The organism is Knoellia sinensis KCTC 19936 (assembly GCF_000768705.1).
In the GTDB taxonomy this organism is placed as follows: domain Bacteria; phylum Actinomycetota; class Actinomycetes; order Actinomycetales; family Dermatophilaceae; genus Knoellia; species Knoellia sinensis.
The window spans coordinates 1-363,186 of the sequence record NZ_AVPJ01000002.1; the positions used below are offsets into that span (position 1 = coordinate 1).

The window sequence follows — 363,186 nt, forward strand, 5'->3', positions numbered from 1 at the left end:
CAGGAGAGCCCGAATTCCTCGGTTGGGCACACGCCGCGCCGTGCCATGGCACTCGTGTGCTGGACTTGGCGACCATGGAGCACACCGCAGTCGTCCTCGTCGCCCACGGAACTCGTGACGTGCGTGGGGCTGAGACCGTGCGGCGGCTGGCGCGCCGCGTCGACGAAGCGCTCCCCACCCAGGAGGTGGCCCTCGCCTATGTCGACGTGCAGGAACCCCTCGTCGGCGCGGTCCTCGACGACGTCATGACGAGGCACGCCTCGGTGGTGGTGGTGCCGTTGCTGCTGAGCCGTGGCTTCCATGTCGATGTCGACATCGCCAATGCAGTCGCCGCCCACCCCGGCTCCCGCGCAGTGGCACCTCTGGGCCCCGATCCGCTCCTCGCCCAGCTGCTGGTCGACCGGCTCGTGGCGGCCGGCGTCGAGCGATCGGCGGACGTCGTGCTCGCCGCCGCCGGATCGAGCCGTCCTGTGGCAGCAGACGATGTGGAGTTCGCCGCCCTTCAGCTGGGCCAGCTCTGGGATGGCCCCGTGACCGTGGCGTATGCCGCTGGCACCGAGCCGTCGGTCGCCTCCGCTGTCGTTGCGGCCAGGGACAGTGGAGCCGACCGCGTGGCCGTCGCGTCGTACCTTCTCGCTGAGGGGTTTTTCCACGACCGACTCGGCGACGCAGGTGCCGACGTCGTCACGCCGGCGCTCGCTGCGGGTGGCGACTCCGACAGCTCAGGACTCGACGCCCTCCTCGCCGTCGTCCTCAGCCGCCTGGTCTAACTGTCGAGGTTGTGGGCCACGGTGTGGCGCGGCTCGTAGAGCATGACGTCGTCCGCTCCAGGGACGGCCATGAAGACGACGATGCCGAACCCACGGTCCACCGGTTCGGTCGTGAACTCCGCGCCGCGAGACCGCAGATCGTCCATCGTCGCCGCCAGGTCGTCGCACAGCAGCGAGATCGAATGGTGCTTGGGCGCGTGGAACCCGCCCTCGCCCGTCGTGGGGTGGACCCCGAGCTCACTCGGCCCTGACTGGAAGATGAGCCATTCCGGCTCGCCCTCCGGCACCTCGTCGCTGACGAACGGCCACTGCAACACGTCGCGGAAGAAGGCCCGCGTCGCCGGAGCGTCGTCCGAATAGATGAGCGTGTGCAGTGCGCTGATCATGCTTCGACCGTAGGCCCAAGCGCGCCGCCGTGGCGACCCCTCAGGGGGTGGTTTCCGTCGGGTTCGCTGCGGCGGGCTCCGCAGGGTCATCTTCCGCGGTGATGTCCCGGTGCCATGACTCCGTCTTGTATGCCGTGACCCACCCCATCGAGAGATACAAACCGTCCGCTCCGGTCGGGGAGTCGTCGTCGACCTCGAGCCCGACCCGATTGCGTCCGCGCTCGGCCGCGTCCTGGATCACGCTGTGCAGCAGGGCCTTGGCCACGCCACGACCGCGCGCGGTGCGGTGCACACCGATGTAGTCGACGTAGCTGCCTTCGGCGCCGGATGCGTCCGGCTTGAGGATGGAGGACACGACGGCTCCTCCGGGGACGACCTCGCCGTCGACCTCGACCTCCGCGATCCACCAGTGGTCCCATCGGTGGCCGGGGTCTTCACGCAGGCGGGTCAGGAACTCGGGGAAGGACTCCCGATAGCTGTTGAAGTGGTCGGCGAACGACTCCTCGAGCATGCGGTGCACCGTCTGGAGATCCGCAGCCACCGGCAGGCCGTTGTCGTGCTTCGCCACGCGCCGGATCGTCACGCCCTCACGGGGACCGGGCAGGGCGCCCTCCTCCGCCTCGGCGGCGGACACGGGTCGGGACATCTGCAACCACGTCCGGGTCTGGCGATAGCCGGCAGCGGCCAGCCACCGGCGCTGGCGCTCGTCGGCGGCGTAGGCGCTGGCGTCCAACTGGGTCCCGGGAAGCTCACGGCCTGCAGCGAACACCCGCCCGGCATCCTCCACCCAGGCGTAGAGCGCAGCGGCGAGCGCGTCGGCCTCCTCGTCGGAGATGCCCTCCACGGCGACGATGACCTCGAGCATGGTGCGCCCGCCCGCCCGGTCGTGGACCGACACCCAGCCGAGGATGGTGTTGTCGGCGTCGGTGACGACGGCCTGGTGCTTCGTCCACGACCCGGTGCCGGCGACATTGCTCTCGACGAGGTCTGGGTCGACCGAACTCGAGCCCTTGGCCGCCACCTGCTCGGCCTCGGTGAGGGCAATGAGCGCAGCCACGTCGTCGCGGGACGGGACGCGCGCAACCCAGCCGGACGGCATACCCGTCAGATCGGGCAAACCGGACTGGTGCGGCGGAATCTCGGTCTCGGACAACGGATCTGGCGTTTGCGAGGTCATGCGATGGGTCCTCTGGACTCGACGATGTGGACAAGGTCGGCGATCGAGTCCACCACAGCAGTGGGCCGATAGGGAAACAGCTCGACGGCATCCGGACGCGTGGAACCGGTGAGAACGAGGACCGTGCGCAGCCCTGCCTCGAGCCCCGAGACCATGTCAGTGTCCATGCGGTCGCCGACCATCACCGTGGTCTCGGAATGGGCGTCGAGACGGTTGAGGGCGCTGCGCATCATGAGCGGGTTGGGCTTGCCGACGTAGTAGGGCTGGCGCCCGGTTGCGGTCGAGATGAGGGCGGCGACGGACCCCGTGGCGGGGAGCGTGCCCTCGTGCGACGGGCCACTCACGTCGGGGTTCGTCGCGATGAAGCGGGCACCCTTCTCGATGAGCCTGATCGCCTGGGTGATCTGCTCGAACGAGTAGGTCCGGGTCTCGCCCAGGACGACGTAGTCGGGCGTGCGGCTCGTGAGGATGTAGCCGACATCGTGCAGCGCTGTGGTCAGGCCGGCTTCGCCGACGACGTATGCCGTGCCGCCCGGTCGCTGGTCCGCGAGGAACTGCGCGGTCGCCATGGCCGAGGTCCAGATCGACTCCTCGGGGATGTCGATCCCGCTGGACAGCAGACGCGCTCGCAGGTCGCGAGGGGTGTAGATCGAGTTGTTCGTGAGCACGAGGAAGGGCGTCTCGGCCGCACGCAGCGCGGCGATGAAGTCGGCGGCGCCGGGGATGGCGTGCTCCTCGTGGACGAGGACGCCATCCATGTCGGTGAGCCAGGTCTCGATCGGATGTGGCTCTGTCATTCCGCCATTGTGGTGCCTACCGTGTACCCATGGTGGAACCTCAGGCACACCGCACCGAATCCGACACGATGGGGACCATCGAGGTCCCGGCTGACGCGTACTGGGGTGCACAGACCCAGCGCAGCATCGAGAACTTCGACATCGGGCGCGACACGTTCGTGTGGGGGCGCCCCATGATCAGGGCGTTGGGGATCCTCAAAAAGGCTGCGGCACAGGCGAATGGTGAGCTCGGCGAGCTCCCTGCCGACGTCGCACAGCTCATCGCACGGGCGGCCGACGACGTCATCTCGGGTGACCTCGACGCGCAGTTCCCGCTCGTCGTCTTCCAGACCGGGTCCGGCACACAGTCCAACATGAACGCCAATGAGGTCGTGTCGAACCGCGCCATCGAGCTCGCCGGTGGTGAGCGCGGCTCCAAGACACCGGTCCACCCCAACGACCACGTCAATCGCGGGCAGTCGAGCAACGACACCTTCCCCACGGCCATGCACATCGCCGTCGTGCTCGAGGCGGTCGAGCGGTTGGAGCCTGCGGTCGCGGAGCTGCGCGAGGTCCTCGATGGCAAGCGGACGGCATACAAGGACGTCGTCATGGTCGGCCGAACCCACCTCCAGGACGCCACCCCGGTGACACTCGGCCAGGTCTTCGGCGGCTGGGTCGCGCAGCTCGACGACGCTTCACAAACCCTTGCGTATGCCGTGGAGTCGACTCGCGCTCTCGCCATCGGCGGGACGGCGGTCGGGACGGGACTCAATGCGCATCCCCGGTTCGGCGCGCTCACGGCGGAGAGGATCTCTGACGAGACGGGGCAGGCGTTCCGGCAGGCACCGGACCTCTTCGCGGCCCTGTCGGCGCACGACGCGCTGGTCAATGTGTCAGCTGGTTTGCGCACCCTGGGCGGGGTGCTCATGAAGCTCGCCAACGATGTGCGGTGGTATGCAAGCGGGCCGCGAAATGGCTTGGGGGAGTGGAGGATTCCCGAGAACGAACCCGGTTCGTCCATCATGCCCGGCAAGGTCAACCCCACCCAGGCCGAGGCGCTGACGATGGTGGCGACCCGGGTCTTCGGCAACGACGCCACGGTGGCGTTCGCCGGGTCGCAGGGCAACTTCCAGCTCAATGTCTACAAGCCCGTCATGGCGCACGCGGTGCTCGAGTCGATCCGCCTGCTGGCTGACGGCTGCCGGTCGTTCACCGAACACTGTGCGCGAGGGATCGAGCCCAACACCGAGCGGATCGAGGCGAACCTCGCGAGCAACCTCATGCTCGTCACGGCCCTGAACCGGCACATCGGCTACGACAAGGCGGCCGCGATCGCCAAGAACGCCCACAAGAAGGGCATCAGCCTGCGCGAGTCCGCGCTCGAGTCCGGTGATCTGACCGCGGAGCAGTTCGACGAGTGGGTCGTGCCCGAGGACATGACGCACCCCTGAACGGCACCGTTAGCAAGGCGCAAGCGCGGACGTCAAGGTCGTGGCGAGTTCTCGCCACATGCTCGACTCGGGGCCACTCGGACAGTCATCCTCATGTCGTCACGGGACGGCAGGTGGGTCCCGTGACCTTCGCGTTGCCGTCGCGCAACGGTCGGCGGGAGGTGTTCGTGGGCAGGGGGAGGGGCGCGCGAACACCCCCGCCAGACCGGCCGCTGCGACAGGTGGCCTGTGCTCAGGTGCGGCTCTGACGGCCACGCCCCAACATGTTGAGCACCGCTTCGGCACGTGAGCGCGCCTCGGTCAGGTCGAGGATCACTGAGACATCCCGGGCCACGGTGCGCTCGGACGTGCCGAGTTCGCGTGCGATGGCGGCGTCGGTCCTGCCCAGGCACACGCGCCTTGCCACCTCGAGCTGGCGCGCGTTGAGGGGCGGCTCCTCGCCACTGGAGAGGACGGCGCGCGACTCCTGCCAGGTCGCCGCCCACAGGGCGCGCGCCTGGTCGAGGAACTCGCCGCCGGTCGTCAGCCACGCCGTGGTGTCCCCGGCCAGGGTCTCCGGACCCTCGAGCACGGCGAACCTTTCGTCGCACAGGATCATCCGGATCGGGACCGGTCCCACGCGCACCCAGGGGCTGAACGAGGTGAGGAGGGGGTTGAACCGGATCGTGCGCGGAGAGGTGACGACCTGGAGGTCGACGCCCCGGTTCGTCGATCGGGGGTTGAGTTCGTAGCCCAAGTCCTCCGGATCGAAGATCAGGTGCGGAAGCAGGCTCCATGCAGAACGCTGAGTCGTGCTCTCGAGCCGGGCCAGGCCCGCCATCACCTCGCGCTGGCCGACACCGAGGAGGGTGAGGTTCGGTGGCGCGGTCACGCCGTCGCGGCAGGCCTCGCCGAGGTCGGCCCTGAGCGCCAATGCCAGCCGTTGCGCCTCTGACATCGACACCACCTTCCACCTGAGATTCTCCGGACCAGTATCCGGCACGACGTCAGACAGGATCCGCCGATCCACGCAGTGCCCACCGAATGGTCGGTGGCCTGACGGCTGCGCAGACCGGCTCACCACGCGCGTCGACGAGCGACAGCCGCCCCTCGAGGACATCGTCCGACTCCGCCGTCACCATCTCCTCGGGGTCGAGGACGCCGAGCATGAGCTTCGCCCGGCGCTCCATGACGAACCCGTCGCCCTCGTCCGTGCCCCAGGAGAGGTAGAGGAAGCGGTCACCACGCTTCCCCTGCACCCACGGCCCACGGAAATCCACCCCTTCCGGCGTGACCACCACGTCCAGAGCCGCATCGAAGACCATCGACGACCCGGAGATCGGGCGCGGCGTCACGACATCGCGGCCACGCTGCATACCGACAAGGACGGTGCGTCCCCCGATGACGGGAGACGGCAGCGGTTGGCCGACGATGCGCACGTCCATGCCGCCATGGTCCCAAGTGTGGCGTCGTGGAAGGGCGACACAGTCGCACTACGTTGTGAGGATGGACTTCACCGCACCCTCCCCCCACGGCGGCATGGGCGCCACGCTGGTCGACGGCGGCGTGACCTTCCGGGTGTGGGCGCCCCATGCGCTGCACGTCTGGGTCATCGGCGACTTCAACGAGTGGGACAGCGGCAACAACCCGCAGTTCGAGCGTGACGGCGACGGCAGCTCGGGCACGTGGTCGGTCCACGTCCCGGGGGTGCAGGCCGGGCAGGAATACCAGTTCCAGGTCGACACCGGCTCCGAGGTCGTGTGGCGGGCCGACCCCTACGCCCGTCAGATGACCAACTCCGTGGGCAACTGCGTTGTCTACGACCCGGATTCGTTCGACTGGGGAGAGAACGGCTTCCGTATGCCGGATTGGGACGACGTGGTCATCTACGAGATGCACGTGGGCACCTTCGGAGCCGGCGACGTCGAGGGAAGGGGCAGTTTCGAGGCTGCCATCGGACGCCTCGACCACCTGCGCGACCTCGGGGTCTCGGTCATCCAGGTGATGCCGCCGTTCGAGTACGCCGGGGACATCTCCTGGGGCTACAACCCGAGTCACGTCTTCGCGGTCGAGTCGGGATATGGCGGACCGGACGCCTTCAAGCAGTTCATCAAGGCTGCGCACGAGCACGGCATGGCCGTCATCGCGGACGTCGTCCACAACCACATCGGACCCTCGGACCTTGACCTGTGGCGCTTCGACGGCTGGTCCGAGAACGACGGGGGCGGCATCTACTTCTACAACGACTGGCGCGCCCAGACTCCTTGGGGCGCGACGCGTCCGGACTACGGGCGGCACGAGGTCCGTGGCTTCCTCCGAGACAGTGCGATGCTCTGGCTCGAGGAGTTCCGATGCGACGGACTGCGATTCGACGCGACGAACTACATCCGCTCCGTCACCGGCGGGACGTGGGACGGGGGCGCGGCGATCCCCGACGGCGCCGACTACCTGAGCTGGCTCACGACCGAGATCCGGGACAGCCAGCCCTGGAAGCTGCTCATCGCCGAGGACCTCCAGAACGACCCGACCGTGACGACGATGACCGAGCAGGGCGGGTTGGGGTTCCACGCGCAGTGGGACGCCGGCTTCGTGCATCCGGTGCGACGGGCCCTGACCGAGCTGAGTGACGAGCACCGGGACATGGGCGCGGTGGCCGGTGCCATCGACGGTTCGGGCCGAGGACCGGCGGGCAGTCGAGTCATCTACACCGAGTCGCACGACGAGGTCGCGAACGGCAAGACACGACTGCCGGAGGCCGTCGCGCCCGGCGACGCCGACTCGTGGGCCGCCAAGAAGCGCGCCGCGCTGGGCTTCGTCACCGTGATGTGCTCACCGGGGATCCCGATGCTCTTCCAGGGGCAGGAGTTCCTCGAGGACCGGTGGTTCGACGACTCGGTCGCCCTCGACTGGGGCAAGTCCGAGGAGCACTCAGGCATCGTCGCCCTCCACCGGGATCTCATTCGCCTGCGGCGCAACGCCGAGGGCGTCAGCCGTGGGCTCCGAGGCGTCGGCGCCAACTTCCTGCGCGTCGACAACGAGGCCAAGGTCATCGCCCTGCACCGATGGGCCGAGGGCGGGGTTCACGACGACACCGTCGTCGTCCTGAACTTCTCGACGCAGGTGTTCGGCGAGTTCGCGGTGGGCTTCCCGGCGCCGGGGCTGTGGAAGGTGCGGTTCAACTCCGACTCACCGCTCTATGCCCCGGAGTTCGGCGGGGTCGATGCCTTCGACGTCGACGCGTCGGGGCCGGAGATGGACGGCTGTGAGCAGAGTGCCGTCCTCACCCTCGGCCCCTACAGCGCCGTCGTCCTCACCCGCGAGACCTGACCCTGGTGCGCAACGTCAGCGTCAACGGTCGCTCTAGGAGCCGTTCACGCTGACGCAACGATGAGGGTGTTGCGCAACGTCAGCGTCAAAGGTCGCTCTAGGAGCCGTTCACGCTGACGTTGTGTAGGTGTCGGCGACGGCGAGGGCGGCGTCGAGCTTCTCCAGACCCTCACGCATCTCGGAGGCCGTCGTCGTGCACGGCGGCACGACATGCGTCCGGTTGAAGTGGATGAACGGCCACAGCCCCTGCTCCCGGCAGGCCGCCGCGAACGCCCCCATCGGCGCGGCCGCCGCTCCGGACGCATTGAACGGGACCAACGGCTCACGGGATTCCTGGGAGCGGACGAGCTCCACGGCATACATGAATCCGACGCCACGGACCTCACCCACGGACGGGTGACTGGCCGCCAACGCCTTCAGGCCGGGCCGCAGCACGGTCTCCTCGACGCCACGGACGTGCTCGAGGATGCCCTCCTCCTTGAAGATGCCGATCGACGCGACCGCGGAGGCGCAGGCAAGAGGGTGGCCCGAGTAGGTCAGCCCACCGGGATAGGGCCGGTCGGCGAACGTGTCGGCGATCGTCCGCGAGATGACGACCCCACCGATGGGTACGTATCCCGAGTTCACGCCCTTGGCGAAGCAGATGAGGTCGGGCGTGACGCCCCAGCGGTCGATGGCGAACCACTCGCCGCACCGCCCGAAGCCCGCCATGACCTCGTCGGCGATGAAGACGATGCCGTGCTCGTCGCAGATCTCGCGCACCCCGGCGAGGTAGCGACCCGGAGGCACCAGCACGCCGTTGGTGCCCACCACCGTCTCCAGCATGATCGCCGCTATCGTCGAGGCGCCCTCGACCATGATCGTGTCGCGCAGGTGCTGGAGTGCGCGCTCGCACTCCTCGGTCTCGGTGCTCGCGTGGAAGGCCGACCGATACAGATACGGGCCCCAGAAGTGCACGATCCCCGGCACCGAGGGCTCCGACGGCCACCGGCGCGGTTCGCCCGTCGCGGCGATCGCCCCCGCCGTGGCCCCGTGGTAGCTGCGGTAGGTCGTGAGAACCTTCTGGCGCCCGGTGTGCAGGCGCGCCATGCGCATCGCGTTCTCGGTCGCCTCGGCGCCGCCGTTGGTGAAGAACACCGAGTCCAGGTCGCCCGGCGCCAGCTCGGCGATGAGGCGCGCTGCTTCGGAGCGCACGTCGTTGGCGAACGCGGGCGAGACGGTGAGGAGTCGCTCCGCCTGCTGCTGGATCGCGGCGACGAGCTTGGGGTGCTGGTAGCCGATGTTGACGTTGACGAGCTGGCTCGAGAAGTCGAGGTACTTCGTGCCGTCGGCGGTCCAGAAGTGCGATCCCTGGGCCTTCGTGATCTCCGCAGGGGTGATCTGGGCCTGAGCGGACCAGGAGTGGAAGACGTGCGCGCGGTCGTCGTCAGTGGTCGTCGTCACCCTTGGCAGCATATGGGCCGATTTCGCAACGCGTCGTGGGTCACATGGTCAAAAACTGTTCAATGACCCGCGAGTAGGGCTAACGTGGCCCCCAGCCGGGCGCGCGTCGTGATCTCCCTGTACCGACGCGCGCCCGTGGCGTGTCTCCGGGCAGGTTGTCGAGCCTCGACAGGACAGGCAGTGTGTATGCCGTCCGCCCGCCGTCGGATGATTTGTGCACCTTCCGGTGTTGACACCTCCGAGAACGACCCCACCCCTCCCCGAGTTCCAGGAGATATCCGCATGGCCACCGTCGAGCTGACCGCCGACTCCTTCGAGAAGACCGTCACGAGCAACGACATCGTGCTCGTCGACTTCTGGGCCGACTGGTGCGGCCCCTGCAAGCGTTTCGCCCCCGTCTTCGAGGAGGCGTCGGAGAACCACCCCGACGTCGTCTTCGGCAAGATCGACACCGAGGCAGAGCAGCAGCTCGCCGCCGCGGCCCAGATCACGTCGATCCCCACGCTCATGGCGTTCCGTGACTCGATCCTCGTCTTCTCGCAGCCCGGCGCCCTCCCCGGCGCGGCGCTCGAGGACCTCATCGGCCAGATCAAGGGCATCGACATGGATGAGCTCCACGCCAAGATCGCGGCCCAGAACGGTGCCCCCCAGAACGGTGCACCCCAGGACGGCTCCGCGCCGGCCTGACCCGCGACCACCTCACGACAGAACCCCGCTCGCCCCACGGCTGGCGCGGGGTTCTGTCGTCCGCGGCGTCCGGTGCGCGTGCGGCCTGTCGCTGCCGGCTGTTTGGATGGGCGCATGTCGATGCCCTACGTCGCCCTTGGCGATTCGTACGCCGCGGGCGTCGGTGGGGGTGCACGCCGCAGCGAGTGCTGGCGGGCGGTGGAGGGCTATCCCGTGCTCGTGGGCCGCAGGCTCGGGCTCGACGTCGCCTACCAGGCGTGCCTCGGGGCGACCATCGGCAACGTCCTGCGCGACCAGCTCGCGGCGCTCGGGCCCGAGACGACACACGTGTCGGTGACCATCGGCGGCAACGACATCGGCTTCGTTCCGGTGCTCGTCGAATGCGCGAAGCCGTCGTGGATGGTCGACTCCGACCTGGCCATCGGCGAGGCCCTCGTCATCCTCAGGACGCAGTTGCCCGCTCGCCTGGAGGGTATGTTCGCGAGGATCCGCGACGGTGCGCCGAGAGCGCGAGTGGTGGCGACGGCATACCCCGTGTTGTTCAACGGTGAGGACTGCAACGCGCTGACGTTCTTCAGCCCCCACGAGATGCGGCGCATCGAGGCCGGGATCGGTGAACTGGCCGGCGTGATCGAGGGTGCAGCGCGGGCTGTGGGCGTCGAGTTCGTCGATCCTCGGAGCGACTTCGACGGGCACGCCATCTGCGACCGGGAGGAGTGGCTCAACGGCGTGGCGTGGCCGCTCGAGGAGTCCTATCACCCGAACCTCGCGGGGCACGCTGCCTATGCGCGGCTCGTGGCGGGCGCGCTTGCGGCGGGAATGGCGGGCGAGGTCGGTCCGGAGCGTTCAGTGCGGGTGGTCGAGGGGCCGGCCCGCAGGGGTGAGGCGCCGACCTTCCGCCTCCCGGACCTGCTCTCGACGCAGAGTCTCGACGGGGCGCGACGGTTCGGGTTGAACGTCGAGGTTCTCACGAGGCTGGTGCGGGAGGAGCGCCACGACGAACTGCATGCCCTCGACGAACGTGTGCGTGAGCTGCGCGGGCGCTGAGTTCCGGTCGATGACCCCGGACATGAGTCAGCGCTGAACCGTGGTGCGGTTCAGCGCTGGGCTGCGGGTGCCTGCGCCGGGCCGGTGGGCACGGCGGAGCGATGGATCGGGTGGAGCGGGTGAAGGGGTGCAGGTCGGAGCCGTGGGGGGGCTCAGACGTTGCGGTGGTGCTGCTGGTACTGCGCCGCGACCATGAGCTCGTGGCTCGCGCGGGTGTAGTCCATGTCGACGGTGGTGTTCCAGCCCGAGGCTCCGGCGCGGCGGAAGTTGCGCAGGCGCTCGGCGATGCGGTGGGCGGAGGTCATGGTCTGGGTGCGGGGGATCATGTCGTCAATGATCCCGACTTCAACTGGTTAGCACAACGTGACTTTACTACGGAGTAGTTAAGCAACACTGTAGAATCGGGGACATGCTCGACCCGCACCGTCTCAGGGTCTTCCGCGCCGTCGTGAGCAGTGGTGGCGTGCAGGCCGCAGCCGACAATCTCGGACTCACCTCGAGCGCGGTGAGCCAGCACCTCGCCGCGCTCGCCCGCGAGACGGGCCTGACGTTGTTCCAGCGACAGGGGCGCGGCATCGTCCCAACCCAGGCCGGGGTCGAGCTGGCCGACCAGAGCGAGGAGGCGATGAGCCAGTGGGGGCGCCTCGACTCCGTCGTTGCCGACCTCCGGGAAGGGCGCACGGGGCGCCTCACCGTGGGGTACTTCGCGTCGGCCGGCTCCGCGTGGATGCCCGCGCTCGTCAAGGAGCTCACGGCGGAGATGTCCGACCTCACGGTCGACCTCGTCCTCACCGAGGTGACGAGCCGCAACGTCACGCCGGACATCGACATCATCACCGACCTCCCGGACTCGCCCCCGCGTGCGGGCTATCGACGGGTCTACCTGGCGAACGACCCCTACGTCGCGGTGGTGGCGCGCGACCACGAACTGGCGAGCCAGCGGTCCGTGGCGCTGGCGGACCTGCGGGGTGAGACCTGGGTGTCGAACGACCTCGTCGGCAATCCCGGGCACAAGATCCTCGTGCAGGCGTGCGCCGCAGCGGGATTCACTCCGCGGTTCACGGTGCAGGCGCAGGACCACTACTCGGCGATCCAGTTCGCCGCCGCGGGCGTCGGGGTGTCGGTCATGCCGCGGCTGGCGGCCCGATCGCTGCCGCCCGAGGTCACGCGGTTGCGCATCACCGACCCCGCTCCGGTCCGTGAGATTGCCGCGATGGTGCGCGAGACCGGTCGACCCAACCCCGCGGCCGAGCGGATGCTCGAGATGCTCATCGACCTCAACACTCACCCGGCTCGCCGAGGTCGCCCCACCATCGCCTGACCCGCGCTTGCGTCCGGGGATGTGGTCGCCCGGGCAGCCAATGTTGCGGACGCTGCGGGGAGTGCGTCTCCATCGGCTGGCACAGACATGTGCGATTGACGACACTGTGTGTCACACACTATGGTGTGACGCATGGACGAAGATCTCATCGCAGGACACCTGCAGGAGCTCCGTCGGGGCACCGTGGTCCTGGCCTGCCTGACGACGCTCTCGCAGCCGCGCTACGGCTATGCGTTGCTCGAGACCCTCGCCGACGCCGGGTTCGCGGTGGACGGCAACACGCTCTACCCGCTGTTGCGACGGCTCGAGAAGCAGGGGCTCCTCACGAGCGAGTGGAACACCGACGAGGCACGGCCGCGCAAGTTCTATCGGGTGAGCCCCGACGGCGCGAGCGTCCTCGACCAGCTGATGACCGAATGGCGATCGCTCGACGCGGCGATCGGGGCCCTGGATGGGGCGCACGACCGAGGAGACAACCAATGACGACCAAGAGCACCTTGACCGACCGCTATGTCTGGACGGTCACCCGCCACCTGGGAGCCGACACCGGGCCGGACGTCGCCCGCGAACTGCGCGCCACGATCGCCGACGCCGTCGACGCCAAGGTCGACGCCGGCACCGATCCCGCCGTCGCGGAGGAGGAGGCCGTCTCGGAACTCGGCGACCCCGAAGTCCTCGCGCGGCAATATGGTGGGCGGCCGGCATACCTCATCGGTCCCGGCGTCTATCCGGACTGGGTTCGCCTCATGCGGATTCTGCCCGCGATCGTGCTGCCGCTCGCCTTCGTCGCGAACTTCACGGCAAAGGTCGCCACGACTGACGAGAACTGGGGCTCGCTCCTGCTGGAAGCGTTCCTCCTCGTGCTGTCGGTCGCGGTTCACCTGGCCTTCTGGGTGACGGTGACGTTCGCGATCATCGAGTGGAAGCGGCCCGAGTCCGAGCGCGACCAACCCCTCAGCGCGTGGAAGCCCAACCAACTCACGACCGAGGTGCCCTGGCGGCAGGTCGGACTCGGCGAGACGATCGTCGAGGCGGTCTTCGCCTTCGCGCTGGCGGGGCTCGTGGCGTGGCAGTTCTCGGGTGTCGGTGAGAACGGTGTCCAGGTGCTCAACCCCGACCTGCACGCCGTCTGGAAGGTGGCTCTCGTGGCGCTGTTCGTCGTCGACGGCCTGCTGGCGATTGCCGTGTGGCGGGTCGGGCGGTGGACGCCCACCCTGGCGGCGATCAACGTGGCCACGAATGCTGGGGCGGCGATCCTCATGCTGTGGCTGCTCTCCCGAGACGAACTCCTCACCGACCTCCCGCAGGTGCTTGGCGAGAAGTTCGGCTGGTCGACGGAGTGGGCGATCTCGACGCCCGTGGTCGCGTTCTTCATCGTCGCGATCGCGGCTTGGGACGCGATCACGGCGGTGTTCAAGGCCCGGCGCGCCATCCAGGGCCAGCGCACCGCCTGAGGACCGCCCGTCCCGAACTCACCCAATAGCACGCTTGGGGACATTGAACTTTCAATGTCCCCAAGCGTCCTATTGGGTGGCTTAGGGACGGGTGTGGGGTGGGTGGAGGAGCTGGGTCTCGATGACGGCCGACGGGTTGATCGGGCCGTAGATGTGCGGGAACGTCTCGCCCGTCTCGGGATTGCCGACCTCCCGGACCAGCCGCGACTCCAGCAGTTCAGGGTCGATCGTCAGCAGGAGCAATTCGTGCTCCACGTCCCCATAGAACGTCGTGAGCACGAAGCCGAGTTGCTCCGGGTCGCAGCAGTGGATGAACCCCTCCTCGGCCAGTGACCGGCCCAGCGTGGACTCGGTGAACGCGCCGTCGGACACGGCCTGCTCCCACGTCCGAGGCGACGTCACGTGGTGGATGTGGCCGGGGCCGATGACGCTCACCGCTTCGTCACCTTGTCGATCGACATGACGAGGATGACGCGGTCGGCCTTGTCCGGCGGGATCGGCGTCATCGGGTTGCCGTAGCGCGCCCCGAGCACCGGGTAGAACCCACCATCGGGATCAGGGATGACCTCGACGAGCCGACCCCGGACCTCGACGAACCTCATGGGGTCGTCGGGGTCGATGACCTCCAGGGCCATCGCCGGGTTCGCCTGCAGGTTGCGGAACTTCGCCCGCTTGTTGGTGTGCGTGAATCGCAGTGTGTTGGACTCCTTGTCCCACAGGAACCACATCGGGTTGACCTGGGGGGAGCCGTCGGGCCGCACGGTGGCCAAGTGGCCGAAGTTCGGGTCCTCGAGCAGGTGGGCATGGGCTTCGGGAACGGACGCCATGGCACCCAACCTACGTCGCGGCATACCCTCGCCTCCATGCCAATTCGCGAGGCCACCCCCGACGACGTCCCGGCCATCCTCGAACTCGTGCACGCGCTCGCGGTCTATGAGAAGGAGCCGGACGCGGTCGAGGCGACCGAGGAGCACTTCCACGCCGCGCTCTTCCCGGAGTCGGGCACGCCGACGACGTTCGCGCACGTCGCCGAGGTCGATGGTGAGGTCGTCGGGCTGGCGGTCTGGTTCCTCACCTTCTCGACGTGGACCGGCGTCAACGGCATCTGGCTCGAGGACCTCTTCGTCCAGCCGGAGCACCGGGGGAGCGGGCTGGGGCGCGACCTGCTGGCGTCGCTGGCGGGGGTGTGCGTCGAGCGCGGCTACCAGCGTCTCGAGTGGTGGGTCCTCGACTGGAACGAGCCGTCGATCGGTTTCTATCGCAGCCTGGGTGCGGTCCCGCAGGACGAGTGGACGACCTTCCGCATGGACGGTGCAGCGCTCGCCGAACTCGGCGCCTGAGCGGATACCTTGAAAACCGGGAGCAAAGAGCGGTGTGTATGCCGTCCGCCCACCTTCCGCTCACCCCTTGCGTCCGCAACTGTGGTCGCCATCACGACCAATGTTGCGGACGCAGTGGGAGGGGTCAGGGCCAGATCGAGGTGACCCACTCGGGGTGGTCGATGAACGGGTTGCGGTTGCCCTGCCACTGGCTGTGGATGCGGTCGTTGCGCCGCTTCTCGAAGGCGTCCGGCGGGTCGCCCGCGCTCCACGCCTTGAGGGTCGTGAGCCGCCCGACGTAGGGCGTGGACCCGTTGCCCGTGACGTTGTTGGGCTCCAGGTTGGCGAAGCCGTCGCCACCCTCGTAGCGAATCGCCATGTAGAGGATCATTCGCGCGACGTCGCCCTTGACCGAGTCGCGCGGCTCGAACGAGTCGCCGTCACGCCAGCAGTCCGAGCACTGGTTCACGGCCGAGCCACCGTTGTCGAAGTCGAGGTTCCCGCGCTCGGAGTTCACCGTGACGTCCTCGGGGCGGAGGTGGTGGACGTCGGTGCCGGGGCCGGGCGTCGTGCCGAAGCTGCCGTGGCTCTGCGGCCAGACGTGCTCGCGGTTCCACTGGTCGACGCCGCCACCGTTGTTGGACTTGGCAATCGAGCGACCGGAGTAGATCTCGATGACGTTGGCCGCGTTGTTCGGGTCCTGGTCCGTGTCCTTGAGCGCCGTCCACACCTGGTCGTACGTGAGCACCGACTGGTCGCTGATGATCCCGTGCAGTGCGCTGCGCAGGGCCGAGCCGGACTTGCCAAGTGCGCCGGCGTAGTAGGTGTCGGTCGGGTTCGATGACGTGGGAGTCGGGGTGGGTGTGGAGGTGCCGGTCGGCGTGGGAGTGGGCGTTGCACCCACGGACGCGATGGCCGTCGGCGACTTCAGGCCGGCGTGGGAGAAGTAGGCGGTCAGCTGACCGGTGACGTCGACCCGCTTGCCCAAGAGCGAAGGGTTCGTCCTGAGGCCCCATGCGTTGCGCCACTGCGTCGTCAGCTGGACGTAGACCATCTTGGTCGTGTCCGTGGTGCTCGCCGAGTCGGCCAGGGCGATGGCGTAGTCGGCCGAGAAGTTGCTCCGGTTGACCGTCGACGTCGCCACGGGCTCGCCGACGATGTAGCCGCGAACCGTCTGCGACGTGCCGTTCTGAGTCGCGATCGCCTGGCTCACCGTCAGGGGAGTGGCGGCGGTGGCGGTGCGTGCCGTGACGGCGGTGAGCGCGAGGGCGCTGAGGAGGGCGACGAGGAGCAGCGCGACGAGGGTGGTGACGCGGGTCTGGCTGCGCGACGTGAGGGGCGCGGTGGTGGGCATGGCGCACAGCCTGCACCCGGCATACGAGGCATGGGGCAAAGGCTCGGTGAGCGTTCGGCAAGGGTTCGGCAAAGAACCCTGACTCGGGGTGGGGACCCTGAGGCGACTCGGGGTGATCCAAGGGGCCGATCGGGTCCCGTCCCCGATGTGAAGGCGGGGGTCCCGACGCGAGGCTTGCCGTCATGATCACTGTCGAATCACTCACCAGGAAGTACGGCGACCACGTCGCCGTCGACAACATCTCCTTCACCGCCCGCCCAGGGCGGGTCACCGGATTCCTCGGCCCCAACGGCGCCGGGAAGTCCACGACGATGCGCGTGATGGTCGGGCTGACACCGCCCACCAGCGGATCGGCCACCATCGAGGGCAGGCACTTCGCCGACCTGCCCAACCCGGGCCGCGAGGTCGGCGTCCTGCTCGACGCCTCGGCCCAGCACGCCGGCCGCACTGGACGAGAGATCCTCACCGTCGCCGCCATGACGATGGGCCTCCCCACGTCCCGCGTCGACGAGATGCTCGAACGGGTGAGTCTCACCCCGACAGAGGCCGGCCGGCGCGTGCGCGACTATTCGCTCGGCATGCGGCAGCGGCTGGGCATCGCCACCGCTCTCATCGGCGACCCGCACGTGCTGATCCTCGACGAGCCGGCCAACGGTCTCGACCCCGCAGGCATCCGATGGATGCGCGACCTCCTCCGTGGTTATGCCAATGACGGTGGCACCGTCCTGCTCTCCTCCCACCTGCTCCACGAGATCGAGGTCATCGCCGACGACATCGTCGTGATCGGAAACGGCCGCATCGTCGCCCACGGGACCAAGGACGAGCTCCTCGCCGCCGCCGGCACCGTCGTTCGCACCCCGGATCGCGCGGCCCTTGCCGACGCACTCACCCGTGGCGGCGTGGAGTTCACCGCGTCCGATGACGGGGCACTGCGCACCGTGGCCGACCCCACGCTCGTCGGCCGGATCGCCCGGGATGCCGGGTGTGCCCTCACCGAACTCAAGTCCGCAGACGGCGCGGGCCTCGAGGAGATGTTCCTCGAGCTCACCGCCGACACCCAGCGAGAAGGAGTAGCGGCATGACCGCCACGACCCTGACCCCGACCGAACGCCCTGCCAGTTCGGCTGCCGCGCAACGGCGCCCGACGCACTCAGCCATCCCCACCGGCCGACTGTTGAAGGTCGAGCTGCGCAAGATGTTCAACACCCGCTCCGGCATGTGGCTGATGTGCAGCATCGGGATCCTCGCGATTCTGGCCACGGCAGCCGTCCTGGTCTTCGCTCCCGAGGCGGACCTGACCTACGACAACTTCGGTGCGGCGGTCGGCATGCCGATGGTGATCATCCTCCCGATCATCGCGGCCCTCTCCGTGACCAGCGAATGGAGCCAGAGGAGCGGTCTCACGACCTTCACGCTCGTGCCGCATCGCGGTCGGGTCATCACTGCCAAGCTGGTCGTGGCGATCGCTGTCGGGGTCGCCGCCATGGTCGTGGCCCTGGCCGTCGGCGCCCTGGGGAACCTGCTCGGAGCCGCGATCGCCGGCATCGACCCCGTGTGGGACCTCGCATTCGGCCAAGCGCTCACCATCACGCTCGCCACCGTGCTCAACATGCTGATCGGCTTCATGCTCGGCGTCCTCATCCGCAACTCACCGGGCGCCATGGTGGCCTACTTCGTCTACAACTTCGCCCTCGCGCCGCTGGCCATGCTGCTGGCCTCCAGCCAGAAGTGGTTCCGGGACCTGCAGCCGTGGGTGGACTTCAACTTCGCCCAAGGCGCCCTGTTCGAGGGCGGCCTGACGGGTACTCAGTGGGCCCAATTGGGCGTCACAGGACTGTTCTGGCTGGCCATCCCTCTCGCGATCGGGCTTCTCCTCGTCCGTCGCTCCGAGGTCAAGTAGGCGGCCCACCCTCGGGTTCGCACACCAACATCACCTCGTCCGGCACCGTTCCCCTGCGAGGGGGAGCGGTGCCGGTCCGCTGTGGTGAGAATTTCCGGTGGGGCTGTCACAGCAGCCCGGCGACCGGCGTCTTCATGTCACAGGGCAGCATCCGCCGCCCACGACAGGAGGACACCATGAGCACCACGGCACGCATCCCCGCAGCACCGGTTGACGGAATCCTCGGGCAGATCGTCAAGACCATGTCGCGCCGGATGTTCGGCAAGGTCCCGGAGTCCATGGGGGTGCTGTGGCACCACAAGGACGCACTCAAAGCCTCGATGGCCTACGGCCGGAAGCTGGACTCGTGGGACAAGCTCGACAAGAACCTCAGCACCTACGCCACGATGGCCGCGGCCGCGACAATCGGCTGCAGCTTCTGCCTCGACTTCGGCTACTTCATGGCGCACAACCACGGCCTCGACGAGACCAAGGCGCGTGAGGTCCCGCGCTGGCGCGAGTCGGCCGTCTTCACGCCGGTCGAGCGGCGGGTCATGGAGTACGCCGAGGCCATGTGCCAGACCCCCGTCGAGGTCACCGACGAGTTGTCCGCGGCCCTCCTCGACGACCTGGGCCCGGCTGGTCTGGTGGAACTCACGACCAAGGTCGGCTTCATGAACGCCACGGCCCGCGGCAACGTCGCCCTTGGCATCCACTCCGAAGAGTTCGCGGACGCCTGTGGGCTGGCGCCCCTCGCGACCCCTGCCGCAGCCGCCGTAACGTCGAGCGCATGACGCAACCCGCCGCGGACATCGCAGACCCGTTCACGACGCATCGGAGCCTGCTCTTCACCGTCGCGTACGAGATGCTCGGCTCTGCGGCCGACGCCGAGGACGTCGTCCAGGACGCGTGGCTCAAGTGGGAGCGCGTGGACCACGCCGAGGTCAACGATCCGCGCGCCTACCTCGTGCGGATCGTCAGCCGGACCGCCTTGGACAGGCTGCGGACGGTGTCGCGCCGGCGCGAGGACTATGTCGGGCCGTGGTTGCCCGAGCCGCTCATGACGACCCGTGACGTCGCCGAGGACGTCGAACTGGCCGAGAGTGTCTCGATGGCGATGCTGCTCGTCCTCGAGACGCTGTCGCCCACGGAGCGCGCGGTGTTCGTGCTGCGGGAGGTCTTCGGGCTGGACTACGACGAGTTGGCGCAGGCCGTCGACAAGAGCGAGGCGGCGGTACGCCAGATCGCCCACCGGGCCCGCTCCCACGTCCAGTCGAGGCGGCCGCGCGTCGACGTCACTCGGGCCGAGGCGGAGACTGCCGTGGTTGCCTTCCGGACGGCTTTGCAGACCGGCGACCTGCAGGGGCTCGCCGACATCCTCGCGCCCGATGTCGTGGCCCTGGCCGATGGTGGCGGCGTCAAGCAGGCCCTGCCGCGACCGGTGCATGGCCGAGACAAGGTGTCGCGGTTGTTCACCGCCGGCTTCGCGCAGTTCCCGGGCACGATCACCTTCGAGCCACTTGAGGTCAACGGCTGGCCGGCGCTGCTGGTGCGTCTCGACGGCGAGGTCGACAGCGTTTTCACCTTCGCCGTCGAAGGTGGGCTCATCACCGGGAGCTACGCGATCCGCAACCCCGAGAAGCTCTCCCGGATCCTCGCGGAAGTGCCGCTGACCCGATGACGTGAGCGGACGGCATACCGGGGTATTGAAGCCTCGGTATGCCGTCCGCTCGCCTACCCGTTTCGGCTCAGCTCTGCTTGCGGGCCGGGAGCGCGAGGAGGGCCAGTCCGGCGAGGGCCCAGACCGCGAGGACGATCCAGCCTTGGGTCGCGCCGGCGCCGTCGAAGAAGGCGACTGACCGCAGCACCTGCGATCCTGCACCCGGAGGCATGGCCTGACCGATCTGCTGCCACGGAGCGGCGAGGAACTCGGGCGCGGAGGAGGCTCCGGAGAGCGGGTTGCCGAGCAGTACGAGCGCTGCGGCGCCGAGCCCGAAGCCGGCCATGCCCAGAACGCGGTGGAGCCCGAGGAGCGCGAACAGCCCGGCGGCGATCGTCGCGGTCATGACCGCAGCCTCGGCGAGGTAGCTCCCGTTGAGGCTGCCGAACCAGAAGTGCACGATGGCGGCGAACGTCAGACCGGCGACCACGGCATACACGCTCGCGGCAGCCAGCGTGACGCGACGGCGGGCGCCGAAGCGGGCGAGGACGAGTGCCGGCGCGATGGCCCCGATGACGAGCGGCAGCATCGACGCGCCCAGCCCCGCGCCACGCGGGTCCTCTTGGGGCAATGGCACGACGTCCCGGACCGCAGGCCTTGCGCCGGACTGCTGCGCCATGCCGGTCGCCATCGCCGTGAGCGTCTGTGCGACCACCGGGCTGGCAGCCGAGGCGGTGAGCACGGTCGGACCGGACGGGGAGGCGACGATGCCGCCGTAGACCTCGCGGTCGCGGATGGCGGCGGTGAGTGCCGCTTCGTCGGCGTAGGCCTCCACCTCGAAGGCGCCCGGCTGGGCCTGGTCCAGCGTGCCGGTGATCTGGCTGACCGCGGCCTGGGGGCCGGCGACGCCGACCGGGACGTCGTGCGGGGCGGCCTTGACGCCCGGGAGGCCGAAGGCGAGGAGCACCAGGGCGATGACGGCGGCCAGCGCGACCGGGATGGCGCCGATGATGGCTGCGGTCGGCGGGCGGTGGCTCCCCGCGGTGACGGCGGTGGCGGGGGAATGGGTGATGTCGGCTGCGCCGCGGGTGGTGTCCGGTCCGGATCCGGCGACCGTGTCGGTGGTGGTCATCGCGCTCTCCTTCTCGTGTTCTCGTGAGGTTTCAACAACTGTTGAGATTCACGGTAGAGGAGATTCCGGCGAAATTCAACACTTGTTGAATTGGAAGGGGTGGGCGATTACGGTGGGGGCATGCCGCGCACCCCTTCCACACCCGCTTCCCGTCCCGCCGGTCCTGCCGGTCCTGCGCGTCGTGCTCCGAAGGCGACGTCGCGGCCCGGCCCCCGTGGTGATGTGGACACGCGCGAGCTGATCCTCACCGAGGCGCGAAAGTCGTTCAGCGAGAACGGATATGCCGCGACGAGCCTGCGCGGGATCGCCCGTTCGGCGGGTGTCGATGTGGCCCTGGTGCCCTACTACTTCGGCAACAAGAGAGACCTCTTCGTGGCGGCCGTGGAGATGCCGGTCAAGCCGGCGGAGGCCATCGCCCACGCCTTCGCCGAAGGGCCGGAGGTCGCCGGCGCCCGGCTCGTCGACACCTTCGTCGGCATCTGGGAGGACCCGGCGACGGGCCCGGCGTTCGTCGCAATGTTCCGGTCCGCAATGACCCATGACGACGCGCGCCAGGCGCTCGCGGAGTTCGCATCGAAGGAGATTCTCGGCCTGTATGCGCGGGGGCTGGGCGACATCGACCCCGAGGAAGCGCGGCTTCGGGCAGGTCTCGCGGCCTCACAACTCGTCGGCATGGTCATGCTCCGGCATGTCATGCGGATCGAGCCGCACGCGAGCCTGACGCACGAGCAGGTCGTCGCCCTGCTCGGCCCGACGGTGCAGCACTACCTCACCGGGGATCTTGGCGCCTGACCCGCGGAGGTGAGCGGACGGCATACGGGATTTCATGCCTTCGTATGCCGTGTGCTCACCGCACGCTCGCGACGTCCCAAGTCGTTCCCAAGTGGGGCTCAAGCGGGTGATCCGACGCTGGTCGTGACCCATTCACCACCAGCCAAGGACATCACCATGTCTCTGTCCTCGTTCCTCCACAGGCTCGGCCGCGCCAGCGCAGCCCATCCGTGGCGCACGATCTGCGCCTGGCTCATCGCAGCGGGAGCCCTCTTCGGCCTGGCAGCAGCCTTCGGCGGCACGCCTCAGGAGGACTACAACATTCCCGGCGCTCGGGCCCAGGTGGGCATCGAGCAACTCCGGGAGCATCTGCCCGGTGCGGGCAACGCCTCCGCCAGGGTGGTCGTGCACGATCCGACCGGGGATCGGCTCGGCGACGCCGACCTGGCGACCCTCGAGAGCCGGCTCAAGGGAATGCCCCACGTCGTTTCGGCGGTGCCGGCCCAGAGGTCCGCGGACGGTGACACGGCCGTCGTCGCCGTGGCCTACGACGTCCCCGTCACCGACCCGGACCTCATGGGCAATCTCGACCCACTCGACAGGGCCGTCACGCCATTGCGTGACGCCGGGCTCCAGGTCGAACTGGGTGGGGACGTGCCGGAGAGTGCCGCCGCGCCGATGAAGGGCCAGGGCGAGATCATCGGCATTGCAGCAGCACTGGTGATCCTGGTGTTCGCCTTCGGCTCCGTCGTCAGTGCCGGGCTACCGATCGCCAGTGCGCTCGTCGGCCTGGGTGTCGGCTCCGCCGGCATCACCCTGCTCGCCGCGACCATGAACGTGAGCAACTCCGCGCCGATGGTGGCTTCCATGGTCGGCATCGGGGTGGGGATCGACTACGCGCTGCTGCTCGTCACGCGCCACGGCGAGTTCTTGGCGGAGGGTCACCCCGTGACCGAGGCGGCGGGCCGTGCGGTCGCGACGGCTGGGCGCTCGGTCGTCTTTGCGTCCAGCACCGTGCTCGTATCGCTCATGGGGCTGCGGCTCGCTGGCCTCCCGACCTACAGCGCGTTCGGTTTTGCCACGGCGATCGCCGTGGTGAGCGTGGCTGCGGCGTCGCTCACCCTCGTGCCCGTGCTGGCCCGTTTTGCCGGTCGGCGGATCCTGCCGCGTCGCGTGCGTCGCGAGCTCGCCCGCACGGACGGAGCCGTGGCCACGACTCCTGGCGGGGTGGGTGCTCCTGACGGTCGGCTCTCTCGGATGCCGCTCACCGCGCGCTGGGCTCGCAAGGTCTCGCGCCGCCCGGTGCTGTGGGCGGTGGCCGCCACGGTCGTTCTGATGACCCTGGCGCTGCCGGCCCTCCAGATGCGCACCTGGCCGCAGGACCCGAGCAGCCAGTCGACCGAACTCACCACGCGCCGCGCCTACGACCTCGTCAGTGCGGAGTTCGGACCCGGCGCCAACGGTCCACTCACGATCGTCACCGACCGAACCGCGCTGAGTGAGGGGGACGTGGCCGAGGTGGCCGGTGCCCTCGACGAGCGCGCCGACATCGTGGCGATCACCCCTTCGGTGACTTCCCCGGATGGTGCGATCACCGTGTTCGATGCGATCCCGGCATACGGGCCCACCGATGAGCGGATGGGCGATCTCGTCCGCGACGTGCGCGCAGACCTGCCGTCGGGTGTCGAACTGACGGGTGGCACCGCGTTCTTCTCCGACATCGCGGATCTGCTCGCCGGACGGCTCTGGATCGTCATCGCCTTCGTCGTGGCGGTGTCGGTGCTCTTCCTCGCGATGGTCTTCCGGTCGGTGGTCATCCCGATCAAGGCGGCCGTGATGAACCTGCTGAGCATCGCTGCGGCCTATGGCGTGATGACCGCCGTTTTCCAGTGGGGTTGGGCCACCGACCTGCTCGGACTCGATCAGGCCATGCCCATCTCGAGCTGGGTGCCGATCCTCATGTTCGCGATCCTCTTCGGGCTGTCGATGGACTACGAGGTGTTCCTGCTGTCACGGATCCGCGAGGAGTGGCTGCGCACCGGTGACAGCCGCGCCAGCGTGGTGCAGGGACTGTCGGCCACCGGCCGGGTGATCACGAGCGCCGCGGCGATCATGGTCGCCGTCTTCCTCGGCTTCGCCACGGAGGTCGACGTCGTGGTCAAGCAGATCGGGATCGGCATGGCCGTCGCGATCCTGCTCGACGCCACGGTGGTCCGAATGGTGCTGGTGCCCTCGACGATGGCGTTGCTCGGTGACTGGAACTGGTGGCTGCCCCGCTGGCTCGACCGACTGCTGCCGACCGTTCGTGCCGAGGTCACCGAGGTGCCGGACGCAACCCCCGACGGGGCTTTCGCCGAGGACCAGGTCGCCGACGAACAGGAACGCGAGCTCATCGGAACTCGGTGACCCAAACGTTCGGGTGGCTCGAGCACAGTGGGCGACACGCTCGTGGGCTAGAAGTCGAACCGATCCCGCTGGCCGCGGAACCACTCCGCGGCCAGCGGGATCTGCCACGCATCGCAGAGTTCGAGAGCGCGCTCGGCATGCTCGGCGGCGGCTGCCCTGTCACCGACCGCAGCCGCTGCCTGGGCAAGGAACATGTCCACCGGACCCATCGCGTTGCCCGACCCGGCGGAGGCCGCTCGATCGGCGTAGGGCGCCATCCGTTCATGGGCCTCAGCCGCGATCGCGGGGTCGTCGAGCCAGAGACCGGCTTCACCGGCTGCGCACCAGTTGAGCATGCTGAACCAGTCGTCGCCGGTCAGGTCGATCGAGTGGCTTCGGCGGAAGGTCCGAGCTCGCTCGAGTTCGCCGGAGCGGGCCAACAACACGATCAGCGTGGACGTGGCCGGTAGCGGGCTCCGCTGGGCGAAGCCCTCGAGCTGGGGGACCACCTCAGCGGACCGACCCTGCCAGTGCCGCAAGGTCGTGAATGCCGCCGTGAGGGCGTCCTCGCTCTGTGTCAGCCGCATCTGCTGGTGCGCCGACGCGATGCTGGCGAGCAAGACCTCACATTCCTCGAACCGCCCGGCCATGGCCAACCACGGGAGGGTCAGGGAGTCGATCACGATCAGCCCATAGGGGAGCCGTAGCCGGGTGGCTTCGTCGCGAGCCACCGCCGCGTGTTGCCACATCTCCTCGATCAGGCCCAGTTCGGCAGCCACCACCGCGCACAACGCCGTCGTCACGACGTAGGCCCGCTCGTCACCCAACCGGTGTGCGAGGTGCATTGCCTCGGTGATGAGGGCATGACGTTCGACAGCCGTGGACGGTCGCCAGAGTGACGTGTAGGCCAGCTGACAGGCATCGAGGAGCAGGCCGTCGTCGCCGAGTCGCCGTGCCATCGCCATGCCCTCGTCGACCAACTGGCGCCGCTCCTCGAAGGCCGAGCCGTGGTAGAGCTCCAGCGCGAGAGTGAGCAGCACGCGGCAGCGCAGCGGTCCGTCCGCATCAGGCAGGCGCTCCAGCGCTCGTCGCAAGCCGTCCACGATGACGGTGTTGACCGTGCCGTGGTGGGCCGACTGCCACAACGCCCCCACCGACGTCATGGTGCCGGCCTCTGCGAGCAGGTCGACGTCGTCGAGGAGGTCCGCGATGGCGATCATCTCCTCCGCCGTGGCGACCACGCCCTGCCAGTCGCCCGCCCAGCGTTGGGCCACAGCGAGGTCCACGAGGACGTCGTGGCGTTCGCGCGGACTGGCATCGGGGTCGTCGCTCATCACCATCAGGGCGCGTCGCAGCAGGTCGACAGCCTCCTCGTACGCGTTGAGGCGCCGGGCGACGGTGGCGGCTGCGACCGCAGCGGGCCAGGCGCGGCCGGCGTGGTCCGGACCGCCGGCCAGCCAGTGACGAGCGGCCTCCGTCTCACGGCCGCGCACGCCGTCCACCGCTGCCGCCACCCGAGCGTGGGCCCGCGCTCGCCGGGTCGGCGGCGTTGCCGAATACAGCGTGTCGCGGACGAGAGCGTGCCCGAACCGGTATCGCCCGTCGCCTTCGTCGCGCACCAGTCCGGCGGCGAGGGCGGTGTCGAGTTCGTCGAGCAGGTCGTCCTCGTCGATGTCCGACGCTGTGACAACGGTGGTGAGGTCGAAGTGGCGGCCGACCACCGCAGCCCACTTCAGGGACTGCGTGGTGGTGTGGGGCAGTCGTTGCAGGCGGCGCACCACCACGTCGTGAACCGCCGTGGGTGGGTGATCCTCGGTGAGCAGTGAGTGTAGGTCGCCGCCGTCGCGCGCCAACCGGGCGTACTCCACGAGGAAGAAAGGATTGCCGTCGGTGCGATCCCGCAGCGCGTTGGCCTCGGCGCGAGTGGGTGCCGTGCTGCTCACCGCTGCGACCACCTCGGACGACTGCTCCAGGGTGAGCCCCGCCAGGTCCAACCGGATGGCGAAGGCCCGGGCGAAAGCCTCGGCAACGTCGGCGAGTGCGTCGACCGGCTCCGGGTGCCCACGCCAGGTGGCAAGCACCATGAGCCGGACGTCGTGCATCGACTCGGCGAGGAGACGGAGCGCCCTCAGCGTGGCGGCGTCTGCCCAATGGAGGTCTTCGAGGACGACGAGGAGAGGGCGGCCTGTGGCGACATCGCGCACGTCGTCGACGATGGCCGACCACCGCTGGAACTGGCCTCTTCCGTCATTGGATTCGTCGTCCGGCACGGAGCGACCCAGCGAGCGCAGGACCTGTTGCCACGCCCACAGGGGTGGGGCTCCGTCGTCCTGCGAGCAGCGCCCGACGGCTACCGTCACCCCGAGGTCGACGGCGAGGGACGCCAGTTCGGCCGCGAGCCGGCTCTTGCCGATTCCGGGATCGCCCACGAGAGCCGCGAGAGCGGGAGTGCCCGCCACAGATTCCTTCAGTGCCGACTCCAACGTCGTGAGCTGGTCGGCGCGGCCGACGAGAGGCCAGTCCGGGAGTCGTGGCTGATACGACGTGATCGGAGGGGGTGGGGACACAGGGGAGGTCGTGACCGGGGTCGACGGGGTCGATGGGGCGGGCTGCCACAACAGGCTGGCGTCCTGTCGGAGGACGAGGGCCTGAAGGTCGCGGAGTTCGGCGCTGGGCTCGAGCCCGAGTTCGTCGGCGAGGACATCACGCACCTCACGCAGCGAGTCGAGGGCGTCCGCCTGCCGTCCGGAGCGCGTGAGGGCCAGCGCCCGCAGACCCCACAGCCGTTCCCTCAGTGGATAGGTCGCGGTGAGTGCCTCGAGTTCCGCGGCCACGGTCGCATGCTCGCCGAGTTCGAGCGCGGCAATCGCACGGTCCTCGAGGGCGACGGTGCGCAACTCCTCGAGGCGGGCCCGTTCGGCGACCGCGTCGGGCGCATCGTCGAGGTCGACGTAGGGCTTCCCTCGCCAGAGACCCAGCGCGCCATCGAGATCGGCCACCACCCCGCGCAATTCGTCGTGGGTGAGGCCGCGCGGCGTGTGCAGTTGTGACACCTGCCCGAGGCGGCGGTGGCTGCGACTCACGGTCCGGTCGAACCGGGCGGCATCGAGGTCATCCTCGGCAACGCGCAGTGCGTATCCCGGGGAGACCGTCACGAGGACGGTCGACGGGGCCCGCGCAGGACGGTCCGGTTCCAGGGCCCGCCGAAGTCCGGCAACGTAGGCCTGGAGCGTCCCGTTGACGCCGGGGGGAGGCTGGTCGGACCACAACAGGTCGACGATCGCATCGACCGAGACAGGGCGGCCGTGATGCATCGCGAGTGCGGCGACGAGCGCGCGCTGCTTGCGCGTGCCCAGGTCGACCGGCTGGTCCCCGGCGAACGCCTCAACCGAGCCGAGGACACCCACTCTCACGCTTGAAGCCTACGTGGGACGGAGGTCTCGGACCTGCGCTTTGCTCCGGACCCCAGACGCGGGTCAGCCCTTCGGGACGTTGCGCTCGATCTCGGCCAGCCACGCAGCGGACGAGACGTCGGACGGCATACGCCAATCGCCGCGAGGCGACATCGTTCCGCCGGAGACGACCTTGGGACCGTTGGGCAGCGCACTGCGCTTGAACTGGTTGGCGAAGTAGCGCTTGACGAAGACTTCCAGCCAGTGCCGGATCGTCGCGAGGTCGTATGCCGGCCGCTCGCCTTCCGGGTAGCCCGCCGGCCAGTCGCCGCTCGCCGCATCGGACCAGGCGTGCTGCGCGAGGAAGGCGATCTTGGAAGGTCGATAGCCCCTGCGGAGAACGCAATACAGCGAGAAGTCCTGCAAGGCGTAGGGGCCGACGGAGTCCTCGGTGGACTGGATCTTCTCGCCCTCCTTGGTCGGGACGAGCTCGGGGCTGATCTCCTGGTCGAGGATCTCGGTGAGGGTGTCGTTGACGCTCTCACCGCCATGGCCTTCACCCTCGAACTGCCCCGACGACACCACCCAGCGGATGAGGTGCTGCATCAGGGTCTTGGGCACGCCGGCGTTGACGCCGTAGTGGCTCATCTGGTCGCCGACCCCGTAGGTGCACCAACCGAGCGCGAGTTCGGAGAGATCCCCGGTGCCGAGAACGATGCCGCCACGCTGGTTCGCCGCGCGGAAGAGGTAGTCGGTGCGCAACCCGGCCTGGACGTTCTCGAAGGTCACGTCGTAGACCTCCTCGCCGCGACCGAACGGGTGGCCCAGGTCGGTGAGCATCTGCTTCGCGGCCGGGCGGATGTCGAGCGTCTCGTAGGTGATGCCGAGGCTCTCCATGAGGTGGATGGCGTTGCTCTTGGTGCCATCGCTGGTGGCGAAGCCCGGCATGGTGAAGCCGATGATGTCGGTGCGCGGGCGGCCGAGTCGGTCCATCGCCTTGGCGGCGACGATGAGCGCGTGGGTGGAGTCGAGTCCACCGCTCACGCCGATGACGATCTTGGGCTGGCCGATGGCACGCAGCCGCTGCTCGAGCCCGGACACCTGGATGTTGTAGGCCTCGTAGCAGTCCTGCGCGAGACGCTCGGGGTCGTCGGGCACGAACGGGAAGCGGTCGACCTTGCGCCGCAGCCCGATGTCGCCGGTGGGCGGTTCGAGCTCGAACGCGATGACCCGGAAGGACTCACCACCCGGTTCGCCGATGCCCTCGACCCGACGGTTGTCGTCGAAGCTGCCCTGACGGAGGCGCTCCTGCCGCATCCGATCCAGGTCGACGTCGACCACCGTGGCCCGCGGCCCCGCCGGGAAGCGCTCGGTCTCGCCGAGCAGGTCGCCCATCTCGTAGACCATCGTCATGCCGTCCCACGACAGGTCCGTGGACGACTCACCTTCGCTCGCCGCCGCATAGAGGTAGGCCGCGTTGCAGCGTGCGCTGGCGGAACGCGCCAAGAGGTGGCGGTCGTCGGCCCGCCCGACCGTGATGGGGGAGGCGCTGAGGTTGAGGAGCACGGTGGCACCGGCGAGGGCGGCGCGGTGGCTCGGCGGCACCGGCACCCACATGTCCTCGCAGATCTCGACGTGGACGGTGAGTCCGGGGACGTCGGTCGCCTCGAAGAGGAGGTCCGTGCCGTAGGCGATGTCGCCGTCCTCGTCGGCGCCCGGCCAGTGCGGGCGGTTGATGAGGGTGTCGACGGCGTCGTCACCGGCAGCGAACCAGCGCTTCTCATAGAACTCGCGGTAGTTGGGGAGGTAGGACTTCGGGGCGACGCCGATGACCTCGCCACCCTGGATGACGACCGCGCAGTTGAGGAGTCGGTTGCCGATCAGGAGGGGTGCCCCGACGACGATGATGGGCGTGAGCTTCGCGCTGGCCTCGGCGACGGTGACGATCGCCTTGTCGACTTCGTCGAGGAGGACGTCCTGCATGAGGAGGTCGTCGATCGCGTAGCCGGACAGCCCCAGTTCGGGGAAGAGCGCCACCGCGACGCCGTCCTCGTGCAGGGCCTTGGCCTGTTCGATCGTGGCCTCGGCGTTCTTGGCCGGGTCGGCCATGACGACGGGAAGGGTGCAGGCGGCGACGCGGGCGAATCCGTGCGCGTAGGCGTTGCGGAAGTCCATGGCTGGAGTCTGTCAGAGCGGGGTGCGACGGTGGGTTCATGCTCATCCACGCCGATGCCGATGCGTTCTTCGCGTCGGTCGAGCAACGCGACTTCCCGCACCTGCGCGGCCGGCCCATGGTCGTCGGTCCGCAGGTGGTCGCCTGTGCGAGCTACGAGGCCCGAGCGCTCGGCGTTCATGCCGGTATGCCGTTGCGCCAGGCCCTGCGTCGCTGGCCCGATCTCGTCGTGGCCGAGTTCCGGGGCGACGTCTACGAGTCGGTGAGTGCCGACCTGATGGCGCTCTTCCGCGACGTCACACCGCTCGTCGAACCCGGGTCCATGGAGGAGGCGTTCCTCGACGTCTCCGCACTCGACGGAGGCTCGGTCGAGGAGGCGGGGCGGATTGCCGCCGACCTGCGCGCGCGGGCCCGGCGCGATCTTGGCCTCCCCGTGTCGGCGGGCGTCGCCCGCGCCAAACTCTTCGCCAAGCTCGCGAGTCGTCGAGCCAAACCCGACGGGCTCTTCGTCGTCGATGCCGAGACCGAGGCGCGAGTGCGTCCCCGTCTTCCCGTCTCCGACCTCTGGGGTGTCGGGCCTGCCAGCACGACCAAGCTCCACGACGCCGGGGTCCGCTACGTCGCGGACCTCGCCGGCTGGACGGTCGACACGCTCGTCGACCGGCGCATCACCAAAGCCATGGCGCGCAACCTCATAGCCATCCGCGACGGTGTCGACGACGCCACGATCAAGCTGCCCGGGCCCCGCAAGTCGATCTCCTCGACTCGGTCCCTGGGTCGTGCCACGAGGCAGCGCTCCGTCGTTGAGAATGCGTTGCGGGACAACGTCATCCGCGCGATGGACCGTCTCGGTGACGACCCACGAGCTCCCACCCGGATCGACGTCCATCTGCGCTACGACGATCAGCACGCCATCATCCAGCCCGGCTCACTGGACCAGCCGACTCGCGACGTCACCACGCTGGTGGGTGCGGCGCTCGCAGCGCTGGAGCGGACGGCATACGAGGAGGACGGCAGGGGAGTCGCGATGGTGGGGGTGGCCTTCGCGCTGCCCGCCCCGCCAGCGTGACTGCTGCCGCCGGTAGTGAATGCTTGCGCCCATGCGCTCGAGGAGACACCCGTATGCCGTCCGCGCGGCTGTCCTGGTGGCCTCACTGGCGCTCGGCGGCTGTTCGATCCTGCCGGGAAGCGGATCGGGCGACGACTCGGAAGGTGAGCGGGCGGCATACGAGCTGTCGGTCGACTGCCCGGCGCCCCCGGAGGCGGGCACGATCCGCCCGACCGTTGCGCAGTTGAACTCCGTTCTGGCAGAGGCAGACCTGCCGCACTGGCAGGCGGCTGACATCGGTGCGAGCGCGCACCTGAGCGACGGGCGCTTCGTCTGGGTCTTCGGTGACACCATCCGTCGCCGCGGGATCGCTCCAGGCATGGTCGCCAATTCGATGCTCATCACCTCGGGACTCTGCGTCAGCCAGCTCATGTCGGCATCGCGTGGGCCGATCGTCCCCGACGTGTCGCCGGGGACGGTCCGCTGGCCGATGTCCGTGGCGCTCATCAGGGACGACGGCGTCGAGAAGATCGTGGTCTTCACGGCGCGGATCCGTCGCGGCAGCGGCGACGACGTGTGGGGCTTCCGCTATCTCGGGTCGGACGCGGTGACGTTCTCCGTCGAACCGGGAGAGGCCCCCCAACTCGACGACATCCTGCCGCTGACCCCCGACGTGGACAGCGCAACCCAGATCAACTGGGGGTCGGCCTCGATGGTGCACGACGGTCACATCTATGTCTACGGGACCGAACTCCCTGCAGGGATGGCGTTCGGTCGCTCCCTGCGGGTCGGCCGGAGCTCGCTCGCCGATCCCACCGACAAGCGCACGTGGCAGTTCTGGAACGGCGCGACCTGGCAGGCGGACCCGGGCAAGGCGACTCCGATCATCCCGGCGGAGGGCGGTGTCTCGCAGACGCTCTCCGTGGACGAGATCGACGGGACCTTCGTCGCCGTGTCCAAGAAGGACGGCGACCTCGGATCCACCGTCGCGACGTGGACGTCGGCCTCGCCGGTCGGGCCGTGGAAGGTCAGCGCTGCGCTCGAGGCGCCGTTCCTCACCGGGAAGGACGAGTTCGCCTACGCGCCGCTGGCCCACCCAGAGGTGCCTCTCGCGAACGGCAAGCTCGTCGTGTCGATCTCACGCAACACCACCGACCTGGCGCGGCTGCGGCAGAACCCGGTGATCGGCCGACCGAGGTTCGCCGAGATCGACCGCCCCTGAAGCGCCGACTGATTGCCCCGCGCTGCACGTGCTCGCTGCGCTCGCCGTGCAGCGCGGGGCAATCAGTGGGGTGTCAGGGGGTGAGGAGGATCTTGCCGGTGGCGCGGCGCTCGTCGATGTCGCGCAACGCCACCGATACCTCGTCGAGGGAGCGCACCGACCCGATGACCGGGTCGAGCCGACCCGACTCGAGCAGGGGCACGAGCTCGTCCCACTGACGGCGCACGAATCCGGGCCGACCCATCCAGTACCCGCCCCACGCGACGCCGACCACATCGAGGTTGTTGAGCAGCAACCGGTTGACCTTGACCTCGGGGATCGCTCCAGCCGTGAACCCGATGACGAGCAGCCGCCCCAGGGGAGCCAGCGAACGCAGCGAGTCCGTGAAGCGATCACCACCGACGGGGTCGACCACGACATCGACACCATGACCCGCCGTGAGGTCGGCCACCGAGTCCTTGAAGCCGTCCACCAGGACGACCTCATCTGCCCCGGCCGACCGTGCAACGTCCGCCTTCCCGGAATCGGAGACGACGGCATACACGGTGGCGCCCCACGCCTTCGCGAGCTGGATCGCCGCCGTGCCGATGCCACCGGCGGCTCCGTGGACGAGGACCTTCTCGCCCTTGGCGAGCCGCCCGCGGGTCTTCAGCGCGAAGTGGCAGGTGAGGTAGTTCATCGGCAGGGAGGCGCCCTGGTCGAACGTCACGCCGTCCGGCAGCGGGAAGACGAGCTCCGGGTCGCACACGACCTGCTCCGCGAACCCACCCAGGAACGGGAAGGCCGCCACGCGGTCGCCCACCTCGAGGCCACTCCCGGCGGGCGCCACCCGGACGAATCCGGCGACCTCGGATCCCGGGACGAAGGGGACCGGCGGCTTGATCTGGTATTCACCGCGGGTGAGCAACACGTCAGGGAAAGACACTCCCGCTGCCGCCACGTCGATGAGCACCTGACCCTCCGGCACGTCGGGAGTGGGGACGTCGACGACCTCGATCGCATCGGGTCCGTCGAGGCGGGTCACGAGAGCAGCGCGCATGCCCGTGATCCTAGGAGGCCGACGCTGGGCGGGCACGACCCTGACGAGGACTGGGCACGAGCACAGACATGACAAAGACCCGTCGTCAGCCGGGGGCGACGGGTCTCTGCCGGTCCTGGGGCGAGCTCAGTCGTGGCTCAGTCGCAGGGCGTTGCCGCCGCGGCGCCCATCCACACGTCAAGCATCTCGAAGGCCAGCGGCGATTCCTCCAAGTCCTCGAGGCCCTTGCCGTTGCCACGGTTCGGGTTGTTGCTGCCCTCGCCGATGACCTTCTTCATCGAGATCTTGATGCCGACGGGCAGACGGTCCGCCCGGAGCGCTGCGTAGCCCGCGTCCACCTGAGCGTCGCACTCGGCGGCGAAACCGAAGATCTCGGCCGCCCCATCCTCGGCCGAGACCACGAGCCAGTTGGCGGAGGCGGGTCCGTTGAGTGAGTACATCGGGATGAAGCAGTGGTGTGCAGACGCGGCGCCCACGCCCAGACCGAGGGCAGCGACACCGCCAACGGTGCTCAGCAGGGCGCGTCGGCCCCATCGGGACATGCTCATGGTTTCCTCCTGCGTAGTGGTCGCGCCCCCTCCGGGCGCGACCATTACGACGCTAGGTCCGGCACGCAGTCGTCCGCCTCGGGTTTCGCCGATCTGCTCATGAAACCTGCTCATGGGTGATGAGATTGATTCATGAACCTCGAGCAGGTTCGCGCCCTGGCCGCCATCGTCGACACCGGCAGTTTCGAGTTGGCGGCGCGAACGCTGCACCTCACGCCCTCGGCGATCAGCCAGCGCATCCGCACGCTCGAGTCGAGCGTCGGACAGGTCGTCGTGCGGCGGGGGCAGCCGTGCACCCCCACGGAGGCAGGCGCGGTTCTCGTGCGGCTGGCTCGCCAGGTGGAGCTGCTCGAAGAGGAGTCCAAGGATCACCTCGGAGTCGCCCGCACTGCCCCTGCGGTGTTGCGAGTGGCGATCAACGCGGACTCGCTCGACACCTGGCTCGTGCCGCTGCTCGAGTGTGCGTCGGGGTGGGAGGACACCCGCCTCAACTTCGTCATTGCCGACGAGGACCACACGTTGGCTCTCCTGCGGGACGGGAGGGTCAGTGCCGCCGTGTCGACGGACGTGCGGCCCGTCCCGGGGTGCAGGACCTTCCCCCTCGGCGTGATGCGCTACCTCGCCGTGGCGGCGAAGGGACTGGCGCACCGCTTCCACCTGGCCGACGGCGGGGTCGACTGGGCGGGACTGCCCGCGCTCCGCTACGACGAGCGTGACGACCTGCTCGAGCAGTTCCTCGCCGCTCGGGGCCTCGAGTCGGCAAGCCCACCGTCGCAGATTCCGTCGGCGCCGGGGCTGCGCTCCGCTCTGGGCGCCGGGTTGGGCTGGTTGCTCGCCCCCGAGGTGACAGTCGCCGAAGACGTGGAGAAGGGAAATCTGGTCACCCTGGGCGGGGCGGACGACGTCGCCGACGTGTCCCTCCACTGGCACGTCTGGAAGGTGGATTCCCACCGGATCGACCGCCTCAACGACGCGATCACCCACGCGGCCCGCGTGGGTTTGCGCCCCCTGGTCGAGGCGGCTGTCGACACGCGGCACCTCCGCACTCGCCCGCTCGTCGGCACCCGTCCGGGAATGTGACGGCCCTCCAGCGGATTGTTCTTCTGTGACCCAACCGCGACATGCCCTCCTCGCCACCATCGCCCTCGTCGTCGGCGGAGTGGCCATCGGGACCACCGAGTTCGTCACGATGGGGCTGTTGCCCGACATCGCCCAAGGCATCTCGGTGTCGATCCCCGAGGCGGGTCACAGCATCTCTGCCTATGCGGCAGGTGTCGTCGTGGGAGCGCCGCTGCTCGCGATGCTCGGGGCGACGTGGCCGCGCAAGGAACTCCTCGTCGGGCTCACTGTTGCGTTCGTCATCGGCAATGTCATGACGGCGCTGGCTCCCGACTACGGCTGGCTTCTGGTGGCCCGCTTCGTTGCCGGTATGCCGCATGGTGCCTTCTTCGGCGTGGCCGCCCTCGTGGCGGTGGACCTGGCCGCCAAGGGGCGAGAAGGCCGTGCGGTGAGCCGCGTGATGCTCGGCATCCCCATCGCCAATGTGCTCGGTGTGCCCGGAGCGACGTGGCTCGGCCAGAACTTCGGCTGGCGATCGGCCTACTGGCTGGTGGCCGTCCTCGGCATCGTGACAGTGGGCCTGCTCATGGCATACATCCCCCACCTCGAACGCAACATCGAGGGGACGATCAGGCGCGAGCTCCAGGGTTTCGCCACGGTTCAGGTGGCCCTCACCCTCCTCGTCGGGGCGATCGGCTTCGGTGGCATGTTCGCCATGGCGAGCTACATCGCACCGACGGTCACGGACGTCACCGGCCTCGATGCGAGTGCGGTCCCACTCTTCCTGCTGGCGTCGGGCATCGGCGGTCTCGTGGGCACGCCGCTCGCCGGACGCCTGGGCGAGTGGTCGGTCCTGCGCGCCATCACCATTGGCTGCGTCGGCATGGGGGTCAACCTCGTCGCGTTCGCCCTCACCGCGCACTGGTGGCCGACGGCGCTCTTCTTCTACTTCCTGTCCTCGGTCCTCGCCGGAATCCTTGTCGTGAACCTCCAGCTCCGGCTCATGCAGGTGGCTGGGGAGGCGCAGACCCTCGCCGCCGCGAGCAACCACGCGGCCCTCAACACCGCCAACGCACTGGGCGCGTGGCTCGGCGGCCTGGTCATCGCGAACGGCCTCGGCTACACCGCACCGAGCTGGGTCGGCGCGGGGTTGTCCGTCCTCGGAGCCGCCGTTCTCGGTCTCAGCCTGCTCAAGCACCGCGCCGACACGCGACCGAGCCTCGCGCGAGTGAGCTGAGGCGAGCCTCCACGCCGGGGGATCACTGTCACCCCTGCCACGGTCGCTGTCGGACGCGAGGCGCCCGGGCCTAGATTGGGCGCATGGCAGAACTCGTCACCACCCGTATCGAGAACGGCGTCGCTCACGTCGCTCTCAACCGCCCGGACAAGCTCAATGCGCTGACCATCGACACGCTCGAGCAGCTCATTGCGACGGCGCGGCGACTGCGCTCCGACCGCGCGCTGCGGTCGGTCGTCCTCTCGGGTGAGGGTGACTCGTTCTGCGCCGGTCTCGACTTCGCCACGGTCATGCGCGACCCCAAGCGTGTCGCTGCCGCCTTCGCCCCTCGCCCGTGGCGCGGCACGAACACCTTCCAGGAAGCGTGCTGGGCCTGGCGCCGTGTGCCAGTGCCCGTCATCGCAGCAGTGCAGGGCCACTGCCTGGGCGGCGGGGTCCAGATCGCCCTCGCGGCCGACTTCCGCGTGACCACGCCGGACGCGAAGTGGAGTGTCCTGGAGGCACGCTGGGGCATCATCCCCGACATGACCGGCATCAAGGCCCTGCAGCAGCAGGTCGGCATGGACGTCGCCAAGCGCCTCACGATGACGGGCGAGACGATCTCGGGCACCGAAGCCGTCCGACTCGGCCTCGCGACCGAAGAAAACGCCGATCCGTATGCCGGCGCGCTGGCTCTCGCGTCCGCCATCGCCGAGCGGTCACCGGACTCCGTCGCCGCCACCAAGCGCCTCTTCAACCGCACCTGGTCGGCGAGTGACCGGCGCACGTTCATGTGGGAGCGGCTCGAGCAGGCCCGCCTGCTCATGGGAGCGAACGCAGCCGAGGCGCGGCGCGCGGCCACCAAGAGGGAGCAGCCGGCATACCGACCGCGTGCAGGAATCGACCCGCGAGGCTGAGTCACGATGACAGTCGAGGGGGTAACCACCAAGCACATCACCTGCGTGCTGTGCGAGGCGTTGTGCGGGCTGGAGGTCTCGCTCCGCGGCGACGAGATCCTCAGCATCAAGGGGCATGACGCGGACCCGCTGTCGCGCGGCCACATCTGCCCCAAAGGTGTTGCGCTGCAGGACATTCACGCTGACCCGGATCGGCTCAGGCGGCCGGTCAAACGTGTGGGCGAGGAGTGGGTCGAGATCGGCTGGGACGAGGCGGTCGACCTCGCAGCGGATCTTCTCCACGCCGTGCAGCAGCGGCACGGTCGGGACGCCGTCGCGACCTACCTCGGCAACCCGAACGTCCACAGCCTGGGTGCCCTGACGCATGGCACTGCCATCCCACGCACGCTCGGCAGCAAGCACGTCTTCAGTGCGACCAGCGTCGACCAGTTGCCGCACCACGTCGTGGCGTGGGCGATGTATGGCCACCAGTTCCTCCTGCCCGTCCCCGACATCGACCGCACTCGGCTGCTCGTGCTCATCGGCACGAACCCTATGGCGTCCAACGGGTCGCTCTGGACCGTCCCGGACTTCCCGGGGAGATTGCGCGAACTGCATTCTCGGGGTGGGAGATTGGTTGTCATCGATCCGCGGCGCACCGAGACGGCGGCCGTCGCGGACGAGCACCACTTCGTGCGACCGGGCACTGACGCCGCCGTGCTGCTGGCCCTCGTCCACGTCGTGCTCGCCGACGGGCTGGCCCGTCCGGCGGACTACGTCGAACACCTCGACGAGCTGCGCGTTCTGGTTGCCGACTTCACACCCGAACTGGCGGAGTCGGTCAGTGGTGTCCCCGCAGTCGTGATCCGCGACCTCGCCCACGATGTCGCCGCGGGCGAGGCGGCGGTGCACGGCCGCATGGGTGTGTCGACCCAGGAGTTCGGGGTGATCTGCCAGTGGGCGATCCAGTGCCTCATGGCGATCACCGGCAACCTCGACAGCCCGGGCGGGACGATGTTCACCACCCCGGCCATCGACATCGTGGGGCGGGCGTTCATGGGGCGACCGCTGGTGGGGCGAGGACACCGTGGTCGAACCTCCTCTGGCGTGCGCGGGTTGCCGGAGTTCGGCGGTGAGCTCCCCGTCTCAGTGCTCGCAGAGGAGATGGAGGGACCGACGCCCGCGATTCGCGGGATCATCACCATCGGGGGCAATCCGGTGTCGTCCACCCCTGCGGGATCGCGTCTGGGCGAGTACCTGGCTGAACTCGAGGCCTTCGTCGCGATCGACCCGTGGATCAACGAGACCACGCGCCACGCCCACGTCATCCTCCCGCCGACCGGACCTCTCGAGCGAGACCACTACGACCTGATCTTCCACACGCTTGCGGTCCGCAACACGGCGCGGTGGTCGTCGGCGCTCTTCCCGCGCGGCGAGGACCAGCGGCACGACTGGGAGATCGCCCGGGACCTCGTGTTCGCACTGAACCACCGGCGAGGTCGGCGCCTCCCGGTGAAGCAGCAGATCCGACTGCGGTCCTCCCCTCGCCTGGGGATCGATGCGCTGCTTCGCACGAGTCGGCGCGGGCTCTCGGTGCGGCGGCTGGCTCGAACTCCCGGGGGTGTCGATCTCGGGCCCCTCCAGTCGTGTCTGCCCGGTCGACTCCGCACCGAGGACAAGCGAGTCGTGCTCACGCCTGCCGTGGTCACTGCCGGGCTCGCGGCGCTGCGGCGCCGGCTCCCGGAGCTGCGTGCCGCCCGCGAGAGTGATGACCTCCTGCTCGTCGGTCGTCGGCACCAACGCGACAACAACTCGTGGATGCACAACACGCCGCGGCTCACGAAGGGTCGACCGCGCCACCAGCTGCTCATGCACCCCGACGACCTCGCCGCCCGCGGCATCACCGACGGCTCCCTCGTCACCGTCACCTCCGAGGTGTCGTCGCTCCAGGTCGAGGTGCGTGCGAGCGACGAGGTCATGCGTGGCGTGGTCTCCCTGCCCCACGGCTACGGCCACAAGCGACCGGGCGTCCGGCTCAGCAACGCCGTCGATGTCCCCGGCGTGACGATGAACGACCTCACGGACCCGGCCAGAGTCGAAGGTGTGTCGGGCAACGCGGTGCTCAACGGCATACCCGTCGTCGTGACGGCTGCGGCCACGGCGGCGACGTGACCAGCAAAGACGAGCGAGCCAAGGATTCGTGAGCGCGGCACCGAGGGGTGGGGGGCTCACCAATCGGTGCCTCGCTCGTGTGTGAGGAAGTCCCCCCTTCCGACTAAGCGAGCGCTCACCTAGGGTCTGGTCCATGGACTTCTCACCGTCGGAGCGTTCACTCGATCTCGCACTGCGTGTGCGCAGCTTCATCGACACCGAGATCGAGCCGGCGGAGCGCATCGTCGCGGCCGACATCGCCGACCGGCGAGCGCGCGGCGAGGACCCGTGGCCGGCGCACCCTCTGCTCAAGGAACTCCAGGTCAAGGCGCGCGAGCAGGGCCTCTGGAACCTTTTCCTCCCGGCAGGACACGAGGGCCCGTATGCCGTGCAGTTCGGCACCGACGGCGGCTCCGGTCTGTCGAACGCGGACTACGCACCCATCGCCGAGGAGATGGGTCGCTCGTTCTCCGCGCCGCTCGTCTTCAACTGCAACGCCCCGGACACGGGCAACATGGAGGTGTTGCTCAAGTACGGCACGGACGAGCAGAAGTCCGAGTGGCTCGAGCCCCTGCTGGACGGTCGCATTCGCAGTGCCTTCCTCATGACCGAGCCGGGTGTCGCGTCGTCGGACGCGACCACCATGGAGGCGACCGCCACCGTCGATGGTGACGAGGTCGTGCTCAACGGACGCAAGTGGTGGTCCACCGGTGTGGGCAACCCCGACTGCAAGGTCGGGATCTTCATGGGCGTCACCGACCCCGAGGCGTCGCGCCACTCACGCCACTCCATGGTCATCGTGCCGCTCGACCACCCAGGGGTGAAGGTCGAGCGAATGCTCTCGGCGCTCGGCCACTACGACGAGCCGATCGGGCACGGGGAGGTTTCGCTCACCGACGTCCGACTGCCGGTCACCAACATCATCGCCGGGCCGGGACGGGCCTTCGAGATCGCTCAGGGACGGCTGGGTCCGGGTCGCGTCCACCACTGCATGCGGCTCATCGGTCTGGCCGAGCGCGCGCTGGAGCTGGCCTGCGAGCGGTCGACGACCCGCGAGGCGTTCGGCAAGCCCATCGCGAACCTCGGCGGCAACCGGGAGCGCCTGGCCAAGGCGCGCATCGCGATCAACCAGGCCCGCCTGCTCGTGCACCACGCGGCGTGGAAGCTCGACACCGTCGGCGCGTGGGGAGCGATGAGCGAGGTCAGCGAGATCAAGGCCGTCGTGCCGCAGATGGCCTGCGACGTCATCGATATGGCCATCCAGCTCCACGGTGGCGCGGGAATGTCCGAGGACTTCCCGCTGTCCGCGGCCTACGCCGGGGCGCGCTCGCTGCGCTTGGCCGACGGTCCGGACGAGGTCCACCTCGGAGTCGTCGCGCGCATCCTCCTCCACCCGTATGGGGAGAAGGCTGCTGCCGCCAAGGAGAACGCGAAGGGGTCCCGGTCATGAGTCGGCGCGTCCTCATCACGGGCGGTGCGTCCGGGCTCGGCCTGGCGCTGGCCAAGGCGTTCATCGCACGCGGTGACCGGGTTCTCGTGGGCGACCTGAGCGAGAGCCGACCCGGCAGCGTGCCGGATGACACGGCATACGTGCGCTTGGATGTTCGCAGCCAGCAGGACTGGGACGCAGCGCTCGCCCACGTCCGTGAGACGTGGGGCGGGCTCGACGTGCTGGTCAACAACGCCGGCGTCGCGACGGGCGGCCGCATCGACGTGGAGTCGATCGCCGACTGGGAGCGCGTCCTCGACATCAACCTGCTCGGTGTCGTGCGCGGTTGCCAGACATTCACACCGCTGTTCAAGGAGCAACGGTCCGGTCACATCGTCAACACCGCGTCCCTGGCGGGCCTCGTGCATGGTCCGGGGATGTCGTCCTACAACGCGGCCAAGGCCGGGGTCGTCGCGCTGTCCGAGACGCTCGGCTTCGAACTCGGGCCCTGGGACATCCACGTCTCGGCGATCTGCCCGGCGTTCTTCCGCACGAACCTCCACGAGTCGCTGCAGGGCAAGGACGTGGCGATGGAGGAGACCGCGGTCAAGCTCATCACTCGTGCGTCCATGACGGCTGAGGAGGTCGCCGCGATCGTCCTCAAGGGCATCGACAAGCGGAAGAACGTCATCCTCACGGACAAGCTGGGCAAGCGGGCCTACTGGACCAAGCGGCTGGCGCGACCGGCATACGCGCTCATGGCGACCAAGGCGGGCGAGCGGTTGGCGCGGAAGTCTCACCATGCCTGATTCTTCGCTGCCGACCACGCCGAGCAACGCGGTCGAGGTGCGCGATGAGGACGCCTTCGACGTCGCGGCCGTCGCGGAGTGGTTGCGGCAGAACGCTCCTGACGAGCCAGGACTCGACGGCGTGCCCGAGGTGCGGCAGTTCAAGGGCGGCGCGTCGAACCTCACCTACCTGCTCCGGTATGCCGGTTCGCCGGGTCGCGATGTCATCCTGCGCCGTCCGCCGATCGGGACCAAGGCCAAGGGCGCGCACAACATGAAGCGCGAGAGCGACATCCAGGATGCGCTCGGTCAGGTCTATGACAAGGTCCCGCGGATCATCGCGTGGTGCGGTGACGAGTCCGTCATCGGGTCCGAGTTCTATGTCATGGAGCGGCTCGTCGGGACGATCCTCCGTCGAGACATCCCGGCGTCGCTGGGTCTCTCCCGTGATGGCGTGCACCAGTTGTGCCGCAACGCTCTTGACGCTCTGGTCGACCTCCACAGCGTCGACGTCGAGGCCGCTGGACTGGGCTCGCTCGGCAAGGGGCCGGGATACGTCGAGCGCCAGGTCACGGGGTGGTCGGCGCGCTACCGCAAGGCGCGCACGCCGGATGTCGGTTCGTTCGAACGGGTCATGGCGTGGCTCGAGGCCAACCGCCCCGACGATGTCGGGCAGGTCCTCATCCACAACGACTTCCGGTTCGACAACCTCGTGCTCGCCGAGGACGACCCGACGCGGATCGTCGGTGTGCTCGACTGGGAGATGGCGACGGTCGGTGACCCCCTCATGGACCTGGGTGGGGCGATGGCCTACTGGGTCGAGGCGGGCAGTGACCCGATCGCCAAGAAGCTCAGGCTCCAGCCGACGCACACCCCGGGGATGCTCACGCAGGTCGAGGCCGTCCGCTACTACTGCGACCGCATGGGCATCGAGATGGATGCCGAGCGATGGGCGTTCTATGAGCTCTTCGGACTCTTCCGGCTGGCGGTCATCGCCCAGCAGATCTACCTGCGGGCCCATCGTGGCGAGACGACGAATCCGCAGGCGAAGCAGATGCGGTGGTTCGTGCGCTACCTCGACCTGCGCTGCCGATGGCTCCTGTGGCGGCGTCGATGAGCCGCATCATCCTCGTCCGGCACGGTCAGGCGTCGTGGGGGGAGAAGGACTACGACAACCTCTCCGACCTCGGCCACGAACAGGCACGTGTCGTGGGGCGCGAGTTGGCCGAGCGCGGGGTCGAGCCGTCGAGGGTCGTCAGCGGCTCCATGCGTCGCCAGTGCGACACCGCGGGCGGTCTCGTCGAGGCGGCGGGCTGGCCGCTTGAACCGGTGACCGACAGCGCGTGGGACGAATACGCGCACACGCAGATCCTCACGGCATACAAGCCGGCCTATCGGTCGATGGCGCTGATGAAGGCCGACTTGGCTCGCACGCTCCGTCCCTATCGTGCGTTCGACGAGATGTATGCCGTGGCAACCGAACGCTGGGTCGCCGGTGAGCATGCCGGCGACTACGACGAACCGTTCCTGGCCTTCGGGGAGCGCGTCTTGGCGGGGCTGCACAGCGTGGTCGAGAACCTGGGGCGCGGTGAGACAGCCGTCGTGGTGAGTTCGGCCGGCGCGATCTCCTGGGCCGTCGCCGCATTGCTCGGCGGAGGCGGAGCGACCTGGACCCAGTTGCAGCGCGTCATTGCCAACGCCTCCCTCACCAGCCTCGCCGTCGGCGCCAGCGGAGCGTCGCTGCGCACCTTCAACGACACGACACACCTCGAGCGGGTCCCCGACCTGCTCACCACCCGCTGAGGAGCACCCAACATGACGACCACCCTCATCACCGGCGCCAGCTCAGGCCTCGGTGCCGAAATGGCCCGCCAGTTGGCCGCGGCCGGCAACGACCTGGCGCTGTGCGCCCGCCGCACTGAGAATCTCGAGGCATTGCGCGCCGAGATCGTTGCGGCAAACCCTGATCGGCGAGTGGTCATCGCCGCGCTCGACGTCACCGATGACGCGGCGGTGTTCGAGGTCTTCCGTGGCTTCGCCGCCGAACTGGGTGGGCTGGACCGTGTCGTGGTCAACGCGGGACTGGGCAAGGGCGCGCCGATCGGGAAGGGACGCTACGACGCCAACCGCGAGACGGCGATGACGAACTTCATCGGAGCCCTGGCCCAGTGTGAGGCGGCGATGGAGCTCTTCCGCGAGGCGCGGCGCGGCCACCTCGTGGTCATCTCGTCGATCTCTGCGCTGCGCGGCATGCCCAAGTCGATGACCGTGTATGCCGCGACGAAGGCCGGCGTGGCCGCCCTTGCCGAGGGCATCCGGTCCGAGATGCTCGGTCGCCCCGACCTCGACATCACCGTCAGCACGATCTATCCGGGCTACATCCGGTCGGAGATGAATGAGCGGGTCGAGCAGAAGACCAGGTGGATGGTCGACACCGAGACCGGGGTTCGCAGCATGGTCGAGGCGATCGAGAAGGGCGTCGACAACGCACGGGTGCCCGGCTGGCCGTGGAAGCCGCTCGGCACGGCGATACGTCACCTGCCGTTGCGCGCCGTCCGAAAACTCACCTGATCAACCGAGGCTGACCGCGGCAATCCGGCTCCCGAGCCCGCGACTGAGCCCCAAGACGGGCGGCGCCCTACGGGCGGACGATCAGCTCCGGCGGACGGTGGGCCATTGTCGGCGTGTCGCGCCTCTCGGCGGTCGAGCTGGTCGTCGGCCGGCAGGGCTCCGAGGCATCAGAGGTACTGGTGCATGACGTGGAGTCCGACGCGGCCGTGCGCCCGACTGTCGAACGCCTCGGGGACTGTCCCGATGATGGTGAACCCCAGGTCCTGCCACAGGGTCACGGCCACCGTGTTGGTCTCGACCACGGCGTTGAACTGCATTGCGGCATAACCCTGCTCGCGCGCCCACGCAAGCACCCACTCGCCGAGCGCTCGTCCCACGCCCTGCCCACGCGCGGCGTACGTCACCATGAACGACGCCGTGGAGACGTGTGACCCGCGGCCAGGGCGGTTGGGCCCGGTCTTGGCGGAGCCAAGGAGCTCACCCGACTCACCGATGGCCACGACTGTCACACCGGGAGGCGACTCGAGCCACCAGCTGCGCGCCTCGTCGATCGCCAGCCCCTCGGGGAACGCATACGTCTCGCCCGCGTCGACCACCTCGGTGAACGTGGGGAAGAACTCGACCCAGTCGGCCTCGGTGATCTCGCGGATGATCATGCAGGTGTTGCCTCACGATGCGGTGGTGTTTGGTCGGGGTCGTCGCGCAGACCGTGGACCAGGAGGGCGAGGGCTGCGGTGTAGGTCGACAGGACGATGCCAGAGACCACGGCGCGGTGTCGCGGGGTTTTCGCGACGTGCTCCCCGACGATGATCGCCGCATCGGACAGCAGGAAGAGGCCGCCACCGAGCGCGACCGCACGCCGCGCCCGAGGTGGCCGTCCGTCGCTCATGGACAGGGCGGACATGGAGCCGAGCAGCAGCCCATAGCCGGTGAGCACCGGATCGGGCTCGCCGGTGGAGCCCAACTCGAGCGCCCCGAGGCCGGCCATCACCGTGCCTGCGGTGGCCGCGGCCCCGACCTTCGGGCGGACCCCGTCCGAGAGCAGGAGAGCGAGGAGTCCGGACTGCTGGACGGCGAAGGCACTGGCGCCGCGGCGCATGAAGTGGCGGCGCTCCGGGCTCTCGGGAGCGGAGACCTCTGACCGGTTCATGAACCAGTCACCGACCACCGAGCCCACGAGGGCTGCGGTCAAGGTCGCGGTGCGGGCGGTGCTTCGTCCATTGCGAGTCGCGAGAACGCCGCCGGCCAACGTCGGGGCGAGCAACATCTTGCTCACGAGGTGCGTGCGCGGTTTGCCCACGACCGCGGCGACCGTGGTCGCGGCGGCGAGGGGTACGTAGGCGAGGAGGTCGGCTCGGCGTCGGAGGATGCTCATGGGCTTCACCGGCGGGTCGTCGTGAACTCGAAATCGAAGCCCTCAAGGCGCGTGACCAGCGCCTCGCCGAGAGCCACTGAAGGCGTGAGCACTCCACTGCGAGCAGGGAGTTCATCGAGTGCGAGAGCCAGACCTGCCTGTCCCAGCATGATCGCGGTGCCCGAATAACCTGGATCGTATGCCGCACCCACGCGTTGCGTGTAGCGCGCACCAGTCGTCGTGGTCGTCTCGATTTCGAAGACGAAGCGACCTCGATCCATCGTCTCGTCGGACGGGCCCTCTCCGGGCTTGGGGAGGATTCGGTCCAGGAGCGTGCGGGTGGGCGCAGTCGACATCCCGGCGAAGAGGCCACCGAGCACTGCTGCGGTCAGTCCCGCCTTGACGGCCCCCATCGGCCCCCGACCGGTGTCCATGACCTCGGAGTAGCGGAACTCGCGGCCGTAGGACCAGTTCGTCAACGAGTTGCTGCGACGCACGATGCGGGTGTTGAAGGACGCCATGAAGAACGGGGCCACCCAGCGCTGCGTCACCTGGTCGTAGCGCGTGCCGGCCACGGCCTGCACCTTGCCCACCAGACCGAACTCGTCCTGGGTCCGGTTGCGCGACGGGGGCTCGGCGTCCCTGTCCGGTGACAACCCGTGCGGGTCGGTCACGGCGCGCCGCCGCTCGGGGGAGCCCGAGATCTCGATGGCCTGTTGGCGCAGCGAGTCGATCGTCCCGCCGCTGACCCCACCGCGCAGCGTCCGCACGTGGGTCACCGTCTCGCCGAGGGTGCCCTCGCCGTCGGCGGCGACCTGCTGGGCGATCTTCCACACACCGAGGTCGGACGGGATGGAGTCGAAGCCGCACGCGTGCACGATCTTTGCGCCGCTCACCTCGGCGAGGGCGTGATTGGTGTCCACGCTGTCCTTGACGAAGAGCACCTCGCCCGTGAGGTCCGCATAGTGGGTGCCGGCGGCGGCACATGCGGATGCGAGCGGCATACCCAATTTGGCGTAGGGACCCACGGTGGTGACGACGACGCGGGTCCGCGCGGCAAGGTCGACGACCGCAGCCGAGTCGGTCGTGTCGACGACCACGAGGGGCCAGTCGGCGGCAGCGCCCGGCAGGGACGATCGCACCTCGGCCAACCGTTCGTCGGAGCGGCCGGCCAGAGCGATCCGCACGGACGTCGGCGCATGTTCGGCGAGATGGGCTGCGGTGAGGCGACCCACGAATCCGGTGGCGCCGACGAGGACGAGGTCGAACTCGCGGGCAGTGGGTGGTGCAGTCATCCGCCCACGGTAGGCGAACGGCATACGGCAGAGTGAGGCGCATGGCGCAACGCACACGCGCACGGCGACCCAAGGTCCTCGCGATCGTCCAGGCCGGTGGCAAGGGCTCCCGAATGGACGTCCTCACCCGTGAACGTGCGAAACCCGCCCTTCCGTATGCCGGCCAGTTCCAACTCGTGGACTTCGCCCTCTCGTCACTCGCGCACAGCGGTGTCGCTGACGTGTGGCTGTCCGTGCAGTACCTCGCGACGAGCCTGCACAAGCACGTCGCGAGCGGCCGCCCGTGGGACCTGGACCGGACCCGTGGCGGGTTGCAGTGGCTGCCGCCGCAGGAGGGGAGCGGTGCCGCCTCGCAGGACGGGTTCAGCGAGGGCAACGGGGACGACCTCTATCGCAACCTCGACGCGATCCGGGACTTCGGGGCGGACGTGGTCCTCGTCCTCAGCGCGGACTCGGTGTACTCCCTCGACCTGCGGGACGTCATCGACCAGCACCTTGACGGTGGCTCCTCGTGCACCATCGTGACGAAGGATGTGACGCGGAGTCAGGCTGTCGCCAAGGGTGTCGTCACTTTGGGCCCCGGACAGCGGGTGACGAGGTTCGACTACAAGCCCGACGACCCGGCCACGACGACGATCGCCGCCGAGATCTTCGCCTACGACCCCACGAGCCTGACGGAGACGCTGGAGGCGATCCGTGCAGAGCGGGTCAACGACGCAGAGGGGGACGACTCGGGGGTCGGCGACTTCGGGGAGCACCTCATCCCACGGCTCGTCGCCGGCGGGGACGTCCATGCGTTCGAGCTCCCGGGCTACTGGCGAGACCTGGGGACGCCGAGCGAGTACGTCGCGGCCCATCGGGACCTACTCGCCGGGCGGGTGGATGTCTTCGACGATCCCGCGTGGCCGATGCTCACGCGCTGGCCCGAGCTGCCGTGCGCGATGGTGCGCCGGGGCGCCACGGTCGACGGGTCCGTGGTCAGTGCCGGGTGCGACGTGGCGGGCACGGTGGTGCGCAGTGTCCTCGGTCCGGGAGTTCGCGTGGCCAAGGGTGCCCTCGTCGAGGACTCCATCGTCTTCGCCGAGACGACTGTCGAGGCGCAGGCCGAGGTGCGTGCCGCCATCATCGACTCGCGCTGTGTGGTCGCCCGCGGGGCTCGCGTCGGTGAGACGCCGCCCGGAACGCGGATCGGTGAGGATCGCCTCGTCCTCGTTGGCCGCGACAGCGGCATCGGCCGGGGCGCCGTCGTGGCACCGGGTGCGCGCCTTGAGCCGGGCACGCACGCCTGAAGTCCTCGCAAACCACCCATCCGAGGGTGGCGGGGCGCCGGGCGTGGGCGTAGACAGGAGGGACCGGCATCGCCGGATGCCGGTGCGCTCTTGGAGGTGCGCGATGACGACTCAGCACATCAACCGCGACCCGCTGGCCGACCTCAACATGGGCCAGGGCCCGGATGTCCTCCCCGAGGGGAGCCGCCATGAACCCGAGGGAGGGCGCCCCTGGGAGCCGATCGAGGGTGACGCGGCCGAGCTCGACAAGGGTGGAGGGGAGACAGCCGAGGGCGACGACTACGACATCTGACGGCCGTGCTGGCCACGTCCGATCAGCCCGGCTCAGGTCGGGGTCGGGTCACGGTCAGGTCTTGGTGACCTGACCGTTGTCGACGTGCCAGTGCTGGTCCAGGTCCACGTTCTCCAGGAGCCGCCGGTCATGTGAGACGAGGAGGAGTGTGCCGTCGTAGGACCGGAGGGCCTGTTCGAGTTGCTCGATGGCGGGCAGGTCGAGGTGGTTGGTGGGCTCGTCGAGAACGAGGAGGTTCACGCCGCGCGCCTGGAGCAGCGCCATCGCGGCCCTGGTCCGTTCGCCGGGGGAGAGGCGTCCGACGAGGCTCGTGACCTGGTCGGCGCGGAGCCCGAACTTGGCGAGGAGGGTGCGTCGATCGGCGGGCTCCATGTCCGGCACGGCCAGACCGAAGGCGTCCGCCAGGCTGAGGTCCTCGCGGAGGCCGGTCCGGGCCTGGTCGATCTCGCCGATGGCGACACTGGCTCCGAGACTGGCCGTTCCCGAGTCGGGTGCGAGGCGTCCGAGGAGGAGCCTGAGCAAGGTGGTCTTGCCTGCGCCGTTGGGGCCGGTGATCCCGATGCGGGTGCGCGACTCGACGTGGAGCGACACCGGTCCGAGGGTGAAGTCGCCTCGGGTGACAGTGGCCTCGTTGAGGGTGGCCACGACCGAGCTCGACCGCGGGGCCTGCCCGATGGAGAACTGCAGCACCCACTCCTTGCGTGGCTCCTCGACCTCGTCGAGGCGAGCGATGCGCGACTCCATCTGGCGCACCTTCCTGGCCTGCTTCTCGGCAGAGTCGATGCTCGCGGCCCGACGGATCTTGTCGTTGTCGGGGCTCTTCTTGATCGCGTTGCGGACACCCTTGCTGCTCCACTCGCGCTGGGTGCGGGCGCGGGCGACCAGATCGGCCTTGGTCTCGGCGTACTCCTCGTAGGCCTCGCGGGCGTGCCGCCGTGCGATCTCCCGTTCCTCGAGGTACGACTCGTAGCCGCCGTCGTGGACGCTGACGGAGTTCTGCGCCAGTTCGAGTTCGACGATGCGGGTGATGCAACGCGACAGGAACTCACGGTCGTGCGAGACGAGGACGACTCCGCCGCGCAGTCCGGTGACGAACTCCTCGAGCCGGGCGAGGCCGGCGAGGTCGAGGTCGTTGGTCGGCTCGTCGAGCAGCACGATGTCGAATCGGCTGAGGAGCAGGGCAGCGAGGGCAGCCCGGGCTGCCTGGCCGCCTGACAGGGCGGTCATGTGGGCATCGGGCCCAACGTCGAGGCCGAGTTCGGCAAGCATCGGCGGGATGCGGTCCTCGAGGTCAGGAGCACCGCTGGCGAGCCAATGGTCGAGGGCGTGGGCGTAGGTGTCGGCAGCGCGGGGGTCGTCGCTGTCGAGGGCTGCCGCTGCCGACTCCATGGCGTCGGTCGCGGCGGTCGCTCCGGTGCGGCGAGCGATGTAGCCGGCCACGGTCTCGCCGGGGACGCGCTCGTGTTCCTGCGGCAGCCAGCCGACGAAGGCGTCGGACGGTGCGGTGGTGACGCTCCCCGCCAGCGGGGTGGACTCGCCCGCCAGAAGACGCAGCAGCGTGGTCTTGCCGGCGCCATTGGCCCCGACGACCCCGACGACGTCGCCGGGCGCGACCGTGAGGTCGAGGTTCTCGAACAGGGTCCGATGGGCGTGCCCTCCGGACAGGTCCTTCGCCACGAGGGTCGCGTTCACGAGCACAGACTAGGCGGGTCCGTCCGCAGTGTCAGAACCGCAACGTCAGTGTCCACGGCTGCAAGAGAAGCCGTTCACGCTGACGTTGCGGAGGGCCGCGCGTCAGGCGGTTAGGGGTCACACGCGGGTGAGGACCTCAGCGCCGTCGTCGGTGATGACGATCGTGTGTTCGCTGTGCGCGGTCCGGCACCCGGTGGCGCTGCGCAGCGTCCAGCCGTCGGCATCCGTGACGAGTCGGTCGGTGTCCTCCATGACCCAGGGTTCGAGGGCCAACATCAGCCCCGGACGCAGCGTGAAGCCCCGGCCGGGACGACCGGAGTTGGACACGTGCGGGTCCTGGTGCATCGTCGAACCGATGCCATGACCGCCGAACTCGAGGTTGATCGGGTAGCCGGCGCCGCTCAGCACCGTCCCGATGGCGTGCTCGAGGTCTCCGATCCGCTGGCCCGGGCCGGCTGCTGCGATGGCGGCAGCCAGGGCGCGTTCGGTCGTCTCGATGAGTGCCACGCTCCGCGTCGGTCGGGAGTCGCCGACGATGAAGCTGATCGCCGAGTCGGCCGCAAGGCCGGCCTTCGACACGGCGAGATCGAGGGAGAGCAGGTCACCGTCCGCCAGTGCGTAGTCGTGCGGCAGGCCGTGCAGCACTCCGTCGTTGACAGACGTGCAGATGTAGTGCCCGAAGGGTCCCCTGCCGAACGACGGCGCGTAGTCGACGTAGCACGATTCAGCACCCGCGTCCGCGATCATCTGCTTCGTCCAGGCGTCGATCTCGAGGAGGTTGGTGCCGACGGTGACCCGCTCCCGCAGCGTGCTGAGGATGCTGCCCACAAGGGCGCCGGTGACACGGGCCCGGTCCACCTCGGCCGGCGTGAGGATCTCGATCATGCGCCCACTGTGACACCTCCGCCACGGCCGGCATGCGGGAGGCCGCACTGGAATCCGGCGCTCGCGAACCGCATGTGGACGGGGCGCGGCTCCCGGAGGTGCGCGTCGTAGCATCGACGCCGTGAGTCCGGACACCACGCGCTGCTCCAACGCCTTCCGTGAGCGCGGCGAACCCATGATCGGGTCGGCGCCGGTCGCGCGTCGCTGGCTCCTCATCGAGCACCCCGGGCCGTGGTCCAAGGACCATCTCGAGACACCGCCGATCGCCGGTCCGGTGGCACAGGCCATCGAGGCCGCCTGCGCCGAGCACCAGGGGCGGTCGCTTCTCGTGCGCCGCACCGGCCGCCGTGAGCCGGGAGAAGCCAACGCCTGGTATGCCGTGGACACCAGTCTCGGGACCTGGGTCACCGGCACGTGGCGCACCACCGACGACCTGCTCGATGCGGTCAGGGCACTGGGGACACCGCTCACGCACTCCGAGACGTTCGCCCCGCCGATGCTGCTCGTCTGCACCCAGGGGACTCGGGACGCCTGCTGCGCGTTGCGCGGCCGACCAGTCACCGCTGCCCTCGCCAAGGTGTGGCCCGACGAGGTGTGGGAGTGCACCCACCTATCCGGCCACCGCTTCGCCGGGACATTCATCTCCATGCCCGACGGCACCTGCTACGGCATGGTGGATCTCCCCATTGCCGTGGAGGTTGTCCGCGCGCACCGAGCGGGCCTGGTCGACACGACCCATCTGCGGGGACTTGCCCGCTACTCACCCGCGGTGCAGGCGGCGACCGGACTGGTTCTTGCCGAGCACGGGCCTGCGGCGATCACGTCGGCGCGGCCAGGAACGGTCGAGGTCCTCTCCGAGACGGTGACGCGGGTCGAGGTCATCGGCGACGAACCCCTCCCCGACACGACGTGGGTCGAGGTGACGGCGGAGGCACTTGAGCCGGCCCCGCTGTCGTGCGGAAAAGGCCCGGGTGAGCACACGGCATACAGAGCGGTTGTCGTCCCCGACCCCCGCTGACCCCGCCCATTCCTTCGACTTTGTGCCCCACTGGGACACGCTGATTGGGCCTTCGGCCGACGAACCATGTCCCAGTGGGGCACAAAGTCGAAAGGTCAGGCGAGGGCGGCCTTGACCTTGTCGATGACGGCCTGCTCCTCGGCGTTGACGCCGTCGGAGGCGTCCGCCACGGCCTGGGCCGCCTCGAGGATGACGCCCTTGAACGCCTCGGCCGAGCCGTCGGCCTTGGCGTTGAGGATCCCGACGGCCTGGGTCAGCCCGCTCATGACGGACTGTTCCTGCGCGGCGGCATCACCCGACGGAGGGGTGGGGAAGCCGCCGCCCCGGAGGATCTCGGTGATCTCCTTGGGGCCGGAGGCGAGGGCCTTGGACCCGGCGAGGCTCTCCTTGAACGACGAGAAGAAGCCGGGGTCAGCCTTGCTCACGAGGGCGATCGCCCCGAAAGCAGCGTTGCGGACGGTGTCGCGTTCTGCATCGGTGTATTCAGCCATGCACGTCAGTTTGCCTCGGTCGGCTCCGTCTCGGGGGAAGGCGCGGCGGGGATCTCGCGCAGCGTGAGCGAGTCGAGCGGGCCGTCGCCGGGCTCGGGCCGCAAGCACGATCGCTCCGCGGGCTCCTCGGCAGCGTCCACGCGCGTCCCGTTGACGAGGCTCACGTCGTCGTAGGCAGGCCGCCCCTCGATGACGTTGCGGTAGCGGTAGCGCGTCACCGACGTGAGCCGACACGTCTCACCGAACGTCAGGACGTCGAAGGCCGACGGCTGCCCCACGAGTTCCTCGCCGTCCTCCTGACCGACGAAGTGCGTGAGAGGACCTCCGCCGGTGAACGTGCCGGCCTGGATGCGGTTCCCCTCGAGGTCGGGCGTGTGCATGTGCCCGTTGGCCGTCACGTCGGCGAAGGGCACGTCCTGCACAGCCCACGGCTCGTGCGAGACCAACAGGTCGAGACGGTCCTGTCCCTCGAACGTGTTGATGAAGGCCTGCTTGGCCGGCTGCTGCTTGTCTCGGCTGCGTTTGCCGTCGTCGCCGAACCAGCGTGGGTCGTTGAACCCAGCGATTCGTATGCCGCCCACTTCCACGTGCGTGTAGGTCTCCGAATCGGGCTGCAACAGAACGACATTGGGGATGCTCGCCATGCGGGAGAGGATCGACCGGTCGGTCGGGGAGGTGGCGTCGTGGTTGCCTCGCGTGAAGAGGTAGGGCACCGGAAGTGAGGCGATGCCCTCGAACATTCCGGAGGCCTCGCCCTCTGCGACGGTCCCGAAGTTCACGAAGTCGCCGGTGTCGATGACGAGGTCGATGTCCTCTTCTTCGACGATCGTGCGCATGAGGGCGTACTGGTTGCCAGCGTGCAGGTCGGACACGAGGAGCACCCGCAGGGCCACCGGCTGGTTGAGCTCGGTCGGGGAGTACTTGTCCTGGAGGGCCGCCGACAGCGCGATGAGGTTCCGGAGATAGGGCGAGACCTGCGCGGTGCGCGCCTCCACATCGGAGAGCAGGGACTGGTTGCGCTGGACTGTGCCGAGGACGCTGGTCGAGGTGAACTCACGTGTGCGCTCGGGCTTGTAGGTCTGCCAGATGGCGACGCCGGTCGCGCCGCACGCAATCGTCCACGCGGTCGCCGCCGCGACGACGGCCCGAGTGGGTGGTCGGCGGCGTCTCATCAGTGCCGATACACCGAGGCCGAGGAGGGCGACCGCGAGGGCGCCGCCGCCGAAGCGCAGCCCCACATCCCTTGTGGCTCGCGTGATCGCCGCGCTGAGTTCCAACGGTCCCGGCTGGAGGCTCGACACGCTGATGCCCGGCCGGCTCAGGACATCGGCGATGGATGACTTCACCTGGGGAGTCGCCTCGATTCCCGGCGCGAGTCCGCTGAAGCTGACGTCGATGTCACCGAAGAGGGTGCGGGCGAGCAAGTGCGTCGAGTCCCGCGGATCCATGGAGAGCTGGACCTGCGCCGAGTAGTGCGTCGTCTCGGCCGTCGCCGGCGCCAGCCGTGTCCCGGCGACACCTCCCGCTGCACACGCGACCGTGAGGGCGACGACTCCGAGGATTCCGCGCACGCGACGGCTGCCCACGCGGTGGCCCAGCGCCCACCACACCGAGACGGCAGAGGCGAGCGGCCACAGCGCGAGCAGTCCGGCGACGATGCGCTCGTGGGCACCGAACGGCATACCGGCTCGGAGGCCGACGGTCAGGGAGGCGACGAGGATGAGGAGAACGATCGCGGCGGGACGTGCGACGCGAGTTCGGAGGAGCGGTGCCGCAGACGATCCCGCTGCGAACCACGGCCAGCTCGCGAGGAGTGCGAAGCTCAGCGCCGCGACCACCGTGTGGGCAACCGACCCGTCCGATCGCGACGGCAGGGGCACCAGTGCCACGGCGACGGTGGCCAGGCCCGCGGCGCCCAGCACCCAGCGGCCGGCCCGGCGCATCCCCGGGATCATCAGCGCCGAACCGATGTGGGCCAGTCCCGTGATGACCAGGGCGGACGTCATGATCCAGCGGTGTGGCGTCTCGACGGCTGCCAACGCACTGATCGACTCACGCACCCAGTCGAAGCCCGGGGGCTGCTGCATCGCCGCCCAGGTCCATCCGCCCACGAGGGCAAGGAACGCGGTGGCCGAGCTGAGCAGCGCGCCGCGGGGAAGTCCCGCGGACACGTCCACGCTTCGTTCCTCGCCTTGCTCGGACATTCCTCCACCCTAGGCTGGCGACATGTCCGGACCCCATGCCGCGCCCCTCGCCGGAGCCTTCCCCTCGGGGACGTTCGGCGGAGTCCTCTTCGACATGGACGGGACTCTCATCAACTCGTTGGCCGCTGTCGTGCGGTCCTGGATGCAGTGGTGCGAGGAGTTCGGGATCGACCCCGAGGACCTCAAGGGGTCGCACGGCCGGACGAGCGCCAACACGATCGCCGTCGTCATGGCCGATCGTTCCGAGGCCGAACGCCGCGAGGCCCATCGACGGATCACCGAGATCGAGGTGGCCGACACCGACGACATCGTCGTCCTACCGGGCGCACGCGAGGCCTTCGAGGAGCTGGACCGTCTGGGCATCCCCCACGCGATCGTCACGTCATGCGACCGTGAGCTGGCCGAGGCCCGGATCGGGGCGAGCGGGCTGCCCCGTCCGCAGGTCGTCGTCACGGCGAGCGACGTCTCCCACGGCAAGCCCGGCCCGGAGCCCTACGAGCGCGGAGCTGCCCTGCTCGGGCTGGAGCCCGGCGCGTGCATCGTCGTCGAGGACGCGCCGGCGGGCCTCGTCTCCGGGCGGGCTGCGAGCGCCGGTGCCCTTGTGGCCGTGCTCGGGACGACCCCGGTGGAGGTGCTCGCCCGCGACGCCGACGTGGTCCTCGAGTCCGTCGCCGACATCCCCTGGCCCACCCTGGTCACCCCGACCGTTCCCTGACCTGCAGGTTCCCGTTCATCCGTACCGAGCTCACCCAATTGGACGGTTGGGAACGGACGGACTGTGTGCTCAACCGTCCAATTGGGTGAGTTCGGGACAGTGAAGATTCAATGTCCCGAACCGAGGAATTCGGTGAGATCGGGACTCGCGGGACGGGACCGGGACTGGGGAGACCGGCATACGGGCACTGCCGACACGGGAGGCTTGCCGCACGTCATCGGACGATAGGTTGGCCGGCATGGACGCTGACGCACTTGTCGTCGGGGCTGGACTCGCCGGTCTCGTCGCCGCCAACGAACTCGCCGATGCCGGACGCTCCGTCGTCCTCCTCGACCAGGAGAGCGAGGCCAACCTCGGCGGCCAGGCGTGGTGGAGCTTTGGCGGACTGTTCCTCGTCGACAGCCCCGAGCAGCGCCGCATGGGCATCAAGGACACCGTCGACCTCGCCTGGCAGGACTGGCAGGGCACGGCGGGATGGGACCGTGCTGAGGACTACTGGCCGCAGAAGTGGGGCCGCGCCTATGTCGAGTGGGCGGCCGGCGAGAAGCGAGAGTGGTTGCGCGAGTTCGGGATCAGCTTCTTTCCGGTTGTCGGATGGGCCGAGCGAGGCGACGGCCGCGCAGGGGGCCACGGCAACTCGGTCCCGCGGTTCCACATCCCCTGGGGAACGGGGACGGGCGTCGTCACGCCCTTCATCGAGCGCGTGCGCGCGCACATCGCCGGTGGGCGCATCATCTACCGTCCTCGGCATCGCGTCGACGAGGTCGTGACCTCTGGCGGGGCAGTCACCGGCGTTCGCGGATCCGTTCTCGGACAGGACAATTCAGCACGAGGTGTCGCCTCCAACCGGGATGTCGTCGGGACCTTCGAGTTCGGTGCACAATGCGTGCTCGTCACGAGCGGCGGAATCGGCGGCAACCACGACCTCGTGCGCGCCAACTGGCCCGATCGCCTGGGGAAGCCGCCGGAGCACATGATCACCGGTGTGCCCGAATACGTCGACGGCCGAATGCTGGCCATCACGGAGAAGGCCGGCGGCACGGTCATCAACCGCGACCGCATGTGGCACTACGTGGAGGGCATCAACAACTGGAACCCCGTCTGGCCCAACCATGCCATCCGCATCCTTCCGGGCCCGTCGTCGCTGTGGTTCGACGGCAAGGGCGATCGGCTGCCGCCGCCGAACTTCCCGGGCTTCGACACCCTTGGCACGCTGTCGCACTTGCGCCAGACCGGCCATGACCACTCCTGGTTCGTCACCAACCATGCTCTGGTCGGCAAGGAGTTCGCGCTGTCCGGTAGCGAGCAGAACCTCGACCTCACCGAGCGCAACTACCGCGACGTCGCGAAGCGGCCCATCACCGCGGTGCCGCCTGCGGTGCAGGCGTTCCTCGATCACGGCATCGACTTCGTCCAGGCCGCGACCCTGCGGGAGCTCGTGGACAAGATGAACGCCTTGACGCCCCACGCACCCGTCGATTTCGCGCACATCGAGCGCCAGGTCCTCGAGCGGGATCGTCAGATCGACAACCCCTTCACGAAGGACGCGCAGATCGCGGCGATGCACGTGGCGCGTCAGTACCGCGGCGACAAGCTCACCAAGCGCGCCTTCCCGCCGCACAAGATCCTCGACCCCAAGCGCGGACCGCTCGTGGCCGTGCGCCTCAACATCCTCACCCGCAAGTCACTGGGTGGACTGCAGACCAACCTGGATTCGCAGGTCATCGGGACCAACGGCGACCCGGTCGACGGACTGTATGCCGCGGGCGAGGTTGCCGGGTTCGGCGGCGGTGGCGTGCATGGCTACCGCGCTCTCGAGGGCACGTTCCTCGGCGGGTGCCTCTTCTCGGGTCGCGCAGCGGGACGCGCGGCGGCCGCCCAACTCGGCTGACCGGCATACGGGCTCGTTGCCGCTGCCTGACCAACCCGCTTCCGGCGGGGAAGCTGGGGCGAGCGGCGGGGTTGGTCAGAGGTTCATGCGGGCGGCGAGCGTGTCGCGCTTGTCCTCGAACCGTGAAGCCTTGGTGTCGAGGTCGTCCATGAACGCCGACAGCTCGAGCCGCGCGGCCTCGCCCTCGTCCGAGAGGCCCTCGAGGTCCCAGACCTTCCAGAAGCGCAGCACGGGCGCGACGACGTCGTCGCGGTGCTGGCGCAGGTCATAGATCCCTGCCACCGCCATCTCGACGGCCTTGCGCTGGAAGCCCGGGATGTCGGTGCCGGGCATCTGGAATCCCTTGACGACATCGCGGATCGCCATCATCGACCCGTTGGGGTCGAGCTCGAGTGCAGCGCCCAACAGGTTGCGATAGAAGATCATGTGGAGGTTCTCGTCGGCAGCGATCCGCTGGAGCAGCTGGTCGGCCATGGGGTCATCCGTGAACTTGCCGGTGTTGCGGTGCGACACACGCGTCGCGAGCTCCTGGAAGGACACATAGGCGAGTGAGTGGAGGAGCTCCCCACTGTGGGCGGACTCGTAGCCCTGCGACATGTGCGTCATCCGGAAGTCCTCGAGCGCCTTGGGGTCGACCATGCGCTTGACGAGCATGTAGTCACGCATCGCGATCCCGTGCCGCCCCTCCTCGGCGGTCCAGCGGTGGACCCACTCACCCCAGGCGTCGTCGCGACCGAAGATCAGCGCGATCTCGTGGTGGTAGCTCGGGAGGTTGTCCTCGGTGAGCAGGTTGACGATGAGCGCCGAGCGGGCGACCTCCGAGATCGGTGCGTCGTCCGGGCTCCAGGCCTCGCCATCCATGAGGCCATCGAAGTTGCGGCCGTCGCTCCATGGGATGAACTCGTGCGGATACCACTCCTTGGCGACGCCGATGTGGCGGTTGAGGTTGGTCTCGACCACCTGGTTCATCTCGCGGAGGAGGTCGGTCTGGCTCCACTGGGTCGCGGTCATGTTCGCCAACCTACGCTTCCGTAGGTTAGGTCCGCCAGTTACTCGTCAGTTCGACCTTGTGCCCCATCGGGACAGGTGTCGAGCGCCCACGGTCGGGCGTTCCTGTCCCGATGGGGCACAAGGTCGATGGGGGTCAGAGGGTGCCGACGCGGCCTCGGCCGCCCGCGGCCCAGCAGGCGCCGTCCGCAGTGCAGTCGAGTGTGTGGAACCCGACCTCGCTGAACTGGCGCCACGTCCGACCGCCGTCCCCGGAGACGCTGCTACCGCCGACCGGCCCGCTTTCGCCCACGACGATGAGCGAACGACGCAGGTATGCCGCGTCCTCGCCCAAGTGGGTCAGGTCGCCTCCGCTCGTCCAGGACTCCCCGTTCCGCGTGGTGGCCGACGCGTCGACTCCGTCGGTGGGGGCGGCAAAGTCGCCACCGACGGCCACACCCTGGCGCGGGTTCTTGAACGCCAGCCCGAAGACACCCGCTGCCTCCCCGGCCGGGATGGTCGACTCGGCCGCGGTCCACGTGAGCCCGCGGTCGGTCGAGTGGAAGATCCGTGACTTGGCCCCGCCCGAGCCGAACCAGGCGTCGCGACCGGAGATCGTCAGGCAGTCGCCGCTGGCGGAGAAGTTGAACTCACCTGTCGAGTCGGGCATGCCCGCGTCTGGGAGCACGGACCACGAGCGGCCACCGTCCTCCGTCGAGGCCACCCGGAACTTCCCGTCGACCGGGTCGCTCACCGCGAGCCCCCGCTTGCCGCCCGGATAGAAGTCGAGGCAGTTGTAGAAGGCCGTCGGCTCGGTGTTGCGGAACGTCTCGGACCACGTCTCGCCACCGTCGGTCGTGCGATAGATCCGCGAGTCCTCGCCCTCGCCGATCGCGAGAACCGTTGCAGTCAGGGCGTCCTGGGCCTCGACGTCCCGGAAGTTCAGACCCGTCGAGCCGGGCGGGCTGACGTCGTCCCAGGAGTCACCGCCGTCCTGTGTGAGATAGACGCGCGCCGCGCCCCCGCTCACGCTGGCGCCGCTCACCCACGCCGTTGACCGATCCACCGCGTCGAGTCCGCGGAAGCTCTGATCGGCGTCGACGGTCGACACCGACCAGTCGAGTTCGGCCAGTGAGCCGGGCGGTCCCGAGGAAGGGGCGGCCATCGCGGCGGGAGCCGACAACGCGACGAGCGCGACGGCATACAGGGGAGTGGTGAGCAGTCTCGAGAAGGTGCGCATTCCAGCACCCTGCCCCAAAGTCGGGCAGCGCGCGCGTCAGAGGTACTGGCCGGTGCCCTCTGCGTGGCCACCCTCGGCAGGGCGACTCGAGCCTCCCGGCATGTTGGGCATGCCCATCGGCGAGCCCGGCATGCCTTGCGCCGGAGCGTGGCCGGGCGGGAGAGCGCGCATCTGCTGAAGTTGTGCCTGGGCCGCCATCTGCTGGGCGACGAGGGCCGTCTGGATGCCGTGGAAGAGGCCCTCGAGCCACCCGACGAGCTGGGCCTGCGCGATCCGGAGTTCGGCGTCAGTCGGGGACTCCTCGCTGAACGGCAGCGAGATGCGTTCGAGCTCTTCGACGAGCTCGGGGGCGAGACCGTCCTTGAGTTCGGAGAGGGAGCGATCGTGGATCTCGGCGAGGCGGGCGCGACCCTTCTCGTCGAGCGGTGCGTTGCGCACCTCCTCGAGGAGCTGTTTGATCATCGACCCGATCCGCATGACCTTGGCCGGCTGCTCGACGAGGTCGGCCGGGTTCTGCGTCGGCTTCCCCTCGTCGTCACGGTCGGCGACACCCATCCCCTCGGGTGTCACGACCACGACCCTGTCGTCGTCGATGGTCGCGGTGCCGTGGACCTCACGACGGCCGGTGCCGGGCTCCTGCGGCTTCGGCTCGTCGGTGGATTCCGGCTGCGCGGGCTGCTGGTCGCTCATGCCACCCATCCTGCCCCACGACGACCTGCGCCTTCCCGCGGTCTGCGCGCCGGCAGTCATTTCCCCGGCTGGCCGAGCCATGGGCATCCTCGTGCGCCGAGCCGAACTCGCGGGTAGCGTGACCGCTGGCTGGGAACGAACAGGCACGAACGGACACCACACCGAGCATGCGGGGCCTCCCAGCGCACAGGGATCCGACCCATTCAGTGGCGGCCCGGCGAGGCGGGGCCCGGCGAGAGAAGGATTCGTGGCAGAAGCGCACACATCGGGGCAAGGCCCTCATCCGCGACCTCAGGTCCAGGCCCCGTCACGGCAGCATGCTCACACCACAGAACGCGCTCCCTTCCGCGAAGTGGTGCGCCGCAACCGCTATGTCATCCTCCTGACCGTCATCGCGACGGTGCCCGTGCTGGCAGCCTTCCTCAAGGCCGTCGCGCACGGGTGGTGGCCCGATGGTGACGACGCCATCCTGGGGATGAAGGTCGCCGACGTCTTCAGCAGTCATCCGCCGACGATGGGTATGCGCTCCACATCCGGCAATGCCGACCCGAGCCTCGCATCGCATCATCCGGGACCGATGGCGATGTATCTCCTCGCCATCCCTGCAGGCCTCTTCGGATTCCACCCCATCGGGTTGCTGCTGGGTTCGGCACTGACGCACATCGCGCTGATCGTCGGTGTCGTCATCGTGGCCCGCCGCCGTGGTGGCATGACGTGGGTGCTCATGGCACTCACCGCCGTCCTGGTCATCCAGTGGGCCGTGGGTCCGGAGGCCCTGTTCCGACCACTCAATCCGTATCCGGCCTCCATCGGGGTCTTCCTCCTGCTCCTGCTCACGTGGAGCCTCGTCGTCGGAGACACGGCCTGCGCCTGGGGTTTCGTGCTCGTCGCGAGCCTCGTGGCCCAGGCCAACCTCGCCTTCCTTCCCCTGGTCGTGGCACTGACGCTCCTCGTCGTCGTGACCGCACTGCTCCGGAGGCGGCGAAGCCCGTCGCGAGGGTCGATCTGGGCAGGGCTGGGACTGGGGCGTGGCGCAAGCCGCACGAGCAGGCTCGCCGCCGGGGCGCTCGTCCTGTGCTGGCTTCCGCCGCTCGTGGAAATGGTGACGTACCGCAAGAGCAATCCCCTCCAGGTCGCCAGCTACATCTTCTCGGGTGTCGACAAGGACCAGATGGGTTGGGCTTCTGCCCTCAAGGCGTTCCTTCCGCAGTTGGTCCCGTTCCCCGGTGGGTTCTCCAGCGCCAACAATGCGCTCATCGAGCGCTCGGGACTGTGGGTGGTGTTGGGGCTCGTCGTCGTGGCGATGCTCGCGGGGCTGGCGGTGCCTGCCGCCGAGCAGCTGCCGGGTTGGGACTCACCGCACCGTATGGCCGCCGTGGTGGCGTTGGTTGCCCTCGTGCTCGTGGGGTGGTCCTTCGCATCGGCGCCCACGAGTGTCGTGGGGGTCCCGTTCTACTGGCTGCTTCCGATCTGGGGGTGTGTGACGTTCGCCTGGCTCGTGCTCGGCTCGGCAGTCTTCCGGGCCGCCCGTCACATCGCGTCCGCGCGGCGCGGTCGCGCGGCGGCCCCGGCGGCTCCTGCTGCGGCTGTTCCTGCGCGCGGAGTCAGTGTGGTCCTGCTGGGCATCCTCGCGATCGTGGCGACGCAATCACCGGTCGTGCTGACCTGGCGGGACGAGCCCGGAAGGAAGGCTTCGGCGATCGTCGCCGAGGAATACAGCTCGCACACCCCACCACCGCACCCCGTGCGGGTCACCTCCGGTGGCGGATGGGTGGCCTGGGCGAGCGTCGCACCGGCGATCGCCTATCAGCTGCGTGCGCGGGGCTACGACGTGTACTCGATGACCGACTGGCCCCTGCCCGAGGACGTGTCCTTCCGTCACGCCACCAAGGCACCGACGAACTCCTCCCAGATCTTCGTTCGTGAGAAGGCCGCGAACGGGCAGTGGGTCGGCGAGCCCGACGGCTCCGGGTGGCGGCTGCTCGGCACGGTGGAGGGCAAGCCCGTCACGGGTCAGGGCGAACTGGAGGTCTATCTGCGCGAGCCCGGTTGGTGACGCACCTGCGCCATCCGGCGAGCGGCACTCAGGCGGGCGGGGTCCACGACGGGTCGCGCCCGATGAATCCGACGAGCTTGTCGGTGATGTCGGCGCTGGTCGGGACGGGCACCCGCGGACCGTACTGACCCGACTGCCGCAGCATCTCGTCGTATTGCTCCATCCCGCTGAAGAGCTCGTTCGCGAACTCCTCGTCCATCCGATCCGGCTGACCGGTCGCCCGCGCGAGATCCCAGGTGTGCATGAAGACGTCGGCCGTGTAGAACTGGTCGATCGCCTGCGGCAGCGGCACGTCGCCCATGTGGCGATTGCTCAGCACCTTGCCCTCCGACTCCGGGTCGTCGAGGATCGCCTGCACCGCGTCCGCATGGGCTGTCCACGCCCCCACCGGGTCGTCGTCGACGCTCGGCCCCTGCGGCAGCCGGATGCCTGCCCCGGCCTCGAGGAACCCCGCGAACCACTCGACGAGGTGCCGCACGACATCGCGTGCGGTCCACTCCTCGACGGGCGACGGCACGTCCCAGTCGCTCACCCCTCGCACACGCTCGGTGAAGGTGCCCGCGATGGCGCGGTGACGTCCGGCTGGGTCTGTCGGCAACGGCATACGAGAAGTCTGTCAGCGATGTCCGACAGATCACGCCGTTCGGTGGGTCGCGTCCGGAGCCTTCCGTATGCCGGCCGCAGCCAGTCCCGCTGCGACCGCCGGGACCGCGATGGCGAACCCGAGCAGGACGAGCCACGGGAACACGAGGACGGGGTCACCGAACTTCTCCATGCCCGTGAGCGGATCCCACGTCCGCGCGGTGAGCGGGTAGGCCAAGGCGATTCCGGGGACGATGCCGACGGCGATGCCAAGCACCGCCCCGATGAGGCAGAGCACGAACGCCTGCGCTGCCGCCATGATGCGGCGAGTGCCGCGGCCTGAGCCGAGAGCGGCAAGCGTCGCCTGGTCGTTCTCCTGCTCAGCCAGCGTGAGCGCCGTCGAGGTCAGGGTGATGACCAGGAGCAGGAGGGTGAAGATCCCGAGGAGGACGGCGATGATCGGGCCCAGTTCGGAGACGAAGCCACGCTCGGTGACGAGGTAGACCTCGTCGGCAACCCCGAACCCGAGCTGGTCGGACAGGTCCTGGGAGATCGGGCCGGCGGGGTCGAACATCGTCAACTGGTGGGTTCGTACCGGCCAGCCCTGTGCATTCGCCGTCTCGAGGGTGCCGAGCAGACTGGAGTTCAACAGCGCGCCGAGAGTCGATTCCGTGAGCTCGACCTCGATGGCCGGGATGCTCTCGGTCCGGATGTCACGCAGATCGGCCGAGGGGTCGACGATTTCGTTCTCCGCCGGGTCGACCGTCTGGCTCGCGGTCATGACGCTGATGGTGCCGTCGGTGAGCATGCTGGGTGACCCCGGGGGGCGCGCAACGACCACCGCACCGTCGAGTACGGCGGGGATGGCAGCGGTCTGGCCGATCGCGGTGAGGCGACGGCGCATCTCGTCCGGCGCCACGAAGTTCATCGATGAGCCGGTGCCGGAGACGCCATGCGTGCCGATCCGTTGACACGGCGGGCTCTGCACGCTCTCTGTCCAGTTGAACCCGACGTCGAAGACCGTCTGCTTCGCCGTGCATCCCGGAGGCACGACGTTGACTGCCTTGACGTCGTAGGGCTTGGTCGGCGGGACCGGGTTCACTGAGTTCATCATCGGGTCGCCCGAGTCGATGGCCGCCACCGGTGAGACGACCAAACCGGGGCGGATTGCGCGGAAGTCCGCACTGATGCGTTCGACAGCTGCGGCGTCGAGGTTCGTCCCTCCAGCGAAGACCGTCGTGTCCCCGGGGAGGTTCTGCGCGACGTACTCGCGGCGGCTCTGCTCCTCGTCGCTGCCGCTCGCGATGAGGGTCATCGTGAGAACGGCGACCCCGGCGAGGATGGCCGCGATGGCCGGGACGCTGCGGGTGCGCTGGCGACCGGCGTCGCGGGTGGCCATGCGGAGCGAGACGGGGAGGCGAGAACTGATCCGCGCGATGCCCACGAGGATCACCGGCGACAGCATCACCGCACCGACCACGAGGGCGACCGTCGCGAAGACGATCCGCACCTCGTCACCCCCGTTGTTCATGGACGACTGCCTCGCGGCCAACGAGATGACGGCGAATCCCCCCAGAGCAGCGAGCGCGGCACCGATGACGAAGAGGATCCTGCTCGGCCGAGGCGAGACGTTCTGCCCCTTCATCACGCCGACGATGTCGAGTCGACCGAGGCGACGCGCGGGGAGGAGCGCCGCGATGACTGCGCTCACCATGGCCGCAGCCGTGGTGACGACCACGGGCACGACGGGAACCTCGAACGGCCCCGTGACATCGAGTGTCCTGGCGAGGACGGGCTGGCGCGAGGCAGCCCACGCCGCGGCGACGCCGAGACCGGCCCCGGCGAGCGCGGAGATCACCCCGAGGACGAGTGCCTGGGCGAGGACGGTGTGTCGCAGCTGAGCCGTGGTGGCCCCGTTGCTGGCCGAGAGCGCGAGCGTCCGGCGTTGACGGGCGGCGCTCACCGCGAACGCGGGACCGACGAGGAGCGTCGTGATCACGAGGAGCAGGGCCCCCCCGATGGCGACGAAGCTCCCCATGCGGTCGTCATCGAACTCCATCAGCGACTGCTGCTCGAGCGACAACTCGCTGACGGGGGGAGGGTTGCGGAGCACCTCCTCGGACCAGACCACGATCCCGTGGCGGTTGAGGTCGCGAACCTTGGACCACGTGACCGGCTCATCGCCGAGAAGGATCCAGCCACCACTGCCGAAGCTGTCGTCGACGAACGGTTCCGGCGTGACGATGTCGTGCGACATCCACCCACCCTGTGGCGGGACCTCTGCCGTGCCGACGACCGTGACCTTCCGGTCCTCGCTGGCCGCTCGGATGGTGAGCTCTCCACTCGTGGGCAGGCCCCTGCCGGCCCCGAACTCAGAGACGAGGATCTCGCCAGAGCGCTCGGGCAGGCGCCCGGACGTCAGGGTCACCTTGTCGGTCAGGCCGGCTCGGGGGTCGACCGCGAGCGCGTGCAACTCCAGACGGCGACCGTCACGACGGGTGGTCACCGTTTCGTCGGCGATCGGCAACGCCGTGGCGCCCGTCAGCGTGCTGATCGCCTCGGCGTTCTCGAACGCCGAGCCACCCTCGACCCACCCGGGGACGGGTGTGGCGTCCCCTGATTGCCCAGTCCCGGTCGAGGGGTCGAAGGACTGCTCCATCCCATAGGGCGCTGGGTACTCCAGCATTGCGACGCCGTTGCCCATCTTCGACGGGATCTGCTCAGGGCCGTCGACCTGGTTGGTCGCAACTGCCGTGAGCGCGAAGACCAGGAGCATGGTCGGCAGGCCGACCATGATCATGATGAGAGCGCTGCGCCCCCTGTGTCGGCGGACGTCGCGCTTTGCCATGCGGAGAGCGATGGCCCAGCTTCCCGTGAATCGGCCCCAGGCAGAACGTTTTTCGATCGGGCTGAGGGAGGAGTCGGCGGGGGGAGTCGCCCCTGTGCGCTCCCCCCGCCGCGCCAGAGTGGTCATCGGCTTGCGGTGTCGAGGAGGTCCTCGGCCGAGCTGGCGCGCCCGGTCGAGTCGACGACGACTCCGTCGCGCAGGAACACGACACGGTCCGCCCAGGCTGCGTGCCGGGCCTCGTGGGTGACGAGAAGTCCAGCGACGCCGTCGTCGCAGCGCTCGCGCAGCACCCGCAGGACGTCCTCACCGGTGTGCGTGTCGAGGGCGCCAGTGGGCTCGTCGGCGAGGACGAGGCGGCGCGAGCCGATGAGCGCTCGGGCAATGGCGACGCGCTGCTGCTGGCCACCGGACATCTGGTCCGGGAAGCGGTCACTCAGCTCTCGCAGCCCCATGAGATCGAGGGTCTGGCGGGCATGGCGCCGCGCCTTGCCGGCGCGCTCGCCGTCGAGCTCGAGGGGCAGCGCGACGTTCTCGGCTGCGGTGAGGCTCGGGATGAGGTTGTAGTCCTGGAAGACGAACCCCACCCGGCGCCGCCGCAGCTGGGCGATGCCCTTGGCATTCAGCGTGGTGAGGTCCTCGCCCTCGATGACGACGCGTCCACTGGTGGCCATGTCGAGCCCACCCGCCAGGTTGAGCAGAGTGGACTTGCCGGAGCCACTCGGTCCCATGACGGCGACGAGCTCTCCCGGCATGACCTCGAGAGTGACGCCGTCGAGCGCGCGGACGGCGGTGTCACCAGTCCCGTGGACCCTGGTGACATTGTCGAGAAGCAGGCTGGGCGCGGTCATCGTCGTGCCCCCGTCCGGTCGGTCTGTTGCTGGCTCCCCACCTCACGCCGGTATGCCGTCTCCTCGACTTCCGCTCGCGCCTTTGCCGCGCCTGCCGAGTCCCCCGAGCGGCGAAATGGGCGAAGCGACTCGCGGTGGAGTCGAGTCTCGACGTGGTCGAGCCAGCGGACCTCGGCCTCTGCACTGAAGATGAGGTTCTCGAGCACGAGGAGCCAGGCGAGATCGTGGTTGGCCGTGCTGTCGCTCTCATCGGGCTCCGGCTCGTCCCGCTCGGCGTCGCGCTGTTTGCGCATGACGTCCTGCTTGAGGCGGGTGAGGTCGTGCAGATGCCTCATCGTGGCGGTCCGCTGCGTCCGGGCGACCGCGGCCACGTCGACGCCGGGCACGGTCACAGCGAGCGCGAGCTTGATCGTGAGCTCGTCGCGCGGGGTGTTGTCCCGGTCGACGGGGGTGGTCCACCAGGTGCCGACCTCGGCCACGCCCGCGTCAGTCAGGCGGTAGGAGATGCGTCCCTCGCTGTCGGCCTCACCGGTCGGCTCGACGAGCCCGTCGCGCTCGAGTCGATTCAGGGTCGTGTAGACCTGTCCGACGTTGAGCGGCCACGTGCCGCCCGTGCGCTCCTCGAACTCCGAGCGCAGCTGCGCGCCATACATGGGGCCCTCTGCGAGGAGGGCCATGAGCCCCTGCTTGACCGACATCGGGTGTCTCCTTCGACGTTCGACGCGGGAACCCCTGCGCTCCCGCGTGCGGTGCCGAGCCGGCATACCGAGGCCCTTCAGTCGGCCCCTGTTCCAACCGAAATACTCGGTATGCCGTGCTCGGACAGGCCATGTATACCGAGTATTCGCTCGCTTGGCAAGCACGAACTATTGCCCGAGCGGGACGGCTCGCTGGCGCTCGCCGTCCCGCTCGGGCAATAAGTCGGAGGGTGGGTCAGGTCAGGAGAAGGATCTTGCCGATGTGCCCGCTGGCCTCCATCTCGGCGTGAGCAGCGGGCACATCGGCGAGCGCGTGGCGGGAGTGGACGATCGGACGCACCCGACCGTCGGCGATCATCGGCCAGACGTGCTCGTGCACCGCAGCCACGATCGTCGCCTTCTCGGCGAGCGGGCGCGCGCGCAGCGACGTCGCGATGACCGCGGCGCGCTTGCGCAGGAGGGTGTTGATGTCGAGTTCGCCCTTGACGCCGCCCTGCATCCCGATGATGACGAGACGCCCCGCCGTGGCGAGGGCCTGGACGTTGCGGGGGAGGTACTTCGCGCCCATGTTGTCGAGGATGACGTCAGCGCCGTGTCCGTCGGTCGCGGACCTGAGTTCCTCGACGAAGTCCTGGTCCCGGTAGTTGACGAGGATCTCGGCGCCGAGTTCATGGCATACGTCAAGCTTTTCGGCGGAGCCGGCCGTGACGGCGACGCGGGCTCCGACCTCGCGAGCGAACTGGATCGCCATGGTGCCGATGCCGGACGAGCCGCCGTGGACGAGGAAGGTCTCGCCGGGCTGGAGGTTCGCGGTCAGGAAGACATTGGACCAGACGGTCGAGGTCACCTCGGGCAGCGCGGCCGCGTCGATGAGGTCGACGCCATCGGGCACCGGCAGCACCTGCCCCGCGGGCACCGTCACCTGCTCGGCATAGCCGCCGCCCACGAGGAGGGCGCACACCTGGTCGCCCACGACCCACTCCGTGACACCGGCGCCGACAGCGTCGATGACACCCGACACCTCGAGACCGGGGATCTCGGTCTCACCGGCGGGTGGGTTGTAGAAGCCCTGCCGCTGAAGGACATCCGCACGGTTGACGCCCGCCGCCGCGACCTTGATCCGAACCTCACCCGCCGCGGGATCGGGGGTGTCGACGTCGGAGAGGACGAGCGCCTCGGGACCGCCGGGCTCAGGAATCGTGATCGCCTTCATGGGTCCAAACGTACGACGGAGCCGGGCCCGGTCATGTCGCGGTCTGGACCGCGACGATGTCGATCAGCGATTCGAGGCCCGCAAAGTCGTCCGGATTGCTGGTGACGAGTGACGCGCCGTGAGAATGCGCCGTCGCCGCGATCAAGAGGTCCATCGTCCGGCGGCGAGGCTGTCGCCCCATGTCGACGACCGCCGCAGCCAGTTGCCCGTAGCTCGCGGCGACGGAGTCGTCAATGGGCAGGGCGTCGAAATGGCGCTGGATGACACTGAGTCGCCGAAGACGTTCAGCACGGACGGCGGGGGATTTCGCCACCAGCACTCCAAAGTGCAGTTCCGCGAGCGTTGCCGCACTGATCGCAAGAATCCCTGGGATGGGCGCTGCTGTCGGCCCAATGACCACGCCCGTGTCGAGAATGGCCCGCTCAACGGTGGCTCTGCTCACTGTTCTGCCCAGGGGTCGCGCAACTCATCGTCGATCAACTCGCGATCGTCTGCCCAATCAGCATCGGCTGGTCCGTTGTAGAGCTCCGCCAGATCGGCCCACCGTCGCCACTGAGCGGGCTTGGCAGGCACCAACCGCGCGCTGGGTCGACCGGCAACGGTGATTGTGATCTCCTCGCCCTGCTCCACGCGGCGCACGAGGTCGGAGGCGTCCTGTCGAAGCTCGCGAAGTCCCACGGATGCGTCCATAAAGAAAGCCTACTCCCATGGTTGCACAAGTGCTACTTCCTCCGTCGGGCCGGAACGAACCTCGGCCGCTATCGCTGGAGATCCTCGGGGGTGTCGATGTCGGGGACGTCGAAGTCGGGCTGCACCAACACGTGGGGGAGGGTGAGCAGGGTTCGGGCGGGCAGGTTCTCAGGCGCGTCCGGGATCGCTTCGCGCAGGTCCTTTGTCCGGTATGCCGCGAGCACCGGATTCGCCCGAGCCTCACCATCGCTCAGGACGGCTGCCGAAACCGTCGGGTCCCCTTCCAGCGCGGCGACCAAGGTCGGCAGCACTTCACCAGCGCGAGGGGAGTCCCCCGGAGCCACGCACACCACGTCCGTCGTCACGAGTGCCAGCCCCGCCGCGATCCCCGCCAGTGGGCCCCCGCCCGGCGGTGACTCCCGCACGAACCGCACCCGCCCCTCCACCTCGGACGGAACCATGCGAGGAGGTGAGACGAGGACCAAGGGCCAGCTGACCGGCATACCCGACAAGCAGTGATCGAGAACCGGTCGACCGTCAAGGAGAGCGGCGAGCTTGTCGGAACCAAAACGGCGCGACGAACCACCTGCCAGCACCAGGACAGTCACATCGGGTTGCACGTTTTCATTGTGACGGCCCACTGAGGGGCATACGTTGATCGGATCCCCTGATCGACAAAGGAGTCGGACATGGCAGTAGACGATCACTCTCCCAAGCGGCGCACCGTTCTCAAGGGTGCGGCCGTCGCCGCAGGCGCCACCGCGCTCGGCGGACCGTTCCAGGGCCTGGTGGCCGGACCGGCCGGAGCAGCGCCCGGACTCGGCGGACCAGCCTTCCGTGGGTTGCGCCCGATCCCCGACGAGCGCGACGGCAAGGTGCGGCTGCACCTCCCGGAGGGCTTCAAGTACCGCTCGTTCCACGACACCGAGGCACCGGTCACGCTCGACGACGGGACGAGGCTCCCCGGACGCCACGACGGCATGGGTTCGTTCGACGGCCCCGACGGCAACATCACCCTGATCCGCAACCACGAGGTCAACAACCCGGTCGCGGCCCCGTTCGGTCCGGTCGGCGACCACACCTATGACACCCGCGCCGGTGGCGGCTGCACGCACATCGACGTCGATGGCGAGGGCAACGTCCAGGGCGCGTTCACCGCGCTCAACGGCACGATGATGAACTGCTCCGGCGGCGAGATGCCCTGGGGCGCGTGGATCACGTGCGAGGAGACCGTCAATGGTCCCGACGTCGGCCCCGACTTCACGGGTGCGTCGAACATCCCGCTCACCAAGCCGCACGGCTACATCTTCGAGGTCCCGGCCCACGGGCACTCCAACGGTGAGCCGATCACCAGGGCTGGTCGCTTCCCGCACGAGGCCGTGTCGTTCGACCCCCGCGAGGGGCGGCTCTATCTCACCGAGGACAACTTCGCGTTCCCGTCGGGCTTCTACCGCTACACGCCGAAGACGAACCCGATGGAGTCCGGTCACCTCGACAACGAGGGCCAGCTCCAGATGCTCGCGATCAAGGGGCAACCTAACGCTCACCTCGAGGGCCACCAGCGCAAGGGCGCCGTCTACTCCGTCGAGTGGGTCGACATCGCCGACCCGGACCCGACGTTCCCGTACACGCCGGGCCAGACTGCGCCGACACCCAATGACACCGCGCTCCAGTACGTCGGAGACCAAGGCCGTGCCCTGGGTGCCGCTGGCTTTTCCCGCCTCGAGGGGCAGGTCTACGACAACGGCGTCGTCTACTTCGTCTCGACCCAGGGTGGTGGCGACGCGGAGACCGGCGACGAGTTGCTCGCTGGCTACGGCAACGGCTTCGGGCAGGTGTGGGCCTACGACACGCGCTCGGAGAAGCTGCGTCTGCTCTACCAGTCCCCGGGCAAGGAGACCTTCGACATGCCCGACAACGTCACGACGAGTCGCCGCGGCACGCTGGTGGTGTGCGAGGACAGCACGGGCGACAACTACCTCCGCGGGCTGAGCCGTGGCGGGCAGCTCTGGGACATCGCCCTCAACAGGCTCGTGTCGAGCACGGGTGCGGATCGGCGCGGCGACGAGTTCGCCGGGTCGTGCTTCAGTCCCGACGGGTCGACGCTGTTCGTCAACATCCAGGCCTCTCGCGGGCTGACCTTCGCGATCTGGGGCAAGTGGGAGCGCATCGGCGTCTGACGCTGGTGGTCCCGTCCCACGACGCAACTCGGCGTATGCCGGTCACTCAGCTGACCGGCATACGCCGAGTTCGTTCGTGGTCCGGTAGAGGATTCGCCGATCCGGGATGACGGGATCTGGGCGAGCCCTGTCCGGAAACTCAGTGGCGCGTTGTCAGTGCTCGGGTGGAGGCTGGATCACAGCCATGAGTCACCGGGCGAGCTCACAGGGGGCTTGACCTCAAGCGGACTTGAGGCTTGAGGATTCACACCATGACAGGCCCACAGAGCGACACCGCGACGCCTCCGACGCAGGCGCCGACCACGGAACCGGTGACGACCGCCGAGCGGCAGTTGCCGCGTGCCCTCACGCCCTTCCGCGGGGCCGCCTACCGGCGGCTTGCCGTTGCTCTGGTCTTCTCGTCGTTCTCGGCCGGTGTGTGGGCGGTGGCCCAGGTCTGGGAAGTCGTCCGTATTGGTGGTGGTGCGTCTCAGTTGAGTGTCGTGGCCACGAGCGCGGCCGTGGGCGTGATCCTCCCGGCCCTCCTTGCGGGCGTCGTCGCCGATCGCATCCCACAGAAGCGCATCCTCCTCGTCGTGGCCGGCGTGGAACTCCTCTGCATGGCGATCATCGCCACGCTCTCGCTCCTCGATCTGACGCAGCTGTGGATGCTCGCGACGATTGCGTTCGTGAACGGCATGGCGATGGCGTTCTACTACCCCGCCTACACCGCATGGTTGCCGGCTCTCGTCGAAGAGCGCGACCTCATGGCCGTCAACGGATTCGAGGGGATGGTGCGCCCGACCATCGGTCAGGCCGTCGGGCCGGCCGTCGCTGGCGCTGCAGTGGCCGCTGCGAGTCCCGGTGCCGCCATCGTCATCGGGGCGGCGGCAGTGCTGGTCGGCCTGCTCGCGCTCATGGCAGTCCCTGAGACCCCCGTGCGACGCCAGCTTGACGACGGTCATTCACGCCACCCCATCGGGTCGGCGTTCTCGGACATGCGCGAGGGTTTCGTCTACATGGTCCGAACCCCGTGGTTGCTTGCCACTCTGCTCTTCGCCAGCGGCATGGTGCTGGTCCTCATGGGCCCTCTCGACGTGCTCACCCCGTTCCTGATCAAGGACCGTCTCGGTGGCGGTCCGCGCGAGCACGCGTGGGTCCTCGCGGCCTTCGGGATCGGTGCGGCCCTTGGATCATTCGTCATGGGGTCGTTGCCGATGCCGCGTCGCTACCTCACCTGGATGAACCTCATGTGGGGCCTCGGTTCACTGCCGCTCGCGGTGTTCGGTTTCGCCGGGCACATGTGGATGCTCATCGTGGCAGCGCTGGTCCTTGGGGCAGCGTTCTCTGCGCCGATGGTCATCTGGGGGACGTTGCTCCAACGACGGGTCCCGCCGGCGCTCGTGGGTCGGGTGGCGAGCCTCGACTTCTTTGTCTCGATCTCGCTCATGCCGGTGTCGATGGCGCTGGCCGGACCGGTGTCCGAGGCGATCGGGATCCGCCCGACCTTCCTCATCGCCGGTGTCGCCCCGGGGGTCATCGCGATCATCGCGATCCTCTGGGCCAGGCTGCCCGCCGACGAGATCGCACACCCCCTGCGTGACGAGTGAGCCGAGTTGGGCCGATGCCCCTCACTCGAGGCTTGGATAGGTGTGTCTGCGTCGATAACCGATAGGTGTCCAACCTGAACACCTATTGGTTATCGACGCGAACAACAACCCACCGACCGCACTGGCGCAAGCCAACGTCAGGGCACCCACTGGGGGTCACGTCCCAGCCGGCCGAGGAGCTTGTCCTGCGGGGACGCGTCGGCCGGCACGGGCACCTCCGGGCCGCAGATGCCTTGCGCCCGGAGCGCGTCGCCCCATCCGTCCGCGCTGGCGTTGAGCCACGTCACGTCCTCGTCGGACACGCGCCAGTCCTGGCCCGTGGCTCGGGCGACGTCCCAGCCATGGATGACGAGGTCCCAGCCATAGAAGTCCGCCATGGTCTCGCCGATCGTCGTGGGCCCGAAGTAGCCCGCGTACTCGGTCTCGGCCACCCCGTCGCTCGACAGCGTGGCGGCCACCGTGTCGGCGTGCGTCCGCCAGGCAGTGGCCACATCGGTCGGGTCCGGACGCTCCCCGACATCCAGGCCGCGGGTCGCGAGGAAGTCACGTTCGGTGTCGATGGTGTGCATGACGACGTCGCGCACGGTCCAGCCCTCACACGGCGAGGGTGTGTCTGCCTGACTGGCTGCGGCGTCGACAAGTGACGCGAACTGGGTTGCGCGGGAACGGAATCGCTGTGCTGTATCTGTCATGTCATCGAGCCTAGGAAGCCCCTCGGCCGGCCGTCTTGAGATAATCCGACACGTGGCCGACCAGCATGCTTCGAGGGATCCGATCTCCAGGGCGCACCTCACCGGGCGATCGCACCCCACCCCGCCGATCCACCGGTATCCCGCCGGCTCCGGACTCGAGGACTTCGTCGAGCGCTACTGGATCCCGGTCTGGGACGTGGCCGAGCCGCAGAGCCAGAAGACCCTCCAGTACCCGGTCTGCCTCATCGTGGTCAGCAACTCCTATGCGCGGTTCTATGGCACGGTCCGCGGCATGTCGACGGTGACGTTGGAGGCGACCGGATGGGCGGTCGGCGCCATGCTGCGCCCGGCGGCCGGCCGGCTCGTGTGGGGGCGCCCTGTCAGCGACCTCACGGACCGCTTCGTCGACCTGTCCGAGGTGCAGTCACTGGAGTCCAGGCGGCTGGTTCCCGCAGTCCGCGCCCTGATGGATCGTGATCCGGATGATCCGGACAACCACGCCGCGGCGATCGCCGAAGTGGAGCGATCGCTGCGGGCGATGTTGCCCGTCGACGCCCAGGGGCGCCTCATCAATGACGTCATCGCCTGGCTGCGCGACCACCCGGAGGTCACTCGGGTCTCCGAGATCTGTGACGCCTTCGACCTGGGTGAGCGGGCACTCCAGCGACTCACACTCGACCGCGTCGGGCTCTCGCCCAAATGGCTCATCCAGCGCCGTCGCCTCCATGACGCCGTCGAGCGACTCAAGGCGGGAGCCACCACCGTCGGCGAGGTGGCCGCCGATTTGGGCTACGCGGACCAGGCGCACTTCACCCACGACTTCCGAACCGTCACCGGGATGACGCCGGGCGCCTTCCTCGCGGACCAGTTCTAGGGCACCAGGGGCCGACCTCGGCCCCTGGCCCGAGTCATGCGTGCCGGGGGCGCACCTGACGGTGCAGCCGGGTGGAGAGGTCGTCGCCAGCGCGGCCCACCGCGGCCACGATCCGGTCGAAGCCCGCGTCGTCGACGACGTCGGTCCGGAAGGTCACCGCCACGGACGCGACCGGGTGGTCGCTGTGGTCGAGCACTGCCACGGCCACCGACTTGAGGCCACTCGTCACGAGACCGTCCTCGACGGCATATCCGCGTTGCCGCACAGCCTGGAGCAAACTCCGCAACTGGCCTGTCGTCGAGGGTCCGTGACCGTCGCGCTGCACCAGTGCGTCGGCATGCGGGAAGAGCGCGCGCACTTGCCCCGCGGACAGGGCGGCGAGCATCGCCAGGCCGGTCGCAGTGAGGGTGGCCGGCAGCCGAACGCCGACGTCCGAGACGAGGACTGGGCCCTGAGGTGCGCGCTGCTCGATGACATAGAGGACGTCGCGCCCGTGGAGCACTGCGAGGTGCGCGTTGTGCCCCGTCGTGTCGACGAGTCGGTCGAGGGTGCCTCGTGCGATCCGCTGCAGCGGCGCCTGCCGCTGATAGGCCGAACCCAATTCGTATGCCGCGACGCCCAGTCCGTATCGCCGCTCACCTTCGAGGTGGGAGACATATCCGCGTTCCCGAAGCACGGCAAGCAGGTGATAGGTGCTCGACCGGGGAAGCCCGAGCTCGCGCGCGACGGTGGCCGCGGGGAGTGGCTCACCTCGGCGCGCCAGCAGTTCGAGCACGTCGAGCGCGTTCGCGGCCCCGGGGACGTTGCTCATCGGCCACCCATCAGTGGTCGTCGATGAGGCTGTTGAGGACGCGGGTGAGGGTGGTGCGGTCGCGCTCGGTGAGGTCCGCGAAGTAGCTCTCGTGATCGGCCCGCCGCGCCGCGTCGAGTTCGTCGAGGATCCTCCGACCCTCGCCGGTGAGACGTACCTGAGTCGCGCGCCGGTCGGTCGGGTCCGGCTCTCGCGCCACGAATCCTCGCTGCTCCAAATTGTCGACGACGTCCGTCACCGAGCGCGGGGCGATGCGCAGATGCTGTGCGACGAGGCCCAGCCTCGTGGGTTCGTGCCTGCCGATGACCCGCAGGGCGCGTGACTCGTGGGGCGTCACGCCCCACGGCTCCAGGGTCGCGGCGTAACGACGCCGGAGGCCCCGGGCGACCTCCATGACGAGCTCCCCCAGGCCAGCTTCACCCGGCTGAACGTTCGACTTTGTGCCCGATTGGGACACGTCTCAGCCTCCTTCGTCGGCGCGACGTGTCCCAATCGGGCACAAAGTCGCGGTGGTGGGCCGTGGTGCTGGGAGGTGGGCGGACGGCATACGGGAATGATATCGGCAACTAGCCTGTTTGACTCATTGTGAGTTAACCTCACTAATGACAGTCAACAGAAGGGAGAGCACTCATGACAGCCACTCATCATGACGCTCCCAAGGACCCCGCCTCCCGCCTGCCCGGCGGTCGAGGCACCGGCGCAGGCGGCCGCGGAGCCGGAGGCGGGCCGATGAAGATCGACCCGCGGGACCGCGCCCAGCTCGAGATCGCCCCGGTCCCGCTCAAGCGCGTCACTGCCCTCTTCCGCGGCTTCGGCCGCCCCATCGGCATCGTCACCGCGATCATCGTCGCGACGTCCGTCATCTCCATGGCCCAGCCGTTCCTCGTCCGCGAGGTCGTCGACACGGCCATCCCGCAGCAGGACGTGCGCCTGCTCCTCCTGGCCGTCGGCGCAATGGTCGCCGTCGCCGCGACCACGCAGATCCTCGGCGTCGTGCAGACCTGGATGTCCACGGGTGTGGGCCAGCGCGTCATGCACCGCCTCCGCACCGACCTCTTCGCCCACCTGCAGCAGCAGTCGCTGGGCTTCTTCACGCGCACCCGCGCCGGAGAGGTCCAGTCGCGCCTCACCAACGACATCAACGGCATGCAGGGCGTCGTCACGACGACCGCGACCTCGATCGCCTCAAACCTCACGACCGCCGTCGCCACGTCCGTCGCCATGGTCGCCTTGTCCTGGCGCCTGAGCCTCCTCTCGCTCATCGTCATCCCGCCGGCCGTGTGGATGACGCGCAAGGTGGCGCTCATCCGCCGCGAGGTCACCGCTCGCCAGCAGTCGCGCCGCGCCGACCTCAACGTTCAGATCGAGGAGGGCCTGTCCGTCTCGGGTGTGCGCCTCTCCAAGACCCTCGGCGCCGGACGCCGTCACGCCGAACGCTTCGCCACGACGTCCGAGGAGCTCGTCGACCTCGAACTCCGCAGCCAGCTCGCGGGCCGCTGGCGCATGGCCACGATGCAGGTCATCTTCGCGGCCATCCCCGCGATGATTTATCTCATCGCCGGGCTCCCTGCGACCTCCGGTGGCATGACCATCGGGACGCTCATCGCCTTCACCACCCTCCAGGCCGGCGTGTTCCGACCGCTCATGGGACTGCTCAACGTCGGAGCCCAGTGGGTGTCCTCGATGGCCCTGTTCTCAAGGGTTTTCGAATATCTCGACCTCATCCCCGACGTCGCCGCCCCGACCGCACCGGTGGCACTCGACCCGGAACGCGTGCGCGGCGAGATCCGCTTCGAGAACGTCTCCTTCCGGTATGCCGCAGACGCGCCTCTCGCCCTCGACTCCATCTCGGCGGTGGTCCCGGCTGGCGGCTCGCTGGCCCTCGTCGGTCACACCGGCTCGGGCAAGTCGACGCTGGCGTCGCTCGTGGCACGACTGCACGACCCGAGCAGTGGCCGCGTGACGATCGACGGCGTCGATCTGCGAGACCTCGACCCCGAGGAGCTCGCCCGCATCGTCGGTGTCGTGTCGCAGGAGACCTATCTCGTCCACGCGTCGATCCGCGAGAACCTGCTCCTCGCAGCGCCCGATGCCACGGAGGCCGAGTTGTGGCAGGCGCTCGGCGCAGCCCAGGTCGCCGACCTCGTCGCCACCCTGCCCGACGGACTCGACACGGTCGTCGGCGCTCGGGGGCACCGGTTCTCCGGTGGCGAGCAGCAGCGCATCGCCATCGCCCGCACGATCCTGCGCAACCCGAAGGTCCTCGTCCTCGACGAGGCGACCAGTGCCCTCGACAACGACACCGAGCGAGCGGTCCAGAAGGCGCTCGATGAACTCGTCCGCGGCCGCACGACGATCACCATCGCCCACCGGCTCTCGACGATCGAGGACGCCGACGAGATCGCGGTCCTCGACCACGGACGGGTCCTCGAGCGCGGCACCCACTGTGAACTCCTCGCGCTCGGAGGGCGCTACGCGGCCCTCGCCGGTGAGCGGACGGCATACGAGATGTCTGCGGCCTGACTCGACTCTGATCTCGCGCGCGCCACGACGAGCCTCTCGGGTGCGCCGTGGCAGCATCACGACCCATGATGCCGACCATCAGAGCCAGGGGACCCCTCAGCGCCGCCGCAGCGATCACCGCCGCGGCAGCCCTCATGACCTCCGCACCGGCGGGAGCCGTGGGGGCGGTCGGCAAGGCGCGCCCGGCCGAGCCGTTCCGGACGGCGGTGGCAGACCCGAGGCCCGAGTCGGCGCCGCGTCCGGACACGCCTCAGGAGATCCTGAGGGACCGTCAGGGTGCGAGCCAACGCGGAGCGCTCGTGGGGACGATCCCGGAGCGACTCGCCAAGGCGGGCGTCGACCCCGCACTCGGTTCCGGTGTCAGCGCCGTGGTGCTGGACGCGATGACGGGCGAGGTCATCTACAGCCGCAACCCGAGCCTCGCCCTCATGCCGGCCTCCAACGAGAAGCTCAACACCGCGGTCGTGGCCCTGAGGAGCATGGGTGCCAAGAAGACCTTCCGCACGGAGGTGCTGACCGACGCGACGCGAACGACCTTGTGGCTCAAGGGCGGGGGCGACCCCTCACTCCCGGCCACCGAGGTCCGCCGCATGGCCGGGACAGCCCGGGCAGCGCTCGCAGCTGCTGGTCGTACCTCCGTGGCCGTCCGTGTCGACGACTCCCGGTTCCCGGCGCCCACCAACGCCGTCGGGTGGAAGGACAGCTACCTCCCGGGCGACGTCGCCCCGGTCCGGGCCCTGGTCGTCGACGGTCGCAACCTCATGGACACCTCGATGGACGCCGGGGCCGTCTTCCGCAACGAGCTCGTCCGCCTCGGCCTCACCGTGACGTCGCTCGAACGTGAGGTCGCGCCCGCGAGCGCCACGAGGGTGGACCTCGTCAAGTCACCGCCCCTGGCGACGCTTGTGGCCCAGATGCTCAACGGCTCGTCCAACGACTACGCCGAGACCTTCCACCGGCAGTCCTCGCTGTTCGGTGGGCACGGCGCCACGTGGGCGGAGGCGAATGCGCATTCCGTTGCGACACTGAAGTCCGTCGGGGTCAACATGAGTGGGGCGGTCATCGAGGATGGCTCGGGTCTATCGCGGGCTGACCGCATGTCCGGCGCCAACATGGCCAGTGTGCTGCGTGCGATCAGCCAGAACCGTGCCCTCGAGTCGGTCATCTATCGCCACAATGCCCTGCCGACTGCTGGGGTCTCCGGCACCCTGGCGTCCCGATTCGCGCAGCCGGAAACGGTCTGCGCGCGCGGCCGGGTCCGGGCCAAGACGGGTTCGCTCAGCGACGCGGTCGCGCTGTCCGGCACGGCATACGGGGTGGATGGCCGGAAGCGCATCTTCTCCATCATCGAGAACGGCGCAGCCGACAACGCTGCCGCGCGATTCGCGATCGAGCGCTTCGCGACTGCCGCCACCGGATGTGACCCGGCCTGAGCCACCCGTGCACGAATCCTGCTGTGCCACAGACAAACTCGGGGTATGCCGTTCAGCCGGCTGAACGGCATACCCCGAGTTTGTCGTTGGATCGGGACTCAGGCTCCTGAGTTGCTCCCGGCGTGAGCGAGTTCGCGCACGTCCTCGTCGGACTCCACCTCGTCGGGCAGGGCAGCAGTTGCCTGCTCCTCCGCGAGTTGGAGGTGGGACCGGAGCTTGGTGCCCTCGACGTCGAGGTCTGGGAGAGCGCGGTCGAGCCAGCGCGGGATCCACCAGGCGCGGTCGCCGAGCAGGTGCAGGACGGCTGGGGTCAGGGTCATCCGCACGAGGAAGGCGTCGATGGCGACACCGATCGCGAGTCCCAGGCCCATCGGCCGGATCATCGAGAGGTGGGCGAAGACGAAGCCCGCGAAGACCGCGATCATGATGAGCGCCGCGGCCGTGACCACCTTGTAGCCCTGCCGGAATCCGGTGCGGATCGCGGTGCGGCTGTCCTGGCCGTGGGCGCGGGCCTCGTGCATCCCGGAGACGAGGAACATCTGGTAGTCCATCGCGAGACCGAACAGGACGCCGATGAGCAGGGTCGGCATGAAGGGCATGATCGGCCCCGGACGGCTCACCTGGAGCAGGTCGCCGAGCCAGCCCCACTGATAGACCGCGACGACGGCGCCGAAGCTGGCCGCGACGGAGAGCAGGAATCCGGCGGTCGCAACGAGGGGCACGAGCACCGAGCGGAACACCGCCATGAGGAGGATCAGCGACAGACCCACCACGAGCGCGACATAGAGCGGCAGCGCTGCGGCGAGGCGTTCGGAGATCTCGATGTTGGCGACGGTCTGGCCGGTGATCCCCAGCTCCGTCCCGGCGGGCATGCGGTCGCTGAGCTCGCGCATCTCGTGGACGAGTTCGGTCGTCGCCTCACTCGTCGGTCCCTCGAGTGGCACGACCTGGAACGCGAGCGTGTCGCGGTCCTCGCTCACACCGAACGCGACGACGCGCTCGACACCGACGAGGTTGTAGAGCTGGCGGCCGTAGCTGTTCTGCGTCTTCGCGAGGTCTTCCTCGGCCACGGGCTCGTCGAAGGAGACCATCGCGATGACGGGCCCGTTGGAACCGGCGCCGAACTCCCGCTCGATCATCGTGTAGGAGTGGAAGGCGCTGGAGTCCCTGGGCTCGCTGCTGCCGTCGGGGAGCCCGAGACGCAGTGACATCGCAGGCGCCGCGAGCAGCCCGATGGCGACGACGGTGAGGACGATGGCCCGCCACGGGCGGTTGGTCACGAGGACGGCCCACCGGCCGGATCCGCGCCCCGTCACGGGAGCGTCGAGGTCGTCGGCGCTGGCGTTGGCCCGGCCGTCTTCGTACTTGCGCCAAGTGCGCTTCGAGATGACGCGCCGTCCGATGAGGCTGAGCACGGCGGGCGTCACGGTGAGGGCGACGAGCACCGTCATCGCGACGGTTCCGGCGGCGACCAGCCCCATCTGGGCGAGGATCGGCAGGCCCGACACGGTGAGGGCGGCCAGCGCGATGACGACGGTGGTGCCGGCCACGACGACCGCGTTGCCCGCGGTGCCGTTGGCCAAGCCGATCGAGTGCTGCAGTGGCACGCCGTCGAGCAGCTGCTGGCGGTGCCGATTGACGATGAAGAGGGCGTAGTCGATGCCCACGGCAAGTCCGAGCATGAGCGCCAGGGCGGGCGTCATCGAGTTCATGTCGAAGAACGCGGTGGCGGCCATGGCCGCGAGGAGCCCGGCGCCCACGCCGACGAGGGCGACGAGCAGCGGCAGGCCGGCGGCGATGAGGGTGCCGAGCATGATGATGAGCACGGCCGCGGCAATGGCGAACCCGATGACCTCACCGATCCCGACGATGCTGCGGGTCTGGAGGATGTCGGCGCTGTAGTCGACGCGCAGGCCGTGCTTCGTGAGTCCGGTGCCGATCTCGGGGACCTGTGAGCGGATCTCGGGGGAGAGCTGCGGAATCGCGGTGTCGTACTGGATCTGCAGCATGGCGCCGCCGCCACCCTTGGTGACGAACCGCAGGCCGTCGCTGAGCCCCAGGGTCGTCTGGCCTTCTGCGAGCTGGACGCGTGCATCGGCGAGCTGCTTCTCACCCTCGTCGAGGTCGGCCTTGATGCCCGCGTTGCCCTTGACCCGCGCGGGGATCTCGTAGCGCAGCACACGGGCCGCCTCGCTCTGCCCCTGCCCCGCGGCCTCGAGCTCCGCGAGTTCGGCACGTGCGGCGGCGAGGTCCTTCTGGCCCTCGGCGTGGATCCACTGGCCCTGTTGGAGCTTGTATTCGGCGTCCTTGAACTCCTTGAGTCCGGCCTCGACCCGGGCGCGCCCATCGTCGATCTGCGCTTGGTACTCAAACGGATTCATCACCGACTGGACGTGAGGAGCCTTCTCCCACTTGGCAATCGTCGCTTCGATCGCCGTGCGCTGGGCCGCCGTGATCGGGCCGCTCTCGCTCTCGATCGTGATCGTGCCGATGCCGCCGGCGGCGCGGGGGATTTCCTGCCCGAGCGTCTTGAGAACCGACGCGAACTCGGCGCCCGGAATGCTGATCGCAGAGGTGGGGGGGCTGGCGACGGCTGCCATGGTGCCGCCGAGACCGCCGAGGACGACGACCCAGGCCACCAATGTGAGCCAGGCATGTCGGGCGGCGAGGCGCCCGAGGCGATAGAGGAACAGGGCCATATCAGATCTCCGAGCTCGGGATGTCAGCCAGGGTGGAGGCCCCGCTGAACGTGATGAACAGGTGCGCAAAGGCCTGCCGGAGCAGGTCGAGGTGGAGTTGGCGGGTTCGGTCGTTGACGACGCCGTGCGACTGGCCGAGCCAGACCATCGTGGCGACGTGGCCTGCGCCCATGACGGCTTGCGCGACGACCTGGGCGGCCATCGGATCGGTCCACGGGCCGCCCCGCGCGGTGAGGGCTTCGGCCACTTGCGAGACCTCGGATGCCTGTGCTTCGGCGAGGAAGAACCGAGCGGCGGGAGAGCTGGAGGCTTGGCCGAAGACGATCGCGGCCGTCTCGAGGAGTTCGGGCCCGAAGGGCTCACTGAGGATGGCGGCGAGGGACTCCTGAACGTCCTCGTCGGTCGGGCGCTCGCAGAAGCGGTCGACCAGCCCGGCGATGGTGGCGCGCATGCGCTCCTGGAGGACGAGCTCGACGCGCGGGTAGTAGTTGAAGAACGTGCGCCGCGACACCTCTGCCCGCTCGGCGATGGCCTCGGCCGTGACCGCGTCGAAGCCCTTCTCGGCGACGAGGTCCCACGCGGCCTGCTCCAGGCGCTTGGTGGTGCGTTCGCGGTTGCGTGCGCGCAGCCCGTCGGTCGCCTCGGAGTTCTCGCTCATGAGGAGAACATAGACCCAAGGTGCACCGCAGTGCAAGATTGCTGAAGTGTGCAGTAATGCACACCGGTGTATGTCTTGCCTGTGCGGCCTCGGTGGGATCCTGACCATCGCTATCGCGCAAGTTCACCGTGCAGGAATCGTCCAATTGGGTGAGTTCGGCACGGGCGGGGGCGACCTCCCTCCAACCCCGTGGCTCTGGGGAGTCTTGGATTCGAGACGGTATGCCGTGTGCGCGCCTCGCGCGGACGGCATACCTGCGGTGTGCTTGTCGCATGACGGACACCCACGCCCAGAAGCACGCGGTCACGGTCGGAGGCGAGCGCCTGAGCATCGCCGACGTCGTGCGCGTCGCGCGCCACGGAGCTCAGATCGAACTCAGCCCCACCGCTCTCGACTCGGTCCGCGCGACCCGCGGCACGATCGAGGGACTGGCCAGCGACACGGTCCCGCACTACGGGGTGTCCACCGGGTTCGGCGCTCTCGCGACGCGGCACATCCCGGCGGATCTGCGCGCCCAACTGCAGCGCTCGCTGGTGCGCTCGCACGCGGCCGGGGCCGGCCCCGAGGTCGAGCGCGAGGTCGTGCGCGCGCTCATGCTGCTCCGCATCAACACCCTGGCCACCGGTCGCACCGGAGTGCGTGGTGAAACGCTGGAGACCTATGTCGCCATCCTCAACGCGGGGATCACGCCGGTCGTGCACGAATACGGCTCGCTCGGCTGCTCCGGCGACCTGGCGCCGCTGTCGCACTGCGCGCTCGCGCTCATGGGCGAAGGGCTGGTGCGCGACCTCGACGGTGAGGTCATGGAGGCCGGAGACGCGCTGAGCGCTGCCGGCATCACCCCCGTCGAGCTCGCCGAGAAGGAGGGTCTCGCCCTCATCAACGGCACCGACGGCATGCTCGGCATGCTCTGCCTCGCCATCACCGACCTGCGCCAGCTCGTGACGACGGCCGACATTGCCGCAGCCATGTCGGTCGAGGGGCTCATGGGCTCGGACGACGTGTTCGCCGCCGACCTGCAGGCGCTCCGCCCGCAGCCGGGACAGGCACGATCCGCGGAGAACATGCGAAAGGTGTTGTCCGACAGCCCCATTCGCGAGTCTCACCGCGACGCCGAATCGGACACGCGCGTTCAGGACGCCTATTCGCTCCGCTGCGCGCCGCAGGTCGCGGGGGGAGTGCGCGACACGATCGACCATGCCGCTCGCGTCGCCGAGTGGGAGCTCGCTTCGGCCATCGACAACCCCGTCGTCACGCTCGACGGGCGCGTCCAGTCCAACGGCAACTTCCACGGCGCCCCGGTCGCCTATGTGCTCGACTTCCTCTCGATCGTGGCCGCCGACCTGGCCTCGATCTCCGAGCGACGCACCGACCGGTTCCTCGACAAGGCGCGCAACCACGGGCTGCCGCCCTTCCTCGCCGACGACCCCGGTGTCGACTCGGGGCTGATGATCGCGCAATACACCCAGGCCGCGATGGTGTCCGAGATGAAGCGCCTCGCCAACCCGGCGAGTGTCGACTCGATCCCGAGCAGCGCCATGCAGGAGGACCACGTGTCGATGGGCTGGTCGGCTGCGCGCAAGCTCCGTCGCTCGGTCGACGCGCTCACCCGAGTCCTGGCCATCGAACTGGTAGCGGCCTCCCGCGGGATCCAGCTGCGCGCACCCCTCCAGCCGGCACCCGCATCGGGGTCGGTCATCGCGGCGCTCGCCGAGGTCGGCAACGTCGCCCCGGGGCCCGACCGGTTCCTCGCTCCCGACCTGGAGGCGGCCTACGAGGCCGTCCTCGACGGCACCGTCGTCACCGCGGCCGAGAAGATCACCGGCCGGCTGAACTGAGACTTGGCGCACGGCATACGAGCAGGAATCCCTTGCCGAGGTCCGCGACGTGCGGAAGGGTGAATCCGCACGCACTCAGATCCGGTTCGAGCGCAAGGGGTCCTGCCGTGTCCGCCATCGTTGTCACCGGCCCGCACATCGACGGGCAGGACGAGATCCTCACGCCCGAGGCCATGGATCTCCTGGCCGGACTGCATCGGGAGTTCGCGGCCAGGCGCGACGAGCTCCTGGCCGCACGACATCAGCGACGCGAAGCGATCTCTCGCACAGGCACCTTGGATTTCCTGCCTGAGACGGCCGCAGTGCGCGAGGCCGATTGGGAGGTGGCGCCTGCGCCGGCAGACCTGCGCGACCGCCGGGTCGAGATCACCGGGCCCACGGACCGCAAGATGGCGATCAACGCGCTCAACTCCGGGGCCAAGGTGTGGCTCGCCGACTTCGAGGATGCCAACACACCCCACTGGCGCAACGTCATCGGCGGCCAGCTCACCCTGCGCGACGCCGTCCGCCGCACCATCGAACTGACGACGCCCGAGGGCAAGCACTATGCGCTCCAGGACCCCGACAACACCCCGGTCATCATGCCGCGGCCACGCGGGTGGCACCTCGACGAGGCGCACCTCAGCCTTGACGGCGAACCGCTCGTCGGCGGACTCGTCGACTTCGGGCTCTATGTCGTCCACAACGCGCGCGAGCTCGTCCAGCAGGGCAGGGGTCCCTATTTCTACCTCCCCAAGATGGAGTCGCACCTCGAGGCCCGGCTGTGGAACGACGTCTTCGTGTGGACCCAGGACCGGCTGGGCATCCCGCAGGGAACCATCCGCGCCACCGTCCTCATCGAGACCATCATGGCGGCCTTCGAGATGGACGAGATCCTCCATGAGTTGCGCGACCACGCCGGCGGCCTCAACGCCGGCCGCTGGGACTACCTCTTCAGCATCATCAAGAACTTCCGTGACGCCCCCGGTGACCACACGCTCCCCGACCGCAACGCCGTGACGATGAACGCCCCGATGATGAAGGCCTACTCGGACCTCCTCGTGCAGACCTGCCACCGCCGCGGCGCCTTCGCCATGGGCGGCATGGCGGCGTTCATCCCCTCACGCCGCGACGAGGGGGTCAACCGGGTCGCGTTCGAGAAGGTGCGGGCCGACAAGACCAGGGAGGCGCAGGCCGGGTTCGATGGGTCCTGGGTCGCCCACCCCGACCTCGTGCCGGTGTGTGCCGAGATCTTCGGCAGCGTCCTCGATGGCGACAACCAACTCGACCGTCAGCGCGACGACGCCTCCGTCACCGCCGCTGACCTGCTGGCCCTCGACCAGACCCCCGGCGAACGGACCGAGGCTGGTCTACGCGGCAATGTCGAGGTCGGCATCACCTATCTCGCGGCCTGGCTCTCCGGCAACGGCGCCGCCGCCATCCACAACCTCATGGAGGACGCCGCCACCGCAGAGATCTCGCGCTCGCAGATCTGGCAGTGGACGCACAACGGCGCCACGCTCGACACCGGCGAGACGGTCACCCGCGAGCTCGTCGAGCGGATCGTGGAGGAGGAGTATGCCGGGCTGGTCGAGTCGGGCGCCTACGCCGCGCACCTTCCGCTGGCGCGTGAGCTCTTCGTGCGCACAGCGCTGGACGACGACTACGCGGACTTCCTGACGATCCCGGCATACGCCGAAATCATCCGCGCAGGTGAGTGAGCGGGTCAGGTCGAGCGATCAGTCCTCGAGGCTCTGTCGCGACGCCCGTGCGAGCCGCACGATGAGGTCCTCCGGGACCGGTTTGCTCGGCGCGAAGGTGATGCCGGTCTTCGTTGCCTTGAAGCCCGCCGCCGTGATCTGTTCGGCGTGTTCGGCGATGGCGGGGCCGAGGAAATACACCCCGCATTGCTTGGTGAACGCGGCATAGCTCGCGACGACCGTGCCGCCGACACTGAAGCCGGGCAGGTTGTAGGCGACCATCTCCTCCGCCTCCGGCAGGGCCTGCGCCAGCAGCGTGCGCAGCCGCTCCAGCGCGGGCCGGAAGGTCTCGGGTGCCGCAGCGATGTAGGCGTCGTGGTCGGCGACCGTCGTCATGGTGGTGTCTCGCTCCTCATTCCGCATGCTTCGAGGCTGAAGCAGCTCAGATGAACTGGCGACTCAGCGTCGCATGCCGGTTGACGTCCTTGTAGAGCAGATAGCGGAACCGCCCGGGGCCACCGGCGTAGCAGGCCTGGGGACAGAACGCCCGCAGCCACATGAAGTCACCGGCCTCGACCTCGACCCAGTCCTCGTTGAGCAGATAGACGGCCTTGCCCTCGAGGACATAGAGGCCGTGCTCCATCACGTGGGTCTCGGGGAAGGGGATCGTGCCTCCCGGCTCGAAGTTCACGATGTTGACGTGCATGTCGTGCCGGATGTCCGTGGGGTCGACGAAACGTTGCGTCGTCCAGGCGCCGTCCGTTCCGGGCATCTCGACGCCCTCCACGTCGGCCTCGGAGGTGACGAACGCCGACGGCACGTCGATGCCGTCGACCCGCTGGTACGCCTTGCGGATCCAGTGGAAATTCGCGACCTCGTCGCCGCGGTTGTGCAGAGTCCAGTCGCTGCCGGGTGGGATGAAGGCATACCCGCCGGGCGCGATCGGATGCACCTCGTCGCCCAGAGTGAGTTCGAGCGTCCCGGCCACGACGAAGAGCACACCTTCGGCGCCGGGATCGAGCTCGGGCCGATCCGACCCACCGCCGGGCGAGACCTCGACGAGGTACTGGCTGAACGTCTCGGCGAAGCCGCTGAGCGGCCGCGCGATGACCCACATCCGCATGCCCTCCCAGAAGGGGAGCAACGACGTGACGATGTCGGTCATCGTGCCCTTCGCCAGGACGGCATACGCCGTCGTGAAACGAGCCCGATCGGTCGTGAGCTGGGTCTGCGGCGGCAAGCCGCCCTGGGGCACGTGGTAGGAGCTGGTCATCGCTGTCCTCTCGTGAGCAGTCGGCCGCCGGGAGCGCTGTCGTTCGTGATCCGTATGCCGTGCAGCCAGGTCTGGCGTACCTGTCCGGTCAGGTGGTGGTCGGCCCAGGCCGACACGGGGTTCCTGTGGTGGAGGGCGGACACGTCCACATCCCACTCCTCGTCGGGGGCGAAGACGACGAAGTCGGCGTCTGCCCCGACGGCGAGCCGGCCCTTGTGGTGCAGCCCGACCCGGTCCGCCGTGGCGGTCGCCATCCACCGCACCACGTCGGCGAGGGTGTGTCCGCGCTCGCGGGCCGCGCTCCACATGGCGGGAAGCCCGACCTGGAGCGAGGCGATGCCTCCCCAAGCCAGCCCGAAGTCGCCGGCGTCGAACTGTTTGAGGTCCGCGGTGGAGGGCGAGTGGTCGGACACGACGAAGTCGATGTCACTCGCGGCAAGTCCCGCCCACAGGGCGTCCTGGTTCGCGTGGTCGCGAATCGGTGGGCAGCACTTGAACGAGGTGGCGCCGTCGGCGATGTGCTCGGCGTCCAGGGCCAAGTAGTGCGGGCAGGACTCGACGGTGACGTCCAGCCCTTCGGCCCGGGCAGCGCGCAGGCTCGCCAGCGCGCTGGCACTCGACAGGTGCACGACGTGCGACCGCCCGCCCGTCTCGCGGGTCACGTCGATGACCTGAGCGATCGCCACGTCCTCGGCGGTCGGCGGGCGGGAGGCGAGGAAGTCGCCATAGACGCGACCGCTTGCTGGAGTGGCCGCAGCCAGCGTCCCGGCGTCCTCGGCATGCACGATGAGCAGCGCCCCCAGCCGCGCGGTCTCGGTCATCGCCGTCCTGAACTGGTCGGCGTCCAACGGTGGGAACTCCTCCACCCCGGAGTCGGCGAGGAAGCACTTGAACCCGAAGACTCCGGCCTCGTGCAGCGCTTCGAGGTCGCCGAGGTGGTCCGGCACCGCACCGCCCCAGAAGCCGACATCGACGCGGACCTGGGGTGCAGCGACCTCACGCTTGATCCGCAGCGCGTCGACCGTCACCGTCGACGGGATGCTGTTGAGCGGCATGTCGATGATCGTCGTCACGCCACCGGCAGCCGCGGCCCGGGTGGCGCTGTCGAAGCCCTCCCACTCGGTCCGGCCGGGCTCGTTGACGTGGACGTGGGTGTCCACGAGTCCCGGCAGGAGAACCTCGTCGTCGGCCAAGTCGACGATCTGGGATCCCTTGCCAGAGAACGTGTCCAAGGCCCCGATCGCGACGATGCGCCCCCCGCGCACGGACACCACGGCGGACTGCTCCCGGCCGTCGATGATGGCGCGCGGTGCCCTGATGACCAGATCACCCTCCACGCCAAGCATCGTGGTCAGCTGCCGCGGTAGGTCGAGTAGCCGAAGGGGCTGAGGAGCAGGGGCACGTGGAAGTGCTCGGTGCCGTCGCTGATCGTGAAGGCGACGGTCACCTGCGGATAGAAGCCGCGGACACCGGACTGCGCGAAGTACGCGCCCGTGGCGAAGGTCAGGACGTAGTCCCCGGCCTCGAGCACCTCGGGCCCGAGCGCGCCGACCCGTCCGTCGGCGTCGGTCGTCGCCTTCGCCAACTCCGTGCCATCCGTCGTCGTGAGTGTGACCGCCACCCCGGCGGCAGGGTGTCCGAGCGACGTGTCGAGGACGTGTGTGCTGAGCGTTCCCACGGGCTACACCACCTGTTCGAGTCGTAGCAGGGCGATCTGGCGGAGGTTGTCGACCACCTCGGCCCGCTCCACCTCATCATCGTTGCGCAGACGCCGTTCGAGTTCGGCGAGAATCTCCGGCGCACTGCGGCCGGCCGCCCGAATGAGGAACACGCGGTCAAACCGCTTCTCGTATGCCGTGTTGCCGGCTCTCAGACGTTCCGCCACCTCTGTGTCCCTGTCGTCAACGGCAGCTTGCTCGCGGGCCGACGCTTCGATGTTGTGACCGGCCCGGGCGCGTTCACCGATGCGGGGGTGACCGGCGAGAGCCGACTCCAACTCGGTGTCGGTGAGCCGGCGCGCGGCACGATCGGCCGTGTCGAGCAGAACGTGCCGAACGGCATACGGTCGTCCGTTTTCAACCTCGTCGACCCAGCGAGCGACATCGAGGCAGGCGGCGAGCGCGCGCTTCGCCTCAGCCGGATCGAGAGCGTTGAAGCGCTCGAGACGCTGCTGCTCGGACATCCCTGGACCTCCTGATCAGATGAACCCAGGCACGGCGGTCCACGCCGAGCCCGGGTCCGACGCGTCGTCACGGGAGACGGTGGCCTCGATGAGCCCGTAGGGCCGATCGGCAGCAATGAAGACCTCACCGTTGTTCTCGACGCCGAACGGTGACAGGTCATAGAGGAAGTGGTGCTTGTTGGGCGCGGAGAACCGGATCTCGGCCACCTCGGGGTGTGCCCCGAGGACTTCATCTCCCATGACGAAGAGCGTCTCCTGCAGCGCCCGGCTGTGGGTTCGGGCAAAGGCCGCGAGCAGAATCGAGCGGACGCTCCCGTAGGTGCCGTCCCAGTCGAAGCCCTCCACGTCCCCGATCGTGTCGAGGTCGTAGCGCCACCGGGCGGTGAGCGAGGTCGCCAGGACGCGGTCGTCCGCTTCCGGCAGGGTCGTGTAGCCGTCCTTGAGGAAGCCCTTGAACTCGGACCCCGTGGACTTCAACACGACGAGGTCCTGCAGGCCGCCGAGGACCCAGAGCCGCTGGTCCGCGCCGCGCCCCTCGACGGTCACAACGCAGGTGCGGGTCTCGGTGCCACCGCGCACGAAGCTGTGGTCGTGCTCGCGGCCATCCACTGTGATGCGGTCCCAGGCGTACTCCTCGACCCGGATCTGCGCGGCAGTGGCTGCGGGCGCGGCGTCGAGGAAGTGGGTGCCGAGGGCGAGGGCGTAGTCCTCGGGCGACGTGACGCCGTGCTCCTTGGCGTAGGCGAACGCGGTGTTCTTCTGGGTGTCGGTCGGGAGGATCTTGGTCTGGTCGCCGGTGGTGTGTGCCTCGTCGAAGTCACCCCGCAAGGAGGTCGAGACGTTGAGGTCGCGGATCTCGTGCCGGTCGGTGTCGCGATAGATCCGGACGACGCGATTCTCCGCCTTGCCGTACTGGTTCGATCCGAGGTGGGTGGGCATGCTGCCAGTGTTCACGATCTGGTGGGTCTGGCGAGCGTCATGAGCGAGTGCTCGTCCAGGCCGGTGCCGGACTCGACCTCGTGGGCTGTGATCGCGCCGCACTCGCGACCTCTGCCAATGAAGTCACTGAGGGCTCGGGCTGTGGCGGGCTCGTCCTGCACGCTGCCACCGACCTGTGCGAGGTAGTCACGCAGCCTGCGTGCAGCGCGCTCGAATCCGTTGCGGTAGAACGCAAACGTCGCGGCATACCTGGTGGGCAACTGCGCTGGGTGGAGGTCCCAACCCTGGTAGTAGCCGCGCTCGAGCGAGCGGCCGACCAGTCGGTGGTGCAGCCGCCACGCGGCGCGCACCGTCTCGTCGTCCCCCACCGGAAGGATGTTGGTGGACCCGTCGGAGAGCCGCACTCCCGTTCCCGCCGCTGCCGCCTGCATCACGAGCTTCGCGTGGTCGGCGACGGGGTGCTCCAGCGACTGGTACTCGGCGGCAATGCCGGAATACGCGCTGTAGTCGTAGGTCCCGTAGTGGAAGGACGTGACCCTGCCTGCGCCCGCCTGGATCATCGGCGCTACGAGAGCGGTGCCGTCGGGTCCGAGGATGGATTGCGGTGTCTCGACCTGGATTTCGAACTGCAGAATTCCCGCAGCCAGGTCGAGGACGGACTCGAGCCGCTCACTCACGTGGACCATCGCGCGCACCTGGTCGACGCTCGTCACCTTGGGCAGGGTCGTGACGAACCGGTCGAGCGAACCGCCGTTCGCGACGACCTCGGAGACGAAGCCGACGAGGGTTCGCACGCTGCGCGCTCGGGTGGGCGCTTCAAAAGACTTGAACCGTATGCCGTGCAGTTCCGTTGCCGTGCCGCGCGACTGGGCGTCGGCGAGCGCCCGCGCGGCACGGGTGACGTCGGCGTCCTCGACGTCGTCGCCACGGTTGCCGTAGCCGTCCTCGAAATCGATGCGCAGGTCCTCGATCGGCTCCGACGCAAGTTTGGCGCGCACGAGGTCGCTCACCGTGTCATCGGCGACGAGGTCGTGCCAGGTGTCGAGGTGGGCATCGATGGTTTCGAGCGCTTCGGTTCCCCAGTGGCGCGCGATGTCGGCGGTGAAGCGATCGGCAGGGACATAGACGGTATGGATCGGCTGGCGACCGGGCCGCTCCCCGGGGAAGCGCGCGGCGAGTTCGGCGTCGGCCGCGGCCAGCTGCGCGTCGAGCTCGGCCGTGAGCTCGGCGATGAGGCGAGGGTCGACAGCGTCCACAGGGCACTCCTGGATGGGGATCCCTTCCGATGAGGGGAGCGTATCCGCCCCGACACGGCTACGAAGGGCGACTGATTGCCCGTTCGGCCAGTTCGTCGCTGCCCTCCTCGCTGGCCGAACGGGCAATCAGTCGCCGGCCGGGTCTGGTATCCGAGACGGGATTGCCGGTCGTGCCCCTCGGTGCGCGGCGCTGCGGGTGTCCAATGAAGGTGCGGAACGGCATACACGTTCTCTCGTCTTTGTCGTCGTCAGACCCGTCGTCGCCAGCCCTGTTCTTTGTCCCAGGAGGATCCATGCAAGGTGCACGCCCCGTTCGAGCCCCGCGAGGCACGTCGCTGACCCACGCGACCCACTGGGGTGCCGAGGCGCCGCTGCGGATGCTCATGAACAACCTCGACCCCGAGAACGCCGAGCGCCCCGACGACCTCGTCGTCTACGGCGGCACCGGTCGTGCCGCCCGCGACTGGGCCAGCTTCGACGCGATGGTCCGCACCCTGAGCACCCTCAAGCAGGACGAGACGATGCTCGTCCAGTCGGGCAAGCCGGTCGGCGTCATGCAGACCCACGAGTGGGCGCCGCGCGTCCTCCTCGCCAACTCCAACCTCGTCGGCGACTGGGCGAACTGGCCCGAGTTCCGCCGACTCGAGCAGCTCGGCCTCACGATGTACGGCCAGATGACCGCAGGATCCTGGATCTACATCGGCACGCAGGGCATCGTCCAGGGGACCTACGAGACGTTCGCGGCCATCGCGGAGAAGCGATTCAACGGAACCCTCGCCGGAACGCTCACCCTGACCGGCGGCTGCGGTGGCATGGGTGGTGCGCAGCCCCTGGCCGTCACCCTCAACGGCGGCGCCTGCCTCATCGTCGACGTCGACGAGTCGCGACTCCGTCGCCGCGTCGAGCACCGCTACCTCGACGAGGTGGCCGACAACCTCGACGAGGCCATCGACAAGGCGATCGCGGCCAAGGACGCAAAGCGCGGCTGGTCCGTCGGCGTCGTCGGCAACGCAGCGGAGGTCTTCCCCGAACTGCTTCGCCGTGGTGTGGCCATCGACATCGTCACCGACCAGACGAGCGCCCACGACCCGCTTTCCTATCTGCCAGAAGGCATTTCGCTCGAGGACTGGCCGGAGTATGCCGCCAAGAAGCCTGAGGAGTTCACCGACCGAGCCCGCGCCTCGATGGCCAAGCACGTCCAGGCCATGGTCGAGTTCCAGGACGCCGGTGCCGAGGTCTTCGACTACGGCAACTCCATCCGCGACGAGGCGCGTCAGGGCGGCTACGACCGCGCGTTCGAATTCCCCGGCTTCGTCCCTGCCTACATCCGCCCGCTGTTCTGCGAGGGCAAGGGCCCGTTCCGTTGGGCCGCGCTCTCGGGTGACCCCAAGGACATCGCCGCCACCGACCGTGCAGTGCTCGACCTCTTCCCCGACAACGACCGTCTGCACAAGTGGATCAAGGGCGCCCAGGAGCGAATTGCGTTCCAGGGCTTGCCTGCTCGCATTTGCTGGCTCGGTCAGGGTGAGCGTGACAAGGCCGGTCTGGCCTTCAACGAACTCGTCCGCACCGGCGAGGTGAGTGCACCCATCGTCATCGGCCGCGACCACCTTGACACCGGCTCCGTCGCGAGCCCCTATCGCGAGACCGAGGCCATGGCCGACGGCTCCGACGCCATCGCCGACTGGCCGCTCCTCAACGCCCTCGTCAACACCTCGAGCGGGGCGAGTTGGGTCTCGATCCACCACGGCGGCGGCGTCGGCATGGGTCGTTCGATCCACGCCGGGCAGGTGTCCCTTGCGGACGGCACGGAACTCGCCGCCCAGAAGCTCGCCCGTGTCCTCAGCAATGACCCCGCGATGGGCGTCATTCGGCACGTCGACGCCGGCTACGACATCGCCGAGCGCACCGCGGACGATCAGCGCATCCGCATCCCGATGCGCGAGGGCTGAGTCCCAGCCCACAGACAACGGCGAGGGTATGCCGGGTGCTCGCCACCCGGCATACCCTCGCCTCTGGTTCAGCGGGCCGCAGGCCAGCTTCGCCATGCCGGGTCGAGCGGCGCGTCGGAGGGGCGCATGGCGGACTCCGGCACCGCCACACTGCGCCACGTCAGGCCGCGGTCAAGACTGGCGTGGAGATAGTGGGTGCTGGGCCCGCCCTCTGCACGAACGCGTTCGATGAAGGCGATGGTGGTGGGGTCGCCGTCGGCGATCCACATGCCGCTGTCGGGTGCGCGAAGCGGGACGGTGACCTTCATCGGCGTCCGATCGCGGAACACCCAGGCGGTTCGTCCGTCACCCGCCAGCCCCCACCAACCCTGCTCATTGGACTTGGACCAGGTGGCGTCGCTGTCCGGGAGGTCGATCTGCGCGATCGTGGCACTCTTCGGATCCACGACGCAGGGGCAGGTCCAGTTCTCGTGACTGCCGGCGACGAACCAGCCGGTGAGGCCGGGACTCGCGGGCACCTTGGTGGGGAGTTCCCGGAGCTCCAGCGCTGTGCGACCGGGAGTGACGATGAGTGACGGAGGCGCACCTGGGCCGCTGTTCAGCAGGATGCCGGAAGGAACGTAGACCTGGCCCGTCTCCAGCCGCTCCACCCCGGGTTCCATGCTCACCCAGGGGGTCTGAATCACTTGGTCGATCCAGAAGGGGAGGGTCGCAAGATCGAGGGGGGCCAACTCCCGACTGTTGCGGTCGAAAGTGCACGTGTCGAAACGGCAGGGCACGAGCGTCAACCCCGGCCGCGGCAGCGACGGGGTGCCGTCGATGGGCAGGAGCCGTGGCTTCTCAAGGTGAGCAGAGACGGTGTAGACGCCCTTACCGTCGCCACAGATCGGGCAGTAGACGATGAACTCGCCGCGGCCCAGGTAGGCCACAGACCCGAGCGACTCGTTTGGCCCCGTCAGGACGTAGGTCTGGTGGGTACCTCCGGGGCCCGTCACCCGATACACAACGCGACACTCTCCCGCTCCGGGGGCCACCCCTGGGTCGCCCGGACAGGCCTGGTGTGCCGTGAGCGTTGCCGCGACGCCGTCATCGGAAAGAGTGGAATCTGCCGGGTCCCCGCCGAACGCCGCAATCTCTTCGGGCGACAGCGACGACACCGGGGTCGGGGTGGGGTTGACCGCCGGCAAGGTGCCCCGGTCCGTGGCAGGTCCACCCGCCACCAGGACGTAGATGGCCATGAAGGCAGCAGCTGACAGCGCGAGAGTGCTGCTGACCCGCAGTCTCGCTCGCCGCTGGGCGACGCGTTCGAGTTCGGCTAGGTCGCGCGGCACGATGTCTCGCTCGAGGCTCGTGGCGTAGGACCGAAGGTCAGACATGGTCGGCCTCCTCGGAGATGCGCAGGTCGTTCCCGAGTTGTTCGCGGGCGCGGGCGAGGCGTGACTTCACTGTCCCCACGGGTAGGCCGAGTTGGGTCGCGATCGCCTCGATGGGCTGGTCGGCGAGGTGGTGCAGGACGACGACGGTGCGCCACTCCGGCTTGAGGCGGGCGAGGGCGTCCGCGACGGCGAGCCGTTCTGGTGTGGGCTCGACCGGCCGGACTGGGCCGGGGACCTTCGGCAGGAGCCGGCGCAGCACAGCGGATCGGTGCCAGCGCGTGCGCTGGGTGTTGATTGCGACGGTGCGCAGCCACGCCTCGGGGTTGTCGATCAGGTCGAAGCGAGCTCCTTGTCGGATGCCCTTGACGAACGCCTCCTGCACCGCATCCTCGGCCTCTTCCTGGGAGCCGGTGATGACGATGAGTTGGGCCACCAAACGTGAGTAGGACGCGTCGTAGATCGCCGACAGCGCCTCGCTTGCCGCCATGGCCGCACCTCCGTCTCTGGTGTCGACGAGAACTCGACACCTCAACGACCATCGAGCAGGCGGTCCGGTTCCCGGACCTCCTGAATTTCATGGTCCTCCGCCCGGATCGGCGCCGGCGCCGGTTCGCGGGAACTCCCGGCCACGACGCAAAGGCGCGGTATGCCGGGTGCTCACCACCCGGCATACCGAGCCTGTCCTTCAGGCACCTTCGCAAGCCCTAGGGTTCCCAGCGTGACGACACGAGTGCGCATGGGGGTCATCGGGCTGGGCGCGATGGGGAGCGAGCTGCTCAGTGCCGCCGTGGACCACCCGGAGGTCGAGGTGGTGGCGGTGGCCGACATCTCCGCCGACGTGGTCGATCGGCTGTTGCGGGAGCATCCGGGCCTTCGGGGCGGAACGGACCCCGACGCGGTGGCGACCGCTTCGCAGGTGGATGCGGTCTACATCGCCACACCTCCGGCCTTCCATGCGGCGCTCGCGGAGCGGGCGATGCGGGCTGGCAAGCACGTGTTCTGCGAGAAGCCCCTCGCCGTCGACCTCGCTGAAGGCGAGGCCATGGTTGCCCTTGCCGCCGAGACCGGGCTCGTCGGCGCAGTGAACTTCGCGCTCGCGGACCGGGCGGCGGCACTTGAGGTCGAGCGAGCCCTCCAAGCCGGCGAGGTCGGTGCCGTCGAGTCGGTGACGATCCGGCTGGCCTTCCCTGAGTGGCCGCGCGAGTTCCAGCGTGACGCGGCGTGGCTCGCCCGCGGCGAGCAGGGCGGATTCGTGCGAGAAGTGTTCTCCCACTTCGCTTTCGTCACGGACCGGCTACTCGGACCGCTCACCCTCGAGAGCGCGACGGTTGACCGTCCCGCGCCCGCCGACGCGGAGACGCGGGTGGAGGCGGGCTTCACTGCTGCGGGTGTTCCTGTGGTTCTGCAGGGTGAGGTGAAGGTCGGGCTCGCGGAGACCTATGAGTGGGAGATCGTCGGTGCCCGCCGGTCTTACCGCCTCACGAACTGGGGGGACCTCAGCGCCTCCGACGGCGAGGGCTGGACTCTCGTGGACCCGCCCGGGGCGCGTGGCTCCGAAGCGACACGGCTCTCGGCCTTTGCCAACGCCGTGCGCGGCGAGGGGCTCGTCAACCTCGCCGACTTCGCTGCCGCGCTGCGGGTCCAGCGTGTCGTCGAAGGGGTACTCGCGTCCCGCTGATTTCACCTCATCGCCGTTGGGCGCTCGGCAAGGACCGTTCGTCACGTTGGCGAGCCGCCCGGCGATATAGGCGCAAAGTCACATTGTCAGCGGCCTCCGGCCGCCTCTAAGTTACCGACGCGTAGGACCTGCGATCCCCTGTCGCCGGTCTGCACAACGGTCAAGGAGGACCAGTGACACAACGACGTGTCTTTTCCGGCGTGGCGACTCTTGCGGTCGCAGCGCTCGCGGCGACCAGCATCGCCGTCGCACCCAGCGCCCAGGCGGCCGATCCGGCCCCGCCCACGGGCAACGTTTTTGCCAGCGACCTCGAGTGGGTCTCGGCGACCAACGGGTGGGGGCCCGTCGAGAAGGACAAGTCCAACGGTGAGGACCGGGCCGGCGACGGCCGCAACCAATACATCGAGCAGTGGTACACCAAGGGTCTCGGAGTCCACTCCGACTCGGTGATCCGCTACCACCTCGGCGGCAACTGCGAGAAGTTCGTCTCGGACGTCGGCCTCGACTATGAGGTCGGCAACAAGGGCTCGGTGACGTTCACCGTGGTCGCCGACGGGCTCTCGGTCGCCCAGACGCCAGTCCTCACGGGAGCGTCGAAGACGTCCAGGATCCTCGCTGACATCGACGGCGCGACCTATGTCGATCTCGTCGTGGGCAGCGCCGGTGACGACATCCACCAGGACCACGCCAACTGGGCCGGTGCGAGGTTCGAGTGCAGCGGCGACGGTGTCCGCGCGCCGCAGGTCGTCCCCACGGCACCGGAGGCGGCCACTTTCGCCAGTGACCTCGAGTGGGAGAGCGCCTCCAACGCCAAGGGCCCGGTCGAGCGCGACCGCTCCAACGGTCAGGAGGCCGCCGGGGACGGTGGTGCGCTCAGGATCGGCGGCACGACCTACACCAAGGGTCTGGGAACCTTCGGGAAGTCCCGGATCCGCTACTACACCGGCGGGAAGTGCAACACCTTCACCGCCAAGGTGGGCATCGACGACGTGACCTATTACGGCACCGCGTCGTTCCACCTCTACGCCGACGGCCTGCAGGTCGCGTCGACGACCCGGCTCACCGGCGGGCACGCACCCCAGGCGTTCTCGGCCAACATCGAGGGCGCGGCCTACGTCGACCTCGTGGTGCAGGAGCTGGACTACGGCACCGACAACGACTTCGCCGACTGGGCCGACGCGAAGTTCTGGTGCGGCAACGACGCCACCGGTGACGCGTTCTACGCCAACCCGGCGAACCTCCCGACCGCGAACGGTGCCGTCGTCCGGACCGAACCGTCGCAGTTCTGGACGCTGTTCAAGGCGAGCAACGCCAACTCCACCGCGACCCGGATCATGTACAAGACCACTGACGGTCGCGGCAACGACATCCCCGTGACCGGCCAGGTCGTCGTGCCCAAGACGGCGTGGACCGGCCCCGGTCCGCGACCTCTCGTCGCATTCGCCGTCGGCACGCAGGGTGTCGGTGACTCGTGTGCACCGTCGAAGCTCACGCCCAAGGGTCTCGAGTACGAGACCATCTTCATGGCGGGCCTCCTCAACCGTGGATACGCCCTCGTGGCAACGGATTACGAAGGCCTCGGCACGGCGGGCATGCACACCTACATGAACCGTGAGACTCAGGGCCACGCCGTCCTCGACTCGCTCCGGGCTGCGGTCACGGTGGCAGGCCTGCCGGCGAACACGCCAATGGCGATCACCGGCTACTCGCAGGGTGGTGGTGCGTCCGCCGCCGCGGCCGAACTCGCCCCGACCTATGCGCCCGAACTCAAGCTCGTCGGCGCCGTCGCCGGCGGGACACCCGGTGACCTCCGCATCGTCGCGAACAACCTCGACCGCACGATCTACGTCGGGTTCCTCGCCTACGCGACGCTGGGCCTGTCGGCGGAGTACGACATGGACCTCGACGCGCTGCTCAACTCCCGGGGCAAGGCGTTCATGGATGACGTCTCCACCGAGTGCGTGCCGGAGACGCTCTTCACCCACGCGTGGGCGAACACGGCGAACTTCACGCTCGACGGCCGCTCCCTGCCGCAGACGATCGACGACCCGCAGTGGGCCTCGATCGTCGAGGAGCAGAAGATCGGGGTCGGGCGCGCGCCGGCGGTCCCCACGCTCCTGACGCACTCCCGCTACGACGACGTCATCCCGTTCGAAGCGGGTCGTGGTGTCGGACTGCGCTGGTGTGACCAGGGCGCCCAGGTGGCGTTCAAGTCGAGCGTCGCACCCGGTCACGTCGGCGGCGCCATGACGAGCGCGACCGCGGCGGCGTCCTTCCTCGAGGACCGCTTCGCCGGCAAGCCGTTCACCTCCGGTTGCGGAACCTTCTGATCCCAGCCACAGACCAAGGCGGGGTATGCCGTGTGCTCGCGACACGGCATACCCCGCCTTTGTCGTTGGTCACCGAACGACGACTCAGCCGGCCTTGGGCCAGGTTCGCCAGCTGGACGGGAGACGGCCGACGTCGATGTCCGCCTGCGTCACCGTGTCCGGGACGGTGAAGACGCGCCAGGACCTCCCGAGGTCGAGGCTGGCGTGGAGCCTGTTGCCGCTCGGGGTGATCGCGTAGTACGTCATCGCGTCGCTGGTGCCGCCGTCAGCGAGGGTGACGTGCCCCGACGACGAGTCGAGCTGGTGGCGATGCTCGGCTCCGTTGCGGTCGACCCAGACCGCCGTCGATTTCTGACCAGCTGAGTCGCCATCCTCAATGAGGAGACCCCAGAATCCAGCCCGGGTGTTGTGCGCCCACTGAACACCCGGTCCGAACGGTAGGTCGATGGGGTGGAGGGTGCGGGTCTTGAGTTCGAGGCGGCAGAGCCGTTGTTCCTCCGGCACGCAGGGAACCCACCGGACGCCACGTGTGGGGCGGATGCTGTCGCCGAGGGCCACGGGAGCGGGAGCACGCATCGACGCCGATACCAGCAGCGGCCCACTCGAATCACCTGTCGGACCGATCCACTCGGGGATGTAGTAAGCGTCGTTGTCCAGTGGGATCACGGGGCCGAACCGGGCGTCCAGTTGGCCGTCAGGGGTGGGCCACCCGTTCGCGAGCCAGTCGCCACTGACGTACTCACTGAGCCAGCGGGGGAGGGCTGCGGGGTCGAGGTACTCCAGCCGCTTCTTGGGAAGGTCGACGACGCACGCCGCCGCACCGTAGGGGACGACGCACGGAGCGAGACGGCGCCCCGGACCGGGACCCCCGGCAGTCTCGGCAACCGTCAGGGTGGTCAGGGTCATCGAGCCGCCGTCGACGAGGAAGGCGTCGATCGGGCCGGCTGCGCCCGTGATGCTTTCGCGAACGTACGCATGGAGGAACAACCCCTCGCCGAGGAGGATGGGATTGGCGTGCGGCCCTGCCGCCTCGGTGAGCAGTTCGTCACCATCGTTCGCGATCACCCAGATGGCACGACAGTTCTTGCCGAACTCCTCGAAGGGGTTCTGGTCTTCCGGGCACGCAGCCACGAGCTGCACCGAGGCAGTTCGCCCGGGATCCGCCGACACGAGATCGCTGTATGGCTGGCCCTGGCTACGGACCTCGTCGAGGGACAACGATGCGAGCGGACGCGGCTCAGTCGTGGCTGTCGAACCTGAGCCTGAACTCGAGGGCCGCGGCGAGGTTTTCGCGGTCCCCCCACGCTCGTCCGGCATGAGCACGAAGAGGGCGACAGCGAGGGCCGCGAACCCGGCGACGGTCGTCAGGCCGAACCGGCGGCGGGAGCGAGTCTCCTCCTGGATCCCGGTCATGGCGGTCATCCTGTCAGTGCAGCGTCAGTCGTCCATCCATGGTCCTCCGCATGCCTCGGCCTCGACAGTGGTTTCGCAAGGATCAGCGGGTGAGGATCCGCCACTGCCTCCAGTCCGGGGAGAGCACCCCGGCGCGGACGTGCGGCTCGGCAGAGGTCGGAACGACGCGCTCCTGCCAGGTCGCGCCCCAGTCCGTGCTGATGTGCAGCATCGCCGAGAGCGGCCCCTCTGCCTGCGCCCGCACGGCGTAGACCGAGATGGCTCCGTCGAGGCCATTGGCCACGACGCCGATGACGGACTGTCCGGGATCACTGATCTGGTGCCGATGTTTCTGGCCCCTGGAGTCGACCCAGACTGCGTCCAACCGTGCGGCGTCGCACCCGGCGACTGCCGCGACGCCCCACAGCCCGTCGCGGCCCTCCTGGCCCCAGCGAGTCGATTCCACAACCGCGCCCGGCCCGACTGGTCCGGTCGAGAACTTGGCGAGGCCCGGTGGCCGGGGGTCCGGCCGACGTGGAACCCGTGGACTCGGTGCGCGGGTGCATGCCGGCTCGATGAGACCCACGCTGGGGGACGAGCCGGCCGCCACGGACGGGCTCGACTGAACGTTGGGGGAGTGCTGCTCGCCGCCGGATGAGCCGAGCGTCAAGGCGAACGCGATGGCGAGCAGTGCGATGGCGCCCCAACTGATCGCCCGGGTGGTTCGTGGATCTGAGCCGTCGAACCACCCGGAGACCTTGTCCCAGTCCGGATTGGGCATCCCTTCCATGGCTGCTCCGCATGGCGATGTGGTGGCGCTTCGCCTTCTCCGACGGTACTCCGCGGTCGGGCGACGTATGCCGTGAAGCCGACTGAACGGCATACGCGCGCCTCTTGTGCCGCTGAGCCAAGCGGAGCAAGGTGAGGGGATGAACCGCGCAGCCGGGTCCGATGAAGCACCCGCCCCCGCCAGCCCTGAGCAGATCCGCAACGTCGTCCTCGTCGGGCCGCCCGGTGCCGGCAAGTCGACACTCTTCGAGCACCTCGTCGCCGCACGGGTCGAGGGGCGGCGGCCCAAGGACGAGGACCGGTCTGCCTCAACGGGACTCGTCGCGGCGACGTTCGCCAGCGGGGAGGTGGTGGTCAACCTCCTGGACACGCCGGGCAACCCCGACTTCGTCGGGGAGGTGCGGGCAGGGCTGAGGGCGGCGGATGCCGCCCTCTTCGTCGTCTCGGGGGCGGACGGGGTCGACGAGTCGACGAAGATGCTGTGGCGCGAGTGCTCCGCCGTCGGCATGCCGCGCGCCATCGCAGTGACGCGGCTCGAGCAGGCGCGGGCGGACTTCGACGAGACCGTGGCATCGTGCCAGCGGATCTTCGGGGATGCCCAGGCCATCGCCGAGCCGGTTCAGCCGGACGGCCCGGGGTCGGAGGTCACCGGACTCGTCGACCTCATCGCAGAGCGACGCGGTGAGGTGCTCGAGGCGATCATCGAGGAGTCCGAGGACGAGACCCTGCTGGAGCGCTACCTCGAGGGGGAGGAGGTCGACCTCGACACCGTGCGCGCCGACCTGCACACCGCAGTGGCCACGGGTCGGTTCTTCCCGATGCTGCCGACCCACGCCACGAGCGGCGTGGGGATCGAGGAGTTGCTCGGGCTCATCGAGCAGGGGTTGCCCTCCCCGGCCGAGTCGGCCCTGCCGCGGGTGTTCAAGACCAACGGTGGCGCCTTCGGGGAGCTGTCGTGCGATCCGGCCGGACCGCTCGTCGCCGAGGTGGTGCGGACGACGACCGACCCGTTCGTCGGGAGACAGTCACTGGTCCGGGTGTTCTCGGGGACGCTGCGCCCCGACGATGCGGTGCATGTCTCGGGGCACCTGCAGCAGTTCGCCGGCGAGCAGATCGGCGCGCACGCGGACCACGACGAGGACCTCGACCGCGTCGGTGCGCTGGCGGCCCCGCTCGTCGATGAGTCGATGCCCAAGGCGCAGGCCATCGCCGGGGATCTCGTCCTCGTCGCCCGCCTCGCGGTCGCCGAGACGACGGACACCCTGTCGTCACCGGCAAAGCCCGCGCTGGTCGAGCCCTGGGTGCTGCCGGAACCGTTGCTACCAGTGGCGATTCACGCGAAGAGCAAGGGTGACGAGGACAAACTGGCGACAGTGCTCCAGTCGCTCGTCTCCGAGGACGTGACGATGCGGCTCGATCTCAACGCGGAGACCCATCAGGTCGTCATCTGGGCGATGGGTCCGGCGCACGTGTCACTCCTGACGTCGTCACTGGAGGAGCGACACCATGTCGCGGTCGAGGCCGAGCCACTGCGCACGGCCCTGCGCGAGACGTTCGTCCAGGCCTGTGAGGTCCAGGGGCGTCAGGTGAAGCAGTCGGGCGGCCACGGGCAGTACGCCGTGTGCTCCCTGCGCGTCGAACCCCTGCCCCGCGGGTCCGGCATCGAGTTCGTCGACAAGGTCGTGGGTGGCGCGGTGCCGCGCCAGTTCATCGGCTCGGTGGAGAAGGGCGCGCGGGCGCAGCTGGAGCGCGGCATCCTGGCGGGCTATCCGGCGGTCGATGTGCGCGTGACGCTCGTGGACGGCAAGGCGCACTCCGTCGACTCGTCCGACATGGCCTTCCAGACGGCTGCCGGGCTGGCCCTGCGCCAGGCCGCGAACGAGTCGACGGTGGCCATGCTCGAACCCATCGACGCGGTCGACATCGACGTCGCCGACGGGTCGGTGGGCTCGACCCTGGCCGACCTTCGCGGACGTCGCGGGCAAGTGCATGGGACGGAGCCGTCGGAGCACGAGGGGCGCACGGTCATCCACGCCGAGATCCCGGCGCTGGAGTTGTCGCGCTATGCGATCGACCTGCGCTCGGTGTCGCACGGGACGGGGACGTTCACTCGGCGGTTCGCGCGCTACGACTACCTGCCGCCGCACCTGGCCAAGGAACTCGTCACCACCACCTGACCCACATTCCGACTGATTGCCCGTTCGGCCAGTGAGAGCGCAGCTCCTCACTGGCCGAACGGGCAATCAGTCGGTCTGGTCAGGCGGGGTCGGTGACGTCGACGACCTCGGCGTCGAGCGCCCGGATGATGTCGTCGGCCGCAGCCGTGGCGCCGACCCCGTGCTCGCCGGCGCCCATCGAGATCGTGCGCCCGGGGACGGTCGCGTCGGCGATGACCGGCCAGGCCGTGGTCGACCCGAACGGTGTGATCGTGCCGCGTTCGTAGCCCGTGGCATCTTTGGCCTTGTCGGCCGGTGGCATCGACAGGCGGCTCACCCCGAGGTGCTCACGCAGCTTCGGCCACGAGATCTCACGGTCACCGGGCACGAGGACGAACAGGTAGTCGCCCGACCCACGCCGCACGACCAGCGTCTTGATGATGTCGCGCGGCTCCAGCCCGCGCAGCGCTGCCGACTCGGCCAGGGAGTTCGCCCGGCCGTAGCGCGCGACCGTGTGCTCAATGCCGCTCGCCTCGAGTGCCTCGCGCGCCCGTCGTGCCCCGTCGGTCTCGTTCGCATCGCTCATGACAGGACTGTACGTGCCGGAAGCATCTGGCATTCCAGACACGTATGCCGTGTGCCCCGTCGTGCGCCCCGCTTCGGGGTGTGGAATGGGGGCAGTGATCCCCGACCTCCCCGGGTGATCCATGACCCCGAGGACGGAAGAGGCGCCGGTGACCTTCAGCGCGATGTGGCGAGACCTCACCCCGGTGGGGCGCGACGGGAAATCTGGTGGCTATCACCGTTTCGCGTGGACGCGCGAGGACCACACGTTGCGCGAGTGGTTCGAGGGCGAGGCCCGGCGTCGCGGTCTGGACGTCACGGTGGACCGGGTCGGCAACCAGTGGGCCTGGTGGGGCGACCCCGACGGGGCATTGGCCGCTGGACGCCCTGGGATCGTGACCGGCTCACACCTCGACTCGGTTCCCGATGGCGGAGCGTTCGACGGTCCGCTGGGAGTCGTGTCCGCGTTCGCGGCGTTGGATGCCTTGCGCGACAGGGGATTCGAGCCGGATCGCCCCATCGGCATCGTCAACTTCGTTGACGAGGAGGGTGCTCGGTTCGGCGTGGCGTGTGCCGGGTCGCGGGTGCTCACCGGGGCGATGACGGCTGACCGGGCACGTTCCCTCACGGACAGCGACGGACTCTCGATGGCTGAGGCCCTGACGGCTGCTGGCCGCTCGGCCGAGGACCTGGGGCCCGACTCCGAGACCGTCCGGCGCATCGGCACGTTCGTCGAACTCCACGTCGAGCAGGGCCGCCACCTCTCGGCATTGGACGAGAATGTCCCCGTGGCCGTCGGCAGCGACATCTGGCCACACGGGCGCTGGCGGATTCGCACCCTGGGCGAGGCCAACCACGCGGGCACCACCCGGCTGGAGGACCGAGAGGACGCCATGCTCGGCTTCGCCGCCGCCGTGATCGCGGCCCGCCGCGCCGCCGAATCCCACGGCTGCGTCGCCACCGTCGGCAAGGTCGCTGTGACGCCCGGGGGTGTCAACGCGATCCCGAGCGAAGTCACCGGCTGGCTCGATGCCCGCGGTGCCGACGAGGCCGCCGTCCGGGCCGTCGTGGCCGACGTGACAGAGGTCGTCGACGACTTCGGCGGCCTCGTCGTCGAGGACTCGTGGACGGGTTCGACACCCTTCGACCCGGGACTGGCGCGTCGGATCGCCACCCGGCTGGGCGGCATACCCGTCATCGGGACCGGTGCAGGACACGACGCCGGAATCCTCGCCAACGCCGGCGTCCCCACGGCCATGCTCTTCGTCCGCAACCCGACCGGGATCTCGCACTCCCCGGAGGAGTTTGCGACGTCCGAGGACTGCCTCGCAGGAGTCGACGCTCTGGCGTCCGTCCTCACGGACCTCGCCGGCGGAGGCGCCCCGTCGTGACGTCCTACTGGTGCGAGCACGCGCAACTCCCCGACAAGGTTCACCACGGGGTGCGGCTCTCCGTCGCCGAGGGGTTCCTCACGGAGGTCGCCACCGACACCAAGCCCCGCGACGGCGACGTGCGGCTGCGTGGTGTCGTGCTGCCGGGGTTTGCCAACGCGCACAGCCACGCCTTCCACCGAATGCTCCGTGGACGCACCCACGCGGACGGCGGCAACTTCTGGACGTGGCGCGACCAGATGTATGCCGTGACGCAGCGGCTCAACCCTGACACCTACTTCGCCCTCGCGAGAGGCGTCTTCGCGGAGATGGTGGCAGCGGGCTACACCGTGGTCGGGGAGTTCCACTACCTCCACCACGGGCCGGGCGGCCAGCCCTACGACGACCCGAACGCCATGGGTGCGGCCCTCATCGCGGCCGCTGAAGAAGCCGGGATCAGGCTGACCCTGTTGGACACGTGCTACCTGTCGGGTGGGTTGGACGCGAGCGGCCACCTGCCGCTCGACGAGGTCCAGGAGCGCTTCTCCGACGGGTCGGTACAGAACTGGCTCGAACGCGTGGAGGCGCTGCGGGACAGCGAGGTGGTGCGCATCGGCGCGGCGGCTCACTCCGTGCGGGCCCTGCCCGCCGATGACCTGGCCGAGTTCGCCAACGTCCTGGGCGACCGGCCAGTGCATGCCCACGTCAGCGAACAACTGGGTGAGAACGTCACGACGCAGATGGTCTATGGCAGGACGCCGGTCGAGCATCTCGACGACGCGGGCCTCCTGCACGACGGGTTCACGGCGGTCCACGCCACGCACCTCACGGATGACGACATCGACCTCATGAGCCGCTCCGGATCGGGTGCCTGCTTCTGCCCCACGACCGAGCGGGACCTTGCCGACGGAATCGGACCCGCGCGGGCCCTCGCGGACGCGGGAGTGTCGCTCAGCCTGGGGTCCGACCAGCACGCGGTGATCGACCCGTTCGAGGAGATCCGCGGGGTCGAGATGCACGAGCGCCTCGTGACCAACGAACGCGGCCGCTTCGAGATCGGTGCCCTGTTCGAGATGGGCACGGTGGCGGGCTACCGCAGTCTCGGTTGGGATGGTGGCCGGCTGGTGGTCGGTGCGCTCGCGGACTTCGTGGCCGTGCGTCACGACAGTCGCCGCACGAGCGGGGTTGCGCCGGGACAGCTGATCTTCGGCGCGACCGGCGCCGACGTCACCGATGTGATCGTCGGAGGCAAGCGTGTGGTCTACGGCGGAGTTCACACGCTTGGCCCCGTGGATGACCTCGTCGCCGAATCCATCGCCGCCGTGAGGAGCGCACCGTGACCACCCCACACTCCACCCCCACCCCCGCAACGTCAGCGTCGACGGCTCCTAGAGCGACCGTTGACGCTGACGTTGCGGCTGGCGGCGCCTCCGTAGCGTCAGCGTCGACGGCTCCTAGAGCGACCGTTGACGCTGACGCAACGGTGTTCGTGGGGATCGGGGAGCTCGTCACCTGCGACCTCGACGCCGCTTCCGATGCGCCGGCCCGCGCCGCCTCCGCTGCGGACGACACTCGCCTCGGGATTCGCCGCGATGCGGCTCTCGTCGTGCAGGACGGCCGGATCACCTGGATCGGAGACTCCGCCGACGCCCCCGCGGCCGACCGCCGCATCAACCTCGAGGGCCGCGCCGTCCTGCCCGGCTTCGTCGACAGCCACAGCCACCTCGTCTTCGACGGGGACCGGGCTGAGGAGTTCGCCGCACGGATGACGGGGGAGCGCTACGACGGGGGAGGCATCGGAGTCTCCGTCGACGCCACCCGTGCCGCCTCCGATGAGCGACTCCGCGAACTCGTCGGGCGCCGCGTCGCCGAGATGCGGGCGCAGGGCACGACGACCGTCGAGATCAAGAGCGGCTACGGCCTCACCGTCGAGGACGAAGCCCGTGCTCTGCGCATCGCGCGTGAATTCACCACGGAGACAACGTTCTTGGGCGCGCACGTCGTGCCACCGGAAGCGAGGGATGAGCGGACGGCATACGTCGAGCTCGTCATCGGACCGATGCTGGAAGCCTGCGCGCCCCACGCGAAGTGGGCCGACGTGTTCTGCGAACCGAACTCACCCCACGCCTTCACCGAGGACGAGTCGCGCACCGTCCTCGAAGCAGCCCGTGACGCCGGACTGCAGCTTCGTGTCCACGGCAACCAACTCGGGCACGGCCCCGGCGTCCAACTCGCCGTCGAGCTCGGGGCCGCGAGTGTCGACCACTGCACCTTCCTCAGCGACGCCGACGTCGACGCCCTCGTCCAGGCCGCCAACACGACGACCGCAACCCTGCTCCCCGGAGTGGAGTTCTCGACCCGCTCGCCCTACCCGGACGCGCGGCGCCTCATCGACGCCGGTGTCTCCGTCGCGCTGGCGACGGACTGCAACCCGGGCACGTGCTACTCCGACTCGATGCCCTTCGTCATCGCGCTGGCAGTGCGCGAGATGGGGATGACGCCGAGCGAAGCCGTCTGGGCAGCCACCCGAGGGTCGGCCAAGGCCCTGCGCCGGAACGACATCGGCGGCATCGTCGTGGGAGGTCCTGCCGACCTGGCCGTACTCGATGCGCCGAGCCACCTGCACCTCGCCTACCGCGCCGGAGTCCCCATCGCCCGAACCCTGAGCTGATTCGCGCAAAAGCCGCTGAAATGTACAGTTCAGCGGTTCCAGCGTACCGTTGAGGCATGAGTGACATGACCGTGACCGAGGCCCGAGCCCGACTCGCCGACGTGGTCGACGCCGCTCGGGTGGCGCATGAGCCGGTGTTCCTCACGCGTCGCGGACGCCGTGTCGCCGCCGTCATCGACGCGGATGACCTGGACCGCCTCATCGAGGCAGCCGAAGATCTGGCAGACATTGAGGCAGCGCGAGCCGCCCGCGTCGAGATGGTCGAGTCGGGCGAAGGCCCGATCCCGTGGGAGCAGGTCAAAGCCGATCTCGGCCTCGCGTGACCTACGGAATCGAGATCAGCCGGTCAGCAGCGCGACAGTTGGCCAAGCTGGATCCGCCGGTGCGTCGCAGAATTCAGGCGGCCGTCGAACTGCTCGCTGACGAGCCCCGACCCCCCGGTGCCAAGAAGTTGGTTGGCGGGGACGGAGAGTGGCGAGTGCGGACGGGCGACTACCGCATCGTGTACGAGGTTCACGACGACGTCCTGCTCGTGCTCGTCATCGCGCTGGGCCACCGCCGTGACATCTATACGCGCCGCTGAAGGGGGCGCCCCAGCCCCCACCGATCAGAGGTCGTGGTCGCGGATCGCCCCAGGCTTGTGACCGGCCGACTTCGCGTAGTACTGCGCCGCCTTGCGGGTCGCCATCGTCCGGGCGACACCGGCGGCGAGGCCGGTGAGCGCGGCATAGGCGAGGGCCGTCGTGAACGGCGAGTCCGGGTCCTTGGGGTCGAACGCCCTGTCCTGCCCCGCCTTCTGCCAGATCTGATCGGCCACCTTGGTCGCCGCGATGCCGGCGATGATCGCCGAACCGGTCCCGAGGATCTTCCACACCATGCTGCCCACGATCACTCCCTTGAGGTGCCAGATGCGCGCACGAACGACTTCGCGTCTTCCAGCCTGCCACACACAGGGAGTAGGGTGACCACCGTCAACGACAGGGGAGCGCGCGAGCGCTGAGAGTGCGGGAGACCGCAGACCCTCACACCTGATCCGGTTCGCACCGGCGTAGGGAGTCGAGTTCTCAGGTGAAACCGAGGAAGGCCGACAGGGCTTTTCGGGAGCACCTCCCCCGAGGTACTCACCGGACGACGTCCGGAGACCACGGGAGAAGAAGCATCATGGCAACACCCACCACGGAATCGGCAGCAGCCGAGACCTCCGCGACCAGCCTCACCGGCCGCGGCCGCAGCATCCTGGCGACCCGCCCGCTCCTGGGCTGGCGGACCGTCGACATCCTCACCATCGCCTTCCTCGGCGCGGCCCTCGGCATCGCGTTCTGGGGTTGGGGCGTGTTCTACAGCGGCCCGCTCAGCGCCATCACGTTCGGGTTCGCCCCGCTCGGTGGCCTCTTCGCCGGCCCCTGGTTCCTCGCGGGCGTCGTCGGCGGGCTCGTCGTCCGTCGCCCCGGCGCAGCACTGTTCTGCGAGGTCACCGCAGCTCTCGTCTCGATGATCCCCGGCACGGAGTGGGGCGCGACCACGCTCGTGTCCGGCATCGTGCAGGGCCTCGGCACGGAGCTGGCTTTCGCTCTCCTCGGCTACCGCGCGTTCGGCATCGCCGCCGCCGTGCTGGCCGGTGCACTGGCCGGCCCGTTCGCCGCGTTCTACGAGTCGTTCACCTGGATCCAGGACTGGTCGATGGCCTGGAAGGTCGCCTATGCCGGCGTCCTCGCCCTCTCGGGCGCGGTCGTCGCCGGCGTCGGTGGATGGCTGCTCACCAAGGCGTTGGCCGCAGCAGGTGCGCTCAACGCGTTCCCACCCGGTCAGGAGCACCGCGAGAACCGCGCTGTCTGACGTGGCATCAGATGTGGCCTCTCGTGAGATCGGCGCTGGCGGAGGGGACGGCGCCGGTCTCACGAGGGCACGCACCACGGGCGGCCACGTCACCCTCACGGGGGTGACGTGGCGCCCGTTCGGTCGCCGTGAACCGGTCCTGCGCGACGTGTCGGTCTCGCTGCTCCCCGGCGAGCGTGTGCTCCTCGTCGGGCCGAGCGGGTCGGGCAAGTCGACGTTGCTGCGAGCCATTGCCGGACTCCTCGAGACGGCTGATGCGGGCGAGCTCAAGGGTTCGGTGACGATCGACGGTCACATCCCCGGATCGCGCGCCGGCGAGGTCGGGCTCGTCCTCCAGGAGCCCGGTGCCGGTGTGGTCGCCTCGTCCGTCGGGCGCGACGTCGCCTTCGGTCTGGAGAACTTGGGTATGCCGCGTGCCGCCATGCCTGCTGATGTCACCACCGCGCTCGCAGCGGTGGGTCTGGACAAGTCCCACGACACCCCGACCTCGGCCCTCTCGGGCGGCGAGACCCAGCGTCTCGCCCTCGCGGGTGCGCTCGCGCTCCAGCCGAGCGTGCTGCTCCTCGACGAGCCGACGGCCATGCTCGATCCCGGCCACGCCGCCCAGGTGAGGGCGAGTGTCAAAGGTGCGCTCACGGCATACCCGATCACGTCTGTCGTCGTGGAACACGTGCTCGGGCCGTGGGTGGATCTCGTGGACCGCATGCTCGTCCTCGACGACGACGGCCGGCTCGTCGCCGACGGTCCCGTGCGCCACGTCTTGGAGCAGGAACGGCAGCGGCTGCTCGACATGGGGATCTGGGTGCCCGGTGCACCGTCTCCGAGTCCGGTGATGCCGGCTGCGCTGCGCGCGGGAACGCCGGGCCAGAGGGCTTCGAGCCAGGACATCGAAGCCACCGCCCTCACGATCGACCGCACCGTCCGGCTCGTCGACGGGTCGACGCGCACCCGGACCGCGGCGGCGCTGGAGTCGGGGCTGTCGCCCCAGCCGGGGAGTGCCACGTCGCTCGTCGGGCCGAGTGGCTCCGGAAAGTCGACGGTGCTGCTGGGCCTGGCGGGCGCGCTCACACCGGCCACCGGTGAGGTCCTCGCGAAGGATCGCCCGGTCGCGGACCTGTCGACGTCCGAGCTCGCCGCGCACGTCGGCTGGGTGCCGCAGTGGTCGAGTTCGACGATCATCGGGCGCACCGTGCTCGACGAAGTCCTCGTCGCGAGCCGGGCGCTCGGTCAGGAGACTCCCGAGCGGGTCGTCGAGGCCCACGCGCTGCTCACCTCACTCGGGCTGGCACACCTCGAGGGTGCCGACCCGCGCGAACTGTCCGGCGGCGAGCAGCGCCGCCTCGCGATCGCCTCGGCGATCCTGCACCGGCCACCACTCCTGCTCGCCGACGAACCCACCGTCGGGCAGGACCGCCACACGTGGGCTGCGGTCGTCGGGTTGCTCGACGCCTACCGCGACGCCGGAGGTGCGGTCGTCGTGTCCACGCACGACGCAGCCCTCATCGAGCGTTCCGACGACGTCGTCGAGTTGTCGCCGCCGACGCAGGCGCCGGCGGTCGATCAGCCCCGGCGGGTGCTCGCCGCCAACGCGGGCCCCCTCGCGCTGTTGCTCGGCGCGCTCGTCGCCATCCCCGCGGGCATCATCCCGGGGCACTGGCGCACGTCAGTCGTCGTCCTGGCCGTGCAGGTCGTGTTGGCGGTGGTCGCCCTGTGGGCGGGGCGCGGCCCCGGACCCCGCCCTCGCGGCCGCCTCAAGCGGGTCGCGTTGCGCATGGTGCCCGGGCTCATCGGTGCGCTGTCGGTGGGCTGGTCGACGTGGCTCCTCGGCGGGAACGACCTCACGACGGCGTTCACGGCGGCCCTGCGGGTCCTCATCATCGTGTTGCCGTCCGCAGTGCTCCTGCCGCTTGTCGACCCGGATCGTCTCGGCGACCACCTGGCCCAACGACTCCGTATGCCGGCCCGTCCCGTCGTCGCCCTCGCTGCGGCACTGCAGCGGGTGCACACGTTCGGCGAGGTCTGGTCCGAGATCTCCTTGGCCCGGCGGGTCCGCGGGCTCGGCGTCGACACGCGTCGACCCGTGGCCCTCGTCAAGCACCTCGCCACGGTGACGTTCGGGCTGCTCGTGCGGACGCTGCGCATGGCGGCCGACCTCGCGGTGGCGATGGATGCGCGCGGGTTCGCGTCGGCGTCGCGCCGGACGTGGTTCGCGGCGGCGCCCTGGCGGTGGCCAGACACCCTGGTCGTCCTCGGCGCCCTCGTCCCGATCGCCGTAGCCCTCCTCGCCGGTCCCTGACCCGTCCCTCACTCACGCGTACCGAACTCACCCAATTGGACGGTTGGGCACGCGGCCGGTCCGTCCCCAACCGTCCAATTGGGTGAGTTCGGGACCGCGGTGAGGCGAGCGGAAATCGAGTGGGGGAATGTCGGGGGTGCCCGGCATACTTGTCACCCTCATGGCCACCCCCACCTCCGCGCCCGTCGAGCGTGCTCGCATCCCGCGTGAGATCTGGGTCCTCGTGGCCTCGGCGTTCGTCATCGCGCTCGGCTTCGGTCTCATCACGCCGGTCCTGCCGCAGTTCGCCCAGAGCTTCGGCGTCGGCGCCACGGCGAGCGCGATCGTCGTCAGCGCCTTCGCGTTCTTCCGCCTGATCTTCGCGCCCGCAGGCGGCAGCCTCATCGTCCGGCTCGGCGAGCGCCCGATCTATCTCGCCGGACTCCTCATCGTCGCCGCGTCCACAGCCGCCACGGCCTTCGCCAGCACCTACTGGCAACTCCTCGTGTTCCGCGGCCTCGGCGGCATCGGCTCGGTGATGTTCACCGTCTCGGCGACCGCGCTCGTCGTTCGCCTGGCTCCACCGGAGATCCGCGGGCGGGTGTCGTCGGCCTACGGCTCGGCGTTTCTGATCGGTGGCATTGGTGGCCCCGCGGTCGGCGGTGCCCTCGGTGGGCTCGGCCTCCGGGTGCCCTTCCTTGTGTATGCCGCTGCGCTGGTTCTCGCGGCGGCTCTCGTCGCGCTCTTCATCAGCAAGGATGCGTTGCGACCTGCTCCCGACGCACCCGTCCTGCCGGTCATGACCGCGCGAGAGGGATGGAAGGACAGCGCCTATCGCGCCGGGCTCGCCTCCGGCTTCGCCAATGGGTGGGCCAACTTCGGGGTGCGCAACGCGATCCTCCCGCTCTTCGTCGCGGCCAACATCGGCAAGGAACCGTGGCTTGCCGGCGCCGTCCTCGCGATCTATGCAGGCGCCAATGCGGTGGGCATGAACGTCGCCGGTCGGCTGAGTGACCGTGTCGGACGTCGACCGTTCATCATCGGCGGACTTGCCGTGGCGGGTGTGGCCACGGCCGCCACGGGCCTGGCCACGACCCTCTCCGTCCTCGTGGTCCTCTCGGTCATCGCCGGGCTCGGGTCAGGTGCGCTCAACCCGGCCCAGCAGGCGAGCATGGCCGACGTGGTGGGCCGTGACCGCAACGGCGGGCCGGCACTCGCGGCGTTCCAGATGTCGGCGGATGCCGGTGCCATCGTCGGCCCGATCATCGCCGGCGCCCTCGTCGACTCCGGCAGCTTCGCCATCGCCTTCGGTGTCACCGGCCTGCTCAGCCTGCTGGCGACGATCCCCTGGTCCAAGGCGCGCGAGACGCTGCCCCAGGAGACCCGGGTCGCCGTCGCGACCCCCACGCGCTGACGAGCGCGGTGTCGGCGGGGCTCAGCAGACCAGGCTCAGCGGACGAGGACCGTGCCGCCCTTGGGCATGTAGTCCCGCGCCCAGATCATGTTCATCGCGGCGTTGGTCAGGCGGGCGCAACCGTGTGAAGCGGGGTAGGCCGGGATCGACGGGGAGCCGTGGACGGCATAGCCACCGTTGAAGTAGCGCGGTCGCCACATGTCGCCGAGGAACCCCTCGTCCTGCCCGTCGACGGTGTAGTAGACCTTGAACGTGCCCTTCGGGGTGCGCGCCGTACCGGTGCTCCCGTCCTTGCGCTTGTAGTCGTAGCCCCCACCGGTGCTGGTGTTCAGCGTGTACTTCACCTCGCCGCCGCGCACGACCATGAGGATCTGCCGCTTGAGGTCGATGTCGATGCCATTCCCGCCGAGGCGGGTCTTCGGGCGCACGCCGTTGTCGAGGGCTCGCTGTGTCTTCGGTCCGACCCGTCCGTCGCGCGAGAGGCCAGCCGTCTTCTGCAGGGCCCAGACCGCCTGCTTCGTGAGGCCACCGAAGTTCCCGTCCGGCTCGCCCAACCAGTAGCCCAGGGAGGACAGCCGCTTCTGCAGGGCGAGCACCTCCGGGCCACTGTCACCGACGCGGAGGTCTTCGCGCGCGGGCTTCGTCGGGTTCGCGGCCTTGTCCGGGGTCTTCTCCGGAGCCTTCGCCCTGGTGGTCGTCGACGGCTTCGGCTTGGGCTTGGTGGTGCTTGGCTTCTCGGGCGTCGTGGCGCTCGGCTTCTTCGTCGAGGGGGTCGGCGTGGCTGTGGTCGGCGTGGACGTGGACGGCTGGCGCGTCACGCTCGGAGCCTGCGACGGCGCGGACTCGTTCGCGCTGCCGGCCTGTGTGCTGCTGCCCGGCAGCGCCACCGGTCCGGCCTGGCGTTCCCCAGCGCCCTGCCCGCAGCCCGCAAGTCCTCCCACGAAGGCGGCCGCTGCCGCCACCGCGATGCTCCGACGAATGGTCCCTGCCATGACGTTCCCCTGCCCTGTGGATTGACGGTCATCCTCCACCCCTCAGGACGCTACAGCGGGGATGCGGGTTGCGTGCGTGGCCATTTCGTGACCGAACCACGCGTGGAGCGCTCTCAGCGCCGAACCGTGGGGGTGTCCCCGGAGCCGCCCCTGAGCCCATCCCTGACGGCACCCCGAATGCCCTGTTCCGTCGCCGAACGGTCAGCGACGGTGAAGATCATGCGCACTGCACTCAAGCTCGTCCTCGCTATCGGAACCGTCGTCGTCCTCGTCATCGGGGGCTTCACGGCATACATCGCTTGGTCCTTCGCGAACGCGAGCATCAGCACGGTCGGGGAGGTCGAGTTCGCACGGCCGCTCGCCATCCCGCCGCTTGCGAAGTCCACGGTGGACGCGGCGGGCGTCCGGACCTTCGACCTCGCCATGCAGGCCGGGGCGACCGACCTGGGGCGAGGCGAGCCGACGCCGACGTGGGGCTTCAACGGCGCATTCCTCGGCCCGACGCTGCGCGCCACCCGTGGTGAGCAGGTCAAGGTCAACATCACCAACGGCATCGACGAGACCTCGACGGTCCACTGGCACGGCATGCACCTGCCCGCGGGCATGGACGGCGGCCCGCACCAGCCCATCGCACCCGGCGCGAACTGGTCGCCGCAGTGGACGATCGACCAGCCCGCTGCGTCGCTCTGGTATCACCCCCACCCGCACGGCGAGACCGCGAAGCACGTCTATCGCGGCTTGGCCGGCATGTTCATCCTCGACGACGCCAACGAGGTCGCGCTGCCCAAGACCTACGGTGTCGATGACTTCCCGATCATGGTGCAGGACAAGGCTTTCGACGGCAGCAAGCTCGATGACCGCGCGGGCCTCTTCCAGTCAACGGGGATCCTCGGTGACACCGTCCTCGTCAACGGCACCCCGGGTCCGTTCCTCGACGTGACCAGCGAACGTGTCCGCCTGCGAGTCGTCAACGGGTCGAACGCCCGCGTCTATCGCTTCCACTTCGACGACAACCGCCCGTATGCCGTCGTTGCGAGTGACGGTGGCCTGCTCCCCGCGCCCGTGGAGACGAACGAACTCCTCCTCTCACCGGGGGAGCGGGCCGAGATCGTGGTCGACGTGCGGCCGGGTGAACGCACCGTCCTGCAGAGCACGCCTCCGACGGGCGACAGCAACCGCTTCACCGGGGCCTCCGACCGGCTCGACATCCTGGAGTTGCGTGGTGCGCAGACGCTCACCGCCAGCCCAGTCGTGCCCGCAACCCTTGCCCCGGCGCCCGACTTGGCCGACGACACCGTGGGCGCGACGCGCAACGTCAGCCTCGGCGGGAGCAACACCAACTTCGGCAAGATGGACCTGGAGCGGGTCGACATCGTCTCGACGCTCGACACGACCGAGACGTGGAACGTCACGAACGCCGACGGCCAGGTCCACAACTTCCACATTCACGACGTCCAGTTCCAGGTGATCCGGTATGCCGGCGGCCCACCTCCCGCGGTCCTCGCCGGGTGGAAGGACACGATCCTCATCCCGCAGGGGGAGACCGTCGAGCTGCGGATGAGGTTCACCGACTTCGCCGACGCGTCGAGTCCCTACATGTTCCATTGCCACCTGCTCCGGCACGAGGACCAGGGACTCATGGGCCAGTTCGTCGTCGCCCGCCCCGGCGAGAAGGTCGGCGCGATCGACGTCCCCGATCACGACGGCGACGACCACGCAGCCGCCGAGGTCAGCACCGGACACGCGCACTGAACCACACGGCATACGCGTCCCTCCCCTTGATGGGTCAGCACGGGCCGGGTGGGTGTGAGCCCACCTCAAGAGCGGGGCTGATGTCGTCAGTCGGTCAGGCGGTCGGGCTGATGTTGTGGTTGACCTGGAAGACGTTGTCGGGGTCGTAGGCCGCCTTGATTTCGCGCAAGCGCTTGAGCGTGTGCGGCGGGTAGGCCTCCTCGAGGCGAGCGGCCCCGTCGTCGGCCAGGAAGTTGACGTAGACCCCCGGCTGGCCGACCTCGAGCAGCTCGGCGAGGCCGCTGATCCACGCCTCGCGCTCGCGTCGATCCTCGGCGCCGTCGTAGCTTGAGGCGACGTTGGTCATGAACCTCGCACCGCGGTGGGCGTAGGCCGTGGCGTCGGCCTCCACCCGGTCGATGGCGCCCCCCATCAGGCGCAGGTGAACCACCTTCAGCGCCGCGTCCGAGGTGCTGACCTGTTCGATGATCGCCCGGATCGCCGCGTCGGTCACCTCTTCGGTGTACGCGGACCGGCCAGCCACCGTGAACGGCATCCGGGCCGGGACCTCGTCCTCGAGCAGGGCGGCATACGGGATCGGCTCGATCATGTCGGCCAGCACCTCACCCGAGGCCCGCAGCGGTGCCAGCACGCGCTCACCCTCATCCACGGCGCCGGACCAGCACGCCACGACCATGATGACGGTGCTGCCGTGCAGCGCTTCGGGGATGAACGGCATCGGTGGTGCGCTCATGACGTTGATGATGAGGCTGAGTTCATCGGGGGCGGCCTCGGCCGCCCGGACCACGGACCTCATCGCCGATGGTGTCGCCGCGAGCATGAGCATGCCGCCGTGCACCTGCCCCACCTCGTGGAGCCGGAACTGGAAGCGGGTCACGACGCCGAAGTTGCCGCCGCCACCGCGCAACGCCCAGAACAGGTCGGGATGATTGTCGGCATCCACGTGGAGGCGCTCGCCGTTCGCGGTGACGACCTGGGCCGCGAGGAGGTTGTCGATCGTCAGCCCATGCGCGCGGGACAGGAAGCCGACGCCTCCGCCGAGCGTGATGCCACCGATGCCCACGACGCCGGCGTCGCCGAAGCCAGCGGCGAGGCCGTGCTCGGCGACGGCCGTCGTGAACTCCCCCGCGGTCAAGCCAGCCCCGGCCCACGCCGTTCGTCCTTCGACGTCGATGTCGAGGTCCTTGAGCTCGCCGAGGTCGAGCACGACCCCGTCGGACGTTCCGTGCCCGGCTCCGCTGTGGCCACCACCTCGCACGGCCAACTCGATGTCGAACTCGCGCGCCAGGGCGACGACGGCCGCGACATCGTCGACGTGGGCGGGACGGACGATGGCTTCCGGATGCTTGTCGATCCCGGCCGCGAAGACCTGGCGAGCCTCGTCGTAGGCGGCATCGCCCGGTGCCGTGACCTCGCCATCAACGACCGCGTCGAGGCGATCGGCCAGGCTCGTGCTGTCAACTGCTGCGCTCATGGATTCCCCTCCAGAGTCAAGGGCAGTGCTGTGTGCCCTGCCGCCTTCCACTGTCTCTGCGACCACTGACACCTGTCATCCCGATTTCCGGCCGAGCAGCCTCCAGAAGGCGCCAACACGCAAAGCCGGGCCGTCACCCGCGAAGGTGACGACCCGGCATACGGACGTGGTGGTCATGCGGAGGCCACGGCCTCACCGATGACGAGCGGCTGCACGACGCGCGGCATTCCTCGCCAGCGGGCGCGGTCCCACGACGCAAGATCCAGACGCGACGAGATCGCGCTGAGCGTGTCGCGGTCGCAGCGGCATCCGTCGGCGAAGCCGGCCCATGCGTCCGCGAGCCGGTCCTGCCAATGCGCCGACGCCGCCGAGGGGGAGCGGACGTGCTCGATGAAGAGCAGCCGTCCGCCGGGGCGCAGCACCCGCTGCACCTCCGCGATCGCCTGGTCCGGGTCGGTGACCGTGCACAACACCATGGTCGAGACCACGGTGTCGAAGGAACCGTCCTCGAACGGGAGGTTCTCTGCAGGGGCGACCACGATCCGCGCGGTGCGTCCGAGCGCCGCACGTCGCCGCTCGAGGCGGTCGACCATCGGCTCCACTGGTTCGGTGAGGACCAGTTCCTCGATGTCCTCGGGATAGTGGGGCAGGTTGAGCCCCGTCCCGGCCCCGATCTCGAGGACCTGACCGCGGGCTGTGCTGAGGAGACGGTGGCGCGTGGCGCGCATCCCGCGACGTTCGCCGAGCCAGAGGAACGGGTCGTACATCACGGACGAGAAGCGGCTGCCCGTCGTCTCGACGGCGTTCGGTGAAGTCTGAGTGCTGGTCGTTGTTGTCATGACTCAAGGGGACCGCGACCGGGCCGCCGGCCTCATCCCCGGAAGCGGCCAACTGTTGATGGCCGGATCGGGCCACCTGTGCGGCACTAGAATCCAGCCATGACGGCTGACCAGGTCGTTCGCTACGCCAGGGTCGGCGAGCGAGACGTGGCGTGGTCCGCGATCGGCTCGGGGCCTCCACTCGTCATCGGGGGATGGTGGGCGAGTCACCTGACCCTGAACTGGGAGGATCACGCCTTCCGGACCTTCGTGCAGGCTCTCGCCATGCACCACACCGTGATCCGCTACGACCGTCCCGGCACTGGGCTTTCGGATCGTGATGGGCCGCCATCCGCCAGCCTCGACGACGAGATCGCCGTGCTCGTCGGACTCCTCCGGGCGATCGGCCAGACCCGCGTGACGGTGCTCGGCGGATCCTCGGGCTGCGGCGCCGCCGCCGCGTGTGCCGCGGAGCATCCGGAGCTCGTGGAGCGGCTCGTGCTCTACGGCAGCTTTGCGAACGGCGCGGACATCGCGTCTCCGTCGGCCAAGGAGTTGTTGGTGGCAGTCGTCGAACGTCACTGGGGGCTCGGGGCACGGGTCCTGGCAGACGTCTTCCTCCCGAACGCGACGGCCGTGGAGAGGGAGGAGTTCGCCGAGTTCCAGCGGCGCTCGTCGTCACGGGAGGACGCGGCGGCGGCCCTGCGCGCTGTCTATGAACTGGACTCCACCGCGCATCTTGCTCGCGTGCGCACACCCACCCTGGTGGCGCACCGTCGGGATGACCGGGCCATCCCGTTCGCCCTTGGCCGCGAAGTCGCCGACCTGGTGCCCGATGCCACGTTCGTCGAGTTGGCTGGCGAGGACCACTTCCCCTGGCGTGGAGACAGTCTCGCGTTGGTCGAGGCGATCGAACGCTTCCTCGACGGGCTACCGCCGCTCCCGCCTGCGGAACAGCGTGCTGCGGCGACGCTCACACCGCGCGAGCGCGAGGTGCTGATGCTCGTCGCCCAAGGCCTCACCGATGCACAGATCGCCGAACGGCTCGTCCTCAGCGCTCACACGGTCCACCGGCACGTTGCCAACGTGCGGACCAAGCTCGGAGTCTCGTCGCGCGCGGCCGCGGCGGCCTGGGTGTCAACCCACGAGCGCTGACCCGGGCGACGCTGACCCGTCGACGCCGACCCGGGCGACGCTGACCCGGGCGAGGCGGCATACCGTTCTCCCCGTGGATCACGTGACTGACCTGGACCTGCCCGGCGGGGGACACACGACCGTCGTCGGCGTCGACGGTGGCAGCACCGGCGACCCGGTGGTCGTCCTCCTTCCGGCACTCGGTGTCGCGGCCGGCTACTACGGACCCTTCGTCAAGGCGCTCGCCGCGGAGGGCGTGGCAACCCTCGTCGCCGACTTCCCGGGGCAGGGCGTGAGTCGCCCGTTCGCGAGTCGACGACACGACTTCGGGTATGCCGCGGTGTCCGACGACGTCGTCGCCGCCACTGTCGCTGTGGCCAAGGAGCGTTATGCCGGTCGCCCGGTGGCCCTGCTCGGGCACTCCTTCGGGGGGCAGGTGGCGATGGTTCACCTCGCGACCCACGCTTCGGCTGCGGGCGCCCTGGTCCTCGTCGGCTCGGGGTCGCCCTACTGGCGGGGTTACCCGCGCCGCATCAAGTTGCTCGCGCAGACCCAGTCCGTCGCCGCCATCGCGTGGGTTCGGGGCCACTGGCCGGGGCACCGGCTCGGCTTCGGTGGCCGACAGCCACGCCAGCTCATTCGCGAGTGGGCCAGATTCGCCCGCCGAGGCGATCTCATCGTCGAGAAGGGTTCGGGCGCAGGGGAACCGGACTTCTCGAGCGTCAACATCCCTGTCTTGGCCGTGGCCCTCGACAACGACGACCTGGCACCTCAGGGGTCGATCGACAACCTCGTCGCCAAGCTGCAGGCGGCTCAGGTGGAGCATCGTTTCGCCACCCGACCGGAGGGCGAGGATGGCCCGCCCTTCGACCACTTCGTGTGGGCTCGCCACCCCGGTGGCTTCGCGCAGGACGTTGCCTCGTGGTTGAAGCGGGTACTTCGAACCACCTAGCCACCCTTCGTCCGTGCCATCGATCTGGCCCTGACACCCCAGGTGCTTTTTGACCCTCGTCGGCGACAACCCTGTCCGGGGAACTGCGCGTCTGATTCCTACACGGGCGAGAGTCGCCCGCTTGGGGAACAGAGCAGGGGTGCTTTGGGATGGAGAACAACAACACGCATGAGGTCACGCGCCGCGTGACCCTGGCCGGAGTCGCCGGGGCGGGCCTCCTCGGCCTGGCGACAGCAGGGGCCTCACCGGCCCATGCCGCCACCCGCCCGTCACTTCGCAAGGGATCGACAGGTGCCCACGTCGTGGCCCTCCAGCAACGGCTGAATGCGCTGACCTATTGGTGCGGCACAGCCGACGGGAACTTCGGCCACCTCACCCAACAGGCGGTCTGGGCCCTCCAGAAGGTCGCTCATGTCAGTCGTGATGGCGTGGTCGGACCCACCACGTGGGGGCTCCTCGACCGGGGCGTCAAGGCCAATCCGCGCACGACCTCGGGGACGATCATCGAGTGCGACATCTCCGAGAACGTGCTCATGCTGGTCTCTGGCGGTCGCCTCAAGTACACGCTCAACACGAGCACGGCCAACGGCAAGCGCTACTACTCGCGGGGGAGCTGGAAGACCGCCCACACCCCACGGGGCCGATTCTCGATCTACTGGCGCTACACCAGCGGGTGGCAGAACGGCTCCTTGGGCCGGATGTGGCTCCCCGCCTACTTCAAGGGTGGCTATGCCATCCACGGCTCGACGTCGATCCCGCCCTACCCGGCATCGCACGGCTGCCTGCGGGTGAGCACCTCCGCGATGAGCAAGCTGTATCGCGAGAGCTGGCCAATCGTCGGTCGTCGGGTCTACATCTACGACTGAGCGCGTGGCTCCAGCAGGTCGACGACATGCTGCGCGATCGGGAACGCCGAGGTCGCCGCCGGTGACGGTGCGTTGCAGACATGAACCGTGCGGCCCGTCCGTCTGACAAGGAAGTCGTGGACGAGCGTCCCATCGCGCAGGACGGCCTGGGCGCGAATGCCGGCAGGTGCAGGCAGGAGGTCGTCGACGGTGAGGTCGGGGCAGTAGCGGCGGACCAGTTCGAGATAGCCGCGCCGGCTCCACGAGTCACGCTGCTCGGCAAGCCCTGTCCGCCAATGGGTTCGGGCAACGTGCCACATCCCCGCGAACGTGGCGTAGGTCGCCACGTCGCGGGGATGTACGGCGCCCTTGCGGTAGCCCTCACGGCTGAAGCCCAGCACTGCGTTGGGTCCGACGGTGATGCTGCCGTCGATCATCCGGGTGAGGTGGACGCCGAGGAACGGCAGGTCCGGGTCCGGCACCGGATAGATGAGGCTGCTGATGAGGTCGTTGCGGCGGGCTGGGAGTCGGTAGTACTCGCCTCGGAACGGCACGATCTGGAACGTGTCCCGGCCGTGGTTGAGGCCGGACATTCGGGCGAGCCGGTCGGCCTGGAGACCCGCGCAGACGATGACCTGTCGCGCGGACTCCAGTGTCTCCCAACCGTTCTCGCGAAGGGTGAGGGTCACGGCTGCTGACGCTTCGTCGATGGCGGTGACCACGGTGGAGGTGCGCACCGCGCCTCCGGCGGCCGAGATGTCGGAGGCGAGTGCACGGCATACGGCGGAGTAGTCCGTGATTCCCGTGGACGGGACGTGGAGTGCGGCGAGACCGGCAACGCGCGGCTCGCGCTCACGCAGTGCGCCGCCATCCAGGGGTGTCACGGTGAGCCCGTTGGCTCGCGCGCGGTCGGTGAGGTCAGACAGCCGCTCGACCTCGACGGTGCTCGTGGCGACGACGAGCTTCCCGGTGTCGGAGAACGGAATTCGCTTCTCGGTGCAGTACTCCCTGGTGCGCGCCGCACCTTCCCGGCAGAACCTTGCCTTGAGGCTGCCCGGCGCGTAGTAGACGCCCGCGTGGATCACCCCGCTGTTGTGCCCACTCTGGTGCTGGGCGACCTCGGACTCCTTCTCGACCACGAGGACGTCCGCTCCCGGTCGTCTGCGGAGGATCTCGGATGCCGTCGCGAGACCGACGATCCCGCCTCCGACCACGATGACGTCACGCATGAACCCATCCAAGCCCATGCACGGCAGGTGTCCGAGGCCCACGGCACACTGGGGTCTATGGCGCGCTGGGTGCTCCACGTCGACCTCGACCAGTTCATTGCGGCCGTGGAGATCCTGCGGCGCCCCGAGCTGGCTGGGCTCCCTGTGGTGGTGGGCGGGCGGGGCGATCCGACGGAGCGAGCGGTCGTGTCGACGGCGTCCTACGAGGCTCGGGAGTTCGGTGTCCGATCCGGCATGCCACTCAAGACGGCGGTCCGGAAGATCCCGGACGCTGTGTTCCTGCCCGTGGATGGTCCGGCCTATGACGCTGCCTCGGCGGTCGTCATGGAGACCTTGCGGGCCCACCCGGGCGCGGTGGTCCAGGTGCTCGGCTGGGACGAGGCGTTCGTGGGGCTCACCACGGCGGGTGACGATGTGGCCGAGGCGGTCGCCCACGCCGACGCCATCCGCGCCGAGGTGCTCGAGGCCTCGCAGCTGCACTGTTCGGTCGGCGTCGGCGACACGACGGTGCGCGCCAAGATCGCGACCGACTTCGGCAAGCCCCAGGGCACGTTCGTGCTCACGCGCGACAACTGGTTCGAGGTCATGGGGGAGCGGCCGACGACAGCTCTCTGGGGTGTGGGGAACCGGATCGCGGCCCGACTCGCCTCCCATGGCTACGACACTGTGCAGCAGCTCGCGGATGCTTCGGACGAGGTGCTCACGGAGGAGTTCGGGCCGCGGATGGGGCCGCACTACGGCCGGCTCGGACGGGGACTCGGCGCGACCGTCATCGACGACACGCCGTGGGTGGCGCGGGCGCACGGGCGGGAGATGACCTACCAGTCGAATCTCACCGAGGCCGGCGAGATCGAGGCTGCGATTCGCGCCTTGTCGGAGCAAGTTGTCGAGGACATCCGACGCGAGGGACGCGAATGTGCCCGCGTGCACCTCAAGGTCCGCTTCGCGCCGTTCTTCACGACCACGCGGATCCGCAAGCTGCCCGAACCGACCTTCGACCCCGCGGTCATCGCTCGTACTGCGCTCGAACTCCTGCGCGGTCTCGAGGACGACCGGCCGATCCGTCTCCTCGGGGTGCGGGCCGAGATGGTCCCGCCCGAGGGTGGCTACGAGCCGCCCCGCACCACCGGCCGCGGTGGCCCCGCCGCCGCCGACCCCTCCGGGTGATGACGCGGAAACCTAGAATCGTCCCGGATATATCCACGACATCTGACGACTTCCCCGTCACGGCTCGCACCACATCCGTCCCGAACTCACCCAATTGGACGCTTCCGCACGCAAGAACTCAGCGGTCAAGCGGTGCTGACCGTGACTGGTGCGGTGTGGCGTTCGAGGTGGCGTTGGGCGGCGCGGGCCGCGGGGTGCGAGACCACCGCCGCGGTCACGGCGATCACGGCGATGACGATCCACCCGGTCGTTCCCCACGTGAGCGCGAGGAACGTGTAGAGAGCGGGGAAGATGATCGGCTCGATCTGGTAGCCCAGACCCCAGACGCCCTGGTAGTCACCCAATCGTCGTGGATCCGAGAGCTCGGACGTGAAGCCCCAGTCCGATGCGGACTGCCACAACTCGGCGCCGGTGATGGTGATGTGCCCGATCCAGATGAGCACGATCGAGACCCAGCCGACTGTCTCGTGGGTCAGGCTGATGACGATGCACGAGAGGACGAACGCCCAGCCCGAGAGGCGCACGGCACGCAACGAACCCGCCACCGTCTCGGCCCCGCGGGATGCCCGGACCTGGAGAAGGACGGCGAGCACGGTGTTGGTGCCGAAGAGCCACGCAAGCAGCGTGCGCGGCGCGTCGGTCTGCTCGACCAGCCAGAGGGGCACGACGACGTTGAGCAGGACCTGATTCGACGCGAGCACACCGTTGCAGAGTGCGAGGACGACGAATCCGACGTTCTTGAACGCGGCTGGCGTGACGTGCACCTCTGAGCCGGTCTCCTGTGGCGGCGCCCGGTGGATCGCCGGCAGGAACGAGATCATGACTGCGTTGACGACGAGCAGGGCCGCCGTGATGAGCGGGACCGCGATGATCGCCTCCCTCGTGCCGATGCCCAGTGCAACGCCCGCGGTGCCCGCGCCGAGGGTGTAGCCGACGTTGCGTGCCGCCCGCTGGTAGGCCATGGCCCGGACCCGCGTTTCGCGGGGGAAGACCTCGATGCGATACACGTTGCGTGCCGACCGACCCGCCGTCTCGACGGAGGCCAGCACCGCCAACAGCACGACGAACGCGGCGAAGCCGCTCGCCAGGGGCCAAGCGAGATAGAGCGCCGCCTCGACCAGCGCACTGATGACCCAGAGGGTCTTGGCGCCCACCACATCGGTCAGGCGGCCGAGGGGGATCGACAGTGCCAGGGTCACGGCGGCCGCGATGGACATGCCGAGACCGACCTGCGCGCCCGAGAGACCCACGATTTGGGTGAAGAACACCGCAGTCCCGGTGAGGAAGGACCCCGTCGCGAACGCCGACAGGACGCTTTGCAACGCGAGGTCACGCTCGAGTTTCGTGGGCGGCACCACGGACCGCCACCATTTCGTCATCACAGGACCCCTCCCGAAGTGTCTTGACGTCAAGATACATGGCTGCGACTGGCACCTGCATCCGCATTTCGGACGCGCGGCGACAAGGGGTGACACGAACAGTGAGGTCGTCGTGGGAGACAGGCATGCTCCCCGTTCATGACGATGCGCAGGGGAACCGCAATGGCCGCCGCAGTCCTGTCCGCCACACTCGTGGGGGGAGGGCTCGCCCCGACGAGTGCGAGCGCGGCCACGGCTTCAAGCCCAGACTCAACCTGCGCCCCATGGACGAAAGCGCCTGTCGCACAAGGGTTTGGCACTCTGGAGAACCTCGCGTTCGACGGCCGCGGCGGACTACTCCTGAGCGAGACGAATGTCCTCGGCCCGGGTGGTGCCCTGAAACGCCTCACCCCGGACGGCCAACGAGGAACGCTCGTCGCCAACGTCACCGCGCCCGGCGGAATCGTGGTGCACGGCAACACCGTGTCGTTCACGACCGGCAACAGCCCCGCGTCCGGCTTCCTGGGGATCAAGGACGGCACCATCTCGTCGGTCGATCTCGACAGTGGCGCAGTGACCACGGTCGCCACCGGTCTGACGATGCCAAACGGACTCGAGCGGCTTCCCGACGGGACGTTTGTCGCCAGTCGGGATGTCGGCCCGTCCACCACCCTCACTGCCGTGAAGCCGTCTGGTGAGAAGGCGCCGTACGCGCCGAGCGTGACGTCGACCAATGGCCTCGCCTTCGACCCGACGCGGCGGGCGCTCTACGTCGCGTCCACCTTCACACTGGCATCGACCGTGTCCGTCGTCGATGTCGACAACCCCTCCGCGCAGCCCAAGGTCCTGACCATCCCCGGCATCGGACCCCTCAACTCCGCCGATGACCTGACCGTCGGTCCCGACGGCGAGGTCTACGTAGCCCTCAACGTCGCGGGCTCAGTGGTGCGGGTCGACCCCGATAGTGGCGCGACCTGCACGATCGCGAGCGGACTGCCCCTGAGTTCGTCCGTCGCGTTCGGGTCAGGTCCCGGGTGGGACCCGACCGCCCTCTACGTCACGAGCTTCCTCGGCACCGTCACCCGACTGACGGCCTGAGCCCTCCTTCCCGGCCGCAGGCCAGGAGCCTGCTACTCGTCGCCGATGACGGCTTCGAGTTCCGCGGCCATCCTTCGCGCTGCCTCAAGGTCGTCGGGCGAGGCGCTGTCGGAGTGACGTCGCAGGCCGCTCGTGATGGCCCGGAGTGCGGCCCTGTCGTCGAGCTTGAAGTCACGCAGGACTCGAGCGTTGTCTAGCGCCTTGGCCACACCCGTGAGACCCGCGGCTCCGCGGTAGTCGACGGCCTCCTCGACGTCACTCTGGATGAAGATCAGTGAGTTGCCCGAAGGATCGACCAGCGTGAACCGGGATGCCCCCGGTCGATACCGCGTGATTCGCGGACGTCCCTTGGCCAGCACCTTGCCAAAGGCCGTCCGCTTCGAGGCGGACAGAGCGGCGTGAGAGCCCGCGACGTCGTCGACGAGGACGAGGCAGGCGCCGACATCCTCGTTCTCCGGGTCGGCGCCAGACGGGACACGGCTGAAGTGCAGGTCGAAGCCGTGGCCCGTCACCGCGACATAGGGGTAGGGCCTGACCTGCCGGTGCGTCGTGTGGAATCCGAGGGCTTCATAAAACTCGACCGTCTCGTCGACGTCCCGACATCCCAGGATCGGCACCGTCGTCGCCCTCACGGATTCGCCCACCCTGCGATCCTCGCACTGCGAGGCCGGACTCGCACATGGCACGAAGCAGGACTGGGAGGAGCGACCGCAGGCATGCCCGACGTCCGCCCGCAGACCGATGGCCCTCACCCGACTGGCCGGACGTCGTCGCAGTCGTCGACGGCCGCTTGGTGACCATCCCGGCAGGGCACGAGATCCACGCAACTGAGCCGACGGCATACATCGCGGCAGTTCGGGACCACCTGGACACGTGAGTCGGTCGCGAGGGCGACCCGCTCGCTATGCTCTCGACGACAGATCAGGCGCCGAGCGGCGCGGGGCACGGGGGTGACGCGATGAGCGACGAGATGCGCGTCAGGGACATTCCAGCGGTGCTGGTGTCCGCAGGGCGGATCCTCAGGACCTACTGGGCGCCGTTCATCGTCATCGCCTGCCTCGGACTCGCCTTCCGCAGTGCGACCATGTGGCTCGCGGTTCTGGTCAGCGACTACAGCGGCTTTCTCGGGCAGCTCATCCTCGTCCTGGCCCCACTCGGCTTCCTCGGCGCCATGATCGCGATGCTCTTCATGACGCGAGGCTCCCTGCCCAACGTCGCCGAACTCTCCCAGCGGGAGGCTCATCAGGCGCCGACCGAGAGGCGCCCCATGCGACTCGTCGACGTCGCGGTCAGTGTGCTGGTGCCGTTCCTCGCGGTCTACGTGTCCTACGGGTTGCTCAAGGAGGACCTCTTCCGGTTCACCAATGAGGCGGCCTACGCGGAGTTCAACCAGTTCAGCCTCGACGGCGACGTCGACTACGACTTCGCCGGGCGGCTCGCGATCTATGACTGGCAGATCGTCCTGATGATCGTCGCCATTGCCTGGGTGCTGCGATACGCGCTGGGCAAGATCGAGAGCGTCACCAAGTTCCTCGGCCTCGCGTTCCTCGGCGCACTGGTCGAGGTCTACTACACCTCGCAGGTGGCGCAGAAGGTCACCGAGTTCCGTGAGTCGGGGGTGGCGTGGGTCCAGAGCCGCCGTGCCTCGCGGCTCGTTCTCGACCAGTACGACCAGGTCGTCACGACCCTTGGTCCGTTCGCCAACCCCGTGGACACCGCGACCAAGTGGCTCTTCGGTCTGGTGGGTGCCATCGACGCCGTCGTCATCGTCCCTCTGGCGTGGCTGACGGTCGGCGCGGTCGTCCTCGGTCACAAGCTGTCCACCCCCGAACCCCCTGCGGCACAGCCGAATCCGCGATGGGAGCGCGTCCCTGCACCGGTCCGTCGCTACGGCAGCGGCCTTGTCGCCGACGTCCGGGAACGGTGGTCGGCGTTCTGGAACGGTCTGCGGATGATGGCGACGGCCGGGTTGCTGCCAATGCTCACCTTCAGCCTCGCGTTCCTCCTCGTCCTCCGGATCCCGTGGCTGGTCGGTCAAGCATTGCGCGCCGCGATCGGCCCGCTCGAGACCAACACGTGGCTGGCGATCGCCCCCATGGAGAAGGCGATTGGGCTTGCTCTCACGATGGTCCTCGCGGCTGCTCTGCTCGCAGCCGCGATCGACTGGCTGCTCGGCCCGAGGCTCGCGGCGGGGTCAGATCCGACACCCGCCCCCGCTGGCGAACCCGTCAGCTCAACAGCCGGATCCTGACGTAGTCGGGGTTCTCGAACGAGATCCGCACCTCCACGAACCTCGCGTCCGCCGGCACGGCGATCGCGGGCGACGCCGACCACTCGCTCGGCCGTGGCTGTTCCTCCGGGGGGAGGGTTCCACGCGTCTCCGCGTCAACGATGGGCGCGCTGGGGCCGGGGGTCTCCTCGGGCACGCACACGGTGATCTTGGCGCCGAGGTCGTCCTCGACGTGCCCCACGCGGTACTCCCGTCCCTCATCGTCGATGAGCGTCACGGCGCAGTGCTTGAGTACCTGGTCGGGCTCGGCCCGGAAGTCGAGCTTGACGCTGCGCGCGACCATCCCCTCCGGAAGCGTGAACTCACCAGCACGACTCTCGTATGCCGTCTCCGCGCCTCCCAGCCCGGCGAACCTCACGTCGTACTTCCGGGTCAGGTCGCCGTGGGCGTCGGAGGTCTCCTCGGTGACTGACACCCACTCGTTCGCGTCCCCGCTGGCGATCTCGCGGTGCTGACCGGACTGGTACCAGAACACCGGCACTCGGAAGCCATTGGCGAGGAGCATCGTGACGATGGCGACGGGGACGGCGGCGATCCACCAACGGCTCGGACGGTTGTCGTTCGCTGCACTCACTGGCGCGCCTCCTCGGGCGCATCGGGTGCATCAGGTGCATCAGGTGCATCGGGCGCGACCGGGCCGCTCTGCCTGATGTTGACGGCGTCCTTCTGCGCCCAGAGGGCGTCGACCTCTGCAGCCTTGATCCCGAGGTCGATCTGGGCGACGTCGTCGCGTCGGAAGGTCGATTCGTGGGAGTCCCAGGGCCCGCGCGTCGCCATGAGGCGGGCGCCGTCAAGGGCCTGTTTGGGGATGTCGAAGCAGATGCTTGCGTAGTGCCGGACGCCCGTCGCGAGCCGGGCACTCGTGACGCACTCCGGGCCGCGGAGTGAGGCGATCCAGCGGCGGTCCTGCGCGTCGACGAGGAAGAAGCCGGCCATGACCGTGGGCGCCTGCCGAGCCACGATCTCCGTGTCGACGACGAGCCAGCGCCCACCGGCAGCCGACGCCGGGTTGCCCATGATCGTCGGCGTCACGTGGACGCCGGTGACGGTGACGTCCGCGTAGTCGAGGGCGACGGTCTCGTCTACGGCCCCAGTCTGGATGAACGGCTTGTCGGCCGCATCGGTCAGGGGCATGTGGTCGGTGATGAGCCGGCCGAGCCCCATGGCGGCGATGACGAACGCTGCCGTCGCGATCCCTCGCCTCATGACCGGCGCTCCAGGGTGAAGGTGCCCTGCCCCCGGACCTCGTCGCGGCTGACCCAGGCGTTGGGGTCGAGCGTCGCCGAGTCCTGCTCGCGGAACTCCACGAGGTTGCTCTTCACGGTCACCGTGTCGCCCTGCCACGGCCCGGAGGTCGTGAACGTCAGTGCCAGCCGATAGGTCAGTCCCGGGTTGAAGTTGCTCATCGCGGTGGCGTCCTCGACGAAGTACAGACCGGGGTTGTCGTCGACCTTCACGCCGCCACCCGAGACGGCGACGTTGTCCTTCAGGGTCACGGCGTACTCCGGGCGGTCGCCCGTCAGGGTCACGCGCGTGTCGAGCACGATGACGCGTTGCGACGGCTGGGGGGACACGGCGGGCTTGAGGTCGGGCAACTCGACGACCTTGTCGATGATCACCTCGTAGGGGCCCACCATGAGCGGCTTGCCCGGGCTGATGGTCTCTGGCCCGGAAGCAGCCGGTCCGGCCAACCCGCCGAAGGGCGCGCTGGCCAGGAGTGCCGCCACGACACCTCCGCCGACCTTCTGCGACGTGGGGCGACCGCGAACGAAACTGCCCACACGCCGCAGTGCGCCACTCCTCGTGTTGTCCCCCATGGCACGGGATTCTAGGGACAACCTTTCGGCAGGAGTCAGTCCACGTCCGCGATGAGTTCGCGCAGTGCCGCGACGTGTTGCCGCAGCGCCGTGCGGCCCGGGCCGGTCATCGAGATCCACGTCGTGCGCCGTCCGGCGTGAACCCCCTTGCGGCTCTTCACGTAGCCCTCGTCGGCGAGCGCTGTGACGTGCTTGGAGAGGACGGAGTCGCTGACCTCGAGGCCCTCGCGCAGCGTCGCGAACTCCGCCTCGGTCACCGCGGCGAGCATGGTCATCAGCCGGAGGCGGGCCGGCGCGTGGATGGCAGGGTCCAGCGCGCCCATCACTTCCCCAGGAGGAGCAGGACGAGCCCGGCGAGCGCGAGCACGGCGACGGCCGCGATCACCCCCGGGGACTCGGCGCGGGCGTTCGCGGCAGGGTCGCCCTGGTATCGCCGCCACCAGCGCCTCCCGGCCACCGCGTAGCCCAGCCCGCCGGCCAGTGCGACCACGACGACCAGCCACCATCGTTCCGCGAACGCCGCCCACACGGCTGCGCCGAGCGACAGCACGTATGCCGTGGCGCTGGCGTTCGCGGTCCCGAGGACGGCGCGGCTCGCGAGACCCGAGATCCACACACCGTTGCGTGACCGGAACCGGAGCAGTTGCACCACGGCGGTCACGACGAAGACGAGCAGCCCTGCGCCCATGGCGATTCGGGCGCGTGTGCTGTCGACGGCGATGCCGTAGGCGGCGGTGGCGACCTGGAGGGCGATGGCGGCACCGATCGCGGAGTGGAAGAACGACGGGAGGGTGAGTCGTCCTGCCCAACGCGCGGTGGCGTCGTCGGCCGACGCGAGCAAGGAGGCTGCGTCGTCAGCGCCGGAAGGGGGCTCGTTGCTTTCCATGTTGGAAAGTATGCAGTGAACTTTCCGAATTGGCAAGTATGCCGTCCGCTCACCTCGGTGGGAACGGTGGCAGGTCCTTTCGCTCGCCGTGGGTGAACTCCACGACCTGGCCGCCCTCAGGGGCTGTGCCCGGAACCGTGAGCGCGGTCCACCGCACGGCTGCGGCGCCGTCGGTCGTGACATCGCAGCGGGTGCTCGCCCCCGCCATGTGAAACATCGGGACTGGCTGGCAGACGACGTCGTGGATGTGCCCCGGGTCGGACCGGTCGAGCTCGGCGCGCAGCGCCTCCTGCGTCTGCCAGGCGAGTCCACTCATCTGGTGCAGTTGCGGAATGCCCTGTGGTCCGGGGGGTGGCCCGGTGGGCGGGGGAGGGGGTGTCGTTGTGGCCGTGATGGTCGGCGACGGTGTCGGAGTCGGCGTCGGTTCTGGTCGGACCGGTCCCGCCTGCTGGCTGCAGCCTGCCAACAGGCCAATCGATATCGCCCCCACCGCGATCCGCATCGTCCTGGGAAGTTTCCGGTCACCACTCGTGCGCATGGTCGGAGGACCTAACTCGAGGGCGCGACTGGCGGCACGGACGGGGGCCACGGTCGGACATCCGTCCGGTCTCCGACGGTGAACTCGACGTACTGGCGCCCGCTCGGCTCGTCCGGGTGCTCCTGGGTCAGGGCGGTCCACACCACGGGGGTGCCGCCATCGATCGAGACTTCGCACGGCGTGTGGGCGCCCGTCCACCACAGGAACATCACGGGTGTGCAGGTGACCGCGTGGGTGCGCCCCGGCTCGTTCTTGTCGAGTTGTGCTGCGAGGGTCTCGGCGTAGCGCGCGGCGAACCGAACGATCTCATGGCCCATCTTTGCCCCGCGGGGGTCGGGTGGGAGTGCCGGAGCGGTGGGAGGAGGGGCCGGTGGTTCCGGCGCCACCGTGGCCGTGATCGTCGGCGAGGGTCTCGTCGAAGCGGTGGCAGGGGATGCCGCCCCATCGGCTGAAGATGCAACCTGGGTCCCGCATCCCGTCAGTGCGGCCACCGCCAGCGCCGCGACAGCCCATCCCACGATTCCCCTGCGTCCCCTCATGGCTGCAGGGTAGCCAGTCCGCAGGTCGTGTGACCCACTTCCGCGAAGCTGAGTTGCCTTCAGCCGGCCCTCAGGCGCTCGCGCTCGGCGCGAAGTGCTTGGAGGCGCGCCCAGTAGGCGACGCGCTCAGCCTCGGCAGCGGCAGCCTTCGCGTCGCGCACGACCCGCAGGTGGCGGGATCCCGTCTTGTCTGACATGTGACGAACGCTAGGGCCGGGCACTGACAGCGGCCCGAGTGCCAGCCCTTGTCGTGAGTCGGGCGCACTGCCACGATCGATCGCAGGGCCCAGCCCCGGGCCCCTGAGAGCTCGACGGAAGGACGCGACATGTCAGACGACCAGGTGGCCGCCAACCTCAAGGGCATGGATGACCTCGACTTCACGGGGTGGAACAACGCCGATTGGGACGGCGTCTTCGCCCACCACCACACGGACGACGTGCACGTGGACTGGAAGGGTCAGGAGCCCACGGATGGCGTCCAGGCGCACATCGACGCCATGAAGGCCTATGTCGAGTCGGTGGGTGGCACCCCTCCCCAGATCACCTCCCACCCCATCGCCTTCGGATCCGGTGAGTGGACTTGCGCCGTCGGCGAGTTCGAGGACGGCAGTCGCATGGTCACCGTCGCCAAGTGGAAGGACGGCGCCATCGCCGAGGAGTACATCTGGGCCTGACGCCGCCCCCTCACCTCTTCGAGGGGAGCAGCAGCGCCGAGTCGCCGAACTCGTGCCAGAGGTATCCGTGGTCCACGGCGGCGTCGTATGCCGCCTGGGTCAGGTCCGCGCCCGCGATCGACTCCACGAGGAGAAGGTGCGAGGCGTGCGGGTCGTGCCAACCGGTGATGAGTCCGTCGACGACGCGCGCCGGCTCTTCCGGTGAAATGACGCGCTCGGTCCAGCCGTGCGCGGCCTCCACCCGACCGCTCGGAGTCACGGCCGATTCCAGGGCCCGCGTGACCGTCGTCCCCACGGCGATCACGCGGGCCCCGGTCGCTCGTGTGGCGTTGACGAGTCGCGCCGTGGCCTCGGGGACCGCGAACCGCTCGGCCTGCGGAGCCTCTCCGGCCTCCTGCGAGGACACACCGGTGTGCAGGGTGATCGGTGCGACGCCCACGCCGCCGGCAACAAGCCGCGTGATGACCGAGTCGGTGAATGGCCTTCCGGCAGAAGGCATCTCCGCGCTGCCGGGCACGGTGCTGAACACGCTCTGGTAGTCGGAGAGTGGATAGCGACGGTCCAGATAGCCGTACGCGATCGCCCGCCCGTGACGTCCCAAGGCGTCCGACAGATCGCCGTCGGCCCGGGCTCGCCAGAGCCGATCGCCGACGCCGGTCGGTGATGAGTCCGGGCGTGGGTAGGGCCCGAGCAAGGTGAGCGTGACCCGGCCGACCTGGATGCGCTCGCCAACGTCGGCGTCGAGGATGGGTGATGACGCGTCGGGTGCGGTTCGCAGCTCGATCACCCAGGTGCCGTCGTTCAAGGGAGTCGCAGCGTGGACGACGACTGCCCCATGACCCCGACGGTGTCCGTCGATCTGACCGGCGACCGTGGCCGAGTTGTTGATGACCACCAGATCGCCGGGCTCGAGGTGATCTGGCAGGTCCCGGAAGTGCGCATGAACGAGGTCGGTGCCGTTGGCGACGAGCAGACGGACGCCGTCTCGGGCCACGCCACGGGCCTCGGCCGGTGCGGGTGCAGTGGTGTCGTCCGGCGCGCGAAAGCGCGTAGTCGGGGCGCTGGTGAGGACCGGCACGTCAGGCTCCCTGCGTGGCGAGCTGGTCAGCCGCGGGGAAGTCGGCGGCCTTGTAGCGCCCGGACGGCGGCTGCTGGGCGAGTAGGCCGAGGACGTGCGGCACGACAGTCTCCGGAAGCGGCCGGTCGGAGATGTCCTCACCCGGGAAGGCGTCCTGGTGCATCTGGGTACGCATGTCACCGGGGTCGATCGCGTATGCCGTCAGGCCGGCTTCCTCCCCGTAGGTCAGGGTGACGTGGTCCAAGCCTGCCTTGGACGCGCCGTAGAGGCCCCAGCCCACGTAGTGCTCGATCGCGGCATCGGAGGAGATGGACACGAGGACTCCGGCGGACGCCTTGAGTGCGGGCAGCAGACCCGAGGTGAGGACCAGCGGTGCGCCGACGTTCGTCTGCCACACGGTGCGAAGGTCCTCGATGGTCATCGTCTCGAGCGGGCGTAGCGGGGTGGGACCGAGCGTGCTGGCGCTGTGGACGAGGAGGTGGAGCTGCCCAAGTTCGTCGATCGCCTTCTTGAGGAGCTCTCTGTGGTCGGCGTCCGTGACGTCGCCGGGGATGGCGACGACGCCGGGCAGAGCGGCCGTCGCGAGAGTCAACCGGTCGGCGTCGCGACCGTCGGTGATCACGGTCCAGCCCTGGGCGGCCAGAGCCTTGACGAGCTCGAGACCGAGACCGGCGGAACCACCCGTGATGAGGGCAACAGACATGTGAACTCCTTGACGTGGTGAGGTCTTCGGAGTCATGCTGCAACTTCAAGTCAACTTGAAGTCAAGGGGCGAAATGGATTCCCGTGACGTGCTGTCCGTCGGCACCGTCGCTCAGCGCAGTGGCTTCGCCACGTCTGCCCTGCGCTACTACGAGGCGCAGGGCCTCATCGCGTCGGAGCGCACCGGCGGAGGCCAGCGCCGGTATCAACGCAGTGTCCTGAGAAGGCTTGCCTTCATCAGGGCGGCGTCAAACGTCGGACTCTCGCTCGAAGAGATTCGCGACGAGCTGCAGAGGTTGCCGGAGGGTCGCACGCCCACCAGGGCCGATTGGCAACGGATCACCCGCCACTGGCGCGGGCGGCTCGACGAACAGATCGCCGCACTCGAGCGCCTTCGTGACGGGCTCGACTCCTGCATCGGTTGCGGCTGTCTGTCCCTGCAGCGGTGCGGAATCTCGAACCCCGGCGACTGGGCCGCCTCGACCAAGACGGCTCCGGGTGCCGCCTTCCTACCCAGGCTCCTCCGCGAGCAGCACCCTCCGAACTAGACCCGTCGCTGCCCGGTGAGAATCGCACGGGTGACCTCGTGTCCGGCCTCGGCGGCCTGCCGAGCCAGTTCACGCGACAAGACGGCTGTGCTTCCCAGCGCCCGTAGGCGCATGCCGCTGTCAGCGCGCGCTGGCGCGCGTCCTTGCCAACGTGATCCCAGCCGCAAGTGCGAGCCCGACAGTGCCCACGGCTGTGGCCACCGACAGGCGTGTCTGCCTCACCTCCAGCGAGGCCGGGACAGGTTGAAGGGCATCGGCGTAGTCGAACACCCACCCCCAGTTGACCCAATAGGCCAGCCAGCAAGCGGCCACGACGGCAGCGAGTGCAGCGCCTCCCCATGCCGCCCGCCTGGATGGGCGAGCCAACACGAGGGTCGCCATGGCGGTCGGCACGACAAGCAGCGCGCCGACGGGGCCAAGCAGAAAGGATGCTTCGGCCGCAGTCACAGCCTCATGCTAGAGGCGCTGACCCCAGAACTCGCCCGGCAGCGCGCGTTTCGGCCGGCCACGTTGGAGGGGGCAAGGAACAACATCGTGGGCGTGAGAGTTGAGTCGAGTGAACGCAAGTTTGGAAGCGCGAATTTGCCACACGGCATACACCGTCCTAACTTGAGTGCAGGCAACTCAACTCGCTCTACAAAGGAGACCCACCCATGGCCCGTGCAGTCGGTATCGACCTCGGAACCACCAACTCCGCCGTCGCCGTCCTCGAAGGTGGCGAGCCCACGATCATCGCGAACGCCGAGGGCGGTCGCACCACCCCCTCCGTCGTCGCCTTCTCCAAGGGCGGTGAGGTCCTCGTCGGCGAGATCGCGAAGCGTCAGGCCGTGACCAACGCCGACCGCACGCTCCGTTCCGTCAAGCGCCACATGGGCACCGACTGGAGCAGCGAGGACATCGACGGCAAGAAGTACACCGCGCAGGAGATCAGCGCCCGCACGCTCCAGAAGCTCAAGCGCGACGCCGAGTCCTACCTCGGTGAGCCCGTCACCGACGCGGTCATCACCGTCCCCGCCTACTTCGACGACGCCGAGCGTCAGGCCACCAAGGAGGCCGGTGAGATCGCGGGCCTCAACGTCCTTCGCATCGTCAACGAGCCGACCGCGGCGGCCCTCGCCTACGGCCTCGACAAGGGCAAGGAGGACGAGCTCATCCTCGTCTTCGACCTCGGTGGTGGCACCTTCGACGTCTCCCTCCTCGAGGTCGGCAAGGACCCGGAGGACGGCTTCTCCACGATCCAGGTCCGCGCGACCAGTGGTGACAACCAGCTCGGTGGTGACGACTGGGACGACCGCGTCGTCCAGCACCTCCTGACCACGGTCAAGAACAACACCGGCGTCGACCTGTCCAAGGACAAGATCGCCATGCAGCGTCTGCGCGACGCCGCCGAGCAGGCCAAGAAGGAGCTCTCCTCCGCCAGCTCGACGACGATCTCGATGCAGTACCTCTCGATGAGCGAGAACGGCCCCATCCACCTCGACGAGACGCTGACCCGCGCCCAGTTCGAGCAGATGACCAAGGACCTGCTCGACCGCACGAAGCAGCCGTTCCAGAACGTCATCAAGGACGCCGGCATCGCGCTCGGCGACATCGACCACGTCGTCCTCGTCGGTGGCTCGACCCGCATGCCGGCCGTGACCGACCTCGTCAAGGAGCTCACCGGGGGCAAGGAGCCCAACAAGGGCGTCAACCCGGACGAGGTCGTCGCTCTCGGCGCTGCCCTCCAGGCCGGTGTCCTCAAGGGTGAGCGCAAGGACGTCCTCCTCATCGACGTCACGCCGCTCTCGCTCGGCATCGAGACCAAGGGTGGGCTCTTCACCAAGCTCATCGAGCGCAACACGGCCATCCCGACCAAGCGCTCCGAGGTCTTCTCGACCGCTGAGGACAACCAGCCCAGCGTTCTCATCCAGGTCTTCCAGGGTGAGCGCGAGATCGCGCAGCAGAACAAGGCGCTCGGCACCTTCGAACTCTCCGGCATCGCGCCCGCCCCGCGTGGCGTCCCGCAGGTCGAGGTCACGTTCGACATCGACGCCAACGGCATCGTCCACGTGACGGCCAAGGACCGCGGCACCGGCAAGGAGCAGAAGATCACCATCTCGGGCGGCAGCGCGCTGTCCAAGGAGGAGATCGAGCGCATGGTCAAGGACGCCGAGGCCCACGCCGAGGAGGACAAGGCCCGCCGCGAGGAGACCGAGACCCGCAACATGGCCGAGTCGCTCGTCTTCTCGACCGAGAAGTTCCTCGCCGAGTCCGGCGACAAGCTCACGGACGACCAGCGCAGCCCGGTCGACACCGCCCTCGCCGACCTCAAGGACGCGATCAAGCCCGAGTCGACGCTCTCGCGCGACGAGATCCAGGCCAAGATCGACCACCTCAACGAGGAGTCCCAGAAGATGGGCGCCGCGATGTATGCCGCGGCGGCCGAGCAGGGCGAGTCCGGTGACGTTCCCGGCGGCGAGGCTTCGGATGGTGCGGAGCAGGCCGGCGCCCAGGACAACGACGACTCCGACGTGGTTGACGCCGAGGTCGTCGAGGACGACGAGCCCGCCGAGGACAAGAAGTGACCGATTCCCGTATGCCGGGTGAGGAAGAGATCTTCGACGGCGAGATCGTGGACGAGAGTTCCGAGACGGCGGCTGACGCCGCCGAGGGCGAGGACGCGATCAACACCGAGTCGATCAACGACGGTGAGGAGGTGGCTCCGGCGGGCAACGCTGCCGGGGCCACCGCCCCCGCCGCCTCCACAACGTCAGCGGGAACGGCTGCTGGTGCGACCGTTGACGCTGACGTTGCGGGTGAGGGCGGTGCCGAGCACCCGGACACCGCGCTCGCGGCTCAGCGCCTCGACGACCTCCAGCGCCTCAACGCCGAGTACGTCAACTACAAGCGGCGCGTCGACCGGGACCGTGCCGCGGTCCAGGAGCGCGCCGTGCGGGACGTCCTCGAGACGCTCCTGCCCGTGCTCGACGACATCCAGCTGGCGCGTGAGCACGGCGACCTCACGGACGGTCCGTTCGCGGCGATCGCCGACAAGCTCGAGGGCACCCTCGGCAAGTTCGGCCTGGACCGCTTCGGTGCTGTGGGTGAGGTCTTCGATCCGATGCAGCACGAGGCCCTCATGCACGCAGCGTGGGATGCCTCGAACCCCGAACTGCCGTCGGACGCCACGGCGACGACCGTCGTGCAGGTGCTCCAGCCGGGCTACCGCTCCGGCGACCAGGTCCTGCGCCCCGCGCGAGTGGCCGTCGCTGACCGAGAATGATGCAGTGTGAGGGGCCTTTGACCGAGAGGAGGCGCTGATGGCGAGCCAGGACTGGTTCGAGAAGGACTTCTACGCGATCCTCGGCGTCTCCAAGGACGCTGACGCCGCCGCGATCAAGAAGGCCTATCGCAAGCTTGCTCGCACGCATCACCCGGACAAGAACCCGGGTGATGCGGCGGCCGAGCAGAAGTTCAAGGACATCGGCGAGGCCCACGCTGTGCTGTCGGACAGCAAGCAGCGTGAGGAGTACGACGCGGTGCGCCAGATGGCGCGCGGCGGCGCCCGCTTCACGGCAGGCGGCCCTGGCGGCAACGGCGGCTTCGACGACATCTTCAGCCACTTCGGTGGTGGCGGCGGTGGGTCGCGCGTGCGTTTCGACACCGGCGGTGGCTATCCCGGTGGCGGCGACGACATCAACGACCTGCTGTCGCAGATGTTCGGTGGTGCGGCTGGCGGCGCTGCTCGTGGCGCGCCAGCGGGGTATGCCGGCTACGGCGCTCCGCGCGGCCCGCGCAAGGGCGCAGACGTCCAGGCGTCGACGACCCTGCCCTTCCGCGACGCCGTCGAGGGCTCGACCGTCACCCTGCGGACCGCGGAGGGCCGCACGATCACCGCGCGCATCCCCGCCGGTGTCAAGGACGGTCAGAAGATTCGCCTGCGTGGCAAGGGTCAACCGGGTGAGCCCGGGGCTGCCGCCGGCGACCTCATGTTGACCGTCTCGGTGCAGAAGCACCCGGTCTTCGGCCGCGACGGTGACAACCTCACGATCGACCTGCCGGTGACGTTCGCCGAGGCGGCTCTCGGCGCCACGGTTTCGGTGCCCACCCTGGACGGCGCCCACGTCAAGGTGCGCATCGCGCCGGGCACCCCATCGGGTCGTGTCCTGCGTGTCAAGGGTCGTGGTGTCACTGGTGCGTCCAAGACCGGAGACCTCCTGGCCAAGGTGCAGGTCGTCGTGCCGGAAGCGTTGTCGGACAAGGCCCGTGAGGCCATCGAGGTCCTACAGGCCGAGGCCGCCGATGTTGATCCACGTGCTTCCCTGACTGAGCAGGCCAAGGTCTGACATGGCCACCCGTGCGAGTGCGCCGCGGCCGGATGACGAGGCTCCCGTCTTCGTCATCTCGGTCGCGGCCGAGCTCGCGGGGATGCATGCGCAGACGCTGCGCCAGTACGACCGGCTGGGGCTCGTCACGCCGTCTCGCACCCGCGGTGGCGGGCGCCGCTATTCCGCGCGCGACGTAGAGCTCCTTCGTGAGGTGCAGCGACTCTCGCAGGAGGAGGGCGTCAGTCTCTCCGGCATCGCGCGCATCCTCGAACTCGAGAACCACGTCGAGGCACTCCGGTCCCGAGTCGCCGAGCTGACTCGCGAGGTGGAGCGCCTCGAGGTCGCACGGTCGGGCGGTTCGCGGGTCTTCTCGGTGGGTCCCGGAGGCGAGATCCTCGCGAGCCGGCTGGGGGAGCGCCCACGCCGCCGCCCCGGTGCGGCATCGGGTGTTGCGTCTGCCTCGCAGGCCCTCGTCCTCTGGCGCCCGTAACTCCCGACTTTGTGCCCGATTGGGACAGGCTGAGGAGGCCTTCGGCCGACCGAGCCTGTCCCAATCGGGCACAAAGTCGCATGGGGCCTGTCCACGACGTGGGCGGTGCGTCCGCTCCTCGGACTTCGGTCTAGCGTGATTGGGGAACACCCATACGCCATCGGGAGGATGCCCATGTCCGCGCCGACCGCCCAGTTGCAGGCCATCCATGAACTCGTCCTGCGTCGGAACCCCGGCGAGACCGAGTTCCACCAAGCGGTCCAAGAGGTGCTGGACAGTCTCGGTCCGGTGATGGCCAAGCACCCGGAGTACGGCGAGGCCCGGGTCATCGAGCGCATCTGTGAGCCTGAGCGCCAGGTCATCTTCCGCGTGCCGTGGACCGACGACAAGGGCCGCGTCGAGATCCACCGAGGCTTCCGCGTCGAGTTCAACTCCGCACTCGGGCCCTACAAGGGAGGCCTGCGCTTCCACCCCAGCGTCTATCTGGGCATCGTCAAGTTCCTCGGCTTCGAACAGATCTTCAAGAACGCCCTGACCGGACTTCCGATCGGTGGCGGCAAGGGCGGCTCCGACTTCGACCCCAAGGGTCGCTCCGACGGCGAGGTCATGCGCTTCTGCCAGTCCTTCATGACCGAGCTCTACCGCCACATCGGCGAATACACCGACGTTCCGGCCGGTGACATCGGCGTGGGTGGACGCGAGATCGGCTACCTGTTCGGGCAGTACAAGCGCATCACCAACCGCTACGAGTCGGCGGTCCTCACCGGCAAGGGCTTGGGTTGGGGCGGCTCCGCGGTCCGCAAGGAAGCCACCGGCTACGGCACGGTCTTCTTCACCGACGAGATGCTCCGGGCGCGTGGACACTCCCTCGACGGTCGCACGGTCGTCGTGTCCGGGTCTGGCAACGTGGCCATCCACGCCGTCGAGAAGGCCCAGCACCTGGGAGCGACGGTCGTGGCCGTCTCCGACTCGGGCGGCTATGTCGTCGACGAGACCGGCATCGACCTCGACCTGCTCAAGGACGTCAAGGAGGTCCGTCGCGGGCGGATGAGCGACTATGCCGAGGAGCGGGGCGACCGCTCCAGGTTCGTCGCGGGCGGGTCCATCTGGGACGTGCCGTGCGACGTGGCCCTGCCGTGCGCGACGCAGAACGAGCTCGACGAGCAGGGCGCGAAGGCCTTGGTGGACAACGGGTGCATCGCCGTCGCGGAGGGGGCCAACATGCCCGCCACCCCAGACGCGGTGCGGTTGCTCACCGACGCCGGCGTGCTCTTCGGCCCGGGCAAGGCCGCCAACGCCGGTGGCGTCGCGACGAGCGCGCTGGAGATGCAGCAGAACGCCTCACGCGACTCGTGGAGCCACGACTTCACCGAGGAACGGCTCGCCCAGATCATGCGTGGCATCCACGAGCGCACCGCTGCCGCAGCCGACGAGTACGGCTCGCCCGGCAACTACGTCGTCGGCGCCAACACGTCGGCGTTCATCCAGGTCGCCGACGCGATGCTGGCCCACGGCGTGATCTGACCGCAGTGCTGCGGCGGGTACTCCGCCCTCGGAGGTGGACGGACGGCATACTCGGATCTCATGAGTGAGCACCTGATGCTCTTCCCTGAGCGCGAGACGGCTGAGGAGATCGCCGACGAGCTCGCGGAGGAGGGCTTCACCGAAGTCCGGGTCACGCGCGTCGCCCACGCCGGTGAGGACGACGCCGAGGACCACGAGTGGGCGGTGCATGTCCGTGAGGCCACGGTGACCGACGAATCGGGGGCGGTTGCCGGTGGGCTGCGCGACCGCTTCCGAGCCCTGGCCGAGGACAACGATGGCTGGTACGACCCGGAACCAACCGCACGCTGACCCTCGCACGTATTTCGGATGAGTGCCCGAACTCCTCTCTGACGTCGAGACTTCCTCGGCCCTCACGACAGGAGCAGCCATGTCCGAGCCCATCGCCTATCAAGATCTCGCCAGCAAGGTCGGGCAGCGCGAGGCCCAAGCCGAGATGCCCGACACCGCGATCCGCGAGACGCTCTTCCTCACTGGGCGTGAGCCGATCCCCGAGATCGCCGACGTCAGCGAGGTCCAGCCCACCCACAAGGGACCAGAGGGCGTGCGGACCTTCCGGGTCGACCTCGACGTGCCACGCACAGCGATCGGCGTCCACACCTTCCCACCCGGAGTCGAAGGCACCAAGCTCTCCGCGCGCCGCACCCTGCTTGTGGAGGAGGAGTATCCACAGCACGTCGAGGGCTTCCTGCCCGACCACTTGGCACTCAAGGTCCAGCCAGGCAAGCTGGACCGGCAACTGCGCCGCCGCCTGAAGCGGACCAAGGTCGACGCGGACGATCCCGAGGTGAAGTGGGCGACCACGATCTTCCCGCCCGAGGACCGCTACGCCTTCAACGACACCTCGTTCCCATGGTGCACGACCGGCCGGGTCGAGACCTCCAACGGTGGCTGGGCGTCGGGCTCGATGGTCGGGCCGCGTCACCTGCTCACCTGCAGCCACGCCATCGGGTGGATCACCAACCCCGATCCGTATGTCGCTGGCTGGATCAACTTCACCCCCAGCTACTTCGACGGCAGCGCGCCGTTCGGCAAGGCCTGGGGAACCCACATCTATTGGCAGGAGCAGGTTTTCGGACCGTTCATCGAGGGCACTGAGGAACGCCACGACTACGTCGTCGTCGTGCTCGATCGGCGGATCGGTGACCTGACCGGCTGGATGGGATCCAAGAGCTACACGGACACCTGGGACGGTGGAACCTATTGGAGCCACATCGGCTACCCGGAGGACGTGGCGGGCGGGACCCGACCGATCTTCGTCGGCGATTTCGCGCTCGATGGTCATGACACTCAGAACGACTCGGCCCAGGCGCTCCTTCACACGGCCGACGTCATCCCCGGACAGTCCGGCGGACCGATGTTCGGATGGTGGGAAGGTGAGCCCTGGCCACGCGTCGTCGCCGATCAGAGTTGGCAGAACGAGTCCTCCAACGGTGCCAGTGGCGGCTCCAAGATGGTCGACCTCATCATCAGGGCGCGCAACGAGCACCCGTGACGCGGTTGCTCCGGGCGCCGAGTCGGTAGGTTCATCGTCATGGACGACGCGCCGAACGACCAGCCCGCACGACACGTGATCGTCATGGGGGTGTCCGGGTCCGGCAAGTCGACGGTCGCCGAGGGCATCGCGAAACGGACGGGCTGGACCTTCGCAGAGGCGGACGAGTTCCATCCCAAGGCCAACATCGCCAAAATGGAGGCCGGGACGCCGCTCACCGACGAGGACCGCTGGCCCTGGCTCGAGGCACTCAACGAGTGGATGGTGGAGCGAGCCGCGGATGGCGAGTCGACGGTCATCACGTGCTCCGCGCTACGCCGCATCTATCGCGACCGGCTTCGTCAGGGCTTGGAATCCCTCGACTTCATCCACCTGCATGGGCCGGCGGAGGTCATCGCGGAACGGATGAAGGGGCGCAAGGGACACTTCATGCCGCCCGCGTTGCTCCAGTCCCAGATCGACACGCTCGAGGCGCTCGAGCCCGACGAGTCCGGGGTCGTCCTCGACCTCACGCACTCACCCGAACAACTCGTCGACGAGGCTGTCGTCTGGCTCGAGGGTGCAGACCGTGGAGGTGCGGGCGAGGGCTGAGGGGGGTGGACGGCATACGAGAAGTTCGTTCGTTGGTCACGTCCCGGCATACGCCACGCCCGACGCCCCCACGGGCAAGGTGGTCCTGCCGCAGCTGACGCAGTTCGAACTGCAGGCCCACCGGGGAGGCCTCGGCCTCACGACCGAGAGCACTCCGAGGCGTTCCCCCAGGCGCTGGAACCCCCACGCAGAGACTGGGGACGTACGACTGCCGACGCACATGGATTGCGAAGTGATGAGCGACTACTGGTCTCTGGATATCCCCGGGCTGGAGTACGACCAAGCCATCCGGCTCCGTGACGCGCTGCAGAGTGAGGTTCCCGCTGGCGTTGTCCTGGTGGATCCGGCCATCTTCATGGTTCGAGGTTTCGACCTCCCCGCGGTGGCACTGTTGAGCAAGTGCCTCGAGGCCGGCTTGGCGACCCTGAAGCTGTCTGACTTGGACCGAGCAGGCGCGCAGAGCATGCTCGAGGATTGCGAGGACTGGCTGGGCGGGGGGGCTCAACATGACGTCTTCACTGTCGCCGACGCGACCTGCTCAAGGTAGCGTTTAGGAGCTGCTATTGGTAGCGTAGAACAGTTGCTATTGGTAGTGTAGTGACATGGCATATCTCGCCAGAACTGTCGACGCGGAACTCGATGACCTGCTTGCGATCGCGCCTGCCATCGCTCTGGACGGCGCCAAAGGGGTTGGCAAGACGGCCACCGCGAGGCGTCGCGCCGATCATTCGTGGCTGCTGGACGACCCGGCGCAACGGGCATTGCTCGAGGCTGATCCGTCGTTCCGCGCTGCGCCTCCGGGCACGTTGCTCCTCGACGAGTGGCAGCGCCTCCCGGAGGTCTGGGACTCCGTTCGTCGCCGCGTCGACGACGGAGTCACGCCAGGCCGATTTCTGCTGACCGGCAGTGCGACACCAGCCAAGGGCATCGACACGCACAGCGGGGCCGGGCGCATCCTGTCGCTGCGCATGAGGCCGATGGCACTTCACGAACGAGGCATCGTGGCCCCGACGGTGAGCATCGGCCGTCTCCTGCGCGGCGAGCACGCAACCGTTTCGGGTCGCACCGACCTGACCGTTGTCGCCTACTTCGACGCGATCGAGTCCAGTGGCTTCCCCGGCATCCATCGCCAGCCCCGACGCCTGACCCGCGGACTGCTCGAGGTCTACCTTCAGCGCGTCATCGATCGGGACCTCCCGGACGTTGGCTTTGCCGTGCGTCGACCCGAGACGCTGCGCAGGTGGCTCACGGCCTACGCAGCGTCGTCGTCGACCTCCGCGTCCTACACGAGGATCCTCGATGCGACGACCGTCGGGGATGGCTCCCAGCCCGCCAAGACGACCACGATCGCCTACCGCGACCACCTCACGCAGTTGTGGCTCCTCGATCCGGTTCCGGGATGGAGCCCCGCGCGCAACCCACTTGCCCGCCTTCAGCAGGCACCCAAGCACCAACTCGCCGACCCCGCGCTGGCCGCGCGCCTGCTCAACCTCTCGGCGCGCACGCTCGCGTCTGGGCCTGGCGCCCCCATGGCCGGCCCACTGTTCGAGTCATTGGCCACGCTGACGGTGCGCGTCGCCGCGCAGGCTGCGGAGGCTCGGGTTGGACACCTCCGCACGCGCAATGGTGATCACGAGGTGGACCTTGTCGTCGAAGGTCCCGAAGGGCAAGTCCTCGGTGTGGAGGTCAAGCTCGCAGCGAACGCCACCGACGCCGATGGGCGACACCTTCGGTGGCTGCGCGAGCAGCTGGGGGGCGACGTCGTCGACCTCATGATCATCACGACGGGCACCACGGCCTACCGTCGGCCGGACGGAATCGCCGTCGTCCCTCTGGGTCTCCTGGGCGCCTGACGCTGTGGCTGGACACGGATTGGGCGTCAGCTGTTGTTCGCTCACTGGTCCGCCACGCGTCAACGAACGGTCGCGGCGGAGGTGAGCGGACGGCATACGGTCCGCTCGTGACAAGGTTCGTCGCCCTCGGCGACTCACTCACGGAAGGAGTCGGCGACCCGCACCCGTCGTGGCCCAACGGGCTGCGCGGTTGGGCCGACCTCGTTGCCGAACTCCTCGCGCAGCGGGACCCGAGCAGCGACTACGCCAACCTGGCTCTGCGCGGCAAGACCGCCCGAGACGTGGCCACCGAGCAACTGCCCGCAGCGCTGGACATGCGTCCCGACATCGTGACCATCTGGGCCGGCGGCAACGACCTCCTGCGACCGAGGCTCAGGCTCGACAACGTCCTCGCGCCGATCGATCACGCCCTCGCCCAGTTCGCCACCGCCGCGACCGCGACCCTGACCGCGACCGCTTCCGTGCCCGCGACCGCTTCCGTGCCCGCGACCGCTTCCGTGCCCGCGACCGCGACCGCGACCGCGACGGCTACGACGGTCATCGTGTTCACCGGGTTCGAGATCAGCGGCTCGCCTGTCTTCAGCCCCATCCGCGCACGCGTCCGCGCCCTCAACGAGAGCCTGCGCGAGATCGCCGCCGATCGTGGCGCCCTCATCGCCGATGTCTCCGCGCGCGGCCTGGCGCGACCCCCGCCTCTGGGCCGGCGACCGAGTCCACCCCTCTCCGATCGGCCACCAACGCCTGGCCACCCAGGTCGCGCACCTCCTCGGACTGCACACCCCCGCGCCGAGAGCCCCGGAACTCGAGGCGGCCCCTCAGCCGTCCAAGTGGGCCCAGGCCGTCGCCGACGAAATCGAGTGGTGGCGCGAGCACGCCGCCCCCCACATCGCCCGGTGGGCGACGGGCGCATCTCGACGCGAACTCGTCGTCCCGAAGTGGTCCGTGCCGGTGCGTCCGGCCTCGACGTTCCCGTGGCTCGACGTCGCACCCACGGAGCGATCAGCAACGATCTGAGTCCAGTTCGAGCCAGCGCCGTTCACGGGGCACCTGCAGGCGGCATGATGAGGCAGTGCCCCCTCGCGAACGTCGCTACCGCGACTACGAAGACCCCTACGAAGACGAGTACGACGACTACTCCGACCTCTATGGCAGTTCCCGTCGCTTCTTCGGTCTGACTGCGTTGAGCACGCTCCTTCCCGGTGCCGGACTTCTCGGCACGCGGCGACGGAACTTCGGCAGGCTCCTTCTCCTCAGCTTCCTGCTCATAGGCGCCCTGGTGCTCTTCTATGCCTGGCGCAAGGGCTTCGTCACGGCCGCCCTCGACCTCGCCGTCCGTCCCCGCGTGCTCATCGGCATCCTCGTGGCAGTGATCGCGGGGGCGCTCCTCTGGGTGACGGGCATTCTCCTGACGGCCCGGGAGACAGCACCGAACGGCCGCGGCAGCGCCTTGCGTGCGGCCTTCGCAGCATTCTGCTGCCTCGTCATCCTGGCCCCCGCCGCCACTGCGGTCCGCTACCTCACGATCCAGCACGACGTCGTCCAGGTCCTCACCGGCGGCGGCGAGGATGCCGAGGCCAACGCCTGGGCCGACAAGCCCCGGGTCAACGTGCTCTTGCTCGGTTCCGACGCCGCCGACGACCGCGTCGGTGTGCGGACGGACTCGATGATGGTGGCGAGCATCGACACCCAGTCCGGCGACGCAGTGCTCTTCAGCCTGCCGCGCAACCTCGAGCACGCGCCGATCCCGTCGGACAACCCTCTCTCGAGGCTCTACCCCAATGGCTACGACTGTGGCGACGAGTGCCTCCTCAACGGCATCTGGACGCTCGCTGCCGACCAGGCCGAGGCGGACCCGACCCTCTTCCCCGGCGACGACAATCCCGGCCTCACGACGACCCGCGACGTCATCGGCGAGATCCTCGGTCTCGAGATCGACCGCTCCCTCGTGGTCAACCTGCGTGGCTTCCAGGCGCTCGTCAATGCCATGGGAGGCATCGACATCAACGTCAAGGAGCGCATCTGCGTCGGCTGCAAGCTCTCCAGCGGCGGCCGCATCATCTTCAACAACGGGGTGGAGCGCTGGATCGAGCCGGGCCAGCAGCACCTCGACGGCTACCACGCCCTCTGGTACGCCCGCTCCCGCGCCGGCAGTGACGATTTCAGCCGCATGCGCCGGCAACGATGCGTGACCGGCGCGATCCTCAACCAGGCCGACCCGATCGCGCTGCTCCGCAACTACCCCTCGCTTGCCGAAGTCATCAAGGACAACGTCACCCTTGACATCCCCACATCGGAGCTCCCCGCCTGGGCCGAACTCGTGGGCACGCTTCAGGAGAAGGGCTCGGTCCGGAGCCTTCCGATCACCAACAAGGTCGTCAACGTGGTCGACCCCGACTACGACCAGATCCGCGAACTCGTCCAGAACGCGATTTCGCCGCAGCCCACCACGTCGGCGGCGCCGACGACGTCGGCACCGGAGCCGAGTGACACTCCGAGCGAATCCGGAGCAAGCCCGTCCCCGAGCGAGCCGACCGACGAGGTGGAGGACATCTCGACGGCCTGCTGACAAGAGCACAGAGTTGAGCGGAATCAACTCAACTCTGTGCTGGTTGAACCCTGAAGAACCCGTGACCCCACGCCCCTCAGGAGACATCCACGATGGAACTCACCCCGACGACCAAGGTCGCCGAGGCGCTGGCCCTCGCGCAGCGCACCGCGCAGACGGCGGGCCACCCCGAGATCACCCCTGACCATCTGGCGCTCGCCCTCGCCGAGCAGCCCGAGACGTCCACGCCGGCTCTGCTCGAAGCGGCCGGCACCTCCGTGGACGCCGTCACCTCTGCGGCGCGCTCCGCGCTGTCCCGTATGCCGGTGAGTTCCGGTCCCAGCGCCACCTCACCGTCGCTCGGGCAGGCTGCCCTCGGCGTGCTCCAGCAGGCGAGCACGCTCATGGCGGCCAAGGGTGACACCCACCTCGCCACCGACCTGCTCGTCCTGGCGCTCGTCGAGAAGGGCGCGCTGCCCGGTGTTGAGAAGTCGGCGGCCCAGGCAGTGGAGGCCCGCATCGACGAGCTGCGTGCCGGGCGCAAGGTCACGTCGGATGCTCAGGAGAGCGGCAGCGAGTCTCTCGAGAAGTACGGCACGGACCTCACCTCCATGGCCCGCGACGGCAAGCTCGACCCGGTCATCGGCCGCGACTCCGAGATCCGCCGCGTCATCCAGGTGCTGTCGCGCCGGACCAAGAACAACCCTGTCCTCATCGGTGAGCCCGGCGTCGGCAAGACCGCCGTCGTCGAGGGCCTCGCCCAGCGCATCGTCGACGGCGACGTGCCGGAGTCCTTGCGGGACAAGCGGCTCATCAGCCTCGACCTCGGCGCGATGGTCGCCGGTGCGAAGTACCGCGGCGAGTTCGAGGAGCGCCTCAAGGCCGTCCTCGAGGAGATCAAGGCAAGCAACGGCCAGATCGTCACGTTCATCGACGAACTGCACACCGTCGTGGGTGCGGGTGCGAGCGGCGACTCGGCCATGGACGCGGGCAACATGCTCAAGCCCATGCTGGCCCGTGGCGAGCTTCGTCTCGTCGGCGCGACGACGCTCGACGAGTTCCGCGAGCACGTCGAGAAGGACCCAGCGCTGGAGCGCCGCTTCCAGCAGGTCTTCGTCGGCGAGCCCTCGGTCGAGGACACCATCGCGATCCTGCGCGGGCTCAAGGAGCGCTACGAGGCGCACCACAAGGTGACCATCGAGGACTCCGCGCTCGTTGCGGCGGCGTCGCTGTCGGATCGCTACATCACTGGCCGCCAGCTGCCCGACAAGGCCATCGACCTCGTCGACGAAGCAGCCTCGCGGCTGCGCATGGAGATCGACTCCAGCCCGATCGAGATCGACGAGCTCCGTCGCGCCGTCGACCGGCTCAAGATGGAGGAGCTCCACCTCGAGCGCGAGACCGACGACGCCTCCGTCGAGCGACTGGCCCGGCTGCGCGAGGACCTTGCCGACAAGTCGGAGCAGCTGTCCGGCCTCAACGCCCGCTGGGACGCCGAGAAGTCCGGCCTCAACCGCGTCGGTGACCTCAAGGCCCAGGTCGACGAGGCCCGCACCCGAGCCGAGCGCCTGCAGCGCGACGGCGACTACGAGGGTGCTTCACGGCTGCTCTATGGCGAGATCCCCGAGCTCGAGCAGCAGCTCGCGGCCGCGAGCGAGGCAGAGGTGGCCAAGGGCGACACGGATCCCATGGTCAAGGAACGTGTCGGCGCCGACGACATCGCCGAGGTCATCTCGGCATGGACCGGAATCCCGGCCGGTCGTCTCCTCCAGGGTGAGACCGAGAAGTTGCTGTCGATGGAGTCGATCATCGGTTCGCGCCTCATCGGTCAGTCGTCGGCGGTCCAGACCGTCGCCGACGCGGTGCGGCGCAGCCGCGCCGGCATCGCCGACCCCGACCGACCCACGGGCTCGTTCCTCTTCCTCGGACCCACCGGCGTCGGCAAGACCGAGCTCGCCAAGTCCCTCGCCGACTTCCTCTTCGACGACGAGCGGGCGATGGTCCGCATCGACATGTCCGAGTACTCCGAGCGTCATGCCGTCGCCCGCCTCATCGGCGCACCTCCTGGCTACGTCGGGCACGAGGAGGGCGGCCAGCTCACCGAGGCCGTCCGTCGTCGGCCCTACTCGGTGGTGCTCCTCGACGAGGTCGAGAAGGCGCACGTAGAAACATGGGACCTTCTCCTTCAGGTGCTCGACGACGGTCGCCTCACGGACGGGCAGGGGCGGACGGTCGACTTCCGCAACGTCATCCTGGTCATGACGAGCAACCTCGGCAGCCAGTTCCTCATCGACCCGATCATGGAGCCGGACGCGAAGCGGGAGGCCGTCATGGCAGCCGTGCGCTCGTCCTTCAAGCCCGAGTTCCTCAACCGCCTCGACGAGGTCGTCATCTTCGACCCGCTGACTCGCGACGAGCTGGCCCACATCGTTGAACTCCAGGTGCGCGCCCTCGGCACGCGGCTCAAGGACCGTCGCATCGATCTGGAGGTGACCGACGCGGCACGCGAGTGGCTCGCCGAGACCGGATACGACCCGGCATACGGCGCTCGTCCGCTTCGGCGACTCGTCCAGAAGGAGATCGGTGACCGGTTGGCGCGCGCCCTCCTTGCCGGCGAGGTGCGCGACGGTGAGACCGTGACCGTCGACCGGGATGGCGAAGGACTCACCCTCCTCTGACGGACGCGACCGGCCAGTAGGGTGTGCGCCATGCGACGACGCACCCTGCTGGCCAACTCCGTCTCCGTCGCCGCCGTCCTGGTCCTCGTGGGCTGTTCCGGTGGTGGCGAGCCGGAGGCCAATGCCGACCCCAAGGCCGCCTTGGTGGCCGCCAAGACCCAGTTCGACCAGGCCAAGTTCGTGGGCCTGACCCTGTCCAGCAAGGACGTCCCCAAGACCGAGAACGGCGTCACGGGCGCCATCGGCACGGGGGAGATCAGCGCCACGGAGCCGAAGTTCAAGGGCAACGTCACGGCGACGATCAATGGCGTCACGGGCGCGGCCGAGGTCATCACGATCGGTGACACGGCATACATGAAGTTCTTCACCCCGGGCTACAACGAGACCGATCTCGGGAGCCTCGGGGCGCCCAACCCTTCGGACTTCTTCGACCCGGCCAAGGGCATCTCCCAGCTGCTCGTCGACACCACCGACCCCAAGGCCGGCAGCGAGGTCCGCGACGGCGCAGCGGTGCTGCAGCAATACAGCGGGACGCTCCCGGGCAGCCGGATCAAGGAGCTGTTCAACCTGGGCGACGGCACGGGGAGCTTCGAGGTGACCTATGGCATCGCCGAGGGTGACAAGCTCCAACTCGCCACGATGAAGGGGCCGTTCTTCGCCGGGGCGACCTCGACCTTCACCCTGCGCCTCAAGGACTACGGGAAGTCTGTTGAGATCACCCGCCCCTAGGGCGCTGCTCGCGACGGCCTCCGTCGCGGTCGCGCTCGCCGCGGCCGACACCTATGTCGTCGTGCTCGCCCTCACCGACATGATGGCCGGTGTCGGGATCGGCATCGACGCGCTCCAGCGGGCGACCCCGATCATCTCCGGCTTCCTTCTCGGCTACATCGCAGTGCTGCCGCTCATCGGCCGGCTCGCGGACCTCACCTCGCGCCAGAAGGTGCTCCTGGGGTGCCTCGCCGTCTTCGTCGTCGGCTCGGCGATCACCGCGCTCGCGGTCGAACTCCCCGTGCTGGTCGCGGGCCGCGTCATCCAGGGCGTCGGGGGTGGTGGGCTCGTCCCGGCCACCCTGGCGATCGTGGCGCAACTGTGGGACGCCGACCGACGGGGCACACCGTTGGGGGTCGTCGGGGCGGTGCAGGAGTTGGGTTCCGTGCTGGGTCCGGTGCTCGGCGCGGCCGTCCTCGCGGTGGCCGACTGGCGCGCGATCTTCTGGCTCAACGCCGTGCTCGGCGTCGTGCTTGCTGCCGCTGTGGTCGCCGTCGGAGGAGGTATGCCGTCCCGCCCCCGCGCGCTGCCCGTGGCCGTCACGCTCGTGGCCGGTGCCGTCGGCTGGCTCGCGCTGGCCGCTCCCGAGTCACTCACGACGTCGGTGTCACTGGGTGTGCCGTTCGTGCCCTTCGGGGACTCGACGTCGCGGTTGGCGACGCCGATCGGGGTAGCCGCCGTGGTGCTGACGCTGGCGGCTGTCGCGTTGTGGGTTCGAAGCGGTTGGGCGGTGCTGCGCCGGGCGGATCTCCTGGGTGCGCTGTTGCTGGGCGGAGCGCTCGGGTGCATCGTCCTCACCTTCGCCGCGGCGGATCCGGAGAAGGAGGTTGTGGGCCCTCTGGGCTTTGCGCTGCTCCCGGTCGCGGCGCTGCTCGCAGGTCTCTACCTGTTGCACCACCGGCGGGCCGGTCAGCCGCTCGTGCCCCGTGGCGTCGTCGTGGGCCGGACCCGGTGGGCACTGCTCGTGTCGTTGTGTGTCGGGGTCGCGCTCGTCGCCGTCATCGTCGACGTGCCCCTGCTCGCGCGCCTCGTCCACACCGAGAGTGAGACGGTCGCGGCATTCGTCCTGGTGCGCTTCCTCGTGGCGGTCCCGGTTGGCGCGCTGGTGGGCGGGTGGTCGCTGCGGTGGCTCGGCGACGGACTCGTCAGTGGCGTTGGCCTGCTGCTGGCCGCTGTCGGTCTGGTCGTCATGTCGACATGGGGACGCGGATCGCTTGCCGAGTTCTCGTCGACCGTGGTGCTGGCCCTCGTCGGGCTCGGCATCGGGTTGGCCCTGGCCCCAGTGAACAACGCTGCCCTTGCCGACTCGCCCGAGGATGCGCACGGCACTGCCAGTGCGCTCGTGGTCGTGGCCCGGATGATCGGGATGGTCGTCGGACTGGCCTTGCTCACGGCGATCGGGCTCAACCAGTACTACGCCGCCGTCGCAGCGTTGCCCGACCAGACGGACGGGCAGGCGCTGCTCGACGCCGCGATCGTTCAGGTCGAGTGGGTCTTCCGGGGAGCGGCGATCGCTGCCGTCATCGGTGCCATCTCCTCGCTCAGCCTCGGCATCACCCGCCGCGCCTGACCTTCCCGCGGGACCCACCCGGTCAGGGCCGCCCGTAGGGCGGTCGCGATCGCGGCGCAGACCCCGAGCATCACGGCCACGCCGAGCGCCATTCGTAGGGTGAAGGGTGCATCTGACGCGCCGATCAGTGGCTTGCTGACTGCGAGGAAGGCCGACAGGAGGAGCAGTCCGGTGACACGCATCCACCGTTGCCTCGACAGGAGAAGCGAGAAGGCGAGGATGCCGGGCAGCATGAACATGCCCTGACCGAAGCCGAGCAGGATGGACGGCAGCGCGAGGAGCTTCCACCACCTCGACCGATGGCGCTGCTTCACGTCGTAGGCAGCGGCCAGGGCGACACCGGCGATCGTGAAGATGGTGATGATGAGCAGCGTGCCCGCCCACGAGAACTCGGGCTCAACGGTGACCAGGCGCATGAAGCCCCGCGCCACGATCCCGGTCAGCACCCCGAGGATGAGTCCGGCGCCGAGGCGGCGCAGCAGGGCCATCACCACGACACCGTGAGACATGCGAGGCGGTCACCGGCGCCGCCGGTCGACGGGTTGGTCGGTTGAGCGTGGATGACCACGGACCTGGCGCCGGACTTCGGGACGAACGGCACCTTGGCGGTGGCGGTTCCCGTGCCGTCGTCGACGGTGAAGTCGAGCCAGATCTCGGTCTCGTCGTTGACCTTCACGGGGTCCACGCCCGCGTGGGCGTGCGCGTTGTAGTGGCCCAAGGCGGCGGGGCCGTTGCCGGCGATGCACGGACCGTCGTGGAGGTGCGCTCCATAGGTGTTGCCGTTCGCTGACGCGCCGATGCCCTTGACCGTGAAGACAGCGTGACTGTCCTTGCTCGACTCCACGAGCTGGACGCGCGCGCGTGCGCCGTCGAACGGGCCGGACGCCGAAGGCGCGAAGTCGCTGAGCGTTCCTGACGAGCGAGCAAATGGTCCAAGGGCCAGCGCGGGGGTGGCGGTCAGGAGGACGATGGCGGTGGCGCCAACTGCTGTGCGGAGGCGGGTGGAGGTGATCATCGAGGTGCCCTTTCTGCGAAGTCGACGGGGTGTCGATACCGATGCAGACGTCGAACTGGGCCTGCCGGGTGACAGCGCGAAAAAGGTTGAAAAACTTGGGGATTCGCGTCACCCGGAGGGCCCATCCAGTGCGTCTGTCAGGGCGATGGAGTCCGCTCCCGGGGCATCTCTCGAGCACATCGACCTCTGGGTCGCGGGCGCGGACATCGTCGAACTGTTCTCGAAGGAGGCGGGCTCCCTGACACGACTGGCGCGGTTCTACCTCGACGACCGCACGGCGGCCGAGGACTTGGTCCAGGAGGCCTTCATTCGCCTGTCTCGCTCGGCAGGGCGGATCCGCACACCCGGCAGCGCGGCGGCATACCTGCGTTCGATCGTCATCAATCTGGCACGCGACCACAACCGTCGAGGTCTGGTGTCGCTCCGCCATAGACCTCCCGCACAGCCGGACGCGCCATCGGCCGAGGAGGACGCGGCCAGCCGGGCCGAGCGGCAGCAGGTCATCGACGCACTGCATGACCTGCCGCGCCGCCAACGCGACTGCGTGACCCTGCGCTACTACCTCGACCTGTCCATCCCCGACATCGCAGAGACCCTCGGCCTCTCGAGCAACACCGTGAAGACGCATCTTCAGCGAGGGCTCGCGGCCCTCACACAGACCTTGGAGGCGGGCCGATGAGCAACCTCGAGGACCGTCTCACCCGAGCCCTGTCCGACTACCCGATGGAACCCTCGCCCGACCTCTTCGAGCGCGTCTGCGAGAGCATCGAGGCCGACCGCGATCGTCGCGGGTCGATCCTGAAGTGGTCACTGGCTGGCGTCCTCGTCGTGATCGTCATCGCCACCGCAGTCCTCACCCTCACACCTCGAGTGAACGGAGCCCTCGCCATGCCCTGGTGGATCCTCGAAGTCGCCACGAACCTCGTGCTCATCGCCATCGCCCTGTGGCTCGGACCATTCATCAAGAGGTTCGGGCGGGCGTACGCCGCGGATGTCTTCCACGACAACCCGCTCACCGGCAAGAGCTACATCGTGCTGACCGACATCGTCTACTACCTGATCTTCACGGCCTACATCCTGTTCTCGGTGCGAGTCGCACCGCAGGACGGATGGTCCGACGCGCGCCCGATCACCAACGTCACCGCCGGTCAGATCACGTTCGAGCTGGCGCGCATCGGCGGGATCCTGCTCATCATCGGGATCCTGCACGGACTCAACATCGTCCTCATGCCCGTGCTCGGACGGCTCTTCTCCCTCAATCGCCGACTCCCGACGCCGAGCGAGGGCGTCAGCTCTCGTCAATCATCCCGATGAGGGCATCGGCGACGACGTCGGTGGCCTCGTAGGGGAGCATGTGCCCCTTGCCCGGGAGGATCGTGAACTCGGAGCCGGCGATGCCCTCGTGCACGCTGCGGATCCAGCGGAAGAAGGTGATCCGGTCCTTGGTGCCGCCGATGACGTGTGACGGTCGGGTGGCGATCGTCGCCAGCGCCTCGCGCTCGTCGAGCCCGGTGAGTGAGAAGTAGTAGCGACCCGTCGTGGCCAGACGGGTGGCGTTGATCATGCGCCCCACCTCGTTCACGGCCGCCTTCTCGGGGTTCTCGCCGAAGTTGGTCCAACGGTGAAGGCCCGCAGGCACGGGTCGCAGCGACACGAGGGGGAGGCGTGCCATCGCGCCCATGAGGAAGGCCTCGCCGGGAACGGCCTTGCGGTCGGGGATGGATGCCGCGGTGGACACGAGGACGGTGCCGCGGACCCGGTCGGTGAAGTCGGAACTGTGGCGGCCGGCATACGCCATGACTGTCATACCGCCCATCGAGTGCCCGCCGAGGACGAGAGGTCCGTTCGGTGCCGTCGCCGCGATGACGGCCGCAAGGTCGTCACCGAGGTCCTTGATGGGCTGTGACCGGACCGAACCCCAGGTCGACCTGCCGTGACCGCGCTGGTCGTAGGTGATGACGCGAACTGCCCTGTGCGACTGGACTTCTCGCACAACGCGCGCCCAGGCCTGTCGAGTGAGCGTCCAGCCGTGGGCGAGGACGACAGTGGGGGAGCCGGCGTCGACGGGCCCGTCGGGGAGGTGCTCGGTCGCGGAGAGCATCGCACCGTTCGGAGCCGGAATCGACAGCGTCCTCGTGGCCACGCTGGTCGGCTTGGTCATGCGTCCTCCACCTCGATGACGACGGGAGCATGATCGCTCGCGCCCTTGCCCTTGCGCTCCTCGCGATCGATCGCGGCACCGCTGACGCGTTGAGCCAGTGGGTCGCTCGCGAGGATGAAGTCGATCCGCATGCCGCGCCGCTTCTGGAACGCGAGCCGCGTGTAGTCCCAGTAGGTGAACGTCCCCGGCTCCGACGTGTGCGGTCGGACGACGTCCGAGACACCGGCGTCGAGCACGGCCTGGAACGCGGCGCGCTCGGGTGGGCTCACGTGGGTCTTGTCGAGGTAGTACTCCATCGACCAGACGTCCTCGTCCTGCGGCGCGATGTTCCAGTCGCCCATGAGGGCGAACGGCGTCTGCTCTGCCGCCCACGCTGCGGTCTGCACCCGCAGTTGCTCCAGCCAGGCGAGTTTGTAGTCCATGTGCGGGTCGCCGAGAGCCCGACCGTTGGGGACGTAGAGGGACCAGAGGCGGACACCGTTGCAGGTGGCCCCGATCGCGCGAGCTTCCGCAGCGGCCGGCTCGCCCCAGTGCGGCAGGTCAGGGAAGCCACGACTCACGTCGTCGAGTCCGACGCGGGAAACGATCGCGACGCCATTCCACTGCGACAGACCGTGGTGCGCCACGGCATACCCCATCGCTTCGAAGCGATCGAACGGGAACTGGTCGTCGCGGCACTTCGTCTCCTGAATCGCGAGGACGTCGACGTCGGTCCGCTGCAGCCACGCCTCGACGCGGTCGATGCGGGAGCGGATGGAGTTGACGTTCCAGGTCGCGATTCGCACCCAGTCACAGTAGGTGGTCGCGCGCCCAGAGGGCTGCACTGGTGCGGTCTGCCACACCCAGCTCGCGGAAGACCTTGCCGAGGTGTGCCTTGACCGTGCGCTCGGTGATGCCGAGGGCTCGGGCGATCTGCTTGTTCGCCAGTCCGTCGGCGACGAGCTTGAGCACCTGGACCTCGCGGGCGCTGAGGGCGTCGCCGACACGTTGGCCACGGGCGGGGAGCAGGACCTGGGCCACCCGGGGGTCGAGGGGTGCCTGGCCGTCGGCCGCCGCACGAACCGCCGCGAGAAGGGTCGCGGGCTCGCCGTCCTTGAGCTGGTAGCCCACTGCGCCGGCGTCGAGGGCGGCGGTGACGCGGCCCCGGTCCGAGAACGAGGTGAGGACGACGACGCGCAGGTCCGGGAGTACGTCGAGAACCGCGGCCGTTGCGTCGATGCCGTCCATCCCCGGCATCGACAGGTCCATGAGCACGACATCGGGTCGCACCTCCTGCGCGACGTCGACCGCGGCCGCGCCGTCGGCAGCCTGCCCGACGACGCTGATGTCGTCGGTGCTCTCGAGCAGAGAGATGAGGCCGGCGCGCACCATGGCGTGGTCGTCGACGACCACGACGCGGATCACGCTGGGCCTCCTGTCGTGGGAAGGCGCAGCCGCCAGCGAGTTCCCTGCCCCGGAGCCGTTTGGACAGCGAGCTCGGCGCCGGCGTCCGACGCCAGGTCCGCGAGCACCTTGGTGCCGAGGTGCCCGGTGGGCGGGTTGCTGACCACGGCCGGGTCGAAGCCGGCTCCGTCGTCGGCGACCAAGAGGGTGATGGCTCCGTCCGTCTCGTCGCGCCCGAGGCGGACGAGGACGTTGCAGGGCGCCGCGTGAGTGGCCGCGTTGCGCACGCATTCCTGCGCGATGCGGTGGACCAGGCGCTGGTCGTCCTCAGTGAGCCTGATGCTCGGGTCGACGTCCAGCTCCACCTCGACGTCCCGACCACGCGCGGTCGCCGCGACGTCCGCCAGGACGGTCGCCGGATCGGCCCCGGTGAGGCTCTGCGGATAGATCTCGACGAGAAGGGAGCGCAGGGCCCGGGCGTTGCCGCGACTCGCGGCAGCCATGCCCTCGAGCGTCGCGGCCAGCTCGACGTCACCGCGTCTGGTGGCCTGTTCGGCCGCGGCGGAGGCGGCGAAGGACGTGGCCACCAGTTCCTGGACGGGGCCGTCATGCAGGGTCCCCGCGATGCGTCTCCGCTCGGAATCGGAGGCCTCGAGCGACCGCTCGAGCATGCGCTCGCGCTGCTGGGTCTCCTCCCCGAGCCGGCGGAGCAGCCTGAGCAGAACGGGCGTCATGAGGAAGACGAGGAGCAGCAAACTGCTCAGCGTGACCCCGGCGAAACCACGGCGCAACTCTGCGGCGCGCTCGCTCACGACGTCGTATGCCGTGTAGGTCTCGAAGAGCATTTCGCGCCCCGAGGGCGTCCACACCGGCCGATAGACCTCAAGCAGCCGACTGCCGGTCTCGAACTCGTTCTCGGACTGGTCGAGGTCGGAGACCTCGGCGATGGTGCGAGGGTCTGCGAGTGCCTGACGCTGATTCTGGGAAAGCGTGAACTTCCGCCCGACCAAGTGGGCCTCGTCGGCGTAGACGATCGTGCCGTCGGGGGCCCAGATCTTGACGCGCACGATCTCGTCGCCGAGGACGACGTCACGAACCACGGCGTCGAGGGTCCCGGTCGAACCCTCGACGCCGTCCAAGAGGTCGTCGGTCAGGAGCGGAGTGATGACGGCCTCTGCGATGAGGTCGGCAGCACTCGCCGCATCGTTGACCGCCTCCCGCTCGGCCAGTCGGCCGGCGGCGAACGTGCCCAGGCCCGCGACCACGGCCAGGACGAGCGCCAGTGCGCCCAACATCTGGAGGACGACTCTTCTGGGCGTGACCACTGAAGAGGTGTCGAGTGGTGAGCCGAGCTGGGTCAGCAGGGTCCAGGAGGGCTCGGGGTCCGGATCGGGACGCGAAGCGGCCACCGCGGGGAGGGCCGCGGTGGCCGCGTCCGGACGGGGGGAGATCACTGCGGGAGGGGACGCAGTCGCCGCGTCCGGAGCCACCGCGCAGGGGAACGCAGTGGTCGGGTCCGGTGGGTTGACCAACTCAGTCGTCACCGCCGTGGTCGTCGCGGCTGTCGTCGCCGCTGTCGTCGTCGCCGCGACTGTCGTCATGGCGGCTGTCGTCGTCGCGACCGGAGTCGCGGTCGTCGCCGGCCTCGGTGCGCAGATCGCGGTCGAGGCGACCTCCATGGTCATCGCCGGCCTCGTCGTCGCGGCTGTCACGGCTGTCGCGGCTGTCGTCGCCGTGGCTGTCGTCGTCGCGACCGGAGTCGCGGTCGTCGCCGGCCTCGGTGCGCAGATCGCGGTCGAGACGACCCCCGTGGTCGTCCCCGGCGTCGTCACTGGCGGAGGAGCTCGGGCTGGGGGACGCACTCGGAGCCGAGCTGGGGGTCGAGTCCAGGTTCATCACCTGGCCGCTGGCGGGGACGCGCACCGGCACCGCCTCGGAGAAGGATGCATTCGCCCAAAGGCCGACCACTGCCGGGCACAGCGCGATTGTCGCGCCTGCCGCAACCACTGCCATGCGGTTCATGATGACTCCTCGATCGCTGTGATGTGAGGTGAACAGCGTCTTCCCCAGGCGTGGACGGGCGCCATTGGGCAATGGTCGTAGTACCACCTTGTGACGGCCTTGCATCCGGATCCACGAGGTCGGCCTAGGGTCGTGGCCATGAGCACCGCACTCGTCACGGGCGCCACCGCCGGCATCGGCCGTGAGTTCGCCGTCCAGCTCGCCGCCCGTGGTGACGACCTCGTCCTCGTCGCGCGTGACCTGCCGCGCCTCGAGGCTCTGGCGGTCGAACTGAGTGCCACCCACGGTGTCGACGTCGAGGTCCTGTCCGCCGACCTCACGAAGCGTGAGGACATCGGCCGGGTGGCCGAGCGGGTGTCCTCCGTCGACGCGCCCATCGACGTGCTGGTCAACAACGCGGGCTACTCGCTCAAGAAGTCGTTCCTCGACAACGAGGTGGGGGACGAGGAGGCGCTGTTCGAGGTGCTGTCGCGTGCCGTGCTCGTGCTGTCGCATGCGGCTGGCAACGCGATGCGCTCACGTGGGCGCGGGGCGATCATCAATGTCTCGTCGGTGGCGTCACTCCTCGCGTCGGGGACCTACAGCGCGAACAAGTCGTTCGTCACCGTCTTCACCGAGGGGCTCGCGGCCGAGCTCGCCGGCACGGGCGTGACGGTGACGGCACTGCTGCCGGGCTTCACGAGGACCGAGTTCCACGAGCGGGCCGACCTCGACATGTCCGGGCTCCCGGACTTCGCCTGGTTGGACGCGACCCGCCTCGTGCGCGACGCGCTCGCCGACGTGGGCAAGGGCAAGGTCGTCTCTGTCCCCGGCCGCCGCTACAAGTTCGCCGCGACGGCACTTCGGGTCATCCCGCGCCCGGTCATCCGCTCGCGCTCACGCGGCGCACACCGACCCAGCAACCCCTGACCACCTCCTCGCCAATCCCTGAACCCGCGTCTCCCAACCCTCCAATTGGGTGAGTTCGGTACGGGAGGTGTGTCCCCAACCGTCCAATTGGGTGAGTTCGGTACAACCGTCCAATTGGGTGAGTTCGGTACGTAACCGTCCAATTGGGTGAGTTCGGTACAACCGTCCAATTGGGTGAGTTCGGTACAACCGTCCAAATGGGTGAGTTCGGTACGGGAGGTGTGTCCCCAACCGTCCAATTGGGTGAGTTCGGTACGGCAGGGAGTGGGCGAAGCCCCCAAGAACGGGGTCGGTAGCCTCGGGGCCGTGACTGACATCGCCGCCGACCGCGCCCGCCTGCTCGAGATCGTCAAGGACAAGGCCATCGTCCACGGCCGCGTCACCCTCTCGTCCGGCAAGGAAGCCGACTACTACGTCGACCTGCGCCGCATCACCCTCGACGGCGAGGCGAGCCCCCTCGTCGGTCGGGTCATGCGCGACATGGTCGCCGACCTCGACTTCGACGCGGTCGGTGGTCTGACGCTGGGCGCCGACCCGGTGGCGACCGCCATGCTCCACGCCGCCGCTGCCGCAGGCGAGCGTCTCGACGCGTTCGTCGTTCGCAAGGCCGGCAAGGCGCACGGACTGCAGCAGCGCATCGAGGGCCCGTCGATCGAGGGCCGCCGTGTGCTCATCGTCGAGGACACGTCCACGACGGGTGCCTCCCCGCTCGACGCAGCCAAGGCGGCCCAGGAGGCCGGGGCCACTGTTGTCGGAGTTGCGACCATCGCTGATCGCGCGACCGGTGCGGCCGAGGTCTTCGCCGACGCCGGTCTGGAGTACCGCCACGTCTACGGTCTCGCCGACCTCGGCCTGGCGTGACCCGCACCTGACCGCACGAGAACCGAGCGTTCACGCATCCCGGAGCGGACGGCATACAGGCTCTAGGATCGCGAACGAGACGCCACCAACAGGGGAGTTCCCATGATCACCGCCATCATCATCGTCGTCGTGCTTCTGGTGCTCGTCGGCATCGTCGTCGGGATGTACAACGGCCTCGTCAAACTGCGCAACCTCGTGCAGGAGGCCTGGCGCCAGATCGATGTCGAGCTCACGCGTCGGCATGACCTCATCGGCAACCTCGTCGAGACGGTCAAGGGCTACGCGGCGCACGAGCGCGGCACCCTCGAGGACGTCATCAAGGCGCGGTCGGCCGCGATGGCGCCCAACCAGTCCCCGGGCCAGCAGGCCGAGAGCGAGAACATGCTGAGCCAGGCGCTCGGCCGCCTGCTCGCCATCGCCGAGGCCTACCCCGACCTCAAGGCCAACCAGAACTTCATGGCCCTCCAGCAGGAGCTGACGTCGACCGAGGACCGCATCGCGTCCGCTCGTCGCTACTACAACGCGACCGTGCGTGACCTCAACACCAAGGTCGAGACGGTCCCGACGAACTTCATCGCCGGCATGTTCGGCATCAAGCAGGCTGAGTACTTCGAGGCCGTCGGCGAGCAGCGCGAGGCCCCGAAGGTCGACTTCGGACAGCGCGACGCGACGATCCCGCCGCCGAGCGGGTATGCCGGACCGTCGCCTTCCGCGTCGACGCCTCCGTCCTCGTCGTCCCCGGCTCAGACGCCGGCCGCGCCTGAAGCGACTCAGCCGATCGACCCCACGCCGCCGTCCGGAGACGTTCCTCCGGCACCGCCGGCTCCTCGCGTCTGACGTGTCCGTTCTGGGGGGAGCGCGAAGCGACGTCACCTCACCGTGGGTGGCGGAGGTCTGGGTCGATCCGCAGTGGTATGCGTGCCAGAGCAGCCCCGACCGACTGCCCGACCCGGGCCCGCCCACCGTCGTCGCCCTGCGCGGTAGCCAGATCCTCATCGGCCGACACAGCGAGTCCGCGTCTGTGGTGCCTCACATCGACTGTGTTCGGGACGGGGCGGTGAGTCGCCGTCACGCCCAGCTCACGCGGTGTGAGGAGGGGTGGGTCGTCGAGGACCTGGGCTCGGCGAATGGCACGTTTGTCAGTTCGAGTGTCGGGGAGATCCCGGAGGACCCGATCGAGGCCAGCCACACCGTGGGCTCGGGCCACGTCCTCTATCTGGGCTCGTGGACCCGCATCGTCCTCAAGCAGGACAAGGTGCTAGAGGGGCCGTGACGCGGGTTCGCCTGCGCCACAGGGCAATTCGCTCGATTTCAACCACGTTCTGTTGAGCCGTTCGTTGGTTCGGTGACCTAGGTTGTTGCTCGCCGGTCGCGACAGTGGCCGGTTTCCGTGTGGTTCGGGGGAGTCATTCCGTATGCCGTGAGGCATGCGGTTCGCACTGGTGCCCTCTGAATCGCCCCTGAGGACAGGATGATTCACATGCGTATTCGTTCCATGCTCGCGACGGCCGCCGTGGCCGCCAGCACCATCATCGGCTTCGCCGCCCCCGCGCAGGCGGCTGATTTGCCGAACCAGAACATTCGGGGCCAGTGGTGCACCAACATCACGCAGATTGGGGCGAAGGACACCGCATCCGCCGCCGGAGTCACCGCGCTCACCGTGCGTCAGTACAAGGCCGTCTGCAACGGCAGTTGGAAGAACTTCGCCAACATTTTCGTGTGGGAGCAGTTCCACGCCAAGGGTTTCGCCTACAACGCGAGTGCGGGCGTTCTCGTGGCGGATTCCACCAGCGCCTCGGGATGGCGTGAGGGCGTGAACCGCGACCGCGAGGTCTTCTCGGAGCCGGTGTCGTCCATCGCCTACTGCACCCGCGGCATGGGCAAGATCCGCTTCCATCAGGGTGGGACCTGGAAGGAGTCTGGGCTGGGTCTTTCGTCGCGAGTCTGCTGACGGCGAGACGACCACCAATTGACGAGCCGACCGCCCATAGGTGGTCGGCTCGTCAAGCATTGGTCGGCTCGTGCCCTGGCCCGCCTCTGACTGGAGGCAACCTCAGGGCTCGTGGGGCGTCGCCGTCCACCGGTCGGTGGACCCGGAGTCCACCCGGCGGTCGGTGCCGACGAGCCGGTGATGCGAGCACGCTGGAGTCATGACAGCAATCAGCATCAGGGGACTCGTCAAGGAGTACGGCACCAAGCGCGCCGTCGACGGGCTCGACCTCGACATCGGGACCGGTGAGGTTTTCGCTCTCCTCGGTCCCAACGGCGCCGGCAAGACGACCACGGTCGAGATCCTCGAGGGCTTCCGCACTCGTGACTCCGGCGAGGTCAGCGTGCTCGGCGAGGACCCGGAGAAGGCGAATCGTGTCTGGCGCAACCGGATCGGCATCGTCCTCCAGTCCTCCGCAGGCCTCGACCTGCTGACCCCGCGGGAGATCATCGCGTCGACCGCCCGCACCTATGCCACCCCTCGTGCCGTCGACGACGTCATCGCCGCCGTCGGGCTCGAGGAGAAGGCCGACGAACGCATCGCCGGGCTCTCGGGCGGCCAGCGGCGCCGCCTCGACGTGGGCCTCGGCATCGTCGGACGGCCCGAACTGCTCTTCCTCGACGAGCCGACCACGGGCTTCGACCCGCAGGCACGTCGCGACTTCTGGGAGCTCATCCGCAGTCTCGCGGCGGAAGGCACGACGATCCTGCTCACGACGCACTATCTCGACGAGGCCGAGCAGCTCGCCGATCGGGTGGGCGTCATCGCGGGCGGCCAACTGCTCGCACTCGACACCCCGGCCAATCTCGGTGGACGCGCCTCTGAGGAGGCGACCGTCTCGTGGGCAGAGGGTGGGCAGCGCCAGACGCTCCGCACCGCCACACCGACGCTCGAAGTCCGTCGCCTCGCCGAACGGTTCTCGGGCGAGGTGCCCGAGCTCGTCGTGAGCCGACCCACCCTCGAGGACACCTACCTCTCGCTCATCGCCCCCCACGTCATCGACGAGGGCGCGGCCCACACCAACGCCAGCCAGGAGGTCATGGCATGAACGCCGTCGCACTCGGGTTCGACCGCACGGTCCTCGAACTCAAGATGTATTCCCGCGAGAAGGAGGCCGTCTTCTTCGGCTTCCTCTTCCCGGTCGTCATGCTCACCCTCTTCTCGGTGATCTTCAACGACGAGATCACCGAGGGCACCGCCACGATGAGCGCGGCGGAGTTCTTCCTTCCCGGCATGGTGTCGGCCGGCATCCTCCTCACGTCGTTCCAGACCATGGCGATGTCGGTCGCGGTCGAGCGCGATGACGGCACGCTCAAGCGGCTCCGTTCCACACCGATGCCGGCCGTGTCCTACTTCCTCGGCAAGGTCGGTCTCGTCGTCGTCACTGCTCTCGCCCAGCAGGTCCTGCTGCTCGGAGTCGCGAAGTTCGCCTTCGGTGCGGACCTCCCCACCACTGCCGACGGGTGGCTCACGTTCGGCTGGGTGTTCGCGCTGGGCGCCATCGCGGGGACGGTCCTCGGCACGGCCTACAGCTCCTTGGCGACGGCCCGCTCCATCGGGGCAGTGGTCGTTGCCCCGATGCTCATCCTCCAGTTCATCTCCGGTGTGTATTTCGACTTCGGCGGCATCCCGTCCTGGCTGCAGCAGGTTGCCGCGATCTTCCCGCTGAAGTGGATCGCCCAGGGCATGCGCTCAGTCTTCTTCCCGGACGAACTCGCCACGCTCGAGATGGCAGGCAGCTGGGAGCCGGGGCGCACGGCCCTCATCCTCGGAGCCTGGGCCATCGGCGGACTCATCCTCTGCGTGCTGACCTTCCGCTGGTTCAAGCGCGGCACGACATGATGGCTGCATGAGCACGTCACCGGCACCTCTCGGGGAGCTCTCCGCGGATGAGCTGGCAGCCGTGTGGCGCGGGCAGGCGAAGTGGTGGCACTTCGGCTGCTATGCGATCCTCGCGACAGCCGTCGTCGTCGCCCTCATCGACGACCCCGGCCCCCACGGCCGCTGGCCGACGATCGCGCTCCTCCTCGGGATCGCCCTCGCCTACGCCGTCTTCGGTCGGCGGGCGATCCAGCACGAACACACCGTGTATGCCGTGCTCTATCAGCTCTGCGCGTGGACCTGCCTCCTCACGATCATCGCCCTCGACCCCGACTTCGAGGCCTGGCTCGTCTTCTTCGTCCTCTTCCCGCAGATCTGGGCCACCGTCGAGGTGAAGCCCGCCCTCGTCGCGACCCTTCTGGGACTCCTCGCGCTGTTCACCGCGACGGTGGCGCCGTCCGACAACCCGCGTGCCGAGCTCCCCGGGGCCCTGATCTCCGTGGTGATCTCGTTCGCGCTCTCCGCAGCACTCGGAATGTTCATCCACCGGATCATCAAGGAAGCCGAGGAGCGCGCCGGCGTCATTGACGAACTCCGGTCGACCCGAGCCCAGCTCGCCGCTGCCGAACACGCCCAGGGCGTGCAGGACGAACGCAGCCGGCTCTCGCGGGAGATCCACGACACCCTCGCCCAGGGCTTCACCTCGGTCATCGCCCTCTCACGTGCGGCGAACGCAGCCATGGATCGCGACGACGTCGACGCCGTGCGCGAGCGGCTCGCGATGATCGAGCGCACGGCCGTCGACAACCTCGCCGAAGCCCGGGTCATCGTCGCCGAACTCACGCCCGGTCACCTCCAGTCGCGCACGCTCGTGGAGGCGCTCACGAGGCTCACGGACACGGTGACGCGAGAGACCGGCATACGGGTCACGTCGACGGTGGAAGGTGAGCCGGCACCGTTGGGGGGCAACGCGGAAGTCGTCCTCCTGCGTGCCGCGCAGGAGGCGCTGTCCAACGTGCGCCGCCACTCCGGAGCCAGCACGGCCTCGGTGACCCTCGCCTATGACCCCACCCGCGTCACCCTCGAAATCGCCGACGACGGCACCGGATTCGATGCCGCCACGACGACGCCCGGCTTCGGCCTCGAAGGGCTCAGGGCAAGGGCCGCAGAACTCGGGGGAGACGTGAGCGTCGCCGAGGCGGAGCCCCGCGGCACCCGACTCGTGATGGAGTTGCCGCGATGATCCGCGTCCTCGTCGTCGATGACCACCCCGTCGTGCGCGCGGGCATGGTCGCCCTTCTGGGCGAACTCGAGGACGTCGACGTCGTCGGGGAGGCGGGCAACGGCGCCGAGGCCCTGGCGCTCGTCCCGCGCCTCTCACCGGACGTCGTCCTCATGGACCTTCGTATGCCGGTCATGGACGGTGCCGAGGCGACCGCTCGGCTCCGCGCCCAACCCGATCCACCCCAGGTCCTGGTCCTCACGACCTACGACACCGACGCCGACATCGTTCGGGCCGTCGAGTCGGGCGCACGTGGCTACCTGCTCAAGGACACGCCTCCGACGGTTCTGGCCGACGCCATCCGCCGAGCTGCCCTGGGCGAGACCGTGCTCGCGCCGCCGGTCGCCGCCAAGCTCGCCGAGCGGCTCCAGACCCCCCGGGTCGAGCTCACCCCCCGCGAGCTCGACGTGTTGCGCGCCGTCGCGAGAGGGCTGTCGAACGCCGAGGTGGGACGTGAGCTCTACATCGGTGAGGCGACGGTCAAGACGCACCTGCTGCGGATCTTCGCCAAGCTCGAGGTGACGGACCGCACGGCCGCGGTCACGGCGGCATACGGATTGGGTTTGATCAGTCTCTGACCGAGCAGGATCGGAGCGGACTCAGAGGGTGCCGCGGTCGATCGCGTCGTCGGGGTCCTGCCCGCGCTTCTTGCTGCGGCGGACGAGGAAGACGATCACTCCGACCCCGGCGAGGAGGATGAGGGCATAGACGGCCTTGCTGATCGGGTCCATGTATTGCTCGACGAGGTGATAGCGGCTGCCGAGGGCGTATCCAGCGCTCACGAGGCCGGTGTTCCAGATGAGGCTGCCCGCTGTCGTCATGCCGATGAACTGGCCCAACGGCATCCGGTCGACGCCGGCCGGGATCGAGATGAGGCTGCGGATGCCGGGCACGAGACGACCGAAGAAAACGGCCTTCCGCCCGTGGCGGGTGAACCACGCGTCGGTCTTGTCGACATCTGCGACGTCCACGAGCGGCATCCGGTGGGCGATGACCCTCATCCGGTCCATCCCGACCGCGGCCCCGAATCCGTAGAGGACGAGGGCGCCTGTCACCGAGCCGAGCGTGGCCCACAGGACCGCCTCGACGATCGTGTACTGCCCGTCGGCCGCACTGAAACCGGCAAGCGGGAGGACGACCTCGCTGGGGATGGGCGGGAAGAGGTTCTCGAGGAAGATCGCCAGGGCGATGCCCGGGCCTCCGACGGTCTCCATGACCGAGAGGACCCAGTCGATGATCGGTTGCATGCTGCCTTTCGCGGTTGCCGGCCGCCCGTTCGTGTGCTGCCGCCGGGACAGCCTAGCCCGGTTCAGCGGCCGGTCGAGCAGGCGTTTGGCGGCGCCGCGGCCGGGTAAGAGCAGGAGAACCGGACGATGAGGAGGAGTCATGCCCCAGGGCAGCAGCGGCAAGAAGGACCCGGGCCCGAGCGTCAAGGACCCCGAGCTCTACGAGGAGTTGCGGGACGACGGGGCCAGCAAGGAGAAGGCCGCACGCATCTCGAACGCCGCCGCCGCGACGTCGCGCTCGGAGGTCGGTGAACGAGGAGGGGAGGCGGAGAACTACGAGGACCGCACGGTCGAGGAGCTCCACGACCGAGCGAAGGAGATCGGCATCGAAGGCCACTCGTCCATGAGCAAGGACGAACTCGTCGACGCCCTCCGCAACCACTAGGACGTTTCAAGATCACGGGACCTAAGTCCTCGGTTTCACCCTTGCGCTCCCGCCACACTTCCCTACGGTGTGTAGTACCTGCTGTGCACTCCGTTCGAGGAGGTTGGCGTGTCGACAATGGAGGTCCCCTCTCCATCCCGTGAAGACCTCGATCCCGGCACGGCGAGATCGATGCTCGTTCTGGCGACGATCGGGTTCGCCATCTGCTTCTGGGCGTGGGCGCTGCTCTCCCCGCTCGCGGTGACGCTGCGCGAGGAGCTGGGACTGAGCTCGTTCGAGCAGTCGCTCGTCGTGGCCACGCCGGTCATCGTGGGGTCACTCGGCCGCATCCCGGCCGGCGCGTTGACCGATCGACTCGGCGCGAAGACGGTGTTCCCCGCCGTCGCGATGCTGACCATCCTCCCGGTCCTGTTCCTCGGCTTCTTCGGCGACAACCTCGTGGCCCTGCTCATCGGTGGGTTCCTCCTCGGCATCGGAGGCACGTCGTTCGCCGTGGGCGTGCCCTTCGTCAACTCGTGGCACCCGCCGGAGAAGCGCGGCGCGGCGCTCGGCATCTTCGGCATGGGGACGGGCGGCACGGCGATCGCTGCCTTCACGACGCTGTCGCTGTCCAACCGGTTCGGTCGCCCCGCACCCTTCGTTCTGGTCGCCGTCCTTCTTGCCCTGTATGCCGTCGTCGCCCGTCGCATGCTCAGGTCGCCTTCTCCCGTGGCCGGGGCCGGGGTCAGCACAGGCAAGGGCGGCAACTGGCTGACGGCTGCTCTGCGCACGCTGGCCGAGCCGGTCGCCCTGAAGCTGGCGATCCTCTATGCCATCTCGTTCGGTGGCTTCGTGGCGTTCAGCGTCTATCTGCCGACCTATCTCGTGAACAACTTCGGGATGGAGAAGGGCGCGGCGGCGCTGCGCATGGCGGGCTTCGTGGTCGTGGCCGTCCTGGCGCGGCCGGTCGGGGGCTGGCTGGCAGACCGCTTCGAGCGCACTCGCGTTCTGGCTCTCCTCATGGTGGCGAGCGCTGGCTTCGCCGTGCTGGCCGCGATCGTCGGCGGTGGGCAGGTGGACCTGGGTCTGGAGCCCGTCGGGACGGTGGCGTTCCTGGGGCTGGCCGCGTCGCTGGGGGCGGCGGCTGGCGCGGTGTTCGCCCTGGTGGCAGCTCTGGTCGAGCCGGCGCGGGTGGGTGCCGTCACCGGTGTGGTCGGCGCGGCAGGCGGACTCGGCGGCTTCGTCCCGCCCCTCCTCATGGGTGTCATCTATGACGCACAGGGCTCGTACACCCTCGGGCTCGTGCTCCTCGCGGTGGTGGCTGCCCTCGGCGGCGCCCTCGCCCTCGTCGGCTTCCGGAAGGACCTCAAGGCATGAGCCTGGACTCACCACTCACCGACGCCCTCGTCGGCACGCGACGGTTCTTCACTCGCGGCTCCGTCTCGGAGGACCGTCGAACCCTCAGCCTCGAGGGCGGCCGCAGCGGCGACTCCTTCTATCGCGACCGCTGGAGCCACGACAAGGTCGTCCGCTCCACGCACGGCGTGAACTGCACGGGGTCGTGCTCGTGGAAGGTCTATGTCAAGGACGGCATCATCACGTGGGAGGCGCAGCAGACGGACTACCCGTCGACCGGTGCCGACCGGCCGGAGTACGAACCGCGTGGATGCCCGCGCGGCGCTGCGTTCTCCTGGTACACCTACAGCCCGACGCGGGTGCGCTATCCCTACGTGCGCGGGGTGTTGCTCGACCTCTATCGGGAGGCACGTGCGAAGTTCGGCGACCCTGTCGTCGCGTGGGCGTCGATCGTTCAGGACGAGGAGAAGGCCAAGGCCTACAAGTCCTCCCGCGGCAAGGGTGGTCTCGTCCGAGCCACGTGGGACGAGGCGGTCGAGATGATCGCGGCCGCGCACGTCTACACGATCAAGCGCTGGGGTCCGGATCGGATCGCCGGCTTCTCGCCGATCCCCGCGATGTCGCAGGTGAGCTTCGTGTCGGGCGCCCGCTTCAACGAACTCATCGGCGCGCCGATGCTGTCGTTCTACGACTGGTACGCCGATCTCCCCAACGCCTCACCGCAGATGTGGGGAGACCAGACCGACGTGCCGGAGTCCGGGGACTGGTGGGACGCGGCATACCTGATCATGTGGGGCTCGAACGTGCCCCTCACGCGCACACCGGACGCGCACTGGATGACGGAGGCGCGCTACCGCGGGCAGAAGGTCGTCGCCGTGGCGCCCGACTACGCCGAGAACGTGAAGTTCGCGGACGAGTGGGTCGCGCCGGTGCCGGGCACGGACGCCGCGCTCGCGATGGGCATGGGTCACGTCGTCCTCAAGGAGTTCTTCGCGGAGCGGGAGACTCCTTTCTTCGCGGACTACACGAAGCGCTACACGGACCTGCCGCACCTCATCACCTTGGAGCCAGTCGGGGACGAGGGTGAGAGCGGGGGCGTCCTGCGGCCCGGCAAGTTCCTCGTCGCCGGTGACCTTCCGGACCACCCGGAGGCGAACTCCGAGAACGCGATGTGGAAGCCCGCCGTCCTCGACGCCGTGACCGGTGAGGTGGCCATCCCGCAGGGATCGATCGGTCACCGCTACGGACCCGAGGGTGAGGGCAAGTGGAACCTCGACCTCGGGGACATCGACCCACTCCTGACGCTGCTGCCGGCTGATGGATCGGCTGGAGAAACCGCAGAGGTCGAGCTGCCGCGCTTCGACCTCGGCGACACCGTGGTGCGCGAGCGTCGTGGAGTGCCGGTGCGCCGGGTGGGTGGGCACCTCGTGACGACGGTGCTCGACCTCATGCTCGCGCAGTACGGCGTGGGTCGCCCGGGGCTGCCGGGGCAGTGGCCCGAGGGCTATGACGACCCGAGCGTGCCCGCGACGCCCGCGTGGGCCGAGTCGATCACGTCGGTGCCGGCTGCCCAGATCGCCCGTCTGGGAAGGGAGTTCGCGCAGAACGCGGTCGACACGGAGGGCCGCGGGATGATCCTCATGGGCGCCGGGACGAACCACTGGTACCACTCGGACCAGATCTATCGCGCGATGCTCGTCCTCACGACGATCACCGGCTGCCAGGGGCGGAACGGTGGCGGTTGGGCGCACTACGTCGGCCAGGAGAAGGTTCGCCCGCTCATGGGCTTCCAGCACATGGCCTTCGCCCTCGACTGGGTGCGGCCGCCGCGGCACATGAATCAGACGGCGTACTGGTACGTGAACTCGAGCCAGTACCGCTACGACACGTTCACCACGGACGATGTCGGTGCGGGGACCGGTGCCTTCGAGGGGCGCGCCACCATGGACGTCCTGGCCCAGTCGGTGCGGTTGGGCTGGACGCCGAGCTATCCGCAGTTCAACCGGTCGAGCCTGGCGCTCGCGGACGAGGCTGCCGAGGCGGGCGTCGACGTCAAGGACCACGTCGTGAGCCAACTCAAGAGCGGTGACCTGAAGTTCGCCGTCGAGGACCCGGAGGCCGAGGAGAACTGGCCGCGCGTCCTCACGCTGTGGCGATCCAACCTCTTCGGCTCGTCGGCCAAGGGCAACGAGTACTTCCTCAAGCACCTCCTCGGGACGACGAACGCCGCCCGGGCCAAGGAGGCCGGTCCGGAGCACCGGCCCCGTGACGTCGCCTGGCCGGACCAGATCCCCGAGGGCAAGCTCGACCTGCTCATGACGATCGACTTCCGGATGACCAGCTCGACGCTCCTCAGTGACGTCGTGCTGCCGGCGGCCACGTGGTACGAGAAGCACGACATCAACACCACGGACATGCACCCGTTCATCCACTCGTTCAACCCGGCGATCTCCCCGCCGTGGCAGAGCAAGACGGACTGGGACGCGTGGAAGGCCATCGCCAAGCGATTCTCCGAACTTGCCGAGGACCACCTCGGGACGCGCACCGACGTCGTCGCCAAACCCCTCTGGCACGACACCCCCGAGGCGATGGCGACCGTCCACGGAGTCGTCAAGGACTGGAAGACCGGCGAGGTCGAGCCCATCCCCGGCAAGACCATGCCGGTCCTCGCTGTCGTCGAGCGGGACTACACCCAGATCCACGCCAAGATGACCTCCATTGGGCCGTTGCTCGAGAAGGTCGGCATGGTCACCAAGGGTGTGCCCTACGAGCCGACCGCGTTCGTCGAGCAGCTGGGTGCGGTCAACGGTCGGGTCCACGGTGGCCCCACCGACGGTCGGCCGAAGTTGGAGACCGACATCCACGTCGCGGAGGCGATCCTCCACCTGTCGGGGACGACGAACGGGCACCTCGCCACGCAGGGTTTCAAGGCGTTGGAGAAGCGCACCGGCACCGAGTTGCACGACCTCTCCGCCGAGCACGAGGGGAAGCTCATCCGCTTCGCCGACACCCAGGCGGCCCCCGTCCCGGTGATCACCTCGCCGGAGTGGTCCGGCAGCGAGTCGGGTGGGCGGCGCTACAGCCCGTTCACGATCAACATCGAGCGGCTCAAGCCCTTCCACACCCTCACCGGACGTCAGCAGTTCTATGTCGACCACGACTGGCTGCTGCGGATGGGGGAGGCGTTGCCGATCTATCGACCACCACTCGACATGACCCGGCTCTTCGGCGAGCCGCGGATCGGCGAGCAGGGTGAGCTGGGCGTGTCGGTCCGCTACCTGACCCCGCACAACAAGTGGTCGATCCACTCGGAGTACCAGGACAACCTCTTCATGCTCTCGCTCTCGCGGGGCGGGCAGTCGATCTGGATGTCCGACATCGACGCCGCCAAGATCGGGGTCAAGGACAACGACTGGATCGAGGCCGTCAACCGCAACGGCGTCGTCGCCGCGCGGGCGATCGTCAGCCACCGGATGCCCGAGGGCACGGTCTACATGCACCACGCGCAGGACCGGCTCATCGACGTCCCCCTGACCGAGACGGACGGCAAGCGGGGCGGCATACACAACAGCCTGACTCGCATCGTCATGAAGCCGAGCCATCTCATCGGTGGTTACGCCCAGCTGTCGTACTTCTTCAACTACATCGGACCGACGGGCACGAACCGCGACGAGGTCACGACGATCCGCAAGCGCACGGCAGAGGTGACGTACTGATGAGGTGCTGCGACGACGAACGGCAGCGGACAATGAGGAACGAATCGCGCCGCGAGGAGTGCAGCCGATGAGACCGATGGCGCAGATGGCGATGGTCATGAACCTCGACAAGTGCATCGGGTGCCACACGTGCTCGGTGACCTGCAAGCAGGCGTGGACCAACCGCGCGGGCATGGAGTACGTCTGGTTCAACAACGTCGAGACCCGTCCGGGGCTGGGCTACCCGCGCGGCTACCAGGACCAGGAGAAGTGGAAGGGCGGCTGGGTCCGCACGCCCAGCGGGCGCCTCACCCTGCGCGCCGGCGGCCGACTCAGCAAGCTGCTCAACATCTTCTCCAACCCGAAGATGCCGGCGATGAGCGACTACTACGAGCCGTGGACCTACGACTACGAGACGCTGCTCAACGCCCCTGCGCAGAAGCACTTCCCGGTCGCACGCCCGCACTCGCTCATCTCCGGCAAGCCGATCAACGTCGAGTGGTCGGCCAACTGGGACGACGACCTCGGAGGCAGCCAGCAGCACGCGGCCAAGGACCCGATGCTCAAGGGCATCGAGGACAAGGTGAAGCTGGAGTTCGAGCAGACGTTCATGTTCTACCTCCCGCGGATCTGCGAGCACTGCCTCAACCCGTCGTGCGCGGCGTCGTGCCCGAGTGGCGCGATCTACAAGCGGGTCGAGGACGGCATCGTCCTCGTCGACCAGGACAAGTGCCGCGGCTGGCGGATGTGCGTCACCGGCTGCCCCTACAAGAAGGTCTACTTCAACCACAAGACCGGCAAGGCCGAGAAGTGCACCTTCTGCTACCCCCGCGTCGAGGTCGGCATTCCCACGGTGTGCGCCGAGACGTGCGTCGGACGGCTGCGCTACATCGGGCTCATGCTCTACGACGCAGACAAGGTGCTCGAGGCGGCCTCGGTCGAGGACGACCACGACCTCTACGAAGCGCAGCGGTCGGTCTTCCTCGACCCGCACGATCCGGAAGTGCAACGCGAAGCGGAGCGAGCCGGCATACCGGGAGATTGGATCGAGGCTGCGAAACGGTCACCGGTCAACGCGCTGATAAACACCTACAAGGTCGCGCTGCCGCTGCATCCGGAGTACCGCACGATGCCGATGGTCTGGTACATCCCGCCGCTGTCGCCGGTCGTGGATGTGTTGCAGGAGACCGGAAATGACGCGGAGGACGCCGACAACCTGTTTGGCGCGATCGACACGCTCCGCATTCCGGTGGAGTACCTCGCCAACCTCTTCACCGCAGGCGACACCGCACCGGTCGACGGGGTCCTGCGCAAGCTCGCGGCCATGCGGTCCTACATGCGCGACATCAACCTCGGGCGGGACCCCAACCCCGACATCCCGGCGCGCGTGGGCATGGGCGAGGAGGAGATGTACGACATGTTCCGGCTCCTCGCCATCGCGAAGTACGACGAGCGCTACGTCATCCCGACCGCCCACAGCGAGGAGGCGCACGCGCTCGAGGAACTCGCCACCGACTGTCCCGTGACGGGCTACGACGACGAGTTGCTCGACGTCTCCGGACCCTTCGGCGAGGGCTCAGGGCGCGGCAACGCTACGCCCGTCGCCGTCGAGAACTTCCACATGCTCCAGCAGCGCCAGACGTCCGAACTGGTCGGCGGAGGCAGCGCCAAGGGACGAGTCAACCTCCTCAACTGGGACGGCAAGGGCGTCCCTGAGGGGCTCTTTCCCGACGGGAAGGACGAGTCATGATGCCGTGGCGCAGGCACCGCCGATCGGCGCCGACTCTCTCGTCCGCAGACCAGGCGTCGACGTGGCAGGTCGTGTCGTTGCTCCTGGACTATCCCGACGAGACCCTGGTCGAGCGGGTGCCCATGCTCACGGAAGTCGTTGCGACACTTCCCGATTCGATTCGTATGCCGTTGCGCCGCTTCCTCGAGCACGTCACCTCGGTGGGTCTCGGGGAACTGCAGCGCGACTACGTCGACACGTTCGACGTGACGCGGCGGTGCTGCCTGCACCTGACCTATTTCCTGCACGGCGATACGCGCAACCGCGGTGCTGCCCTGGTGCGGATCAAGCAGGACTACCGGCGCCATGGGGTCGAGCTGGCTGACGAGGACGCCGAGTTGCCCGACCACTTGGCGGTGGTGCTGGAATTCGGGGCGACGGTGGATGCGGATGCGGCCTGGCGGCTCCTCAACGACCACCGGGTGGGCATCGAACTGTTGAGGGTCGCTCTCGCAGAACGGGATTCGGCGTGGCTGGACGTCATTGACGCCTTGCGCGCCACGTTGCCCCAGCTCAAGGGTGACGACGAGGAAGCACTCGCTCGCCTCATCGCCGAAGGGCCTCCGGAGGAGCTCGTGGGACTGAGCACCGAGATGAACGCGCCCTATGCAATCGCCGGTGGGAACGCCCCGGGCGACGTCGGTCCCGGCGCCGCTCCCGGACCGGTGCCCGTCACGATCGGAGGTCCACGGTGAGCACGTTCCTGTGGGTGATCTTCCCCTACATCTGTCTGGCGATCTTCGTGGTCGGCCACGTGTGGCGCTACCGCTACGACAAGTTCGGCTGGACGACCCGGAGTTCGCAGCTCTACGAGAGCAAGCTCTTGCGTATCGGGAGCCCGCTGTTCCACTTCGGGATGCTCGGCGTGATCGTGGGTCACTTCTTGGGGCTGGTCATCCCGCAGAGCCTCACCGACCGGCTGGGGTTGAGCCATGAGGCCTACCACTTCATCGCCCTCGCGGGTGGAATCCCGGCAGGCATCGCGGCCGTCGTCGGACTGGCGATCCTCATCTATCGGCGACGGACCGTCGGACCGGTCTTCTCCGCGACGACCGTCAACGACAAGGTCATGTATGCCGTTCTCGCCGTCGTGATCTTCCTCGGCATGTGGAACACCGTGGCCGGCAGCCTCCTGACCATCGGTGGGGAATACAACTACCGCGACGGCGTCTCGCCCTGGTTCCGGCAGATCTTCTGGTTCCAGCCGGATGCGAGTCTCATGGAAGCCGCACCGCTGGGCTTCAAGCTGCACGCGTTCCTTGCGTTCCTGCTCTTCGCGATGTGGCCGTTCACTCGCTTGGTGCACGTCTTCTCGGCGCCGCTGGGCTACTTCACCCGGCCCTACATCGTCTACCGCAGCCGCGACGAACGCGCCGGAACGGGCACGGGCAGCCGCGCACAGAAGCGGGGTTGGGAGAAGGTGCAGTGAGCGAATCCGTCGAAGGCCCCGCAGTCGACCTGCTCGCGGTGGGCGAGGCCATGCTCGTCGAGGCGCGAGAGGCCGGACGGGGACGAGTGACGAAGGCAGTCGTCCGGCAGCCGGGCCAGAACCTCATCCTGCTGGCCTTGCCCGCCGGGGGAAGCCTGCCGGACCACGAGGCGCCCGGCCCGGCCTCGCTCCAGTGCTTGTCCGGTGAGGTGGTGTTGAGCTCGGAGGAGGGTTCGACGACGTTGGTGGCCGGAACGGTGTGCGCCATTCCGCAGAGCACGCACGCCGTGACGTCCCAGGTCGACAGCCTTTGCCTGTTGTCGGTGTCCCTGACCCAGCCCTGAGGGCGTCAGTCGCTTCGCTGGCCGTCGATCGCTTCGCGGAGCAGGTCGGCGTGGCCGAGGTGCTGGGCGTACTCCTCGATCATGTGGACGATGACGTCGCGCACGTTGATGCGCTCCGGCTCGTAGGCGATGACGACGGCGTCCATGTCGTCATGGCTCGCGAGCCAGTCCTGGGCGAAGGTGACCTCCTCGCGCCACGTCGACCACGCCTCGTCGACGACGGACTGTTCGCCCACGGCGCCGTTCCAGTCGTCGTCGTTCCCACGCGGACCCCAAAGTCGCTCGGGATCGCCGCCGTCGAGCCGGCGGCGGAACCACACCCGCTCGACCTCCGCGAGGTGGCGGACCATCCCAAGGAGGGACATCGTCGAGGGTGGCACCGAGCGCGTCGCCAACTGCTCGGGCGTGAGGCCCTCACACTTCTTGACGAAGAGTTCGCGTCGGCTGTCGAGGTAGTCGACGTAGTTGTCCCGCTCATTCGGCAGTTCACTCATGCGCTTCATTGTGTCGCGTGAACCAGGACCGGGTCATGAGCCCCATGACGGCGAGGACCACGACCCCGGCGATGCCGTGGAACCACTGCCAGCCCACCCCGAGGCCGACGAACCCGTCGATGACGAGGACACCGGCTCCCGCACCGACCCCGACAAGCATGCCCACCAACGCCAAGAGCATGAGCGGCCGTGGCACCCGGCGACCCGCTGGGGTGACTGTCGCCCAGGCGATCGCCGCGCCAAGAAGCCCCGTGGCGCAACCCAACCACTGCGCAACCGAGACGTTCATCAGGTCGCGCTGATAGCTCAGGTACTCCTCGGCGGGCACCTCCGGACCGGTGGGGAATCCGAGCTTGCCCTGGACGGCATACGTCGCCTTTCCGAGCGCGTAGCCGAGTGAGAGAACCGCCATGACGTATGCCGGCCACTTCCGTCCCGTCATCGGCTCGCTGGGCGCAGGCGGGCCGCCACGACGACGGTGATGACGCCACTCAGGCCACGGAGGAACTCGAGCGTGATCAAGGCCGTCGGCATCGGGTCGGTGGTGCGCAGCGGGCTCGGGATGAGCATGACCACGAAGAAGTAGAGGCCCCAGGCGGCGACCGCGGCCGCGCCGACGTAGGCCATGACCAGGGCGGTCGAGCCGCGCAGCGATCCAGGGGTGCGCAGCGCCAGCGCGATGAGGCCGGCGCTCGACACCACGGCCATGAGCACCGCCATGATGCCGTGGGAGCCCAACAGGTCCGCACGGGCGGCGACCACGAGCTCGGTTAGGCAGATTGCCACCATGCCCAACGCGTGGGCGATCGTCAGACCTCGCTGTCGTGGGGTGACCGGCGCCCACGTGGACAACCGGGTCGTCCATCCCCCCGGGCGGATCCAGCGGTCCCAGCTGTGCAGGCCGAAGATCGCGAGGAGGGACACGCCGAGCACCGCGAACCCGCCATAGACCATCGCGAAGACCCAGCCCTGGATCGCGGTGTCGCCTGCCGCAGTGGTCTGTTCGGTGCTCGGAGAGGTCAGGACAGTGCGGATCCCCTCGATCGGCAACAGCACGAGGATGCCGCCGAGCAGTCCCGTCCCGACGAACATGGGGACCTGGACGAGCCATCCCGGGATCCGTCGGCCGACCTCGAGGACGAGGGCCACAGCGAGTGCGGCGGCGGTGAGCTCCATCAGCAGGGTGATCGCGTTGGCTGCCCCCATGGCGCCTCCTGACATGGCGTCGGGATCGTTGAGGCCGACCGTCGAACCGGTGAGCCAGAGGAGTTTCAGCCCCACGTACGGGAGGGTGGCCAGCACCGCCAGGGCGGCCAGGACGACCCTCAATCGGCCCGGACCTCTGGTCGACCGGGCGGGCGGGACGGCAGCGGGCGTATCGATGAGCTGTGTCATGTCATTGACTCTCCGCCCGCGCAGGACGCCCCGCATCACACGGTGGAGGGGTCCGACTCCCTCGTCCGAGGGATTCTCCGTCGGGTGGGGCGTGTCAGGGTGGGTGCATGCAGCGCAGAGCCGGGTGGGGCGCCGTGGCCCACGTGTTCCTCGCGATCGCGTTGGCCCTTCCACTCGTCGCAGCGGTGGCGGCCACCGTGGCGGCGCTCGCCATCCCGTCCCAGTCGCTGCTCAACCGGGGTCTGCTGACGATCCTCGGTGTGGGGTTCCTCGGCATCGTCGGCTGGGTCGCCCTCCTGCCAGAGGTGCGTCCGGTCGAGGTCGCGACGGCCCGAACGCTGCTCGGCCTCGACCTTCCGGATGTCACTCACCCGGCGGATTGGGCGTCGCGCCGCCGGGGGGCGTTGTGGCTTGCCTTCCTCGTGGTGCTCGGCCTCGTCGTGGCGACCGGAGTGCTCTACCTCCTGCCGACCGGCGTCGGGCTCCTCGCCCATCCGTTCTCCGGTGCCGAAACGATCGGTATGCCGGGTGGCCCCTTCCGGACCGACTCCGGCTGGGGTGCCGCCTGGGTTGTCCTGCCGGGCCTCGTGGCCCTGGCCGCGACGGGCGCGCTTGTGTGGGGAGCGGGAGCGCTCATCACTCGACTGGCTCCACGCGTCATCGGTCCGAGTGTCGTCGAGCGAGTGGCGGTCGCCGCTGATCGTGAGCGGGAACTCGCACGCGCCAACGCGCTGGCTCGGGATCTGCATGACTCGCTGGGTCACCGCCTCACGGCGATGACCATCCAGGCGACCGCGGCGCGCAGGCTTCTGCGCCAGGACCCAGAGGCGGCGGAGCGCGCAATGGCCGCGGTGGAGGAACTGGGACGGAACGCGCAGGCCGACGTCGACGCCGTCGTCGGCGCTCTGCGTGGCCGGGCTCCGGTTCACGGTGTCACTTCAACCGACGCCTCGACTTTGACCACGTCGGCTCCGACCACGCACGCCCCGGCTCCGACCACGGACGCCTCGACCCGGGGCGTCGACGTGGTCGCCGGAGTTCGGTCCGTGATCGACTCCTACCCCGGTGAAGTGCGGGTCACGGCTCCGACGACCCTTGCCCTGCCCGGTTCGGTGGCGGACACGATCCAGCACATCGCCCGGGAGGCCCTCACCAACGCGACCCGTCATGGGACCGGACCCATCGATCTCCGACTCGAATCGCGTTCTGGCGCAGCCGTGGTGGAGGTTCGCAACGTGATCGGTCCGGTGGAGACGCCCACTGGGTCGGCCGAGAGGTCGGGTCTGCGAGGGTTGCGGGAGCGGTTGCTGCTGGCCGGTGGCACGCTCACAGCGGGAAGGCAGGAGGACGGGACGTGGATGTTGCGAGCGACCCTGCCGCTGCCGTGATCCGCGTCGCCGTCATCGACGACGACGAGCTCGTGCGATCCGGCCTCGTCGCGATCCTCGGGCTCGAGGACGACATGGAGATCGTCGGCGAGGGCGCTGACGGTGCCGACGTCCCGGCTCTCGTCGCACGTGCCGCTCCTGACGTGGTCCTCATGGACGTCCGAATGCCGCGCATCGACGGCATCGCCGCGACCACACACCTCACGGCCAAGGAAGGTGCGCCGGCCGTCGTCGTCCTCACCACCTTCGCGAACGACTCCTACGTCCACGACGCGTTGCTCGCGGGGGCGCGCGCGTTCGTCCTCAAGCGGGCGACGCCCGAGGAACTCCTCATGACCGTGCGGACGGTCGCGCGGACCGATGCCCTGGTCTTCCCGGAGGCGATCCGTAGTGTCGCCATGCCTCGCTCGTCAGCTCACGAGCCCCGCTGGGTCGCCCGTCTCACCGCACGTGAGCGGGAGGTTCTCGTGGAGATGTCGCGGGGGAGCACCAACACCGAGATCGCCGAGGCGCTGTTCATCTCCCTGGAGACGGTGAAGTCGCACGTGCGCTCCCTGCTGGCCAAGTCGGAGTCGCGCCACCGCACCGAACTCGTCGTCCGCGCCTACGAGTCGGGGATGCTGTCCCAGTGAACGACGAGCGAGAGCAGGTCGGCGTGGGTCCGTGGGAAGGGCCATGGCCGGACGACGACCGGCTCGACCCGGAACTGCTGCGCGATGGCGACCGGCGCAACGTCGTCGACGCCTACCGCTACTGGCGGCACGACGCGATCGTCGCCGACCTCGACGAGCGACGGCACGACTTCCACGTCGCCATCGAGAACTGGGAACACGACTTCAACATCGGCTCGGTCGTGCGCACCGCCAACGCCATGGGAGCGGCGGCCTTCCACATCGTCGGGCGACGACGGTGGAACCGCCGCGGAGCGATGGTCACGGACCGCTACCAACACGAACATCACCACCCCACGCCAGGTGACCTTGCGCGCTGGGCGGGAGCACGCGGCATACATCTCATCGGGATCGACAACCTCCCCGGCAGCCGCGCACTCGAGACCTACGACCTCCCGAGGAACGCGATGCTCGTCTTCGGGCAGGAGGGGCCAGGACTGTCCGACGCCATGCGGGCAGAGTGTGAGGCGACGCTGCACATCGAGCAGTTCGGGTCGACTCGGTCGATCAACGCCGGCGCGGCAGCAGCCATCGCCATGCACGCCTGGGTCCGACGCCACACCTTCGGCCAGAATCCGGGTGACTCTCGAGCGTCGCTGGCCTAGGGTGGCTCTTCCCCCCCCCAACACCATGAGCTCAGGAGAGGCACTTCGTCATGCCCATGAACGAGGAGCTCACGGAAGAACGAAACCACCTCGCGAACGCCCGCGCCGAACTGGCGCGCATGCGCGAACGCACCCTCGCCCTCGACGTCCAGGGCGGTGACGCCGTCTCGTCGGAGCGGCTCGCCGAGACCCTGTGGCGGCGGGCGCGTTCCCTCGAGGACGACCCGACGACGGCCCTCTTCTTTGGCCGCGTCGACCTCGACGGCGCCGAGGAGGGCATCGAGGAGGCAGGCGAACGCTGGTACATCGGACGCCGCCACGTCACCGACGACGCGGGCGACCCGCTCGTCATCGACTGGCGCGCGCCGGTGTCGACGACCTTCTATCGCGCGTCCCACTCGGACCCGATGGGCGTGCGGCTGCGTCGTCGCTTCGGCTACGACCACGGCCAGATCACCGCCATGGAGGACGAGCACTTGCTCGACGCGGGCGAGCCGGATGCGAAGTCGCAGATCCTCGCAACCGAGATCGAGCGACCCCGCGTCGGCCCGATGCGCGACATAGTCGCGACGATCCAGCCCGAACAGGACGCGCTCGTCCGGGTCGACGCCACGACGACGGTCTGCATCCAAGGTGCTCCAGGGACGGGCAAGACGGCCGTCGGACTGCACCGTGCCGCGTGGCTGCTCTATGCGTATCGGCAGCGGCTGGGGCGTGGCGGCGTGCTCGTCATCGGCCCGAACGAGGCCTTCCTCGAGCACATCGGAGCCGTCCTTCCGACCCTGGGCGAGGTCGAGGTCCGTCACACGAGCATCGAGGCCCTCACTGCGGCCGACCTCAAGGTCCGGGCCACGGAGCCGACCGAGGTGGCGCGGCTCAAGGGCGACGCACGGCTGGCCGAGGTCTTGCGCAGGGCGGTGTGGTCGCATCTCGTGCCACCCAGCGAGGCCATGGTCGTGCCACGCGGATCGCGAAGGTGGCGCGTACCGGCATACGACATCGCTCCACTCGTCGACGGTCTCGCGGCGCGGGACGTGCGCTACGAAGCGGCGCGGCAACTCCTGCCGCAGCGGCTCGCGCACGCTGTGCTCGTCAAGATGGAGGCGCTGGGGGAGTATCCGGACGACCGTGTCCAGGACGCCGTCGCGCGGAGCGCTCCGGTGAAGGCGTATGCCGCGTCGATCTGGCCCAAGGTCGACGCACGTGTGTTGTTGCATCGGCTGTTGTCCGACCCCGAGGTGCTGTCGGCGGCTGCTGAGGGCGTGCTGAGTGTCGAGGAGCAGCAGCTCCTCTTGTGGGAGAAGCCTTCTCGCACACCGGGATCAGCGAAGTGGTCGTTGGCCGACACGTGGCTGCTTGACGAGCTGGGGGACCTGCTCAACCGCACGCCGAGCCTCGGACACGTTGTCCTCGACGAAGCTCAGGACCTCTCACCGATGCAGTTGCGGGCGGTTGGCCGGCGCTGCACTGCGGGGGCGGCCACGGTGCTCGGCGACATCGCCCAGGGGACGACGCCCTGGTCCACATCGTCGTGGGCGGAGAGCCTTGCGCATCTGGGCAAGCCCGATGGCGTCGTCGAGGAGTTGCGGCGCGGGTTCCGCGTGCCCGCCAGCGTGATCGAGTTCGCGGCGCGGCTCTTGCCCGAAGCAGCGCCTGGTCTGGCCGCGCCCGAGTCAGTGCGCGACAATCCCGGGCGGCTCGACCTCGTCCCCGTCGGCCCGACCGACCTTGTGAAGACCGTTGTCGCGCAGGTGGATCGACTCTCCGCGCTTGAGGGCAGCATCGGCGTCATCGTCCCCGACGCCCGCGTGGCGGAGGTGTCGCGCTCCCTCACCAAGGCAGGGTTTGAGCACGGCACCCTCGGCGCCGACCACGGCGACGTCGAGCATCAGGTCGACGTCGTGCCGGCGACCGTCGCCAAGGGTCTCGAGTTCGACCACGTGCTCGTCCTCGAGCCCGCGGAGATCGCGGCTGCGGAACCCGATGAGCGCACCGGTTTGCGGCGCCTCTACGTCGTTCTCACTCGGGCCGTCTCCGACCTCACGGTCGTCCACGCGGCGCCGCTTCCAGAGGTGTTGAGGCTCTAGATTGCGGCACTGTCGGTGGCGGTCAGTAGTGTGGGGTGTGCAGTGTGGCTTCCGGTGTGCTGAGCGTGAATACCGTTGTGTCAGTGACGAATTCAGCCCAGAGCGTAGTCCGAAACTGTTGACTGTCGAACTTCTGTTCGACTAGGTTGGGGCCATGGAGAGCAACGCCGCGACCGCCGCCCTGGAGGGCCGGTATGCCGCGTTCCTCGCGTCCGCGTCCGGGTTGGGCTCCGACGAACTCCTGGACGCCCTCGAGTTGGCGCAGCGGGAGATCGATGCCGCATCGGCGCGGCAGGCGGTCGCGTTGGCGCACCTGTCGGCGCGGGACTGCCACCGCCAGGAAGACGGCACGATGGCCGAGGTGCACCACGGGTTGGGGCATCAACGGCTGGACGGGCCGGAGCTCGCGGCACCCCGGCTGGGCGTGTCGGTGCACGTTGCGACCCGGCGGATGGAGGACGCGATCCGCCAGATGACGCGCACCCCGGCGGTCGTCGACGCGATGGCCAGTGGTGACCTGGACGAGCACCGGGCCTCGATCGTGACGCAGGAGACCGAGTTCCTCTCACCGGAGTCCGCCGCGGAGGTGGTGGCGCGGGTGGCGCCGGTCTGGGGTCAGTTGACCGCGGGACCGTTGCGGCAGTTGTTGGCGCGGACCGCGGCGCAGGTCGACCCGGACGCGGTCACCGCGCACGCCGAGGACGAGCGGAAGCGGCGCGGGTTGACCCGCCGCACCGGGGTGCACGGGACCGACCACTGGCGGGGCGACTTCCGGGTCGAGGACGCCCGCACCGCGTGGGCCGCGGTGACCGAACGGGCCCGCCAACTCGTGCGTGGCGGTGCCGCTGACAACCTCGAGATGGCGCGGGCCGACGCGATGATGGAACTGATCCTTGAGCATTCCGACGTCACGGTCGTCGTGCACGCCACCCGCGCCGCCGACGACACCCCGCACACACACGACACCCCGCACGCCGGCAACGCGACCACTACCGACGCCACAGCTGCGGCCGCCACGACTGCGGGCGCTACCGCCGCGGACGCAGGCGATGCGGAAGCGGACAACAGCCACGCATCCGCACGGCCTCCCCACCCTGACTCCGGCGCATCCTCGGCCAAGCCTTCGACGTCAGGGGATTCCATGCGTCCTGCGGCCGCCGCGTCGGCGTCCGGGTCATCGGCTGCTGAGGACCTCGTGGAGGTCGGTGGGTTGGGTGGGCCGGGGACGACGTTCGTGCGCCGGGACTGGCTCGATGCTGCCGGTACCTCCGATCCGGTGCGTGACCTGGCCTGTGACACCGACACCGGTGCCCTAATCCACGGTGACGTGCCCCCAGCGTTGGCCCGGGGTCAGCAGGCCGCCCGACGCGCGCACCGCGCCCGTGAGCGAGCCAGGGAACGGGCCAGGTCCAGAGCCGACACCGGCCCTGACGCCGCCAGGATCACTGATGCCGCCAGGAGCACAAGCGAAGCCGCGGCTATGGAGGACTCGGTCGATTTCAGTGAGTCCTACCGGGTGCCCGACCCGATGGCGCGCCTCATCCGCCTGCGTGACGGCTCCTGCCGGTTCCCCGGCTGCGCCGTGCCAGCCCGGCAGTGCGACCTCGACCACGTCCGCCCCTGGCCGGTCGGGCCCACGACCCCGACCAACCTCATGGCCTTGTGCCGACGCCACCACCGCATCAAGCAACGCGACGGGTGGACGGTCAAACTCCACCCCGACGGGCACGCCGACTGGACCGACCCCACCGGATACCAGCGGATCACGTGGCCGGTGGACCACCTCCACCTCGTCACCGCCGGGCACACCCACCGGGACGCCCTCGGCACGACGACGCCCCGCACCCCCGCTCGTGACAGCCGCACCACCATCGACGTCCCCAGCACGTTCGAGGAAGAACTCATCGAACTCCTCGGCGGCCCCGACAAGGCCCGCCGCCGCGCCCACCCCGTCGTCTACGACGCCTACGGCAACAAGCTCAAAGGACCCCCACCACCACTCGACCTCGACGACACCCTCCACCACGGCACAGCCCCCTGGGACCAGCTCATCCTCGACCTCCCACCACGACCACCGACCACCCCAGAGACCACCCCTTCTGACGAACTCTTGGCGCCCGCTGTCGATTCGGGTGTGGTTCGCTCGTCAGGGGAGTGAGGTCGCGACCGCGTCCTCACCATCCTGACCAGGAGGAGAGCTCGTGAGTCGCTACCTGTTGCTGCTGCCCGCACCCGAGGAGGAGTGGGCGCAGTTGCCACCCGAGGAGCACGAGAAGGGGATGCGTTCGCATTCCCAGTTCCACCGTGACCTCGAAGCAGGTGGGCACCGGCTCGTCGTGACCTCGCCGCTGGAGCCGTCGGCGCGGGCCACGTCCCTGCGGCCCGACGGATCCGGGGGAGCGCTCGTCACCGACGGTCCGTTCACAGAGTCCGCCGAACAGGTCGTCGGCTTCTACCTCGTCGAGACCGACGACGACGCCGACCTCCGCCGCATCACCACCGAGTTCGCCGCGCGTGGTGAGCTCATCGAGTTCCGCCGCCTGGTCGACACCGAAGGGGCATGACATGAGCGCCGAAGCCAAGGAAAGCCACACCAAGGAATACGTCGTCCTCATCGTCGGGGATCCCGACCGTTGGTGGACCTCCATGACCGACGAAGAACGAACCAACGGGTATGCCGTCTACGGCCGCTTCACGGAGCAGCTCGGCGAGCGTGGCCACATCGTCACCGGCGGCGCCGAACTGCACGGGAGGGCCACTGCGAAGTCGATCCCGGTCGGAGGAGGGCCGGTCACCGACGGCCCCTTCGCCGAGTCGGCCGAGCAGGTCGGCGGCTTCTTCCAGGTCCAGACCGCCGACCTCGACGATCTGATGGACTGCTGCCAGCAGTTGGCCCAGATCGGCGAGGGCATCGAGGTGCGTCCCGTGGTCACTGATGCGGATCGTCAGTCATGAAGGAGCGGTACGTGATTCTCCTGCCCGGGGACGAGTCTGCTTGGGAGAGTTCCACACAGGAGCACCGTGACGCGGTCTACGCCCGCCACGACGAGTTCGGCAAGCTCTTGCGCGAACGCGGTCACCAGGTCGTCGGTGGTGCCGAGCTGACCCACTCCCGCGAGGCCAAACTGGTGCGGGCCGACGCAGCGGGCAAAGTGTTCATCTCCGATGGCCCGTTCGCCGAGTCCGCCGAGCAGTTGACCGGCTACTACGAGGTGGAGACCAACGATCTCGACGACCTTCTTCAGGTGGTCGGCATCGTCGCTGGACCGGATCATGACCGCGCAGGGATGGGCGGTGTCGAGGTCCGTCGCGTCGTCTCGGATGAGGACCGCGCCGCCAGCGGTCAGGACGCGGCTGGTGGGGCATGAAGCGATACCTCGTGCTGATCGCCTACGAGCCAGGCGACTGGGAGGCGGCCGGCCCCGAGGAACGCCAGATCTACATCGACGGTCACCAGGCGTTCCACGACTTCGTGGATGAGCACGGTCGCCGCATCTCCGGCGCGGCACTGGCAGGCGCCGACACGGCAACGACGGTCAGGCAGTCTGCAGTGACGGACGGGCCGTTCGCCGAGACCGCGGAGATGATCGGCGGCTACTACGACGTGGAACTCCCCGACCTTGACCACGCCATCACCGCAGCTCGGCTGCTGCCGCCCTCCTACGCAGTCGAGATCCGCTCGGTCATCGACCTCGACGCGGCCGGCGAACGGGTCGGATGACCGCACTCGAGCGCGTCGTGCGCGAGGAGTGGGGCCGACTCGTGGCCCTTCTCCTCGCGCAGTTCCGCCGGCTCGACCTCGTCGAGGACGCGCTCGCCGACGCGGTCGAGGCAGCGCAGGTCCACTGGCCCAGCGACGGAGAACCCGACAACGCGAGCGCTTGGCTCGTGACGACAGCGCGTCGCCGCATCCTCGACCGGCTGCGCGCCGAGGCCATGGCCGCACGCAAGGAACCGCTGCTCGCGACCGAGGCCGAGCGCCGACCGCAGGAGGGAGTCATGGCCGACACCGGCGATGTCGTCGACGACGATCTCCTCCGCCTTGTCCTCATGTGTGCGCACCCAGCGCTCCCACCCGAGGGCGCCAGTGCACTGTCGCTACGGCTTGTCATGGGCATCGCCACCCCCGACATCGCCCGGCTATTCCTCGTGTCCGAGTCGACCATGGCGGCCCGGATCACGAGGGCCAAGAAGAAGATCGTCACCGCTGGCATCCCGTTCGCCATCCCCGGAACCGAAGCGATCGGTGAGCGATTGGACGTCGTCGGGCACACGGCATACCTCGCGTTCACGGCCGGCTACGCGCCCGGAAGCGGACCCGATCTCCTCCGGGCCGAGCTCGCAGGGGAGGCCATCCGACTGGCCCGGGTCACGCACGCCCTCCGCCCGAGCGACACCCTCGCCCACCTCATCGCCCTCATGGTGCTGCAGCACTCCCGGCGAGATGCGCGGATCGGCGCCGACGGCGAACTCGTCCTGCTGCCGGAGCAGGATCGAGGTCGCTGGCACCACGACGAGATCGCCGACGCGCTCGCAGTTCTCGCCGGCGCAGGTCCGGCATCCTCACCGCTCTCGGAGAGCTATCGACTGCAGGCCCTCATCGCGGCCGAGCACGCCACCGCACCGTCGTCCCAGGAGACTCGCTGGGACCGAATCACCGATATGTATGCCGCGCTCGAAGTCATCTCTCCATCACCTGCCGTCCGGGTCGCGCGGGCGGTCTCGGTCGCCGAAGCGGAGGGCCCAGTGGCCGGTCTGGCGCTGTTGGAGAGCCTCGGCATGACAGGCCACCGACTGCCCGCGGTGCGAGGCGAGCTGCTGGCCCGCGCCGGCGACGCTCAGGCCGCGCGCGTGGCCCTGGACGAAGCCATCGCGCTGTGCGACAACGACGTCGAGCGTCGTCATCTGGAATCCCGTCGGGCAGGACTCGACGCACCGGGAGCGACTGCAGAGCGGACGTGAGGTCGGCCACTTTTCGGGAACAAAATTGAACAAAAGTCGACCACGTGGGCTGCAGCCTTCCCTAAGATCCGCCACGACGTTGCCGTCGGGACCCAAGGAGGAGCAGATGCACAAGACCGTGCTGCGCTCGACCCGTGGAGCCGCCGTCACCGTGGCGGTGGCGGCCGAACGTGGCGTGCCGCCGGAGGTGTCACTGAGAGGCACCGGCATCACAGCCGAGATGCTCGAGTCTTCGGACGCGGAAGTCACCCGCGAACAGGACATCGCCCTCGTCACCAACGTCATCAGGGAGCTTGGACCCACGGTCGGTCTCGGATCACAGGTGGGGATGGGCTACTCCGTCCGCACCTTCGGCGTGTGGGGCTATGCGCTCCTCACCAGCCCGAACCTCGGCAGCGCGCTGCGCACCGGCATGCGATTCCTCGACCTGAGCTTTGCCCTCAGCGTGCCTTCGTTGCGGGTCGTGGGTGACGAAGCGCGGCTTCACTACGACGTCTCACAACTCCCGGAGGAGATCCGCGGCTTCACCCTCGAACGCGACGGGATGGCGACGAGACGGATCGAACTCGACCTGCTCGGCTACCTCATCGAACTGCGACACATCGAGACGCAGGAACCGGGGACGCCAGAGGAGGAGGCGATGCTCAGCCAGTTCTTCCAGACACCGGTGACCATGAATGCTGCGGAGAGCTACGGCGCCTTCGACGCAGCTCTCCTCGAGTCGCCGCTCGCCCACGCGGATCCCGAGCGTGCGGAAGTCGCGCTGAGCCAGTGCCGCGCGGCTCTCGCCTTCAAACGTTCCCGAATCGGGTATGCCGGCGCGGTCCGTTCCGCCCTCATCTCCGGGCCGCAGCGGTGGAGTGACATCGGCGCGATCGCCGCAGGCATGCACATCTCCGAGCGGACCCTGCAGCGACGGCTCATCCAGGAGGGCACCTCCTTCCGCGACCTCGTCGCAGAGGTGCGCGAGTCGCTGGCGATCGAACTGCTCGCTACCGGCATGCCCGTCGCCGAGGTGGCCGAACGTCTCGGCTACGTCGAGGTGTCGAGCTTCTCCCAGGCGTTCCACCGGTGGCGCGGAGTCGGGCCGAGCGCCTACCGGGCCAAACAGCCGTCAGACGTGTGGGAGGACAGGGCGCTCGTCTGAGCCGACGCGGCCATCGACAACAACGGGTCACAAACCTGTCGTCTTCGAGTATGTCCACGGTCACTACCCGTGAGTAGCGTGCGGTCACGACGTAGTGCCCGACCCCCTCCTGGAGGAGCAATGACGCTCTCCACCGACCACTCGGTGACCGCACCGCCGACCTCGATCGCCCGGGCGTCGGCGCGCCCTTGGCGAGACCACAAGAAGCCGCTGTGGGTCCTGGGCCTGATCATCCCGGTGCTGCCGTTCCTCGGGTGGGGCCTCGTCACCGTCACCGGGCAGAGCATCTTCTGGTTCACCCCGCCAGTGGTCGTCTTCGTCGTCATCCCGATCATCGACCTCTTCGCCGGCCTCGACCCCGACAACCCTCCGGACGAGGTCATCGAGTCGCTCGAGGAGGACCGCTACTACCGCTGGGTGATCTTCCTCTTCCTGCCGCTGCAGTACGCCTCGCTCATCGGGGGTGCCTACCTGCTCGGTGGTGGGGATGCCGTCGGCGCCACGCCAGTGACTGTCTGGGACAAGCTCGGTCTCGCGTTCGGCCTCGGCACGGTCGCGGGCATCGCGATCAACACGGCGCACGAGCTCGGGCACAAGAAGGAGCACCACGAGCGCTGGCTCGCCCGCGTGGCCCTGGCGCAGACCTTCTACGGCCACTTCTACATCGAGCACAACCGCGGCCATCACGTTCGAGTCGCGACGCCTGATGACCCGGCGAGTTCACGCCTGGGCGAGACGGTGTGGGAGTTCTTCCCGCGCACCGTCATCGGCAGCTTCAAGAGTGCCTGGCGCCTCGAGAAGAAACGCTTCGGACGGCGCGACCAGTCGCCGTGGACGCTGCGCAACGACGTCCTCAACGCGTGGGCCATGTCGGCGGTGCTCTTCACGGGTCTCGTGCTCGCGTTCGGCATCGGGATCCTGCCCTACCTGATCGTCCAGGCCGTCGTCGGGATCTGGTTCCTCGAGTCCGTCAACTACCTCGAGCACTACGGCATGAAGCGAGCGATCCTCCCGAACGGTCGGGTCGAGCGGGTCAACCCGAGCCACAGCTGGAACAGCAACAACATCGGGACCAACGTGCTGCTCTACCACCTGCAGCGCCACAGCGACCACCACGCGAACCCGACGCGGCGCTACCAGTCTCTGCGCGACTTCCCCGAGTCGCCGGTCCTCCCGACCGGGTACGCCGGGATGATCGTCCTCACGTGGGTCCCGGCGATCTGGCGTCGTGTCATGGACCCGCGCGTCCTCGCCCACTACGACGGCGACGTCACGCGGGCCAACCTCCAACCACGGAAGCGTGAGGCGCTCCTCGCCCGCCACGGCCGAGGCGGAGGCGAAGTCGCGTGAGCACCTACATCTGTCCGGGGTGCGACTACCTCTATGACGAAGCCGCGGGCGACCCCCGCGAGGGGTGGCCGCCCGGCACGGCATTCGCCGACCTCGATCCCGACTGGTGCTGCCCCGACTGCGGGGTCCGTGAAGCACAGGACTTCGTCCTTGCCACGAACAGCGCCTGACCACAACGCTTTCCACACTTCCACTCCCGAAGGACACCCATGAGCCTCATTGACGCTGACGCCGACGGAGCACCCGCCGCCGCGCCTGACACGGCGACGATCGCCGCCGAGGCGCACGAAGGCCGCGACGCTGCGCCGCTCGCGTATCCCCTCCTCGTCATCGCCGGCCTCCTCGCGCTTGTCGCCGGCCTCGTGGCGTTCGCCGGCAGCAACAACAGCAAGGAGTTCTTCGCCTGGGGCTTCGCGAGCCCGGTGAGCTCGGTTCTCGTGGGCGCAGGTCTCCTCGGGGTTGTGCCGATGAATGTTCAGTGCGTCGGTGCGGACGCTCTGGGAGGAACTCCGCATCGCGGTCATCCCGGCGGGGTTCCTCGTGAGCAGCATGCTCGTCGTCTCGCTCCTGCACCTCGACGAGTTGGCCCTTCGCGGTGGTGGCGTGATCGCTTTCGTCCTCTCCTGGGGTTGGCTGCTCGCGATGCTCGGCCTCACCCTGTTCGTGGGCCTCGTCCTCGTGACGCAGTTCCGTGAGCCAGGCTTCCCGCTGACGTCGCACGCGCCGATGCCGAAGGTGGTCATCCCGCTCATCGCACTCGAGGGTTCGGCCTTCTTCGGCCTCGGTCTCGGCCTCCTCATTCGCCCCGACTTCTGGGGTGGGCTCGTGCCGTGGGAGGTCTCGACCATCGACGCCCGCGCCCTCGGCGCGTGGTGCCTGACCCTGGGTGCCGCGCTCCTGCAGGCGCTCGTCGACGCTGACCTCGACCGTCTCAAGCCGGGCCTCATCGCGCTCACCGGTATCGGTGCCCTCTGTCTCATCGGTGTCGCCTGGCACCGCGCCGAGATCGAGTGGGCGACCTGGACCGCACCCATCGCAGTCGGTCTCCTCGTCGCACTTCTCGCGACGGGCGTCATTGGCTCGTTCCTGCTGCGTCGCGCCGAGGCCGCCGCGGCTGCCCCCGCGGCGTTGGAGGTGCCCACGGCCTGACTCGCGGTCGTCCCCTGAACGTGGGCGGACGGCATACACAGCCTCCCGGGCCGCCGGGGTCCGGGAGGTGGTGTATGCCGTCCGCTCGCCTGTGCTCGTCGCTCGCCCGGGCTTCGCGGATCAGTCGGGCGATATGCGTCCATCAAAGCCTCCCGTGGTCAATAACGTTGTGCCAGACTGACGTTCATGAGGGGGAGACGACGCGGGGTCGCCGCGGGTTTGGCTGGTCTGGCGCCCGCGGGTGTCCTGTCGGGCTGCGCAGAGCAGAGCCGCGGGCAGTCGACGGCAACAGCCTCCGCTGCGGCAGCGGCCCAGACCACGGCGACTGAGCCGGTGAAACTGTGGGAGCGGCGCGAACTCGGTGCCGCAGTGTCGTCACAGGGAGCCAACTCGTGGATCTCCGTGACCGACTGGTCCACCGGGATCAGCCGCGCCAGGCAGACCCATCCGGGCCCCTTGGTCGCGTACGCCGCCGCTTCAGGCGAGCAGCTGTGGTCGGCGAGCCCGCAGGGCGACAACGTCGTGTGCTCGATGTCGAAGCACTTCGGTGGTGCGAGCGTGATCGGGGTCGTCGGCGGCGACGGGTGCAGGACCCTTTTCGGGGTCGACGTGGCGACGGGTCAGCGCCTGTGGTCGGTCACGCATGGTCGCTCGCAGGACTACAGCGTCCGGACGGAGACGGGTGCGATCGCGCTGGTGGACTTCGGTTCGCCGTCGCGCCCGGACGAGCCGTCTGTCTGCTTCGCCTCCGACGACGGGTCGCCCCTTCCCGCCACCTCTGCAGCCTGCGCCGCGGCAACGGAGCCCAAGCCCAGATTGGTACGAGCCGATGGGTCGCCTGCGGACGTTGACTCCTACTTCGAACTCGCCCGCCACGGCACCGTCAGGATCGGGTGGCTCAGCAGTGAGAGCGAGAGCCAGCTCTTCGCGTTCGACACGACGTCGGGCAAGGAGATCTGGCAGCGCTCGCGGCTCAACGGCGAGACAGTGTTCGCAGATGGTCGCGGGTTCGTCCGCGTGCTCCCCGACGGTGATCTGCTCAACCTGACACGTGTCGATGGCCGCACCTGGGCGACGAGCGCCGAATTGGGTTCCGTGCAGGGGTCCGGCTTCGTCGCTCACGTGGGCGACGTGTCGATGTTCTTGCGCCCGGAGCCGAATTGGCACAACCCCTGGCTGACCGGCTATCGGATCCCCTGACGCGGGGCTCCGAACGATCTAGTCGAGCAGCGCGTGGCGCTCGATGATCTCGTGCCGGCCCGGGCCGACGCCGATCGCCGAGACGCGGGCGCCGATGAGCTCCTCGACGCGCAGCACGTAGGCCTGGGCGTTCGCCGGCAGTTCCTCGAAGGTGCGGCAGCCGGAGATGTCCTCCGACCAGCCGGGAAGCTCCTCATAGATCGGCTTCGCGTGGTGGAAGTCGCTCTGCCCCACCGGCATCTCGTCGTGACGGACACCGTCGACGTCATAGGCGACGCAGATCGGAAGGGTGTCGAGACCGGTGAGGACGTCGAGCTTGGTGATGACGAAGTCGGTGACGCCGTTGATGCGCGTGGCGTAGCGACCGATGACGACGTCGAGCCACCCGCAGCGCCGCGGTCGGCCGGTGGTCGTGCCGTACTCGGCGCCGGTCTTGCGCAGGAACTCACCGTTGTCGTCGTCGAGCTCGGTCGGGAACGGGCCTTCACCCACGCGAGTCGTGTAGGCCTTGAGGATCGCGATGACCCGGGACACCCGAGTCGGCGGAATGCCGGAGCCCGTGCACGCGCCACCGGCCGTCGCCGACGACGACGTCACGAACGGGTAGGTGCCATGGTCGACATCGAGGAGCGTCGCCTGGCCGGCCTCGAGGAGCACGTTCTTGTCGTCGTTCAGGGCCTGCTCGAGCACGAGCGCGGTGTCGGCGACCATGGGACGCAACCGGTCGGCATACGAAAGAAGTTCTTCGACGACGAGGTCCGCCTCGACGGAGCGGGTGTTGTAGATCTTGGCGAGCACCTGGTTCTTGAAGGCCAGTGCCGCCTCGACCTTCTGGCGCAGGATGCCCTCGTCGAAGATGTCCTGGATGCGGATGCCGATGCGGTTCATCTTGTCGGCGTAGGTCGGGCCGATGCCGCGACCGGTCGTGCCGATCTTGCGCGCCCCGAGGAAGCGCTCCGTGACCTTGTCGAGGGTGCGGTTGTAGGGCGCGATGACGTGCGCGTTGGCACTGATGAGCAGCTTGCTCGTGTCGACGCCGCGCGCGTTCAGCCCATCGAGCTCCTCGAAGAGCACCTCGAGGTCGACGACGACACCGTTGCCGATGATCGGCGTGACGCTCGGCGTGAGGATGCCGGAGGGCAGCAGGTGGAGGGCGTACTTCTCGAGCTTGCCGTCCTTCTCGATGACGACCGTGTGGCCCGCGTTGTTGCCACCGTTGAACTTGACGACGTAGTCGACGTCCTCGCCCATGAGGTCGGTGGCCTTGCCCTTGCCTTCGTCGCCCCACTGGGCTCCGACGAGCACGATTGCCGGCATCTGGTTGTCCTTCCCTGCGCGGGAGTTCCGCGCGTGCGTGACATGCGAGGAGCCCGGCCGCGTGGCTCACGCGGCGGGACTCCGACGCGAAACAGCCTATCTGGTATGCCGTCCGCCCACGGTCGCTGCCGACCTCCCGGACCCCGCGAGGGCGGCCCCGAGCTGGAACCTCGTGTCGACGCCGTGCACCGCCATGAGAGAGGCGACGCGGCGCCGAACGGTCCGAAGCCCCACGCCGAGGAAGCGGGCGATGGCCTCGTCCTTGAGGCCCAGGCCGAGGAGTTCGATGAGTCGGTCGTCGCCGGGCTGGCTCGCGGCGTACGGCACCGCGTGAGAGTGCTCCCACGCGAGGTCGAAGTAGGCCGCCAACGTGGAGATGAGGAGGGGGTCACGAATGAGGACGTAGCCCGACGTCAGGTCGCCCCAGCGCGCCAGGGCCACAGCGCCGACGTCGCCGAAGACGGCGTACTCCGATGCGACTAGGGGGAGGAGGCGCTGCTCCTCCCCGATGGACGCCCACGAGCGCAGCCACTGCATGCCCTGCGGGGTGTCGAGCGATGAGGCCGGGTAGATGGTCCGCTGGATGTTGCCGCTCGCGATCCAGTGCTGGTTGTCACGCATCGTCGTTTCGTCGAGGGCGGGGCCGGCGTCGACGACCATGACGAAGTTGCGGAGGAGCCCGCTCGACTCGTGGATGAGGCGCTGGACCACGGTGGGGGCAAGGTCGTCGCTGATCGCCTCGACCCCGGGTGCGGTCGACGGCAGGTCCGACCCGATGAGCCGGTCCAGCAGGCCGCGGGCCTGGCTGAGATCGCGGAATCTCTCCTCGATGCGTGCGTCTTCGCGGTCGAAATACTCCTCGAGAAGCCGGGTCGGTGAGGTGACATCAGGGGAGGTCAGGTCCATATTCGGCTCCTTTCGTGCGCAAGGCGTTGGCAGGTTGCTGCCAATGGCATCTAAGTGTCGCAGAATTCGATGACGGGGATGCATAGTTGTGGTCACACGGCCGAGGTGGCAGGGGACACAACGGACGTGCTTCACGCTTCGGCGTGGTGCTCCCTGGCAGGGGCAAAGAGAGGGGCTCGGACCGCGGTCCGAGCCCCTCTTGTCATGCCGGGTGGTGCGACAGGCCAGTCACAGGCCCAGTTCGCGCGCTCCGGTCGCCGACGAATCCCGGAGGAAGTCGGCGCACCGACGCTCCTCGCCGGTCTCGCCGATCGCGCCCGCGGCCCGGGACAGGGCGGCGAGGGCTCGGAGGAAACCACGGTTGGGCTCGTGCTCCCACGGCACCGGACCCTGACCGCGCCATCCGTTCTTGCGCAGGGTGTCGAGCGCCCGGTGGTAGCCGGTGCGGGCGTAGGCGTAGCCCTCGATGGTGCGGCCGTCCTCCAGCGCGTCCTCGGCGAGGGTTGCCCACGCGATCGGAGAGGCCGGGTATGCCGTCGCGACCTGGTCCGCGGCCACGCCGGCTTCCAGCTTGCTCGCCGCCGGGTCGTCGGGGAGGCGGGTCTCGGGGATGCCGAGAAGGTTGTCACTCATGGTCTGCTCCTGCTGACTCAGGCGTGGGTGCCGGCGGAACGGAGGTTCTCGCAGGCCTCGACGACGCGCCGAGCCATGGCGGCCTCGGCTTCCTTGCCCCAGGCGCGGGGGTCGTACTGCTTCTTGTTGCCGACCTCGCCGTCGACCTTGAGGACGCCGTCGAAGTTGCGCATCATCCACTCGGCGACGGGGCGGGTGAAGGCGTACTGGGTGTCGGTGTCGACGTTCATCTTGATGACGCCGTAGTCGACGGCAGCCGCGATCTCCTCGGCGGTCGAGCCGGAGCCACCGTGGAAGACGAGGTCGAAGGGGCGGGCGTCGGCGGCGAGGCCGAGCTCGCCAGCTGCAGCCTCCTGCGCCGACTTGAGAATCTCGGGGCGGAGCTTGACGTTGCCCGGCTTGTAGACGCCGTGGACGTTGCCGAAGGTCAGGGCGGTCAGGTAGCGGCCCTCCTCGCCAGAGCCGAGAGCCTTCACCGTCGCGATGGCGTCCTCGGGCGTCGTGTAGAGCTGGTCGTTGATCTCGTTGGCGACGCCATCCTCCTCGCCACCGACGACGCCGACCTCGATCTCGAGGATGACGTTGGCGGCCTTGCACAGCGCCAGGAGTTCGTCCGCGATCTGCAGGTTCTCCTCAAGTGGCACGGCCGAGCCGTCCCACATGTGGCTCTGGAAGATCGGCAGCCCTCCGGCCTTGACCCGCTCGGTGCTCGCCGCGAGGAGCGGGCGGACGAAGCCGTCGAGCTTGTCCTTGGGGCAGTGGTCGGTGTGGAGCGCGATGTTGACCGGGTAGTTCTTCGCGACCTCCTCGGCGTAGGCCGCGAGGGCCTTGGCCCCGGTGACCATGTCCTTGATCGTCGCGCCGGAGGCGTATTCGCCACCACCGGTCGAGACCTGGATGATGCCGTCGCTGCCGGCCTCGGCGAACCCGCGGATCGCCGCCGTCACCGTCTGGCTCGAGGTGATGTTGATGGCCGGGTAGGCGAACGAGCCGGCCTTGGCTCGGTCGAGCATGTCGGCATAGATCTCGGGGGTGGCGATGGGCATGGGGTCTCCTTGTCAGCGGCGAGCCGGATTGGGGCCGATCTTTCCACGCGGGGTTGGGGCAGCGACAGGGAGCGCCCACCGACCGGTCGGCGACTCTGGCCCTCGGGCAGCTGGCCCCACCTGAGCACCCCCCGACTTTGTGCCCCATTGGGACACTTCGGCCGGGCCCTCGGCCCGATCGAGGTGTCCCAATGGGGCACAAAGTCGGGGCAAGAGTCAGGAAGCGGCCGTGATCGACGGCGCTGCCGCGGGGCGTCGACCCGCGTCGGCTCGCCGCATCGTGCTGAGCGCGTGCTCGACGACCCGCTCGGGCACGTCGAGCTGCGGGCAGTGTGCCGCACCCTTGAGGGTCGCGTGGAGAGCTTGGGGCAGTCGGCGGCGCGCGACCTTCGCCTGTGTCGGCAGGAGGATCGCGTCGCGGTCGCCCCAGAGCACTGCGGTGGGCATCTGCGGTGTGCCTCTGTACTGGTAGAAGGGCAGCCGGATGTAGTTGGCCAGGAACCCCGGCGCGCGACGGATGTTGAGCGCGTCGTGGACGAAGTCGTCCTGCGTGAGCAGCTCCGTGTGGGCATACAGCGGCCACATGATGAGTCGCCGACCCACTGGATGACTGCCGAAGAGTCGGATGACGAACGTCGGGGAGTAGGACAGGGCCTTGAGAGTGGTGAGCACCCCTGCGGCCCAACCCAATCCGGCCGGAGACCAGAATCCCGCGGGGGCCAGCGCGGTCACTGAGCGCACCGACCCGCGTGCCCCGAGTTCGAGTGCGATGGCACCGCCGAGAGAGTTGCCGATGACGTGCGGCTGATCCAGACCGAGCTCGTCGAAGAACTCCTCGATCTGTGCGCACTGGTCTGCGAGCGACCAGCCGTGCCCGCTGCCGGGCTTCGGCGACGCGCCGTGTCCCGGTAGATCGATCGCGATGACGTCGTAGTCGTCCTTGAGCAGCTCGGGCACCGTCTCCCACACACGGCCCGAGTGGCCGATGCCATGGATGAGGACGACGGGCTCGCCAGTACCGGTGCGGCTGTAGTGAATCGTCGACATGGCGGTCACGCCGCCTGTGCGGCCGTGGCCGTCGCCGCGCTGACGCGCTCGGTGATGAAGTCTGTCGCCGTCGTGAGGGCCCGCTTGCTGTCGGGGGTGATGTGCGAGAGCACCGGGAAGGCGTGCACCGTTCCGGGCCAGATGGTCAGCCGGGTCGGCACGCCGGCGGCGGCAAGACGCTCGGCCATCAACTCCGCGTCGACGAGGAGGATCTCGTCGGCCGAGGCAGTCATGAGGACCGGCGGCAGGAGCGACAGGTCCTTGGCTTCCACCGGCGCGATGGTGAGGTCGGCCTCGGGCAGCTTGTGCAGCACCGCGGCGATGCCCGCCAGTCGGTTGACCGGGATGAAGACGTCCTTGCGGGCATTGGCGTGGGCGCGCTTGGACTTCGTGCAGAAGTCGGTCCACGGTGAGAAGCCCACGAGTCCCGCTGGCCGCTCGCCGAGGGCGGAGGCAGCCAGCCCGGTGGTGAAGGTGAGCATCCCGCCCGCCGAGTCGCCGGCGATGACGATCCGGTCGGGTGCGACACCGACGACGTCGACGAGGTGGCGCCACGCCTCGACCGCGTCGGCCTTGGCCTCGGCGTAGCCGCCGATCGGGTGCTGGCGATAGTCGACGGTGAGGACGGGCAGCCCTGTCGCGAGGGCGATGCGTTCGACGACTCGACGGTGGCTGCGGAGTCCGCAGAAGGCGAACGCGCCGCCGTGGAAGTAGAGAACTGCGCCGCGCTCCTTCGCGTCCTCCACGCTGAGCTCGGCGGGACGCACCAGTTCTGCCCGCCACGTCGGCGCATCGACCTTGTCGTGCACCGTGCCGCGCAGCCGCGGAACGGGGGCGAAGACGGCGTCGATGCCCCGCATCACCGGTGCCAGGGGGCCATGGAGCGGCCACGACGTGAGGGTCGGCCGCACGAAGATGCGGCACAGCCAGCGCACGATGAGGGCGGGCAGGCCCTTGCCTGCGGGGATGACGTCGGTCTGCAGCGACAACGCGGACTCCAGCGTGGAGACGGGGGCGGACTCCGTCGTCCACCGTGAATGCCGCGAGCCTACTGAGCGGTAGCCAAGCCTTCACATACTCGAAGACGACAAGGTATGCCGTCCGCCCGCGTCCGCGGGATCGGTCGCTCTGGCGACCACATCTCCGGACGCAAGCGCGCGGCATACCGGCGGCGTCCGCAACTGTGGTCGCTCCGGCGACCACATCCCCGGACGCAAGCAGGCAGGTCCGTTCAGCCGACCGGGCGGAGGGTGACGTCGTGTGGAACGCGGCCGAATTCACCCAGCGGCAGGATGCGGAAGTTCAGCGAGGCGCCCACGCGGTCGGCGGCGACGAAGCCGAAGACGCGCGAGTCGTCGGATGCCCCCCAGTTGTCGCCGACGATCCAGTACCGGCCGGAGGGCACCGTGACTCGGGTGGGCTCGGGGGTGCCCTTCCCGTCGGGCGTGCAGCAGGTGTCCTTGTTGCCGGCCAGGCGCGCTGTCCAGGAAGGGTTGTCGACGATCTGGTCCGCATCGCCTCCGGACGGCCGGACGACCACCACGGGCCGGTCGTTCTCGACCCGGATCTCGACGGTGTCGCCCGGCATGCCGATGACACGCTTGACCACGACGCCCACATCCTCCACCCGGGCTCCGACGAGGTCGAAGCGCTGCACTTCCGAGCCGCCGCCGAGGACGTCTGTGACCAGGCGATCGCCGGGCGCGAGGGTGGGCTCCATGCTGCGGCCGGACACCTGCACCGAGAACGTCAGCGCGGCAATGACCGCGACGACCGCCAGCACGACGATCGCGGCGAGGAGCCCTGCGGCGATGGTGAGTCCACGACGGCGGGGCTCGTCGAACTCGTCGTCGAACGGCCAGTCGGAGGCACCGTGGGACTGGTCCGGGGCTTCGATGGTCACGGCGTGGGGTCCTCTGCTCGATCCCGGAACCCCCACAGGAGTGGGCCGGGCGCGCGCAGTTTAGGGCAACGATCGCGCGAGCGCTAGGTTCCAACCCGCCCTCATTTTTGGACCCAAGACCTACCGCAGTTACTGGCCGGTATGTCAATCTTTCGACGCGCGGAGCATCACCGGTCCCGACCGGGGTTGCCGAGCCGGGCGGCAAAGATGCCTCACCTCCTTGCGAGGGACGTCGTCGACGCCTCCCTCCGCGCGGAGGTGAGGGCTCCTGCCCTTTCCTTCAGGCCGTCTCCGCCTCGGAGGCGGCTTCCACGGTGACCGAGTGGTCACCCCTGTGCCCAATGGAGGGTTCATGAAGGAATTCGGAATGGGTCGCACCCGCGCCGGCAAGTTCGCTGCCGTCTCGGTTCCGGCTCTCGCAGTCAGCCTCGGCTTCGGCGTTGCCATCGCCCAGGGCCTCGTCAGCGCGACGCTCTCGTCGGCCAACGGCTTCGAGCTGGCAGGCTCGAAGACGACGGCGACGAGCATGAAGCTCGGCCTCGGTACCGCGCAGGTCGCCGGTGCAGCCGGCGCCACTGACAAGCAGGCGGCCGTCGCCGACATGGCCGGGACCAAGCTCACCGGCATGTGCATGGCTGCCAACGACACGATCCCTGTGTTCGGCAACATCGGCGTCAAGATCGCCACTGCCCCCGCCGACATCACCGACGTCGGCGCCGTCACGCTCAACGCGGCATCGATCACGGCCGGCACCACTGACCTGCCGAAGACGACGGTTGGTCAGGCCGCGTCGGAGGCTGGCGTGTCCAGCAGCTCCGCCAACCCGAACGGGTTCGCGCTCACCTCCGTGAGCCAGTCGGGCACCGACCTTGTCGACCTCACGGGCATGAACGCGACGGCCTACGCCCTCACCCTCGAGAGCGGCCTGACCCTGAGCAGCCTCAACGTCACGCCGACCACGTCGACGGCGACCTGCGGCTGATCCAGCTTCATCGTCGTCCGACCGCCGCCAACCCGGCAGGTGGCGGTCGGACGACGCAGCTCCTCTCGGGCGTCACCCGGCAATACCCGCTCATCACCCAAGCACCGCCTCCACACGCACCACCCAGAAAGACCACCTGTCATGGCTGAGCTCGCCCCCACGCACCCACTCCCGCCCCGATCGCACCCCCCGCTACGCGGAAGCGCAGCCCTTGGGCGCGGTTCACGACGTGGCGTCGCCGTCGCCCCTTCTGGGGTGCCCTCATCCTCATCCTCGGCGGGTGGCTGGTCATGCGCCCCGTCGTGGGCGCGACGAGCATGCTGCTCAGCCTGGGCGTCGGTGGGGTCTCGGCCTACGTCCTCGGGCTCGGCATGATCGCCGCCGCCCTGACCGCCCTCTTCCTCCCGGCCCAGCGCCACTTCCCGGCGATCATGGCGGTCCTGATGTCCCTCGCGTCCCTCCCACTCGCCAACCTCGGCGGCTGGGTCGTCGGCATGCTCTGCGGCGTCGTCGGCGCCTCGATGATCTTTGCCTGGACGCCCTACTCGGAGGCGGAGGTCGAGAAGCACAACGCCAGGGAAGCGCGCCGCACCTCGCGCCAGCGCGCTGCTCGCTCGGCCAAGGGAAGTGTCGCCAAGGGGAGTGCGGCCTGATGCGATTCCGTCGCCGCTCGCACGGCAGCCATCGCTCTCGAACCCGCATGCCCGTCGCCTCACGTGTCCGTGCGGCCAGTGGCGCCTGGGCCGATCAGTTGCGTGCCGACGCAGCCGCGCGCACCGAGACGATGGTTGACTCGGCGCTCAGCACTCGACGAGGTACTCGAAGGCGAGTCGTGGCACCCGCCGTCGCCGGGTTCGCCGCACTGGGGGCCATGTTCACCCTGGTGACCCAGAACGCACTGGCGGTGAACTTCACGTCGGTCGACACGGCATACAAGGTCTATACGAACAAGATCTCCGGAACGCACGGCGCCGGCTTCATCGACGAGCAGCAGACCAAGAACAACGGCAAGGTTGCCGTCTCCGAGATGGGCTTCGCCGAGGCAAAGCTCGCCGGCCTGTGCGCCATCGCTCACCAGAATCTCCCAACGGTCGGAGACGTGTCCTTCGTCCTGCGTGCCGGAGAAACTGTTGACGGCACCCTCGAGGCCGGAGCGGAACAGGTCAGTGCGACCAAGCTGTTCTTCGCGTCTCCCGGACTGTCCGGGTACGGCGACGAGATTGCCTCCCTCAATCTCGGGCAGTCGGCCGACTCCGTGACCATGAACGGCGACACCTTCCCGGCGCCGATGGCAGGGGCGCCCGGCGCATTCGGTCTGCAGGCCAAGGTCCTCACCATCAGCAACCTCAAGTCCCAGGCCTATGGCATCGACCTGCAGGGATCGATCAAGCTCCCCAACCTCCGGATCCAGATCGTGCCGGGCAAGAAGGACCACGCCGACTGCGCCACGCTGGCGAACCCCGCGTCATGAGCGCCGCAACCGCCTCTCCTGCAAGGGGATCCGTTCGTGAGTTCGCCGGCTCGTTCCGTCGGCTCTTCCGAGCGTTCCGCCAGACCCGACCGTTCTGGGGCGGTCTGCTGCTGATCCTCGCCGGGGTCTGGATCATCAGGTTGATGTCGTTCAGCTTCGGGTTCGTCATCACCGGTGGCTGGAACGCCACGGCCGGCTATGTGCTCGGTGGTGCGCTCATCATCTTCGGCCTCGCCGTCTGGGCATCCCCGCTCTATGCGCCGCTGCTCGGGCTGTTGTCCGTGCTCGTGGCGCTCGCCGCCTTCATCAGTGCCAACCTCGGCGGCTACCTCGTCGGCAGTCTGCTCGGCGTCCTCGGCGGCTCCATGGTGTGGGCCTGGGGCGAGAAGCGGCCCAAGGGTCCGAAGCGTTCCAGGGTTTCCCGTCGTCGACAGGTCGACGGATCGGCCTCGTGAAGGCTCGCGTCGTCTGTGGTCGGAGAGTGCAACGGTTTGCCGTTGTCCTCGCCCTGTTCGCAGTGCTCTCGGGGTTGCTCGTGTTCCCGATCCGGGGTGAGTCGTCGGCACGGGCACTGACGGACACCCACCAATGCGGGGCGAACGACGCCAACCGGGCGACTCTGAGGACTCACCACGGGGGCATCCAGATGCGCCCCTGCCTGACTGGCACCAACGTCAACATGAACATCCCCCTTGGCCCCTGGGGCTACGGCTCGTACCCGTTCTGTGCGCTGGGGTGCTACGAGCGGCGCTTCCAGGTCGACGAGATCCGCCGCATCGGGCAGGAAGCAGTCAGGATGGCGGACGGGTCCACCCAGAACCTGTGGCACTTCTCGTTCGCCCGTTTCCAGGTCAACAAGGCGATGACGTTCAGGACGACCAACGGCACGGGCCACACCGCCTCCTTCATCCCGGACGCCTTCTCCCAGCTCGGTGGCAAGAACGACCAAGGCGTCGTCATGTACACCGACCTGTGGATCACCGACGGCTCCTTCGGGATCAGTGGTTTCTGCGGCACCCCTGTTGCAGCCGACAGCTTCCTGGTGGCCCTGGTTCAGGGCTCCGACATCGCCGGGTGCCAGATGAACCTCAACATCAAGTACCTGGTGACCTACAACGCCACTCCGGGGGCCACTGGTCAGTACCCCCTGCGCATGCCGAAGACGACGGTGACCGTCCAGTGACCGAGAAGGCCTCGAACGAGCAGTCGCCGCCGACCCGCGCCGCACACGGCACGCGCTGGGGCCGTGCTGCATTCGTTGCCCTGCCCGCCCTTGCGCTCATGGGCGGCACCCTCGGGATGCTCAAGTCCAACGTCATCGCCTCGCAGATCACCGTGCAGAAGGGCACAGCCGAGTTCTCCACGGGGCGCGTCCACGGGGACGTCGTCGCGATGGGGATCGTCACCGTCCCGGTGAGCACGGGGGTGGCCGGACAGTCGACGCCGAAGCCGGTGTTGCGCACCGGATTTGCAGGCGCCAACCTCAACGGCTTCTGCTTCTCGCAGATCCAGCAGCTCGCCGGGGTCAACTGGACGATCAAGGTCACGTCGGGCGACGACAACCCCAACACCTTCGAGTCGACCGGCAAGAACATCGTCTTCGACGTCACTGAGATCAGGGGCACGTCAGACCCCGGCATCAACCTCGACGGCCTCGTCGAGATCGGGCCACGGGCATCCTCGCTGCGGACGATCCCCGATCCCAACGACCCGACGAAGTTCCTCGACAACCCGCTCGAGGCGCCGACCACCGGCAACTACCTCGGGATCCAGGCGTCGATCGGCGAGCTCTACCAGTTGCGCGGCAAGGTCTACGACATGCAGATCGGTGGCCCGCTCAACCTGCCGAACCTCGACATCACCGTGACCCGCAACGGCCAGACCTGCAACCAATTGCCCATCAAGAACTGACTCTGGTCACCAACGGCTCCCGCAACGTCAGCGGGAACGGCCGCTAGAGCGACCGTTGACGCTGACGTTGCGAGGGGGCGGGTCAGGTGGTGCTGGGGCGAAGGACAGTCATGCGGTGGGCGGCGCGGGTGAGCACGACATAGAGGACGCGCACCCCACCCGGCGACTCCTCGATGATGCCGTCGGGGTCGACGACCACCGTGGCGTCCCACTCAAGACCCTTGGTCGAGAGCGGGTCGATGACCTGGACCCGTCCGTCGCCGGCGCCCTCGAGATGCGCCAACCGGTCAGCCCACCGTGTCGGCGTGATGACCGCGATCGACCCCTCGACCTCGCCGAGCAACTCGTCGACGGCCGCCTCCGCAGCAGCCACGGGCGGCGCCTCGACAGCCCGGTCGATCGGGTCGACACCGGTCTCTCGCACGGCGGCCGGGATGTCCGCGTCGGGCACCAGCGGCAGGATCACATCGCGCGCGTAGTCGAAGATCTCACGTGCGTTGCGGTAGTTGGTGTCCATGTGGAAGCGGCGCAGTTCTTGCGACCCATAGGCCTCGCGCCGTGCCGCCAAGGCCTCGTCGAGATCCCCCCACGACGCCTGCGCGGCGTCGCCCACGACGGTCCACGACGCGTTGCGTCCCCGACGGGCCAGGGTGCGCCACTGCATGGGGGAGAGGTCTTGTGCCTCGTCGACGAGGACGTGGGCGCTGCTCGACGGGCGCTCGATGCGGCCGTGGAGGAGGCGTTCGCGGGCGTCGGTCGGGGTGATGACACTGCGGGACGACGCGTCGGGGCCGCGTCGTCCGACGCCCGCCCGCACGTCAGTCACGCCATAGGCGGACAGGTCGTCGAACTCCTCGATCTCATAGAAGCCGCGCTCCTCGGCCTCGGGCTCCTGCACCTGTCCGAGCCTCGCAGAGACATCGTCGATGAGAGCGACGTCGGCGACCGACCACGTGCCGAGCTGGAGCGCCTCACGCATCGATCCGGCGATCGCGGCCGCCTCCTCGTGGTCGAGGACGCCACGTGCCAGGCCGGAGGTGTGGTCGGTGTCGGCGAGAGCCAGAAGCACCTCGCGAGGGTCGATCTGCCGCCACCACGTCTGCATGAACTCGTCGACGTCGCGGGACGAGTCGAAGGCATCGAGGAACTCGTCGCGGTCGCCTTGCCGCACCGACTTCCACGCCTCCTGGGCGAGGGACTCACGGGCCTGAGCAGTGGCGAGATTGTGCTGTCCCGATCGCAGCACCTGGCGCCGGATGCGGTGCAGGACAGGCTCGTCGAGGCGGACGGCGTGCCCGTTGACGAAGACCCGGAACTGCTTCGGAGCTCCCACGGGAGGCCGTGACGCCGCACGCGAGAGCAGGCGACGAATCCGCAGTGAACCCTTGATCGCCGCCACCTCGGGCGAGTCCAGTCGCACCGCGGTGACCCCGTCGACGAGGTCTCCGAGGGCACGCAGCGCCACGCTGTCCTCGCCGAGTGAGGGCAGCACGCGTTCGATGTAGGCCGTGTAGGCCGCGGACGGGCCGACCACGAGGATCCCGCCGGACTCGAACCGGCGACGTTCCGAATAGAGCAGGTATGCCGCACGGTGCAGCGCGACGACCGTCTTGCCGGTGCCGGGGCCGCCGGTGATCTCGGTGACGCCTCGCGAGGGGGCCCGGATCGCTTCATCCTGGTGGCGCTGGATCGTCGCGACGATGTCGCGCATCTGCCGCCCACGGGACCTGGTCAGGGCCGCGATGAGCGCGCCGTCCCCGAGGACCACGAGGTCGTCCGGCGCCTCGGGGACCATGAGGTCGTCCTCGGCGCCGACGACCGTCGCGCCCTTGCAGCGGAGGACGCGGCGGCGGATGACGCCCATGGGGTCGACCGGGGTCGCCCGATAGAAGGCCGACGCGGCAGGGGCCCGCCAGTCGATGACCAACGGCTCGTAGTCGTCGTCGCGCACCCCGAGTCGCCCGATGTGCCGGACCTCGCGTTCGGCGGCCGGAGTCCCCATGTCGCCGAGGTCGAGTCGACCGAAGACGAGCCCTTCGTATTGCTTCTCGATCGCGGAACGGCGCTTCGCGGCGGCATACACGAGAGCGTCGCGTTCGAAGAGCCCAGTGAGCTCCTCGTCGCGGACATCCCCGGTGCGGCTCGTCCGACCGCGCGCCAGGCCCTCGGCCTCGACGTCGGCCACGCGGGACGACGCCTTCTCGAGTTCGGCGTAGACGCGGTCGACGTGTGCCTGCTCAAACGCGATCTCGCGGGCGACGTCCGCCGTGGTGTCGGTGGCGCCGGAGCGAGTGGTCGTCACGGTCGAGGCCCTCCCTGCAGAGCTGCGTGTGGTGGCCGTGTGCTCAGCACACGGAAGCGTCGAGTCTACGCGGGCGTGGCGCCCACCGAGGCCACGGCGGCCACACCTGAGACGGTCACACCCGCGACGGTCACACCCGCTACGTCCGCAGGGCCGAGCTCACAGGAAGCCGCGCCGCACCGCGTTGGTCCCGGCCTGGAAGCGGGTGGTCGCTCCGAGCTCCTCCATGATCGTGCGTACTCGACGTTCGACGGTGCGCTGCGAGATCGCGAGCTGTCGGGCAATCGTCGCGTCGCTCGCGCCGGCGGCGAGCAGAGCGATGATCTCGCCGTCGCGTTGGGTGAGCCGGTGCAGGGCCGGCCCGCTGGGGGTGCGTGGCAGAGGGGTGCTCAGCGAGAAGAGGCCGATGCACATGTCCATGAGGGCGCTGGCGAGTTGGCGCTGCTGGACATAGAGCGAACCGCCCCCGCCCGGCTCCAGGTGGCTGATGTCGATGACGGCCGCCGCGCGGTCCACCGCGAGGACCGAGAAGGCCAGGTGGGGGGTGAGGCGCACGTCGATCCCGTCGGCACGCAGGGCCGACAGCGCGTTGAAGGCCCCCTCGACCTCGAGGATCGACTGCTCGAAGACGACGAGCCTCTCGAGGCTCGGGTGGGTCTTGGTCGGTCGCGCCGCGATGATCGACTCCGCGTGCCGGATGACGACCTGGTCCATCCGGTCGCTGCGCGCCACGAGACGGACGATGCGGCTCTCTGCCCGCCCGGAGGCGCGGAAGAAGGCCGACTCGATGTCGGCAACGCTGTCGAGCAGGGAGACGTCCTGACTGGTGCGTGCGGTGCCCCCGGTCGAGCGGGCTTCGTAGTAGGTGTGGGCGAGCCCCTCGATGGCCGAGCGGGTGGCGCGTGCCTGTCGCTCGAGGTCGGCGGCGTAGGCGGGCAGGGTCGTGTCGGGCGGGTGGACTTCGATGACGTCCCTTCGGCTGGCGTCGATGAGCCTGCGGGACTGGAGCGATCCCAGGGCGGCCGCGACCTCCTCCTCGGAGTAGCCCTCCTGGAGCAGGAGGCTGCGGCGGGGGGCCTTGAGCCGGAGCAGGAGCATGTAGACGCGAGTGGTGAGCTCGTCACCCACAGGGCGTTCGTCCGGCACCGTCACGGGCACAGACTATGGCGGGATCACGACATTGTCAGGAATCCGCCGTGTCTCAGTTTGAATGAACCATGAACGACGTGTCATGGTGGTTCACGTCGACCTCGTCGACGTTCGCGCAGAGCCCCGGTTCCCCCCAACCGTGATGGCCGCGCGGACGGGCGCGGCGCACCCGGGGGTACCCCCCTGCTCCCCGGGCGCGTCGCGCCCACACTTTTTTCTCGGACCCTTGGCGTATGCCGTGTGCGGACGGCCGCTTCGGCTCACCGTCTGCAGCCTGCACTTGGAGCGCATCTAGAGTTGGCGCCCATGAAGGTCCTCGTCATCGGTTCGGGTGCTCGTGAGCACGCCATCGTCCGCAGCCTCGTCGCCGACCAGGCGGTGGACGCCGTGATCGCCGCCCCGGGCAATCCGGGCATCGACCAGGTCGCACTCTGTGAACCCCTCGCCGACGCCACGGACGCCGCCGCCGTTCTCGCGGTGGCACAGCGCCACGAGCCTGACCTGGTCGTCATCGGCCCCGAGGCTCCGCTTGTCGCCGGTGTCGCGGATGTGTTGCGGGACAACGGCTTCGATGTCTTCGGACCATCGGCCGAGGCGGCGCGTCTCGAGGGCAGCAAGGCCTTCGCCAAGGAGGTCATGTCGGCGGCGGACGTGCCCACCGGCCTGGCGCACCTCTGCACGACGCTGGAGGAGGTCGCCGAGTCGGTGGACGCCCTGGGCTCCCCCTACGTCATCAAGGACGACGGACTGGCCGCAGGCAAGGGTGTCGTCGTCACCGAGGACCGTGAGGCCGCACTGGCCCACGCCGAGATGTGCCTCGCCAAGGACGGCGGCCGCGTCGTCGTCGAGGAGTTCCTCGACGGCCCCGAGGTGTCGCTCTTCGTCCTCAGTGACGGGGTGACCGCGCTGCCGCTCTCACCCGCGCAGGACTTCAAGCGGGTGGGGGACGACGACGCTGGACCCAACACCGGGGGCATGGGTGCCTACAGCCCGCTGAGCTGGGCGCCCGAGAGCCTCACGGACGACCTCATGTCGCGGGTCGCTCAGCCGACGATTGACGAAATGCGACGCCGGGGCACTCCGTTCGTCGGGGTCCTCTTCATCGGCCTGGCCATCACGTCGCGCGGTCCCCGCGTCATCGAGTTCAACGCCCGCTTCGGTGACCCCGAGACCCAGGTCGTCCTCGCGCGGCTCCTCACCCCGTTGGGCGGCCTGCTCAAGGCGGCCGCCACTCAGCGCCTTGACGACTTCCCCCGTCTCCGGTGGGCCGATGAGCACGCTGTGACCGTCGTCGTGGCCTCCCACAACTACCCGGGGACGCCGCGCACGGGTGACCCGATCGTGGGGCTCGATGACATCGCCACCGTGCCCACGGCATACGTGCTGCATGCCGGAACCGCACGAGATGGTGACGGGACCCTCGTCTCCGCCGGTGGGCGGGTGCTCTCCGTCGTCGCAACGGGCGCGGACCTGACGGAGGCTCGCGAACGCGCCTATGCCGCCGTGGACCTCATCCAGCTCGACGGCTCGCACCACCGCACTGACATCGCCCTCAAGGCTGCCCGCGGCCAGATCGCGATCAGCTGACCTGCGGCAGGACCGTCGACGCGAACTCCTCGATGTGGTCGAGGTCCGACAGGTCGAGCACCTGGAGATAGAAGCGCGTCGCCCCGACCTCGGCGAAGCGGCCGATCCGGTCGACGATCTCGTCGGTGGAGCCCGCGAGGCCGTTGCTGCGGAGCTCGTCGACGTCGCGTGAGATGGCGTCGGCGCGGCGTCGCAGGGTGGCCTCGTCGTTGCCGACGCAGAGCACCTGCGCGACCGACAGGGTCAGCTCGTCGGGGTCGCGGCGGTGGTCCTCGCACGCGGCGCGAACGCGCGTGAACAGTTCGCCGCTCACCTCGGGGGAGTCGAACGCAGCGTTGAACTCCTCCGCATACCGCGCGGCCAACGCGGGCGTGCGCCGCTTGCCGCTGCCGCCGACGATGATCGGCACCCCGCCCGCCTGCGCAGGGGCGACGAGGCCGGGGGCGTCGGCGATCGGGTAGTGCGAGCCGTCATGGCTGAACGTCTCACCCTGCGGCGTGGTCCACAGCCCGGTGATGACGGCGAGCTGCTCCTCGAGTCGGTCGAACCGCTCCTTCACGTCGGGGAAGTCGATCCCGTATGCCGTGTGCTCGGCCTCGAACCATCCCGCACCTAGGCCGAGCTCGACTCGACCCCCGGACATCTGGTCGACGCCGGCGACCGCGATGGCGAGCGGTCCTGGCAGGCGGAAGGTCGCGGCGGTGACGAGCGTCCCGAGGCGGAGGCGGCTCGTGTCACGGGCGAGGCCGGCCAGCGTGATCCACGCATCGGTGGGTCCGGGAGTGCCATCGCCGCTCATGTGGAGGTAGTGGTCGGACCGGAAGAACCCGTCGAACCCGGCGTCCTCGGCGGTGCGCGCGACGGCGAGGAGATCGTCGTAGGTCGCACCCTGCTGTGGCTCGGTGAAGATCCGGAAGTCCATGAACCCACATTAGGGCTGTCGGTGCCTCTCGCTACTTTGGGGAGATGGATGGGGACCCGGTGCTCGGCATCACGTTCGACTGCGTCGACGCGCAGGTGGTGGCCACGTTCTGGTGCCGAGCGCTCGGTTATGTCGAGGCGCCCCCGCCCACAGGGTGGTCCGACTGGCCGAGTTTCTTGCGCGACCATGACGTGCCCGAGGAGGAGTGGGGTGACGGGGCGGCCATCCGACCGGCGACCGGAGAGGGTCCGACGATCAGCTTCCTCAAGGTCCCGGAACCCAAATCGGTGAAGAACCGCGTGCACCTCGACGTCAAGGTCAGCGGAGGCCGCCATGTCGATCAGGAGCTGCGGCTCACGAGGATCAGGGCCAAGGAGTCCGACCTCGTGGCCCACGGTGCGACGACTCAGCGAGAGGACGTCGTCGACGGGCACCTCGACCACCTCGTCATGACCGATCCAGAGGGCAACGAGTTCTGCATCGCCTGACTTTCCCCGACCAACAAGTCGTGCTGTCAGTCGTCGACGCCGCGGGCGGCCAGGGCCTCGCCGAGACGGTCGGCGTGCCGCAGCGACCGGACGATCAGTGGGACTGCGAAGGCGCGCGGGCTGGCGCGCAGGCCGCGGGCGTACTGCGCCTCACGTACCTCCTCGGCGAGCCCGATGACGACGTGCACCGAGCGGATGCCCAGCGCGAGCATGAGGCCGACCCGCTCGGGGTCGACGCCGAACCGACGCAGCCACCCGGCCATGCGGACGACGACGTCGACCATCGCCGTCGTCCGTGTCGTCAGGGTGACCAGACCGGCGAGGAGGACGAGCGACACGAAGGAACCCACGACCCCGACGCCGGCCTGCCAGGACGCGAAGATCCACTGAACGGCAAACAGCGGCAACGCAATCCACGCCAGCGAGCGAACCTGACGAAGGAGGACTCGGAGCGGCAGGCACGCGACGGCATACCCGAGGAGGACGAGCGTGAGGGCGAGTGCGACCTGCCAGGGCGACCGCCAGATGGTCAACGCGATCCCGGTCGCGAGGAGGACGAGCAGCTTGGGGCCGGCACCGACTCTGTGGATGACCGACGAGCCGGGGAGATAGAGGGGAACGGGCGCGGACATCAGCGCATCGCGAGTTCGCGGTAGGCCGCGACGGCCTCGGTGGGCTTGCCGTCGTTCGCGATTCGTCCGTCGTCGAAGACCAGCACCCGGTCGAAGCCGTCGAGCAGGTCGAGGTGGTGGGTCACGAGGACGACCTGCTGCGGGAGGTCGTCGACGAGCCGCCGGACCATCGCGGCGTTGCGGAGATCGAGCAGCGTCGTGGGTTCGTCGAGCACGAGAAGGTCCGGCTCGGTCACGAGGACGCTGGCGAGGGCGAGGAGCTGCTTCTGGCCGCCGGAGAGCAGGTGCGCCGGGTGGTCGGCGTGACCCTCGAGCCCGTATGCCGTGAGCGCGCGTCGGGTGCGCTCGTCCCGTTCCGCTCGGCTCAGGCCACGACGACGCAGGCCGAAGGCGATGTCCTCGGCGACGGTCGGCATGACGATCTGGGCATCGGGGTCGGTGAAGCAGAAGCCGACCCGGCGCCGAACCTCAGGACCGTCCCGGACGGTGTCGCGTCCGTCGATCGTCACGGTGCCGGAGTCGGGCTGGACGAGGCCGTTGAGCAGGCGCACGAACGTCGACTTGCCGGAGCCGTTGGCGCCGATGATGCCGATCCGGGGTTCGGCGAGCCTGACGCTGACGTCACGCAACACCTGCCGTCGCGTCGACCCGTCGCCGAAGGAGTGGCTGACGGACTCGACGCGGATCTCGGGCATGGTGCGCGGCAGCGGAGCGGGTCAGGCGGCGATGCGCTCGGCCGCTGCCGCACTGCGCTCGGCGCGGGCCGGGATGAGGCCCGGGTAGGCGGCGTGGACGCCGGCCGCGACGAACGCCGTGACGACGGCCTTGGCGAGGTCACCGGGGATGAATGCCGCGGCGATCGTGGTGGCCTTGACGAGGGACACGTCGAGGACGAGTGCCATGCCGACGATGCCGATGGCGTTGAGGGCGATGATGCCGCCGAGGATGTTGGCCATGACGCCGAGCGTGAGCTTGTAGGGCCGCCCGATGCGCTCGGTGAGCAGGCCGACGAGGAAGGCGGCGATCGGGAAGCCGATGAGGTAGCCGACGCTCGGCCCGGCGAACACGCCCAGACCGCCGCGGCCGCCGGAGAGGAGCGGGAGACCGACGGCGACGAGCGCGAGGAAGAGCAGCACGGAGAGTGCGCCGCGCTTCGATCCCAGGATCGCGCCGGCGAGCATGATGCCCATCGACTGCGCGGTGATCGGCACGGCACTGCCGAACGGGGCGAAGGCCGGGATGAGGCCGAGGGCGGCGATGATTCCGGTGAAGATGGCGATCAGCGCGAGGTCGCGGGACTTGAGCATGGGACGGAGTGTGCCAGTCCGCCGAGGGCCGTGGCACCTCCGTCCGGACCAGTCAGAGGGCTCGCACGCGTAGCCGGGGCGTGATCGTGAGGGCGATCACGGCCGCAGCGATGGCGATACCCATGAGTACGGCGAAGAGGCGGCCGTCGAGGCTGTCGTGCCGGGCAGCGATGAGGGCTCCGCCGCCCACCATCGTGAGGGCGCTGCCCAGGCTGGCGCCGATCTGGGATGCCGCGGTCGCCTGACCCTGCTCGTGCCGCGGAGCGAGCGTGAAGATCTCCGTCGCGAGGCTGGGTGAGGCCAGCCCCATGCCGGTGGCCGCCAGGGCCCAGCCGGTGAGTCCCGGAACCATCCCGACCACGTCGAGGGCGAGCAGGACCGGGCCGATCCCGCCGATCGCGATGAACGCCAGTCCCAGGCGCACGCGACCGGCGGCGTCGAGTCGGCTCTGAACGGCATCGAGGCTGTGGACGGCCGACCCCCCGGCCCAGAAGACGCCGGTGACGCTGAGGCTGATGCCCGCGAGGGCTGGGCCGACGTCGTGCGTCACGTCGAGCATGAGGGGGAGATAACCCCCGATGCCGCCGAACGCGATGACGAGCAGCGTGCGCAGAGCAACAACGGCCGGTATGCCGTGTGCCGCGGTGAGCGTTCCGGGTGGCAGTGCCGCTCGGATCGTGACCACGAGCAGAACCGCGCCCATCACGAGGCTGGACAGGCCGGCATACCGATGAGGCCCTCCGTCGAAGGCGAGTGGGCCTCCGACGCTGAGAAGCGCGACGGCTCCCGCAAGACCGACGGCGGGGACGAGGGGCTTGTCGCTGTTCGACGTGCTCGTGCCGTCAGTGGGTGGCCCGCTGACGCGCCGCAGGCCGGGCAGGAGGAGGAGCAGCGCAGGAACGAGAAGGAAGGTCGGCAGGAGGAAGACGAGTCGCCATCCGACGAGGGACTCGGCGACGCCGGCCGCCCCCGGACCCACAAGGCTCGGCAGGATCCAGGCGGCCGCGAAGGTCGCGAAGACCTTGGCGCGGAGGTGCTCGGGGAGGGCGCGGGCCGCGAAGACGAGGGTCGAGACGTCGATCAGCCCCTCGGCCACTCCTGAGATGCCGCGCCCGACGATGAACACCGCCATCGCGGGGGCGCTCGCGGTGACGACCTGGGCGACGGCGAAGGTGCCCAGACCGGCGAGGAGGACGGCACGCGACCCGATCCGGTCGACCCACCGCCTCGCCATGGCGACCGCCACCATGAACGTGACCATGGAGGCCGCATTGGCCGGCCCGAACCAGGCCAGCCCGTCGAGCTCCCGGGCTGCGGTCGGAAGGATGCTGATCGTGGCGCGGTTCTCGAACGCCCCGAGGGTCACGAGCGCGACGACGCCGACGGCGACCGGGAGGTGCTTGGCACTGAACAGGCGCTCAGGAGTGAGGGAATCGTCGGTTGTCGACGACACGGTCGTGGTTGTGGGGGAAGGTGCGGCGGCCGTCGAGGTCATGGGCGGCATCCTGATATCTCAGGCGCACTGGAGATCAAGCCCGCGGGTCCGGCATCTCAAGTGAACTTGAGGTGAACGCCTAGGGTGGGGCCATGGACAAGCACGACCTCCTGCCCATCGGTGACGTCGCTGCCCGCAGCGGTGTCTCCGTCCCCACCGTCCGCTTCGATGAGGAGCGCGGACTCATCCACAGCGAGAGGAACGCCGGGAACCACCGCCGGTATGGACGGCATACATTGCGTCGGATCGCGGTCATCCGCGCAGGGCAACGGTTCGGACTGAGCCTCGCCGAGATCGGGGAGGCGCTCGCGACGTTGCCGACCGACCACCCGCCGACCAAGCGGGACTGGACGCGGATGTCGGCGCGGTGGCACGACACCCTGACCGCGCGCATCGAGGCCATGATCGAGGTGCGCGACGGACTCACGGGCTGCATCGGCTGCGGGTGTCTGTCGGTGACGACGTGCCCGATCTACAACCCCGGCGACGAGCTCTCGGCCGAAGGCGCGGGGGCCCAGCGCTGGCCGGAGGACGCGAGGGGCGAGTGAGCCGCGCTGAGGTCAACCCCGGGCTGGCGTGCCGAACTCACCCAATAGGACGGACCCGTACCGAACTCACCCAATAGGACGGACTCGGACCGAACTCACCCAATAGGACGGACTCGTACCGAACTCACCCAATAAGACGGTTCGGGGACATGAGTGGGGTGAAGTGTCGGGGGGAGTGGCTGCGAGAATCTGCGACATGACTTCGGACGCTCCGCTCGAGATCCCCGGATTTGCGCACCTCTACTCCGGCAAGGTTCGAGACCTCTATGTCCCGGACGGGCGCGACGACCAGTTGCTGCTCGTCGCGTCCGACCGGATCTCGGCGTTCGACTTCATCCTCGACCCGCCGATCCCGGACAAGGGCGCGGTGCTGACCCAGCTGTCGCTGTGGTGGTTCGAGCAACTGGCCGACCTCGTGCCGAACCACGTCGTGTCGACCGACGTGCCGGACGTGGTCCAAGGGCGCGCAGTGCTCGTGCAGCGTCTCGAGATGGTGCCGGTGGAGTGTGTGGCTCGCGCCTATCTGACGGGCGGCGGGCTGCGCGAATACCAAGCGGACGGCACCGTGAGCGGGCTGGAACTCCCGGAGGGGCTGCGCGACGGCGACCGGTTCGACGTGCCGATCTTCACGGCGTCCACGAAGGCCCCGGTCGGGGAGCACGACGAGCCGATGCCCTACGAGGATGTCGAGGCCGCCGTCGGCACTGCGCGAGCGGCCGAGCTGCGCGACATCACGACGCGGATCCTCACTCGTGGCAACGAGATCGCCGCCGAGCGCGGCATCCTCATCGCGGACACCAAGGTCGAGTTCGGCGTCGATGCGACTGGTGGCCTGGTGCTGGCCGACGAGGTGCTCACCCCCGACTCGTCCCGGTTCTGGCCGGCCGACCAGTGGGAGCCGGGGCACACGCAGCCGAGCTTCGACAAGGAGTTCGTGCGCGAGTGGCTGCTGTCGCCCGAGAGCGGCTGGTCGAAGTCGTCCGGGGAGGCGCCGCCGGCGTTGCCGATCGAGGTGGTCGAGCGGACGCGGGCGAAGTATGTCGAGGCCTACGAGCGCCTCACCGGCCGCACCTTCTGATCGTTTTTCCGCGAGACTAAACCTCGGGAGACGCGCACAGCGTCTGCACGGGTATGGGGTACTGGTCATGACGCGAGACGAGACGGACGCACGCTTCAGCGTTTTCGCTGCCGAAGCGATCGTTCGCCTGCGCCCCCTGGCACATGCCACGGCGCGAGACGCCCACCGCGCTGACGATCTCGTCCAGACAACCCTCGAGAAGATGTATGCCGCGTGGCCGCGGATCGAGCGCACCGCGTCCGATCCCATGGCCTATGCCCGGACAGTGCTCGTGCGGTCGCTGATCTCCGAGCGGCGACGACTGTCCTGGAGTCGCGAGGTTCTCGTCGATGCCGGGTTCTCGAGCGCGAACCTCGCCGCTGAGCGCGCGCCGGACCATGGCGAGGCGGTGTCAGCGCGCTTGGCACTCCATGAAGCATTGAGGCGGCTGCCACCACGCCAGCGGATGGCCGTCGTCCTGCGACATCTCGAGGACCTGTCCGTCGAGGAGGTGTCCCGACTCATGAACTGTTCGCCGGGCACGGTCAAGAGCGCGACGAACGCGGGCGTGCGAGCGCTGCGCTCACTCCTCGCTGACGACGTGTTGAACGGGGACGACGTGTTGAACGGGGACGACGTGATGAACGGAGTTGACCGATGACGAACGACCTACTTTCCGAGCGCGCTCAGGACGAGTATCGCGAGGTGCCCCGGCCCGGCTTCTCCGTCGAGGACCTCCTGCGTGGGGGTCGCCGCCGGATCCGGCGACGCCGGGCTGTCCGAGGGGTGGGCGTCGTCGCTGCCGTCGCAGCGGTCGCCCTCGCAGCAGGACCCGGTCTGGCGCTTCTCCGAGACACCCCTGGAACGACGTTGCCCGGTGGGCCGGCCTCACCGACTCCCACGTCGACCGTCTCGGTCGGCTGCCTGAAGCCGTCGGACCTCGCCGGGTGCGACGCGCGGATCCGGGCGTGGGCTGCCGGGTCCAAAGGAACGTGGGACCTCAGCCAGAGCGAGTTCGAGGTCGTGACGCCCAGTCAGCCGGAGAACGTTCGCTCCATCTCGGTGACGCGTGACCGTCGTCCCGAGGGCGGTCGCATCACTGAGTACCTCCAGATCAGCCTCGTCCCCGGAGACTTCGAACTTCACGAGGAGCTCCCTGAACTCCGCTTCCCCCCCGACCCGCCGGATGCGCTGTCGGATGGGTCCCCGATCCGAATCGCGCCCATGGCTCCCGAGACTCACATGGAGGGAACGGTGCTCGAGGCGGTCGATGGCCGTCGTGCCGCCGTGATGATCCTCCTCAAATCCGATGACACCAGCACGAACACGCTGACTCCTGGGATGGCGCCCCTTCCGGAGGGGTGGGATGAGGACGTGCGGGCCCTGCTGGAGGCCCTGATCGCGCCGCGCTGAGCACCGGGTCATCGTGCTCCTCGGGCTACGGTCGTGGAATGAGCACTGAACCGCGGCGCTGGCAGACCGAGGCTGACCGGCTCGCCAACGCGAGTCTTGAGAAGGGCGATCCGACGGGGTGGTTCGAGCAGCTCTATGCCGCGGGTGAGTCGGGCGCGGTCACGATGGCGTGGGACCACTCGGAGCCCCACTCCCTGCTCGCTGACTGGACCAATGCGGGCGCCGTGGATGGGACGGGCAAGCGTGCCGTTGTCGTCGGATGCGGACTGGGGGCCGGCGCGGAGCACGTGGCCGGGCTGGGTTTCGCGACGACCGGTTTCGACCTGTCGCCAACGGCGATCCGCACGGCGAAGTCACGCAACCCCGAGTCGTCGGTCGACTTCCGCGTGGCCGACCTCTTCGAGCTGCCCGACGACTGGCGACGCTCGTTCGACCTCGTGGTGGAGATCTACACCGTTCAGGCCCTGCCGAGAGATCTGCGCGAGCAGACGGTCGGAGCCGTGGTCGACCTGGTTGCGCCGGGGGGTGCGCTGCTGGCGATCCAAGGCGTGCGTGCGCCTGACGACGACGGGTCCGGACCGCCTTGGCCACTGACGCGCGACGAGATCGAGCTGTTCTCGGGCTCCGGGCTCCGCAGGGTCGCCCTTGAGAAGCTCCGTGACGCACAGGGCTTCACTGACTGGCGGGCCGAGTTCACTCGGGGCTGAGCGCGTTCCATGACTTTCGGGCTGCGTCAGGATCCGCAACCACCTGATCCAACGCACGATCTGCGAGACCATGAGTCATGCTGCGGGACAAGCCTGCGGTGGGGCCGGGGCCACGTCTGGCCGCGCTGGCCGTGGGGATTCTGGCTGTCGCGTCGATCGGTGCGGCTGTTCCGCCGAGTTCGACCGGCTCACCCGGCCGCACGGGTGCACCGGCGCGTGTGGGTGCGTCCCCGGCCAGCGCAGACGAGATTCGGCGGTTCATCGACGCGCGTGCCGAGGCCATGCGCCTGCCCAGCCTCGCCGTCGTCGTCATCAAGGATGGAGAGCCCTTCGTCGAGCACTACGTCGGCGGGGCCGACGGGGCCACCCCCTACTTCTTGGGCTCGACCTCGAAGCAGTTCACGGGATTCGCCATCCAGGCACTCATCGCAGACGGTCGCCTGAACCTTGAGGACACCCTCGGCGACCTCCTGCCGGAGTTCGAGCAGGCCTCCGCCGATGCGCGCTCCGTCACCGTCCGCCAACTACTGGGCCATACGTCGGGCTGGTCGCAGGCGACCGGGTTGCGGAAGTGGGGCTGGTTCGCCGGGGCTCCGGACTCGATTCGAGGGGAGGCCGCCGCAATCGCCGACACGGCGCTTGTGCGTGCACCGGGGGCTGAGTTCGAGTACACCAACACCGGCTACGACCTCCTCGGTGCCGTCATCGAGGAGGTGACGGGTACGGCATACGCCACAGCCTTGAAGGAACTGGTCATCACGCCCATGGGACTGACGCGGACGACCGGGGACATGTCGGAGGCGGAGGCCTGGGGAGTGGCGGGCGACCACTACACGTGGTTCGGCACGTTCACTCGACCCACTCCTGCGCCGCATCCGGCCGGGGGAGTCCCCTCGGCGCTCGTCGTCTCGAGCGCCGATGACCTGACTCGGCTGATCAGGGCCCACCTCGGCACGTCGGAGACCGACGTCGCGGGCCCGGTGCTGGAAGCCGCGCGGAGGCCGCACTCGCGCGTCAATGAGTTCGTCGAGTACGGCAGTGGCTGGTTCGTCCGTGATCTGTGGGAGGCGACTCCACCTGGCGGGGACTGGCGCACGGCCACCCTGCCGGCCTGCCTTGAGCATGACGGCTCGATCGACCGATCGATGACCACGATGATCGTGTGCCCGGACGCGGGCCTGGGTGTCGTCGCCCTGACGAACGTCGGTGCGGCGCCCGACGAGTTCAGGCTGCAGCGGTTGCGCAGTGAACTGGTCCATCAGCTGCTCGGCACCGAGATTGGTCCGAGGCCGAGCGACTTCCTCGTGGACCGGGCGACCTGGATCCTCGTCGGGCTCCCCGTGCTGCACGCAGCCCTGGTCGGGTCCTGGATCGTCGCTCGCCGTCGTGGTCGACGTGGCTGGCCCGTCCTCCTCCTTGGGGGACTGGCACTCGCGTTCTCAGCCGCTGTGCTGTGGCTTGCCCTCATCCACATTCCTCGTCGTGACGGGACCCTGAGAACGCTGCGCTCACTGTGGACGACGGTGCCCGACCTCGGCGTCGTCTCGATCATCTCGGTGGGCTTCACCGTGGTTGCGGTCTGGCTTGCCCTCCGCTCGGCACGGGAGCACCGCTCGTCGCAGTGAAGTCGTGGTCACCCGGGCAGGTCGGCCTCGAGGACGGCCATGGGGATCGTGCGGCGCGCCTTGAGGGCAAAGCGTTCGACCTCCGGTGCCTCACGCAGGACGTAGGCCCACTCGTCGGCGAGTTCGGTGCCACGGAGTTCGCGCGGGTGGCAGGTGAAGTGACCGCCTCGCACCTGGACGTCGACCGTGCCCCCGGCAGCCTCGACCGCCCGCACGTTGCGGAACCAGTCCGGATCTGTGAGGGAGCCGCTCCCGGTGCCCCAGACGAGGAAGCCGCCGTCGTGCATCAGGTAGCGGACGCAGGTCGAGCGGGGTTTGCCTGTCCGGCGACCCGGCGACGTGAGGAGCAGCACCGTGACCTTCTTGCTGCCGCTCGCGAGGCGCCCGTCGAGCGTTCTGTACATCCAGACGCCGATGCGTCCTCCGGTCCGGGTCAACGTCTTGTTCATGGCGGCACCTCCTGCGTGCTTCAAGGTTCCTCCCGCGAGGTCGGCACGCACAAGGGGTCACCCAGTCAGGTCGGGGGTCCGGCGAAGCCACCACTCGCCGACCGCGACATGCGTGCCGAGTCCCAGCCAGAACGCGACGCCGAACGTGAACGGATCGGGCAGGGTCCGGTCGGCGCCGGAGGTCGCCATGATCACCGCAGTGAAGAGGCCGACCCAGATCCGGATGGACGCGACGCCCAGCCCCACGGCGAAGGCCCTCACCATCCAGCGCCGGTGCTGCGCAACGGCTCCACCGCGGATCGCGAGGAAGGCGCGCACCAGGCACAACACGAACCAGGAGCCGAACACGAGTGCCGCAGCCGCCTCCAGCGGACCACCCCACGGATGGAGCACGCCGAAGACCAAGGCGGCCGCACCGCTCCCGAGGCCGCACGCCAACAACACCCGGCCGAGCCTTCGGTGCAGCGTGTAGTGCCGCGTGCGGATCCGCGCGGCCAGCTGGAACGGAGCGCCGAGCAGGTAGACCAGGCCCAGGCCGATGTGGAGGTAGGCCGTCCACGGATGGGCGACGTAGCGCTCCGCGAAGTCGTCGTCGGGCGCTGTTCCCGCGAGGATGTGCGGCCAGTCGGTCGTCACCCGGATGGCGATGAAGACCAGCATGATCACGAGCAGACCGGCCACCGTCGCCGTGAGCGCGACCGCCCTCCGCCCGTCGCGCGGGGTGGGAGGGCTGTCGGCGGTCATGGGCTACTTCGGCGGCAGGGCCTGCACGAAGGCCACCCCGCGGCTGACCCAGGTGCGAAGGGAAGAGTCGTCTTCCAACTCATCGCGGGCCACCAGCAGCCAGCCGTTCAGCGTGCGATTGCCCATCTCCATGGGCCGGACGGACTCACCGTCCACCCACTCCGCGCCGGCGGCCGGGTCGACCCGCACCATCAGGGCACCCTCGCTGGCGGCCGCAGCAGCCATGTGGCCGTGGACCATGAACCCCAGCCCGCCGAACATCTTGCGCTCGGTCACCCCGTCGACCTCTGCGAGCACTTCGCGGATCCGATCGGCAAGCACCTCGTCGTACGCCATGACAAGCACTATGCCGCGCCCCCGCCTCGATGCGATGCCAACGGTGGGATTCACTCTGTCACCCATTGGGCATACCATGGCCTGATGAGCACCCAGATCTCCGTCCGCCTCAACGACCGGGTCGTCGCTGAGCTTGATGCCCTCGTCGCATCCGGGGCAGCCAAGAGTCGCGCCGAGCTCGTCGAGTCCGCACTCGAGCGAGAACTGCGCCGCCGCCTCTACGAGAGGGAGGTCGAGATGCTCATGGCCCAGAAGGCGTCCGGAGTCCCGGAGGACGATGACCTTGCTGGGTTGGCTGAGTGGGCTCGGACCCGCACCTATCCCGATCTCGACTGATGCGGCCGATTCACGTCGTTCAACTGGACAAAGCACGGCTGGCCTTGATCCTGACCCGCGAACTGGTCCGGCCGCACCTCCGCATGATCACGATCGCGCCGATCACGAGCACGATCCGAGGAGGGTTCACCGAGCTCGCCGTGGGCAAGTCCAATGGTCTGGACCACTCGTGTGTCGTGAGGCTCGACAACATTCAGGCCGTTGACGCCAGCCAGGTTGGTCGACTGGTCGGTTTCCTCCTGCCCGACCAAGAACGAGAACTGGCGACCGCGATCAGTCGCGCGTTCGACCTCGCGGATCCGGGTTTCTGAGGCGTCGACCAAGACCAGTAGCCTGTGACCCGGCCCTGCCGCACCTCCCTGGAGATCCCTGCCTGATGGTTTCGTCGCCCGACCTCGCCCTCACCACCGTCGACGGCGGGTCCGCGCTGTCGCCCTTCCGGGCGCGCGCCCTCCTCGCCCGCCTCCAGAGCATCGATCCTGCGATCACGGACGTCACCGCTCGCTTCGTCCACTGGGTCGCGAGTGATGCGCCCCTCGACTCCGCGCAGCGCGAGACCGTCGAGCGGCTCCTGACCTACGGCGAGGCGTATGCCGGCCAGTCACCTTCCGAGACTGCGCAGACCCTCGTCGTGGTCGGCCCGCGACTGGGCACGATCTCCCCGTGGGCGAGCAAGGCCACCGACATCGCCCACAACTGCGGCATCGACCTCCGTCGCGTCGAGCGGGTCACCGAGTTCACCGTCGAGGGCGTCGCACTGACGGCTGACGCGTGGGGCGAGGTCGCAGCCGTCCTCCACGACCGCATGACCGAGACCGCACTGCCGACCCGCGAGGCCACCGCTGCCCTCTTCGAGGAGCGCGAGGCCGAGCCCATGGAGCACGTCGACGTGCTCGCGGGCGGGCGCGCTGCGCTGGAAGGCGCGAACACGGCATACGGGCTGGCTTTGTCGGACGACGAGATCGACTACCTGCGCGACGCGTTCACGGGACTCCAGCGCAACCCCACCGATGTCGAGCTCATGATGTTTGCCCAGGCGAACTCCGAGCACTGCCGCCACAAGATCTTCAACGCGGACTTCATCGTCGACGGTGAGCCGCAGGTCAAGAGCCTGTTCGGGATGATCCGGCACACCGAGGCCGTGGCCGGGGCCGGCACGGTCGTGGCCTACAAGGACAACGCCTCCGTCATGCAGGGTGGCCGCATCGAGCGCTGGCTGCCGGAGCGCGGCGACGGACCTGCGCCCTATGTCGCCACGGAGGAGGACGTGCACGTCCTCATGAAGGTCGAGACGCACAACCACCCGACGGCGATCTCACCGTTCCCGGGTGCCGCGACCGGTGCCGGTGGCGAGATTCGGGACGAGGGGGCGACCGGGCGCGGCTCCGCGCCCAAGGCGGGGCTCACCGGGTTCGTCGTCTCGAACCTCCACCTGCCCGGCACGGAGGAGCCCTGGGAGGCGGACCCCTACGGCGCGCCGGGCCACATCGCCGCGCCGCTCGACATCATGGTCGAGGGGCCGATCGGTGCCGCGTCCTTCAACAACGAGTTCGGTCGGCCCGGGATCGGCGGCTTCTTCCGCGTCTACGAGCAGACCGTCGACGGCGTGCGTCGCGGCTACCACAAGCCGATCATGAGCGCCGGTGGTCTGGGTGCCATCAGTGCGGACCAGACCGAGAAGGTGCGCTTCCCCGCAGGCACGCTACTCATCCAGATCGGTGGGCCGGGCATGCGCATCGGCATGGGTGGTGGAGCCGCCTCGTCGATGGCCGCCGGGGCCAACGCGGCCGACCTCGACTTCGACTCCGTGCAGCGCGGCAACCCCGAGATGGAGCGGCGGGCGCAGGAGGTCATCAACCACTGCTGGGCGATGGGTTCGGCCAACCCGGTGCTGGCCATCCACGACGTCGGTGCGGGCGGTCTCTCCAACGCCTTCCCCGAGCTCGTCGACGACGCCGGGCTGGGTGCCCGCTTCGACCTGTCGGCGGTGCCGCTCGAGGAGTCCGGCCTTGCACCCAAGGAGATCTGGGTCAACGAGAGCCAGGAGCGCTACGTCCTCGCGATCGCGCCCGAGTCGCTCGAGCTCCTCGAGTCCTTCGCCGCACGGGAGCGGTGCCCGCTGTCCGTGATCGGTGTGGCCGCTGACGACGCGCAGTTGTTTGTGGCCGGCGAGTCCGATGCCCCGGAGGACGTCCCGATCGACATGCCGATGGAGGTCCTGCTGGGCAAGCCCCCGCGCATGACCCGCGACGTGGAGCGGGTGTCGTGGACTGGCGATTCGCTCGACGTGAGTTCGATGGCGTTGCGGGACACGGCATACGCCGTTCTGCGTCACCCGTCGGTGGCGAGCAAGCGGTTCCTCATCACCATTGGTGACCGGACAGTCGGCGGGCTCACGCATCGCGACCAGATGGTCGGCCCGTGGCAGGTGCCCGTCGCCGATGTTGCGGTCACCTTGGCGGATCACGCGGGCTTCGCGGGTGAGGCCATGACGTCGGGGGAGCGTATGCCGCTCGCTTCCGTCAACGCTCCCGCGTCCGGTCGCATGGCGGTCGGTGAGGCATTGACGAACCTGCTCGCGGCCCCGATCGCGTCGCTGTCGTCGGTGAAGTTGTCGTGCAACTGGATGGCGGCCGCGGGCGAGACCGGTGAGGACGCCGCGCTCTATGACACCGTGCACGCCGTGGCGATGGAGCTCTGCCCGGCGCTGGGGATCTCGGTGCCGGTGGGCAAGGACTCGATGTCGATGCGGACCAAGTGGACCGATGAGGCATCTGGTGAGGAGCGCCAGGTGACCTCGCCGGTGTCCCTGGTCGTGTCGGCGTTCGCCGCCCTGCCGGATGTGCGAGGGACGCTCACGCCGCAGCTGCAGCCCGAGTCGGCGCTGGTCCTGGTGGATCTCGGTGCGGGGGCCAACCGTCTGGGTGGCTCGATCCTGGCGCAGGTGTCAGGGGCGTTCGGTGGGGACGTGCCGGACGTCGACGACCCCGCGCGTCTGGTTGCCCTGGCCGAGGCTGTGCACGAATTGCGTTCTCGTGGGCTGGTTTCGGCCTATCACGACCGGTCCGATGGTGGCCTCTGGGCGACCGTGTGCGAGATGGCCTTCGCAAGCGGCCTGGGCGTCGAGGTTGCTGTCGACTCGGTCGAGGCGCTGTTCACTGAGGAGCTCGGTGCCGTGCTCGGAGTTCGCGCGGACTCGGTCGCCGAGGTGCGCGACGTCCTCGTCAAGGCCGGCGTCGGTGACCTCACGTCGGTCATCGGCGGCACCCACCCCGAGCGCCGCATTCAGGTGTCGGTCAACGGAGACATGCCCCTCGACGAGGCGGTCACCGACCTTGCCCAGGCGTGGGACGAGGTGTCCTGGCGGATCTCGGCCCTGCGCGACAACCCCGAGTGCGCCGACGAGGAGCACGCCGCGTTCGGTGCGGACGGGGATCCCGGCCTGCACGTGTCGACGACGTTCGAGCCCACCGACGACATCGCGGCACCGTTCCTCAACGTGGGTGCCAAGCCGCGCGTCGCCATCCTGCGCGAGCAGGGTGTCAACAGCCACGTCGAGACGGCTTATGCCTTCCACCGGGCTGGGTTCGAGACGCTCGACGTCCACATGACCGACCTGCAGACCGGGCGCGCGTCGCTCTCCGACGTCGTCGGACTGGTGGCCTGCGGTGGGTTCTCCTACGGCGACACGTTGGGCGCCGGCGAGGGCTGGGCGCGCTCGGTGCTCTTCAACGACAAGCTCACCGAGCAGTTCCATGAGTTCTTCCACCGTGGTGACACGTTCGGGCTCGGCATCTGCAATGGGTGCCAGATGTTCGCGGCGCTCGCCGACCTCATCCCGGGCGCCGAGGCCTGGCCGCGGTTCACCCGCAACCGGTCCGAGCAGTACGAAGCGCGCCTGTCGCTCGTCGAGGTCCTCGAGTCGCCGTCGATCTTCACGTCGGGCATGGCCGGGTCGCGCATCCCGATCGCCGTCGCCCATGGAGAGGGCTTCGCGAACTTCTCGGCGCGCGGTGACGCGTCGGCAGTGCAGCGGGTGGCGCGCTACGTCAACAACGATGGTGGCGTCGCGACGGCATACCCGTTCAACCCCAACGGCTCGCCGGACGGACTCACCGCGGTGACCACGACGGACGGCCGGTTCACGGCGATGATGCCGCACCCCGAGCGGGTCCAGCGCAACGCGCAGATGTCGTGGACGAGTGGTCGCATCGAGGACGTCTCGCCGTGGATGCGGATGTTCCGCAACGCCCGGACCTTCATCGGCTGACGACTGTGGAGCACCCTGAGCCCGGGCGTCTGCGTGAGTTCGTCGCGTCCGTCGCGTGGCCCGACTGGCAGGTGACGATCGCGGGGCCGCGGGTGCGGTTCGTGTCCGACGAAGGTCAGCGGCGCGAGGTGGTCTGGGACATCACCGAGCCGGAGTTGGCGGCGCGCTGTCGCTCGCTCGATGACGAGACCCGGGTTGCGATGGGGCTGGGAGCGCATGGCTACCACCTGGTGCAGGTGCACCTGGAGGAGGCGTTGGCCACGTTCGAAGGCACGCACGGGCGGCTGGCTCTGACCACGCACGGTCTGGAAGTCAGCACCACCTGACCGTGCCTGCGGGCGGACGATCAGCTCACGGGAAACGTAGGCCCACTCCGGCGTGTCGCGCGGTCCGAGAGGTCAGCTGATCGTCGCCCGGTCGCAGGGCCACATCACTGAGGCGAGCGTGCAGCCGCGATGAGGCGCGTGAGGCCGTCACGCAGGTCCTCGAGCTCGCTCAACTCCATGCCGAGGCGGTCGATGATCGCCGGGGGCACCTTCTCGGCCCGACTCCTCAACTTGGCGCCGACTGCGGTGAGGGACACAGCGAGGGCACGCTCGTCGCGAGGGTCGCGCCCCCGGGTGATGTAGCCGTTCGTCTCGAGGCGCTTGAGCAGAGGGGACAGGGTTCCCGGCTCCAGGCTCACGCGGCGCCCCAGCTCGCCCACCGTCAGCGGCGTCTCCTCCCAGAGCGCGAGCATGACGAGGTATTGCGGGTGGGTCAGGCCCATCGGCTCGAGCAGCGGTCGATACAGCGCGATCACGTTGCGCGACGCGACCGCCAGCGCGTAGCAGACCTGGCGGTCGAGGGCGAGCAGGTCGGTGCCCGCGGGGCTGGTCTTCGACATCGTCACGCCTCGCATCCTACGTCGGCTCGGTGATATAGTGAGTGCACTAACCATTAGTACACAAAGGGAGCATCGATGAGCAAGCCGGAGAACAAGGGACTGTCGCTGGCCTACCGGGTCGGCTACCGGATCCAGATGGCGCTCATGGAGATCTTCGGCCCGGCGCAGCTCGGTGCTGCCGACGACCCGCAGATGCGACTCAAGCGCCGCCGGCAGGCCAGGGTCGAGGCCGCGCGCGCCGCCCGTCTGGCCCGAGAAGGCAGCGCGTCCTGACGCAGCCGCTCCGCATCAGACGGGTCAGTCGGGTGGGGCGGGGGACCAGGCGGTGTCGTTGGCCGCGGCACTGAATGGCTGGGCGCCGGCTCCACGGCTCAGCACCTCATCCGGCGCGACGACACCCGTCGGCAGCGCCAACCTCGCCGTCGCACGGCGCATCTCGAACAGCGGCAGCGGTCCGCGCGATGCCGCGAGGACGACGTTGCCGTATCCCTTCCCCTTGAGCACGTGGTGCAACCCGACGTATGCCGTCCGCGCACCTTCCCCATCCGCCTCCAGTCCCAGCGCGGCCCGGGCACCCGAGGCGACGCGTGCGGCATACCGCAGCCCAGGTCGATCGCCGAGGTTCGCGAGGAACAGCCCGCCCGGCGCGAGAACCCGTGCCATCTCACCCAGCCACTCGACGGTGGTGAGGGACGGAGGGACCTGCCCACCGGCATACGCATCGAGAATGACGAGATCTGCACTGGCAGAAGCCAATCCGGCAACGCCTTCTTCGCCCGACAGCGGGCGCACGCGGATGCGATGACCACGCGGCAAGGGCAACTCGCGACGCACGGCCTCGGTCAGCACGACATCTGGTTCGAGCACGATCTGCGGTGAGCCCGGCCGTGTGGCGTGCATCCAGCGCGCCAGGGTCAGCCCGGCACCCCCGACGTGCGTGACCCGCACCGGGGCCGGTCGAGCGAACACCGCATCGACGCACAGGGCAAGGTGCTGGACGTACTCGAAGGCGAGGTGCTCCGGGTCAGCCAACGAAACGGCGGACTGCGCGTGACCATGCAGCCGGATCCACGTGACGTCGCCGTCCTGCTCGAACTCGGGCGCCTCGGTCACGCCCACAGCCAAGCACCCCCTGCGCCGAAGTGGCGCAGGGGGTGCTTTGGGTGAGCCTTCGGCTCGGTCCGGTCAGAGACCGCCGACGCGGCTGGCCGGAGCGGTGAGACCGGGGTTGGCCTGGAAGTACGCGACCAGGTTGGCCAGGTCCTCCGGGCCGCCGACGCGGTTCGTGCCCTGCGTGAAGGCCGTGAACAGGTCGCCACCGTCGGCGAGGAAGTTCAGGGTGGCCACGCGGTAGGTCTGGGTCGGGCTGATGGGAGTGCCGTTGAGCACCATCGAGCCGTTGACCACGCGCGAGCCCTGGGGCTGCGAGGCGTCCCACTCGTAGGTGAAGCCCTCGGACACGCCCAGCGCCAGCATCGGTCGGGAACCACGCTGGGCGACGGGCTGGTACTGCTGCTCGAGGACCTGTCGGATCTGGTCACCGGTCAGGTCGAGGGACACGAGCAGGTTGTTGAACGGCGCGACGTCGAACGCCTCGGCAAAGGTGATCTCGCCGGAGCCCTCGGTGTACTTCGGCGCCAGAGGCAGGTCCTCGCGGACACCGCCGACGTTCATGAGCGCCAGCTGCGCACCACCCTCGTCGGCACCGTCGGTGCCCCAGAGGATCGCGTCGGCCACGAGGTCGGCCATCGGGGTCTCGATGCCGCGGTTGCCGCTGGAGTCGCCGAGGATGTCATCGGTGTGGGTGCCGACGACCTGCGCCTTGAGCGGACCGGCGAGCTCGTTCCACTTGTCGATGATCTGGGTGATGCCGGCGTCCTTCGTCTTCCGGGCGACGAGGTGGTTGACCGCGGTCGAGGCCTCACGGTCCACGTCGCCGGTGCTCCGGTCGATGACGAGCTGAGTCTCGGTCACGGTGCGGCCGTAGTCGTGCGCGCTGGTCACGAGGCGGTCGTTGCCGGCCGGGTCGGGCAGCGAGCAGATGTACGCGCGGTGCGTGTGCCCGGTGATGATCTGGTCGATCTCGGGGCTCATCTGCGCGGCGATCTGGGCGATCGGCTCGGAGATGCCGTTGCAGTCGTTGATCGTGCCGCTCTGGTTGCCGCCCTCGTGCAGGAGCACGACGATCGCCTCGACGCCACGGCGCTTGAGCTCCGCAGCCTGGGCGTTGGCCGTCTCGACCTCGTCGAGGAAGTTGACGGTGGAGACGCCGGCGGGGCTCACCAGGGTGGGCGTGGCCTCGAGCGTCATGCCGATGAAGCCGATCTCGGTCCCACGGACCTTCTTGATGGACGTGCCCGGCAGCAGGGTGTTGCCGTTGTCCTTGCGGACGACGTTGGCCGACAGCCACTGGAAGTCGGCGCCGGCGTACGGCTGGTCCGGGAAGTAGCAGCCGTCGACCGGGTGGCAGCCGCCGTTCTGCATGCGGAGCAGCTCGTCGGTGCCCTCGTCGAACTCGTGGTTGCCGACCGAGCTCACGTCGAGCCCGATCGCGTTGAGGGACTCGACGGACGGCTCGTCGTGGAACATGCCGGAGAGGAACGGCGAGCCGCCGATGAGGTCACCGGCCGCGACGGTGAGGCTGCCGTCGTGGCCGGGGGCCTGACGCAATTCCTTCAGCGTCGAGGAGAGGTACTCCGCGCCACCGACCGGCGTCTGGCTCGGGTCCTGGGCCGGCGAGAGCGGGCCGTCCGTGGCCTCGAGGTGGCCGTGGTAGTCGTTGAACGACAACAGCTGAACCGTCGTCTGCTTGTGCTTGGGGTTCTTCGGCTTGTCCTGGGGACGGTCGGCGCTCGCCGGCGCCGCGGCCAGGGTGGCTGCGCACGCCGCGGCCAGAATTGTCGCGCCGAGTCTGCGCGGGGTGAGGATCGTCATGCCTACTCCTGTTCGGCCCTTCGGCCGGGGTGAGTGCCCGCGGTGTCACGCGTGGTGACGACAGGGAGTCCGCGGCGCTGCTGGGGGTGCCCGATATGTTGCCCCACAACCGGGACGGATTCGCGCGGTTGGCATAACTATTTGTGAATTCGCCGTGAAGTCGACCGAGCGCGGAGCGCTGTGGTCACCGGCCCTAAAATCGCCCGTATGCCGTCCCGTCGCCGTGTGCCCGTCGCCGACGGTCGCGCTGCGCTCACCTCATGGGCGGCCGCCCCGGAAGCCGCGGACCGGGCGACGATCGCGCTCGCGGTGCGGTTCACCCTCGAGGAACTCGGGGAGCGGGCACCCGGACGCAGCGTCGAGGTGCGCGTGCCGCCGTTCGGTGTCGTGCAGTGCATCGAGGGACTCCAGCACCGGCGTGGCACCCCACCCAATGTCATCGAGACCGACGCCGCGACGTGGCTGGCGCTCGCGGTCGGTCACCTCGACCCCGCGGTCGCGGCAGGCGAGGGGCGCCTCCGGGTGAGTGGCACGCGAGCCGACCTCACGGCATACCTCCCGCTCTTTGCAGACGACGAAAGGTGAGCCGATGACCGAGGTGCGACACGGGATCTCGATCCTTCCGGACCTGCCCTGGCGTGAGGCGGGGCCGCGCTGGCGCGCGGTCGAAGAAATGGGGTTCGCCCACGCCTGGGTTTATGACCACCTCGTCTGGGGTGGGCTGCCGGACAGCACGTGGTTCCCCGCTGTGTCGACACTTGCGGCGGCGGCTGGGGTGACATCGACGATCCGGCTCGGGACGTTCGTGACCTCGCCGAACTTCCGCCACCCCTATGTCTTCGCCCGCGACGTGCTCGCTCTCGACGACCTTTCCGAGGGCCGGTTCATCTGTGGACTGGGGACGGGTGGAGACCTCGACTCGGCGGTGCTGGGGGAGTCGCATGCGGTGAAGGCGCGCGTGGACCGATTCCACGAATACGTGCCTTTGCTCGATCGTCTGCTCCGCGAGGACCACGTGGACCACGACGGAGAGTGGTATGCCGTCCGCGACGCCCGCACCTTGCCGGGTCCCGTTCGCGACAGGGTGCCTTTCGTCATCGCGGCGAACGGGCCGCGGTCGCTGCGGCTCGCGGCGAAGTTCGGGCAGGGCTGGGTGACCACGGGTCCCGGCGGCGCCGAGACGTCGGAGGAGTGGTGGGCCGGCGTGGTGGGGTTGGCGCAGAAGTTCAGTGAGCTGCCGGGCACGGAGCCGCTGGACAGGGTGCTGTTGCTCGATGCATCGCCGCAGTTCTCGCTCGAGTCGGTCGGTGTCTATGAGGAGATGACGGGGCGGGCGGCGGAACTGGGCTTCACCGACACGATCACGCACTGGCCGCGCCCGGAGTCCCCGTATGCCGGGTCGGAGGCGACGTTGGAAGAGGTGGCCTCCCGCTTCGTCCGTTCCGCCCGCACCGGTGACACCGGGACCGGCGGCGGATGCGCGCCGCCGGCGAAGTAGCGTTGAGTCCGTGAGTACCCCGCGTAGCCCGAACCACCTCCGTGTCCTCATCGTCGGAGCCGTGCTCGGGTTCGCCATCGGCGCGTTCCTCGGCGTCTACCGCGGTATGGAGTCGTCCAGCCGAGTCGCCCAGGGCGAGTACTCCACCGCCACCGCCGTCGGCTACCTCGGCCTGTTGGGCGCGTTGGTCGTGGGGTTGCTGGCCGCCGGGGTGTCCGTGCTGATCGAGTCCGTCTCCGAGCGCCGCAACCGCTGACCGTCGGCAGTCGGCGCCTGAAGGCCAGCCCTGCCGGCCGACGATCAGCCCACGTGAGGGTGGCCCTGACATCAGCGTGTCGCGGTCACGCGACCACGGGCTGATAGTTCTCCGGTAGGCAACACAGCTCCTGCTGGCGCCGGAGGGCCACCGCAGCCACGATCTGGTCGCGGACCCACTCGGGCTCGTGCATCACCTGTTCCCACGTGAACCTGAGCACGAGCCAGCCACTCGTCGTGAGCCGGGTGTAGCGGGCGCAGTCGCGGTCCTGAAGGGAGCGCTCGCCGTGATATTCCATGCTGTCCGCTTCGAGCACGAGGCGCAGCTGCACGTCGGCAAGATCCACCCGCCCGATCCCCCCGTCCGCGTCGTCGACGCGCACTTGCGTTGCGACGTTGAGCCACGGAATGTCGAGGGCGATGGCACGGAGCACCGATTCGAACGGCCCGGCCGCAGCGGCATTGGCCTCGCGCATGACACGCCGCACGCGTTTGCGGTGCTGCACGGGGAGCGTGGCCACGATCCGCTTCAGCGCGAGCCGGTCCTTCTTGCCCAGCCCCACGCGGAGGGCGGAGTCGGCAACCGCGAGCGCCTCGTCGAAGGGGAGCAGGACCGCGCAGTCCACGAGGGTCCGTGCCCGCGAGGTGACCCAGCCGTCGACGGTGTCCTCGTCAGGGATGGTGCGCCACCGGATCTCCACGTCGGGTGACGGCTGGATCTTGCGGCCTCGCGGCACGGCGATCTGGGGAACCTTGGGTGTCCACTTGCGAGCCCAGCCCCAGTGCGCGGCCGCGGACAGCAGGATGGCGACGCCGGTGAGCCGCCGGGCAGCGGCCTGTGCTTCGACGTCGGTGGGGAGTGCGTAGTGGCCGCGCCGCACCTTGACCACTTCGCCGCGTTCGACGGCCCGCTCGAGGTCGCCACGGCTCACGGCCTTGAGGGCTTTGCGGGAGCACACCCCACCCAGTCGTTCCACTTCGGCTGCGATATCCATGTGGCTGAGTGTGGCCACAGCCGCGGATGTGGCCGTCGGCTTTTCCACAGCCCTGCGGGCCGACGATCAGCCCAGTGGGAATCAGGGCCACACCGGCGTGTCGCGGGGCCGGGCGTGCCTGCTGATAGTCGGCCGGCAGCCTTGGCGCTAGGACCTGAGGCTGGCGACGGTCTGGGCGAGGCCCTCGGCGAGCGGGCGGCTGGTCCAGCCCAACTCGCGCTCGGCCTTCGCCCTCGTGCCCGTGTAGTTCGCGAACGCGGCCCGCAGCGACTCGGGGTGATAGGTGGCCGGCACCGGCAGGACCCTGGCGATCGGGGTCATGAGCCTCTCGCCCACCTTCAGCGCCCCGCCGGGGACCAGCATCGGCCCCTTCGTCCCCGCAGCGTCGGCGGCCTGCTGGAGGAGTTCGGCAAGGGTCGCCGGATCCCCGGCCAGCATGTAGGCCTCACCAGGGGTGCCACGCTCCATGGCCAGGACGTGTCCGCGCGCAATGTCCTCGACGTGGGCCCACATGAGGACGCCGCCGCCGCGGGGGAGCGGTGGGCGCTTGCCGGCCACGACCTGGGCGAACAACTCGCCGACCTGCGAGGTGTCGCCCGGGCCGTAGATCCCGCCCGGCATGACCGTGACGACGGGCAGGCCCCGGTCCGCGAACTCCTCGGCGATGTGGTGGGCCTCGGCCTTCGTCCGGTCATATTCGGTGAGGTGACTTCCCGTATGCCGGTGGCTCTCGTCCCGGATCACGCTGCCACTTCCGCTGTCGCTGTTGACCGCCAACGTGCTCGTGTAGACGACCTTGGGGGTGCCGCACCGCTGGGCTGCGCGCAGGACGTTGCGGGTGCCGTCCACGTTGACGTGCTGACCCGCGGAGGGGTCGCGCTCCCCGAGTTTGTACCAACCCGCGACGTGGAAGAGCCCGTCTGCGCCGTCGAGGAGGTGGTCGAGCGCGGTGACATCGTCGAGGTCGCCCGCGACGAGTTCGACGCCGAGCGCGCTGAGTTCGGTAGCCCTGCTTGGGGTCCGAACGAGCGCCACCACCTCGTGCCCGTCGGCGATGAGTTGTCGGGCGAGCACGCCACCGACGAATCCCGTGGCTCCGGTGAGTGCATAGCGCATGTTCCAGTCTCCCTCGGGCAGTAGCGTTCGGGTGTGAAGTACACACAGGAGATCGTGGTCGACGTGCCTCGCGCCCGGTTCATCGAGCTCTTCGATGACCCGGACAATCTGCCCAAGTGGCAGTCGGGACTGATCTCGTTCGAGCCCCTCAGCGGCGAGCCTGGCCGGCCAGGCGCCAAGTCCCGCCTGACCTTCAAGCGGGGCAAGGGCACGATGGAGATGATCGAGACGATCACCGACCGTGACCTCCCCGACGTCTTCGAGGCGACCTACGACGCCAAGGGCGTCCACAACATCTGCCGCAACGAGTTCCATGAGGCGGGGTCCCACGCGACGCGGTGGGTCGCGCACAACGTCTTCGAGTTCACCGGTGCCATGAAGTTCGCGGGGGCCCTCTTCGGGAAGAGCTTCCCGAAGGCGAGCTACAAGTACCAGGAGGCGTTCAAGGCCTTCGCCGAGTCGCAGCCGAAGCCATGAGTGCTGGGGTGCGGGTTGCTCTCGGGGTCGCGCTCGTCGTCGTCGGGCTGATCTGGTTCCTGCAGGGCTTGGGGATCCTGGGTGGCAGCGTCATGTCCGGCGTCACGCTGTGGGCGGTCATCGGCCCGGTGGTGGCTGCCGTCGGGGTGGCCGTGGCGATGAGCGGTCGCCGCCGCTCCTAGGCGCCCGGTCAGGTGAAGGAGAACAGGGCCACCGGATCACTCGTGGGCGCTTCGGATCCCGCAGCCGGCTCGAGGGTGATCCCGGCACCCGTGGCAGCAGCAGCGTCCCCGTCCAGCATGACGGTCACGGCCGCCCCGGAGGCGGGGATGAGCCCGGCACTCACCAAGCCTCGGCCCGGCAGGTCGAGCCACAACTGGTAGGCCTTCCCCGCAGGTGCGGCGGGCATGGCGTCGGCGACAAAGACCGCCTGGCCCCTCGCCGGGCTGCGGACGATCGCGATCTCGGAACCGTTCATGGGTTGCTCGACCCGCTGCGCGTCCGGGGCCTGGAGCACCTGCTCGGTCGCGGTGAGCTGAGCAGGTCCGTCGTTCCACGGGGACCAGATGAGGGTTCCGACAGCGAGCACCGCGGCGGCAGCAGCGGCGGCGAGCCAGGGGCGCAACCGAGGGCGACGCCGGGTGGCGAGGTCGTCGGTGGTGCCAGCGGTGGCTCGGCTGCCGGTGGAGCCAGCGGTGGCGGCCGTGGGATCCGCGGGCTCGGTCACAGGGAGCGGCGGCAGTTGCCTGGTCTGCGCGATCGCTGACAGCACTGAGTTCCGCAGTGCGGGAGGAGGTGGCAGTTCAACGTCCGCGGCGAGAGCCGCGGCGGCGGCGCGGAGCTCGGTCACCTCGGCGCGACAGTCGGCGCACACCTCGAGATGTGCCTCGAACGAGCGGGACTCCTCGTCGGTCACGGCATTGACGGCATACGCGCCGGCCAGGGCGTGCGTGTCAGGGTTCATGCCGTCACCTCCAAGGTGTCTCGCAAGCGGATGAGTCCGTCCCGGATCCGGGTCTTGGCCGTCCCGAGCGGGATGCCGAGCAGTGCCGCCACCTCAGTGTGCGTATGGCCGCCGAGGTAGGCCAGCTCGACTGCCCCACGCTGGGTCTCCGTGAGTGAGTCGAGCGCCCTGCGGACGCGTTGCTGATCCAGCCGGGTCTCGACCTTCTCGAGCGTGGTGTCGTGCTCGCGCTCGATGGTGGTCGACTCGTACGTCACTTCACGCGCCTTGCTCGCCTCGGCCGAGCGGACCCGGTCGACGGCCTTCCGGTGGGCGATGGTCAGCATCCAGGCCAAGGGTGAGCCCCGCGACGGGTCGAATCGGGTGCAGTGCCGCCAGATGTCGAGGTAGGCCTCCTGGGTGACCTCCTCGCTCTGGGCGCGGTCGCGCACCACACGCACGACGAGCCCGTGCAGCCTGGCGGCGGTCGCGTCGTAGAGCTCGGCGAACGCGGCCTCGTCACCTCGCGCGGAGCGCGTCAGGAGGCGACCGAGATCCGGCCCCATGGCAGCAGTCGACGAGGACTCGTCCTCGGGTCCGACCGCTGCCATGAACACCATGATTGCCTACGCCTTCCGTCCGAGCTGGTTTCAGGAGGCGGGGAGCAGGACGCCGTCGATGATGTAGACGGTGGCGTTGGCGGTCTGGACGTTGCCGCAGATCACCTTGGCCTCGCCGACGGTGAAGGCCTCACCGCTGCCGGCGACCGTGATCGTTCCGCCACCGAGTGTCTTGTGGTCACCCGCGATCTTGTCCGGAGCGATCTTGCCCGCGACGACGTGGTTCGTGAGGACCTTGGTGAGGAGGCCCTTGGGGTCAGCCATGGCGGCGTCCATCGTCGCCTTCGGGACCGCCGCGAATGCGTCGTTGACCGGTGCGAAGACCGTGAGCTCGGGCGCCCCGTTGAGGGTGTCGACGAGGCCGGCCTCCTTGACGGCGGACACGAGCGTCGACAGCAGCGGGTTGGCGCTGGCGGCCGTGGCGACCGGAGCGGTCGACATGCCGTCGAACGAGCCGGCGCCGCTGGTCGGCACCTGGCTGCAGGCTGCGCCGAACGGCTCGCCCGTCATGCCGTCGCCCGTGGCGGACTCGGACTCAGTGGGACTGGGTGCCATGGAAGTGGGCGACGACGTGGTGCCGGAATCGACCGTGTCGCCCGAGCTGCTGCCGCACGCGGCGAGGCCGAGCGGGAGCGAGAGGGTGAGGGCCAGAACAGCGGTGCGGTGCTTGAGCTTCATGATCGTCTCCTTGAGCGGGTTGGCGTACACCCGTTGTTCGGTGCCGATCAGGTCGCGGATGGGTTGTGCCCCAACCTTTTTCACCATCCCCGTATGCCGTCCGCCCACCACCCGACTTATTGCGGATTGTTGTCGCACGCTGAGGGCCTTCGGCCCGAGTGCTGCGACAACAATCCGCAATAAGTCGGTCAGCCGACGGTGACGGGGATGGTGTGCCAGCCGGTGGCACCCCGGGGGAACGGTGGGGTGCGGGCCTCGGTCTGGACCGCGCCCGTGAGGTCGGTCGCGCGCACCGTGAGCTCGTGACGTCCTTGACCTGCGTCCCACTCGAAATACCACTGCCGCCAGTAGTCGATGTTGGCGTCGGGACCCAGCGTGGCCTCTTGCCACGGATCGTTGTCCACCCGGATCTCAACCTTCTGTATGCCGCGTCCCTGAGCCCACGCGACCCCACCGATGACGTTGCGTCCGGTCTTCAGGCGCGCCAGTCCGCGTGGGGTGTCGATCCGGGACTGAGTGAGGATCCGGCCGTCGATGGCCCAGTCGCGCTCGGTCCAGTACGCCTTCTGTGCGGCGTACGTGGTCGCCGTGAGGCGTTCGAGCCATTTCGTCGAGCCGACGAAGCCGTAGAGCCCCGGCGTCACCAGGCGCACCGGATAGCCATGGCGCCGAGGCAGAGCGCCTCCGTTCATCCCCACAGCGACCAGGGCGTCGCGGTCGTCGGTGAGGGCCTGGACGGGAGTCGAGATCGTCATGCCGTCGACGGAGGTACTGAGGATCTGGTCGGCGCTCGCGCGAACCCCTGCGCGGGACAACAGTTCTCGCACGGGAACGCCGAGCCAGCGGGCGCCTCCGATGTAGCCGCCACCGACCTCGTTGCTCACGCAGCACATCGTGATGTCCTTCTCGATGAGGCCCATCGAGACGAGTTCGGTGAAGTCGATCGTGAACGGGCTGTCGACGTCGCCGTCGATGGTCAGTCGCCAGTCCTTGACGTCGATGCGGGGGATCACGAGCGCAGTGTCGATCCGATAGAACTCCCCCGGCGGGGTACGCCACGGGGTGATGCCAGGGACGCGCCCTTCGAGTCCCGCGGGCAGAGCCGGCAACGGGTTCTCCACACCGGGCAGCGTGATCGAAGTGGGGTTGACGGCGTCGGAGAGGAGGCGCTGGCCGATGCCGCCCACGGTCGCCGCCCCCACCGCGGTCGCGCCCGCTCCGAGGAGGAAGCCACGCCGCCCGGTCATGGTCGGCTCCCCGGTCGCCCGGGCGTTGTGATCCAGGGGGCTCTCTGCCGGCACACCTGTGGGCTGTGTCCCGTCCGGAGGAATTCGGTGAGTTCGGGACGGTTCGTCGGCGGTCGAGTCCCCGTGAGGCCGGACCTCGTCACGACGCATGAGGTTCAGGAGGAACCCGAGTACTCCGACGCCGACGAGGCCGGTCACGAGGCCGGGGACGACATCCAGCTGCCCAGCCGTGGGCCGCAATACGGCCGCCGCCGCGGCCAGCGCAGCGAGCCCGACGATCAGGAGGCGACCGGCCACTGGCCGCCGCCGGGACACCAGCCCCGCCACGGCCGCCAACGCAAGCGTGACCACTGCCACGCTGCCGATGAGGATCGGCTTGTCGGCCGTGCCCATCGTCCGCACCGCCCATTCCTTGACGGGCGTCGGCGTCGCGTCGATGACCTGCGAACCCACGGCCAGCACCGGCGAGGCCTCGGGGGCCACCCACGCCGCCACGAAGTGACCCGCGGCGGCACCGGCGGCCGCGGCGAGAAGGCCGCTCACGGCATACGGCCACCGTTTGTGGGAGAGCGGAACGGGAACGTCCATGCCTAGCCGTTCGGAGCGGGGGCGGGAGCGGATGGGGCGAGGTGGGCCCGGCTCGGGGTCGCGCGAAGTCGTGGGACACTTTGAGTGTGGCACGCGGAGATGGACAGCTCACTCATGACCTGATGCCGGGCGAGAAGGGGCCGCAGGACGCCTGCGGCGTCTTCGGTGTCTGGGCCCCCGGCGAGGACGTCGCCAAGCTGACCTACTACGGGCTCTATGCCCTGCAGCACCGCGGGCAGGAGTCCGCCGGCATCGCGGCGAGCAACGGCCGCCGCCTCCTCGTCTACAAGGACATGGGACTCGTCTCGCAGGTGTTCGACGAGCGCTCCCTCGGTTCGCTGACCGGTCACCTCGCGATCGGGCACTGCCGCTACTCGACGACCGGCGGGTCCACCTGGGAGAACGCCCAGCCGACCCTCGGCGGCCACGACGGCGGCACACTCGCCCTCGCCCACAACGGCAACCTCATCAACTCGGCCGAACTGCGCGACCTCGTCTCCGAGGCCAACGGTGAGGGCCGCCACCGCGGCGAGATCGGGCGTGGCAACACGACCGACACCGCGCTCGTCACCGCACTTCTCACCGCAGACCCCGACCGCACGGTCGAGGCTGCCGCCATGGAGATCCTCCCGAAGCTGCGCGGCGCCTTCTGCTTCGTCTTCATGAACGAACACACCTTGTATGCCGCCCGCGACGCTCAGGGGATCCGTCCCCTCGTCCTGGGTCGCCTGGAGCGCGGCTGGGTCGTCGCCTCCGAGACTGCCGCGCTCGACATCGTCGGTGCCTCGTTCATCCGCGAGGTCGAGCCGGGTGAGCTCATCGCCATCGACGAGGACGGGCTCCGGTCCGAGCGTTTCGCCGAGGTCGACCGCAAGGGCTGCGTGTTCGAGTACGTCTACCTCGCCCGCCCCGACACGACGATCAACGGGCGCGTCGTCCACGAGGCCCGGGTCGAGATGGGACGTGCGCTGGCGCGCGAGCACCCGGTGGAGGCCGACCTCGTCATGCCGACGCCAGAGTCGGGCACGCCCGCGGCGATCGGCTACGCGCAGGAGTCCGGCATTCCCTATGGCCAAGGTCTGGTCAAGAACGCCTATGTCGGCCGCACCTTCATCGCCCCGTCGCAGACGATCCGTCAACTCGGCATCCGGCTCAAGCTCAACCCGCTCAAGGAAGTCATCAAGGGCAAGCGCCTCGTCGTCGTCGACGACTCGATCGTCCGCGGCAACACGCAGCGGGCGTTGGTGCGGATGCTCCGCGAAGCCGGTGCGGCCGAGGTGCACGTGCGGATCTCGTCGCCGCCGGTGCGCTGGCCCTGCTTCTATGGCATCGACTTCGCAACCCGCGCCGAACTCATTGCCACCGGGATCGGGGTCGAGGAGGTCTGCAACTCGATCGGGGCCGACTCGCTCGGCTACATCTCCGAGGACGGCATGATCGCGGCGACCGAGCAGGACCGTGAACGGCTCTGCACGGCGTGCTTCTCGGGTTCGTATCCCATCGAGTTGCCCTCGTCGGACCAGCTCGGCAAGGGTCTGCTCGAGCTGGAGTTCCCCGTCGATGGCGGCGTGACTGACGCCACGGAGACGGGCACGCTCGACGTCGATCGCGTCTCGGTCACCGCAGCGGGCGGGGCGGCCGAGGCCGTCCGTCGTCCCTGATCGCCCGGCACTAGGCTCTCCGGCGTGAGCGAGCAAGGCAGCCAAGGCGCACCCATCACCTATGCCGGAGCCGGCGTCGACGTCGAGGCCGGTGACAAGGCCGTCGAGTTGATGAAGGCCGACGTCCGGCGCGCGACCCGCCCTGAGGTCCTCGGCGGACTCGGCGGGTTCGCGGGCATGTTCGACGCCAGCGCGATCGCCCGCATGGATCGCCCGGTCCTGGCGACCTCGACGGACGGTGTGGGGACCAAGGTCGCCATCGCTCAAGCCCTCGACATCCACGACACCATCGGCTTCGACCTCGTCGGCATGGTCGTCGACGACATCATCGTGTGTGGCGCCGAGCCGCTCTTCATGACCGACTACATCGCGACCGGCAAGGTCGTTCCCGAGCGCATCGCCGCCATCGTCGGCGGCATCGCCCGCGCATGCGAGCAGGCCGGCGTGGCTCTTGTCGGTGGTGAGACCGCAGAGCACCCTGGGCTGCTCGAGCCGGACGAGTACGACGTCGCGGGTGCCGCGACGGGGGTCGTGGAGTATGCCGCGGTGTTGGGTCCGCAGCGCGTCCGCCCCGGTGACGTGGTCCTGGGTCTGGCGTCGTCGGGTCTGCACTCGAACGGCTACTCGCTCGTGCGCAAGGTGGTTGCGCACGCCGGGTGGGAGCTCGACCGCCACGTCGACGACTTCGGGCGCACGCTGGGTGAGGAGTTGCTCGAACCGACGCGCGTCTACTCCGCTGACCTCCTCTCACTGATCCGGACCGATGGGCTCGACGTCCACGCGCTGTCCCACGTCACCGGTGGCGGACTCGCGGCCAACCTGGCCCGTGTGCTGCCCAGTGATGTCTTCGCGCGGGTGGACCGCTCGACGTGGACGCCGCCGGCGGTGTTCTCCACGGTCCAGTCCTTGGGCCGAGTGCCCCAGGCCGACATCGAGCGCACCCTCAACCAGGGTGTCGGGTTCGTCGCGATGCTGCCCGCCGACCAGGCCGACCTCGCCGTGCGCACCCTCGCCGAGCGCGGCATCGACGCGTGGCCGATGGGTGAGATCAGCGCCCTCGAGGATGCCCAGATCGAAGACGGCATCGAGGTCGTCCGAGGCGCCAAGGGCGTCGACGGCGGATCGGTGCAGGTCGTGGGCGACCACCCCGCCTGAGAGTCGATTCACCAGTTCGCTTGCGCGGCAACGGTGTCCGCGATGTCGAGCGCCTCAGAACTCGCACCCGCGCACTCAGCGACGCCACGGCATACACCATTTTGCAGTCAGCCGCATGGCGAAATTCGGGCACCTCTGAACCACACGCGGGACCTCTACGCCGAGTAACTTCCGAAGTGTTCGGGCCGCCGGGCCCGGTGAAGCGAGAGGCGTCATGGACACACCAGAGAACCCCCGAGTCACCAATTCCGACTACGAATCGAGCCGTCGCGCCATGGGTGCCGACGGTTCTTTTGACTCTCAAACGACGACCTCGTCGACGACCGAATGGGACACGGTCACGCGCAGATACAAGCGCGGGCTGGGTGGGCCGTGGTGGCTCGCACTCATCGGCGTCCCTGCCATCCTCGCGGCCGTGGGCCTAGGGCTGAACGGTGACGACACCGACGCCGAGGCGACTCCGACTGCCGCGACAAGCCCCACCTCCGCCGACGCGTCGGCAACTCCTTCGGACACGGCGTCCGCCAACGCCTCGGCGTCGCCGTTCTCGTTGGAGCGCGTCGGCAACGAGCTCACGGTCAGGGGAGTCGTGCCCGACGACGCCGCCAAGACGGCACTCCTCGACGAACTCCGGGCCAAAGTGCCCGGCGTGAACATCGTCGACGAGCTCACGGTGACGGCTGGTGCCGCGGCCGCCCCGACAGCCGCATTGGGGGCTCTCGCCGATGCTGCCGGAGCCGGCGGTGACTTCTCCTTCGACTTCGACGGTTCCGCACTCGCGCTCAAGGGTGTCGCCGCCTCGGAGGATGCCAAGGCGGCAGCAGAGACAGCCGCCAAGGCGGCCTTCCCCGATGCCACCATCGACAACCAGCTCACCGTCGGTGCCGGCGGAGCAGCAACGCCGAGCGCCAGTGCGAGCCCGTCTGCGAGCCCTTCGGCCGACGCCGCCGGGGCCGCGTGCGGCACCCTTGCCGCCGACATCAAGACGATCACCGACGCGTCGAAGATCAACTTCGCCAACAACGGCACGACCCTCGCGCCCGCGTCGGAGACCACGGTCAAGTCCATCGCCGAGAAGTGGCAGGGCTGCACGACGGCGAAGCTCAACGTCACCGGCTACACCAGCAGCCAAGGGTCCACCGCCACCAACCAGCGTCTCAGCACGGAGCGTGCGGCGGCGGTCAAGAAGGCACTCGAGGCGAACGGCGTGACTGCCGCCAACGTGACCTCGAGCGGCAAGGGCGAGGCCAACCCCATCGCGTCCAACAACACGACGGCGGGTCAGAACGCCAACCGCCGCGTCGAGATCACGGTCGGCTGAGGAGGCCAACATGACTGAGTTCCTGATCCAGTGGTTCTGGTACCTCATCGCCTTCGCGGTAGGTGCCCTCGTCGCCTGGCTCGGTGCCCGGAGCATCGAGCCGACCAGTGAGGATGAGGCCTTCGCGGATGTCCCGCAGGCTCGCGTGATCGGAGGCAACCGATGAGTGATGTCAACTGGTGGCTGATGCTGCTGTCCTTCATTCTCGGCGCCCTCATCACGTGGTTCTGGATGGTTCGCCGCGCCACTCGCGAGGTGCCTCGCACCGTCGTGGACCGTGACCGGGACTTCTCGGTGTCCACGGGTGCCAAGGTGGCTGGCGGAGCCGGTCTCGCCGCTGCCGGTGCAGCCGGTGCGTCGGCTCTGCGTGATCGTGATGTCGACCTCGACGTGGACCGTCCGGCCACGGAGGTCTACGACCGGACCGTGGACACCAAGTGGGACGCCCCGGACGTCGACGCGCCTGCCGCGGCCGCACCTGTGGTCGACACGACCTGGGACGCCCCGGACGTGGACGTTCCGGACGTGGACGCACCGACGGTTCAGCGGTCGAGTCTCGACCTGCCGGACGTGGATGCTCCGGACGTGGATGCGCCCTCGGTGGACGCGTCCTTCGATCGGCCATCCTTCGAGCGCCCGGACCTCGATGCTCCTGAACTGGACGTGCCTGACGTCGAGGCGCCGACGGTCGCGCGGTCGAGTCTCGACCTGCCCGATGTCGATGTTCCCGATGTCGATGTCCCCGAGGTGGAGGTGCCTGACGTCAACGCTCCCAGCGTGGGCGGGGCCGTCGGTGGTGCGGCCGCGGCCGGTGCAGCAGGACTGGGTGCTGCCACGTGGGGTGCCCGCTCCGACGACGTCGACGACATCAGCGCCGAACCGTCCACGGAGCCGGTGCGGTTCGCCGACAGGTCGGAGCGCGACGCGGACACCGACGTCGACCTCTCGAGCGAGGCCGAGGTCATCGAGGCCGAGGCGGACCTCGAGACTCCGGCGGCGCCCACGGGTGAGGCGGACTGGTCGACGTCCACCGGTGCTGACGCCGACATCGACGAACTGCCGGTCGACGAGCCGGAAGTCATGGTCGAGGACGAGCCGGTCGTGGAGCCCGAAGCCATCGTCCGCGACGAGCCCTCAGAGTCGATTCCCCCTGTCGAGACGGACGTCGAATCGGCGGATGCGGATCTCGTCCCCGACGCCCCCACCTCCAGTGGGGCCGCAGTCGGGGCTGCAGGAGCGGCTGGACTCGCCGGCGCGGGTGCGTTCGCCGCGGGACGCTTCGGCAAGGGCTCCGCGGACGCCGGTCCTGACGGCTCCGGCCCATCGGGCTGGACGATCAAGGGCAATGAGGACTCGATGCTCTTCCACACGCAGGAGAGCCCCTACTACGGCCGGACCAGGGCTGAGGTGTGGTTCGAGGATGAAGGGACCGCCCGCAAGGCCGGGTTCGTCCGCTGGGACGAGAAGGACCGTGCCGGCCGTGCTGGCGGCGCGGCGAAGCTCGTAGCCATCCCGGAGGGAAAGTTCGGCAAGGGTTCGGCTGACCCCTCCGAGGACGGCTCCGGACCCGAAGGCTGGACGATCAAGGGCAACGAGGACTCGAACCTCTTCCACACGCAGGAGAGCCCGTACTACGGCCGCACCAAGGCCGAGATCTGGTTCGACAGCGAGGAGTCCGCTCGTGGCGCAGGCTTCGTGCGCTGGGACGAGAGGGACCGTTCGGGTGCCGGGGCTCCCGCCACCCTCGTCAGCATCCCCGAGGGACGGTTCGGCAAGGGATCAGCAGATCCTGCCGAGGACGGTTCCGGACCGGACGGGTGGGCGATCAAGGGCAACGAGAACTCGATGCTCTTCCACACCGAGGACAGCCCGGCATACAGGAAGACCAAGGCGGAGGTGTGGTTCCAGGACGAGGAGACGGCCCGCAAGGCCGGCTTCACGAAGTGGAACGAGCGCAGCCGCTGAAACCCCGACTTTGTGCCCCGTTGGGACACGGATCGCGAGGCCTGCGGCCGAGCGCCGGTGTCCCAACGGGGCACAAAGTCGGAACCTGGGTCAGAGGACGGTGACCTGCGGGGCGAACATCTCCATGGCTCCGAGGGCCTGCTCGTGCTTGTCCGGGACGGACCCGGCACACGCCTGTGCGACGACCCGCACCGTCGCTCCCGCGTCACCGGCGGGGATCGCGGTCGCGATGACGCAGCAGTCGGTCGCCACGCCGGCGAGGGCGATGCGTGGTTGGTCGCCGACGACCGCACGGAGCCCAGGACCCCACTTCCCGAACGTCGGCTCGGTGACCACGTGGTCGGCGAGCGGGGCGATCTCGGGCACCACGGCATACAGGGGATCGGAGGCGGGGACGAGCGCGAACTGCCAGTCGTCGTAGTAGTCCGCCCACGAACCTCCCAGCCCCGGGTCGGCGACGAACCGGGTCACGACGACACGACCCTTGTATGCCGCCGCGAGACTCACGATGCGCGGCACCGTCTCTGCCCACATGGGTGAGCCCCACGCGCTCGCCTCCGGGTCGGCGAAGATCGCCTGGGGGTCGATGATCACGAGCCACTCGTCGTCGAGCGGCTCCACGGAGGCGACGTCCGCCCAGCTCATGTGCCGGACTCCTGGCGCTGCACGGTGCCCCGCCGAGCGAGATAGGTGACCACGAAGGACAGGACCAACGAGAGGAGCACGCCAAGGTTGGCGTAGGCGAACGTGCCTTCCCAGAACGACCCGGCGGGGTCGTCGACGAAGGTGCCGAGGCCGAGGGGCTCGAGCAGATAGCCCTGCCAGTTGTTCCACGCGGCGTCGTCCGCAAAGGAGTTGACGACCAGTCCCCAGCCGAGCACAGAGGCCACGACCATCGTTCCGATCGACACCCAGTCGAAGGCTCCGTAGCGGCCGGTGGAGTCGAAGAGGGCGTCCTCGTCGTAGTCGCGCTTGCGCAGTGCGATGTCGGCGATCATGATCCCCGCCCACGAGGCAAGCGGCACACCGAGGGTGATGAGGAACGACTGGAACGGGTTGATGAAGTTCTCGGCGACGAACACGACGTAGAACGTGCCGAGCGTGAGGATGACGCCGTCGATCAGGGCGGCCATCGGGCGGGGGATGCGCACTCCCAGCGACAGCAGCGTCAGACCGGACGAGTAGATGCCGAGGACGGCGCCCGAGACGAGCGACAGGATCGCCGCGAGAAGGAACGGCACGAGGACCCAGGTGGGCAGGAGCGTGGCCAACGTGCCGATGGGGTCGGCACCGATGCCCTCGAGGACTGCGGGGTCGGAGCCGGCGAGGGCGAGGCCGAAGCAGACGAGCAGGGTCGGGGCCAGCGCCCCGCCGAACGTGTTCCAGCCGACGATCGCCGCGCCGCTGGCGTCCCGGCGCTGGTAGCGGGACCAGTCGGCGGCGATGTTGATCCAGCCGAGCCCGAACCCGGTCATGACCATGACGAGCGCGCCGATCGTGGCGCCGATGCCGCCGGAGGGGATCGAGGAGATCGCCGACCAGTCGATGTGGTTGAAGGTCATGACGACATAGAGGATCGTGATGGCGCCGGTGATCCAGGTGAGGACCGACTGCATCCGCATGATGATGTGATAGCCCGCCACGGCTGCGGTGACGATCATCGTGGCGACGACGATGGCGGCCACGATCTTGGTGCCGGTGCCTCCGCCCCAGCCGAGCCGCTCGAAGATCGTAGCCGTGGCGAGGACGGCCAGGATCGCGAGGAACGTCTCCCAGCCGATCGAGACCAGCCAGGAGATGACGCCCGGGACCTTCTGCCCCTTGACGCCGAAGGCGGCGCGCGACAGCACCATTGTCGGGGCAGATCCTCGCTTGCCGGCGATCGCGATGATCCCGCACAGCGCGAAGGAGATGACGACGCCGATGATCGTCACGGCGACGGCCTGCCAGAAGGAGATGCCGAAGCCGAGGACGAACGCGGCATAGGAGATGCCGAAGACGGACACGTTGGCGGCGAACCAGGGCCAGAACAGGTCGCGAGGTGCCGCAGTGCGGTCCGCCTCGTCGATGATCTCGATCCCGGTGGTCTCGACGCCGAGTCGCTTCGCAGCGTCGGCTGTGCGCACGTCAGTCATGCTCGTGAGCATGTCAGATCACGGGCGGCATACGGTGCATGCCGCACGAGGAACGTGAGTGTGGCGATCAGGCGTCAACGACGCCCGGAGGCCCACTTGTCATAGTCGTCATCCTCGTCGGCGCCGTACTCAGAACCAGAAGTGGTCCGAGTCTGCGTCGTCGGGGTTGAACTTCCGTGGAGTTCTCGCTCAAGCGCGCTCAAGTCGGTGTCGGGGCTGAAGTACTTCAGCTCGCGTGCCACCTTGGTCTGCTTGGCTTTTGCCCGGCCGCGCCCCATGGCGTGACCCCCTCGTGCGTCTGCCGGGACGGCACACCGGTAGGGACGGCCCCGAAGGGTCATCCCAAGTCAGCCTGCGGTCCCGGGAATTGTGTGTATGTCGTGGGGTCAACGCTACATCAGGCCGAGGTGTTTCCGCTCCACCGGTCGGTGGATCGGGTGCTCCCTCACACAAACTTCACGAAACGATGCAACCGTGGCTGCCGTGTGGGCGTAGACCGTGCGACAACCACGACACGACGGAGGGGAGCAGGCCCATGGGCCCGGACGAGTTCGACCGGCTCTATCACGCGGCGGCACCGAGGCTGATCAGTCAGGTGTACGCGATGTGTGGCAACCGGTCAGAGGCCGAGGATGTGGTCCAGGAGGCCTTCGAGCGGGCCTGGCAGCACCGCGACCGCATCGACGCCGAACGCGCCCCGGAGGCGTGGGTGCGCACGACAGCGATGCGTCTCGCGGTCAGCCGCTGGCGCAAGAGCCGCAACGCCCTCACGGCGTGGACCCGGCGCGGCGTCCGTGAGGAGCATGAGCACGCGGAGCCGTTCGATCCAGCCCTCGTGGCCGCGCTCAACGCCCTGCCCGAGGCCCAGCGCGAGGCCGTCGTCCTCCACCACCTCGCCGACCTTTCGGTCGCACAGATCGCCCAGGAACTGGGCGTGCCGGACGGGACCGTCAAGGCCCGCCTCTCTCGCGGCCGCACCGCACTCGCCACCTTGCTTGCTCCCATCTCGGAGGGTTCCCATGTCTGACCACTTCAACCGGCCCCAGGGCGGAGACGACCCACTGGCCGATCGGCTCCGCGCCTTCGGGTCCGAGACGGCCCACTCGGCCCAGTTGCCCCCCGTCGACGAGATCCACAGGGGCGGTGACCGTCGCCGGCGCAACCAGCGCATCGTCGTCGGTGCGGCCACTCTCGCCGTCGCGGCCGTCATCGGCGGCACCGTCGTCGCCAGCCAGATGGTGGGGCGTGGTGACGAGACGCTGCTGCCGGCGACCCAGACGCCCACTCCGACCCAGTCCGCCACTCCTACCCAGACGGCCTCGGAACCGGTGCCCACACTCACCGTGACGTCGACGCCCACGCAGGAGGCCACCGCGAGCACCGCGGCGTCGGTGCCGACGGCCACCGTCACACAGGACTCCCCGACCTATCCGGGCACCAGAACCGACGTCGTCGCCGGAAGCTCGTCCTTCGTCCTCCCAGAGGGCTGGACGGCCACGGCTCGCGACTCCGACCTCGGTCACATCGACCGCCCCGACGCGAAGGTGCACAGCCTCTGCCTTCGCGACGGGACGCCCCGCCCGACCGACATCGCCTGCGACATCTCGATCGAGGTGGGTGAGACCCTGCTCGGAGCTGAGGGACAACGCGTGTGGGAGCCCGGCCAGGTCGACGGCTGGAGCGACAACAGTGGCGCGACGGTGTGCCCCGGCAAGGACGACGGCGAGGACTACATGGTGGGTGGGGTGAAGCCCACGAAGTCGTTCGCCGACGTCGGTGCGAAGACCGCGGAGAAGTACACCTACGCGATGCCCTGCCAGTCCGGACTGACGTTCACGGTGACGCAGCACTGGTTGCCGACGTCCCACATCAGGATCACCGACTACCTCGCGAACGACCGGACCGAGGACATCCTCGGCTCCTTCCGATTCACCGGTTCCTGATCCGACTCAAGACGACGTATGCCGTCCGCTCACCTCGCGAGGTGAGCGGACGGCATACGGACGCTTGGGCCTGAAAGGCTCGGTCAGCGGGTGGGGAGCCAGATCGTGGGTGATCCGGCGGCCATGCGCTGCTCGGCGATGTGGTCGGCCGCGGCGGCAGGGCTCGTGCCGTGCTCGTCGGCGGTCCGCAGCACCTCGAGGGTGTGCTCGAAGATCGCGGTCGCGCCGACCTTGGCGCGGTCGAAGTCGAAGCCGAGGAGCTCGTCGCTCACCTGGATGACGCCGCCGGCGTTGACGAGGAAGTCGGGGCAGTAGGTGATGCCGCGCGCCACGAGGCGGTCGGCGGTGCCGCCCTCACCCTCGGTCACGAGCTGGTTGTTGGCCCCGCCGCAGACGATCGTCGCCTTGAGGGCGTCGACGGTGTCGTCGTCGAGGGCGCCACCGAGGGCGCAGGGGGCGTAGACGTCGAGCTCGCTGCGGACGAGGGCCGCCACGTCGCTGACCGACTCGATGCCGGGGTGGGTGGCCTTGAGGGCGTCGACGGCGGCTGCGTTGACGTCGGTGACGACGACCTGGGCGCCGTCCTCGACGAGGTGGCCGGCGAGGATGCGTCCGACCTTGCCGACGCCGGCGATGCCGACGCGGCGACCCTTGAGGGTGGGCTCGCCCCACAGGTGCTGGGCCGCGGCGCGCATGCCCTGGAAGACGCCGAACGCCGTGAGGACCGAGGAGTCACCGGCGCCGCCGTTCTCGGGGGAGCGGCCGGTCGCGAAGCGGGTCGTCTCGGAGACGACGTCCATGTCCTGCACGTAGGTGCCCACGTCGCACGCCGTGACGTAGCGACCGCCGAGGCTCTCGACGAACCGGCCGAACGCACGGAGCAGTTCGGGGGACTTGTCGGAGTTCGGGTCGCCGATGATCACGGCCTTGCCGCCACCGTGCGGGATGCCTGCGACGGCGTTCTTGTAGGACATGCCCCGCGAGAGGCGCAGGACGTCGGCGAGAGCCTCGTCCTCGGTCGCATAGGGGTAGAAGCGCGTGCCGCCGAGCGCCGGGCCGAGGGCGGTGTTGTGAATCGAGATGATGGCGCGCAGCCCGGACTTCGGGTCGGAGCAGAAGACGACCTGCTCGTGACCCGACGTGTCGGTCGGGGCGAGGGGCGCGGGGGTGGCGCTGGGGGCGCTGGACGCGGCGGGTGCCTCGGACGCGGGTGCGCTGGGCGCGGGGGCCGGGGCGGTGACGGGCGACGCGGTCACGGTGGTGACTCCTTTGTCATGACTTGAGCCGCGAGGATGACGCGGCGAATCTGGGATGCACGGGTCTCATGCACTTCTCAGGGTAGGCCGACAGGGCGCCCGGACCATATTTGCGTGCGAGAGGATGGCGGCATGCGTATCGGCTACAAGGCTTCGGCCGAGCAGTTCGCCCCCGCCGAGCTGGCGTCCTACGCCGTTCTCGCGGAGGAACTGGGACTGGACTCGGTGACGATCTCGGACCACTTCCAGCCCTGGCGGCTGGAGGGCGGGCACGCGCCGAACTCCATCGCGTGGCTGTCCTGGGTGGCGGCCCGGACCGAGCGCGTCCTGCTCGGGACGTCGGTCATGACGCCGACCTACCGCTACAACCCGGCCGTGATCGCGCAGACCTTCGCGACGATGGCGTGCCTCGCTCCGGGCCGGATCATGCTCGGGGTCGGGACCGGGGAGGCGCTCAACGAGGTGGCCGTGGGCTCGGTGCCCGAGAGCGGCTGGCCCGAGTTCAAGGAACGCTATGCGCGGCTGCGCGAGTCGGTGCGCCTCATGCGTGCACTCTGGACGCAGGAGTCGGTGACGTTCGACGGCGACTACTACCGCACCGAGGACGCCCGGATCTTCGACCGGCCCGACACTCCCGTTCCCGTCTACGTCGCCGCGGGCGGTCCGCTCGTGGCCCGGTATGCCGGCCGGTCCGGTGACGGCTTCATCTGCACCTCGGGCAAGGGGCGGGAGTTGTATGCCGACCAGTTGCTTCCCGCCGTGGCCGAAGGGCTCGAGAAGGCCGGTCGGGACAGCGGCGACATCGATCGGATGATCGAGATCAAGCTGTCCTGGGACCCCGATGCCGATCGCGCGCTCGACAACACCCGCTTCTGGGCGCCGCTGTCGCTCACCGCCGAGCAGAAGCACTCGATCCACAGCCCGGCCGAGATGGAGAGGGCCGCCGACGAGCTCCCCATCGAGCAGGTCGCCAAGCGGTGGATCGTGGCGTCCCGGCCCGAGGATGTGGTGTCGGCGGTGCGCGAGTACACCGATCTCGGGTTCGACCACCTCGTGTTCCACGGGCCCGGGGGAGACCAGGAGCGCTTCCTGCGGACCTTCACCGAGCAGGTGGTGCCGGGCCTGCGTGAACTCACCGTAGGGTCGCCGTCAACGACCCCCGCCAAGACCTCCGCCAAGACCGACGCCACGAAGGACCCTGCCTGATGGACCCGACCGCGATCAGCGCCACCGAACTCGACGTCGCCTCCCTCGTCATCCGCCTCGCCCTCGGGCCGATGCTCATCCTGCACGGCCTCAACAAGGTCAAGGGCGGGCTCGACGGCACCGCGGGCTGGTTCGAGTCCCTGGGCCTCAAGCCGGGCTGGCTGCACGCGCGCGTTGCCGCCGCCACGGAGATCGGGGCTGGCCTCATCGTGACGCTCGGGCTGCTCAACGGTCTGGGCGCCATGGCGTTCGTCGGGCTCATGGCCGTGGCCGCGCTCACCGACCACCGCGGCAAGGGCTACTTCATCTTCAAGGGCGGGTGGGAGTACGTCCTGCTCGTGGGCATCGTCGCCGTCGCACTGGCCGTCATGGGTCCGGGGCGTTGGTCCCTCGACAACGCGCTGGGTTGGGACTTCACCGGCCTCGGTTGGGGCGCCATCGCCCTCGTCGGAGGGCTGCTCGCTGCGGCTGGCATGCTCGTCACCTCGTACCGCCCCGCGAAGAACGAAGTCAGCGCATGAGCAGCGCCTCCACCGTCGTTGTCGCCCGCGACGGTGCCGTCGGCCGGATCACGCTCAACGCTCCCGAGCGTCTCAACGCCCTCGATGCCGACATGCTCAAGGCGATCGCCGCCGCCGTGACCGAACTCGACGCCGACCCCGCAGTGCGGATCATCGTGCTTGCCGGTGAGGGTCGGGCCTTCTCCGCAGGAGCTGACCTCTCGGACTACGAGAAGGTCGGAGACCTGGACGGACTCCTCGCCGAGCTCGGCCCGACCGTCCGCGCCATCGTCAACGCGGGCACCCCCGTCCTGTCACTCGTGCCCGCGGTTGCCGCAGGGGCAGGGCTGTCGCTGGCCCTCGCGGCCGACTACACACTCGTCGCCGACGAGGCCAAGATCCTGCTCGCCTTTGGCGGACTGGGCCTGATGCCCGACGGTGGCGCGACAGCACTCGTGGTTGCCTCAATCGGACGAGCGCGGGCCCTGCGGTTTGCCCTCACCGGTGAGCGGATCAGCGGTTCACAGGCTGCCGAGTGGGGTCTCGTCTCCGAATCCGTTGCGGCAGAGGATTTCTCGACCCGCGCTGACGCACTGACCGCCCAGCTTGCGGCCCTCGCGCCGGAAGGGGTTGCCCGCACGACCGCGGCGGTCACGGCGGCGATCGTCGACGTGGACCGTGCTCTTGGCCGCGAGGAGACCGAACAGCACGCGCTCATGCGCACCGACGACTTCGCCGAAGGGGTCGCCGCCTTCCGTGAGAAGCGCCCGCCGACGTTCGGGGCGTGACCGGAAGCAATGGGTGACGCGACGGTGGACGGGGGGCGGACGGCATACCGGGCGTCTGACTGGACGCAGGACGCGCTCCTCGAACGCAAGGGTGACCACACGATCTCCGTGGTGATCCCCGCCAAGGACGAAGAGGCCACCGTCGGTGAGGTCGTCACGCGGATCCTCGCCGACTTCGTCGCGGACGGGGGCGCGGGCCTCGTCGACGAGGTCGTCGTCATCGACTCCGACTCGACCGATGCGACCGCAGCAGTGGCACGCGATGCCGGGGCGAAGGTGTTCTCCGCCAAGGACATTCGGCCCGACCTGGGTGCGGCCTTCGGCAAGGGTGAAGCGTTGTGGAAGTCCCAGTTCGTGACGTCCGGCGACCTGGTCGCCTTCGTGGACGCCGACCTCATCGACTGGGGGACGCACTTCGTCACGGGCCTGCTCGCACCCCTCCTCGTCGATCAGGGCGTGCACCTCGTCAAGGCGGTCTATGACCGGCCGATGATCGATGCGGACGGCCGTGAGGAGGAGACCGGCGGGCGGGTCACCGAACTCGTGGCGCGCCCGTGGCTCGCGCTGCACCGGCCCGGGCTCGCGGGTGTGGTCCAGCCCCTCTCCGGCGAGTGGGCGATCCGCCGGGAGAGCTTCGCCTCGTATGCCGTGCCCGTCGGCTACGGCGTGGAGATCGCGGCGCTGCTCGACACCGCGGACCGGTTCGGCGTCGAGGCCGTCGCTCAGGTCGACTTGGGCCGACGCACCCACCGGCACCACCGGCATGACACGCTCGGTCTCATGGCTGTGCAGGTGCTTGCTGCTGCGGAACGCCGTCGCGATGGGGCGGAGTCCGGCGCTCGGGCTGGGATGCCCGAGCTGGACATGGTGCCGTTGCGGCAGTTCGTCCGTGGCGCTGAGGGATTCGAGCCGCGCGAGACCGCTGTGGCCGTGAGCGAACGGCCTCCGGCCGCATCAGTCCGTATGCCGTCCGTGGAGTCCCGATGAGCGCCCTCACCTTCCGACTGGGGTCCCGGGAGTTCGACGCGCGGTCGCGCCTCGTCATGGCGATCGTCAACCGGACGCCCGACTCGTTCTATGACAAGGGTGCGACGTGGCGTCAGGAGGCGGCGTTCGATCGGGTGCGCGAGGTCGTGGCGCAGGGGGCTGACATCGTCGACATCGGCGGGATCAAGGCTGCGCCGGGAGTGGAGATCGGGGCGGACGAGGAGAAGGGCCGCGTTGTCGACTTCGTGGCCGCCATGCGTGAGGAGCACCCGGACCTCTTGATCTCGGTCGACACGTGGCGGGCGTCGGTGGGGCGTGCCGTCCTCGAGGCGGGCGCGGACATCCTCAACGACGCGTGGGGTGGGGCCGATCCCGAGTTGGTCGAGGTGGCCGCTGAGTTCGACGCTGCCGTCGTATGCACCCACACGGGTGGGGTGACACCGAGGACTCGGCCGCACCGCATCGAGTACGACGACGTCATGGCTTCGATCGTGGAATCCCTTGTGGCGCAGGCTGATCGAGCAGTGTCGGTCGGGGTGCCGCGTGAGCGGGTTGTCATCGACCCAGCGCACGACTTCGGCAAGAACACGTGGCACTCGCTCGAGGCGACACGTCGGCTGGACGAGCTTGTGGCGTTGGGTTGGCCGGTGCTCGTGTCCCTGTCCAACAAGGACTTCGTGGGCGAGTCGCTGGACCTGCCCGTAGGGGAGCGGTTGACCGGAACCCTTGCTGCGACGGCGATCTCGGCGTGGCACGGGGCGCACATCTATCGGGTGCACGAGGTCGTCGAGACCCGACAGGTGCTCGACATGGTGTCGGTGATCGCGGGCGACCTGCCGCCCGCGCGGGTTGCTCGGGGGTTGGCATGAGCGGCGCGGTCGCACCCGTCTCGGACGTCGTCGTCGTGCCGGGGGCGCCGTTGCTGCTCCCGGAGTACCAGGGGCGTGCCGCCGCGGCACCCGGGCTGCTCGAGTCCTGCGTGGAGGCCGTGCGGGCCGCGGTCGAGCACGCGTCCCATGTGGTCGTCGTGCACGCGACCGATCGGGAGCCGCGCAGCACGCGGCCGGCGATCGGGCTCCGCGTCGCGGACCACTTGTTGGCTGCGACGCACTTGGGGTTCACGGTCGACCACGTGTCCGTGGCGTGGGACGCGTCGGTCGAGGAGTGCCTCGAGCTGGGCCGCGTGACAGTCGGGGCGGTTCGTGAGCCGACCCCAGCAGGGTCCCGCTCCGAAAGTGTCTTTGCTCCGCCTGGCGATGCAAAGACACCCCCATTCGCTGCAGGCGATGACGCAAGTTCGGTTGCTGCCCAACGAGACGCAAAGGGGAGTGTCTTTGCGTCCGCTGGGGGAGCAAAGACACCTCTTGGGGGGACCCCGCATCGGGGGCGTCCGGCGAGCACAAGTGAGCGTGCGGGCACGACACTTCTGGTCGTCGCCGACGGGTCGGCTCGCCGCACGGAGAAGGCACCCGGCCACCTCGACCCTCGCGCCGCAGGCGTGGACGACGCCATCGTCGACGCCCTTCGCTCCGCTCACATGGGTGGCCTGGACCGGCTGCTCGACCTGGACCCCGCGCTCTGCGCCGACCTTCTCGTCTCCGGACGTGCGCCCCTCCAAGTCCTGGCTTCCGCGGTGGGCGCCGGGCCCAGGACGGACGCGGAAGGCGCGCGGACGGCATACCGGCTGGAGCGGTTGGATGTGAGCGATCCGTTCGGGGTGCTCTACGTCGTCGCGCACCTCATGGCAGCCGTCTGAAAAGTTTCTGGGATCGCCTGTCGAAACGGCTGGAGGTCGTTCGGCACCCTCAGTGGAAGAACGAACACCGCAACCCAAGGGAGTCACCATGTCGTTCCAGGCCTACCTCGACGCCGCCGAGAAGAAGACGGGTCACACGCCACAGCAGCTCGTCGACCTCGCCCATGCCAAGGGCTTCGGTCCCGACACCAGGGCGGGCGACATCCTCGCCTGGCTGGCCGACGACCACGGTCTCGGGCGCGGGCACGGGATGGCGCTCGTCCACGTGATCAAGAACGGGCCGCAGATCCCCGACAAGCACGTCGGCACGACCGGCACCCACAGGGACCAGTCGAACCTGCTCCGACTCGACGGGATCGCCAACCGATAGCCACCTGCGGGCGGACTATCAGCCCAGACGGACCTGCGGCTCCCGTCGGCGTGTCGTGCCTGTCGGCGGTCGAGCTGATAGTCGGCCCGCAGGGCCGTCACCCGGCAGGGGTCCGGTGGACGGAGGTGGAGCAGGGTGCGGCGCCGTCAGTCGAGCCCCAGGCCTTCCTCACGGGCGCGCACGATGGCCGCTGAGCGGTCGCGCACCGCGAGCTTGGTCAGGACGTTGGACACGACGTTGCGCACCGTCTTGGGTGACAGGACGAGGCGCCGAGAAATCGTGACGTTGTCATGACCACGAGCGACCAGGTCGAGGACCTCGCGCTCGCGCTCGGTGAGATCCGGGAAGGGCACGCGGACGGCCGAGCGCCCCGAGGTCAGCGCCGTCACGGCACGCGCCGCGACGGCCGAGCCAAGGATGACCTCACCGTTCGCGACGGCTCTGACCGCACGCTCCACCTCGTCGGGCGTCGCGCCCTTGAGCAGGTAGCCCCGCGCTCCCACGCGCATGCACGCCGCCACAGCGTCGTCGTCCTCACGCATCGTCACGACGAGCACGCGAACGTCGGGGTCTCGCCGCACGAGCTCGCGGGTGGTCTCGATGCCCGAGTCGTCGCCGAGGTTGAGGTCCATGAGGATCACGTCGATCTCGTCGAGAGGGAGGACCAGGGCCTCGGCGGCGTCCGCGGCCTGACCTCGAACCGAGATCCCCTCGAGCGACCCGAGCAGCCCGGCCATGCCCATGCGGAAGACGGGGTGGTCATCGACGACGGCGACCCGAATGTCAGGCATTCGTCGCCACCTCTCGAAGGGGGAGCACAGCCTCGACGATGGTGCCCTCACCGGGCGCCGACCTGACGTCCAGGGTGCCGCCCTGCTCGTCGGCGCGCTCCCGCATCGAGCTCGTCCCCACGCCGGCCCTGGCATCCTCGGGAAGCCCCCGACCATTGTCGCTGACCGTCAGCACCAGCCCTGCCTCGGTGCATTGCGTCGTGACGTGACACGTCTGGGTGCCGCTGTGCCGCAACGCATTCGTGATCGCCTCCGAGATGATCGCGTATGCCGTGGCTCCCGTCTGGGGCTCGACTCCCTCATCGTGGCGCAGGTCCAGAACCACCTCGTTGCCATCCTCGCCGTGTCGAGCGGCCAGTTCCAAGAGAGCCGCAGACAGCCCCAGCTCGTCGAGTGCCGGAGGGAGAAGGTGGTGCGAGAGCGTTCGGACGTCCTGGACTCGCTGGTCGAGTTCGGCCTGGAGCGTTGCGAGCAGCTCAGTCGCGGCCTCCGGATCCGACGCCATGAGGTTGCGCGCCCCCTGCAGGCCGAGCCGCAGGCCGGCAAGGGAGGGCCCGAGTCCGTCGTGGATCTCCCGGCGGATGACCCGACGCTCCTCGAGTCGAGCGCGGGCCAGTCGGGTCCTGGCCTCGTCGACGTCGGAGGCGGCCCGCGACACGGCGGCTGCCGTGGCGAGGACTGTCGCGAGGTCCGACAGGGTCTGCTCGCCGCGGGCCCCGAGGGTCTCCCCACCCGGAAGGGTGACTTCGAGAACGCCAACGTGCTCGCCGCGGTGGGCCAACGGCATACGGACGGGTTCTCCACTGGGAACGCCCCACTGGACCGGATCGCGGTCAGGCAGCGCGACGGTCACGGACTCGAGACGCATCGTCGTCCCGATATCGGCCGCGAGCCCCTGGAGCAGGTCATCGGTGCTCTCGGCGAGGCGGAGCTGGCTGCCGAGTCGCCGGACCACGTGATCGGGAGACGCCGAGACGCCGTAGACGAGGCGGTGGACCCGACCTTCCAGCCAGAGACGGGCCGGCTGCACGGCGACCGCGACGGCGGCGGCTGCGACAAGTCCGGTCGCTCCGTCACCCGGGAGGACGCTGCGTGCGAGCACGGTGACGACGAGGTAGACCCCCACCAGGGACACGGTGAGGAGACCGGCGAGCACGGTGCGGCTCACGGCGAGCCGCAGGCCCCACATGCGACTCCGGAGAACGGCGACGAGGATTGCTGCCGGATAGACCGCCTGCGAGAGGAGGTGCAGGGCGGGTGTCGTCCATGCCGGGAGTGGGAGAGCGTCGGGCGGGAGGAGCAGGGGGACGAACGACAGCGCGAGCAGGGCGGCACCGAGGGCGAGCCAGCCGAGCCCGTTGCGTTCGTCGACCGGGCCACGACGGCGACGGTGCTCCACGGCTCCGGCCGTGATGAGCCCGAACACGACCGCGGCCGCGAGCAACACCAGGAACGGCAACATCTGGTCGGTCAGTTGGGCGACGAGGACTGCCAGCGTCAGGACGGCGCCGACGAGCACACCCCAGCGGGCACGCCCCAACGGGTGGTTGCGCACGAGCCACGGCACGACAAGGAAGAGGGCGAGGGTGCCCGGCACCCAAGCCGTGCTCTGGAGGATGCGGACGGCCTCGGTGGCCGGCAGACCGGGGCGGGTGGCGGCGAAAGCGGGGTAGCCGAAGCCCGTTGCGGCGATGCCGCCGCCGATCGCCGCGAGGGCGAGCAACCACCCGACCGGGTGCGGGCGGCGCGCGATGATGAGTGCTGCCACGGTCCCGTAGACGCACGCCACCGCCACGTCGACGACGAAGAACCAGAGGCTCTCGTCCCAGGGCGGCCGCGCCATCACGATGAACGTGACCGCGAGCACGGCGAGGCCCCAGGAGGCCACGGCGATCGCCATGGCCACCCGGGGTAGACCGGGCCCACTCGTTGCGCTCGGTGCGGTCATGGTCTCGGCACGATAGCGCCGGTCCACGGCCGTACGCTCCACTTTGCTCAGACCCGTGAGGGCGTGATCGCCGACTCGACGTCACCGGCACAGTCGTCGTCGCCGGCGCCACTGCTCGCGGGGCGGTCGCCGATGGTCAGAGCGAGGGCCGTGATGAGCAGCCAGACGGGTCCGGTCATGCCAGCCATGTACTGGAGCGGCGAGAGGCCGAGCAGGAGCGTCAGGCCGCCGAGGACGAGTCCGGCGAAGCCGACCCAGCGGGCCACGGCTGCGTGCCGGAGAGCAGCGATGGCGACGGCGACTCCGGCGACGCCTGCGCCCACCCACAGCCACGGGATCGTGCCGACCCAGTGGTTGAAGAACACTGCGCTCTCCGGCACGAGCCCGATGCCCGGGTCCGCTACGGCGAAGACGAACTCGGTCGTGAGTCCGGAGCCGAGCAACCCTGCGACGGAGACCAGCCCGAGGCCACCGGCGGCCACGTCGGGGAGCAGGCTGCGGCTCGGCAACTGGTCCGCGAGGCGACGACGCAGGCCTGCGGCGAAGACGAGCAGAAGCACGACCGAGAGCATCGTCGCGGTGTGGAAGACGAGGATCTGCGGCACGAGTTCACCGAGGCGGGTGACGATCCGGTCGGGGTCTCCGCCCGTGTCCGGGGCGTAGACGGCGTCAATCTGCATCGAGGCCGCGATGCCCACGATGGCGGCCAGTCCGGCGGCGACCCCACTCGCGGCCCAGGCTCGACCACCTGCCAGGCGTCGGACTCGGGCAGGTGTCGACGCAGCAGCGCCGGGCGGCACGGGGGCGGACGGGTGGGTGGTGAGCGTGGCGCTCATGGCAACTCCTGTGAACGGTCTGGAAGGAACGCATTCACCGTCGCGCTGACCGCGTCACCACCAACAGGGGCCGCTGTCCCGAGTGTCCGGGAAGGTCACTCGGGACAGCTCGCAACAGGCCTCAGTCCCTCATGTCGGTGATGGTCGTGAGGATGTAGCCGTTCGAGCGCAACGTCGAGACGATCTGGGGGAGCGCGTCGAGCGTGTGGAACCCGCCGAGGTGCGCGAGCACGATCGTGCCGTTCGGGGGCAGCGGGCTGGTGGTCCGGCTGACGATCTGGGCGGTGGTCGTCGACGTCGACCAGTCGATCGTGTCGCGGTTCCACATCAGCGTCTTCGTGTAGCCCACCGCGGCCGCGTTGTCTCGCACGAACGTGTTGTGGGATCCGTAGGGCGGGCGCCAGTAGGGACGTGGGTCCATCCCGCCGGACGCGGACCGAAGGATCGCCTCGGTCTGGGTGAGCTCGTTGCGGATGAAGGCACCCGTCATCGACACCTGGCACGGTGCCGCGCTCGGGGATCCACCTCCTCCGAGGACGAGGTCGCAATGGCGCATCGTGTGGTTTCCGAGTTCGAACAGCTCGGGTCGTTGTCCGATGTCGGCGAGGATCGCGCGTCCTTCGGTGGTCTGCGTCATGGCCCCCGTCGGGAAGAACGTCGTGCAGATCTGGTTCGCTGCGAGGTAGGCGACGATGTCGCGCGCCCCTTCGAGTCGTCCGCCCATGTCAAGGGTGAAGGAGACCTGCTTCGTGGCGGTCGGGACGGAGCTGATCACCTGCTGCCCGCCGGCGGCCGGCTTGCGGCCGCTCCAACACACACCCATGAGGCGTTGGGCTTCCTGGGCCGCGGAGACGCCGACGACGCTGGGACCACCGAGGAGGTATGCCGTCGTGGGGCTGACCCGGCCGAGCTCGGTGCTCGTGGCGGCCGTGAGCGAGCCTCCGCCGAGGAGGATCGGTCCGCGAGTCCGGCCTGCGGGGGAGACGGCGGCGAGCGCGTCGGGGAAGTTGAAGCCGGTGGCGATGAAGGCCGTGGGCCGGTTCGCGCCGAAGATGCGCTTCGACATGGCGATGGCCGTGTCGAAGCGGCTGGCCCCGGAGATTCGCTCGACGGGTGCGATGGCCCCGAGGGCAGCGGCGACATCGGCCGACACGGCGCCCGTGCCGCCCATGAGCATGATGCGGCTGGGGTTGAGGCGGTTCAGTTCGTCGGCAACGGTCGGGGGGAGGGACGTGGGTCGCGTCAGGAGCATCGGCGCCCCCTCCACGCCGGCGGCGGCTCCGCCGCTCAGGGCGTCCGGGAAGGTCGTGCCGGTGGCGACGTAGGCGACGTCCGCACCTGCGGGGAAGGCGTTCTGCGACACCTTGACTGCGGTGTCGTAGCGGTCCGTGCCGAAGGCGCGGGTGGCTCCACCGGAGCTCAGGGTTGCCAGGGAGGCGAGGACGGCGGCGGACACGACATCGGGCCCGCCGGTGACGACGATGGTGCCGGGGTTGAGGCGGTCAAGTTCGGTGCGGGTGCTGGCCGGGACGGAGTCCCTGTTGACGAAGAGCACCGGTCCGCCGCGCTTGGCGGCTGCCGGTCCAGCGGCGAGCGCATCGGGGAAGTTCGTCCCGATCGCGACATAGGCGACCGGCACCCCAGGGCCAAAGAACTGCTGGGAGGTGCGGGCCGCCGTCGCGAACCGGTCCCCGCCGGCGAGCCGGACGACCTTGAAGGAGAGGTCACCGTTGGGGTTGGCCGCACGGGCTTGGCCCGTCGAGGCCATGAGGGCCCCCGACGCGCCAAGCGCGGCCACTGCGGAAATCGTGAGCGCCTTGCGCCGGATCTCGCCGGTGCGTGGCTTCCATGTCATCGGATCGCTCATGATGTGCCTCCTCCATCGAATGGTCCTACGTGTGGAGGACGCGCAACAGGGGTTTTCCGGTTGACGTGTCGAATTTCGGGGTGGGCTCAGCAGGGGTTCTCGTCGTGGACGGCGGAGCCGATGCGGCGGCCGATGTCCCCGAGTTGGCGCACCTGCGCCTTCGTCAGGGGGTCGAAGACGAGGCGGCGGACCGTGCGCACGTGGCCGGGCGCGGCCTCGAGGAGGAAGGCCATGCCCTCGTCGGTGAGGGTGGCCAAGGTGGATCGGCCGTCGGTGGGGTCGGGGCGACGGACGAGCCAGCCACGCTTCTCGAGGCGCGCCGCGACCTGGGACAGGCGGGGGAGTTGCCCCTCGGTGAAGGTCGCGAGGGTGCTCATCCGCATGGTGTGGTCGGGGGCGTCGGAGAGACCGGCGAGGACCTGGTATTCGAAGTGGGTCACGCCGGAGTCCTGCTGGAGCTGGCGGTCCAAGGTGGCGGGCAGGCGAACCACGAGGCCGACAAGGGCCATCCACGCGGCCATCTCCTCGTCGCTCAGCCAAGGGGTCTCGTCGTCGGCCATGGTGCTCATCCTAGGTTCTGCGGCTCTCGTCGCGGATCGGGAATTAGTTGCGTCATGAACTACTTAAACCTATCGTTACTTCACGACGCAACAAAAATGGAGCGTCTCCCCTGAACCCGAAGGACTTCTCATGACCATCGCCCTCTGGATCGTCGCCGGTCTCCTCGCCGTCGCCTTCGCCGCCGCCGGCTTCATGAAGCTGACCTCCACCCCCGAGCAGCTCGCCGAGAAGGGCATGGGCTGGGCCCAGGACTTCTCGCCCAACACGGTCAAGGCCATCGGTGGCCTCGAGGTGCTCGCGGCCATCGGCCTCATCGTGCCGCCGCTCGTCGGCGTCGCCCCGGTCCTCGCGCCGCTCGCCGCCGTCGGCCTCGTTCTCATGATGATCGGCGCGCTCATCGTCCACGCCCGCCGTGGCGAGAAGCAGGCCTTCCCCGCCAACGCCATCCTCGGTCTGCTCGCGGCCTTCGTCGCGTGGGGCGGCTTCACCGCGGCCTTCTGAGCCGCGCACCCGCCCTGCGTCAGGCCCTCCCGATCTGCGGCTTCGTCCGCGACACCACGACAGGACTCACGTCATGACCAACCCCGCACACCTCGCCTCGCAGCACCGCCCCGCCGGCGCCTACGAGGACCTGCATGCGCGGGTCGTCGACCAGGCTCGCGCGCAGCGAGTGTGGACTCCGGACGACGGCGCGATGCCGGCGCTCTTCGTCAGCCACGGCGCCCCGCCCACGCTCGACGACCCCGAGTGGCTCGCTGACCTGTTCACCTGGTCGCAGAGCATGCCCAAGCCGCGCGCCGTCGTCATCGTGTCGGCCCACTGGGAGAACGCGCCGGTCGCGATCTCGGGTGCTGCTGCGGGAACGCCGCTGGTCTATGACTTCGGTGGCTTCCACCCCAAGTACTACACGTTGCAGTACGGAACGCCGGACGCTTCTGACCTGGCGCGTCGTCTGGCCGGGGTGCTCGGTGGCATCACGCCGATCCACCACCACGTCAACCGCGGTCTGGACCACGGCGCCTTCATCCCGATGATGGCGATGTATCCCGCCGCCGACGTCCCCGTCGTGCAGCTGAGCATGCCGAGCCTCGAGCCGGCCGCCCTGCTGCGGCTCGGTCAGAAGCTCCGGTCCCTGCGGGAAGAGGGCATCCTCGTGATCGGGTCGGGCTTCATGACCCACAGCTTCGCCGTGATGCGCGACCCGTCGCTGGCCGGTCACACGGCGGCCTTCGACGAGTGGGCCGCGGATGCTCTGGAGCGTGGTGACGTCGATGCCCTGACGGACTACCTGGCCAAGGGTCCCGGTGCCGCGGTGTCGCACCCGACGGCCGACCACTTCGTGCCGCTGCTCCTCACCATGGGGGCCGCGACCGATGCCGGTCGCCCGCAGGTGAAGACGGCCATCGAGAAGGTCCGCTTCCACAACTCGATCCGCTCCATCCAGGTCGCCTGACGTCTTCGACTTTGTGCCCCAGTGGGACAGGCCGTGAGGGCCTTCGGCCCAGCGGCCCTGTCCCACTGGGGCACAAAGTCGGGGTGGGTCAGCCCTTTCTGAGCAGGCGGACGTCGTCGGAGAGGTCGTCGGTCTGGACGATGATGACGTCGCTCTTGGCGTTCTTGACGACCTTGGCCGCGACGGAGCCGAGCACGCCCTCACCGTGTTCGCCGAGACCACGGTTGCCGACGACGATGAGGCGCCGCGGGTTGTCCGCCGAGGCCTGCAGGAGCGCATCGGAAACATCGCCCGGGACCAGCATCGAGTCATAGGTGCGGACCCGGTAGTGGTTGAGGTCGTTCACGGTCATCTTGAGGGCGTGGCGGGCGGCCTCCTCGCCGTAGATCTCCTCACGTCCCCGGTCGGGGTCGGGGGTGCCCTCGGGCAGATAGGCCGTGACGATCGTGAGGCGGCAGTTCGCGCTCGCTGCGATCTCCATGGCACGGTGCACGCCATAGAGGGTGTGGTCGGTGCCGTCGGAACCGACGATGACCCGCTCGTAGGTGCTGAGCTTCCCGGTGGGGGCGCCCAGCGGGACGATCGTCGACTCGTCGGCATCGCTGGGAGTCGTGACCCAGAGCATCGCCACTGCGCCGATGAGCATGAGGGCTCCTGCGAGGAACATCGCCTTCGTGGGGTCGTTGTCGAGCAAGTTCTGGTAGATCCAGCCGAAGGTCACCGTCTCGATGAGCATCGGGACGACGATCATCATGTTGAGGATGCCCATGTAGATGCCCGAGCGGCCGGGAGGCACCATGCTCGCGACCATGAGGTAGGGCACGCCGACGATCGAGGCCCACATGATGCCGATGCCGATCATCGCCAGGATGCTTGTGGTCTGGCTGTTGGCGGTCGAGAGCCAGATCATGCTCAGGCCACCGAGGACGAGCGCGGCTGCGTGCGTGAATTTCCCGCCGTACCTCTGGACGAGGGGCAGCAGGGCGAGCGCCGAAATGGCGCAGACGAGGTTGTAGGAACCGTTGAGCAATCCGGACCAACCTGCCGCTTCGTTTTGCAGGGTGGCCTGAGCCTCCGGATCACTGACACCGAAGATCGAGCGGCCAACGCTCAGTGCGACGAACTGCCAGTAGATGAACATCGCATAGAACTGGAACATGAAGACAAGGCCGATCTTGTGCATCGCGAGCGGCATGACCTTCACGGCACCGGCGATGTCCTTGACGAAGCTGCCGATGCCGCCCTTGGCCTCGGCCATCTCGGCGAACTCCTCCTCGCTGGGCGTGAGTTCTATCCGCTTGCGCATGGCGATGAACATCGTGATCGCGATGCAGATCGCGCCGAGCCAGAAGCAGACGTAGGCCCAGTAGGGGATGCCGTTGGGAGCGAGACCGGGTGCGGCCTTCTGGAAGGCGAAGATCGAGAAGTTCGCGAGGACCGCTCCGGCGCCGGTGAGCATGCTCTGGATGAGGAAGCCTCGGGCCAACTGGTTCTTGGGCAGCCGGTCCGAGATGAGCGCGCGGTAGGGCTCCATCGAGGTGTTGTTGCCGGCATCGAGCAGCCACAACCCGAGGACGCCGAGCCAGAGAATTGAGATGAAGGGGAAGACGATGCACAGGGCGATCATCACGACGGACCCGGCGAGGATGTAGGGCCGGCGACGGCCCCACCGGTCGGACCAGGTGCGGTCGGACATCGCGCCGATGAGCGGCTGGATGAGCAGGCCGGTCATCGGGCCGGCAAGGTTGAGGAGGGGCAGGCTGTGCCCGTCAGCGCCCATGGCCGTGAAGAGCGGGTTGATGGCCGTCTGGGTCAGCGCGAAGCTGAACTGCACTCCGAAGAACCCCGCATTCATCATGAAGATGTTGCGTTGGGTCATGAGCGGTTTCCGCTCAGTGACCTCCTGACTTTCGGCGACGTGCGGCCCTGCTTCGGTGACGGTCATGAGAACTCCTCGGCATCGTTGACGAGTGGTGCTTGTGACGCGGATCACGCGACTCTCGGAGGATAGACCCGGAAATGGCAGCGCGCCCGCCGAGCTGTCGAGCGAATTTGTGCTAATGCGAGGTAGGGCGGGCGTGTGAGTTCAGAGGGTTGCGAGGACCTCGTTGAGCGCCTCCGTCGAGCTCGGGTGCGTCCAGATCCCGTCGCGCAGTTCGGACGCCGTCACCCCGGCCCGCATCGCGAGGGCGACAAGGTTGACGATCTCTTGGCTGTCCACGCAGAACAGGGCAGCCCCCAGGACGAGGTCTGACGAGGCGTCGACGACGACCTTGATGAGTCCACGCGTGTCCCCGACGATGCGCGCACGGGGCATGGCGGCGATCGCGTCGATGGCCTTGCGGGCGACCTTGACGTCGCGACCGGCTTCGCGGGCCTCGCGTTCGGTCATCCCGACGCGTGCCAGGGGCGGCGTGATGAAGGTCGTTGTCGGCACGGCGACGCGGTCGCTCGTCGTGCGTGCGCCGTCGCCCACGAGCTGGTCCTTGACGATGCGATGGTCGTCGAACGACACATAGGTGAACTGGGGTCCGCCGTTGACGTCGCCGACCGCCCAGACGCCGTCGACCGAGGTCCGCAGGTGCTCGTCGACACGCACAGCACCGTTGTCCCCCAACGCGATTCCCGCTGCCTCGAGCCCCAGGTCGTCCGTGGCCGGACGGCGTCCCACCGCCACGAGCACACGGTCCGCGGTCAGGGTGTCGCCACCTTCGAGGCGGACGAGGGCCGCGTCGGCGCTTTCCTCGACGCGCTCCACGGTCGCACCCAGCATGAACGTCAACCCCTCCTCTTCGAGGACCTCGCGCACCGCCGCCGCCACGTCGTCGTCCTCCTGGGGCAGCAGCCGATCCACCGAGTCGACGACGGTGACCTCCGACCCGAACTCGCGATACGTCGCGGCGAGCTCCAGCCCGATCGCACCCGCGCCGATGACGACGAGCCGCCCCGGCAGGTCGGTCTCGTCGATGAGCTTGGTCGACGACACGACGCGCGGTCCATCCAGGCCGGGGATGGGCGGGATCATCGGCACCGCCCCGGTGTTGATGATGATCCGCTCGCTCGTCACCCGCACGATCTCCGCGCCGGCACTCACCTCGATCTCATGGGGGCCAACGAACCGTGCCCGACCCATGAGAACGGTGGCGGTGTCGTGGGAGTCGACCATCGAGAAGTTCTTGCCACGGAGCAGGCTGGTCAGCGCGTTCTTGCGCTCGATGGCGTCGAGGTAGCGGACCGGTGCCGGCGCGGAGGAGTCCGCGGACCGGTGGGCCGACTCCACGAGCGCCTTGGTCGGCACGCACCCGATGTTGATGCACGTCCCTCCGACCATCCCCTCCGACTGCTCGATCATCAACACGGACTCGCCGCGCCCCGCGAGGAACGCTGCCAGCGTCTTCCCGCCCTTGCCCCAGCCGATGATGATCGCGTCGTAGTTCGTCGCCGTGCTCATGCTCGCGACCCTAGTGGCCGGGGGCGCCGCACCCCAGCCCCACGAATTCGGACGTGCCCAGCGCGCGTGCGGACATGGGCACTGTCGGGGGCGGACGGCATACGCAAGACTTCGAGGACACTCAGCGAAGGGACACCCAATGCAGAGCGTCATGATCGACTTCATCATCAGCCTCGACGGCTACGCGTCGGCCGACGGCTGGCCCGGGCTGTGGGGCGTGGAGAGCCCCGAGTACCTCGCGTGGCTCGAAGCGGACGACACCGACTACGACGTCCTCATGGGCGCGAAGACGTATCGGCTCATGTCGGACTTCGCCGCGCAGATGCCGGACGACCCGGGCTTCCAGGCGATGGCGGCGATGCCCAAGGTCGTCTTCTCATCGACCCTTGACGAGCCCCTGTCGTGGGCGAACACCGTTCTCGTGACGGACGATCCGGTCGGCTGGGTGCGTTCGCGCAAGGAAAGTGGTGAGCGACCGATGCGGACGCTCGGCAGTCTTTCCGTATGCCGTGCGCTCCTGTCCGCGGGGCTCGTCGACCGTTTCCGCGTGGTCGTCTTCCCGTTCATCACGGGCGCGACCGGGCAGGAGCGGATCTTCGACGGCTACCCCGACGTCGGTCTCGAACTCGTCGAGAGCAAGACGTTCGACAAGGGGATGCAGCTGCTGACCTATGTGCCAACGATCCTGGATCGACCACCTGCTGGCGGGATGGGCAGCATGCCGGAGTCACAGCCCGACGCGGGGCGCTGATGGCGCGGCCACCCGCGGGGGCGAAGTACTTCAACCTGCTCGCCGTGCAGGTGGCTGGGCGGCCCTTCGTTCCGGTGTTCGCGGTGGTGCGGCACCGTGGGCGCACGAGTGGGCGTGAGTACTCGACGCCGGTGATCGTGCTCAAGGCACCGGGCGCGTTCGTCGTCCCCATCGTGTGGGGCAAGGAGTCGGACTGGGTGCGCAACGTGCTCGCAGCCGGTGGTGGGACTGTGCGCTACAAGGGGCAGGACCATGCGGTCACGGACCCGCAGATCGTGGGTGTGGAGGAGGCCCGGGCGGCGGCTCCGTCACTCCTCCATGGAGCGCTCGAGCGCCTCCCCGGCGGTGGCGACTTCCTCCGGCTACGCCGGGACGGCTGAGGGGGCGGCGACCCGCTCAGGCACGCGGGTTCACGAGGAGCAGCTCGGTGTTGCGGTCGCCCGCGCCACCCTCTGAAGCCAACGCCGCGTGGATGTCGTTGAACGACAGCTCCCGGTAGAGCGAGGCCAATGCTGTTTGCGAGCCCGACTCGTAGGAGGCCTGATACGGAGCGGCCGACTCGATCAGTGTCGTGAAGAGCGACAGCGTCCCGTCCTTGTTGTCGCAGACGTCGATGATGCGAGCCTGCTGTGGGAAGTCGATGTGGGAGGCGGTGTTGATCTCCCAGAACGCGCGGCGCGGATCCGAGTGCCCCTGCGCCACAGGCGAGTTCACGTGGGTGTGGCCGTTGACCCAGGCCAGGACGTTGGGGAAGTCGTGCAGCATTCGCAGCAGGTCGAAGCCTGCGTGCCGGATCTCTGGCTTCGCCGGATCCATGAGGATGTTGTTCATCGTGCCGGACGTGTGGTGGCTGAACAGGACGAAGTACTCGTCGGTGACGGAGTGCTTGTACTTGATCCCCCAGTCCCAGTAGGTGCTGGAACCGGCCCTCAGTCGACGCTTGAGCCAGCACCACTGCTCGTCACCGATCGACCCCTCAGTGAAGCCGGCGTGGTTCGTCGAGTCCATCGCAATTCCGGTGACACCGGGGGCGATCGGGAAGGCGTAATAGCCGCGACCGGTCGCCGCGGCCTCCTCGTCGAAGCCGTGTCCGAACGGACCAGGGCCCGTGTATGCCGTCCGCCGGTGCCTTTCGATGTAGTCCCTCGGCGAGAACGGCCGGCGGCGCTCGTCGGGGGTGACGCGCCAGCTCGACGTCATCGTGCCGCCGGTGCCGAGGATGGTGGTGCTGCCCCGGCGAAGAGCATCCTGAAGGGCGAGGTTGCTCGTGCCCTGCGCGAAGCCGGTGAACTTGAAGTGGCCCGTGTAGGCAGCATCGAGTCCCAGGATGTTCGACGGGAGTGTGCCCTGGATCGAGTCGTCGTGGTTGCCGAAGACGGAGTACCACGGGGTGTCGAGCCCCTCGCTCGTGTGCGGTGCGGTGGCGCGCGTGAAATAGCCTGGGAGAGTGGGGAATCCGGCCTTCTTGTAGCGGTCCTGAACGGTGATTTCGGGGTTCCAGTAGTTGCTGTCGCCGCCGGACTGGACACCCTCCCACTGGGAGGCATCGCCGGTGTTCGCCGTGATCCGGCCACCACTCATCACTGACAGGAACCAGTCGAGCTCGATGTCCTCGCGGTTGTCGGTGTTGTCGCCGGTCGAGACGACACAATCGAAGGTGCGGCCGCTGAAGGGGCCTCGCTTGATGTCGTTCACCCGCTTGACCAGCTGCGCGGCACCCTGGGTGCCCAGCGCCTCCTGCGGCCGGAACGCCGACGGTGCGACGTCGTGAAGGAACTCGAACCGCAGCGGCGACTGCGCGTCGACCATGTGCAGGTCGGTGAAGTGGACGATCGAGGCCAGTGGGGTGCGTCGGTCGTCACGGTCGCCCGTGCCCGCGGCAAGGTCACTGCGGACGGTGAGTGGATACCCGGGTCCGGCCTGGAGGCGCCGATACCCCGACGCGCCCGCAGGGGAGGCAGCCTGCTCGAGGGTCGTCCCCGCGATGCTCACGGCGCGCTGGGCACCGAGCCGCAGCGCCCGGTCCCGCGCGAAGGCTGACGTGCCCTGGCCGCAGCTCAGGGCGATGGTGCCGAGCCCTCCGGCTCCGGCGAGGAGGAGTGAGCGGCGGTTGATCGACGACACGATGGAGCTCCTGACGGTTCGGCGCGGTGGGTGGAGCAAACCTATTCAGGTCAGATGACCTACAGGTGACTTACGAGCAGCCGATTTCTGTCGCGATGGTCTGCGGCACGTCAAGTTCGAGTACGTTCGCGAGCATGACCGGTGCAGTCCACGAGGTGCCGCTGGTCGGGCGAGAGGCCGAGCTGGACGCCCTCCGTGCGGCGGTCTCGTCGGCCGCCGACGGTCGACCTTCCGCGGTGCTGCTCGCGGGCGCCGCAGGGTCCGGCAAGTCACGGTTGGTGCAGGCGGCAATCGAGGAACTCGGCGAGGACTCCGCTCTCATCCTGCGCGCCCAGTGCGTCGACGTCGGCGAGCCTGGCCTGCCCCACCTCGTGCTCATGGACCTCGTCCGCGCCATCCGCACAGCGGGGTACGAGGTCACCCCGGACGTGGCGGCCCTCGACGGGGGCGACACCTCGGCCCCGTTGCAGTCCTACGACGCGATGGTCGGACTGCTCGGCACCCTCGGGAGCGCCGACCGGCCAGTCGTCTTCGTCATCGAGGACGTGCACTGGATGGACTCCTCGTCTGCAGCGTTCCTGACGTTCCTGTTGCGGCGCATGGCTTCTGAGCACCTTGCCGTCATCGCAACGGTGCGCACAGACGCCGCGACGGGCCAGTCGCGAGTGCGCCAATGGCTCAGTGAGGTGGGCAGAATCGCGGCCGTGAGCCGGCTGGATCTCGAGCCGTTCACGCAGACGGAAGTCACGGCATACCTCGCACAAGCGGGCGGCGGAGCGGTGGAGCCCGCAGCGGCAGCCGAGGTCATGCGGCGGACCGGCGGCAACCCCTACTTCGTCGCGGCGCTGGCGACCGGCCCCCACGACCGGGCAGTGCCGCCGGCCCTGACCGACCTTCTGGTCGGCCGGGTCGACGCGCTCTCGTCGACGGCGCGCGACCTGGTTCGTGCCGTGGCCGTGGGGTCGCCGCCGGTCCCCGATCCGGTGCTCCGTCGCGTTGTGGCGCAGGGCGATCGCGTGTCCGACGAGGTCGTGGATGTCGGCCTCCGCGAGGCCCTCGGTGAGGGGGTTCTGACGACGGATGGCGTGGGCTATGCGCTCACCCACGACCTCATGCGCGATGCCATGCGCCACGACCTCCTCCCGGGTGAGCGCCAGCGACTTCACGCGGCCTACGCCGCGACCCTGGAATCAGGGTCCGGGACCACTGACCCCGTGCACGTTGCCGAGATCGCGCACCACTGGTCGGAGACGCAAGACGCGGCCCGAGCGCTGACGTGGTCGGTGCGCGCGGCTGGAGATGCCATGGAGGTGCTCGCGCCCGCGGAGGCCCTGCTCCAACTGGAGCGCTCCCTGGCGCTCTGGCCGGTCGTCGCGGTGCCTACGGAGGCGGCCGGCATGAGTCATGCCGAGCTCGCCACGCGTGCCAGCCGTGCCGCGGGGCTCGCGGGGGAGCGGTCCCGGGCCATCGAATGGGCCAGCCTGGCGGTACGGCTCAGCGACGCGACGGAAGACGCCGAAGCAGGCGTGAGAGCGCGGGCCGAACTCGTCCGCCAGCTCATCGTGGCGGAAGCCACCGATCACGCTGTCGCGCAGAGCGAAGACGCGATGAGGCTGGCACGGCAGCCGGGTCGGAGCCCGGTTGCAGTGGCCACCGCCGAGGTCATGCTGGTCCGCGCCCTCCTCGCGGACCGTCGCACTGCCGAGGCTCGCGACCGCGTTCCGCACGCGATCGCGGCCGCCCACGACGCCGGAGCCACGGGCATCGAGATCGACGCCCTCGTCACCGCAGCCTTCCTCGACGAGACCGCAGGCGACGTCGAGGACGCGGGGAAGCGTCTCCGCAGGGCAATCTCGTTGGCACGGGCTTCTGGTGAGTTCGCGGCCGAGCTGCGCGGGCACTACACCCTTGCCTGCCTGCACTACTACAACGGTGACGTCGCAGGCTCACTCCCAGTCCTGCGCGCCGCGCTCGGCCGGGTCTCCGACACGGGATTGCGGTGGAGTGAACACGGTGTCGAGCTGCGGATCCTGCTCGCCGTGTCCCTGTATGCCGTCGGCGACCTCGCTGGGAGCGCCGCGGCTTCCGCGACCGACCACTTGGGCGAGCCGCCCGACGCCGCAGCGGCTCGCCTCGCGGCGGTCGGGTGCTATGCGGCGGTGGCGATGGATGAGCCGGACGTGGGCGACCGTCTGCTCGAGCTCGACTCGAGTTGGGATGCCGATCCGCAGGTGGCTCTGGTCGCCGGTGGCTGCCGCGCCGACCACCTCATCTGGACCGGTGACCCCGCAGGAGCTGTGGCGGCCGCCGAGCGCGCACAGCAATACCTCGACACGACCGTGGGCGAGGGGATGTATGGCGGACTGTGGCTGTCCGCCTTGGGTCTCGCCGCGCTCGCGGACATCGCAGTGACGGGTCGTCAGGCGCGCGACCACGCCGCGGTCGAGGGGGCGCTGCGTCAGGGGGAGGTGCTCCTCGACCGGGTGATGCGGCTCATCCAGAGTGGTCATGGTCGACCCGGCGACCTCGGGCCCTGAGGGGCGGGCCTGGCACGCCCGGGCAGTTGCCGAGCATGCCCGCCTGCGCGGCGAACCCGCGGTCGAGGAGTGGCGTGCGGCGGTGCAGGCGTTCGGCTACGGGCAGGCCTACGAGGTGGCGCGCGGGCAGTGGCGGCTCGCTGAGGCCCTCGCGCAGGTGGGCGAGCGTGATGAGGCGCGGGCGGTGGCGGGGGAGGCTGCCGCCGCAGCAGGGCGGATGGGCGCTGCGCCGCTGCAGCGGGCCATCGCCGCCATGTTGCAGGGCGCCCGGCTCGCCCCGACCGCAGCGCGTGCCGACGGTGTGCTGACCCGGCGTGAGCGTGAGGTCCTGGCCCTCGTCGCCGAAGGCCTGACGAACCGTGAGATCGGGCGACGCCTCTACATCAGTGAGAAGACGGCGAGCGTCCACCTCAGCAACCTCATGGCCAAACTCAACGTCTCCAGCCGGACAGAGGCGGTGACCGTGGCGGTGCGCCGTGGCCTGCATGAGGTGACCTAAGGGATCTGAGGTCGGACTGCGTGAATGCCTCATGTGCCCGACCACCCCTCAGCTCCAGATTCGAGGGAGGCCGCACCACCCGGGTGCGGCACCCACGACAGGGAGCAGCACATGGACACCTCGACACGCGCACAACTCGCTCGTGAACTGCGCGGCCGTGCCTTCGCCGGAGACGACCCGGCCGCAGCGCCGCATCTCACCGGCTTCAACACTTCCGTCACCCACCGCCCCGGCGTCCTGGTGACCGCCGAGAGTTCCGAGGACGTCGCAGCCGCAGTCCGGCATGCCGTCCGGTCCCGTCTCGCGGTCGCCGTCCAGGCGACGGGCCACGGGGCAGCGGCGCCCGTCGGCGACGACACCGTCCTCATCACGACCGACGCCCTGCGGGACGTCGAGGTCGACCCTGAGCGCCGGGTCGCACGCGTCGAGGCCGGCGTCCGCTGGCGGCAGGTCATCGACGCTGCCGCGCCACACGGACTCGCGCCGCTCAACGGCTCGTCGTCGGACGTCGGGGTGGTGGGCTACACGCTCGGCGGCGGGATGGGGCACCTCGCCCGACGACACGGCTTCGCCGCGGACCACGTCCGTTCCCTGGAGCTCGTCACGGCCGCCGGGGAGATCCGCACCGTCACCGCCGAAAGCGACCCTGACCTGTTCTGGGCCGTGCGCGGCGGTCAGTCGAGCTTCGGCATCGTGACCGCGCTGGAGTTCGACCTCGTGCCGGTGCCCGAGTTCTTCGGTGGGGCATTGATGTTCACCGGAGACGCCATCGAAACGGTGCTGCGGTCATGGGCCATGTGGGCTCCGACCCTGCCCGAGGACGCCACGACGTCCGTCGCCCTCCTTCGACTGCCGCCCATCGACGACGTGCCGCCGCCCTTGCGTGGGGTGGTGAGTCTCGCGGTGAGATTCGGATTCGCCGGGTCCGCGGACGCCGGCGAAACGCTCATCGCCCCGATGCGGACCGTCGCCGAACCCACTCTGGGTGGCATCGGTCCGATGCCCTACGCCGCCGTCGACGCCATCCACATGGACCCGACCGAACCGATGCCGGCGGTCACCCGTGGCGGACTCCTGCGCGAACTTCCACCTGCCGCCATCGACAGCCTCTTGGCCGTCGCCGGACCGGGCGTGGACGTGCCGCTCGTCATGGCCGAGCTGCGGCTCATGGGCGGGGCGCTCGCGCGAGCAGCAGCTGTTCCCAACGCTGTCGCGGGTCGCGAGGGCGCGTTCGCGGTGACGGCCATCGCACCGGCACCCCCTCCGTTGGCGGAGGTCGCGCCTCTCGTCACCTCCGGCGTCATCAGTGCTCTGGAGCCGTGGTCGACGGGCACCAATCTCGTGAACTTCGTCGGCAGCTCCGACCCCGACGCGATCCGCGGCGCTTGGACGGTCGACACCCTCGACAGGCTGCGACGGGTCAAGGCAGCCGTGGATCCCGCCAACGTCTTCGGTGGTGCCCTCACGGCCGAGTCGACGCTCGAGCCGACTGCGGTGGGTGCGTGATGAGCCGCCTGCCCGTCGTCGTCGAGGCGGGCTCGGGAGACCGTGTCGGCAACGTCGAGTTCCTGGCTCGCACCCAGGACACGCCGTTCTTCAACCTCGCGATCATCGTCCTGCGCCCCGGTCAAGGCGTCGACAGCCATGTCCACGACGCCGAGGACGACTCGTTCTATGTCCTCGACGGGACGCTCACCGTCACCCTCGGGGAGGAACGCAGGCAACACCGAGCGGGGCCGGGAACGTTCGTGCTCGTGCCGTGCGGCACCGCCCACGAGATCCGCAATGAGGGAACGGCTGACGTACGGATGCTCAACGTCCACTCACCCGGCGGCTTCGACCGGAGGATCGGACTGCGCGGCTGAGCCGTACGTCCGAGCCCAGCGGGACGGCATACACACTGGATTCGTATGCCGTCCCGTCGCCTTGCGCTGTACGTCTGCGACACAGCCCTGAGAGGAACTCGATGCGCGAGTTGAACTTCGTCCGATCCGGTCAACTGGAGTGGCGTGATCGTCCAGATCCCGTCCTGGAGAACGGAACCGACGCCCTCGTGCGTCCCTTTGTCGCGAGCCGGTGCGACGGAGACACCCTCCCGATCCACCGCTCCGTGTCACGGGGCATGCAGGCCGGCTTGAGGCTCGGGCTCATCGATCCGGTTGTTGCCGCCATCACCGGTGACGTCCCGTTCCGGGGGCCCTTTGGGATCGGCCACGAGTCCATCGCCGAGGTGACCGAGGTCGGTCCCGAGGTGCGTGACCTCAACGTCGGCGACGTCGTCGTCGTGCCCTGGGCGCTGTCGTGCGGCTCCTGCCGCGAGTGCCGCCTGAGGCTCACCGCCAAGTGCTCGACGATGCGTGAGGAGAGTCCCGGTCGAGCGCTTGCGGCCTTCGGGTTCGGGCCGGCGTCCGGACCATGGGGTGGCATGGTCGCCGACTCGTTGAGGATCCCGCACGCCGAGCACATGCTCGTCCGCGTGCCAGAGGGTGTCGACCCGCTGAGGATTGCGGCAGCGAGCGACAACCTCACCGACGCCTGGCGGTCGGTCGTCCCGCCGCTCCGGGAGCGACCGGGCGGACGGGTTCTAGTCCTCGGCGGTGGCGGTCAGAGCATCGGCCTCTATGCGGCTGGTCTCGCCGTGGAGCACGGCGCGGAGGTCGTCGACTACGTCGACACTCGCGATGCCCGGCTCGAGGTCGCCGAAGCGCTCGGGGCCCGCGTGCACAAGCTGGCCAAGGGGGCGCGCGCCCCCTTCCCCGTTCAGGCCAATCACTTCGACGTTGCGGTGGAGGCGTCATCGACGTCACGCGGACTACGACGGGCCCTGCGCGCCCTGCGGCCCGGAGGCATCTGCACCGGCACCGGCTACTACCTCTCGCCGGGGACGAAGCTTCCCGTCATGGACATGTACGCCACGAGCGCCACGCTCCGCGTGGGCGTCTCCCACGTTCGCCCAGTTCTGCCCGACCTGCTCGATTTCGTTGCGACGAGCGGCTTCCCGGCCGAGAAGGTCACCAGCCTGCTCGCCGACTGGGAGGACGCTCCCGAGGCCTACGCGGCATACACCACGAAACTCGTGCTCCATCGGGCGCGCATCACGGGGTGACATCGAGGCGAAGGCGAGCGAACGGCATACGTGGCTCTCACAACGTCAGCGTGAACGGTCGCAAGAGCCACCGTTCACGCTGACGTTGTGGGTCGTACTACTTGCCGTTGCGGCTCAGCTGAACCTTGCCGGAGGCTTCGACCACAGCGCACTCCGCGAGGCCGCACGCGAACGCGACGGAGAAGTTGGCGGCCTTGCCGCCCGAGAAGAGGCCGTTCTCGGAGAAGACGAACGCCTCCCAGGTGTGGGTGGAGCCGTCACACTCGAGCGGGTTGACGAAGAAGAACCCGTTGATCTTCACGCGCCCAACGGTCTGGGTGAGAGTGCCCGAGACGTCCGAGTTGAAGCCGTCGGCGTTGGTGCAGTTGTAGGTGCCGGTGATGCGCGCCGTGCCGTCCTTGTAGGCGACGCCCCTGGGGTCGACCGTGAGGGCCGCCGTCGGTGCGGGCGGGAGCTCTCCGAAGGTCATGGAGAGGTTGCCGCCCTGGGCTGCGCTGTCCGAGAACGCCATGACCGAGTAGGTGGTCCCGGCCTCGCCGCGCACCCCGACCTGGCCCGGACCGCAGGCGACGAGGTTGCCCTCGTTGGGGTCGCCCGCCGTGACGATGACGCCGGCGGTGTAGTCGGAGGCGCTCACGTCGGCGAGGAAGCCGTCGCCGGTGATGTCGGTGTAGGTGAACCACACGCTCGCGTTCGTGGCGGGTGCGCCGCACATCCCGTTGAGCGACGCGTCGAGGGCGTCGGTCGTCGCCTCGGTGGTGTCCTGCTCGATCGTCGTCGGAAGTGACCCGACAACGGTCGCGCCGGCAAACGTGTCGTTGGCGGGAACGGCTGCGCTGGCGGACGTTGCAGTGAACGGGACGAACAGCAGTGTTGCGGCGAGCGCCGCGGCAGAGCGGAGTTTCATTGTGGATCCCCTCTTGACGTGAGGGGAGCCCCTGCACCCCTCGTGCGCACACAGTAGGGCTGTCGGCGCTCGCCGGCACCTCGAACGACGACGACACGCGGCCCGTGGTTTTTCGGCGGAGACTGTCCAACCGGACCGGAGTCCTTGGCAGACCACGACGCGGCACCCGGGATCGGGTCCACGCTGTCGTGCTGGCCTATGAAACGGGGATCGTCGTGCCCGGTGGAGCGCCCAGCGATTAGGGTCGGATCATGGATGCCCCCCGCTGGGTCTATGCAGACAAACAGCAGCCCTCGATTCACGGTGCAATGGCCGCGGTGTCGAACGAGATCAGGGTCCGGGCCGACGCGGTGGGGATCAGCAAGATGGTTCTCGAACTGGTGAACCTGCGGTCATCCCAGATCAACGGGTGTGCGTTCTGCCTCCACCTGCACACCCACCTCGCGCTGCGCGGTGGGGAGTCGCCGCAGCGCATCGCAGTGTTGCCCGCATGGCGCGAGGCCGACCTGTTCACGGAGGTGGAGCGGGCCGCACTCACGATCGCGGAGGCGGTCACGCGGGTTTCCGAAGGGCATCTCACCGACGACCAGTACGACCTGCTGCGCGAGATCCTGACGGACGACCAGCTCGCCCTGCTGATCTATGCCGCGTCGATGATCAACGCCTTCAACCGCGTCTCGATCCTGAGTCACCACCCCGTCACCCACCGGGAGTCGTTCGGCACCCCGGTCACAGGAGGCACCCATGGCCCGTAAGACCTACACCGGTCCGCTCGTCGACGTGACGGACGATCGCGAACCGTGCATCCACTCCACGGTGTGCGTGCGGGGGATGCCGAGCGTCTTCGACACGAGTCGACGACCGTGGATCGACCCGGGGGCGGCAGACACTCCCGAGCTGGCCGACCAGTTGCGGGAGGTGGTGGGGCGCTGCCCCTCCGGCGCGTTGCTCATCCAGGAGCACTCGACGCACGAATAGGCCGTCGGAATGACGAAACCGCAGGTGTGCACACGGCATACCTGCGGTTTCGTCGTTCGGTGGCCAGGGACGGGGTCGAACCGTCGACCTTCCGATTTTCAGTCGGACGCTCGTACCAACTGAGCTACCTGGCCGTTGCCCTCTCGGGCACGGCGACTATACCTGAGGCTTCGCCGCCTACCGAATCGTGTCCCCGGTGGTGGTCAGCGGCCTGAAGCCAGTGCCGTTTCAGTCGGAGTCGTGTGGATCGCGAGCCTCCTCGTCGGCCTGCTCGATGGTGACCGTCAGCGCGGCGAGAGCCTCAGGCTTCCCGTGGAACCGGCGATAGCTGTAGATGAGGAGGCCGAGGGTGATCGCCGCCGAGACGAGCAGAGTGATTCCCGCCCAGAAGCCGCCCGGCAGCCACCAGCTCTCCGGCGCGGGCCACCACGAGGGCGCAGGGGGATCGAGGATCCACAGGACACCGCAGCCGACGAGCCCGGCGACGACGAGCACGGACCAGATCATCCGCAGCGGGGCCTGCACGCTCTCCGCAGCTTCACGGAGGGCCCTCAGTCGCACTGGCTCGAGCCGGCGGTGGGCCCATTCGTGCTGCCGCGAGAGCAGGGCGAGGCCCGCGAAGATGCCGAGCAGACCGGGTCCGGGCAGGAAGATCGCCGCCACGCCGGCAATAAGGAGCACCCAGCCCAAGGTCTCGAGGGCGACCCGCTTGAGACGTCGCATCAGCGGCGCAGGACCTTCTCCATGGGGCGGCCCTTGGCGAGTTCGTCGACGAGCTTGTCGAGGTAGCGGATCTTCTGCATGAGCGGGTCCTCGATCTCCTGGACCTTGACCCCACACACCGAACCCGTGATGAGCGACGCGTTCGGGTTGAGGCGCGCCGCCGCGAAGAAGTCCTCGAAGCTCGTCTCCTCGGCCAGGTGACCCTTGAGCTCCGCGTCATCGAACCCGGTCAGCCACTCGATGACTTCGTCGAGCTCCGCAGTCGTTCGCCCCTTGCGCTCCACCTTGGTGACGTAGTGCGGATAGACCGAGCCGACCGGCATACGGAAAATTCTGTGACTCACCCGTCGAGCGTAGCCCCGCCCGGCATGACGAGAGCCCCACACCATCTGGTGTGGGGCTCTCGTGACTGTGCGACCCCGACGGGACTCGAACCCGCGACCTCCGCCGTGACAGGGCGGCGCGCTAACCAACTGCGCTACGGGGCCTTGCTGGTGCAAGACCTGGACTGCTGTACTGCGTATCCCCAACGGGATTCGAACCCGTGCTACCGCCGTGAAAGGGCGGGGTCCTGGGCCGCTAGACGATGGGGACCCTATCTTTCGAAGGATCCGCCACTGTCGCGCAGCGCGCGGGCGCTCGGATCCGTCGTGGACTCGGAAAGCATAAGGGACGATTGCCGAGGTTCCAAAACGGGATCTGCGGGCCCGGTTCCATGGGGCCAAACGCGCTCTATGTTGCGCCTTTGGCCCCATCACTTCCGGCCGATTCCGTATGCCGTCCGCCCACCTCAGGCGCGTGCCTCCCGGAGCGCTGCCCGCACCAGGTCGATGGCCGCCGAGTCGCTGAGGCCGGCCCGAGCAGCGCTGGTGGCGTAGGCCGCGGCGCTGCGGTGGAGGGCCGTGTCGGTGGCGTGGCCGCCAGGGGCGACGACCGTGCCGGCGCGGCGACCAGTGGTGACGAGACCCTCGGCCTCGAGCTCCTTGTAGGCCCGGGCGACGGTGTTGACGGCGATGCCGAGGTCGGCGGCGAGGGCGCGCACGGTGGGGAGGCGGTCGCCCTCGGCCAGGGCACCGGCGCCGATGAGGCCCGCGAGTTGGGCCCGCACCTGTTCGTAGGGCGGCTCTGCGGCCGAGACGTCGACGGTGATGACGAGTTCGGTCATGAGTGGGCCTTCGACTGGGGCGGAAGGGCTCCGTCGGGTGCCGCGCTGGGGTCCAGCGGTGCGGTGTCGATCGCCGCGAGCTCCTCGCGGGAGCCGACCGATCCACCCAGCGCGAACAGGGCCACGAAGATGAGCGCGACGGCGGGGGCGTACAGGGCAAAGGCCGTCCACTGATAGAAGTCCCACGGCGACCGCGGAGCAGTTTCGCTGGCACCGCGCAGCAGTTGGCTGACCTCGTTCATGTCCCCGGCGATGGCGAACAGAGCGACGCTCCCCGCCACGGCGAATCCGAAGGTGGTGGCCCTCAGCACCCGCGAGGCGTCCCGGGCGCGTAGCAGGGTGTCAGTGGGTTCGGCGATGCGTGGCCGGTCCCGAATCTCGCGCAGGGCCCAAGCTGCTGCCGCAGCAAGGACAACGCCGGCACAGGTAGCAGGCGCCATGACCGGCCACCCGGGGAAGCCCTGCAGGACGGCGCTCTCGTCGCCGTGCCGGCGGACCAGGGTCGTGCCATCGGTGGCCATGAGGCTCGCTGCCAACCATGCCGTGACGGCGATGCCGCCACTCACGAGGGCCGCGATGCGTTGGTGCGGCACCCGGGCAACGAACAGTCGGCGCGGCGCGATCGTCGCGTGGCGGATGGTCCCGGGAGCGGGCAACCGGCTCAGGCGGGAGCCCAGGGCCGTTGTGATGACGACGACGGCGCACTGGACGAGGAAGGCGGTTGGTGCCCTGCCTGCGAAGCCTTCATCATCCTGGCGAGGGAACACGAGGAATGTCACCGCCAAGGCGAAGATCGAGGCGTTCGACGCGCGCGACGCCCACACGGGTCCCCGCCTGCGCATCACGAGGACGATGACGAGCGCGACGACGACGTAGCCCACCAGGAATGCGCCCTGCACCGCCAACTCGCGGATCACTGGGTCGACCATGCGACAACTCCCTATGTCTCAATGTATTAAGGCATTGAGACATAGGGAGCTCGTGCTGTCAACTGGACCCGGCAGAAGGCTCCATCATTGGGTCAGGCGGGGTTTGCCCAGGAGTGAAGCCGGTCGGCCTCCCAGGTCGTGATGATGCGATCCCACGGCACGCCGAGGCGCTCGGCCCGCTCGCACCCGTAGGCCTTCATGTCGAGCTGGCCGGGGGCGTGGGCATCGGAGTCGATGGAGAACAGGCAGCCGATCTCGAGGGCGAGTGCGATGAGATCGTCGGGCGGATCCTTGCGCTCCGGGCGGCTGTTGATCTCGACGGCGGTGTTGCCCTCGAGGCACGCCTCGAACACGGCTCGCGCGTCGAAGTCCGACTGTGGACGCGTCCCCCGGGACCCCTCGACGAGCCGCCCCGTGCAGTGGCCGAGGACGTTGACGCGTGGGTTGAGGGCGGCGTTGACCATTCGCTTGGTCATGGGCGCGGAGTTCATCTTCAGCTTGCTGTGCACCGAGGCGGTGACGAAGTCGAGCTGGCCGAGCATGACGTCCGTTTGGTCGAGCGAGCCGTCGTCCAGGATGTCGACCTCGATCCCCTTGAACAGTCGGAACGCCTCTCCCACACCGCGATTGATCGCATCGACGATGGCGATCTGCTTGGTGAGCCGTTCGGCGGTCAGCCCGTTGGCGACGCGCAACTGGGGGGAGTGGTCGGTGAGCACCATCCATTCGTGACCGAGTTCGATGCCGGTGAGCACCATCTCGTCGATCGGCGAACCGCCGTCGCTCCAGTCGGAGTGGAGGTGGCAATCGCCGCGCAACGCGGCATACAGGTCCTCACCTCCTGAGACGAGTGGGCCGCCGCTCTTGTCCTGCAACGATTCCAGGTATGCCGGGAGCTCACCTCGCGCAGCCTCCTCCACCACCGCGGACGTGGACTTCCCGATCCCGGGGATCTGCTGGAGCGTGCCGGCTTCGACTCGGTCGTGGATCTCGGCTTCGCCGACTTCCTTGAGAGCCTTGACCGCCTTGCGGAAGGCCTCGACCCGATACGTGCCAGCGCGGTTGCGCTCGAGGAGGAAGGCGATGCGCCGCAGCGCGTCGGCGGGTTCGACGGGAGCCTCGAGCGGGGGCAACAGCGCAACCATGCCCCCATCCTCCGACTTTGTGCCCGATTGGGACACGCCGGGTCGGCCGTAGGCCGCCGCCGCGTGTCCCAATCGGGCACAAAGTCGATGCTGCATGTCGGGGGGGAGAGGCAGGATTGGCGCATGACCTCACTGACGCCCTTTGCTGAGCTCCACGCGAGCGACCTCTTCGTCATGCCCAACGCGTTCGACGCCGGGTCGGCGAAGCGGCTCGCGGAAGCCGGCTACCCGGCCATCGCCACCACGAGCCACGGGCACGCCGCCACCTTGGGCAAGCCCGATCTCGAGGTGACGCGTGATGAGTTGGTCGCGCACGTCGCCCTGCTCACGAGCGTCGTCGACGTGCCTGTCAACGTCGACTCCGCCGACTGCTTCCCCAGGGAGGAGGGTGGGGTCGCCCGGACAGTGGAGCTGCTCGCCGAGGCGGGTGCGAGCGGCCTGTCGATCGAGGACTACGACCCGGTGACGCAGGCCATCGTGTCGTGGGACGAGGCCGTGGCCCGCGTGGCAACGGTCGTCGAGGTCGCGCATGCGCACGGCATCGTCGTCACCGCTCGGTGCGAGTCCGTTCTCTACGGGTTGGGCGAGGATCCGATCGAGCGCCTTGCCGCCTATCGGGATGCCGGTGCAGAAGTGCTCTTCGCACCTCTGGTCAACGACGAGGCGGGCATTGCGGCCATCGTCGCGCTGGGCGCCCCGGTCAACTTCCTGGCGGCAGGTGACCACCCCTCCGTCGCGCGCCTGCGCGAACTCGGGGTCCGTCGCGTGTCCACCGGTGGCGCATTGACGACGGCGGCCTACGACGCCGCGGTCGCCTACGCCCAAGCCCTCACCTGACGCAAGCCGCGCGGGCACGGCTAGTTTTGCGGGGTGAGCCAGCCGACCAGTCCAGAATCCGCCGCGGGACCAGGGCGTACACGCCAGAGCGTGATCTATCGACGCGGGACGCTCGGTCAGCCGCCGCGTGTCCCGACTGACCCGACGGAACTCGAGTCACGTGCGCGGAAGGCGATGAGCGACAAGGCCTGGGCATACGTCGCCGGCGCTGCTGGTGCGGGTGCCACGGCGCAGGCGAACCGGGCAGCGTTCGACCGCTGGCAGATCGTGCCGCGGATGTTGCACGGCAACACCAGGCGCGACCTGCGCACCGAGATCCTCGGAACGCCACTCGCGGGATCTGTCATGGTCGCCCCGGTCGGTGCGGCAGAACTCGTGGCCCCGAAGGCCGACATCGAGATCGCGCGCGGCGCCTCGGCCGCCGCGACTCCCTACATCGTCTCCACGCAGGGCTGTTCGCCGATGGAGGAGACGGCTGCGGCGATGGGGGAGACGCCGTGGTGGTACCAGCTCTACTGGTCGACCGACGAGGCGCTCGTGGACTCCCTCATCGGACGGGCGGAAGCTGCCGGGGCGCGCGCCCTCGTCGTCACGCTCGACACGACCATGCTCGGCTGGCGAACCCAGGACCTCGACCTCGGGTCGCTGCCGTTCACGCAGGGTGTCGGCATCGCGCAGTACACCTCCGATCCCCGCTTCATGGAGATCGTGCGCGAGCGAGTGGCTGCTTCGGCTGCCGCAGGCGTCGAGGCCGAGTCGCCGCTCGCCGGCACACGTGGAGCAGCCAAGGTGCGGGCCGCCGGTGGTGGGGCACGCACGCTGCTCAGTCAGGCCCGACGTCACCCCGGCGGCACCCGCGACAATCTCCGTTCCCCTGAACCGCGGGCAGCCGTCGAGACGTTCCTCGACATCTATTCAAACCCCGGCCTGTCCTGGGGGCACCTCGAGACGCTGCGCGAGCGGACCCGAATTCCGGTGCTGCTCAAGGGAATCCTTCACCCTGACGATGCCGAGCGCGCGCTTGACCTGGGCGTCGACGGCATCATCGTGTCGAACCACGGCGGTCGTCAGGTCGACCGATCCATTGCCTCGCTCGACGCGCTCATCGCGATCCGTGAGCGCATCGGGCGCGATCCCGTGGTCCTTCTCGACAGCGGTGTCCGCACCGGCGCGGACGTCTTCGTCGCCCTTGCGCTCGGTGCCGATGCCACGCTCATCGGGCGCCCGCACATCTATGGCCTCGCCCTCGACGGCGCCGACGGTGTCCGCGACGTCCTCGACAACGTCATCGCCGAACTCGACCTCACGATGGGCCTGACCGGAGCCGCCTCCATCAGGGACATCACCCGCGAGGCTTTCCTCCAGCCCCGCCCCTGAGTGTCCTGGAACCGCGGCCATGCGTGGGCCTCAATGGCTGCGTCCCGATCTCACCGAATTCCTCGACCAGGGACACAGAGATCGCGTGCCCAACCGAGGAACTCGGTGAGATCGGGACGGGGGGCGATCAGGAACCCGTGATCTCGGCGACGGCGGCGAGGAGCCGGTCGACGTCGCTGTCGTCGGTGTAGGGCGCGAGACCGACCCTCACCCCGCCCTCGTCACCGAGCCCGAGGTGCCGCGACGCCTCGATCGCATAGAAGTGACCGGCGGGAGCGTTGACACCGCGTTCGGCCAGACCTCGACGCACCTCCTGCGCGGTCAGGCCCTCGACCGTGAAGAGCAGGGTCGGCGTGCGCTTGCGAGCATTCGAGAAGAGCCGCACGGACGGCATACCGCGCAGTCCTTCCTCAAGGCGCGTGCGCAGCACGTGTTCGTGGGCATCGAGCACCTCAAAGCTCGCCAGCACCCGCTCGCGACGCGAACCGGTCGCCGACGGATCCAGTCCGGCGAGCACCTCCACCGCCGCCGTCGTCCCGGCGAGCAGCTCATAGGGCAGCGTTCCCAACTCGAATCGCTCAGGCACGTCGTTCGTGGACGGCAACAACTTGTCCATCTGCAACGTCTCGAGGAGTTCAGGTGCAGCGGCCACGACACCAACGTGCGGACCCAGGAACTTGTAGGGCGAGCAGGTCCAGAAGTCGACCCCCAGCCCTTCGAGGTCCACGGATGCGTGCGCGGTCGCATGGACACCATCGACCCAGTGCAGAGCGCCGACCTCGTGGACGGCCCGGGCGATCTTGCACACGGGAGGCTTCGTGCCGATGAGGTTGGAGGCACCGCTCGTCGCGACGAGCCGGGTCCGGTCCGTGAGCAGCGAGGTCACAGCAGCGGAGTGCAGCTCCCCAGTGTCGGGCTCGAAGTCGGCCCACTTCACGACAGCGCCGACGGCTTCGGCGGCCTGGACCCAGGGCCGGATGTTGGAGTCGTGGTCGAGACGGGTGACGATGACCTCGTCGCCCGGCTTCCACGTGCGCGCCAGCGCCCGCGAGAGGTCATAGGTCAGAGCCGTGGCACTCCGACCGAAGGCGACGCCACGGGGGTCGGCCCCGAGGAGGTCGGCGACGGCAGCTCGCGCGTCCGTGACCACGGCTTCCGCACGGCGCTCGCTCGCGGTGACATCGCCCCGGTTGGAGATGGCCGAGACCAAGGTGTCGTGCACGGCCTCGGCGACAGGGGTCGGCGTCTGGGATCCGCCGGGCCCGTCGAAGTGTGCAGCGCCCTCGTCCAGCGCTGGGAAGAGCGCGCGGACGGCCGTGACGTCATAGCTCATGACGTCACGCTACAGAGCGATCAGGCGCAGGCGGGTGCGTTGCCCACGGCGTCGGCCGCCGCTTGGTAGGCAGGGATGCTCTTCTGCGCAGAGTCCACGGCCTTGACCCACGTGTTGTGGTAGGACCCCATCTCGGTGTGCGCCTTGTTGGCCATCATCCGGAGGTGCGCGGACCACTCGTTCTGAACCGTCGTCCCCGTGGTGCGGACCTTGTCCAGAGCGGCGAGGCGCGTCGTGCAGGCCGTGATGGTCGCGTCGCCCGCGGCCTCCTTGGCCGCGTCGGCGCACGCGGTGCCGGTGGCCTGGAACGCCTTGGTCGTGGCGGCGATGGCCTTCTCGTCCGCGAGACCGAAGGCCTTGGAGTCGGCGTAGAGCTTCGCGGTCTCCTCGAGGGTGATCCTGCCCGAGGTCTTGGCGAGGTAGGCGTCCGTGTGGGTCTTCCAGTGCGCGGCCGAGTCCTTGGCGGCCGCGGCGAAGTCCTCCGCAGCCTTGACCTGGGCGACACAGTCCGTGCGGGCGCCGTCGGCTGCCTCGGGCGTGCCCGACGCAGCGGTGCTCGGGGCCTCGCTCGGCGCGGTGCCGCCGGCTCCCGACCCCGAGCCGGAGGTGGTCGCGGAGGCCGCGGCAGTGGCCGTGGCTGGCGCCGCGTCACCACTCGGGTCGTCGTTGAGCATGGACCCGACGGCCCACGCACCGCCCCCGGCAAGGAGGACGACGCCAGCGATGATCGCGGCGGTCACTCCGCCGGCTTGGGTTGATCCGTGTTTCCCCACGGGCGTCATCCTTGCACCTCTGGCGAGCGCTGACGAACTGATCAGGCATTTGGACAGGGTGACTGTCCAGTAATGGCTCATCAGGATGAAAGTTTGTCTATTTCCCCTGTGCCGCAGGGGAGTTGACCCACGAGTAACGTCGCACGACATCCCCGATAGCGACCGTGATTCCGGAGTCGTCGACGCGGAGCGCGCGGAGGCCGTCGCGGCTCACAATCCTTCCCGTATGCCGGCCGCTCACCTCGAGCGTGTGGATCCCGTCCCCGAACGGCCACCACCAGAGGGTGGTGCGCCCGACCTCGGCGCGGGTGCCAGCGCCATTCGTCTGATCGGTCTGATCCGAGGCGCCCTGAGCCGCGGCGTCAGGGCAGGCCCCTGGGGCCGTCGAGGTGGCCGACCGGTCGAAGGACTCGTAGGTCGTGCGCGTGCAGGATCCCCCGGCAGCGGAGTCGAGGAGGAGGCGGCCGTCCCTGCCCACGGACGCCCGGGCAGGCGGGCGGAGCACGACGCGACTCGAGTCGGGGTCGACGAGGACGACCGTGTCATCCCCGGTCGGGAACACTCCCACGACCGGAAGGTTGCCATCGGTGCCCACCACCGGTGCAGCGGTGCCGGACGCCGTGGGCTGGGGCGTCTGCCATGCCTCCTGACCGTTCGCCCCGAGGCCGATGAGGCGGCAGGCTCGCGGTGTGCCACCACACGCCTGCACGACCGTGGTGCCCGATGACGCCGCCACCAGGGCGAGGCGGTGTGCCGTGGGGCCGCGCCAGGTCCAGCGGGACTGGCCGTCGAGGCCGGCGGCGTCGAGGGTCGTGTCGTTCACGATGAGGAGGCGGCCACCGCCGATGGCCCGGTCTCCGCCACTCACCGAGCCCAGAGTGATCCGCGTCCCCGACACGAGGTCGATGGCGACCGTGGAGTCCGTGGCGACCAGGGCGCGACCGCCGAGGACTCGGCCCTCCACGGCGGTCGTCTCCCATTCGCCCGCCACGCCTTCGTCGTCGGGAGTGGTGAGCCAGCCGACGACGACGGTGAGGACGACCGCGGACGCGGCGAAGACGGCATACGCGATCGTTCGTCGTGATCTCACGCGCGTGCCGAGCCGATCACCAGGACTGGTGGAGCGGTCGCCCTTCGGCGAAGCCTGCCGTGCTCTGGATGCCCACCGTCGCCCGCTCGTGGAACTCCGTGAGGGTGCGGGCCCCGGCGTAGGTGCAGCTGCTGCGGAGCCCGGCGATGATCTCGTCGATGACGTCCTCGACCGACGGGCGCGCCGGGTCGATGAACATGCGCGCCGAGCTGATGCCCTCCTCGAACATGGCCTTGCGGGCACGTTCGTAGGCCGAGTCGGTGGCCGTGCGGTTGCGGACCGCACGGCTGGAGGCCATGCCGAAGGATTCCTTGTATTGGCGGCCCTTCTCGTCGGAGAACAGGTCGCCCGGCGACTCCAGCGTGCCCGCGAACCACGATCCGATCATGACGTTGGAGGCGCCGGCGGCGAGCGCAAGGGCGACATCGCGGGGGTGGCGGACGCCACCATCTGCCCAGACGTGTTTGCCGAGTTCCCTTGCGGCAGTGGCGCATTCGAGGACGGCAGAGAACTGGGGGCGGCCCACGGCGGTCATCATGCGGGTGGTGCACATCGCGCCGGGGCCAACCCCGACCTTGACGATGTCGGCGCCGGCCTCGATGAGGTCACGGGTGCCGGCAGCACTGACGACGTTGCCCGCGACGATCGGGACCTGCGGGTCCAGCCCACGCACCGCCTTGAGCGCCTCGAACATCTTCTGCTGGTGACCGTGGGCGGTGTCGATGACGAGCACGTCGGCGCCAGCATCGAGGAGCTGGCCGGCCTTCGCGGCGACGTCGCCGTTGATCCCGACGGCAGCGGCCACACGCAACGCACCATCCGCATCGACCGCGGGGGTGTAGAGGTTGGCGCGCAGCGCGCCCTGCCGGGTGAGGACGCCGACGAGCGTGCCGTCCTTGGCGACGACGGGCGCGAGACGGCGACGGCTCTCGTTCAGGGTGTCGAACGCGTCGACCACATCGACGTCGTCGTTGACCGTCACGAGCTCACGCGACATGACGTCCTTGACCTGGACGAACCGGTCCACCCCGGTGAGGTCCTTCTCGGTCACCACACCGACGGGCTTGTCGTTCTCGATGACGACGGCGGCACCGTGGGCGCGCTTGCCGAGCAGGACCTGGGCCTCGCCGGTCGTCGTGTGCGGGTCGAGGGTGATCGCGGTGTCGAAGACGAGGTGGCGCTTCTTGGTCCAGCCGATGACCTCGCTCACGACCTCGACCGGGATGTCCTGCGGGATGACGGTCAGGGCACCGCGCCGGGCGGTCGTCTCGGCCATCCGGCGGCCCGCGATCGCGGTCATGTTGGCCACGACGAGGGGGATGGTCGTGCCGGTGCCGTCGTCGCTGCGCAGGTCGACGTCGAGGCGGCTGGTGACGTCCGAGTGGTTCGGCACCATGAACACGTCGTCGTAGGTGAGGTCGAACTGGGGCTGCAGGCCGTTGAGGAAATGCACGATCCCACTCTATGAGCGTTCGCGACGGCGATCCCCATCCGTGGGCGCTCCCGGCCGCCCGCGTGTAGCAGGATCGTCCCGTGAGTCTCCTTGCCCCGTCGCCCGCCGACGCTGCTCGCCGCACCGGCCTGCGCCGGATGCGCGCTGTCGCGCTGGGTCTGCTCGTGCTCGCCGCCATCGTGTATGCCGTGACGTTGCGTCACGAGACCGGCTGGCTGGGCTATGTCAATGCGGGGGCCGAGGCGGCCATGGTCGGTGCGCTGGCGGACTGGTTCGCCGTGACGGCGCTGTTCCGGCACCCCCTGGGTCTGCCGGTGCCGCACACGGCGATCATTCCCAAGCGCAAGAACGAGATCGGTCGCAACCTCCAGGAGTTCGTGACGGAGAACTTCCTCACCGAGCAGATCGCCCGGGAGCGGCTGACGGCCGCCCGGGTGGGTGAGCGCCTGGGCGTGTGGTTGAGCGAGCCGCGGCACCGACAACGGGTCATGACCGAGGTCGTGCGCGTGACCCGGGCGGGGTTGGGGCGGCTGTCCGACGAGGACGTGCGCGAAGTCATCGCCGACTTCGTCCTGCCGCGACTCGCCACCGAGCCGATCAGCCCCATCGCCGGGTCGCTGCTCGAGGGCGTGGTGTCGGAGGAGACGCACCACGGTCTCGTCGACCTCGGGTTGGAGCAGCTTCACGACTGGCTCGTCGACAACCCGGGGACGTTCTCATCGGTCATGGGCGAGCGGGCGCCGTGGTGGTCGCCGCCGTGGGTCGACGACAAGGTCATCGGATGGAGCTACCAGCAGGTGCTCACCTGGCTCGCCGACATCCGGTCGACGCCGGGGCATCCTGCGCGGGTGGCGTTCGATGACCTGCTGGGTCGACTCGCTCGCGACCTCCAGTCCGATCCGGCGGTCATGGAGCGCGCCGAGTCGCTCAAGGAGCGGCTGCTCTCACACCCGCAGGTGCCGGACACGGCTGTGGGCCTGTGGCGGTCGTTCGCGGCGGCGCTGGAGTCGGCGATGGATGACCCGACGTCGTACTTCCACGTCCGCGGCGACGAACTCCTGCAGCACCTCGGGCGGCACCTCGTCGAGGACGAGCCGTGGCGCTCGCGGCTGGAGGGGCACCTTGGGGAGGCGGTGTCGTTCTTCGTGAACACCTATGGGTCCGAGCTCGCGGAGGTCATCTCGGTGACGGTCGAGCAGTGGGACGGGCGTGAGGCGGCGGAGCGGATCGAGCTGCACGTGGGGCGCGACCTGCAGTTCATCCGGATCAACGGCACGATCGTCGGCGCCCTCGCCGGGATCATCATCCACGCGCTGAGCTCGACCCTCCACTGACCTCCAGCGACTTTGTGCCCCATTGGGACACGGTGCGCGGCCTTCGGCCGAGTCACCGTGTCCCAATGGGGCACAAAGTCGCACAAGCGCATGTGGGCGCCTCGTGCACTGCTGCGGTCGGCCGCAGCAGTGCACAGTGGGCACTCAGGCGTCAGTTCTTGCGGAACTTGTCCTTGAGGTTCTCTCCTTCGTCCTGGAGGCGGTCGCGCCAACTCGGGTCGTCCCGGTTGACGTCAGGCGTGTCGGCATCGGTGTCGCGCCAGCCCCGGTCACCCCGACTTACGTCGGGAGCGTCGGTGTCCGTGTGCTGCCGAGTCGCGTCGCTGCCGCTCCACTCGGCATCACCGCGGTCGCTGACGGCAGTGCGGTCGTCGAAGCGGGAGGAGCCCGTGTCGCGGTACTCACCAGCCGCCATGTCCGAACCAGCTGCTCCGCCTACGGCGGCTCCGCCGGCGGCTCCACCGGTCGCGTAGGTGTCACCGGTGCGACGACCGTCGCGGTCGGTGTCGATGTCCGGGTCGAGCCTGTCGGCCTCCCGGACGCTGTCGTCGTACTCGGACCGGGCCTCACGGGCGTCTGCTGCCGCCCGACTGGCGTCAGCCTCCTTGTCGCGGGCCACCTGGGACTGCTGGAACGCGTCCTCTCGGACCTCGGCAGCCTGCTCACGACGCGCCTCTTCGCTCCGCTTCCGCAACTGCGGCAGGATCCACAGGAACAGCAGGGCCAGGACGACAAGCGCGATGATCCACCACCACATGGTGTCCATCAGGATCACTCTCCTTGGGTGCAGCGAGGAAACTCCTCGTTGCCTCCAAAGTAATCAACTTTCTGCCCCACTCTGCGTTCAAGCGCAGGGGAAAAGTGCCTCTGAGCAGCGCGAACGCCGAACAGGTCGGCGCAGCGGACGCTCAGCCGGCCCAGTCCGGGTCGGCTGCCGTGAGCCGTGCGGGGTCGACCGTGCCGGGTTCGGGGCGCCGGTCCTGATCGCGACTCTCGTCGACCAGTGCGGCACGGACGGACTCGGCGAAGTGCAGCGGCCGATCCGGGGGTGGCCCGATGAGGTCGTCGATGTCGCGCTCCTTGCACACGACCTCGTGGACGAGGCTCCCGACAAGCGGCTTGGCGATTCCCGACGGCACCGGCGTGACCAGCCCGACCCAGTGGCTCGCGACCCACGGCGTCAGGACAGGGAGGGCGCGGATCGGCCGCTCGCGCAGGCCAGCGATCTCTGCATAGCCCTGGATCATCTCGCGGTAGGTCATGGTGTCCGGCCCGCCGACGTCGAACGTGCGGTTGTGCTCACCCCGAGCCGTTGCGGCGCCGACCAGATAGTGGAGGACATCGCGGATCGCGATCGGCTGGATGCGGTTGTCGACCCACTTGGGCACGACCATCGCGGGGAGGCGGTTCGTGAGGTGCCTGAGCATCTCGAAGGACGCCGATCCCGAGCCGATGATGACCGCCGCCTGCAGCACCATCGTCGGGACGCCCGATGCCATGAGGAGATCCCCCACCTCGACGCGAGAGGCGAGATGGTCCGACAACACGCTCACGGGCGGGTGGAGCCCGGACAGATAGACGATGCGGCCGACGTCAGCGGCCTGCGCTGCGAGCCCGAAGAGCCGAGCCAGTTCGCGGTCGCGCTCCTCGAAGTCGGCATCGCCGTCCATCGAGTGCAGCAGGTAGTAGGCGACGTCGATGTCGGCCAACGCCCGGTCGAGGTCGGCGCGCACACCTGCGTCGCCCTCGACGATCTCGACGCGGTCGCGCCAGGCCCTCTCGGAGAGCCGGTCCGCCGACCGGGCCAGCACCCGCACGTCGTGGCCGGCAGCGAGCAGTGCCGGGACCAGGCGCGAGCCGATGTATCCGGTTGCACCCGTCACCAACACGCGAACCCGCAGGTCAGATGCCATCTGTGGCATCGTCTCATCCGTCATGGACCACGCACTGGCGGAACTGCGGCGATTCTTCCGAGCCGCACTGGTCGAGCCCGTCCCGCGCGACCACACCGAGACCGACGCGGCCTTCCGCCGGCGCCGGGCGGTTGCCGTGGCCACGCTCGTCGTCGGTGTCGGCGTGAACGCCTGGGCACTGCGGATCCCGCCGGGTGATCGGCTCTTCTATGCCGGGACCGTCCTGCTGGCGATCGTGTGGGCAGGCGGCGCACTCCTTTCCGGCCCGTTGCACCTCGGCCGCGCCCACACCCGCTCCGGTGCCGGGCGCGCCCGACCGGTCGTCCAGTCCCTGGTTCTCGGACTCCTGCTCCTTGCCCTCTTCCTCGCCGGGGCGCTCGTCGTGGCCCGCATCCCGCTGCTGCGCGAACCCGTCGACGGGCTGCTCGACCACGCCCGCTTCGGATCTCTACCGGTCGTCGCGCTCGTCACGGCGATCAACGGCGTCGCGGAGGAGCTGTTCTATCGGGGTGCGCTCTTCGCTGCGGTCGGGCGTCGGCACGCGGTTCTCGTCACGACGATCGTGTATGCCGTCGTGACCGCTGCCGCTGGGATCCCCCTTCTCGTTCTCGCGGCTCTCCTGCTCGGTGCCGTCACGGGTCTCCAGCGGCGGGTGACCGGCGGCATCCTCGGGCCGATCGTCACCCACCTCGTCTGGTCGCTCGGGATGCTCTTCCTGCTCCCGCCCGTTCTCGCCGCCGCCTAACGACTTTGTGCCCGGTGGGGACATGAGGAGCGCAGCGACGAGTGTCCCCACCGGGCACAAAGTCGAAGCGTCAGGTCGGGGACGTTTGCGGCGACTCGATCGTTGAGGCAGGCATGAGCACTCTCACCTGTCCCAAGTGCGGATCCGAGATGCGCAGCTACGAGCGCAACCAGGTCCACGTCGACCAGTGCACCGGCTGCGGCGGCCTCTTCCTCGACCGCGGCGAGCTCGAGGCACTCGTCAACGCCGAGACCGCCTACTACCAGCCGCAGCAGCAGGCCCAGCAGAGCCAGCCACAGCAGCAGGCGCAGCCGGCAGCGGCACCGCAGCAGCCGGCATACGGGCAGGGTCCCTATGGTCAGCCCGCGGCCCAGCACTACGGCCAGGCGCCGCGCTACTCGTCCTCTCCGGGCAAGGGCTACTACGGCCAGCCCGGCTATCGCCGGAAGAAGTCGTTCCTCTCCGAACTCTTCGACTGACGACCCGACTCACAGGCCCCCGTTGACATCTGGTCAGCGGGGGTTTGTCGTGCCATAGTTCAGCCATGACAGCAGGGGTGGGGGAGGGCGTCGCCGTCGCGGGGACCGCGACGGCAGGACGTGACGGTCGCTGGTGGCACGAGCGGTTCATCGTGGCGTTCGGCGGGGCGGTCGTGGTCCTTGCCACGCTGATCATGGCGGGTTCGTGGACAGACGGGCTGCGGGGCTCGTCGTTCGATGAACTGAGGCAGGACCTGCGCAACGGCGCAGTGCAGGAGTGGTACGTCGCGGACCAGCTCGAACGCGGGACCTTCGACCGGATGGTGGCGCACCAGACGGGCATCGTCGAGGCTCCGGGCGAGCCGACGCCGGACGCTGCCGGGGGTGTCGACATGACCGTCGACACGCAACAGGGCGGGATCATCGTCTGGCGGGCGTACGGGGCGCAGGGCTGGCGAGTGGCGACGTCCGACGTTGACCTGGACTCGTTCGGCAGCAGCATCAGCAGGTCCGGCGGTTCGCCGGAGGTCGCCGAGTTCGTGAAGGAGTTGCGCGAGGCCGACGTCCCCATGCGCCCGTTCAGCGTGGGCGACGGCGGGCCGCTCACCTTCCCCGCGATGCTCGCCGCCGCGGGGATCTTTGCCGGGCTCATCTTCGGCGCGGCTCCACGCCTGGGGACGCGGTGGTTCTGGTTCTGGGTCATGGTCAACGGGCCGCTCATGCTCGGCTTCATCGCGTATGCCGTGGTCGAGCTCATCGGGTTCGGTCGCCCCACGGATCGGCCCCTCGACAAGCGACTGTCGGGCATCGTGGGCTTCGTCGGTGCCATCGCCCTGAGCGTGGCCTTCGGCATCGGCGCCAACGCCCTCCGGTCCTGGGGAGTGCCGCTCCCGCTCTGACGGCGCGCTGGCTAGTCATTGACCCCGGCGACGCCTCCTCATGGCCAGTTCCTTGGTGTGCACACAGGCGCACCACCGGGTCATTGTGGGCCTCGGACGCCTACCCCTAGCGTCGGCGGGAGGGCCGCACCCTCCCGTGGCGCGACCTTCCCCCTGGAAGGAGCAGGACATGCACTTCACGCGATGGCTCGCAGTCCCGGCAGCAGCCGGACTGATGTTCTCCGGTGTGTCGATCGCCAACGCCGGCGAGGTCACCGGCAGCGGCAAGCCCACCAAGGCGCCTGCCAACACCAACTCCATCTGCGCGTTCTCCGGGCTCGAGGACGGCGAAGAAGCCGGAACCGGGTTCCCGGGCCCCGGTGGAGCACCGCCCCAGAACTGGGGTCACGTCCAAAAGGCGCAGCGCGCCGCGGGTGCCACCGTTCAGGACCTCAAGGCCTCCGGGTTCCAACCCGGTGACTCCTGCAACGGTTCCCGCGGCTTCCTGGCCGGCGGAGGCGAGGAGCCGTAAACCGTCTTGGGCTGCAGCGATGGCCCTCCCTTCCCCGGTGAGGGCGGGCCATCGCCGTTCTGTCGTGACGAAGGTCGGAGGTGGGCGTGCCGATCGACAACGAGATCTACGATCGCGAGGGTGCTGGCTGGTGGGATGAGGACAACCCGCTCAACATCCTCCACGGCAGCTTCACCCCTGGTCGCATCACGTACTTCCGCGACGTCTTCCACGAACGTGGCATGTCCCCGGACGGGCTTCGCGCCCTCGACATCGGCTGCGGCGGAGGGTTCATGGCCGAGGAGTTCGCTCAGTTGGGATGCGACGTGGTGGGTGTCGACCCATCCGAGGTCTCCATCGAATCCGCACGCGCCCACGCTCAGCGGATGGGCCTCGACATCGACTACCGGGTCGGCTCCGGCGAAAGCCTCCCGGTCGCAGATGGGGACTTCGACATCGCCTATTGCTGCGACGTCCTGGAGCACGTGTCGGATGTCGACGCCGTGCTCCGCGAGACTTCACGCTGTCTCAAGCCCGGCGGCCTCTACCTCTTCGACACCATCAACCGCACCCGGCAGAGCCGGCTCCTGGCCATCAAGGTGATGCAGGAATGGCGCTTGACCCGGATCATCAATGCGGACATTCATGACTGGGACATGTTCATCACGCCGGATGAGCTCGACGGTTCGCTCGCCGGTGCGGGCCTTCGTCTCCATGAAACGGTCGGCCTCGGCCCGCGGGCGTCGAAGCCATCGCTGGTCTGGAACTTCGTGCGAGCCCATCGCGGGGCCATCACCTTCGGTGAACTCAGTCGAAGGCTCGAAGCAGGTCAGGTGAAGAGCAAGGCGTTGTCGTACATGGGCTACGCCACCAAGGTCGCCTGAACGTCGCCCGATGCTGGAACGTGGACCGCGGTGCTCGGATCTCTCGGGTCGCTGATCTGCGCGTGTGGTGGGCCCCGTGGGACTCGAACCCACAACCTACGGATTAAAAGTCCGCAGCTCTAACCATTGAGCTAGAGGCCCGCGCGGAGGTCGGTCCGCACGTGCGCAGACGATACCGGGCGGCACTGGGCACCATGCGCGGCAACCGGCGCAGATGCGCGGCACCTCACGCAGGAGGGGAGGCTCACGCTGCTCCTTTGCCGCCCGCCGTGTCCGCCGGCTCAGATCCGTTCGAGCGTCGCTGGGTCCTCGGCGCCGTCGAAGTACTTCTCCAACACGTCTGTGAAGAGCTGTCGGTCCAGTTCGACCTCGGCAGCCCGCCCGAACAGCGTCAGGCACGAGCGCAGCTTGATCGCGTCGATTCCACCGAACACCGATTCGGCGTCCGCCCCGGGCAGTTCCAGAAGCACCTCGCAACACTCACGCAACCGTTGTCCGAGAACGGGATCCGCGAGATAGGCGCGGGCTTCGCCAAGGTTGGACACGGCATACCTCTGCGCCATGGCACTGCGACCGAGCCCCACGATCTGTGGGAAGACGAACCACATCCAGTGGCTCACCTTGCGGCCGCGACGGAGTTCGGCGAGCGCGGCGTCATACGCTCCGCCGGCGTCCTGCGCCTCGACGAACCGGTCCAGTCCCATGCCTCCAGCGTGACAGGCCACCAGCGCCCCGTGGGGGACGATGGGGGCATGACAGACAGCGGCCGCAACGTCCCCAGGCGTCCCGTGCAGTTCGGGCCCGACGAGCTCGAGGCCCACGGTGGCACCCTGCCCGGACCGGCCGAACTCACCGAGATAGCCCATGAGACCGCCGCCGTCCTCGTCGGCACCGGTCGCGCCGTCGACGACCCCGACGTCACCGCGCGGCTCGTGGCGCTCGTTGATGACCTCGGCCTGTCGACCGTCGCCGACCTGTGGGCCTCCCGCCCGGCCCGCACCCTGCCGGGAGCGCTCTGGCGCCTCTACGCGGTCCGGGAGTGGGTCCGCCGCCAGCCCGTCGAGGCCAGCAGGGAGTACGCCGCGGGGATGCGGTTCACCGACGTCGCACACGCCGTCGCAGGGGTCGCCGAGCCGCCCGGCCCCGACGAGGTCAAGGCGCTGGCCGACGAGATCCTGACAGGCGTCTTCGACGGCGATCTGGCCGTCGCCCTGGAGAGGGCCGCAGCCTTCGCGGCGGTCATCGCCGCAGGTCGGGCAGAGATGGCGCATGACCGGGACGACAGCGACCCCGCCACGGCCGGAGCCCTCACGACCAGCGGGGCGGCCATGCAGCGCACGGGGGAGGACCTTGTCGCCTGCGCCGCGCTGTGGCGGGCCGACGAACTGGACTGATCCGGCGAGGTGAGTGACCCCTCGAATGTGGGCGGACGGCATACGGGATCGGCAAAGTCGGGAACACATCGGCGGGTGCTCCGCGTTAGGCTCTCTGGTGGTGCCGGACCGCGGCAGCCCCGGGTCCCAAAATTAGCCGCTACGAGCGGCCTCGCGCCGTGAGGCGCTCCCGGTCCGGCACCGCTTTCACGCCTCGAGGACCGTGCCACCCTGACCGGCGGCCGGAGGTCCACGGCGCGCCGACGAACGGTCGATGAACCGTCGATGACGTCCAGATGGCTGACAGGCCTTAGCCTTATCAGCGACATCTGCACTTCGAGCCGTTCGGAGCGACTCTCGTGGGCTTCAGCCTGACCCCCAAGGACAACGGGTTCTATGAACTCTTCTCCAGCTCAGCCGCACACCTCATCGAAGGCGCTGCGGAACTCACTGCCATCCTCGGGGCCGACACCCAGGACGAGCGCGAGGCGATCGCCAAGCGCCTGAGTGACGTGGAGACCTCGGCAGACGAGGCCACCCATGAGCTCATTCGCAAGGTGAACTCGTCGTTCATCACGCCGTTCGACCGCGAGGACATCCACGGTCTGGCGAGCGCCCTGGACGACTGCATCGACCACATGGAGGCTGCCGGGGACCTCGTCGCGCTCTATCGCATCGACAAGCTCCCCAAGGGCGTCACGAAGCAGGTCGAGATCCTGTCCCGCATGGCCGAGGTCACTGTCGACGCCATGCCGCGCCTGCGCTCGATGAAGGACCTCAGCTCCTTCTGGATCGAGATCAACCGTCTCGAGAACTCCGCGGACAAGGCGTACCGCCGCATGCTGGCCGAGCTCTTCAATGAGGAGGGCGCCGACCCGCTCACCGTCATGAAGCACAAGGAGCTCATCGACGAGCTCGAGGCCGCGGCTGACGCCTTCGAGACCGTGGCCCACAAGGTCGAGAGCATCGCCGTCAAGGAGTCCTGACCACTGTGGACAGCTGGATCCCGGTGGCCCTTGTCGTCGCGCTGGCGATGGGCTTCAACTACACCAACGGCTTTCATGACGCGGCCAACGCCATCGCGACGTCGGTGTCGACGCGTGCTCTGACGCCGCGCATCGCACTCGGCATGGCCGCAGTCGCCAACCTCGTCGGGGCCTTCTTCGGCACCAAGGTCGCCAAGACCGTCGGCAGCGGCATCATCGATGCCCCTGCGGGCAAGGTCGGCCTGATGATCTGTGCGGCCGGCCTCGTCGGCGCCATCGCCTGGAACATGCTGACGTGGTGGTACGGCCTGCCGTCCTCGTCGTCGCACGCCCTCATCGGTGGACTCGGCGGCGCGGCCATCGCGGCGTCGAGCACGGTCCACTGGGACGCGGTGCTCCAGAAGGTCATCCTGCCGATGATCGCGTCACCCGTCGTCGGGCTCGTCGTCGGCTTCCTCGTGATGACCGCGATCCTCTGGATCTTCCGCAAGGGGCACCCGGGCAAGGTCAACCGCGGCTTCCGCTACGCGCAGACCGTGTCCGCGGCCGCGATGGCCTTTGGCCACGGCATGCAGGACGCTGCCAAGACCGCAGGCGTGGTCGTGCTGGCATTGACCGTGGGTGGCTTCCACTCGAACGGTGACGACAGCATCCCGCTCTGGGTCCTCGTCATGAGCGCCGTGGTCATCTCGGCCGGAACGTATGCCGGTGGGTGGCGGATCATGCGCACGCTCGGCCGCCGCATCATCCACCTCGACCCCCCGCAGGGATTCGCCGCGGAGACGACCGCCGCAGCGGTCCTCTACGCCGCCACGGCGACCGGCGCGCCCATCTCGACGACGCACGCCATCACGTCGGCGATCATGGGCGTCGGCTCGACGAAGTCCGTCAAGGCGGTCCGCTGGGGCGTCGCCAAGAACATCGTCGGAGCGTGGGTGCTCACCTTCCCCGGCGCTGGCATCGTGGCGGTGGGCATGTTCCTGCTGCTCAAGCTCATCATCGGCGTCTGACCCCCGATTTTCTGCCGTCTGGTTGCGGGGCCCCCTCCGGTCGGAAGGTGGTGGGCCCAGCGCAATAGGGCGGCCGGCCGACTATCAGCACATGAGTCCGGACCCGCGACACGCCGGTGTGGCCGCAGTTCTGGCCGGGCTGATCGTCGGCCCGCAGGACACAGCCCACAGGAATCTGCAGGGCACGCCGTGCGGCCCCCTGCCCGCACGGCATGCCCTGTGTGCGCCACAGCCCGAGGCCGGCGCCCAGCCCCGACTCAGCCGAAGCGGCCCGAGATGTAGTCCTCGGTGGCCTTCTCGGTCGGGTTGCTGAAGATCTTCTGCGTGTCGTCGACCTCGACCAGGCGGCCAGGCTGGCCCGTCGCCTTGAGGTTGAAGAACGCCGTCTGGTCCGAGACGCGCGCCGCCTGCTGCATGTTGTGCGTGACGATGACGACGGTGTACTTGCTCTTGAGCTCGTTGATGAGGTCCTCGATGGCGAGCGTCGAGATCGGGTCGAGCGCGGAGCACGGCTCGTCCATGAGCAGCACCTGCGGGTCGACCGCGATGGCACGCGCGATGCAGAGGCGCTGCTGCTGGCCACCGGACAGCCCGGCGCCGGGCTTGTCGAGGCGGTCCTTGACCTCGTTCCAGAGGTTGGCGCCCTTGAGCGACTTCTCGACGACCTCGTCGAGCTGCTTCTTGTTCTTGACCCCGTTGAGCTTGAGGCCGGCAGCGACGTTGTCGCGGATCGACATCGTCGGGAACGGGTTGGGCCTCTGGAACACCATGCCGACGGTGCGGCGCACGGCCACCGGGTCCATCGACGGGGCGTAGAGGTCCTGGTCGTCGAGAGCGACCGTGCCGTCGACGCGACCGCCCGGGATCACCTCGTGCATGCGGTTGAGGGTGCGGAGCACGGTCGACTTGCCGCAGCCCGACGGGCCGATGAAGGCCGTGACGGAGCGGGGCTCGACGGTGAGGGACACGCCTTCGACGGCCTTGAAGTCGCCGTAGTAGATGTCCAGGTCCTTGACGTCAATGCGCTTGGCCATGGGAGTGGTTCTCTCTTTCGAAAAATTCTTCGTATGCCGTGTGTGCGGCGAGGTCAGTTCCGCACCTTGCTGAACCGGCTGATGAAGCGGCCGGCGATGTTCAGCAGGAAGACGAGGAGGATGAGGGTGAGGGAGGCTCCCCAGACGCGGTCGACTGAGGGCTGGACGCTCTCGCCGTAGCTCTGGAAGATCATCGTCGGCAGCGTCGGCATGAGACCGTCGAAGAGATTCGTCGCGATGACCGCCGTGTAGGGGCCGAGGATGATGAGCGGCGCCGTCTCGCCCATGACACGAGCGAGACCGAGCAGGACGCCGGTGACAATGCCCGAGAACGAGGTGGGGATGACGATCTTCATGATCGTCTTCCATTTGGGCACGCCGAGGGCGTACGACGCCTCCCGCAGTTCGTTGGGAACGAGCTTGAGCATCTCCTCGGTCGAGCGGACCACCGTGGGGATCATGAGCATCGTCAGCGCGAGGCAGACCGCGATCGGGAGGCGCTGGAAGCCGAAGGTCGTCACCCACACGGCGTAGACGAACAGGGCCGCCACGATCGACGGGATGCCCGTGAGGATGTCGACCATGAAGGACACGGTCTTGGCGAGGCGCCCCCGCCCGTATTCGACGAGGTAGATCGCGGTCAGGACACCGATGGGCACGGAGATGAGGGCGGTGACCCCGGCCTGGATCAGGGTGCCCTGGATGGCGTGGACGGCGCCGCCGCCCTCCCGCCGCGACGTGATCCCGTTCTGGGAGTGGGTCCACCACGTGAGGTCGAGGAGCATCTGACCTCCCTTGAACACGGCTGACCCGAGGATCCAGACGAGCGGGATGAGTGCCACGAGGAACGCGGCCCACATGACCACACGCGCCACCTGGTCCTTGACCGCACGCGCGCTGGACTTGCCACCGAAGTCGTCGCTGGGCGCGGTGGTGGGGAGCGCGGACTCGTCGAGAGTGCTGAGGGTGCTCATTCGCTGAAGGCCTTCCGACGCTCGATGACGACCCGGGCCGCCGCGTTGACGATGAAGGTGAGGATGAAGAGGACGAGGCCGGCGGCGATGTAGGCGCCGGTCTTCTGCGCCGAGTCGAACTCGCCGGCGTCGTTGGCGATGCGCGAGGCGAACGTCTCGCCACCGCCGAAGATCGACCAGTTGAAGCTCTCGGAGGCGTTGAGTGCGGAGAGGAGCAGCGTCACCGCGAGGGTCTCCCCGAGCGCCCGGCCGAGGCCGAGCATCGCCGCGGAGATGATGCCGGGCTTGCCGAACGGGAGGACCGCGGTGCGGATCATCTCCCACTTCGTCGCGCCGAGGGCCAGGGCGCCCTCCTTGTGGGTCGTGGGCACCTGGGCGAAGACCTCGCGCGAGATCGCCGTGACGATCGGCAGGATCATGATCGCGAGGATGATGCCGGCGAAGGCGAGCGTGCTCTTGGCGCTCGGCGTCCCGGTGTAGGTGAAGAACGGGAGCCACCCGAGGACGGTGTCGGTGAACCTGGCGACCGGCTCGAAGTACTCACCGGCGACCTGGAGGCCCCAGAGGCCATAGACGATCGACGGCACCGCGGCGAGCAGGTCGACAAGGGTGGCTGCGGGCTTGCTCAGCCAGCCGGGGGCGTACTGGGTGATGAAGAGGGCCACGGCCACGCCGAGCGGCACGGCGATGAGCATCGCGATGATCGAGGTGATGATCGTCGCCCAGAGCAGGTCGACGATGCCGAACCGCGGGTTCTCGCCGGCGGTCACCCACTCCCGCGAGGTGAGGAAGTTGGCGTCGTTGTTGAGCAGCGACGGAACGGCCTGCCAGACGAGGAAAACCCCGACGAGGGTGACGAGGGCGATGACGAGGATGCCGGACCCGGTGGCCAGGCCGCCGAAGATGCGGTCACCGAGTCGCCCGGTGCCGGCCTGGTCGGCCTCCAGGGGTGGGCGGCCGTCGCCGGTGGGCAGCTCGTCGATCGCGCTGTGACCGGTGATCGATGACACGAGGGTGAGGTCCTCTCGGGCAGGGGTGGGAAACGGGGTCGAGGGGGCGGGGCCGCTGCGGCCCCACCCCCTCAGTTGACCAGAAGGTCAACGATGGTCGAAAGCGCGATCAGGAGATCGCCTCGATCGCGGTCTCGACCTTGGTCTGAACCTCGGGGGGAAGCGGCGCGTAGCCGATCTCCTCGATGGACTTCTGGGCCTCCTCGGAAGCGAAGAACTTGAGGAAGGCCTTGATGTTCTTCTGCGTCTCGGCGTCCTCGCCCTTCGAGCAGACGATCTCGTAGGTCACGAGGTTGATCGGGTACGCACCCGGCTCCTTCGTGGCGTAGTCGAGCTTGAGGGCGAGGTCGTTGCCCGTGCCCGTCTGCTCGGCGGTGGCCACGGCCGTGCCGACCGTCTCGCTGTTCAGCTCGACGGGGCCGGCGCCGTTGTCGATCGCGGCGACGCCGAGGTTGTTGTCCTTGGCGTAGCTCCACTCGACGTAGGTGATGCCACCGTCGGTGCTCTTGACACCCTCGGCGACACCGGCCGACTTGGCCTTGCCCTCACCCTTGCCGTCCCACGACTTCGAGGGCTCGCCGGCCCAGTTGGCCGGGGCGGCAGCCTTGAGGTACTTGGTGAAGTTCTCGGTCGTGCCCGACTCGTCGGAGCGGAAGAAGACCTTGATGGCGGTGGCCGGCAGGGTGGTGCCCGAGTTGATCGCGGCGATCTTCGGGTCGTTCCAGGTGGTGATCTTGCCGGAGAAGATGTCACCGGCGACTGCCGGCGTGAGGTTGAGCTTGTCGACACCCTCGACGTTGTAGGCCACGGCGATCGGGCCGGTGACGAGCGGGATGTTCCACGCGGGGGAGCCGCAGTACGTGGCTGCCTCGGTGGCCTCGACCTTGCCGTCCTTCTCGACCGTCTTGAGCGCCGAGTCGGAACCGGCGAAGTCGACCTGGCCGGCAATGAACTGCTTGATCCCCGCGCCCGAACCGGACGGGTTGTAGTTGATCGTGGCGCCCGAGCAGGTCTCGCCGAACTTGGCGGCAACTTCCTCGATGGCGTTCTTCTGGGCGGACGAGCCCTCGACGTTGAGGGTGCCGTCGAAGCAGTCTTCGTTGGCCGTGGCGCTGGCCGTGTTGCCGCCGGCTTCGGCGTTGGTGCCCGTGTTGTTGTCGGAACCGCATGCGGTCAGGGCAATCGAACCGACGAGGGCGAGTGACGCCATCGTGCCAAGACGCTGAATCTTCACTGTTGTTGCCTCTCACAAGAATGAACGGGAGCCGGCCACGGCAGGGGGTTCTCGGTGGCCCGACACTGCGAAGGTAAGGACGCCCGGTGACCGGTCGGCCCGTCGTGGGTGAACGACGCGTGAACGGTGTTCGGCCATTGCCTGACGCGCAGTTCAAGTGAGAGTCAGGTCACTCTCCGCTCATCACCGACCTATTGCCCGTTCGGCCAGTGAGGAGCGCAGCGACGAACCGGCCGAACGGGCAATAAGTCGGTCTCTACGGGAGGTGGCGCTCGACGGCGACGATGCGCGCGCCGCCGTTCTTGCCGTGGCGTTCCTTGCCCAGGCCAGTCCCCGCTACGTGGCAGACGAGGGCCTCACCCTTGGCGAGGTTCTCGTCGCGGGCCTCGACGAACCGTTCCAGCAGTTCCACGGAGTCCGGCCCGCCCAACTCCAGCAGGGGACTCAACACGTCCATCACCGCCGGCAGCACCGGCCCATGCGTGCACAGCGCCATCGGCTCGCCCCGCTCCAGCGCCCGCGCCACGTGCTCGGCAGCCTTCTCCGGCGCCGCCTCGTGCCCCTCCTCCGAGAGGCCCTTCCTGGTACGGGGAGCGATCCCGGACCACACGGCATACGGGGAAATCGTGTCGAGACAACGCAGCGAAGGTGACGTGACGATGTCGGTGATTCCGTATGCCGTGAGCACCGGAATGAGGGCATCCGCCCGTTCTCGCCCGCGCTCGTCCAAAGGCCGCAACTGGTCGTCGTCGCTCCAGTCGGAGCGGGCGAGGGCCTTCGCGTGCCGGACGATGACGAGCGGCCAGGTGTCGAGAGTGCCCTCGGTGTGGGCGCGGACAAGGGCCCTCAGCTGGTCGCGGTCGTGCGAGTAGTCGAGGCGGACGTCGGCTTCGGCGACATCGAGCCAGTCGACGGCGTCGATCTCGTTCTCGAGGCGGCCGTGACCACCGGTGACGGTCGAGGCCCAGTAGCGGACGACCTTCTCGCCCTGCTCGCCGCTCTTGGTGAGCATGAGGTAGTGGGCCCCCGGCAGTGGGCGCCCGAGGCGCACCTGGAGGCCGGTCTCCTCCTCGGTCTCGCGGGCCGCTGCGGCCGACCAGTCCTCGCCCGGGTCGAGCTTGCCCTTGGGCCACGACCAGTCGTCGTAGCGAGGCCGGTGCACCAGGGCCACCTGGAGCACGCCCTTGCGCACCCGCCACGGCAGCGTTCCAGCCGCGGGGATGGCTTGGGCGCGGGCCTGCGCGCTCAGCGCCGCCGAGCCTTGCGTCGTCGCTTGGCGTGCATCTCGATGAGGTCCTCCTGGATGTCCGGAAGGGGTTCGCCGTGCTTGTCGAGGTGGCGCCGGCTCCACCGACCGTCGCCGGAGAGGGCCCAGTGCGAGTAGTGGCCGCTCATGCCCTTCTTCATCAGTGACGCGAGGTCGGCGAGGTGGCGCGGGTCGCTGAGGCGTACGAGGCATTCGACGCGACGGTCGAGGTTGCGGTGCATCATGTCGGCGCTGCCGATCCAGGCCTCGACATCGTCTCCGGTGCCGAAGAGGAAGACGCGCGAGTGCTCGAGGAAGCGGCCGAGGACCGAGTGGACGGTGATGTTCTCGGACAGGCCCTCGACTCCGGGGCGCAGCGCGCAGATGCCGCGCACCCACACGTCGACCCGGACGCCTGCCTGGGAGGCGCGGTAGAGCGCGTCGATGATCTGCTCGTCGACGATGGAGTTGACCTTGATGCCGATGTAGCCGGTGCCCTTCTTGGCGTCCTCGGCATCGACCTGCGCCTCGATGCGCTCGATGAGACCGGAGCGCACGGAGCGCGGCGCGACGAGGAGTCGCTTGAACTTGCTGCGCGGCGCCACACCTGACAACTGGTTGAAGAGCTTGGTGAGGTCGTCGCCGACCTGGGGGTCGGCGGTGAGGAGGCCGAAGTCCTCATAGAGGCGTGCCGTCTTGGGGTTGTAGTTGCCGGTGCCGATGTGGCAGTAGCGGCGCAGCCCGTCCTCCTCCTGGCGCACGACGAGGCTGAGCTTGGAGTGGGTCTTGAGGCCGACGATGCCGTAGACGACGTGGACGCCGGACCGCTCGAGCTTGCGCGCCCACTCGATGTTGTTCTGCTCGTCGAATCGGGCCTTGATCTCGACGACCGCGAGGACCTGCTTGCCGCTGTCGGCGGCGTCGATGAGGGCATCGACGATGGGGGAGTCGCCGCTCGTGCGATAGAGCGTCTGCTTGATGGCGAGCACGTTGGGGTCAGCGGCAGCCTGCTCGATGAAGGCCTGGACCGACGTCGAGAACGAGTCGTAGGGGTGCTGCAGCAGGACGTCCTGCTTGCGGATGCTCGCCAGGATGTCGCGCGCCTTGGCGCTCTCGGTCGGGGCGAGGTCGCTGTTGGTGCGGGCGACGAACGCCGGGTAGTGCAGGTCGGAGCGCTCGAGGTCGGCGATGATGTTGAGTCCGCGCAGGTCGAGCGGCGCCGGCAGGCGATAGACCTCGGCCGCGGTCACGCCGAGTTCACGGACGAGCAGGTCCATGACGTGGTCGTCCATCTCGCGGTCGACCTCGAGTCGGACCGGAGGGCCGAAGCGGCGGCGGGTGAGCTCCTTCTCGAGGGCCGTGAGGAGGTTCTCGGCGTCGTCCTCCTCAACCTCGAGGTCCTCGTTGCGCGTGACCCGGAAGGTGTAGTGCTCGTGCACCTCCATGCCGGGGAAGAGTTGGTCGAGGTGGGCGGCCATGACGTCCTCGAGCGGGACGAAGCGCACGTCGTAGGTGTCGCCGGCGGCCTCGTCCGCCGTGGAGGTGCCGGCGCCGCCCACGCGCAGCAGGCGCGGCAGCAACGGCGGCACCTTGACCCTGGCGAAGTGCTCCTTGCCCGTCTTGGGGTTGATGAGGAGGACGGCGAGGTTGAGCGACAGCCCGGAGATGTAGGGGAAGGGGTGCGCCGGGTCGACGGCCAGCGGGGTGAGGACCGGGAAGACGCGCTCGGTGAACATGTCGCCGAGCTGGGCCTGCTCCTCCTCGGACAGCTCGTCCCAGCGCACGACCTCGATGCCCTGGGCCTCGAGGGCCGGCTGGACGAGGTCGTCGTAGACGCGGGCCTGCATGTCGAGGAGCTCGTGGCTCACCCGGGAGATCTGCTCGAGCACCTCGCGCGGCTCGAGGCCGGACGCCGAGCGGACCGCGAGCCCGGTGGCGATGCGGCGCTTGAGGCCGGCGACACGAACCATGAAGAACTCGTCGAGGTTCGACGTGAAGATCGCGAGGAAGCGCGCCCGCTCGAGCAGGGGCACATTCTCGTCGGCCGCGAGTTGGAGCACGCGCTCGTTGAACTGGAGCCAGGAGATCTCGCGGTCGAGGAAGCGGTCGGTCGGAAGGCCGTCGTCCTCCCCGGTGCGGACGAACCGACCGTTGGCGGCGCGCGGCTGGGCACCCCGGGCCTCGGTGGCGGAGGCGCTCGCGATCGAGGTGTCCGTGACGAAGCTCGTGTCCGTGGTGGCCCGCGCGGCCTCGGCGGCCGCGTCCTGCGCTGCACCCGGGAGCGTGCCGTTCTCGACCAGCCCGTCGGCGACCTCAGCGGCCTCCGGGTCGAGGGCGGTGTCGGACTTCGTCGACGTGCTCATGAGTCCATCGTGTCAGCGGCAGGTGAACGGGAGGAGACAAACCATGATCAGCGCAGCCGTCCGCCCGCACGAATCACCGTTTGGGCTGCCAGGGCATCGAGTGAATCCACGACGTCGGGGTCCTCGACCTTGAGGTCGGTCTGCAGGATCGACAGTTCGGTGCAGCCGAGCACGATGGCCTGGGCGCCCCTGGCGCGCAAGTGCGCGACCGCAGCGTCGAAGCGCTCGCGCTCGACCGGCATACCGGCTTTGACTCCGTCATAGATCATCGACATGACGTCCTTCTGGACGACGTCGTCGGGCTCGACCGGAGTGAGCCCGCGCTCGATCGCCGTGTCGTGATAGATCCGGGAACGCAGCGTGCCGTCGGTCGCGAGGATGCCGATGGTGGTGAGGTCGGGGACAGCGGTCTGGGCGGCGGTCACCGTCTCGGCGACGATGTCGAGGACGTCGATCTCGACTGCGGCCTGCACCTCGTCGAGGAAGGCGCGGGCCGTGTTGCACGGGACCGCGATGAACGTGGCGCCGGCGGCTTCGAGTTGGCGCGCGTCCTCCGCCATCACCGGTCCGGGGGACTCGTCACTGTCTCCGACGATGTATGCCGTCCGGTCCGGAATGCTTGCGTGGTTCCACACGAGCATGTCGACGTGGTCCTGGTCGCGATCGGCGTCGGTCATGGCGAGGATGCGCTGCATGAAGTAGACGGTGGCCATCGGGCCGACCCCGCCGAGGATGCCGACCGGTTCGTTGCGCACCCATCGAGCGTAACCCGCGCAGGTAGTCCAGCCATGACGCGGAAATCTCGGATCGTCCCGGATATATCCGCGACCTTCGTCGATTTCCGCGTCACGCCCGGGTCGATAGACTCCCCAGCGATCCCTGACTGGCCCGACCTAGGAGTTCCGTGGCACTGGCCGCCCTCGACCTCACCGACCGCGAGCACGACGACTTCGTCCGTGACCACCCCAAAGGTCACCTCATGCAGACGACACCGTGGGGCAAGGAGAAGGAGCACACCGGCTGGACCTGGCGCACCGTCGCCGTGGGCCGCCCGAGCAGGACGGCGGGGGAGCGCCCCGAGGTCACGGGTGTCGCCCTCATCCTGTTCCGTCGCACGCCCGTGCTGCCGATGGCGCTCGCCTACTGCCCGCGCGGCTTCGTCGTCGACTGGGCGGATGGCGAGAGCGTCGACGCCCTCCTCGCCGAGGTGAGCCGCGTCGCCAAGGGAAACCGAGGCGTCCTGCTGCGCATCGACCCGGCCGTTCGCATCGACAACCCCGACATCCGCCCCGCCCTCGAGTCTCGCGGCTTCACCCGCACCGACCCGGGTGACGATGCCGCCAAGACGCTCGCCCAGCCGGCGCTGCGCATGGTCACCGACATCAGCGACCTCGACCAGCTCCACAAGGACCTGTCACAGGGCACGCGGCAGTCGATTCGCAAGGGCGAGAAGTCGGGCCTGATCTACGAGTCTGCGGGGCGCGACGGCGTCGACGCCTTCTACGAGCTCATGAAGACGACCGGCGAGCGCGACGGCTTCGGCATCCGCAGCAAGGACTACTTCACGACCCTCGTCGACGTCCTCTCGCCGACCGACGACATCGTCATCTCCCTCGTCAAACTCGACCATGGTGCTGCGGCCGACAAGGCCCGAGCGGCGCTCGAGGACACCCGCGCCCAGCTCCAGAAGGCGCAGGGCAAGCGCGAGAAGTACCCCTCCGAGAAGGCCGACCGTCAGGTCGCCACGCTCGAGGAGCAGATCGCGGCCAAGGACAAGTCGATCGAGGAGTTCGAGGCGGCGCACGCAAAGCACCCCGACGGCCAGTACCTCGCCGGCTCGGTCTTCGCCACCTGCGGCACCCGCGGCTCCTACCTCTATGCCGCGTCCTCCAACGACTACCGCAACCTGCGCCCGAACTACCTCATGGTCTGGCGGATCATGCAGGACGCCGCGGCCAAGGGCGTCAAGACCTTCGACTTCGGAGGCATCGACGCGTCCGAGGGGCTCGAGGAGTTCAAGCGTCAGTGGAACCCAGAACGACGTGAGTATGCCGGTGAGTTCACCAAGCGCCTCCGTCCCGTTTCAGGTCGGCTCATCGACCTGGTCGTCAAGATCTACAAGCGCCGCTGAAGGGCTGAAAACCGTTGTCTGACAAGTCCTTTGCGTCCATCGCGGACCAGCCCTTCGTCCCCGTCATCGTCGGCGCCCACGTCGGCGGCTACTCGCTCGTCCGCGCCTTCCACGAGGCCTACGGCGTGAAGTCCCTCGTCGTCACCGGCGCGACGTCGTGGGTCGTCGAGAACTCCGCGATCCTCGAGGTCGTCCACTGCTCCGACGCGCACGACCCGGCGGTGCTCGCGGCCACGCTCAAGGGCTCGCCGTTCGCCAACCTCGCGCAGCCCAAGATCCTGCTCGCCACCTCCGACTCGCTCGTCGACGTCATCGCCCTGATGCGCGACGACCTCGACGACTCGTGGAAGGTCCCCTATGTCGGGGCCGAGCCGCTCGCGCGCGCCACCCGCAAGCACACCTTCGAAGAGGCGGCGCAGGCAGCGGGAGTGACGACTCCGGCGACGACGTTCATCGACCTGGGAGACACGGCATACAACGTTCTTGAAGCCGAACTCCCCACCGACGGCTACCCACTCATCGTCAAGCCGACCGCACCGGCCGCGTGGAACCGCGTGAAGTTCGAGGGCCAGGCCAAGGTCCACGAGGTCGCGACGCAGGAGGAGCTGCGTGATCTCGTCGGCCGCGTGCAGGCCTCCGGCTACCGCGAGACGCTCATCGTGCAGGACAAGATCCCCGGCGACGACACGGGCATGCGCATCCTGACGTGCTACTGCGACAAGGACTCTCGCGTGCGGTTTGCGAGCTATGGACGCACGCTCATCGAGGAGCACTCGCCCGGACTGCTCGGTGTGCCCGCCGCGATCCTCACCGGCCAGAATCGCGAGATCGTCGACGAAGCCGTGCGGCTTCTCGCCGAGCTCAAGTGGGTCGGCTACGCGAACTTCGACCTCAAGTACGACCCACGCGACGGCAAGACGAAGTTCTTCGAGCTCAACCCGCGGCTCGGGCGCTCGAACTACTACGTCACGGGGACGGGGTTCAACCCAGTGCGGTGGTACGTCGACGAGTACGTCCACGACAACCTGCCTGACGAGTTCGAGCTCGTCGAGGCCGACACCGAGTCGGTCTACTCGGTCGTGCCGGTGCGGACGATCAAGTGGGCGATCGCACGCCACCCCGACCTGTGGGAGCGGACGCAGCGGGTCATCAAGGCCGGTGGGCTGCGCAACCCGTTGCACTACAAGGCCGAGAAGCACCCCGTTCGGTGGGCCAAGATCCTCGCGGCGGGCGTGAGCTACGACCGCAAGTTCCACCAGTACTACGACCCGGAGGCGGCCTTCCACCCCGGTGGCGAACCCGCCGACTCCGACCTGCCGCGTACCTAGCTCACCCAATTGGACGGTTCGGCACAACCCAGCCCATCGCGTATGCCGTCCGCCCACCTCGGCGTCCCCACCCACCGCTGCGCGCGGGATCCCCACCAACCATCAGCCTGAATTTGGGCCTTCTATGGGTCTGAATGCGGGCGTAGTTTGGTGCGCATGCAGACGCTCCCGATCTCGAAGGTGAAGGACAGGCTCAACGAGTTGGTGGACTCCGTGGCGCTCACCCATGAGCAGGTGACGATCACCAAGAATGGGTCGCCGGCGGCAGTGCTCATCGGAGCGGACGAGTGGGAGTCCCTCCAGGAAACCCTGTTCTGGCTCTCCCGTCAGGGCACCCTCGATGACGCGGCTCGGGCGCGGCAGGACCTGGCTGACGACGAGACGGTGAGTGAGGACGAGATTCGAGCAGAGTGTGGCGTGCCGCGGAAGGGTCGATGACCGACGAGCGGGAGCGCGTTCACGAGGTCGTCTTTGCTGCCTCGGCTCAGCGCGATCTCCGTGACATCCCACCGCGCATCGTCCCCGCGATCATTGAGTTTGCGTTTGGTGAACTCGCGCGCAAGCCGCGCTCCGTGGGCAAGCCCCTGCAGCGCGAACTCGAAGGACTGTGGGGAGCCCGACGCGGGCCATACCGCATCCTCTACGAGATCGTGGAGGATCGACTGCTCGTCCTGGTGATCCAGGTCGACCACCGCTCTGACGTGTATCGCCGACGTTGAGAAGTCGCGCAGTGCGGCCGGTGGGCCGCAGTGTTCTGCGAAGCATTGTGGGGCTGCGACTCGCCGGTAACTCCGCATTTGGTTCTAGCGTGTTGGGATGAGCCTCTTCAGGACGAAGTCGGTCGAGCAGTCGATTGCGGACACCGAGGAGCCGGAGCACCAACTCAAGAAGAACCTGGGTGTGCTCGACCTCGTGATCTTCGGGGTGGGCGTCATCATCGGCGCGGGCATCTTCGTGGTCACCGGCACGGTCGCCAAGACCAACGCTGGACCGGCAATCACGCTCTCCTTCATCATCGCTGGCCTCGCCTGTGCGCTGGCGGCCCTGTGCTACGCGGAGTTCGCCTCCACGGTCCCGGTGGCGGGCAGCGCCTACACGTTCAGCTACGCGACCTTCGGTGAACTCATCGCCTGGATCATCGGCTGGGACCTCGCGCTGGAGTTCACCATCGGTTCCGCTGCCCTGGCCACGAGCTTCTCCGGCTATTTCCAGGAGGTCGTGGCCGGGACGCCGTTCGAGGTGCCGGCGTCGCTCGGCTCCGCTGCTGAGGGCACGGTGGACCTCCCCGCCGTCATCATCTCGCTGCTGGTGATGGCGGTGCTCATCGCCGGCATCAAGCTCTCCAGCATGATCAACCAGGTCGTGGTGGCCATCAAGCTGCTGGTCGTCGCGGCGGTGATCGTCTTCGGCGTCTCGCACATCGACACGGCCAACTACTCGCCCTTCGTTCCTCCCTCCGAGCCTGCGCCCGAAGGGGAGCGGGGCTTCATGGACGGCACCCTGATCAGCTGGCTCCTGGGAACGGACCCGGCGGTCTACGGCTTCGCAGGTGTCATCGCCGGCGCCGCGATCGTGTTCTTCGCGTTCATCGGCTTCGACATCGTCGCCACCACCGCCGAGGAGACCCGCAACCCGCAGCGCGACGTGCCCCGCGGCATCCTCTACTCGTTGGCGATCGTCACGGTGCTCTACATGGCGGTGAGCCTGGTGATCACCGGGATGCAGAACTACACCGACATCGAGGCCGGTGACCCGGCGCCCCTGGCCACAGCGTTCGACGCGGTCGGCATGGACTGGATGGGGCGGCTCATCGCCATCGGCGCGTGCATCGGGCTCATCGTCGTCGTCATGATCCTGATGCTCGGCCAAACCCGCGTCGGGTTCGCCATGGCCCGTGACGGGCTCCTGCCGCGGGGACTCGCCAAGGTGCACCCGAAGTTCGGCACGCCCTACATCTTCACCGCGATCACCGGAGTGGCCGTCGCGATCATCGGCGGCTTCGTCGACCTCGCGACCCTGGTCAACCTGGTGAGCATCGGCACCCTGTTCGCCTTCGTGCTGGTGAGCGTCGGAGTGGTCATCCTGCGCCGGACCCGCCCCGACCTGCCGCGCGCCTTCCGGACGCCCGCCGTCACCGTGGTCGCGGGCCTGTCGGTGCTGCTCTGCTTCTACTTGATGCTCAACCTCACGGGAGGCACATGGGTGCGCTTCCTCATCTGGATGGCCCTCGGCCTGGTCGTCTACTTCGCCTACGGCCGCTCCCACAGCCGACTTGGCCGCGGGGACCACACCACCGAGCCACCAGCGGACGTGATCACCACCGACCCGCGCGTGTGAGCGCGACGACGGAGGAGATGCCACGGCGCGATCCCCACCTCGCCGAGATCATCCGATGAGGACGATGGTCGTCGTTGCGCACCCACGGCGCGAGAGCTTCTCGCACGCCATGGCAGCGGGCGTGGCTGAGGCGGTCTTGGCGTCCGGTGCCAGCATCGATTGGCACGACCTCTATGCCGAGGGCTTCGATCCCGTTCTGCCGGTCGAGGAGACCATGACGTCCGGAAGCTCGGCGCTCGACCGCCATGAGATCGGGTCCCCACTCCTTCGTGCGCATCGAGACCATTTGGCACAAGCGGATGCTCTCGTCGTGGCGCACCCCAACTGGTGGGGCAAACCCCCGGCGATGATGGCCGGTTGGCTCGACAGGGTGCTCGTGCCGGGGGTGGCCTACGAACTGGATACACGGACCGGTGCCCCCCGACCTCTGCTCGGGCTGCGCCACCTGCTCGTCCTGAATACGTCGGACACGCCAGCCGATCGGGAACGCGAGGTCTTCGGTGACCCGCTCGACCTCATCTGGCGGCAGTGTGTCGGTGGCTACCTGGGTGAGGCGCAGATCCAGCGGCGGATGTTCGGCCCCATGGCCGAGGCGGATGCCACTCAGCGACGTGCCTGGCTGGACGAGGTCGGCGCACTCGCCAGAGCGCTCGCGAACTGACTCTCGAAGCGGACGAGCGGCACCTAGCCCAACTCCTCCTGCCCGCCCGCCTGAGCAGTCACCCGGGTGGCCAGGCGCGAGAGCTCGACCCGGCTCGCGGTGCCGGTCTTGCGCAAGAGGTTGGAGATGTGTGACGACACTGTCTTCTCGCTGATGAACAGCGCCGCGGCGATCTCGCTGTAGGTCGAGCCACTGACCACGTGTCCGAGGATTTCGCGCTCGCGGTCAGTCAGACCTGGGAGAGGCGCCGGCAGCTCCCCGGCCCCGGCCTCGGTTGAGTTCGTCGCCGGCGGCGTCGAAGCCGTGGCAGGTTGCGGTACCCGCGCGATGCGGCCGAGGGTGCCGACGTCGTCGAGGATCGCGCGAGCATCCAACTGGCGTGCCAGTCGCTCCGCGCGGCGCCAGGCGTCGATGCCCCGGCGTCTCTGTGAGGGGCCTTGCGCCAGAAGCGATTCGGCAGCTCGCCACCAGGCATAGGCGCCAATCCAGGGCAACTCGGCGGCCTCGCTCGACGCAGCCACGCCCCTCCAGCGGTCGCCGAGGCCCGCGTTGTCCTTGGCGCCGCGCTCGGTTGCTCGGGCGCGCGCCTCCTCCGTGTCGTACCAGCCCTGCATCAGTCGCAGGTGTGGCTGGCTCTCGGGGTCGTCCCCGGCCTCGACGACGATGGTGGGGAACTCGCGCACGAGGTCGTCGATGTCGGTGGGCATGCCGTCCTCACTCGGCGAACGACGCGACTCCGTGAGGTCAGCCATGGCTCGGGCCGCCAACGGGACGAGCCACTCGCACAGATGCGGACGTGCCCCTCTGGCGCGTAAGGCATGCACCGCTGCCCGCAGCGCAACCTCGGGTTCGCCCGATGCGAGCGCGACGAGGGCCGTGGCCGTCGCCAGCGAGTCGTTCGGGTGGAGGCCCGGTGTCGCGAGCAACTCCGTGGCGCGCTCGAGCTGCATCGAGGCCTGTCTCGTCCGGCCCTGGAAGGCGTCGAGCATGGCGGCAGCGAGGCGCGACTGGATGTCGACGAACGGGCCGGGGTCCGAGGAGCCGAGTGAGATCCGGAGAAGGTCGCGGCAGACCTGCCAGTCGCCGATGAGAAGGCGCTTCTCGGCCTCGAAGGCAGCGCAGATCGCGACCTGCACATGTGGCGCGCCTCCCGTCGACATCTCACGACGGGCTCGACTCAGGACGTCGGCGACCGCTGCGCTCACCGGAGGGCTTGCGGCGTTGACCTGCCAGGCGATGGCGTGTTGATAGGCGTGCCAGTCCTTGGCGTCCAGCGCGACCCGTCCTGCCTCCTCGGCGTACTCCACAGCATTCGCCGAGGATCCCTGGACGGTCGCGACCATGGCCCGTGCGCACAGTGCGAAGGCGAGCGCATGCGGGTTGCCCGTCCGTCGCGCGATGGTGACCGCCTTTTTCGCGTGGGCCTCAGCTCCGGGATCGTCTGCCCAGACCATGGCTCTGACGAGTTCGGCTTGCGCGACGGCGTGCTGCCACGAGGAGGGGTCGGCGCGGGTGAGGTGCACGGCGATCAGTGCCTCCGCCGGCTCGGGGGTGCCGGCGCCGGTCAGTGTGTGCAGCCGCGAGCGTTGCACGCGCAACCAGCCCGCCTCCAGCGGCTGGACCGTCTCGTCGATGCGCTCAAGGAGGGCGTTGACCGCCACCAGCTGGTCGCCGAAGGCCCCGCCTGCTTCGGCGGCGCTGCGGAGCAACTCAAGGAGGTCGTCGAGCGTCTCCGCGGCGTCCGGGACGCTGGGGCGCACGTCGATGGCCCGTCGCAACAGTCGGCGCAGCTCTGGCGAGGTGCGTGCTGCACCAGCAAGGTCCCACGCCCGGAGCGCCCAGGCGTATGCGGCCGGGGCGTTGCCAGAGCGGTGGTGGTGGTCGCTCAGGGCCATCGCGGCGGACACGTTCGGCTTCTCGTCGGCCGTCGCCTTCTCAAGCTGTTTCGCGTATGCCGCGTGCCACGTTTCCATGCGCGTGGCACCGAGTTCGGAGTCGAGTGCCTCGGCCTGGAGTGGGTGCTGGAACCAATAGCCGTCCGGCTCGCTGAGTCGCAGGATTCGACGCGTGACGGCCTCCTCGAGCGCTGGTCGGACATCCGGGATCCCCAGGTCGTCGGCCACGGCCTCGAGCAGATTGAGCGTGACGGGTCGGCCGCCAGCTGCGACGAGGCTCGTCACCTGGCGTGCGGCCTCGCCGAGTTCGTGCCAGTCCCGCTTCACTGCAGCCAAGAGGTTGGCCGATGGCAGGTCGGGAAGGAGGCGGGCGTCGGGCGAGACGCCATGCACCAGCAACCGGGTGCAATAGGGGTTGCCCTCGGCCTTGATGAAGACGTCGTCCACGAGACTCTGATGGGGGGCGACGTCAGTCAGCGCCATGAGTTGCTGCTCGGTGCCGTGCCGGTCGAGGGGTCCGACGTGGAGGGTGTCGACGCCCGGCAACCGTTGGACGTCCGCGAGCCATCGGTGCAGCGGGTGACCATCGGGGAGGACATCGTCCCGGGCGGCGACGACCAGGGCCAGGGCGCGGTCACGGGGGCCGGCCGCGAGATAGAGCAGGACGTCGAGCGTGCTCTGGTCGGCCCACTGCACGTCGTCGACGAACAGGACCAAGGGGCGTTCTGCACTGACCTCGTCGACGTAGGCATCGAAGGCGCGGGGAGCCCTGTCGATGTCGTCGATCGCGGCGAGGCGCTCGGCGGCTTCGGATGCTGTGTCACGCAGGGCCGCCCGCAGCGGCTGCAGGGGCACGGTCAGGGTCTGGAGGGGGAGGCAGGCGCCCGCAAGGACGTGGTACTCGCGAGCGGAGCCGACGACGTCGGTGAGCGATTCGCGGACGAGGCTCGTCTTCCCGATCCCGGCCATGCCGGTGACGACCAAGGTGCGGCTGTGCCCCTCGGCTGCGTGTTGCAGGCACGAATGGATCGCAGTCAGCTCCGGCTCACGACCAACAATCACGTGCCGTCCGCTCCCGGACGCCATCCTTCATGCTCCCACGCACCCCGGGGGCGGACAGGCCGACGAGGAGCTTCGTCAGTGGATCTGAGGGGGCTGAGGGGAGGAGTTGAGGGGTCGCGCCGGATGTGCGGCGACCGGGGTCGGCGGACCGTGGAAGACACCCACCGAATCGGTGGGTTGTCGTCCACCAGATCGGTGGAATGACACTCCGGACAAGGAGCACCACCATGCAACACATCATTCGAGGCACAGCAGCGGCCACTCTGGCCCTCCTCCTGGCAGGGGCAGGGGCGGGTGCCGCGTCGGCGGTTTCCTACCCCGGTCCGTACATTCCGAAGCCGTACGTCCCGGCGGTCCAGCAGGGCGACTCGCTCAAGCGCATCGACACCCAACTCGTGCGGCGCGACAACCTCACCGGCGCGGGTGCCAGCGCGCCGTCGTTCATCCCGGCACTGGGGTCATGATGACCACGACACAGGCACGCGCGACGGCACAGACGATTGACGCGGACCGCGCCCTGAAGGCCCGCCACCGGGCCATGTGGGCGCTGGGCGACTATGCCGCCGTGGCGGACGAGGTCGTCGGTGACCTCGGCGCAGTGCTGGTCGCCGCAACCGGGATCAGCGCCGGACAACGGGTCCTCGACATCGCCGCCGGGAGCGGGAATGCCTCGTTCCCGGCGGCCCGTGACGGAGGGGAGGTCGTCGCGAGCGACCTGACGCCGGAGCTCCTCGATGCCGGCCGTGAGCGGGCGAAGAGGCAGGGGCTGGATGTGGACTGGCGGGTGGCCGACGCCGAGGACCTTCCCTTCGCCGACGCCTCCTTCGACGTCGTGCTGTCCTGCCTGGGTGTCATGTTCGCTCCCCACCACACGGTGGCGGCCGATGAGCTCCTACGGGTCGCGCGGGCGGGGGCGTCGATCGGACTGCTCTCCTGGACGCCGGAGGGTTTCATCGGGCAGATGTTCGCGGCGGTGAAGGCGTTCGTGCCAGCACCACCGGTCGGGGTCCAGCCTCCGCCGCTGTGGGGCGACGAGGAGCACGTGCGCTCGTTGCTCGGGGATCGCGTCGTCGACCTCGAGGCTCGGCGCAGGATGTTGACCGTCGACCGGTTCCGGACGCCCGAGGAGTTTCGTGAGTACTTCAAGGCGAACTACGGGCCGACCATCACGGCCTACCGCGCCGTGGCCGACGACCCGGCTCGGGTGGTCGAACTCGACGCCACACTCGACGACCTCGCGCGCCGACACCAGGCGCCAGACGGCGCCATGGAGTGGGAGTACCTCATCGTCACTGCCCGCCGCACGCCCTGAATCCACGACTGATTGCCCCGCACTGCACGGCGAGCGCAGCGAGCGCGTGCAGTGCGGGGCAATCAATCGGAGGGGAGGTCAGATGGGGAGCCGGCGGAGGATCGGGGCGAGCATGTCGTCGACCTCGCGGATCCGCAGCAGCTTCGTGAGCCCGAGGAACACGACACCCATCACGGCCCCACCGGCCACGAGCGCCAGGAGGTGCCAGAGCCACGGACTCGCCGGGTCGAAGACAAGGGTCGACGCTCCCCACCCAGCCAGCCCAGCAACGGCGGACGCCAGCGCGAGCCGGATCCACAGGCGCGAAACCTCACCCATGCCGAGCCCGCCCAGCTGTCCTCGCGCCACGATGAGGAACGCCGCAGCCGACACGATGTTCGCGATCGAGGCGCCCGCAGCCACCGTGGCCACGACGTACTCCCTCGGCGCCACCCAATACGCCACTGCGGCGCCGATGAGGTTGATGACGGTCATGAGGGCCACGAGCCAGAAGTTCATCCACCCGTCCCCGCGGGCGAAGCAGTAGCGCTGCTTGAGCGCCGTGATCCCGAACGGCATGAGTCCGACCGCCATGATCGCGAGGACCAACGCGATGCTCCCCGGCTCGTCGATGCCCCGGCTCGCGTCGTACTGGATTCCGGGAAAGAGAGTCTTGACGATCGGCCGCCCCAGAGCGATGAACGCTGCGACGGCGGGGAGCAACAACACCGCCGGACTCTTGAGCCCGCTGACGACCCGGCGCCGCATCTCCGCCAGATCGCCCGACTCGTGCGCCCGCGACATCGCCGGGAACAGTGCCGTGACGATCGAGGTCGTGATGATCGAGTGGGGAAGGATGTAGAGGCTGTAGGCCAAGGCCTGCACCATGTTGCCTGCAGCCGCGGGTCCGTCGGACTCCTCCGGCGACATGACGGCGGTGCTCACAAAACCGTAGAACTGCGAGATCAGCAGGGCCCCAACCGTCCACCCCGTCATCCGCGACATGTCGCCGAACCCGTAGCCACGCCACCCGAACCGCGGCCGGTAGCGGAACCCCGACTTCCATAGCGGCCACGCGAGGCTCAACCCCTGGATGACGATGCCGAGCGTCGTGCTCACGCCCAACACGAGGATCATCTCCGTTGTCCACGGCTCCACGGCGGGCTGCTTGTCCCACTTCAGGATGAACCAGCCGAGGCCCGCGATCTGGATGATGTTGGCCCACGCCGGCGCCCATGCGAACGCGAGGAAGTTCCCGCGCGCCTGCAGCACTTGGCCGAGCACGGCATACAACCCGTAGAAGAACAGCTGCGGCATGCAGATGTAGGCCATGAAGGTCGTGAGGTTGATGAACGCCTGCCCGGCGTTGTCCTTGGTGAGTGCCCCGATGATCCACGGCGTCGCCGCGATCGAGAGGAGCGTCGCGCCACCGAGCACGAGCAGGCACAGCGTGATGAGCCGGTCGCTGAAGTCCTGACCGCCGTCCTTGCGCAGCATCGCCTTGGTCAATTGGGGGATGAGCAGGGCCGAGATCAGGCCGCCGTTGATGAGCACGAAGAGCTGGGTCGGCAGGGTGTTCGCGATGGTGAACGAGTCGGCGGCCACGCCCGCACCGATGGCGCCCGTGAGCAGAGCGGCACGGACGAAGCCGAGGATCCGCGACCCGAAGGTCCCGATCGCCATGATCGCGCTGTTGCGGGCGACGTTGTCCACGCGCGCAGCGATCTCCGGCGGCGGTGCGGCGCCTTCAGGATCTGCTTCGGCGCCCTCGAGGCGTGGGTCGGTCACGGGTTCTCCCTTGTCGCGGACCGCCACACTCTACGGCGCGTCAGGCCGCCCGTAGACGACGTGGATCGCCGCGTCCTCGAACCCGGCCCTTCGATACGTGGCCAGCGCTCGCGTGTTGTCACCATCGACATACAGCTCGATCTTCTCGACGCCCTGCCGGGCGAGGTATGCCGTTCCCAGTCCCGTCAGCGGACCCGCCAGTCCCTTTCCTTGGTATGCCGGGTGCACGCCAACCACATAGACCTCACCTGTCGTGGACCCGGGCTCACGCTTGGTCCAGTGGAACGCGGCGAGGGGGTGCTGGCCATCGGATTCGGTCACCGTCGTGTCCTCCACGAGGAGGAAACCAGCAGGGTCGAACCAGTCCTGCGCCATCCGGTCGCGGAGGTCGGCGAGGGTGATCGAGCCCTGCTCCGGGTGCGAGGCGAAGGCGAGACCGTTGACCTCGAGCCACGCCTGTTCGTCTCGCCCGGGTTCGAAGGCGCGAACCGAAAAGCCCTCTGGCAGAACGGGATCCACGACATCACCGGACACGACTGCGCGAGCCATGACGTGCAGTTCACGCGTCGACACCAGCCCCGCCGAGGCAGCCAGTGCCTGCGCCGCCGGCAGGTTCCCATGCGCCCACACCCCGACCGCCACTTGCCGCGACTTTGTGCCCGATTGGGACACGTCGACGGAGGCCTTCGGCCGACGCGACGTGTCCCAATCGGGCACAAAGTCGGCCCGTGAGTCACCGTCGAACACAGCGCGCAGGAGGGCCCGGCCGACGCCCTGGCGTCGCGCCGGCGGATCCACGACGAGCTCGGCAGAGCCTGAAGTGTCCACCGCCGCATAGCCGAGCAGCCCCTCGGAAGGTGACTCAGCGGCATACGCGACGAAGTGGGTGACTGATGCGCGAGGTGAGCCGAGTGCGAGTCTGAAGGCCTCCGAAATGGCCTCGACGCCATCGGCGTCGGCTGCCCGATCAATCAGTGCCAGAACCGACGCAACCGACGGCTCGTCCAACGACGACGCCGACTCGATGCGGAAGTCGCTCACGACGACACCGACTCGGTGTCCGCCTCTGCCTCTTCGGGGACGAAGCGGTAGCCAACGTTGCGTACCGTCCCGATCAGCGTCTCGTAGTCCACGCCGAGTTTGGCGCGCAGCCGACGCACATGGACGTCGACGGTGCGGGTGCCTCCGAAGTAGTCGTAGCCCCACACCTCCTGGAGCAGTTGCGCCCGGGTGAAGACGCGGCCCGGGTGCTGTGCGAGGTACTTGAGGAGCTCGAACTCCTTGTAGGTCAGGTCGAGGGCATTGCCGCGCAGCTTGACCGAGTAGGTCGCCTCGTCGATGACGAGCACGCCGGCCGAGATCCGGACGTCCTCCTCGACCCCACCCTCGTCCTCGAGGGAACGCGCGATGGCGAGCCGCAGCCGCGCCTCGACCTCGGCCGGGCCGGCAGTGTCGAGCAGCACGTCGTCGATGCCCCACTCGGGCGTGAGACCGGCCAGCCCGCCCTCCGTCAGGACAGCGAAGAGCGGCGCCGACAACCCGGTGGTGCGGATGACCCGGCACAGCGACCGGGCCATGGCCAACTCACGGCGGGCGTCGACGAGCACCGCGTCGGCGCTCGGAGCGTCGATCAGGGCAGTCGGCTCGGCCGGGAGGATGCGAACATGGTGACTGAGCAGGCCCAGAGCTGGCAGCACCTCGGCGCTCGGCGCCAGGGCGTTCGTCAGCAGCAGAAGTTGGGCCATCCAGCACAGAATAGGTGGACATGACCACGATCGACGGGACTCACCGGGGCGTGAGACCAGTGACACTGCGCTACTGGGCAGGTGCCCGTGCGGCCGCAGGGGTCACCGAGGAGACCCTCGTCACAGGGCCGCTCGTGGGTGACGCGCTCGACGCAGCCGTGGCCGCCCACCCGGAACTGAGCGACGTCATGGCCGTGTGTTCCGTGCTGGTCGACGGGCGCGCCGTGGGGCGCGACGCCGAGCTGCGCGAGGGCGTCGTCGTCGAGGTCCTGCCGCCGTTCGCCGGTGGCTGACAGGGTGTCAGGCGTGCTGCGGGATGGCAGGATGCCCACCGTGGATGCGACCGAGCCCGTGAGCGAGTCGCGCGCCGGCCGTCGAGCAGCGCGCGAGGAGCGTCGTCGCCATCCGGTTGCGCCGGCGGTGGCGCACGAGCGTCACCTCACCCTCGTTCTCGCGACGGCCGCGTTCGCCGTGCTGCTGGCGCTGGGCACGGTCGCCGACCATGTCCTTGGCGCCGCCGCCGTCGCGTGGGGCGGCATCGTGCTCGCCTGGGGGTGGCCCGAACTGCTCGGAGCGGCCTCGCGCTTCGGCTCGTCCGTCGTCATCGGGCTGTCCGGCGTCCTGGCCGCGGCGGTCGTGGCGCTGACCCCCGACGAGCCCTATCTCCGGCACGTCCCTGTCGTCATGGTCGCGGCGGTCTTCGGGATGTTCTTCCACCAACTGATCCGCAAGGACGGGCGCGAGCGACTCACGCAGTCCGTAGCAGTGACCGCAGCCGGGCTCGCCCTCGCGACGACCGCGGCGGCGTTCGTGCCGCTGGGCCGCACGTCCGACGGGCCTCAGGTCGTCATGGTCGTCGGCCTGGCACTGGCGCTCTCGGCGTTCGCCGATCTTGGGGCGCCGTTCGTCAAGGCCCGGCGCTGGATGCTTCCGGTGGCCGTGGCCATCGGCTTCTTCGTCGGCGGGATCGCTGGCCTCGTCATCTCTGACGTGGGCGTCCTCGCGGGCGTCGTCCTGGGCGCGGCCGCCGCTGGGTTGGCGCACGTCCTCCGAAGGGCGCTAGGTGCCTTGGATCCCATCCGCGGGATGCGCGGCCAGATCACCGCGGGTGTGGCGTCGGTGCTCGTGACGGCTGTGCCGGTCTACGTCATCGCCCGCGCCCTCGTCGGCTGACGCCTTCCCATCGGCTCGTCCTTGTGCCCCATTGGGACAACTCGGCTGGTGCTCGCCGTCCCAATGGGGCACAAGGACGAGTGGTCAGTAGACGATCGCCTGCACGTCCGGTCGGAGGATTTCTTCGACGTATGCCGCCGCGCCCCGGATCGTGGCCCCCTCCAGGAGATCTTCGGGTCCGAGTTCACGACGGGCGGCGCACTGTCCGCAGACCGTGACCGTCGCGCCCGCGAGCAGCGCGTCCCGGAGGTCCTCGAGCGGGGCGCCGTGGGGGAGGTCCAGTTCCTCGGCACGCCCCGCCACCGCCATCCACGACGCGTCACCCGTGAGCCACACGCTCACGTCGGCGCCGGCCGCCAGTGCCGTCGTCGCGACGGTGAAGCCCTGGTTGAGGCGTTCGAGGGCCTCGGCGCCACAGGTGATCTTGACGACGAGCGGGCGGATGCTGGGCGGAGTGCTGGCCGAACTGCTGATCATTGGGGCTCCCTTCGCGGTGCGACTACGATCCCACTCGTGGCATTCCACCTCGACACAGACCTCCCGCCCGAGCTCGCCCCGCTGGCCTGGCTCGTCGGCACGTGGGCCGGCGCCGGCGTCGTGGGCTACCCGACGATCGAGTCGGCGAACTTCGGCCAGGAGATCACCTGCTCCCACGACGGCCGCCCGTTCCTCAGCTGGCACAGCCGGACGTGGCTCCTCGACGAGGGCGGCGAGAAGGTGCGCCCGCTCGCGACCGAGGTCGGCTTCTGGCGGCCCGTACCCGAGACGCCGGACGGCACCAACGTCGAGCTGCTCCTCACGCACCCCACGGGGATCGTCGAGATGTATGCCGGGCACGCCCAGCCCGCCAAGATCGAGCTCCGCACCGACGGCGTGATGCGCAGCCCGCACGCGAAGGAGTACACCGCGGGCCACCGCATGTACGGCTACGTCCAGTCCAACCTCATGTGGGTCATGGACATGGCGGCGATGGGCCAGCCCCTCCAGTCACACCTGAGCGCCGAGCTCAAGCGCGTCGACTGACCCCAACTTTTGCTCCCCATGAGGGGAGGTGGAGGGCCCGGAGGCTTAGTTTCCCTCCGGCCCCTTCAGGTTTCCTCCGGTCGGCACGAGGGCTCCCACCCGATCGGCGTCAGGGGGTGACGGTGACGTCGGCGTAGGTCTCCATCGTGTCGGTGCGCAATGCCTTGCCCAGTTCAGCCATGCTGGCCTCGTCGACGATCTCGATCGACCCGCCGTCAGGCGCCGTGCCGAACCCGGTGAACGGGGCGGTGATGAAGACGACGTCGCTGCCGCGAAGGTTGCGCAGCCCGATCGCCTCGCCGCGCATCGTGCCCACGTCGAGGTTCTGGTCGACGACGAGGTTGTCGGTCGCGGCATCGATGAACTTGGTCAGCGTGACGGGGTTGGTCAACGTCTCGCGGCTCAGCGTCTTGAGCATGAGTGCCTTGATGAATGCCTGCTGGCGCTTGCCGCGCGAGATGTCACCCTCGGACAGGGTGTAGCGCTCGCGGACGAACAGCAGCGCCTCCTCGCCGTTGAACTCATTCCAGCCCTGGCGGACCTTGAACGACCCCTCGTCGCTCGCCTCCTCGGCGTAGACGCGGACCCCGCCGACCGCATCGGTCATCTTCTGGAACCCCTCGAAGTCCGTCTTGGCGACGTGGTCGATCTTGACCCCGAGAAGGTTCTGCATGGTCTGCACGAGCAGGGGCGAACCGCCGTAGGCATAGGCCGCGTTGATCTTGTCCTTGCCACGTCCGGGGATGGCGACATAGAGGTCGCGCGGGAAGTGGATGAGGTGCACCGCCGACTTGTCCTCGGGCACGTGCGCGAGCACGATCACGTCGGAGCGCCCGACGTCGCCGGGGCGCGTGTCCGCTCCGACGATGAGGTAGTTCTGCCCCACGCCCTTCTGCGGGATCGCCACCGTCGAGCCGTCCGCGAGGGTGGCGGAGGGTGCCGCCTTGGGGAGGAGTTCCTCCTGGCTGATGTTGCCCGAGACCTTCTGGTTGAGGAACACGAAGAAGCCAGCCGCGGCGACGAGTGCCAGGGCCACGAACGACGCCACGACGAGCAGGATGCGGCGTCCCCACCGGGGCCCGTCCTTGGTCTGTCGCCGGGTGGGCTGGTCGGCATCGGTGAAGTCGTCGAGCACGCGGCCAGTGTAGGTGCGCGTTCCATGAGACTCGCCGACCCGGCATACATTGGTGGTGTGAGTGATCTCGGCACGCGACTGCGAGCCGCCGGGCGGCGGCTCACGCCGCAGCGCCAGCAGGTCCTCGCGGCGGTGGAGGAGCTGGGCCACGCGACGCCGGAGCAGATCGTCGAGGCGGTATCCACGGAAGGCGAGACGCCGATGGCTCTGTCGACGGTCTATCGCTCGCTTGAGGCGCTCCAGGACCTCGGCCTGGTCTCGCACACGCACGTCGATCACCGGGTGCCGAGCTATCACCTCACCTCCCACGCCACCCACATTCATGTCGTATGCCGTCAGTGCGGTTCCGTGGGCGAGGCGCCGATCGCTGTGGCCGAGGAATTCGTGGCCCGGCTCGACAGTTCACTCGGATTCGAGGCGGACGTCACCCACGCCGCCATCCACGGCCTCTGCCGCACCTGCAGGAAGCAGTCATGACCGACACGACGACCACTGCCCCCACGAGCACCGTTCCCGACTCCCCGCTGCTCGGCCGTCCCGGCGCCGTCGCCGCGGAGGGTCTCGATGCGGGTGTGGCCGCGCACTACGGCGACCCGGGTCGCGAGCAGCGACTCCTCGAAGAGGGGCTGGCCGTCGTCGACCTGTCGCACCGCGGCGTCGTGCGCGTGTCCGGGCCGGACCGACTGTCGTGGCTGCACTCGATCACCACGCAACAGTTGACCGGGCTCGCACCGCGGGTGTCGGCCGAGTCGCTCGTGCTCTCGCCGAAGGGCCACATCGAGCATGCCCTGCACGTCGTCGACGACGGGGAGGCCACGTGGATCACGGTCGAACCGGGCACGGCGCCTTCGCTTGCTGGTTGGCTCGATTCGATGCGCTTCATGCTGCGGGTCGAGGTTGAAGACGTCACCGAGGCGTATGCCGTTCTCGGAGAACCGCTTTCGGCTGCCAGTGCCGAGGGGGAGCCACTGGCGTGGGTCGACCCGTGGCCGGCGCTCGTGGGTGACACCGCGGCATACGGGCCGGAGGCTGGGCACCCGGGTGAGGCGCGTCGCTGGCGAGAGCTGATCGTGCCGCGCGATGGGCTGGAGGCAGCGGTGGGCGACCGGCCGCTGGCTGGAGTGTGGGCCGCGGAGGCGCTGCGCGTGGCGGCCTGGCGGCCGCGGCTCGGCCTCGAGACCGACCACAGGACCATCCCGCACGAACTCGACTGGCTGCGGACTGCCGTGCACCTGCACAAGGGCTGCTATCGCGGGCAGGAGACGATCGCGCGGGTGCACAACCTCGGGCGTCCGCCGCGGCGGGTCGTGTTCCTGCACCTCGACGGGTCGGGGCACGTGCTGCCCGAGCCGGGTGCGGAGTTGTTCGTGGCGGGTGCTGACGGTGCTGAGGGGCGTGCGGTCGGACGGCTGACGACGGTGGCACGCCATCACGAGGACGGCCCGATCGCGCTTGCCGTTGTCAAGCGCAACACCCCCGTGGACGTCGATCTTGTCGCCGGAACGGTCGCTGGCGCACAAACCGTCGTCGTCACACCCTGATCGACCGCAGGATTTCCTGATCCGGCTGTCCGGGCCGGCTGGTGCCCTGACAGACTGGCGCCATGGCCACCGCATCGTCCGCGACCCTCATCACCGTCGCGCCCACCGGCGCAGAGCACGCGAAGGCCGATGTGCCCCAGCTGCCGACGACGCTCGACGAGCTCGTCGAGACGGCTCACACGTGCGAGGCGGCGGGTGCGGCGCTGATCCACCTGCACATCCGCGACGGCGAGCACCGGCCGACGCTCGACGGAGGATTCCTGAAGGCGGCCGTGGATGCCCTCCGCTCCGAGACCGACCTCATCGTCCAGCTGTCGACCGGCGGGTCCGTGCACGACCCGCTCGAGCAGCGGCTCACGGTCCTCGACGCCGAGCCGGACTCGTGCTCGCTGACGTGTGGCACGACGAACTTCGGTGACGACGTGTTCCTCAACCCGTGGGGCTTCATGTCCGACCTCTATGTCCAGGCGCAGGAGCGCGAGGTCGTGCCGGAGTTCGAGTTGTTCGAGCTCGGGCACGTGCACGCGTTGCGTCGCCTGATCGACACCCACGGATTGCCCTTCGGCGGGAAGGTCCACGTGGACTTCGTGCTTGGCGTGCCCGGCGCCATGCCCGGGACGGCGGCTGCTCTCATGGCCGGGGTCGCGATGCTGCCCGACGAGGTGACGTCCTGGTCGGCGACGGGGATCGGTCGCACGCACCTGCCGGTCTTGGCGGCTGCACTGTCGGCCGGTGGTCACCTGCGGGTCGGGATGGAGGACAACATCGTCTTCGCCCGCGGTCAGCAGGTGCAGCACAACTCCGAACTCGTGACCCGCGCCGCGGAACTGGCAACGACGATGCAACGCCCGCCGATGTCGACGGCCGACGCCCGCGAGCTCCTCGGCATCAAACCCCGCCGCTGACCCGTCCCGAACCCACCCAATTGGACGGTTCGGGACATCGAGTTTTCAACGTCCCGAACTCACCCAATTGGACGGTTCGGGACATCGAGTTTTCAACGTCCCGAACTCACCCAATTGGACGGTTCGGCACACAGTCCGCCGGTATGCCGTCCGCTCCCGTCTGTCCCGATCTCACCGAATTCCTCGGTTCGGGACATGCAGGTTTCAACGTCCCGAACTCACCCAATTGGACGGTTCGGCACACAGTCCGCCGGTATGCCGTCCGCTCCCGCCTGTCCCGAACTCACCCAATTGGACGGTTCGGCACATCAAACCCTTCAGCGTCCCGCCTCGCCCGCTTCTGCGCGGTTGGCGCGCCCCGCGCAGAAGATGGTGCGGTCAGGCGGGCTGGGTCTCGCGCTCGCGGAGGGTGATGTCGTTGCAGGCCGCGCAGGTCTCCTCGGGGATGACGCCGAGGCGCATCAGGTGACCGAAGGCCCAGCAGCCGGCGCAGAACCCGAGGCCCGACTCGAGCAGGGCGAACACGACCAGCACCGCGAGCAGAGCCGACGCGACGGTCGTGGCGCCGAACCCAAGGGCAGCCACTGCAGCGCCCCCGCTCACGAAGAGGCCAACTGTCTGGGCGAAGCGCTTCGGCGGGCCGGGCACGAGCCGTGCCTCACCGAAGCGTGGCGCGATGACGTGGACGGCGAGGCGACCGAGCGGGCTGAACCGCGGCCCGGCGGCCACTCGAAGCGCGAACCCCACCGCAAGCAGCGCCGCGAGCCACCACCACTGGGTGAGCAGCGTGAGCCCGGCCAGCACGACGACGCCGCCGGCGACGGCTCGCGCGGCCTTCTCGTTGACCGGGTTGGGGAAGCTCAGGAGCTCACGCACAGACATAACGGGAGATTATGCCAGACAAAAGCACACGGCATACAATCGAGTTTCTCGCCGCCAGTGGGTTCCTCGGACTTCGCGTGACCAAGGAACCCCTGCGAACCTCGAAGAACCCACTCCCGGCGGGAAAGTCGGGGCGAGCGGACAGCATGTGTTCACCGTCACGCTTGCCCCAGTTTGCATTCTGCTAACTAGAGCAAGCACAATGGTTGACGTGAGCAGGAACCCGCTGAACGACCTCGCCGGACTGGGCGACTACCTGCGTGAGCAGCGTCAGTCGCACCGCCTGTCGTTGCGTCAGCTGTCCGAGCTCGCAGGCATCTCCAACCCCTACCTTTCCCAGATCGAGCGGGGACTGAAGCGCCCGAGCGCCGAGATCCTCCAGCAGCTGGCGAAGGGACTGGAGGTGTCGGCCGAGACGCTGTATGTCAAGGCCGGGATTCTCGACGAGCACCACGCCGACGAGAAGCCCACCACGAGTGTCCGGGACGCCATCGCCGCCGACCCGAAGTTGACCGACCGACAGCGAGCAACCCTCCTCGACGTCTACGAGTCCTTCGTCGGCACGGAGACCGAGCGCTGATCCCCGCACCGCCCCCTTTTCGCAGCATCACCGCGTCCAAACACACCACAACACCAGGAGTGAACATGGCCACCAAGACCGCCACCAAGACCCCCGCCACCCCGTTCTACGCCGTCGTCGGCGCCACGGACCTCGCCGTCGAGCGCGCCCGTGAAGCCCGCCTCAACGCTGACAAGGCCGTCGCCGAGGCCCGCGTCCGCGCCGACAAGGCCGTCGCCGAGGCCCGCGCCGAGCTGGCCCCCGCCGCGGTCCAGAAGCGCGCCGGCGTCGTCATCGAGGACGTCAAGGCCCTCCCGACCAAGGCCCTCAACCAGGGCGTTGCCACCCTCGACGAGGTCACCAAGTCCTACGAGGACCTCGCCACCCGCGGCAAGAAGCTCGTGACCCGCGTCAAGAACCAGAAGGCCACCAAGGAGCTCGTCGAGCAGGCCGAGACGACCCTCGCCCTCGGCAAGGGTGCCGTCACGACCGCCCGCAAGGCCGTCCTCGACGTCCGCTCGTCCGCCAAGGCCACGTTCACCACGGGCACCAAGGAGGCCGTCAAGGTCGCCGAGACCCTCGTCGACACCGTCGAGGACAGCACCGACGTCGCCGTGACCGAGGTCAAGGCTGCCGCGAAGCGCACCACCACGGCCGCCAAGCGCACCTCCACCACGGCCACCAACGCTGCCAAGCGCACCACGACGTCGGCCAAGGCCGTCTCGACGAGCGCCAAGAAGACCGCCGCCACCTCGACCAAGGCCACCAAGAAGGCCGCCGTCAAGGTCGGCGACTGATCGCAGCCAGAGCGGATCTAGTCTGGGCGGTGTGAGCGCCCAGAACTTCCTCTCAACCCCCGCGGTTCTCGAAGCCGCCCCGGTTCTCGCCCAGGCGATCCGGGGCGGCTTCGTCGAATCCGTCCACCGCGCGAGCGTTGCCGTGACCGCGCCCGACGGTTCGATCGAGCTCGAGCTCGGCAGCGCGACCGAACCAGTCTTCCCGCGGTCGTCCAACAAGCCGGTCCAGGCCCTCGCCATGGTGCGCAGCGGCCTCGACCTCGCCCCGCACCACCTGTCGCTCGTGTGCTCGAGCCACTCCGGCGAGGGCTTCCACCGCGACGCCGTCCGCGAGATCCTCGACGGCGCCGGCCTCACCGTGCGCGACCTGCGCAACACCCCGGACTTCCCGATCGACGACGAGGCTCGCCTCGAGTGGATCCGCGCCGGGCACGACAAGGAGTCCCTCGCCCAGAACTGCTCGGGCAAACACGCCGGCATGCTCGCGACGTGCGTCGTCAACGGCTGGGACCACACGGCATACCTCGATGCCGACCACCCGCTGCAGCGCGCCTGCGAGGCGACCCTCGCGGAACTCGCGGGCGAACCCGTCGCCGCCGAGGCCGTCGACGGGTGCGGCGCGCCCGTCATGGCCGTGTCGCTCGCCGGGCTCGCTCGGGCCTTCGGCCGCATCGCCTCCGCTGACCAGGACACGGATGAGGCCCGCATCGCCGACGCCATTCGCAGCCACCCTGAGTTCCTCGGTGGCAGCCGTCGCGACGTCACGACCTTCGTGCGCCAGACGCCCGGCGCGATCGCCAAGGACGGCGCAGAAGCCGTGTATGCCGTGGGGCTGGCTGACGGTCGCGGCGTCGCTCTCAAGGTCGTGGACGGTGGTCAGCGCGCCCGCACGGTCATCCTCGCCGCAGTCCTGCGGCGCCTCGGTGTCGAGACGGGCGCGCTCGAAGCGCTCGAGGACGCGCCGATTCTCGGGCACGGCGAGCGCGTCGGTTCCGTTGTCGCAGTGGGCATCTGAGGCGGCCTCCCTGTGAGGGCAGTCATTCAGCGCGTCCGACGTGCCGCGGTCGTCGTCGAGGGCGAGACGGTCGGTGAGATCACGGAGCCCGGCCTCTTCGCCCTAGTGGGTGTCGGCCACGACGACGGGGACGCCGAGGTCGAGTTCATCGCCCGCAAGATCGCGGACCTGCGACTCCTGGAGGGGGAGCAGTCGGTGACCGATGCCGGGGCGCCCGTCCTCGTCGTCAGCCAGTTCACACTGCTCGCCGACACTCGCAAGGGCCGGCGCCCCTCGTGGAACGCGGCCGCCCCCGGTGACGTCGCCGAACCCATGGTCGCCAAGGTCGTCGCAGCCCTCCGGGAGCGTGGTCTCACGGTGGCGACCGGCCAGTTCGGCGCCCACATGGAGATCGAGCTCGTGGCCGATGGCCCAGTGACCATCGTCGTGGACGCCGCCGCGCCGTAGGCTGGTCCCATGTTCGGACTCGGTCAGGCCCAGGCCTACGTGCTGTTTGCACTCACCATCGCCGCTCTCGCGGTCGAGGCCTATGCCTTCGTGCACGCCCTCAAGACGCGCCCCGATGCCTTCGCCGCCGCCGGCAAGCGCACCAAGAACTTCTGGTTGGCCGTGACGGGGTTGGCCGTGCTCCTCGGGTTCGTGGCTCTGGGCGGCACGATCCTCTTCCTCGCGATCATCGGTGTCGTCGCGGCCGGGATCTACCTCGCGGACGTCAAGCCGGCGGTCGACTCCGTGCAGGGTCGCGGTCGGGGCAACAACCTGCATCAGGGTCCTTACGGCCCCTGGTGATCCGCTGACCCGGGAGCGACCGCGTCCCACGCGACCGTGAGTTCGCCGAGCCGCCACCGCGCCGGCCCGTCGAGGAGTGGCCAGCCACCGTCGCGCAGGCCTTGCGCTGTGGCCAGGAACCGTTGTCGGACACCGTATGCCGCGTGGCTGGCACTGCGTTCCCAGTGCCGATCGATGTCGGCCAGGTAGGCGTGGATGCCCTCCCCGGGGACGTTCCGGTGGATGAGGGCCTTGGGTAGCCGTTCGGCAATCACGGATGGCGTGCGCAGTCCTCGCAGGTGCCACGAGAGGGTCAGGCTGACCGGACCGGCGGGCTCGACGGCGACCCAGGTCGCGAGGCGACCGAGTTCGTCGCAGGTGCCGTCGACGAGGAGACCGTTCGGGGTGAGGCGCTCCTGCACTGTGGCCCAGGCTCCGGCAACCTCGTCCTCCGAGTACTGCCGAAGAACGTTGAACGCGCGCACCACCGTGGCCCGTCGACCGCCGTCGAGTGGCACCTCGAAGCCTCCCCGGCGGAACGTGAGTCCCGGTCGTGCCAACGCCTGCCCTGCGGCGACCCGCTCCGGATCTATCTCGATCCCCACGACTTCGACATCCGGACGAACCCGCCGCAGCCGGTCGTGGAGTTCGACCGCGGTGACGGGCGAGGCCCCATAGCCGAGGTCCACGACGACGGGCGGCTCCACGGCTCGACGCAGTCGCCACCCAGCCGGCCCCGCCAGCCAACGGTCGCAGCGGCGCAAACGGTTGGGGTTGGTCGTCCCGCGGGTGATCACCCCGACCGGTTTGCTGCTCGCCACCGTGCCAGCCTACGAGCGGGTGACGACTTCTCGGATTGACCATCGGCCCGATTCGCTCGCTCCTATGCTGGATCGATGATGCTCGTGGAGCGTCAGGGCCAACTCCGGACGCTGGGTTCCTATCTCGATGAGGCCGCTGCAGGTGACGGTCGCCTCGTCTTCGTGTCCGGTGAGGCCGGGATCGGGAAGACCGCCCTCATGGGCGCGCTGACGGATCGGGTGGGCGACCGGGCGCGCGCCGCCATCGCCTACTGCGACGGATCCGCCACGCCCTCGCCGCTCGCGCCCTTGCGGGAACTGCTCCCAGCGCTCCCGCCCGAGGTGTGGCCGCCGGAGGACGCGCACGAAGCCGCGGCCCGAAACTCCATGTGGCTCACCCCGAAGGGTCCGTCTCGCCAGGACCTGTTCAACCGCCTGCTTGTTGCCCTGCGTGAGCCGCCGGGGGCCAGCGACAGCCGTCCGTACCTCATCGTCATCGAGGATGCGCATGACGCCGATCAGGCGACGCTCGACCTCCTGCTGTTCATCGCGCGCCGGGTCCACACGTGTCGGGCCCTCGTGGTCGTGACCTATCGCGACGAGGATCTCGACGACAGACCAGGGCTGCGGCAACTGATCGGCGACTCGGCGTCAGCGACCGGCACCCGGCGACTCGGTGTCCCGCCCCTGTCGCGTCAGGCCGTGGCGGACCTCGTCGCTGCTGAGGGCAGTGGTGGGGGACCCAAGGCGGTCGACGCGGAGCGGTTGCACGACATCACGCAGGGGAACGCCTTCTATGTCACTGAGGTGCTCTCCAGCGGCGAGGAGACCATCCCCGACCAGTGCCGGGACGCGATTCTGGCGCGGGTGGCGAACTTGTCGTCCGGAGCGGCGCAGGCCCTGGAGATCGTCGCCCTGTCGGGGGCCCGGGTGGAGGTGGCCGTCCTCGAGGAGATGTTGTCGCAGGGTCTCCCCGCCCTGGATGAGGCTCTCTCCCGCGGGCTCCTCGTCGAAACCCGCGGAGTGATCAGCTTCCACCACGAGCTCGCACGGCTGGTCGTGGACGAACACGTCGCCCCGGGCAAGCGCATTCACCAACACCGCCGGTTGTATGCCGTGTTGGCGGCTCGTGGTACCGATCCAGCGCGTCTCGCGCACCATGCGGATCTCGGGGACCTGAGCGAGGAGGCCGTGGACCACGCGACCACCGCCGGACTGTCGGCATCTGGGCTTGGGGCACACCGGGAAGCGGCACGACAGTTCCGGCGTGCCCTGCGCCATGCCGACCGGCTGGCTCCTCCGGGGCTGCCTGAGACGGAACGCGCAGACCTGTTCTGGTCGCTCGGGTACGAGCTCTACATCACCGGGAACACTGCCGAGGCTGCTGACGCGGTGGGGGAGGCTCGGGAAATCTGGGAACGAATGGGTGCGACCATCAGGGTCGGCGATGCCTGGCGCTGCCTGTCGCGACTCCTCTGGTTCGAGGGCCGCAACGCCGACGCTCATCAGGCGGGCCGTCGGGCGTTGGATGTGCTCGAAGAGGTGGGCGGACCTCCGACGCCACAGTTGGCCTACGCGTACGGCAACATGACCCAACTCAAGATGCTGGCGGGGGACGGCGATTCGACTCGGAAGTGGGGGGCAAAGGCGCTTGAGCTGATCGATGACCTCGAGGGCGACCCGGCGCACACCGAGTTGCGCTCCAACACCCTCACCAGCCTGGGCACGATGGAGGTCGTGGCCGGTGACGCACCCAGCGGGATCGCGATGCTCGAGGAGAGCCTCGACATGGCGCGAGGGTCCGATCTGCACGAGCACGCCGCCCGCGCCTACGTGAACCTCGCGTCGACCGCGCTCTCGCAGCACCGGATCGCCGATGCCAGAAGGCACGTCACTGAAGGGCTGGAGTACTGCACGGAGCGTGATCTGGACACGTGGACCCACGGCCTGCTCGAGGCGGATGCGGACCTGTGTCTCCTGCAGGGTGACCTCGACGCGACCGAGGCGAAGGCGCGCGCTCTGCTGGACCAACCCTCCCTGCCTCGGCTGCACGCGCTCGACCCGCTGGTCCTGCTGGCGCACGTGCAGGGTCGTCGCGGGAACGGGGACGTCGAGCACCTCGTGGACCGAGCAGTGGCCCTGGCCGAAGAGGCGGGCGAGATGCAGATGATCGCACCAGTGACCCAGTTGCGCTGTGAGTTGGCGTGGCTCGCTGGCAGCGACGACGAGGCGGCTGCGCTGGCTCTGGACTCGGTGGAAATCGTCGAGACGGCGGACTGTCGGTGGAATCGCGGTGGGGTGTTGCGCTGGCTCAACCCGGAGGGTCTGTCCACGACACACCGCGAGGTCGCGCCACCCTTCGCGGCCGAGTTGGCCGGCCGCTCGCGCGAAGCCGCGGCGATGTGGGAGGAACTGGGGTGCCCCTACGACCAAGGACTGGCACTGGCGCGCGGTCGCGACCCCGAGGACCTCGTGGAGGCGATCGGGATCTTCGACGGGATGAAGGCCTTCGGTGCGTCTGAACGGTGCCGAGCCGACCTGCGCGCGCAAGGGCATGCCGTCCCGCGCGCCCCGAGTCGGGCCACTCGTGACCACCCACAAGGACTCACCCCACGAGAGGCCGAAGTCGCCGAACTCGTCGCCCGTGGACTGTCTGACGCCGACATCGCTGCGCGCCTGTCGATCTCGAGGCGCACCGCCGAGCACCACGTGGCGTCGATCCTCATGAAGCTGGGCGTCACCTCCCGACGTGAGCTCGACCAGCGCGCGCTGCCGACCACGTAGGCCCCGGAGTGCGTCTACGCCGTCGGTCGTTCCAGCCGCCGAACCCGCAGCCGCAACGTGCGCCGCTGCTCATCCGGGCGCAAGTGGGTAGTTGTCGACCCAGAGATGGGTGGTCGTCACCCTGATGCGGAACCCAGGCCCTTCGTGACGCTGGAACTCCACCGGAGATCACGAAAGGACAGGACCCATGCCACTCTTCATGGACACCCATTCGCTCGGGGATGGCGTCACGATGGACGACGTCGCCAAGGCCCACGCAGCGGACCTCGCCACCCAGGATTCGCACGGCGTCAACTACCTGCGCTACTGGGTCGACGAAGGGGAGGGCCAGATCTTCTGCCTGTGCGAAGCACCCAGTGCGGACGCCGCGAACAGCGTGCACCGCGACGCCCACGGCCTCGTCGCCGACCGCATCTTCGCGGTTCAGGAGGGCAGCTGACATGCGCGCGCTGCTGGCAGGCTGCGTCACCGCAGTGCTGGTCGCCGCCATGCCGTCCATGGCACTGGCACATGGCGGAGGCTCACACGGCAAGGCCAAGACGCACGGGCACACGGCCAAGCTGGCCCAGCTTCGTGAGGCCACCAGTGCCCTCCGCGACGGTCCGGCCGCGCCGTGGACGACCCAAGTCTTCGATCGTGCCGAGATCACCTGCATCGAGGACCCGGGCGGATCCGGCGCCATGGGCATCCACTTCGTCGAGCTCGACAACCTCTTCGACGGCCGTATCGAACGGCTCGCGCCAGAGGCGCTCGTGTACGAACCCGGACCCGGTGGTTCTCTCACGCTCGTCGCTGCCGAGTACCTCGTCTTCGCAGACGCGTGGGACGCCGAGCACCGGCGACCGCCGATCCTCTATGGCCAGAAGTTCGCGAAGGTGCGGGCCGGCAACCGCTACGGGCTGCCGGCCTTCTACGAGCTCCATGTCTGGCACGAGAAGCCCAACCCCAACGGGACGTTCAACGACTGGAACCCGAACGTCCACTGCATGGAGTGACCAGCGAACGCCGCGCGTCCCCACACGTAGGCTGCAGTCGTGCGTCTGTGGGGATTGCGCGGTGGCGACCGCGATGTGAGCCGGAGCATGGTGGCCCTTCTGGCCACCGTGACCGCGGCGGCCGCCCTGGGCCTGGCCGGGTGGCTGCCGGGGGTTCTGCGCACCGACGTCGGTCTGGTCGAGGTCGACCCGGGCCTGCTGACCGTGGCACCCGAGGCTCGTGGCATCGCCACCCTCGGGCGCGGCTACACGGTGGCCGCCTACCAGTCGGGCTTCCGTGTGTCCGCCGCGAGCGGCCCGCTCGTCGACACCATCACCCGCGGGTCTCCGGTGAGTGCGGTCGTGGGGGACCTGGGGGAGCGGGACGAGCACCCCGTCGAGAACGTGCACAACAGTCTTGACCACGTCCGCATCGACGAGGTGCGCTTCGAGCCGGGACGGGCGGTCTACCTCGGCGAGGTCTATGACGCCGTGGGCGGGCGGCCCACCCGCGGCATGCCGCTGCGGCTCACCTTCCTTCTCACCACCGCGGGGGTCCACGTCACCGCTCACGCCCAGGGTGCCGATGCCGTGGTCGTCCACCTCGATGCGCTCCCGGCGACGACGGGACTCGACCCCGCCCTTCCCGATCGCAACCTGCGCAAGCGGGGGTGGTGGATCGCGAACGGCGCGGGGGAGCAGCGGAGTTTCACCTCGGCCAACCGCGCGGTGGTCGGCGTGGGTCCAGCCGTCCAGACCCGTGCCCTCGACCTTCGCCCGGACGGCCGGCTGGACGTCCACGTGTGGTCCAACCGTGCCACCCTGACCCTGAGTGGAACGCCTCGGCGCGGGTGACCGCGGCACATCTGTGCGTGACAGACTGGCGGGATGACGAGCGAGCAGACTCCGGTGTGCCGCCGGGTCGCGATGGTGTCTGTGCACACGTCACCCCTCGCGCAGCCGGGCACCGGCGATGCCGGAGGCATGAACGTCTACGTCCTCGAGACGGCGAAGCGGTTGGCGCGCAGGGGCATCGCGGTCGACATCTTCACCCGCCGCACGACCGCGTCGGAGGAGCCGATCGTCGAGGTCGAGCCCGGCGTCGTGGTTCGCCACGTCTCCGCGGGGCCCTATGAAGGGCTCGACAAGGAGGACCTGCCCGGCCAGCTGTGCGCCTTCTCCGCGGGCATGATGCGCATCGAGGCGCACGCACCCGAGGGGCACTACGACCTGGTGCACACGCACTACTGGCTGTCCGGCCAGGTCGGCTGGCTCGCGGCCGACCGCTGGGACATCCCGCTCGTCCACACGATGCACACGATGGCCCGCGTCAAGAACCTGCACCGCGCGGACGGAGACACTCTGGAACCCAGGGGCCGCGAGATCGGTGAGGCCCAGGTCGTCGAGGCCGCGGACCGGCTCGTCGCCAACACGGTCGACGAGGCCCGGGAGCTCATCGACCTCTATGACGCGGACCCGGAACTCGTCGACGTCGTGTCTCCGGGCGTCGACCTCGAGATGTTCCACCCCGGGGACCGGTCCGCGGCCCGTGCCGAGGTCGACATCCCCGACGACGCCGCACTCCTGCTCTTCGTCGGCCGCATCCAGCCGCTCAAGGCTCCCGATGTCCTCATCCGCGCCGCCGCCCACCTCGTCCGCCGCGACCCGTCGCTCCGGGAGCGCCTCGTCGTCGGCATCCTCGGAGGGGCCAGCGGTGTCGCGGTGAAGTCGCCGATGGCGCTCGACCGCCTCGCCGAGGATGAGGGCATTGCCGACCTCGTCCGCTTCGTCCCCCCGACCGACCACGAGACTCTCGCGACGTGGATGCGCGCCGCCGACATCGTCGCCGTGCCCTCGCACAACGAGTCGTTCGGCCTCGTGGCCGTCGAGGCCCAGGCCAGTGGCGCCGTCGTCGTGGCGACCGATGTCGGTGGGCTGCCCACTGCGGTCGGTGACGCCGGACTCCTCGTCGACGGGCACGACCCACACCTCTGGGCCAACGCCTTCGAATCCATCCTCGACGACCCCGCCCTGCACGCCGAGCTGTCCACGAAGGCCGTCGAACGCTCCAGGGCGTTCAGCTGGGAGGCGACCGCGGAGCGGTTGGCAGCCGTCTATGAAGCCGCGTTGGCGACCCCCCGCAGAGCCTCGATCAACGACGCGGACGCACTGGCCGGCATACCGAGTGCAGTGATCCCGTGACCGAACGCGAACTGACGGCGATGATCGAAGCATTCCTCGCCGAAGCCGAGCTGGAGTGGGAGCCGGGCGCTCGCGACGGCGAATTCGTCGTCACCCTCCCCGGCGAGAAGAAGCTCAAGACAGTGGTGTCGCTCGTCGCCGGTGAGGCGGATCTGTCGATCTCGGCGTTCGTCATCCGCAACCCCGACGAGAACCACGAGGCGTTCTATCGGACGCTCCTGCGCCGCAACCTGCGCCTGCCCGGGATCGCCTATGCGATCGACGGCAGCGGTGACGTCTATGTCACCGGGCGACTGCCCGCCGCCGGGGTCGACGCCGAACGTCTCGATCAGATCCTCGGCGTCGTCCTCGACGCCGCCGACTCGCCGTTCAACGAGCTCCTCGTCATCGGCTTCCTCACGTCGATGCAGAAGGAGTGGGACTGGCGCGTGTCCCGCGGGGAGTCGCTCAAGAACCTCGAGGCGTTCCGTCACCTTCTCGAGAAGTCCTGAACGACCCGAACGACAGATCCCGTATGCCGGGTGCGCACCTTCCGCTCCCGCCGCGCCTCGCTAGGCTGCCGGGCATGGCACACACCCTGATCCTGCTCCGTCACGGCCACTCCGAGTGGAACGCCAAGAACCTGTTCACCGGGTGGGTCGACGTCGACCTCAACGATCAGGGGCGCGAGGAGGCCGTTCGGGGCGGGCAGCTCCTCAAGGAGCGCGGGGTGCTGCCGACCGTCGTCCACACGTCGGTGCTGCGCCGCGCAATCTCGACCGCGAACATCACGCTCGACGTCGCCGACCGCCACTGGATCCCGGTGCGTCGCGACTGGCGCCTCAACGAGCGCCACTACGGTGCCCTGCAGGGTCTGGACAAGGCGGCGACGCGCGACAAGTACGGCGACGAGCAGTTCATGCTGTGGCGCCGCTCGTTCGACACCCCGCCGCCGGAGATCGAGATCGGGTCGGAGTTCGACCAGACCAACGACCCGCGCTACGCCGGTATCGACGTGCCGCGCACGGAGTGCCTCAAGGACGTCATCGAGCGCTTCATGCCCTACTGGGAGGGCGGCATCCGCGACGATCTCACCGCGGGCGAGACGGTGCTCATCGTCGCCCACGGCAACAGCCTGCGCGGCCTCGTGAAACACCTCGACGGCATCTCCGACGAGGCGATCTCCGAGCTCAACATCCCGACGGGCCAGCCGCTCGTCTACGAGCTCGGCGACGACTTCATGCCGACCAAGCCGGGTGAGTACCTCGACCCCGAGGCCGCTGCAGAGGCTGCTGCCGCCGTCGCCAACCAGGGCCGCTGAATCGCAACGTCAGCGTCAACGGCTGCTAGAGCAACCGCTCACGCTGACGTTGCGGAGAGGCCGGTCAGCCTGTCTCGTCGTAGAGACCGGTGTTGGGCGGCGTCGCCCGGACCACCCCGATGACTCGGTCACCCTCCAGCACCTCGAGTCGGAAGTTCTCCTGGAAGGCCTCAGGTGAGACCCCGACCTCGAAGGTCGCCACGTGGTTGGTGAGACGGGCTGCCTCCGACGACGGCCAGGGGGCGTCCCCGACGGCGCGAACAGCCGTTCCCGAGGCGACGAAGACGCTGACGCTCGTGGAGTTGGGGCTGTTGCCCAGCGAGGCCACGATGATGGGGACAGTGTCGGCGCGTGACGCGTCGATCGGTTGACCCATCTCGACCGCCTGCGCCTCAGTGTCGGATCGCAGCCACGCAGTGCGCACGATGGCCCCGTTGGGAAGCGTGGAGTGCATCACGTGGAGCACTGGCTTCTCACCGGAGGACAGTTCCTCCGACGTGGCGAAGGAGTGGGGAACCGGCCCCATGAAGACGGTCTCCGTCGACACCCGTGCGGGATCCAGCCCCAGCAGCCGAGCCGTGGTGGCGGTGGCATCACGTTCGTTTGCCTCGGTGACATCCGAGCCGCACGGCTTGCCCCCACACGGGAGCTCGCTCTCGGTAGATGTGTCCATGATGAACTGCGCCGCGCCCGAGTAGCCGTCCACCTTGAATCGGGTGGAGATGGCCCACTCACTGCGACCCATCCCGTGTTCAAGGGACAGCGGTCGGAACGACCGAGAGATGGTTCCATCCGGCGCGACCTCGGGTGCGATGGAGACTTCGGCCGTGGTGCGATCCGGTGACGTGAGGACGACCAGGTTGCCACCGCCGGCGACACCGAGGACCTCGTCCGAGTGGTCGGTCACGGGTGTCTCGGTCATGCCGCTGAGGTGGGACGGGGCAGCGCCGCGCGGGCCAGTGGCGAAGACCAGGGTGCCGGTGTCGTTCGCAATCAGTGCCAGTCGTTCGTCCCCCATGTCCTCGACGAAGATCGTGCGACCCGAGAACTTCTCGTCCAGCCTCTCGACAAGTGCGGCGTCGTGTGCGAGTCCACCTCGCGTTGGCCAGGTGGAGATGCTGCGCCACGCGGGGTCGTTCACCCCGGGGAGAGTGCGTGAGTACTCGGCCGGCGTGGTCGTCCGGTCGCCGATCTGGCTTGAGAACATGGGCACCGCCACGGCGATGGCGGCGGCTGCCACGACTGCGGCTGCACCCGCGGCGCGGCGGCGTCGGCGCGAGCGCGTCACTGCCCCCGCGACACGTTCGTAGGGGTGCAGTTCGGTCGAGCTGACGGACGCCGCCTCGGCGGAGAGCGCTTCGCGCAGTTGGGTTTCGATGCTCATGTCACGCTCCGTTCGTCTGCAGGCTGGAGGAGGGTGCGGCCGACTCGCTGATGACAGAACGCAGACGGTCGAGGCCGCGGGAGGTCTGGCTCTTGACCGAGCCCACCGACATGCCGAGCGCCTGTGCCGTCTCCGCCTCGCTCAGCTCGTCGTAGTACCGGAGCACGACCACCGCCCGCATGCGAGGTGGCAGGGTGTGCAGTGCTCGGATCAGTTCATCGCGGTTGTCGACGCCGGCATAGGCATCGCGCGTCGAGCGGTCCGCGTGGGCCGGAACGTCACCCAGGTCCTCAGCCACTCGCCGGCGGCGCCACCATGACGTCGACTCGTTGGCGATTGCCGCGCGGGTGTAGGCATACGGAGCGCCGTCCCGGTGCACACGAGACCAGTGGCGGTGCACCTTGACGAGCGCTTGCTGGACGAGGTCCTCGGCCCGGCCGACATCGCCCGTGAGCAGGTAGCCCACCCGCACGAGCCGTGACCACTCCCGGGTCACGAACTCGGCAAACGCCGCTTCGTCGTCTCGATCCACGTCCCCATCCTCACCTGTGGGCGATCCCTGTCACCCCACAAGAACGCGCCCTGCACCGCAAAGGTTGAGTGCGACGGCAACCTTCTTCCGCAACGTCACCGTGAACGGCTCCTAGAACAGCCACTCACGCTGACGTTGCGGCGGAGGTGAGCGGGCTGGGAACGTGAGAGAGCCCGTATGCCGGGTGACCGGCATACGGGCTCTGTCAAGTCCCGCTGTGGGCGGGAAGGGAGGCGGACTCAGGGAGTCGTGGTCTCCGGGTAGGCCTCGTCGTCCTCTTCGTCCTCGTGGCTCACCTCGCTGTCGGCGCTGTGCTCGCCGGTGACGAGGAAGACGACGCGGCGGGCCACCGAGACGGCGTGGTCGGCGAACCGCTCGTAGTAGCGACCGACCAGGGTGATGTCGACGGTCGTCTCGGCGGGGTGCTTCCACGAATCCGACGAAAGCCTCTCGAAGAGCTGGCGGTGCAGGTCGTCCATCGCGTCGTCGTCGCGCTCGATCTGCTTGGCGGCCTCGACGTCGCGGGCGGCGATGACCGACCCGGCCTTGGTGACGATGCGCTCGGCGACCTGACCCATCTCGAGGATGATCGAGCGGAGCTCGGCGGGGACGGCCGAGTTGGGGTAGCGCAAGCGGGCCACCTTGGCGACGTGGCGGGCGAGGTCGCCCATGCGCTCGATGTCGGCGCTCATGCGCATCGACGTCACAACCATGCGGAGGTCCGTGGCCACCGGCTGCTGGAGTGCCAGGAGGTCGAACGAGAGCAGGTCGAGCTCCTCGCGGAGCGCGTCGATCTCGACGTCGGCGCCGATGACGGACTCGGCCAGCTGGACGTCGGCGTCGAGGAGGGCGGTGGTCGCCCGCGACATGGCCGAACTCGCGAGCCGCGTCATCTCCACCAGACCCTCGGTGACCCGGTCCAGTTCCTCGTGGAATGCCTTGCGCATGTGTTCCTCTCAGCTGGTCGGTGACAGCCTCCGACCCGGCGGGCGCGCAGACGTGATCGTCGATCGACGTCCGCAGCGTGGCACGAGGTGGTGAATTCCCGCCAGCGCGAAGGTGAACATTGTCCACCACCCCCGCAGACTCACCCGTGAGCGGCCCAGAGTTCACTTTCCGTCCGTTTAGTCTGAATGTGTGGATCCGACGCTGGCAGCAATCGTGGGTGGCGCCGTGGGGCTCGTCATCGGCGCTGTCGCCGTCGGGATGAGTCGTCTGAGCGAGCGCACGTTCAGGACGATCCCCCCGGCGCCGCCTCCTGCCCTCGCACCGGGCGTCAGTGACGTCCTCGCCGTTCTGCGCTCCGTCGCGATCGTGCTCGACTCCTCCGACGCCGTCGTCAACAACTCGGCGTCAGCCGTCAGCTATGGCCTGGTGCGTCACGGCGAACTCGTCCACGCCGAGCTGCGCCAGCTCGCGCGCCAGGTCCGGCGCGACGGGGAGATCCGTGAGGTCGAACTCGAGCTCGCGCGGGGATTCGGCACGACGACCAACACGCTCATGAAGGCGCGCATCGCGCCGCTCGGCGCCGTCCACATCCTGATCCTCGCCGAGGACCACACGCACGCCCGACGCGTCGAGGAGGTCCGTCGCGACTTCGTCGCCAACGTGTCCCACGAGCTCAAGACGCCCGTGGGCGGAATCGCTCTGCTCGCCGAGGCCGTCCTCGATGCCCGAGACGACCCGGAGGCCGTGTCCCGGTTCGCCGCACGCATCCAGGTCGAGTCCACGCGCCTCACTCGCCTCGTCAAGGAGATCGTCGACCTCTCCCGGCTCCAGGTCGCCGACACCCTGCACGAGCCGGAGCTGGTCGACATCCCGTTCGTCGTCGTCGAGGCGGTCGATCGCGTCCAGGTCGCTGCCGACTCCCGTCAGATCGAGCTCGAGGCCGTCGCCGACGAGCGCGCTGCCGTCTTCGGTGACACCGAGCTGCTCGCGACCGCCGTCGCCAACCTCGTCTCGAACGCGGTGAACTACTCGGAGCCGGGGACCCGGGTTGCCGTGGCCGCTCGCCGCGTGGGTGACACGGTGGAGATCACCGTTTCCGACCAGGGGTCGGGGATCCCCGCCGCCGAGCAGAGTCGGATCTTCGAGCGGTTCTATCGCGTCGATGCCGCGCGCTCGCGCTCGACCGGAGGCACCGGCCTCGGTCTCGCGATCGTCAAGCACGTCAGCGCCACACACGGTGGCGACGTGTCCGTCTGGAGCGAGGAAGGCCGCGGCTCCACCTTCACGATGAGACTTCCTGCCGCATCCGACCGGGCTGCGTCAGACTCCGATCGTCAACCGGTCGGCCCAGCACAAGGAGAACAGCACGGATGACTCGCATTCTCGTCGTCGAGGACGAAGTGTCCTTCTCCGACCCTCTGTCCTACCTCCTGCGCAAGGAGGGATACGAGGTCAGCGTGGCCGAGAACGGCAACGATGCGCTTGCCGACTTCGACAGTGCCGGGGCGGATCTCGTGTTGCTCGACCTCATGCTTCCGGGCCTTTCCGGCGTGGACGTATGCCGTGCGCTCCGGCAGCGCTCGAACGTCCCGGTCATCATGCTGACGGCCAAGGACAGCGAGATCGACAAGGTCGTCGGGCTGGAGCTCGGTGCCGATGACTACGTCACCAAGCCCTACTCGTCGCGTGAGTTGTTGGCCCGCATCAAGGCGGTGCTCCGCCGGCTCAGCGAGCCCGAGGAGCTGCTCCCCACGACGCTCGAGGCGGGCCCGGTGCGGATGGACGTCGAGCGCCACGTCGTGACGGTCGGCGGCACCTCCACGGCGCTGCCCCTGAAGGAGTTCGAGCTCCTCGAGATGCTCCTGCGCAACACCGGTCGCGTGCTGACCCGCATGCAGCTCATCGACCGGGTGTGGGGCAGTGACTACGTCGGCGACACCAAGACCCTGGACGTCCACGTGAAGCGCCTGCGGGCCAAGGTCGAGCCCGACCCGGCGAACCCCAAGCACATCATCACCGTGCGCGGTTTGGGCTACAAGTTCGAGGCCTGACCCTTCCGACTTGTTGGCTGGCCCGTCACCGCCCGACTCCCCGACTTTGTGCCCCAATGGGACACGGTCGTCGGCCGAAGGCCTCCGTTCCCGTGTCCCATTGGGGCACAAAGTCGGGTCTGGGCCGGTAGGGGCGAGCCAAGAGCCCACCGGCGCGGACTGCGCTCGGTGGGCTCACGGCATACGGAAGGTGTGTGTCAGTGGCTCGCGCTCGCCGACGGGCTGGCGCTGGGCGTCGCGGTCGCCGGTCCGGACGAGCCCGGGGGGCGGCTGTCCTCGTAGTAGGCGAGCGAAGGCAGCACCGGCACGGTGAGGATGTTCTGGCCCGTCCCGGCCGTCGCGACCTGCAGCTGGAGCACGTCGCCCGGGTTGACGCCCACCTTGGGCAGCGTGAGCGGCTCCTCCTCGCCGAGGTTGACGGAGGAGCGGCGGGGAACGGTCACCTGACCGCCGGGGCCGGCCTCGGTCGCGAAGGCGACCTGGAGGTCCTCGTTGCTCGAGTTGACGAGCTGTCCCACGAGGTTGCCCGCCGCATCCTTGGCATCGGACACGATCACGAGGCCGCGCACGTCGAGGTCGCCGAAGGTGGCGTTGACGCCATCGGCCGCCTGGTAGGCGTAGTCGGTCTGCATCGGCGAGAACACGGCGCACCCACCGAGGAGGGTCGAGCCGAGCACGGCGGCGGCAAGCGTCGCGCGCAGGCGGTGGCGGGAGGTCGTCAGGGCAGCGGTCGTCACGGGGGACAGCGTAGCGAGGGTTGCCCGCTCCGGACGTGCGTGGTGCCGAGAATGGGCCATGCGGGGTCGGTCACGTCTCCTCGACACGCATGCAAAGACCTTTGTGTCAAGCCCCAATTTGCATGCCTCGCAACGGTTTTCATGGCCCTGACCTGCAGGTATGCCGTCCGCTCCGATTCCGATTGTCGGTTTCGGCGTGTTAAACTTGAACTCGCGAAAGGGGCAAGTTGCATATGGTTTTCAAGGTCGGCGAAACGGTCGTGTACCCCCACCATGGGGCCGCGCGCATCGAAGAGATCAACAAGCGCACCATCAAGGGCGAGGAGAAGTTGTACCTCAAGCTCAAGGTGGCCCAGGGCGACCTCGTGATTGAGGTTCCTGCCGAGAACTGCGATCTGGTCGGCGTCCGTGACGTCGTCGACAAGGCCGGCCTCGAGAAGGTGTTCGAGGTGCTGCGCGCCCCGTTCGCCGAGGAGCCGACCAACTGGTCGCGCCGCTTCAAGGCCAACCTGGAGAAGCTCGCCTCGGGCGACGTCATCAAGGTGGCCGAGGTCGTGCGCGACCTGTGGCGCCGCGACAAGGACCGCGGCCTGTCCGCCGGTGAGAAGCGCATGCTCTCCAAGGCGCGTCAGATCCTCGTGTCCGAGCTCGCGCTCGCCGAGAAGACGGACGAGGACAAGGCCGAGTCCATCCTGGACGAGGTTCTCGCGTCCTGAGCGCTGACCGCGGCAGCGCGGGGGTCATCCTCGTCGCCGCAGGACAGGGCACCAGGCTCGGGGCATCGCAGCCCAAGGCCTTCGTCCGCGTTGCGGGCACCACGCTCATCGAGCACGCCGTCGCGCGCGCGTTCGAGGCAACCAGCACGGCACAGATCGTCATCGTCGCGCCCGCTTCCCATCTCGAGGAGGCGGGCGCGCTCGTGTCTGCACACCCGCGGGCGGGTGACGTCACGGTCGTCGCCGGGGGCGCCGAGCGGACCCATTCGGTCGCGGCCGGCCTCGCTGCGCTGGCTGAGGACGTGGACGTCGTGCTCGTGCACGACGCCGCCCGATGCCTGGCGCCGGGCGAACTCTTCGACCGGTTGGTCGCGGCGGTGCGAGACGGTGCAGAGGCGGCCGTCCCCGGGATCGCGGTCACCGACACGATCAAGCAGGTGGACTCGACTGGCCACGTCGTGGCGACCCCGGAGCGTGCCACGCTGCGGGCCGTCCAGACGCCACAGGCCTTCCGGCGTTCGGTTCTCGTCGCTGCCCACGAGTCCGGGGTCGAGGCAACGGACGATGCGGCGCTCGTCGAGCGAGTCGGTGGAGCCGTCCTCGTGGTCGAGGGCGACGACCTCGCCTTCAAGGTCACCACGCGAGCCGATCTCGAACGCGCCGCCCGTATTCTCGGCACGTGAGCCAGACACCCGTCGCCCTCGTCACCGGAGGTGGCACCGGCATCGGTGCCGCCGTCGCCCGCCGCTTGGTCGCAGACGGGTATGCCGTGATCGTCGCCGGTCGTCGGCGCGATCGCCTCGACGCGGTGGTGAGCGAGTTGGGGTCCGCCGCCACGGCCCTCGAACTGAACATCACCGATGCCGAGAGCGTCGTTGCTGGGGTCGGCGGGTTGCAGCGGCTTGACGTCCTCGTCAACAACGCCGGGGGCGCGATCGGACTGAGCTCTGTCGAGGACGGTGACCTGGCCGAGTGGGAGCAGATGTATGCGACCAACGTGCTCGGCACCGTCCGGGTCACCCAGGCCGCGTTGCCGCTGCTGCGGCGCTCACCGCTGGCGACGGTCGTCAACATCAGCTCGATTGCGGGTGAGCGTGTGTACGCCGGTGGCGGTGGCTATGTCGCGGCCAAGCACGGTGAGTCCGTGGTCTCCGAGACACTGCGCCTCGAGCTCAACGGGGAGCACGTGCGGGTCATCGACATCCGCCCCGGCATGGTCCACACCGAGGAGTTCTCCCTGACGCGACTGCACGGCGACCAGGCCGCGGCCGAAAAGGTCTACGACGGGGTCGACCGCCCGCTCGTCGCGGACGACGTCGCCGCATGTGTGGCCTTCGCCGTGGGGCTGCCTCAGCACGTCAACGTCGACACCCTCGTGGTCAAACCGGTCGCCCAGGCCTCGCCGCAGCTGTTGCACCGCGGCCCCATCGACTGGAAAGACGCAGACGGGAAAGACGCAGACGCGAAGGGCGACGCCTGATGACGCGAGGACCGTTGCCGCGCACTGGCATTGGGGTCGACGTCCACGCCCTCGCGCCCGAGGGATCGGATCGCGAACTGTGGGTCGCAGGTCTGCTGTGGCCGGGGGAGCGCGGACTCGATGGCCACTCGGACGCCGACGTCGCTGCGCATGCCGCCTGCGACGCACTGTTCTCGGCTGCCGGGATCGGTGATCTCGGGCAGCACTTCGGAACGGGCCGTCCCGAGTTCGCCGGGGCGTCGGGCGTCACCCTCCTCGCCGAGGCGGCTCGGCTCGTCCGCGAGGCGGGCTTCGACATCGGGAACGTTGCGGTGCAGGTCGTCGGCAACCGTCCCAAGGTGGGGTCGCGACGCGGCGAGGCTGAGCGGGCCCTGTCCGATGCGGTCGGCGCCCCGGTGTCGGTCAGTGGGACCACGACAGACGGGCTCGGGCTCACGGGCCGTGGGGAGGGCGTCGCCGCCATCGCGACAGCCCTCGTCATCGCTCGCACCTAAGACCCCCGCTTCACCCCGACCTACCGGGCCGGAAGGGTGGTGATCATGGCACTTACGCGGCCCGGTAGGCCGGGGTGAAGGCCCCCACGCGACGTCAGCGTGAACGGCTCCTCCAACAACCCTTGACGCTGACGTTGCGGGAGGGGCTCGCGGTGCGCGTGGGAAGCGTGAATTCGGCGGTGCGAGTAGCCTCCAAGGGAGACCACGACACTCAGTCGGCCGGCATACGTGCTGGTCGGGGACATGGGAGGTATCCACAGTGCCGCAAACGGTCAGGGGAGTCATCGCTCGCGCCAAGGGTGCGGACGTTGAGGTGGTCGACATCGTCGTTCCAGACCCGGGTCCCGGCGAGGCAGTCGTCCAGGTGCAGTCGTGCGGCGTCTGCCACACCGACCTGCACTACCGCGAGGGCGGGATCAACGACGAGTTCCCGTTCCTGCTCGGCCACGAGGCCGCGGGGGTCGTCGAGGCCGTGGGCGAGGGAGTCACGGAGGTCGCCCCCGGGGACTTCGTGATCCTCAACTGGCGTGCCGTCTGCGGGCAGTGCCGGGCCTGCCTCAAGGGCAAGCCGTGGTACTGCTTCAACACCCACAACGCGACCCAGAAGATGACGCTGGCGGAGGACGGGACCGAGCTCAGCCCGGCCCTCGGGATCGGCGCGTTCATCGAGAAGACGCTGGTCGCGGCGGGGCAGTGCACCAAGGTCGACGCCGACGCGGACGCCGCCGCGGTGGGCCTGCTCGGTTGCGGCGTCATGGCCGGATTCGGGGCCGCGGTCAACACCGGTGGAGTCACACGTGGCGACTCGGTCGCCGTCATCGGTTGCGGCGGCGTCGGCAATGCCGCGATCGCGGGGGCACGCACGGCAGGCGCCACGACGCTCATCGCCGTCGATGTCGACCCACGGAAACTCGAGCGAGCCACGGAGTTCGGCGCCACCCACACGATCAACGGCTCGAGCGAGGACGTCGTCGAGCGGATCCGCGAACTCACCGGCGGCTTCGGTGCCGACGTCGTCATCGAGGCGGTGGGGCGCCCCGAGACCTACGAGCAGGCGTTCTATGCGCGCGACCTCGCCGGGACCGTCGTCCTCGTCGGGGTGCCGACGCCCGACCAACAGGTCACCCTCCCCATGATCGAGATCTTCGGGCGTGGGGGAGCGCTCAAGTCGAGCTGGTACGGCGACTGCCTCCCCAGCCGTGACTTCCCGATGCTCGTCGATCTCTATCGGCAGGGCCGCTTCGACCTCGACGGGTTCGTGTCCGAGCGCATCAAGCTCGTCGATGTCGAGGCCGCGTTCGAGAAGATGGAGCGCGGCGACGTGCTCCGCTCGGTGGTGATCCTGTGACCGTCCAACAGACTGGAGACGGTATGCCGTCCATCGCACCTTCCCGAGATGGCGTCCGCGTCGACCGGGTGGTCACGTCAGGAACCTTCGAGCTCGACGGAGGCTCCTGGGAGGTCGACAACAACGTCTGGATCATCGGGGACGACCGCGAGTGCATCGTGATCGACGCCGCGCACGACGCCGACGCCATCCTGAGTGCGGTGGGACGGCGCAAGGTCCGTGCCATCCTGCTCACCCACGCCCACAACGACCACGTCAACGTCGCTGCCGAACTCGCCGAAGCGACGGGCGCGCCGACCCATCTCCACCCCGAGGGCCGCGTGGTCTGGGCGCTCAGCCAGGACGGGGCGCCGGACGCGGTCCTGACGGACGGGCAGGAGTTCCACGTCGGCGACATCGTGGTCCGGGTGCTGCACACCCCCGGGCATGCACCCGGGGCCTGCTGCTTCCACGTCCCCTCGATGCACGTCATCTTCACGGGAGACACCTTGTTCTCGGGAGGGCCGGGGGCCACAGGTCGATCGTTCAGCGACTTCGACCAGATCATCGGCTCGATCCGGGACCGACTCCTCACCCTGCCGTCGGGGACGCGGGTGCTGACCGGCCATGGGGATCCCACGACGATCGGTGACGAAGCGCCTCACCTCGAGGAGTGGATCGCCCGCGGCCACTGATCAGCCCCAACTTTCCCGCCCCATGAGGGCACATTCGGGGTCCGGAGGGTTCGTCACCCTCCGGACCCCTCATCTTCCCTCCGGCGGGAGAGATGGAGTGGGCACGACGACGGTATGCCGCATGGTCAGGGACAGGGACCGTGCGCCGGTACCCTTGTGCGGGTGACTCTCAGACTGTTCGACTCCCAGTCGCGTGAACTGCGCGACTTCGTCCCACTGCAACCTGGTCGGGTCGGGATCTACATCTGTGGACTCACCACCCAGGCCCCGCCCCACATCGGCCACGTCCGCTTCGCCGTCGCCTTCGACGTGCTGCGCCGCTGGCTCGTCCGTGGCCACGGCCTTGACGTGACGCTGGTCCGCAACGTCACCGACCTCGACGACAAGATCCTGCGCAAGTCCGCCGAGTCCGGCGAGGACTGGTTCGCGCTGTCCTACCGCAACGAGGTCGCGACGGCCGACGCGCTGCGCCTCCTCGGAGTCCTGCCACCGACCTACGAACCCCGCGCCATGGGCCACATCACCGAGATGGTCGAGCTCATGCAGACCCTCGTCGAGCGTGGCCACGCCTATCCGGCGGAAGACGGCTCGGGTGACGTCTACTTCGACGTCCGGTCGTGGCCGGCATACGGAGAAGTGACGAACCAGAAGATCGACGACATGGCCGCGGCAGAGGACGCCGATCCGCGCGGCAAGCGCGACCCGCGCGACTTCGCCCTCTGGAAGGGACACAAGGAGGGCGAGCCCGAGTCGGTGAGCTGGCCGACCCCGTGGGGTCGCGGCCGCCCCGGCTGGCACCTCGAGTGCTCGGCGATGGCGCGCAAGTACCTCGGCGACGCGTTCGACATCCACGGTGGCGGCGTCGACCTGCGCTTCCCCCACCACGAGAACGAGCAGGCCCAGTCGCGTGCGGCGGGCCTTCCGTTCACGTCGCTCTGGATGCACAACGCGTGGGTCACCACAGGCGGCGAGAAGATGAGCAAGTCGCTGGGCAACAGCCTGCTCATCCACGAGGTCACCAAGCATGCGCGACCCCTTGCGGTCCGCTACTACCTCACGGCCGCGCACTACCGGTCCATGATCGAGTTCCACGAGGGCTCGCTGGCCGAGGCCGAAGCCGCGGTGGACCGCATCGAGGGCTTCCTGCGTCGCGCACTGGGTTCCGCCGGTGCCGTCACTCCGAGCGGCGACGAGAAGCTGCCCGACGACTTCATCGAGGCCATGGACGACGACCTCGGCGTCTCCGGGGCTCTCGCGGCCGTGCACGAGACCGTGACTCGCGGCAACACCGCCCTCGACGAAGGCGAGAACGACCATGCCCGCGAGCTCGCGACCCTGGTTGTCGCCATGACCGACATCCTCGGCGTGAACCCGCTTGACCCGGCCTGGTCGAGCGGTGACAGCTCCAACGGAGACGCGCAGTCCGCTCTCGATGCCTTGGTCCAGGACCGACTCGCGGCTCGCACCGCGGCCCGCTCTGCGCGTGACTGGGCCACCTCCGACGCGATCCGCGACCAGCTCGCCGCGGCCGGAATCACGATCGAGGACACCCCGACCGGCGCCCGCTGGTCGTTGACCCGTGGACGAGAGAAGTAGAGCCATGGCCGGCAACAGCCAACGACGTGGAGCCATCCGCAAGGGCGGCAAGAAGGCGCCGACCGTCGGGTCGGGTGGACAGCGGCGCCGAGGACTCGAGGGCAAGGGGCCCACGCCTCGCGCCGAGGACCGGCCCTACCACAAGGCCCACAAGGTCCAGAAGGCCTCCGAGCGCCGAAGCGGTGGCGGGCGTCCGAGCGGTGGTCGCAAGGCCAAGGCGTCGAGCGAGGTCGTCGCAGGGCGCAACTCCGTGCTCGAGGCGCTGCGCACCGACGTGCCCGCGGCGACGATGTATGTCGCCGGTCGCATCGATAGCGACGACCGCGTGCGCGAGGCGCTCAAGATCGCGACCGAGCGCAACATCCCGATCCTCGAGACCCCCCGGGGTGAGCTCGATCGGCTGACCGACGGTGCGGTCCACCAGGGTCTGGCGCTGCAGGTGCCGCCCTATGAGTACGCCCACCCGAGCGACCTCATCGATCCCGAGACCCCGGGCATCCCGCTCGTCGTCGCGCTCGACGGCATCACCGACCCCCGCAACCTCGGCGCAATCGTCCGCTCCGTGGCGGCGTTCGGGGGCCACGGCGTCGTCGTGCCTGCCCGCCGCTCGGTCGGCATGACGGCATCGGCGTGGAAGACGTCGGCCGGCGCGGCGGCCCGCATCCCCGTTGCCCAGGCCACCAACCTCACGCGAACGCTCGAGGACTACCGCAAGGCCGGCTTCTTCGTCGTCGGCCTCGACATGGACGGTGACGTCGAGTTGCCCGACCTCGAACTGGCCGACGAGCCACTCGTCGTCGTCGTTGGATCCGAGGGCAAGGGCCTCTCGCGCCTCGTCCGTGAGACCTGCGACCAGATCGTCTCGGTGCCGATGTCGTCGGCCGTCGAATCGCTCAACGCCGGCATCGCGACCGGCGTGACGCTCTATGAGGTTGCCCGGCGTCGTCGTCGCTGAACCGCATCCCGTATGCCGTCCGCACCAGTCCCGCAAACATCCGAGCCTCTCGCTCCGGCGCCACGTGACCTGTGCCACGATGTGCGGCAGTCGGGGAAAACCGACCCCGGGGGAAGCACCCCCACAGTCGTCACAGTGAGAGGGACCAAGAATGTCTGACTACGGAAGCACCCCGCCGCCCCCGCCCCCCGGCGGCGGCTCGACGCCTCCGCCCCCGCCGTCCGGTGGTGGCTACGACGGCGGCGCCTACGGTGCTCCGCCGCCGTCCGCTGGTGGCTACGGTGGCGTGCCCGCCGGCCCGCCCCCGCCCAACAACCTCGTCCTCGCGATCGTCAGCCTGCTCTGCTGCTGGCCGCTCGGCATCCCTGCCGTCGTGTTCGCTGCCCAGGTCAATGGCAAGTGGAACGGTGGTGACCAGGCCGGTGCCCTCGAGTCGGCGGCCAAGGCCAAGAAGTTCGCGATCATCGCCCTGGTCCTCGGCATCATCGGCACGCTGATCTACATCGCGCTCTTCGCCTTCGGCGCCATGAACGCGGACACGACGACGGGTCTCTGATCCAGACGACCGTGACACAGCTGCCGACGCCCCCGCTCACCGACCCGTCGGTCGGGCGGGGGCGTCGCATGCTGTGGCCTGCCGTCGCGGCGGCGGGCGCTGCGGGCTTCGCGCTCGTGGCGCACGTGCTCAACCCCTATGAGGGGGGCAACTACCCGACCTGCCCGTGGCTGGCGCTCACGGGGACGTACTGCCCGGGCTGTGGCACATTGCGCGCCACCCACTCGCTCACCGAGGGCAACGTGGTCGAGGCGCTGCAGCGCAACCCACTCACGGTGGCGGCGTTCGTCCTCATGACCCTGGGCTTCATCCGGTGGGCCCGCCGCCAGTGGCGCGGGGAGCAGCGCATGACGGCTGCACCGGCGTGGCTGCTCTATGGGCTGTTCTGGGTCATCATGGCGTTCTGGATCGGCCGGAACATTCCGGGCTGGACCTGGCTCTCACCCGTCTGAGCCAGCTACACCTGCCGACTTATTGCCCGATTGGGACGCTCCTCGCTGGGCTCGTCGCGTCCCAATCGGGCAATAAGTCGGTGATGCGGGTCAGGGCTTGGGGACCTGGATGACGGTCGAGCTGACGATCTTGTCGTGCAGGGTCTGCTTGTTGTCGTCCCACAGCATCCAGAGGTAGCTCAGGTAGAAGATCTGGTTGATGATCCCGCTGAGCAGTTCGCGCAGGAAGGACTGAAGCGCACCGATCGGCTGGCCCGTCTGCACCCCGATGAGCGTGATGCCCATGGCCTTCTTGCCGACGCTCTGGCCGGTCCGGCCCATCTTGAAGATGCGGTTCCAGACCTGGATCCCGATCATGAGCATGACGCCGAGGAAGATGAGGATCCCGCCGGTTGTGGCCATCCCCGCGTCTGCGGTCCCGGGGACGGAGGCGCCGAACTCGTCGATCTCGGGGGCCGCGCCGACGAGCATGACGGCGCCGATGATCATGGGGATGAGCCCGATGATCGAGAGGAGCACGTCGATGATGAGCGCGCCGGCGCGGCTGCCGAAGCCGGCGATCGGGCCGAAGTGTTGCTCGACGAACGCCTTGGAACCTGGGTACGCGGGACCCCCGCCATAGGGGTTCACCGTGGGAGCCGCCTGGTAGCCAGACGCCGAGTGCTGACCCACGGCGCCCTGCTCCTGGCTCCACGCCGGGGGTTCGGGCCGGTATGCCGGTCGGGCGGGCGGCTGGGCCGGACCCTGCGGGGCGGGCGGCGGCTGGTTCGGATCAAACGGCTCGGACATCTGGAGTTCTTCCCCTGCGAAACGGTTGTGGACGCAGTGATCCTACGGGCGTGGGGAGGGCTCCAGCTTGGTCAGTCGGCGATGACCGGCATCTCCACCGTGTCGACGCCGACGACGGAGACCTCGTCGGGCTTGCTCGGCAGGATCGACGCGACGTAGTCCTCGATCGCGTCCTCGATCGGGATGTCGTGCTGTGCCCGCTCCGCCATGTACCAGCGGTGCTCGAGCACCTCGTGGAACAGTTCGGCAGGCTCGAGCTTTCCCGACAGTTCGCGCGGGACCCGCCGGGTCAGCGGCTCATAGATCCGGGTGAGCCAGTCGTGGGCCACGAGCTCCTCGTCGTCGTTCTGCCGATCCGAGGCCGCCCGATAGCTGTCGAGGTCGTTGAGGAGCCGGCGCGCCTGGCCCTCACCGACGTCGAGGCCCGTGAGGCGCAGCAGCCGCCGCGAGTGGTGTCCGGCGTCGACGACCTTGGGCTGGATGCTGATGCGGGTGCCGTCGATGTCGGTGCTGATCGCGAGTTCGTCGACGTCGAACCCGACGGAGTTGAGGCGCCGGATGCGTTCCTCCACTCGCCATCGCTCGCCGGTGTCGAACTCCTCCATGGCGGTGAGTTCACGCCACAGCTCCTCATAGCGGGTGACGATGCGGTTGGAGATGACCACCGGGTCGATCGCCTCGTCGAGGAGCTCTCCGGCTTGGAGGTCCATGAGCTCGCCGGCGATGTTGACGCGGGCGATGTCGAGGTCGTGCGCGCGCTGCCCGTCGCTCAGCGCAGGAAGCAGTTCGCCCGTCTCGGCGTCGACGAGCCACGCGGCGAAACTGCCTGCGTCCCGACGGAAGAGCGTGTTCGACAGGGACACGTCACCCCACCAGAACCCAGTGAGGTGCAGGCGCACCAGGAGCACGGCGAGGGCGTCGATGAGGCGCGTCTCGGTGCCGGGTCTCAGGCCCTGGGAGAACAGGGCGCGGTAGGGGAGCGAGAACTTGAGGTGCCGCGTGAGCAGGCAGGCGTCGAGCGGTGTCCCGTCGGCCGCGACCCGCCCGCTCACCACCCCGAACGGCTCGACCGAGGGCTGGTCGAGGCGCCGCAGGTTGCGGAGCATGGCGTACTCGCGCCGAGCGATGTCCTCTTTGATCTCCTTGACCGCGATGACCCGGCCGGAGAGCTTGACGAACCGGACGATGTGCCGCGAGATACCGCGCGGAAGCGCGGCCAAGTGCTCCTCGGGCCAGTCCTCGAGCGGGGTCGACCACGGAAGGTCGAGCAGCGCGGGGTCGGGCCGAGCCGTCGTGATCTGCAGGGCCATCGGCTACCTCCGGCCTGCGTCCGCAGGTCTGGTCGCTCGGGCGACCAGACCCGCGGACGTCATGAGCTAGTGACTCAGGCGAGCACCGGACTCGGCGTTGAAGACGTGCATGTGGTCGGTGTGCGGCTGGACCCAGATCTTGTCGCCCTTCATGGGGACACGGCGTCCGTCGACCCGAGCGATGAACGGCTTGGCCAGCGCGTCGTCGCCGCCCTCGAGCTTGATGTTCTCGTCGGTCGGGGTGCCATAGACGTAGGCGTCGGCGCCGAGTTCCTCGACGACGTCAACCGTGATCTCGAGGCCCTCGCCCTGGCCGGTGACCTCGACGTCCTCGGGGCGGACACCGACGATGACGTTCTTGCCAGCGCCCTCGAGCGACTCGCGCGGCACCTGCAACGTGTGCGCACCGAACTTCACGCCGCCGTCGGTGACGGGGACGCTGACGAGGTTCATCGCGGGGGAGCCGATGAACCCGGCGACGAAGACGTTGGCCGGGTTGTCGTACATCTCTCGAGGCGTCGCGACCTGCTGGAGGATGCCGTCCTTGAGGACCGCGATGCGGTCGCCCATGGTCATGGCCTCGACCTGGTCGTGCGTGACGTAGACCGTCGTGACGCCCAATCGCCGCTGGAGAGAAGCGATCTGGGTGCGGGTCTGAACGCGCAGCTTGGCGTCGAGGTTGGACAGCGGCTCGTCCATGAGGAAGACCTGGGGCGACCGGACGATGGCGCGACCCATGGCAACGCGCTGGCGCTGACCACCGGACAGAGCCTTCGGCTTGCGCTCGAGATAGGGCTCGAGGTCGAGGATCTTGGCGGCTTCCTCCACGCGCTTGCGGATCTCGCCCTTGTCGACGCCGGCGATCTTGAGCGCGAAGCCCATGTTGTCGGCGACGCTCATGTGCGGGTAGAGCGCGTAGTTCTGGAAGACCATGGCGACGTCACGGTCCTTGGGGGAGAGGTTGGTGACGTCCCGGTCACCGATCCAGATCTTGCCGCCGTTGACCTCTTCGAGGCCGGCCAGCATGCGGAGTGCGGTCGACTTGCCGCTTCCCGAGGGACCGACGAGGACGAGGAACTCGCCGTCCTTGATGTCGATGTTCAGTCGGTCAACCGAAGGGGTGTCGTTGCCCGGATAGATGCGGGTCGACTCGTCGTACTTGACTGTTGCCATGGCGTCGTTGCCTTTCCTTCACCGGCAGGAACGTGCCGGACGATCCGTTGTAAAGGGAACCCGCCGACATCGTTGTCGGCGGCTTCAACAGCATGCCGTATGCCGTCCGCCCCTGTCACGCACCCCCACCTCACCTTCGACTTTGTGCCCCGTTGGGACAGCGAGCTCCAGCGAGCTGTCCCAACGGGGCACAAAGTCGAGGGATGGTCAGTCGAGCGATGCGGAAGTCTGGCGCGGCATCGAGTCGGGCACTAACGTCGGGGCATGAGGATCTCCGACGTCGTGAAGCGCAAGGGAGGCACCGTCGTCACGGTGCGCTCCGACGCCAGTGTCACTGCACTCCTCGACCTGCTTGCCGAACACAAGATCGGTGCGGTCGTCGTCAGCGACGATGACGGGAAGTCGCTCGTCGGCATCGTCAGTGAGCGCGACATCGTGCGGCAGCTCCAGCGGTCGGGTGCGGCCGTCCTGGACCAGCCCGTGTCGCTGATCATGACCACGGAGGTGCACACCTGTGTGCCGGAGGACGAGATCGGGGCACTTGAGCACACGATGACCGAGCACCGGTTCCGTCACGTCCCGGTCGTCGTCGATGGCGAGCTGAAGGCCATCGTGAGCATCGGCGACGTCGTGAAGCACCGACTCACCGACCTCGAGGCGGAGCGCGACCAGCTCACCGCCTACATCCAGCAGTAGGGGGCCGGCAGCAGCGGCGATGCCACGTCGCAACCGGGTCGACCCCTGGGGTGACCTCGTCGCGCATCCCGCGCGCGGTCTGTTCACGGGCAACCGCGGGTGCGTCGTCGACGACCACGAGAACGTCGTGCGTCATCACGGGACGAACCTGTTGTGGATCACGTGCCAAGTGGAGTTTCGTGACTGGCGGGTGGGGCTGGCCCGGCCTCGGCGGTGGACGCCGCTGTTCTTCCTCGACGACGCGGTGGCCCTGGCTGCGGGCCATCGTCCGTGCAGCACGTGTCGACGCTTCGACTACGTCGCCTATCGGAATGCGGTGAGCGACGCCGCGGGCGCCCGGCAGCCCCTCTCCGCAGCGGATCTCAACGTCCGACTGTCGCGCGAGCGGCTGAACCGAGGCAGAGGGCTCGACAGGGCTGCTGACCGGAAGCTGTGGCGCGCGCCCCTTCTGGGCCTGCCGCCGGGAGCGGTGGTCCTCGATGGGGAGCGGCGGCCCTGCCTGTGGGACGGAGACGTCCTGCAACCGTTCGGGTTCGAGGGCTGGGGTTCCGCGGTGCAGGCGCCGGACGACCCGGTCGACGTGCTCACCCCGCCGACCTCGGTGGCCGCCCTCTCGCACGGCTTCGCGCCGGTGCTTCATCCGAGCGCATCGCGGTCCCACCAGTCCCATCCGTAACAGGGCAATTCGGCGATTCGGACAGGATTCGCTCAGGGTCACGGCATACCGTGTCTGTCATGACTGCCGAAATCCTTGACGACTCGGGTGGGAGGGACGGCTTGCCGGAACATTCGCTGCTCGGCGCCTACCGTCTCGTCCAGCGGCTCGGCGAGGGTGGCATGGGCGTGGTCCACCTCGCCCTGGACCGGCACGGCAAGGCCGTCGCGATCAAGGTGCTGCGGCCTCACGTCGCCCACGACCCGGCGGCTCGCGCTCGCCTGTCTCGCGAGGTCGAGACCCTGAGCCGCATCCGCAGCCCCCGGGTCGCGCCGGTCATCGACGCCGACATCGACGGCGATCGCCCCTACATCGTCACCCGCTATGTCCCCGGGCCACCACTCGACGACGTCATCGGGTCGCACGGCCCGATGGGCGCCGAGGACCTCCACCGCCTGGGAAGTGGACTCGCCGAGGCGCTCGACGTCATCCACGGCTGCGACGTGATCCATCGCGACCTCAAGCCGGGCAACGTGCTCATCGTCGACGGCGACCCCGTCGTCATCGACTTCGGCATCGCTCACGTCGCCGACGACATCCGGCTCACCATGACCGGTCTCGTCATGGGAACCCCCGGCTACCTCGCGCCCGAGGTCGTCGAAGGCGCGCCCGTCTCGACGGCGACGGACTGGTGGGGGTGGGCCGCCACCCTGGCCTATGCCGCGTCGGGCAGGCCGCCCTTCGGGCGGGGTCCGATGGAGGCCGTCCTCACCCGTGTCACGGCGGGCGAACCTGACCTTCAGGGGGTCGACAAGCGCATCGCCCCCCTGCTGTATGCCGCACTCGCTCCCGTTCCCGCGGACCGTCCACCCGAGTCCGATGTCGTGGCGGCGTTGGAGCGCTACGCCCGAGGTGGCCTCGTCACCGACGTGATCAAGGTGCGGGAGCCCGTCACGAGAACGCAGGCGCTCGATGTGCCGCGCACCTCGGTGATGCCTCTGTCCCGCAACGCAACTCAGCCGGCGACCGCGATCTCGCCAGTCGCTCCGGCCGTGGCTGCGCCGGTGATCCCGCTGCCAACGGCGCAGCCTGCGAGGCCCGTGGCCCCCCTGCCCGCTGCACCTCAGCCCGTCGCTCTCCAGCCCGCGCCGCAGCAGCCCCCTCCGCAGCACTTCAACGACCCTGCGGACATGATCTTCGGGCCGCAGCCGGGACGCGAACTGGAGCGGACGGCATACCCCGGAGTTGACGGGGGACCCGGGAACTGGAACGGCGCCCCGAGACTCGACCCCCGCATCGGGCGGCCGAGCCGCAGCGGGACGGTCGCGGCGCTGCTCGCGCTCCTCGTCGCGACAGCCGCGACTGCGCCCGTCGTCGCCGGGATCGGACTCCTGGTGTGGAACGTCCTGGCCCGCACGACCGATCGTTCGGTCACGTCGCTCATGCTTCGGCGACACGACAAGGGGGTGCGCCGGAGCGACATCCCGCTCGCCGTCGTCGCCAGTCCCTGGCACCTCGTCGTCGGCCTTGTCGCCTCGCTCGTCGGCGCGATCATGCCTGCCCTGATGGCCATTTCGGGTGTGTTCGTCACCGCTCTCGCCATGGTCGGCGTGCAGGGGAGCGGCTCGCCCGAGCCCAACGCCCTCGGCCCGATGGCCGTGGGTGGCCTCCTCGCCGGGCTCATGGCGTGGTGGGGACCGGGCGGGGCGAGCCTTCGACGAGGCACGCGCAGCATCGTCCGCGGTGTCAGCCCGGGCCCGAGCGCGAGCCGCGTCGTGGTCGTCCTGCTCCTCGTGGCCGCTGCGGCCGTGGCCTTCGCGGGAGTGGTCAACGGGTTGCCGTCGTGGTGGCCCACGGGCACGGCATGGGCTGAGCAGTTGAACCTGCCGTGACGGAATCCGAGCGGCCGGCGGCCGACAAGCGCGCCGAGCGCCCGGACCGCCCAGCGAGCCCCGATCGTCCGGACCGCCCGGAGCGCCCGGAGCGCCCTCGTCGCCCGTGGCGCCTCGAAGGTGGCCCGCCGACCGAGCCGATGCCCCTCGTCGACCTGTTGCGGCGCACGCCCTATCGCAACGCGCGGATCAGCCACGAGGAAGCAGAGGAGGCGCGAGTCCGCGAGGCCCTCGACCTCGCGGTCCGTGTCGGCGAACTCATGCTGCGCTCCGGCGCAGGTGCCCCGCAGGTCGAGGGTTCGGTAGCCGCGATCTGCGCGGCCGCTGGTGTGCCCAACGTCGAGATCGACATCACCCTGCAGTCGCTGCTCGTCCATGCCCGCATCGACGCGGTCCACCCGGTGACGGCGTTGCGGGTGGTGCGCTCGACGCGTCACGACTACGCCCGGTTGGTGGCCGTGCACGAGCTCGTCGACGCCTTCGTCAACGGGCACGTCGAGCTTCCCGAGGCGGTCGAGCAGCTGCGCGACATCAAGCGGGCTCGTCGGATCTGGCCCGACTGGGTCGTGACCCTCGCGACTGCACTCCTCGCAGCGGCCGTGGCGGTGATGATCGGATCGACGCTCTTCACGGCCTTCGTCACCGTGCTCGTCGTCCTCGTGGTCTCGGGAGTGGGGCGCCTCATGGGGCCCCTGCACCTCCCCGAGTTCTATTCGAATGCCGTGAGCGCCTTCACGTCGACAGTCCTGGCGTGGGCGGCCTACTCGATGGGTGCCCAAGGCTGGATTCCGTTGGGCGCCAACGACTTTGCGTTCATCGTCGCGGGCGGAATCGTCGCCATGCTTCCCGGACGGACCATGGCTTCCGCGGTCGAGGACGTCATTTCCGGGTATGCCGTGACCGGTGCTGGTCGACTCCTCGCCGTCCTCGTGTCACTCACAGGACTCATCATCGGCGTGGCCGTCGGACTGGGCACCACCATCCGACTCACCGAGGCGATGGCGTTCGACTTCGTGGCGCCGTCGGTGCTCGACCTGCGGGTGACACAGGCCCAGTGGTGGGCCGCGGCCGCCGGTGCCTTCGTCGTGGGCGCGGCCGGATCGGTGATCATGCAGAGTCGACGCAGACTCATCCTGCCGACCGCCCTGTTGTCGCTCCTGGGCGGCGGGTTGTATGCCGCCTTCACCCGGCTGGGGGACTTCGGGGCAGTGACCTCCACAGGCCTGGCCGCGGTCGTGCTCGGCTTCATCGGGCGACTCGTGGCGTTGCGACTCGGTGCGCCGGCGATGGCCGTGGTCGTCCCCGCGAGCTTTGGGCTCCTGCCGGGTCTGACGATCTTCCGCGGTCTCTATGAACTGGTCGGCGAGAGCACCTCCGACATCGGCACGTTGTCGTTCCAGGCCGGCGTTGCGACGCTGCTCGGCGCGGCGGGCGTGCTCCTGGCCATCGCGACGGGCACGACGTTGGGGGAGATTTTCGCGTCGCGGTGGGACACGCAGGTGGCCCGGGCTCGTCGTCGCCTCCGGGTCTGACCCAAAAAATAGCGCCAATTCGTCATCTCTCCGTGACTCCCTTGTGATCCGAGTCACTCGCCGCTACCTTCGAGACTTGTGCCCGACCCCCTGTCCCGGGCCGCTCCCTCCTCGAAGGATTCTCGAGATGTCCCCCACCCCGTCCTACCGTCCGAAGCATGCTGCCCAAAACCGGTACTGCCCGAGGCACGCCGCTCCCAAACACTCCCCGGTCCGACGCCAACTCGTCGGCGTCGCGCTGACATCTGTCGCCGCCGTCGGTGGCGCCACGGCGCTGTCCCAGCCGGCCCAGGCCGCCGGCACGGTGTGGGATCGCGTGGCCCAATGTGAGAGCGGCGGCAACTGGTCGATCAACACGGGCAACGGATACTACGGCGGGCTGCAGTTCTCGTTCGCCACCTGGAAGGGGTTCGGCGGACAGCGCTACGCCTACACCGCGAACCGTGCGACCAAGGCCCAGCAGATCGCGATCGCGCAGAAGGTCCTCAAGGTCCAGGGCCCCGGTGCCTGGCCGGTGTGCAGCAAGCGTGCGGGTCTCACCCGGGCCAACGGGGCCGCCGTCAACGCGGGCGCCACGTCGTCGCCCGCGACGTCGAGGGCAGCCGCTCCCGGCAAGCTCGTCGTCGACGGCAAGTTCGGACCGCTGACGCGCAGGGCCACCGAACGCTGGATCGGCGGCTCGGTCAACGGCCGGCTCAGCACGTCGGACTACCGCCGCCTCGAGCGCAAGGTCGGGGGCTCCGTCAACGGGTCGTTCAGTCGCATCGACGTGCGCCGGCTGCAGGCGCTGGTCGGCTCGAAGCAGGACGGCCTGTGGGGCCCGAAGACGACTGCGGCGCTCCAGCGCTACCTCAACCGTCGCTGAGGCCGCTCAGCGTTCCGCTCGAAAGGCAAGAACACCTCGTATGCCGGCCGCACGGCATACGAGGTGTTCTCGCGTGTGCGGCGTGTCGCGAAATTGACGGATGGTGTGGAAGTTACAGTTGTGTAGTTCTGTGACTTGATTGATCTATGTGACAGAAGTGACGTAGCGTGCTTTGTCGTCCCCTGACGCAAAGGACCACGCTCATGCTCTTCGCACCGGAGTTCCCCGCTCGCCCGACCCGACGTCGTCCCGTTCGGCGAGCGTTCGTCGGCACAGCACTCCTGGCTGGGACCGCGACGGCGGCGGTGATCGGTCTGGCGACCACGGCAGGGGCGCACGAGACGGTGTGGGACCGAGTCGCGCAGTGTGAGAGCGGCGGCAACTGGTCGATCAACACGGGCAACGGCTACTACGGCGGGCTCCAGTTCTCCTTCACCACGTGGAAGGAGTTCGGCGGGCAGAAGTACGCCCACACCGCCAACCTCGCGACCAAGGCTCAGCAGATCGAGATCGCCCAGGCCGTGCTCAAGGTCCAAGGGCCGGGCGCGTGGCCGGTGTGCAGCAAGCGTGCGGGCCTCACCCGCGAGAACGGGCAGAACACGCGTGTGTCGCGGACGTCGACGAAGCGGATCTTCCCGCTAGCGGTCGACGGGCAGTTGGGTCCGAAGACGCGCATGGGCGTCGAGCGGTGGGTCGGTGGCTCGGTCGACGCGTACTGGTCGACCACGGACGTGAAGAAGCTGCAGGGCAAGGTGGGGGCGACGCAGGACGGCACCATCGGGCCGGCGACGACGCGCGCTGTCCAGGCCAAGGTCGGCGTCACCCAGGACGGATCCTGGGGTCCGAAGACCACCTCGGCGCTGCAGCGCTACCTCAACAACCTCTTCGACTGAGCTCTTCAGGCTTCGGGGGTCAGTGCGAGCGGAAATCTGTGGTTCGACTGACTCATACCGGTCGGTCACAGCCGCCGCTAGCATCCAGACGTGGTGGCCCGGCCGCGTGTCGCAGTCCCGATCGGCCTCCTCGTGTGCGGGGTCGTCGCCGTGTCCAGCGTTGCCAACCTGGTAGCGCTCGAGGAGGTGGAGACTCTGGCGGGGTGGCCCATCTTCGGCATGGGTCTGGGCATCGGGCTGGCCGTCCGCCAGCTCGATGAGGTGATCAGCCAGACCTCGGCCAGAGTCCTGGCTGCGGCCCTGACCCTCGTGGGAGTGATCCCGTACGAGTACCTGGCATACGACTACTGGAAGGAGTTCACGCCGGACGGGGCGTCGTCAGATTTCATTCAGGTGATGCGCGAGGACCTCGCGTTCGATCCCTTCCTCGCGATGCCGTGGCTTCTGGCGGCCGTGCTGGCGGGAGTCAGCGCGCGAGCGCTCCCGAAGAGTGGCGCGTGGTCGGCGCTTGACGCCTACGACCCGGAGTCCGGAACGTTCTGGCCGCCTCAGGGCGCTGCGGACGACGTCACTCTTCCCGCGGCCCAGGTCGCCGATGTGAGGGCTGACCCGTCCGGCCGGAGCATCGTCACCATCGCCGTGGTCTTCGAACGGCAGGATGGCAGTTTTGTGTCCCGCCAGGTGCGATGCGGTGCGCAGGTGGTTCCCCTCGTGGCGCGTCATCTGGTGGCGTCACGTGCGACCGAGCTGACGGCCATCGATCACCCCCAGGGCCGGCCGGTCGTCACGGACACCGTGACGGACACAGCCAACGCCGCACTGGCCGCAGCGCGCACCGGCCCTCGAGCCGCAGACCCGGAGGACTGGTTGCCGTTGGCGCCCTTGTGCGAAGACCTGCAGGACCCCCGCACGGTGGACAGTCTCAACTCTTCCCCGTCCATGGCCAACGCGGACTCCGGTGTTGCGCTGGTGGCGCTGCTCGCGGCCGGAGCCTTCGTGGCGATGCTCTGGGGCTACGGCCCTCTGTGGGCGTTCCTTGACGGCGCCGGCGGGGGTGGGCCGGACGGAGATGCGGGGCTGAGCGTGATGTCGTTCATCATGGCCTCGGGCGCCGCTGGCACCGTCGGGTGGATCGCCAACCGACTCGTGAGGGCTGCCCAGCGGCTCGTGGCGGGCGCGGCTCTGGATCCCATCGACATTCCCGGGAAGCCCAGGCCGGGCGACAGCGGTCGGCAGAGGATCTAGAGACCCGAGCCCTTGAACGCTTCAGTCGAGGTCTCGGCATCTGGGTCAAAGACCATGCAGATGATGGTGCGGTCCCCGGCTTCCCAGTCCTCCTTCACGGTCGTGATCAGATCCCAGTCCAGTCGGGACTCGTCGTACGCGATGCCGACATAGCTCTCGAAGGCCTTGAGGCAAACTGGTTCTGCAGCGGCCTCCACTGCGACGTCGCCCGGCCAGGTGCGGTCTCCCGACAGTTTCGTCCGGAGCATGACCTCGGAGTCATGGGCGTCCCGGCAATCGGTCACCGTCACCTCGAACTCATTCTTCTCGTCGGCGAGGTTCACGCACATGCCTGGCTTGAGGCTCTGCCAGTACCTGGAGCGGGCCTCCTTGATCGGCTTCGTCGGGGATTGGGTCGGGGACTGGGTCGGGGACTGGGTCGGGCTGGGCGTGCGCGTCGACGTGGCTGTCTGAATCGCCCCGGGTCTGGTGGAGGCTCTC

General features: G+C 68.9%; 366 protein-coding genes, 4 tRNA genes, 1 pseudogene and 1 riboswitch. Of the genes and pseudogenes, 214 read left to right on the plus strand and 157 right to left on the minus strand.

Annotated features, from left to right (window positions below; all coding sequences use genetic code 11):
• Positions 1-770, plus strand: a 770-nt coding sequence (locus tag N802_RS02750; protein WP_342666736.1) for a sirohydrochlorin chelatase, incomplete at its 5' end; no start/stop codon positions are given.
• Here the strand turns inward: N802_RS02750 and N802_RS02755 are convergent.
• From N802_RS02755 to N802_RS02765, 3 genes are read right to left on the minus strand one after another with little or no spacing between them, the layout of a single operon-like run.
• Complete coding sequence (locus N802_RS02755; protein WP_035911993.1) at positions 767-1,156, minus strand: VOC family protein; 390 nt, start codon at positions 1,154-1,156, stop codon at positions 767-769. The two genes, N802_RS02750 and N802_RS02755, sit on opposite strands and share 4 nt — an antisense overlap.
• A gap of 40 nt (positions 1,157-1,196) precedes the next feature.
• Complete coding sequence (locus tag N802_RS02760) at positions 1,197-2,333, minus strand: GNAT family N-acetyltransferase (RefSeq protein ID WP_342666737.1); 1,137 nt, start codon at positions 2,331-2,333, stop codon at positions 1,197-1,199.
• A complete protein-coding gene (locus N802_RS02765; protein WP_035911995.1) occupies positions 2,330-3,130 on the minus strand; it encodes an HAD-IIA family hydrolase in 801 nt (266 codons plus the stop codon). Before N802_RS02765 ends, N802_RS02760 begins: the two co-directional genes overlap by 4 nt.
• Before the next feature lie 29 nt (positions 3,131-3,159).
• On the opposite strand from N802_RS02765, the gene fumC reads away from it, so the two are divergent.
• The gene (fumC, locus tag N802_RS02770) at positions 3,160-4,563 is read left to right on the plus strand and encodes a class II fumarate hydratase (RefSeq protein WP_035911998.1); all 1,404 of its coding nucleotides are present in this window, start codon (positions 3,160-3,162) and stop codon (positions 4,561-4,563) included.
• A 232-nt stretch (positions 4,564-4,795) separates the two neighbouring features.
• Here the strand turns inward: fumC and N802_RS02775 are convergent, their stop codons facing one another.
• Together N802_RS02775 and N802_RS02780 are read right to left on the minus strand one after the other, a co-directional pair.
• Positions 4,796-5,500, minus strand: coding sequence for a helix-turn-helix transcriptional regulator (locus N802_RS02775; protein WP_035912001.1), 705 nt, complete (start codon positions 5,498-5,500; stop codon positions 4,796-4,798).
• A 49-nt stretch (positions 5,501-5,549) separates the two neighbouring features.
• Positions 5,550-5,987 (minus strand): DUF5990 family protein, encoded by a 438-nt coding sequence (locus N802_RS02780; RefSeq protein WP_035912002.1) that lies wholly within the window; start codon positions 5,985-5,987, stop codon positions 5,550-5,552.
• 61 nt (positions 5,988-6,048) lie between these two features.
• Between N802_RS02780 and N802_RS02785 the strand changes: the two genes are divergently transcribed.
• Positions 6,049-7,869 carry an alpha-amylase family glycosyl hydrolase gene (locus N802_RS02785; RefSeq protein WP_035912005.1) on the plus strand — a complete coding sequence of 607 codons (1,821 nt, stop codon included), beginning with the start codon at positions 6,049-6,051 and terminating at the stop codon, positions 7,867-7,869.
• Positions 7,870-7,977: 108 nt separating this feature from the next.
• On the opposite strand, the gene N802_RS02790 is transcribed toward N802_RS02785, so the two are convergent.
• On the minus strand, positions 7,978-9,324 hold the full coding sequence (locus N802_RS02790; protein ID WP_035912007.1) for an aspartate aminotransferase family protein: 1,347 nt from the start codon (positions 9,322-9,324) through the stop codon (positions 7,978-7,980).
• Positions 9,325-9,594: 270 nt separating this feature from the next.
• On the opposite strand from N802_RS02790, the gene trxA reads away from it, so the two are divergent.
• Both trxA and N802_RS02800 read left to right on the plus strand, forming a co-directional pair.
• Entirely contained in the window at positions 9,595-9,999 is a 405-nt protein-coding gene (gene trxA, locus N802_RS02795; protein ID WP_035912010.1) for a thioredoxin, read from the plus strand.
• 114 nt (positions 10,000-10,113) lie between these two features.
• Positions 10,114-11,046, plus strand: a complete 933-nt coding sequence (locus N802_RS02800; protein WP_052109357.1) for an SGNH/GDSL hydrolase family protein — start codon at positions 10,114-10,116, stop codon at positions 11,044-11,046.
• 152 nt (positions 11,047-11,198) lie between these two features.
• Here the strand turns inward: N802_RS02800 and N802_RS20125 are convergent, their stop codons facing one another.
• Positions 11,199-11,372, minus strand: a complete 174-nt coding sequence (locus N802_RS20125) for a hypothetical protein (RefSeq protein WP_156971254.1) — start codon at positions 11,370-11,372, stop codon at positions 11,199-11,201.
• Positions 11,373-11,455: 83 nt separating this feature from the next.
• Between N802_RS20125 and N802_RS02805 the strand changes: the two genes are divergently transcribed.
• The 3 genes from N802_RS02805 (at position 11,456) to N802_RS02815 (ending at position 13,821) form a co-directional block, all read left to right on the plus strand.
• On the plus strand, positions 11,456-12,367 hold the full coding sequence (locus tag N802_RS02805; RefSeq protein WP_035912012.1) for a LysR family transcriptional regulator: 912 nt from the start codon (positions 11,456-11,458) through the stop codon (positions 12,365-12,367).
• Positions 12,368-12,499: 132 nt separating this feature from the next.
• The gene (locus N802_RS02810; RefSeq protein ID WP_035912015.1) at positions 12,500-12,850 is read left to right on the plus strand and encodes a PadR family transcriptional regulator; all 351 of its coding nucleotides are present in this window, start codon (positions 12,500-12,502) and stop codon (positions 12,848-12,850) included.
• Positions 12,847-13,821 (plus strand): permease prefix domain 1-containing protein, encoded by a 975-nt coding sequence (locus N802_RS02815; RefSeq protein ID WP_035912019.1) that lies wholly within the window; start codon positions 12,847-12,849, stop codon positions 13,819-13,821. The genes N802_RS02810 and N802_RS02815 overlap by 4 nt, the downstream gene beginning before the upstream one ends.
• Positions 13,822-13,902: 81 nt before the next feature.
• Here N802_RS02815 and N802_RS02820 read toward each other — a convergent pair whose 3' ends face one another.
• Together N802_RS02820 and N802_RS02825 are read right to left on the minus strand one after the other, a co-directional pair.
• Positions 13,903-14,256, minus strand: coding sequence for a DUF952 domain-containing protein (locus N802_RS02820; RefSeq protein WP_052109358.1), 354 nt, complete (start codon positions 14,254-14,256; stop codon positions 13,903-13,905).
• Positions 14,253-14,648 (minus strand): PPOX class F420-dependent oxidoreductase, encoded by a 396-nt coding sequence (locus tag N802_RS02825; protein ID WP_035912022.1) that lies wholly within the window; start codon positions 14,646-14,648, stop codon positions 14,253-14,255. The genes N802_RS02820 and N802_RS02825 overlap by 4 nt, the downstream gene beginning before the upstream one ends.
• Before the next feature lie 36 nt (positions 14,649-14,684).
• Between N802_RS02825 and N802_RS02830 the strand changes: the two genes are divergently transcribed.
• Positions 14,685-15,161 carry a GNAT family N-acetyltransferase gene (locus tag N802_RS02830; RefSeq protein WP_035912027.1) on the plus strand — a complete coding sequence of 159 codons (477 nt, stop codon included), beginning with the start codon at positions 14,685-14,687 and terminating at the stop codon, positions 15,159-15,161.
• Positions 15,162-15,285: 124 nt separating this feature from the next.
• Here the strand turns inward: N802_RS02830 and N802_RS20980 are convergent, their stop codons facing one another.
• A complete protein-coding gene (locus N802_RS20980) occupies positions 15,286-16,494 on the minus strand; it encodes an endonuclease (protein WP_035912029.1) in 1,209 nt (402 codons plus the stop codon).
• A 182-nt stretch (positions 16,495-16,676) separates the two neighbouring features.
• On the opposite strand from N802_RS20980, the gene N802_RS02840 reads away from it, so the two are divergent.
• From N802_RS02840 to N802_RS02855, 4 genes are all read left to right on the plus strand, one after another.
• The gene (locus tag N802_RS02840; protein WP_035912032.1) at positions 16,677-17,576 is read left to right on the plus strand and encodes an ABC transporter ATP-binding protein; all 900 of its coding nucleotides are present in this window, start codon (positions 16,677-16,679) and stop codon (positions 17,574-17,576) included.
• Positions 17,573-18,394, plus strand: coding sequence for an ABC transporter permease (locus N802_RS02845; RefSeq protein ID WP_035912035.1), 822 nt, complete (start codon positions 17,573-17,575; stop codon positions 18,392-18,394). The genes N802_RS02840 and N802_RS02845 overlap by 4 nt, the downstream gene beginning before the upstream one ends.
• 176 nt (positions 18,395-18,570) lie before the next feature.
• Entirely contained in the window at positions 18,571-19,167 is a 597-nt protein-coding gene (locus tag N802_RS02850) for a carboxymuconolactone decarboxylase family protein (RefSeq protein ID WP_035912038.1), read from the plus strand.
• Entirely contained in the window at positions 19,164-20,054 is an 891-nt protein-coding gene (locus N802_RS02855) for an RNA polymerase sigma-70 factor (protein WP_035912043.1), read from the plus strand. The genes N802_RS02850 and N802_RS02855 overlap by 4 nt, the downstream gene beginning before the upstream one ends.
• A 67-nt stretch (positions 20,055-20,121) precedes the next feature.
• On the opposite strand, the gene N802_RS02860 is transcribed toward N802_RS02855, so the two are convergent.
• Positions 20,122-21,165 (minus strand): hypothetical protein, encoded by a 1,044-nt coding sequence (locus N802_RS02860; RefSeq protein WP_156971255.1) that lies wholly within the window; start codon positions 21,163-21,165, stop codon positions 20,122-20,124.
• Positions 21,166-21,285: 120 nt separating this feature from the next.
• Here N802_RS02860 and N802_RS02865 point away from each other — a divergent pair, with 120 nt between their 5' ends.
• Both N802_RS02865 and N802_RS02870 read left to right on the plus strand, forming a co-directional pair.
• On the plus strand, positions 21,286-21,957 hold the full coding sequence (locus tag N802_RS02865) for a TetR/AcrR family transcriptional regulator (RefSeq protein WP_084071827.1): 672 nt from the start codon (positions 21,286-21,288) through the stop codon (positions 21,955-21,957).
• A gap of 156 nt (positions 21,958-22,113) precedes the next feature.
• Positions 22,114-24,342, plus strand: a complete 2,229-nt coding sequence (locus tag N802_RS02870; RefSeq protein ID WP_052109359.1) for an MMPL family transporter — start codon at positions 22,114-22,116, stop codon at positions 24,340-24,342.
• A 47-nt stretch (positions 24,343-24,389) separates the two neighbouring features.
• Here the strand turns inward: N802_RS02870 and N802_RS02875 are convergent, their stop codons facing one another.
• Both N802_RS02875 and N802_RS02880 read right to left on the minus strand, forming a co-directional pair.
• Positions 24,390-27,734: an ATP-binding protein gene (locus N802_RS02875; RefSeq protein WP_084071829.1), complete on the minus strand. Its 3,345-nt coding sequence runs from the start codon at positions 27,732-27,734 to the stop codon at positions 24,390-24,392.
• Positions 27,735-27,797: 63 nt separating this feature from the next.
• The gene (locus tag N802_RS02880) at positions 27,798-29,888 is read right to left on the minus strand and encodes an NAD(+) synthase (RefSeq protein ID WP_035912050.1); all 2,091 of its coding nucleotides are present in this window, start codon (positions 29,886-29,888) and stop codon (positions 27,798-27,800) included.
• Positions 29,889-29,926: 38 nt separating this feature from the next.
• Between N802_RS02880 and N802_RS02885 the strand changes: the two genes are divergently transcribed.
• Both N802_RS02885 and N802_RS02890 read left to right on the plus strand, forming a co-directional pair.
• Entirely contained in the window at positions 29,927-30,955 is a 1,029-nt protein-coding gene (locus N802_RS02885; protein ID WP_035912052.1) for a Y-family DNA polymerase, read from the plus strand.
• Positions 30,956-30,986: 31 nt separating this feature from the next.
• A complete protein-coding gene (locus N802_RS02890; RefSeq protein ID WP_169743385.1) occupies positions 30,987-32,156 on the plus strand; it encodes a DUF4185 domain-containing protein in 1,170 nt (389 codons plus the stop codon).
• A 73-nt stretch (positions 32,157-32,229) separates the two neighbouring features.
• Here the strand turns inward: N802_RS02890 and N802_RS02895 are convergent, their stop codons facing one another.
• Entirely contained in the window at positions 32,230-33,195 is a 966-nt protein-coding gene (locus N802_RS02895; RefSeq protein ID WP_035912059.1) for an NADPH:quinone oxidoreductase family protein, read from the minus strand.
• A gap of 137 nt (positions 33,196-33,332) precedes the next feature.
• Positions 33,333-33,743 carry a hypothetical protein gene (locus tag N802_RS02900; protein WP_035912062.1) on the minus strand — a complete coding sequence of 137 codons (411 nt, stop codon included), beginning with the start codon at positions 33,741-33,743 and terminating at the stop codon, positions 33,333-33,335.
• Positions 33,744-33,875: 132 nt separating this feature from the next.
• On the opposite strand from N802_RS02900, the gene N802_RS02905 reads away from it, so the two are divergent.
• The 9 genes from N802_RS02905 to N802_RS02945 all read left to right on the plus strand — a co-directional run bounded on the left by N802_RS02905 (position 33,876) and on the right by N802_RS02945 (position 43,853).
• Positions 33,876-34,823, plus strand: a complete 948-nt coding sequence (locus tag N802_RS02905) for an ArgP/LysG family DNA-binding transcriptional regulator (protein ID WP_035912066.1) — start codon at positions 33,876-33,878, stop codon at positions 34,821-34,823.
• 25 nt (positions 34,824-34,848) lie between these two features.
• A complete protein-coding gene (locus N802_RS02910) occupies positions 34,849-36,039 on the plus strand; it encodes an MFS transporter (protein WP_035912069.1) in 1,191 nt (396 codons plus the stop codon).
• 83 nt (positions 36,040-36,122) lie between these two features.
• Complete coding sequence (locus tag N802_RS02915) at positions 36,123-36,935, plus strand: crotonase/enoyl-CoA hydratase family protein (protein ID WP_035912071.1); 813 nt, start codon at positions 36,123-36,125, stop codon at positions 36,933-36,935.
• A gap of 6 nt (positions 36,936-36,941) precedes the next feature.
• Positions 36,942-39,086 (plus strand): molybdopterin-dependent oxidoreductase, encoded by a 2,145-nt coding sequence (locus tag N802_RS02920; RefSeq protein WP_035912074.1) that lies wholly within the window; start codon positions 36,942-36,944, stop codon positions 39,084-39,086.
• 133 nt (positions 39,087-39,219) lie between these two features.
• Positions 39,220-40,515, plus strand: a complete 1,296-nt coding sequence (locus tag N802_RS02925; RefSeq protein ID WP_035912077.1) for an acyl-CoA dehydrogenase family protein — start codon at positions 39,220-39,222, stop codon at positions 40,513-40,515.
• Positions 40,512-41,303: an SDR family NAD(P)-dependent oxidoreductase gene (locus N802_RS02930; RefSeq protein WP_035912086.1), complete on the plus strand. Its 792-nt coding sequence runs from the start codon at positions 40,512-40,514 to the stop codon at positions 41,301-41,303. The genes N802_RS02925 and N802_RS02930 overlap by 4 nt, the downstream gene beginning before the upstream one ends.
• Complete coding sequence (locus N802_RS02935) at positions 41,296-42,399, plus strand: phosphotransferase family protein (RefSeq protein ID WP_052109360.1); 1,104 nt, start codon at positions 41,296-41,298, stop codon at positions 42,397-42,399. Before N802_RS02930 ends, N802_RS02935 begins: the two co-directional genes overlap by 8 nt.
• Positions 42,396-43,085, plus strand: coding sequence for a histidine phosphatase family protein (locus N802_RS02940; RefSeq protein ID WP_035912762.1), 690 nt, complete (start codon positions 42,396-42,398; stop codon positions 43,083-43,085). Before N802_RS02935 ends, N802_RS02940 begins: the two co-directional genes overlap by 4 nt.
• Before the next feature lie 12 nt (positions 43,086-43,097).
• Complete coding sequence (locus tag N802_RS02945; RefSeq protein WP_035912089.1) at positions 43,098-43,853, plus strand: SDR family oxidoreductase; 756 nt, start codon at positions 43,098-43,100, stop codon at positions 43,851-43,853.
• A 167-nt stretch (positions 43,854-44,020) separates the two neighbouring features.
• On the opposite strand, the gene N802_RS02950 is transcribed toward N802_RS02945, so the two are convergent.
• The 3 genes from N802_RS02950 to N802_RS02960 are packed head-to-tail and all read right to left on the minus strand — an operon-like array spanning position 44,021 to position 46,502.
• Positions 44,021-44,509, minus strand: coding sequence for a GNAT family N-acetyltransferase (locus tag N802_RS02950; protein ID WP_035912091.1), 489 nt, complete (start codon positions 44,507-44,509; stop codon positions 44,021-44,023).
• On the minus strand, positions 44,506-45,228 hold the full coding sequence (locus N802_RS02955) for a lysoplasmalogenase family protein (RefSeq protein WP_035912765.1): 723 nt from the start codon (positions 45,226-45,228) through the stop codon (positions 44,506-44,508). Before N802_RS02955 ends, N802_RS02950 begins: the two co-directional genes overlap by 4 nt.
• Before the next feature lie 5 nt (positions 45,229-45,233).
• On the minus strand, positions 45,234-46,502 hold the full coding sequence (locus tag N802_RS02960; RefSeq protein WP_035912092.1) for a saccharopine dehydrogenase family protein: 1,269 nt from the start codon (positions 46,500-46,502) through the stop codon (positions 45,234-45,236).
• 41 nt (positions 46,503-46,543) lie between these two features.
• Here N802_RS02960 and N802_RS02965 point away from each other — a divergent pair, with 41 nt between their 5' ends.
• Together N802_RS02965 and N802_RS02970 are read left to right on the plus strand one after the other, a co-directional pair.
• Positions 46,544-47,791 carry a glucose-1-phosphate adenylyltransferase family protein gene (locus N802_RS02965; protein WP_035912095.1) on the plus strand — a complete coding sequence of 416 codons (1,248 nt, stop codon included), beginning with the start codon at positions 46,544-46,546 and terminating at the stop codon, positions 47,789-47,791.
• 103 nt (positions 47,792-47,894) lie between these two features.
• On the plus strand, positions 47,895-48,083 hold the full coding sequence (locus N802_RS02970) for a hypothetical protein (RefSeq protein WP_035912096.1): 189 nt from the start codon (positions 47,895-47,897) through the stop codon (positions 48,081-48,083).
• A gap of 54 nt (positions 48,084-48,137) precedes the next feature.
• On the opposite strand, the gene N802_RS02975 is transcribed toward N802_RS02970, so the two are convergent.
• Together N802_RS02975 and map are read right to left on the minus strand one after the other, a co-directional pair.
• Positions 48,138-49,775: an ABC-F family ATP-binding cassette domain-containing protein gene (locus tag N802_RS02975; protein ID WP_035912766.1), complete on the minus strand. Its 1,638-nt coding sequence runs from the start codon at positions 49,773-49,775 to the stop codon at positions 48,138-48,140.
• A 117-nt stretch (positions 49,776-49,892) separates the two neighbouring features.
• Positions 49,893-50,660: a type I methionyl aminopeptidase gene (gene map / locus N802_RS02980; RefSeq protein ID WP_035912099.1), complete on the minus strand. Its 768-nt coding sequence runs from the start codon at positions 50,658-50,660 to the stop codon at positions 49,893-49,895.
• A gap of 121 nt (positions 50,661-50,781) precedes the next feature.
• Between map and N802_RS02985 the strand changes: the two genes are divergently transcribed.
• Entirely contained in the window at positions 50,782-51,678 is an 897-nt protein-coding gene (locus tag N802_RS02985) for a ferredoxin family protein (RefSeq protein WP_052109362.1), read from the plus strand.
• Between the two features lie 95 nt (positions 51,679-51,773).
• Here N802_RS02985 and N802_RS02990 read toward each other — a convergent pair whose 3' ends face one another.
• Together N802_RS02990 and N802_RS02995 are read right to left on the minus strand one after the other, a co-directional pair.
• Positions 51,774-52,169, minus strand: a complete 396-nt coding sequence (locus tag N802_RS02990) for a hypothetical protein (protein ID WP_035912100.1) — start codon at positions 52,167-52,169, stop codon at positions 51,774-51,776.
• A gap of 5 nt (positions 52,170-52,174) precedes the next feature.
• Complete coding sequence (locus tag N802_RS02995) at positions 52,175-54,373, minus strand: DUF998 domain-containing protein (RefSeq protein WP_052109363.1); 2,199 nt, start codon at positions 54,371-54,373, stop codon at positions 52,175-52,177.
• Positions 54,374-54,395: 22 nt separating this feature from the next.
• Here N802_RS02995 and N802_RS03005 point away from each other — a divergent pair, with 22 nt between their 5' ends.
• Together N802_RS03005 and N802_RS03010 are read left to right on the plus strand one after the other, a co-directional pair.
• Positions 54,396-55,088, plus strand: a complete 693-nt coding sequence (locus tag N802_RS03005) for an HAD-IA family hydrolase (RefSeq protein ID WP_052109364.1) — start codon at positions 54,396-54,398, stop codon at positions 55,086-55,088.
• Between the two features lie 238 nt (positions 55,089-55,326).
• A complete protein-coding gene (locus N802_RS03010) occupies positions 55,327-56,979 on the plus strand; it encodes an FAD-binding dehydrogenase (RefSeq protein WP_035912102.1) in 1,653 nt (550 codons plus the stop codon).
• 75 nt (positions 56,980-57,054) lie between these two features.
• Here the strand turns inward: N802_RS03010 and N802_RS03015 are convergent, their stop codons facing one another.
• The 3 genes from N802_RS03015 to N802_RS03025 form a co-directional block, all read right to left on the minus strand.
• A complete protein-coding gene (locus N802_RS03015; RefSeq protein ID WP_035912103.1) occupies positions 57,055-57,990 on the minus strand; it encodes an acyl-ACP desaturase in 936 nt (311 codons plus the stop codon).
• A 133-nt stretch (positions 57,991-58,123) separates the two neighbouring features.
• Positions 58,124-59,206, minus strand: a complete 1,083-nt coding sequence (locus tag N802_RS03020) for a WD40/YVTN/BNR-like repeat-containing protein (RefSeq protein WP_052109365.1) — start codon at positions 59,204-59,206, stop codon at positions 58,124-58,126.
• Positions 59,207-59,242: 36 nt separating this feature from the next.
• The gene (locus tag N802_RS03025) at positions 59,243-59,896 is read right to left on the minus strand and encodes a bacterial proteasome activator family protein (protein ID WP_035912105.1); all 654 of its coding nucleotides are present in this window, start codon (positions 59,894-59,896) and stop codon (positions 59,243-59,245) included.
• A 352-nt stretch (positions 59,897-60,248) separates the two neighbouring features.
• Here N802_RS03025 and N802_RS03030 point away from each other — a divergent pair, with 352 nt between their 5' ends.
• Positions 60,249-61,952 carry a hypothetical protein gene (locus tag N802_RS03030; RefSeq protein WP_035912106.1) on the plus strand — a complete coding sequence of 568 codons (1,704 nt, stop codon included), beginning with the start codon at positions 60,249-60,251 and terminating at the stop codon, positions 61,950-61,952.
• 28 nt (positions 61,953-61,980) lie between these two features.
• Here the strand turns inward: N802_RS03030 and N802_RS03035 are convergent, their stop codons facing one another.
• The 8 genes from N802_RS03035 to mobA all read right to left on the minus strand — a co-directional run bounded on the left by N802_RS03035 (position 61,981) and on the right by mobA (position 69,451).
• Complete coding sequence (locus N802_RS03035; protein ID WP_035912108.1) at positions 61,981-62,556, minus strand: TIGR03086 family metal-binding protein; 576 nt, start codon at positions 62,554-62,556, stop codon at positions 61,981-61,983.
• A 30-nt stretch (positions 62,557-62,586) separates the two neighbouring features.
• Positions 62,587-65,382 (minus strand): FtsX-like permease family protein, encoded by a 2,796-nt coding sequence (locus tag N802_RS03040; protein WP_169743386.1) that lies wholly within the window; start codon positions 65,380-65,382, stop codon positions 62,587-62,589.
• A gap of 122 nt (positions 65,383-65,504) precedes the next feature.
• Positions 65,505-66,230, minus strand: a complete 726-nt coding sequence (locus N802_RS03045) for an ABC transporter ATP-binding protein (RefSeq protein ID WP_035912114.1) — start codon at positions 66,228-66,230, stop codon at positions 65,505-65,507.
• The gene (locus N802_RS03050) at positions 66,227-66,928 is read right to left on the minus strand and encodes a PadR family transcriptional regulator (protein ID WP_035912117.1); all 702 of its coding nucleotides are present in this window, start codon (positions 66,926-66,928) and stop codon (positions 66,227-66,229) included. The genes N802_RS03045 and N802_RS03050 overlap by 4 nt, the downstream gene beginning before the upstream one ends.
• A gap of 235 nt (positions 66,929-67,163) precedes the next feature.
• On the minus strand, positions 67,164-68,141 hold the full coding sequence (locus tag N802_RS03055) for an NAD(P)H-quinone oxidoreductase (protein ID WP_035912119.1): 978 nt from the start codon (positions 68,139-68,141) through the stop codon (positions 67,164-67,166).
• Between the two features lie 31 nt (positions 68,142-68,172).
• Complete coding sequence (locus tag N802_RS03060) at positions 68,173-68,583, minus strand: type II toxin-antitoxin system VapC family toxin (RefSeq protein ID WP_035912121.1); 411 nt, start codon at positions 68,581-68,583, stop codon at positions 68,173-68,175.
• A complete protein-coding gene (locus tag N802_RS03065; protein WP_035912124.1) occupies positions 68,580-68,831 on the minus strand; it encodes a type II toxin-antitoxin system Phd/YefM family antitoxin in 252 nt (83 codons plus the stop codon). Before N802_RS03065 ends, N802_RS03060 begins: the two co-directional genes overlap by 4 nt.
• Before the next feature lie 68 nt (positions 68,832-68,899).
• Positions 68,900-69,451 carry a molybdenum cofactor guanylyltransferase gene (gene mobA / locus N802_RS03070; protein WP_035912127.1) on the minus strand — a complete coding sequence of 184 codons (552 nt, stop codon included), beginning with the start codon at positions 69,449-69,451 and terminating at the stop codon, positions 68,900-68,902.
• Between the two features lie 69 nt (positions 69,452-69,520).
• On the opposite strand from mobA, the gene N802_RS03075 reads away from it, so the two are divergent.
• Complete coding sequence (locus N802_RS03075) at positions 69,521-71,011, plus strand: PhoX family protein (RefSeq protein ID WP_035912130.1); 1,491 nt, start codon at positions 69,521-69,523, stop codon at positions 71,009-71,011.
• A 251-nt stretch (positions 71,012-71,262) separates the two neighbouring features.
• Positions 71,263-72,600, plus strand: coding sequence for an MFS transporter (locus N802_RS03080; RefSeq protein WP_052109368.1), 1,338 nt, complete (start codon positions 71,263-71,265; stop codon positions 72,598-72,600).
• A 137-nt stretch (positions 72,601-72,737) separates the two neighbouring features.
• On the opposite strand, the gene N802_RS03085 is transcribed toward N802_RS03080, so the two are convergent.
• Positions 72,738-73,292, minus strand: a complete 555-nt coding sequence (locus N802_RS03085; RefSeq protein WP_035912133.1) for a TIGR03086 family metal-binding protein — start codon at positions 73,290-73,292, stop codon at positions 72,738-72,740.
• 52 nt (positions 73,293-73,344) lie between these two features.
• On the opposite strand from N802_RS03085, the gene N802_RS03090 reads away from it, so the two are divergent.
• Positions 73,345-74,166 carry a helix-turn-helix domain-containing protein gene (locus tag N802_RS03090; protein ID WP_245613807.1) on the plus strand — a complete coding sequence of 274 codons (822 nt, stop codon included), beginning with the start codon at positions 73,345-73,347 and terminating at the stop codon, positions 74,164-74,166.
• A 34-nt stretch (positions 74,167-74,200) separates the two neighbouring features.
• On the opposite strand, the gene N802_RS03095 is transcribed toward N802_RS03090, so the two are convergent.
• Positions 74,201-74,977: an IclR family transcriptional regulator gene (locus tag N802_RS03095; protein WP_035912135.1), complete on the minus strand. Its 777-nt coding sequence runs from the start codon at positions 74,975-74,977 to the stop codon at positions 74,201-74,203.
• 10 nt (positions 74,978-74,987) lie between these two features.
• Positions 74,988-75,434 (minus strand): MarR family winged helix-turn-helix transcriptional regulator, encoded by a 447-nt coding sequence (locus tag N802_RS03100; RefSeq protein WP_035912137.1) that lies wholly within the window; start codon positions 75,432-75,434, stop codon positions 74,988-74,990.
• A 173-nt stretch (positions 75,435-75,607) separates the two neighbouring features.
• Between N802_RS03100 and N802_RS03105 the strand changes: the two genes are divergently transcribed.
• Positions 75,608-77,500 carry an ABC transporter ATP-binding protein gene (locus tag N802_RS03105; protein ID WP_425402457.1) on the plus strand — a complete coding sequence of 631 codons (1,893 nt, stop codon included), beginning with the start codon at positions 75,608-75,610 and terminating at the stop codon, positions 77,498-77,500.
• Between the two features lie 65 nt (positions 77,501-77,565).
• A complete protein-coding gene (gene dacB / locus N802_RS03110; protein WP_052109372.1) occupies positions 77,566-78,933 on the plus strand; it encodes a D-alanyl-D-alanine carboxypeptidase/D-alanyl-D-alanine endopeptidase in 1,368 nt (455 codons plus the stop codon).
• A 98-nt stretch (positions 78,934-79,031) separates the two neighbouring features.
• On the opposite strand, the gene N802_RS03115 is transcribed toward dacB, so the two are convergent.
• Together N802_RS03115 and N802_RS03120 are read right to left on the minus strand one after the other, a co-directional pair.
• On the minus strand, positions 79,032-81,632 hold the full coding sequence (locus tag N802_RS03115) for an MMPL family transporter (protein WP_035912141.1): 2,601 nt from the start codon (positions 81,630-81,632) through the stop codon (positions 79,032-79,034).
• Between the two features lies 1 nt (position 81,633).
• Positions 81,634-82,290: a TetR/AcrR family transcriptional regulator gene (locus N802_RS03120; RefSeq protein WP_035912143.1), complete on the minus strand. Its 657-nt coding sequence runs from the start codon at positions 82,288-82,290 to the stop codon at positions 81,634-81,636.
• A gap of 272 nt (positions 82,291-82,562) precedes the next feature.
• Here N802_RS03120 and hutH point away from each other — a divergent pair, with 272 nt between their 5' ends.
• Positions 82,563-84,128, plus strand: coding sequence for a histidine ammonia-lyase (hutH, locus tag N802_RS03125; protein WP_035912147.1), 1,566 nt, complete (start codon positions 82,563-82,565; stop codon positions 84,126-84,128).
• A 107-nt stretch (positions 84,129-84,235) separates the two neighbouring features.
• Positions 84,236-85,828 (plus strand): malate synthase A, encoded by a 1,593-nt coding sequence (gene aceB, locus N802_RS03130; protein ID WP_035912150.1) that lies wholly within the window; start codon positions 84,236-84,238, stop codon positions 85,826-85,828.
• A gap of 18 nt (positions 85,829-85,846) precedes the next feature.
• Here the strand turns inward: aceB and N802_RS03135 are convergent, their stop codons facing one another.
• The 7 genes from N802_RS03135 to N802_RS03165 are packed head-to-tail and all read right to left on the minus strand — an operon-like array spanning position 85,847 to position 91,457.
• Positions 85,847-86,230 (minus strand): iron chaperone, encoded by a 384-nt coding sequence (locus N802_RS03135; RefSeq protein ID WP_245613808.1) that lies wholly within the window; start codon positions 86,228-86,230, stop codon positions 85,847-85,849.
• Positions 86,231-86,249: 19 nt separating this feature from the next.
• On the minus strand, positions 86,250-87,080 hold the full coding sequence (locus N802_RS03140; protein WP_035912155.1) for a bifunctional allantoicase/(S)-ureidoglycine aminohydrolase: 831 nt from the start codon (positions 87,078-87,080) through the stop codon (positions 86,250-86,252).
• On the minus strand, positions 87,077-88,426 hold the full coding sequence (gene allB / locus N802_RS03145) for an allantoinase AllB (RefSeq protein WP_035912158.1): 1,350 nt from the start codon (positions 88,424-88,426) through the stop codon (positions 87,077-87,079). Before allB ends, N802_RS03140 begins: the two co-directional genes overlap by 4 nt.
• Before the next feature lie 5 nt (positions 88,427-88,431).
• Positions 88,432-88,758, minus strand: coding sequence for a hydroxyisourate hydrolase (gene uraH, locus N802_RS03150; RefSeq protein WP_035912161.1), 327 nt, complete (start codon positions 88,756-88,758; stop codon positions 88,432-88,434).
• Positions 88,759-88,761: 3 nt separating this feature from the next.
• Positions 88,762-89,262, minus strand: coding sequence for a 2-oxo-4-hydroxy-4-carboxy-5-ureidoimidazoline decarboxylase (gene uraD / locus N802_RS03155; protein WP_035912164.1), 501 nt, complete (start codon positions 89,260-89,262; stop codon positions 88,762-88,764).
• A 15-nt stretch (positions 89,263-89,277) separates the two neighbouring features.
• A complete protein-coding gene (gene pucL / locus N802_RS03160; RefSeq protein WP_035912789.1) occupies positions 89,278-90,201 on the minus strand; it encodes a factor-independent urate hydroxylase in 924 nt (307 codons plus the stop codon).
• Positions 90,202-90,212: 11 nt separating this feature from the next.
• Positions 90,213-91,457: a DUF6986 family protein gene (locus tag N802_RS03165; protein WP_035912168.1), complete on the minus strand. Its 1,245-nt coding sequence runs from the start codon at positions 91,455-91,457 to the stop codon at positions 90,213-90,215.
• 293 nt (positions 91,458-91,750) lie between these two features.
• On the opposite strand from N802_RS03165, the gene hutU reads away from it, so the two are divergent.
• Positions 91,751-93,409, plus strand: a complete 1,659-nt coding sequence (gene hutU / locus N802_RS03170; protein WP_035912170.1) for a urocanate hydratase — start codon at positions 91,751-91,753, stop codon at positions 93,407-93,409.
• A 68-nt stretch (positions 93,410-93,477) separates the two neighbouring features.
• Here the strand turns inward: hutU and N802_RS03175 are convergent, their stop codons facing one another.
• Both N802_RS03175 and N802_RS03180 read right to left on the minus strand, forming a co-directional pair.
• Positions 93,478-94,785: a hypothetical protein gene (locus N802_RS03175; protein ID WP_035912173.1), complete on the minus strand. Its 1,308-nt coding sequence runs from the start codon at positions 94,783-94,785 to the stop codon at positions 93,478-93,480.
• A complete protein-coding gene (locus N802_RS03180; protein ID WP_035912177.1) occupies positions 94,778-95,272 on the minus strand; it encodes an RNA polymerase sigma factor in 495 nt (164 codons plus the stop codon). The genes N802_RS03175 and N802_RS03180 overlap by 8 nt, the downstream gene beginning before the upstream one ends.
• Positions 95,273-95,503: 231 nt before the next feature.
• Between N802_RS03180 and N802_RS03185 the strand changes: the two genes are divergently transcribed.
• A complete protein-coding gene (locus tag N802_RS03185; protein WP_211254333.1) occupies positions 95,504-96,463 on the plus strand; it encodes a Gfo/Idh/MocA family protein in 960 nt (319 codons plus the stop codon).
• A gap of 173 nt (positions 96,464-96,636) precedes the next feature.
• A complete protein-coding gene (locus tag N802_RS19255) occupies positions 96,637-98,793 on the plus strand; it encodes an NPCBM/NEW2 domain-containing protein (protein ID WP_084071841.1) in 2,157 nt (718 codons plus the stop codon).
• 84 nt (positions 98,794-98,877) lie between these two features.
• On the opposite strand, the gene N802_RS03195 is transcribed toward N802_RS19255, so the two are convergent.
• Positions 98,878-100,206 carry a hypothetical protein gene (locus N802_RS03195; RefSeq protein WP_156971256.1) on the minus strand — a complete coding sequence of 443 codons (1,329 nt, stop codon included), beginning with the start codon at positions 100,204-100,206 and terminating at the stop codon, positions 98,878-98,880.
• 82 nt (positions 100,207-100,288) lie between these two features.
• The gene (locus tag N802_RS03200) at positions 100,289-100,975 is read right to left on the minus strand and encodes a hypothetical protein (protein ID WP_035912185.1); all 687 of its coding nucleotides are present in this window, start codon (positions 100,973-100,975) and stop codon (positions 100,289-100,291) included.
• Between the two features lie 139 nt (positions 100,976-101,114).
• On the opposite strand from N802_RS03200, the gene N802_RS03205 reads away from it, so the two are divergent.
• Positions 101,115-103,151: an elongation factor G gene (locus N802_RS03205; protein ID WP_035912186.1), complete on the plus strand. Its 2,037-nt coding sequence runs from the start codon at positions 101,115-101,117 to the stop codon at positions 103,149-103,151.
• A 79-nt stretch (positions 103,152-103,230) separates the two neighbouring features.
• Here N802_RS03205 and N802_RS03210 read toward each other — a convergent pair whose 3' ends face one another.
• Positions 103,231-103,716: an aminoacyl-tRNA deacylase gene (locus N802_RS03210; RefSeq protein WP_035912191.1), complete on the minus strand. Its 486-nt coding sequence runs from the start codon at positions 103,714-103,716 to the stop codon at positions 103,231-103,233.
• Positions 103,717-103,837: 121 nt separating this feature from the next.
• Between N802_RS03210 and N802_RS03215 the strand changes: the two genes are divergently transcribed.
• From N802_RS03215 to N802_RS03235, 5 genes are all read left to right on the plus strand, one after another.
• Complete coding sequence (locus N802_RS03215; protein WP_035912192.1) at positions 103,838-105,085, plus strand: allantoate amidohydrolase; 1,248 nt, start codon at positions 103,838-103,840, stop codon at positions 105,083-105,085.
• Positions 105,082-106,404 carry a formimidoylglutamate deiminase gene (locus N802_RS03220; RefSeq protein WP_035912193.1) on the plus strand — a complete coding sequence of 441 codons (1,323 nt, stop codon included), beginning with the start codon at positions 105,082-105,084 and terminating at the stop codon, positions 106,402-106,404. The genes N802_RS03215 and N802_RS03220 overlap by 4 nt, the downstream gene beginning before the upstream one ends.
• A 143-nt stretch (positions 106,405-106,547) precedes the next feature.
• Positions 106,548-107,735, plus strand: a complete 1,188-nt coding sequence (gene hutI / locus N802_RS03225) for an imidazolonepropionase (protein WP_035912196.1) — start codon at positions 106,548-106,550, stop codon at positions 107,733-107,735.
• A 56-nt stretch (positions 107,736-107,791) separates the two neighbouring features.
• Positions 107,792-108,058, plus strand: coding sequence for a type II toxin-antitoxin system Phd/YefM family antitoxin (locus N802_RS03230; RefSeq protein WP_035912199.1), 267 nt, complete (start codon positions 107,792-107,794; stop codon positions 108,056-108,058).
• The gene (locus N802_RS03235; protein WP_035912201.1) at positions 108,055-108,318 is read left to right on the plus strand and encodes a type II toxin-antitoxin system RelE family toxin; all 264 of its coding nucleotides are present in this window, start codon (positions 108,055-108,057) and stop codon (positions 108,316-108,318) included. The genes N802_RS03230 and N802_RS03235 overlap by 4 nt, the downstream gene beginning before the upstream one ends.
• A gap of 24 nt (positions 108,319-108,342) precedes the next feature.
• Here the strand turns inward: N802_RS03235 and N802_RS03240 are convergent, their stop codons facing one another.
• On the minus strand, positions 108,343-108,612 hold the full coding sequence (locus tag N802_RS03240) for a DUF4235 domain-containing protein (RefSeq protein WP_245613827.1): 270 nt from the start codon (positions 108,610-108,612) through the stop codon (positions 108,343-108,345).
• 92 nt (positions 108,613-108,704) lie between these two features.
• Positions 108,705-108,807, plus strand: a riboswitch (TPP riboswitch).
• Positions 108,808-108,896: 89 nt separating this feature from the next.
• Between N802_RS03240 and N802_RS03245 the strand changes: the two genes are divergently transcribed.
• The 3 genes from N802_RS03245 (at position 108,897) to N802_RS03255 (ending at position 113,260) form a co-directional block, all read left to right on the plus strand.
• Entirely contained in the window at positions 108,897-109,571 is a 675-nt protein-coding gene (locus N802_RS03245) for an ECF transporter S component (RefSeq protein WP_052109374.1), read from the plus strand.
• Position 109,572: 1 nt separating this feature from the next.
• The gene (locus N802_RS03250) at positions 109,573-111,867 is read left to right on the plus strand and encodes an ATP-binding cassette domain-containing protein (protein ID WP_245613811.1); all 2,295 of its coding nucleotides are present in this window, start codon (positions 109,573-109,575) and stop codon (positions 111,865-111,867) included.
• A gap of 160 nt (positions 111,868-112,027) precedes the next feature.
• On the plus strand, positions 112,028-113,260 hold the full coding sequence (locus tag N802_RS03255) for an MFS transporter (RefSeq protein WP_035912801.1): 1,233 nt from the start codon (positions 112,028-112,030) through the stop codon (positions 113,258-113,260).
• 35 nt (positions 113,261-113,295) lie between these two features.
• On the opposite strand, the gene N802_RS20750 is transcribed toward N802_RS03255, so the two are convergent.
• The gene (locus N802_RS20750; protein WP_245613812.1) at positions 113,296-114,252 is read right to left on the minus strand and encodes a peptidoglycan-binding protein; all 957 of its coding nucleotides are present in this window, start codon (positions 114,250-114,252) and stop codon (positions 113,296-113,298) included.
• Between the two features lie 219 nt (positions 114,253-114,471).
• On the opposite strand from N802_RS20750, the gene N802_RS03265 reads away from it, so the two are divergent.
• Positions 114,472-116,004 (plus strand): multicopper oxidase family protein, encoded by a 1,533-nt coding sequence (locus tag N802_RS03265; RefSeq protein WP_035912807.1) that lies wholly within the window; start codon positions 114,472-114,474, stop codon positions 116,002-116,004.
• A gap of 94 nt (positions 116,005-116,098) precedes the next feature.
• Here the strand turns inward: N802_RS03265 and N802_RS03270 are convergent, their stop codons facing one another.
• Together N802_RS03270 and N802_RS03275 are read right to left on the minus strand one after the other, a co-directional pair.
• Positions 116,099-117,478 (minus strand): FAD-binding oxidoreductase, encoded by a 1,380-nt coding sequence (locus tag N802_RS03270; protein WP_052109375.1) that lies wholly within the window; start codon positions 117,476-117,478, stop codon positions 116,099-116,101.
• Positions 117,479-117,651: 173 nt separating this feature from the next.
• Positions 117,652-118,317: a class I SAM-dependent methyltransferase gene (locus N802_RS03275; protein WP_035912204.1), complete on the minus strand. Its 666-nt coding sequence runs from the start codon at positions 118,315-118,317 to the stop codon at positions 117,652-117,654.
• 99 nt (positions 118,318-118,416) lie between these two features.
• On the opposite strand from N802_RS03275, the gene N802_RS03280 reads away from it, so the two are divergent.
• From N802_RS03280 to N802_RS03290, 3 genes are all read left to right on the plus strand, one after another.
• Positions 118,417-119,451, plus strand: a complete 1,035-nt coding sequence (locus N802_RS03280; protein ID WP_035912205.1) for an alpha/beta fold hydrolase — start codon at positions 118,417-118,419, stop codon at positions 119,449-119,451.
• Positions 119,452-119,524: 73 nt separating this feature from the next.
• Entirely contained in the window at positions 119,525-120,382 is an 858-nt protein-coding gene (locus N802_RS03285) for an alpha/beta hydrolase family protein (protein WP_169743387.1), read from the plus strand.
• Positions 120,383-120,531: 149 nt separating this feature from the next.
• Positions 120,532-121,248 (plus strand): L,D-transpeptidase family protein, encoded by a 717-nt coding sequence (locus N802_RS03290; RefSeq protein ID WP_035912208.1) that lies wholly within the window; start codon positions 120,532-120,534, stop codon positions 121,246-121,248.
• Here N802_RS03290 and lhgO read toward each other — a convergent pair.
• Positions 121,239-122,456, minus strand: coding sequence for an L-2-hydroxyglutarate oxidase (gene lhgO / locus N802_RS03295; protein WP_035912815.1), 1,218 nt, complete (start codon positions 122,454-122,456; stop codon positions 121,239-121,241). The genes N802_RS03290 and lhgO overlap by 10 nt on opposite strands.
• Before the next feature lie 57 nt (positions 122,457-122,513).
• Between lhgO and N802_RS03300 the strand changes: the two genes are divergently transcribed.
• Positions 122,514-123,623, plus strand: a complete 1,110-nt coding sequence (locus N802_RS03300) for a DNA polymerase IV (RefSeq protein WP_035912211.1) — start codon at positions 122,514-122,516, stop codon at positions 123,621-123,623.
• 125 nt (positions 123,624-123,748) lie between these two features.
• On the opposite strand, the gene N802_RS03305 is transcribed toward N802_RS03300, so the two are convergent.
• On the minus strand, positions 123,749-125,002 hold the full coding sequence (locus N802_RS03305) for an MFS transporter (protein WP_035912214.1): 1,254 nt from the start codon (positions 125,000-125,002) through the stop codon (positions 123,749-123,751).
• 138 nt (positions 125,003-125,140) lie between these two features.
• Between N802_RS03305 and N802_RS03310 the strand changes: the two genes are divergently transcribed.
• Complete coding sequence (locus tag N802_RS03310; RefSeq protein WP_211254334.1) at positions 125,141-126,079, plus strand: SMP-30/gluconolactonase/LRE family protein; 939 nt, start codon at positions 125,141-125,143, stop codon at positions 126,077-126,079.
• A gap of 32 nt (positions 126,080-126,111) precedes the next feature.
• Here the strand turns inward: N802_RS03310 and N802_RS03315 are convergent, their stop codons facing one another.
• Positions 126,112-126,723 carry a VOC family protein gene (locus tag N802_RS03315; RefSeq protein WP_052109378.1) on the minus strand — a complete coding sequence of 204 codons (612 nt, stop codon included), beginning with the start codon at positions 126,721-126,723 and terminating at the stop codon, positions 126,112-126,114.
• A gap of 314 nt (positions 126,724-127,037) precedes the next feature.
• Between N802_RS03315 and N802_RS03320 the strand changes: the two genes are divergently transcribed.
• Complete coding sequence (locus N802_RS03320; RefSeq protein ID WP_156971258.1) at positions 127,038-128,330, plus strand: hypothetical protein; 1,293 nt, start codon at positions 127,038-127,040, stop codon at positions 128,328-128,330.
• Here the strand turns inward: N802_RS03320 and N802_RS03325 are convergent.
• From N802_RS03325 to N802_RS20135, 8 genes are all read right to left on the minus strand, one after another.
• Positions 128,308-128,943, minus strand: a complete 636-nt coding sequence (locus N802_RS03325) for a hypothetical protein (protein WP_035912218.1) — start codon at positions 128,941-128,943, stop codon at positions 128,308-128,310. The two genes, N802_RS03320 and N802_RS03325, sit on opposite strands and share 23 nt — an antisense overlap.
• Positions 128,940-129,575, minus strand: a complete 636-nt coding sequence (locus N802_RS03330) for a hypothetical protein (protein ID WP_035912220.1) — start codon at positions 129,573-129,575, stop codon at positions 128,940-128,942. The genes N802_RS03325 and N802_RS03330 overlap by 4 nt, the downstream gene beginning before the upstream one ends.
• Positions 129,572-130,186: a hypothetical protein gene (locus N802_RS03335; protein ID WP_156971259.1), complete on the minus strand. Its 615-nt coding sequence runs from the start codon at positions 130,184-130,186 to the stop codon at positions 129,572-129,574. The genes N802_RS03330 and N802_RS03335 overlap by 4 nt, the downstream gene beginning before the upstream one ends.
• A 35-nt stretch (positions 130,187-130,221) precedes the next feature.
• Complete coding sequence (locus N802_RS03340; RefSeq protein ID WP_245613813.1) at positions 130,222-130,461, minus strand: transcriptional regulator; 240 nt, start codon at positions 130,459-130,461, stop codon at positions 130,222-130,224.
• A gap of 47 nt (positions 130,462-130,508) precedes the next feature.
• Positions 130,509-131,072 carry a hypothetical protein gene (locus tag N802_RS03345; protein WP_035912226.1) on the minus strand — a complete coding sequence of 188 codons (564 nt, stop codon included), beginning with the start codon at positions 131,070-131,072 and terminating at the stop codon, positions 130,509-130,511.
• A gap of 49 nt (positions 131,073-131,121) precedes the next feature.
• Positions 131,122-131,388: a hypothetical protein gene (locus tag N802_RS03350; RefSeq protein ID WP_035912230.1), complete on the minus strand. Its 267-nt coding sequence runs from the start codon at positions 131,386-131,388 to the stop codon at positions 131,122-131,124.
• A gap of 233 nt (positions 131,389-131,621) precedes the next feature.
• Positions 131,622-132,149, minus strand: coding sequence for a hypothetical protein (locus N802_RS20130; protein WP_156971260.1), 528 nt, complete (start codon positions 132,147-132,149; stop codon positions 131,622-131,624).
• A gap of 59 nt (positions 132,150-132,208) precedes the next feature.
• Positions 132,209-132,346, minus strand: a complete 138-nt coding sequence (locus N802_RS20135; protein ID WP_156971261.1) for a hypothetical protein — start codon at positions 132,344-132,346, stop codon at positions 132,209-132,211.
• Positions 132,347-132,475: 129 nt separating this feature from the next.
• Here N802_RS20135 and N802_RS03360 point away from each other — a divergent pair, with 129 nt between their 5' ends.
• The gene (locus N802_RS03360) at positions 132,476-132,823 is read left to right on the plus strand and encodes a nuclear transport factor 2 family protein (RefSeq protein ID WP_035912237.1); all 348 of its coding nucleotides are present in this window, start codon (positions 132,476-132,478) and stop codon (positions 132,821-132,823) included.
• A 10-nt stretch (positions 132,824-132,833) separates the two neighbouring features.
• Here the strand turns inward: N802_RS03360 and N802_RS03365 are convergent, their stop codons facing one another.
• Both N802_RS03365 and N802_RS03370 read right to left on the minus strand, forming a co-directional pair.
• Complete coding sequence (locus N802_RS03365) at positions 132,834-133,901, minus strand: S-adenosylmethionine:tRNA ribosyltransferase-isomerase (RefSeq protein WP_035912240.1); 1,068 nt, start codon at positions 133,899-133,901, stop codon at positions 132,834-132,836.
• A 1-nt stretch (position 133,902) separates the two neighbouring features.
• Positions 133,903-134,604 (minus strand): SDR family NAD(P)-dependent oxidoreductase, encoded by a 702-nt coding sequence (locus tag N802_RS03370; protein WP_035912242.1) that lies wholly within the window; start codon positions 134,602-134,604, stop codon positions 133,903-133,905.
• A 73-nt stretch (positions 134,605-134,677) separates the two neighbouring features.
• Here N802_RS03370 and soxR (N802_RS03375) point away from each other — a divergent pair, with 73 nt between their 5' ends.
• On the plus strand, positions 134,678-135,151 hold the full coding sequence (gene soxR / locus N802_RS03375) for a redox-sensitive transcriptional activator SoxR (RefSeq protein WP_035912244.1): 474 nt from the start codon (positions 134,678-134,680) through the stop codon (positions 135,149-135,151).
• Between the two features lie 120 nt (positions 135,152-135,271).
• On the opposite strand, the gene N802_RS03380 is transcribed toward soxR (N802_RS03375), so the two are convergent.
• The gene (locus N802_RS03380; protein WP_035912247.1) at positions 135,272-135,598 is read right to left on the minus strand and encodes a hypothetical protein; all 327 of its coding nucleotides are present in this window, start codon (positions 135,596-135,598) and stop codon (positions 135,272-135,274) included.
• Positions 135,599-135,804: 206 nt separating this feature from the next.
• On the opposite strand from N802_RS03380, the gene dnaK reads away from it, so the two are divergent.
• The 16 genes and pseudogenes from dnaK (at position 135,805) to N802_RS03460 (ending at position 153,011) form a co-directional block, all read left to right on the plus strand.
• On the plus strand, positions 135,805-137,715 hold the full coding sequence (gene dnaK / locus N802_RS03385) for a molecular chaperone DnaK (RefSeq protein ID WP_035912249.1): 1,911 nt from the start codon (positions 135,805-135,807) through the stop codon (positions 137,713-137,715).
• Complete coding sequence (gene grpE, locus N802_RS03390) at positions 137,712-138,413, plus strand: nucleotide exchange factor GrpE (protein ID WP_245613815.1); 702 nt, start codon at positions 137,712-137,714, stop codon at positions 138,411-138,413. The genes dnaK and grpE overlap by 4 nt, the downstream gene beginning before the upstream one ends.
• Before the next feature lie 37 nt (positions 138,414-138,450).
• Entirely contained in the window at positions 138,451-139,476 is a 1,026-nt protein-coding gene (locus N802_RS03395) for a DnaJ C-terminal domain-containing protein (protein WP_035912252.1), read from the plus strand.
• A 1-nt stretch (position 139,477) separates the two neighbouring features.
• Positions 139,478-139,948 carry a heat shock protein transcriptional repressor HspR gene (locus N802_RS03400; RefSeq protein ID WP_035912255.1) on the plus strand — a complete coding sequence of 157 codons (471 nt, stop codon included), beginning with the start codon at positions 139,478-139,480 and terminating at the stop codon, positions 139,946-139,948.
• Between the two features lie 174 nt (positions 139,949-140,122).
• A complete protein-coding gene (gene gdhA / locus N802_RS03405; protein WP_035912256.1) occupies positions 140,123-141,472 on the plus strand; it encodes an NADP-specific glutamate dehydrogenase in 1,350 nt (449 codons plus the stop codon).
• 60 nt (positions 141,473-141,532) lie between these two features.
• Positions 141,533-141,802, plus strand: a complete 270-nt coding sequence (locus N802_RS03410; RefSeq protein WP_035912258.1) for a hypothetical protein — start codon at positions 141,533-141,535, stop codon at positions 141,800-141,802.
• Between the two features lie 79 nt (positions 141,803-141,881).
• Positions 141,882-143,006, plus strand: coding sequence for a trypsin-like serine peptidase (locus N802_RS03415; protein WP_035912261.1), 1,125 nt, complete (start codon positions 141,882-141,884; stop codon positions 143,004-143,006).
• Between the two features lie 39 nt (positions 143,007-143,045).
• Entirely contained in the window at positions 143,046-143,597 is a 552-nt protein-coding gene (locus N802_RS03420) for a gluconokinase (RefSeq protein ID WP_035912265.1), read from the plus strand.
• Positions 143,598-143,832: 235 nt separating this feature from the next.
• Positions 143,833-144,144, plus strand: coding sequence for a hypothetical protein (locus N802_RS20140; protein WP_156971262.1), 312 nt, complete (start codon positions 143,833-143,835; stop codon positions 144,142-144,144).
• 55 nt (positions 144,145-144,199) lie between these two features.
• Positions 144,200-145,450, plus strand: a complete 1,251-nt coding sequence (locus N802_RS03430) for an ATP-binding protein (protein WP_035912269.1) — start codon at positions 144,200-144,202, stop codon at positions 145,448-145,450.
• A gap of 107 nt (positions 145,451-145,557) precedes the next feature.
• Positions 145,558-146,085: pseudogene (locus N802_RS21100) on the plus strand (SGNH/GDSL hydrolase family protein); the annotation flags it as partial.
• A gap of 25 nt (positions 146,086-146,110) precedes the next feature.
• The gene (locus tag N802_RS20765; RefSeq protein ID WP_052109381.1) at positions 146,111-146,464 is read left to right on the plus strand and encodes a hypothetical protein; all 354 of its coding nucleotides are present in this window, start codon (positions 146,111-146,113) and stop codon (positions 146,462-146,464) included.
• A 55-nt stretch (positions 146,465-146,519) separates the two neighbouring features.
• Positions 146,520-148,016, plus strand: a complete 1,497-nt coding sequence (locus tag N802_RS03445) for an LCP family protein (RefSeq protein WP_052109382.1) — start codon at positions 146,520-146,522, stop codon at positions 148,014-148,016.
• Positions 148,017-148,108: 92 nt separating this feature from the next.
• Positions 148,109-150,673, plus strand: a complete 2,565-nt coding sequence (gene clpB / locus N802_RS03450; RefSeq protein ID WP_035912273.1) for an ATP-dependent chaperone ClpB — start codon at positions 148,109-148,111, stop codon at positions 150,671-150,673.
• Positions 150,674-150,703: 30 nt separating this feature from the next.
• Complete coding sequence (locus tag N802_RS03455; protein WP_035912275.1) at positions 150,704-151,402, plus strand: LppX_LprAFG lipoprotein; 699 nt, start codon at positions 150,704-150,706, stop codon at positions 151,400-151,402.
• Positions 151,383-153,011 carry an MFS transporter gene (locus N802_RS03460; RefSeq protein WP_035912276.1) on the plus strand — a complete coding sequence of 543 codons (1,629 nt, stop codon included), beginning with the start codon at positions 151,383-151,385 and terminating at the stop codon, positions 153,009-153,011. The genes N802_RS03455 and N802_RS03460 overlap by 20 nt, the downstream gene beginning before the upstream one ends.
• Here N802_RS03460 and N802_RS03465 read toward each other — a convergent pair.
• Positions 152,921-153,520 carry an MFS transporter gene (locus N802_RS03465; protein ID WP_169743389.1) on the minus strand — a complete coding sequence of 200 codons (600 nt, stop codon included), beginning with the start codon at positions 153,518-153,520 and terminating at the stop codon, positions 152,921-152,923. The genes N802_RS03460 and N802_RS03465 overlap by 91 nt on opposite strands.
• Positions 153,499-154,026: a superoxide dismutase family protein gene (locus N802_RS19275; protein WP_052109383.1), complete on the minus strand. Its 528-nt coding sequence runs from the start codon at positions 154,024-154,026 to the stop codon at positions 153,499-153,501. The genes N802_RS03465 and N802_RS19275 overlap by 22 nt, the downstream gene beginning before the upstream one ends.
• A gap of 145 nt (positions 154,027-154,171) precedes the next feature.
• Here N802_RS19275 and N802_RS03475 point away from each other — a divergent pair, with 145 nt between their 5' ends.
• On the plus strand, positions 154,172-154,705 hold the full coding sequence (locus tag N802_RS03475) for an RNA polymerase sigma factor (protein ID WP_052109384.1): 534 nt from the start codon (positions 154,172-154,174) through the stop codon (positions 154,703-154,705).
• On the plus strand, positions 154,702-155,340 hold the full coding sequence (locus tag N802_RS03480; RefSeq protein WP_035912279.1) for a hypothetical protein: 639 nt from the start codon (positions 154,702-154,704) through the stop codon (positions 155,338-155,340). The genes N802_RS03475 and N802_RS03480 overlap by 4 nt, the downstream gene beginning before the upstream one ends.
• On the opposite strand, the gene N802_RS03485 is transcribed toward N802_RS03480, so the two are convergent.
• Genes N802_RS03485 through N802_RS20145 form a run of 5 tightly spaced genes read right to left on the minus strand, consistent with a single transcriptional unit; the run spans position 155,315 to position 159,592 of the window.
• On the minus strand, positions 155,315-156,187 hold the full coding sequence (locus N802_RS03485) for an alpha/beta fold hydrolase (RefSeq protein WP_035912283.1): 873 nt from the start codon (positions 156,185-156,187) through the stop codon (positions 155,315-155,317). The genes N802_RS03480 and N802_RS03485 overlap by 26 nt on opposite strands.
• Positions 156,184-156,972, minus strand: coding sequence for an exodeoxyribonuclease III (locus tag N802_RS03490; protein WP_035912836.1), 789 nt, complete (start codon positions 156,970-156,972; stop codon positions 156,184-156,186). The genes N802_RS03485 and N802_RS03490 overlap by 4 nt, the downstream gene beginning before the upstream one ends.
• Before the next feature lie 4 nt (positions 156,973-156,976).
• On the minus strand, positions 156,977-157,591 hold the full coding sequence (locus N802_RS03495) for a response regulator (RefSeq protein WP_035912286.1): 615 nt from the start codon (positions 157,589-157,591) through the stop codon (positions 156,977-156,979).
• The gene (locus N802_RS20575) at positions 157,588-159,171 is read right to left on the minus strand and encodes a sensor histidine kinase (RefSeq protein ID WP_035912289.1); all 1,584 of its coding nucleotides are present in this window, start codon (positions 159,169-159,171) and stop codon (positions 157,588-157,590) included. Before N802_RS20575 ends, N802_RS03495 begins: the two co-directional genes overlap by 4 nt.
• Entirely contained in the window at positions 159,104-159,592 is a 489-nt protein-coding gene (locus tag N802_RS20145; protein WP_052109385.1) for a hypothetical protein, read from the minus strand. The genes N802_RS20575 and N802_RS20145 overlap by 68 nt, the downstream gene beginning before the upstream one ends.
• A 138-nt stretch (positions 159,593-159,730) precedes the next feature.
• On the opposite strand from N802_RS20145, the gene N802_RS03510 reads away from it, so the two are divergent.
• From N802_RS03510 to N802_RS03550, 9 genes are all read left to right on the plus strand, one after another.
• A complete protein-coding gene (locus N802_RS03510) occupies positions 159,731-160,501 on the plus strand; it encodes an SDR family NAD(P)-dependent oxidoreductase (protein WP_035912839.1) in 771 nt (256 codons plus the stop codon).
• 306 nt (positions 160,502-160,807) lie between these two features.
• Entirely contained in the window at positions 160,808-161,362 is a 555-nt protein-coding gene (gene pyrE, locus N802_RS03515; RefSeq protein ID WP_035912841.1) for an orotate phosphoribosyltransferase, read from the plus strand.
• A 102-nt stretch (positions 161,363-161,464) separates the two neighbouring features.
• Positions 161,465-162,199 (plus strand): LemA family protein, encoded by a 735-nt coding sequence (locus tag N802_RS03520; RefSeq protein ID WP_035912294.1) that lies wholly within the window; start codon positions 161,465-161,467, stop codon positions 162,197-162,199.
• 1 nt (position 162,200) lies between these two features.
• Positions 162,201-162,635, plus strand: coding sequence for an FHA domain-containing protein (locus N802_RS03525; protein ID WP_052109386.1), 435 nt, complete (start codon positions 162,201-162,203; stop codon positions 162,633-162,635).
• Positions 162,636-162,842: 207 nt separating this feature from the next.
• Positions 162,843-163,313 (plus strand): hypothetical protein, encoded by a 471-nt coding sequence (locus N802_RS03530; protein ID WP_156971266.1) that lies wholly within the window; start codon positions 162,843-162,845, stop codon positions 163,311-163,313.
• A 199-nt stretch (positions 163,314-163,512) separates the two neighbouring features.
• Positions 163,513-164,400: an ABC transporter ATP-binding protein gene (locus N802_RS03535; RefSeq protein ID WP_035912298.1), complete on the plus strand. Its 888-nt coding sequence runs from the start codon at positions 163,513-163,515 to the stop codon at positions 164,398-164,400.
• On the plus strand, positions 164,397-165,194 hold the full coding sequence (locus N802_RS03540) for an ABC transporter permease (protein WP_035912301.1): 798 nt from the start codon (positions 164,397-164,399) through the stop codon (positions 165,192-165,194). Before N802_RS03535 ends, N802_RS03540 begins: the two co-directional genes overlap by 4 nt.
• A 7-nt stretch (positions 165,195-165,201) precedes the next feature.
• Complete coding sequence (locus N802_RS03545; RefSeq protein ID WP_052109388.1) at positions 165,202-166,416, plus strand: sensor histidine kinase; 1,215 nt, start codon at positions 165,202-165,204, stop codon at positions 166,414-166,416.
• Positions 166,413-167,033, plus strand: a complete 621-nt coding sequence (locus N802_RS03550; RefSeq protein WP_035912305.1) for a response regulator — start codon at positions 166,413-166,415, stop codon at positions 167,031-167,033. Before N802_RS03545 ends, N802_RS03550 begins: the two co-directional genes overlap by 4 nt.
• A gap of 21 nt (positions 167,034-167,054) precedes the next feature.
• Here N802_RS03550 and N802_RS03555 read toward each other — a convergent pair whose 3' ends face one another.
• Positions 167,055-167,702 carry a DedA family protein gene (locus tag N802_RS03555; RefSeq protein ID WP_052109389.1) on the minus strand — a complete coding sequence of 216 codons (648 nt, stop codon included), beginning with the start codon at positions 167,700-167,702 and terminating at the stop codon, positions 167,055-167,057.
• Between the two features lie 139 nt (positions 167,703-167,841).
• Here N802_RS03555 and N802_RS03560 point away from each other — a divergent pair, with 139 nt between their 5' ends.
• From N802_RS03560 to N802_RS03590, 7 genes are all read left to right on the plus strand, one after another.
• On the plus strand, positions 167,842-168,126 hold the full coding sequence (locus N802_RS03560) for a DUF7218 family protein (protein ID WP_035912307.1): 285 nt from the start codon (positions 167,842-167,844) through the stop codon (positions 168,124-168,126).
• A 117-nt stretch (positions 168,127-168,243) separates the two neighbouring features.
• Positions 168,244-169,482, plus strand: coding sequence for an MFS transporter (locus tag N802_RS03565; RefSeq protein WP_245613828.1), 1,239 nt, complete (start codon positions 168,244-168,246; stop codon positions 169,480-169,482).
• Entirely contained in the window at positions 169,479-173,177 is a 3,699-nt protein-coding gene (locus tag N802_RS03570) for a nitrate reductase subunit alpha (protein WP_035912309.1), read from the plus strand. Before N802_RS03565 ends, N802_RS03570 begins: the two co-directional genes overlap by 4 nt.
• Positions 173,178-173,244: 67 nt before the next feature.
• Positions 173,245-174,906, plus strand: coding sequence for a nitrate reductase subunit beta (gene narH, locus N802_RS03575; protein WP_035912311.1), 1,662 nt, complete (start codon positions 173,245-173,247; stop codon positions 174,904-174,906).
• Positions 174,903-175,640 carry a nitrate reductase molybdenum cofactor assembly chaperone gene (narJ, locus tag N802_RS03580; protein WP_035912313.1) on the plus strand — a complete coding sequence of 246 codons (738 nt, stop codon included), beginning with the start codon at positions 174,903-174,905 and terminating at the stop codon, positions 175,638-175,640. Before narH ends, narJ begins: the two co-directional genes overlap by 4 nt.
• A complete protein-coding gene (narI, locus tag N802_RS03585; protein WP_035912315.1) occupies positions 175,637-176,374 on the plus strand; it encodes a respiratory nitrate reductase subunit gamma in 738 nt (245 codons plus the stop codon). Before narJ ends, narI begins: the two co-directional genes overlap by 4 nt.
• Entirely contained in the window at positions 176,371-176,718 is a 348-nt protein-coding gene (locus tag N802_RS03590; protein ID WP_035912318.1) for a cupin domain-containing protein, read from the plus strand. Before narI ends, N802_RS03590 begins: the two co-directional genes overlap by 4 nt.
• 5 nt (positions 176,719-176,723) lie before the next feature.
• On the opposite strand, the gene N802_RS03595 is transcribed toward N802_RS03590, so the two are convergent.
• From N802_RS03595 to N802_RS03605, 3 genes are read right to left on the minus strand one after another with little or no spacing between them, the layout of a single operon-like run.
• Complete coding sequence (locus tag N802_RS03595; protein ID WP_245613816.1) at positions 176,724-177,212, minus strand: DinB family protein; 489 nt, start codon at positions 177,210-177,212, stop codon at positions 176,724-176,726.
• Positions 177,205-177,654 carry a hypothetical protein gene (locus N802_RS03600; RefSeq protein ID WP_035912323.1) on the minus strand — a complete coding sequence of 150 codons (450 nt, stop codon included), beginning with the start codon at positions 177,652-177,654 and terminating at the stop codon, positions 177,205-177,207. Before N802_RS03600 ends, N802_RS03595 begins: the two co-directional genes overlap by 8 nt.
• Positions 177,651-178,607 carry a hypothetical protein gene (locus N802_RS03605; RefSeq protein WP_156971267.1) on the minus strand — a complete coding sequence of 319 codons (957 nt, stop codon included), beginning with the start codon at positions 178,605-178,607 and terminating at the stop codon, positions 177,651-177,653. The genes N802_RS03600 and N802_RS03605 overlap by 4 nt, the downstream gene beginning before the upstream one ends.
• A gap of 107 nt (positions 178,608-178,714) precedes the next feature.
• Here N802_RS03605 and N802_RS03610 point away from each other — a divergent pair, with 107 nt between their 5' ends.
• The 15 genes from N802_RS03610 (at position 178,715) to N802_RS03680 (ending at position 193,166) form a co-directional block, all read left to right on the plus strand.
• Positions 178,715-179,995, plus strand: coding sequence for a sensor histidine kinase (locus N802_RS03610; protein WP_156971268.1), 1,281 nt, complete (start codon positions 178,715-178,717; stop codon positions 179,993-179,995).
• The gene (locus N802_RS03615) at positions 179,962-180,627 is read left to right on the plus strand and encodes a response regulator transcription factor (protein WP_245613817.1); all 666 of its coding nucleotides are present in this window, start codon (positions 179,962-179,964) and stop codon (positions 180,625-180,627) included. The genes N802_RS03610 and N802_RS03615 overlap by 34 nt, the downstream gene beginning before the upstream one ends.
• A complete protein-coding gene (locus tag N802_RS03620; protein WP_035912331.1) occupies positions 180,624-181,271 on the plus strand; it encodes a TrmH family RNA methyltransferase in 648 nt (215 codons plus the stop codon). The genes N802_RS03615 and N802_RS03620 overlap by 4 nt, the downstream gene beginning before the upstream one ends.
• Before the next feature lie 56 nt (positions 181,272-181,327).
• Positions 181,328-183,358: a HelD family protein gene (locus N802_RS03625; protein WP_084071847.1), complete on the plus strand. Its 2,031-nt coding sequence runs from the start codon at positions 181,328-181,330 to the stop codon at positions 183,356-183,358.
• A 154-nt stretch (positions 183,359-183,512) separates the two neighbouring features.
• Positions 183,513-185,516 (plus strand): HNH endonuclease signature motif containing protein, encoded by a 2,004-nt coding sequence (locus N802_RS03630; protein ID WP_035912344.1) that lies wholly within the window; start codon positions 183,513-183,515, stop codon positions 185,514-185,516.
• A gap of 43 nt (positions 185,517-185,559) precedes the next feature.
• Complete coding sequence (locus tag N802_RS03635) at positions 185,560-185,922, plus strand: YciI family protein (protein WP_052109390.1); 363 nt, start codon at positions 185,560-185,562, stop codon at positions 185,920-185,922.
• A gap of 1 nt (position 185,923) precedes the next feature.
• Positions 185,924-186,313: a YciI family protein gene (locus N802_RS03640; protein ID WP_035912349.1), complete on the plus strand. Its 390-nt coding sequence runs from the start codon at positions 185,924-185,926 to the stop codon at positions 186,311-186,313.
• Between the two features lie 11 nt (positions 186,314-186,324).
• A complete protein-coding gene (locus N802_RS03645) occupies positions 186,325-186,726 on the plus strand; it encodes a YciI family protein (RefSeq protein WP_245613818.1) in 402 nt (133 codons plus the stop codon).
• Entirely contained in the window at positions 186,723-187,079 is a 357-nt protein-coding gene (locus N802_RS03650; protein WP_035912356.1) for a YciI family protein, read from the plus strand. The genes N802_RS03645 and N802_RS03650 overlap by 4 nt, the downstream gene beginning before the upstream one ends.
• Entirely contained in the window at positions 187,076-188,320 is a 1,245-nt protein-coding gene (locus tag N802_RS03655; protein ID WP_035912361.1) for an RNA polymerase sigma factor, read from the plus strand. Before N802_RS03650 ends, N802_RS03655 begins: the two co-directional genes overlap by 4 nt.
• 106 nt (positions 188,321-188,426) lie before the next feature.
• Entirely contained in the window at positions 188,427-189,467 is a 1,041-nt protein-coding gene (locus N802_RS03660) for an AraC family transcriptional regulator (protein ID WP_052109391.1), read from the plus strand.
• A 120-nt stretch (positions 189,468-189,587) separates the two neighbouring features.
• Positions 189,588-190,817, plus strand: coding sequence for an alkane 1-monooxygenase (locus tag N802_RS03665; RefSeq protein WP_052109392.1), 1,230 nt, complete (start codon positions 189,588-189,590; stop codon positions 190,815-190,817).
• Positions 190,814-190,987: a rubredoxin gene (locus N802_RS03670; RefSeq protein WP_035912363.1), complete on the plus strand. Its 174-nt coding sequence runs from the start codon at positions 190,814-190,816 to the stop codon at positions 190,985-190,987. The genes N802_RS03665 and N802_RS03670 overlap by 4 nt, the downstream gene beginning before the upstream one ends.
• A gap of 316 nt (positions 190,988-191,303) precedes the next feature.
• Complete coding sequence (locus N802_RS03675; protein ID WP_156971269.1) at positions 191,304-191,966, plus strand: hypothetical protein; 663 nt, start codon at positions 191,304-191,306, stop codon at positions 191,964-191,966.
• A gap of 186 nt (positions 191,967-192,152) precedes the next feature.
• Positions 192,153-193,166 (plus strand): outer membrane protein assembly factor BamB family protein, encoded by a 1,014-nt coding sequence (locus tag N802_RS03680; RefSeq protein WP_084071849.1) that lies wholly within the window; start codon positions 192,153-192,155, stop codon positions 193,164-193,166.
• A gap of 18 nt (positions 193,167-193,184) precedes the next feature.
• Here the strand turns inward: N802_RS03680 and N802_RS03685 are convergent, their stop codons facing one another.
• From N802_RS03685 to lepB, 7 genes are all read right to left on the minus strand, one after another.
• A complete protein-coding gene (locus N802_RS03685) occupies positions 193,185-194,483 on the minus strand; it encodes an adenylosuccinate synthase (RefSeq protein WP_035912369.1) in 1,299 nt (432 codons plus the stop codon).
• Between the two features lie 96 nt (positions 194,484-194,579).
• Positions 194,580-195,389, minus strand: coding sequence for a helix-turn-helix domain-containing protein (locus tag N802_RS03690; RefSeq protein ID WP_035912371.1), 810 nt, complete (start codon positions 195,387-195,389; stop codon positions 194,580-194,582).
• 228 nt (positions 195,390-195,617) lie between these two features.
• Positions 195,618-196,022, minus strand: a complete 405-nt coding sequence (locus N802_RS03695; RefSeq protein ID WP_035912372.1) for a DUF3151 domain-containing protein — start codon at positions 196,020-196,022, stop codon at positions 195,618-195,620.
• A 17-nt stretch (positions 196,023-196,039) separates the two neighbouring features.
• A complete protein-coding gene (gene fbaA / locus N802_RS03700) occupies positions 196,040-197,068 on the minus strand; it encodes a class II fructose-bisphosphate aldolase (RefSeq protein ID WP_035912373.1) in 1,029 nt (342 codons plus the stop codon).
• A gap of 216 nt (positions 197,069-197,284) precedes the next feature.
• The gene (locus N802_RS03705) at positions 197,285-198,115 is read right to left on the minus strand and encodes an alpha/beta fold hydrolase (protein WP_156971270.1); all 831 of its coding nucleotides are present in this window, start codon (positions 198,113-198,115) and stop codon (positions 197,285-197,287) included.
• Between the two features lie 5 nt (positions 198,116-198,120).
• Positions 198,121-199,104 (minus strand): alpha/beta hydrolase, encoded by a 984-nt coding sequence (locus N802_RS03710; protein ID WP_052109394.1) that lies wholly within the window; start codon positions 199,102-199,104, stop codon positions 198,121-198,123.
• Positions 199,105-199,346: 242 nt separating this feature from the next.
• A complete protein-coding gene (lepB, locus tag N802_RS03715; RefSeq protein ID WP_052109395.1) occupies positions 199,347-200,018 on the minus strand; it encodes a signal peptidase I in 672 nt (223 codons plus the stop codon).
• A gap of 367 nt (positions 200,019-200,385) precedes the next feature.
• On the opposite strand from lepB, the gene N802_RS03720 reads away from it, so the two are divergent.
• From N802_RS03720 to N802_RS03745, 6 genes are all read left to right on the plus strand, one after another.
• Positions 200,386-201,000: a DUF6230 family protein gene (locus N802_RS03720; RefSeq protein WP_035912377.1), complete on the plus strand. Its 615-nt coding sequence runs from the start codon at positions 200,386-200,388 to the stop codon at positions 200,998-201,000.
• 179 nt (positions 201,001-201,179) lie between these two features.
• Positions 201,180-201,653, plus strand: coding sequence for a DUF6114 domain-containing protein (locus tag N802_RS03725; protein WP_281175127.1), 474 nt, complete (start codon positions 201,180-201,182; stop codon positions 201,651-201,653).
• Between the two features lie 179 nt (positions 201,654-201,832).
• Positions 201,833-202,471, plus strand: a complete 639-nt coding sequence (locus tag N802_RS03730) for a DUF6230 family protein (RefSeq protein ID WP_156971272.1) — start codon at positions 201,833-201,835, stop codon at positions 202,469-202,471.
• Positions 202,468-202,926 (plus strand): DUF6114 domain-containing protein, encoded by a 459-nt coding sequence (locus N802_RS03735; RefSeq protein WP_211254335.1) that lies wholly within the window; start codon positions 202,468-202,470, stop codon positions 202,924-202,926. The genes N802_RS03730 and N802_RS03735 overlap by 4 nt, the downstream gene beginning before the upstream one ends.
• Entirely contained in the window at positions 202,923-203,654 is a 732-nt protein-coding gene (locus tag N802_RS03740) for a hypothetical protein (RefSeq protein ID WP_035912387.1), read from the plus strand. The genes N802_RS03735 and N802_RS03740 overlap by 4 nt, the downstream gene beginning before the upstream one ends.
• Positions 203,651-204,382: a DUF6230 family protein gene (locus tag N802_RS03745; protein ID WP_035912392.1), complete on the plus strand. Its 732-nt coding sequence runs from the start codon at positions 203,651-203,653 to the stop codon at positions 204,380-204,382. The genes N802_RS03740 and N802_RS03745 overlap by 4 nt, the downstream gene beginning before the upstream one ends.
• A gap of 82 nt (positions 204,383-204,464) precedes the next feature.
• On the opposite strand, the gene N802_RS03750 is transcribed toward N802_RS03745, so the two are convergent.
• Together N802_RS03750 and N802_RS19285 are read right to left on the minus strand one after the other, a co-directional pair.
• On the minus strand, positions 204,465-206,684 hold the full coding sequence (locus tag N802_RS03750) for a HelD family protein (protein WP_035912395.1): 2,220 nt from the start codon (positions 206,682-206,684) through the stop codon (positions 204,465-204,467).
• A gap of 159 nt (positions 206,685-206,843) precedes the next feature.
• On the minus strand, positions 206,844-207,836 hold the full coding sequence (locus tag N802_RS19285) for a helix-turn-helix transcriptional regulator (protein WP_156971273.1): 993 nt from the start codon (positions 207,834-207,836) through the stop codon (positions 206,844-206,846).
• A 303-nt stretch (positions 207,837-208,139) separates the two neighbouring features.
• Between N802_RS19285 and purD the strand changes: the two genes are divergently transcribed.
• Positions 208,140-209,420 carry a phosphoribosylamine--glycine ligase gene (gene purD, locus N802_RS03760; RefSeq protein WP_035912400.1) on the plus strand — a complete coding sequence of 427 codons (1,281 nt, stop codon included), beginning with the start codon at positions 208,140-208,142 and terminating at the stop codon, positions 209,418-209,420.
• Here purD and N802_RS03765 read toward each other — a convergent pair.
• On the minus strand, positions 209,413-210,342 hold the full coding sequence (locus N802_RS03765) for an LLM class F420-dependent oxidoreductase (RefSeq protein ID WP_035912402.1): 930 nt from the start codon (positions 210,340-210,342) through the stop codon (positions 209,413-209,415). The two genes, purD and N802_RS03765, sit on opposite strands and share 8 nt — an antisense overlap.
• A 44-nt stretch (positions 210,343-210,386) precedes the next feature.
• Between N802_RS03765 and N802_RS03770 the strand changes: the two genes are divergently transcribed.
• Positions 210,387-210,830, plus strand: a complete 444-nt coding sequence (locus N802_RS03770; protein WP_035912405.1) for a VOC family protein — start codon at positions 210,387-210,389, stop codon at positions 210,828-210,830.
• 26 nt (positions 210,831-210,856) lie between these two features.
• Here N802_RS03770 and N802_RS03775 read toward each other — a convergent pair whose 3' ends face one another.
• From N802_RS03775 to N802_RS03790, 4 genes are read right to left on the minus strand one after another with little or no spacing between them, the layout of a single operon-like run.
• Positions 210,857-211,462, minus strand: a complete 606-nt coding sequence (locus N802_RS03775) for an energy-coupling factor transporter transmembrane component T family protein (RefSeq protein ID WP_035912409.1) — start codon at positions 211,460-211,462, stop codon at positions 210,857-210,859.
• Positions 211,462-212,157 (minus strand): energy-coupling factor ABC transporter ATP-binding protein, encoded by a 696-nt coding sequence (locus tag N802_RS03780; protein ID WP_035912411.1) that lies wholly within the window; start codon positions 212,155-212,157, stop codon positions 211,462-211,464. Before N802_RS03780 ends, N802_RS03775 begins: the two co-directional genes overlap by 1 nt.
• Positions 212,158-212,178: 21 nt before the next feature.
• The gene (locus N802_RS03785) at positions 212,179-212,769 is read right to left on the minus strand and encodes a biotin transporter BioY (RefSeq protein WP_035912414.1); all 591 of its coding nucleotides are present in this window, start codon (positions 212,767-212,769) and stop codon (positions 212,179-212,181) included.
• Positions 212,770-212,821: 52 nt separating this feature from the next.
• Entirely contained in the window at positions 212,822-214,264 is a 1,443-nt protein-coding gene (locus tag N802_RS03790; protein ID WP_052109398.1) for an MFS transporter, read from the minus strand.
• Between the two features lie 92 nt (positions 214,265-214,356).
• On the opposite strand from N802_RS03790, the gene soxR (N802_RS03795) reads away from it, so the two are divergent.
• From soxR (N802_RS03795) to N802_RS03820, 6 genes are all read left to right on the plus strand, one after another.
• Complete coding sequence (soxR, locus tag N802_RS03795; protein WP_035912416.1) at positions 214,357-214,812, plus strand: redox-sensitive transcriptional activator SoxR; 456 nt, start codon at positions 214,357-214,359, stop codon at positions 214,810-214,812.
• A gap of 196 nt (positions 214,813-215,008) precedes the next feature.
• Entirely contained in the window at positions 215,009-215,890 is an 882-nt protein-coding gene (locus N802_RS03800; RefSeq protein ID WP_035912419.1) for a phosphoribosylaminoimidazolesuccinocarboxamide synthase, read from the plus strand.
• A 67-nt stretch (positions 215,891-215,957) separates the two neighbouring features.
• Positions 215,958-216,530 (plus strand): SigE family RNA polymerase sigma factor, encoded by a 573-nt coding sequence (locus N802_RS03805; RefSeq protein WP_052109399.1) that lies wholly within the window; start codon positions 215,958-215,960, stop codon positions 216,528-216,530.
• Positions 216,527-217,282: a hypothetical protein gene (locus N802_RS03810; RefSeq protein WP_035912422.1), complete on the plus strand. Its 756-nt coding sequence runs from the start codon at positions 216,527-216,529 to the stop codon at positions 217,280-217,282. The genes N802_RS03805 and N802_RS03810 overlap by 4 nt, the downstream gene beginning before the upstream one ends.
• Positions 217,283-217,320: 38 nt before the next feature.
• Complete coding sequence (locus N802_RS03815) at positions 217,321-217,989, plus strand: class I SAM-dependent methyltransferase (protein WP_035912427.1); 669 nt, start codon at positions 217,321-217,323, stop codon at positions 217,987-217,989.
• A 77-nt stretch (positions 217,990-218,066) separates the two neighbouring features.
• Positions 218,067-219,614 (plus strand): serine hydrolase domain-containing protein, encoded by a 1,548-nt coding sequence (locus N802_RS03820; RefSeq protein ID WP_035912430.1) that lies wholly within the window; start codon positions 218,067-218,069, stop codon positions 219,612-219,614.
• An 8-nt stretch (positions 219,615-219,622) separates the two neighbouring features.
• Here the strand turns inward: N802_RS03820 and N802_RS03825 are convergent, their stop codons facing one another.
• From N802_RS03825 to N802_RS03835, 3 genes are read right to left on the minus strand one after another with little or no spacing between them, the layout of a single operon-like run.
• On the minus strand, positions 219,623-220,063 hold the full coding sequence (locus N802_RS03825) for a nitroreductase/quinone reductase family protein (RefSeq protein ID WP_035912432.1): 441 nt from the start codon (positions 220,061-220,063) through the stop codon (positions 219,623-219,625).
• Positions 220,064-220,120: 57 nt separating this feature from the next.
• Positions 220,121-220,807: a DUF2306 domain-containing protein gene (locus N802_RS03830; protein ID WP_035912433.1), complete on the minus strand. Its 687-nt coding sequence runs from the start codon at positions 220,805-220,807 to the stop codon at positions 220,121-220,123.
• 3 nt (positions 220,808-220,810) lie between these two features.
• Positions 220,811-221,143, minus strand: a complete 333-nt coding sequence (locus N802_RS03835; RefSeq protein ID WP_035912434.1) for a TfoX/Sxy family protein — start codon at positions 221,141-221,143, stop codon at positions 220,811-220,813.
• Between the two features lie 84 nt (positions 221,144-221,227).
• Here N802_RS03835 and N802_RS03840 point away from each other — a divergent pair, with 84 nt between their 5' ends.
• The 4 genes from N802_RS03840 (at position 221,228) to N802_RS03855 (ending at position 226,075) form a co-directional block, all read left to right on the plus strand.
• Positions 221,228-221,479: a ribbon-helix-helix domain-containing protein gene (locus tag N802_RS03840; protein ID WP_035912436.1), complete on the plus strand. Its 252-nt coding sequence runs from the start codon at positions 221,228-221,230 to the stop codon at positions 221,477-221,479.
• Complete coding sequence (locus tag N802_RS03845) at positions 221,479-221,790, plus strand: type II toxin-antitoxin system PemK/MazF family toxin (RefSeq protein ID WP_035912438.1); 312 nt, start codon at positions 221,479-221,481, stop codon at positions 221,788-221,790. Before N802_RS03840 ends, N802_RS03845 begins: the two co-directional genes overlap by 1 nt.
• Before the next feature lie 65 nt (positions 221,791-221,855).
• The gene (gene purL / locus N802_RS03850) at positions 221,856-225,749 is read left to right on the plus strand and encodes a phosphoribosylformylglycinamidine synthase (protein ID WP_035912440.1); all 3,894 of its coding nucleotides are present in this window, start codon (positions 221,856-221,858) and stop codon (positions 225,747-225,749) included.
• Between the two features lie 5 nt (positions 225,750-225,754).
• On the plus strand, positions 225,755-226,075 hold the full coding sequence (locus tag N802_RS03855; protein WP_035912442.1) for a hypothetical protein: 321 nt from the start codon (positions 225,755-225,757) through the stop codon (positions 226,073-226,075).
• A 104-nt stretch (positions 226,076-226,179) separates the two neighbouring features.
• Here the strand turns inward: N802_RS03855 and N802_RS03860 are convergent, their stop codons facing one another.
• Positions 226,180-226,635 (minus strand): MarR family winged helix-turn-helix transcriptional regulator, encoded by a 456-nt coding sequence (locus N802_RS03860; RefSeq protein ID WP_035912898.1) that lies wholly within the window; start codon positions 226,633-226,635, stop codon positions 226,180-226,182.
• A 75-nt stretch (positions 226,636-226,710) separates the two neighbouring features.
• Here N802_RS03860 and N802_RS03865 point away from each other — a divergent pair, with 75 nt between their 5' ends.
• Positions 226,711-226,908 carry a hypothetical protein gene (locus tag N802_RS03865; RefSeq protein ID WP_035912444.1) on the plus strand — a complete coding sequence of 66 codons (198 nt, stop codon included), beginning with the start codon at positions 226,711-226,713 and terminating at the stop codon, positions 226,906-226,908.
• A gap of 24 nt (positions 226,909-226,932) precedes the next feature.
• Here N802_RS03865 and N802_RS03870 read toward each other — a convergent pair whose 3' ends face one another.
• Positions 226,933-227,748, minus strand: a complete 816-nt coding sequence (locus N802_RS03870) for a spermidine synthase (RefSeq protein ID WP_169743390.1) — start codon at positions 227,746-227,748, stop codon at positions 226,933-226,935.
• A gap of 72 nt (positions 227,749-227,820) precedes the next feature.
• Positions 227,821-229,569: a bifunctional metallophosphatase/5'-nucleotidase gene (locus N802_RS03875; RefSeq protein WP_052109401.1), complete on the minus strand. Its 1,749-nt coding sequence runs from the start codon at positions 229,567-229,569 to the stop codon at positions 227,821-227,823.
• A 207-nt stretch (positions 229,570-229,776) separates the two neighbouring features.
• On the opposite strand from N802_RS03875, the gene N802_RS03880 reads away from it, so the two are divergent.
• The 3 genes from N802_RS03880 to N802_RS03890 are packed head-to-tail and all read left to right on the plus strand — an operon-like array spanning position 229,777 to position 231,323.
• Positions 229,777-230,154, plus strand: a complete 378-nt coding sequence (locus N802_RS03880; protein ID WP_035912452.1) for a sterol carrier family protein — start codon at positions 229,777-229,779, stop codon at positions 230,152-230,154.
• A gap of 13 nt (positions 230,155-230,167) precedes the next feature.
• Positions 230,168-231,067: an LLM class flavin-dependent oxidoreductase gene (locus N802_RS03885; RefSeq protein ID WP_052109432.1), complete on the plus strand. Its 900-nt coding sequence runs from the start codon at positions 230,168-230,170 to the stop codon at positions 231,065-231,067.
• A 10-nt stretch (positions 231,068-231,077) separates the two neighbouring features.
• Positions 231,078-231,323 carry a hypothetical protein gene (locus N802_RS03890; RefSeq protein ID WP_035912454.1) on the plus strand — a complete coding sequence of 82 codons (246 nt, stop codon included), beginning with the start codon at positions 231,078-231,080 and terminating at the stop codon, positions 231,321-231,323.
• An 85-nt stretch (positions 231,324-231,408) separates the two neighbouring features.
• On the opposite strand, the gene N802_RS03895 is transcribed toward N802_RS03890, so the two are convergent.
• Both N802_RS03895 and N802_RS03900 read right to left on the minus strand, forming a co-directional pair.
• Positions 231,409-232,317, minus strand: a complete 909-nt coding sequence (locus tag N802_RS03895; RefSeq protein WP_156971276.1) for a type IV toxin-antitoxin system AbiEi family antitoxin domain-containing protein — start codon at positions 232,315-232,317, stop codon at positions 231,409-231,411.
• A 147-nt stretch (positions 232,318-232,464) separates the two neighbouring features.
• The gene (locus N802_RS03900) at positions 232,465-233,433 is read right to left on the minus strand and encodes an NAD-dependent epimerase/dehydratase family protein (RefSeq protein ID WP_052109403.1); all 969 of its coding nucleotides are present in this window, start codon (positions 233,431-233,433) and stop codon (positions 232,465-232,467) included.
• A gap of 33 nt (positions 233,434-233,466) precedes the next feature.
• Here N802_RS03900 and N802_RS03905 point away from each other — a divergent pair, with 33 nt between their 5' ends.
• Both N802_RS03905 and N802_RS03910 read left to right on the plus strand, forming a co-directional pair.
• Entirely contained in the window at positions 233,467-233,910 is a 444-nt protein-coding gene (locus N802_RS03905; protein WP_035912915.1) for an SRPBCC family protein, read from the plus strand.
• Positions 233,907-234,092: a hypothetical protein gene (locus tag N802_RS03910; RefSeq protein WP_035912458.1), complete on the plus strand. Its 186-nt coding sequence runs from the start codon at positions 233,907-233,909 to the stop codon at positions 234,090-234,092. Before N802_RS03905 ends, N802_RS03910 begins: the two co-directional genes overlap by 4 nt.
• A gap of 8 nt (positions 234,093-234,100) precedes the next feature.
• Here the strand turns inward: N802_RS03910 and N802_RS03915 are convergent, their stop codons facing one another.
• From N802_RS03915 to N802_RS03930, 4 genes are all read right to left on the minus strand, one after another.
• Entirely contained in the window at positions 234,101-234,874 is a 774-nt protein-coding gene (locus N802_RS03915; RefSeq protein ID WP_035912460.1) for an anti-sigma factor, read from the minus strand.
• Positions 234,871-235,473, minus strand: a complete 603-nt coding sequence (gene sigK, locus N802_RS03920; protein WP_035912464.1) for an ECF RNA polymerase sigma factor SigK — start codon at positions 235,471-235,473, stop codon at positions 234,871-234,873. Before sigK ends, N802_RS03915 begins: the two co-directional genes overlap by 4 nt.
• A gap of 30 nt (positions 235,474-235,503) precedes the next feature.
• Complete coding sequence (locus tag N802_RS03925; protein WP_052109433.1) at positions 235,504-236,151, minus strand: fasciclin domain-containing protein; 648 nt, start codon at positions 236,149-236,151, stop codon at positions 235,504-235,506.
• 188 nt (positions 236,152-236,339) lie between these two features.
• The gene (locus tag N802_RS03930; protein WP_035912467.1) at positions 236,340-237,986 is read right to left on the minus strand and encodes a molybdopterin-dependent oxidoreductase; all 1,647 of its coding nucleotides are present in this window, start codon (positions 237,984-237,986) and stop codon (positions 236,340-236,342) included.
• 86 nt (positions 237,987-238,072) lie between these two features.
• Between N802_RS03930 and purF the strand changes: the two genes are divergently transcribed.
• The 5 genes from purF (at position 238,073) to arfC (ending at position 244,088) form a co-directional block, all read left to right on the plus strand.
• The gene (purF, locus tag N802_RS03935; RefSeq protein ID WP_035912470.1) at positions 238,073-239,647 is read left to right on the plus strand and encodes an amidophosphoribosyltransferase; all 1,575 of its coding nucleotides are present in this window, start codon (positions 238,073-238,075) and stop codon (positions 239,645-239,647) included.
• Positions 239,648-239,671: 24 nt separating this feature from the next.
• The gene (purM, locus tag N802_RS03940) at positions 239,672-240,802 is read left to right on the plus strand and encodes a phosphoribosylformylglycinamidine cyclo-ligase (protein ID WP_035912472.1); all 1,131 of its coding nucleotides are present in this window, start codon (positions 239,672-239,674) and stop codon (positions 240,800-240,802) included.
• Between the two features lie 214 nt (positions 240,803-241,016).
• On the plus strand, positions 241,017-242,123 hold the full coding sequence (gene arfA / locus N802_RS03945) for a channel-forming protein ArfA/OmpATb (protein WP_035912476.1): 1,107 nt from the start codon (positions 241,017-241,019) through the stop codon (positions 242,121-242,123).
• Positions 242,124-242,133: 10 nt separating this feature from the next.
• A complete protein-coding gene (gene arfB, locus N802_RS20435; RefSeq protein WP_035912479.1) occupies positions 242,134-242,289 on the plus strand; it encodes a channel accessory protein ArfB in 156 nt (51 codons plus the stop codon).
• Positions 242,286-244,088 (plus strand): channel accessory protein ArfC, sunset domain variant, encoded by a 1,803-nt coding sequence (arfC, locus tag N802_RS20150; protein WP_052109405.1) that lies wholly within the window; start codon positions 242,286-242,288, stop codon positions 244,086-244,088. The genes arfB and arfC overlap by 4 nt, the downstream gene beginning before the upstream one ends.
• Positions 244,089-244,178: 90 nt before the next feature.
• Here arfC and N802_RS03970 read toward each other — a convergent pair whose 3' ends face one another.
• From N802_RS03970 to N802_RS03980, 3 genes are all read right to left on the minus strand, one after another.
• Entirely contained in the window at positions 244,179-244,733 is a 555-nt protein-coding gene (locus N802_RS03970; RefSeq protein ID WP_035912483.1) for a cysteine hydrolase family protein, read from the minus strand.
• Complete coding sequence (locus N802_RS03975) at positions 244,730-246,223, minus strand: purine-cytosine permease family protein (protein WP_245613820.1); 1,494 nt, start codon at positions 246,221-246,223, stop codon at positions 244,730-244,732. Before N802_RS03975 ends, N802_RS03970 begins: the two co-directional genes overlap by 4 nt.
• Before the next feature lie 74 nt (positions 246,224-246,297).
• Complete coding sequence (locus N802_RS03980) at positions 246,298-246,501, minus strand: DUF3073 domain-containing protein (protein WP_035912491.1); 204 nt, start codon at positions 246,499-246,501, stop codon at positions 246,298-246,300.
• Between the two features lie 257 nt (positions 246,502-246,758).
• Here N802_RS03980 and N802_RS03985 point away from each other — a divergent pair, with 257 nt between their 5' ends.
• The gene (locus tag N802_RS03985) at positions 246,759-247,250 is read left to right on the plus strand and encodes an RNA polymerase sigma factor (RefSeq protein ID WP_035912494.1); all 492 of its coding nucleotides are present in this window, start codon (positions 246,759-246,761) and stop codon (positions 247,248-247,250) included.
• On the plus strand, positions 247,243-248,166 hold the full coding sequence (locus N802_RS19295; RefSeq protein WP_052109406.1) for an APA family fibronectin-binding glycoprotein: 924 nt from the start codon (positions 247,243-247,245) through the stop codon (positions 248,164-248,166). Before N802_RS03985 ends, N802_RS19295 begins: the two co-directional genes overlap by 8 nt.
• Positions 248,167-248,249: 83 nt before the next feature.
• Here the strand turns inward: N802_RS19295 and N802_RS03995 are convergent, their stop codons facing one another.
• Positions 248,250-249,422, minus strand: coding sequence for a Glu/Leu/Phe/Val family dehydrogenase (locus tag N802_RS03995; protein ID WP_084071856.1), 1,173 nt, complete (start codon positions 249,420-249,422; stop codon positions 248,250-248,252).
• A 132-nt stretch (positions 249,423-249,554) separates the two neighbouring features.
• Here N802_RS03995 and fgd point away from each other — a divergent pair, with 132 nt between their 5' ends.
• The 7 genes from fgd to N802_RS04030 all read left to right on the plus strand — a co-directional run bounded on the left by fgd (position 249,555) and on the right by N802_RS04030 (position 255,029).
• A complete protein-coding gene (fgd, locus tag N802_RS04000; RefSeq protein WP_156971277.1) occupies positions 249,555-250,628 on the plus strand; it encodes a glucose-6-phosphate dehydrogenase (coenzyme-F420) in 1,074 nt (357 codons plus the stop codon).
• Entirely contained in the window at positions 250,628-251,149 is a 522-nt protein-coding gene (locus N802_RS04005; protein ID WP_035912495.1) for a DoxX family protein, read from the plus strand. The genes fgd and N802_RS04005 overlap by 1 nt, the downstream gene beginning before the upstream one ends.
• Positions 251,146-251,916 (plus strand): enoyl-CoA hydratase/isomerase family protein, encoded by a 771-nt coding sequence (locus N802_RS04010; RefSeq protein WP_035912497.1) that lies wholly within the window; start codon positions 251,146-251,148, stop codon positions 251,914-251,916. Before N802_RS04005 ends, N802_RS04010 begins: the two co-directional genes overlap by 4 nt.
• Positions 251,917-251,925: 9 nt before the next feature.
• On the plus strand, positions 251,926-252,903 hold the full coding sequence (locus tag N802_RS04015; protein ID WP_035912500.1) for a glucosyl-3-phosphoglycerate synthase: 978 nt from the start codon (positions 251,926-251,928) through the stop codon (positions 252,901-252,903).
• Entirely contained in the window at positions 252,900-253,772 is an 873-nt protein-coding gene (folP, locus tag N802_RS04020) for a dihydropteroate synthase (RefSeq protein ID WP_035912505.1), read from the plus strand. Before N802_RS04015 ends, folP begins: the two co-directional genes overlap by 4 nt.
• Positions 253,769-254,659, plus strand: coding sequence for a class III extradiol ring-cleavage dioxygenase family protein (locus N802_RS19300; RefSeq protein ID WP_052109407.1), 891 nt, complete (start codon positions 253,769-253,771; stop codon positions 254,657-254,659). Before folP ends, N802_RS19300 begins: the two co-directional genes overlap by 4 nt.
• A gap of 88 nt (positions 254,660-254,747) precedes the next feature.
• Positions 254,748-255,029 (plus strand): DUF4287 domain-containing protein, encoded by a 282-nt coding sequence (locus tag N802_RS04030; protein ID WP_035912509.1) that lies wholly within the window; start codon positions 254,748-254,750, stop codon positions 255,027-255,029.
• 146 nt (positions 255,030-255,175) lie between these two features.
• On the opposite strand, the gene N802_RS04035 is transcribed toward N802_RS04030, so the two are convergent.
• From N802_RS04035 to N802_RS04055, 5 genes are all read right to left on the minus strand, one after another.
• A complete protein-coding gene (locus N802_RS04035; RefSeq protein ID WP_035912512.1) occupies positions 255,176-255,820 on the minus strand; it encodes a response regulator in 645 nt (214 codons plus the stop codon).
• Positions 255,813-257,768, minus strand: coding sequence for a sensor histidine kinase (locus tag N802_RS04040; protein WP_035912941.1), 1,956 nt, complete (start codon positions 257,766-257,768; stop codon positions 255,813-255,815). Before N802_RS04040 ends, N802_RS04035 begins: the two co-directional genes overlap by 8 nt.
• Positions 257,769-257,815: 47 nt before the next feature.
• On the minus strand, positions 257,816-258,604 hold the full coding sequence (locus tag N802_RS04045) for a hypothetical protein (RefSeq protein ID WP_211254336.1): 789 nt from the start codon (positions 258,602-258,604) through the stop codon (positions 257,816-257,818).
• Positions 258,605-258,725: 121 nt separating this feature from the next.
• On the minus strand, positions 258,726-260,471 hold the full coding sequence (locus tag N802_RS19305; protein WP_052109408.1) for a cell wall-binding repeat-containing protein: 1,746 nt from the start codon (positions 260,469-260,471) through the stop codon (positions 258,726-258,728).
• A gap of 86 nt (positions 260,472-260,557) precedes the next feature.
• Positions 260,558-261,031 carry a MarR family winged helix-turn-helix transcriptional regulator gene (locus tag N802_RS04055; protein ID WP_052109435.1) on the minus strand — a complete coding sequence of 158 codons (474 nt, stop codon included), beginning with the start codon at positions 261,029-261,031 and terminating at the stop codon, positions 260,558-260,560.
• A 130-nt stretch (positions 261,032-261,161) separates the two neighbouring features.
• On the opposite strand from N802_RS04055, the gene N802_RS04060 reads away from it, so the two are divergent.
• A complete protein-coding gene (locus N802_RS04060; protein ID WP_035912516.1) occupies positions 261,162-261,533 on the plus strand; it encodes a DoxX family protein in 372 nt (123 codons plus the stop codon).
• Between the two features lie 73 nt (positions 261,534-261,606).
• Entirely contained in the window at positions 261,607-262,485 is an 879-nt protein-coding gene (locus tag N802_RS04065; protein WP_035912517.1) for a DODA-type extradiol aromatic ring-opening family dioxygenase, read from the plus strand.
• Between the two features lie 88 nt (positions 262,486-262,573).
• Here the strand turns inward: N802_RS04065 and N802_RS04070 are convergent, their stop codons facing one another.
• Positions 262,574-264,430 carry an MFS transporter gene (locus N802_RS04070; RefSeq protein ID WP_052109409.1) on the minus strand — a complete coding sequence of 619 codons (1,857 nt, stop codon included), beginning with the start codon at positions 264,428-264,430 and terminating at the stop codon, positions 262,574-262,576.
• A 141-nt stretch (positions 264,431-264,571) separates the two neighbouring features.
• Entirely contained in the window at positions 264,572-265,936 is a 1,365-nt protein-coding gene (locus tag N802_RS04075; protein WP_035912519.1) for an FAD-dependent oxidoreductase, read from the minus strand.
• Positions 265,937-266,075: 139 nt separating this feature from the next.
• Here N802_RS04075 and N802_RS04080 point away from each other — a divergent pair, with 139 nt between their 5' ends.
• Together N802_RS04080 and N802_RS04085 are read left to right on the plus strand one after the other, a co-directional pair.
• Positions 266,076-266,687, plus strand: a complete 612-nt coding sequence (locus tag N802_RS04080; RefSeq protein ID WP_035912522.1) for a dihydrofolate reductase family protein — start codon at positions 266,076-266,078, stop codon at positions 266,685-266,687.
• Complete coding sequence (locus N802_RS04085) at positions 266,687-267,067, plus strand: nitroreductase family deazaflavin-dependent oxidoreductase (protein WP_035912527.1); 381 nt, start codon at positions 266,687-266,689, stop codon at positions 267,065-267,067. Before N802_RS04080 ends, N802_RS04085 begins: the two co-directional genes overlap by 1 nt.
• A 16-nt stretch (positions 267,068-267,083) precedes the next feature.
• On the opposite strand, the gene N802_RS04090 is transcribed toward N802_RS04085, so the two are convergent.
• Entirely contained in the window at positions 267,084-268,811 is a 1,728-nt protein-coding gene (locus N802_RS04090) for a TIGR03767 family metallophosphoesterase (RefSeq protein WP_035912530.1), read from the minus strand.
• 134 nt (positions 268,812-268,945) lie between these two features.
• Between N802_RS04090 and N802_RS04095 the strand changes: the two genes are divergently transcribed.
• The 5 genes from N802_RS04095 (at position 268,946) to N802_RS04115 (ending at position 274,953) form a co-directional block, all read left to right on the plus strand.
• Positions 268,946-271,348 (plus strand): ATP-binding protein, encoded by a 2,403-nt coding sequence (locus N802_RS04095; RefSeq protein ID WP_169743391.1) that lies wholly within the window; start codon positions 268,946-268,948, stop codon positions 271,346-271,348.
• Positions 271,320-271,847: a helix-turn-helix transcriptional regulator gene (locus tag N802_RS20985; RefSeq protein WP_156971279.1), complete on the plus strand. Its 528-nt coding sequence runs from the start codon at positions 271,320-271,322 to the stop codon at positions 271,845-271,847. Before N802_RS04095 ends, N802_RS20985 begins: the two co-directional genes overlap by 29 nt.
• Before the next feature lie 111 nt (positions 271,848-271,958).
• Positions 271,959-273,353 carry an FAD-binding oxidoreductase gene (locus tag N802_RS04105; protein WP_084071858.1) on the plus strand — a complete coding sequence of 465 codons (1,395 nt, stop codon included), beginning with the start codon at positions 271,959-271,961 and terminating at the stop codon, positions 273,351-273,353.
• Positions 273,353-273,712: a cupin domain-containing protein gene (locus N802_RS04110; protein WP_052109410.1), complete on the plus strand. Its 360-nt coding sequence runs from the start codon at positions 273,353-273,355 to the stop codon at positions 273,710-273,712. The genes N802_RS04105 and N802_RS04110 overlap by 1 nt, the downstream gene beginning before the upstream one ends.
• A gap of 101 nt (positions 273,713-273,813) precedes the next feature.
• Positions 273,814-274,953 (plus strand): zinc-dependent alcohol dehydrogenase, encoded by a 1,140-nt coding sequence (locus N802_RS04115; protein ID WP_035912538.1) that lies wholly within the window; start codon positions 273,814-273,816, stop codon positions 274,951-274,953.
• Between the two features lie 97 nt (positions 274,954-275,050).
• On the opposite strand, the gene N802_RS04120 is transcribed toward N802_RS04115, so the two are convergent.
• Positions 275,051-275,860 (minus strand): DUF6299 family protein, encoded by an 810-nt coding sequence (locus N802_RS04120; RefSeq protein ID WP_035912541.1) that lies wholly within the window; start codon positions 275,858-275,860, stop codon positions 275,051-275,053.
• 251 nt (positions 275,861-276,111) lie between these two features.
• Here N802_RS04120 and N802_RS04125 point away from each other — a divergent pair, with 251 nt between their 5' ends.
• Together N802_RS04125 and N802_RS04130 are read left to right on the plus strand one after the other, a co-directional pair.
• Positions 276,112-276,615 carry a carboxymuconolactone decarboxylase family protein gene (locus N802_RS04125; protein WP_035912543.1) on the plus strand — a complete coding sequence of 168 codons (504 nt, stop codon included), beginning with the start codon at positions 276,112-276,114 and terminating at the stop codon, positions 276,613-276,615.
• Positions 276,605-276,838 (plus strand): (4Fe-4S)-binding protein, encoded by a 234-nt coding sequence (locus N802_RS04130; RefSeq protein ID WP_035912547.1) that lies wholly within the window; start codon positions 276,605-276,607, stop codon positions 276,836-276,838. Before N802_RS04125 ends, N802_RS04130 begins: the two co-directional genes overlap by 11 nt.
• Before the next feature lie 60 nt (positions 276,839-276,898).
• On the opposite strand, the gene N802_RS04135 is transcribed toward N802_RS04130, so the two are convergent.
• From N802_RS04135 to N802_RS04170, 8 genes are all read right to left on the minus strand, one after another.
• Positions 276,899-276,972: transfer RNA gene (locus N802_RS04135), tRNA-Phe, on the minus strand.
• 94 nt (positions 276,973-277,066) lie between these two features.
• Positions 277,067-277,561 carry a PGPGW domain-containing protein gene (locus N802_RS04140; protein WP_035912550.1) on the minus strand — a complete coding sequence of 165 codons (495 nt, stop codon included), beginning with the start codon at positions 277,559-277,561 and terminating at the stop codon, positions 277,067-277,069.
• Positions 277,561-277,884, minus strand: a complete 324-nt coding sequence (locus N802_RS04145; RefSeq protein WP_245613831.1) for a DUF2200 domain-containing protein — start codon at positions 277,882-277,884, stop codon at positions 277,561-277,563. Before N802_RS04145 ends, N802_RS04140 begins: the two co-directional genes overlap by 1 nt.
• Positions 277,885-277,975: 91 nt before the next feature.
• Positions 277,976-278,049, minus strand: a tRNA-Asp gene (locus N802_RS04150).
• A 33-nt stretch (positions 278,050-278,082) separates the two neighbouring features.
• Positions 278,083-278,155, minus strand: a tRNA-Glu gene (locus N802_RS04155).
• 196 nt (positions 278,156-278,351) lie between these two features.
• Positions 278,352-278,726 (minus strand): GntR family transcriptional regulator, encoded by a 375-nt coding sequence (locus N802_RS04160; protein WP_035912553.1) that lies wholly within the window; start codon positions 278,724-278,726, stop codon positions 278,352-278,354.
• Positions 278,723-279,655 (minus strand): hypothetical protein, encoded by a 933-nt coding sequence (locus N802_RS04165; RefSeq protein ID WP_035912557.1) that lies wholly within the window; start codon positions 279,653-279,655, stop codon positions 278,723-278,725. Before N802_RS04165 ends, N802_RS04160 begins: the two co-directional genes overlap by 4 nt.
• Before the next feature lie 92 nt (positions 279,656-279,747).
• Positions 279,748-280,800: a PHP domain-containing protein gene (locus tag N802_RS04170; protein ID WP_035912558.1), complete on the minus strand. Its 1,053-nt coding sequence runs from the start codon at positions 280,798-280,800 to the stop codon at positions 279,748-279,750.
• 123 nt (positions 280,801-280,923) lie between these two features.
• Here N802_RS04170 and N802_RS04175 point away from each other — a divergent pair, with 123 nt between their 5' ends.
• Positions 280,924-281,637 (plus strand): isocitrate lyase/PEP mutase family protein, encoded by a 714-nt coding sequence (locus tag N802_RS04175; protein ID WP_035912561.1) that lies wholly within the window; start codon positions 280,924-280,926, stop codon positions 281,635-281,637.
• A gap of 90 nt (positions 281,638-281,727) precedes the next feature.
• Entirely contained in the window at positions 281,728-283,014 is a 1,287-nt protein-coding gene (locus tag N802_RS04180; RefSeq protein ID WP_245613821.1) for an alpha-hydroxy-acid oxidizing protein, read from the plus strand.
• Between the two features lie 127 nt (positions 283,015-283,141).
• Here the strand turns inward: N802_RS04180 and N802_RS04185 are convergent, their stop codons facing one another.
• The 4 genes from N802_RS04185 to N802_RS04200 form a co-directional block, all read right to left on the minus strand.
• Positions 283,142-284,347: a cysteine desulfurase-like protein gene (locus N802_RS04185; RefSeq protein WP_035912568.1), complete on the minus strand. Its 1,206-nt coding sequence runs from the start codon at positions 284,345-284,347 to the stop codon at positions 283,142-283,144.
• A 20-nt stretch (positions 284,348-284,367) separates the two neighbouring features.
• Positions 284,368-285,120 (minus strand): hypothetical protein, encoded by a 753-nt coding sequence (locus tag N802_RS04190; RefSeq protein ID WP_156971280.1) that lies wholly within the window; start codon positions 285,118-285,120, stop codon positions 284,368-284,370.
• A gap of 97 nt (positions 285,121-285,217) precedes the next feature.
• Positions 285,218-286,210: a hypothetical protein gene (locus N802_RS04195; protein ID WP_035912574.1), complete on the minus strand. Its 993-nt coding sequence runs from the start codon at positions 286,208-286,210 to the stop codon at positions 285,218-285,220.
• A 16-nt stretch (positions 286,211-286,226) separates the two neighbouring features.
• Complete coding sequence (locus N802_RS04200) at positions 286,227-287,663, minus strand: GuaB1 family IMP dehydrogenase-related protein (protein WP_035912577.1); 1,437 nt, start codon at positions 287,661-287,663, stop codon at positions 286,227-286,229.
• An 80-nt stretch (positions 287,664-287,743) separates the two neighbouring features.
• On the opposite strand from N802_RS04200, the gene N802_RS04205 reads away from it, so the two are divergent.
• Positions 287,744-288,997 (plus strand): DUF445 domain-containing protein, encoded by a 1,254-nt coding sequence (locus N802_RS04205; RefSeq protein ID WP_035912579.1) that lies wholly within the window; start codon positions 287,744-287,746, stop codon positions 288,995-288,997.
• Between the two features lie 151 nt (positions 288,998-289,148).
• On the opposite strand, the gene N802_RS19310 is transcribed toward N802_RS04205, so the two are convergent.
• Positions 289,149-289,763, minus strand: a complete 615-nt coding sequence (locus tag N802_RS19310; RefSeq protein WP_156971281.1) for a hypothetical protein — start codon at positions 289,761-289,763, stop codon at positions 289,149-289,151.
• A gap of 142 nt (positions 289,764-289,905) precedes the next feature.
• Positions 289,906-290,910 carry an NAD(P)H-binding protein gene (locus N802_RS04215; protein ID WP_035912581.1) on the minus strand — a complete coding sequence of 335 codons (1,005 nt, stop codon included), beginning with the start codon at positions 290,908-290,910 and terminating at the stop codon, positions 289,906-289,908.
• Between the two features lie 22 nt (positions 290,911-290,932).
• Here N802_RS04215 and N802_RS04220 point away from each other — a divergent pair, with 22 nt between their 5' ends.
• The 5 genes from N802_RS04220 to ubiG all read left to right on the plus strand — a co-directional run bounded on the left by N802_RS04220 (position 290,933) and on the right by ubiG (position 294,407).
• A complete protein-coding gene (locus N802_RS04220; RefSeq protein ID WP_035912583.1) occupies positions 290,933-291,655 on the plus strand; it encodes a CPBP family intramembrane glutamic endopeptidase in 723 nt (240 codons plus the stop codon).
• Positions 291,656-291,768: 113 nt separating this feature from the next.
• Entirely contained in the window at positions 291,769-292,134 is a 366-nt protein-coding gene (locus N802_RS04225; protein WP_035912584.1) for a TFIIB-type zinc ribbon-containing protein, read from the plus strand.
• A 65-nt stretch (positions 292,135-292,199) separates the two neighbouring features.
• On the plus strand, positions 292,200-293,033 hold the full coding sequence (locus tag N802_RS04230) for a hypothetical protein (RefSeq protein ID WP_156971282.1): 834 nt from the start codon (positions 292,200-292,202) through the stop codon (positions 293,031-293,033).
• Between the two features lie 169 nt (positions 293,034-293,202).
• Positions 293,203-293,544, plus strand: a complete 342-nt coding sequence (locus tag N802_RS04235; protein WP_035912588.1) for a hypothetical protein — start codon at positions 293,203-293,205, stop codon at positions 293,542-293,544.
• Positions 293,545-293,630: 86 nt separating this feature from the next.
• Positions 293,631-294,407, plus strand: coding sequence for a bifunctional 2-polyprenyl-6-hydroxyphenol methylase/3-demethylubiquinol 3-O-methyltransferase UbiG (gene ubiG / locus N802_RS04240; protein ID WP_035912966.1), 777 nt, complete (start codon positions 293,631-293,633; stop codon positions 294,405-294,407).
• A 65-nt stretch (positions 294,408-294,472) separates the two neighbouring features.
• On the opposite strand, the gene N802_RS04245 is transcribed toward ubiG, so the two are convergent.
• Together N802_RS04245 and N802_RS04250 are read right to left on the minus strand one after the other, a co-directional pair.
• Positions 294,473-294,548: transfer RNA gene (locus N802_RS04245), tRNA-Lys, on the minus strand.
• A gap of 140 nt (positions 294,549-294,688) precedes the next feature.
• On the minus strand, positions 294,689-295,111 hold the full coding sequence (locus N802_RS04250; RefSeq protein WP_035912591.1) for a DUF1810 domain-containing protein: 423 nt from the start codon (positions 295,109-295,111) through the stop codon (positions 294,689-294,691).
• Positions 295,112-295,159: 48 nt separating this feature from the next.
• Between N802_RS04250 and N802_RS04255 the strand changes: the two genes are divergently transcribed.
• The 3 genes from N802_RS04255 to N802_RS04265 all read left to right on the plus strand — a co-directional run bounded on the left by N802_RS04255 (position 295,160) and on the right by N802_RS04265 (position 297,776).
• Positions 295,160-295,801 (plus strand): hypothetical protein, encoded by a 642-nt coding sequence (locus tag N802_RS04255; RefSeq protein ID WP_035912593.1) that lies wholly within the window; start codon positions 295,160-295,162, stop codon positions 295,799-295,801.
• 338 nt (positions 295,802-296,139) lie between these two features.
• The gene (locus tag N802_RS04260) at positions 296,140-296,766 is read left to right on the plus strand and encodes a DUF47 domain-containing protein (RefSeq protein WP_035912597.1); all 627 of its coding nucleotides are present in this window, start codon (positions 296,140-296,142) and stop codon (positions 296,764-296,766) included.
• Positions 296,767-296,771: 5 nt separating this feature from the next.
• Positions 296,772-297,776, plus strand: a complete 1,005-nt coding sequence (locus N802_RS04265) for an inorganic phosphate transporter (protein WP_035912600.1) — start codon at positions 296,772-296,774, stop codon at positions 297,774-297,776.
• Positions 297,777-298,033: 257 nt separating this feature from the next.
• Here the strand turns inward: N802_RS04265 and pstB are convergent, their stop codons facing one another.
• From pstB to cuyB, 7 genes are all read right to left on the minus strand, one after another.
• Positions 298,034-298,810 carry a phosphate ABC transporter ATP-binding protein PstB gene (gene pstB / locus N802_RS04270; protein ID WP_035912602.1) on the minus strand — a complete coding sequence of 259 codons (777 nt, stop codon included), beginning with the start codon at positions 298,808-298,810 and terminating at the stop codon, positions 298,034-298,036.
• 53 nt (positions 298,811-298,863) lie between these two features.
• Entirely contained in the window at positions 298,864-299,784 is a 921-nt protein-coding gene (gene pstA / locus N802_RS04275; protein WP_035912604.1) for a phosphate ABC transporter permease PstA, read from the minus strand.
• Positions 299,781-300,794, minus strand: a complete 1,014-nt coding sequence (gene pstC / locus N802_RS04280) for a phosphate ABC transporter permease subunit PstC (RefSeq protein WP_035912607.1) — start codon at positions 300,792-300,794, stop codon at positions 299,781-299,783. Before pstC ends, pstA begins: the two co-directional genes overlap by 4 nt.
• A 109-nt stretch (positions 300,795-300,903) precedes the next feature.
• Positions 300,904-302,028, minus strand: coding sequence for a phosphate ABC transporter substrate-binding protein PstS (gene pstS, locus N802_RS04285; protein WP_035912608.1), 1,125 nt, complete (start codon positions 302,026-302,028; stop codon positions 300,904-300,906).
• A 256-nt stretch (positions 302,029-302,284) separates the two neighbouring features.
• A complete protein-coding gene (locus N802_RS04290; protein ID WP_342666741.1) occupies positions 302,285-303,190 on the minus strand; it encodes an NUDIX domain-containing protein in 906 nt (301 codons plus the stop codon).
• An 83-nt stretch (positions 303,191-303,273) separates the two neighbouring features.
• A complete protein-coding gene (locus N802_RS04295) occupies positions 303,274-305,637 on the minus strand; it encodes an RNA degradosome polyphosphate kinase (protein WP_035912610.1) in 2,364 nt (787 codons plus the stop codon).
• A 47-nt stretch (positions 305,638-305,684) separates the two neighbouring features.
• Entirely contained in the window at positions 305,685-306,392 is a 708-nt protein-coding gene (cuyB, locus tag N802_RS04300) for a cysteate racemase (protein WP_035912612.1), read from the minus strand.
• Between the two features lie 149 nt (positions 306,393-306,541).
• Here cuyB and N802_RS04305 point away from each other — a divergent pair, with 149 nt between their 5' ends.
• The 6 genes from N802_RS04305 to N802_RS04330 all read left to right on the plus strand — a co-directional run bounded on the left by N802_RS04305 (position 306,542) and on the right by N802_RS04330 (position 312,094).
• Positions 306,542-307,768, plus strand: coding sequence for a lipid II:glycine glycyltransferase FemX (locus tag N802_RS04305; RefSeq protein WP_035912613.1), 1,227 nt, complete (start codon positions 306,542-306,544; stop codon positions 307,766-307,768).
• Between the two features lie 14 nt (positions 307,769-307,782).
• On the plus strand, positions 307,783-309,096 hold the full coding sequence (locus N802_RS04310) for a carboxylate--amine ligase (RefSeq protein ID WP_245613822.1): 1,314 nt from the start codon (positions 307,783-307,785) through the stop codon (positions 309,094-309,096).
• 156 nt (positions 309,097-309,252) lie between these two features.
• Entirely contained in the window at positions 309,253-309,534 is a 282-nt protein-coding gene (locus tag N802_RS04315; RefSeq protein WP_035912614.1) for a type II toxin-antitoxin system Phd/YefM family antitoxin, read from the plus strand.
• On the plus strand, positions 309,531-309,815 hold the full coding sequence (locus N802_RS04320; protein WP_035912616.1) for a type II toxin-antitoxin system RelE family toxin: 285 nt from the start codon (positions 309,531-309,533) through the stop codon (positions 309,813-309,815). The genes N802_RS04315 and N802_RS04320 overlap by 4 nt, the downstream gene beginning before the upstream one ends.
• Before the next feature lie 97 nt (positions 309,816-309,912).
• Positions 309,913-311,433 carry an amino acid permease gene (locus tag N802_RS04325; protein WP_035912620.1) on the plus strand — a complete coding sequence of 507 codons (1,521 nt, stop codon included), beginning with the start codon at positions 309,913-309,915 and terminating at the stop codon, positions 311,431-311,433.
• A gap of 55 nt (positions 311,434-311,488) precedes the next feature.
• Complete coding sequence (locus tag N802_RS04330) at positions 311,489-312,094, plus strand: NAD(P)H-dependent oxidoreductase (RefSeq protein ID WP_035912621.1); 606 nt, start codon at positions 311,489-311,491, stop codon at positions 312,092-312,094.
• A 23-nt stretch (positions 312,095-312,117) separates the two neighbouring features.
• Here the strand turns inward: N802_RS04330 and N802_RS20990 are convergent, their stop codons facing one another.
• Positions 312,118-315,075 (minus strand): helix-turn-helix transcriptional regulator, encoded by a 2,958-nt coding sequence (locus N802_RS20990; protein WP_084071861.1) that lies wholly within the window; start codon positions 315,073-315,075, stop codon positions 312,118-312,120.
• 203 nt (positions 315,076-315,278) lie between these two features.
• Here N802_RS20990 and N802_RS04340 point away from each other — a divergent pair, with 203 nt between their 5' ends.
• Together N802_RS04340 and N802_RS04345 are read left to right on the plus strand one after the other, a co-directional pair.
• Positions 315,279-315,515 (plus strand): hypothetical protein, encoded by a 237-nt coding sequence (locus tag N802_RS04340; RefSeq protein ID WP_035912623.1) that lies wholly within the window; start codon positions 315,279-315,281, stop codon positions 315,513-315,515.
• A complete protein-coding gene (locus tag N802_RS04345) occupies positions 315,512-316,363 on the plus strand; it encodes a class I SAM-dependent methyltransferase (RefSeq protein WP_035912625.1) in 852 nt (283 codons plus the stop codon). Before N802_RS04340 ends, N802_RS04345 begins: the two co-directional genes overlap by 4 nt.
• Positions 316,364-316,441: 78 nt before the next feature.
• Here the strand turns inward: N802_RS04345 and murJ are convergent, their stop codons facing one another.
• The 3 genes from murJ to N802_RS04360 are packed head-to-tail and all read right to left on the minus strand — an operon-like array spanning position 316,442 to position 319,875.
• The gene (gene murJ, locus N802_RS04350; RefSeq protein ID WP_156971283.1) at positions 316,442-318,130 is read right to left on the minus strand and encodes a murein biosynthesis integral membrane protein MurJ; all 1,689 of its coding nucleotides are present in this window, start codon (positions 318,128-318,130) and stop codon (positions 316,442-316,444) included.
• Between the two features lie 30 nt (positions 318,131-318,160).
• The gene (mshD, locus tag N802_RS04355) at positions 318,161-319,171 is read right to left on the minus strand and encodes a mycothiol synthase (RefSeq protein WP_035912629.1); all 1,011 of its coding nucleotides are present in this window, start codon (positions 319,169-319,171) and stop codon (positions 318,161-318,163) included.
• Complete coding sequence (locus N802_RS04360) at positions 319,168-319,875, minus strand: winged helix-turn-helix transcriptional regulator (protein ID WP_035912631.1); 708 nt, start codon at positions 319,873-319,875, stop codon at positions 319,168-319,170. Before N802_RS04360 ends, mshD begins: the two co-directional genes overlap by 4 nt.
• Positions 319,876-319,895: 20 nt before the next feature.
• Here N802_RS04360 and N802_RS04365 point away from each other — a divergent pair, with 20 nt between their 5' ends.
• Together N802_RS04365 and N802_RS04370 are read left to right on the plus strand one after the other, a co-directional pair.
• Positions 319,896-320,168 carry a MoaD/ThiS family protein gene (locus N802_RS04365; RefSeq protein ID WP_052109415.1) on the plus strand — a complete coding sequence of 91 codons (273 nt, stop codon included), beginning with the start codon at positions 319,896-319,898 and terminating at the stop codon, positions 320,166-320,168.
• A 40-nt stretch (positions 320,169-320,208) separates the two neighbouring features.
• Entirely contained in the window at positions 320,209-321,048 is an 840-nt protein-coding gene (locus N802_RS04370; RefSeq protein ID WP_156971284.1) for a hypothetical protein, read from the plus strand.
• An 84-nt stretch (positions 321,049-321,132) separates the two neighbouring features.
• Here the strand turns inward: N802_RS04370 and N802_RS04375 are convergent, their stop codons facing one another.
• On the minus strand, positions 321,133-321,525 hold the full coding sequence (locus tag N802_RS04375; protein WP_052109417.1) for a DsrE family protein: 393 nt from the start codon (positions 321,523-321,525) through the stop codon (positions 321,133-321,135).
• Between the two features lie 36 nt (positions 321,526-321,561).
• On the opposite strand from N802_RS04375, the gene N802_RS04380 reads away from it, so the two are divergent.
• Positions 321,562-322,071, plus strand: coding sequence for a heme-binding beta-barrel domain-containing protein (locus N802_RS04380; protein ID WP_035912633.1), 510 nt, complete (start codon positions 321,562-321,564; stop codon positions 322,069-322,071).
• 109 nt (positions 322,072-322,180) lie between these two features.
• Here N802_RS04380 and N802_RS04385 read toward each other — a convergent pair whose 3' ends face one another.
• On the minus strand, positions 322,181-323,206 hold the full coding sequence (locus N802_RS04385) for an LCP family protein (protein WP_035912636.1): 1,026 nt from the start codon (positions 323,204-323,206) through the stop codon (positions 322,181-322,183).
• 24 nt (positions 323,207-323,230) lie between these two features.
• On the opposite strand from N802_RS04385, the gene N802_RS04390 reads away from it, so the two are divergent.
• From N802_RS04390 to N802_RS04400, 3 genes are all read left to right on the plus strand, one after another.
• The gene (locus tag N802_RS04390; protein WP_084071863.1) at positions 323,231-323,683 is read left to right on the plus strand and encodes a Fur family transcriptional regulator; all 453 of its coding nucleotides are present in this window, start codon (positions 323,231-323,233) and stop codon (positions 323,681-323,683) included.
• Positions 323,680-324,747 carry a CAF17-like 4Fe-4S cluster assembly/insertion protein YgfZ gene (ygfZ, locus tag N802_RS04395; RefSeq protein ID WP_035912639.1) on the plus strand — a complete coding sequence of 356 codons (1,068 nt, stop codon included), beginning with the start codon at positions 323,680-323,682 and terminating at the stop codon, positions 324,745-324,747. The genes N802_RS04390 and ygfZ overlap by 4 nt, the downstream gene beginning before the upstream one ends.
• Before the next feature lie 62 nt (positions 324,748-324,809).
• On the plus strand, positions 324,810-325,652 hold the full coding sequence (locus N802_RS04400) for a beta-keto acid cleavage family enzyme (protein ID WP_035912643.1): 843 nt from the start codon (positions 324,810-324,812) through the stop codon (positions 325,650-325,652).
• 378 nt (positions 325,653-326,030) lie between these two features.
• Here N802_RS04400 and N802_RS04405 read toward each other — a convergent pair whose 3' ends face one another.
• Positions 326,031-326,534 (minus strand): DUF4395 domain-containing protein, encoded by a 504-nt coding sequence (locus N802_RS04405; protein WP_035912647.1) that lies wholly within the window; start codon positions 326,532-326,534, stop codon positions 326,031-326,033.
• A gap of 202 nt (positions 326,535-326,736) precedes the next feature.
• Here N802_RS04405 and N802_RS04410 point away from each other — a divergent pair, with 202 nt between their 5' ends.
• The 5 genes from N802_RS04410 (at position 326,737) to N802_RS04430 (ending at position 329,694) form a co-directional block, all read left to right on the plus strand.
• Entirely contained in the window at positions 326,737-327,114 is a 378-nt protein-coding gene (locus N802_RS04410; protein WP_035912648.1) for a helix-turn-helix domain-containing protein, read from the plus strand.
• 65 nt (positions 327,115-327,179) lie between these two features.
• Positions 327,180-327,890, plus strand: a complete 711-nt coding sequence (locus tag N802_RS20580) for a hypothetical protein (protein WP_211254339.1) — start codon at positions 327,180-327,182, stop codon at positions 327,888-327,890.
• A 31-nt stretch (positions 327,891-327,921) separates the two neighbouring features.
• Positions 327,922-328,905: an asparaginase gene (locus N802_RS04420; RefSeq protein ID WP_035912653.1), complete on the plus strand. Its 984-nt coding sequence runs from the start codon at positions 327,922-327,924 to the stop codon at positions 328,903-328,905.
• 12 nt (positions 328,906-328,917) lie between these two features.
• Positions 328,918-329,352: a D-aminoacyl-tRNA deacylase gene (dtd, locus tag N802_RS04425; RefSeq protein WP_035912656.1), complete on the plus strand. Its 435-nt coding sequence runs from the start codon at positions 328,918-328,920 to the stop codon at positions 329,350-329,352.
• Positions 329,353-329,361: 9 nt separating this feature from the next.
• Positions 329,362-329,694 (plus strand): DUF2516 family protein, encoded by a 333-nt coding sequence (locus tag N802_RS04430; protein WP_035912660.1) that lies wholly within the window; start codon positions 329,362-329,364, stop codon positions 329,692-329,694.
• On the opposite strand, the gene N802_RS04435 is transcribed toward N802_RS04430, so the two are convergent.
• A complete protein-coding gene (locus N802_RS04435; protein ID WP_035912663.1) occupies positions 329,679-330,494 on the minus strand; it encodes a class I SAM-dependent methyltransferase in 816 nt (271 codons plus the stop codon). The genes N802_RS04430 and N802_RS04435 overlap by 16 nt on opposite strands.
• 75 nt (positions 330,495-330,569) lie before the next feature.
• On the opposite strand from N802_RS04435, the gene N802_RS04440 reads away from it, so the two are divergent.
• From N802_RS04440 to N802_RS04470, 7 genes are all read left to right on the plus strand, one after another.
• Positions 330,570-333,257 carry an ATP-binding protein gene (locus N802_RS04440; RefSeq protein WP_245613823.1) on the plus strand — a complete coding sequence of 896 codons (2,688 nt, stop codon included), beginning with the start codon at positions 330,570-330,572 and terminating at the stop codon, positions 333,255-333,257.
• Between the two features lie 187 nt (positions 333,258-333,444).
• Entirely contained in the window at positions 333,445-333,696 is a 252-nt protein-coding gene (locus N802_RS04445; RefSeq protein ID WP_035912668.1) for a DUF4242 domain-containing protein, read from the plus strand.
• 1 nt (position 333,697) lies between these two features.
• Complete coding sequence (locus N802_RS04450; protein ID WP_035912674.1) at positions 333,698-334,252, plus strand: hypothetical protein; 555 nt, start codon at positions 333,698-333,700, stop codon at positions 334,250-334,252.
• A gap of 39 nt (positions 334,253-334,291) precedes the next feature.
• The gene (locus tag N802_RS04455; RefSeq protein WP_156971285.1) at positions 334,292-335,086 is read left to right on the plus strand and encodes a hypothetical protein; all 795 of its coding nucleotides are present in this window, start codon (positions 334,292-334,294) and stop codon (positions 335,084-335,086) included.
• A gap of 33 nt (positions 335,087-335,119) precedes the next feature.
• Positions 335,120-336,433: a D-inositol-3-phosphate glycosyltransferase gene (mshA, locus tag N802_RS04460; protein WP_035912681.1), complete on the plus strand. Its 1,314-nt coding sequence runs from the start codon at positions 335,120-335,122 to the stop codon at positions 336,431-336,433.
• 20 nt (positions 336,434-336,453) lie between these two features.
• On the plus strand, positions 336,454-336,924 hold the full coding sequence (locus tag N802_RS04465; RefSeq protein WP_035912984.1) for a type III secretion system chaperone family protein: 471 nt from the start codon (positions 336,454-336,456) through the stop codon (positions 336,922-336,924).
• A gap of 74 nt (positions 336,925-336,998) precedes the next feature.
• The gene (locus N802_RS04470; protein ID WP_035912987.1) at positions 336,999-337,733 is read left to right on the plus strand and encodes a phosphoglyceromutase; all 735 of its coding nucleotides are present in this window, start codon (positions 336,999-337,001) and stop codon (positions 337,731-337,733) included.
• Positions 337,734-337,797: 64 nt separating this feature from the next.
• Here N802_RS04470 and N802_RS04475 read toward each other — a convergent pair whose 3' ends face one another.
• The 3 genes from N802_RS04475 to phoU all read right to left on the minus strand — a co-directional run bounded on the left by N802_RS04475 (position 337,798) and on the right by phoU (position 340,596).
• Positions 337,798-339,117, minus strand: coding sequence for a hypothetical protein (locus N802_RS04475; protein WP_035912682.1), 1,320 nt, complete (start codon positions 339,115-339,117; stop codon positions 337,798-337,800).
• 1 nt (position 339,118) lies between these two features.
• A complete protein-coding gene (locus tag N802_RS04480) occupies positions 339,119-339,649 on the minus strand; it encodes a SigE family RNA polymerase sigma factor (RefSeq protein ID WP_035912683.1) in 531 nt (176 codons plus the stop codon).
• A 239-nt stretch (positions 339,650-339,888) separates the two neighbouring features.
• Positions 339,889-340,596, minus strand: a complete 708-nt coding sequence (phoU, locus tag N802_RS04485) for a phosphate signaling complex protein PhoU (protein ID WP_035912684.1) — start codon at positions 340,594-340,596, stop codon at positions 339,889-339,891.
• Between the two features lie 190 nt (positions 340,597-340,786).
• Between phoU and N802_RS04490 the strand changes: the two genes are divergently transcribed.
• Positions 340,787-341,971, plus strand: coding sequence for a sensor histidine kinase (locus N802_RS04490; RefSeq protein ID WP_035912686.1), 1,185 nt, complete (start codon positions 340,787-340,789; stop codon positions 341,969-341,971).
• On the plus strand, positions 341,968-342,648 hold the full coding sequence (locus N802_RS04495; RefSeq protein ID WP_035912692.1) for a response regulator transcription factor: 681 nt from the start codon (positions 341,968-341,970) through the stop codon (positions 342,646-342,648). Before N802_RS04490 ends, N802_RS04495 begins: the two co-directional genes overlap by 4 nt.
• 197 nt (positions 342,649-342,845) lie before the next feature.
• On the opposite strand, the gene N802_RS04500 is transcribed toward N802_RS04495, so the two are convergent.
• Complete coding sequence (locus N802_RS04500; protein WP_035912696.1) at positions 342,846-343,385, minus strand: hypothetical protein; 540 nt, start codon at positions 343,383-343,385, stop codon at positions 342,846-342,848.
• Between the two features lie 233 nt (positions 343,386-343,618).
• Between N802_RS04500 and N802_RS04505 the strand changes: the two genes are divergently transcribed.
• The 10 genes from N802_RS04505 to N802_RS04550 all read left to right on the plus strand — a co-directional run bounded on the left by N802_RS04505 (position 343,619) and on the right by N802_RS04550 (position 351,656).
• A complete protein-coding gene (locus N802_RS04505; RefSeq protein WP_035912699.1) occupies positions 343,619-344,101 on the plus strand; it encodes a CarD family transcriptional regulator in 483 nt (160 codons plus the stop codon).
• A 26-nt stretch (positions 344,102-344,127) separates the two neighbouring features.
• Positions 344,128-344,784: a 2-C-methyl-D-erythritol 4-phosphate cytidylyltransferase gene (gene ispD, locus N802_RS20785; RefSeq protein WP_052109418.1), complete on the plus strand. Its 657-nt coding sequence runs from the start codon at positions 344,128-344,130 to the stop codon at positions 344,782-344,784.
• Positions 344,781-345,581 carry an SDR family oxidoreductase gene (locus N802_RS04515; protein ID WP_052109419.1) on the plus strand — a complete coding sequence of 267 codons (801 nt, stop codon included), beginning with the start codon at positions 344,781-344,783 and terminating at the stop codon, positions 345,579-345,581. Before ispD ends, N802_RS04515 begins: the two co-directional genes overlap by 4 nt.
• Positions 345,581-346,075 carry a 2-C-methyl-D-erythritol 2,4-cyclodiphosphate synthase gene (gene ispF / locus N802_RS04520; protein WP_035912705.1) on the plus strand — a complete coding sequence of 165 codons (495 nt, stop codon included), beginning with the start codon at positions 345,581-345,583 and terminating at the stop codon, positions 346,073-346,075. The genes N802_RS04515 and ispF overlap by 1 nt, the downstream gene beginning before the upstream one ends.
• Before the next feature lie 259 nt (positions 346,076-346,334).
• Positions 346,335-347,423, plus strand: a complete 1,089-nt coding sequence (locus N802_RS04525; RefSeq protein ID WP_035912708.1) for an S-(hydroxymethyl)mycothiol dehydrogenase — start codon at positions 346,335-346,337, stop codon at positions 347,421-347,423.
• 23 nt (positions 347,424-347,446) lie between these two features.
• Complete coding sequence (locus N802_RS04530; protein WP_035912713.1) at positions 347,447-348,097, plus strand: MBL fold metallo-hydrolase; 651 nt, start codon at positions 347,447-347,449, stop codon at positions 348,095-348,097.
• A gap of 162 nt (positions 348,098-348,259) precedes the next feature.
• On the plus strand, positions 348,260-349,693 hold the full coding sequence (cysS, locus tag N802_RS04535; RefSeq protein ID WP_035912716.1) for a cysteine--tRNA ligase: 1,434 nt from the start codon (positions 348,260-348,262) through the stop codon (positions 349,691-349,693).
• Between the two features lie 4 nt (positions 349,694-349,697).
• Positions 349,698-350,648 (plus strand): 23S rRNA (guanosine(2251)-2'-O)-methyltransferase RlmB, encoded by a 951-nt coding sequence (gene rlmB, locus N802_RS04540; RefSeq protein WP_035912718.1) that lies wholly within the window; start codon positions 349,698-349,700, stop codon positions 350,646-350,648.
• 151 nt (positions 350,649-350,799) lie between these two features.
• Positions 350,800-351,204, plus strand: coding sequence for a CD225/dispanin family protein (locus tag N802_RS04545; protein ID WP_035912720.1), 405 nt, complete (start codon positions 350,800-350,802; stop codon positions 351,202-351,204).
• Positions 351,205-351,215: 11 nt separating this feature from the next.
• Positions 351,216-351,656, plus strand: a complete 441-nt coding sequence (locus N802_RS04550) for a DUF2752 domain-containing protein (protein WP_245613824.1) — start codon at positions 351,216-351,218, stop codon at positions 351,654-351,656.
• Positions 351,657-351,746: 90 nt separating this feature from the next.
• Here the strand turns inward: N802_RS04550 and N802_RS19315 are convergent, their stop codons facing one another.
• The 3 genes from N802_RS19315 to N802_RS04565 all read right to left on the minus strand — a co-directional run bounded on the left by N802_RS19315 (position 351,747) and on the right by N802_RS04565 (position 354,928).
• Positions 351,747-352,445, minus strand: coding sequence for an RDD family protein (locus N802_RS19315; RefSeq protein ID WP_084071864.1), 699 nt, complete (start codon positions 352,443-352,445; stop codon positions 351,747-351,749).
• A gap of 71 nt (positions 352,446-352,516) precedes the next feature.
• Entirely contained in the window at positions 352,517-353,755 is a 1,239-nt protein-coding gene (locus N802_RS04560) for a DUF4032 domain-containing protein (protein WP_035912725.1), read from the minus strand.
• 66 nt (positions 353,756-353,821) lie between these two features.
• Complete coding sequence (locus N802_RS04565) at positions 353,822-354,928, minus strand: ABC transporter ATP-binding protein (RefSeq protein ID WP_035912726.1); 1,107 nt, start codon at positions 354,926-354,928, stop codon at positions 353,822-353,824.
• Positions 354,929-355,192: 264 nt separating this feature from the next.
• Between N802_RS04565 and N802_RS04570 the strand changes: the two genes are divergently transcribed.
• The 7 genes from N802_RS04570 to N802_RS04600 all read left to right on the plus strand — a co-directional run bounded on the left by N802_RS04570 (position 355,193) and on the right by N802_RS04600 (position 362,706).
• Positions 355,193-355,624: a CBS domain-containing protein gene (locus N802_RS04570; RefSeq protein WP_035912732.1), complete on the plus strand. Its 432-nt coding sequence runs from the start codon at positions 355,193-355,195 to the stop codon at positions 355,622-355,624.
• A gap of 19 nt (positions 355,625-355,643) precedes the next feature.
• Positions 355,644-356,300, plus strand: coding sequence for a hypothetical protein (locus N802_RS04575; protein ID WP_035912734.1), 657 nt, complete (start codon positions 355,644-355,646; stop codon positions 356,298-356,300).
• A gap of 59 nt (positions 356,301-356,359) precedes the next feature.
• Positions 356,360-358,171, plus strand: a complete 1,812-nt coding sequence (locus N802_RS04580; protein WP_052109421.1) for a serine/threonine-protein kinase — start codon at positions 356,360-356,362, stop codon at positions 358,169-358,171.
• Entirely contained in the window at positions 358,168-359,703 is a 1,536-nt protein-coding gene (locus N802_RS04585) for a threonine/serine exporter family protein (RefSeq protein WP_052109422.1), read from the plus strand. The genes N802_RS04580 and N802_RS04585 overlap by 4 nt, the downstream gene beginning before the upstream one ends.
• 127 nt (positions 359,704-359,830) lie before the next feature.
• On the plus strand, positions 359,831-360,568 hold the full coding sequence (locus tag N802_RS04590; RefSeq protein ID WP_052109423.1) for a transglycosylase family protein: 738 nt from the start codon (positions 359,831-359,833) through the stop codon (positions 360,566-360,568).
• 203 nt (positions 360,569-360,771) lie between these two features.
• Positions 360,772-361,461: a transglycosylase family protein gene (locus N802_RS20995; RefSeq protein ID WP_035912738.1), complete on the plus strand. Its 690-nt coding sequence runs from the start codon at positions 360,772-360,774 to the stop codon at positions 361,459-361,461.
• 90 nt (positions 361,462-361,551) lie between these two features.
• Positions 361,552-362,706 carry a hypothetical protein gene (locus N802_RS04600; RefSeq protein WP_156971286.1) on the plus strand — a complete coding sequence of 385 codons (1,155 nt, stop codon included), beginning with the start codon at positions 361,552-361,554 and terminating at the stop codon, positions 362,704-362,706.
• Here N802_RS04600 and N802_RS04605 read toward each other — a convergent pair.
• Positions 362,703-363,186, minus strand: a 484-nt coding sequence (locus N802_RS04605) for a septum formation family protein (RefSeq protein ID WP_156971287.1), incomplete at its 5' end; no start/stop codon positions are given. The two genes, N802_RS04600 and N802_RS04605, sit on opposite strands and share 4 nt — an antisense overlap.

Coding starts and splice junctions, on each gene's coding strand:
- N802_RS02755 (WP_035911993.1), bottom strand. CDS start 1,156: ATGATCAGCGCACTGCACACGCTCATCTATTCGGACGACGCTCCGGCG.
- N802_RS02760 (WP_342666737.1), bottom strand. CDS start 2,333: ATGACCTCGCAAACGCCAGATCCGTTGTCCGAGACCGAGATTCCGCCG.
- N802_RS02765 (WP_035911995.1), bottom strand. CDS start 3,130: ATGACAGAGCCACATCCGATCGAGACCTGGCTCACCGACATGGATGGC.
- fumC (WP_035911998.1), top strand. CDS start 3,160: ATGGTGGAACCTCAGGCACACCGCACCGAATCCGACACGATGGGGACC.
- N802_RS02775 (WP_035912001.1), bottom strand. CDS start 5,500: ATGTCAGAGGCGCAACGGCTGGCATTGGCGCTCAGGGCCGACCTCGGC.
- N802_RS02780 (WP_035912002.1), bottom strand. CDS start 5,987: ATGGACGTGCGCATCGTCGGCCAACCGCTGCCGTCTCCCGTCATCGGG.
- N802_RS02785 (WP_035912005.1), top strand. CDS start 6,049: ATGGACTTCACCGCACCCTCCCCCCACGGCGGCATGGGCGCCACGCTG.
- N802_RS02790 (WP_035912007.1), bottom strand. CDS start 9,324: ATGCTGCCAAGGGTGACGACGACCACTGACGACGACCGCGCGCACGTC.
- trxA (WP_035912010.1), top strand. CDS start 9,595: ATGGCCACCGTCGAGCTGACCGCCGACTCCTTCGAGAAGACCGTCACG.
- N802_RS02800 (WP_052109357.1), top strand. CDS start 10,114: ATGTCGATGCCCTACGTCGCCCTTGGCGATTCGTACGCCGCGGGCGTC.
- N802_RS20125 (WP_156971254.1), bottom strand. CDS start 11,372: ATGATCCCCCGCACCCAGACCATGACCTCCGCCCACCGCATCGCCGAG.
- N802_RS02805 (WP_035912012.1), top strand. CDS start 11,456: ATGCTCGACCCGCACCGTCTCAGGGTCTTCCGCGCCGTCGTGAGCAGT.
- N802_RS02810 (WP_035912015.1), top strand. CDS start 12,500: ATGGACGAAGATCTCATCGCAGGACACCTGCAGGAGCTCCGTCGGGGC.
- N802_RS02815 (WP_035912019.1), top strand. CDS start 12,847: ATGACGACCAAGAGCACCTTGACCGACCGCTATGTCTGGACGGTCACC.
- N802_RS02825 (WP_035912022.1), bottom strand. CDS start 14,648: ATGGCGTCCGTTCCCGAAGCCCATGCCCACCTGCTCGAGGACCCGAAC.
- N802_RS02830 (WP_035912027.1), top strand. CDS start 14,685: ATGCCAATTCGCGAGGCCACCCCCGACGACGTCCCGGCCATCCTCGAA.
- N802_RS20980 (WP_035912029.1), bottom strand. CDS start 16,494: ATGCCCACCACCGCGCCCCTCACGTCGCGCAGCCAGACCCGCGTCACC.
- N802_RS02840 (WP_035912032.1), top strand. CDS start 16,677: ATGATCACTGTCGAATCACTCACCAGGAAGTACGGCGACCACGTCGCC.
- N802_RS02845 (WP_035912035.1), top strand. CDS start 17,573: ATGACCGCCACGACCCTGACCCCGACCGAACGCCCTGCCAGTTCGGCT.
- N802_RS02850 (WP_035912038.1), top strand. CDS start 18,571: ATGAGCACCACGGCACGCATCCCCGCAGCACCGGTTGACGGAATCCTC.
- N802_RS02855 (WP_035912043.1), top strand. CDS start 19,164: ATGACGCAACCCGCCGCGGACATCGCAGACCCGTTCACGACGCATCGG.
- N802_RS02860 (WP_156971255.1), bottom strand. CDS start 21,165: ATGACCACCACCGACACGGTCGCCGGATCCGGACCGGACACCACCCGC.
- N802_RS02865 (WP_084071827.1), top strand. CDS start 21,286: ATGCCGCGCACCCCTTCCACACCCGCTTCCCGTCCCGCCGGTCCTGCC.
- N802_RS02870 (WP_052109359.1), top strand. CDS start 22,114: ATGTCTCTGTCCTCGTTCCTCCACAGGCTCGGCCGCGCCAGCGCAGCC.
- N802_RS02880 (WP_035912050.1), bottom strand. CDS start 29,888: ATGGACTTCCGCAACGCCTACGCGCACGGATTCGCCCGCGTCGCCGCC.
- N802_RS02885 (WP_035912052.1), top strand. CDS start 29,927: ATGCTCATCCACGCCGATGCCGATGCGTTCTTCGCGTCGGTCGAGCAA.
- N802_RS02890 (WP_169743385.1), top strand. CDS start 30,987: ATGCGCTCGAGGAGACACCCGTATGCCGTCCGCGCGGCTGTCCTGGTG.
- N802_RS02895 (WP_035912059.1), bottom strand. CDS start 33,195: ATGCGCGCTGCTCTCGTGACCCGCCTCGACGGACCCGATGCGATCGAG.
- N802_RS02900 (WP_035912062.1), bottom strand. CDS start 33,743: ATGAGCATGTCCCGATGGGGCCGACGCGCCCTGCTGAGCACCGTTGGC.
- N802_RS02905 (WP_035912066.1), top strand. CDS start 33,876: ATGAACCTCGAGCAGGTTCGCGCCCTGGCCGCCATCGTCGACACCGGC.
- N802_RS02915 (WP_035912071.1), top strand. CDS start 36,123: ATGGCAGAACTCGTCACCACCCGTATCGAGAACGGCGTCGCTCACGTC.
- N802_RS02920 (WP_035912074.1), top strand. CDS start 36,942: ATGACAGTCGAGGGGGTAACCACCAAGCACATCACCTGCGTGCTGTGC.
- N802_RS02925 (WP_035912077.1), top strand. CDS start 39,220: ATGGACTTCTCACCGTCGGAGCGTTCACTCGATCTCGCACTGCGTGTG.
- N802_RS02930 (WP_035912086.1), top strand. CDS start 40,512: ATGAGTCGGCGCGTCCTCATCACGGGCGGTGCGTCCGGGCTCGGCCTG.
- N802_RS02935 (WP_052109360.1), top strand. CDS start 41,296: ATGCCTGATTCTTCGCTGCCGACCACGCCGAGCAACGCGGTCGAGGTG.
- N802_RS02940 (WP_035912762.1), top strand. CDS start 42,396: ATGAGCCGCATCATCCTCGTCCGGCACGGTCAGGCGTCGTGGGGGGAG.
- N802_RS02945 (WP_035912089.1), top strand. CDS start 43,098: ATGACGACCACCCTCATCACCGGCGCCAGCTCAGGCCTCGGTGCCGAA.
- N802_RS02950 (WP_035912091.1), bottom strand. CDS start 44,509: ATGATCATCCGCGAGATCACCGAGGCCGACTGGGTCGAGTTCTTCCCC.
- N802_RS02955 (WP_035912765.1), bottom strand. CDS start 45,228: ATGAGCATCCTCCGACGCCGAGCCGACCTCCTCGCCTACGTACCCCTC.
- N802_RS02960 (WP_035912092.1), bottom strand. CDS start 46,502: ATGACTGCACCACCCACTGCCCGCGAGTTCGACCTCGTCCTCGTCGGC.
- N802_RS02965 (WP_035912095.1), top strand. CDS start 46,544: ATGGCGCAACGCACACGCGCACGGCGACCCAAGGTCCTCGCGATCGTC.
- N802_RS02970 (WP_035912096.1), top strand. CDS start 47,895: ATGACGACTCAGCACATCAACCGCGACCCGCTGGCCGACCTCAACATG.
- map (WP_035912099.1), bottom strand. CDS start 50,660: ATGATCGAGATCCTCACGCCGGCCGAGGTGGACCGGGCCCGTGTCACC.
- N802_RS02990 (WP_035912100.1), bottom strand. CDS start 52,169: ATGGCTGAATACACCGATGCAGAACGCGACACCGTCCGCAACGCTGCT.
- N802_RS02995 (WP_052109363.1), bottom strand. CDS start 54,373: ATGTCCGAGCAAGGCGAGGAACGAAGCGTGGACGTGTCCGCGGGACTT.
- N802_RS03005 (WP_052109364.1), top strand. CDS start 54,396: ATGTCCGGACCCCATGCCGCGCCCCTCGCCGGAGCCTTCCCCTCGGGG.
- N802_RS03010 (WP_035912102.1), top strand. CDS start 55,327: ATGGACGCTGACGCACTTGTCGTCGGGGCTGGACTCGCCGGTCTCGTC.
- N802_RS03015 (WP_035912103.1), bottom strand. CDS start 57,990: ATGACCGCGACCCAGTGGAGCCAGACCGACCTCCTCCGCGAGATGAAC.
- N802_RS03020 (WP_052109365.1), bottom strand. CDS start 59,206: ATGCGCACCTTCTCGAGACTGCTCACCACTCCCCTGTATGCCGTCGCG.
- N802_RS03025 (WP_035912105.1), bottom strand. CDS start 59,896: ATGAGCGACCAGCAGCCCGCGCAGCCGGAATCCACCGACGAGCCGAAG.
- N802_RS03035 (WP_035912108.1), bottom strand. CDS start 62,556: ATGCCGTTGCCGACAGACCCAGCCGGACGTCACCGCGCCATCGCGGGC.
- N802_RS03040 (WP_169743386.1), bottom strand. CDS start 65,382: ATGGCAAAGCGCGACGTCCGCCGACACAGGGGGCGCAGCGCTCTCATC.
- N802_RS03045 (WP_035912114.1), bottom strand. CDS start 66,230: ATGACCGCGCCCAGCCTGCTTCTCGACAATGTCACCAGGGTCCACGGG.
- N802_RS03050 (WP_035912117.1), bottom strand. CDS start 66,928: ATGTCGGTCAAGCAGGGGCTCATGGCCCTCCTCGCAGAGGGCCCCATG.
- N802_RS03055 (WP_035912119.1), bottom strand. CDS start 68,141: ATGAAGGCGATCACGATTCCTGAGCCCGGCGGTCCCGAGGCGCTCGTC.
- N802_RS03065 (WP_035912124.1), bottom strand. CDS start 68,831: ATGGACGCATCCGTGGGACTTCGCGAGCTTCGACAGGACGCCTCCGAC.
- N802_RS03075 (WP_035912130.1), top strand. CDS start 69,521: ATGGCAGTAGACGATCACTCTCCCAAGCGGCGCACCGTTCTCAAGGGT.
- N802_RS03080 (WP_052109368.1), top strand. CDS start 71,263: ATGACAGGCCCACAGAGCGACACCGCGACGCCTCCGACGCAGGCGCCG.
- N802_RS03085 (WP_035912133.1), bottom strand. CDS start 73,292: ATGACAGATACAGCACAGCGATTCCGTTCCCGCGCAACCCAGTTCGCG.
- N802_RS03095 (WP_035912135.1), bottom strand. CDS start 74,977: ATGAGCAACGTCCCCGGGGCCGCGAACGCGCTCGACGTGCTCGAACTG.
- N802_RS03105 (WP_425402457.1), top strand. CDS start 75,608: ATGACAGCCACTCATCATGACGCTCCCAAGGACCCCGCCTCCCGCCTG.
- dacB (WP_052109372.1), top strand. CDS start 77,566: ATGATGCCGACCATCAGAGCCAGGGGACCCCTCAGCGCCGCCGCAGCG.
- N802_RS03115 (WP_035912141.1), bottom strand. CDS start 81,632: ATGGCCCTGTTCCTCTATCGCCTCGGGCGCCTCGCCGCCCGACATGCC.
- N802_RS03120 (WP_035912143.1), bottom strand. CDS start 82,290: ATGAGCGAGAACTCCGAGGCGACCGACGGGCTGCGCGCACGCAACCGC.
- hutH (WP_035912147.1), top strand. CDS start 82,563: ATGACGGACACCCACGCCCAGAAGCACGCGGTCACGGTCGGAGGCGAG.
- N802_RS03135 (WP_245613808.1), bottom strand. CDS start 86,230: ATGCGGAATGAGGAGCGAGACACCACCATGACGACGGTCGCCGACCAC.
- N802_RS03140 (WP_035912155.1), bottom strand. CDS start 87,080: ATGACCAGCTCCTACCACGTGCCCCAGGGCGGCTTGCCGCCGCAGACC.
- allB (WP_035912158.1), bottom strand. CDS start 88,426: ATGCTTGGCGTGGAGGGTGATCTGGTCATCAGGGCACCGCGCGCCATC.
- uraD (WP_035912164.1), bottom strand. CDS start 89,262: ATGTCCGAGCAGCAGCGTCTCGAGCGCTTCAACGCTCTCGATCCGGCT.
- pucL (WP_035912789.1), bottom strand. CDS start 90,201: ATGCCCACCCACCTCGGATCGAACCAGTACGGCAAGGCGGAGAATCGC.
- hutU (WP_035912170.1), top strand. CDS start 91,751: ATGCAAGGTGCACGCCCCGTTCGAGCCCCGCGAGGCACGTCGCTGACC.
- N802_RS03175 (WP_035912173.1), bottom strand. CDS start 94,785: ATGTCTGACCTTCGGTCCTACGCCACGAGCCTCGAGCGAGACATCGTG.
- N802_RS03180 (WP_035912177.1), bottom strand. CDS start 95,272: ATGGCGGCAAGCGAGGCGCTGTCGGCGATCTACGACGCGTCCTACTCA.
- N802_RS03195 (WP_156971256.1), bottom strand. CDS start 100,206: ATGACCGGGATCCAGGAGGAGACTCGCTCCCGCCGCCGGTTCGGCCTG.
- N802_RS03200 (WP_035912185.1), bottom strand. CDS start 100,975: ATGGAAGGGATGCCCAATCCGGACTGGGACAAGGTCTCCGGGTGGTTC.
- N802_RS03205 (WP_035912186.1), top strand. CDS start 101,115: ATGAACCGCGCAGCCGGGTCCGATGAAGCACCCGCCCCCGCCAGCCCT.
- N802_RS03210 (WP_035912191.1), bottom strand. CDS start 103,716: ATGAGCGATGCGAACGAGACCGACGGGGCACGACGGGCGCGCGAGGCA.
- N802_RS03215 (WP_035912192.1), top strand. CDS start 103,838: ATGACCCCGAGGACGGAAGAGGCGCCGGTGACCTTCAGCGCGATGTGG.
- N802_RS03230 (WP_035912199.1), top strand. CDS start 107,792: ATGAGTGACATGACCGTGACCGAGGCCCGAGCCCGACTCGCCGACGTG.
- N802_RS03240 (WP_245613827.1), bottom strand. CDS start 108,612: ATGGTGTGGAAGATCCTCGGGACCGGTTCGGCGATCATCGCCGGCATC.
- N802_RS03245 (WP_052109374.1), top strand. CDS start 108,897: ATGGCAACACCCACCACGGAATCGGCAGCAGCCGAGACCTCCGCGACC.
- N802_RS03255 (WP_035912801.1), top strand. CDS start 112,028: ATGGCCACCCCCACCTCCGCGCCCGTCGAGCGTGCTCGCATCCCGCGT.
- N802_RS20750 (WP_245613812.1), bottom strand. CDS start 114,252: ATGGCAGGGACCATTCGTCGGAGCATCGCGGTGGCGGCAGCGGCCGCC.
- N802_RS03265 (WP_035912807.1), top strand. CDS start 114,472: ATGCGCACTGCACTCAAGCTCGTCCTCGCTATCGGAACCGTCGTCGTC.
- N802_RS03270 (WP_052109375.1), bottom strand. CDS start 117,478: ATGAGCGCAGCAGTTGACAGCACGAGCCTGGCCGATCGCCTCGACGCG.
- N802_RS03275 (WP_035912204.1), bottom strand. CDS start 118,317: ATGACAACAACGACCAGCACTCAGACTTCACCGAACGCCGTCGAGACG.
- N802_RS03280 (WP_035912205.1), top strand. CDS start 118,417: ATGACGGCTGACCAGGTCGTTCGCTACGCCAGGGTCGGCGAGCGAGAC.
- N802_RS03290 (WP_035912208.1), top strand. CDS start 120,532: ATGGAGAACAACAACACGCATGAGGTCACGCGCCGCGTGACCCTGGCC.
- lhgO (WP_035912815.1), bottom strand. CDS start 122,456: ATGCGTGACGTCATCGTGGTCGGAGGCGGGATCGTCGGTCTCGCGACG.
- N802_RS03300 (WP_035912211.1), top strand. CDS start 122,514: ATGGCGCGCTGGGTGCTCCACGTCGACCTCGACCAGTTCATTGCGGCC.
- N802_RS03305 (WP_035912214.1), bottom strand. CDS start 125,002: ATGACGAAATGGTGGCGGTCCGTGGTGCCGCCCACGAAACTCGAGCGT.
- N802_RS03310 (WP_211254334.1), top strand. CDS start 125,141: ATGACGATGCGCAGGGGAACCGCAATGGCCGCCGCAGTCCTGTCCGCC.
- N802_RS03320 (WP_156971258.1), top strand. CDS start 127,038: ATGAGCGACGAGATGCGCGTCAGGGACATTCCAGCGGTGCTGGTGTCC.
- N802_RS03330 (WP_035912220.1), bottom strand. CDS start 129,575: ATGAGGCGAGGGATCGCGACGGCAGCGTTCGTCATCGCCGCCATGGGG.
- N802_RS03335 (WP_156971259.1), bottom strand. CDS start 130,186: ATGGGGGACAACACGAGGAGTGGCGCACTGCGGCGTGTGGGCAGTTTC.
- N802_RS03340 (WP_245613813.1), bottom strand. CDS start 130,461: ATGACCATGCTCGCCGCGGTGACCGAGGCGGAGTTCGCGACGCTGCGC.
- N802_RS03345 (WP_035912226.1), bottom strand. CDS start 131,072: ATGGAAAGCAACGAGCCCCCTTCCGGCGCTGACGACGCAGCCTCCTTG.
- N802_RS03350 (WP_035912230.1), bottom strand. CDS start 131,388: ATGAGTGGACTCGCCTGGCAGACGCAGGAGGCGCTGCGCGCCGAGCTC.
- N802_RS20130 (WP_156971260.1), bottom strand. CDS start 132,149: ATGAGGGGACGCAGGGGAATCGTGGGATGGGCTGTCGCGGCGCTGGCG.
- N802_RS20135 (WP_156971261.1), bottom strand. CDS start 132,346: ATGTCAGACAAGACGGGATCCCGCCACCTGCGGGTCGTGCGCGACGCG.
- N802_RS03360 (WP_035912237.1), top strand. CDS start 132,476: ATGTCAGACGACCAGGTGGCCGCCAACCTCAAGGGCATGGATGACCTC.
- N802_RS03370 (WP_035912242.1), bottom strand. CDS start 134,604: ATGTCTGTTGCCCTCATCACGGGTGGTTCCGCCGGTCTCGGTCTCGAG.
- soxR (WP_035912244.1), top strand. CDS start 134,678: ATGGATTCCCGTGACGTGCTGTCCGTCGGCACCGTCGCTCAGCGCAGT.
- dnaK (WP_035912249.1), top strand. CDS start 135,805: ATGGCCCGTGCAGTCGGTATCGACCTCGGAACCACCAACTCCGCCGTC.
- N802_RS03395 (WP_035912252.1), top strand. CDS start 138,451: ATGGCGAGCCAGGACTGGTTCGAGAAGGACTTCTACGCGATCCTCGGC.
- N802_RS03400 (WP_035912255.1), top strand. CDS start 139,478: ATGGCCACCCGTGCGAGTGCGCCGCGGCCGGATGACGAGGCTCCCGTC.
- gdhA (WP_035912256.1), top strand. CDS start 140,123: ATGTCCGCGCCGACCGCCCAGTTGCAGGCCATCCATGAACTCGTCCTG.
- N802_RS03410 (WP_035912258.1), top strand. CDS start 141,533: ATGAGTGAGCACCTGATGCTCTTCCCTGAGCGCGAGACGGCTGAGGAG.
- N802_RS03415 (WP_035912261.1), top strand. CDS start 141,882: ATGTCCGAGCCCATCGCCTATCAAGATCTCGCCAGCAAGGTCGGGCAG.
- N802_RS03420 (WP_035912265.1), top strand. CDS start 143,046: ATGGACGACGCGCCGAACGACCAGCCCGCACGACACGTGATCGTCATG.
- N802_RS20140 (WP_156971262.1), top strand. CDS start 143,833: ATGAGCGACTACTGGTCTCTGGATATCCCCGGGCTGGAGTACGACCAA.
- N802_RS03430 (WP_035912269.1), top strand. CDS start 144,200: ATGGCATATCTCGCCAGAACTGTCGACGCGGAACTCGATGACCTGCTT.
- N802_RS20765 (WP_052109381.1), top strand. CDS start 146,111: ATGTCTCCGCGCGCGGCCTGGCGCGACCCCCGCCTCTGGGCCGGCGAC.
- clpB (WP_035912273.1), top strand. CDS start 148,109: ATGGAACTCACCCCGACGACCAAGGTCGCCGAGGCGCTGGCCCTCGCG.
- N802_RS03455 (WP_035912275.1), top strand. CDS start 150,704: ATGCGACGACGCACCCTGCTGGCCAACTCCGTCTCCGTCGCCGCCGTC.
- N802_RS03465 (WP_169743389.1), bottom strand. CDS start 153,520: ATGTCTCACGGTGTCGTGGTGATGGCCCTGCTGCGCCGCCTCGGCGCC.
- N802_RS19275 (WP_052109383.1), bottom strand. CDS start 154,026: ATGATCACCTCCACCCGCCTCCGCACAGCAGTTGGCGCCACCGCCATC.
- N802_RS03475 (WP_052109384.1), top strand. CDS start 154,172: ATGGAGTCCGCTCCCGGGGCATCTCTCGAGCACATCGACCTCTGGGTC.
- N802_RS03480 (WP_035912279.1), top strand. CDS start 154,702: ATGAGCAACCTCGAGGACCGTCTCACCCGAGCCCTGTCCGACTACCCG.
- N802_RS03485 (WP_035912283.1), bottom strand. CDS start 156,187: ATGACCAAGCCGACCAGCGTGGCCACGAGGACGCTGTCGATTCCGGCT.
- N802_RS20575 (WP_035912289.1), bottom strand. CDS start 159,171: ATGACGACAGTCGCGGCGACGACGACAGCGGCGACGACAGCCGCGACG.
- N802_RS20145 (WP_052109385.1), bottom strand. CDS start 159,592: ATGAACCGCATGGCAGTGGTTGCGGCAGGCGCGACAATCGCGCTGTGC.
- N802_RS03510 (WP_035912839.1), top strand. CDS start 159,731: ATGAGCACCGCACTCGTCACGGGCGCCACCGCCGGCATCGGCCGTGAG.
- N802_RS03520 (WP_035912294.1), top strand. CDS start 161,465: ATGATCACCGCCATCATCATCGTCGTCGTGCTTCTGGTGCTCGTCGGC.
- N802_RS03530 (WP_156971266.1), top strand. CDS start 162,843: ATGCGTATTCGTTCCATGCTCGCGACGGCCGCCGTGGCCGCCAGCACC.
- N802_RS03535 (WP_035912298.1), top strand. CDS start 163,513: ATGACAGCAATCAGCATCAGGGGACTCGTCAAGGAGTACGGCACCAAG.
- N802_RS03540 (WP_035912301.1), top strand. CDS start 164,397: ATGAACGCCGTCGCACTCGGGTTCGACCGCACGGTCCTCGAACTCAAG.
- N802_RS03545 (WP_052109388.1), top strand. CDS start 165,202: ATGAGCACGTCACCGGCACCTCTCGGGGAGCTCTCCGCGGATGAGCTG.
- N802_RS03550 (WP_035912305.1), top strand. CDS start 166,413: ATGATCCGCGTCCTCGTCGTCGATGACCACCCCGTCGTGCGCGCGGGC.
- N802_RS03555 (WP_052109389.1), bottom strand. CDS start 167,702: ATGCAACCGATCATCGACTGGGTCCTCTCGGTCATGGAGACCGTCGGA.
- N802_RS03560 (WP_035912307.1), top strand. CDS start 167,842: ATGCCCCAGGGCAGCAGCGGCAAGAAGGACCCGGGCCCGAGCGTCAAG.
- N802_RS03565 (WP_245613828.1), top strand. CDS start 168,244: ATGGAGGTCCCCTCTCCATCCCGTGAAGACCTCGATCCCGGCACGGCG.
- N802_RS03570 (WP_035912309.1), top strand. CDS start 169,479: ATGAGCCTGGACTCACCACTCACCGACGCCCTCGTCGGCACGCGACGG.
- narH (WP_035912311.1), top strand. CDS start 173,245: ATGAGACCGATGGCGCAGATGGCGATGGTCATGAACCTCGACAAGTGC.
- narJ (WP_035912313.1), top strand. CDS start 174,903: ATGATGCCGTGGCGCAGGCACCGCCGATCGGCGCCGACTCTCTCGTCC.
- N802_RS03595 (WP_245613816.1), bottom strand. CDS start 177,212: ATGAGTGAACTGCCGAATGAGCGGGACAACTACGTCGACTACCTCGAC.
- N802_RS03600 (WP_035912323.1), bottom strand. CDS start 177,654: ATGACGGGACGGAAGTGGCCGGCATACGTCATGGCGGTTCTCTCACTC.
- N802_RS03605 (WP_156971267.1), bottom strand. CDS start 178,607: ATGACACAGCTCATCGATACGCCCGCTGCCGTCCCGCCCGCCCGGTCG.
- N802_RS03610 (WP_156971268.1), top strand. CDS start 178,715: ATGCAGCGCAGAGCCGGGTGGGGCGCCGTGGCCCACGTGTTCCTCGCG.
- N802_RS03625 (WP_084071847.1), top strand. CDS start 181,328: ATGAACGAGGAGCTCACGGAAGAACGAAACCACCTCGCGAACGCCCGC.
- N802_RS03630 (WP_035912344.1), top strand. CDS start 183,513: ATGGAGAGCAACGCCGCGACCGCCGCCCTGGAGGGCCGGTATGCCGCG.
- N802_RS03640 (WP_035912349.1), top strand. CDS start 185,924: ATGAGCGCCGAAGCCAAGGAAAGCCACACCAAGGAATACGTCGTCCTC.
- N802_RS03650 (WP_035912356.1), top strand. CDS start 186,723: ATGAAGCGATACCTCGTGCTGATCGCCTACGAGCCAGGCGACTGGGAG.
- N802_RS03655 (WP_035912361.1), top strand. CDS start 187,076: ATGACCGCACTCGAGCGCGTCGTGCGCGAGGAGTGGGGCCGACTCGTG.
- N802_RS03660 (WP_052109391.1), top strand. CDS start 188,427: ATGCACAAGACCGTGCTGCGCTCGACCCGTGGAGCCGCCGTCACCGTG.
- N802_RS03665 (WP_052109392.1), top strand. CDS start 189,588: ATGACGCTCTCCACCGACCACTCGGTGACCGCACCGCCGACCTCGATC.
- N802_RS03680 (WP_084071849.1), top strand. CDS start 192,153: ATGAGGGGGAGACGACGCGGGGTCGCCGCGGGTTTGGCTGGTCTGGCG.
- N802_RS03685 (WP_035912369.1), bottom strand. CDS start 194,483: ATGCCGGCAATCGTGCTCGTCGGAGCCCAGTGGGGCGACGAAGGCAAG.
- N802_RS03690 (WP_035912371.1), bottom strand. CDS start 195,389: ATGGACCTGACCTCCCCTGATGTCACCTCACCGACCCGGCTTCTCGAG.
- N802_RS03695 (WP_035912372.1), bottom strand. CDS start 196,022: ATGAGTGACAACCTTCTCGGCATCCCCGAGACCCGCCTCCCCGACGAC.
- fbaA (WP_035912373.1), bottom strand. CDS start 197,068: ATGCCCATCGCCACCCCCGAGATCTATGCCGACATGCTCGACCGAGCC.
- N802_RS03705 (WP_156971270.1), bottom strand. CDS start 198,115: ATGTCGACGATTCACTACAGCCGCACCGGTACTGGCGAGCCCGTCGTC.
- N802_RS03720 (WP_035912377.1), top strand. CDS start 200,386: ATGGGTCGCACCCGCGCCGGCAAGTTCGCTGCCGTCTCGGTTCCGGCT.
- N802_RS03735 (WP_211254335.1), top strand. CDS start 202,468: ATGAGCGCCGCAACCGCCTCTCCTGCAAGGGGATCCGTTCGTGAGTTC.
- purD (WP_035912400.1), top strand. CDS start 208,140: ATGAAGGTCCTCGTCATCGGTTCGGGTGCTCGTGAGCACGCCATCGTC.
- N802_RS03765 (WP_035912402.1), bottom strand. CDS start 210,342: ATGGACTTCCGGATCTTCACCGAGCCACAGCAGGGTGCGACCTACGAC.
- N802_RS03770 (WP_035912405.1), top strand. CDS start 210,387: ATGGATGGGGACCCGGTGCTCGGCATCACGTTCGACTGCGTCGACGCG.
- N802_RS03775 (WP_035912409.1), bottom strand. CDS start 211,462: ATGTCCGCGCCCGTTCCCCTCTATCTCCCCGGCTCGTCGGTCATCCAC.
- N802_RS03780 (WP_035912411.1), bottom strand. CDS start 212,157: ATGCCCGAGATCCGCGTCGAGTCCGTCAGCCACTCCTTCGGCGACGGG.
- N802_RS03785 (WP_035912414.1), bottom strand. CDS start 212,769: ATGCTCAAGTCCCGCGACCTCGCGCTGATCGCCATCTTCACCGGAATC.
- N802_RS03790 (WP_052109398.1), bottom strand. CDS start 214,264: ATGACCTCGACGGCCGCCGCACCTTCCCCCACAACCACGACCGTGTCG.
- soxR (WP_035912416.1), top strand. CDS start 214,357: ATGGACAAGCACGACCTCCTGCCCATCGGTGACGTCGCTGCCCGCAGC.
- N802_RS03800 (WP_035912419.1), top strand. CDS start 215,009: ATGACTTCGGACGCTCCGCTCGAGATCCCCGGATTTGCGCACCTCTAC.
- N802_RS03805 (WP_052109399.1), top strand. CDS start 215,958: ATGACGCGAGACGAGACGGACGCACGCTTCAGCGTTTTCGCTGCCGAA.
- N802_RS03810 (WP_035912422.1), top strand. CDS start 216,527: ATGACGAACGACCTACTTTCCGAGCGCGCTCAGGACGAGTATCGCGAG.
- N802_RS03815 (WP_035912427.1), top strand. CDS start 217,321: ATGAGCACTGAACCGCGGCGCTGGCAGACCGAGGCTGACCGGCTCGCC.
- N802_RS03820 (WP_035912430.1), top strand. CDS start 218,067: ATGCTGCGGGACAAGCCTGCGGTGGGGCCGGGGCCACGTCTGGCCGCG.
- N802_RS03825 (WP_035912432.1), bottom strand. CDS start 220,063: ATGAACAAGACGTTGACCCGGACCGGAGGACGCATCGGCGTCTGGATG.
- N802_RS03830 (WP_035912433.1), bottom strand. CDS start 220,807: ATGACCGCCGACAGCCCTCCCACCCCGCGCGACGGGCGGAGGGCGGTC.
- N802_RS03835 (WP_035912434.1), bottom strand. CDS start 221,143: ATGGCGTACGACGAGGTGCTTGCCGATCGGATCCGCGAAGTGCTCGCA.
- N802_RS03840 (WP_035912436.1), top strand. CDS start 221,228: ATGAGCACCCAGATCTCCGTCCGCCTCAACGACCGGGTCGTCGCTGAG.
- N802_RS03845 (WP_035912438.1), top strand. CDS start 221,479: ATGCGGCCGATTCACGTCGTTCAACTGGACAAAGCACGGCTGGCCTTG.
- purL (WP_035912440.1), top strand. CDS start 221,856: ATGGTTTCGTCGCCCGACCTCGCCCTCACCACCGTCGACGGCGGGTCC.
- N802_RS03860 (WP_035912898.1), bottom strand. CDS start 226,635: ATGTCGAAGACCAGCCCCGCGGGCACCGACCTGCTCGCCCTCGACCGC.
- N802_RS03865 (WP_035912444.1), top strand. CDS start 226,711: ATGAGCAAGCCGGAGAACAAGGGACTGTCGCTGGCCTACCGGGTCGGC.
- N802_RS03875 (WP_052109401.1), bottom strand. CDS start 229,569: ATGACGATCCTCACCCCGCGCAGACTCGGCGCGACAATTCTGGCCGCG.
- N802_RS03880 (WP_035912452.1), top strand. CDS start 229,777: ATGCCGTCCCGTCGCCGTGTGCCCGTCGCCGACGGTCGCGCTGCGCTC.
- N802_RS03895 (WP_156971276.1), bottom strand. CDS start 232,317: ATGGATATCGCAGCCGAAGTGGAACGACTGGGTGGGGTGTGCTCCCGC.
- N802_RS03900 (WP_052109403.1), bottom strand. CDS start 233,433: ATGCGCTATGCACTCACCGGAGCCACGGGATTCGTCGGTGGCGTGCTC.
- N802_RS03910 (WP_035912458.1), top strand. CDS start 233,907: ATGAGTGCTGGGGTGCGGGTTGCTCTCGGGGTCGCGCTCGTCGTCGTC.
- N802_RS03915 (WP_035912460.1), bottom strand. CDS start 234,874: ATGAACCCTGACACGCACGCCCTGGCCGGCGCGTATGCCGTCAATGCC.
- sigK (WP_035912464.1), bottom strand. CDS start 235,473: ATGGTGTTCATGGCAGCGGTCGGACCCGAGGACGAGTCCTCGTCGACT.
- N802_RS03925 (WP_052109433.1), bottom strand. CDS start 236,151: ATGAAGCTCAAGCACCGCACCGCTGTTCTGGCCCTCACCCTCTCGCTC.
- N802_RS03930 (WP_035912467.1), bottom strand. CDS start 237,986: ATGGACGTTCCCGTTCCGCTCTCCCACAAACGGTGGCCGTATGCCGTG.
- arfA (WP_035912476.1), top strand. CDS start 241,017: ATGGACACACCAGAGAACCCCCGAGTCACCAATTCCGACTACGAATCG.
- arfB (WP_035912479.1), top strand. CDS start 242,134: ATGACTGAGTTCCTGATCCAGTGGTTCTGGTACCTCATCGCCTTCGCG.
- arfC (WP_052109405.1), top strand. CDS start 242,286: ATGAGTGATGTCAACTGGTGGCTGATGCTGCTGTCCTTCATTCTCGGC.
- N802_RS03970 (WP_035912483.1), bottom strand. CDS start 244,733: ATGAGCTGGGCGGACGTCGCCTCCGTGGAGCCGCTCGACGACGAGTGG.
- N802_RS03975 (WP_245613820.1), bottom strand. CDS start 246,223: ATGACTGACGTGCGCACAGCCGACGCTGCGAAGCGACTCGGCGTCGAG.
- N802_RS03980 (WP_035912491.1), bottom strand. CDS start 246,501: ATGGGGCGCGGCCGGGCAAAAGCCAAGCAGACCAAGGTGGCACGCGAG.
- N802_RS03985 (WP_035912494.1), top strand. CDS start 246,759: ATGGGCCCGGACGAGTTCGACCGGCTCTATCACGCGGCGGCACCGAGG.
- N802_RS19295 (WP_052109406.1), top strand. CDS start 247,243: ATGTCTGACCACTTCAACCGGCCCCAGGGCGGAGACGACCCACTGGCC.
- fgd (WP_156971277.1), top strand. CDS start 249,555: ATGCGTATCGGCTACAAGGCTTCGGCCGAGCAGTTCGCCCCCGCCGAG.
- N802_RS04005 (WP_035912495.1), top strand. CDS start 250,628: ATGGACCCGACCGCGATCAGCGCCACCGAACTCGACGTCGCCTCCCTC.
- N802_RS04010 (WP_035912497.1), top strand. CDS start 251,146: ATGAGCAGCGCCTCCACCGTCGTTGTCGCCCGCGACGGTGCCGTCGGC.
- N802_RS04015 (WP_035912500.1), top strand. CDS start 251,926: ATGGGTGACGCGACGGTGGACGGGGGGCGGACGGCATACCGGGCGTCT.
- folP (WP_035912505.1), top strand. CDS start 252,900: ATGAGCGCCCTCACCTTCCGACTGGGGTCCCGGGAGTTCGACGCGCGG.
- N802_RS19300 (WP_052109407.1), top strand. CDS start 253,769: ATGAGCGGCGCGGTCGCACCCGTCTCGGACGTCGTCGTCGTGCCGGGG.
- N802_RS04030 (WP_035912509.1), top strand. CDS start 254,748: ATGTCGTTCCAGGCCTACCTCGACGCCGCCGAGAAGAAGACGGGTCAC.
- N802_RS04035 (WP_035912512.1), bottom strand. CDS start 255,820: ATGCCTGACATTCGGGTCGCCGTCGTCGATGACCACCCCGTCTTCCGC.
- N802_RS04040 (WP_035912941.1), bottom strand. CDS start 257,768: ATGACCGCACCGAGCGCAACGAGTGGGCCCGGTCTACCCCGGGTGGCC.
- N802_RS04045 (WP_211254336.1), bottom strand. CDS start 258,604: ATGAGCGCCACGCTCACCACCCACCCGTCCGCCCCCGTGCCGCCCGGC.
- N802_RS19305 (WP_052109408.1), bottom strand. CDS start 260,471: ATGAGCGATCCGATGACATGGAAGCCACGCACCGGCGAGATCCGGCGC.
- N802_RS04055 (WP_052109435.1), bottom strand. CDS start 261,031: ATGGCCGACGACGAGACCCCTTGGCTGAGCGACGAGGAGATGGCCGCG.
- N802_RS04060 (WP_035912516.1), top strand. CDS start 261,162: ATGACCATCGCCCTCTGGATCGTCGCCGGTCTCCTCGCCGTCGCCTTC.
- N802_RS04065 (WP_035912517.1), top strand. CDS start 261,607: ATGACCAACCCCGCACACCTCGCCTCGCAGCACCGCCCCGCCGGCGCC.
- N802_RS04070 (WP_052109409.1), bottom strand. CDS start 264,430: ATGACCGTCACCGAAGCAGGGCCGCACGTCGCCGAAAGTCAGGAGGTC.
- N802_RS04075 (WP_035912519.1), bottom strand. CDS start 265,936: ATGAGCACGGCGACGAACTACGACGCGATCATCATCGGCTGGGGCAAG.
- N802_RS04080 (WP_035912522.1), top strand. CDS start 266,076: ATGCAGAGCGTCATGATCGACTTCATCATCAGCCTCGACGGCTACGCG.
- N802_RS04085 (WP_035912527.1), top strand. CDS start 266,687: ATGGCGCGGCCACCCGCGGGGGCGAAGTACTTCAACCTGCTCGCCGTG.
- N802_RS04095 (WP_169743391.1), top strand. CDS start 268,946: ATGACCGGTGCAGTCCACGAGGTGCCGCTGGTCGGGCGAGAGGCCGAG.
- N802_RS20985 (WP_156971279.1), top strand. CDS start 271,320: ATGGTCGACCCGGCGACCTCGGGCCCTGAGGGGCGGGCCTGGCACGCC.
- N802_RS04105 (WP_084071858.1), top strand. CDS start 271,959: ATGGACACCTCGACACGCGCACAACTCGCTCGTGAACTGCGCGGCCGT.
- N802_RS04110 (WP_052109410.1), top strand. CDS start 273,353: ATGAGCCGCCTGCCCGTCGTCGTCGAGGCGGGCTCGGGAGACCGTGTC.
- N802_RS04115 (WP_035912538.1), top strand. CDS start 273,814: ATGCGCGAGTTGAACTTCGTCCGATCCGGTCAACTGGAGTGGCGTGAT.
- N802_RS04120 (WP_035912541.1), bottom strand. CDS start 275,860: ATGAAACTCCGCTCTGCCGCGGCGCTCGCCGCAACACTGCTGTTCGTC.
- N802_RS04125 (WP_035912543.1), top strand. CDS start 276,112: ATGGATGCCCCCCGCTGGGTCTATGCAGACAAACAGCAGCCCTCGATT.
- N802_RS04130 (WP_035912547.1), top strand. CDS start 276,605: ATGGCCCGTAAGACCTACACCGGTCCGCTCGTCGACGTGACGGACGAT.
- N802_RS04140 (WP_035912550.1), bottom strand. CDS start 277,561: ATGCGACGTCTCAAGCGGGTCGCCCTCGAGACCTTGGGCTGGGTGCTC.
- N802_RS04145 (WP_245613831.1), bottom strand. CDS start 277,884: ATGCCGGTCGGCTCGGTCTATCCGCACTACGTCACCAAGGTGGAGCGC.
- N802_RS04160 (WP_035912553.1), bottom strand. CDS start 278,726: ATGACCGAACTCGTCATCACCGTCGACGTCTCGGCCGCAGAGCCGCCC.
- N802_RS04165 (WP_035912557.1), bottom strand. CDS start 279,655: ATGGTCGACCCAGTGATCCGCGAGTTGGCGGTGCAGGGCGCATTCCTG.
- N802_RS04170 (WP_035912558.1), bottom strand. CDS start 280,800: ATGGTTGCGCTGTTGCCCCCGCTCGAGGCTCCCGTCGAACCCGCCGAC.
- N802_RS04175 (WP_035912561.1), top strand. CDS start 280,924: ATGACCTCACTGACGCCCTTTGCTGAGCTCCACGCGAGCGACCTCTTC.
- N802_RS04185 (WP_035912568.1), bottom strand. CDS start 284,347: ATGAGCTATGACGTCACGGCCGTCCGCGCGCTCTTCCCAGCGCTGGAC.
- N802_RS19310 (WP_156971281.1), bottom strand. CDS start 289,763: ATGGACACCATGTGGTGGTGGATCATCGCGCTTGTCGTCCTGGCCCTG.
- N802_RS04215 (WP_035912581.1), bottom strand. CDS start 290,910: ATGGCATCTGACCTGCGGGTTCGCGTGTTGGTGACGGGTGCAACCGGA.
- N802_RS04220 (WP_035912583.1), top strand. CDS start 290,933: ATGGACCACGCACTGGCGGAACTGCGGCGATTCTTCCGAGCCGCACTG.
- N802_RS04225 (WP_035912584.1), top strand. CDS start 291,769: ATGAGCACTCTCACCTGTCCCAAGTGCGGATCCGAGATGCGCAGCTAC.
- N802_RS04230 (WP_156971282.1), top strand. CDS start 292,200: ATGACAGCAGGGGTGGGGGAGGGCGTCGCCGTCGCGGGGACCGCGACG.
- N802_RS04235 (WP_035912588.1), top strand. CDS start 293,203: ATGCACTTCACGCGATGGCTCGCAGTCCCGGCAGCAGCCGGACTGATG.
- N802_RS04250 (WP_035912591.1), bottom strand. CDS start 295,111: ATGGGACTGGACCGGTTCGTCGAGGCGCAGGACGCCGGCGGAGCGTAT.
- N802_RS04255 (WP_035912593.1), top strand. CDS start 295,160: ATGACAGACAGCGGCCGCAACGTCCCCAGGCGTCCCGTGCAGTTCGGG.
- pstB (WP_035912602.1), bottom strand. CDS start 298,810: ATGGCCAAGCGCATTGACGTCAAGGACCTGGACATCTACTACGGCGAC.
- pstA (WP_035912604.1), bottom strand. CDS start 299,784: ATGAGCACCCTCAGCACTCTCGACGAGTCCGCGCTCCCCACCACCGCG.
- N802_RS04295 (WP_035912610.1), bottom strand. CDS start 305,637: ATGAGCACGTCGACGAAGTCCGACACCGCCCTCGACCCGGAGGCCGCT.
- N802_RS04315 (WP_035912614.1), top strand. CDS start 309,253: ATGCAGACGCTCCCGATCTCGAAGGTGAAGGACAGGCTCAACGAGTTG.
- N802_RS04320 (WP_035912616.1), top strand. CDS start 309,531: ATGACCGACGAGCGGGAGCGCGTTCACGAGGTCGTCTTTGCTGCCTCG.
- N802_RS04325 (WP_035912620.1), top strand. CDS start 309,913: ATGAGCCTCTTCAGGACGAAGTCGGTCGAGCAGTCGATTGCGGACACC.
- N802_RS04330 (WP_035912621.1), top strand. CDS start 311,489: ATGAGGACGATGGTCGTCGTTGCGCACCCACGGCGCGAGAGCTTCTCG.
- N802_RS20990 (WP_084071861.1), bottom strand. CDS start 315,075: ATGGCGTCCGGGAGCGGACGGCACGTGATTGTTGGTCGTGAGCCGGAG.
- N802_RS04340 (WP_035912623.1), top strand. CDS start 315,279: ATGCAACACATCATTCGAGGCACAGCAGCGGCCACTCTGGCCCTCCTC.
- N802_RS04345 (WP_035912625.1), top strand. CDS start 315,512: ATGATGACCACGACACAGGCACGCGCGACGGCACAGACGATTGACGCG.
- N802_RS04360 (WP_035912631.1), bottom strand. CDS start 319,875: ATGGCCCAACTTCTGCTGCTGACGAACGCCCTGGCGCCGAGCGCCGAG.
- N802_RS04365 (WP_052109415.1), top strand. CDS start 319,896: ATGACCACGATCGACGGGACTCACCGGGGCGTGAGACCAGTGACACTG.
- N802_RS04375 (WP_052109417.1), bottom strand. CDS start 321,525: ATGATCAGCAGTTCGGCCAGCACTCCGCCCAGCATCCGCCCGCTCGTC.
- N802_RS04390 (WP_084071863.1), top strand. CDS start 323,231: ATGAGACTCGCCGACCCGGCATACATTGGTGGTGTGAGTGATCTCGGC.
- ygfZ (WP_035912639.1), top strand. CDS start 323,680: ATGACCGACACGACGACCACTGCCCCCACGAGCACCGTTCCCGACTCC.
- N802_RS04400 (WP_035912643.1), top strand. CDS start 324,810: ATGGCCACCGCATCGTCCGCGACCCTCATCACCGTCGCGCCCACCGGC.
- N802_RS04405 (WP_035912647.1), bottom strand. CDS start 326,534: ATGTCTGTGCGTGAGCTCCTGAGCTTCCCCAACCCGGTCAACGAGAAG.
- N802_RS04410 (WP_035912648.1), top strand. CDS start 326,737: ATGGTTGACGTGAGCAGGAACCCGCTGAACGACCTCGCCGGACTGGGC.
- N802_RS20580 (WP_211254339.1), top strand. CDS start 327,180: ATGGCCACCAAGACCGCCACCAAGACCCCCGCCACCCCGTTCTACGCC.
- N802_RS04430 (WP_035912660.1), top strand. CDS start 329,362: ATGTTCGGACTCGGTCAGGCCCAGGCCTACGTGCTGTTTGCACTCACC.
- N802_RS04440 (WP_245613823.1), top strand. CDS start 330,570: ATGATGCTCGTGGAGCGTCAGGGCCAACTCCGGACGCTGGGTTCCTAT.
- N802_RS04445 (WP_035912668.1), top strand. CDS start 333,445: ATGCCACTCTTCATGGACACCCATTCGCTCGGGGATGGCGTCACGATG.
- N802_RS04450 (WP_035912674.1), top strand. CDS start 333,698: ATGCGCGCGCTGCTGGCAGGCTGCGTCACCGCAGTGCTGGTCGCCGCC.
- mshA (WP_035912681.1), top strand. CDS start 335,120: ATGACGAGCGAGCAGACTCCGGTGTGCCGCCGGGTCGCGATGGTGTCT.
- N802_RS04465 (WP_035912984.1), top strand. CDS start 336,454: ATGATCGAAGCATTCCTCGCCGAAGCCGAGCTGGAGTGGGAGCCGGGC.
- N802_RS04470 (WP_035912987.1), top strand. CDS start 336,999: ATGGCACACACCCTGATCCTGCTCCGTCACGGCCACTCCGAGTGGAAC.
- N802_RS04475 (WP_035912682.1), bottom strand. CDS start 339,117: ATGAGCATCGAAACCCAACTGCGCGAAGCGCTCTCCGCCGAGGCGGCG.
- phoU (WP_035912684.1), bottom strand. CDS start 340,596: ATGCGCAAGGCATTCCACGAGGAACTGGACCGGGTCACCGAGGGTCTG.
- N802_RS04495 (WP_035912692.1), top strand. CDS start 341,968: ATGACTCGCATTCTCGTCGTCGAGGACGAAGTGTCCTTCTCCGACCCT.
- N802_RS04505 (WP_035912699.1), top strand. CDS start 343,619: ATGGTTTTCAAGGTCGGCGAAACGGTCGTGTACCCCCACCATGGGGCC.
- ispF (WP_035912705.1), top strand. CDS start 345,581: ATGACGCGAGGACCGTTGCCGCGCACTGGCATTGGGGTCGACGTCCAC.
- N802_RS04530 (WP_035912713.1), top strand. CDS start 347,447: ATGCCGTCCATCGCACCTTCCCGAGATGGCGTCCGCGTCGACCGGGTG.
- rlmB (WP_035912718.1), top strand. CDS start 349,698: ATGGCCGGCAACAGCCAACGACGTGGAGCCATCCGCAAGGGCGGCAAG.
- N802_RS04545 (WP_035912720.1), top strand. CDS start 350,800: ATGTCTGACTACGGAAGCACCCCGCCGCCCCCGCCCCCCGGCGGCGGC.
- N802_RS19315 (WP_084071864.1), bottom strand. CDS start 352,445: ATGTCCGAGCCGTTTGATCCGAACCAGCCGCCGCCCGCCCCGCAGGGT.
- N802_RS04560 (WP_035912725.1), bottom strand. CDS start 353,755: ATGGCCCTGCAGATCACGACGGCTCGGCCCGACCCCGCGCTGCTCGAC.
- N802_RS04565 (WP_035912726.1), bottom strand. CDS start 354,928: ATGGCAACAGTCAAGTACGACGAGTCGACCCGCATCTATCCGGGCAAC.
- N802_RS04570 (WP_035912732.1), top strand. CDS start 355,193: ATGAGGATCTCCGACGTCGTGAAGCGCAAGGGAGGCACCGTCGTCACG.
- N802_RS04575 (WP_035912734.1), top strand. CDS start 355,644: ATGCCACGTCGCAACCGGGTCGACCCCTGGGGTGACCTCGTCGCGCAT.
- N802_RS04580 (WP_052109421.1), top strand. CDS start 356,360: ATGACTGCCGAAATCCTTGACGACTCGGGTGGGAGGGACGGCTTGCCG.
- N802_RS04590 (WP_052109423.1), top strand. CDS start 359,831: ATGTCCCCCACCCCGTCCTACCGTCCGAAGCATGCTGCCCAAAACCGG.
- N802_RS20995 (WP_035912738.1), top strand. CDS start 360,772: ATGCTCTTCGCACCGGAGTTCCCCGCTCGCCCGACCCGACGTCGTCCC.